At 73.1% G+C, this 339,459-nt stretch carries 330 protein-coding genes, 1 other RNA gene, 2 pseudogenes and 3 riboswitches; of the genes and pseudogenes, 159 read left to right on the plus strand and 174 right to left on the minus strand.

All coding sequences use genetic code 11. The features are described 5' to 3' along the window. Window positions 1-76: 76 nt before the first annotated feature. The 4 genes from OEB99_RS03875 to OEB99_RS03890 form a co-directional block, all read right to left on the minus strand. Window positions 77-280, minus strand: coding sequence for a cold-shock protein (locus OEB99_RS03875; RefSeq protein ID WP_263508462.1), 204 nt, complete (start codon window positions 278-280; stop codon window positions 77-79). Between the two features lie 221 nt (window positions 281-501). After that, a complete protein-coding gene (locus tag OEB99_RS03880; protein WP_263508463.1) occupies window positions 502-1,824 on the minus strand; it encodes an MFS transporter in 1,323 nt (440 codons plus the stop codon). Between the two features lie 18 nt (window positions 1,825-1,842). Next, entirely contained in the window at window positions 1,843-2,745 is a 903-nt protein-coding gene (locus OEB99_RS03885) for a proteasome assembly chaperone family protein (protein ID WP_263508464.1), read from the minus strand. 61 nt (window positions 2,746-2,806) lie between these two features. Continuing rightward, window positions 2,807-3,982 carry a PP2C family protein-serine/threonine phosphatase gene (locus tag OEB99_RS03890; protein ID WP_263508466.1) on the minus strand — a complete coding sequence of 392 codons (1,176 nt, stop codon included), beginning with the start codon at window positions 3,980-3,982 and terminating at the stop codon, window positions 2,807-2,809. A 225-nt stretch (window positions 3,983-4,207) separates the two neighbouring features. Between OEB99_RS03890 and OEB99_RS03895 the strand changes: the two genes are divergently transcribed. Continuing rightward, window positions 4,208-6,433, plus strand: a complete 2,226-nt coding sequence (locus OEB99_RS03895; RefSeq protein ID WP_263508467.1) for a HelD family protein — start codon at window positions 4,208-4,210, stop codon at window positions 6,431-6,433. Between the two features lie 14 nt (window positions 6,434-6,447). On the opposite strand, the gene OEB99_RS03900 is transcribed toward OEB99_RS03895, so the two are convergent. Then, the gene (locus OEB99_RS03900) at window positions 6,448-7,350 is read right to left on the minus strand and encodes a matrixin family metalloprotease (protein WP_263508468.1); all 903 of its coding nucleotides are present in this window, start codon (window positions 7,348-7,350) and stop codon (window positions 6,448-6,450) included. 109 nt (window positions 7,351-7,459) lie between these two features. On the opposite strand from OEB99_RS03900, the gene serA reads away from it, so the two are divergent. Next, window positions 7,460-8,659 carry a phosphoglycerate dehydrogenase gene (gene serA / locus OEB99_RS03905; RefSeq protein ID WP_263508469.1) on the plus strand — a complete coding sequence of 400 codons (1,200 nt, stop codon included), beginning with the start codon at window positions 7,460-7,462 and terminating at the stop codon, window positions 8,657-8,659. Window positions 8,660-8,695: 36 nt separating this feature from the next. Here the strand turns inward: serA and OEB99_RS03910 are convergent, their stop codons facing one another. After that, window positions 8,696-8,869 carry a DUF5302 domain-containing protein gene (locus OEB99_RS03910; protein WP_263508470.1) on the minus strand — a complete coding sequence of 58 codons (174 nt, stop codon included), beginning with the start codon at window positions 8,867-8,869 and terminating at the stop codon, window positions 8,696-8,698. 228 nt (window positions 8,870-9,097) lie between these two features. Here OEB99_RS03910 and OEB99_RS03915 point away from each other — a divergent pair, with 228 nt between their 5' ends. Continuing rightward, complete coding sequence (locus OEB99_RS03915; RefSeq protein WP_263508868.1) at window positions 9,098-10,720, plus strand: AMP-binding protein; 1,623 nt, start codon at window positions 9,098-9,100, stop codon at window positions 10,718-10,720. A 10-nt stretch (window positions 10,721-10,730) separates the two neighbouring features. Here the strand turns inward: OEB99_RS03915 and nrdR are convergent, their stop codons facing one another. Further along, window positions 10,731-11,234, minus strand: a complete 504-nt coding sequence (gene nrdR / locus OEB99_RS03920) for a transcriptional regulator NrdR (protein ID WP_263508471.1) — start codon at window positions 11,232-11,234, stop codon at window positions 10,731-10,733. 104 nt (window positions 11,235-11,338) lie between these two features. Continuing rightward, window positions 11,339-11,704: a LysM peptidoglycan-binding domain-containing protein gene (locus tag OEB99_RS03925; protein ID WP_263508472.1), complete on the minus strand. Its 366-nt coding sequence runs from the start codon at window positions 11,702-11,704 to the stop codon at window positions 11,339-11,341. A gap of 205 nt (window positions 11,705-11,909) precedes the next feature. Here OEB99_RS03925 and lexA point away from each other — a divergent pair, with 205 nt between their 5' ends. Beyond that, the gene (gene lexA, locus OEB99_RS03930) at window positions 11,910-12,638 is read left to right on the plus strand and encodes a transcriptional repressor LexA (RefSeq protein WP_411910655.1); all 729 of its coding nucleotides are present in this window, start codon (window positions 11,910-11,912) and stop codon (window positions 12,636-12,638) included. 21 nt (window positions 12,639-12,659) lie between these two features. Here lexA and OEB99_RS03935 read toward each other — a convergent pair whose 3' ends face one another. Together OEB99_RS03935 and OEB99_RS03940 are read right to left on the minus strand one after the other, a co-directional pair. Further along, window positions 12,660-13,637 carry an L-lactate dehydrogenase gene (locus OEB99_RS03935; protein ID WP_263508473.1) on the minus strand — a complete coding sequence of 326 codons (978 nt, stop codon included), beginning with the start codon at window positions 13,635-13,637 and terminating at the stop codon, window positions 12,660-12,662. 31 nt (window positions 13,638-13,668) lie between these two features. Then, the gene (locus OEB99_RS03940; RefSeq protein ID WP_263508474.1) at window positions 13,669-14,160 is read right to left on the minus strand and encodes an Lrp/AsnC family transcriptional regulator; all 492 of its coding nucleotides are present in this window, start codon (window positions 14,158-14,160) and stop codon (window positions 13,669-13,671) included. 99 nt (window positions 14,161-14,259) lie between these two features. Here OEB99_RS03940 and OEB99_RS03945 point away from each other — a divergent pair, with 99 nt between their 5' ends. Next, window positions 14,260-14,889, plus strand: coding sequence for a YitT family protein (locus OEB99_RS03945; protein ID WP_263508475.1), 630 nt, complete (start codon window positions 14,260-14,262; stop codon window positions 14,887-14,889). On the opposite strand, the gene OEB99_RS03950 is transcribed toward OEB99_RS03945, so the two are convergent. The 3 genes from OEB99_RS03950 to hflX form a co-directional block, all read right to left on the minus strand. Further along, complete coding sequence (locus OEB99_RS03950; protein ID WP_263508872.1) at window positions 14,858-16,987, minus strand: ATP-dependent DNA helicase; 2,130 nt, start codon at window positions 16,985-16,987, stop codon at window positions 14,858-14,860. The two genes, OEB99_RS03945 and OEB99_RS03950, sit on opposite strands and share 32 nt — an antisense overlap. Before the next feature lie 136 nt (window positions 16,988-17,123). Further along, a complete protein-coding gene (locus OEB99_RS03955; protein WP_263508476.1) occupies window positions 17,124-18,500 on the minus strand; it encodes an NAD(P)-binding protein in 1,377 nt (458 codons plus the stop codon). Between the two features lie 104 nt (window positions 18,501-18,604). Continuing rightward, the gene (hflX, locus tag OEB99_RS03960; RefSeq protein ID WP_263508477.1) at window positions 18,605-20,119 is read right to left on the minus strand and encodes a GTPase HflX; all 1,515 of its coding nucleotides are present in this window, start codon (window positions 20,117-20,119) and stop codon (window positions 18,605-18,607) included. A gap of 160 nt (window positions 20,120-20,279) precedes the next feature. Here hflX and OEB99_RS03965 point away from each other — a divergent pair, with 160 nt between their 5' ends. Further along, complete coding sequence (locus OEB99_RS03965) at window positions 20,280-20,822, plus strand: class I SAM-dependent methyltransferase (protein WP_263508873.1); 543 nt, start codon at window positions 20,280-20,282, stop codon at window positions 20,820-20,822. Between the two features lie 80 nt (window positions 20,823-20,902). On the opposite strand, the gene dapF is transcribed toward OEB99_RS03965, so the two are convergent. Genes dapF through OEB99_RS03980 form a run of 3 tightly spaced genes read right to left on the minus strand, consistent with a single transcriptional unit; the run spans window position 20,903 to window position 23,483 of the window. Then, window positions 20,903-21,838, minus strand: coding sequence for a diaminopimelate epimerase (dapF, locus tag OEB99_RS03970; RefSeq protein WP_263508479.1), 936 nt, complete (start codon window positions 21,836-21,838; stop codon window positions 20,903-20,905). After that, entirely contained in the window at window positions 21,835-22,773 is a 939-nt protein-coding gene (miaA, locus tag OEB99_RS03975) for a tRNA (adenosine(37)-N6)-dimethylallyltransferase MiaA (RefSeq protein ID WP_263508480.1), read from the minus strand. Before miaA ends, dapF begins: the two co-directional genes overlap by 4 nt. Continuing rightward, complete coding sequence (locus tag OEB99_RS03980; RefSeq protein ID WP_263508482.1) at window positions 22,770-23,483, minus strand: class III extradiol ring-cleavage dioxygenase family protein; 714 nt, start codon at window positions 23,481-23,483, stop codon at window positions 22,770-22,772. The genes miaA and OEB99_RS03980 overlap by 4 nt, the downstream gene beginning before the upstream one ends. A gap of 63 nt (window positions 23,484-23,546) precedes the next feature. Between OEB99_RS03980 and OEB99_RS03985 the strand changes: the two genes are divergently transcribed. Both OEB99_RS03985 and OEB99_RS03990 read left to right on the plus strand, forming a co-directional pair. After that, on the plus strand, window positions 23,547-24,044 hold the full coding sequence (locus OEB99_RS03985; protein ID WP_263508483.1) for a type III secretion system chaperone family protein: 498 nt from the start codon (window positions 23,547-23,549) through the stop codon (window positions 24,042-24,044). Further along, window positions 24,041-24,496: a type III secretion system chaperone family protein gene (locus OEB99_RS03990; protein ID WP_263508485.1), complete on the plus strand. Its 456-nt coding sequence runs from the start codon at window positions 24,041-24,043 to the stop codon at window positions 24,494-24,496. The genes OEB99_RS03985 and OEB99_RS03990 overlap by 4 nt, the downstream gene beginning before the upstream one ends. 73 nt (window positions 24,497-24,569) lie before the next feature. On the opposite strand, the gene miaB is transcribed toward OEB99_RS03990, so the two are convergent. After that, a complete protein-coding gene (gene miaB, locus OEB99_RS03995; RefSeq protein WP_263508486.1) occupies window positions 24,570-26,102 on the minus strand; it encodes a tRNA (N6-isopentenyl adenosine(37)-C2)-methylthiotransferase MiaB in 1,533 nt (510 codons plus the stop codon). Between the two features lie 158 nt (window positions 26,103-26,260). Here miaB and OEB99_RS04000 point away from each other — a divergent pair, with 158 nt between their 5' ends. The 4 genes from OEB99_RS04000 to OEB99_RS04015 all read left to right on the plus strand — a co-directional run bounded on the left by OEB99_RS04000 (window position 26,261) and on the right by OEB99_RS04015 (window position 29,581). Beyond that, window positions 26,261-27,028: an amino acid ABC transporter ATP-binding protein gene (locus OEB99_RS04000; protein WP_318011384.1), complete on the plus strand. Its 768-nt coding sequence runs from the start codon at window positions 26,261-26,263 to the stop codon at window positions 27,026-27,028. A gap of 44 nt (window positions 27,029-27,072) precedes the next feature. Continuing rightward, window positions 27,073-27,909 carry a glutamate ABC transporter substrate-binding protein gene (locus OEB99_RS04005; protein ID WP_263508487.1) on the plus strand — a complete coding sequence of 279 codons (837 nt, stop codon included), beginning with the start codon at window positions 27,073-27,075 and terminating at the stop codon, window positions 27,907-27,909. A 62-nt stretch (window positions 27,910-27,971) separates the two neighbouring features. Next, on the plus strand, window positions 27,972-28,679 hold the full coding sequence (locus tag OEB99_RS04010) for an amino acid ABC transporter permease (RefSeq protein WP_263508877.1): 708 nt from the start codon (window positions 27,972-27,974) through the stop codon (window positions 28,677-28,679). After that, window positions 28,676-29,581: an amino acid ABC transporter permease gene (locus tag OEB99_RS04015; protein WP_263508488.1), complete on the plus strand. Its 906-nt coding sequence runs from the start codon at window positions 28,676-28,678 to the stop codon at window positions 29,579-29,581. Before OEB99_RS04010 ends, OEB99_RS04015 begins: the two co-directional genes overlap by 4 nt. Before the next feature lie 10 nt (window positions 29,582-29,591). On the opposite strand, the gene rny is transcribed toward OEB99_RS04015, so the two are convergent. The 6 genes and pseudogenes from rny to dapD all read right to left on the minus strand — a co-directional run bounded on the left by rny (window position 29,592) and on the right by dapD (window position 35,082). Further along, complete coding sequence (rny, locus tag OEB99_RS04020; protein WP_263508489.1) at window positions 29,592-31,058, minus strand: ribonuclease Y; 1,467 nt, start codon at window positions 31,056-31,058, stop codon at window positions 29,592-29,594. A 20-nt stretch (window positions 31,059-31,078) separates the two neighbouring features. Then, window positions 31,079-31,558, minus strand: coding sequence for a regulatory protein RecX (locus tag OEB99_RS04025; RefSeq protein ID WP_263508490.1), 480 nt, complete (start codon window positions 31,556-31,558; stop codon window positions 31,079-31,081). Window positions 31,559-31,655: 97 nt separating this feature from the next. After that, a complete protein-coding gene (gene recA / locus OEB99_RS04030) occupies window positions 31,656-32,696 on the minus strand; it encodes a recombinase RecA (RefSeq protein ID WP_263508491.1) in 1,041 nt (346 codons plus the stop codon). Window positions 32,697-32,938: 242 nt separating this feature from the next. Then, a complete protein-coding gene (locus tag OEB99_RS04035) occupies window positions 32,939-33,154 on the minus strand; it encodes a DUF3046 domain-containing protein (protein WP_263508492.1) in 216 nt (71 codons plus the stop codon). A 139-nt stretch (window positions 33,155-33,293) separates the two neighbouring features. After that, window positions 33,294-34,160, minus strand: a pseudogene (locus OEB99_RS19810) (hypothetical protein); the annotation flags it as partial. 1 nt (window position 34,161) lies between these two features. Then, window positions 34,162-35,082: a 2,3,4,5-tetrahydropyridine-2,6-dicarboxylate N-succinyltransferase gene (gene dapD, locus OEB99_RS04040; RefSeq protein ID WP_263508494.1), complete on the minus strand. Its 921-nt coding sequence runs from the start codon at window positions 35,080-35,082 to the stop codon at window positions 34,162-34,164. 51 nt (window positions 35,083-35,133) lie between these two features. On the opposite strand from dapD, the gene dapE reads away from it, so the two are divergent. The 6 genes from dapE (at window position 35,134) to OEB99_RS04070 (ending at window position 40,996) form a co-directional block, all read left to right on the plus strand. Next, on the plus strand, window positions 35,134-36,213 hold the full coding sequence (dapE, locus tag OEB99_RS04045) for a succinyl-diaminopimelate desuccinylase (protein ID WP_263508495.1): 1,080 nt from the start codon (window positions 35,134-35,136) through the stop codon (window positions 36,211-36,213). A 10-nt stretch (window positions 36,214-36,223) separates the two neighbouring features. Beyond that, window positions 36,224-37,015 (plus strand): LOG family protein, encoded by a 792-nt coding sequence (locus OEB99_RS04050; RefSeq protein ID WP_263508496.1) that lies wholly within the window; start codon window positions 36,224-36,226, stop codon window positions 37,013-37,015. 8 nt (window positions 37,016-37,023) lie between these two features. Next, entirely contained in the window at window positions 37,024-37,911 is an 888-nt protein-coding gene (folP, locus tag OEB99_RS04055) for a dihydropteroate synthase (protein WP_263508497.1), read from the plus strand. Next, window positions 37,908-39,191, plus strand: coding sequence for a hypothetical protein (locus tag OEB99_RS04060; protein WP_263508498.1), 1,284 nt, complete (start codon window positions 37,908-37,910; stop codon window positions 39,189-39,191). Before folP ends, OEB99_RS04060 begins: the two co-directional genes overlap by 4 nt. Before the next feature lie 102 nt (window positions 39,192-39,293). Continuing rightward, window positions 39,294-39,461 (plus strand): DUF3117 domain-containing protein, encoded by a 168-nt coding sequence (locus OEB99_RS04065; RefSeq protein ID WP_263508499.1) that lies wholly within the window; start codon window positions 39,294-39,296, stop codon window positions 39,459-39,461. A 62-nt stretch (window positions 39,462-39,523) separates the two neighbouring features. Next, window positions 39,524-40,996, plus strand: coding sequence for a leucyl aminopeptidase family protein (locus tag OEB99_RS04070; protein ID WP_263508500.1), 1,473 nt, complete (start codon window positions 39,524-39,526; stop codon window positions 40,994-40,996). Between the two features lie 28 nt (window positions 40,997-41,024). Here OEB99_RS04070 and OEB99_RS04075 read toward each other — a convergent pair whose 3' ends face one another. Continuing rightward, complete coding sequence (locus OEB99_RS04075) at window positions 41,025-41,654, minus strand: O-methyltransferase (protein WP_263508879.1); 630 nt, start codon at window positions 41,652-41,654, stop codon at window positions 41,025-41,027. 23 nt (window positions 41,655-41,677) lie between these two features. Between OEB99_RS04075 and sigE the strand changes: the two genes are divergently transcribed. The 7 genes from sigE to OEB99_RS04110 all read left to right on the plus strand — a co-directional run bounded on the left by sigE (window position 41,678) and on the right by OEB99_RS04110 (window position 47,616). Then, complete coding sequence (gene sigE / locus OEB99_RS04080; RefSeq protein ID WP_263508501.1) at window positions 41,678-42,382, plus strand: RNA polymerase sigma factor SigE; 705 nt, start codon at window positions 41,678-41,680, stop codon at window positions 42,380-42,382. Beyond that, a complete protein-coding gene (locus tag OEB99_RS04085) occupies window positions 42,379-43,251 on the plus strand; it encodes a zf-HC2 domain-containing protein (RefSeq protein ID WP_263508502.1) in 873 nt (290 codons plus the stop codon). The genes sigE and OEB99_RS04085 overlap by 4 nt, the downstream gene beginning before the upstream one ends. Further along, window positions 43,248-44,693 carry a S1C family serine protease gene (locus OEB99_RS04090; protein ID WP_263508503.1) on the plus strand — a complete coding sequence of 482 codons (1,446 nt, stop codon included), beginning with the start codon at window positions 43,248-43,250 and terminating at the stop codon, window positions 44,691-44,693. Before OEB99_RS04085 ends, OEB99_RS04090 begins: the two co-directional genes overlap by 4 nt. A 9-nt stretch (window positions 44,694-44,702) precedes the next feature. Further along, a complete protein-coding gene (locus OEB99_RS04095) occupies window positions 44,703-45,023 on the plus strand; it encodes a twin-arginine translocase TatA/TatE family subunit (protein ID WP_263508504.1) in 321 nt (106 codons plus the stop codon). A gap of 63 nt (window positions 45,024-45,086) precedes the next feature. Continuing rightward, the gene (trpS, locus tag OEB99_RS04100) at window positions 45,087-46,103 is read left to right on the plus strand and encodes a tryptophan--tRNA ligase (RefSeq protein WP_263508505.1); all 1,017 of its coding nucleotides are present in this window, start codon (window positions 45,087-45,089) and stop codon (window positions 46,101-46,103) included. Then, the gene (locus OEB99_RS04105; RefSeq protein WP_263508506.1) at window positions 46,104-46,643 is read left to right on the plus strand and encodes a 2'-5' RNA ligase family protein; all 540 of its coding nucleotides are present in this window, start codon (window positions 46,104-46,106) and stop codon (window positions 46,641-46,643) included. Between the two features lie 157 nt (window positions 46,644-46,800). Next, a complete protein-coding gene (locus OEB99_RS04110; protein ID WP_263508507.1) occupies window positions 46,801-47,616 on the plus strand; it encodes a YhjD/YihY/BrkB family envelope integrity protein in 816 nt (271 codons plus the stop codon). Here OEB99_RS04110 and OEB99_RS04115 read toward each other — a convergent pair. Genes OEB99_RS04115 through sdhC form a run of 4 tightly spaced genes read right to left on the minus strand, consistent with a single transcriptional unit; the run spans window position 47,600 to window position 50,993 of the window. Beyond that, window positions 47,600-48,355 carry a succinate dehydrogenase iron-sulfur subunit gene (locus OEB99_RS04115; protein WP_263508508.1) on the minus strand — a complete coding sequence of 252 codons (756 nt, stop codon included), beginning with the start codon at window positions 48,353-48,355 and terminating at the stop codon, window positions 47,600-47,602. The two genes, OEB99_RS04110 and OEB99_RS04115, sit on opposite strands and share 17 nt — an antisense overlap. Next, complete coding sequence (sdhA, locus tag OEB99_RS04120) at window positions 48,355-50,136, minus strand: succinate dehydrogenase flavoprotein subunit (protein WP_263508509.1); 1,782 nt, start codon at window positions 50,134-50,136, stop codon at window positions 48,355-48,357. Before sdhA ends, OEB99_RS04115 begins: the two co-directional genes overlap by 1 nt. A 15-nt stretch (window positions 50,137-50,151) precedes the next feature. Continuing rightward, entirely contained in the window at window positions 50,152-50,613 is a 462-nt protein-coding gene (locus OEB99_RS04125; RefSeq protein ID WP_263508510.1) for a succinate dehydrogenase hydrophobic membrane anchor subunit, read from the minus strand. Beyond that, window positions 50,613-50,993 carry a succinate dehydrogenase, cytochrome b556 subunit gene (gene sdhC, locus OEB99_RS04130; protein ID WP_263508511.1) on the minus strand — a complete coding sequence of 127 codons (381 nt, stop codon included), beginning with the start codon at window positions 50,991-50,993 and terminating at the stop codon, window positions 50,613-50,615. The genes OEB99_RS04125 and sdhC overlap by 1 nt, the downstream gene beginning before the upstream one ends. Before the next feature lie 155 nt (window positions 50,994-51,148). Between sdhC and OEB99_RS04135 the strand changes: the two genes are divergently transcribed. The 10 genes from OEB99_RS04135 (at window position 51,149) to OEB99_RS04180 (ending at window position 61,995) form a co-directional block, all read left to right on the plus strand. Continuing rightward, a complete protein-coding gene (locus OEB99_RS04135) occupies window positions 51,149-52,249 on the plus strand; it encodes a mannose-1-phosphate guanylyltransferase (protein ID WP_263508512.1) in 1,101 nt (366 codons plus the stop codon). Between the two features lie 20 nt (window positions 52,250-52,269). Further along, on the plus strand, window positions 52,270-53,478 hold the full coding sequence (locus OEB99_RS04140) for an amidohydrolase (RefSeq protein WP_263508513.1): 1,209 nt from the start codon (window positions 52,270-52,272) through the stop codon (window positions 53,476-53,478). 209 nt (window positions 53,479-53,687) lie between these two features. Then, a complete protein-coding gene (locus OEB99_RS04145; RefSeq protein ID WP_263508514.1) occupies window positions 53,688-54,800 on the plus strand; it encodes a BMP family lipoprotein in 1,113 nt (370 codons plus the stop codon). A 114-nt stretch (window positions 54,801-54,914) separates the two neighbouring features. Beyond that, window positions 54,915-56,435 carry an ABC transporter ATP-binding protein gene (locus OEB99_RS04150; protein ID WP_263508515.1) on the plus strand — a complete coding sequence of 507 codons (1,521 nt, stop codon included), beginning with the start codon at window positions 54,915-54,917 and terminating at the stop codon, window positions 56,433-56,435. Then, window positions 56,432-57,718 (plus strand): ABC transporter permease, encoded by a 1,287-nt coding sequence (locus OEB99_RS04155; RefSeq protein WP_263508516.1) that lies wholly within the window; start codon window positions 56,432-56,434, stop codon window positions 57,716-57,718. Before OEB99_RS04150 ends, OEB99_RS04155 begins: the two co-directional genes overlap by 4 nt. Beyond that, a complete protein-coding gene (locus OEB99_RS04160; protein ID WP_263508517.1) occupies window positions 57,715-59,001 on the plus strand; it encodes an ABC transporter permease in 1,287 nt (428 codons plus the stop codon). The genes OEB99_RS04155 and OEB99_RS04160 overlap by 4 nt, the downstream gene beginning before the upstream one ends. Window positions 59,002-59,003: 2 nt before the next feature. Further along, window positions 59,004-59,402 (plus strand): cytidine deaminase, encoded by a 399-nt coding sequence (locus OEB99_RS04165; RefSeq protein WP_263508518.1) that lies wholly within the window; start codon window positions 59,004-59,006, stop codon window positions 59,400-59,402. A gap of 76 nt (window positions 59,403-59,478) precedes the next feature. Continuing rightward, window positions 59,479-60,789, plus strand: a complete 1,311-nt coding sequence (locus OEB99_RS04170; RefSeq protein ID WP_263508519.1) for a thymidine phosphorylase — start codon at window positions 59,479-59,481, stop codon at window positions 60,787-60,789. Window position 60,790: 1 nt separating this feature from the next. Continuing rightward, window positions 60,791-61,723: a hypothetical protein gene (locus OEB99_RS04175; RefSeq protein WP_263508520.1), complete on the plus strand. Its 933-nt coding sequence runs from the start codon at window positions 60,791-60,793 to the stop codon at window positions 61,721-61,723. Window positions 61,724-61,779: 56 nt separating this feature from the next. Next, complete coding sequence (locus tag OEB99_RS04180) at window positions 61,780-61,995, plus strand: hypothetical protein (RefSeq protein WP_263508521.1); 216 nt, start codon at window positions 61,780-61,782, stop codon at window positions 61,993-61,995. Here OEB99_RS04180 and OEB99_RS04185 read toward each other — a convergent pair. The 4 genes from OEB99_RS04185 to OEB99_RS04200 are packed head-to-tail and all read right to left on the minus strand — an operon-like array spanning window position 61,980 to window position 64,822. Further along, window positions 61,980-63,407 (minus strand): sensor histidine kinase, encoded by a 1,428-nt coding sequence (locus OEB99_RS04185; protein ID WP_263508522.1) that lies wholly within the window; start codon window positions 63,405-63,407, stop codon window positions 61,980-61,982. The two genes, OEB99_RS04180 and OEB99_RS04185, sit on opposite strands and share 16 nt — an antisense overlap. Then, the gene (locus OEB99_RS04190) at window positions 63,404-64,090 is read right to left on the minus strand and encodes a response regulator transcription factor (protein WP_263508523.1); all 687 of its coding nucleotides are present in this window, start codon (window positions 64,088-64,090) and stop codon (window positions 63,404-63,406) included. Before OEB99_RS04190 ends, OEB99_RS04185 begins: the two co-directional genes overlap by 4 nt. A 1-nt stretch (window position 64,091) precedes the next feature. Beyond that, complete coding sequence (locus tag OEB99_RS04195) at window positions 64,092-64,400, minus strand: hypothetical protein (RefSeq protein WP_263508524.1); 309 nt, start codon at window positions 64,398-64,400, stop codon at window positions 64,092-64,094. Continuing rightward, entirely contained in the window at window positions 64,397-64,822 is a 426-nt protein-coding gene (locus OEB99_RS04200) for a hypothetical protein (RefSeq protein WP_263508525.1), read from the minus strand. Before OEB99_RS04200 ends, OEB99_RS04195 begins: the two co-directional genes overlap by 4 nt. A gap of 129 nt (window positions 64,823-64,951) precedes the next feature. On the opposite strand from OEB99_RS04200, the gene OEB99_RS04205 reads away from it, so the two are divergent. Genes OEB99_RS04205 through OEB99_RS04220 form a run of 4 tightly spaced genes read left to right on the plus strand, consistent with a single transcriptional unit; the run spans window position 64,952 to window position 67,944 of the window. Beyond that, complete coding sequence (locus OEB99_RS04205) at window positions 64,952-66,070, plus strand: adenosine deaminase (protein ID WP_263508526.1); 1,119 nt, start codon at window positions 64,952-64,954, stop codon at window positions 66,068-66,070. Then, window positions 66,067-66,765, plus strand: a complete 699-nt coding sequence (gene deoC / locus OEB99_RS04210; RefSeq protein WP_263508527.1) for a deoxyribose-phosphate aldolase — start codon at window positions 66,067-66,069, stop codon at window positions 66,763-66,765. Before OEB99_RS04205 ends, deoC begins: the two co-directional genes overlap by 4 nt. A gap of 26 nt (window positions 66,766-66,791) precedes the next feature. Then, window positions 66,792-67,556, plus strand: a complete 765-nt coding sequence (locus OEB99_RS04215; protein ID WP_263508528.1) for a glycerophosphodiester phosphodiesterase family protein — start codon at window positions 66,792-66,794, stop codon at window positions 67,554-67,556. Between the two features lie 34 nt (window positions 67,557-67,590). After that, entirely contained in the window at window positions 67,591-67,944 is a 354-nt protein-coding gene (locus OEB99_RS04220; RefSeq protein WP_263508529.1) for a hypothetical protein, read from the plus strand. A 27-nt stretch (window positions 67,945-67,971) separates the two neighbouring features. Here the strand turns inward: OEB99_RS04220 and OEB99_RS04225 are convergent, their stop codons facing one another. Beyond that, window positions 67,972-69,729 (minus strand): phospho-sugar mutase, encoded by a 1,758-nt coding sequence (locus OEB99_RS04225; RefSeq protein ID WP_263508530.1) that lies wholly within the window; start codon window positions 69,727-69,729, stop codon window positions 67,972-67,974. After that, window positions 69,729-70,565 (minus strand): purine-nucleoside phosphorylase, encoded by an 837-nt coding sequence (locus OEB99_RS04230; protein WP_263508531.1) that lies wholly within the window; start codon window positions 70,563-70,565, stop codon window positions 69,729-69,731. Before OEB99_RS04230 ends, OEB99_RS04225 begins: the two co-directional genes overlap by 1 nt. Before the next feature lie 112 nt (window positions 70,566-70,677). On the opposite strand from OEB99_RS04230, the gene OEB99_RS04235 reads away from it, so the two are divergent. Further along, on the plus strand, window positions 70,678-72,129 hold the full coding sequence (locus OEB99_RS04235; RefSeq protein ID WP_263508532.1) for an NAD(P)H-quinone dehydrogenase: 1,452 nt from the start codon (window positions 70,678-70,680) through the stop codon (window positions 72,127-72,129). 30 nt (window positions 72,130-72,159) lie between these two features. On the opposite strand, the gene efeB is transcribed toward OEB99_RS04235, so the two are convergent. The 12 genes and pseudogenes from efeB to OEB99_RS04295 all read right to left on the minus strand — a co-directional run bounded on the left by efeB (window position 72,160) and on the right by OEB99_RS04295 (window position 85,003). Further along, entirely contained in the window at window positions 72,160-73,497 is a 1,338-nt protein-coding gene (gene efeB / locus OEB99_RS04240; RefSeq protein ID WP_263508533.1) for an iron uptake transporter deferrochelatase/peroxidase subunit, read from the minus strand. A 2-nt stretch (window positions 73,498-73,499) separates the two neighbouring features. Continuing rightward, window positions 73,500-74,678, minus strand: coding sequence for an iron uptake system protein EfeO (efeO, locus tag OEB99_RS04245; RefSeq protein ID WP_263508534.1), 1,179 nt, complete (start codon window positions 74,676-74,678; stop codon window positions 73,500-73,502). Between the two features lie 80 nt (window positions 74,679-74,758). Continuing rightward, the gene (gene efeU, locus OEB99_RS04250; protein ID WP_263508535.1) at window positions 74,759-75,607 is read right to left on the minus strand and encodes an iron uptake transporter permease EfeU; all 849 of its coding nucleotides are present in this window, start codon (window positions 75,605-75,607) and stop codon (window positions 74,759-74,761) included. A gap of 138 nt (window positions 75,608-75,745) precedes the next feature. Beyond that, a complete protein-coding gene (locus OEB99_RS04255; RefSeq protein ID WP_263508536.1) occupies window positions 75,746-76,231 on the minus strand; it encodes an NUDIX domain-containing protein in 486 nt (161 codons plus the stop codon). Further along, window positions 76,231-78,027 carry an acetyl/propionyl/methylcrotonyl-CoA carboxylase subunit alpha gene (locus tag OEB99_RS04260; protein WP_263508537.1) on the minus strand — a complete coding sequence of 599 codons (1,797 nt, stop codon included), beginning with the start codon at window positions 78,025-78,027 and terminating at the stop codon, window positions 76,231-76,233. Before OEB99_RS04260 ends, OEB99_RS04255 begins: the two co-directional genes overlap by 1 nt. Window positions 78,028-78,255: 228 nt before the next feature. Next, window positions 78,256-79,677, minus strand: coding sequence for a C13 family peptidase (locus OEB99_RS04265; protein WP_263508538.1), 1,422 nt, complete (start codon window positions 79,675-79,677; stop codon window positions 78,256-78,258). Between the two features lie 18 nt (window positions 79,678-79,695). Beyond that, a complete protein-coding gene (locus OEB99_RS04270) occupies window positions 79,696-80,034 on the minus strand; it encodes a hypothetical protein (RefSeq protein ID WP_263508539.1) in 339 nt (112 codons plus the stop codon). A gap of 102 nt (window positions 80,035-80,136) precedes the next feature. Further along, window positions 80,137-80,739 (minus strand): GNAT family N-acetyltransferase, encoded by a 603-nt coding sequence (locus OEB99_RS04275; RefSeq protein ID WP_263508881.1) that lies wholly within the window; start codon window positions 80,737-80,739, stop codon window positions 80,137-80,139. Continuing rightward, window positions 80,725-81,378 (minus strand): annotated as a pseudogene (locus tag OEB99_RS04280) (Maf family protein); the annotation flags it as partial. The gene OEB99_RS04275 and the pseudogene OEB99_RS04280, both read right to left, overlap by 15 nt. A gap of 17 nt (window positions 81,379-81,395) precedes the next feature. Then, window positions 81,396-83,126 (minus strand): DUF885 domain-containing protein, encoded by a 1,731-nt coding sequence (locus OEB99_RS04285; RefSeq protein ID WP_263508540.1) that lies wholly within the window; start codon window positions 83,124-83,126, stop codon window positions 81,396-81,398. A 45-nt stretch (window positions 83,127-83,171) separates the two neighbouring features. Then, window positions 83,172-83,396, minus strand: coding sequence for an acyl-CoA carboxylase epsilon subunit (locus OEB99_RS04290; RefSeq protein WP_263508541.1), 225 nt, complete (start codon window positions 83,394-83,396; stop codon window positions 83,172-83,174). Next, window positions 83,393-85,003, minus strand: a complete 1,611-nt coding sequence (locus OEB99_RS04295) for an acyl-CoA carboxylase subunit beta (protein WP_411910662.1) — start codon at window positions 85,001-85,003, stop codon at window positions 83,393-83,395. Before OEB99_RS04295 ends, OEB99_RS04290 begins: the two co-directional genes overlap by 4 nt. Before the next feature lie 145 nt (window positions 85,004-85,148). Between OEB99_RS04295 and OEB99_RS04300 the strand changes: the two genes are divergently transcribed. Both OEB99_RS04300 and OEB99_RS04305 read left to right on the plus strand, forming a co-directional pair. Next, on the plus strand, window positions 85,149-85,985 hold the full coding sequence (locus tag OEB99_RS04300; RefSeq protein ID WP_263508544.1) for a biotin--[acetyl-CoA-carboxylase] ligase: 837 nt from the start codon (window positions 85,149-85,151) through the stop codon (window positions 85,983-85,985). Between the two features lie 43 nt (window positions 85,986-86,028). Then, the gene (locus tag OEB99_RS04305) at window positions 86,029-87,039 is read left to right on the plus strand and encodes an adenylate/guanylate cyclase domain-containing protein (protein ID WP_263508545.1); all 1,011 of its coding nucleotides are present in this window, start codon (window positions 86,029-86,031) and stop codon (window positions 87,037-87,039) included. Window positions 87,040-87,058: 19 nt separating this feature from the next. Here the strand turns inward: OEB99_RS04305 and OEB99_RS04310 are convergent, their stop codons facing one another. Beyond that, window positions 87,059-87,808, minus strand: coding sequence for an SOS response-associated peptidase (locus OEB99_RS04310; RefSeq protein ID WP_263508546.1), 750 nt, complete (start codon window positions 87,806-87,808; stop codon window positions 87,059-87,061). 92 nt (window positions 87,809-87,900) lie between these two features. On the opposite strand from OEB99_RS04310, the gene OEB99_RS04315 reads away from it, so the two are divergent. Next, the gene (locus OEB99_RS04315) at window positions 87,901-89,193 is read left to right on the plus strand and encodes a multidrug effflux MFS transporter (RefSeq protein WP_263508547.1); all 1,293 of its coding nucleotides are present in this window, start codon (window positions 87,901-87,903) and stop codon (window positions 89,191-89,193) included. A 177-nt stretch (window positions 89,194-89,370) separates the two neighbouring features. Then, window positions 89,371-90,585, plus strand: coding sequence for a pyridoxal phosphate-dependent aminotransferase (locus OEB99_RS04320; protein WP_263508548.1), 1,215 nt, complete (start codon window positions 89,371-89,373; stop codon window positions 90,583-90,585). On the opposite strand, the gene OEB99_RS04325 is transcribed toward OEB99_RS04320, so the two are convergent. Next, window positions 90,574-91,272 (minus strand): hypothetical protein, encoded by a 699-nt coding sequence (locus tag OEB99_RS04325; protein WP_263508549.1) that lies wholly within the window; start codon window positions 91,270-91,272, stop codon window positions 90,574-90,576. The genes OEB99_RS04320 and OEB99_RS04325 overlap by 12 nt on opposite strands. Window positions 91,273-91,386: 114 nt before the next feature. Continuing rightward, on the minus strand, window positions 91,387-91,971 hold the full coding sequence (locus tag OEB99_RS04330; RefSeq protein ID WP_263508550.1) for a DinB family protein: 585 nt from the start codon (window positions 91,969-91,971) through the stop codon (window positions 91,387-91,389). A gap of 150 nt (window positions 91,972-92,121) precedes the next feature. Between OEB99_RS04330 and pgi the strand changes: the two genes are divergently transcribed. Further along, window positions 92,122-93,837 carry a glucose-6-phosphate isomerase gene (pgi, locus tag OEB99_RS04335; RefSeq protein WP_263508551.1) on the plus strand — a complete coding sequence of 572 codons (1,716 nt, stop codon included), beginning with the start codon at window positions 92,122-92,124 and terminating at the stop codon, window positions 93,835-93,837. Between the two features lie 95 nt (window positions 93,838-93,932). Here pgi and OEB99_RS04340 read toward each other — a convergent pair whose 3' ends face one another. Next, window positions 93,933-94,580, minus strand: a complete 648-nt coding sequence (locus OEB99_RS04340; protein ID WP_263508552.1) for a TetR/AcrR family transcriptional regulator — start codon at window positions 94,578-94,580, stop codon at window positions 93,933-93,935. Between the two features lie 100 nt (window positions 94,581-94,680). On the opposite strand from OEB99_RS04340, the gene OEB99_RS04345 reads away from it, so the two are divergent. The 6 genes from OEB99_RS04345 (at window position 94,681) to OEB99_RS04370 (ending at window position 103,219) form a co-directional block, all read left to right on the plus strand. After that, a complete protein-coding gene (locus tag OEB99_RS04345) occupies window positions 94,681-97,158 on the plus strand; it encodes a beta-glucosidase family protein (protein ID WP_263508553.1) in 2,478 nt (825 codons plus the stop codon). A 121-nt stretch (window positions 97,159-97,279) separates the two neighbouring features. Further along, window positions 97,280-98,974 (plus strand): ABC transporter substrate-binding protein, encoded by a 1,695-nt coding sequence (locus OEB99_RS04350; protein WP_263508554.1) that lies wholly within the window; start codon window positions 97,280-97,282, stop codon window positions 98,972-98,974. 73 nt (window positions 98,975-99,047) lie between these two features. After that, window positions 99,048-100,184 (plus strand): ABC transporter ATP-binding protein, encoded by a 1,137-nt coding sequence (locus tag OEB99_RS04355; protein WP_263508555.1) that lies wholly within the window; start codon window positions 99,048-99,050, stop codon window positions 100,182-100,184. After that, window positions 100,181-101,161: an ABC transporter permease gene (locus OEB99_RS04360; RefSeq protein ID WP_263508556.1), complete on the plus strand. Its 981-nt coding sequence runs from the start codon at window positions 100,181-100,183 to the stop codon at window positions 101,159-101,161. The genes OEB99_RS04355 and OEB99_RS04360 overlap by 4 nt, the downstream gene beginning before the upstream one ends. 1 nt (window position 101,162) lies before the next feature. Beyond that, window positions 101,163-102,161 carry an ABC transporter permease gene (locus OEB99_RS04365; RefSeq protein WP_263508557.1) on the plus strand — a complete coding sequence of 333 codons (999 nt, stop codon included), beginning with the start codon at window positions 101,163-101,165 and terminating at the stop codon, window positions 102,159-102,161. After that, a complete protein-coding gene (locus OEB99_RS04370) occupies window positions 102,158-103,219 on the plus strand; it encodes an ABC transporter ATP-binding protein (RefSeq protein ID WP_263508559.1) in 1,062 nt (353 codons plus the stop codon). Before OEB99_RS04365 ends, OEB99_RS04370 begins: the two co-directional genes overlap by 4 nt. A 12-nt stretch (window positions 103,220-103,231) precedes the next feature. Here OEB99_RS04370 and OEB99_RS04375 read toward each other — a convergent pair whose 3' ends face one another. After that, the gene (locus tag OEB99_RS04375; protein ID WP_263508560.1) at window positions 103,232-104,050 is read right to left on the minus strand and encodes a GNAT family N-acetyltransferase; all 819 of its coding nucleotides are present in this window, start codon (window positions 104,048-104,050) and stop codon (window positions 103,232-103,234) included. Between the two features lie 152 nt (window positions 104,051-104,202). Here OEB99_RS04375 and OEB99_RS04380 point away from each other — a divergent pair, with 152 nt between their 5' ends. The 5 genes from OEB99_RS04380 to mtnN all read left to right on the plus strand — a co-directional run bounded on the left by OEB99_RS04380 (window position 104,203) and on the right by mtnN (window position 107,491). Then, complete coding sequence (locus OEB99_RS04380; RefSeq protein ID WP_263508561.1) at window positions 104,203-105,153, plus strand: 2-hydroxyacid dehydrogenase; 951 nt, start codon at window positions 104,203-104,205, stop codon at window positions 105,151-105,153. Window positions 105,154-105,266: 113 nt separating this feature from the next. Next, window positions 105,267-105,665, plus strand: coding sequence for an RNA-binding S4 domain-containing protein (locus OEB99_RS04385; protein WP_263508563.1), 399 nt, complete (start codon window positions 105,267-105,269; stop codon window positions 105,663-105,665). Between the two features lie 334 nt (window positions 105,666-105,999). Further along, a complete protein-coding gene (locus OEB99_RS04390; protein ID WP_263508565.1) occupies window positions 106,000-106,275 on the plus strand; it encodes an ArsR/SmtB family transcription factor in 276 nt (91 codons plus the stop codon). 59 nt (window positions 106,276-106,334) lie between these two features. Beyond that, window positions 106,335-106,805, plus strand: coding sequence for an S-ribosylhomocysteine lyase (locus OEB99_RS04395; protein ID WP_263508566.1), 471 nt, complete (start codon window positions 106,335-106,337; stop codon window positions 106,803-106,805). Then, window positions 106,802-107,491: a 5'-methylthioadenosine/S-adenosylhomocysteine nucleosidase gene (gene mtnN / locus OEB99_RS04400; RefSeq protein WP_263508568.1), complete on the plus strand. Its 690-nt coding sequence runs from the start codon at window positions 106,802-106,804 to the stop codon at window positions 107,489-107,491. Before OEB99_RS04395 ends, mtnN begins: the two co-directional genes overlap by 4 nt. Window positions 107,492-107,571: 80 nt before the next feature. On the opposite strand, the gene OEB99_RS04405 is transcribed toward mtnN, so the two are convergent. Continuing rightward, the gene (locus OEB99_RS04405) at window positions 107,572-107,841 is read right to left on the minus strand and encodes an acylphosphatase (RefSeq protein ID WP_318011385.1); all 270 of its coding nucleotides are present in this window, start codon (window positions 107,839-107,841) and stop codon (window positions 107,572-107,574) included. 106 nt (window positions 107,842-107,947) lie between these two features. Between OEB99_RS04405 and OEB99_RS04410 the strand changes: the two genes are divergently transcribed. Further along, window positions 107,948-108,163 (plus strand): YgaP family membrane protein, encoded by a 216-nt coding sequence (locus OEB99_RS04410; RefSeq protein ID WP_263508570.1) that lies wholly within the window; start codon window positions 107,948-107,950, stop codon window positions 108,161-108,163. Window positions 108,164-108,195: 32 nt separating this feature from the next. Continuing rightward, window positions 108,196-108,687: a YbaK/EbsC family protein gene (locus OEB99_RS04415; protein WP_263508573.1), complete on the plus strand. Its 492-nt coding sequence runs from the start codon at window positions 108,196-108,198 to the stop codon at window positions 108,685-108,687. A gap of 99 nt (window positions 108,688-108,786) precedes the next feature. On the opposite strand, the gene OEB99_RS04420 is transcribed toward OEB99_RS04415, so the two are convergent. The 8 genes from OEB99_RS04420 to OEB99_RS04455 all read right to left on the minus strand — a co-directional run bounded on the left by OEB99_RS04420 (window position 108,787) and on the right by OEB99_RS04455 (window position 116,185). After that, complete coding sequence (locus OEB99_RS04420) at window positions 108,787-109,659, minus strand: ABC transporter permease (RefSeq protein ID WP_263508575.1); 873 nt, start codon at window positions 109,657-109,659, stop codon at window positions 108,787-108,789. Beyond that, complete coding sequence (locus OEB99_RS04425; RefSeq protein ID WP_263508883.1) at window positions 109,646-110,590, minus strand: ABC transporter ATP-binding protein; 945 nt, start codon at window positions 110,588-110,590, stop codon at window positions 109,646-109,648. Before OEB99_RS04425 ends, OEB99_RS04420 begins: the two co-directional genes overlap by 14 nt. A gap of 68 nt (window positions 110,591-110,658) precedes the next feature. Continuing rightward, the gene (locus OEB99_RS04430) at window positions 110,659-111,882 is read right to left on the minus strand and encodes a LolA family protein (RefSeq protein WP_263508576.1); all 1,224 of its coding nucleotides are present in this window, start codon (window positions 111,880-111,882) and stop codon (window positions 110,659-110,661) included. 73 nt (window positions 111,883-111,955) lie between these two features. Further along, window positions 111,956-112,357, minus strand: coding sequence for a NifB/NifX family molybdenum-iron cluster-binding protein (locus OEB99_RS04435; RefSeq protein ID WP_263508577.1), 402 nt, complete (start codon window positions 112,355-112,357; stop codon window positions 111,956-111,958). A gap of 198 nt (window positions 112,358-112,555) precedes the next feature. Further along, window positions 112,556-113,419, minus strand: a complete 864-nt coding sequence (locus OEB99_RS04440; protein ID WP_263508578.1) for a hypothetical protein — start codon at window positions 113,417-113,419, stop codon at window positions 112,556-112,558. Window positions 113,420-113,586: 167 nt separating this feature from the next. Continuing rightward, a complete protein-coding gene (locus OEB99_RS04445) occupies window positions 113,587-114,417 on the minus strand; it encodes an ABC transporter permease (protein ID WP_263508579.1) in 831 nt (276 codons plus the stop codon). After that, window positions 114,414-115,262, minus strand: a complete 849-nt coding sequence (locus tag OEB99_RS04450; RefSeq protein WP_263508580.1) for an ABC transporter permease — start codon at window positions 115,260-115,262, stop codon at window positions 114,414-114,416. Before OEB99_RS04450 ends, OEB99_RS04445 begins: the two co-directional genes overlap by 4 nt. Beyond that, the gene (locus tag OEB99_RS04455; protein ID WP_263508581.1) at window positions 115,259-116,185 is read right to left on the minus strand and encodes an ABC transporter ATP-binding protein; all 927 of its coding nucleotides are present in this window, start codon (window positions 116,183-116,185) and stop codon (window positions 115,259-115,261) included. Before OEB99_RS04455 ends, OEB99_RS04450 begins: the two co-directional genes overlap by 4 nt. Window positions 116,186-116,357: 172 nt before the next feature. On the opposite strand from OEB99_RS04455, the gene OEB99_RS04460 reads away from it, so the two are divergent. After that, the gene (locus OEB99_RS04460; protein ID WP_263508582.1) at window positions 116,358-117,677 is read left to right on the plus strand and encodes a DUF4921 family protein; all 1,320 of its coding nucleotides are present in this window, start codon (window positions 116,358-116,360) and stop codon (window positions 117,675-117,677) included. 48 nt (window positions 117,678-117,725) lie between these two features. Here the strand turns inward: OEB99_RS04460 and OEB99_RS04465 are convergent, their stop codons facing one another. Next, on the minus strand, window positions 117,726-118,607 hold the full coding sequence (locus tag OEB99_RS04465) for an LLM class F420-dependent oxidoreductase (RefSeq protein WP_263508583.1): 882 nt from the start codon (window positions 118,605-118,607) through the stop codon (window positions 117,726-117,728). Window positions 118,608-118,760: 153 nt separating this feature from the next. Between OEB99_RS04465 and OEB99_RS04470 the strand changes: the two genes are divergently transcribed. Together OEB99_RS04470 and OEB99_RS04475 are read left to right on the plus strand one after the other, a co-directional pair. Continuing rightward, window positions 118,761-119,165 carry a VOC family protein gene (locus OEB99_RS04470; protein ID WP_263508584.1) on the plus strand — a complete coding sequence of 135 codons (405 nt, stop codon included), beginning with the start codon at window positions 118,761-118,763 and terminating at the stop codon, window positions 119,163-119,165. A gap of 136 nt (window positions 119,166-119,301) precedes the next feature. Then, window positions 119,302-120,837 carry a DHA2 family efflux MFS transporter permease subunit gene (locus tag OEB99_RS04475; RefSeq protein ID WP_411910656.1) on the plus strand — a complete coding sequence of 512 codons (1,536 nt, stop codon included), beginning with the start codon at window positions 119,302-119,304 and terminating at the stop codon, window positions 120,835-120,837. 95 nt (window positions 120,838-120,932) lie between these two features. On the opposite strand, the gene OEB99_RS04480 is transcribed toward OEB99_RS04475, so the two are convergent. The 3 genes from OEB99_RS04480 to OEB99_RS04490 all read right to left on the minus strand — a co-directional run bounded on the left by OEB99_RS04480 (window position 120,933) and on the right by OEB99_RS04490 (window position 124,001). Then, a complete protein-coding gene (locus OEB99_RS04480) occupies window positions 120,933-121,256 on the minus strand; it encodes a DUF2277 domain-containing protein (protein WP_263508586.1) in 324 nt (107 codons plus the stop codon). 492 nt (window positions 121,257-121,748) lie between these two features. Then, window positions 121,749-123,029: an ATP-binding protein gene (locus OEB99_RS04485; protein ID WP_263508588.1), complete on the minus strand. Its 1,281-nt coding sequence runs from the start codon at window positions 123,027-123,029 to the stop codon at window positions 121,749-121,751. A 15-nt stretch (window positions 123,030-123,044) separates the two neighbouring features. After that, a complete protein-coding gene (locus OEB99_RS04490; protein ID WP_263508590.1) occupies window positions 123,045-124,001 on the minus strand; it encodes a PP2C family protein-serine/threonine phosphatase in 957 nt (318 codons plus the stop codon). Window positions 124,002-124,363: 362 nt separating this feature from the next. Between OEB99_RS04490 and OEB99_RS04495 the strand changes: the two genes are divergently transcribed. Beyond that, on the plus strand, window positions 124,364-126,778 hold the full coding sequence (locus OEB99_RS04495) for a sodium-translocating pyrophosphatase (RefSeq protein WP_263508592.1): 2,415 nt from the start codon (window positions 124,364-124,366) through the stop codon (window positions 126,776-126,778). Further along, window positions 126,775-127,824, plus strand: coding sequence for a glycosyltransferase family 1 protein (locus OEB99_RS04500; protein WP_263508594.1), 1,050 nt, complete (start codon window positions 126,775-126,777; stop codon window positions 127,822-127,824). The genes OEB99_RS04495 and OEB99_RS04500 overlap by 4 nt, the downstream gene beginning before the upstream one ends. 79 nt (window positions 127,825-127,903) lie before the next feature. On the opposite strand, the gene OEB99_RS04505 is transcribed toward OEB99_RS04500, so the two are convergent. Both OEB99_RS04505 and OEB99_RS04510 read right to left on the minus strand, forming a co-directional pair. Next, window positions 127,904-128,602: a DUF2807 domain-containing protein gene (locus OEB99_RS04505; protein WP_263508595.1), complete on the minus strand. Its 699-nt coding sequence runs from the start codon at window positions 128,600-128,602 to the stop codon at window positions 127,904-127,906. Window positions 128,603-128,952: 350 nt separating this feature from the next. Next, on the minus strand, window positions 128,953-130,365 hold the full coding sequence (locus tag OEB99_RS04510) for a hypothetical protein (protein WP_263508596.1): 1,413 nt from the start codon (window positions 130,363-130,365) through the stop codon (window positions 128,953-128,955). Window positions 130,366-130,599: 234 nt separating this feature from the next. Here OEB99_RS04510 and OEB99_RS04515 point away from each other — a divergent pair, with 234 nt between their 5' ends. The 12 genes from OEB99_RS04515 (at window position 130,600) to OEB99_RS04570 (ending at window position 143,586) form a co-directional block, all read left to right on the plus strand. Continuing rightward, complete coding sequence (locus OEB99_RS04515) at window positions 130,600-131,052, plus strand: hypothetical protein (RefSeq protein ID WP_263508597.1); 453 nt, start codon at window positions 130,600-130,602, stop codon at window positions 131,050-131,052. Further along, window positions 131,049-132,038, plus strand: a complete 990-nt coding sequence (locus OEB99_RS04520; RefSeq protein WP_263508598.1) for a hypothetical protein — start codon at window positions 131,049-131,051, stop codon at window positions 132,036-132,038. Before OEB99_RS04515 ends, OEB99_RS04520 begins: the two co-directional genes overlap by 4 nt. Then, window positions 132,025-133,308, plus strand: coding sequence for a V-type ATPase 116kDa subunit family protein (locus OEB99_RS04525; protein WP_263508600.1), 1,284 nt, complete (start codon window positions 132,025-132,027; stop codon window positions 133,306-133,308). The genes OEB99_RS04520 and OEB99_RS04525 overlap by 14 nt, the downstream gene beginning before the upstream one ends. Beyond that, a complete protein-coding gene (locus OEB99_RS04530) occupies window positions 133,305-133,733 on the plus strand; it encodes an ATP synthase subunit C (protein ID WP_263508601.1) in 429 nt (142 codons plus the stop codon). The genes OEB99_RS04525 and OEB99_RS04530 overlap by 4 nt, the downstream gene beginning before the upstream one ends. Further along, on the plus strand, window positions 133,730-133,987 hold the full coding sequence (locus tag OEB99_RS04535) for a hypothetical protein (RefSeq protein ID WP_263508603.1): 258 nt from the start codon (window positions 133,730-133,732) through the stop codon (window positions 133,985-133,987). The genes OEB99_RS04530 and OEB99_RS04535 overlap by 4 nt, the downstream gene beginning before the upstream one ends. Further along, the gene (locus tag OEB99_RS04540) at window positions 133,984-134,493 is read left to right on the plus strand and encodes a hypothetical protein (RefSeq protein ID WP_263508604.1); all 510 of its coding nucleotides are present in this window, start codon (window positions 133,984-133,986) and stop codon (window positions 134,491-134,493) included. Before OEB99_RS04535 ends, OEB99_RS04540 begins: the two co-directional genes overlap by 4 nt. Next, window positions 134,484-136,202: a V-type ATP synthase subunit A gene (locus tag OEB99_RS04545; protein ID WP_263508606.1), complete on the plus strand. Its 1,719-nt coding sequence runs from the start codon at window positions 134,484-134,486 to the stop codon at window positions 136,200-136,202. Before OEB99_RS04540 ends, OEB99_RS04545 begins: the two co-directional genes overlap by 10 nt. Beyond that, entirely contained in the window at window positions 136,199-137,665 is a 1,467-nt protein-coding gene (locus OEB99_RS04550) for a V-type ATP synthase subunit B (protein WP_263508607.1), read from the plus strand. Before OEB99_RS04545 ends, OEB99_RS04550 begins: the two co-directional genes overlap by 4 nt. Further along, complete coding sequence (locus OEB99_RS04555; protein WP_263508609.1) at window positions 137,662-138,366, plus strand: V-type ATP synthase subunit D; 705 nt, start codon at window positions 137,662-137,664, stop codon at window positions 138,364-138,366. Before OEB99_RS04550 ends, OEB99_RS04555 begins: the two co-directional genes overlap by 4 nt. Next, entirely contained in the window at window positions 138,363-138,839 is a 477-nt protein-coding gene (locus OEB99_RS04560) for a universal stress protein (RefSeq protein WP_263508610.1), read from the plus strand. Before OEB99_RS04555 ends, OEB99_RS04560 begins: the two co-directional genes overlap by 4 nt. Window positions 138,840-139,035: 196 nt before the next feature. Next, the gene (locus OEB99_RS04565) at window positions 139,036-141,444 is read left to right on the plus strand and encodes a glycoside hydrolase family 31 protein (RefSeq protein ID WP_263508611.1); all 2,409 of its coding nucleotides are present in this window, start codon (window positions 139,036-139,038) and stop codon (window positions 141,442-141,444) included. Between the two features lie 83 nt (window positions 141,445-141,527). Next, window positions 141,528-141,603: riboswitch (cyclic di-GMP riboswitch) on the plus strand. Between the two features lie 15 nt (window positions 141,604-141,618). After that, the gene (locus OEB99_RS04570) at window positions 141,619-143,586 is read left to right on the plus strand and encodes a PKD domain-containing protein (protein ID WP_263508612.1); all 1,968 of its coding nucleotides are present in this window, start codon (window positions 141,619-141,621) and stop codon (window positions 143,584-143,586) included. A 51-nt stretch (window positions 143,587-143,637) separates the two neighbouring features. On the opposite strand, the gene gtfA is transcribed toward OEB99_RS04570, so the two are convergent. Then, window positions 143,638-145,134 carry a sucrose phosphorylase gene (gene gtfA, locus OEB99_RS04575; protein ID WP_263508613.1) on the minus strand — a complete coding sequence of 499 codons (1,497 nt, stop codon included), beginning with the start codon at window positions 145,132-145,134 and terminating at the stop codon, window positions 143,638-143,640. An 80-nt stretch (window positions 145,135-145,214) separates the two neighbouring features. On the opposite strand from gtfA, the gene OEB99_RS04580 reads away from it, so the two are divergent. Continuing rightward, window positions 145,215-145,943: a hypothetical protein gene (locus tag OEB99_RS04580; protein WP_263508614.1), complete on the plus strand. Its 729-nt coding sequence runs from the start codon at window positions 145,215-145,217 to the stop codon at window positions 145,941-145,943. A 6-nt stretch (window positions 145,944-145,949) separates the two neighbouring features. Here OEB99_RS04580 and OEB99_RS04585 read toward each other — a convergent pair whose 3' ends face one another. Together OEB99_RS04585 and OEB99_RS04590 are read right to left on the minus strand one after the other, a co-directional pair. Further along, on the minus strand, window positions 145,950-146,453 hold the full coding sequence (locus OEB99_RS04585) for a beta-class carbonic anhydrase (RefSeq protein ID WP_263508616.1): 504 nt from the start codon (window positions 146,451-146,453) through the stop codon (window positions 145,950-145,952). After that, complete coding sequence (locus OEB99_RS04590; RefSeq protein WP_263508617.1) at window positions 146,437-146,745, minus strand: hypothetical protein; 309 nt, start codon at window positions 146,743-146,745, stop codon at window positions 146,437-146,439. The genes OEB99_RS04585 and OEB99_RS04590 overlap by 17 nt, the downstream gene beginning before the upstream one ends. 274 nt (window positions 146,746-147,019) lie before the next feature. Between OEB99_RS04590 and OEB99_RS04595 the strand changes: the two genes are divergently transcribed. Beyond that, the gene (locus OEB99_RS04595; protein ID WP_263508619.1) at window positions 147,020-148,705 is read left to right on the plus strand and encodes a DUF885 domain-containing protein; all 1,686 of its coding nucleotides are present in this window, start codon (window positions 147,020-147,022) and stop codon (window positions 148,703-148,705) included. Between the two features lie 8 nt (window positions 148,706-148,713). Here OEB99_RS04595 and OEB99_RS04600 read toward each other — a convergent pair whose 3' ends face one another. Beyond that, the gene (locus OEB99_RS04600; RefSeq protein ID WP_263508621.1) at window positions 148,714-150,828 is read right to left on the minus strand and encodes a pentapeptide repeat-containing protein; all 2,115 of its coding nucleotides are present in this window, start codon (window positions 150,826-150,828) and stop codon (window positions 148,714-148,716) included. 184 nt (window positions 150,829-151,012) lie between these two features. Here OEB99_RS04600 and OEB99_RS04605 point away from each other — a divergent pair, with 184 nt between their 5' ends. From OEB99_RS04605 to OEB99_RS04615, 3 genes are all read left to right on the plus strand, one after another. Continuing rightward, on the plus strand, window positions 151,013-151,198 hold the full coding sequence (locus OEB99_RS04605; protein ID WP_263508623.1) for a hypothetical protein: 186 nt from the start codon (window positions 151,013-151,015) through the stop codon (window positions 151,196-151,198). Window positions 151,199-151,303: 105 nt separating this feature from the next. Beyond that, entirely contained in the window at window positions 151,304-151,888 is a 585-nt protein-coding gene (locus OEB99_RS04610; protein WP_263508624.1) for a hypothetical protein, read from the plus strand. Window positions 151,889-152,077: 189 nt separating this feature from the next. Continuing rightward, entirely contained in the window at window positions 152,078-152,701 is a 624-nt protein-coding gene (locus OEB99_RS04615; RefSeq protein WP_263508625.1) for a hypothetical protein, read from the plus strand. Window positions 152,702-152,711: 10 nt separating this feature from the next. Here OEB99_RS04615 and OEB99_RS04620 read toward each other — a convergent pair whose 3' ends face one another. Further along, window positions 152,712-153,479, minus strand: a complete 768-nt coding sequence (locus OEB99_RS04620; RefSeq protein WP_263508627.1) for an aminoglycoside adenylyltransferase domain-containing protein — start codon at window positions 153,477-153,479, stop codon at window positions 152,712-152,714. 130 nt (window positions 153,480-153,609) lie between these two features. Between OEB99_RS04620 and OEB99_RS04625 the strand changes: the two genes are divergently transcribed. The 3 genes from OEB99_RS04625 (at window position 153,610) to OEB99_RS04635 (ending at window position 156,400) form a co-directional block, all read left to right on the plus strand. Further along, window positions 153,610-153,843, plus strand: a complete 234-nt coding sequence (locus OEB99_RS04625; protein WP_263508628.1) for a hypothetical protein — start codon at window positions 153,610-153,612, stop codon at window positions 153,841-153,843. Between the two features lie 373 nt (window positions 153,844-154,216). Further along, entirely contained in the window at window positions 154,217-154,483 is a 267-nt protein-coding gene (locus tag OEB99_RS04630; RefSeq protein WP_263508629.1) for a hypothetical protein, read from the plus strand. Between the two features lie 36 nt (window positions 154,484-154,519). Then, entirely contained in the window at window positions 154,520-156,400 is a 1,881-nt protein-coding gene (locus tag OEB99_RS04635) for a hypothetical protein (protein WP_263508630.1), read from the plus strand. 47 nt (window positions 156,401-156,447) lie between these two features. Here the strand turns inward: OEB99_RS04635 and OEB99_RS04640 are convergent, their stop codons facing one another. Genes OEB99_RS04640 through OEB99_RS04665 form a run of 6 tightly spaced genes read right to left on the minus strand, consistent with a single transcriptional unit; the run spans window position 156,448 to window position 162,336 of the window. Beyond that, on the minus strand, window positions 156,448-157,026 hold the full coding sequence (locus tag OEB99_RS04640) for a TetR/AcrR family transcriptional regulator (RefSeq protein WP_263508631.1): 579 nt from the start codon (window positions 157,024-157,026) through the stop codon (window positions 156,448-156,450). Beyond that, window positions 157,023-157,883, minus strand: a complete 861-nt coding sequence (locus tag OEB99_RS04645) for an ABC transporter ATP-binding protein (RefSeq protein WP_263508632.1) — start codon at window positions 157,881-157,883, stop codon at window positions 157,023-157,025. The genes OEB99_RS04640 and OEB99_RS04645 overlap by 4 nt, the downstream gene beginning before the upstream one ends. Next, on the minus strand, window positions 157,880-158,692 hold the full coding sequence (locus tag OEB99_RS04650) for an ABC transporter ATP-binding protein (RefSeq protein WP_263508633.1): 813 nt from the start codon (window positions 158,690-158,692) through the stop codon (window positions 157,880-157,882). The genes OEB99_RS04645 and OEB99_RS04650 overlap by 4 nt, the downstream gene beginning before the upstream one ends. Next, on the minus strand, window positions 158,689-159,795 hold the full coding sequence (locus OEB99_RS04655) for an ABC transporter permease (RefSeq protein WP_263508634.1): 1,107 nt from the start codon (window positions 159,793-159,795) through the stop codon (window positions 158,689-158,691). Before OEB99_RS04655 ends, OEB99_RS04650 begins: the two co-directional genes overlap by 4 nt. A gap of 32 nt (window positions 159,796-159,827) precedes the next feature. Then, window positions 159,828-160,820, minus strand: coding sequence for an MvdC/MvdD family ATP grasp protein (locus OEB99_RS04660; protein ID WP_263508635.1), 993 nt, complete (start codon window positions 160,818-160,820; stop codon window positions 159,828-159,830). A gap of 10 nt (window positions 160,821-160,830) precedes the next feature. Beyond that, window positions 160,831-162,336 (minus strand): trypsin-like serine peptidase, encoded by a 1,506-nt coding sequence (locus OEB99_RS04665; RefSeq protein ID WP_263508637.1) that lies wholly within the window; start codon window positions 162,334-162,336, stop codon window positions 160,831-160,833. A gap of 141 nt (window positions 162,337-162,477) precedes the next feature. On the opposite strand from OEB99_RS04665, the gene OEB99_RS04670 reads away from it, so the two are divergent. From OEB99_RS04670 to OEB99_RS04690, 5 genes are all read left to right on the plus strand, one after another. Beyond that, window positions 162,478-162,840 carry a PadR family transcriptional regulator gene (locus OEB99_RS04670; RefSeq protein ID WP_263508639.1) on the plus strand — a complete coding sequence of 121 codons (363 nt, stop codon included), beginning with the start codon at window positions 162,478-162,480 and terminating at the stop codon, window positions 162,838-162,840. Continuing rightward, window positions 162,837-163,739 (plus strand): permease prefix domain 1-containing protein, encoded by a 903-nt coding sequence (locus tag OEB99_RS04675; RefSeq protein ID WP_263508640.1) that lies wholly within the window; start codon window positions 162,837-162,839, stop codon window positions 163,737-163,739. Before OEB99_RS04670 ends, OEB99_RS04675 begins: the two co-directional genes overlap by 4 nt. Before the next feature lie 196 nt (window positions 163,740-163,935). After that, complete coding sequence (locus tag OEB99_RS04680) at window positions 163,936-164,922, plus strand: ABC transporter ATP-binding protein (RefSeq protein ID WP_263508641.1); 987 nt, start codon at window positions 163,936-163,938, stop codon at window positions 164,920-164,922. Then, a complete protein-coding gene (locus tag OEB99_RS04685) occupies window positions 164,919-165,692 on the plus strand; it encodes an ABC transporter permease (protein ID WP_263508642.1) in 774 nt (257 codons plus the stop codon). Before OEB99_RS04680 ends, OEB99_RS04685 begins: the two co-directional genes overlap by 4 nt. 33 nt (window positions 165,693-165,725) lie before the next feature. After that, window positions 165,726-166,439, plus strand: coding sequence for a hypothetical protein (locus OEB99_RS04690; protein WP_263508643.1), 714 nt, complete (start codon window positions 165,726-165,728; stop codon window positions 166,437-166,439). A gap of 62 nt (window positions 166,440-166,501) precedes the next feature. On the opposite strand, the gene OEB99_RS04695 is transcribed toward OEB99_RS04690, so the two are convergent. The 4 genes from OEB99_RS04695 to OEB99_RS04710 all read right to left on the minus strand — a co-directional run bounded on the left by OEB99_RS04695 (window position 166,502) and on the right by OEB99_RS04710 (window position 170,609). Further along, window positions 166,502-167,533 carry an ABC transporter ATP-binding protein gene (locus tag OEB99_RS04695; protein ID WP_263508644.1) on the minus strand — a complete coding sequence of 344 codons (1,032 nt, stop codon included), beginning with the start codon at window positions 167,531-167,533 and terminating at the stop codon, window positions 166,502-166,504. 44 nt (window positions 167,534-167,577) lie between these two features. Next, window positions 167,578-168,411 carry an ABC transporter permease gene (locus OEB99_RS04700; RefSeq protein ID WP_263508645.1) on the minus strand — a complete coding sequence of 278 codons (834 nt, stop codon included), beginning with the start codon at window positions 168,409-168,411 and terminating at the stop codon, window positions 167,578-167,580. Then, complete coding sequence (locus tag OEB99_RS04705; RefSeq protein WP_263508646.1) at window positions 168,408-169,169, minus strand: ABC transporter permease; 762 nt, start codon at window positions 169,167-169,169, stop codon at window positions 168,408-168,410. Before OEB99_RS04705 ends, OEB99_RS04700 begins: the two co-directional genes overlap by 4 nt. A gap of 276 nt (window positions 169,170-169,445) precedes the next feature. After that, a complete protein-coding gene (locus OEB99_RS04710) occupies window positions 169,446-170,609 on the minus strand; it encodes an ABC transporter substrate-binding protein (RefSeq protein WP_263508647.1) in 1,164 nt (387 codons plus the stop codon). A 237-nt stretch (window positions 170,610-170,846) separates the two neighbouring features. On the opposite strand from OEB99_RS04710, the gene OEB99_RS04715 reads away from it, so the two are divergent. Next, entirely contained in the window at window positions 170,847-171,413 is a 567-nt protein-coding gene (locus tag OEB99_RS04715; protein WP_263508648.1) for an ATP-binding protein, read from the plus strand. Here OEB99_RS04715 and OEB99_RS04720 read toward each other — a convergent pair. The 11 genes from OEB99_RS04720 to OEB99_RS04770 form a co-directional block, all read right to left on the minus strand. Continuing rightward, window positions 171,328-172,029, minus strand: coding sequence for a GNAT family N-acetyltransferase (locus OEB99_RS04720; RefSeq protein ID WP_263508649.1), 702 nt, complete (start codon window positions 172,027-172,029; stop codon window positions 171,328-171,330). The genes OEB99_RS04715 and OEB99_RS04720 overlap by 86 nt on opposite strands. A 24-nt stretch (window positions 172,030-172,053) precedes the next feature. Continuing rightward, window positions 172,054-173,046 (minus strand): phosphotransferase, encoded by a 993-nt coding sequence (locus OEB99_RS04725; protein WP_263508650.1) that lies wholly within the window; start codon window positions 173,044-173,046, stop codon window positions 172,054-172,056. A 309-nt stretch (window positions 173,047-173,355) separates the two neighbouring features. Then, the gene (locus OEB99_RS04730) at window positions 173,356-174,642 is read right to left on the minus strand and encodes a wax ester/triacylglycerol synthase domain-containing protein (protein WP_263508651.1); all 1,287 of its coding nucleotides are present in this window, start codon (window positions 174,640-174,642) and stop codon (window positions 173,356-173,358) included. Window positions 174,643-174,751: 109 nt separating this feature from the next. Continuing rightward, complete coding sequence (locus tag OEB99_RS04735; RefSeq protein ID WP_318011386.1) at window positions 174,752-175,894, minus strand: iron-siderophore ABC transporter substrate-binding protein; 1,143 nt, start codon at window positions 175,892-175,894, stop codon at window positions 174,752-174,754. Window positions 175,895-175,959: 65 nt separating this feature from the next. Next, window positions 175,960-176,739, minus strand: coding sequence for an ABC transporter ATP-binding protein (locus OEB99_RS04740; protein ID WP_263508652.1), 780 nt, complete (start codon window positions 176,737-176,739; stop codon window positions 175,960-175,962). Beyond that, on the minus strand, window positions 176,736-177,794 hold the full coding sequence (locus OEB99_RS04745) for a FecCD family ABC transporter permease (RefSeq protein ID WP_263508653.1): 1,059 nt from the start codon (window positions 177,792-177,794) through the stop codon (window positions 176,736-176,738). The genes OEB99_RS04740 and OEB99_RS04745 overlap by 4 nt, the downstream gene beginning before the upstream one ends. Next, the gene (locus tag OEB99_RS04750) at window positions 177,791-178,843 is read right to left on the minus strand and encodes a FecCD family ABC transporter permease (RefSeq protein ID WP_263508654.1); all 1,053 of its coding nucleotides are present in this window, start codon (window positions 178,841-178,843) and stop codon (window positions 177,791-177,793) included. The genes OEB99_RS04745 and OEB99_RS04750 overlap by 4 nt, the downstream gene beginning before the upstream one ends. A 40-nt stretch (window positions 178,844-178,883) precedes the next feature. Continuing rightward, the gene (locus tag OEB99_RS04755) at window positions 178,884-179,861 is read right to left on the minus strand and encodes a siderophore-interacting protein (RefSeq protein WP_263508655.1); all 978 of its coding nucleotides are present in this window, start codon (window positions 179,859-179,861) and stop codon (window positions 178,884-178,886) included. A gap of 46 nt (window positions 179,862-179,907) precedes the next feature. Further along, the gene (locus OEB99_RS04760) at window positions 179,908-180,696 is read right to left on the minus strand and encodes a sulfite exporter TauE/SafE family protein (protein WP_263508656.1); all 789 of its coding nucleotides are present in this window, start codon (window positions 180,694-180,696) and stop codon (window positions 179,908-179,910) included. Between the two features lie 26 nt (window positions 180,697-180,722). Continuing rightward, window positions 180,723-181,823 (minus strand): 23S rRNA (uracil(747)-C(5))-methyltransferase RlmC, encoded by a 1,101-nt coding sequence (rlmC, locus tag OEB99_RS04765; protein ID WP_263508657.1) that lies wholly within the window; start codon window positions 181,821-181,823, stop codon window positions 180,723-180,725. Between the two features lie 82 nt (window positions 181,824-181,905). After that, window positions 181,906-182,784 carry a fructose bisphosphate aldolase gene (locus OEB99_RS04770; protein WP_263508658.1) on the minus strand — a complete coding sequence of 293 codons (879 nt, stop codon included), beginning with the start codon at window positions 182,782-182,784 and terminating at the stop codon, window positions 181,906-181,908. Between the two features lie 204 nt (window positions 182,785-182,988). Between OEB99_RS04770 and OEB99_RS04775 the strand changes: the two genes are divergently transcribed. Continuing rightward, window positions 182,989-183,774: an MBL fold metallo-hydrolase gene (locus OEB99_RS04775; RefSeq protein ID WP_263508659.1), complete on the plus strand. Its 786-nt coding sequence runs from the start codon at window positions 182,989-182,991 to the stop codon at window positions 183,772-183,774. A gap of 78 nt (window positions 183,775-183,852) precedes the next feature. Next, window positions 183,853-185,625 carry a putative bifunctional diguanylate cyclase/phosphodiesterase gene (locus OEB99_RS04780; protein ID WP_263508660.1) on the plus strand — a complete coding sequence of 591 codons (1,773 nt, stop codon included), beginning with the start codon at window positions 183,853-183,855 and terminating at the stop codon, window positions 185,623-185,625. Window positions 185,626-185,712: 87 nt separating this feature from the next. On the opposite strand, the gene OEB99_RS04785 is transcribed toward OEB99_RS04780, so the two are convergent. The 5 genes from OEB99_RS04785 to OEB99_RS04805 all read right to left on the minus strand — a co-directional run bounded on the left by OEB99_RS04785 (window position 185,713) and on the right by OEB99_RS04805 (window position 192,785). Then, the gene (locus tag OEB99_RS04785) at window positions 185,713-187,779 is read right to left on the minus strand and encodes a PTS fructose transporter subunit IIABC (protein WP_263508661.1); all 2,067 of its coding nucleotides are present in this window, start codon (window positions 187,777-187,779) and stop codon (window positions 185,713-185,715) included. A gap of 17 nt (window positions 187,780-187,796) precedes the next feature. Continuing rightward, the gene (gene pfkB / locus OEB99_RS04790; RefSeq protein ID WP_263508662.1) at window positions 187,797-188,741 is read right to left on the minus strand and encodes a 1-phosphofructokinase; all 945 of its coding nucleotides are present in this window, start codon (window positions 188,739-188,741) and stop codon (window positions 187,797-187,799) included. Window positions 188,742-188,953: 212 nt separating this feature from the next. After that, window positions 188,954-189,256 carry a DUF1905 domain-containing protein gene (locus OEB99_RS04795; RefSeq protein WP_263508663.1) on the minus strand — a complete coding sequence of 101 codons (303 nt, stop codon included), beginning with the start codon at window positions 189,254-189,256 and terminating at the stop codon, window positions 188,954-188,956. 116 nt (window positions 189,257-189,372) lie between these two features. Then, the gene (locus tag OEB99_RS04800; protein WP_263508664.1) at window positions 189,373-190,326 is read right to left on the minus strand and encodes a transglutaminase family protein; all 954 of its coding nucleotides are present in this window, start codon (window positions 190,324-190,326) and stop codon (window positions 189,373-189,375) included. Next, entirely contained in the window at window positions 190,323-192,785 is a 2,463-nt protein-coding gene (locus OEB99_RS04805; RefSeq protein WP_263508665.1) for a circularly permuted type 2 ATP-grasp protein, read from the minus strand. The genes OEB99_RS04800 and OEB99_RS04805 overlap by 4 nt, the downstream gene beginning before the upstream one ends. A gap of 302 nt (window positions 192,786-193,087) precedes the next feature. Here OEB99_RS04805 and OEB99_RS04810 point away from each other — a divergent pair, with 302 nt between their 5' ends. Further along, complete coding sequence (locus tag OEB99_RS04810; RefSeq protein WP_263508666.1) at window positions 193,088-193,381, plus strand: DUF5808 domain-containing protein; 294 nt, start codon at window positions 193,088-193,090, stop codon at window positions 193,379-193,381. 21 nt (window positions 193,382-193,402) lie between these two features. On the opposite strand, the gene OEB99_RS04815 is transcribed toward OEB99_RS04810, so the two are convergent. Next, the gene (locus OEB99_RS04815; protein ID WP_263508667.1) at window positions 193,403-194,284 is read right to left on the minus strand and encodes a damage-control phosphatase ARMT1 family protein; all 882 of its coding nucleotides are present in this window, start codon (window positions 194,282-194,284) and stop codon (window positions 193,403-193,405) included. 57 nt (window positions 194,285-194,341) lie between these two features. After that, window positions 194,342-194,710, minus strand: a complete 369-nt coding sequence (locus tag OEB99_RS04820) for a VOC family protein (RefSeq protein ID WP_263508668.1) — start codon at window positions 194,708-194,710, stop codon at window positions 194,342-194,344. A gap of 116 nt (window positions 194,711-194,826) precedes the next feature. Between OEB99_RS04820 and OEB99_RS04825 the strand changes: the two genes are divergently transcribed. The 4 genes from OEB99_RS04825 to OEB99_RS04840 all read left to right on the plus strand — a co-directional run bounded on the left by OEB99_RS04825 (window position 194,827) and on the right by OEB99_RS04840 (window position 197,200). Beyond that, window positions 194,827-195,465: a DUF2461 domain-containing protein gene (locus OEB99_RS04825; RefSeq protein WP_263508669.1), complete on the plus strand. Its 639-nt coding sequence runs from the start codon at window positions 194,827-194,829 to the stop codon at window positions 195,463-195,465. Window positions 195,466-195,794: 329 nt separating this feature from the next. Further along, window positions 195,795-196,394 (plus strand): TetR/AcrR family transcriptional regulator, encoded by a 600-nt coding sequence (locus OEB99_RS04830; protein ID WP_263508670.1) that lies wholly within the window; start codon window positions 195,795-195,797, stop codon window positions 196,392-196,394. A 73-nt stretch (window positions 196,395-196,467) separates the two neighbouring features. Beyond that, window positions 196,468-196,671 (plus strand): hypothetical protein, encoded by a 204-nt coding sequence (locus OEB99_RS04835; RefSeq protein ID WP_263508671.1) that lies wholly within the window; start codon window positions 196,468-196,470, stop codon window positions 196,669-196,671. Between the two features lie 79 nt (window positions 196,672-196,750). Beyond that, window positions 196,751-197,200 (plus strand): 2TM domain-containing protein, encoded by a 450-nt coding sequence (locus OEB99_RS04840; protein WP_263508672.1) that lies wholly within the window; start codon window positions 196,751-196,753, stop codon window positions 197,198-197,200. On the opposite strand, the gene OEB99_RS04845 is transcribed toward OEB99_RS04840, so the two are convergent. The 13 genes from OEB99_RS04845 to OEB99_RS04905 form a co-directional block, all read right to left on the minus strand. Then, on the minus strand, window positions 197,197-199,614 hold the full coding sequence (locus tag OEB99_RS04845) for a hypothetical protein (protein ID WP_263508674.1): 2,418 nt from the start codon (window positions 199,612-199,614) through the stop codon (window positions 197,197-197,199). The two genes, OEB99_RS04840 and OEB99_RS04845, sit on opposite strands and share 4 nt — an antisense overlap. Window positions 199,615-199,749: 135 nt before the next feature. Then, window positions 199,750-200,364 carry a maleylpyruvate isomerase N-terminal domain-containing protein gene (locus OEB99_RS04850; protein WP_263508675.1) on the minus strand — a complete coding sequence of 205 codons (615 nt, stop codon included), beginning with the start codon at window positions 200,362-200,364 and terminating at the stop codon, window positions 199,750-199,752. Between the two features lie 79 nt (window positions 200,365-200,443). Beyond that, entirely contained in the window at window positions 200,444-201,463 is a 1,020-nt protein-coding gene (locus tag OEB99_RS04855; protein WP_263508677.1) for an AEC family transporter, read from the minus strand. A 48-nt stretch (window positions 201,464-201,511) separates the two neighbouring features. After that, window positions 201,512-202,474: an alpha/beta hydrolase gene (locus OEB99_RS04860; RefSeq protein WP_263508679.1), complete on the minus strand. Its 963-nt coding sequence runs from the start codon at window positions 202,472-202,474 to the stop codon at window positions 201,512-201,514. Window positions 202,475-202,519: 45 nt separating this feature from the next. Further along, window positions 202,520-202,993, minus strand: a complete 474-nt coding sequence (locus tag OEB99_RS19755; RefSeq protein WP_411910657.1) for a response regulator transcription factor — start codon at window positions 202,991-202,993, stop codon at window positions 202,520-202,522. A gap of 115 nt (window positions 202,994-203,108) precedes the next feature. Then, window positions 203,109-204,269: a lactonase family protein gene (locus tag OEB99_RS04870; protein ID WP_263508681.1), complete on the minus strand. Its 1,161-nt coding sequence runs from the start codon at window positions 204,267-204,269 to the stop codon at window positions 203,109-203,111. A 304-nt stretch (window positions 204,270-204,573) separates the two neighbouring features. Then, the gene (locus tag OEB99_RS04875; protein WP_263508683.1) at window positions 204,574-205,053 is read right to left on the minus strand and encodes a nitroreductase family deazaflavin-dependent oxidoreductase; all 480 of its coding nucleotides are present in this window, start codon (window positions 205,051-205,053) and stop codon (window positions 204,574-204,576) included. Further along, the gene (locus OEB99_RS04880) at window positions 205,050-205,679 is read right to left on the minus strand and encodes a TetR/AcrR family transcriptional regulator (RefSeq protein ID WP_263508684.1); all 630 of its coding nucleotides are present in this window, start codon (window positions 205,677-205,679) and stop codon (window positions 205,050-205,052) included. Before OEB99_RS04880 ends, OEB99_RS04875 begins: the two co-directional genes overlap by 4 nt. Before the next feature lie 43 nt (window positions 205,680-205,722). Beyond that, the gene (locus OEB99_RS04885; protein ID WP_263508686.1) at window positions 205,723-208,077 is read right to left on the minus strand and encodes an ATP-binding cassette domain-containing protein; all 2,355 of its coding nucleotides are present in this window, start codon (window positions 208,075-208,077) and stop codon (window positions 205,723-205,725) included. A 52-nt stretch (window positions 208,078-208,129) separates the two neighbouring features. Further along, on the minus strand, window positions 208,130-208,672 hold the full coding sequence (locus OEB99_RS04890) for a dihydrofolate reductase family protein (RefSeq protein ID WP_263508687.1): 543 nt from the start codon (window positions 208,670-208,672) through the stop codon (window positions 208,130-208,132). Window positions 208,673-208,749: 77 nt separating this feature from the next. Continuing rightward, window positions 208,750-209,154, minus strand: a complete 405-nt coding sequence (locus OEB99_RS04895; protein ID WP_263508689.1) for a VOC family protein — start codon at window positions 209,152-209,154, stop codon at window positions 208,750-208,752. A gap of 5 nt (window positions 209,155-209,159) precedes the next feature. Beyond that, on the minus strand, window positions 209,160-209,636 hold the full coding sequence (locus OEB99_RS04900) for a helix-turn-helix transcriptional regulator (protein WP_411910663.1): 477 nt from the start codon (window positions 209,634-209,636) through the stop codon (window positions 209,160-209,162). Between the two features lie 29 nt (window positions 209,637-209,665). Then, a complete protein-coding gene (locus tag OEB99_RS04905) occupies window positions 209,666-211,186 on the minus strand; it encodes an HNH endonuclease signature motif containing protein (RefSeq protein WP_263508691.1) in 1,521 nt (506 codons plus the stop codon). A 271-nt stretch (window positions 211,187-211,457) separates the two neighbouring features. Here OEB99_RS04905 and OEB99_RS04910 point away from each other — a divergent pair, with 271 nt between their 5' ends. Then, on the plus strand, window positions 211,458-212,141 hold the full coding sequence (locus OEB99_RS04910) for a hypothetical protein (protein WP_263508692.1): 684 nt from the start codon (window positions 211,458-211,460) through the stop codon (window positions 212,139-212,141). A 113-nt stretch (window positions 212,142-212,254) separates the two neighbouring features. On the opposite strand, the gene OEB99_RS04915 is transcribed toward OEB99_RS04910, so the two are convergent. After that, a complete protein-coding gene (locus OEB99_RS04915; RefSeq protein WP_263508694.1) occupies window positions 212,255-213,250 on the minus strand; it encodes a helix-turn-helix transcriptional regulator in 996 nt (331 codons plus the stop codon). Window positions 213,251-213,340: 90 nt separating this feature from the next. Here OEB99_RS04915 and OEB99_RS04920 point away from each other — a divergent pair, with 90 nt between their 5' ends. Together OEB99_RS04920 and OEB99_RS04925 are read left to right on the plus strand one after the other, a co-directional pair. Next, window positions 213,341-214,081, plus strand: coding sequence for an alpha/beta fold hydrolase (locus OEB99_RS04920; protein ID WP_263508696.1), 741 nt, complete (start codon window positions 213,341-213,343; stop codon window positions 214,079-214,081). A gap of 87 nt (window positions 214,082-214,168) precedes the next feature. Further along, a complete protein-coding gene (locus tag OEB99_RS04925; RefSeq protein WP_263508698.1) occupies window positions 214,169-214,987 on the plus strand; it encodes a class I SAM-dependent methyltransferase in 819 nt (272 codons plus the stop codon). A 52-nt stretch (window positions 214,988-215,039) separates the two neighbouring features. Here the strand turns inward: OEB99_RS04925 and OEB99_RS04930 are convergent, their stop codons facing one another. Next, window positions 215,040-215,435, minus strand: coding sequence for an ester cyclase (locus OEB99_RS04930; protein ID WP_263508699.1), 396 nt, complete (start codon window positions 215,433-215,435; stop codon window positions 215,040-215,042). A gap of 280 nt (window positions 215,436-215,715) precedes the next feature. On the opposite strand from OEB99_RS04930, the gene OEB99_RS04935 reads away from it, so the two are divergent. Together OEB99_RS04935 and OEB99_RS04940 are read left to right on the plus strand one after the other, a co-directional pair. Continuing rightward, the gene (locus OEB99_RS04935) at window positions 215,716-216,309 is read left to right on the plus strand and encodes a GNAT family N-acetyltransferase (RefSeq protein ID WP_263508700.1); all 594 of its coding nucleotides are present in this window, start codon (window positions 215,716-215,718) and stop codon (window positions 216,307-216,309) included. A gap of 50 nt (window positions 216,310-216,359) precedes the next feature. Continuing rightward, window positions 216,360-216,749, plus strand: coding sequence for a VOC family protein (locus OEB99_RS04940; RefSeq protein ID WP_263508702.1), 390 nt, complete (start codon window positions 216,360-216,362; stop codon window positions 216,747-216,749). A gap of 42 nt (window positions 216,750-216,791) precedes the next feature. Here OEB99_RS04940 and OEB99_RS04945 read toward each other — a convergent pair whose 3' ends face one another. From OEB99_RS04945 to OEB99_RS04970, 6 genes are all read right to left on the minus strand, one after another. After that, window positions 216,792-217,310 (minus strand): NUDIX domain-containing protein, encoded by a 519-nt coding sequence (locus OEB99_RS04945; RefSeq protein ID WP_263508704.1) that lies wholly within the window; start codon window positions 217,308-217,310, stop codon window positions 216,792-216,794. A gap of 56 nt (window positions 217,311-217,366) precedes the next feature. Next, complete coding sequence (locus OEB99_RS04950; protein ID WP_263508705.1) at window positions 217,367-218,938, minus strand: hypothetical protein; 1,572 nt, start codon at window positions 218,936-218,938, stop codon at window positions 217,367-217,369. Window positions 218,939-219,141: 203 nt separating this feature from the next. Continuing rightward, on the minus strand, window positions 219,142-220,122 hold the full coding sequence (locus tag OEB99_RS04955) for a zinc-binding alcohol dehydrogenase family protein (protein WP_263508706.1): 981 nt from the start codon (window positions 220,120-220,122) through the stop codon (window positions 219,142-219,144). A 23-nt stretch (window positions 220,123-220,145) separates the two neighbouring features. Next, the gene (locus OEB99_RS04960; protein ID WP_263508707.1) at window positions 220,146-221,498 is read right to left on the minus strand and encodes an alpha/beta hydrolase; all 1,353 of its coding nucleotides are present in this window, start codon (window positions 221,496-221,498) and stop codon (window positions 220,146-220,148) included. Then, window positions 221,498-222,403, minus strand: a complete 906-nt coding sequence (locus OEB99_RS04965; protein WP_263508708.1) for a CPBP family intramembrane glutamic endopeptidase — start codon at window positions 222,401-222,403, stop codon at window positions 221,498-221,500. Before OEB99_RS04965 ends, OEB99_RS04960 begins: the two co-directional genes overlap by 1 nt. Continuing rightward, window positions 222,400-223,038: a hypothetical protein gene (locus OEB99_RS04970; RefSeq protein WP_263508709.1), complete on the minus strand. Its 639-nt coding sequence runs from the start codon at window positions 223,036-223,038 to the stop codon at window positions 222,400-222,402. The genes OEB99_RS04965 and OEB99_RS04970 overlap by 4 nt, the downstream gene beginning before the upstream one ends. Before the next feature lie 115 nt (window positions 223,039-223,153). Here OEB99_RS04970 and OEB99_RS04975 point away from each other — a divergent pair, with 115 nt between their 5' ends. Next, window positions 223,154-224,767 carry an alpha-amylase family glycosyl hydrolase gene (locus tag OEB99_RS04975; protein ID WP_263508710.1) on the plus strand — a complete coding sequence of 538 codons (1,614 nt, stop codon included), beginning with the start codon at window positions 223,154-223,156 and terminating at the stop codon, window positions 224,765-224,767. A 99-nt stretch (window positions 224,768-224,866) separates the two neighbouring features. Beyond that, on the plus strand, window positions 224,867-225,376 hold the full coding sequence (locus tag OEB99_RS04980) for a nucleoside deaminase (protein WP_263508712.1): 510 nt from the start codon (window positions 224,867-224,869) through the stop codon (window positions 225,374-225,376). Window positions 225,377-225,440: 64 nt separating this feature from the next. On the opposite strand, the gene OEB99_RS04985 is transcribed toward OEB99_RS04980, so the two are convergent. The 3 genes from OEB99_RS04985 to OEB99_RS04995 all read right to left on the minus strand — a co-directional run bounded on the left by OEB99_RS04985 (window position 225,441) and on the right by OEB99_RS04995 (window position 228,807). Then, window positions 225,441-226,202 (minus strand): class I SAM-dependent methyltransferase, encoded by a 762-nt coding sequence (locus tag OEB99_RS04985; protein WP_263508714.1) that lies wholly within the window; start codon window positions 226,200-226,202, stop codon window positions 225,441-225,443. Window positions 226,203-226,294: 92 nt separating this feature from the next. Continuing rightward, entirely contained in the window at window positions 226,295-227,800 is a 1,506-nt protein-coding gene (locus OEB99_RS04990) for a phytoene desaturase family protein (protein ID WP_263508715.1), read from the minus strand. Continuing rightward, window positions 227,797-228,807 carry a squalene/phytoene synthase family protein gene (locus OEB99_RS04995; protein WP_263508716.1) on the minus strand — a complete coding sequence of 337 codons (1,011 nt, stop codon included), beginning with the start codon at window positions 228,805-228,807 and terminating at the stop codon, window positions 227,797-227,799. The genes OEB99_RS04990 and OEB99_RS04995 overlap by 4 nt, the downstream gene beginning before the upstream one ends. 182 nt (window positions 228,808-228,989) lie before the next feature. Between OEB99_RS04995 and OEB99_RS05000 the strand changes: the two genes are divergently transcribed. From OEB99_RS05000 to OEB99_RS05010, 3 genes are all read left to right on the plus strand, one after another. Further along, window positions 228,990-229,976 (plus strand): LLM class F420-dependent oxidoreductase, encoded by a 987-nt coding sequence (locus OEB99_RS05000; RefSeq protein ID WP_263508718.1) that lies wholly within the window; start codon window positions 228,990-228,992, stop codon window positions 229,974-229,976. Between the two features lie 126 nt (window positions 229,977-230,102). Next, window positions 230,103-230,399 carry a 2TM domain-containing protein gene (locus OEB99_RS05005; RefSeq protein WP_263508719.1) on the plus strand — a complete coding sequence of 99 codons (297 nt, stop codon included), beginning with the start codon at window positions 230,103-230,105 and terminating at the stop codon, window positions 230,397-230,399. Window positions 230,400-230,694: 295 nt separating this feature from the next. Beyond that, entirely contained in the window at window positions 230,695-230,904 is a 210-nt protein-coding gene (locus OEB99_RS05010) for a dodecin family protein (RefSeq protein ID WP_263508720.1), read from the plus strand. A 32-nt stretch (window positions 230,905-230,936) separates the two neighbouring features. Here OEB99_RS05010 and OEB99_RS05015 read toward each other — a convergent pair whose 3' ends face one another. Further along, window positions 230,937-231,635: a DUF4386 domain-containing protein gene (locus OEB99_RS05015; RefSeq protein ID WP_263508721.1), complete on the minus strand. Its 699-nt coding sequence runs from the start codon at window positions 231,633-231,635 to the stop codon at window positions 230,937-230,939. A gap of 107 nt (window positions 231,636-231,742) precedes the next feature. On the opposite strand from OEB99_RS05015, the gene OEB99_RS05020 reads away from it, so the two are divergent. The 6 genes from OEB99_RS05020 (at window position 231,743) to OEB99_RS05045 (ending at window position 235,748) form a co-directional block, all read left to right on the plus strand. Next, complete coding sequence (locus OEB99_RS05020) at window positions 231,743-232,444, plus strand: TetR/AcrR family transcriptional regulator (RefSeq protein ID WP_263508723.1); 702 nt, start codon at window positions 231,743-231,745, stop codon at window positions 232,442-232,444. 118 nt (window positions 232,445-232,562) lie between these two features. Next, window positions 232,563-233,414, plus strand: a complete 852-nt coding sequence (locus tag OEB99_RS05025; protein WP_263508725.1) for a CPBP family intramembrane glutamic endopeptidase — start codon at window positions 232,563-232,565, stop codon at window positions 233,412-233,414. Between the two features lie 111 nt (window positions 233,415-233,525). Continuing rightward, complete coding sequence (locus OEB99_RS05030) at window positions 233,526-233,855, plus strand: PadR family transcriptional regulator (RefSeq protein ID WP_263508726.1); 330 nt, start codon at window positions 233,526-233,528, stop codon at window positions 233,853-233,855. After that, entirely contained in the window at window positions 233,852-234,217 is a 366-nt protein-coding gene (locus OEB99_RS05035; protein ID WP_263508728.1) for a DUF1048 domain-containing protein, read from the plus strand. The genes OEB99_RS05030 and OEB99_RS05035 overlap by 4 nt, the downstream gene beginning before the upstream one ends. Further along, on the plus strand, window positions 234,214-234,987 hold the full coding sequence (locus OEB99_RS05040; protein ID WP_263508729.1) for an ABC transporter ATP-binding protein: 774 nt from the start codon (window positions 234,214-234,216) through the stop codon (window positions 234,985-234,987). Before OEB99_RS05035 ends, OEB99_RS05040 begins: the two co-directional genes overlap by 4 nt. After that, the gene (locus tag OEB99_RS05045) at window positions 234,984-235,748 is read left to right on the plus strand and encodes an ABC transporter permease (RefSeq protein WP_263508731.1); all 765 of its coding nucleotides are present in this window, start codon (window positions 234,984-234,986) and stop codon (window positions 235,746-235,748) included. Before OEB99_RS05040 ends, OEB99_RS05045 begins: the two co-directional genes overlap by 4 nt. Before the next feature lie 104 nt (window positions 235,749-235,852). Here the strand turns inward: OEB99_RS05045 and OEB99_RS05050 are convergent, their stop codons facing one another. Both OEB99_RS05050 and OEB99_RS05055 read right to left on the minus strand, forming a co-directional pair. Further along, window positions 235,853-236,806 carry a DMT family transporter gene (locus tag OEB99_RS05050; RefSeq protein ID WP_263508733.1) on the minus strand — a complete coding sequence of 318 codons (954 nt, stop codon included), beginning with the start codon at window positions 236,804-236,806 and terminating at the stop codon, window positions 235,853-235,855. A 154-nt stretch (window positions 236,807-236,960) separates the two neighbouring features. Beyond that, the gene (locus tag OEB99_RS05055) at window positions 236,961-237,857 is read right to left on the minus strand and encodes an alpha/beta fold hydrolase (protein WP_263508735.1); all 897 of its coding nucleotides are present in this window, start codon (window positions 237,855-237,857) and stop codon (window positions 236,961-236,963) included. Between the two features lie 388 nt (window positions 237,858-238,245). On the opposite strand from OEB99_RS05055, the gene OEB99_RS05060 reads away from it, so the two are divergent. Then, the gene (locus OEB99_RS05060) at window positions 238,246-239,685 is read left to right on the plus strand and encodes a DEAD/DEAH box helicase (protein ID WP_263508737.1); all 1,440 of its coding nucleotides are present in this window, start codon (window positions 238,246-238,248) and stop codon (window positions 239,683-239,685) included. A 45-nt stretch (window positions 239,686-239,730) separates the two neighbouring features. Here the strand turns inward: OEB99_RS05060 and OEB99_RS05065 are convergent, their stop codons facing one another. Both OEB99_RS05065 and OEB99_RS05070 read right to left on the minus strand, forming a co-directional pair. Further along, window positions 239,731-240,048, minus strand: a complete 318-nt coding sequence (locus OEB99_RS05065) for a hypothetical protein (RefSeq protein ID WP_263508738.1) — start codon at window positions 240,046-240,048, stop codon at window positions 239,731-239,733. Further along, a complete protein-coding gene (locus OEB99_RS05070) occupies window positions 240,048-241,676 on the minus strand; it encodes a glycosyltransferase family 2 protein (RefSeq protein ID WP_263508740.1) in 1,629 nt (542 codons plus the stop codon). The genes OEB99_RS05065 and OEB99_RS05070 overlap by 1 nt, the downstream gene beginning before the upstream one ends. 245 nt (window positions 241,677-241,921) lie before the next feature. Between OEB99_RS05070 and OEB99_RS05075 the strand changes: the two genes are divergently transcribed. The 9 genes from OEB99_RS05075 (at window position 241,922) to OEB99_RS05115 (ending at window position 254,274) form a co-directional block, all read left to right on the plus strand. Beyond that, a complete protein-coding gene (locus OEB99_RS05075; RefSeq protein WP_263508742.1) occupies window positions 241,922-244,465 on the plus strand; it encodes a prealbumin-like fold domain-containing protein in 2,544 nt (847 codons plus the stop codon). A gap of 371 nt (window positions 244,466-244,836) precedes the next feature. Then, window positions 244,837-246,408 carry an outer membrane protein assembly factor BamB family protein gene (locus tag OEB99_RS05080; protein WP_263508743.1) on the plus strand — a complete coding sequence of 524 codons (1,572 nt, stop codon included), beginning with the start codon at window positions 244,837-244,839 and terminating at the stop codon, window positions 246,406-246,408. A 177-nt stretch (window positions 246,409-246,585) separates the two neighbouring features. Further along, a complete protein-coding gene (locus tag OEB99_RS05085; protein ID WP_263508745.1) occupies window positions 246,586-247,275 on the plus strand; it encodes a nitroreductase family deazaflavin-dependent oxidoreductase in 690 nt (229 codons plus the stop codon). An 8-nt stretch (window positions 247,276-247,283) separates the two neighbouring features. Beyond that, window positions 247,284-247,506: riboswitch (cobalamin riboswitch) on the plus strand. Between the two features lie 106 nt (window positions 247,507-247,612). Then, the gene (locus OEB99_RS05090; RefSeq protein WP_263508746.1) at window positions 247,613-250,216 is read left to right on the plus strand and encodes a ribonucleoside-diphosphate reductase subunit alpha; all 2,604 of its coding nucleotides are present in this window, start codon (window positions 247,613-247,615) and stop codon (window positions 250,214-250,216) included. 130 nt (window positions 250,217-250,346) lie between these two features. Beyond that, window positions 250,347-251,333 carry a ribonucleotide-diphosphate reductase subunit beta gene (locus OEB99_RS05095; RefSeq protein WP_263508747.1) on the plus strand — a complete coding sequence of 329 codons (987 nt, stop codon included), beginning with the start codon at window positions 250,347-250,349 and terminating at the stop codon, window positions 251,331-251,333. 134 nt (window positions 251,334-251,467) lie between these two features. Beyond that, the gene (locus tag OEB99_RS05100; protein WP_263508749.1) at window positions 251,468-251,827 is read left to right on the plus strand and encodes a YciI family protein; all 360 of its coding nucleotides are present in this window, start codon (window positions 251,468-251,470) and stop codon (window positions 251,825-251,827) included. 29 nt (window positions 251,828-251,856) lie between these two features. Further along, window positions 251,857-252,243 carry a YciI family protein gene (locus tag OEB99_RS05105; RefSeq protein WP_263508751.1) on the plus strand — a complete coding sequence of 129 codons (387 nt, stop codon included), beginning with the start codon at window positions 251,857-251,859 and terminating at the stop codon, window positions 252,241-252,243. Next, window positions 252,240-253,502 (plus strand): RNA polymerase sigma factor, encoded by a 1,263-nt coding sequence (locus OEB99_RS05110; RefSeq protein ID WP_263508753.1) that lies wholly within the window; start codon window positions 252,240-252,242, stop codon window positions 253,500-253,502. The genes OEB99_RS05105 and OEB99_RS05110 overlap by 4 nt, the downstream gene beginning before the upstream one ends. A 34-nt stretch (window positions 253,503-253,536) precedes the next feature. Further along, window positions 253,537-254,274 (plus strand): nucleotide-binding protein, encoded by a 738-nt coding sequence (locus tag OEB99_RS05115; RefSeq protein WP_263508754.1) that lies wholly within the window; start codon window positions 253,537-253,539, stop codon window positions 254,272-254,274. Window positions 254,275-254,278: 4 nt separating this feature from the next. Here OEB99_RS05115 and OEB99_RS05120 read toward each other — a convergent pair whose 3' ends face one another. From OEB99_RS05120 to OEB99_RS05130, 3 genes are all read right to left on the minus strand, one after another. Next, a complete protein-coding gene (locus tag OEB99_RS05120; protein WP_263508756.1) occupies window positions 254,279-254,776 on the minus strand; it encodes a VOC family protein in 498 nt (165 codons plus the stop codon). Between the two features lie 88 nt (window positions 254,777-254,864). Then, entirely contained in the window at window positions 254,865-257,087 is a 2,223-nt protein-coding gene (katG, locus tag OEB99_RS05125) for a catalase/peroxidase HPI (protein ID WP_263508758.1), read from the minus strand. Between the two features lie 27 nt (window positions 257,088-257,114). Then, window positions 257,115-257,573, minus strand: coding sequence for a Fur family transcriptional regulator (locus OEB99_RS05130; RefSeq protein ID WP_318011387.1), 459 nt, complete (start codon window positions 257,571-257,573; stop codon window positions 257,115-257,117). An 84-nt stretch (window positions 257,574-257,657) separates the two neighbouring features. Then, a riboswitch (TPP riboswitch) is annotated at window positions 257,658-257,777 on the plus strand. A 102-nt stretch (window positions 257,778-257,879) separates the two neighbouring features. On the opposite strand from OEB99_RS05130, the gene OEB99_RS05135 reads away from it, so the two are divergent. From OEB99_RS05135 to OEB99_RS05150, 4 genes are read left to right on the plus strand one after another with little or no spacing between them, the layout of a single operon-like run. Continuing rightward, on the plus strand, window positions 257,880-258,173 hold the full coding sequence (locus tag OEB99_RS05135) for a thiamine-binding protein (protein WP_263508759.1): 294 nt from the start codon (window positions 257,880-257,882) through the stop codon (window positions 258,171-258,173). A gap of 51 nt (window positions 258,174-258,224) precedes the next feature. Next, on the plus strand, window positions 258,225-259,001 hold the full coding sequence (locus OEB99_RS05140; protein WP_263508760.1) for an ABC transporter permease: 777 nt from the start codon (window positions 258,225-258,227) through the stop codon (window positions 258,999-259,001). Between the two features lie 56 nt (window positions 259,002-259,057). After that, on the plus strand, window positions 259,058-260,071 hold the full coding sequence (locus OEB99_RS05145; protein WP_263508761.1) for an ABC transporter substrate-binding protein: 1,014 nt from the start codon (window positions 259,058-259,060) through the stop codon (window positions 260,069-260,071). Continuing rightward, entirely contained in the window at window positions 260,049-260,825 is a 777-nt protein-coding gene (locus OEB99_RS05150; protein ID WP_263508762.1) for an ABC transporter ATP-binding protein, read from the plus strand. Before OEB99_RS05145 ends, OEB99_RS05150 begins: the two co-directional genes overlap by 23 nt. A 73-nt stretch (window positions 260,826-260,898) precedes the next feature. Here OEB99_RS05150 and OEB99_RS05155 read toward each other — a convergent pair whose 3' ends face one another. After that, window positions 260,899-261,198: a hypothetical protein gene (locus tag OEB99_RS05155; protein ID WP_263508764.1), complete on the minus strand. Its 300-nt coding sequence runs from the start codon at window positions 261,196-261,198 to the stop codon at window positions 260,899-260,901. A 464-nt stretch (window positions 261,199-261,662) separates the two neighbouring features. On the opposite strand from OEB99_RS05155, the gene OEB99_RS05160 reads away from it, so the two are divergent. After that, complete coding sequence (locus tag OEB99_RS05160; RefSeq protein WP_263508766.1) at window positions 261,663-262,496, plus strand: alpha/beta hydrolase family protein; 834 nt, start codon at window positions 261,663-261,665, stop codon at window positions 262,494-262,496. A gap of 266 nt (window positions 262,497-262,762) precedes the next feature. Next, window positions 262,763-263,221 carry a DUF5956 family protein gene (locus tag OEB99_RS05165; protein WP_263508767.1) on the plus strand — a complete coding sequence of 153 codons (459 nt, stop codon included), beginning with the start codon at window positions 262,763-262,765 and terminating at the stop codon, window positions 263,219-263,221. Between the two features lie 97 nt (window positions 263,222-263,318). Here OEB99_RS05165 and OEB99_RS05170 read toward each other — a convergent pair whose 3' ends face one another. After that, entirely contained in the window at window positions 263,319-263,561 is a 243-nt protein-coding gene (locus tag OEB99_RS05170) for a hypothetical protein (protein ID WP_263508768.1), read from the minus strand. 208 nt (window positions 263,562-263,769) lie between these two features. Between OEB99_RS05170 and OEB99_RS05175 the strand changes: the two genes are divergently transcribed. The 4 genes from OEB99_RS05175 to OEB99_RS05190 all read left to right on the plus strand — a co-directional run bounded on the left by OEB99_RS05175 (window position 263,770) and on the right by OEB99_RS05190 (window position 265,931). After that, on the plus strand, window positions 263,770-264,237 hold the full coding sequence (locus OEB99_RS05175; RefSeq protein ID WP_263508769.1) for a nitroreductase family deazaflavin-dependent oxidoreductase: 468 nt from the start codon (window positions 263,770-263,772) through the stop codon (window positions 264,235-264,237). Then, window positions 264,234-264,587, plus strand: a complete 354-nt coding sequence (locus OEB99_RS05180; RefSeq protein ID WP_263508770.1) for an MTH938/NDUFAF3 family protein — start codon at window positions 264,234-264,236, stop codon at window positions 264,585-264,587. The genes OEB99_RS05175 and OEB99_RS05180 overlap by 4 nt, the downstream gene beginning before the upstream one ends. Window positions 264,588-264,605: 18 nt before the next feature. After that, complete coding sequence (locus OEB99_RS05185) at window positions 264,606-265,100, plus strand: hypothetical protein (RefSeq protein WP_263508771.1); 495 nt, start codon at window positions 264,606-264,608, stop codon at window positions 265,098-265,100. A gap of 186 nt (window positions 265,101-265,286) precedes the next feature. Next, window positions 265,287-265,931 (plus strand): hypothetical protein, encoded by a 645-nt coding sequence (locus OEB99_RS05190; RefSeq protein WP_263508772.1) that lies wholly within the window; start codon window positions 265,287-265,289, stop codon window positions 265,929-265,931. A 15-nt stretch (window positions 265,932-265,946) separates the two neighbouring features. Here the strand turns inward: OEB99_RS05190 and OEB99_RS05195 are convergent, their stop codons facing one another. Continuing rightward, on the minus strand, window positions 265,947-266,732 hold the full coding sequence (locus tag OEB99_RS05195; RefSeq protein WP_263508773.1) for an alpha/beta hydrolase: 786 nt from the start codon (window positions 266,730-266,732) through the stop codon (window positions 265,947-265,949). Between the two features lie 306 nt (window positions 266,733-267,038). On the opposite strand from OEB99_RS05195, the gene trhA reads away from it, so the two are divergent. The 3 genes from trhA to OEB99_RS05210 all read left to right on the plus strand — a co-directional run bounded on the left by trhA (window position 267,039) and on the right by OEB99_RS05210 (window position 270,156). After that, the gene (gene trhA / locus OEB99_RS05200) at window positions 267,039-267,677 is read left to right on the plus strand and encodes a PAQR family membrane homeostasis protein TrhA (protein ID WP_263508774.1); all 639 of its coding nucleotides are present in this window, start codon (window positions 267,039-267,041) and stop codon (window positions 267,675-267,677) included. A 116-nt stretch (window positions 267,678-267,793) separates the two neighbouring features. Further along, a complete protein-coding gene (gene fabI / locus OEB99_RS05205) occupies window positions 267,794-268,561 on the plus strand; it encodes an enoyl-ACP reductase FabI (RefSeq protein WP_263508775.1) in 768 nt (255 codons plus the stop codon). A gap of 110 nt (window positions 268,562-268,671) precedes the next feature. Continuing rightward, entirely contained in the window at window positions 268,672-270,156 is a 1,485-nt protein-coding gene (locus OEB99_RS05210; RefSeq protein WP_318011388.1) for a nitronate monooxygenase, read from the plus strand. Window positions 270,157-270,291: 135 nt separating this feature from the next. Here OEB99_RS05210 and OEB99_RS05215 read toward each other — a convergent pair whose 3' ends face one another. Beyond that, window positions 270,292-270,966 (minus strand): SPFH domain-containing protein, encoded by a 675-nt coding sequence (locus OEB99_RS05215; RefSeq protein WP_263508776.1) that lies wholly within the window; start codon window positions 270,964-270,966, stop codon window positions 270,292-270,294. Window positions 270,967-271,546: 580 nt separating this feature from the next. Here OEB99_RS05215 and OEB99_RS05220 point away from each other — a divergent pair. Continuing rightward, window positions 271,547-272,593 carry a type IV toxin-antitoxin system AbiEi family antitoxin gene (locus OEB99_RS05220; protein WP_263508777.1) on the plus strand — a complete coding sequence of 349 codons (1,047 nt, stop codon included), beginning with the start codon at window positions 271,547-271,549 and terminating at the stop codon, window positions 272,591-272,593. A 67-nt stretch (window positions 272,594-272,660) separates the two neighbouring features. Next, a complete protein-coding gene (locus OEB99_RS05225) occupies window positions 272,661-273,362 on the plus strand; it encodes a nucleotidyl transferase AbiEii/AbiGii toxin family protein (protein WP_263508778.1) in 702 nt (233 codons plus the stop codon). 107 nt (window positions 273,363-273,469) lie between these two features. Here the strand turns inward: OEB99_RS05225 and OEB99_RS05230 are convergent, their stop codons facing one another. The 5 genes from OEB99_RS05230 to OEB99_RS05250 all read right to left on the minus strand — a co-directional run bounded on the left by OEB99_RS05230 (window position 273,470) and on the right by OEB99_RS05250 (window position 279,945). After that, entirely contained in the window at window positions 273,470-274,357 is an 888-nt protein-coding gene (locus tag OEB99_RS05230) for a nucleotidyl transferase AbiEii/AbiGii toxin family protein (protein WP_263508779.1), read from the minus strand. Then, window positions 274,354-274,956 carry a type IV toxin-antitoxin system AbiEi family antitoxin domain-containing protein gene (locus tag OEB99_RS05235; RefSeq protein ID WP_263508780.1) on the minus strand — a complete coding sequence of 201 codons (603 nt, stop codon included), beginning with the start codon at window positions 274,954-274,956 and terminating at the stop codon, window positions 274,354-274,356. The genes OEB99_RS05230 and OEB99_RS05235 overlap by 4 nt, the downstream gene beginning before the upstream one ends. A 412-nt stretch (window positions 274,957-275,368) precedes the next feature. Further along, window positions 275,369-278,161, minus strand: coding sequence for a hypothetical protein (locus OEB99_RS05240; protein ID WP_263508781.1), 2,793 nt, complete (start codon window positions 278,159-278,161; stop codon window positions 275,369-275,371). 70 nt (window positions 278,162-278,231) lie between these two features. Next, on the minus strand, window positions 278,232-278,879 hold the full coding sequence (locus OEB99_RS05245; protein ID WP_263508782.1) for a hypothetical protein: 648 nt from the start codon (window positions 278,877-278,879) through the stop codon (window positions 278,232-278,234). Window positions 278,880-279,240: 361 nt separating this feature from the next. Beyond that, entirely contained in the window at window positions 279,241-279,945 is a 705-nt protein-coding gene (locus OEB99_RS05250) for a hypothetical protein (RefSeq protein WP_263508783.1), read from the minus strand. A gap of 764 nt (window positions 279,946-280,709) precedes the next feature. Between OEB99_RS05250 and OEB99_RS05255 the strand changes: the two genes are divergently transcribed. Both OEB99_RS05255 and OEB99_RS05260 read left to right on the plus strand, forming a co-directional pair. Continuing rightward, on the plus strand, window positions 280,710-281,075 hold the full coding sequence (locus OEB99_RS05255) for a helix-turn-helix domain-containing protein (protein WP_263508784.1): 366 nt from the start codon (window positions 280,710-280,712) through the stop codon (window positions 281,073-281,075). 198 nt (window positions 281,076-281,273) lie between these two features. Beyond that, window positions 281,274-282,758, plus strand: coding sequence for a restriction endonuclease (locus OEB99_RS05260; RefSeq protein WP_263508785.1), 1,485 nt, complete (start codon window positions 281,274-281,276; stop codon window positions 282,756-282,758). A gap of 73 nt (window positions 282,759-282,831) precedes the next feature. On the opposite strand, the gene OEB99_RS19760 is transcribed toward OEB99_RS05260, so the two are convergent. After that, complete coding sequence (locus OEB99_RS19760; RefSeq protein ID WP_411910658.1) at window positions 282,832-283,254, minus strand: GIY-YIG nuclease family protein; 423 nt, start codon at window positions 283,252-283,254, stop codon at window positions 282,832-282,834. A gap of 118 nt (window positions 283,255-283,372) precedes the next feature. Here OEB99_RS19760 and OEB99_RS05265 point away from each other — a divergent pair, with 118 nt between their 5' ends. Further along, a complete protein-coding gene (locus tag OEB99_RS05265; RefSeq protein WP_263508786.1) occupies window positions 283,373-283,588 on the plus strand; it encodes a hypothetical protein in 216 nt (71 codons plus the stop codon). Between the two features lie 16 nt (window positions 283,589-283,604). On the opposite strand, the gene OEB99_RS19765 is transcribed toward OEB99_RS05265, so the two are convergent. Then, window positions 283,605-283,796 (minus strand): tyrosine-type recombinase/integrase, encoded by a 192-nt coding sequence (locus tag OEB99_RS19765; RefSeq protein ID WP_411910659.1) that lies wholly within the window; start codon window positions 283,794-283,796, stop codon window positions 283,605-283,607. Window positions 283,797-284,109: 313 nt separating this feature from the next. On the opposite strand from OEB99_RS19765, the gene OEB99_RS05270 reads away from it, so the two are divergent. Further along, a complete protein-coding gene (locus tag OEB99_RS05270; protein WP_263508787.1) occupies window positions 284,110-285,447 on the plus strand; it encodes a hypothetical protein in 1,338 nt (445 codons plus the stop codon). An 883-nt stretch (window positions 285,448-286,330) separates the two neighbouring features. On the opposite strand, the gene OEB99_RS05275 is transcribed toward OEB99_RS05270, so the two are convergent. From OEB99_RS05275 to OEB99_RS05310, 8 genes are all read right to left on the minus strand, one after another. After that, entirely contained in the window at window positions 286,331-287,344 is a 1,014-nt protein-coding gene (locus OEB99_RS05275) for a tyrosine-type recombinase/integrase (protein ID WP_263508789.1), read from the minus strand. 265 nt (window positions 287,345-287,609) lie between these two features. After that, window positions 287,610-287,980, minus strand: a transfer-messenger RNA (tmRNA) gene (gene ssrA / locus OEB99_RS05280). Window positions 287,981-288,176: 196 nt separating this feature from the next. After that, window positions 288,177-290,372 carry an MMPL family transporter gene (locus tag OEB99_RS05285; RefSeq protein ID WP_263508791.1) on the minus strand — a complete coding sequence of 732 codons (2,196 nt, stop codon included), beginning with the start codon at window positions 290,370-290,372 and terminating at the stop codon, window positions 288,177-288,179. Between the two features lie 82 nt (window positions 290,373-290,454). Continuing rightward, the gene (locus OEB99_RS05290; protein ID WP_263508793.1) at window positions 290,455-291,135 is read right to left on the minus strand and encodes a hypothetical protein; all 681 of its coding nucleotides are present in this window, start codon (window positions 291,133-291,135) and stop codon (window positions 290,455-290,457) included. A 173-nt stretch (window positions 291,136-291,308) separates the two neighbouring features. Further along, a complete protein-coding gene (locus OEB99_RS05295) occupies window positions 291,309-292,712 on the minus strand; it encodes a sensor histidine kinase (protein WP_263508794.1) in 1,404 nt (467 codons plus the stop codon). Further along, window positions 292,709-293,524: a response regulator transcription factor gene (locus OEB99_RS05300; RefSeq protein ID WP_263508795.1), complete on the minus strand. Its 816-nt coding sequence runs from the start codon at window positions 293,522-293,524 to the stop codon at window positions 292,709-292,711. Before OEB99_RS05300 ends, OEB99_RS05295 begins: the two co-directional genes overlap by 4 nt. A gap of 86 nt (window positions 293,525-293,610) precedes the next feature. Beyond that, on the minus strand, window positions 293,611-294,174 hold the full coding sequence (locus OEB99_RS05305; RefSeq protein WP_263508796.1) for a dihydrofolate reductase family protein: 564 nt from the start codon (window positions 294,172-294,174) through the stop codon (window positions 293,611-293,613). Between the two features lie 29 nt (window positions 294,175-294,203). Continuing rightward, window positions 294,204-295,022 carry a TetR/AcrR family transcriptional regulator gene (locus OEB99_RS05310; RefSeq protein ID WP_263508797.1) on the minus strand — a complete coding sequence of 273 codons (819 nt, stop codon included), beginning with the start codon at window positions 295,020-295,022 and terminating at the stop codon, window positions 294,204-294,206. 211 nt (window positions 295,023-295,233) lie between these two features. Here OEB99_RS05310 and OEB99_RS05315 point away from each other — a divergent pair, with 211 nt between their 5' ends. Together OEB99_RS05315 and OEB99_RS05320 are read left to right on the plus strand one after the other, a co-directional pair. Further along, on the plus strand, window positions 295,234-296,301 hold the full coding sequence (locus tag OEB99_RS05315) for an ABC transporter ATP-binding protein (protein ID WP_263508798.1): 1,068 nt from the start codon (window positions 295,234-295,236) through the stop codon (window positions 296,299-296,301). Continuing rightward, the gene (locus OEB99_RS05320) at window positions 296,298-297,086 is read left to right on the plus strand and encodes an ABC transporter permease (protein ID WP_263508800.1); all 789 of its coding nucleotides are present in this window, start codon (window positions 296,298-296,300) and stop codon (window positions 297,084-297,086) included. Before OEB99_RS05315 ends, OEB99_RS05320 begins: the two co-directional genes overlap by 4 nt. Before the next feature lie 169 nt (window positions 297,087-297,255). Here OEB99_RS05320 and OEB99_RS05325 read toward each other — a convergent pair whose 3' ends face one another. Beyond that, on the minus strand, window positions 297,256-297,738 hold the full coding sequence (locus OEB99_RS05325) for a MarR family winged helix-turn-helix transcriptional regulator (protein WP_263508801.1): 483 nt from the start codon (window positions 297,736-297,738) through the stop codon (window positions 297,256-297,258). 454 nt (window positions 297,739-298,192) lie between these two features. Here OEB99_RS05325 and OEB99_RS05330 point away from each other — a divergent pair, with 454 nt between their 5' ends. Beyond that, on the plus strand, window positions 298,193-298,849 hold the full coding sequence (locus tag OEB99_RS05330) for a histidine phosphatase family protein (RefSeq protein WP_263508802.1): 657 nt from the start codon (window positions 298,193-298,195) through the stop codon (window positions 298,847-298,849). Window positions 298,850-298,977: 128 nt separating this feature from the next. Here the strand turns inward: OEB99_RS05330 and OEB99_RS05335 are convergent, their stop codons facing one another. Then, window positions 298,978-299,634, minus strand: a complete 657-nt coding sequence (locus OEB99_RS05335; RefSeq protein ID WP_263508803.1) for a TetR/AcrR family transcriptional regulator — start codon at window positions 299,632-299,634, stop codon at window positions 298,978-298,980. Window positions 299,635-299,747: 113 nt separating this feature from the next. Between OEB99_RS05335 and OEB99_RS05340 the strand changes: the two genes are divergently transcribed. Then, on the plus strand, window positions 299,748-302,477 hold the full coding sequence (locus OEB99_RS05340; protein WP_263508805.1) for an MMPL family transporter: 2,730 nt from the start codon (window positions 299,748-299,750) through the stop codon (window positions 302,475-302,477). After that, window positions 302,477-304,915: a YhgE/Pip domain-containing protein gene (locus tag OEB99_RS05345; protein WP_263508806.1), complete on the plus strand. Its 2,439-nt coding sequence runs from the start codon at window positions 302,477-302,479 to the stop codon at window positions 304,913-304,915. The genes OEB99_RS05340 and OEB99_RS05345 overlap by 1 nt, the downstream gene beginning before the upstream one ends. A gap of 93 nt (window positions 304,916-305,008) precedes the next feature. Here OEB99_RS05345 and OEB99_RS05350 read toward each other — a convergent pair whose 3' ends face one another. From OEB99_RS05350 to OEB99_RS05375, 6 genes are all read right to left on the minus strand, one after another. After that, entirely contained in the window at window positions 305,009-306,895 is a 1,887-nt protein-coding gene (locus tag OEB99_RS05350) for a DUF2207 domain-containing protein (protein ID WP_263508807.1), read from the minus strand. Window positions 306,896-306,921: 26 nt separating this feature from the next. After that, window positions 306,922-307,395 carry an SsrA-binding protein SmpB gene (smpB, locus tag OEB99_RS05355; protein WP_263508808.1) on the minus strand — a complete coding sequence of 158 codons (474 nt, stop codon included), beginning with the start codon at window positions 307,393-307,395 and terminating at the stop codon, window positions 306,922-306,924. A gap of 103 nt (window positions 307,396-307,498) precedes the next feature. Then, complete coding sequence (locus OEB99_RS05360; RefSeq protein WP_263508810.1) at window positions 307,499-308,791, minus strand: M23 family metallopeptidase; 1,293 nt, start codon at window positions 308,789-308,791, stop codon at window positions 307,499-307,501. A gap of 2 nt (window positions 308,792-308,793) precedes the next feature. After that, on the minus strand, window positions 308,794-309,708 hold the full coding sequence (ftsX, locus tag OEB99_RS05365; RefSeq protein WP_263508812.1) for a permease-like cell division protein FtsX: 915 nt from the start codon (window positions 309,706-309,708) through the stop codon (window positions 308,794-308,796). 12 nt (window positions 309,709-309,720) lie between these two features. Continuing rightward, window positions 309,721-310,410 carry a cell division ATP-binding protein FtsE gene (ftsE, locus tag OEB99_RS05370; protein WP_263508813.1) on the minus strand — a complete coding sequence of 230 codons (690 nt, stop codon included), beginning with the start codon at window positions 310,408-310,410 and terminating at the stop codon, window positions 309,721-309,723. Window positions 310,411-310,579: 169 nt separating this feature from the next. Further along, the gene (locus OEB99_RS05375; protein WP_263508814.1) at window positions 310,580-311,146 is read right to left on the minus strand and encodes a TetR family transcriptional regulator; all 567 of its coding nucleotides are present in this window, start codon (window positions 311,144-311,146) and stop codon (window positions 310,580-310,582) included. 109 nt (window positions 311,147-311,255) lie between these two features. Here OEB99_RS05375 and OEB99_RS05380 point away from each other — a divergent pair, with 109 nt between their 5' ends. Then, entirely contained in the window at window positions 311,256-312,143 is an 888-nt protein-coding gene (locus tag OEB99_RS05380; RefSeq protein ID WP_263508816.1) for an SDR family oxidoreductase, read from the plus strand. On the opposite strand, the gene OEB99_RS05385 is transcribed toward OEB99_RS05380, so the two are convergent. Next, window positions 312,128-312,667, minus strand: a complete 540-nt coding sequence (locus OEB99_RS05385) for a glycine cleavage system transcriptional repressor (protein ID WP_263508817.1) — start codon at window positions 312,665-312,667, stop codon at window positions 312,128-312,130. The genes OEB99_RS05380 and OEB99_RS05385 overlap by 16 nt on opposite strands. 86 nt (window positions 312,668-312,753) lie before the next feature. Here OEB99_RS05385 and OEB99_RS05390 point away from each other — a divergent pair, with 86 nt between their 5' ends. After that, window positions 312,754-313,968, plus strand: a complete 1,215-nt coding sequence (locus OEB99_RS05390; RefSeq protein WP_263508819.1) for a pyridoxal phosphate-dependent aminotransferase — start codon at window positions 312,754-312,756, stop codon at window positions 313,966-313,968. An 85-nt stretch (window positions 313,969-314,053) separates the two neighbouring features. Here OEB99_RS05390 and OEB99_RS05395 read toward each other — a convergent pair whose 3' ends face one another. Beyond that, window positions 314,054-314,770, minus strand: coding sequence for a GntR family transcriptional regulator (locus OEB99_RS05395; protein ID WP_263508821.1), 717 nt, complete (start codon window positions 314,768-314,770; stop codon window positions 314,054-314,056). A gap of 183 nt (window positions 314,771-314,953) precedes the next feature. On the opposite strand from OEB99_RS05395, the gene OEB99_RS05400 reads away from it, so the two are divergent. Then, window positions 314,954-316,075, plus strand: a complete 1,122-nt coding sequence (locus OEB99_RS05400; protein WP_263508822.1) for an alpha/beta fold hydrolase — start codon at window positions 314,954-314,956, stop codon at window positions 316,073-316,075. Window positions 316,076-316,128: 53 nt separating this feature from the next. Here the strand turns inward: OEB99_RS05400 and prfB are convergent, their stop codons facing one another. Then, window positions 316,129-317,241 (minus strand): peptide chain release factor 2, encoded by a 1,113-nt coding sequence (prfB, locus tag OEB99_RS05405; RefSeq protein ID WP_263508824.1) that lies wholly within the window; start codon window positions 317,239-317,241, stop codon window positions 316,129-316,131. A 157-nt stretch (window positions 317,242-317,398) separates the two neighbouring features. Between prfB and OEB99_RS05410 the strand changes: the two genes are divergently transcribed. Continuing rightward, the gene (locus OEB99_RS05410) at window positions 317,399-318,133 is read left to right on the plus strand and encodes an alpha/beta fold hydrolase (RefSeq protein WP_263508826.1); all 735 of its coding nucleotides are present in this window, start codon (window positions 317,399-317,401) and stop codon (window positions 318,131-318,133) included. Between the two features lie 50 nt (window positions 318,134-318,183). Continuing rightward, complete coding sequence (locus OEB99_RS05415) at window positions 318,184-319,167, plus strand: SMP-30/gluconolactonase/LRE family protein (RefSeq protein WP_263508828.1); 984 nt, start codon at window positions 318,184-318,186, stop codon at window positions 319,165-319,167. 81 nt (window positions 319,168-319,248) lie between these two features. Here the strand turns inward: OEB99_RS05415 and OEB99_RS05420 are convergent, their stop codons facing one another. Further along, window positions 319,249-320,013: an SDR family NAD(P)-dependent oxidoreductase gene (locus OEB99_RS05420; RefSeq protein WP_263508830.1), complete on the minus strand. Its 765-nt coding sequence runs from the start codon at window positions 320,011-320,013 to the stop codon at window positions 319,249-319,251. Between the two features lie 73 nt (window positions 320,014-320,086). Between OEB99_RS05420 and OEB99_RS05425 the strand changes: the two genes are divergently transcribed. Both OEB99_RS05425 and OEB99_RS05430 read left to right on the plus strand, forming a co-directional pair. After that, window positions 320,087-320,806, plus strand: a complete 720-nt coding sequence (locus tag OEB99_RS05425) for an SDR family oxidoreductase (RefSeq protein ID WP_263508831.1) — start codon at window positions 320,087-320,089, stop codon at window positions 320,804-320,806. After that, window positions 320,803-321,486 (plus strand): FadR/GntR family transcriptional regulator, encoded by a 684-nt coding sequence (locus OEB99_RS05430; RefSeq protein WP_263508833.1) that lies wholly within the window; start codon window positions 320,803-320,805, stop codon window positions 321,484-321,486. The genes OEB99_RS05425 and OEB99_RS05430 overlap by 4 nt, the downstream gene beginning before the upstream one ends. A gap of 21 nt (window positions 321,487-321,507) precedes the next feature. Here the strand turns inward: OEB99_RS05430 and OEB99_RS05435 are convergent, their stop codons facing one another. From OEB99_RS05435 to OEB99_RS05480, 10 genes are all read right to left on the minus strand, one after another. Next, the gene (locus OEB99_RS05435; protein ID WP_263508834.1) at window positions 321,508-321,960 is read right to left on the minus strand and encodes a pilus assembly protein TadG-related protein; all 453 of its coding nucleotides are present in this window, start codon (window positions 321,958-321,960) and stop codon (window positions 321,508-321,510) included. Beyond that, the gene (locus OEB99_RS05440) at window positions 321,957-322,415 is read right to left on the minus strand and encodes a TadE/TadG family type IV pilus assembly protein (RefSeq protein WP_263508836.1); all 459 of its coding nucleotides are present in this window, start codon (window positions 322,413-322,415) and stop codon (window positions 321,957-321,959) included. Before OEB99_RS05440 ends, OEB99_RS05435 begins: the two co-directional genes overlap by 4 nt. Then, window positions 322,412-322,795 carry a TadE/TadG family type IV pilus assembly protein gene (locus OEB99_RS05445; protein ID WP_263508837.1) on the minus strand — a complete coding sequence of 128 codons (384 nt, stop codon included), beginning with the start codon at window positions 322,793-322,795 and terminating at the stop codon, window positions 322,412-322,414. The genes OEB99_RS05440 and OEB99_RS05445 overlap by 4 nt, the downstream gene beginning before the upstream one ends. Window positions 322,796-322,820: 25 nt before the next feature. Further along, window positions 322,821-322,997 carry a hypothetical protein gene (locus OEB99_RS05450; protein ID WP_263508838.1) on the minus strand — a complete coding sequence of 59 codons (177 nt, stop codon included), beginning with the start codon at window positions 322,995-322,997 and terminating at the stop codon, window positions 322,821-322,823. Then, window positions 322,994-323,920, minus strand: a complete 927-nt coding sequence (locus OEB99_RS05455; RefSeq protein WP_263508840.1) for a type II secretion system F family protein — start codon at window positions 323,918-323,920, stop codon at window positions 322,994-322,996. The genes OEB99_RS05450 and OEB99_RS05455 overlap by 4 nt, the downstream gene beginning before the upstream one ends. Beyond that, entirely contained in the window at window positions 323,917-324,774 is an 858-nt protein-coding gene (locus OEB99_RS05460; RefSeq protein WP_263508841.1) for a type II secretion system F family protein, read from the minus strand. The genes OEB99_RS05455 and OEB99_RS05460 overlap by 4 nt, the downstream gene beginning before the upstream one ends. 3 nt (window positions 324,775-324,777) lie before the next feature. Next, entirely contained in the window at window positions 324,778-326,004 is a 1,227-nt protein-coding gene (locus OEB99_RS05465; RefSeq protein ID WP_263508842.1) for a TadA family conjugal transfer-associated ATPase, read from the minus strand. Between the two features lie 190 nt (window positions 326,005-326,194). Next, window positions 326,195-328,558 (minus strand): hypothetical protein, encoded by a 2,364-nt coding sequence (locus OEB99_RS05470; RefSeq protein WP_263508843.1) that lies wholly within the window; start codon window positions 328,556-328,558, stop codon window positions 326,195-326,197. Between the two features lie 148 nt (window positions 328,559-328,706). Beyond that, the gene (locus OEB99_RS05475) at window positions 328,707-329,138 is read right to left on the minus strand and encodes an SRPBCC family protein (RefSeq protein ID WP_263508844.1); all 432 of its coding nucleotides are present in this window, start codon (window positions 329,136-329,138) and stop codon (window positions 328,707-328,709) included. A gap of 46 nt (window positions 329,139-329,184) precedes the next feature. Then, complete coding sequence (locus OEB99_RS05480) at window positions 329,185-330,282, minus strand: DUF4349 domain-containing protein (protein WP_263508846.1); 1,098 nt, start codon at window positions 330,280-330,282, stop codon at window positions 329,185-329,187. A gap of 215 nt (window positions 330,283-330,497) precedes the next feature. Here OEB99_RS05480 and OEB99_RS05485 point away from each other — a divergent pair, with 215 nt between their 5' ends. After that, window positions 330,498-331,361: an oxygenase MpaB family protein gene (locus OEB99_RS05485; protein ID WP_263508847.1), complete on the plus strand. Its 864-nt coding sequence runs from the start codon at window positions 330,498-330,500 to the stop codon at window positions 331,359-331,361. A gap of 73 nt (window positions 331,362-331,434) precedes the next feature. Here the strand turns inward: OEB99_RS05485 and OEB99_RS05490 are convergent, their stop codons facing one another. Beyond that, entirely contained in the window at window positions 331,435-332,901 is a 1,467-nt protein-coding gene (locus OEB99_RS05490; RefSeq protein ID WP_263508849.1) for a beta-N-acetylhexosaminidase, read from the minus strand. Then, complete coding sequence (locus tag OEB99_RS05495) at window positions 332,898-334,133, minus strand: N-acetylglucosamine-6-phosphate deacetylase (RefSeq protein WP_263508850.1); 1,236 nt, start codon at window positions 334,131-334,133, stop codon at window positions 332,898-332,900. The genes OEB99_RS05490 and OEB99_RS05495 overlap by 4 nt, the downstream gene beginning before the upstream one ends. Window positions 334,134-334,244: 111 nt before the next feature. Here OEB99_RS05495 and OEB99_RS05500 point away from each other — a divergent pair, with 111 nt between their 5' ends. From OEB99_RS05500 to OEB99_RS05520, 5 genes are all read left to right on the plus strand, one after another. Next, complete coding sequence (locus OEB99_RS05500) at window positions 334,245-335,384, plus strand: ROK family transcriptional regulator (RefSeq protein ID WP_263508851.1); 1,140 nt, start codon at window positions 334,245-334,247, stop codon at window positions 335,382-335,384. An 83-nt stretch (window positions 335,385-335,467) separates the two neighbouring features. Further along, the gene (locus OEB99_RS05505; protein ID WP_263508852.1) at window positions 335,468-336,796 is read left to right on the plus strand and encodes an extracellular solute-binding protein; all 1,329 of its coding nucleotides are present in this window, start codon (window positions 335,468-335,470) and stop codon (window positions 336,794-336,796) included. Window positions 336,797-336,998: 202 nt separating this feature from the next. Further along, window positions 336,999-337,934, plus strand: a complete 936-nt coding sequence (locus OEB99_RS05510) for a carbohydrate ABC transporter permease (protein ID WP_263508853.1) — start codon at window positions 336,999-337,001, stop codon at window positions 337,932-337,934. Beyond that, a complete protein-coding gene (locus tag OEB99_RS05515) occupies window positions 337,931-338,842 on the plus strand; it encodes a carbohydrate ABC transporter permease (protein WP_263508855.1) in 912 nt (303 codons plus the stop codon). The genes OEB99_RS05510 and OEB99_RS05515 overlap by 4 nt, the downstream gene beginning before the upstream one ends. Continuing rightward, window positions 338,839-339,459, plus strand: a 621-nt coding sequence (locus OEB99_RS05520; RefSeq protein WP_263508856.1) for an ROK family protein, incomplete at its 3' end; no start/stop codon positions are given. The genes OEB99_RS05515 and OEB99_RS05520, both read left to right, overlap by 4 nt.

Genomic DNA, 339,459 nt, shown 5'->3' on the forward strand with positions numbered 1-339,459 from the left:
CCCCCCCCCCCCCCCCCCCCCGCGCCCAGGGGGGGCGGGGCGCCGCGGCGGGGGGCCCCCCCCCCCGCCGTAGGGGTCAGAGCGGGCGGACCTTCTCCGCCTGCGGGCCCTTCGGGCCCTGGGTGATCTCGAACTCGACCCGCTGGGCCTCGTCGAGGGTCCGGTAGCCCTGGGTCTCGATCGCGGTGTAGTGCACGAAGACGTCAGCGCCGCCGCCATCCTGCGCGATGAAGCCGTAGCCCTTCTCCGCGTTGAACCACTTCACAGTTCCCTGCGCCATGCTGTTCCTTGTCCTTCTGTCCATCCTGGGACTCGCCGAGCGGGTGCCCGACAACCTGCCGCAATGCTGTCCCACGCCCTGGTCCCAAGGAACAGGCGACGCTGCCGGACCGGGGTCCCGGCAGCGCTCCATACGTGTGCCGTCACTGCAACGCGCTTACTGTCCCACGGCTCGCGCCGCGCACGCCAGCATCATCGAGCGGCGTAGCGAAGTCGTGATCTTCAGTCGCCGGACCGGCTCAAACCGTCCACGGCACGGGCCCCACGACGGCGCGCGAGAACCTCGCGGACGGGCGGGACGACGACGCCCTGCACCGCCATCTCACGCCGCGTGGCGCGCCGGGCGAGCAGCAGACCCGCGAGCGTGACGACCCAGAACACGGCCTGCACGGTGAAGGCCGCGCGGAACGCCTCCAACGAGAGGGCAGGCCCCGGGTGCGCGTCCAGGGCGATGCCCACCGCGAGGAGCGCCAGCACGGCGGTGACGAAGCCACCGCCGTTCACCAGGCCGGTCGCGGTGCCGAGCTGCGCCGGAGGGTTGAAGGTGCGCGCGAAGTCGAAGCCGACCAGCGATGCCGGCCCGCCCACGCCGAGGACCGCCGCGAGAACCATCAGCAGCCACATCGGCGCGCGCCCCGGCACCAGCAGGACCACGATCCACACGGTCGCCGTCGCGGTCGCCGACGTCAGGACGATCCACGACCGACGCAGCGGGTGCCGCGCGGTGAGCTCGCCGATCACGGGACCGGAGACCGCGGTGGCCACCACCGCGACCGTGAGGACACCGCCGGCCGCCGCCGTTGACAGACCCTCGGCGAGGAGGAAGGGGAAGCCCCACAGGAGCATGAAGACGTTCAGCGGGAACTGCGCGATCGCATGGCTGAAGAACCCGAGCCACGTTCCCGGCCGCCCGACCGCGGCGCGCACCGGCGCCAGGAGGCGGGTCGCCGCGGCCCGCGGCACGCGGCCGCTCGGGGCGTCGCGCACCGCGAGCAGCGTGAGCGCCGCGGCGAGGACGCCGACGGCGGCCAGCCCGACGAACGCGGCCGACCAGCCTCGCGAGTGCAGCACCGCGACCAGCGGGAACGCGGACAGGATCTGGCCGGTCTGGCCCAGGACGCCGCTGAGCTGCGTGAGGAGCGGCACGCGTCGCACCGGGAACCAGAGCGCGACGAGCCTGATCACCGCGATGAAGGTCGCCGCGTCGCCCGCGCCGATCAGGACCCGCGCGAGGTACGCCACCGGCAGGTCGTGCGTGACGGCGAGCAGAAGCTGTCCTGCGGCCATCAGGGCTGCGCCCGAGGCGATCATGGTGCGCGAGCCGAACCTGTCCAGCAGCAGTCCGGACGGCACCTGCCCGAGCGCATAGACGACGAGCTGCACCATGACGAAGGTCGACAGGACGGTGGCGCTCACGCCGAAGCGCTCGGCGGCCTCCACCCCCGCGACCCCGAACGACGTCCGGTGCAGGACTGCGACCGCGTAGGCCACCAGGGCTGCTGCCCAGACCAGCCACGCGCGCCGACCGCCACGCACCTCCGTCACGCGCGGCAGGCTAGCGGCTCAGGACTCGTCGCCGTCCTGCTGTGCCAGGAATCGCTCGAACTCCGCGCCGATCTCGTCGGCCGTCGGGATGTCGGTCATCACGCTCGGGCCGTCGATCGCCCGCACCGCGTCGTCGTACTGGCGCTCCAGGGCGGCCACCACCTCCGCGACCTCCTGCGAACCGGCGACCTGGCGGTCGATCTGGGCCGCGGCCTCCCGGGCGGCAGGCTCGAGGCCGCCGGACGCGAGATCGAGACCGGTGAGCTTCTCGACCTGGCCGAGGCCGGACATCGCCGCCTGCGGGTAGCTGGACTGCGCGAGGTAGTGCGGCACGTGCACCGCGAAGCCGATCGCGTCGTGGCCCCAACGCCCGAGCCGGTGCTCGAGCAGCGCGCTCGCGCTCGCCGGGACCCGGACCGAGCCGAACCAGGACGGGTGGTCCGCGACCAGCTCGGCGCGCGTCGCGTGCGCCGTGAAGCCGAGCGGCCGGGTGTGCGGCACCCCCATCGGGATCCCGTGCACGCCCACCACCAGCTTGACGCCGAAGCGCTCGACGATCTGGTGCACCGCGGCGATCCAGGCCTCCCACCGGATGTCCGGCTCCATGCCGTGCAGGAGCAGGAACGGGGTGCCGTGCCGGTCGTGCAGCAGGTCCACGACGAGGCGGGGCTCGTCGTAGTCGGCCCACGTGGTCGAGTCGAACGTCATCGCCGGACGGCGCGAGCGGTAGTCGAGCAGCTCGTCGACGTCGAACGTGACCAGCCGCTGCGCGTCGAAGCGCTCGGTCAGGTGCTGGGCCGCGACCTCCCCCGCACCGCCGGCGTCCACGAAGCCCTCCACGAGGTGCAGGAGGACGGCGACGTCCCCGGTCTCGCTCGCCAGGTCCTCGTCCACCGTGTACAGCTGCTCGGGGTCGCGCATCTCGCCTCCTCCTCGGCTCTCGACGGGGTCAACGTCCCGGAGCAGCGAGGCATTCCGCGCCTCAGCGCAGCGGGTCCCAGCCCAGCACCACGATCGCGGTGTCGTCGACGAGGTTCCCGCCGTGGCGCAGCGAGACGGCCTCCATGATCCGGTCGACGATGGTGGCCGGGTCGCCGTCCACGCGGTGCCGGGCCTGCTCCGCCCGGACCTGGCCGGCCATGAGCTCGGCGAGGCCTTCCTCGCCCAGCCGCTGGTCGGTCCCGTCGATCGTGGTCTCGAGCATGCCGTCGGTGAACAGCACGACCCGCCAGGACTCCCCGAGCTCGACCTGTTGCGGACGCCAGCCACCGAGCGCAGGGATGCCCAGGGCCCGTCCGCGCAGGTCGGACGGAAGGGGGTGGGTCTCGCGGCCGAGCGCGAACGGCGTCGGGTGACCGCACAGGTAGAGGTCGAGCGAGGCCCGATCGGGCGAGACGACGACCATCACGGCGGTCGCGAAGATCTCAGGGCGCCCGCGCTCGGCGGCGAGGATCTGCTCGACCACGTCCAGGACACGGGCGGGTGGCAGGTCGGCGAGCATCGCGGTCCGCCACGCGGTACGCAGCGTCGCGCCGAGGGCGGCCTCGTCCGGTCCGTGCCCGGCGACGTCGCCGACCACCGCGGCGATCGACCCGTCGGCGCGCTCGACGACGTCGTAGAAGTCGCCGCCGAGCAGGCCGTCGCGCCCCGCCCGGTACCCGACCAGGACCTCCATCGAGCCGTCGCCGACCAGCGGGCTGGGCAGCAGGGCTCGCTCGAGCCGGGACGCCTCGTAGTCGCGGACCTGCGCGCGGTAGAGCTCGCGCTCCTGCACCTCGGCCTGGCGGCGCTGGACCGCGTAGCGCAGCACCCGGTACAGCGTGGCTCCGCCCATCTCGCCCTTGACCAGGAGGTCCTGGGCACCCGCGGCGATCACCCGCAGGCCGAGCTCAGGGTCGGCCTGGGTCGTGCGCACCACGACCGCATGCGTGCCCGGCTGGCGCAGCAGCCAGAGCAGGCCGGAGAGGTCCTCGGTCCCGGTGGCCGGAAGGTCGAGCAGCACGCAGTCGACATCCAGCGCGCCCAGCGCCTCGTCCACCGAGCGCGCCCGGCGCAGCACCACGGGCGCGTCCGCGAGCTGCACCTGCAGCAGGGCCGCGTCGTCGTCATCGTCCCCCACCAGCAGGACGCTGATCGGGGCGGGGGCGGTCGGGGTCACGTCCTCACCTCGCGGTCGATCCTAGGCGCCCGCGTCCGGCCGCGGGTCGGCGTCCCGGCGACCGGGCACCCGTCCGGGTGAGGCGGACGAGGTCCGGCGACGGTGCGCGCCGCACGGGCGACCCCCCCCGCGACGGACGCGTGACGGCCATTCCTCGGACACTCGTCCCGCGGGCCACGCGGGACGGCGGATAATGGACGGCCGATTCGCAGCCGAGGGGGGTCCGTGGGACGCACCAGCGAGGTGGACGCCGAGCAGCAGGCCGTGGACGTCCGCTACGCGCGCCTGGACGCGCTGCGCGACCAGACCGCGGCACGGCTCGCGGAGGTGCGCCGCAGCGGCCCCTCCGGCTCGCCGCAGAACCGCTCCGAGCGGGACGCGTTCGCGACCCTCTACGAGGACCGGCTCGCCCAGCTGGACGGGGTGGAGCAGCGCCTGACGTTCGGCCGCCTCGACCTGGTGGACGGCGTCACGCGGTACATCGGCCGGATCGGCCTGACCGACGACGAGCACAGTCAGCTGCTCACCGACTGGCGGGCCCCGGCGGCCCAGGCGTTCTACCGGGCGACCGCCGCCCACCCCGATGACGTCGTCCGCCGCCGGCACCTGGTGACCCGGGGTCGCGAGGTGACCGGGGTCGAGGACGAGGTGCTCGACCTCGCCGCGCTCGACGACCACGACCTCGAGGCGCTCTCCGGCGAGGGCGCCCTGCTCGCGGCGCTCGGCGCCGCTCGGACCGGCCGGATGAGCGACATCGTCGCGACCATCCAGGCCGAGCAGGACGCGATCATCCGGGCCCCGATGACGGGAGCGCTCGTGGTGCAGGGCGGCCCGGGCACCGGGAAGACCGCCGTGGCGCTGCACCGCGCGGCCTACCTCCTCTATGCCCACCGCCGGGTGCTGGAGCGGTCCGGTGTGCTGCTGCTCGGGCCGAACCGGGTCTTCCTGCGGTACATCGACCAGGTCCTGCCCTCGCTGGGCGAGACCGGCGTGGTCACCGCGACGATCGGGGAGCTGATGCCGGGCGTCGTGGCGGAAGCCGCTGAGCCCGACGAGGTCGCGCTGATCAAGGGCCGCCGCGAGATGGCCTCGGTGATCGCGACCGCGGTCGGCGCTCGCCAGCGGGTCCCGGCCGAGCCCGTCGAGTTCCGCCTGGACGGCCGCCGGCTCGTGGTGAAGCCGTCCGACATCCGTGCCGCGATCGCGCGGGCCCGGCGCACCGGCAAGCCGCACAACGCCGCCAGGGTCACGTTCGTGCGCGAGATGCTGCAGCGGCTCGCCGACCAGTACGTGGCGACGCTCGACGCGACGGTGGCGCCCGAGGACCGGGCCGAGATCCTCGAGGACCTGCGGACCACGCGCGAGGTACGGGTCGCCCTCAACCTCGCCTGGATGCCGCTGACGCCGCAGAAGCTGGTCGAGGACCTGTGGGCCAAGCCGTGGCGGCTCGCGCAGGCCGCGCCGCAGCTCACCGAGGCGCAGCGCGCCCGGCTCGCCCGCGAGCCCGGGAGCGGCTGGACCCCGGCCGACGTGCCGCTGCTCGACGAGGCGGCGGAGCTGCTCGGCGAGGACGACCAGGCCGCACGCGCACAGGCCGTGCTCGACTCGAAGCGACGCTCCGAGGAGCTCGAGTACGCCCGCCAGGTCATCTCGGGCTCCGGCGCCGGCGGCGGACTGGTCAGCGCGGAGCTGCTCGCCGAACGGTTCGCCGAGTCGGGTCCCCGCCTGTCGACCGCCGAACGCGCCGCCGCCGACCGCACCTGGACGTACGGCCACGTCGTGATCGACGAGGCGCAGGAGCTGTCCCCGATGGCCTGGCGGATGGTGCTGCGCCGGGTGCCGACCCGGTCGCTCACGATCGTCGGCGACGTGGCCCAGACGGCGGCCGCCGGTGGCGCGCACGCCTGGGCGCAGGCGCTCGACCCGGTGCTGCGCGGCTCGTGGCAGCTCGCCGAGCTGACCGTGAACTACCGCACCCCGGCCGAGGTGGCCGACGCCGCCGGCGACGTGGCGCGGGCCGCCGGCCTGCCGCTCGGCGCGCTCACCTCGGCGCGCGAGGTCCCCGGGTCGCTGCGGGTCCGGGTCGGCGACCTGCTGGCCGAGGTGGTCGAGGCGAGCCGGGCCGCCCTGGCCGGCCTGCCCGAGGACAGCGGCCGCGCCGTGGTGATCGCACCCCCGCAGCGGGCGGCCGAGGTCGCGGCGGCTCTGCGGGCCACCGAGCTCGCGCCACACCTCCCGGCCGACGCGCGCAGCACGCTCGACGCCCGGCTCGCCGTGCTCGAGCCCCGCGCGACCAAGGGCCTCGAGTTCGACGCCGTCGTGCTGGTCGCACCGACCGAGCTCGCGCCCGCCGACCTGTACGTCGCGATGACCCGTCCGACCCGCTCGCTCGACCTGATCACCACGGGGTCGCTGCCCGAGGGCCTCCCGGCCGCACCACCGGTGGTCTGACCGCCGCTGCGCGCCTACTGGCAGTCCACCTGGCCGACCAGGGCGAGGCCGGCGCGGTCGCCCGGCCCGAAGTCGAGGATCCCGGACATCATCGGGTTCATCAGCTCGGTGACCGAGTTGACGTGGTCGAGGCCGACCACGTGGCCGAGCTCGTGCATGATGATCGCGCGTGCCGAGTCACCCTGACCCGCCGCGATCATCGCGCCGAGGTCCTCGCTGTCCAGCACCAGGCGGCCCGCCGCGAGCCACTGACCCGCACCGTCGGCGCCCGGGACGGCCGCCGAACCACCGATGCCCGCGACGTCACCGACCAGTGCCGGGACCTCCTCCGAGGTGGCCCACGCGACCAGGACCGGGGCCCAGTCCGTGCCGTAGCGGTCGGGCTGGATGATCGCCCGGTCCACGTCGGGTGCCTCGTCGGTGGTCCCGGCGTACTCCAGCTGCAGCCCCGTCGCGGCGCTGACCTCGGCCACCGCCTGCTCGACCAGCTGCTCGCCACCGTCCGGCATCCCGGTGGTCCGCAGCACCCAGCGGACCGGACGGCACGGGTCGTAGCCGACCGGTGCACCGTCGGCGTCCTGGCGCAGGAACGCGTAGGTGCCTCCGGTCGTCACGGGGACTTCCGGAAGCAGCCGCCCGGAGGCCGGCGCGGGGCGGGGTACGGCGAGCGCCTCGCCGTCGACCTCGACGTAGACCCGCTGGTGGAACAGCTCGCCGAGGCCTGCCGGCAGGTCCACCCCGACTCCGCGGGCACCGAGGGCGAACGCGAGGGCGGCGACGACCGCGGCCAGGCCCAGCACGGGCAACGCGGGCGACCGGCGACGCTCCGGGCCCGCCGGGCCGTCGGTGCGGCGCGCGTCCCGCTCCATCGCGCGGAGCACGCGGCGCGACCGATGATCCTGCCACCGCGTGCCCATCGGATCAGTCTCCCAGGGGCTCGCGCCGACCCGCATGATCCGACCGGGCGACACGTCCGCCTGGCGGTCCCGGTTTTGTCGAGGGGTGAGACCGCGCGACGATGGCCCCGTGCTGCACGCCCTCCTGCTCGAGAACCTCCACCCGCTCGCCACCACGCTGCTGGCCTCCGACGGCATCGACGTCACCGCCCGATCCGGTGCGATGGACGAGGACGAGCTGATCGCCGCGCTGGAGGGTGTCGAGCTGCTGGGCATCCGGTCCAAGACCGACGTGACCAGGCGGGTCATCGAGAACGCCCCCGACCTCATCGCGATCGGCACGTTCTCGATCGGCACCAACCAGATCGACCTGCGGGCCGCGGCCGAGCACGGCGTCGCGGTGTTCAACGCGCCGTTCTCCAACACGCGATCGGTGGTCGAGCTCGCGGTCGCGGAGATCATCGCCCTGACCCGGCGGCTGACCGAGCGGGACAAGGCCCTGCACGCGGGCGTGTGGGACAAGTCCGCCGAGGGTGCCCACGAGGTCCGCGGCCGCACGCTCGGGATCATCGGCTACGGGAACATCGGCACCCAGCTGTCGGTGCTGGCCGAGTCGCTCGGCATGTCCGTGGTCTTCTACGACACCGCCGAGCGCCTGTCGCTGGGCAACGCGCGCCGCCTGACCAGCATGGACGAGCTCCTCGAGCAGGCCGATGTGGTCACGCTGCACGTCGACGGCCGGGCCGGCAACGCCGGCATGTTCGGCGCGAAGCAGTTCGGCGCGATGCGTCCCGGCGCGCTGTTCCTGAACCTCTCGCGGGGCTTCGTGGTCGACTACGCCGCTCTGGGCGAGGCGATCACCAGCGGCCGGCTCGGGGGTGCCGCGATCGACGTGTTCCCGAGCGAGCCGAAGCGCCGGGGGGACGCCTTCGACTCGGACCTGCGCGGCCTGCCGAACGTGATCCTGACACCGCACATCGGCGGTTCCACCGAGGAGGCGCAGGAGGCGATCGGCGCGTTCGTCGCGAACAAGCTGCGTGACTACGTCCGCCACGGCTCGACGATGCTGAGCGTCAACGTCCCGAACCTCGCCCTGGACGAGCGCACCGGTGCGCACCGCCTGACCCACCTGCACCGCAACACGCCCGGTGTGCTGGCCGCGGTCAACCAGACCTTCGCCGACCACGGGGTCAACATCGACGGCCAGCTCCTCGCCACCCGGGGCGAGCTCGGCTACGTGGTCACCGATGTCGCGGCGAACCTCACCCCGAACGTGGTCCGCGTCCTGGAGTCGATGGAGTCGACGATCCGGCTGCGCGTCCTGTCCTGACCCGCGCCGCCGGTCCTGCGGCGGGACCGACGCCGGTCAGCCGGTCTTGCGGCGGAACGAGCGTCGGCCCTGGCCGGCGACCTCGGGACCGTGCACGCTGCCCTCGTTGCGGGCGACGTCCGAGCTGCGACGCGCTGCTGCGTTCTTGCGCTCCAGCGCCTCGCGGAACTTCTCCTTGGCCGCGGTGGGCACCTCGGGCTTGTCGGTCATGATCGCTCCTCCCGCGAGCTCTCCGGGCCACCGCAGCGCGGGCCGCGCGGGCTCCCTGACCACAGCCTGTCCCCCTCGCCACCGCGGCGCCAGCGCATTGCCCCGGCCCGACGTTACGGTTCCGTAAGTTACGGCTCCGTAGGTTATCGTGGTGCCGTGACCGACCCCCGGCCCTGGCTCGCCTCCTACGCCCCCGGCGTGCCCTCCGACGTCGACGTCGACGTCCCCATGACCCGCGTGCTCGAGGACAGTGCCCGCCGCTTCCCCTCGAGGGTCGCGACCGAGTTCCTCGGCGCCGTGACCACCTACGACACGCTCGCCCGGCGGGTGTCCCGGGCGGCGGGTGCGCTGCACGGCCTCGGCGTGCGCGAGGGCGATCGGGTGTCGCTGGCCCTGCCGAACTCCGCCACGCACGTGGTCCTCTTCTACGCCGTCCTTCGGCTGGGTGCGGTGGTGGTCGAGCACAACCCGACGTACAGCAGCGCCGAGCTCGGCCGCCAGCTCGCGGACTCGGGTGCCACCGTCGCCCTGGTGTGGGAGAACGCCGTCGAGCGCGTCCTCGCCGTTCGCGCCGAGACCGCGGTGCGCACCGTCGTGGCGGTCAACCTCGCGGCCGACCTGCCGAGCGTGAAGCGCGCCGCGCTGCACCTTCCGGTGCCGAGCGCTCGGCGCACCCGCGCGTCGATGCGCGCGACCGTGCCGCCCGGCGTGCCCTCGTGGCACAAGCTGGTGCGCCGGGCGAACCCGCTGCCGGCCGACCACCCGCACCCCGAGCTCGACGCGCCCGCCCTGCTGCTCTACACCGGCGGCACCACCGGCGACCCGAAGGGCGCCGTCCTCACCCATCGCAACCTCGCGATCAACCCCGCCCAGGGCCAGGCGTGGACGCAGCACGAGAACGGCACGGAGACCGTGCTCGCGGCGCTGCCCTTCTTCCACGCATTCGGCATGACCTTGTGCCTGACCTACGCGATGCGGATCGCGGCGACGCTCGTGATCGTGCCCCGGTTCGACGTCGACCTCGTGCTCGCTGCGCAGCGTCGCCACCCCTTGTCCTTCGTGCCGGGCGTGCCACCGATCTTCGAGCGGCTCGCCGCGGCCGCGCGGGAGCGCGGCGCCGACCTCACGTCCGTGCGGTACGGCATCTCCGGGGCGATGGCCCTACCGGCCGAGACTGCGCAGGCCTGGGAGTCGGTGACCGGCGGGCTCCTGATCGAGGGCTACGGGATGACCGAGACCTCACCGGTCGCCGTCGGCAACCCGCTGTCCGACGAGCGCCGGCCCGGGGTCCTCGGCGTGCCGTTCCCGTCGACCTGGGCGAGGGTCGCCGACCCCGAGGACCCGACGCGTGTCGTGCCGACCGGTGAGCGAGGCGAGCTCCAGCTGTCCGGCCCGCAGGTGTTCGCCGGCTACTGGCAGCGCCCGGAGGAGACTGCCGCGGTGCTCGTCGAGGACGACGGACGCACCTGGCTCCGCACGGGCGACGTGGTCGTGGAGGAGGAGGGCGGCTTCCTCCGGCTCGTGGACCGGATCAAGGAGGTCATCATCACGGGCGGGTACAACGTCTACCCGTCCCAGGTGGAGGAGCACCTGCGCCGCATGCCGGAGATCGCCGACGTCGCCGTGGTCGGGATCCCCGGTGGCGACCTCGGCGAACGGGTGGTCGCCGCGATCGTGCTCGCTGAGGGCACCACGCGGGTCGAGCTGTCCGCCGTCCGGGCCTGGAGCGAGCACGCCTTGGCGCGCTACGCCCACCCGAGGGACCTCATCGTGCTGCCGGAGCTTCCGCGGTCACCGATCGGGAAGGTGATGCGGCGCACCGTGCGGGAGCAGCTCATCGAGCGGGGCTGACGCCCGCCGGTCACCGGTCCGCCGCGACCTCAGGCTCACTCGCCACCGGGTCGGCGTCACCGCTCGTGGCATGCTCCGCGCGCAGCGCGGTGATCGCCGCCTCGAAGTCGTCGAGCGAGTCGAAGGCCTGGTAGACGCTCGCGAAGCGCAGGTACGCGACCTCGTCGAGCTCACGCAGGGGACCCAGGATCGCCAGGCCGATCTCATGCGCGTCGAACTCGGCGGAGCCGGTCGCGCGCAGGGTCTCCTCGACCCCCTGGGCGAGGAGGGCGAGGTCGTCCTCGCTCACCGGCCTGCCCTGGCACGCCTTGCGGACGCCGTTGACGATCTTCTCGCGACTGAACGGCTCGCTCGCACCCGACCGCTTCAGCACCGCGAGACTCGCGGTCTCTGTTGTCGTGAACCGGCGGCCGCACTCCGGGCACTGCCGCCGGCGCCGGATCGAAGAACCATCGTCAGCAGTGCGGGAGTCGACCACGCGCGAGTCCCCGTGCCGACAGAACGGACAGTGCACCGGTGCTCCCTTCGTCGGGCGCCCCCTGACGCCCCGGGTCACCGTACGGCTGCCCTCACGCACGAGCAAGAATGTCCGGGGCGCAGCATCGCCCGGCTCGGGCCTCAGTCCTGCGGAACGAGCAGCTGCTGCCCCGCCTGGAGGTCGGCGCCGGCCAGACCGTTGAGCGCGATCAGCTCGTCGACGACATCTCGCACGTCCTCACCGGGCTCGGTGATGGTCGAGGCGATCTGCCACAGGGTCTGCCCCGGGGCGACCGTCACCGCCGACACCGTCACTGCCGCCGGCGCCGTACCCGCGTGCGCACCCGAGCCGTGGAACGTCCACGCCGCCGCGACGAGCAGGACGAGTGCGATGAGCACGGCACGACCGCGCGCAGTGAGCCGCATCGACGGTGCATCCGCCCGGCGCGGGGACACGCGAGACACGACCCGGGGTGCGACCTCGACGGGATAGGTCATCGCGGACATCTCGGCTCCTCCATCTCGAACACCTGTTCGTCGTACGTCTGTACGATGTCTATCACGTGACTCCGACACGTGTCGAGACACGCTCGAACAGATGTTTGATCGACGTTCGTCGCCGCCCTAGGCTGGCGGCACGAGGAAAGACCACCACCGACCACCGACACGACCTGTGCCGGACCGGGCCGGCGGGGCCAGAGCGGAGGAGACCGTGGCACCGAGCACCATCCCGCCCGAGGGGCAGCCGGAGGAGCTGGCGACCGTGCACGCGCTCCCGGACGGCCCGACCGACGGCGACGGCCTCACCGCGCGCCAGCGTCTCGTGCTCGACACCATCCGCTCGAGCGTCGAGCAGCGCGGCTACCCACCGAGCATGCGCGAGATCGGCGACGCGGTCGGCCTGACCAGCCCGTCGTCGGTCAAGCACCAGCTCATGGCGCTCGAGCGCAAGGGCTACCTGCGCCGCGACCCGCACCGGCCGCGCGCGATCGAGATCGTGCACCCGGACGACGCCCGGACCATCGGCCTGGCCGGCCCGGTCGAGGCGGACGTCGACGAGCGGCCGACCCCGTCGTACGTCCCGGTGGTCGGTCGGATCGCCGCCGGCGGACCGATCCTCGCCGAGCAGGTGATCGAGGACGTCTTCCCGCTACCACGCCAGCTGGTCGGCGACGGTGAGCTCTTCCTGCTGCGCGTCGTCGGGGACTCGATGATCGACGCCGCGATCTGCGACGGCGACTGGGTCGTGGTCCGCCGTCAGCCGGTCGCCGAGAACGGCGAGATCGTCGCGGCGATGCTGGACGGCGAGGCCACGGTCAAGACCTTCAAGCGGACCGACGGTCACGTGTGGCTGCTGCCGCAGAACGCGGCCTACTCCCCCATCGACGGCAACGAGGCGACGGTGCTGGGCCGGGTCGTCAGCGTGCTGCGCAGCCTCTGACCGTCGACGCCGGCCCCCGGCTCACCGGCTGAGCTGGAGCGACACCTCGCGCAGCGCCGCGGCGGAGCGCCGCAGGCCGGCGAGCTCGTCCTCGGCCATCGGCACCTCGAGCCGCGCCTCGACCCCGCCGCGTCCGAGCACGGACGGCACCGACAGGCACACGTCGGAGATGCCGTAGAAGTCGGACAGCCGTGAGGAGACCGGCAGCACGCGCTTCTCGTCCTTGAGCACGGCCTCGATGATCCGCGTGGCGGCCTGGGCCACCGCGTAGTTCGTCGCACCCTTGCCCTCGATGATCCGGTAGGCGGAGCCGACGACCTCCTGGGCGATCCTGGCCCGTACGGCCTCGTCGAACGGACCGTTGCCGGTCTTGTTGCCGCGCCACTCGAGCAGTGGGACGCCACCGACCGACGCCGAGCTCCACAGCGGGATCTCCGAGTCGCCGTGCTCCCCGGCGATGTAGGCGTGCACGTTCTGCACCGCGACGTTGCAGTGCTGCGCGATGAGCCAGCGCAGACGGCTCGAGTCGAGCACCGTGCCCGAGCCGAAGAGCCGACCGCCGTCGAGGCCGGACACTCGGATCGCCGCGTCCGTGACGATGTCCACCGGGTTCGTGACCATGATGTAGACGGCGTCCGGTGCCACCTCGACCAGGCGTGGCATGAGAGTCGTCACCAGCCCGACGGTCGCCTCGGCCAGGTCCAGACGCGTCTGACCGGGCTTCTGCTTCGCACCGGCGGTGACGACGACGATGTCGGCGTCCGCGCAGACCGCGAGGTCGTCGGAGCCGATCACCTGGGCCATCGGCATGAACTGGATGCCGTGGCCGAGGTCGAGGACCTCGGCCTCCACCTTGGCCCGGTTGATGTCGAACAGGGCGACGGTGCGGGCCACACCGCGCATCAGTGCGGCGTAGGCGATGGTCGCTCCCACGCTGCCGGCGCCGACGATCGCGAGCTTGGTGGTGCGCCGGTCGACACCGGGCCTGACCTCGGACATCTCCGCCCCTTCCCTGCAGGTGTGCACCACCCTAGGCATCGGGAGTCCGGCCGTCGCGGCCAGCGACGGCCTCGAGCAGCGGACGGGTGCGCAGGGCGAGCGGTTCGGCCAGGGACACCGACGTGGAGGTGCGCTGCACACCCGTGACGGCCGCGATGTCGGACGTCACCCGGAAGAGGTCCGCCGTGTCCCGCGCCACGACACGGACGAGCACGTCGAAGTCGCCGGTCGTCGCGTGCAGCTCGACCACCTCGGGGATCGCGCCGATCCCCTCGATGGCGGTCGAGCTGGCGCGCTGCTCGATCGCGAGCCGCACGAAGGCCGTGAGCGGGTACCCGAGCGCCGCCGGATCGACCCGGCGGCTCCACGGCAGCAGGAGCCCCTGCCGGTCGAGCCGCGCCAGCCGAGCGTGCACGGTGTTGCGTGACACTCCCAACGTCCTGGCCAGGGCCAGGGTCGTCGCCTCGGGGTCGTCGTCCAGGGCGACCATGATCCGGGCATCAAGGCTGTCGATCGACGTCATGCTTGGCATTCTGACACCGATGTCCCTCTACATGTCACATCTTGCACACCTGGATCGGGCTCGCTTGTGCAGGATCCCGGATCTCTCCATCCTTGCCGGGTGACCGCGACCCTGCCCGACACCAGCACCGCGCCCGCCGCCCCGCCGCACGGCCGGATCGAGGACGTCCTCGGTCTGCTGACCGGCACCTGGCTGGCCTCGATCGGCCTCTACCTCCTGCAGTCCGCGCATGCCGTCACCGGTGGCACGGCGGGCCTGTCGTTGCTGCTGCACTACGCGACCGGAGTCCCGGTCGGGGTCCTGCTCCTCGTGGTGAACGCGCCGTTCTTCGCCCTGGCCGCGCGCCGCAAGGGACTCCAGTTCACCGTGCGCAGCCTGATCTGCACCGTCGGCCTGTCGGTGCTGACCAGCCTGCAACCGGCGATGCTCGGACCGCTGAACCCGTCACCGCTCGCCGCGGTGGTGAGCGGCAACCTGCTGGCCGGCGTCGGGATCCTCATCCTGTTCCGGCACCGGTCGAGCCTCGGCGGGTTCTCGATCGTGGCGCTGATCGCCCAGGAGCGACTCGGCTGGCGTGCGGGCTACGTGCAGATGTCCTTGGACGTCACCGTCGTGCTCGCCTCGTTCACGGTCGCGGCCGCGCCGGTCGTGCTGATCTCCGCGGTCGGGGCCGTGGTGCTCAACCTCGTCCTCGCGCTCAACCACCGCCCCGGTCGCTACCTCGCCTGAGCTCCTCGCCCGGTGGCAGGCCGGCCCCGGCGACCGCGAGGCGCTCGAGCGCCGCGAGCACGGTGTCCCGATCCGTCGTGCGCCAGAACGGCGGCAGCGACCTCACCAGGAACGTGCCGTAGCGCGCGGTGACCAGGCGCGGGTCGAGCACCGCGACCACACCGCGGTCGTCCATCGTGCGCAGCAGCCGCCCGGCCCCCTGCGCGAGCATCAGGGCGGCGTGCGTCGCGGACACCGCCATGAACCCGTTGCCGCCCGCGGCCTGGACCGCCTCGGTGCGGGCGGCGCGCACCGGGTCGTCCGGGCGCGGGAACGGGATCCGGTCGATCAGCACCAGGCGGCACGCCCGACCCGGGACGTCGACGCCCTGCCACAGCGACAGCGTGCCGAACAGACAGGTCGGCTCGTCCGCGGCGAACTGCGCGACGAGCGTCGGCAGCTGGTCGTCCCCCTGGCACAGCACCGGAACGTCGAGCCGCTCCCGCATCGCCTCCGCCGCCGCGGCCGCGGCACGGCGTGAGGAGAAGAGCCCGAGCGTCGCACCGCCGGCCGCCTCGACGAGCGCGGCGATCTCGTCGAGCTGGCTCGGCGTCGCGGGTTCCCGTCCGGGGGGTGGCAGATGCCTCGCGACGTACAGGATGCCCGAGCGCGGATGGTCGAACGGGCTGCCCACGTCGATCCCGCGCCACGGCTGTCGGGCCGGCGCGTCCTGAGCGGGTGCGTCCTGAGCCGGTGCGTCCTGAGCCGGTGCATCCTGGGCCGGGGTGCCCTCGGGGCCGGTGACCGGCGGCCCCGGCGTGTCCTCGCCCGCCCGCACCTCGTCGGAGGGCGACAGCCCGACGGCGAGCGCGAGCGGCGTGAAGGACCCCCCGAGCGTGAGCGTGGCGGACGTCAGCACGGTGCTGCGCCCCGCGACGAGGTTCGTGCGGACCAGGCCCGCGACGTCCAGAGGCGCTGCGAGCAGCCGCGGGCCGCCGGCGCCGCCGGGCCGGTCCTCGTCGCGCGTGCACCACAGGACGTCGCGGTCACTCTCCGCCGCCATCCGTTCGGCGACCTCGAGCAGCACCGTCGCGGTGGACGACGCCATGGCCAGGCCTCCGTCGGGCTGGGCGCCCGCAGCCGGCCGCAGCGCGGTCAGCAGCGAGCGCGTCGCGTCCCGCACCGTCTGCACCGCGGTGACCAGCGAGCCCGGCAGACCGTCCACGAACCGCCCGTCCGGCAGCTCGGACAACGTGGCCGCCAGCGCACGTCCGGCTCCCTCGAGCGCCTCGGTGTCGGCCTTGCCGAACCGCCTGGCCAGCCCGGCAGCGTGCAGCACCACGCCCGCGGACAGCTCGACCGTCGCCTGCGTCGTGACCCGATCCGCCAGCTCGTGCGCCTCGTCGACCACGAGCACCTGGTGCTCGGGGAGCACACCGGGCGAGCCGCTCGCCGCGATGCCGAGCATCGCGTGGTTCGTCACGACCACGTCGGCCTCGTGCGCCCGGGTCCGGGCGGCCTCCGCGAAGCACTCGTCGACCATCGGGCACCGCTGCCCGAGGCACTCCATCGCGGTGACCGAGACCTGGCGCCAAGCGCGGTCGCTGACGCCGGGCACGAGGTCGTCCCGATCGCCCGTCTCGGTCTCCTCGGCCCAACGACGCACCGCGAGCACCTGGCGGCCGAGGGCCGACGCCTGCGCCTCGGGGTGCTCCTCCGCACCGGGCACGTCGCCCAGGTCGAACAGGGCGACGGGCTCGTCGGCCGGGTAACCGCCGGCGAGCTTGTGCCGGCACGCGTAGTTGTGCCAACCCTTGAGCAGCGCGACCTGGGGCGCCCGCGCGAGCCGCGGCGCGACCGACGATGCGACGAGCGGGAGGTCGCGGGTGAGCACCTGGCGCTGCAGCGCGAGCGTCGCGGTGGAGATCACGACCCGCTCGTTCTCCCGGACGGCGTGGCGCACGGCGGGCACGAGGTACGCCAGCGACTTCCCGGTGCCCGTCCCGGCCTGGACGAGCAGGTGCTCACCGCGGTCGATCGTCGCGGCGACCGCGTGGGCCATGGCGTGCTGCCCTTCGCGGCGCGCCCCGCCGAGTGCCCGCACGGCGTCGTCGAGCATCTCGTCGAGCGCCTCGTCGGGCTCGGCGTGCGACGCCGCATCGCGAGGTCCGGGGTCGTCCGACGGCACGGTGCTCGGCTCGGACGTCACCCCGGCAGCCTAGGCGCCTCGGCAGGCCTGCCGCGCACCGTCCGCGCTAGGCCATGCCGGCGATCTCGGCCAGCCTGGCCATGCCTGGGCGCAGGCTCGCGCGCAGCCGTTCCAGAGCGCGCTCGAGCTCGGCGGAACGGGGCACGCCCGGCGGGATCGCGGCGGGGTTGAGCGGGACCGTCGCGGCCCACGCCCGGATGCCCGGGTCCGAGAGGAACGATGTCGTCGCACGGTCGCCGAGCACCTGCATCCGCGCCCAGTCGGTCGGCGTGTCGGAGTACGGCGACGGCGGGCACAGCCGGTTCTTCTCCTCGTCGCCGTCGATCGTCGCCTCGACGAACCCCGCGAGCGCCGCACCGAAGCACGGGAAGCCGGTCCGGATCGGCTGGAGGGTGATCGCGTCGCGACCCCAGATCGGTACCAGCGGGCTGTAGCGCAGCCCGGCCGCAGCGCAGTGCACGACCACCGCGTCCGGCGCGATCCGAACCTCGCCGCCGCTCAACGCCAGACGGGTCGGACCGACCCGCCGTACGTGCCCGAGACGTACGACGTTCTCGATCGTCCGGAGGCGGTCGAGCTCCCACTGCGCCAGGGTCGGGGTCTTCGCCATCGTCGGGGTCACCGAGCGGTCGATCCGGAGCATCACCCCGGCGTCCTCGAGGCGAAGGAACAGGTCGTCGGCGGAGGTCGCCGCCCGGGCCGCCTCGACGGTGTCCGCCGCCATCGTGAGGAAGACCGCGGGGTCCGGCTGGACGACGGCGCGGTTGAGCATCCATGGCTCGCGTGGCCGCACCCAGCAGATGGCCCCGGGGTCGACCCCGTTCTCCAGGAGCCAGATGCACGCGTCGGTCGCGGTCTTCCCGGACCCCACCACGACCACCTGCGAGGGCGCACCGCCGAGATCGACCAGCGCGTTCACCGGCAGGACGCTCACGCCGTCGTCCACCTCGAAGGGGGGCGGCACCTCGGCCGGGATGAGCGGCGCGAGGTAGCGGGCGTCGACCACCCGTCGGGCGCGCACCTCGATCTGCTTCCCGGAGACCCGCGACACCAGCCGACCGTCGCCGACGTGCTCGTACCCGGGATAGAACTCCACCCGGCCCGAGCCGACCATGCGGTCGCGCAGCACGCGTCCGTAGTAGGCGCAGATCTCCGGGGCCGTGGCACGCTCGTGCAGACCTGCCTCCGGCCCGCGCTGCTGCACCCGGCCGTCGCCGAGCAGGGTCGACGCGACGCCGTAGAAGCGAGAGGCCTGGTGCAGGCGGACGAACGGGTAGGCGTCCAGCCAGTGCCCACCCACCGAGTGCCGGCGGTCGACCATGACGACCCGGACGTCCGCGTGGTCGATCAACGCGTCCGTGAACGCCATGCCCGCCGCGCCGGCGCCGACCACCAGGTAGTCGGCAGCGACGACGGTGCCCACGGGCTCATGCTCACCCAGGCCCGAGCGAGGGTCAACGGCGCGAGCGCGCCGTCGTGCGGTCCCCAGGCGCCGACGCCGACCGCCCGGCCCGGCCTGGTCCCCTCTCAGGCCGACAGCGCCGCCGCGCGCAGCTGGGCGGCGAGCTCACCGTCGACGCGGCCCCGGACGACGGTGCCGTCGGCGGTGTGCTCGACGACGACCTCGCCCTCGTCGTGCGCCCGGCTGACCAGGTCTCCCCTCGTGTACGGCACGGTGACCTCGACGGTCTCGCGCGGCCGCGGCAGGGCCTGGGAGATGCGGTCCCGCAGCTCGGCCATGCCGGCGCCGGTGTGCGCGGAGACGACCACCGCCTCCGGCTCGCGGCGCAGCATCCGCGCGACGGTCTCCGGGTCGGCGACGTCGGCCTTGTTCAGCACGACGATCTCGTGGACCTCGTCGATCCCGTCGATCTCGGCGAGCACCTCGCGCACCGCCGCGACCTGGCCCTCGGGGTCGGGGTGGGAGACGTCGACCACGTGCAGCAGCACATCGGCCTCACCGACCTCCTCGAGGGTGGACCGGAACGCCTCCACCAGCTGGTGCGGAAGGGCCCGGACGAACCCGACGGTGTCCGACAGCGTGTACGTGCGACCGTCCGGGGTCTGGGTGCGCCGCACGGTCGGGTCGAGCGTGGCGAACAGGGCGTTCTCCACCAGGACGCCGGCCCCGGTGAGGCGGTTGAGCAGGCTCGACTTGCCGGCGTTGGTGTAACCCGCGATGGCGACCGCGGGGACGTGGTGACGACGGCGGCCCGAGCGCCGCGTGGCCCGGGCCGGGGCCATGTGCGCGATCTCACGGCGAAGCTTGGCCATCCGCGCACGGATCCGGCGCCGGTCCAGCTCGATCTTCGTCTCGCCGGGACCGCGCGACCCGATGCCCTCACCGCCGGCGACCCGGCCACCGGCCTGACGGGACATCGAGTCGCCCCAGCCGCGCAGGCGCGGGAGCAGGTACTCGAGCTGGGCGAGCTCGACCTGAGCCTTGCCCTCCTTGGACTTGGCGTGCTGGGCGAAGATGTCCAGGATCAGCGCCGTCCGGTCGATGACCTTGACCTTGACGATGTCCTCCAGGGCGCGCCGCTGGGACGGAGCGAGGTCCCCGTCCACGATCACGGTGTCCGCGCCGCTCGCGGCGACCACGCCCGCGAGCTCCTCGGCCTTGCCGGAGCCCAGGAACGTGCCCGGGTCGGGCTTGGGCCGCCGCTGGAGCAGGCCGTCGAGGACCTCCGAGCCGGCGGTCTCGGCGAGTGCGGCGAGCTCGCGCAGCGAGATCTCGGCCTCGGCCACGTCGCCCCCGGTCTGCAGACCGACGAGCACGACTCGCTCGAGGCGCAGCTGCCGGTACTCCACCTCGGAGATGTCGGCGAGCTCGGTCGAGAGCCCCGCGACGCGGCGCAGCGCCGCCCGCTCCTCGCGATCCAGCTGGTCGCCGTCGTGGTCCTGGATCCGGGTGTCGCCCTCGTCCACCGCGGTGCGCCCGGCCCGGGCGAGAACCCGGGCCACGACGTCCTCGGCGAGGCCGGTGGCGTCGAGGTCGGCCCGCAGGTCGCTGCGGTCGGAGGTGGGGCTGGGAGAGGTCATGCGTTCCTTTCGTCTCTCTCAAGAGTGACACCTGACCGCGGGCGCGGCGAGGCATTTCACCACGGGCGCAGCGCCCGTGCCGAACTCGGGTGGGTAGGGTGCGCGCGTGGTCGACCACTACTTCACCGCGGAGCCGGCCTCGGCCGACGAGCGCGGCACCATGACCGTGCCGCTCGCCGGACGCGACGTGGTGGTGCACACGGCGCCCGGGGTGTTCTCCGCGGGGCGCCTGGACCTCGGCACCCGCGTGCTGCTCCGGTCGGTGCCGCAACCGCCCGCCGGCGGCCACCTGCTCGACCTCGGCTGCGGCTGGGGGCCGATCGCGCTGAGCCTCGCCATGGCCTCGCCCGACGCGACGGTCTGGGCCGTGGACGTGAACCGGCGCGCCCTGGACCTGGTGCGACGCACCGCCACCGACCTCGCCCTGGACAACGTCCGGGTCGCCGAACCGGACGAGGTGCCCGAGGACGTGCGGTTCGCGGCGATCTGGTCCAACCCGCCGATCCGGGTCGGCAAGGCCGAGCTGCACGCGATGCTCCGTCAGTGGCTGGGCAGGCTGGAGACCGGCGGCGAGGCGTGGCTGGTCGTGCAGCGCAGCCTCGGGTCGGACTCGCTGGCGGACTGGCTGCGCACCGAGGGTTTCGCGACCGTCAAGGCCGCGAGCGCCAAGGGGTTCCGGGTGCTTCGCGTCGAGGGTCGATAGGTCCCGTCGCGGGCCGGCAGGTGAGGCCGCGGGTCGGCAGCGCGCGTTGCCGGTCGGCGGGTGAGGTCTGCGGCTACGGGTCAGCGCGACGCGAGCGCGGCCAGGTCGACCTCGGCCTCGGCGACGAGCACGGCCGGCCCCGCGAGCTCGACCCGTCCGCCGTGCACGGTCACGCGGACCACACCGCCCGGCACCTCGACCCGCCAGACGTCGGGGGCGCCGGCTCCCGCCCACGCCCGCACCGCGAGCGCGGCCGCACACGCCCCGGTGCCGCACGAGCGCGTCTCCCCCACGCCGCGCTCGTGCACCCGCATGCGCACCGCGCCGACGGCCCCGTCGGCCGTCCGCCGCTCGCCGAGCGGCACCACGAGCTCGACGTTCGTGCCGGTCGGCGGCACCGGGTCGACCTGGGGCGCGGCCGTCAGGTCGGCGGCGGCGAGCTCCTCCAGACCGGCCAGCGCGAGCACGGTGTGCGGGTTCCCGACGTCGACGCTGAGCCCGGCGCGGGCAACCGGAAGGCCCCGGACCTCGACCTCGGCGTCGGCCCCCTCGGCCGCCGCGGCGGCACCGCCCGGCAGGTGCCAGGCCCCCATCTCCACGCTGTACCAGGCGACCGGCCCGCCGTCCGGGTCGGGCACCCGTCGCACTCGGCGGACCCCGGCACGTGTGCCGAGGGCCAGCTCACCCCGCCCGTCCCACAGACCGATCCGCTCGGCGAAGGCAGCGACCACGCGCACCCCGTTGCCGCACATCTCGGCCACCGAGCCGTCGGCGTTGCGGTAGTCCATGAACCAGCGCGCCTGCGGGTCCTCCGCGAGCGCCGCGGCTCCCTCGGGAAGGCGGTCCGACGCGATCAGCCGGATCACGCCGTCGCCACCGACGCCCGCGCGGCGATCGGCCAGCGCCCGGACCAGCTCGGGTCCGAGCTCGAGCTCGCCGGTCCGGTCGTCGAGCAGCACGAAGTCGTTCTCCGTGCCGTGACCCTTGGTCACCGCGAGCAGGCCCGTGCCGGTCATGACCCGAGGGTACGGCGTGCGCCGTCGGGTTCGGGCAGCCGTCCGGCGTCGGCAGCCTCGACCAGGTCGAGGGCGCGGGCCAGCAGGTCCGGGTCGTCGGCGGAGAGCCAGTGGACGCGAGGGTCGCGCCCGAACCACCCCATCTGGCGCCGTGCGAGGCGGCGCGTGGCGATCACGGTCGCCTCGCGCGCGCTTGCCTCGTCGGTCTCGCCGCGCAGCAGCGCGAGCACCTGGGCGTAGCCGACCGCACGCGCCGCGGTCCGGCCCATCCTGCTCGCGAGCGCAGCGACCTCGTCGACGAGCCCGAGCGACCACATCCGCTGCACGCGTGCCTCGATCCGGACGTCGAGCACCGGACGGGCGCAGTCCAGACCGATCTGCACCGCAGGCACCTCGTACTCGGGCGCCGGGAGGGCCGTGCGCGGGCCGGAGCCGGTGAGCTCGAGCACCTCGAGGGCGCGCACGATCCGGCGGGTGTTGGTCCGGGCGATCGCCGCCGCGGCCACCGGGTCGCGCCGCGCGAGCTCGTCGTGCATCGCGCCCGGACCGCGCTCGGCGGCCTCGGCCTCGAACCGCGCACGCACCGCCGGGTCGGTCGGCGCGAGCTCCATGCGGTCGAGCAGCGCACGCAGGTACAGCCCGGACCCGCCTGCAGCGATCGCGCGCGCGCCCCGCGCCTCGATCGCCCCCAGGTCGGATCGGGCGTGCAGCTGGTACGCCGCGACCGACGCGTCCTCGTCGACCTCGATCACGTCGAGCTGGTGGTGCGGCACACCCCGCCGCTCGGCCGCGGTCAGCTTGGCGGTGCCGATGTCCATGCCTCGGTAGAGCTGCATCGCGTCGGCGTTGACGATCTCCCCGCCGAGCGCGAGCGCGAGCCCCACCGCGAGGTCCGACTTGCCGGTCGCGGTCGGGCCCACCACGGCGATCCTCATGGTTCGTCCACCCCACCCGCCGAGGCCGTCGCGCGCCACGAGGCGACCAGGTAAGTCGCGCCGAAGGGTGCGGTGGCCGTCACACCGGCGAACCCGAGTCCGCTACCGGGCAGCGCGGCCGCGAGCACCCGCGCGGGTGCCACGGCGTCGAGGTGGTGGTGAGCGACGAGCGCACCGTCGGGCACCGGCGGGTGCGGACCCCCGGTGAGTCCGTGCAGCCAGTCGACGAGGGCGCCGTCCACGTCGGTCGCCTCGGGGTCGCCTGCGAGCGGTGCGTCCGCGCCGTGCCGCACGCTGCCACCGCCGACCACCACGGCGGCGACCCGACCGGGACCCCGCAGCGGCGCGGCGAGCACCTCGGGGTCGGCGCCCGCGACGCCGATCACCTCCACCGGCCCGCCCCAGCCGGCCTGCGCGAGGAGCCAGAGGGCCACCGAGGCAGGGACGTCGGTGACCACCGGTCCCTGGTTCTCCGATCCCACCGACCACCGGTCGCCCACGCCCGCCGCACTCAACGACGGTCGCAGATCCGTCCCCGCGAGCCGCGTCGCACCGGGCACCACGACGACCACCGCCTCCGGCCCGGCCGCGACCAGACCGGCGACGGCTTCCCGGGCGACGCGTCGCTCCTCGACCAGGACGTCGGCTCGCCCCGCCGCCCCCGGGACCAGGAGTGCGGTCGGCGGGATCAGGACGGCGGCGACGAGCACGGCACGACGGTAGCCGGACTTCGGTTCGCGGACCGTCCGGCCCGGCTCGCTAGGCTGGGCGTGATGGGTTGGTTCTCCTGGACTCGGCGGCGCGATGTCGCGCGTCCGGTGGCGCCCGCGGACCCGTCACGCACCGCGCCGCTGAGCGCCGACCGGATCCGCGAGTGGCTCCGCACGCAGCACTACGCGTGGTTCGTCGACCTCGACGGCGACACCGGCGGGCTGTGGCGTGGTCGGCTCTTCTACTTCTTCACCCTCGGCGAGCACGAGGAGATCCTCCAGGTCCGGGGCCAGTGGAACCGCTCGTTCGCGATCGAGCGGCTCACCGAGGTGCTCGACATCTGCAACGAGTGGAACACCGACCGGGTGTGGCCCAAGGCGTACCTGCGGGTCCGCGACGACGGCTCGGTGCACGCGATCTGCGAGGTGGCGACCGACCTCGGTGCGGGTGTGACCGACGCCCAGCTGGGCCAGCTGCTGACCATCGGGTTGCGCTCCGCCGGCGCGTTCTTCGACCTGCTCGACGAGAAGTACCCCGACCCGGCGGGGCTGGCACCGTGAACGGCACCGGACCACGCCCACCCGCGGGGGCCACTCCCGACCAGCCCACACCGCTCACCCGCGATCGGATCGCCGCGTACCTGCGCAGCGAGGGGTACGACATCTCCTTCGACGACGACGGCGACGTCGCCGGGGTCTGGAACACGCACCGGTTCTGGTTCATCGTGCTCGGCGACCAGGACGAGGTGCTCCAGGTGCGCGGCCGCGCCTCGGTCGAGCTGCCCGCCGAGCGCCGACCCGCCGCACTCCTCGCCGTGAACGACTGGAACCGCGACCGGATCTGGCCGAAGGCGTACCTCCGCGAGGAGGAGGACGGCATCGCGCTGTACGGCGAGGTCTCCGCGGACCTCGAGCACGGCGTCACGGACGACCAGCTCGCCCGGCTGCTGGACTGCGGCCTGGCCACCTGCATCCAGCTGTTCGAGGCGATGGCCCGGGCTCAGCCGTCCTGACCCGGCGGGTCGTCGCGCCGGCAGGCCACCGGGCCCGATCGACGTCGGGCCCGGCACGTCCCGCTGTCCGGCCCTACCGCGGCTGGGGCATGCCGAGCAGGATCGGTCCGTCCGCCGCGGGTTCGCCGTGATCGTGCCCGCCATCGCGGCGCGCCTGCCACGCGTCCCCGGACCGGGTACGACGCACCTGGAACGTGCCACCGTCGAGAGCCGAGTCCGCGACCAGGTGGTGCGGCGCACCGTGGGTGACCCGGACCGTGACGAGGTCGCCGGGACGCGGCACGCCGTCCTGCCCGGGTACCGCGCCGGTGAGGCCGGGCGGCAGGGACAGGTGCACGAGCCGGTTGTCCGCGGCCCGACCGCTGATCCGACGCGTCGCGTCGTCCTTGCGACCCTCCCCCTCGGCGACCAGCACCTCGACGGTGCGCCCGACGAGGGCCACGTTCTCCTCCTCCGAGACCCGCTCCTGGAGGGCCACGAGGCGGTCGTAGCGTTCCTGCACGACCGCCTTGGGCACCTGGTCCGGCAGGACCGCTGCCGGCGTGCCCGGCCGCGGAGAGTACTGGAACGTGAACGCCGACGAGAACCGGGCGGCCTCGACCACCCGGAGGGTCTCCGCGAAGTCCTCCTCGGTCTCGCCCGGGAAGCCCACGATCACGTCGGTCGTGATCGCGGCGTGCGGGATCGCCGCACGAACCCGGTCGAGGATGCCGAGGTACTTCTCCGACCGGTACGAGCGGCGCATGGCCCGCAGCATCCGGTCCGAGCCGGACTGCAACGGCATGTGCAGCGACGGCATGACCGTGGGCGTCTGCGCCATCGCCGCGATGACGTCGTCGGTGAAGGCCGCGGGGTGCGGTGAGGTGAACCGGACGCGCTCGATCCCGGGCACGGCGCCCACGGCGCGCAGCAGGTCGGCGAACGCTCCGCGGTCGCCGAACTCGACGCCGTAGGTGTTCACGTTCTGCCCGAGCAGGGTGACCTCGATCGCCCCGGACGCGACCAACGCCTCGACCTCGGCCAGGATCTCCCCCGGCCGACGGTCGCGCTCCTTGCCACGAAGCGACGGCACGATGCAGAACGTGCAGGTGTTGTTGCAGCCGACGCTGATCGACACCCACCCCGCGTAGACCGACTCCCGCCGGGTGGGCAGCGTCGACGGGAAGACCTGGAGCGACTCGGCGATCTCGACCTGCGCGGCCGCGTTGTGCCTCGCACGGTCCAGCAGCCGTGGCAGCACGTCGATGTTGTGGGTGCCGAACACGACGTCGACCCACGGCGCCCGCTGGACGATCTCGCCGCGGTCCTTCTGCGCGAGGCACCCGCCGACGGCGATCTGCATCCCGGGGCGCGCCGCCTTGAGCGCGGCCAGCTGCCCCAGGTTGCCGTAGAGCCGGGTCGAGGCGTTCTCCCGAACCGCACACGTGTTGAGCACGACGACGTCCGCCGCCCACGCCGCGGACTCCTCGGGGCCGGCCGGCACCAGACCGGCCTCCTCGAGCAGCCCGGCCATGTGCTCGGAGTCGTGCACGTTCATCTGGCAGCCGAGCGTGCGCACCAGGTAGGTACGGGGCTCAGCGGCTGGCGCGGACAGGGTCTCGTTCATCGCGGACCAGGGTAAGCCGCCGCACGCCGGGCCCAGAACCGTGGACTGCCGCTGCCGGCGCATGGCCGGCCCTTGGTCCGCGCATGACGATTGTTGATGTTGCACAGACTTAACCGAGCGTGCTGGCCCAACGGGTCGCACACCCGTACGGTCAACGGATGGCAGACGTCGACGGTCCGACGGCGGGCATGGAACCGCTCGTGGTGCTCACCGGAGTCAACAAGCACTTCGGGTCGTTGCACGTGCTGCAGGACATCGACCTGACGGTGCACCGCGGCGAGGTCGTGGTGGTGATCGGCCCGTCCGGGTCGGGCAAGTCGACGCTGTGCCGCACGATCAACCGGCTCGAGACCATCGACAGTGGCTCCATCACGATCGACGGCGTGCCGCTGCCGGACGAGGGCAGGGCCCTGGCGCGACTGCGCGCCGACGTCGGGATGGTGTTCCAGTCGTTCAACCTCTTCGCGCACAAGACCGTGCTGGAGAACGTCACGCTCGGCCCGGTCAAGGCCAAGGGCATGCGCAAGGCCGAGGCGACCGAGCTGGCCACACACCTGCTCGAACGGGTCGGCGTCGCGGACCAGGCGCACAAGATGCCGGCGCAGCTCTCGGGCGGCCAGCAGCAGCGGGTCGCCATCGCCCGGGCGCTCGCGATGCGACCCAAGGTCATCCTGTTCGACGAGCCGACCTCCGCGCTCGACCCCGAGATGATCAACGAGGTGCTCGACGTGATGGTCGCGCTCGCCAAGGACGGCATGACGATGGTCGTCGTCACCCACGAGATGGGCTTCGCGCGCAAGGCCGCGAACCGGGTGATCTTCATGGCCGACGGTCGGATCGTCGAGGAGGCCGAGCCCGAGACCTTCTTCACCGCACCGCGCAGCGAACGGGCGAAGGACTTCCTCTCCAAGATCCTCACCCACTGACCCCGAACCGTCCGGGCCGGGGCCGAACCGAAGGGAACCGCACCATGCGCACACGACTCACGGTCGCGACACTCGCTGCCGCGACCCTGCTGCTCAGTGCCTGCAGCAGCGGCAGCACCGACGACAGCTCGTCCGACGCCGGGTCGGGAGACGGCATCACGATCGGGATCAAGTTCGACCAGCCGGGTCTCGGCCTCAAGGAGGGCAACACCTACAGCGGCTTCGACGTCGACGTGGCCCGCTACGTCGCGGACAAGCTCGGGTACAGCGAGGACCAGATCACCTGGATGGAGTCGCCGTCCTCGCAGCGCGAGACGCTGCTGGAGAACGGCCAGGTCGACATGATCTTCGCGACGTACTCGATCACCGACGAGCGTGACCAGAAGGTCGACTTCGCCGGGCCGTACTTCGTCGCAGGCCAGGACCTGCTGGTCGCGGTCGACAACACCGACATCACCGGACCGGACACCCTGGGCGGCAAGCTGCTGTGCTCGGTGACCGGTTCGACGTCCGCGACGCGGATCAAGGACAACTACGCCGAGGACGTCCAGCTGCAGGAGTTCGACGGCTACTCCGAGTGCGTCGAGGCGCTCGCGGCGGGCTCGATCGACGCCGTGACGACCGACGACATCATCCTCGCCGGGTTCGCCGCCCAGCCGGCGTTCGCGGGCTCGCTGAAGGTGGTCGGCAACCCGTTCTCGGAGGAGAACTACGGGGTCGGCATCCCGACCGGCTCCGAGCTGTGCCAGCCGATCCAGGACGCGCTGACCGAGATGTTCGACGACGGCACCTGGCAGGAGCTGCTGGACAAGAACGTCGGGGACGCGGACTACACGCCGAACGCGGACCTGAACCCGCCGACCCTGCGCGAGTGCGCCTGAGCTGAGTCCGCCTGCGGGGCCCGCACCAGTGTCGGCGGGCCCCGCAGCGGTGGGAGGTGGTTGTGGACATCGGGCAGTACATCGACGACTTCACGTCCTTGTTCAGCCAGTACGACGTGCTCGCGGCGTTCCGCATGACGATCGCGCTGACGCTGGCGTCCGCGGTCGGGTCGCTGCTCATCGGCACGGTCGTCGCGATCATGCGGGTGTCCCCGATCGACAGCCTGCGCGGCGCCGGGGCGCTCTACGTCAACATCGTCCGCAACACACCGCTCACGCTCATCATCGTGTTCTGCAGCCTCGGCCTCTTCTACTCGATGGGGCTCCAGCTCGCCGATCGTGAGTCGCCGACGTTCCTGGCGGACCAGAACTTCCGCCTCGCCGTGCTCGGGCTGTCCGTGTACCACGCAGCATTCGCCGCCGAGGCGCTGCGCAGCGGCATCAACACCGTCCCGAAGGGGCAGGTGGAGGCGGCGAGGTCGATCGGCCTCGGCTTCCTGCAGAGCATGCGGATCGTGGTGCTCCCCCAGGCGTTCCGTGGGGCGATCGCACCGCTCGGCAACACGCTGATCGCCCTGACCAAGAACACGACGGTGGCCTCGGCGATCGGGGTGGCCGAGGCGGCTGCGCTGATGAAGGTGATGATCGAGTTCCGGCCGGACGTGATCATCGCGATCTTCCTGCTGTTCGCCCTCGGGTTCGTGGTGATCGTGCTGCCGACCGGCGTGCTGTTCACCTGGCTGTCGCGGCGTCTGGCGGTGGTCCGGTGAACGAGCAGGAGGTGCTGTTCGACGCGCCGGGCCCGCGCACGAAGCGCCTCGTCGCGATCGGCAACGTGGTGGCGGTCCTCGTCCTGGCGGGGGTGGCCTGGCTCGTCGTGACCGCGCTCGCTCAGCAGGGTCAGCTCACGGCCCAGAAGTGGCAGCCGTTCACGACCTCGGACGTGTGGCTCTACAACATCCTTCCCGGCCTGCGCGGGACGCTGGTCGCGGCCGCGATCTCGATCGTCACCTCGCTGGCCTTCGGCCTGGTGTTCGGCATCGGCCGGCTGAGCCAGCACCGCTGGGGTCGCGCGATCAGCACGACGGTGGTCGAGTTCTTCCGTTCGGTTCCCGTGCTGCTGATGATGGTGTTCTTCTGGGAGTTCCTCGGACCGCTGCACATCGTGCCCGGCGACCAGCTCCCCCTCGTCGCCGTGGTTCTCGGCCTGACCCTCTACAACGGCTCCGTGGTGGCCGAGCTGGTCCGCTCCGGCGTGCACGGTCTGCCCCGGGGCCAGCGGGAGGCGGGGCTTGCGGTCGGGCTCACCGAGTCGACGACGTTGCGCACGATCCTGCTGCCGCAGGCTCTCGTCGCGATGCTGCCGTCGCTGATCAGCCAGCTGGTCGTGATCCTCAAGGACAGCGCGCTCGGCTACATCATCAGCTACTTCGAGCTGTTGCGGCAGGGACGGCAGATCGGCACCACGTATCAGAACCTGATCCCCGCCCTGATCGTGGTCGGGGCGATCTTCATCGTCCTGAACTACACGCTCTCGAGGGTGGCCGAGACCGTCGCGCACCGGTTGCGTAGACGCGCGGCGGGCGGGGCTCCGGCGCCGGTGCCCGGGCCGGTGCCTGCGGCTGTCGCGGCGCCCGCCCCGACGGACCGAGGCCCCGAACGTACCGACTGAGCGGGGGCCGTCAGCCTGCGGTAGCGCTGGCGCGCAGCTCGCGCACCACGGTGACGACGATCTCGCCGGGGAAGGACAGGTCCTTCTCGATGTGACTCGCGATGGCGCGGGCGAGCTCGGGCAGCTCGGCGTCGCCGACGGCGGACGGTTCCACGACGACGCGGACCTCGCGGCCCGCGGACATCGCCAGCGCCTTGCGCACACCCGCGTGCTGGACGACGAGCGACTCGAGGTTCTCCATCCGCTCCACGTACTGGTCGAGCTCCTCGCGCCGCGCGCCCGGACGCGACGCCGACAGCGCGTCCGCGACCTGGACCAGCACTGCCTCGACCGACTGCTTCGGGACCTCGTCGTGGTGGGCGGCGACGGCATTCACGACGAGGTCGGACTCACCGCACCGCTCGAGGAGCGCGGCACCGACCGAGGCGTGCGTGCCGCCGAGCTCGGCGGTGAGCGCCTTGCCCACGTCGTGCAGGAACGCGGCCCGGCGAGCCAGGTCTGCGTCCGCACCCAGCTCGGCCGCGAGCACGCCGGCCGCCTGCGCGCACTCGACCAGGTGCTCGAGCACGTTCTGGCCGTAGCTGGTGCGCAGCCGAAGCTTGCCGAGCGTCTCGACGACCTCCGGGTGCAGACCGCGCACACCGGCGCGCTCCGCGGCATCGTGACCCGCCGCGCGGGTCCGTTCCGCCGCGCCCTCGAGTGCCTCCGCATGCGCGATCTCGATCCGCTGCGGGTGGATCCGGCCGTCCGCGATGAGCGCACCGAGCGCGACGGCGGCAACCTCGCGTCGCTCCGGGTCGAAGCACGAGAGGGTGACCGAGTCGGGGGTGTCGTCGATGATGACGTTCACGCCGGTGAGGGCCTCGAACGCCCGGATGTTGCGGCCTTCCTTGCCGATGATCCGGCCCTTCATCTCCTCGGCGGGCAGCGGCACCACCGTCACGGTGGTCTGCGCGCTGGTGGCCTGCGCGAGGCGCTGGGCGGTCGCCGCCAGGATCCGCCGGGCGTTCCGCTCCGCAGAGGCGCGCGCCGAGGCCTCGGCCCGGCGTTCGAGCGCCGCCGCCTCGTGCGCGGCGCTCTGGGCGGCGAGCTCGAGCTGACGCTCCCTGGCCTGCGCCGCGGTCAGACCGGACAACGACGCGAGCAGCTCGGCCGCCTTGGTGTTCGCGTTCTCGGCGGAGACCCGCGCCGCGCGCTCCTGCTCGGCCGCGACGGCGAGCAGGCCGGCGGCCTCGGCCCGCATCGTCTTGGCCTCCTGGCGCTCGGCGCGTGTCTCGGCCTCCCGGTCGGCTGCCCGTGCCTCACGGCGCTGGACCTCGACGAGCGCCTCGGCGGCCTCGGCACGGATCTGCGCCACGTCGGCTTCGGCCTTGGCCCGTGCCTCCGCTGCCTCGCGACGCGCCAGCATCACGAGCACGAGAGCCACCAGGCTCGCGACCAGGAGCACGAGAACCGTGCCTGCCTCGCCCCACCCCATCGCAGGTTCCTCCGCGGGTCTCAGTCCTGCTCGGGACCCGATGGGTCCCACGACTGGGCCCTATCGTCCACCATCTCGCGAACGAGACGCGCCGCCAGGCCGGAGGAGTAGCCCTTCCGGCCGAGCATCGCGAGGATGCGGCGACCCTGCACCACGGGGTCGCCGTCGTCGCGCCAGCGCCGCTGGATCAGGGCGCGCGCGGCTACTTCCTCGTCGGCCTCGTCGATCGAGGCGAGCGCCTCGCGCGCATCCTCGTCCGAGACACCCTTGCGCCTGAGCTCCATGGCCAGGGCGGGGCGCGCCAGCCCGCGGGACTGGTGCTTGCTTCGGACGAGAGACTCCGCGTACGCAGCGTCGTCGATGAGGCCGACGTCGACGAACCGGTCGAGCACCCGCTCGGCCACGTCGTCCGGCACGTCCTTGCGCGCCAGCGCGTCGGCCAGCTGCCGACGCGTCCGCGGCGCACCGGTGAGCAGGCGCAGGGCGATGGCACGCGCCACCTGCTCCTGATCCGGCTCGGCGTCGACGGAGGCGGCCCCCGTGGTGGGGGGCTCGGGGGCCGACCGTCGTCCGCCACGTGGCGTGCGGGAGGTCACCTCAGAAGTCGACCTCCGTCGCCGGGTCGGCCGGCGCGTCGACCCGGGCACCGATGCCCAGCTTCTCCTTGATCTTCTTCTCCAGCTCGTCGGAGAGGTCCGGGTTGTCCCGCAGGAAGCCGCGGGCGTTCTCCTTGCCCTGGCCGAGCTGATCGCCCTCGTAGGTGTACCAAGCACCCGACTTGCGAACGAATCCCTGCTCGACGCCGAGATCGATCAGGCTGCCCTCACGCGAGATGCCGTGGCCGTAGAGGATGTCGAACTCGGCCTGCTTGAACGGCGGAGCCATCTTGTTCTTGACGACCTTCACCCTGGTCCGGTTGCCGACCGGCTCCGAGCCCTCCTTGAGGGTCTCGATCCGACGGATGTCCATCCGCACGGACGCGTAGAACTTCAGGGCCTTGCCACCGGTGGTGGTCTCGGGAGAACCGAAGAAGACGCCGATCTTCTCGCGCAGCTGGTTGATGAAGATCGCCGTGGTGCCGGACTGGTTCAGCGCACCGGCCACCTTGCGCAGCGCCTGGGACATCAGCCGGGCCTGCAGACCCACGTGCGAGTCGCCCATCTCGCCCTCGATCTCGGCCTTGGGCACCAGGGCGGCCACCGAGTCGATCACCACGATGTCGATCGCGCCGGAGCGGATCAGCATGTCCATGATCTCCAGCGCCTGCTCACCGGTGTCCGGCTGGGACACCAGCAGCGCGTCGGTGTCCACGCCGAGCTTCTTGGCGTACTCCGGGTCGAGCGCGTGCTCGGCGTCGATGAAGGCCGCGATACCACCGGCTCGCTGGGCGTTGGCCACCGCGTGCAGCGCGACGGTCGTCTTGCCCGAGGACTCCGGGCCGTAGATCTCGATGATCCGGCCCCGCGGAAGACCGCCGATGCCGAGCGCGACGTCGAGGGCGATCGACCCGGTCGGGATCACCTCGACCGGGGCGCGGCCCTCGTCGCCCAGCCGCATGATCGAGCCCTTGCCGAACTGTCGGTCGATCTGCGCGAGCGCGGCCTCCAGGGCCTTGTTGCGGTCCTCGGGAGCTGGCATCGGGTCACCTCGTCGTCGCGGGGGTGGCGGTCCACCCGTGGTGCGGTCTCTGTCTCGTCGGGAACGCTACGACCCACCTCCGACATCGCCGGGGGCGACCCGGCGGTGTGTGGACGGACGGTTCGTCCCTCGACCTGGGGACAGCATAGGCGAACAGGTGTTCGAGGGATGCGACACGCCCACGGTGTGTCGCACCGGATCCCGCGGACCGACCGCGCCGGCGGCACCGCCGGGAGGGAGGCTCAACGCGGCAGGTCGGGCCCCCAGCGCCGCGCCTCGGGCACGTCCATCGCGTCGCACAGGGCCCACAGCACCGCGCGTGGCTCCTCCCCCGCCTCGAGCGCCTGGGCCGCGGTCCGGTCGTCGAGGCCGGACAGGACCTGCTCGTCGACGAGCACGCGGCCCATCCGGTCGCCGAACAGGTCGACCACCGCGTCCCAGAACTCCGAGTACTTCACCGCGCAAGCGTGCCACGGGCGCGGGGGGGGGCGGGGGGGGGGGGGGGCCGCGGGGGGGGGGCCCCCCCCCCCCCCCCCCCCCCCCCCCCCCCGCGGCCCCCGCGGCGGCCCGCCCCCCCCCCCCCCCCCCCCCCCCCGCGACCACCTGCCCGTCCGGAACCGACGTGTCGGAGGGGCCCCACGCGTCGTCCTCGCGCAGCCAGGCGTGGTCGGCCACACGCACCTCGGTGACGTCGAGGGTCCCGGCGACGGAGACGGCCCACTGGGCGACGGCCCAGGCCAGCCGGTCCGGCTCGGACCCGGCCCCGGGCAGGGACGTCACGTCGAGGGTCACGGCGCCCTCCGCCGCCGCGGCCGAGATCCCCAGGTCGCGGTCGACCCGGGCCAGGACGGCGTCCGCGTCGGCTGTGCCCGGCTCGGTCAGCGTGCACGTGACGACGGCGGTGGAGTAGCCGCTCAGCCCGGACGCCCAGGCCCGTGCGCGCGCCTCGTGGCGGCCGTACGCCTCCGGGTACGCCGAGCGCTGCACGGCCTGTGCGGCCTCGGTGATCGACATCTCCTGGTAGTCGGGCACCGCGACGAGTGCGTCGTAGAACGCGTTCGTCGCGTACACCGGGTCGCTGACCTGCGACGCGTCACCCCAACCCTGCGACGGACGCTGCTGGAACAGGCCGAGCGAGTCGCGGTCGCCGTGATCGAGGTTGCGCAGGCCGGACTCCTGCAGGGCCGTGGCGATCGCGATGGTCGCCGCCCGCGCGGGCAGGCCGCGGCGCAGCGCGGTCGCCGACAGCAGGGCCGCGTTGTCCGCCTGCTCCGGGTCGAGGAACCAGTGCGTGCCGTCCAGCTCGGCCGCGCACTGCGGGATCGTGACCGGGGTGTCCTGGCTGCGCAGCCAGCCGACCACGCCGACCGTCGCGCCCACGAGGACCACGGCGACCAGCAGAGCGCCGGCCCAGGCACCACGCCGTCGCCGGCCCCGTCCGTCCGGCCGTCTCCGAGCCGCCACCTCAGGCGTGCAGGTCGGGGTTCAGCGCGACCCCGGCGCCGCGGCGCACCAGCGCCTCGACCGCTCCGGTGAGCGAGTTCCTGCGGAACAGCAGGCCGTCCCGGCCGGCGAGCTCGCGGGCCGCGACCACCTCGCCGTCCAGCGTGACCTTGGTGCCGGCGGTCAGGTACAGGCCGGCCTCGACCACGCAGTCGTCCCCGAGTGGGATGCCCAGGCCGGAGTTGGCGCCGAGCAGGCAGCGGCGCCCGATCGAGATGACCTGCCGCCCGCCGCCGGAGAGCGTGCCCATGATCGACGCGCCGCCGCCGACATCGCTGCCGTCGCCGACGACGACGCCCGCCGAGATCCGGCCTTCGACCATCGACGTGCCCAGGGTCCCGGCGTTGAAGTTGACGAAGCCCTCGTGCATCACGGTGGTCCCCGGAGCGAGGTGGGCGCCGAGCCGCACCCGGTCGGCGTCGGCGATCCGCACGCCCTCGGGCACCACGTAGTCGACCATCCGCGGGAACTTGTCGACGCCGAGCACGGTCGGCGCGTGCCCCGTCGCGACGCGCAGGCGCAGCCTCGTCTCCTCGAAGCCCTCCACCGCACAGGGCCCCGCGTCGGTCCACACCACGATCGGCAGCACGCCGAAGATCCCGTCGACGTTCAGACCGCGCGGCGCGACCAGCCGGTGGGAGAGCAGGTGCAGCCGGAGGTACGCGTCCGGCGTGTCGGCCGGCGCGGTGTCGAGGTCGATCTCGACCGTCATCGCGACGGTGCGCACGCCGCGGGCCGCGTCCTCGCCGGCGGCTGCGGCGAACGAGTCCGGCAGGGCGGTCTCCGCCGGCCGCGGGCCGAGGGCCGGCGTCGGGTACCAGACGTCCAGGACGGTGTCGCCGGCCACGGTGGCCAGCCCGTGCCCCCAGGCCGAGCGTGTCATGGCCCGCAGCCTAGTCAGCCTGCGACGTACCGGCGTCGCTAGGGTCGTCCCGTGACCCTCGACCTCACCACCGACCTCGTCACCCTCACCCGCGCGCTGTGCGACATCCCGTCCGTGAGCGGCGACGAGCGCGCCCTCGCCGACACCGTCGAGGAGACCCTGCGGCAGCTGCCCCACCTCGAGGTGCTGCGCGACGGCGACGCCGTGGTCGCGCGGACGCACCTGGGCCGCTCCCGGCGCGTGGTGCTGGCCGGCCACCTCGACACCGTGCCGGTGGCCGGGAACCTGCCGAGCGAGCTGCGGGCCGGCCCGGACGGGCCGGTCGTGTGGGGCCGCGGCACCGTGGACATGAAGGCGGGCGTCGCCGTGCTGCTCGCGCTCGCGGCCGCGGTGCGCGAGCCGACCGTGGACCTCACCTACGTCTTCTACGACCACGAAGAGGTCGAGGCCACGCTCAACGGGCTCGGCCGGCTGGTCGAGCTGCACCCCGACTGGGTGCGTGGGGACATGGCCGTCCTGGGGGAGCCGACCTCGGCCGCGATCGAGGGCGGCTGCAACGGCACGCTGCGGGTCGAGGTCGTCGTGACCGGCACCGCCGCACACTCCGCCCGGTCGTGGCTCGGGGTGAACGCGGTGCACGGGGCCGCGCCGGTGCTGCAGCGCCTGGTCGACCACGTCGCCGAGGAGGTCGAGGTCGACGGCCTGGTCTACCGCGAGGGCCTGAACGCGGTCGGGATCCGTGGTGGCATCGCGGGCAACGTCATCCCCGACGAGTGCGTCGTGACCGTGAACTACCGGTTCGCGCCGTCCCGCACGCCGGACGAGGCGTTCGCCCTCGTGCGTGATCTGTTCGCCGGGTACCAGGTCCGGCTCACCGACTCCGCACCCGGGTCGCGGCCCGGCCTGGACCGGCCGGAGGCCGTCGAGCTCGCCGAGGTCGTGGCACGGCGCACCGGTCGCCCGCCGCGGGCCAAGCAGGGCTGGACCGACGTGGCGCGCTTCTCCGCGCTGGGGGTGCCGGCGGTGAACTTCGGTCCCGGCGACCCGTCGCTCGCGCACGCGGACGACGAGGCGACCCCCGTCGCAGACCTGGACGCCTGCTACGGCGCGCTGCACGAGTGGCTCACCTAGGCTGCGGTCCATGACCGACGTCTCCGTGCCCGAGGGGTATCGCAAGGGCCCGGTGCTGCTGCGCCGCGGACAGGTACCGTCCACCACCACCGACCAGCGGCTGCTGGCCCGCGGCGAGGGCGCTGAGTGGGTGCACTCCGACCCGTGGCGCGTGATGCGGATCCAGTCGGAGTTCGTCGAGGGGTTCGGGGCGCTCGCGGAGGTCGGGCCCGCGGTCAGCGTCTTCGGTTCGGCGCGGACCCCGCGGGACACCCCGGAGTACGCGATGGGCCGCGAGATCGGTCGAGGTCTGGTCGAGGCGGGCTACGCGGTGATGACGGGTGGCGGACCGGGGATCATGGAGGCCGCGAACCGTGGCGCCTCGGAGGCCGGCGGCCTGTCGGTGGGGCTCGGCATCGAGCTCCCGCACGAGCAGAGCATGAACGCGTGGGTCGACCTGGGGGTCAACTTCCGGTACTTCTTCGCCCGGAAGACGATGTTCGTGAAGTACGCCCAGGGCTTCGTGGTGCTGCCCGGCGGCTTCGGCACGTTCGACGAGCTCTTCGAGTCGGTGACGCTGGTGCAGACCCAGAAGGTCACCGAGTTCCCGATCGTGCTGGTCGGCTCGTCCTACTGGCGTGGCCTGCTCGACTGGCTGTCCGGCCCCGTGCTCGACGCGGGCACCATCTCGCCGCACGACCTCAAGCTGCTGCACGTCGTCGACGATCCGGCGGAGGCGGTCCACCTCGTCCGCGAGAAGGACGCGCAGCTGCAGGCCGCCGAGGAGGCGGCACGCACGGCGATCCCGGTCGACCCGGCCTGAGGCGCACGGTGCAGGTTCCGCTGCGGAGCCCCGACCTGTGGTTGCGGGGGCGTGCGGTGTGCCCGGGGCGCGCCGCGGTGATGGCCGTCGTCAACCGGACGGCCGACTCGTTCTACCCCGCCGCGCGCGCAGCGGACACGGCCGCGGCCGTGGCGGCGGTCGAGGTGGCCGTGCGGGACGGCGCGGACCTCGTCGACATCGGCGGCGTGCGCGCGGGACGTGGCGAACCGGTCGGCGTCACCGAGGAGATCGACCGGGTGCGGCCCGTGGTCGTCGCGGTCCGGGAGCGGTTCGCCGACCTGCCGATCAGCGTGGACACCTGGCGGGCCGAGGTCGCCGAGGCGGTCGCCGGCGTCGGGGTCGACCTGATCAACGACACCTGGGCGGGTCACGACCCCGACCTGGTCGGCGTTGCCGGACGCCACGGCCTGGGCGTGGTCGTCTCGCACACCGGCGGCGCCGAGCCGCGCACCGACCCGCTGCGCGTGGTCTACCCCGACGGCGTGCTCGCCGATGTCCTGGCGACGTTGCGGTCCGGCGCCGAGCGAGCCGTGGCGGCGGGGGTCGACCCGCGCTCGGTCCTCGTGGACCCGACCCACGACTTCGGCAAGACGACGTGGCACTCCCTCGAGCTGCTCCGCGCCACCGACGAGATCGCCGGGCTCGGGTACCCCACGCTGATGGCGCTGTCCCGCAAGGACTTCGTGGGGGAGTCGCTCGGCCTGCCGGTGGACGAACGGCTCGAGGGCACCCTCGCCGCGTCCGCGGTCGCGCTGTGGCTCGGAGCCGGGGTCCTGCGGGCGCACGACGTGCGGGCGACCCGGCGGGTGTCCGAGATGGTCGCCGTGCTGCGCGGGGACCTGCCGCCCGCTCGAGCGGTCCGGGGGCTCGCGTGACCGACCCGTCGGCTCCCCCGAGCACGGCCTCGGCCGCCCGGACACCGGCCGTGGCGGACTCCGACGTGCCCGGCCGGTGGCAGCACCTGCTCGGCCGGTGGTGGGTGCGCGTGCTGCTGGTGACCTTGGCGGCCAGGCTGGTCAGCGCGGTGATCTTCGTGCTGGTCGCCCGGACCCAGGCGGCGAACCCGTGGACCGACGCGGCCCCGGGCTACTGGCAGTACACCGGGTTGATGTGGGACGCGTCCTGGTACCGGGAGATCGCCGAGCAGGGCTACCCGGCGGACCTTCCGGTCGGTGCCGACGGCCAGGTCCTGCAGAACGCGTGGGCGTTCTTCCCGCTCTTCCCGGCGCTGGTGCGCGGTCTGATGGCCCTGACCGGCGGCTCCTGGACGCTCCTCGCGCCGTTGACCTCGCTCGTGCTCGGCACCGTGGCGATGCTGGTGGTGCACCAGGTGGTGGCGGATGCCGTCGGCGCCCCGCACGCCGAGCCGCTGCCCGAGCGGGTACGTCGGGGCGCGCCACTGCTCACGGTGGCGCTGCTCAGCACATCCGCCTCGGCGCCCGTGCTGCAGGTCGGGTACACCGAGGCCCTCGCGCTGCTCGGCGTCGCCGTCGCGCTGTGGGCGCTGCAACGCGAGCAGTACCTGGTCGCGGCGACGGCCGTGGCGGCCCTCGGGTTCACGCGTGCGGTCGCGCTGCCGCTCGCGGTGGTCGCGCTGGCGCACGGGATCGCCCGGTGGCGTTCCGGGCGGGCCTTCCCGTGGCGCTCGAGGCTCGCGGTCGCCGGTGTGGCCGGTGTCGCCGTCGTGTCGGGGTTCGCCTGGCCGGCGATCGTCGGTCGGGCCACCGGGGTCGCCGACGCGTATCTCCTGACCCAGGGTGCCTGGCGCGGCCGCGGCGAGGTGGTGCCGCTGCTGCCCTGGGTCGACGTCGCGCAGTGGTGGCTCGGCTCGTGGGGTGTGCCGGTGCTCGGTCTGACCACCGCTCTGCTCGTGATCGGGCTGGCCTCGCGCCCGCTGCGCAGGCTCGGTGTGGTGGCCTGGGGCTGGACGGTCGCCTACTCCGGGTACCTGATCGGGGTGCTCGAACCGGGGACCAGCCTGGTGCGGTTCGCGCTGCTCGCCTTCCCCGCGTGGGGCGCGCTGGCGTGCGTGGTGCTCCCGTCGCGGCGACCCCGCGCGTGGTCGGTCGTGCTGGTCGTCGCCGGGCTGGTCGGGCAGGTGGCGTGGATCGCTCTGCTGTGGCGTCTGGTGCCGCCCAGCGGGTGGCCCCCGTGAGCGGCGCGGGTGGCGGGTGAACTAGACTCTGCGACGGACATCCGCCCCGATGTGAGACCTCGCGTCCGCCGGGGTCGGGCAGGACTCACCTAGGAGGTTCCTTTGGCCGCGATGAAGCCCAGGACGGGCGACGGGCCGCTCGAGGTCACGAAGGAGGGCCGCGGCATCGTGATGCGCGTGCCGCTCGAGGGCGGCGGGCGTCTGGTCGTCGAGCTGAACGCGGCGGAGGCGAGCGAGCTCGGTGAGGCCCTGACCTCCGTCGCGGGCTGAGCACCCCGGTGCCTCCTCGGCGCCGGGAGACGGCGGTCGTGCCGCCGCTCCCTGGGGTTCTGGTGCGGCCCGGATCGGTCGCGGACGACCCGTTCGACGGTGTCGCCGCGCTCGTTCTGCCGCTCGCCCCGGGCGAGGACGGTGTGGAGCCCCGTGAGGGCGTGGTCGACGCGGCCGTCCGCTACGGCATCGACCTCGGCGACCTTGCGGACCGCAACGGCGCCGGCGGTGCTGCGGGCGACGTGGCGGCCGTGGACCTCCCGCGGCCGCACGGTGCCCGGACGCTGCCCTGGGACGCGCTGCCGCTGAGGCTCGTGTTCGTGGGTGTCGGCGACGGTGGCGTGACCGCCCTGCGACGTGCGGGCGCCGCGGTCGCCAGGTCCACCCGCGGCTTGGGCGAGGTCGTCGCCTCCGTGGTCCGCGGCGCGTCGGCCGCGCACCAGCAGGCGTTCGTCGAGGGCTACCTGCTCGCCTCCTATCGCCACCCGCCGGCCAAGGGGCCGAGCGCCGCGCAGCGACTCGTGCTGCTCGACGGTGACGACGAGGCGGTCGCTCGCGCGCAGGTCGTGTCGAAGGCCTCGTGGACCGCGCGGGTGCTCGCCGTCACGCCGTCCAGCACGAAGAACCCGGCGTGGGTCGCCGCTCGTGCGCAGGAGCTGGCCCGCGACGCCGGCCTCGAGTACGAGGTCCTGGACGAGAAGGACCTCGCCGCGCAGGGTTTCGGTGGCCTGCTCGCGGTCGGTAGCGGGTCGGCGACCGGCCCGAGGCTCGTCCGGGTCACGTACCGGCCGGCCCAGCCGCTGTCGCACGTGGTGGTGGTCGGCAAGGGGATCACGTTCGACACCGGCGGCCTGTCGCTCAAGCCCCGCGAGTCGATGGCGTCGATGAAGACCGACATGACCGGCTCGGCCGTCGCGCTCGCCACCGTGCTCGGTGCCGCCGAGGCCGGCGTTCGGCATGAGGTCACCGCAGTGCTCGCGCTCGCCGAGAACGCGATCGGTGCCGCGTCCTACCGGCCCGGCGACGTCGTGACGGTGCGTGGCGGACGGACGGTCGAGGTGTCCAACACCGACGCCGAGGGCCGCATGGTGCTCGCCGACGCCCTGGTGCACGCGGACCTCACGCTCGACCCCGACGTGCTGATCGACGTCGCGACGCTCACCGGTGCCGCGACGTTGGCGCTCGGCCGGACGCACGGCGCGCTGTTCACCCCGGACGACGTTCTCGCCGCCGAGCTCACCGCGGCCGGCGAAGCCTCGGGGGAGCGGTTGTGGCGGCTGCCGCTCGTCGCTGACTACCGCGGCGCGATCGACTCGGACATCGCCGACCTGCACCACGTCAACGGGCCGGGCTGGACCGGTGGAGGCGCGATCACCGCGGCCCTGTTCCTGCGCGAGTTCACCGGGGGTCGGCGCTGGGCGCACCTCGACGTCGCGGGTCCCGCTCGCGCCCCGAAGGCTGCCCACGAGGTGCCCGAGGGTGCGACGGGGTTCGGCGTGCGCGCGCTCCTGGCCTGGCTCTCGGCCGAGCACTGAGCCGGCCGGCAGCGTGACGGTGCTCGGCTCAGCGCCGCGCGGCCACCAGCACGCCGTCGCCGGTCGGCACCATCGCCGCGACCAGTCGCTCGTCGCTGCGCACGTGCTTGCCGAGCTCGCGCATCGCCGTGGTGAGCTCGTCCCGGCGGGCCGGGTCGGGGACACGGTCCTCGGCCATCGCGTGCGGCACGACCAGCAGACCCCCGGGGCGCAGCAGCCGGACCGCCTGCTCGACGTAGTCGGCGGCCTCGAGGGGGTCGCCGTCGACCACCACCATGTCGTAGGCACCGTCGGCCAGCCGGGGCAGCACCTCGAGGGCACGTCCGGTGATGGTGCGCGTGCGGGTCGGGCGCACCTGCTCGTCGGCGAAGGCCTGCTTGGCGGCGCGCTGATGCTCTGCCTCGGAGTCGATCGTGGTCAGCACACCGTCGGGTGCCATGCCGCGCAGCAGCCAGAGCCCGGAGACGCCGGCTCCGGTGCCGACCTCGGCGACCGCGGTGGCGCGGGTTGCGGCGGCGAGCACCGACAGCAGCGCACCGGTGCCGGGCGAGACCGCGCCGCAGCCCAGCTCGGCTGCGCGCTCGCTCGCGTGCAGCAGCACGTCGTCCGGGGTCCGGTAGTCCTCGCTGTGAGCCCAGCTCGCGGCCTTGTCGCTGATGGCATCCTCCTCCCGGCGCCTCGATGCTAGCCCCGCGGGAGGGCGCTTCCCGGGCGGCGCACCGGTCGGGAAGCACGAGGCCACCGGATCGGGAACACCGGGAGGCACCCGGACGTTGTGACGATCAGCAGCCCGGAGGAGGACACGTGGACGTCGCGCACGACGCCCGCTCCGGCGTGCCCGGATGGGAGCAGATCGTCGCGGAGCACTCCGCGCGCGTGTACCGGCTCGCCTACCGACTCACCGGCAACCAGCACGACGCCGAGGACCTGACCCAGGAGACCTTCGTCCGGGTGTTCCGCTCGCTGTCCGGCTACCAGCCCGGCTCGTTCGAGGGCTGGCTCCACCGGATCACGGTCAACCTCTTCCTCGACGGTGCGCGCCGACGGACCCGGATCCGGATGGAGCCGCTCGGTGAGGACGCCGACCGGCTGCCGTCGCAGTCCGCGGCCGACACCCCCGAACGCGGGTTCGAGCACGCCAACCTCGACACCGACGTGCAGCGCGCCCTCGACCGGCTCTCGCCGGAGTTCCGGGCGGCGGTCGTGCTGTGCGACATCGAGGGGCTCTCCTACGAGGAGATCGCCGTCACGCTCGGGATCAAGATGGGCACGGTCCGGTCCCGGATCCACCGTGCCCGCGCACAGCTGCGGGCCGAGCTCGCGCACCGTGCGCCCGCCGGTGCCACGCCGTCGACCGAGGCGGTGGGCCAGGAGGTCGGCGGGTGAGCCACCTCGGTCCGGAGATCAGCGGCCTGCTCGACGGCCGGCTCGCGCCCGACGAGGCCGAGCGCGTGCTCGCCCACCTCGCGGTGTGCGACGACTGCGCGGCCGAGGTCGCGGCGGCACGGGCGACCCGCGCGGCGCTCGCCGGGGCCGGTGACGTCACCCCGGACCCGCGGCTGACCGCGCGTCTGCTCGCCCTCGGTTCGGTGACACCGCCGGGCCCGCCGCGGCGCACGCCGCCGCTCGGCGCAGGGTCGCTGCCGATGCCGGGCTCCGGCCTGCCACACGGCACCGTCCGGGGCGACCTCGCGCCGCGTCGGCGCCCGCTGGTCCCGCTGCTCGCCGGGGTGGCCGGAGCGGGTCTGCTGGTCACCTGCTTCAGCCTCGGGAACGAGCCACAGGTCACCGTGGACGCCCGGCCGGCCCAGGCGCTGACCGCGCTCCAGATCGCGTCGGTGGCGACCGGCAGCCCGATCGACCTCGACGCGTGGTTCGCCGCCCACCCGTGGGCCGTCCCGGTCACGGTGCCGGCCGGGCACCAGGTCGCGGCGGTGCGCACGGACGCCGACGAGCTCGAGATCGACCTGATCGGGCCGGACGGTCTCGTCGTGGTGCGCCAGACCCGCGGGCGGCTCGGCGAGGTCGGGACGGCGATCGAGGTCGGCGGCCACGAGGTGCGCCAGCTCGCCAGCTCGCCACCGTGCGTCGCCTGGCAGGCGGGCGACGCCGTGGTCGCGGTCGTCGCCTCGGGGTCGCAGCAGGCCGTGGAGCCGGTCGTCGCCGCCTATCCTGTCGAGGCGTACGACGACGGCGCCTCGGCTCGGCTCGGGCGCGGTTGGCACGTTCTCCTGACAGCCTGGAGCAGCTCGTGACGACGACCCCGGACGGTGACCCGCAGGCCGGGCGTGACCCGCAGGCCGGGCGTGACCCGCAGGCCGGGCCGCCGACCTGGCCCACCAGCGCCTTCGGCGACCACCCCGACCCGACCCGTCCGGCGCCGGAGCAGGCTGCTGCCCCGGGCATGGGCGGGGACCAGGGCGTCGCGCAGGCCGCCGGCGGGGACCAGGGCGCGGCGCAGGCCGCGGGCCCGGGGGTGCAGTGGGTGGGCCCGACGGCGACCTACGAAGGGACGCCCCAGTCGTGGCCGGACGGCGCCGCCGAGGCGCCGCTGGACGCGACGAACTGGGCGACCGACTCATGGGGGCGGGCGCAGGTCGAGCGGCCCCGCCGCTCGCGCGCCGGCTGGCTCCTCGTCCCGATGCTCGTGCTCGCGCTGGTCGCCGGTGCGGTGGGCGGGGCGCTCGCCGAGCGCTACTGGCGCTCGCCCGACGCCGACCTCCCGCCGGCCGCCACCGCCCGCCCGGACGGTGGGGAGCTGACCGGGGTGGCCGCGATCGCCGCCCAGGTGCTGCCGAGCGTCGTGCTCATCGAGGTACGCGGGTCGACCGGCGAAGGCACCGGGTCGGGCTTCGTGCTGCGTGAGGACGGCTACCTGCTGACCAACGCCCACGTCGCGAACGCCGACGTCGGCGACGGCCGGACGACGACCGTGGTCTTCTCGGACGGCAGCCAGGTGGCGGCGGAGGTCGTCGGCTACACCACGGACTACGACCTGGCCGTGCTCAAGGTGGACCGGTCCGGCCTCGTCCCGCTCGTGCTCGGCGACTCGGACCAGGTGGTGGTCGGCGACCCCGTGGTCGCGGTGGGTGCGCCGCTCGGCCTTCAGGGGACCGTGACCACCGGGATCGTCAGCGCGCTGAACCGCCCCGTGACCGCGGGTGACACGGCGGCCACAGCGTTCATCAACGCGATCCAGACCGACGCGGCGATCAACCCCGGCAACTCGGGCGGACCGCTGGTCAACGCCGCCGGTGAGGTGATCGGGATCAACTCCGCGATCGCCCAGCCGCCGGGCGGTGCGCTCACCGGGACCGCGGGCAGCATCGGCCTGGGCTTCTCGATCCCGTCGAACCAGGCGCGGTACACCGCCGAGCAGCTCATCGAGACCGGCAGCGCGACGTACCCGATCATCGGCGTGCTGGTCGACTCCCGGTACACCGGCGAGGGCGTGATGGTGGCCGAGGAGGCGGTGGACGGGCAGGAGCCGGTGGTGCCGGACGGCCCCGCCGACCGTGCGGGCATCCAGCCCGGCGACATCATCCTGGCGATCGACGGGCGACCGGTGACCCAGCCGGACGAGCTCATCGTCGCGATCCGCGCCAAGCAGCCGGGGGACACGGTGACGTTGCGGGTGCGCACCGGTGACCAGGAGCGCGACGTGCGCGTCGTGCTCTCGGAGACGGCGAGCAGCTAGCCTGACGCGATGGGTATCGGCGGGCCGGAGCTCCTGGTGCTCCTCGTCGTCGCTCTGGTCCTGGTCGGCCCGGAGCGGCTGCCGCACTACGCCGAGCGGCTCGGCCGCTGGGCCCGTGATGCCCGCGCCTTCGTCCGCACCGCCCGGCAGCGGGTGACCGACGAGACCGGCATGGACTGGGAGGAGCTGGACCCGAGGCGGTACGACCCGCGTCGGATCGTGCGCGAGGCCCTCCTCGACGAGGACGACCCGCAGCCGGCCAAGCCCGCCTCGCCCGGGCCGAGGGCCGTCGCCGGGGGGCCGGCACCGTTCGACGACGAGGCGACCTGACCCGTCCGGACCGGCCGGGCGCCGAGTTCGGACCCGGCGCGACGACCTGCCAGAATGCACACCATGCCTGATGCGCCTCGACCCCGGATCTTCTCCGGGATGCAGCCGACCGCCGACTCCCTCCACCTGGGCAACTACCTCGGAGCGTTGTTGCAGTGGGTCGCGCTGCAGGACTCCCACGAGGCGATCTACGCGGTCGTCGACCTGCACGCCCTCACGGTCAACCCGGACCCGTCGGTGCTGCGCGAGCGCAGCCGGCGCACCGCGGCGCAGTACCTGGCTGCGGGGATCGACCCCGAGCGCTCGATCCTGTTCCTGCAGTCCCACGTCGCCGAGCACGCCGAGCTCGCCTGGATCCTGTCCTGCCAGACCGGTTTCGGCGAGGCGTCCCGGATGACCCAGTTCAAGGACAAGGCCGCCCGTCAGGGCACCGAGGGCGCGAACGTCGGGCTCTTCACCTACCCGATCCTGATGGCCGCCGACATCCTGCTGTACGACGCCGCGCTCGTCCCGGTCGGCGAGGACCAGCGCCAGCACCTGGAGATCACCCGCGACCTCGCGCAGCGGTTCAACGTGCGGTTCGGCGAGACCTTCGTGGTGCCCGAGCCGTACATCGTCAAGGCCACCGCCAAGATCTACGACCTGCAGGACCCGACCGCCAAGATGGGCAAGTCGACCTCGACCGCGACCGGGCTGGTGGACCTGCTCGCCGAGCCCTCGGTGGTCGCCAAGCGGATCCGGTCGGCGGTGACCGACGCGGAGCGGGAGATCCGGTTCGACCCGGAGGCCAAGGCCGGTGTCTCGAACCTGCTGACCATCCACTCAGCGCTGTCGGGCCGGTCGGTCGACGACCTCGTGGCGTCGTTCGAGGGTCGCGGCTACGGGGACCTCAAGAAGGAGCTGGCCGAGGTGGTGCTGGGCGTCATCACGCCCTTCCAGGAGACGGTCCGCGGCTACCTGGACGACCCTGCGGAGCTCGACCGGGTGCTCGCCGGCGGCGCCGCCCGGGCGCGGGAGATCGCTGCGCCGCGTCTGGCGACCGTCTACGAGCGGATCGGCCTGCTTCCCAGGGTGGTCTGAGTGCGTCTGCCCGAGCGCGCCGACGACCAGGTCCGCCTGGGCGTCGCGATCGCGCTCCCCGAGCCCCTGCGCAGTGACCTGCAGCGCGCGCGGGCCGGCTTCGGTGACCCGCTGGCCTGGAGCATCGTGCCGCACGTCACCCTGATCGGGCCGACCGTGGTGGACGTCGACGCGCTCCCGGAGGTGGACGCACACCTCGCCCGGATCGCCGCGTCACACGCCCCGTTCGCGCTGCACCTGCGTGGCACGGGCAGCTTCCGGCCGGTCTCCGACGTGGTCTTCGTGCAGGTGGTCGAGGGGATCGCGGCGTGCGAGGACCTCGAGCGGGATCTGCGCACCGGGCCGCTCGCGCAGCCGCTGCGGTTCCACTACCACCCGCACGTGACCGTCGCGCACGACGTGCCGGCCGATGCCCTCGACCGCGCGTTCGACGAGCTCGCGGGCTTCGATGCCAGGTTCGACGCCGCCGAGGTCCAGGTCTTCGACGGTGATGACACCGGGGTGTGGCGGATCGTCGACGCGTTGCCGCTCGGCGGCTGACCGGCCCCGCATGCCTCGCCCGCCGAGGCGACCTAGGGTCGACGGATGCGACCTGACCCGACGCCGCTGCTGGAGCGAGCCAAGGCCCTGCTCGACCGGGTGAAGCGCACCCGCGCGCTCCGCGCCAACGCGCGGTTCGGGCGCGCCGGTGGGGGGGGTGCTGACCGGGGGCATCGCCTACTCGGCGCTGTTCAGCGTGTTCGCCGGGCTGACGCTCGGCTGGAGCCTGTTCATGGCGGTGCTCGGTGGCGACGCACAGCTCCGGCAGCAGGTGCTCGACGCCATCGACGCCTCGTTGCCCGGCCTGGTCGACACCGGCAGCGGCGGTGTGATCCAGCCCGACGACCTCCGGCTCAGCCCAGCGCTCACCGTGGCCGGGGTCGTGGCCCTGGTGGTCCTCCTGGTCAGCGCGATGACCGCGATGGCGGCGTTGCGCACCGGGGTGCGTGCGATGTTCGGGGAGCAGCCGACGGCCGGCAACGCCCTGCTCGCTCAGGCCCGGGCCCTGGCGGGGTTCCTCGGCATGGCCCTGGCGATCCTGCTCTCTGCGGTGCTCTCGATCGCGACGACCTCGGCCGCCGACTGGATGCTCGGGGTGATCGGCGCAGGAGCGGGCGCCGACGTCGCCGTCCGGGTGATCGGGCTCGCGGTGGCCTTCGTCGTCGACGCGGCGGTCTTCGTGATGGTGCTCGTGGTGCTCGCCGACCAGCGCCCGCCACGCAGGGAGCTGCTCGCGGGCGCAGCGATCGCAGCGTTCGGCATCGGGGTCGTGCGCTACCTCGGCACCGCCGTGGTGGCGGGCTCGGTGACCAGCAACCGGCTGCTCGCACCGTTCGCGGTGATCGTCACGCTGCTGATCTGGATCAACCTGATCTCGCGCATCGTGCTGCTGGCCTCGGCCTGGGTGGCCGACCCGCCGCTCGAGGACGACGACGTCAGCGCCGAGGGGGAGGACGTCAGAACGCGCGCGTGATCATCGCCTTCTTGACCTCGGCGATGGCCTTGGTCACCTCGATGCCGCGCGGGCACGCGTCGGTGCAGTTGAAGGTCGTGCGGCAGCGCCACACGCCTTCCTTGTCGTTGAGGATCTCGAGGCGCTGTGCGGCCCCCTCGTCCCGGCTGTCGAAGATGAACCGGTGCGCGTTGACGATCGCTGCCGGCCCGAAGTACTGCCCGTCGGTCCAGAACACCGGGCACGAGGTCGTGCAGGCGGCGCACAGGATGCACTTGGTGGTGTCGTCGAACCGCGCTCGCTCCTCGGCGGACTGCAGGCGCTCCTTGGTGGGCGCGTTCTTCCCGGCGATGAGGAACGGCATCACCTCGCGGTAGGAGGCGAAGAACGGCTCCATGTCCACGACCAGGTCCTTGACCACCGGAAGGCCCTTGATCGGCTCGATCGTGATGGGCTTGCTGGGGTCGAGGTCCTTGAGGAGGGTCTTGCAGGCCAGCCGGTTGCGGCCGTTGATCCGCATCGCGTCCGAGCCGCAGATGCCGTGCGCGCAGGAGCGGCGGAAGGTGAGCGACCCGTCGAGGTCCCACTTCACCTTGTGCATCGCGTCGAGCACGCGGTCGGTGCCGTGCGCGCTGACCGTGAACTCCTCCCAGAACGCCTCCGGGGTGGCGGCGTCCGGGTCGTAGCGTCGGATCCGCAGCGTGACGTCGAAGCTCGGCACCTCGCCGACGGCGGCTGGGGACGTGGTCGTCGCGGTCATCAGTACTTGCGCTCCATCGGCTGGTAGCGGGTGACCGTCACCGGCTTCTTGTCGAGCCGGATCGCGGTGTCACCGTCCTTGGTCGCGACGGCGTAGGCCATCGTGTGGTGCATGAAGCCCTCGTCGTCCCGGGTGGGGAAGTCCTCGCGGAAGTGCCCGCCGCGGGACTCCTCGCGGGCCAGCGCGCCGACCACCACGACCCGTGCGAGGTCGAGCAGGAAGCCGAGCTCGACGGCCTCGAGGAGGTCGGTGTTGAACGAGCGGCCCTTGTCCTGGACGCTGATCGACTGGTAGCGCGCCCGCAGGTCGTCGATCACGTCGAGCGCTCGCTGCAGCGACTCCGCCGTGCGGAACACCTGGGCGTTCGCGTCCATGGTCTCCTGCAGGGCCTTGCGGAGGTCGCCGACCTTCTCGCCCGCGGGCGCGGTCCGGATGCGCTCGAGCTCGTCGACGACGTACGCCGCCGCGTCCTGCGGCATCTCGACCCAGTCCGCGCCGGTCGCGTACTCGGCCGCGGCGATGCCGGCCCGCCGACCGAAGACGTTGATGTCGAGCAGCGAGTTGGTGCCGAGCCGGTTCGAGCCGTGCACCGACACGCACGCCACCTCGCCGGCGGCGAACAGGCCCTGCACCACGTCCGTGTTGGACCGGAGCACCTCGGTGGAGATGGTGGTCGGCACGCCGCCCATCGCGTAGTGCGCGGTCGGGTACACCGGCACCGGCTCGGTGAACGGCTCGATGCCGAGGTACGTGCGGGCGAACTCGGTGATGTCGGGCAGCTTCGCCTCGATGTGCTCGGGCTCGAGGTGCGTGAGGTCGAGCAGCACGTAGTCCTTGTGCGGTCCGGCGCCGCGGCCCTCCCGCACCTCGTTGGCCATCGAGCGGGCCACGATGTCGCGTGGTGCGAGGTCCTTGATGGTCGGCGCGTAGCGCTCCATGAAGCGCTCGCCCTCGCCGTTGCGCAGGATGCCGCCCTCGCCGCGCGCCGCCTCGGAGAGCAGGATGCCGAGGCCCGCGAGGCCGGTCGGGTGGAACTGGAAGAACTCCATGTCCTCCAGGGGGATGCCACGTCGCAGCGCGAGGGCCATCCCGTCGCCGGTCAGCGTGTGGGCGTTGGAGGTGGTCTTGAAGATCTTGCCCGAGCCACCCGTCGCGAGCACGACCGACTTGGCGTGGAACACGTGGATCTCGCCGGTCGCGAGGTCGTAGGCGACGACGCCGGAGCACCGCACGGGCGCGCCCTTGCGCGGCTTCTTGGCCGCCGTGAGGTCGGTGTCCAGGAGCAGGTCGAGCACGTAGTACTCGTTGAAGAACTGCACGTCGTTCTTCACGCACTGCTGGTAGAGGGTCTGCAGGATCATGTGACCGGTGCGGTCCGCGGCGTAGCAGGCGCGGCGCACCGCGGCCTCGCCGTGGTTGCGGGTGTGGCCGCCGAACCGGCGCTGGTCGATCTTGCCCTCGGGCGTCCGGTTGAACGGCAGGCCCATCTTCTCGAGGTCCAGGACGGCGTCGATGGCTTCCTTGGCCATGATCTCCGCGGCGTCCTGGTCGACCAGGTAGTCACCGCCCTTGACGGTGTCGAAGGTGTGCCACTCCCAGTTGTCCTCCTCGACGTTGGCCAGCGCGGCGCACATGCCGCCCTGGGCCGCGCCGGTGTGGGAGCGGGTGGGGTACAGCTTCGAGATGACCGCTGTGCGGGTCCGCTGGGAGGACTCGAGGGCCGCGCGCATCCCGGCGCCCCCGGCGCCGACGATCACGACGTCGTACTGATGGATCTGCATGTCCTCGGTTCTCTCTCAGCCGGCGGTGCAGAAGCTGGCCAGCACGTCGGCAGGCGCGCCCGGCGGGCAGGGGTCGAAGGTGAAGATCACCAGGGTGCCGAGCACCACGATGACCGTGAACGCCAGGTAGAGCAGTCCGGTGAGGGTCAGCCGGGTACCGGTCCTGGTGGCGTAGTCGTTGATGATCGTGCGCATCCCGTTGGTGCCGTGGATCATCGCGAGCCAGAGGATCAGCAGGTCCCAGACCTGCCAGACCGGGTCGGCCCACTTGCCGGCGACGAAGCCGAAGTCGATCGCCTTGACGCCGTCACCGACCACCAGGTTCATGAACAGGTGCGTGAACACCAGCACGATCAGCAGCGCGCCGGACACCCGCATGAAGACCCAGCCGTAGAGCTCGAGGTTGCCCCGCGTGGTGCCGCGGCCCGAGCGGCGCGGGCTGCGCGGTGCGGCCAGGGTCGGGCTCGTCGTCGCCATCACTCACCTCCGAAGATGTGGCCGAGCTGGACGGGCAGGAACCCGGCCATGAGGATGACGAACACCACGATCACGCCCCACAACAGCTGGCGCTGGTAGCGGGTGCCCTTGGACCAGAAGTCCACGAGCATCACCCGCACACCGTTGAGCGCGTGGAAGACGATGGCCGCGACCAGGCCCGCCTCGCCGAGGCCCATGATCGGGTTCTTGTAGGTCCCGATCACGGCGTTGTACGCCTCCGGATCGACCCGGACCAGCGAGGTGTCGAGGACATGGACGAGCAGGAAGAAGAAGATGAGGAACCCGGTCACGCGGTGCGCGACCCAGGTCCACATCCCCTCGCGACCGCGGTAGAGCGTGCCGGCCGGCGCCTCGGGCACGGGGACCTCCAGTGGACGACTGCCCCTGCGTTGGGGTCGCACGGCTGGCATGCCGCGCACCGCCACTCTAGTGGCCCGTCCGGAAGGGCGCCGCCTCGGCACGAGCAGCGCCGGGTGGCGTTCTCGAACCCTCCGCGGTCTGTCAGGATCGTCCCGTGACCCAGCCTCGACCCATCCCCGGATTCCGTGCCGTGGTGCCCGCCGGCGGTGCCGGCACCCGCCTGTGGCCCCTCTCCCGCGCGTCGTCGCCGAAGTTCCTGCACGACCTCGGCGGCTCCGGCCGCAGCCTGCTCCAGGCGACGGTCGACCGCCTCGAGCCGCTCGCCGGCCCGGACGGCGTGGTCGTGGTCACCGGCGCGGCCCACGAGGCCGCAGTGCGTGCCCAGCTGCCGCAGCTGGGCGCCGGCGCGGTGCTCGCCGAGCCGTCGCCGCGCGACTCGATGGCGGCGATCGGCCTCGCGGCCGCGGTCCTCGCCCGGCGCGAGGGCGACGTGGTGATCGGCTCGTTCGCGGCGGACCACGTGATCAGCGGCGACGGCTTCGCGCGCGCCGTCGAGACCGGCGTCGCGGCGGCCCGCGAAGGGTTCGTCACGACCATCGGCATCGCGCCGACCGAGCCGTCGACCGCGTTCGGCTACATCGAGACCGGCGACCCGCTGCCCGCGGTGGACGGTGCCCACGGGGTCCGCGCGTTCACCGAGAAGCCGGACGCCGAGACCGCTGCCCAGTGGCTCGCGACGGGTCGGTACCGGTGGAACGCCGGCATGTTCCTGGTCCGGGCGGAGGTCCTGCTCGACCACCTCGCCCAGCTGCTGCCGGCGCTGCACGACGGCCTGCGGGAGATCGCGGGCGCGTGGGACACCGACCGCCGCGGCGAGGTCCTCGGCACCGTCTGGCCGGGGCTGCAGCGGATCGCGATCGACCACGCGATCGCCGAGCCGGTCGCGGCGCGCGGCGGCGTGGCCGTGGTGCCCGGCGAGTTCTCCTGGGACGACGTCGGCGACGCCGCGGCGGTGCGCGACCTGCTGCCCGGCGACCCGCACGTGCTCGGCGCGGCCGAGGACGTGCTGGCGATCGACGCCCCCGGTGCGCTGGTCGCACCGCGCTCGGGGCGGCTCGTGGCGGTCCTCGGCGTGCCCGACGTGGTGGTGCTCGACACCCCGGACGCGGTGCTGGTCACCACGCGCGCGCACGCCCAGCAGGTGAAGCAGGTCGTCGACGCGGTGCGCGAGCGCGGGCGGGACGACCTGCTCTGAGCGCGCCCTAGGATCGTTTCGTGCCCGAGCCCACGCGTGTTCCCGCCGACCGGATCGTCGAGCGGCTCGCGGCGCTGGACGACGAGCTCGTGGCGTTCCGGCGCGACCTGCACGCACACCCGGAGATCGGGCACTCCGAACGACGCAGCACCGCGCTGGTCGCCGATCGTCTGCGGGCCGCGGGCCTCGAGCCGTCGCTGCTCCCCGGCACCGGGCTGACCTGCGACCTCGGCCCCGCCGACGGACCGCTCGTGATGCTGCGCGCCGATCTCGACGCGCTGCCGCTGCCGGACACCTGCGCCCACCCGTGGCGCTCGCAGGTCGCCGGGGTGTGCCACGCGTGCGGGCACGACGTGCACACCACTGTCGTGCTGGGTGCCGGGCTCGTGCTCGCGGAGCTCGCCGAGGAGGGGTTGCTCCCGCTCGGGGTGCGCCTGCTGTTCCAGGCGGCCGAGGAGGTCCAGCCGGGCGGCGCGATCGACGCGATCGCGGCCGGTGCGATGGACCGGGTCGCCCAGGTCTACGGCGTGCACTGCGACCCGAAGCTCGACGTCGGCCGGATCGGTTCGCGGATCGGCCCGATCACCTCGGCGAGCGACCCGGTGACCGTGACGATCACGTCCGCGGGCGGCCACACCTCGCGGCCGCACCTGACCGGTGACGTGGTCTTCGCGCTCGGCCAGGTCATCACGCAGGTGCCGGCCGTGCTCGGCCGGCGCCTCGACCCGAGGTCCGGGGTGAACCTCACCTGGGGCCTGGTGCACGCGGGGACCGTGCACAACGCGATCCCGGCGGCCGGGCAGGTCAAGGGCAGCCTGCGCTGCCTCGACTCGGGTGCGTGGGAGCAGGCCGCCGCGGTGCTCCGGGAGGCCGTCGAGCACGTCACGGCCCCGTACGGGGTCAAGGTGGAGGTGCACCACGAGCGTGGCGTGCCGCCGGTGGTCAACGACGAGCACGCGACCCGCCTGATGGACGCGGCGGTGCGCGACGTGCTGGGGGAGGACGCCGTGGTGCTCACCGAGCAGTCGCTGGGCGGCGAGGACTTCGGCTGGCTGCTCACCGAGGTGCCCGGGGCGATGGCCCGGCTGGGCACGCGCGTCCCGGGCGGGCACACCTACGACCTGCACCAGGGTGACCTGGACCCCGACGAGCGTGCGATCGGTGCGGGCGCCGCCGTCCTCGTCCGGCTCGCGCTGCTGGCCGGGAGCGAGCTCCGGGCCGGCTCCTGACCCGAACGGCCCAGCGCCGCACGCGTCCGCCCTGCCGCTAGATTCCGGTTGCGTAACGACGCCGGGCTGGTACGCGCTAGTAACCCAGCCGCTACCGCGGGGCCGTTACTGTTCGCTCTACAGCAGCCGACCGGTCGGATGCTGACCCGTGGCACGAGCGCGGTGAGGTGACCGGCACCGGCACAGTGCACAACCACTCAGGAGAACACGTGAAGACTGTGATGCGAGGTGTGGCGCTGGCCGCCGCGACCGCTCTGGCCCTGGCGGCGTGTGCCGCTGCACCCGAGGAGTCCGACACCAGCTCGGCAGGCGACACCGCCACCGACTCCACCACCGCTGAGTCGATCGACTACACCGCCTGCATCGTCTCCGACGCCGGTGGCTTCGACGACAAGTCCTTCAACCAGCTGTCGTACGAGGGTGCCAAGAAGGCGGCTGAGGAGCTCGGTGCCCAGTTCCGCGAGGCGCAGTCCGACTCCGAGACCGACTTCCAGCCCAACCTCGAGGCCATGGTCTCCGAGGGCTGCAACACCATCGTGGCGGTCGGCTTCGCGCTGTCGGCCGCAACCGTCGAGTCGGCCCTGGCCAACCCGGAGATCGGCTACGTGCTGGTCGACGACGCCGCGGACAACGACTTCAACGGTGAGAAGGACGCCGAGAACATCAAGCCGCTGCTGTACGACACGGCGCAGGCCGCGTTCCTGGCCGGCTACCTCTCGGCCGGCTACTCGCAGACCGGCAAGGTCGGCACCTTCGGCGGTCAGCCCTACCCGACCGTGACGATCTTCATGGACGGCTTCAAGCAGGGCGTCGACTACTACAACTCGGTCAAGGGCACGAGCGTCGAGGTCGTCGGCTGGGACGGCAAGGACGGTTCGTTCACCGGTGGCTTCGAGGCCAACGACGAGGCCAAGTCGATCGCCGCGGGCATCATCGACCAGGGCGTCGACGTGCTGCTCCCCGTGGGCGGCCCGATCTACCAGTCCGCACGTGACGCGATCGCCGACTCCGGCAAGGACATCGCGATGCTCGGTGTGGACGCCGACGTGTACAACACCGACCCGTCGGTCGCCTCCCTGCTGCTCACCTCGATCATGAAGAACATGGACGTCTCGACCTACGAGGCGATCATGGCTGCGGGCGAGGGCAACTTCGACCCGACCGCCTACGTCGGCACGCTCGCGAACGACGGCGTCGGCATCGCCCCGCTGCACGACTTCGAGTCGAAGGTGGACCCGGCCCTGATGACCGAGGTCGACCAGCTGAAGCAGGACATCATCGACGGCAACGTGACGGTCACCTCGTACCTCAGCGGCAGCTGAGCACCCAGGTGGCGTGACACCGATGGCGTGATCTGACACGCTCCGGGAGGGTCGGCAACGGCCCTCCCGGGGCGTGTCCTCGCGTCGCCCCCCAGACAAGTCGATGAGGAACTCGTGAAGCTCGAGCTACGCGGCATTACCAAGCGCTTCGGGACCCTGGTCGCCAACGACCAGATCAGCCTGACCGTCGAACCCGGTGAGATCCACTGCCTCCTCGGTGAGAACGGCGCCGGCAAGTCCACGCTGATGAACGTCCTGTACGGCCTCTACACCGCCGACGAGGGCGAGGTGCTCCTCGACGGTGAGGTGCAGCACTTCCGCGGCCCCGGCGACGCGATGGCCGCCGGGATCGGCATGGTGCACCAGCACTTCATGCTCATCCCGGTCTTCACGGTCGCCGAGAACGTCATGCTCGGCCACGAGACCACGCTCCCCGGCGGCCGGCTCGACCTCGACGCCGCCCGGACCAAGGTGAACGAGATCGCGCGGCGGTTCGGCTTCCAGGTGGACCCGGACGCGCTCATCGAGGACCTGCCGGTGGGCGTCCAGCAGCGGGTCGAGATCATCAAGGCGCTGTCCCGCGACGCGAAGATCCTGGTGTTCGACGAGCCCACCGCGGTGCTCACGCCCCAGGAGACCGACGAGTTCATGCAGATCATGCGGCAGCTGCGCGACGAGGGCGCCGCGATCGTGTTCATCACCCACAAGCTGCGCGAGGTGCGTGAGGTCGCCGACCGGATCACGGTGATCCGCCGCGGCCAGGTGGTCGGCGAGGCCACCGCGGACCAGCCGGACACCGAGCTGGCCGCGATGATGGTCGGCCGCGCGGTCGAGCTGACGGTGCAGAAGTCCGCTCCGAAGTACGGGGCCAACTCCTTGGTGGTGCAGGACCTCGAGGTGACCGACCCCTCGGGCATCGTCGTCGTGGACGGCGTGAGCTTCACGGTCCGCGGCGGCGAGGTCCTCGTGGTCGCCGGGGTGCAGGGCAACGGCCAGACCGAGCTGACCGAGGCTCTCGTCGGGCTGCAGAAGGCGTCCGGCGGCAGCGTCGTCCTCGACGGGCAGGAGATGGTCGGGCGCCCGGTCGCCGAGGTGCTCGGCGCCGGTGTCGGCTTCGTCCCCGAGGACCGCAGCACCGACGGGCTGGTCGGCGAGTTCACCGTGGCCGAGAACCTCATGCTGGACCGGCGAGGCGGACCGCCGTTCGTCAAGGCCGGGATGCTCCAGCTCGGCCCGCGCGACAGCTTCGCGCGGGACGCCGTCGAGGAGTTCGACATCCGCACCCAGGGGATCGGCGAGCAGGTCAGCCGGCTGTCCGGCGGCAACCAGCAGAAGGTCGTGCTGGCCAGGGAGCTGTCCCGGGAGCTGAGGCTGCTGGTCGCGGCCCAGCCGACCCGCGGCGTGGACGTCGGCTCGATCGAGTTCATCCACAAGCGGATCGTCGAGACGCGGGACGCCGGCGTGCCGGTGGTCGTGGTCTCCACCGAGCTCGACGAGGCCGTCGCGCTCGGTGACCGGATCCTCGTCATGTACCGCGGCCGGGTGGTCGGGATCGTCCCGTCCACCACCCCCCGCGACGAGCTCGGCCTCATGATGGCCGGCATCACCCCCCAGAAGGGGAGTGACGTCGCATGAGCGCCGAGTCCCCCGAGCCCAAGGAGCAGGCCGTGGCGGCCTCTGACGACACGACGGCCGCGAGCACCGAGCCGGCATCCTCCGGCGGCGACCGCTGGCGTGAGGCGTACTTCCGGATCATCTCGGGCGGCTGGGCGGTGAGCCTGGGCGCGGTGATCCTCGCGGTGCTGGCCGGCTCGCTGATGATCATGGTGACCGACCAGGGCGTGCAGGCGGCGCTGCCGTACTTCTTCGCCCGCCCGGGCGACACCTTCGCGGCGATCGGCAGTGCGGTCGGCGGTGCGTACGCGGCGCTGTTCCGCGGCGCGGTCTGGGACTTCCGCGCGGACGACTTCGCGGGCGCCATCCGACCGTTCACGCAGAGCCTGACGATGGCCACCCCGTTGATCGCCGCCGGTCTGGGTGTGGCACTCGGCTTCCGCGCCGGCCTGTTCAACATCGGTGGCAAGGGCCAGATGCTCGTGGCCGCCGCGGCCGGTGGCTGGGTGGGCTTCGGCGTGAGCATGCCGTTCCCGCTGCACATGATCGTCGCGATCGTCGCCGGCGTGGCCGCGGGTGCCGTCTGGGCCGGCATCGCGGGCGTGCTCAAGGCGTTCACCGGGGCCCACGAGGTGATCACCACGATCATGCTCAACTACGTGGCCTTCTACCTCGTCAGCTACATGCTGGCGACGCCGGGCCTGCTCCAGGCGCCGGGGTCGTCCAACCCGAAGACCCCGCCGATGCAGGACACGGCGGTCATGCCGGACCTCCTCGGGCCGCGGTACAACCTGCACTGGGGCTTCGTCTTCGCACTCATCGCCGTGGCGTTCGTCTGGTGGCTGCTCAACCGCTCCAAGGTGGGCTTCGAGTACCGCGCCGTCGGCGAGAACCCGGACGCGGCGCGGGTCGCCGGCATCAACGTGCCGCGCACGACCGTGTCCGTGATGCTCGTCGCCGGTGGTCTGGTCGGCCTGGCCGGGGTCACCCAGGTGCTCGGCACCGTGACCACCGGGTTCAGCTACGACATCGACGCCGGCATCGGCTTCGACGCGATCACCGTCGCCCTGCTCGGCGGGTCCCAGCCGATCGGCGTGCTGTTCGCCGCGATCCTGTTCGGCGCGTTCAAGGCCGGCGGGTCCGTCATGCAGGCCGCCGAGAACGTGCCGATCGAGATCGTGACCGTCGTCCAGGCGCTCATCGTCCTGTTCATCGCGGCGCCGCCGCTGGTCCGGGCCGTGTTCCGGCTGCCCCAGCCCGGTGCCCGATGGACCCGCTCCAGCCGGAAGGAGGTGGCGGCATGACCGCCACGACGAACGCCCCGGCTGCACCTGTCGAGGTCCGGCACGTCACGGTCGTCTCGCGCAAGGCGCCGATCGCGCTCGCGTCGTTCACCGCGCTGTTCGCACTGCTGATCGCCCTCGCGCCGCGCGAGGGGAGCACGAACTTCCGGCTCGCCTCGGACGGCGACTTCGTCACGCTGCCGGCGCTCGTGGTGCCCGGCACCGCGACGGCCTGGGTGTGCGTGGTCGTCGCGGCGGTGCTGACCGCTGTGGCCTTCGCCTACGTCCGGGCCCAGCGGAAGGTCCCGCTGTGGGTGTCCGCGGTCTTCGCGTTCGCCCTCCTGTTCGGCTTCCTGGCCTGGGCCGGCGCCGGCAGCGCGCGTGACTTCCCGGTCTCGACGCTGATCTTCAACACGGTGCTGCTCGCCGTGCCGCTCGTGTTCGGTTCGCTCGGCGGTGTGATCGGTGAGCGGGCAGGCGTGGTGAACATCGCCATCGAGGGGCAGCTGCTCGCCGGGGCGTTCACCGCGGCGATCGCGAGCTCGCTCACCGACAGCGCGTGGGCCGGGCTGTTCGCGGCGATGGTCGCGGGCGTCACCGTCGCGGCCGTCCTCGGTGTCTTCGCGATCACCTACAAGGTGGACCAGATCATCGTCGGTGTCGTGCTCAACGTGCTGGTGATCGGCCTGACGAGCTTCTTCTACTCCGAGGTGCTGGTGCCGAGCGCCGAGCGGCTCAACTCGACGACGCGCTTCGGCCCCACGCCGATCCCGGTGCTGTCGGGGATCCCGATCATCGGTCCGGCGCTGTTCAACCAGACCGTCGTCGTCTACATCATGTACCTCGCGGTCCCCGCGGTGTGGTTCGCGCTGTTCCGCACCCGGTGGGGCCTGCGCCTGCGTGCCGTCGGTGAGCACCCCCAGGCTGCGGACACCGTCGGCATCAAGGTCGAGCGGATGCGGTACGCGGGCGTGCTCGTGGCGGGCGCCGTGGTCGGCATCGGTGGCGCGTTCTACACGATCGTGTCGGTCTCCTCGTTCAACAAGGAGATGACGGCGGGAGCGGGCTTCATCGCGCTGGCCGCGGTGATCTTCGGCAAGTGGCACCCGGTCCGGGCCGCGCTCGCCGGTCTGCTCTTCGGTGGGGCGTCGGCGCTGCGCAACGCGTTGGACATCGTGGGTGCGCCGGTGCCGAGCCAGTTCATGCTGATGCTGCCGTACGTGGTGACGATCCTCGCCGTGGCCGGGTTCGTCGGTCAGTCGCGGGCGCCCGCGGCCGACGGCCAGCCGTACATCAAGGAGTGAGCGTGCCCGAGGTCGACTGGGACGGCCTGCGAGCAGCGGCGATCGAGGTCAGCGCGCGTGCCTACGTGCCGTACTCGCACTTCCCGGTCGGAGCCGCGGCGCTGGTCGACGACGGCCGCATGGTGGTCGGCTGCAACGTCGAGAACGCGTCCTACGGGCTCACGCTGTGCGCCGAGTGCGCGCTCGTCTCGGCGCTGCACGTCTCCGGCGGCGGCCGCCTGGTGGCGTTCGTCTGCGTCGACCAGCACGGGGACGCCCTGATGCCGTGCGGTCGCTGTCGCCAGCTGCTGTGGGAGCACGGGGGAGCGGACCTGCAGGTGGCCACGGTGTCCGGGATCCGGCCGATGACCGACGTCCTGCCGGACGCCTTCGGCCCGGACGACCTCGTCGCGAGAGGATGAGGGGTGGTCGCCCACCGGCGACCAGTGGACTCGGCACCGCCCGACCGGCGGTCAAGCAGGCAAGGACGGAGACGCGATGAGCGGTCCTGAGGCGTTCGACGCGGTCGACGTGATCCGCACCAAGCGGGACGGCGGCAGGCTGTCGGACGGGCAGATCGACTGGGTGATCGACGCCTACACGCGCGGAGCCGTCGCCGACGAGCAGATGTCCGCGCTCGCGATGGCGATCCTGCTGAACGGCATGGGGCGCGCCGAGATCGCCCGCTGGACGGCAGCGATGATCGCCTCGGGCGAGCGGATGGACTTCTCGGGGCTGAGCCGCCCGACGGCCGACAAGCACTCCACCGGTGGCGTCGGGGACAAGATCACCCTGCCGCTCGCGCCCCTGGTCGCCGCGTGCGGGCTCGCCGTGCCCCAGCTCTCCGGGCGGGGCCTCGGCCACACCGGCGGCACGCTGGACAAGCTCGAGTCGATCCCTGGCTGGCGGGCCGCGCTGTCGAACGACGAGATGATGCGCCAGCTCGACGAGATCGGCGCGGTGATCTGCCAGGCGGGGTCCGGCCTGGCGCCCGCCGACCGCAAGCTCTACGCGCTGCGCGACGTGACCGGAACCGTCGAGTCGATCCCGCTGATCGCGAGCTCGATCATGTCCAAGAAGATCGCCGAGGGCACCGGTGCGCTCGTGCTGGACGTCAAGGTCGGCAGCGGTGCGTTCATGAAGGACGCCGACCGCGCGCTCGACCTGGCCCGCACGATGGTCGAGCTCGGGACCGACGCGGGCGTGCGGACGTCCGCGCTGATCACCGACATGTCCACGCCGCTGGGCCTGACCGCGGGCAACGCGCTCGAGGTGCGCGAGTCGATCGAGGTCCTGGCGGGCGGCGGCCCCGCGGACGTCGTCGAGCTGACCCTGGCACTCGCGCGGGAGATGCTCGAGCTCGGTGCCCGGCCCGGTACCGCCACGGTCGACCCCGCCGACGTGCTCGCCTCGGGCCGTGCGATGGACGCCTGGCGCGCGATGATCGCGGCCCAGGGCGGCGACCCGGACGCGGTGCTGCCGGTGGCCCGGCACACCGAGACGGTCCTGGCCCCCGCCGACGGCGTGCTGGTCGAGCTCGACGCGCTCGCGGTCGGCATCGCGGCCTGGCGGCTCGGTGCCGGACGTGCGCGCAAGGAGGATGCGGTGCAGGCTGGTGCCGGCGTCGAGCTGCACGCGAAGCCCGGTGCCGTGGTCCGCGCGGGGGAGCCGCTCATGACGCTGCACACCGACACGCCGGAGCGGTTCGAGCGCGCCAAGGACGCGCTCGCGCACGCCGTGGTCGTCGCGCCCGAAGGTTCCCGGCCGCCGGAGCGGCCGCTGGTGCTCGACCGGGTCGGCGGAGCCTGAGATGGCCTGGCAGCTCACCAGCATCGTGCGCCGCGTGCAGCGGCTCTTCGGCGCGGGTGGGCCGAGCGCCCCGGCGCCACTGGTCGCCACCGACCCGGCGGTGCTGCGGGCGGCGCAGGTCCGGGACGGGCTGCGCCCGGACGAGCGGCGCGCGTACGACACCTGGGTCGCGGACCGCCCCGAGGCCTCGCTCGTGCTCGCCCGCGTGCTCGCCGGGACCGGGCGGCTCGCGCCGGTCGCCGAGATCGCGACGGCCTGGGGAGGCTGGGACGCCGACGTGCAGGCCGCCGTCGCCGACCCGGTCCACCACCTCACGAAGGCCGGTACCCAGACCGACCAGACCACGTGCGGGTCGTCGTCGCTGCTGATGCTCGCCGCGGCGGGCGACCCCGTCCTGGCGGCGTGGCTCGCCGCCGGCTGGCTCGGCGAGCACCGGCCCCCCGAGCTCTCCGGCGCGGACGACCGGGCGCTCGCCGTGCTCGCCGAACGGCCGCCGGCCGCGCGGTTCGGCGTGCTGCAGAAGGTCCTGCACCGGCGGAGCAACCGTGGTGCCCTCGGCCCGCTGGCCTGGCCGCAGTCACTGGGCACGCCGCCGTGGGGCGTGGCGCGGCTCGCGCGCTACCCCGGAGTGACCTACGGCCACCACATGGTGGACGACTCCGACCGTCTCGAGCTCGCCGACGTGCTGGCCTCGGTCGCCGGCTGGGTCGGGCGCGGCGTGCCGGTCCCGCTGTTCGCGGGTGGTGACACCGGTGGCGGCCTGCAGGCCGCCGTGCCGCGTCACGTGGTGCTCGCGGTCGGCACGACCTCCGCCGGGCTCGAGGTGTTCGAGCCCTCGTCCGGCCGCGTGCTCACCCTCGCGGGCGGCTCGACCGGTCCACGCCCTGCGCTCGGTGGCTGGAGCCACCTCGTCTGGGCGGTGCTGCCCCGCTGAACCCTGGCGCCCACGCCCGCCGGGGGCCACGATGGAAGCGAGGGAAGGGAGCTGCCATGAGCACGATCCCTGGCGACGAGACCTGGGTGGACGCCGGTCTGGTCCCGCAGGACCCGGACGCGGTCCGGGAGGCCGCCGACGACGTGCGCGCCGCCGAGCACCTGCCCAGTGCCGCCCGTCCCGACCTGGCCGACGAGGCGTCGGAGTCCGACGTCGTCGAGCAGTCCCTCGAGGCGGGCGACGAGGACGAGGACGACTACCAGGAGGCCTGAGACCCGGTGGGCCCGGCAGCGCCAGTCGGTCCGGTGGGCGCCTGCGGCAGCTCGACCAGGAACGCCGCGCCGCCCTCGGGTGCGGGCCGGGCCGACACGCGGCCACCGAGCCGGACCACCAGGCCCGCCGCGAGCGAGAGCCCGATGCCCGACCCGCCGGCGCCGCGGTCCCGGTGGCGCTCGTGCAGCACGCCACGCTCGAACGCCACCGGGTAGTCCTCGGGCGCCAGGCCCGGGCCACCGTCGCGCACCTCGAGGGTCGCGACGCCCGACCCGGCAGCGACCTCGATCACCAGGGGCCGTCCCGCCGGCGTGGCCCGCAGCGCGTTGTCCGCCAGCAGGTCCAGCACCTGACGGACCCGCCGCGGGTCGGTGCGTACCGGCACGGGAGTGGCGGCGTGCACCGTGACCGGCACGCCGGCCGACTCCCCGCGCGGTCCCCAGACGTCCGCCGCGGCACGGGCGACGGCGGCCAGGTCCACGTCGGTCACGTCGAGGGAGAAGTCGTCCGCGCCGAGCCTCGCCAGGTCCAGCAGGTCGCCGACCAGCTGCTCGAGGCGCTCGGCCTCCGCCAGGATCGTGCCCGCGGCCCGTTGCGCCTGCTCGCCCGTCGTGACGCCGTCCGCGATCGACTCCGCGAAACCCCGGACCGCCGTCAGCGGCGTCCGTAGCTCGTGCGAGACCGAGTGCAGGAACGCGCGCTGCCGACCCTCGCTGTGGGCCAGGGAGTCGGCCAGCGCGTTCACGCTCGCGGCCACGTCGGCGACCTCCGTCGGTCCCTCGACGGGTGCGCGCAGGTCCCGCCTGCCCTCCCGCATGCGGTGCGCGACGTCCGCGACCCGCCGCAGCGGACGGCTGATCACACCGGACAGGGCTGCGCCGGCGATGCCCGCGCCGAGCAGGCCGACGAGGGCGGAGATCGTCACGGCGCGCGCGATCGAGGTGCGCAGGCCCGGCGCGTACGTCTGGACCAGGGCGAAGCCCGACGGGCCGACCGCGCGGCCCTCGACCAGCACGGTACGGCGGTCGACGACCACCGTCCGGGAGAGGTCCTCGGCACCGTCGGCGAGGCCCGTCCGGCGCACCACGGCCAGGGCCTCGGCCGGCCCGGTCAGCTCACCGTCGGCAGCGACGGCGACGACCGCGACGCCCTGCACGGTGAGGCTGGGACCGAGCTCGTCGACGAGGGTGCCCCAGCGATCGGTGGGCCGGTCGGCGAGGGCGAGGGCGAGCGCGTCGGCCTCGGCCGCGAGCGCAGCGTGCGCGGCCGTCCGACCGGCCTGGTTGAGGATCCTGGTCGCGACGAGGGCTGCGACCAGGGCGGCGACCAGAGCCACGACGAGGGAGGCGGCGGCGATCCGGCCGGCCAGCGTGCCGCGAACGCCGCCGCGCGGCGCGGCCGGGGCGCTCACGACCGGCCGGCCCAGCCCGCGTAGCCCACGCCGCGCACCGTCCGGATCGGTGCGTCCTCGCCGAGCTTCGAGCGGAGCTGGGCGACGTGCACGTCGACGGTGCGGGTACCGGCTGCCGCGGCGTAGCCCCAGACCGTGGAGAGCAGCTCCTCCCGGGTGAAGACCCGGTCGGGGTGGGCGACGAGGTGGGCCAGCAGGTCGAACTCGGTGGGGGTGAGGTCGACCGGACGGTCGCAGACGCGCACCCGTCGGGTCTCCCGGTCCAGGCTCACCGCGCCGAGCTGCACGGCCGCCCGCGCGGGACCTGCGGCGCGGCGCAGCACGGTGCGCACGCGGGCGACCAGCTCGCGTGGGCTGAACGGCTTGGTGATGTAGTCGTCGGCGCCGAGCTCGAGGCCGAGAACGCGGTCCACCTCGTCGTCCCGCGCCGTGACGAACAGCACCGGTGTCCAGTCGTCCTCGCCGCGCAGGGTCCGGCAGACCTCGACGCCGTCCATCCCCGGCAGCCCGATGTCGAGCACGAGAGCGACCGGCCGGTGCGTGCGCACGGCCCGGAGCGCGTCGCGGCCGTCGCGGACCAGGTGCACGCCGAAGCCGTCCCGGCTCAGGTACAGCCGGATCAGCTCGGCGATCGCCTGGTCGTCCTCGGCGACCACCACCCAGCCGCGTGCCGGTTCGTCCATCTCAGCCCTCGTTCTCGGCGATCTCCTGGTCGACAGCGTCCAGGAACTGCTCGGCCTCGTCCAGCACCGCCTCGGCCTCGTCCAGCGTGGCGCCGTCGACGGTGCCCGGGTCGGTCGTGGTGGTCCGGTCGGTCGTCGTGGCGGCCGAGGGATCCGTGGTCGTGGCGGCCGTGGCCGCGCTGGTGGTCGAGGGCCGGCTCCCGGAACCGTCGCCGGTCGTCGTCACGCGGGCGCCGCAGCCGCTCACCAGGACCGCCACGAGCACGGCGGGCACGGCCAGCGCGGCGGCCGCTCGCCCTGGCGCCCTCATCCCTCGACCTGGCTGCAGATCGTCGCGTCGAACCCCTCGAGGCGGTCGATCAGCGCCTCGATCTCGTCGACGTGGCCGAGCCGCTGGTCGGCGCGGAACTCCAGCCGCCGGGCGAGGTCGTCGTGCCCCTCGTCGGCGGCCTGCGCGGCGCGGTCGCGCACCCACGCCGCCGACCCGACCGTGTCGGCGTCGCCCTGGATGCGGTCGAGGGTGGCCTGCGCCCGCTGCAGCACGTGCGGCAGGGTCTCGTCGCACAGGTGCTGCACGCGCGCGGCGTCGACCTCGATGGTCACGGTGCCGGAGTCGGTGCCCGAACCGCTCGGGTCGGACCCGTCCGTGGCGAGCGTGGTCAGGGTCGTGGGTGCGCTGCCCAGCGCGACGGCGAGGAGCGTCGCGGTGGCGGTCGTGGTGAGGCTCAGCATGTCGTCCCTCCGTCTTCCGGCACCCGGTCGGGCACCTGGTGACCACGCTGGACCAGGTGTGTCAGGCCGATGCGCGGAGAGTGTTCGGGGAATGTCAGGGCCTGGGCGGCGCTCGACTAGGCTCGAGGGGTGGAGCCCACCCGCGACGACCTCGCGGCGCTGCCCAAGGTCCTGCTGCACGATCACCTCGACGGCGGGCTGCGCCCGACCACGGTCCTGGAGCTGGCGGACCGGATCGGTCATCGCCTGCCCGCCGGCGAGCCGGCCGCCCTGGGTGACTGGTTCCTCGCGGCGGCGTCCGACGGTGTGCTCGAGGACTACCTGGAGACCTTCGAGCACACCATGGCCGTCATGCAGCAGGCGGACCACCTGAGCCGGGTCGCGGCCGAGGCGGTCGAGGACCTGGCGGCCGACGGTGTGGTGCACGCCGAGCTGAGGTACGCGCCCGAGCAGCACCAGCGCGACGGCCTGACCGGCGACGAGGTGGTCGGCGCCGTGTCCGACGGGATCGTCGAGGGGATCGCGCGGGCGGCTGCCGCCGGGCGGCCGATCCGGGTGGTGCAGATCCTCACGATCAAGCGCAACGCCGACAACGGCGGCGCCACGGCCGAGCTCGCGCTGCGCTGGCGGCACGCCGGTGTGGCCGGCGCGGACCTCGCAGGCCCCGAGGCGGGCTACCCGGTCGGCCGGCACCAGTACGCGCTGCGCCGCCTGCGGCGGGCGAGCTTCCCGGTCACCATCCACGCCGGCGAAGGGGCGGGGACGGACTCGATCGCCGAGGCGCTGCACGTCGGTGGCGCGGTGCGGATCGGGCACGGTGCGCGCCTGGTCGAGGACGTGACGTTCGGTGCCGCGACGCCCGACGACCCGTGGGGGCTCGCGGGTGCGCGGCTCGGCGAGCTGGCGCACTGGGTGCGTGACCAGCGCGTCCCGCTCGAGCTCTGCCCGACCTCGAACCTGCACACCGGTCTCGTGCCCGACCTCGCGGCGCACCCGGTCACCGCCCTGCATCGCCTCGGCCTCGCCGTGACGATCTCGACCGACAACCGCCTGATGTCGCGTACCTCGCTCACCGACGAGCTGTGGAACCTCGTGACGCAGGCCCGCTGGACCATGGACGACCTGCTCGCGGTGACCATGACCGCCGCACGCAGCGCGTTCGTGCACGCCGACGAGCGTGAGGCCCTCGTCGCCGATGTTCTCGAACCCGCCTGGAACCCCACCCCGAAGGGACGGCACAGCGCATGACTCCCGATCGTGCATCCGTGGCCCGGATGATCGACCACACCCTGCTCAAGCCCGAGGCGACGCCTGCGGACGTGGCCGCGCTGGTCGCGGAGGCGCGCCGGCTCGGCACCTACTCGGTGTGCGTGTCGCCGTCGATGCTGCCGATCGACCCGGCGACGCTCGGCGACGTCAAGGTCGCGACGGTCTGCGGCTTCCCGTCCGGCAAGCACCACAGCGAGATCAAGGCGGCCGAGGCCGCCCGCGCGGTGGCCGACGGTGCGGACGAAGTCGACATGGTGATCGACGTCGGAGCCGCCACCGAGGGCCGGTTCGACGACGTGCAGGCGGACATCGCCGCGGTCCGCGCCGCGATCCCGGCGCCCACCGTGCTCAAGGTGATCATCGAGTCGGCGGCGCTGAGCGACGATGCGATCGTCGGCTGCTGCCGGGCCGCCGAGGCGGCCGGTGCGGACTTCGTCAAGACCTCGACCGGCTTCCACCCGTCCGGTGGCGCGAGCGAGCACGCGGTGCAGCTGATGGCGGCGACCGTCGGCGGCCGGCTCGGCGTCAAGGCGTCCGGCGGGATCCGGACCGGTGCCGCCGCGGCGGCGATGATCGCGGCGGGCGCGACCCGGCTCGGGGTCTCGGGCAGCGCCGCGGTCCTGGACACCCTGGACGCGCCCGCGGCCGAGCAGACCGACTCCGGCGGCTACTGACCGACCTGAGGAGGAAGGCGAGCCCGATGGCCTACCTGGAGCGGTCGGGGCCGATCGCGCTCGCGCACCGGGGCTTCTCGCGCAGCGGCCTGGAGAACTCCATGGCGGCGTTCCAGGCCGCCGTTGACCTCGGCTTCCGCTACGTCGAGACCGACGTGCACGCGACCGCCGACGGCGTCGCGATCGCGTTCCACGACGCGAGCCTGGACCGGGTGACGGACCGCACCGGCCGGGTCGCCGAGCTCACCTGGTCGCAGGTGCGCCGCGCCCGGATCGGCGGGGCCGAGCCCGTCCCGACCCTCGCCGAGGTGCTGCACTCCTGGCCCGACCTGCGGGTCAACATCGACGTCAAGTCGCCGTCGGCGATCGCTCCGACCGTCGCGGTGATCGAGCGCGAGAAGGCGCACGACCGGGTGCTGATCGGGTCGTTCTCCGACGCGCGGCGCCGGGCGGTGCTCGCGGACCTGTCCCGGCCGGTGGCCACCTCGGCCGGGACCGGCTCGGTGGTGCGGTTCGTGCTCGGCACGCGGCTGGGCCTGCGCGGCGTGGTCGACCGCGTCGCGGGGCCGATCGACTGCCTGCAGGTCCCCGTCGCACAGTCCGGGATCACGGTGGTCGACCGGCGCACCGTGGACGCCGCGCACGAGCGGGGTCTGCAGGTGCACGTGTGGACGGTGAACGAGCCCGCCGAGATGCGCCGCCTGCTCGACCTCGGTGTCGACGGTCTGGTCAGCGACCGGGCCGATCTGCTGCGCGACGTCCTGGTCGAGCGCGGCGACTGGACGGACTGATCACGGGGTGCCCGGGTTCCGGTAGCGTCCGCCCGTGATCAACGGCCGACCGAGGGGTTCTCGCGGGCTGCGGCCCGTCCTGGTGGCGATCGCCGTCGGCGGCGTGAGCGTCGGGGTGCTGGCCTCGTGCTCCACCGACGACGGCGCGGGCGGCATGAGCCCGACCACGGGTGCCATCGCCGCGTGCCTGACGGCGGCCGAGGAGCAGCTCGGCCTGGAGGTCGCGTCGGGGGTCGACGTCGGCGTCGAGGTCGACGAGCAGGGCTGGTGGGCGGTACGAGCCACCACGCACAGCGGTGCGGCGACGCAGACCCTGACCTGTACGGCGGTGCCGGACCCCGGACCGCTCGGCGCGCGCGCCGCATCGTTCTCGGTCGACGAGGGCTGACGCCTCCGCCTGAGCCACCCGCCCCGCTCAGCCCAGCCCGAGCGCAGCGGCGACGTCGGCGCGGACGGAGTCCAGCCGCTGCCGTGCAGCCCGACGCGCCTGGCCGACCGTCGCTTGAGGTGCGTCCTGCTCGACGGGCACGACGACCTCGAGGTAGCACTTGACCTTCGGCTCGGTGCCGGACGGCCGGATCACCACGCGGGTGCCGTCCGCGGCGAGCAGGCGCAGGCCGTCGGTCGGCGGCACCGGCGACGCCGGGTCGGGCTGGGCGAGATCGGTCACCTCGGTCACCGGTGAGCCGGCGAGCGAGGCCGGCGGCGCGGAGCGGACCCGCGCCATCGTCGCGGGGATCTGCTCGAGGTCGGCGAACCGCGCGGACAGCTGGTCGGTCAGGTGCAGCCCGTGCCGGCGGGCCAGGTCGTCGAGCAGGTCGACCAGGGTGCGGCCCTCGGCCTTGACCCCGGCGGCGAGCTGGGCCAGCAGGAGCGCGGCGGACAGCCCGTCCTTGTCCCGGACGTGCGGCGGGTCGCAGCAGTAGCCGAGGGCCTCTTCGTAGCCGAACACCAGCCCGTCGACGCGGGAGATCCACTTGAACCCGGTGAGGGTCCAGCGGTGGTCGAGGCCGTGGGCGGCGGCGATCCGGGCGAGCAGCCGGGAGGACACGATCGAGCACGCCAGCACGCCCTCGCCGCCCTCGTGCCTCGCGGCGGCCTGCGATCCCAGCAGCGCGCCGACCTCGTCGCCGTGCAGCATTCGCCAGGCCGCCGTGTGCGGGTCGCGCACCGCAGCGGCGCAACGGTCGGCGTCCGGGTCGTTCGCGATCACCAGGTCGGCGTCGACCCGGTCGGCGAGGGCGAGCGCGAGGTCGATCGCGCCGGCCTCCTCCGGGTTCGGGAAGGACACGGTCGGGAAGTCGGGGTCCGGCTCGGCCTGCTCCGCCACGACGTGCAGGTCGGTGAACCCCGCACCGCGCAGCACCTGCTCGACCAGGGCGCCGCCGACGCCGTGCAGCGGCGTGAGCACCACCCGCAGGTCGCGCGGACCGGAGTCGCGCAGCCCCGCGACGCCGTCGAGGTACGCGTCCACGACGTCCTCGCCGAGGACGGTCCAGCCCTCGGTGGCGCGGGACACGTCGGCGACCGCGCCGATCGCGGCGATCCGCCGGGCGATCTCCGCGTCGTACGGCGGCACGATCTGGGCGCCCTGCCCGGCGTCGGTGACGACCCGCCCGCCGAGGTAGACCTTGTAGCCGTTGTCCTGCGGCGGGTTGTGGCTCGCGGTGACCATGACGCCGGCGTCGGCGCCCAGGTGCCGCACCGCGAACGCGAGCACCGGGGTCGGCAGGAGGCGCGGCATGAGATAGGCCGAGCCGCCGGCCGCGGTGACGACGGCGGCGGTGTCCTGCGCGAACTGGTGCGACCCGTACCGGGCGTCGAAGCCGATCACGACCCGCGGTCCCGGCCGGTCTCCGCCGGGACCGGTCAGCACGCCGCCGAGCTGCTCGGTGAGCGTGTCGAGCAGGTAGCGGGTCAGGCCCGCGGCGGCCCGGATGACCACGGCGCGGTTCATCCGGTTGGGTCCGCCGCCCAACGCCCCGCGCAGGCCGGCGGTGCCGAACTCGAGGGTGCCCGCGAACCGGTCGGCCAGGTCCTCGACCGCCTCGGCGTCGGCCGCGTCGGCGCGGTCGAGCAGCGCCTGCAGCTCGGCGGCCGTCGCCGGGTCGGGGTCGTCGGCGATCCAGGCCCGGACCTGGTCGGCGAGCGCGGCGTCCAGGACGGCGGCCATCAGATCCGCCCCACGATCTCGGCGAGCAGCGCGCTGATCCGCGGCCCCGCCTCCCGGCCGGCCTCGATGACCTCCTCGTGGGACAGCGGCACCGGGCTGATCCCGGCGGCCTGGTTCGTGACCAGCGAGATCGCCAGCACCTCCAGACCCGCGTGGCGCGCGGCGATCGCCTCGAGCGTGGTCGACATGCCGACCAGGTCAGCGCCGAGCACGCCGGCCATCCGGACCTCGGCGGGGGTCTCGTAGTGCGGCCCGCGGAACTGCGCGTAGACGCCCTCCGGGAGCGTCGCGTCGACCTCGTGGGCGACGTCGCGCAGCCGCTGCGCGTACAGGTCGGTGAGGTCGACGAACGTCGCGCCCTCGAGCGGGGACGTCGCGGTGAGGTTGAGGTGGTCCCGGATCAGGACCGGCTGCCCGGGCGCCCAGTCGGGCTGGAGCCCGCCGCAGCCGTTGGTGAGCACGATGGCGCGGGCACCGGTCGCGGCGGCGGTCCGCACGCCGTGCACCACGCGCCGCACGCCCTTGCCCTCGTACAGGTGGGTGCGCGAGCCGAGCACGAGGGCGTGCCGGTCGGTCCCGGCGAGCCGGATCGAGCGCGTCGTGGTGCCGTGGCCGGCGACCGCCGGGGCGCTGAACCCGGGGATCTCGGCCGACGGGATCTCGGCGACCACCTCACCGAGCCGGTCGGCCGCGCCGTCCCAGCCGGAGCCGAGGACGAGTGCGAGGTCGTGGCGCGCCACCCCGGTGCGTTCCGCGATCACCGCGGCGGCGCGGGCCGCCACGTCGAAGGGGTCGGTGGTGGGGTCGTCGAGGTCTGCGGCGGTGCGGTCGGTCATGACTCGCAGGCTAGTGCTCCGTGGGGGCCGGCGGTGCCTCGGGCCGGGTCGAGCGCGGGCCGGGTGCGGGTGCCCCCTGTCCGCGACGCCGCAGGGCGGGCACAATGTCCGTATGACTGCACCAACGCCGGAGGCCGCCGCGACGCCGAGCCCGTCGGGCGACGCGCGACCGCCGCAGCGGGTCGTCGTCCTCGGCGGCGGCCCGGGGGGCTACGAGGCGGCCCTCGCGGCGCGCCGGGCCGGTGCCGACGTGACGCTGATCGAACGGCGCGGCGTCGGGGGCTCGGCGGTGCTCACCGACGTGGTGCCGTCCAAGACCCTGATCGCGACCGCGGAGTGGATGACCATCGCGGAGCGGGCGGGTGAGCTCGGCATCCACGTCGGCGACGGCACGTCGGCCCAGCAGGGGCTGCGGGTCGACCTGGCGCGGGTGAACGAGCGCGTGGTGGAGCTCGCCCGCGCCCAGTCCACCGACATCGCCGACCGGCTCGAGCGCGACGGCGTGCGGGTCGTCGAGGGGACCGGTCGCCTCGACGGTGCCGACCGGGTCCTGGTCGACGGGGGACCGGTGTTCGAGGCGGACGCGATCGTCGTCGCGGTGGGTGCCTCGCCGCGCGTCCTGCCCGAGGCGAAGCCGGACGGCGAGCGGGTCTTCCTGTGGACCCAGCTGTACCGGCTCACCGCGCTGCCCGAGCGGATGATCGTGGTCGGCTCGGGTGTGACGGGTGCGGAGTTCGCCGGGGCCTACAACGCGCTCGGCGCGGACGTCGTGCTGGTCTCCTCGCGCGAGCACGTGCTGCCCGGTGAGGACGCCGACGCCGCCGCCGTGCTCGAGAAGGTGTTCCGTTCCCGCGGGATGACCGTGCTGAACAAGTCCCGCGCGGTCGCGGCCCGGAACGTCGGTGACGGGGTCGAGGTCACCCTCGAGGACGGCCGCGTGGTCGAGGGCTCGCACGTGCTGATGGCGGTCGGCTCGATCCCGAACACCGACGGCATCGGCCTGGCCGAGGCCGGCGTGCGGCTGACCCGCTCGGGCCACGTCGAGGTCGACCGGGTCTCCCGGACCAACGTGCGCGGCATCTACGCGGCCGGGGACTGCACGGGCGTGCTGCCGCTCGCCTCGGTCGCCGCCGTGCAGGGACGGATCGCGATCGCGCACGCGCTGGGTGATGCGGTCCAGCCGTTCGACCGCAGCGTGATCGCGGCGAACATCTTCACCGCACCGGAGATCGCCACCGTCGGGCTCTCCGAGCGCGAGCTGCAGGAGGGCGGCCACCGCTACGTGGTGAGCCACATGCCGCTGAACCGCAACCCGCGGGCCAAGATGCTCGGCATCTCCGACGGGTTCGTGAAGGTGTTCGCACGCGAGGCGACCGGCATCGTCGTCGGCGGTGTCGTGGTGGCACCACGCGCCGGGGAGCTGGTCTTCCCGCTGTCGCTGGCGGTGACCCAGCGACTCACGGCGGACCAGGTCGCCCAGGCGCTCTCGGTGTACCCGTCGCTGTCCGGCACCTTGTCCGAGACCGCCCGGCTGGCGCACTCCCAGCGGTCCTGGGGCGCCTGAGCGGGCGCGCCGGTCCGTCGCCGGCGGGTCTCAGCCGAGCAGCGTCGACCCGAGGAACTCCCCGCCGGACAGCGCGGCGTCGGTGCCGATCCGGGCCACGCCGGGTGGCACGGCGAACAGCGCGGACCCGGTGTGCTTGAGGTACTCCGACAGCCGGTCCGCCGAGGCCAGGCGCTGCTGGACCGGGACGAAGCCGGTCCGCGGGTCGCGCACGTAGGCGATGAAGTACAGCCCGGCGTCCAGGTGCCCCTGCGCGTCGTTGCCGTCGGTGAACGTGTACCCGCGGCGCAGCATCCGCACGCCGTCGTTGGCGGACGGGTGGGCCAGGTGCACGTGGGAGGTGGCGTCGATGAGGGGTCGCCCGTCGCCGCCGGCCGCGGCGAAGTCGGGAGCGGTGTGCTCGGTGCCGCCGGACAGCGGCGCGCCCTCGCGCTTCGAGCGGCCGATCGTCGTCTCCTGCTCGCGCAGCGACGTCCGGTCCCACGTCTCCATGAGCATCCGGATCCGGCGTCCGACGAAGTACGTGCCGCCGGTCATCCAGGCGGAGTCGCCCGCGTGCGCCTCGGCGTCGGAGGGCTGCACCCAGACGTGGTCCTCGAGTGCGGCGGCCTCCTCGGCCTTGACGTTGGCGGTGCCGTCCTTGAAGCCGAAGAGGTTGCGCGGTGTGGACTGCGCCGTGCTGGTGGCCGACGTCCGGCCGAAGCCGAGCTGGGTCCAGCGCACCCGGGCGGTGCCGAACGCGGCCCGGGACAGCGTGTGGATCGCGTGCACGGCGACCTGGGGGTCGTCGGCGCACGCCTGGACCAGCAGGTCGCCGTCGCAGATCGCGGCGTCGAGCTGGTCGCCGGGGAAGTGCGGGAGCGCGGCCAGCGCGTCCGGCAGGTGCCCGGCGAGACCGAAGCGGTCGGTCCGCCCGTCCGTCCCGACGAACAGCGACCGGCCGAACCCGACCGTCACCGTGAGTCCGGACGCCGGCAGGTCGGCCGCCTCGCCGGTGTCCTCCGGCGGTGCGTCGTACGGCCCGGAGGCGAAACCCGTCGCGGTGGCGAACAGCCCCTGGGTGAGCCGCGCTGCGGTCGTCGTCCAGCGCCGGAGCAGGTCCACGAGTGCCGCGCGGTCGTCGGTGGTCAGGTCGAACGCCGCGAGGTACATCCGGTCCTGCTGCGGCGTGACGATGCCGGCCTGGTGGGTCCCGGCGAACGGGTACGTGCGCTGCTCGGTCGCCAGGCCGGGGTCGGGCGCGCTCGCCCGGCCGCCGGCGAACCCCCCTGCGGCGAGCAGCCCGCCGAGGGCCAGTCCACCCGCGAGGGCACCGCGGCGGGAGACGCCCTGGTTGGCGACGTCCGGGCGGGTCGGCTCGTCGGTCACCGTCAGGCCCCCGTGACCACCGCGGTCAGCCCGGACAGCGGCTCGGCCAGCGCGTCCACGGCGGCGGCGAGCGCCTGGACCTCGTCGGTCGTGAGCTCGTCGTAGGCGCTGAAGCCGTTCTGGTACGAGCCGTGCTCGGCGAGCACCGCGTCGAGGGCGGCGAACCGGTCGTCGAGCTCGGCGACCAGGTCCGGGTCGGCCTGCTCGGCGACCGGGCGCAGCACGCCCAGCGCGACCTCGGCTCCGTCCACGTTCGCGGCGAGGTCCCACAGGTCGGTGTGCGACCAGATCTCCTCCTCGCCGGTGACCTTGCCGGTCGCGACCTCGTCGAGGAGCTCCTTGGCGCCGTTGGAGATCTGGAAGGCCTCGAACGTGAAGTCCGTGGCGGTGACCCGAGCGTGGAGCTCCTCGGTCTGCGCGACCAGGTCGTCGGCGGCCGCGGTGCGCTCGGCGTCGGTGAGCGCGACGTAGTCCTCGCCGCCGTTGGCCTCCGGGGCCGGCTGCCACAGATCCTTCTCGATCAGGTGCCAACCGCTCCAGGTCTCGCCCTCGGCCAGGTCCGCCTCGCGCGCGTCGAGCAGCGGGTCGAGGTCGCCGAACGACTCCGCGACCGGCTCGATGCGCTCCCAGTGCACCCGAACGGTGGGGTAGAGCTCGCGCGCGCGGTCGTCGTCCCCGGCGGTGTAGGCCGCGGCGAACTCCTGGGTGCCGGCCAGCAGCGAGCCGACCTGGTCCTTGACGTACGCCAGGTAGTCCGCCTCGGCGGTCGCGAGCTGGTCGGCGACCGCGCCGGTGGGGCCGACCTGCTCGCCGGAGTCGGTCACGGTGAACGCCGCCTGGATCCCGTCGCCGACCATCCCGGGCTTGCACGCGGTGAAGTACTCGCCCGGAGCGACCTGCGCGACGAGGTCACGGGTCAGGCCCGGCCCGATGTTCTCGACCTCGGCGACGATCCGCAGCGCGTCGTCGGCGAGCAGGTAGAACTCGGTGGTCTCGTCGCCGGTGTTGGTCACCGAGAAGGTCAGCGTCCCGGACGGTGCCTCGGTTGCCGAGAGCTCGCACGCCGAGGCCGAGGAGTCGACGGTCAGCGCCCGGCCTTCGCCGGCGGGCGTGTTGGCCACGCACCCGGACAGCAGGACGGCGGCGGGGACGGCGAGGGCGAGCAGGCGTGCGCGGGGCATGGGTGTCTCCGTGGGCGTGCACGAGCGCACGGTGGCGCTCGGGGCGGGTGTGGTGGTGGGGGCCGGCTCGGCCGGGGTCGTCAGACGGTCGCAGGCTGCGTGCGAGCGGCCGGGGTGGGGGCCGGGGCGCCGAACCAGACGCGGCGCACGTAGAGCCAGCCGACCGGGAGCACGTAGGCCAGCCAGGCGATGGCCTGGAGCCAGGTGGTCTGCGGGGTGAAGTTGACCGTGCCGCGCAGCACGGTGCCGTACCAGCTGTCGGGCGGGATCGCTGCCGAGACGTCGAAGGCGAGCGACTCGCCGCCGGGCAGCAGTCCGGCCTCCTGGAGGTCGTGCACGCCGTACGCCAGCACGCCGCCCGCGACGACGACGAGGGCGAGACCGGTCCAGGCGAAGAAGCGTCGCAGGTCGACCCGCAGCGCACCGCGGTACAGGGCCCAGCTGATCGCGACCGCGACGGCGAGGCCGAGCGCCGCGCCGAGCAGCGGGTCCGTGGTCGAGCCGGTGGCGCGGGCCGCCGCCCAGAGGAACAGCGCGGTCTCGAGGCCCTCTCGCCCGACGGCGAGCAGCGTCACGGTCAGGACGGCCGCGCCGCCGGCGGCCATCGCGGCGTCCAGGCGTCCGTGCAGCTCCGCCTTGAGGAAGCGCGCGGTGCGGGCCATCCAGAAGATCATCCAGGTGAGCAGGCCGACCGCGAGGATCGACAGCGTGCCGCCGATCGCCTCCTGGGCCTCGAAGGTGAGCCCGCGGGGCCCGAACGTCAGTGCCGCGCCGACCGCGAGGGAGACGCCGACGGCGAGCGCCACGCCGAGCCAGACCTGGCGCAGTGCGGCCCGGTGACCGGAACGCACCAGGTAGGCGACGAGGATGCTCACCACGAGGGCGGCCTCGAGGCCTTCACGCAGTCCGATCAGGAAGTTGGCCAGCATCGGGCTCCAGACGGTCGGCGGGTGGGCGCACCCGGTGAGGTATGCCTAACTTCTTTACGCAAGACTAGCGTTGCGAATATCGGGCGTGTCAAACCTGGGCGCAGATCGGCCCCTCCGGGCTCCCGCTCGCCGGTCGGCTCAGCGTTCGACGAGGCGGCGCAGCTCCGGCCAGGACGCCGCGAACGCGCTGTGCAGCGGCCGCTCGGTCACGGAGTCCAGACCGACCCAGGCGATCGCCTCGCTCTCCGGGTCGGTCGGGCGAGGGTCCTGCGGTCCGGTCGTGCGAGCCACCACGGTCGTGTAGGCCCAGTCCACGTGGTCGAGCACGCGCGTCGTGAGGACCTCGAGCGCGGCCGCGTCGATGCCGGCCTCCTCGACGGCCTCCCGGATCGCACCGGTCACCGGGTCCTCACCCGGAGCGAGGGCGCCCCCGGGGATGCCCCAGGTGTCGCCCTGGTCGCTCCACGCGACCCGGTGCTGGAGCACCACCTCGACTCCGGCCTCGCCGTCGGCGCGGGCCAGCAGCAGGCCCGCAGCGCCGTGCAGACCCCAGTGACGGCGTCCGCAGCGACACTCGACCCACGCGTCGCCGGCCTGCCGGTGCAGGCCCGGCCGGCCCGACATCAGTCGACGATCTCGCAGATCGCGGTCCCCGCGCTGACCCCGCCGCCGACCTCGGCGGCCAGCGCGGTGACCGTCCCGGCGCGGTGCGCGACCAGCGGTTGCTCCATCTTCATCGCCTCGAGCACCACCACCAGGTCGCCCTCGGCGACCACGGTGCCCTCGGCGACGGCGACCTTGACGATCGTCCCCTGCATCGGGGAGGCGAGCGTCGTCCCGCTCACCGCGGCCCGCGCGGGTGCTCGCCGCGTGCGGCGCTGCGCGCCCGGGCGGACGCTGCCGCGGCCCCGGCCCGGGACCAGCCCGAGGCCGGCCGGGAGCACGACCTCGATCCGCTTGCCACCGACCTCGACCACGACGCGTTCGGTGGCGTCGTCCGCCTCCGCCTCGGCGGACGCCGCGGCGTCCGGGGCCGGCCCGTCGGGTCGCAGGTCGCTCAGGCGCTCCGCGAACGCCGTCTCGATCCACCGGGTGTGCACCGAGAACGGTCCGCCGTCGGTCGGCACGAACGCGGCGTCCTCGAGCACGGCGCGGTGGAACGGGATCACGGTCGGGATCCCCTCGACCACGAGCTCGGCGAGCGCGCGCCGCGCCCGCTCGACCGCCTGGGTCCGGTCCGCGCCGGTCACGATGAGCTTCGCGATCATCGAGTCGAACGCACCCGAGACGGCGTCGCCCTCGACCACGCCGCTGTCCCAGCGCACGCCGGGCCCGGACGGCACGCGAAGCCGGGCGATCTTGCCGGGCATCGGCAGGAACCCGGCCGCCGGGTCCTCGCCGTTGATCCGGAACTCGATCGAGTGACCACGGGTCGGGACCTCGCTGTAGCCGAGCGGCTCGCCGGACGCGATCCGCAGCTGCTCGCGGACCAGGTCCACCCCGGTGACCTCCTCGGTGACCGGGTGCTCGACCTGGAGCCGGGTGTTGACCTCGAGGAACGACACCGTGCCGTCGCGGCCGACCAGGAACTCGCAGGTCCCGGCGCCGACGTAGCCCGCCTCGAGCAGGATCGCCTTCGACGCCCGGTGGAGGGTCGCGACCTGCTCGTCGGACAGGTACGGCGCCGGCGCCTCCTCGACGAGCTTCTGGTGCCTGCGCTGCAACGAGCAGTCGCGGGTCGAGACCACCACGACCGTGCCGTGCTCGTCCGCGAGGCACTGGGTCTCGACGTGCCGCGGCGAGTCGAGGTAGCGCTCGACGAAGCACTCGCCGCGCCCGAACGCCGCGGTCGCCTCGCGGACCGCGGACTCGTACAGCTCGGCGATCTCGTCGGCCGTGCGGGCCACCTTGAGGCCGCGGCCGCCACCGCCGAACGCGGCCTTGATGGCGATCGGCAGCCCGTGCTCGGCCGCGAAGGCCGCGACCTCGTCCGCACCCGACACCGGGTCCGGCGTCCCGGCCACGAGGGGCGCGCCGGCGCGCTGGGCGATGTGCCGGGCGCTGACCTTGTCGCCGAGGCTCTCGATCGCGGCGGGCGGCGGGCCGATCCAGGTCAGCCCGGCGTCGATGACCCGGGCAGCGAACTCGGCGTTCTCGGCGAGGAAGCCGTAGCCCGGGTGCACCGCGTCGGCCCCGGAACGTCGCGCGACGTCGAGCAGCTTGTCGATGTCGAGGTAGGTCTCCTGGGCACGGGCACCACCGAGGGCGAACGCCTCGTCGGCCAGCCGGACGTGCAGCGCCTCGCGGTCGGGGTCGGCGTAGACGGCGACGGAGGCCACGCGTGCGTCGGCGCACGCCCTGGCGATGCGAACGGCGATCTCACCGCGGTTGGCGATGAGCACCTTGCGGATCTCGGGCACGGCTCACCGTAACGTGCGGGTCTCGCTGCGCCCCTCCACGAGCCCGGGGCGCGGGCAAGACTGTGGGCTTCGACAAGGGCCGTGCGGGCGGGTTTGTCGCCTTCCGACCAGGGGTCACCGGGCCGTTCCATGGCAGGCGACGGCGGTGCCGCTCGGGCCCTCCTCCCGTGCGGCACCTCCGGCGCGTCGCTCCGCGGACCTCAGGCCGCGGGTGTCACGAGCCGTGCCTCACTTCGCGTGCCCGGCCATCGCGATCTCGGCGGCGTGCGCGAGCGACTCCTCGACCAGCTCGCCGACCCCCCGGCCGTCGACCGACGCGAGCCGGCTCGCGAGGGCCTCGGCGTCGTCGAGCGACGCGAGCAGCCTGACGGCCCAGTCCGGCGGCGGGTCCGGGATCGGGTGCTTGATGAGGTGACCCTCGATCGCGAGGTACTTGTCGAGCAGCTCGCGGATGATGTCCGCGAGCGTCGGCGCCTTCGTCAAGTAGATCCCCGCGCCGCACCCCGACGGGGCGTCGCCGTACTGCGGGTCGTCGTAGTACGTGTCGTAGTCGTAGGCGTCGGAGTAGTCGAACGCCTCGCGTGCGCTCACCCGGCCGTTGCCGTTCGCGTCCGGCTGGTGGGCCAGGCTCGCGCCGTAGGCGGTCGAGCCGTTGACCGACTCGAACCAGGCCCGGGCCCACTGGTCGAAGTGGGAGTCCCCGGCGCTCACCTTGTCGGCGGGGACCGCGCTCGCGAAGGAGGTCCGGTCGGCCCGGCTGTGGTCGAGCGTCGGCTGCAGGAACGCGCCCGAGTAGCACTGCTCCATGGTCACCACGAGGGTGCCGAACGGATCCATGCCGTCGAGCATCGTGGACCACTCGGCCGGCGTGAGCACCGAGGTCGAGTCGATGCACAGGCCGGACGGTGCGCCGTGGTTGTTGGTGTGCACGAAGAGCAGGCTGTCGGCGTTCATCCGGCCGCCGATCGTGGTCAGCGTCGACTGCAGGCTCGCCTTGGTCGCGGCGCTGGAGACGTTCATCTGGTACGGCGTCCCGTCGCCGACCCAGGTGGCCATGTCGGGGCCGTGGTAGTCGGTCGAGTCGATCGTGCCGTCGAAGCACAGCACGTAGACGTTCGACGCCGGGAAGCCGAACCGGTGGCACAGCACGCGGTAGGCGAACTCGATGTCCTCGACGTGGCGCCGGTTGCTGATCTGGCTGGTGAACAGCAGCGCGAACCGGTTGTCGTCGACGAGCCACGGGTGCTGCGGGACCGTCGACCAGTCGAACCTGCTGTAGAGGCTCGCCCGCGACTCCGCCATCGCCAGCGGCTCGTGGAAGTACTCGGGCCGCAGTCGTGGGTCGGCGACCTCCGGCGGGAACAGCGCCTCGGCGGTATGGACGATCGCGCCGTCGGCCGGGGAGTGGAACAGGTACCGGCACGGGTGGCCGAAGTTCGCTCCCGGCATCTGGTCCTCGAAGACCAGGATCGAGTCCTGCGGGACCTCGATCCGCCGGTCGACGAGGCTGAGCACGTCGCCCTTGCGCATCATCCGGGGCACGACGCCCAGGTGGTGGGTGGCGGCGTCATCGGGGGTGAGGGCCGCGAAGGCGTTCGCGCGTGCGCGTTCGAGGGTGTGTTCGTTGAGCTTCCTGCGGGGGTCCTTCATGAGCTCCTCCTCGGAGCCTCAGGGCGGTGCGAGGTCCGCCCGCCCTTCCGGATCGACCGCGACGACCCACGTCTCCGGCAGGCGGCCGAACACGGGCGGGCGGTCGGCTGGGACGGTGAGCACCAGCTCACCGGACTGCGCATCGACCAGCGCATATGTGCACGGGTGCAGCCAGTTGGCACCCGGCATCTCGTCCCGGAACACCAGGAGTGCAGGGCTGGTGAGGGAGTGCGTACGGGGGCCGACGACCACGTCGCCGGGCTCGCGCACCTCACGGTCCACGTAGACGACAGCCGGGCCTGACGGCCCCAGCGTCCGAGTGCCGAGGTCGACCGCTCTTCCTGCGTCGACGAGCATCGCGTGCTCCTTACGGCTCTGCACCGCCAGGATCACTCGCGGGAGGGTCGGCGGCAAGGCGTGGGCCTGGTTTTTTCCTGCGAATGTCGTGGGAAATGCCTGCTACGTGTCGTGCCGCCACTCGTCCCGCAGCACGGCGTACACGTACTCGTCGGTCCACTCGCCCTTCCAGAACGCCGCGGAGCGGTGCTCCGCCTCGCGGCGCATGCCGACCCGCTCGAGCAGCCGCGCCGAGGCCGTGTTCCGGGCGTCGCAGTCGGCGACCACCCGGTGCAGGCCGGCGCTGAACAGGTGGTCGACGAGCGCGTCGAGCGCCTCGGTGGCGTAGCCGCGGCCCTGCGCCGCACCCGCGAACGTCACGCCGACCCGCGCCTGCTCGCCGTCCGGGTCGACCCGCACCGCGAGGTCGCCGACGTGCTCGCCGTCCGCCTCGACCGCGAGCTGGACCCAACGCCCCGGGCTCACCGGGTCGCGGCCGGCCACCTCGGCGACGAACGCGCGTGCCTGTGCGAGCGTGAACGGCGCGTCCCAGCTCTGGTACCTGGCGACCTCGGGCTCGGAGCGGTAGGCCGCGAGCGTCCGGGCGTGCTCGGCCGTCATCGAGCGGATCACCAGGCGCGGGGTCCGCAGCACGAAGCCCGTCCGGCCGGCGGCCGTGGTGGCGCCCGCGGTGGCACCGGGGCTGCCGGCCCACAGCGACGGCACCGTGACGTCGAGCCGGCCGAGGAGGTCGCGCAGCAGCGGCAGGCTCAGCCCGACGACGGTGTGGTGGTCGCCCTCGAGGCCCGTGACGAACGGCCCGCCGATCCCGTCGATCGTGAAGGCCCCGGCCACCGCCAGCGGCTCGCCGGTCGCGACGTACGCCTCGATCTCGGCGTCGGAGAGGTCGGCGAAGTGCACCACCGTCGACGCCGTCGCGCCGACCTCACCGGTCGCCCCGTCGCGCTCGTCGACCAGCCAGTGGCCGGTGTGCAGCACACCGCTGCGCCCGCGCATCCGCCGCCAGCGCGCGATCGCGTCCGCGGGGTCCGCCGGTTTGCCGAGTGCCTCGCCGTCGAGCTCGAGCAGCGAGTCGCAACCGAGCACCACGAGGTCGTCCGGCAGCTCGGTCCCGTGGTCGTCGTGCGGGACGTGCTCGAGCGTCGGCAGCACCGCGTGCGCCTTGGCGCGGGCCAGGGCGAGCACCGCGTCGGCCGGCGGGAGGGCCGCGCCGGCCTGCTCGGCCGCCGCGGCCAGCACCGCGTCCTCGTCCACGCCCGAGACCCGCACCACGGGCTCGATGCCCGCCGAACGCAAGGTCGACAGGCGTGCGGGCGAGGCGGAGGCGAGCAGCAGCGTCGTCACGGGCCCAGGCTAGGTCGTCACGCGGTAGGTGCCGCGGCCGGTGCGAGCGCGTCGCGCAGCACGTCCAGACCGACCGACCCGAGGGCCAGCGCCGTGGCGTGGAACTCCTTGAGGTCCGGCTCGAGGCCCTGAGCGCGCCGTGCCGCGGCGGTCTCGTCCCGGATCGTCTCCCACAGCCGCTGGCCGATCTTGTAGGACGGCGCCTGGCCACCCCAACCGAGGTACCGGTTCCACTCGAACCGCACGAAGCCCTCGGGCATGTTGACGTTGGACTTGAGGAACTCGTACGCCTTGTCCGCGTCCCAGGTCCCGCCGCCCCAGCGCTCCGGGCACGGCTTGCCGAGGTGCACGCCGATGTCGAACACCACACGCGCCGCCCGCATCCGCTGACCGTCGAGCATGCCGAGCCGGTCGCCCGGGTCGTCCAGGAAGCCCAGCTCGGCCATCAGGCGCTCGGCGTACAGCGCCCAGCCCTCGCCGTGCCCGCTGACCCAGCACGCCAGCCGGCGCCACGAGTTGAGCGTGTCGCGCAGGTAGACCGCCTGGGCCACCTGCAGGTGATGGCCCGGCACGCCCTCGTGGTAGACGGTGGTCTTCTCGCGCCACGTGTTGAACGTCGTGACCTCCGGCGGCACGGACCACCACATCCGACCCGGCCGGGAGAAGTCGTCCGACGGGCCGCTGTAGTAGATGCCACCTACCTGGGTCGGCGCGATCCGGCACTCCAGGGTGTGCAACGGCTCGGCGATGTCGAAGTGCGCGCCGTCGAGCGCGTCGATCGCCGCGTCCGCGGTCTCCTGCATCCAGGCCTGCAGCGCCTCGGTGCCCCGGAGCGTGCGCGTCGGGTCGGCGTCCAGCACGGCGATCGCCTGCTCGACGCTCGCTCCGGGCCCGGCGATCTCGGCCGCGACGGCCTCCTGCTCGGCCACCACCCGGTCGAGCTCGGCCAGGCCCCACTCGTACGTCTCGTCGAGGTCGACCGTGGCGCCGAGGAACAGGCGCGACCAGAGCTGGTAGCGCTCGCGGCCGAACGCGTCCTCGGCCGGGGCGAGCGGCGTGAGCTCGTCGCGCAGGTACGCGGCGAGCTCACCGTAGGCGGCGCGCGCCGCGGCAGCACCGGCCTCGAGCCGGGACGCCAGCCCGGCCGGGTCGTCGGACTGGGCGAGCGCCTGCTCGGCTGCCGCGCCGCGCACCAGCTTGGTGAAGAAGGACTCGGACCCGGCGAGCTCGTCGGCCTGGCGCGCGCACTCCCGGACCTGGCGGATCGCCGCGACCCGGCCACGCGAGGCGGCCAGCTGCAGCGACGAGACCACCCCGGCCATCGTGGTCGGCAGCGCCTCGAGCCGGGACGCGACGTTGCCCCACTGCTCGGCCGTGTCGGTCGGCATGAGGTCGAAGACGTCCCGCAGGTCCTGGACCGGCGACGCGATGTTGTTGAGCAGGCCGAGGAGCTCGTCCGCCTCGTGCAGCTCGAGCATCAGGCCGAGGCGCTCGCGCATCGCGGCGACCGTGACCCGGTCCGTGTCGTCGACCGGCTCGGCGTCCTCGAGCTGGGCCAGCGTCTCGCGCGCGGCGCGGGCGCCCGCCTCGTGGCCCGCGGGCGACAGGTCCGGCATGAGGTGGTCGTAGCCGGACAGGCCCATCACCGTCGCGCCGAGCGGGTTGAGCTCGGCGAGGGTGAGCACGTACTGGTCGGCGATCGCGTCGATCGCGCTGGGGGTCCTGGTGGGACGGGCGTCGTCAGTCATGGCCACGACCCTAGGGCCGCGCGGCCGGCCGGTCGTCCGGTTTGATCAGCGCAGGCTCCAGCGCCACGCGTCGCCCCCGCGCGGGGGCGTGCCGGACAACCGGTGCACGGCGTCCCGCCAGCGGCGCCGGGCGTCGGTCTCGGACTCGTCGAGGTCGGCCACCGCGCGCACCGCGGCTCCCGCGCTCGCACCCGCCGCCAGGCCTGCGACCAGCGCGGCCAGCTCGAGCTCGTCCGGGGCCCCGCGGACCACCCTCACCTCGGGCGTCACAGCGGGATGTTCCCGTGCTTCTTGGCGGGCAGCGCGGCCCGCTTGGTGCGCAGCGTGCGCAGCGCCCGGACCACCTGCGTGCGGGTCTGCGACGGCGCGATCACCGCGTCGACGTACCCGCGCTCGGCCGCGTCGTAGGGGTTCACCAGGGCCTCCTCGTAGTCCGCGACGAGCCGCGCCCGCTCGGCGTCGACGTCGCCGCCCGCGTCGGCCACGGACTTCAGCGCGGCCCGCTGGAGGATGTTCACCGCTCCGGACGCGCCCATCACGGCGATCTGTGCGGTGGGCCAGGCGAGGTTGACGTCCGCGCCCAGCTGCTTGGAGCCCATCACGATGTACGCGCCGCCGTAGGCCTTGCGCGTGATGATCGTGACCAGCGGCACGGTCGCCTCGGCGTAGGCGAAGATCAGCTTCGCGCCGCGGCGGATGATGCCGTTCCACTCCTGGTCGGTGCCCGGCAGGAAGCCCGGCACGTCGACGAAGGTGAGCACCGGGATGCCGAACGCGTCGCAGGTCCGCACGAACCGCGCGGCCTTCTCCGCCGCGTTGATGTCGAGCGTGCCGGCCATCTGCAGCGGCTGGTTCGCCACCACCCCGACGGTGTGGCCCTCGACGTGGCCGAAGCCGATGATCACGTTCTGCGCGTACAGGGGCTGGACCTCGAACAGGTCACCGTGGTCGAGCACGTGCTCCACGACCGTGCGCATGTCGTACGGCTGGCTGTCGGAGTCCGGGACGAGGGTGTCGAGCTCGAGATCCTCCTCGGAGACGTCCAGCGCCTCGGGGCGCTCGACGTCCTCGGGCCAGACCGGTGCGTCCGAGAGGTTGTTGGACGGGAGGTAGCCGAGCAGCGTGCGCACGTAGTCGATCGCGTCGTCCTCGTCCGTGCCGAGGTAGTGCGCGACGCCCGAGCGGGAGTTGTGCGTCTGGCCGCCGCCGAGCTCCTCGAAGCCGACGTCCTCGCCGGTGACCGCCCGGATCACGTCCGGACCGGTGATGAACATGTTCGAGGTGCCGTCGGCCATGACGATGAAGTCGGTCAGGGCGGGGGAGTAGACGGCGCCGCCCGCGCTGGGTCCGAGGATGAGCGAGATCTGCGGGATCACGCCGGAGGCCGCGACGTTGCGCCGGAAGATCTCGGCGAACTGGGTGAGGGCGGCCACGCCCTCCTGGATCCGCGCGCCGCCGCCGTCCAGGATGCCGATCACCGGCATGCCGGTGCGCAGCGCGAGGTCCATGACCTTGGTGATCTTCTGGCCGTGCACCTCGCCGAGCGAACCGCCGAACACCGTGAAGTCCTGGCTGTAGACGGCGACCGGACGGCCGTCGACCGTCCCGTGGCCGGTGATGACGCCGTCGCCGGAGATGCGCCGTGCGTCCAGGCCGAAGTTCGTCGAGCGGTGCCGGACCAGCGCGTCGAGCTCGGTGAAGCTGCCCTCGTCGAGCAGGGTCTCGATCCGCTCGCGGGCGGTCTTCTTGCCCCTCGCGTGCTGCTTGGGAGCGGTGGCCTCCTCGGTCGCGGCGATCTCGGCGGTGCGGCGTTCGAGGTCGGCGAGGCGGTCGGCGGTCGTGGTCGTGGCGCGCACGGACTGGTCGGTCACTCGCAGCAGGCTAGTTGTCGGGACCCGACATCCTGAGTGTGAATCCCGACCGTGTCGTCCTGGTCCGTTGTGCTGGATCGTACAAACCGGCATCGAACGGTGCTGCGCGGCTCCGAGCGTGCCGGGCAGCCCGACGGGCTAGCGTGGCGACATGGATCTCGGTGCGCGGGACCTCGTGGAGCGGCTGGTCGCGGTCGGGGCCGGTCGGGTCGAGGTGCGGGGCGCGGTGGGCTCGACCAACACCGAGCTCGCCGAGGCGGTGCGGGCCGACCCGGAGGCGTGGCCGGACCGGTCGGTCCTGGTGGCGGCCCACCAGCAGGCGGGCCGGGGGCGTTCCGGGCGGACCTGGACCACACCACCGGGCGTCGCGCTCACCGCGTCGGTGCTGCTGCGTCCGGACGTCCCGGCCGAGCTGCTCGGCTGGCTGCCGCTGATCGGTGGGCTGGCGGTCGCGGCCGGGCTGCGTGACCTCGGCGCGGCCGCCGAGGTGAAGTGGCCGAACGACGTCCTGCTGCCGGCCGAGGGCGAGCTCGCGGGCTGGGGTGCCTACCGCAAGGTCGCCGGGGTGCTCGCGGACGTGGTGGCGGGCGACCGGGTCGCGGCCGACCAGCAGGTGCGTTCGGTGGTGCTCGGGTTCGGCGTGAACGTCTCCCAGGAGGCCGACCAGCTCCCGGTGGACAGTGCCACGTCGCTGCTGCTCGCTGGGGTCGCGGTCCGCCGGGACGACGTCCTCGCCGCGGTGCTGAGCCACCTGGTCGCGATGGACGAGGCCTGGCAGGCGGCCGGCGGCGACGCGACGGCCGCCGGGCTGACCGAGGCGTGGCGGGCGATGTCCGCCGCTCCGGGGGAGGTCGCCGTCGAGCTCCCGGGGGGCGAGCGGCTGGTCGGCGTGGTCGCAGGGCTCGCGCCGGACGGAGCGCTCCTGGTCGAGGCCGCCGGGCAGGTGCGGGCGGTCCACGCGGGGGACGTCCGGATACGCCGGACGTGACCCACCTCACACGGCTCGCTCCGCCGGGGGCTAGCCTGACGGGGTGGCCGAATCGCACGACGCCGGGCTACCCCCCGACCTGGTCGCCGCGCTGGCGGCGCTCGACGACGCGCTCCTCGGCGGCCCGCGTGACCTGACCGTCGAGGACGTGGCGCGGCTCGCGCACGTCCGCGAGGACGAGGTGCGGACCTTCTGGCACGCACTCGGCCTGCACCTGCCGGGCGCGGGCGAGGCCGGGTTCACCGCGGCGGATGCCGAGGTCATCGGCGCGTTCGTCGGTGCCAGCCGGGAGTTCGACCTGCGTCCCGACGCCGGGGTGTCGCTGGTCCGGGCGATGGGTCACTCGGTCGAGCGGCTCGTCGCGTGGCAGTCCGAGACGATCATCGAGCACCTGGTCGGCAGGTACGGGATCCGGGACAGCGAGGCCCGTCGGCTGCTGCTCGACCGGATGCTCGTGGTCAGCGGTCTGCTGGAGAAGGGACTGGTGCACGCCTGGCGCCGGCACGTCGCGGCGATCGCGCTGCGCACGGCCGCCAACGCGGACCTCGCCGCCCCGGACGACGACGAGCTGCCGCTCACCCGGGCGGTCGGGCTCGCCGACGTCGTCGGCTTCACCACCCGCACGGCGCACCTGGGCGCGGCGGCGCTCGCGGAGTACGTGCAGGGGTTCGAGGCTCGTGCGCGCGACGTGGTCACCGAGCACGGGGGACGGGTGATCAAGACGGTGGGCGACGCGATCCTCTTCGTCGCGGACGACCCGGCGACCGGTGCCGAGGTCGCGCTCGGTCTGGTCAGGGCGTTCGGTCCGGAGACGGACGCACCGCTGCGCGCCGGGCTGGTGTGGGGGCGCGTGCTCTCCCGGTTCGGCGACATCTTCGGGCCGTCGGTCTCGCTCGCGTCGCGGCTGTGCGACGAGGCGGGCCCGGGCCGCGTGCTCGTCGACGAGGTGACCGCGGCCAACCTCGCCGGACGGTTCCTCCTCGAGCCGCTCGAGGCCCGTGAGGTCGCCGGGATCGGAGAGCTGCGACCCAGCCTGCTCATCGCCGAGGGGTGACGGACCGGGCCGCTCGGCGTCAGACCGGCTCGATCAGGTGGGGGCCGTCGTTGCGCACCGAGCTCACGTCGGTCGACACGGGCACCGCGGTCAGACCGGTCGGGGCGTCGCCGAGCAGCGCGAGCGCGTCCTGCGGGGTCCGGTCCGGGTCGAGCCACGCGGACCAACGGTCCGGCGTGACCAGCACCGGCTGGCGGTCGTGCAGCGGTCCGATCACGGGGTCGTCCGCGGGCGCACCGCCGGTGACGATCGTCATCGACACGAGCCAACGGTGCGGGTCGTCGTCCGCGCGGGTCGGGTCGCGCCAGAACTCGTAGAGGCCGGCGAACGCCAGGAGGCCGCCGTCCGCCGGGTGGATCCAGTGCGGGGTCTTGCGGGTGCTCTTCGGCGCGCCCGCCGGCGGGTCGGTCCACTCGTAGTAGCCCTCGGCCGGGACGAGGCAGCGGCGTGCGGCGAGCGCCTTGCGGAAGGCGGGCTTCTCGGCGAGCGTCTCGATCCGCGCGTTGATCATCCGGGAGCCGACCGACGGGTCCTTGGCCCAGCCGGGGACCAGGCCCCAGCGGGCGAGGCGCAACGACCTGACCAGGTCGCCGTGCGTGCCGTCGGGGAGCTTCTCGGGCCGTTCGACGACGATCCGGACCGGGTCGGTCGGGGCGAGGTTCCAGGACGGCGGGAGGCCTGCGGCGTCCTCCGCGACGTCCTCGGGGTCGACTCCGAACGCGTCGGCCAGGTCCTGCGCCGCGCGGAACGAGGCGTAGCGCCCGCACATGGCCCCAGCATGGCGCGCGGCACCGACGCGCGCCGCGCCGGATCGTGGGATTGCGATGTCGAATCGATACGACGCGGGCCATACTTGTCCCCGTGCCCCATGAACCCGCCGGCTCGGCCGTGCCCGCGCGCGGTCGCACGGCCGTGACGGGCGCGGCGCCTCGCGGCGGGACCGCGCTCTTCGTCTTCCTCACCGGGACGCTCGCGATGCTCCCGGCCGTGTCGATCGACATCTACCTCCCGTCGCTGCCGCGGGTCGCCGAGGACCTCGGCACGACGGTGGCCGGCGCGCAGTTCACCGTCACCGGGCTCGTGATGGGCCTCGCGGTCGGCCAGCTCGTGATGGGCCCGTGGTCGGATCGAGTGGGCCGCCGCACGCCGGCGATCACCGGCCTCGCGGCTCAGCTGGTCCTGTCGCTGCTGTGCGCGATCGCGCCGTCGATCGCGGTCCTCTCGGCGCTCCGGGTGCTCCAGGGGTTCACCGCGGCGGCCGCGAACGTCGTGTCGATGGCCACCATCCGGGACCGGTTCACCGGTGCCGACGCTGCCCGGTTGATGTCCCGGCTCATGCTCGTGATCGTCGCGGCGCCGCTGTTCGCGCCGACGATCGGCTCGTTGGTCGCTGCGCACTGGGGCTGGCGTGCCGTCTTCGTCGTCGTCGCCGGGGTCGCCGCGGTCGTGCTCGTGATCGTGATCGTCGCGCTGCCCGAGACCCTGCCGCCCGAGCGTCGGCGCCGGCAGCGCCCGCTCGCCCTCGCTCGCGGCTACCTGGCCCTGCTGCAGGACCGACGGTTCATGGCGTTCGCGATCATCCCGGGCCTGGCCCAGGCGGTGATCATGGCGTACGTCTCGGGCTCCTCGTTCGTGCTGCAGGAGCAGTTCGGGCTGAGCGCGCAGTCGTTCGCGTTCGTCTTCGCGCTCGGCGGCATCGCGATCGTGATCGGCACGCAGACCAACGCGGCCCTGGTGCGCAGGGCCGGACCCGCGCGGCTGCTGCGCTCCGCCGCGCCGCTCGCGGTGCTCGGGGCCGGCGCGATGCTGCTGGTCGCGCTCGCCGACCTCGGCCGGGTGGCCGCGCTGCTGACCCCGCTCTGGCTGACCCTGATGATGCTCGGGTTCGTCACGGCGAACGCCTCGGCGCTCGCCCTGAGCCGGCACGGCGAGCGTGCCGGGACGGCCGCCGCGACGATCGGCTTCCTGCAGGGCGGGGTCGCCGGCGCGATCGGCTCGACCGTCGGGCTGCTCGGCGGCGACGCGGTCGCGATGTCGTCCGTGATCCTCGCCAGCACGTTGCTCGTGACCGGGGTGCTGGCGTTCGCGACGCCCGCCTACCGGCGGGACGGTTGGATCGCGATGGGCGCGGACCCCGAGGCGCTCGCGGACTGAGCCGGGACCGATCCGGGACCGATCCGGGACTGAGCCGGGACGGAGCCGGGACTGGCCCGGGACTGAGCCGGGACGGAGCCGGGACTGAGCCGGGACTGAGCCGAGGCGGACGGGCGCGGGGCCGTTGGCCTGCTCGGCGCGCATGGTCGCCCGGGCCGGCCGCCCTACCCTGTGCGCATGGAGCGCTGGCAGCAGGTTGCCCGAGCCGCGGGGCTGGTCGGTGCCGACGGGGTCGTGCGGCCGACGGTGTTCGCCGAGATGAGCGCGCTCGCCGTGGCCACCGGCGCGATCAACCTCGGGCAGGGCTTCCCCGACACGGACGGCCCGGCACACGTGCGCGAGGCGGCCGTCGACGCCCTGCGCAGCGGCCGCAACCAGTACCCGCCGGGCGGCGGCGAACCGCTGCTCCGTGCGGCCATCGCGACCCACCAGGCGCGCTACTACGGCACGGACCTCGACCCGGCCACCCAGGTGCTGGTCACCACAGGAGCGACCGAGGCGATCGCGGCGAGCCTGCTGGCGCTGGTCGGGCCCGGCGAGGAGGTGCTCACGCTCGAGCCGTTCTACGACGCGTACGCCGGCGTGCTCGCGATGACCGGCGCCCGGCACGTCACGGTGCCGCTGCTGCCGCAGGAGGGTCGGTTCGCCCTGGACGTCGAGCGGCTGCGCTCGGCCGTCGGTCCGGCCACCCGGATGATCCTGCTGAACACCCCGCACAACCCGACCGGGACGGTGCTCACCGACGACGAGCTCGCCGCGGTCGCCGCGCTCGCCGTCGAGCGGGACCTGCTCGTGGTCACGGACGAGGTCTACGAGCACCTCGTGTTCGACGGTGTGCGACATGTCCCGGTCGCGACGCTGCCCGGCATGGCCGGGCGCACCCTGACGGTCTCGTCGGCAGGCAAGTCCCTGTCCCTGACCGGGTGGAAGGTCGGCTGGGTCACCGGGCCCGCGGCGCTGGTGAGCGCGGTCCGCACCGTGCAGCAGTACCTCACCTACGCGTCCGGTGCGCCGTTCCAGCCGGCCGTCGCAGCGGCGCTCGCGGACGACGACGGCCGCACCGAGCTGTGGTTGCGCGACCTCGCGGCCTCGCTCGCGCAGCGGCGCGACCTGCTGGTCGGGGGCCTGCGGTCGGCCGGGTTCGACGTGGTCGTGCCCCAGGGCACCTACTTCGTCGTGGCCGACGGTGCACCGCTCGGCTTCGACGAGGGCGTCGAGCTGTGCCGGCGGTTGCCCGAGCTCGCCGGCGTGGTGGCGGTGCCGGTGAGCGCGTTCTGCCGGGCGGGCTCGACCGCGGACCGTGCGCTGAGGTCGCGCGTGCGCTTCACCTTCGTCAAGCGCGCCGAGCTGCTCGCGGAGGCCGCCGACCGGCTGGGCCGGCTAGCGGGCTGACGCAGTCCGGCGACGCGCCGCGGCGATCGCGGTCACCAGGCCCGCGGCCAGCAGCAGGCCGACGAGCGCGGTGAGCGCCGCGACCGGCGGTGGCGAGGACGCGGAGAGCAGGGCGCCCGGCGCGGGGCTCGGGGTCGTCGCGCCGGAGGCCCGCAGGTCGGCCGCGTAGGAGCTGGTCGGGTAGGACGACGCGAGCGGGACGCCGTCCTCGCCGTCGCCGGCGAGCGTCACCAGGGTGGTGCCCTGCAACGCGAACCAGCGGGCGCGCTGGGGTTCCTCGACCAGGTCTCCCTGCCCGTCCCAGCTGACCAGGGCGCCGGCGACGACCGGGTCGCGCTCGGCACCGGTGATGGTGGGCGAGCCCGCGACCAGCTCGATCCGTAGCAGCCCGGCGGGGAGTCCGTTGTCCGTCCACGGGACGACCCAGCCGGTCGTCGGGGTGATCACGGCGGCGTCTTCTGCGCCGTCGATCCACGCGTCGTCGAACTCGTGCACCGCGTGCGCCGCGGTGAGCCCGAGCCGGCTGGGCTCGAGGGCCTCAGCGCCGGAGAGGGACTTCGCGAGGTACGGCAGGCCGTTGACCCGGGCGAGCGCGCTGACCTCGGGCGGGACCTGCTCCTCGGCGTGCGCGGGCGCGGCGACGAGGAGGGTGAGCAAGGTCGCCAACGCGACCAGCACCGTCCGCACCCCGCACCTCCTGGGCGCAGGGACGGCCCTCGCCCCTGCCCGACGACGGTACGAGGCCGCCCGGCTCGATCGCGAGCGCCGTGACCGTCCTGGTGCCGGGTCGTGACCGAACTGTCATCCCATGTCTGAGACGGCGCGTGCGGCGGCCTCGACCCGCGCGACATGAGCGGCCCAGCCGGCCGCATCGCGGTCCGGGAGGTTCGGCGCCGACGGGAGGTATCCGATCGCGCCGTCGAGCCCCTCGCGCAGGATGTCCGCCTGACCGGCGTGCCGCGCCATGTCGACCAGGAGGTGCACGGCGACGGCGTGGAGCGTCGGGTGCCGCCGCTCGGGCGACCACCACGGGACGGTGCCCACCGTGTCCAGCGGCAGCGCCGCGAGGGTCGCGTCCGCGTGCTCGGCCGACCGCCGGAACAGGTCCAGCACGTCGTCGGTCGACTCCTCGGCCGGGACCCACAGGTCCGCGTCCGGGTCGTCCGGGTGGAGGTCCCACGGCATCGGGATGCCGGACGGCCGGTCGAAGCAGTCCCCGAGGTAGCCGAGCTGGATGCAGGCGACGTGCTTGACCAGCCCGAGCAGGTTCGTGCCGGTGCCGACCAGCGGGCGGCGGGTGTCGTACCCGGAGAGTCCGTCGAGCTTGGCCAGCAGGACCTCGCGCTGGCCGGTGAGGTAGCGGTGCAGGGTGTCGGAGGCGTCCATGGGCCCAGCCTCGCCCGAGGCGCCGACACGCGTCGACGACAATCTCCGCGGCGCGGCTCGCGGCGCTGCGGGCGGGGTCTCGGTGGGACCGCGTGGGGGTTCGGTCCCGGGTGCGCGGGACTACGGTGGAGCCGACCTACAGGAGGCACCGTGACCCGCACGCCCGTCGACCCGACGACCACCCCGGCCTGGCAGGCCCTCGCCGCGCACCACGCTGCGCTCTCGCCGGACCTGCGGGGCTGGTTCGCAGCGGACCCCGCCCGTGCTGACCGCTTCACGCACACCGTCGCCGACCTGCACGTCGACCTGTCGAAGAACCTCATCACCGACGAGACGCTCGACCTGCTCGTGCAGCTCGCCGAGCAGGTCGGTCTGGCCGAGCGGGTCGAGGCGATGCTCACCGGCGAGCGGATCAACATCACCGAGAACCGTGCGGTGCTGCACACCGCACTCCGCCGGCCTGCGGGCGCCACGCCGGGCCTCGTGGTCGACGGCCAGGACGTCGACGGCGACGTGCAGGCCGTGCTCGACAAGGTCTACGAGTTCGCCGAGAAGGTTCGCTCGGGCGCGTGGACCGGTGTCACGGACAAGCCCGTCGCCACCGTCGTCAACATCGGTATCGGCGGTTCCGACCTCGGTCCGGTGATGGCGTACGAGGCGCTCAAGCCGTACGTCCAGCCCGGTCTGGAGGTGCGCTTCGTCTCGAACATCGACCCGACCGACCTGGCCGAGACCGTCGAGGACCTGGACCCGACCACGACGCTGTTCATCGTCGCGTCGAAGACCTTCACGACCCTCGAGACGCTGACCAACGCGCGCCTGGCGCGCGCGTGGCTGTGGCGGCGGCTGGTCGAGGTCGGTGCGATCGAGGACACCGACGAAGCCCGCACGGACGCGGTCGCGCAGCACTTCGTCGCGGTGTCCACGGCGCTGGACAAGGTCGCCGAGTTCGGCATCGACCCGTCCAACGCGTTCGGCTTCTGGGACTGGGTCGGCGGGCGCTACTCGATGGACTCGGCGATCGGCACGTCGCTCGCGATCGCGATCGGCCCGGACGCGTTCGGGCAGATGCTCGCCGGTTTCCACGCGGTCGACGAGCACCTGCGCTCGACGCCGTTCGCCCGGAACGTGCCCGTGCTGATGGGCCTGCTCAACGTCTGGTACACGAACTTCTTCGGCGCGCACACCCACGCCGTGCTGCCCTACGACCAGCACCTGCACCGGTTCGCGGCCTACCTCCAGCAGCTCACCATGGAGTCCAACGGCAAGTCCGTGCGGTGGGACGGCACCCCGGTGACCACCCAGACCGGCGAGGTCTTCTGGGGTGAGCCGGGTACGAACGGCCAGCACGCGTTCTACCAGCTCATCCACCAGGGCACCAGGCTGATCCCGGCCGACTTCATCGCGATGGCGCACCCTGCGCACCCGCTGGTCGACGTCGACGCGCCGGGCCGTCCCGACGTGCACGAGCTGTTCCTGTCCAACTTCTTCGCGCAGACCAAGGCGCTCGCCTTCGGCAAGACCGCCGACGAGGTGCGGGCCGAGGGCACCGCCGAGGCGATCGTGCCTGCTCGGGTGTTCTCCGGGAACCGTCCGACCACGTCGATCATGGGCCCGTCGCTCACGCCGTCGGTGCTCGGTCAGCTCGTCGCCCTGTACGAGCACATCACCTTCGTGCAGGGGATCGTCTGGGGGATCGACTCGTTCGACCAGTGGGGGGTCGAGCTGGGCAAGAAGCTCGCGCTCGAGATCGCTCCCGCGGTCGCGGGGGACCGGGCGGCACTCGACGCGCAGGACCCGTCGACGCAGGCGCTCATCCGGTACTACCTCGCGCACCGGCGCGCCGTGCCCGACCTCGAGGACTGAACGGGCCGGGCGGGACCAGCCGTCGCCGGGCGGGGCGCGCGGGGCGGCCCCGCCCGAGCGGGATGGTCAGGTGCTGGGCCGGGTGACGGCTCGGCTCAGTACTCGAGCATGCGCCGGCGGCGCCGCCCGCCGACAGCCGCCGTGAGCACCGCCTCGATCGCGAAGGCGGAGGCGTAGGCGAGGTCGACCGCCTCGGGGTCGAGCAGCCACTGCACCTGCAGGCCGTCCATCACCGCCAGGACGGCCGCGGCTGCCGCGTCGACCATGGCGTCGTCCGGCGGGTCGTCCGGGTCGCACACCTCGTGCAGCGCCTCGCGGATGTCCGAGCGCAGCTGGGTGTAGCGGCCGCGGAAGTACTCCTTGGCCGGGTGGTCGTCGGTCACCGAGTCGGCGGAGAGCACCGCGAAGGTCTGCACGATGCCGGGTCGCTCGGCGTTGCGGCGCGCCGTCGTCACGAGGTGGCGGAACAGGTCGAGCCCGCCGGGGATGTGCTGGTCCGCGAGGTGCTCGACGTCGGTGCGGTCGCGGTAGTCGAGCATCTCGAGCAGCAGCTGGTCCTTGGACCCGAAGTGGTGCAGCACGCCCGCGTGGGTCATGCCGACCTGATCGGCGATCTCGGCGAGCGAGCCGTTCTTGTAACCGCGGGTGCCGAACGTGCTCATCGCGGCCCGCAGGATGTCCTCGCGGCGGCGGGCGGTCTCCTCGCGGGGCTTCTTCGCCCGCTGCGTCCCCGACGTGGCCATGGCCGAGATCATATCGTGATCCGACTTGGTTACTGACCTGTAAGCAAGTGTGGTTGACTGTCGCTCGCGACATCGACGTCCGACCTCAGAGGAGCCCTTGGTGACCACCGCTGCGCCGACCACGGCCGGCCCGGACCTGGCCGATCTCGTGGCGCGGCTCGACCTCGAGACGAAGGTCGGGCTGCTCACCGGGGTCACGGCATGGCGACTGCGGGCGGTCGAGGAGATCGGGCTCCGGTCGCTCGTGATGTCCGACGGCCCCGCCGGCGTGCGCGGGACCGGCGAGGACCCCTCGGAGACCTCCGTGTCACTCCCGTCGCCGACCGCGCTCGCGGCCACCTGGGACCTCGACCTCGCCCGGCGTGTCGGTGCGCTCTTCGCTGCCGAGGCGCGGCGGCACGGCGTGGACGTGGTGCTCGCACCGCAGGTCAACATCCAGCGCACGCCGGTCGCCGGGCGCCACTTCGAGTGCTACTCCGAGGACCCGCTGCTCACGTCCTCGATGGGTGGTGCGGTGGTGCGCGGCATGCAGGACGGGGGCGTGGCCGCCTGCCTCAAGCACTTCGTCGCGAACGACTCCGAGACCGACCGCACGACGTACCTGGCGACCGTGGACGAGCGGACCCTGCGCGAGGTGTACCTCGCGCCGTTCGAGCACGCGGTGCGCGAGGTCGGGGTCTGGTCGGTGATGGCCGCGTACAACCAGGTCGACGACGGCGTGCTCGCCGCTCCGGCGACCGAGCACACCCGTCTGCTGCGTGACGTGCTGAAGGACGAGTGGGGCTTCGACGGGGTCGTGGTGAGCGACTGGATGGCCGCCCGGCGCACCGTCGAGGCGGCGAACGGCGGCCTCGACGTGGTCATGCCCGGTCCGGGTGGTCCGTGGGAGCAGCGGCTCGTCGCGGCCGTGCGCGCCGGTGAGGTGCCCGAGCGCGAGATCGACGACAAGGTCGCCCGGGTGCTGCGGCTGGCGCGCCGCACGGGCGCGCTCGACCTCCCGCCGCGGCCCGTTCCCGTCGCGCACCCGGACCTGCCGCGTGAGCTCGCGGCGCAGGCCACCGTGGTGCTGCGCGACGCCGGTGCGCAGCTGCCGCTGGACCCGAGTGCGCTGCGGACGGTGCTGCTCGTCGGGCCCAACGCGGTGGACGCCTTCGTGCAGGGCGGCGGCAGCGCCCACGTCACGCCCGACCACGTCGTCACACCGGGCGACGGGCTGCGTGCGGCCCTTCCGGACGCCGACGTCACGGTGCTGCGTGGCGGAGCCGCGCGACGCCACGCACCCGAGCTCGACCTCGCCCGCTGCGCGGACCCCGGTACCGGGGCGCCAGGGATCCGCGTCACACGGCTCGGCCGCGGCGGGGTCGAGCTCGGGACCTCCGTGGTCACCTCCTGGGACGGCTGGGACCGGGACCCCGGGCCCGGGGTCGAGGACGTCCGGGTCGAGGCCGTGGTGCGCCTTCCTGAACCGGGCGACCACCTGCTCGAGGTCGGCACCGTGGGCCGGCACCGCGTCCTGGCCGACGGTGTGCTCGTGACCGCCGACGACCGGCCGGTCGGGGCCGAGGTGGTGCTCGACTCGAGCATCAACAGCCCGGACGGCTGCCCGATCACGGTGGTCGGCCCGGCCGAGGTCCGCCTGACGGCCACCGCACAGGTCGTGTCCAGCGGGTTCGGGTCCGCGGCCCGGGCAGCGCTGCGGCACCGCCGCCCCGACGAGGACGTGGATGCGGAGATCGCCGCCGCGGTCGAGGCGGCCGCCACGGTCGACTCCGGGGCGGTCGTCGTGGTGGTGGGCACCAACGACGAGGTCGAGTCGGAGGGCTGGGACCGGACCTCGCTCGCGCTGCCGGGGCGGCAGGACGAGCTCGTCGAGCGGATCCTCGACGTCGCTCCGGACGCGGTCGTGGTGGTCAACGCGGGCGCACCCGTGCTGCTGCCGTGGCTCGACCGGGCCCGCACGGTGCTGTGGACCTGGTTCCCGGGCCAGGACTGCGGGCAGGCGCTCGCGGACGTGCTGCTGGGCGTCACCGAGCCGGCCGGACGCCTGCCGTGGACGCTGCCCGCACGCGACGCGGACGTGCCCGTTCCCGACGCGGTCCCGGTGCACGGCGTCGTCGCCTACGACGAGGGTGTGCACGTCGGCTACCGCGGCTGGCTGCGGGCCGGCACCCGGCCGGCCGCCCCCTTCGGTCACGGGCTCGGCTGGACGACCTGGGAGCACCGCGACGTGGCGGTCGGCCGGAGCGACGGGGGACTCGACGTCACCGTCCGGGTGGCGAACACCGGCGAGCGTTCGGGCAGCGAGGTCGTCCAGGTCTACCTCGAGCCGCCCGCCGGGCCGCACGGCGACCGACCGGTTCGCTGGCTCGGGGGGTTCGCTCGGATCGGCCTCGCGCCGGGGACCGAGCGGGACGTCGTGGTGCGGGTGCCCGAGCGCGCGCTGCAGGTCTGGGACGTGGCGGCGCACGCCTGGCGCACGCCCCCGGGCGACTACCGGGTGCTCACCGGCCGATCCGTGGCCGACGTGCGCCTGGTGACCACCGTCCACCTCGACCACGAGGAGGTGGGCCGGGGCTGAGCGGGCGGCCGGGGCACCCGGCCGGGGCAGGACGCTCGGCCCGCACGGGGCGAGCGAGGCGGTCACCCACGGGGACCGCTGACCGGATGAGCAGGGTCGGAATGTGCGAGGAGGCACAGAGATGAACCGCAGAGCAGCGGGGATCGTGGCCGGGCTGGCCGCAGTGGCGCTCGTCGCCGGGTGCAGCAGCAGCACCGGCGGGGACGACGCGACGCAGGGGGGCACCACCAGCGGTGGCGGCAGCGACGCCGTCCTGACCATCGGCATGCCCAACGGCACGTTGTCGGAGAACCAGAACCCGCTCGCCCCCACCGGGTCGGCGGCCAAGTCGCTCGGCTACGCCTGGGTGATCTACGAGTCCCTCATGCAGGTCAACGACCTGCACCCGTTGGACGACCCGACCCCGTGGCTGGCCACGGCGGTGGACTGGAACGACGACTACACCGTCGCCACCGTGACCGCGCGGGACGGCGTCAGCTGGAGCGACGGCGAGCCGTTCACGGCCGAGGACATCGCCTTCACGTTCAACCTGCTCATCGACTTCCCGGCGCTCAACGCCGACTTCCCCGAGCAGCTGGTCAGTGCGACCGCGGACGGCAGCACCGCGACCATCACGTTCAGCCGGTCCGAGTACGTGAACCAGGTGAAGCTCGACAAGACCGTGATCGTGCCCGAGCACATCTGGGCCGACGTCGAGGACCCGGTCACCTACACCGACACCGAGCCGGTGGGCACCGGGCCGTACCTGCTCGACTCCTGGACGCCGCAGGCGGCCACGCTCGTGCCGAACCCCGACTACTGGGGTGGCGAGCCGCAGGTGGCCAAGCTCCAGTACTCCTCGTACAACGACAACAACGCTCTCATCACGGCGCTGACCACGGGCGAGGCGCAGTGGGGCTGGACCTTCATCGCCGACTACGAGAACGTCTACATCGCCCAGGACCCCGAGCACTTCCACCAGGCGGCCGGCGGTGGCTTCGGCGTCGACGTGCTCTTCCTCAACAACGAGACCAAGCCGTTCAACGACGTGGCCTTCCGCAAGGCGCTGAACATGGTCGTGGACCGTGCCCAGATCAGCCAGCTCGCCGGCTCCGGCGTCTGGCCGGGGATCACGAGCGTGACCGGCATGCCGATGCCGTCCGGTGAGGACTACCTCGCCTCGGAGTACGCCGGCGAGGAGTACACGGTCGACGTCGACGGTGCCAAGCAGCTGCTCACCGACGCCGGGTACACCTGGGACGGCTCGGGCGCGCTGCTCGACCCGGACGGCGAGAAGGTCTCGTTCGAGCTGACCAACCCGGCCGGCTGGAACGACTACCTCACGGCGCTCGACCTGATCCGCCAGGCCGCCGAGCAGCTCGGGGCCGAGGCAAGCGTGGTGCCGGCGAACCAGGACGCCTGGTTCAACGACATCATCCCGCTCGGCAACTTCCAGGCCTCGCTGCACTGGACCGACGGCGGCGCCACGCCGTGGAACATGTACTCGAACATGATGGACGGCGCGCAGTACGTGCCGCTCGGCGAGACGGCGTCGTGGAACTTCGGCCGGTACTCGAACGACGAGGTCACCCAGGCGCTCGCCGAGTTCGCCGGCGCCTCGGACGACGCGTCGCGTCAGGCGGCCATCGAGGTCGTGCAGAAGCACTACGTCGAGGACGTGCCGGCCATGGTGATCTGGGCCAGGCCGTCGGTCGCGCAGTACTCGACCCAGAACTACACCGGGTTCCCCAGTGACGAGGACCCGTACGCCAACCCGCAGCCGACCGGCCCGCAGGCGGCGCAGATCGTGATGAAGCTGACCCCGACGCAGGACTGAACCAGGCCATGATCCGGTGCGGTGGGCGCACGACCTGCGCCCACCGCACCACCCTGCGACCCGAGGTGACCCGATGACAGACGTCTCCGCCCCCTCGCCCGTGCCGGGGCGCACACCCGCGGCCCGGCCGGAGGTGGGCTCTCCGGCACCGCTCGTGCTGAGCGCCGTCGGCCTGCGCAAGCACTTCCCGGTGCGCGGGATGCGCACCTCGGCCGTGGTGCACGCGGTGGACGACGTGGACCTCGACCTGCACCGAGGCGAGGTCGTGGCCCTGGTCGGGGAGTCCGGCTCGGGCAAGTCGACGATCGCCCGCGTGCTGGCCCACCTGATGCCGGCCACGGGAGGGGAGATCCGCCTGCACGGCGAGCCGGTCGTCGCCCGGCGCCGGCGCGACTTCCGGCGCTACGTGCACCGCGTCCAGATGATCTTCCAGGACCCGTTCGCGTCCCTGAACCCGATCCACCCGGTGCGCTACACGCTCTCCCGGAGCCTGCGGCTGCATCGCGGCCGGATGCCGCGCGACGAGCACGAACGCGCCCTGCACGAGCTCCTCGCACGGGTACAGCTCACGCCACCGGAGCTCTACGTGGACAAGTACCCGCACGAGCTGTCCGGCGGTCAGCGCCAGCGGGTGGCGATCGCACGCGCTCTCGCGGCGGACCCCGAGGTGCTGCTCGCCGACGAGCCGATCTCGATGCTCGACGTCTCGATCCGGTTGGGGATCCTCAACCTGCTGCGGGACCTGCGCGACCGGCTGGACATCGCGATCCTCTACATCACCCACGACATCGCCTCGGCCCGGTACTTCGCGGACCGGACCGTGGTGCTCTACGCCGGGCGGGTCGTCGAGTCGGGCGACTCGGAGTCGGTCACCCAGGACCCGAAGCATCCCTACACCCAGCTGCTGATCGGCTCGGCACCGGACCCCGACGACCTGCAGGCCCGGGCGCGGGGTGCCCGCGGCGAGGCGCCGAGTCTCGTGACGCCCCCGCCGGGCTGCCGGTTCCACCCACGGTGCCCGTTCGCGGTCGAGCTGTGCCGCACGGCCGTCCCGCCGTTGACCGAGGTCGCCTCGGGACGGCGGGCCGCGTGCTGGGGCTACCCGGGTGACGACGCCGACGTCCCCGACGGGCTGGCCCGTCCGACGCTGGGCTCGATGCTCGACACCTACGGCGCGCGTCCCGGTCGCGAGGAGGGAGCGGACCGATGAGATTCGTCGTCCGTCGAGGCATCTTCTACCTGATCACCGCGTGGGCCGCGGTCACGATCAACTTCGTGCTGCCGCGCCTGATGCCGGGCGACCCGGTCGCCGCGCTCCTCGCCAAGAGCCAGGGTCAGATCGACTCGAGCGCCGAGGACGCGATCCGGTTGCTGTTCGGGCTGGACCAGGACGCCTCGATCTGGCAGCAGTACGTCGACTACTGGGGTCTCCTGCTGCACGGCAACCTCGGGGTGTCGTTCATGAACTTCCCCACGCCGGTGACCGAGGTCATCGCCCAGTCGCTGCCGTGGACGGTCGGGCTGGTCGGCATCGCGACGGTGATCAGCTTCACGCTCGGCACGCTGGTCGGGATGGGCATCGGGTGGCGGCGTGGTACCTGGGCGGACGGGCTGCTGCCGGCCACGACGTTCTTCTCCGCCGTGCCGTACTTCTGGCTCGGCCTGATCGCGATCGCGCTGTTCTCCGTCACCCTCGGCTGGTTCCCGGCCAGCGGCAGCTACGACCGTTCGATGATCCCGGCGCTGACGCCCGAGTTCGCCGGCTCGGTGATCCGCTACGGGACGCTGCCGGCGTTCACCATCGTGCTCTCGTCGGTCTCCGGCTGGATCCTCGGGATGCGCAACATGATGGTGACCGTCTCCTCCGAGGACTACGTGACGGTCGCGCAGGCCAAGGGCCTGCCGGAGCGGTCCGTCGTGGTCGGGTACGCGGCGCGCAACGCGATCCTGCCGCAGATGTCGAGCTTCACCCTCGCCCTCGGCTTCATCGTCGGCGGGACCCTGATCATGGAGATGGTGTTCTCGTACCAGGGCATCGGCTTCCTGCTCTACCAGGCGGTCGGCAACCACGACTACCCGCTGATGCAGGGCTGCTTCCTGGTCATCACGCTCGCCGTCCTGGTGGCGAACATGGCCGCGGACGTGATCTACGCCGTACTCGACCCGCGCACCCGGCAGGAGGGCTGACATGGCCACCACCACGACGACCGCCGTCACGACCACGCCGACCCCCGACGGTGCGGGCACGCCGGCCATTCGTCGGCGTCAGCGGCTGCTCTTCCTTCGCAACGCCAAGGCCATGACCGGCCTGGTGATCATCGGTGTCTTCGCCGTGCTCGCGGTGATCGGGCCGTGGATCGCGCCGATGGACCCGGACGCGCTGTCCAGCGACGTGCTCTCGCCGCCATCGGCCGCGCACTGGCTCGGGACCGACCACCTGGGCAAGGACATCCTGTCGCAGATCATGGTCGGCACCCGGGGCGTGATGATCGTCGGGTTCACGGCCGGGATCCTCGCGACGGTCATCGGTGTGCTGGTCGGGGTGACCGCCGGGTACATCGGCGGCGCGGGTGACGAGGCGCTCTCCGCGCTGTCGAACGTCTTCCTGGTCATCCCGCAGCTGCCGCTGATCATCGTGATCGCCGGCCAGCTGCCCAGCGCGGGCGGGCTCACGGTGGCCGCGGTGATCGCGGTGACGGGGTGGGCGTGGGGTGCGCGTGTGCTCCGCGCGCAGACCCTCTCGTTGCGCAGACGCGACTTCGTCGAGGCGGCCCGCGCGAACGGCGAGCGCACCTGGCGGATCCTCACGGCGGAGATCCTGCCGAACCTGACCGCGATCATCGCGGCCGGGTTCGTCGGGACCGTGACGTTCGCGGTGATCTCGCAGATCACGCTGGCCTTCATCGGCGTGACGTCGGTGAGCGACTGGAACTGGGGCACGATCCTCTTCTGGGCCCAGCAGAACCAGGCGCTCGCCCGCGGTGCGTGGTGGTGGTTCGCGCCGGCCGGGCTGTGCATCGCGCTGCTGGGCATGGGACTGACGCTGGTCAACTTCGGCATCGACGAGTTCGTCAACCCGCGGCTGCGCAGCACCGGCCTGCACGCCCGGGAGCTGCGCCGGCGCGGCATCCGCCCGCGGATCGGCTTCACGCCCGTGGTGCACGAGGCCGAGGAGGGCCGCCGATGACCGCCACCGTCTCCGACCGCCGGCCACCGGCGGTGCCCGAGCGCACGCCGGTGCTCGAGATCGAGAACCTGTCCGTCGACTACGGCTACGACGACGACCCCGCTCACGTGCTGCGCGGAGTCTCGCTCACCCTGCACCGCGGCGAGGTGCTCGGCCTCGCCGGGGAGTCCGGGTGCGGCAAGTCGACCCTGGCCTACGCGGCGACCCGCCTGCTGCCCCCGCCGGGCCTGGTGACCGGCGGCCGGGTGATGTTCACCGACCGGGACGGTTCCCGGTCGGACGTGCTGGCACTGTCCGACGCCGAGCTGCGGGCCGCGCGGTGGCAGGACGTCGCGATCGTGTTCCAGGGCGCGATGAACTCGCTCAACCCGGTGTTCCGGGTCGGCCGGCAGATCGCCGACGGGATCCGTGCGCACCGGTCGGTGGGCCGCCGGGAGGCGCTGGACCGGGCCGCCGAGCTCCTGGAGATGGTCGGCATCTCACCGGACCGGCTGCGCGACTACCCGCACCAGCTCTCCGGCGGCATGCGCCAGCGTGTGATGATCGCGATGGCCCTGGCCCTGGAGCCGCAGGTCCTGCTCATGGACGAGCCGACCACCGCGCTCGACGTGGTGATGCAGCGCCAGATCGTCGAGCAGATCGCCGAGCTGCGCGAACGGCTCGGCTTCGCGGTCGTGTTCATCACTCACGACGTGTCCCTGCTGATCGAGATGGCCGACCGGATCGCGATCATGTACGCGGGGGAGATCGTGGAGGACGCGCCCGCGCGGGAGATCTACCAGCGCCCGCGCCACCCGTACTCCAGCGCACTGCTGCACTCGTTCCCGCCGTTGCGCGGGGCGCGTCGCGAGCTCAGCGGGATCCCGGGGGCGCCGCCGAACATGGCGCACCTGCCCACCGGTTGCCCGTTCGTGCCGCGCTGCCCGCACGCGGCGGACGCGTGTCGCGCGGGGAGACCGACGCTCGGCCCGACCGCGTTCGCCGAGGCGGGACGGTCGGTCGCGTGCACGCTGCACGACGGTGCGCGGGAGGTGCCGCAGGAGCTCGCACAGCGCTGACGGCGCGGGCGCTCAGGCCTCGGCGACGTAGCCGGTGCCGACGCGGCGGAACCCGAGCCGGCGGTAGAGGGTCGCGACGCGCTCGTCCTCGGCGGTGAGGAACAGGGTGCCGATGCCGAGTGCCTCTGCGTCGGCGACCAGGGCGGAGGTGACGGCGCTGCCGAGGCCGTGACCCTGCAACGACGGCAGCACGGCGACCCCGACGACCTCGGACACCCCGTCGACCGGGATGTGCCGGCCCGCTGCCACGACGCCGTGCTCGACGTGCTCGGCCACCACCACCCGCGACGTGCCCGCCCTCAGCAGCGCCACGGCGTCGGCCGAGGGTTCGCGTGCGGCGGAGTCCCGGTCGGACGGCCCGGCCGGCGGGGTGCGCGGAGAACCGAACGCGACGGCCTGGACGCCGCCGACCGCGCGCAGCAGGTGGGCGTCGCCCGGCCCGAGGACCCGCACCGTCACGCCGTCCGGCGCACCGCCGTCAGGAGCACCGACGTCCGGAGCGCCGTGGTCCGGCCCGGGCTCGGTGCGGACCATCAGAGGCAGCTCCTCGATCGTGGCCAGGGTGCCCTCCTCCCGGACGGCGGCCAGGAGTCCCGGTGCGGTGTCCGCGACCCACTCGAGGGCGAGCGGCACGTCCAGCGCGCGCATCCGGCGCAGCAGGTCGCCGACGGCCCGGGCGTCGATCGCTCCCGTGCCGCCCGGACGCGGTCGTGCGGAGAACTGCCAGCCTCCGGCGCGTCCCACGAACACGGTGAACGGTCCGACCTGCTCGACGGAGGCGAACGGGCGGGGCGCGGCGTCGTAGTAGCGCTCGACGGGCGTGAGGTCCACGACGCGCATCGTGTCGGATCGCACGATGCCCGGCCATCCGATTTTCGCCGCGGCGACAGCACGTCGCCGCCGGAGCCGTCGTGCCCCCATGACACGGATCCGGCCGTGCGATACGACACCTGTCGGACATCCGGTGTCGCTAGGTTCGGGCCGTGCGCATCGTCTACCCGAGCCTTGACGGCGGTTTCGCGCAGTTCTTCTCCAGCGAGCCTTTGCGCTCGCGGCTCGAGGCGCTCGGCGAGCTCGAGGTCGCCGACGACGTCCCCGACCACGACGAGCTGCTGCGCAGGGTCGCCGGGTCTGACGTCGTGCTGCTGGCCACCCACCTCCCGGACGACGTGCTGCGGGCGGCGGCCGGCCGGCTGAAGCTGGTGTCGTTCACCGGGACCGGGGCGGCGTCGTACGTGTCGCTCTCCCTGGCCCGAGAGCTCGGCATCACGGTGACCAACGTGACGCACTACGGCGACCAGGCGGTCGCCGAGCTGACGCTGGGGCTGATCTTCGCCGCTGCCCGGGACCTGCCGGCCGGCGACCGCGCCGTGCGCACGGGCGAGTGGGACGGCTGGCTGGGCCGCGAGCTCGCGGGCGCGCGGCTCGCGGTGGTCGGGTTCGGCGGGATCGGCAGGCAGGTCGCGCGGCTCGGTGCAGCCCTGGGCATGGACGTGCTGGTGCACGGCAGGCGCGTCGACCGGACGCTGCTCGGGGAGATCCCGGCGCGCGAGGTCGGTCTGGCCGAGGCGTTCGAGCTCGGTGACGTCGTGAGCCTCCACCTGCCGCTGACCGAGGAGACCAGGCACGTGATCGGGCCGGACCTGCTCGAACGACTTCAACCAGGGTCAATCCTGGTGAACACCGCACGTGGGGAGCTTCTGGCGCCAGGCGCCCTTGCCGCGCGGCTCGCTCGCGGCGACATCCGGGCCGCCCTGGACGTGTTCGACCCCGAGCCTCTCGCAGCCGACGACCCGCTCCTGAGCGTGCCGGGGACGGTTCTTGCGCCGCATCTCGGCTTCCGGACGCCCGGTGCGATCCGCCGCATGGCAGAGGGGGCGGTTGCGAGCGTCGAGGCGTTCGCGGCCGGCGCGGCGGTCAATGTGCTGACCTGAGCGGACGGGTGGCTGTGTCGCGACCTGGCCGTACCGGTGGCGGGCTGACCTGAGGTCGCGCGGCGGGGCTCGGCGTCCGGCGGCCGGCCGGGCCACCGACCTAGGCTGTGAGCATGGCGGTGGGCGAGCTGACCTCTGCGCGGGTGGACGCCTGGGTGTGGGCTGTCCGTCTCGCGCCGAGCCGAACCGCGGCATCGACGGCGTGCCGGGGCGGCCACGTGCGGGTCAACGGGGATCGCGCAAAGCCCGCCACCATGGTGAAGCCTGGTGACGAGGTGCGCGTTCGGCTCAGCCGAGGCCGGGGCGAGCTCAGCGACGAGCGGATCGTCGTGGTGCGCCGACTGCTGGTGAAGCGGGTGTCGGCATCGGTCGCCGTCGAGGCGTACGAGGACCGGACGCCACCGCCTCCGCCTCGGGAGGAACGGCCCGCGGCCGTCGCGGTCCGCGAGCGGGGGATGGGCCGACCCACCAAGCGCGACCGCCGCGCGATCGAGCGCCTCCGCGGTCACTGAGGACCGGGCGCACGAGCGCGACCGGCCGCGCTCGCCGGCGTTCGGCTGCGGCGTGCGGGCAGCTCGCGCGTTCGGCGCCGCGTCGGGACCGGACCCGCGGTAGGGCGGCGCGTCAGGGCCGGACCTGCGGCGAAGGGCCGCGTCCGGACGGGACCCGCGGTAATGCGGCGCGTGGGCCCAGAACCGCGTACGGCGCTATGTGGTGAGCAGTCGGCGGAACTTCGAGACTTCTGCGCCGGCCGTCGTGCCGTTCGGTGTCCGGATCCTCCACGTTCGGGGCAGGTTGCGTCGCCCGTATACAAGGAAATCCTTGTTCAAGGGTTATCTTGAATACGTGACGGACGAGCTCGATGGTGTCTTCCGGGCCCTGGCGGACCCCACCAGGCGGGCGATCCTTGACCGGTTGGCCGGGAGCGACCTGACGGTCGGCGAGCTGGCAGAGCCGTTCGCGATGAGCACGCAGGCCGTCTCTCAGCACCTGGCCGTGCTCGAGCGCGCCGGCCTCGTGGTGCGGGGCCGGGAGGCGCAGTGGCGCACGGCGAGCCTCGACCCGCGCCCGCTTCGCGTCGCCCAGGGCTGGATCGCCGAGTTCGGCCGCTTCTGGGCGTGACCGACGCCCGGACGGGACCGACGGGCGCACAATGGGGACCCGTCGTCGAAGGGATCAGCGTGACCGAGCACCCACGCCGCAACGTCGAGTCGTTCAACCTTGACCACCGGGCGGTCGCCGCCCCGTACCTGAGGGTCGCGGACCGGAAGGTGCTCCCGGAAGGCGACGAGCTGACGAAGATCGACGTGCGGTTCTGCCAGCCGAACGTCGAGCACCTCGAGATGCCCGTGGTGCACTCGCTCGAGCACCTCGTCGCCGAGCACTCCCGCGACCACACCGACGCGGTGATCGACTTCTCGCCGATGGGCTGCCAGACCGGGTTCTACCTGCTGCTCCAGGGGCACTGGGAGGTGCCGGCGGTCGCCGAGCTGCTCGCGGCGACCCTGTCGGACGTGCTCACGGCCGAGGAGGTACCTGCGGCCAACGAGGTGCAGTGCGGCTGGGGCGCCAACCACACGCTCAGCGGGGCGCAGGACGCGGCACGGCGATTCCTCTCGCGCCGCGACGAGTGGGAGCAGGTCATGGCGTGACCGACGCGCTCGTGATCGTCGCGATGGGGGCCGAGGCCGAGCCGTTCCGGCAGCGGGCGAGCAGCGCCGGGCCGGTCCGGGAGGTGGGCCACGCCGAGCACAGCGACCTGGTGCTCGCCGGCCGGGAGGTGCGGCTGGTCGCGAGTGGCATCGGGCTGGTCCGGGCCGCCGTGGCTCTGACGCTCGCGTTGCAGGAGGTCGGGCCGGTCGTGGTGATCAGCGCCGGGAGCGCCGGCGGGGTCGGGATGAACGTGCACGTCGGCGACGTGGTCGTCGGTGACGCCTACACGTTCCACAGCGCGGACGCGACGGCGTTCGGCTACGAGCGGGGACAGGTCCCCGGCATGCCTGTGGTGTTCCCCGCATCGGCCGCGCACGTCGAGGCCGCGCGTGCTCTCACGCTGCCGGACGGGACGGTGCGCACCGGGCTGATGCTGTCCGGCGACTCGTTCGTCGACGCGCGGACGGTCGACGAGGTGCGTGGGGCCTTCCCCGGCGCGCTGTCGACCGACATGGAGACCACAGCGCTGGCGCAGGCGAGCTACCTCGCCGGGGTGCCGTTCGTCTCCGTGCGTGGGGTCTCCGACCTGTGCGGGCCGATCGCGGGCGACGACTTCCGTACCCACGTCGACGACGCGGCCGACCGCTCCGCGCGGATCGTGGAGGCCCTGCTCGACGCGGTCTGACGGCGCCCGTCGTCCGAGCGCGCCTTCCCGGTGCCGGCGGGTGGGGGATCGCCGGACGCTTCGCGCGGCCACCTCGGCCGTCAGGGCTCGATGTCGAAGATCACCGCCCCGATCGGCTGGGCGTCGTCGACCTCGACGTGCGTCACGCGCGCGAACCTGGGGCCTTCGTGCGACCAGGCGACCAGCGCCTCGATCGCGGCCGTGTCCCCCTCGGCGTGGGCCTCCACGGATCCGTCGGAGCGGTTCCGGACCCAGCCGACGAGGCCCAGGCTGCGTGCCTCGTGGGCCATCGACCAGCGGAAGCCCACGCCCTGGACGAGTCCGTGCACCCGGATGCGTCGTGCGATCACCCCTCCAGTGTGACGAATCCCGGCGCGAGCGGTATACCTGGGGGGGTATATGGAGCGCCAGCGGCGCCGAGCCGACGAGCGCTGGACCGAGACACCTGGAGACGTCATGACCGCCAACATGGGCACCACCGACCGCATCGTCCGCGCCGTTGCTGGGGTCGCGCTGGTCGTCGCTGCCTTCGTCGCCGGGATCGGGAGCGTGCTGGGCATCGTGCTGGCGGTGCTCGCCGTCGTGATGCTCGCGACGTCGGCCGTCTCGTTCTGCCCGCTCTACAAGGTGTTCGGCCTGAGCACCCGCCCGGCGGCGTCGAAGCAGGCCTGAACCCCGTCATGCCGCGGCCCTAGGCTTCGGCCATGACGATCCTGGAGCACCCCGCCGTCGCGCGGGTGAGGTCGACGTTGGCGGCCGCCGGTGCGGGCGGTGAGGTCGTGGTGCTCGACGAGCACGCGAGGACCGCGGTGGCCGCGGCCGAACAGCTCGGGGTGGGGGTGGCCCAGATCGCCAACTCCCTGGTGTTCGCGGTGCCCCAGGACGACGGCGGCCGGGACGCGGTCCTCGTGCTCACCTCGGGCGCCCACCGCGTCGACACCGACGCGGTGGCGAGCTTCCTCGGAGTGGCGCGCCTCGACCGCGCCGACGCCGACCTGGTTCGCGAGCGGACCGGCTTCGCGATCGGCGGGGTCGCCCCGGTCGGTCACGCGACGCCGCTGCGCACGCTCGTGGACGTGGCGCTCGCCGAGCACGACGAGGTCTGGGCCGCCGCAGGGCACCCGCGCACCGTGTTCCCGACCACCTTCGACGAGCTGGTCCGGATCACGGGCGGGACACCCGCGACGGTGACCTGAGAGGCCCGTGGCCGGAGCCGCCCGGCGCGGGCCGGTTCCCGGGCCCGGGTCTGCCCGCACCGGTCCGCGGCGCGTGGGTCCGGGCCCACCTGGCGCGGCTCAGGAGCTGACGTCGGCCGTGCTGAACCGGGCCCAGGCGGCTGCGGCGAAGACGGCCGTGTAGGCGGCCGCGGACGCGACGCCGGGGCCGAGGTCGCCGAGGTTGACCGGGTCCCGCAGCACGGCCGCGTAGTCGAGCCAGTAGTGCGTGGGCAGGAAGCGGTGGATCGCGGCGAGCTGGGAGAGCTGGTCCAGGATCTGGCTCACGACCGTGACCACGAGCACCGTGATGCCCGCCGCGATCGGCTGCTCGGTCATCGTCGAGACGAAGAGGCCGATCGCGCCGAGCGCCACGAGGCAGATCGTCAGGTAGCAGCAGACCAGAGCGAGTCGCGCGAGCCCCGCCCAGAACCCCAGGCTCGAGCCGGACAGCGTGACGAAGTCGCCCGCGCCGAACAGCGCGAGACCGATCAGGGCGCCGACGCCGGCGACGACCGCCACCGCGGCGAAGGTGAACACCGCGATCCCACCGAGCTTCACGGCGAGCAGCCGGGCGCGGTCCACCGGTGTGACGAGCAGGTACCGCAGGGTGCCCAGGTTGGCCTCCCCGGCCACCGCGTCGCCGGCGATCGCCGACACCGCGATCGGCAGGAAGAACGGCAGCTCGACCGTCAGCGCGGCCAACGCGACGAACAGGCCGTTGTCGGTGATCTGACCGAAGACGAACGAGTCTCCCTCGCCCGCTCCCGAGGTCTTGATCACCACCGCGATCAGCACCGGGACGCTCGCGAGGATCAGGCCGCCGACCCAGTTGCGCCGCCGGCCGAAGATCAGCCACAGCTCGGAGCGGAACAGCCGACCGAAGGCGCCCGCCGCGCGCGCGGTGCGGGCCGGGCCGGCCTCCGCGGTGGGCTCGAGCTCAACCGCTGACATCGAAGCCCTCCCCGGTGAGGTGCACGAAGAGCTCCTCGAGGTCCGTCCCGGTGGTGCCGAAGCCGGTCACCGGGACGCCTGCGTGGACCAGCGCCGCGACCAGCGCCGCGGGGTCCTGGTCACCGAGCAGCGCACCCGCGCCGTCCGCGGAGACGAGGACCTCGGTCATGCCGAGCCTGGTCAGGACCGACGCCGCCTCGTGCCGGGCGGTCGTGGTGACGATCGCCCGGGCGGCGCCCTGGCGGCGCAGCGCGCCGAGGCTGTCCTGAGCGACCAGACGCCCCCGGTGCATCACCCCGACGTGTGTGCAGACCTGCTCGACCTCGCTCAGCAGGTGGGTGGACAGCACGACCGTGGTCCCACCCGAGGCGAGCTCGGCGAGCAGGGTGCGCACCTCGCGGGTGCCCTGCGGGTCCAGGCCGTTGGTGGGCTCGTCGAGCACGAGCAGCTCGCGTGGGCGCAGCAGAGCGGCGGCGATGCCGAGCCGCTGCCGCATGCCCAACGAGTAGTGCCGGTATCGCTTGGCCGCGGCCGCGGTCAGACCCACCCGGTCGAGTGCCGCGAGCACGCGATCCTTCGCCGTGGCGGCCGGTGCGGTGCGGTCGGCGGCGTCGAGCCGCATCAGGTTGTCCCAGCCGGACAGGTACGGGTGGAACGCGGGCCCCTCGACCAGCGCGCCGATCCGGGGGAGGACCTCGCCCGCCGCCGCCGGCATGGTCCGGCCGAGGAGGTCCGCACTGCCGGCCGTGGGCCGCAGCAGCCCGAGCAGCATCCGGATGGTCGTGGTCTTGCCGGACCCGTTCGGCCCGAGGAACCCGTAGACGGCGCCGGTCGGCACGTGCAGGTCGATGCCGTCCACCGCGAGCTGCCCCGAGCGGAAGCGCTTGGTCAGGCCGGACGTCGAGACGGCCGCTGTGCCGTGGTGGGACATGCCATCTGCCGGAACGCCGATGGCCTGCTCGGCGGGGGCCGGGGCTGGACCCGCGCCGTCGGTGACGCTCACCGGGTGCTGGAGGCCGCGACCTCGAGAGTCGCCCGGTCGACGGCGCCGACGATCGTGCGTCCGTCGTCGGTGAGCAGCACGGAGAGCAGGTTCGTGGTGAGCAGCCGGCCGCTGCCCCAGTCGCCGCTCACCTGCGGCATCGCAGTGAGCAGGGCCGAGAGCGTCGGGTCGGCCGAGTCGGCCGCCTGGGCCTCGGCGCCCGCGAGGTCCGTGGCGGACCCGCTCAGCACGAGCACGCTCGCCCAGCCCTCACCGACCACCTGCGGCGTGGCCCGGGAGGCGGGGTCCTCGCCGGTGCCGGCGCCGGTGCCGGCGCCGGACTTGCCGGCTCCGGAGAGCAGGTCGGGCTCGGTGACGGTGGCGCCCGCGGGCGGCGTGAAGGTGAAGACCGACGGGTCGGGCGCGGTGAACGACACGGAGGTGTAGCCGACCGTCAGAGCCGGCTCACCGGTCACCGTGGACGTGACGGTCAGCTGGGTCGGGACGCGCTCGGCGGCGTCGATCGCGATCGTGACCGAGGCGATCAGCGTCCCGGGGTCGGTCGGGGTGAGCACGAGCTGGTAGGCCGGTCGCCCGGCGACGCGCGTCGCGGGCCCCGTGGTCACCTGAGTCGTGGGCTCGAGCGCGGCGAGGACCAGCGTGCTGAGCTGGTCGGGTGTGAGATTCGCGAGCGCTGCGCGGGGGTCGGTCGCTGCGGCGCCGTCGAGCACGGAGGGCGTGTCCTCGCCCGTCGCGCCGGGGTGGGCCGCGGCCAGGGCGTCGCGCGCTGCGGCGAGCTCGGCGTCGGTCGGCGGCACGACGTGCGTGACGGTGCTGTCGTCGCTGGACCAGACCCAGAGCTGGGTCCCGTCGGTGACCACGTCGGTCTCGCCGAGCGAGCCGAGCGCGGCGACCCGCAGGCCGTCGTGCGAGGCCCACACCCGCAGGGTCGTGGTGCCGTCGAGGAGGTCGGCGACGCCGAGACCGGAGCCGTGCGGCCCGGCGACCGAAGGCAGCGACGGGAGGCCGAGGTCGGCGTCGACCACGACGGTGCCCTGGACCGCGGTGACGTCGGCGCCCTGCAGATCGGTGAGCAGCTGCTCCGCGGTCTTGTCGGGCAGGTCGACGCTCGCGGCCACCGCCGGCGCCAGCAGCGTCGTCCCGATCACTGCGCCGGCCACCGCGACGGGCAGCAACCAGCGGACGGAGCGTGCGTGAGCGAACCCTGCTCGACCGGACATGGCTCGATTCTCCCTCCGGTTCTCGCGGGCCGTCGACGCTTCGGTGGGGAGGCCTCGTGAAGGTGACGAGGGCTCAGCAGCCCTGCATGTCCTCCGCGGCGGGCTCGACCGGCGTGACGTCACCCGTCACCCGGCCGGCCACCTCGACGACGGCGTCCTCGGCCGACCCCTGGGCGCCGAGCGCGACGACCAGCCCCATCTTGCCGAGCATGTTGACCATCGGCGGGCCCATGTGCGACGCGGCCACGGCCTGGGCGCCCTTGCCGAGCAGGAAGCGCGCGATGCGGCCGTGGTGGCTGCCGTGCGGGCCCTCGTCGTGCAGCACGTCCCAGCCGACCGCGTCCTCGGTCCACGAGACGACGGCACCGTCCCGCACGGTCGCCGTGGCGACCACGGTGGCCTTGCCCCAGCTGTGGTCGACCTGGCGGTCACCGGTCACCGGGACGCAGACCACGACCCCGCCCTGCTCGCTCATCCGTTCCTCCTTGCGGTACCCGGAACACCTCCGGGGGTATCACCAGGGTGCCACCACGAGCCGGGGGTGCACGCGCCACAGGTCCTGCCGCGGCAAGGGCCGGACACGGAGTGGGTCGGAGGACGGAGCGGGTCGGAGGACGGGGCAGCCGGCACCGCCGACCGCGCGGGCCGGCCGCCTGAGGTGCGCCGTCGTCCGTCAGCCCGCGGGTTCGAGCAGCAGGCCGTCGTCCTGGAGCGTCCGGGCGCCGCACGTCACGCCGTACGCCGCTTGCGCCATCGGGTCGTCCTTGGGGTAGGTCGTGGTCGTGGTCGCCCCGTTGGTGGCCGTCAGACCGTCGATCAGGATCCGGGTTGACGCCACCGTCGTGGTGTTGCCCGACGTGGTCGCGAGCAGACCGAGCAGGCCGGTCGGGGTCGAGCCGTCGGTCGAGCAACCGACACCCGTGCCGTAGCCGGTGAAGCCCAACGAGAACTCGTACTGGCTCCCCTGGGCGTTCAGCACCGGCCGGACCTGGCAGTCGAGCACGCGGAAGAGCAGCACCGTCCGCCCGTCGGTGGCGAGCGCCACGACCGTCGTGCTGTCGACCGGGGTGATGAGTACCTCGCGACCCTCGGCACCGCCGGCCAGCGCGAACGTCGTACCGAACGAACCGCCGGCGGCGGTGCTCACGCCGAAGACGACCTGATCGCCTCCCGCTGCGATCCACCCGGTGTCCGGCCGGCCGTCGCCGTCCACGTCGGGGACCTCGCGGGTGGTCGCGCCCGAGGGCTCGGCCATGGTGGTGTCCGCGCACCCCGCGGCGGCGGTCGCGGTGGCGGAGCCGCTCCCGCTCGAGGCGGCCGAGCTCGAGGCCGTCGCCGACGTCGTGCCTGACGCCTCGGTCGACGTGTCGGACGTGCTGCTCGTCGCAGCGCCGCTCGTGGTCGGAGAGGCTGCGCCCGACGCGCTGCACGCCCCGAGCGTGACGGCGAGGACAGCGGCGAGGGCGGACGCCCCCGCGAACGCGCGGGTGCGGCGGGGCCGTGGCCCGGACGCAACGGGGCGGGACCGGTCGATCATGGTGCTCCTCTCCGGACGCGGGAGGTCTGGCCGCGCCCGTTACGGCCTACACCCGCGTCGGAGGGCGCGCGAACGCGATCGTCCAGCCGGCCCCCAGCGGACGCCCAGGCGGGTCGCGGTCTCGCGTGGTGCCCGGTGGACCGTGGGTCGCGGCTCGGCGCGGCGCCTCAGTCGAGGAACAGCGCGCGCAGGCGGCGGGTCGTCAGGATCACGCCCAACCCGGCCATCGCGACGAAGTAGCCGACGTGCAGGGCAGTGCCGGAGTCGAGCGCCCCGATCGTGAGGTTGCGGACCAGCTCGACGGCGTGCCACAGCGGCATCGCCTGGATCAGCCACTGCAGCGGCACCGGGTACACGGTGAGCGGGTAGAAGGTGGCCGAGAACAGGAACATCGGAAGCATCACGATGTTGATCCAGTCCATCTGCTGGAAGGTCGACATGTAGCTCGTGATGGCCATGCCAAGGCTCGCGAAGCCGAAGGCGATGAGCAGCACGGCGGGCAGCGTGAGCACCGCCGTCCAGGACTGGTTCAGGCCCATGACCTGCATCACCGTGAGGAACCCGGCGGCATAGAGCACCCCGCGCAGCAGCGCGTAGGAGATCTCGCCGAGGGCCACGTCGAGCGGCCCGAGCGAGGTCGACATCATCGCCTGGTACAGCTTGCCGAAGTGCATCTTGAAGAAGACGTTCCAGGTCGAGTCGTACACCGCGCCGTTCATCGCGGAGACCGCGAGCAGCGCTGGGGCGATGTACGCCGGGTAGGAGATCTGCTGCCCGGTGTCCAGCGTGATGTCGCCCACGAAGGTGCCGAGCCCGTAGCCCATGGCGAGCAGGAAGAACACCGGCTCGAAGAACCCGGAGACCACGACGACCCACGTGCTCGACCTGGCGGCGAGCAGACCGCGGGACAGGACCGACCCGGCGTTACCGGCGTAGAGCGCGCGCAGCCCGCCGCGATTCTCGCGGGTGCCTTCGGTGCGTTCGGTCGTGGTGCTCATCCGCGCATCCTCGCCACGAAGGTGCGCCGGGCGAGCACCCAGCCGGCAGCTGTCATCCCCGCGAGGATGCCGAGGTGGGCCGCGATGGTCGCGCCGGACATGGGCGCGCCGTAGGACACCCACCGACCGAGCTCGGAGGCGTGCCACAGCGGGGAGATCCAGCCGATCCAGGCGAGCCACTGCGGCAGCGTGTCGAGCGGGTAGAACGTGCCGGAGAACAGGAACATCGGCGTGAAGACGAACCGCTGGACCGCGGCGAACTGGCCCGCGTCGTCCTTGAGCGAGGCCGAGAAGGCGAGCAACGGGAGCCCGAACGCGAGGCCGCCGAGCACACCGACGAACGGCAGCACCGCGGCGGCCCAGGGGCGCCCGACCGCGCCGAACGCCAGCATGAGGCCCGCGTAGGCGACCGCCGTGAAGAGCATCCGTGCCATCGCGGCGAGCACGAGGCCGCCGACGATCTGGTGCGGTGCGAGCGGCGAGGCGTTCATCCCCCAGAAGATCCGGCGCCACTTGAAGCCCGCCATCACCGTGTACGTGAACTCCTCGGTGGGCACGGTGGTCGCGGCGGTCGCCAGCAGCGCCGGGGCGACGAACACGAGGTAGCGAACCGGACCGTCGGGTCCGTCGGCCACGGGAGCGTCGAGGAACGCGGCCAGCCCGAGGCCGATGCCGAGCAGGTACACCAGAGGTGAACCCACCCCGCCGATCACGATCGTCCAGCCGTAGGCCCGCATCGCGCGGATCTGGTGCTCGGCGACGTACAGCGCGCCGAACCGGCGCGGGCGCCTGGCGGCCTCGATCGCCGAGGCGGCCGCAGGGGAGACGACGTCGGTGGCGCTCACTCGATCAGGCTCCGTCCGGTGAGCCGGAGGAAGACGTCCTCCAGGCTGGACCGGCGCACCAGGCTGGTGGTCGGGTGCAGCCCGAGACGGCTGACCTGCTCGAGCACCGCCTCGCCGTCCGCCGCGTAGACCAGCACGCGGTCGGGCAGGATCTCGATCCGGTCGCCGAGCCCGGCGATCTGCTCGGCGGCGGACTCGTTGCGCGACGCGCCGAAGCGCAGCTCGACCACCTCGCGCGAGGAGTACTGCCGGATCAGCTCGGCGGGCGAGCCCTCGGCCATGATCCGGCCGTGGTCGACCACGACGAGGCGGTCGCACAGCTGCTCGGCCTCGTCCATGTAGTGCGTGGTGAGCACGAGGGTCGTCCCGCGCTCCTTGAGACGGAACAGGCGGTCCCACAGCACGTGCCGTGCCTGCGGGTCGAGCCCGGTGGTCGGCTCGTCGAGCATGAGCACGAGCGGGTCGTTGACCAGGGCGCGGGCGATCGTGAGGCGGCGCTTCATGCCGCCGGACAGGTCGTCCACCTTGACCTTGGCCTTCTCCTCGAGCTGGGCGAAGGTGAGCAGCTCGTCGGCCCGCTGCGCGCAGACGGCGCGCGGGATCCCGAAGTAACGGCCGTAGACGATGAGGTTGTCCCGGACCCGCAGCTCGGTGTCGAGGTTGTCCTCCTGGGGCACGACGCCGAGCCGGGCCCGGATCTCCGGACCGTGGGTGTCCGGGTCCAGCCCGAGCACGCGCAGCTCGCCCGCGGTGCGGGTCGAGACGGCGCCGACCATCCGCATGGTGGTGGACTTGCCGGCCCCGTTGGGCCCGAGCAGGCCGAACGACTCGCCCGGGGCGACCTCGATGTCGATGCCGTCGACCGCGACGAGATCGCCGTAGTGCTTGGTCAGGCCGGTGGCGGAGATGACGGGTTCGGGCACGAGCGAGAACGGTACCGACGGGGTGTGACACGAGGCGAACGGATATGCGGTCCGAGCCCCCGCCCGAGCGGGTACCCGCGTCGTCCGCCCGGGCGACCCCGAGCCACCGGTCGCGGACTAGGGTTGCGCTCGTGCCCCCAGCCGCTCGCCCGCCCCGCACCGAGGCCGCCCGATGAGCCACCACTCGCACGGCAGTGAGCCGCTGGTCCGGCTGCCGGACGGCACCGTCAAGCAGGTGTCGCCGCTGACCGGGACCGTGGTCTGGACGGTGCCCGGCCGCGGCCGGCGACCGATCGCGACCCGGCAGGACGCCCGGGTCCGGCTCGAGCCCGACGAGGCGGGCCGGCTCTGCTCGTTCTGCGAGGAGCGCTACCTCGACACGCCGCCGGAGAAGGCCCGGCTGGTGCTCGCCGACGACGGGCCCCGGGTGGTCGAGCACGTGCCCGCGCCCGCCCTGTTCGACACGGTCGCCGAGCTCCGCCGGGTGCCGAACCTGTACGAGATCCTGTCGGTCGAGTACTGGCGCGCGAACCACGGGTACACCCCACCGCCCGACGTGCTGGCCCGCGCGACGGCCTACACGGCCGATCCGGTGGGGCGGGCGCACGTGCTCGACATGCTCGGCCGGCGTGCCGCCGACACCGGTCTGGCCACGGTGTGGGCCACCGAGCCGGAGGTCGAGCGCCTCTCCCAGGCCGTCGACCTGTTCGCCGGGTCGCACGACGTGGTGGTCGCCCGGCGGCACGTGGTCGAGGGAGCGCGCTACCTGGACGAGCTCGCCGCCGCCGGGACGCTCACGCCGGACGAGCACGAGCGGTACCTCGCGTTCACGGTGGACGCCATGCGGTCGCTCTACGCGTCGCAGCCCTCGGCCCGCTACGTCGCGGTGTTCCAGAACTGGCTGCGGCCGGCCGGTGCGTCGTTCGACCACCTGCACAAGCAGCTCGTCGCGATCGACGAGTACGGCCCGCAGACCGAGCGGGAGCTCGCCCGGCTCGCGGTCGAGCCCGACGTCTACACCACGGCGATCCTCGACCACGCGGCCGCGCACAAGCTCGTCGTCGCGGAGAACGCGCACGCCGTCGCGGTGGCCGGGGTCGGGCACCGGTACCCGGCGCTCGAGGTCTACTCATGCAGTGACCGGCACCTGCCGTGGGACCACAGCGCGGCCGAGCTGCGGGGCTTCTCCGACCTGCTGCACGCACTGCACGCGGCGACCGGCTCGGACGTGCCGACCAACGAGGAGTGGCACTACCGTCCGCCGGCGGCCGTCGAGCCGATGCCATGGCACGTCGTGCTGAAGTGGCGGGTCTCCACCCTGGCCGGCTTCGAGGGCGGCACGAAGATCAACGTGAACACGATCGACCCGTTCACGCTGCGGGACCGGACGGTCGCGGCGCTGCAGCGGCTGCGCGACGCCGGCAAGGTCGCTCGGATGGCGCTCGGCGACGAGTGCTCGCACGAGCTCGGCGTGCTCCGCTACGCGGACTGAGCCCCGCGCGCGGCACCTGCCCGGTGCGTCCTGAGTCGCCGCCCCCGTTCAGGCCCCGTCGAGCTCCGCGAGTCGCGGCACCACGGGTGCGACGCGCTCACGGATCCACTCCGACGGCGCGGTCTTCGGCGGTCGCACGATCATGGTGTCCACGCCGAGGTCGGCGAACGGTCCCACCCGGGCGACGAACCCGTCGAGGTCCCCGGAGTCCAGCTCGGGGGCGGACGTGAGCGCCGTGACCCGGATCTCGGCCGGGTCGCGACCCACGTCCGCGCAGTGGCCGCGCAGCACCGCGAGCTTGTGCGCCATCTCCTCCCGGTCGGACACGAACAGGTTGCACGCGTCCGCGTACTGCGCGACGAGCCGCAGCGTCTTGCGCTCGCCGGAGCCGCCGACCATCACGGTGGGGTGGTGCAGCGGGAGCGGCCGGCACACCGTCTCGGCGAGGCGGTAGTGGGTGCCCTCGTACGGCCCCTCGTCGGCGGGGTCGAACATCTGCGCGCAGATCTGCAGCGTCTCCTCGAGGCGCTCGAACCGCTCCGCGAGCGGGGGGAACGGCACGCCGAGCGCGTCGTGCTCGCGCTCGTACCAGGCGGCGCCGAGGCCGAGCGCCGCGCGTCCGCCGGACAGCACGTCGAGGGTCGCGACCGTCTTCGCCAGCAGGCCGGGGTACCGGTAGGTCACCCCCGTGACGAGCACGCCGAGCTCGACCGTCTCGGTTCGCCCCGCGAGGTAGCCGAGCGTCGTGTAGGCCTCGAGCATCGGGTCGGTGTGCGGGAACCCGGCGCGCTCCATCTGGAAGAAGTGGTCCATCACCGACAGCCACGCGACGCCGGCGCGTTCCACCTCCTCGCCGACCCGCGCGAGCTCGTCGCGCAGCTGGGGCGGCTCGACACCGTCGAACCGCATGGCGTGGACCCCGACCTTCATCGACCGCTCCGTCCCCTGTCGCCTCGGCCGACCTCCCGCGGGGGTGCAGGACCGCCCCGGGACCGGCCGCTCCGCGCAGCGTCTCACCGTGCCGGTCGAGCCGCGACCGCGGGCCTCGGCCAGCAGTGGTGGTGCGCCGAGGCCGGTGGTGTCATGGAGGTGGTCGAGGAGGCGACGATGGTCCGGACCCGGCTCAGTGCGACGGTGCTCGACTCGCGCGAGCCCGAGCGGCTCGCGGGCTTCTACCAGGCCCTGCTGGGCTGGGAGGTCTCCGCGCAGGACCCGACGTGGGTCATGCTGCGTGCCCCGGGCGGGGGACCGGGTCTGTCCTTCCAGCTCGAGCCGATCCACGAGCAGCCCACCTGGCCGGCCGAGCCGGGAGCCGGGCAGATGCAGATGCACCTCGACATCGGGGTCGACGACGTCGCCGCGGGCGTGGCGCTCGCCGAGAGCCTCGGTGCGCGCCTCGCGGACTGGCAGCCCCAGGAGGAGGTCCGGGTGATGCTCGACCCCGAGGGCCACCCGTTCTGCCTGTTCCCGCTCGCGACGCCGAGCTGAGCCGACGAACGCTGCGCCCTCGGCGGAATCCGGTCGACGCGTGTCGGTGGTCGCGGTCATGCTTGACCCGGACCCGAGCGGGGGAATGCACGACGGCGCGCTTCGGTCCTCCACTCCGCGACCGAAGGGCGCCACCATGACCGAACGCACCGAGCAGACCGAGCTGGTGGCGAGTCCCGTCGGCGGGCCGGCCGACGCCGCACCGGTGGGCGGCCGGACGGCCACGTCCGGTCCCGCGCCCACCGCACCCGAACGCATGGGCCGGCGCGAGCGCACCGCCGTCGCCGTGCTGCTGACCAGCACCTTCGTGGTGATCCTCAACGAGACGATCATGGGTGTGGCGCTGCCGCGCCTGATGACCGACCTCGCGATCACGGCCGCGACCGCGCAGTGGCTGTCCACGGCGTTCATGCTCACCATGGCGGTCGTCATCCCGGTGACCGGCTTCGTGCTCCAGCGCACCACCACACGGGCCGCGTTCCTCACCGCGATGGGCCTGTTCAGCCTCGGCACCCTGGCCTGCGCGCTCGCGCCCGGGTTCGAGGTCCTCGTGGTCGGGCGCGTGGTCCAGGCCTCCGGCACCGCGATCATGCTGCCGCTGCTCATGACGACCGTGATGACCGTCACGCCCCCCGCCTCGCGTGGCCGGACGATGGGCAACATCTCGGTGGTCATCTCGGTCGCGCCGGCGATCGGGCCGACCCTGTCCGGGCTGATCCTGTCGGTGCTGCCGTGGCGCGCGATGTTCTGGCTGGTGCTGCCGATCGCGCTGGTCGCGCTCGCGGTCGGGGCGTGGCGGCTCCCGGTGCTCAACGAACCGCGGTACGCCCGCGTGGACGTGGTCTCGGTGGTGCTCTCCGCGCTCGGGTTCGGCGGCGTGGTGCTCGGGCTGAGCCGGTTCGGCGAGTCCGCGACGGCCGGCCTTGGCGCCGCCGTGGTGCCGCTGGTGGTCGGGCTGATCGCGGTGTCGCTGTTCGTCGCGCGGCAGGTGTGGCTGCAGCGGACCGACGGCGCCCTGCTCGACCTGCGGGTCTTCGCCTCGGGGACCTTCACGGTCGCCGTGGTCGTGATGGCGCTGAGCATGCTCGCGCTTTTCGGCACGATCATCCTGCTGCCGATCTACACCCAGCAGGTGCTCGGGCTCGACGTGCTCGCGACCGGGCTGATGCTGCTGCCCGGCGGCCTGCTCATGGGGCTGCTCGCCCCGCTGGTGGGACGGGCCTACGACCGGGTGGGTCCGCGGCCCCTGCTGGTACCCGCGTCCGTGCTGGTGAGCCTCTCGCTGTGGGGCTTCGCGACGGTCGGTGAGGAGACCGCGTGGTGGTTCGTGCTGGCCTGCCACGTGGTGCTGAGCCTCGGCCTCGCACTGATGTTCACCCCGTTGTTCACGGCGGCGCTCGGCGCGGTCCCCGCGCCGCTGTACTCGCACGGGAGCGCCATGGTCGCCACGATCCAGCAGGTGGCCGGGGCGGCGGGCACCGCATTGTTCGTCACGGTGCTCACTGCGACGGCGACCGGGGCGGCGGGCGACGGAGCGGTCGGGGCGACCGCGGCCGGGGTGCACGCGGCCTTCCTGGTCGGCGCGGGGCTGAGCCTCCTCGCGATCCCGGCGACCATGCTCGTGCGCGTGGCGGAGTCCGACGGAAGCGGCGCCGGGGCGTCGGTGCACTGACGCGCGGGCGCCGCGGCCGGGTCCCGGTCGCGACGGATGCGCCGGCGGGTTCGGCGCCGCGCCGGGCCGAGTCGGCCAGGGGGCGCTGCCGACGGTCAGTGGCTGTGCGGCACGCCCTGCTCGTGCAGGCGCTCGTGCTCCTCGCGAGCGGCCTGGCGGGCGGCGATGCGAGCGGCGACCTCCTCGCGGCGCAGCGGCGGCACCGTCGAGGGCGGGTTGCGGCGCTCGGGCAGGTCGGCGAGGGCCTGGGCGGTCGCGGCCGCGACCGCGGTGACGGCGGCGTCGAACGCCTCGCGAGTCACGTCGGTGACCTTCGTGATGCCCGTGACCTTGCGGACGTACTGGACCGCCGCGGCGTCGATCTCGTCACGCGTGGCGGGCGGCTCGAGCCCGCGCAGGGTGGTGATGTTGCGGCACATGCCACGACGCTACGCGGGCCTGGTCGAAGGGGCCTGCGGTCAACGCCTGCGCCGGCGTGGTCGGCTCGGCCTCGGGACAGGGGTTTCGGGTCGAGACAGGGGTTTCGGGTCGAGACAGGGGTTTCGGGTCGAGACAGGGGCCCAGACACCCCTGCCTCGGCGCCGAGCCCCGGTCTGGGCGCAGAGCCCCTGCCTCGGCGCCGAGACGGCTGCCCCGATGGCCCGGCAGCGGCCCTCGCACCCCACCCGGGTGTGCTCGTCGGGATGTGGGGACACCGACGGCGGAGGAACGCCCGCCGTCGGTGTCCCCACGCACCTCGGCGTTGCCGTCAACGGCAAGGCCTCACCGCTGCGTCAGTAGCTGACTGCTGTCCCCGTCAGAACCGCGTGGCCGCCTGCGTCAGAGCCGCACGGTCGCCGGCGTCGGAACCGCACGGTCGCCTGCGTCGGAACCGCGCGGCCGCCTGCGTCGGAACCGCGCGGTCGCCTGCGTCAGAGCCGCGCGAGGGACTCGATGTCCTCGAGGAACTCGCGCTGCACCTCGTCCGAGACCGTCGCCTTGGTGCCGCCGATCGCCTCGAGGTAGTCGGCGGTGGTCGGTCCCGCGTCGGACTCGGCCGCTCCGGCGTCGAGCGAGCGCTCGAGCGCATGCTGGGAGGCCTTGCGGGCGGCGAACTCGATGTCGGCGGGGGAGAAGCCCTGGCTCGCCTGCACCAGGGCCGTGAGGTCGACACCTTCCGCGGCCTGCGGCACCATCGCGCGCCAGATCGCCTCGCGGGCGTCGGCGTCCGGCAGCCCGATCGGGATGACGTAGTCGAACCGGCCGTGCCGCAGGAAGGCAGGGTCCAGCGCCCGGATGAAGTTGGTCGCGACCACGAGCAGGCGGTCCGACTGCTCGCGGAACGCAGGGATGATCTTCAGGAGCTCGTTCGTGACGCCCTGCAGCGGCGACGGCGGCTCACCGCCGCGCTTCGCGGCGATCTCCTCGACCTCGTCGATGAAGACCACCGCGTGCTCGAGCTCGGCGACCTTGTCGAACGTGGTCCGCAGCGCGCCGGCCAGGCCCTGGGGATCGCCGGCCAGCCGGGACGGGAACACCTCGACGAAGCTCCACTCCAGCCGCGACGCGATCGCCTTCGCGAACGTGGTCTTGCCGGTCCCAGGCGGGCCGAACAGCACGACGGCGCGCGGCGGCACGATGCCGTACCGCTCGGCCAGGTCCGGCCGGGCCAGCGGGAGCACCAGACGACGCTCGATCAGCTCCTTCTCGTGCCGCATGCCGCCCACGGCCTCCCAGCGGCCGCGCGGCAGCACCCGGCCGCCGAGCTCGGCGAGCGCACCGAGCTCCTCGCGCTGCACCGGGATGCGGCGCTCGAGGTAGCGGCGGGTCGCCCGGATCTCGTAGCCCTGGGACAGGAACGGCTCGGTGCGCTCGCTCGACTCGTTGAGCAGCACCGACATCTTGCTCAGCCCGTGCGGCGCCATGGCCTTCTCGACCGCGGCGAGCATCGCCGAACCGATGCCCTTGCCACGCCAGTCCGCGCGCGTCGTGTGGAACACGATCCAGCCCTGCTCGTGCGCAGCGCGGCCCACCGAGACGCCGACGATCTCGTCACCGGCCACGGCCACCACGGCCTGGTCCATCCGGCACGAGGCCAGGACCTCCGCCAAGGAGTAGACCGGGGCCTCCCCGTCGCGGTGCACCGCCTCCCAGAGCTGGAGCACGCCGTCCAGGTCGTCGGAGTGGAACTCACGCAGCCGCCAGCCGGGCATCGATCCTCCTCGGGATCAGTCTGGGTCGGTCTCGTCGGTCTCGGTCGACTCGTCGGTCACGCCCGACTCATCGGTCGGCTCGGCGTCGGCCTCGTCGGCCTCGTCAGGTTCGTCAGCCTCCGGCATCGCCACGGTGTCGACCGGCGGCTCGACCCAGTCCGGGTCCGCCGCGCCGACGACCCGCGTCTCGACCGGCTCCCAGTCGGCGACCACGTCGCAGACCACGACCGTCACGTTGTCGTGCGTGTCCGCGTCCAGCGCGGCGGCGACCAGCGCGTCCGCGACCGCCTCGACGTCGGGGTCGGAGCGCAGCAGGTCGAGCACCTCGTCCTCGAGCAGGTAGTCGGTCAGGCCGTCGCTGCACAGCAGCCAGCGGTCGCCCTCGCGGCAGTCCTGGTGCAGCACCGCCAGGTGCGTCGCGTCGTCGGCGGCGCCCGCCAGGGACTGCAGGATCAGGTTGCGCTGCGGGTGCAGCCACGCGTCCTCGGGCTCGAGCAGGCCCGAGTCGACCAGCAGCTGGACGTAGGAGTCGTCGTGCGTCACGCGGGTGCCGGCACCGTCGCGCACCAGGTACGCGCGGGAGTCGCCGATGTGGGCGACCCGAACCGCGTCGGCACCGCAGAACAGGCCGGTGAAGGTGGTCGCCATCCCGGTCAGGCGAGGGTCGCGGGCGCGCTGCGCGAGCTCCTCGTTCGCGTCGGCGACCAGGCCCTGCAGAGCGTCGTCGTCGACGTCGTGCAGGTCCCGGCCGGTCAGGCCCGCGATCAGCACCTCGCTCACGGCCCGGGAGGCGACATCGCCACCGGCGTGCCCGCCCACGCCGTCCGCGACGAACGCGAAGCCCTCACCGACGCCGGCGGAGTCCTGGTTCGAGGCTCGGTGCGGCCCGGTGATCGACCGCAGCGCGACCCGCAGGCCGAGCGCCGGGGCAGCGGCGTCCGGCGTCGCGGGCAGCTCCTGGCGCGCGGTCACGGGGGCCATCCTGCCAAGCGCACGGGCCCGTCGGGTAACCCGCGCGTGTCGGGCTCCGGGTCACAGGTCCCGGGTCTGCCCTCGTCAGCGGGTTTGTGCGGACAAGAGCGCGGTCATCGGGCCCAAGGTCACCCCTCGCGGTCGCACGACGCGCCTAGCGTGCGAGACGACACCGTTGTCGAGCCCACCCTGGGGTGACTGTGATCCGCGCGCAGAACCCGGAGGACGCCGTTCAAGGCGTTCCGACCGATCGTCCCCACACCCGTCCCGGCCTCCGCCGGTGGCCGGTCGTCGTACTCGGCGCCCTCGGCGCCCTGACGTTGGCCGGCTGCTCCTCGGAGGGTGGGGGTGGCACCGGTGAGGTGCACGGTGAGGCCAGCCTCGTGCTGCCGGACCTGTCCGTCGTGAGCGCCGGTGGCGTGTCCGGCACGGTGCTGCTGACCATCGGGCTCGGCGTGACGCTGCTCGGCATGCTGTTCGGCGTCGTCGTGTTCAACCAGATGCGCACGCTGCCGGTGCACGCGTCGATGCGTGAGGTCAGCGAGCTGATCTACGCGACCTCGAAGGCCTACCTCATCCAGCAGGGCAAGTTCCTCATGCTGCTGTGGGCCTTCATCGCGACCGTGATCATCATCTACTACGGCTTCCTGGTGAACTTCCCGTGGAGCCGGGTGGCGATCGTCATCCTGTTCAGCCTGATCGGCATGGGCGGCTCGTACTCGGTCGCCTGGTTCGGCATCCGGGTCAACACCTATGCGAACTCCCGCACGTCGTTCGCCGCGCTCGAGGGCAAGCCGCTGCCGGTGCACCGGATCCCGATGAAGTCCGGCATGAGCATCGGCATGGTGCTGATCAGCCTCGAGCTGTTCATGATGCTGATCATCCTGCTGTTCCTGCCGCGTGACCTGGCCGGTGCGTGCTTCATCGGCTTCGCGATCGGCGAGTCGCTCGGCGCCGCGGCGCTGCGCATCGCGGGCGGCATCTTCACCAAGATCGCCGACATCGGCTCCGACCTGATGAAGATCGCGTTCAAGATCAAGGAGGACGACGCCCGCAACCCCGGTGTGATCGCCGACTGCGTGGGCGACAACGCCGGCGACTCGGTGGGCCCGAGCGCGGACGGCTTCGAGACCTACGGCGTGACCGGTGTCGCGCTCATCACGTTCCTGCTCCTCGCGGTCCACGACCCGATGGTCCAGGCGCAGCTGCTGGTGTGGATCTTCGTGGTCCGCGCGGTGATGCTGATCGCCTCGGTGGGCAGCTACCTGATCAACGACCTGTGGGTGCGCGGCAAGTACGCCAATGCCCGCAAGATGAACTTCGAGCACCCGCTGACCACGCTGGTGTGGCTGACCTCGGTCGTGTCGATCGCGGCGACGTACCTCACGACGTACTTCGTGGTCGGCGAGATCGGCGACGGGCTGTGGTGGAAGCTCGCCACGATCGTCTCCTGCGGCACCCTGGCCGGCGCGCTCATCCCCGAGTTGGTCAAGGTCTTCACCTCGACCACGAGCCGGCACGTGCGCGAGGTCGTGAAGAGCTCGCGCGAGGGCGGCCCGTCGCTGAACATCCTGTCCGGCCTGGTCGCCGGCAACTTCTCCGGCTACTGGCTGGGCATCGCGATCGTCGGGCTGATGGGTGCGGCGTTCCTGATCGGCGAGCAGGGCCTGGACGCGTTCATGCTGGCCCCGGCGGTGTTCTCGTTCGGTCTGGTCGCGTTCGGCTTCCTCGGCATGGGGCCGGTGACCATCGCGGTCGACTCCTACGGCCCGGTGACCGACAACGCGCAGAGCGTCTACGAGCTGTCCGTGATCGAGGAGATCGACGGCGTCAGCGACGAGATCAAGCGCGACTTCGGCTTCGACGTCCAGTGGGACGTGGCCAAGCAGATGCTCGAGGAGAACGACGGCGCGGGCAACACGTTCAAGGCGACCGCCAAGCCGGTGCTGATCGGCACCGCGGTGGTCGGCGCGACCACGATGATCTTCTCGATCATCATCGCCCTGACCGACGGCCTCGAGACGAACCTCGACATGCTGTCGCTGCTGCACCCGCCGTTCCTGCTCGGCCTGATCACCGGCGGCGCGATGATCTACTGGTTCACCGGCGCCTCGATGCAGGCCGTGACCACCGGGTCCTACCGCGCGGTGGAGTACATCAAGGACACCATCAAGCTGGACGGCGTCACGAAGGCCTCGACCGAGGACTCCAGGCGTGTGGTCCAGATCTGCACCCAGTACGCCCAGCAGGGCATGCTGAACATCTTCCTGGCGGTGTTCTTCGCGACCCTCGCGTTCTCGTTCATCGAGCCGTACTTCTTCATCGGCTACCTGGTGTCGATCGCGGTGTTCGGGCTCTACCAGGCGATCTTCATGGCCAACGCCGGTGGCGCGTGGGACAACGCCAAGAAGATCGTCGAGGTCGACCTGCACGCCAAGGGCACCGCGCTGCACGACGCGACGGTGATCGGCGACACGGTCGGCGACCCGTTCAAGGACACCTCGTCGGTCGCGCTCAACCCGGTGATCAAGTTCACGACGCTGTTCGGCCTGCTCGCGGTCGAGCTCGCCGTGAGCCTGACCTCGGACGGCGCCGGTGTGCTGGTGGGCGTCCTGGCCGCCGTGTTCTTCCTGATCTCGGCGTTCTTCGTCTACCGGTCCTTCTACGGCATGCGGATCAAGACCCAGATGGCCGCCGACGACGACTCGGGGGCAGCCCCGCAGAGCGGCAGCACGTCCACGAGCTTCGTCGAGCAGGGAGCAGGTGACCAGCGATGACCATCGCGATCAAGTACGCCGCCTCGTTCGTCGAGGACGGGCACGTCGGCGGGCACGAGGCGGGCGCCACGCTGGTCCGCCGTCTGATGCGGGTGTTCCCGGGCGCCAAGCTGGTCGGCGGCCGGGCCCGGCACGCGGAGGGCTTCGACGTGGTGCCGCTGGAGTACCTCGACCCGGCCGACACCGTCGTGATCAACATGGACGTCGTGGACTCGATCGCCGTGTGGCGAACGCTGTCCGCCTCGGGCAGCGACCCCAAGGTGATGAACTTCGTGTGGTGGAACACCTCACAGTTCACCCATGAGGTGCAGCGGGCCGCGCTCGCGCTGTCCTGCGCGCTGTTCCCGACGTTCGCGAACTCCGAGCGCACCGCGACCGAGATCAAGGAGATCGTCTCCGCCCTCACGGTCCCGACGCTCGCGGAGAAGGCGCAGATCTCCTGGGTGAACCTCGGCATCCGGCTCGAGCACGTGCAGCCGCGCGAGGAGCCGACCGTGCCGATCGTCCTCTACCCGGCGATCTACCTGTCCGACCGCAAGCAGCCGCAGCTCTTCCTCGACGTCGTCGAGCGGGTCCACCGCCGCACGCCGATCAACGTCGAGATGCGTCTGCACGAGTCGCACCTGATCAGCGAGAAGGCCATGTGGCTGTCCCGCAAGGACTGGGCGTGGGTCGGCCCGCTGACCGCGACGCGCGAGGACTACTACCACCACCTGGCCCGGACGACCGCGTTCCTGGCCACGGCGGTCGAGGAGTCCTACGGCCTGGAGTACGTCGAGGCCATGGTCGCCGGCGCGGTCGGTGTCTTCCCGGACCGGCCGTGGGCGCGGGCGCTGCTGCCCCAGGGATACCCGTTCCTGTACTCCGACGCCGCCGGCGCCGAGGCGCTGCTCTACCGCGCGGTGACGGACACGGCGGCGTGCCGGGCCGAGCTCGACCAGCTGGCGGGCGGCGACTTCGTCGGCTGGCTGCGTCAGCGGCACGACGACGACGAGTTCGAGAAGGCCATCGCCGACAAGGTGCACGACTGGTTCGGCGCGGTCTGACGACCCGTCCGACCTGACACCGGAGCCGGTCCCGCGATCGTCGCGGGACCGGCTCCGTCGTGTGCGGGGCGCGGAGGCGTCAGTCGCGGACGAGGTCCCCGGAGCCGTCGATCCGCGAGCTGACCTCCGGGTCGCCGCTGTAGACGACGTCGCCGCTGCCGGCGATGTGCACCGAGAGCGAGCCGCTCACGTCGGTGCGGACCGTGCCGGAGCCGTCGAGCTCGACGGTGGCCTGCTGGGCGGCGAGGTCCTCGCTGCGCACGTCGCCCGAGCCCGCCACGGTGACCACGAGCTCGCGCGTGGTGCCGGCCAGGTGCACGCTCCCGGAGCCGTCGATCCGGACCTCGACCCGGTCGGCCTTCACACCGTCGAGCGTCACGTCGCCGGACCCCGCGATGTGCACCTCGAGGTCCGTCCCCGTCACACCCGAGCCGTCGACGCTCCCGGACCCGGACACCGTCACGGCGTCGAGGTGGTCGGTCTCCAGCAGGTAGGCGATCTCGCCGGCGATCATCACCGCGCCCGACGTGCCGAGCACGAGCGTCCCGTCGTCCACCTCACTCGTCAGGTGCTTCATCGCCGAGTCAGGTGCGGTCAGGGTGAGCATGGGCCGGTCGCCGCGAAGCGCCACGAGGTCACCGCTCGTGCGGACGTCCACCGCGGTCACCTGCCCGACCTCGCGGTCCTCGTTCACCGAGGTCCCGCCCACGATGGAGCACCCGGCAAGCGCCACCGCTCCACCGATCACCAGCCCGGCCCCGAGCGCCGTTCGTCGCATCATTCCTCCGTCGTCACCTCTGCTGTCACCTCAACGCTGCCACCGGGGGTGCGGCGCCGACCATCGGGTGACCCCCTGAGCCGTCCCTGGTCGCGGGCCGCTCGTCATCAGGGTTTCGTGGCGCCGATCACCGGCCCGGCCTCCGGCGGGCGTGCAGGAACGTGGGGGGAACGCCGACGGCCGGGCGGGGGATCACCCCACCCGGCCGTCGGCCGCCCCCCGGCGCGGGGCCGGGTACCCCGGGCCCCCCCGCGGGCCCCGCCGCCCGGGGGGCCCCCCCCCCCGGGGGGGGGGGCCCCCCCCCCCCCCCGGCCGCCCCCCGCCACCCGGCGCGGGGCCGGGTACCCGGGTCAGTGCCGGTCGTGGGCCCAGGAGCGCCCGGACCCGACCGTCAGGGTCAGGAGCTGACCCTTCTGCACCACGGCCGGGTCTGCGACCGGGGTGTGGTTCTGGGCGTCGAACAGGTACACGCCGCGCCCCAGGAACGGTGCCGGGATGATGCCCGAGGACTCCTCGTCGACGGTGTCGAAGACCGAACCGCCCGGCAGGAACCGCTCCGGGTCGAAGTCGGCGACCCGGCGCACCGTGCCCGAACGGATGTCGTACTGCCAGATCCCGGCGAGGTACTCGTTGTTGCCGGGGTCCTCCTGGATCAGCACGCTGCCGGCGTTCACCGTGATGTTGTCCATCATCTTCGGGCCGGTCGTCGGGTCGGCCGGGCCCTCGAGGAGCATCTCGACGGTGCCGCCGAGCTCAGGCTGCGCGGCGTCGACGAACCGGAGCCGCCACAGGCGCGACTGCTTGGTCATGCTCGCGGTCGTGACGAAGTAGAAGTCGTCCGGGTGCTGCGGGTCCCAGGAGCCGTCCTCGGGACGGTCCCACCCGGTGCCCGCGCCCGCTGCGGTGAGCTCGAACGGCAGCGGCCCGGACGGCACCGGTGCGGCGCCCGACTCGGTCGGCAGGTCGGGAACCGAGATCGCCCAGGAGGTCCCGTCGGCGAGACCGGCCTTCTCGACCGGGTTGCCGGTGCGCTGCTTGGTCCCGGCGTACACGTACACCTCGCCGCCGCCGGTGTCCGACGTGCCGACCACGACGGTCGAGCGTCCGGTCGACGGGTTCGCGACCACGTTCTCCCAGGCGGCGTTGCCGAGCGCGGGCAGCTCGTAGCTGTCGCCGGTGTCGACGACGTGGGCGAAGGCGCGTCCGCCGGAGGTCTCCTCGCCGTTCATGAAGATCCGGCCCTGGTACCCGGTCCGGGTGGCCCGGTCGTAGAACGCCGAGGCGGCGGGCAGGTCGGCCGAGCACATCCGGGTGATCGGGTCGGTCGACGCGACCCAGCCGCCCGCGCCGTCGGAGACCAGCAGCTGCTGGATCTGGTCGGTGCCCGAGACGACCTCGAGCGTCCGCTTGTCGATCACCCAGCGCGAGACGAAGGCGCCGGTCGCGCCGTGCGCGCGCACCAGGCCCTCACCGGCCGAGAGCTCCTGGTTGGCCAGCAGGGTGAATGTGCCGTCCTTGTTGTCCCACGCGCCGAGCCCGTCCGGCAGGCCGGACATGACATAGCCGCCGACGGAGTCCCCGGCGGTGAGGATCGAGGTGGTGCGCACGTCGCGGGCGGCGGGCACGACGTAGGGCGCGTCACTGCTCGACGGCCCCGTCGCGGTCGGCCTGCCGTGGTCGTGCGCGAGAGCGGGTGCGGCCGCCGTGGCCGCGAGCGCCCCGGCGAGCGTGACCGCGGTGACGCTGCGTGCGGTGCGGGTCATGTCTCCTCCAGAAGGGACTGCGCGGGAAGGTCCACGCGCACAGCGCACGCTAAGGAAGCGGGACCAAGGTCCCACCAACGGTCGATGGCGGGTCGGTGAACGATGCATGGCGGTGCGTGGCCGACCCCCGGTCGTACGCCCGGTGGACGCCCGTGTGCCAAGCGCCAGGAAGGGACCACATTCCCACCCTCGATGATCGTCACGGCCCTAGGCTCGGTACGACGGAGGCGTCACATGGCGTGGCAGAGCATCCTCGACAGGTTCCGTCCGGTGGGTGCTCCCGGGCCCGCTGCTGCGGCCGGGGTGCCCTCGCAGGACGTGACCGGGCCGGCGGCGGAGCTGGCACCGGTGATGGCCGCGCTGCGCCCCGACATGGAGGCCGCCGCTGCACGCCTCGCGGCCGCCGAGGCCGAGGCCGAGCAGATCGTCGCGCGGGCCCGTGAGCGGGCCGCCACCACCCTGGCCACCGCGCGCTCGCGCGCACCCGGGGCACGCGCGAAGGCCGCGGCCGCCGCCGAGCGGGACGCGGTCGAGCAACGCGCCCGGTGGATGGCCGACGCTCGGGTTCGTGCCGACGCCATGACCGCGCGGGCCGAGCAGGTCACGCCGCGGCTCGTCGCGCGCGCACTGGACCGCGTCCTGGACGAGATGCTCGGCGAACCGGGAGCCGGGCGGCGATCGGGATGACCGCCGAGTGGGTCGCCGCCTCCGTGCGGGCCCGGGCCATGGCCCGCCGGCGCGCCGGAGCCGGTGCGTGCCGCGCGGCCGCGCTGTGCACCGACCTCCAGGCGGCGCTCGACGTCCTCTCCACGACACCGGTCTCCGCCTGGCTGGACGGCGTGACCACGCCGGCCGACGCCGACCGCCACGCGCGGGCCGACCTGCTGTGGACGATGCGCGTGCTCGCGGGCTGGGTGCCCGCACGAGGGACGCGCGTCCTGCGTGCGCTGGCCGCCGGCGTCGAGCGTGCCGAGATCCTGGTGCGAGCCGCCGCGCTCGACCAGGCCGCAGGCGCCGCGGCCGGCACCGCCTCCCGATCCGGACTCATCGCGCCCGCAGCCGAGGTGCCGGTCGCGAACGGGCTCGAGCTGGGCGCGCTCGCGACAGCCTGGCCGCGGCTCCGCCGGGCGCGCTCGGCCGACGAGCTCGACGCGGCGCTGCGCCACTCGCCGTGGGGTGCGATGGGTGACGCGACCGAGCGCGCGGACGTCCTGACCGCGGTGTGGCTGCGCCGCGTGGCGCGCGAGGCCACCCCGGCCCGGCCGTGGGCGACCGGGGCGGCCGCGCTGCTCGTCGCGCGCCTCGTGCTGCTCGGCCAGCCGGTGCCGACCCGGCTGCCCGGGCTGGTGCGCGGACTGGTCGGTGACGGGTGGACCCGCGCGCGCGACGCGGACGGCCTGCGCGACAGCCTGCCGCACGCGCTGCGCCCGATGCTCGACGACGTCGACGGCCCGCAGGACCTGTGGCGGGCCGAGGCGAGGTTCCGGGAGCGGGTGCACACCGACGGCCTGACGATGCTGCGCGGTGCGCTGCCCGGGCCGCCCGTGGTGGTCGGTGCCGTCGCGGTGCTCGCCGTGGACGCCTGGCGGGTCCGCGCCGCACTCACCTCCGCCTGGTCCGGTGGACCCGACCGGGCACCCGCAGGGCTGGAGGTGCTCGATGCCGTGGCGTGAGGCCCTGAGCCCCGTGCGGATGGAACGCGTCGCGCTGGTCGCGCCGGTCCAGCGGTGCCGGGCGATGCTGCTCGCCGTCTCGGCCCGGGGCACGGTCGAGCTCGACGTGCCCGGCCCCGCCCTCGAGGGGCAGGCCGAGGTCGACCGGGTCGCGGACGCCGCCGTGGTCGACGGGCCGGTGGCCGCCCTGGTCGGCTGGAGCCCATCGCACGAGCTGGCCGGTCTGGCCGAGGACCTCGCGGAGATCGACGCCGCCGTCGTCCCGCTGGCCCGCCCCGCGGGGATCGACCCGCCGACCCTGCTCATCGGCCAGCACGCCTCGCGAACCCTGGTGGACACCTACGGCACCGTGCCGTACCAGGACGTCGACCCCGCACGGCTGGCCGGACCGGCCTACGTGCTCATGTTCGGGATGATGTTCGGCGACGTGGGCCACGGTGCGGTGCTCGTGCTCGCCGGTCTCGCGCTGCGCGCCCGCCGGTGGGCGCGGCTCGCCCCGCTGTCGAGGCTGTGGGGCTTCGTCACCGCGGCCGGCGTGATGTCCATGGTCTTCGGCGCACTGTACGGCGAGTTCTTCGGGCCCACCGGCGTGCTGCCCGTGCTCTGGTTGGACCCGCTCAGCGAACCGGTGCCGCTGCTCGCCGCGGCGGTCGGCATGGGTGGCGTGCTGCTGGCCGCGGCCTCCGTGCTCGGCACCGTCAACCGCGTGCGGGAGGGCGGCTGGGGGTACGCGCTGTACGCCCGGACCGGCCTCGCGGGGACTGCGCTCTTCGCCGCCGTGGGCCTCGGGGTCTGGGGTCTGGTGTCCGGTCTCGGCGCGCTCGTCGTGGGCGCCGCGGTGCTCGGTGTGGTGGCGCTCGTGCTGGTCGGCATCGGCCTGCTCGCCGAGACCGGCGGGGGGTTCGCCGGCGCGATGCAGACCGGCGTCGAGCTGGTCGACACCGTGGTCCGGCTCGGGTCCAACATCATCTCCTTCGCCCGGCTCGCGGCGTTCGGGCTCACGCACGCCGCACTGCTCTCGCTGGTCTGGCAGGGCACGACCGCGCTGTGGGGACCGGGGTGGCGCGCCGTCGCCGCGATCGCCCTGTTCCTGGTCGGCAACGTCGTGACCTTCGGCCTCGAGGCGCTGGTCGCCGGCGTGCAGGCCCTCCGCCTGGAGTACTACGAGCTGTTCTCCCGCATCTTCACCGCCGAGGGGCGCGCGTTCCGGCCGTGGTCGCCGGTGCCCGCCGGCGGCGTCGCACCCGTCGAGGAAGGGACCCGGTCATGACCCCGTGGTTGCTCACCGTTCCCGTCGCCGTCCTGGTCGGCGTGGCGGCCGTCGCACTGCTGCGACGGCGGACCGCCGTGGGGTGGCGGCTGCTGGTGGCCGTCGACGCCGTGGTGCTGGTCGGTGCGCTCGTGCTGGTCGTGCTCGCGCTGTCGGCAGCGCCGGCCTCGGCCGGTGCGGAGCTCGCCGCCGACACCACGACGACCGCGGGCATCGGCGGCTCGGCGCTGTTCGCCGCGGCGATCGCGGTGGCCGGCTCGTCGATCGGCGCCGCGTTCGCGGTCGCGTACACCGGCTCGGCCGCGCTGGCGGCGATGAGCGAGCGTCCGGAGATCTTCGGCCGGGCGATGGTGGTCGTCGGGCTCGCCGAAGGCATCGCGATCTACGGGCTGGTGATCGCGATGATCATGATCGGTCGGGCGTGATGGAGGTCGCCGTGCTCGGCGAGGCGAGTCGCGTCGCGCCCTGGGCGCTGAGCGGCGCGACGGTGCTGCCCGCCGAGAGCCGCGCGGAGGTCCTGGACGGCTGGGCGCGGGTCGCCGACGTCGCGGTCGTGCTGCTCACACCGGCCGCAGCCCGGTTGCTCGACGAGGAGCTCGACGACTCGCCCGGCGAGCCCGGACGGCCAGGGCGGCCGCTCGAACGGTCGTCGGGGCCGATGACGGTGGTGCTGCCGTGAGACGCTCCGACGCCGCGCTGGCACCGGTGCGCCGAGCACTGGCGTCGGACGCCGCGCGGGCTGCCGACTCGGTGCTGGCCGACGCGACCGCACGGGCCGAAGAGCTCGACGCGGCCGCGCGCGGCGAGTCCGACGCGATCCTCGCGCGGGCCGTCGCCGACGGGACCGCCGCCGGCCGGGCCGCTGCCGCGCTCGCCGACGCGCGGGCCCGGCGTGAGGCCCACGGCCACGTGCTCGCGACCGCGCAGCGGCTGCGGGCCGAGACCGTGGCGCGCACCGTGTCCGCGGCGACCGCGCTGCGCGACGACCCGCGCTACCCGGCGCTGCTCGAGGCGTGGACGGCCCGGTGCCGGACCGTGCTCGGCGCCGACGCCGAGGTGCGGCCGGTGCCCGAGGGCGGGGTCGTCGGTGAGCTCGGCAGCAGGCGGCTCGACCTGCGCCTGACCACGCTGGCCGAACGCGCCGCGGAGGACGTGCTCGTCGAGGAGGGTGACCCGTGGAGCTGAGCACCGGCCGGGTCAGCCGGGTCAACGGGCCGTTGGTCGAGGTCCTCGGCCTCGACGGCGTGGCCATGGCCGAGGTCGTCCGGCTCGGGCCGCAGCGGATCGCGGCCGAGGTGGTCGGCCTCGCGGGCGCCCGCGCGACGCTCCAGGCCTACGAGTACACCGGCGGGCTGCGGCCCGGCGACCACGCGGAGGCCACCGGGGACCGGCTTGCCGGCCTGCTCGGCCCGGGTCTGCTGGGCCAGGCGTTCGACGGCCTGCTCCGGCCGCTCTCGGGTGCTCCGGTGTGGCTCTCGCCGGACCGCCCGGACATCGTCTCGGACCGGCGCTGGCACCTGGAGCCCGCGGTCGAGGTCGGTGCCGAGGTGCGCCCGGGCGACCTGCTCGGCACGGTGCCGGAGGCCGGTCCGGTGGTGCACCGGTTCCTGGTCCCGGCAGCGGTGAGCGGCACGGTCACCTGGCTCACCGCGGACCCGGTGCTGCTCAGCGAGCCCGCGGTGCGGGTCGGTGACGTGGCGGTCCCGCTCGGGGAGCGCTGGCCGGTGCGGGTGCCCAGGCCGTTCACCGAGCGGCTCGGCGACGTCGTGCCGCTGCACACCGGGCAGCGCGTGCTCGACCTGGTGTACCCGATCGCCCGGGGCGCGGCCGCGGCGGTGCCGGGCGGGTTCGGCACCGGCAAGACCCTGCTGCTCCAGCAGATCGCGAAGTGGTCCGAGGCGGACGTCATCGTGTACGTCGGGTGCGGTGAGCGCGGCAACGAGATGGCCGAGGTGCTGACCGAGCTCGCGCAGGTCCCCGACGAACGGACCGGCGGGCGGCTGGTGGACCGGACCGTGATCATCGCGAACACCTCGAACATGCCGATGATGGCCCGCGAGGCATCGATCCACAGCGGCATCGCGGTCGCCGAGTACTACCGCGACATGGGCTACGACACGGTGGTCATCGCGGACTCGACGTCGCGGTGGGCCGAGGCGCTGCGCGAGTTCGCGAACCGCACCGGCGAGCTGCCCGCCGAGGAGGGGTACCCGGCGACGCTCGCGTCCGAGCTCGCCGCGTTCTACGAGCGGGCGGGCCTGGTCACCACGCTCGGCGGGCGCACGGCCTCGACCACCGTGATCGGCGCGGTCTCCCCGCCCGGAGGCGACATGTCGGAACCGGTGACCACGGCCACCCAGCGCTTCATCCGGTCGCTGTGGCTGCTGGACCGCGACCTCGCGTACGCCCGGCACTACCCGGCGGTGAGCTGGGCGGGGTCGTTCGCGCGGGACGCCGACGCGATCGGGGCGTGGCACGCCGCCCAGGGCGACCCCGGGTGGGCGGCCCGGCGGGCCTCCGCGACGGCGATCCTCGCCGAGGCCGACCGGCTCGCGTCGCTCGCCGAGGTCATCGGCACCGCGTCGCTGCCCGCACACGAGCGGATGGTGCTGCTCGGCGGGCGGCTGCTGCGGGAGACGGTGCTGCAGCAGAACGCGCTCTCACCGGAGGACGGCCGGTGCTCTCCGGCCAAGGGTGCGGCGCTGCTCACGGCGGTGCTCGACGTGATCGACGCCTGCCAGCGCCTGGTCGCGCGGGGCGTCGCCGCGACCACCGTCGAGGAGACCGACCTCGCCGACCTGATCCGGGTGCGCGAGGAGGTCGGGCCCGCCGACGCGGACGGGGTGTCCCGGCGTCGCGACGAGGTGCTGGCCAGGTTGGAGGCGCTGCGATGAGCGTGGCCTACTCCGACGTGCGCGAGCTCAAGGGCCCGCTGCTGGTTGTCGGTGACGTCGACCGGGTCGGGTGGGACGAGTTCGCGACCCTCGAGGTCGCCGGCGCGCCGGACCGGCACGGCCTGGTGCTCGAGGTCGACGAGGACCTCGCGGTGGTCCAGGTGCTCGAGGGCACCGACGGGCTGTCCCCGGGCGGGGTCTGGGTGCGGTTCGAGGGGCGCCCGCTGCACGTGCGGGTGGGCACCGACTGGTACGGCAGGGTCTGCAACGGCCGCGGCGAGCCGCTGGACGGCGGACCTCCGGTGGCCGGGGTGGCCCGGCCGGTGTCCGGCTGGCCGCTCAACCCGACGCACCGCGAGCCGCCGCGTGAGCCCGTGCTCACCGGGGTGTCCGTGCTCGACACGCTCACCACGCTGGTCCGCGGGCAGAAGCTGCCGATCTTCTCGGTCCCAGGACTGCCGCACCTCGCGCTGGCGACCCAGGTGGCCGGGCGGGCTACCACGGCGGGCGAGGGGTTCCGGGTGGTCTTCGCGGGGATGGGCCTCACCCATGCCGACATCGGCTACGTGCGGGACCGGCTCGAGGAGCGCTCCGCGGCGGGCGAGCTCGTGCTGCTGCTGAACGCGGCGGACGACCCGGTGATCGAGCGGATCCTCACCCCGCGGATCGCGTTGAGCGTCGCCGAGGAGCTCGCGTTCGGCCACGGCGACGACGTGCTCGTCGTGATGTCGGACATGACGAGCTACGCGGAGGCGGTGCGCGAGGTCGCTGCGGCCCGCCGTGAGATCCCGGCCCGACGCGGCTACCCGGGCTACCTCTACTCGGACCTCGCGTCGCTGTACGAACGCTGCGGGCGGATCCACGGCCGGGCGGGCTCGGTCACCGTCGTCCCGGTCCTCACGATGCCCGGTGGCGACCTCACCCACCCCGTCCCGGACCTCACCGGGTACATCACCGAGGGCCAGGTGGTGCTCGCACCCGAGGTGCACGCCCGCGGCGTGTACCCCCCGGTCGACGTGCTGTCCTCGCTGTCCCGCCTGATGCGGTCCGGCGCAGGGCCGGGCCGCACCCGGGACGACCACCTCCCGGTCGCTGCGCAGGTGCTCGCGGCGCTGGCCCGTGCACGCGAGGCGGCCGAGCTCGGCGAGCTGGTCGGGGTGTCGGCGCTGAGCGACACCGACCGCGCGTACCTGGCGTTCCGCGGCGTCGTCGAGCGGGACCTGTTCGCGCAGACCGACGACGAGGGCAGGTCCCTGGTGGACTCGCTGACCCGCGCGTGGTCGGCGCTCGCGGTGCTGCCTCGTCGGGAGCTCACCATGCTCTCGGCAGCGATGGTCGCCGAGCACCTGCCGGCGGCGACCGCTCCGCCGGACGACCCGGACGACCCGGACGACCCGGACGGCCCGGACGACCCGGACGACACGGACGACGACCGCGCCGGTGACGCCGAGGACGGGCCATGACCACCGGCCGTGCTGCACGCGTCCGGCTGCAGCGCCGGCTCGCGGTCGCGCGCCACGGCGCAGAGCTGCTCGATCGTAAGCGCCGGATCCTCGCCGAGGAGGTCGAGCGGCTCGAGCTGGTCGCGGAGCGCACCGAGCTGGCCTGGCTGTCCGCCGAGCGTGTCGCACGTACCTGGGGCGACCGCGCCATGGCGCTGGACGGTCCGGTCGGCGTGCGGGCCGCGGCTCCGGTGCCACCCGCCCAGGTGGAGGTCGACGTCGCCGCGGCGATGGGCGTGGCGTACCCGGTCGACACGCGGTGCGAGTCGCCGCCCCCACGGGCCACGGGTGGTTCCTCCGCGGTCGCGATCGCAGCGGGTGCCTACGCCGACGCGCTGGACGCGGCGGTCGCGCACGCCGCAGCCCTGCGCGCGGTCGCCGCGGTCCGGGCCGAGCTGGTCGCCACCCGGACCAGGCAGCGCGCGGTGGAGCGGCACTGGGTGCCGCGCCTGGAGGGAGAGCTGGCGGACATCGAGCGTGCGCTCGAGGAGCTCGAGATGGCCGAGGGACTGCGGCTGCGCTGGGCGATGGGTGCCACCGCGGGTGCGTCGGCCGGAGCGTCGTCGGGTGCGCCGCCGGGCCGACCGTCCGGTTCGCCGGTGCGCGCTGCGGAGGGTGCCCCGGCAGGTGCACCGCCGAACCGACGAGGGGAGGCCAGATGAACGCCGACCGGCCACCTAGCGTGATGCTCGTCGCGGTCAACGACTCCGAGGCCGCGTTCGCCGCGGCGGAGGTCGCCGTCTCCTGGGCCGCGGTGCTGGGCGCACGTGTGCACGTCCTCACGGTGATCGAGCCGTGGGAGCGTGCGCACCACGCCTACGCGACCGACGAGGTGAGCCATCGCGAGGTCCAGCAGCAGGCCGCCCACGCGGCGCTGCACCACGTCACCGCGCTCGGCGAGGGGGCGGGCGTGCCGGTGACCGGAGCGGTGCGGCACGGCGCGGTGGGCTCGCAGGTGCTCGCGGAGGCGGCGGCCTGCGGGGCCGACCTCGTGGTGATGGCCCGGGTGTCCCGGCCGGGGCACGCGATGCCCACGGTCGGCTCGGCGACCCTGCGGGTCCTCGAGTTCGCGACCGTCCCGGTCCTCGTGGTGCCCACCGAGGTGCCGCCGGGCCGGCCGCACCTGCCGGCATGAGGACCCGGATGAGATCCGGCGCGAGAGCCGGCACGAGAACCGGCGCGAGATTCGGCACGAGAACCGGCACGAGAGCCGGCACGGCCCGCCGAGTGCGGACCGGTCTGCGGCCGGGAGTGCGGCACCGCACCCCGGGCTACAGTGACGCGGATCGCGCCCGCACCGCCGCGGGCACAGCAGGGAGCGAGAGGGAGCCATGACCGTCACGCCTGGACCGCGCCCGTACCCCCTCGCCGACCGGGTGCGTCCCGCAGTCCGGGGACTGCGCGCCAGGGTCGGCGAGGAGCACCTCGAGATCGACGCCTGGCGGCACGACGTGGTCCGGGTGCGGTTGAGCCGGGGTGGGGCGTTCGACGAGCAGCCCAGCCACGCCGTGGTCGCCGAACCGCTCGACGTCGAGGTCGGCACCGAGATCGACGACGCCGGCGCGACCCTCACCACGGCGGCGCTGGTGGTCCGGCTCGACCTCGACCCGTTCGCGATCACGGTCACCCGGACCGACGGGAGCGTCGTGCTGCGCACCGAGCCGGGGTCGACCTACGCGAGCCGGAACGACGAGTGGACGAGCCGCAGGGTGCTCGCGCCCGGCGAGGTCTACGGGTTCGGTGAGCGCACCGGGGGCGTCGACCGCCGCGGCCGGGACCTGGTCGACTGGAACCTCGACGTGCTCAGCCCGGACCGGGCCGAGGAGTTCGAGGCGCGCTGGCCCGCCGACGACCCACGCGCGGACCGGACGTCGACCGCGTTCGACCCGTACTACGCAGGGATCCCGTTCTGGCAGCACCGCGACTCGGTCACCGGGGCGGTCGCCGGCTCGTTCCTGGACAACCCGTACCGCGTGCGCTTCGACCTCACCGGTGCGCGCGCGGGCCTCGAGGTCTCCGCGGACGGCGGGCAGTGGTGCGAGTACGTCCTCGCCGGGCCCGCGATGGCCGACGTGATCGAGGCGTACACCTGGCTGACCGGCCGGTGCGGCCTCCCGCCGGTCTGGGCGCTCGGGCACCACCAGTGCCGCTGGAAGGCCTACACGCAGGACGAGGTCGTCGCGCTCGCGGACCGGATGCGCGAGGCCGACGTGCCGTGCGACGTGTTCTGGCTGGACATCGACCACATGCGTGGGTACCGCGTCTTCACCTGGGACCCCGTCGCGTTCCCCGACCCGAAGGCCCTGTCCGCGGACCTCGCCGCCCGTGGTGCGCGGCTGATCACGATCGTCGACCCGGGCATCAAGCACGACCCGGACTGGGAGGTCTACGTCGACGCGCTCTCCCGTGACCTGCTCTGCCGCACCGAGGGCGGCGACGTGTACCTCGGTGAGGTCTGGCCGGGCGAGACCGCGTTCCCGGACTTCGCCACCCCCGAGGCTCGTGCCTGGTGGGGCGAGCTCAACGCCGCGCACGTCGCGTCCGGGATCGCCGGGATCTGGAACGACATGAACGAGCCGGCGACCGGTGTGGTGCCGCCGGACCGGATGCGGTTCGACCACGCGCGCGCCTCGCACGAGCGCTTCCACAACCAGTACGCGCTGCTGATGGCGATGGGCACCGTCGAGGGGTTGCGCACCACCCACCCCGACCTGCGCACGTTCGTGCTGACCCGTTCGGGGTTCGCCGGCATCCAGCGCTACGCCGCCACGTGGACCGGCGACAACTTCGCGACCTGGGACTTCCTGGCCCAGTCCATCCCGATGTCGACCGGGCTTGGGCTGTCCGGCCAGCCGTTCGTCGGCTCGGACATCGGCGGCTTCATGGGGGAGACCACACCCGAGCTGTTCACCCGGTGGATGCAGTACGGCATGCTCACGCCGTTCGCGCGGAACCACCAGATGACCGGGCAGCCCGACCAGTACCCCTGGTCGTTCGGGCCGGACGTGCTCGACCGGGTCCGCGCTGCGGTGCGGTTGCGCTACCGGCTGCTGCCCTACCTCTACGCGGCGTTCGTGGAGGCGTCGCTGACCGGGATGCCGGTGCAGCGGGCGATGGTGCTCGCCGACCAGTCCGACCCGTCGCTCGCCGCGGTCGACGACGCCTACCTGCTCGGCCCGAACCTGCTGGTGGCTCCCGTGGTCGCGCCGGGCGTGACCGAGCGTGAGGTTCGGCTCCCGGCCGGCCGGTGGTACGACTGGCACACGCACGACTGGTACGAGGGTGGGCGCTCCGTCGTGGTGCCGGCACCGGCCGACCACATCCCACTGCTGGTGCGCGCGGGCGCGGTGATCCCGATGTGGGCCGAGGCGCCGGCCTCCGCAGACGGGCACCAGCCGAAGGCCGTCGAGCTGCACCTCGTGGTGCCGGGCTCCGAGCCCGGCGCGCCCGCCGTGGTCTCGATGCTCCAGGAGGACGACGGTGTCTCCACGGCGGCGCTCGGTGGTGCGCTGGTGCGCACGACGTTCACCACGACCCGCGACGCCGGGCTCGTCACCGTCGCGGCCGCCGTGGACGGCGAGGGCTACCCGGAGCACCGCCGCACCACGTTCCGACTCGTCGTGCACGGCGCAGACCCGGTCGCGGTGCGATGCGACCGGCTACCGGTCGAGCGCGACGGCGACGGCTGGCTGCTACCCACCGGAACCGAGCCGTTCGAGGTCGAGGTGCTGCTCGGCTGACCGGCCGCGATCGAGGCGCGCGCGGGATCGGGGACCGCAGGCCCTTGCGCCGGATCACCCGAACGGGTGAGGCTGTCATCCGTCAGCGACAAGAGCACACCTGCCGCAAGGCAGGGCCGCAAAGCCATGGAGCCCTCAGGGGCCCGCCAGGCTGCCGAACGACGGGGGCACATCGTGCGTCATCTCTCCTTCTCCGCACGCCGGGCGCGCACCGCGCGGCGTGCGCGTCCCGACACCGGTCCCGCGCCCGCACTCCGGCGCGCGGGCGGCCTGGTGATCGGGCTCGTGACCGCGCTCGTGGCCGGGCTCGTGCCCGCGGCCGGAGCGGCCGCCGCCACGGGCACGGGCGCCGCGCGGACCACGGTGCCGTCGGCCGTCACCGCCGCGGCCGCCGACAACGCGTGGGCGGTGGACGCACTCACTCCCGACCAGGGAGTCCTGGTCGGCGCGTCGGTGAGCCGGCAGGGCTTCGCCACCACCTCCGACGCGGTCGACGCGTTCGAGCAGAGCATCGGGCGCAAGCTCGACCTGCAGCGCTGGTACGCGCTGTGGGACCAGGACCTCACCACCAGCCCGGTCGCCGAGGCCGTGCGCCGCGGCCGCACCCCGGTGCTGTCGATCTCGACCAAGCGGGTCTCCGGCAGCGCGCTCGGCTGGGCCGACGTGGCGTCGGGGTCGCAGGACGCGCGGATCCGCGAGATCGCGGCCCAGGTCGCCTCGTTCGACGTGCCGATCTTCCTGACCTTCTCCCACGAGCCGGACTACACGGTGCGGGGGACGCCCGCGGAGTTCCGGGCGGCCTGGCGCCGGTTCGTGCAGGTGTTCGCCGAGCAGCAGGTGACGAACGTGGTGTGGACCTGGATCGTCGCGCCGACGCCGTTCGCCCCGAACCCGTCGACCGCGAGCGCCGACGAGCTGTGGCCCGGCGACGACGTGGTCGACTGGGTCGGCGTCGACGCGTACAACTGGGCCGGTTGCCGGGGCTCGTCCGGGCCGCAGTCCTGGCGGTCGCTGGCCGACGGTGCGGCCGGGGCGCGGGACTTCGCGCGTGCGCACGGCAAGCCGCTGATGCTCGCCGAGTACGGCTCGGTCGAGGACGCCGAGCAGCCCGGGCGGAAGGCCACCTGGCTGACCGAGGCGATGGACACCGCTCTGGCCTGGCCCGAGCTCAAGGCGGTCCTGTACTTCCACCACGACGGCAGCTGCCCGTGGTGGGTCGACTCCTCGACCTCGGCGTTGAGCGCGTTCAAGGGCGCCGCCGCGCAGCCGGGCGCCCACACCCGGACCACGGCGCTGCTCACGGCGGACCACACCTCCGGCGCCGGATCGCTCGCCGTGACGTTCAACGGTGAGCTCAGCGCCGGCGTCGGCGGCACCGCGGGCGGCGCCGTGGGCTCCTGGACGCTCGAGTTCGGCGACGGCCGGAGCTACACGAGCACCGGCCACCTGCCGCACGCCTGGGTGCACACCTACGGCGCCGGCGAGTACACCGCGACGCTCACCGTGCGCGGCACGGACGGCTCGACCGCCGAGGACCGGCGCACCATCACGGTGGCGGACCTGCCGGACACCCGGATCGAGGTGAAGGACGTCACCACGTCGACGGCCGAGCTCTACGCGTACGCCGACCTGCACGGTGTGCCCGGGACGGTGCGCTTCGAGTGGGGGACGACGCCGAACTACGGGAACTGGGGTGACGTGCTCGACGTCCCCGCGGTCTCCTACGAGAAGACCGTGAGCCAGCACGCGAGCGGTCTGCGGACGGGCACGGTGTACTACGTCCGGGCGACGACCCGCTCCGCGGCGGGTACGACGGTCACCACCGGCACGTTCGAGACCGCCGGACCGCCGACGATCTCCCGCCAGTACACCGCGTCGTCGACCTCGACCGGCACGACGTTCAAGGGGCAGGTGCACCCGCACCGCCTGGCGACCACGGCCTGGGTGGAGTGGGGCACGACCCCGCAGCTCGGCCGGCGGTCCCCGGTCACCGAGCTCCCCGGGGTGACCTACGAGAAGACCGTCTCGAGCGGCCGCATCGACGGGCTCACGCCACGTGGCACCTACTACTACCGGGTGGTCGCCACGAACTCGGCCGGGACCGTGTACGGCCCGATCCAGTCCAAGACGCTGCCGGGCTGAGCCCCGCGGGGGTGTGCGTCCGGACGGCCCGCGGAGCCCGGGCCGTCCGGCTCAGCCCAGGAGAGTGCCGACGTCGAGCAGTCGGTCGCAGCTGCGGTGCCCCTCCGGCGCGGAGACGCGGACGCGCGCGGTGTGCTCGGAGAGGTCGGCGTCCAGCTCGGCGCTGTGCTCGCCCGCACGCCAGGTCAGCACGAGCCGCGAGCCCTCGCCGGCGACCGAGCAGGCACCGGTGAACGCCCGGTGCGAGCGCAGCCGGAGCAGCGCGAGCTGGGCGGCGACCACGGGCCGGTCGAGGGCGGCGCTGACCTCCTCGTCGGTGTAGTGGTGGCGGTTGATGTCCCGGCCCACCCCGGTGCGGTCCAGCAGCTCCATGTCGTTCGCGCCCGCGAGCAGCCCGACGTAGTAGACCTGCGCGATGCCGGGCGTGAAGACCTGGATCGCGCGGGCCAGCAGGTACGCGTCGTCGTCGCAGCCCAGCGCCGAGTAGTACGTGCAGTTGACCTGGTAGATGTCGAGGTTGGACGCCGCCCACCCGCTCGCCCGGCGAGACTCGTCACCCGAGCGGGTGTGGATGCCTTCGACGAGCGCGTCGACCTGGTCGGGTTCGAGCAGGCCGGGCGCGTGGTCACCCATCTGGTCCGCGCCGACGTCGATCACGCCGATGCCGTCGTGGGTGTCCAGCACCGTGACCGCGTTGGCCGGCCGGATCTCCAGCCAGTGCCGCAGCGCGTCGCCGTCGCCGGTGTACAGGGCGTGCAGGACCAGCGGCGGCAGCGCGAAGTCGTAGACCAGGTCCACCCGCTCGGCGACCGCGATCTGGCGCCGGTAGTGGGCGTGGATCTCGACCAGGACGTCGGCGCCGCGCTCGCGGGCCTGGGCGGTGAGCCGGTCGATGAACGCGAAGGTGTGCTCGGTCATGAAGGAGGACGTGCCGGCGTGCTTCACCGCGTAGCCGACGGCGTCGAGGCGCAGCATCCGCACCCCACCGCCGACGAGGGCGTCCAGCACGTGGTCGAGGTGTTCGCGCCCCGCGGGGGAGTCGACGTTCACGTCGATCTGCTGCGGTGTGAACGTGGTCCAGACCAGTCGCTTGGCGCCGCCGAGGGTCATCGGCGTGAACGGCAGCCCGGGCCGTGGCCGGTAGATGCCGACGAGCTCGTGCTCGTCGGCGCCGTCGGGGTAGACGTCCGACATGGTGAGGAACATCCCGGCGTAGGGCGACGCGTCCCCGCGGGCCACGACGTCGCGGAACTCCGCGGAGTCGGCCGACACGTGGTTGACGATCAGGTCCGCCATCACGGTGTGCGTCGAGGCGAGGTCCCGCACGTCGTCCCAGGTGCCGAGCCGTGGGTCGACCGCGGCGTGGTCCACCGGGTCGAACCCCGCGTCGGCGCCGTCGAAGGGCGTGAAGAAGGGCAGCACGTGCACGCCGTCCACCACGCCCGCGAGCGGGCCGCGCAGGAGTCGTGCGAGCCCGGGGATCGAGCCCCCGAGACGGTCGGCGTAGGCGATCAGCTGGACCGCCGTCGGGCTGCTGGCTCGCGTCATCGGGACCACTCCTCGTGCTGCCTGGTTCTCACGATGCCACCGGGAGGCCCGGGTCGGGGTCGAGAGGGCAGGATGGATCCATGTGGCGCTCCCGGGTACGCGTGCTCGGGGACGTGCGCGCCGCGGAGTGGGTGACCCGGCGGCTCCCGCCGACCGGCCTGTGGCGTGACGACCCCGCGGTCGGGGACGTCGTGCCCTCGGGCTTCCCGGCCTACACCCGGCTGCTGCACCCGGTCGAGCGCGGCGGAGCGACCTCGACCTGGGCCGACGCCGCTCGCGAGGTGGGCTGTGACCTGCACGCGTTGACCCGGTGGGCCGAGCTGGCGGCGAGCGGTGCGTCCGGCGCGCCGAGCACCGGGACGCTCCCGGTCGAGCAGCTCGCCGCGCTGTGCGACCTGCTCGGCACGCACACGCAGCGCCCGGACGAGTGCACGTACGCGCTGTGGGAGGGCTGGCCCGGGTGGCGTGCGATCGACCCGCCCGCCTTGCTCGCACCGCGTGCCGGGGCCCCGCCGGACGTCCGCTCGGCGCCTCGGGTGTTCTTCGGCGGGCGCGCGCACGTGCTGGTCGCCGGCCCGCTCTCGGCCGCGCTCGAGCTGTCGTACCACGACGCCCCGGGGCAGTGGTGGGCGCAGTCGCCCACCGCGTTCTGGCCGGTCGACCGCGCCTGGTGCGTGGTGACCGAGCCGGCGAGGGAGTGCACCCTGGTCGGCGGCAGCGTCGCCCTGCGGGAGGACCTGCTCGCCGCCGCCGACCTGGAGTGCTGGCCCGTGCGGGTCGTCGACCGGATGACCGGCCAGGCGTCCTGACGGTACCTACTGCTGCTCGAGCGCGACCTCGCGCAGGGTCCCGTCGGCGACGTCGAACACGAAGCCGCGGATCGCTCCGCGACGGGGCACCGAGGTGTCGGCGCGGATCCGGGCCGCCGACTGGCGCACGTCGGTGTCGAGGTCGGCGAACGCCTCGGCGGCCCAGGCCGGCTTGATGCCCGTCTCGGCCTGGATCGAGGCCTTGAGCTCGTCGTCGGCGAAGGTGAGCATCCCGCAGTCCGTGTGGTGCACCAGGACGATCTCCTCGGTGCCGAGCAGGCGCTGGCTGATCGCCAGCGAGCGGAGGACGTCGGCGGTGACCACGCCACCCGCGTTGCGGATCACGTGTGCCTCGCCCTCGGACAGGCCCAGCACGCGGTAGACGTCCAGCCGCGCGTCCATGCACGCGACCACCGCCACCTTGCGGGCGGGCGGCAGCGGCAGCGGGCCGCCGGAGAAGGCGGCGGCGTAGGACGTCGCGGCCTGCACGAGCTCATCGGTCGTGGACATGGTGCTCCTTCCGGGGTGGGGTGACCCGGTGCCGGGGTGGCCGCGGGTCGGTGAGGTAGCGGGGGTCGGCGTCCGGAGCGGGCGTTCCGAGCCGCACGTCGGTGCGGGTGGGCGCGTCGGGCGCGAGGTCGCGGGCGAGGGAGTGCAGGGTGCCGGCGAGCTCGACCAGCACGGCGGTCGGCACGTCGGGCAGGTCGAGGCTCACGGTCACGCCGCGGGTCGGGGAGCCCGGGGCTGCCGGGGCGGCCGACGGCGCGCCGGGGTGCAGCAGGGGTGCGGGGTCGTGGGCCATGACGGCCTTCCTGGTGCGTGCCGCAGGGCGCGGCGGGGTCGATGGGTGCTCGGGCCGGTCAGAACCGGCAGCAGCACATTCGACACACCAGGGCAGCAGCGAGCGCACCGTGGCAGGTGTGGGTCGCTCGCATGGGGGTGGACATTGTCACGGCGATGCCCGTGTACCAACCCGGTGACCACATCGTGGAAGGTTCGAGGGGTCGGCGGTGCGGGGAAGACCGGCGGCCGAGCCGCGCCGGTGGGTGGCCCGCCGCGCCGGTAGCGTCGAGGCCATGACGCCGGACGCGACCCAGACCCCCGCCGAGACCCCGACCCGCACCGCACGGCAGGTCGCCGACCGCTGGGTCGAGACCCTCACCGACCTCGACCCGTCGGTGGGGACCGCGCTCGGCACCCGACCCGGCGACACCCGCATGCCGGACCTCTCGCCGGCGGCTCTGGACGAGCGGGCCGACGCCGCGCGGGCGGCCCTGGCCGAGCTCGACGGCGCCGAGCAGCGCGACGACGACGACCGGCGCTGTGCGACGCTGCTCCGCGAGCGGCTGTCCACCGCGCTCGCGATGCACGACGCCGGCGAGGACCTCGTGTCGCTGCGTCCGATCGCGTCCCCGGTCCACCAGCTGCAGAGCATCTTCCTGATGATGCCCACGGCCGACGCCGCGGACTGGGAGGTCGTCGCGGCCCGGATGGCGCAGGTCCCGACGGCCGCCGCCGGCTACCGCACGTCGCTCAGGCACGGGCTTGCGACCGGGCGGCGCAGCGCCCCGCGTCAGGCCCTGGCGGTCGCCGAGCAGCTCGAGACGGTGGCGGCCGACGGGTGGTTCGCGGGGTTCGTCGCCGACTCGCCCGTGCCGGCCGACGCCGCCGCCGAGCAGGCCACGAGGGCGGTCGCCGGGCTCGCGGCCTGGCTGCGCTCGGACTACCTCCCGGCGGTCGCCGACGTCCCGGACGGTGTGGGCCGGGACCGCTACCTGCTCTCCGCGCGGCAGTTCCTCGGCGCCGTGGTCGACCCGCAGGACGCGTACGAGTTCGGCTGGGACGAGCTCGCGCGGATCGAGGAGGAGATGGCCGTCGAGGCCGGTCGTGTGCTCCCTGGTGCCGACCCTGCCGCCGCGTTCGCCCACCTCGACCGCGAGGGGCCCGCCGTCGAGGGCGTGGACGAGGTGCGGCAGTGGCTGCAGGACATGATGGACCGGGCGATCGAGGACCTCGACGGCACGGCGTTCGACATCGCCGAGCCGGTGCGCCGGGTCGAGGCGCGGATCGCACCGCCCGGGGCGGCTGCCGCGCCGTACTACACCCGTCCCTCGCTCGACTTCTCGCGCCCGGGCCGCACCTGGCTGCCGACCCTCGGCCGGACCCGCTTCCCCTTGCACGACCTGGTGAGCACCTGGTACCACGAGGGCGTCCCGGGCCACCACCTGCAGCTCGGCGAGTGGGCGTACCGCGCGAGCGCGCTGTCTCGCTACCAGGTGAGCCTCGGCTCGATCTCGGCGACCACCGAGGGCTGGGCCCTGTACGCCGAGCGCCTGGTCGACGAGCTCGGCTACCTCGACGACCCGGGCGTGCGCCTCGGGTACCTCGACAACCAGCGGATGCGGGCCGTGCGCGTCGTGATCGACCTCGGCATGCACCTGGGCCTGACGATCCCGGACGGCCAGGCGTTCCACGGCGGCGAGCGGTGGACGCCGGAGCTCGGCCGGGAGTTCTTCGCGGCGCGCAGCGGCTCGCCTGCGGCGTTCGTCGACTCGGAGATCGTGCGGTACCTGGGGTGGCCAGGGCAGGCGATCAGCTACAAGCTCGGCGAGCGTGCCTGGCTGTCCGGCCGGGAGGCGGCCCGGGAGCGGGCCCGTGCGGCCGGACGTGAGCTCGACCTGCGGGTCTGGCACACCGCGGCACTCGGCCTCGGCTCGCTCGGTCTGGACGACCTCGCCCGCGAGCTCGCCGTGCTCGGCTGAGCCGGGCTCTACCAGCAGGAGGTCGAGGATTGGTCGCCGGACGGGCACACCGTCGACGCGAACGACGTCTTCGTGAGCGTCGACGGCGCGCCCGTCGCGACCCAGAGGTTGGCACGGTCGAGGACGGCCCGGGTGAGGTCGGCGCGGTCGACGTCGGCGCCGACGAGCAGTGCCCCGGCCAGGTCGGTCCGGCTGAGCGTGGCACCGGTGAGCCACGCGCCGGTCAGGTCGGAGCCCGCCAGCTCGGCGCCGCTGAGGTCCGCATGCGTGAGGTCCGCGCCGGACAGCTGGGCTCCGGTGAGGTCGGCCTCGCCGAGGTCGGCGCCGACGAGCACGGCGGTGTCGTGCGCGATCCGGTCGAGGAGCGTCGCGTCGCGCAGCACCGCCTGGCCGGACACCGCACCCGCGACCCGCGCGCCGGCGAGGGTCGCGTTGGTCAGTTTCGCGCCGCTGAGGTCGACGCCGTCGAGCACGACCTTGGTCAGGTCGGCGCCCTGCAGGCTCGCGCCGTCCAGCCGGGCTCCGCGGAGCGTCGCGCCGGCCAGGGAGGCACCGTTGAGCTGGGCGCCCGACAGGTTCGTGCCGTCGAGCAGCGCCCCGGTCAGGTCCTCGCCGTCGAGCCGCACGCCCGACCAGTCGCCGACCAGCGTCGCGCCGGCCAGGGTGCACTGGTCGCGCTCGGACGCCTCGACCTGGGTGCACGAGACGCTCGGCGTGGTCGACGCCGCCGGGGTCGCGCCGGGCGCAGCCGTGGACGCGGTCTTCGTCGTCGTGACCGGGCCGGCCGTGGCGTCCGTGCCCGGCGCCGCCGGGGTGCTCGTCGTGGCGTCGGGGGGATCGTCGTCGGCTGCCTCCAGCGGGTCGTCCGCCGGCAGGTCGGTCGGCTTGGCCGTGGTGGGCCTGTTCGCATCGCCCTCGGCGGGCGCCCCGGCCGGGCCCGCATCCACGGCCGCAGCGGCGGGCTCCGGCACGATGCCGAGCGCGGCCGCCGGTGCGGCGATGGCGCCGACCAGCAGGCCGAGGGCAGCGGTGGCCACGGCGGACCCGCTCGTCAGCACGGTGCTGATCCCGGAGGCGGCGGACCCGAGGTCGGGCAGCGGGATGCTCCGGATCCCGGGCAGGCCGGTGATCGCCGAGAGGGGGCCCGCGTTGAGGCGCAGCCGGCCGAGCCCGATCGCGAGGAACGCCCGCACGACCTCCGGGTCGAACTGCGTCCCGGAGCATCTCGCGAGCTCGGCCCGCGCCTGGGACGCCGGCATCGCGGTCTTGTAGGACCGCGCCGAGGTGATCACGTCGTAGGTGTCCGCGACCGCGATGATCCGGGCGCCGCGATGGATCTCGTCACGCGCCAGGCCGAGCGGGTAGCCGGCACCGTCCCAGCGCTCGTGGTGCTGGCTGATCGCGTCCATCCAGTCGCCGAGGAAGTCGGCCAACGGGGCGGCGAGGTCGAGACCGGCGTGCGGGTGGGTCGCGAGGACCTTCCACTCGGCCTCGGTCGGTTGACCGCTCTTGGCGAGGATCTCGGCCGGCACCGTGAGCTTGCCGATGTCGTGCAGCAACGCCGCCCAGCGCAGCCGGGCCGCGTCGCGGTCGTCGAGCCCGAGCTCGTCGGCGAGCAGCGACGCGTACCCCTGCACGCGCTCGGAGTGCCCGCGCGTGGCGTGGTCGTGCAACGAGAGCGCGGCGACCAGACCGAGCAGCTCGGCGGCGTGCGCCTCCTCACCGTCCGGGGCGACGGTGCCGGTGCGCTGCGCCTCCTCGGCGCGTCGGCGCAGGGCGGCCGGTGAGTGCGTACGGACGGCGAGGGACAGCCGGGACGGCGCCCGGTCGGGGAACACCAGGGCCATGCTGAGCATCGTCGACAGAGGCAGCAGCCGCTTCGTGAGGCGGGTGACCAGGATGACGACCGCGGTCGCCAGGGTGACCTCGGCGACCAGCCAGACCCACGGGTTGAGGCCCAGCCGGCTCGCCGGGAACCAGCGGGCGGCCGACCAGCCGAGCGCGACGGCGAGCAGCGGCGGCGCCAGGTACACCGACGCGCGAAGGCCCCACGCCAGGATCGGGTGAGGGCGCCACCGGTCGAGGCGCGGGTCCGCGTAGTTCTGGGTCGGCCCCGACGTCACGACGGATCATCGGCCGGGTACGCGTCGCCTTGATCGCCCGGACGGATGACGCGTGCGCGGATGACCCGGTTCGTCCGGGAACGTCGCGTGCTCCCGGAACCGGCGCCCGAGGTCTGGCGATCACGCGACGAGCGGCGCAGACTGGTTGTCGGGGGCACGGTCCCGCGACCCGACGGGAGGGACCATGGAGCGGTTGGTCGCGAGCTACCACATCGGGATCCACGACGTCGACGTGCTCGAGACGCTCGACGACCAGGAGTCCTGGTACCACCTGGTCGTCGACGGACTCGAGCGCGACACGGTGCTGTCCGCGCCGCCGGACCTCGACGAGGCCCGCGAGCTCATACTGCTCCCCGCACGCGGCGAGTGACGCTCACGGCACAGGGCGCTCGACGCTCACAGCGCGCGCACAAGGTCATCTCAGGCCCGGTGGAGGCCGGGTGTCGATCCTCGGTGCAGACCGAGAGGAGACACCATGACCAGCACGACCGACGGCACCACCGCCGCCCCCGCCACCGAGCCCACGCCCGACGAGCAGCCCGGGTCGGCCGGCACGACGACGGACGCTGCGTCGCCGGCCGCGGCTGAGCCCTCGCCCGCGGAGCCGAGCCCGACCGAGCCGATCTTCGCGGGGCCGGCCGAGGCTGAGCCCATGTCGTCCGAGCCCGACCTGCCGGTCGCGCCGTCCCCGTGGGCGGAGGTCGGCCAGGCCGAGCCCCCGTCGCGTTCCGGGGCCCGCGCCACGATGGCGTCGCACCCGGTCGTGACCGGTGGCATCGCCGTGGTGCTCGCCGCCGGGGTCGCCTTCGGTGGCGGCTTCTGGGCAGGCAGCGCCAGCGCCGGCTCGAGCGCCGTGGTCGGTGGCACCACGATCGACGGCGGCGTGCTGCCCCAGGACGGTGACTTCGGCGGCGACGGCCGCGGCGGGCCGCCCGGGATGCAGGACGGCCAGCTCCCCGGCGCGCCCGGCGACGGCACCGTCCCCGGCGACGGCTCGGGCACCGGCGACGGTACGACCGACGGCGGTGTGACCAACGGGTCGGACACCTCGAACCTCTAGCGAGCAGCCCCACCCACCAAGCTCCGCCGGCCCCCCCCGGTACCCCGACGGCGCGGGCCCGCGGGGGCGGGGCGGCCTGGGGACCCGGCACGGCCGACGCAGCATGGAAGGAGCCGGCTTCACGCCGTGCTCCTGCCCTCGCTGAGCAGCCCCGGCATCGGCCGGCTCCGCACATCGAGGGAGGTTCCCATGTCGCGTGACGACGTAGCGCTCGCCGACCGGGAGGTCGCCGAGCCGTTGGTCGAGACCTGGCCGTGGGCCAGGGCGCTGTTCGCCGAGCGCACCACACTCTCCGGGGTCGTCTGGCTCCTGGTGCGCGTGCTGCTCGGCTGGCAGTGGCTGAGCGCCGGGATCGGCAAGCTCGGCAGCTATGACGCGTGGCGCACCGGCGCCGCGGTGAAGGGGTTCGCCACCAGCGCGCTGGCCGAGACCACGGGCGACCACCCCGCGGTGATCAGCGGCACGTTCGGCTGGAACAAGGCCTGGCTGACCTGGGTCGCGGACAGCGGCTACCGGTTGATCGGCCCGGTCATCCCGTTCCTCGAGATCACGGTCGGGGCGTTGCTGGTGCTCGGGCTGTTCACCGGGATCGCAGCCGCCTTCGGGCTGCTGCTCAACCTCAGCTTCCTGTTCGCGGGGAGCCTCGGGGTGAACCCGGTCTTCGCGATCACCGCCGTGCTCCTGGTGGTCGCCTGGCGCGTGGCCGGCTACTGCGGCCTGGACCGCTGGGTGCTGCCCCTGGTCGGCGTCCCCTGGGCGCGACCCGCGAGCGAGCACCGTACGAGGGAGCCCGCTGCGGCGAACGCCGGGTGATCGACCGCCGTCAGCCGGGAGGCTCGGCCGCGCCGATCAGCGCGACCAGGGCCCCGGCGGCGGCCCGGGCCGACTCGCGCCGGGTGGTCCAGTCGTCGACCGCCGACCCGGCGTAGGCCTCGCCGGCGAGCTCCAGCAGTGCGCTGTGCCCACCCAGCCGCGGAGCCACCAGGCCGGCCGCCACGTCCTTGGGCACGATCTCGCCCGTCTCCAGCGTCACGACGATGCGCGCCAAGGTGAGCAGCACGTTCCGCTCGTCCCCGCGCAGGTCGTCCAGGAGCCCGGGCACGCCGGTGAGCATCGCGCGCCGGAGGTCACCGGGCGGTACCGGGTCGAGCACCTGCTCGGCGGACGGGCCGTGCAGCGCGGAGCCGCTGCGCCGGGCGACCGTGATCTGCACGGCGAGGTCAGGGGCCTGGTGGCGTGCGGGCAGGCGGCCGCCGACGATCTGCGCACGCAGCCACTCGCCGTAGGCGAGGTCGCACACCGGTGGATACCGCCACGGGAGCACGTCCGGGAGCGAGACCACGCTGAGCTCGACCGGCCGGCGGCCGTCACGCGGGGGATAGGGGCCCGAGACCCGCAGCAGCCCGTCGACGAGCGCGACGCGCGCGGTGTCGCCCAACGGTCGTTCGACCAGTGCCAGGAGGTCGACGTCGCTCGTCGGCCGCAGCGTGCCCGTCACCGCCGAGCCGTGCAGCCACAGCCCGACCGGCCCGTCGCCGAGGATGTCGTGCAGCAGGTCCCGCACGGCGAGGGCCTCGGTCGGCGAGGGCATGCGGGCACGGTAGACGGGTGCGTCGCGGTCGGCCCAGGCAATTGCGTGCGCCCCGGCGGCACCGCCGCAGTCCGTAGACGGGGAGCGACGTCGTGGGGCCGGTCAGGCGCCCGTCGCCCGGGGCGGTGCCGTGCTGCCTCGCGGTACGAGCACGGTCGGCACCTGGGTGGCCGACTCCACCGGCTCGGACCTGACCGAGCGCACCATGGCGGGCGCGCTGCAGGACTTCGTCGGGCAGTGCACCACCGACGTCGTCCTGCTCAACGCCGGTTCGTTGCTGATCATGGCGCCGACGATCGTCGTGTTCCTGTTCTTCCGGCGGCACTTCGTCAAGGCGGTCATCGCCGGCGCGGTCGAGGGATGACTCGGGGGGCCTGGGAAGGACCGGGTGCTCCGTGCGGTCGCCCGCCGTCGCGGAGCGCACGGGGCACCGACTCACACCGTCGTGAGGTCCCCATCAGGTACCTGGTGATCGTCGGGCCACCGCGGCCGCGATCCGGTCCGCGGGGGAACCCATTGTGCACGGGATTGGCCGGTGATAAACATGAGACTGTGTCTGGATCGGCACCAGGGTGGGTGCCGATCGGACGTACTCCCTGAGTAGATGCAGGTCCTGCAGGCGGGGAGGGCGCGCCGCACCCACGAGCCCCCTCCGCCGCGCATGCGAGCCGCGGTCTGCTGCACGCGGACGGTCCGCCAGCACGTGCCACACGTAGCCCCAGGGGGTCCTCCGGGACATGAACACGATCATCGCCGCCTTGGCAGCGGTACCCAGAATCGTCGTCCGAGGCATCGTCGCCCTGTCAGCGCTGTGCGCGATCGCGGCGCTCGCCGTCGCGATCGATCCCACCTGGATCGAGTCCGTCCTCGGCGCCTCCCCGGACGGCGGCAGCGGCGAGGCCGAGTGGGCACTCGTGCTCGGGCTCGCCGCCGCCTCCCTGACCCTCGCGGTCATGGCGCTGGCGGCCATCCGATCCCGCCGCTCGGTCGCCATCGCGCGCTGAGCCGCGGCCAAGTCCACACTCCCAGGACGGTCTCCCATGTCTCCCGAGCGCGCCAGCGGCCTCGACGCCGCCACCATCCTCTGCATCGCCGAAGCCCTGGCGAACACGCAGTGCCGCACCGAGAAGGAACTTCATCGGCAGGCTGCCGACATCCGCGCGTTGCGGGAGTCCGTGGAGCAGCTGGTCGAGCTGCAGCGCTCGGCCCACCCCGCCGCTGCGCTGGAGTACGACCGCTTCGCCGCGCTCCGCGCCCGCATCGATGAGTGCTGCGCCGTCGAGGAGCCGCCGGACGACGAGTGCAACGTGCTGGACCGCTGCCGGCACGGGAGCCATGGGGAGCTCCGCCAGGGCTGGTCGGCGAAGTCCCGGGCCCGCGCCGAGCTCGCCGAGGTCAGCGAGCGACACCACGCGTGGGACGTCCCGGACCGGCCGCGGCACGACTCCGACGAGAACCTCCCCGGCGTGCCCCAGGGCTCGCTCTTCGGCCTGCTCGAACCGGTCGCGCAGACCTACCCGCCGCAGGACTTCCGGTCGGGTGGCGGTCCCACGCCAGGGGGCGCGCAGGGCCCGGTGTCCTTCCGGACCTGGACGGAAGGCGGGTTCAGCGGAGCCTGGCCCCCGGACAGCTCAGGGGCCAAGTCGGGCGACGTGGTGCTGATGTCGGGCAATCTCTGGCTCAAGCTCTCGGTCGACGGCGGCACGACGTTCACCGACCTCGACTTCACGAAGATCTTCGACGCCGACACGACCTACGGCGGCTGGGCCGGGGACCAGGTCATCCACTACGTCCCGGCCATCGACTGCTTCGTCCTCTACGTCCAGAGCTACCGCTCGAAGAAGTCCGACTCGACCCAGGGCAAGAACGTCGTGAAGGTCGCCCTCGCCAGTCCCACCGACCTCAAGACGCACAAGGGCGGGAAGCCGGCGTGGCGGCGCCAGTGGAACCTCACCTCCGACACGTTCGGCCTGGGCGCGGCGTGGATGGACTTCCCCGACCTCAGCCCCGGCGCTGCGTTCCTGCACGTCAACACGAACGTCTTCGCGGGGGACTCCTTCCACGGGAAGCTGTTCTACGAGCTGCCGCTCGCCGACATGGCCGCCGGCCGCGGCTTCGGGTTCCAGTTCGCCGAGGTCCGTGACAGCACCTCCGGCGCAGGCTCGCCGATCCAGAACATCGACGGTGACACCAACCACTGGGCGTCCCACGTGGACAACTCGACGATGCGGATCTACACCTCCGTCGGTGGCGCAGCGACCTACAGCTGGCGAGACCGGAAGGTGCGCAACTGGCCGCGCGTGTCGAGCAACGACGTCGTGTCGCTGGCCCCGGACGGCTACGACTGGATCAGTGAGGACCACCGCATCATCGGCGCCACCAGAGTGGGCGCACAGGTCTGGTTCGCCTGGACTGCCGCGACAGGTGACGGCGGGGGCGGCGGCTTCTCGTTCCCCCGCGCGCACATCCAGATCGCACGGTTCGACATCGCCGACGACTACCGGCTGATCGACCAGATGCAGGTCTGGAACCCGGACTACGCGTTCGCGTACCCGTCGCTGATGACCAACTCGGACGGCGAGGTCGGTATCTCGCTCGGCTACGGCGGCCCGAGCAACTTCGGGAGCCACGCCGTCGGGATCCTCGGCGACTTCGTCGTCTGGTACGGCGACGCCAGCGACCTCACCTCGTTGCGCCAGCAGGTCGACGCCGCCGGGAACCCCGTCACCAACCCCGACGGCACGCCGAAGCTGTACAGCAGGTGGGGTGACTACGTGCACGTCCGCCTCGCGCACCCGGACACCCGATGGTTCAGCGGCTTCGGCTACGCCGTGAACAAGACCGCGAGCGGCAGCGAGAAGCTGGACGCCATCTACGTCGAGTTCGGGCGTCAGATCCCGCAACCGCCCACCATCCGCTGACGTCAGCTCACCGCGGAACCCGCCCGGCCGCCGCCCGGGGCACAGACTCACACCGTCGTGAGGTCCCCCACCAGGTAGCGGGTGATGGTCGGGCCCACCGCGGCCGCGATCCGGTCCGCGTCGGCCTCGACCAGTGCGGGGACGCGCAGCGCGACCCGGCCGATGATGAGCCCGGCCATCTGCGAGCCGGCCAGCGCTGCACGCAGTGGGGCGTCGTCACCGGAGGCGACCCGTTGCACCACGCTCAGCACGGCACGTGAGATCAGTGCGCTGAGCGCCTCGGCGGCACGCTCGTGCGAGAGCCCGGTGCGGATGAGGCTGAGGATCGCGTCGCGGGTGCGTGGCTCCTCCCAGGCGCGGAGCGCTCGCCGCACGAGCTCGGTACCGAGATCGCCGTGCTCACGTGCACCGGACAGCACGAGCTCCACGTCGAGCGGCACCTCCAGGCACGCCTCGAGCAGGCCGTCCTTGCTGCCGAAGTACTGGATCACGAGCGCCGGGTCGACCCCGGCGTCGCGGGCGATCCGGCGGATCGTCGCGCCCTGGTAGCCGACCTCGCCGAACAGCCGGCGCGCGGCGTCGAGGATCGCCTGGCGACTCTCGCCGGGCGCGCGCCGAGGGCTCATGCCTTGGCCTGGGCGAGGACCGCCATGCGCTCCTCGATGGTTGCGGGGACCTGGACGAGCTCGGCGGTCACGCCGGCGTCGCGCAGCACGCGGTCGAGCAGCGTCGGATCGCCGTCGGCGACCCGCACGGAACGCCCGGCCAGGGTGACGGCCTGGCCCGCGCTCTGCAGCGCGGCGAAGGCGTCGCCCCAGCGGTCCGTGCGGACCTCGACGGCGCGCACGCCGCCGACCACGTCCGTCTCGCTGCCTTCGCCGACCACCCGCCCGGCGGCCATCAGCACGAGCCGGTCGCACTGCTGGGCCTCGGCCATGTAGTGCGTCGTGACCAGCACCCCGACGCCGCGCTCGGCGTGCTCGCGCACGGTGTCCCACAGCCGGGCGCGGGCCAGCGGGTCGACGCCCGAGGTCGGCTCGTCGAGCACGAGCACGTCGGGGGAGTGCAGCAGGGCGCAGACGAACGCCAGCCGGCGCTGGGACCCGAGCGCGAGCGCACCGACCAGGGTGTCGGCGTGGTCGGCGAGGTCCTCCGGAAGCGACGGCACCGTCGCGCGGTAGGCCTGGGCGACGAACTCGACGTTCTCCTGGACGGTCAGGTCGTCGTACAGCCCGAGGCCCTGCGGGACGTACCCCACCCGGCGCCGCGCGTCGCGGGTCGGGGGCCCGCCGAGCAACCGGATCTCGCCGTCGCGGGTCGGCAGCAGGCCGAGCAGCGCACGGATCAGGGTCGTCTTGCCGGCGCCGTTCGCACCGAGCAGACCGACGACCTCACCGGGCTCCACCCGGAGCGACACGTCGTCGACGGCGAGCAGGTCGCCGAACCGGTGGCTGTACCCGCGGGCCTCCAGCAGCGCGCTCATGCCTCGACCCTCCGGGCCAGGGACGCCGCGATCACGACGTCCTCGAGGTCGGGGGTCACCGGGGTCCCGACCGGTTGCTCACCGGGCGGGAACCACTCGTGGTGCTCGCGGCCCCGCCGCCAGGCACGCTCGGGGTGGGTCGGCGTGGCCACCCGCACCACGGTGCCGACCATCGCCTGCAGCGCGTCGGCGGGCGGGCCGGAGACCAGGGTGTGGCCCTCGTCGAGCACCACGAGCTCGCCGCAGCGTTCCGCCTCGTCGAGGTAGGTGGTCGACATCACCACGGCGGTCCCGGCCGCGGCCGCCTCGGACACCATCCGCCACAGCTCGACCCGGCTGACCGGGTCGACCCCGGTGCTGGGCTCGTCGAGCACCAGCAGGTCGGGGCCGGCGAGCATCGCCAGGCAGAAGCCGAGCTTGCGCCGCATCCCGCCGGACAGCTGGCGGGCGAGCCGGTTGCGGGCGGCGTCCAGCCCCGCGCGCTCGAGCAGCCGGTCGGCGCGCTCGCCGAGGTCGGTGCGGGACAGCCCGAAGGACTGGCCGACGAAGTCGACGTTCTCCTGCACGGACAGCTCGGCCCAGGAGCCCGCGCTCGCCGGCAGGTAGCCGATCCGGTGCGCGTCGGGCGCGCGGACCGTGCCGGACGCGGGGACCACCTCGCCGACGAGGGTGCGCAGCACGGTCGTCTTGCCGGCGCCGTCCCCGCCGACCAACCCGATCACGTGGCCGGGCACGGCCTCGACCGACACCTGGTCGAGCGCGACCTGGTGGCCGAACCGGACGGTGACCTCGTGCAGACCCCAGCTCACCGGGCACCTGCCGCGTGCTCGCCGTGCTGGTCACTGTGCTGATCGCTGTGCTGATCACTGTGCGCCGCGTGCTCGCCGTGCGCGGTGTGGCGCCGGGCCGGTGCGAGGTCGCGGCGGAACCGCAGCACCGCGCCGCTGAAGATCAGCAGGGCCATCAGGGTCAGGGCGCCGAACGGTAGCCACAGCGAGTCCAGCGGGGCGTCCCGCAGCATGACGCCCTGGGAGATCATCGTGAAGTACGTCAACGGGAGGCCGTAGGCGATCCAGCGCACCCCGGCGGCCATCGCGTCGAGCGGGAAGATCACGCCGGAGAGCAGGATCTGCGGGAGCATCAGCATGAACGCGGCCTGGATGGCCTGCCCGGCGTTCTGCGACACGGTCGAGATGAACACCCCGATGCCGAGCACCACGAACAGGAAGATCGCGGCGCCGAGCGCGAACACCGCGACGTTGCCGTTGAAGGGCACGTCGAACAGCCACACGCCGAGCACCGTGACCACGGTCATGTCGAACGCGGCGAGCAGGAAGTACGGGGCGATCTTGCCGAGGATGACGGTGCTCGCCCGGATCGGCATGACGGCGAGCTGCTCGAGCGTGCCGGTCTGACGTTCCCGGACCAGCCCGATGCTCGTGACGATCGTGCCGATGAAGGTCAGGATCAGGCCGATGATCGCGGGGACCATCACCCACGAGGTCTCCAGGTCGGGGTTGAACAGCACGTCGGTGGTGACCGTGTCGGCGCCGACCCGGTTGAGCACCGAGACCGTGGCCTGCGCGGCGAACAGGTTCGACCCGTCGACGTAGGCCGTGGCGGGCAGCGCGTCCGCGATGATCACGACGTCGGCGTCGCGCCGGCTCAGCAGGTCGTGGGCGTCGTCGGCGGTGAGGCTCGCATCGACGGCGGTGACGTCGAAGTAGTCCGGCAGCATCGCCGCGACCTGGTCGGCCTGGCCGCCCCCGACCTCCGTCTTCGCGGTGTCGATCGAGAAGTTGGCTGCATAGCCGAAGATCACCAGCAGCAGCAACGGCATGAAGACGATCATCGCCAGCGTGCGCTTGTCGCGACGCAGCTCACGGAACTCCTTGACCACCATGGCTCGCATGGGGCCGACGTTACGCGCCTGACCAGCAATTATCAACGAGCGTTGAGAAAGTTCCTCCGAGTGCTCGGCGAGACCGGCGTGTCCAGGCGGCTGAGCAGCCCGGCGAGCGACGCCGAGATCGGCAGCCCGGTGGCGTACTCCACGAACAGCCACTGGCCGGCCGGGTTGATCTCCAGGAACACGTAGTCCTCGCCGGTGAACCGCAGGTCGATCGCGCCGTACCACAGGCCGAGCCGGCGCATCAGCTCCTGCAGCTTCTCCACGACCGGTTCGGGCAGGCGGTGCACCGAGGTGGGGCAGTGCGCGGTGTCCATCCGGAAGTCGTACGCGTAGCCGGACTCCTCGGCGCGGAACTCGGCGGCGAACACGTCCGTCCCGACCACGGTCACCCGGATGTCCGCGCCGCGGACCATCTCCTGGAAGATCACCGGCGCATACCGGACGCTGTCCAGCAGCCCCAGGTCGACCTCGCGCACCGGGCGGGTCTCGCGCCAGGTCTGCGGGGTCGCCGAGAACGACTTGAACACCACGCCCTCCGGTTCGGCCTCGACGAACTGCCGCGCGCGGTCGGGGTCGTTGGTCATGCACGTCCGGGGTACCCGGAGCCCGATCTCCGAGGCGAGCTTCAGCTGCCACATCTTGCGGGACGCCGCCTCGTCGCGGTCCGGGTCGTTGACCCACCGGGCCGACAGGCACGCCCACAACCCGCCGACCGCGGCGGCGCACTCGCCGTGCGCGAACGCGCGGTCCACGCCGGAGCGAACGTCGTCGTGCAACGTGAACGGCTGCGGGCGGCGCCACCACATGGCGTGCAGCTCGTCGGTGTCGAGCGAGAGCGCGCCGGACGGTCCGCCGACCTCCACCCAGGCGGCGCGCCAGCGCTCGCCGGTCTGGGTGGAGGTCAGCGACACCTCTCGGGGGAGCCGGCCCGTGTCGACGAGGACCCAGGGCGCGCCGAGCGCGTCCAGGTGCCCGGTGACCTCGCGTGCGTGCAGGTCGTCGGTGTGCGAGACGATGCCGATCACCCGGGTCTCCTCAGATCTCGTCGGAGGTCAGTGCCTGGTGGATCGCCTCGAGCGAGGCGAGGACGGCCTGCCCGGCCGCGATCGCGTTCTCGAGCTCCCCGACGATGGCCGCGAGCGGCGAGACCTCCTCGCCGACCGGGGTGTACGGCCCCGCCTGCACGAACGGACGTGCTCCACCCAGCACCCCGCCCAGGAGCCCGCCGAGTGCGCCGAGCGCGCCGAGAGCGGGGTTCGCGAAGATCGAACCTGGGTCGATCACGCCCTCGACCAGGGTGTTCGGGTCGCCGCCGGCGCCGGTGCCCACGTCGCCCGCCAGGCCGGTCGCCACGTCGCCGGCCCACACCGTGTGCGGCTGGTCGGCCGAGACGGTGGTGTCCGCGGCGAGCAGGGTGTCTGCGCCGAGGTGGGTGTCGAGCGCGAGCGAGGTGCCCAGCATGTCGGCGACCGTGTGCGAGTCGGCGGCCTTGAGGGTCGTCGGGGTGTCCAGCGCCTTGAGCGTCACGCCGCCCTGGTCGAACGCCTTGAGGGTGTGCAGCTGGTCGGCCGCGGAGGTGGTGTCCGCCGCGAGGATGGTCGCGAAGTCGTCGCCGAGTGCGGTGTGCGACCCGTGCGGCAGGGCCTGGAGGGTCGGTGAGGCGGCGATGATCGCCGCGATCGCCACACCGGAGTTCGAGCCCGTGCCGGCCGAGTTGCAGCCGCCGTTGGTGTGCACCCCGACGACGTCGCCGGTGGACGCCTGGAGGATGCCGGAGCCGGAGTTGCCGCCCAGCGTGTCGATGTCGTTGTAGCGGATGGTCGACCCGGTCAGCTGGGTGGCGGGGCCGGCCTCGATCCGCTTGGGCTGTCCGGCCGGGTGGCCGATGATCGCGAGCATGTCGCCGACCGCCGCGTTGGTGGGCGAGACCGCGGTCCAGCCATAGGTCGATCCGGGGTTGCCGGAGACCCGCACGATCGCCATGTCGAGCCCGCCGAGGCGGTACTCGACCAGCTGCACGATCGGGAACGACACCTCGGTGCGCAGCGTGCCGCTCGGGTCCACCTGGTACAGCACGTTGATGTGCATGTTCGTGGCGATCTCCGAGGGCGGGATCGCGTTGGCGGAGCCGTTCTGCCGCGGCACCGTCCACCCGTTGACGTCCTGGTCGAACAGGTGGCCGCAGGTGAGCACCAGGTCGGGGGAGATCAGCGTGGCACTGCCCCAGCGGACCCCGGACACGTCGCCGGGGTTCGTGTAGGTCGCGCCGAGGTTGTTGTTCCACTGGACCTGGACCGCGGGCTTCTGGTGCGCTCCGACGAACTGCGTGGTGACGCCCAGCGTGCCGTCGTACTGCTCGACCGGCTGGGAGTCGTCGGTGGTGCCGCAGATGGACTCGAGGATCATCGAGTACTCGGGGCCGGCACCGGTGAGCGCCGCCTCCGGCAGCGCGAGCCTGTCGAGGCGCGGGGGGAAGAGCGCGTCGACGGTGTCAGGGGTCTCGACGGGAGTGGCCGTCTTCTTCGACCGGCTGGTTGCCATGAGGGCCTCCTCGTTCAGGGCGGCGTACGCCGCTGACACCGAAGAGGGAGCACCGGGTGGTGGGCTTGTGACATGTGGGCGGGACGCGTTCCGCGCCTCTGCTCTTCCAGATGATGTACTAACGCTGATATAGTACTTGATGTGCCCAGCCATCCTGCGTCCGACCCGTTCGCCGCCGATCTGCTGCGCGGGCACACCGACACGATCGTGCTCGGCACCCTGCGCCGCTCGGACCGGTACGGCTACGAGGTCCACAAGGCGATCCGCGACGCCACCGGCGGCGAGTACGAGATCAAGGAGGCGACCCTGTACGCGAGCTTCCGCCGCCTCGAGCGCGACGGGCTCGTCGAGTCCTACTGGGGTGACGAGACCCAGGGGGGTCGCCGGAAGTACTACCGGATCACCGACGCCGGGCAGGCCGTCTATCGACGCAACGTCGCGGACTGGCGCACCACCAAGCAGATCATCGACACCCTTCTCGACCACGAAGGCGGACGACCGTGACCGAGCCCAGCGTCCACCGCATCCTGGACCAGGCATTCGCCGGCATCGAGCTGACGCCGGAGCTCCAGGACCTCAAGGAGGAGATGCGCACCAACCTGCTCGCGCGAGTCGCCGAGCTCGAGTCCCTCGGCCGGTCGCCCGACGACGCTGCCCGGGTCGCGGCCGAGGAGATCGGCGACCTCCGAGCGGTCGTCGTCGACGCGGCCGACGGTGCGACAGAGCCACCTGCCGGTTCCTGGGCCGCCCAGGCGCGCCTCGCCTCGATGCACAAGGTGCGTCCGCGGCCTGCGGCGGTCGCCGCCCTCGTCGTGCTCTCGTCGGCCCTCACCGCCACGGTCACCCTGATCGCGCTCGGTGCGACCGGTGCGGTGGTGATGTCGACGGTGTCCGCGACGCTGGTCGGCCTGGCCGGGGCGCTGCTGACCTGCGCGATCGTCGTCGTCGCCCTGCGCCAGGAGACGACAGCCCACTACCCGGTGCCGCCGGCGCGCGCGGTCGGATGGGGCGCAGCAGCCGCAGCCGGCGTTCTCGCGGTGGCGCTCGGGGCCACCTACGCCGGCGACCGAACCCAGGACGGCCTGCTGGCGGCCACGGTGGGCCTCGCGGTCGTCTCGATCGCAGGGTTGGTCACGCTCGGCGTGACCCAGACCAACCGTACGAAGGGCTGGGTCCGGGACGCTGCCGTGCAGTCGCAGGACCGCTTCTCCCGCGACCCGGCGGCGGCGGCACGGTTCGGCATCTACTCGGGGGTCGTCTGGCTCGCGGCGCTCGCCGCGGCGGTCGCGATCGGGCTGGGCCTCGGCTGGCTCTGGTCCTGGACACCCCTGGTGGTCGCCGTGCTCGTCGAGATGGTGCTGCTGGCGAGGATGCAGTTCCCGAGCGAGACCCGAGGGGAGTGATCGCCGTGCGAACCGGACGGTGCGCCGGTGCCGGGAGGTGGTCGTCCAACCGCTGAACCGGCGGTGGCCCGGGCGCTGCCACGCCCGAGCCACCTGGCTCGAAGGACCTCCCGCTCACGCGGGCCCCAGTCACCCCGAGACCGCGCCCAGCCTAGTGCGGGTGCTCTCCCGGGCGACTCGACACCGAGGAGACACCATGCAGAACAGCCCCGCGCTCGACGCGCACGGCCTGGTCAAGACCTACCCCGGCGGCCGCGGCCGACCACCCGTGACCGCCCTGGCCGGACTGAGCCTCACCGCCCGGACCGGCTCCGTGCTCGCCCTGCTCGGCCCCAACGGGGCCGGGAAGTCGACCACCGTCAAGATCCTGTCCACGCTCTCCCGCGCGGACGCCGGCACGGCCACCGTGGCCGGCCACGACGTGGCGCACCGGCCGGACCAGGTCCGCCGGGCGATCGGCCTGGTCGCCCAGCGCTCGGTCGTGGACCCGATGGACACCGGGACGGAGAACCTCGTCCTCGCCGGCCGGCTCCACGGCCTGTCGGCGGGCGAAGCCCGCACGAGGGCCGCCGAGCTGCTCGACGTGTTCGGCCTGGCCGATGCGGCACACCGCCGGGCCGGAACGTGGTCCGGGGGGATGGTGCGCAAGCTCGACGTGGCCGTCGGGCTGGTGCACCGGCCCCAGGTCCTGTTCCTGGACGAGCCCACGACCGGGCTCGACCCGGAGGCCCGGGCCGAGCTCTGGGCGCAGATCGAGCGTCTCGTCCGCCTGGAGCAGGTCACGGTGCTGCTGACCACGCACTACCTGGACGAGGCCGATCGCCTGGCCGACCAGGTGGTCATCGTCGACCACGGCCGAGTGGTCGCCGAGGGCACGCCGGACGAGCTCAAGTCGGCGCTGGCCGGCGACGGGCTCGCGGTCGAGCTCGGCCTCGGGCACGACGCCGGGCGAGCGGTGGACGCAGCCCGACGCGTGGCGGGGCTCGCGGACGTCACGGTGGACGGTGCGACGTTGCGGGCCAGGGCCGCACGCGGTGCGGCGTTGCTCCCGCCGCTCATCGCCGCCCTCGAGGAGGCCGGGGTGCGCGTCGAGGCCGCCTCGGTCGCCCGACCCGGCCTGGACGACGTGTACCTGCGGCACACCGGCCGGTCCATGGCCGCCATGGCGGAGCGTGCGGCATGAGCGCGGTCGTGCACACCGCCGCGCTCACCGCGCGCCAGCTGCGTGCCTTCCTCCGGGTGCCCGCGTTCTTCGCGATGAACCTGGTGCAGCCGTTGATCTGGCTGCTCCTGTTCGGCCAGCTGTTCCGCTCGGTCGCTCAGATCCCCGGCTTCACCGGTGGGGACTACCTGACCTTCCTCACACCAGGGGTGGTCATGATGATGGCGATGTTCGGGGCCGCGTGGACCGGGGCCGGCTACATCCAGGACATGGAGCGTGGCGTCATGGACCGGCTGCTCACCTCGCCGACGAGCCGAACCGCGATGATCGTCTCGACCCTCGCGTACCAGTCGGTGCTGACCGTGCTCCAGACCGCGGTCCTGCTCGTGGTCGCGTGGACGGCGGGGGTGCGCTTCGACGGCGGCGCGGTCGGGGTGGGCGTGCTCGTGCTCGCAGCCGTGCTGCTGACCGTGGTGTTCGGGGCGCTGTCCGACGCGGTCGCCCTCGTCACTCGGCAGCACAATGCGCTGATCGGGATCTCGCAGCTGCTGGCATTCCCCGTGATGTTCCTCAGCTCGGCGATCATGGACGTCTCGCTCGCACCCTCCTGGGTGGGCGCGGTCGCACGACTGAACCCGTTCGAGTGGGCGGTGGTCGCCGGGCGCGAGGCCGTGTCAGCGAGCACCGACTGGGGTTCGGTCCTGGTGCACCTCGGTCTGCTCGCCGCAGCGGGCGCGCTCGGGGTGGTCGCGGCCACCGCGGCGTTCCGCGTCTACCGGCGTTCGGCGTGACCGCTGGGCCTCCGGCGCGCGAGGATGAGTGCCATGACGTTGGACCACGAACCCGATCCCTGCGTCGGTGACTGGCTCGTCGGGCGACTCGGGTCGCAGGGCGCTCGGATCGGCTCGCTCGTGCCGTCCGGGTTCGAGGCCTACGCGCGCGTCCTGCACCCCGGCGTCGGCCGGTGGCCCGGCGAGCCACCGCCGGTCGGGACCCTCGGCGGCGCCTCGCTACGAGGCGTCGTCGAGGCGATCGCGGGCCATGACGGCACGGACGCCGAGGTGGTGGCCGCGTTGTGGGACGGCTACGGCTGGATCGGCGGGGGCGGCGTGAGCATGCTCTGGGCGCGGGACGGGGAGTGGACGCCCGACGAGCGCGCCGCGGCGGAGCAGCACGCGGCCGAGCGCGAAGCGACGCTCGCGCGCGGTCCGTTCGCGCCGGACGTGCTCGCCGCGCCGCGGCTCGAGCTGCCCGGCCGTTCGTACCTGCTGTTCCGCGGCACGATCGCCGATGTGCCCGCGGTGCTCGACCCGGACGGCCCCTGGTCGACCCCCGGCTTCGGCTCGTGGGGCCAGACCCCGAACCTGCTCTGGCCGGTCGACCGGTCGTGGTGCCTGGCCACCGAGATCGACCTCGACTCCACCGTGATCGGCGGGCCTGCGCGGTTGATCGAGGCGGTGCTCGCGCACCCGGCGCTGGAGGCGCTCCCGTTGCCCCCGGACGCGTCGCTCACGTTCGACGCCGGCGCCGCGAACTGACGGGTCCCCCGCGGCTCGACCGCGCGGACGAGCCGCGGGCGGCCGCCGGGCGCGGTGGGGCCCTACTGGAGCACGACCGACCCCGCGTCAGCCCGGACCCGGGCGATCGCGCGGTCCCCGACCTCCCAGCCGTCCGCCTCCGGTCCGATCAGGTCGGCGACCAGCGGACCCTCGTCCGGGTGGTCGAGCGTCAGCCGGGTCAGCGCGCCGAGGAACGAGACCCCGGTGACCGTGGCGAACACCCCCGGTGTGCCGTTGGCGCGCTGCACCGCGAGCTGTTCCGGGCGCACGACGGCCGTGCCGGTGACGGCCTCCCCGACGGCCGGCACGTGGGCGCCCAAGACCCGCCAGCCGTCCGGCTCGGGTCGGGCGCCGACCCGGTTGACCGTGCCCACGAACCCGGCGACGAACGCCGACGCGGGCCGCGAGTACAGCGTGCGCGGCGGGTCGATCTGCTCGAGCACGCCGTCGCGCATCACCGCGACCCGGTCCGCGACCGCCATCGCCTCGTGCTGGTCGTGGGTGACGAACACCGTGGTGACGCCGACCTGCTGCTGCAGCCGCCGGATCTCCTCGCGCAGGTGTTCACGGACCTGGGCGTCCAGCGCGGACAGCGGCTCGTCGAGCAGGAGCAGCCGCGGTTGCGTCGCGATCGCCCGGGCAAGCGCGACCCGCTGCTTCTGCCCGCCGGACATCTGGTGCGGGAACTTCGAGGCGTGCTTCTCCAGCCGGGTCATGGTGAGCAGCCGCTCCACCGTCGCGGCCGTCTCGGCCTTCCCGGCCCGGCGCACCTTCAGGCCGAACTCGATGTTCTGCCGCGCCGTGAGGTTGGGGAAGAGGCTGTACTCCTGGAAGACCATGCCGAAGCCCCGGCGCCGGGGCGGCACGGTCGTGATGTCGTCCCCGTCGACCAGGATCGCGCCCGCGTCCGGGGTCTCGAAGCCGGCGAGGAGCCGCAGCGCGGTGGTCTTGCCGCACCCGGAGGGGCCGAGCAGGCAGACCAGCTCGCCCGAGCCGATGCTCAGGTGCAGGTCCGCGAGCGCCACCGTCGCGCCGAACTCCTTGCGGACGCCGATCATCTCGATGGTTGCCATGTCGTTGTGCTGTCCGTCCGTTCGCTGGTTCGTGGAGGTCCGGGTCACACGCCCACGGTGCTGACGCCCAGCCCGCGACGGCGCAGCAGGTGCACGACCCCCGCCATGCCGACGGCCGTGAACACCATCACCGTGAGCGCCAGCGCCATGCCCGCCTGGGGTGCGCCGCGTTGGTAGTTGACGAGGTAGGTGGGCAACGTGTTCTTCAGCAGCAGCGACGCGAACGCGAACTCGCCGAGCACGAGCGCCCCGGTCAGTCCCGCGCTCGCGACGATCGCGGCGCTCATCGCGGGTGCGAGCACCCGGACGAGCACGGTGGGCAGCGACGCGCCGAGGCTGCGGGCGGCCTCGACCAGGGTTCGCGCGTTGACCGCGCGGAGCCCGGCGTCCAGGGCGCGGTAGGTGAACGGCATCGCCCACAGTGCGTAGAACGGCACCAGGCTCAGCGGGCTGGCCAGGAACCACGGCGCGACCTGGCGGAACGTCGCGGCGACCCCGACCACGAGCGCGATCGGCGGGACGACCCACGGCAGCAGCGTCACCGCGGTGACCAGCGGCCGCAGGCGCGGCCGGTACACCTCGACGAGCACCGCGAGCGGCATCAGCAGCGCGAGGTTCAGGGCGATGGCCAGCGCGGCGAGCACCACGCTGGTGCGCGCCGAGACCCACAGCTCCGGCTCGGCCAGGGCCTCGATCAGGCGGTGCGCCGACCAGCCCTGGAGGACGGTGCTCGAGTCGAGCATCACGACCGGGACGTTCTGGAACGCGAAGCGGGCCATCGCGAGCTGCGGCACCACGAAGAACAGCGCCAGCAACCCGAGGAACGTCCACCGCGCGACCGCACCGCCGCGGCTGCGCCGGACCGCCGGGGCGCTCACGCCTGCGCCCAACGGGCCGCGCGACGCTGGAGGAGCGTCATCACCGCCAGGCCCACGGCGAGCAGCGCGACGGTCCAGGTGACCAGTGCGTACCCGAGGTCCTGCTCGCCGGTGATCACGTTGCCCTGCAGCACGAACCGGATCTGCAGCGGCACGAGCTGGCCGCTCGAGTCCAGCACGTACGCCGTGGCGTACGCGCTGAAGGCGTTGATGAACAGCAGCAGCACGCCACCGAGCACCGGTGGCACGAGCAGTGGCGCGGCGACCGACCGCCAGTACCGCCACGGTGAGGCGCCCATCAACGTCGCCGCCTCGCGCCACGTCTCGCGCAGGCCCGCGACGGCGGGCATCACGACCAGGAACATCAGCGGGATCGAGAAGTACAGGTACACGACCACGAGGCCGGCGAGGCTGGACAGCGAGAAGCCGGTGCCGAGCAGGTCGATCCCGATGGCGTCGAGGGCCTTGGTGACCACCCCCTGGGTGCCCAGCGCGGCGACGAACGCGAACGCGAGCGGCACGCCGCCGAGCTGCGACGCGACCGAGCACCACGCGTCGATGCCGGGGCGCAGCCAGCGTGGCCGGGTCAGGTCCTTGACCGCGAGAGCGAGCAGCAGCCCGAGTGCGCCGCCGATCACCGCGGTCACGGCGGACAGCACGATCGAGTTGCGGAACGGGCTGCGGAACGGTCCGGACACCGCCTCGGACATCGCGCCGAGTCCGGGCACACCGTTGGGCGCGAACGCGTGACCGATCACCACCACGGTGGGCCACAGCAGGAAGATCCCGACGAACGCCAGGAAGACCAGCAGGGCGGTCGTGGTGCCGTCGGGCCGCCACAGCCGCAGCCGGGCGGCGAACGGGCGGCGTGGCGCGATGGCCGGCCGCGCCTCGTCGACGGGCGCCGGCCCGGACCCCCGCGGGCCCGGGCCGGGGGCGGCGGGGGGGGGCGCGCGCGGCCCGCCCGGGGGCCCGGCCCGCCGCCGACGGTGACGGTCACGAGCGACCCGCCATCGCTCGTGTCGGCGTGCTCGTCACTTGTCCGCGACCATCGGGCCCCAGTTGTCGGCCAGGGCCTGCTTCGCCTGGTCGACCTGCTCCTGGGTCGGGAACGAGATCTGCGCGATCGTGTCGGCGTCGGGCAGGTTCTTGGCCAGGTCGGCGCTCACCTTGCCTTCCTCCAGGAGGGTCGCGTACCGGGCCGGGATCGCGCCGCCCTCGAGGTAGCCCAGGGCGCCGTCGTCACCGACGATGTGCTCCAGCCAGAGCCGCGCGGCGCAGGGGTGCGCGCTCTCGGTCACGACGGACTGGGCGTAGAAGCCGCCGTAGACCCCGTCGGACGGGACGGTGACCTGCATGTCGAAGCCGGCGTCGGACATCTCCTGGGTGATCGCCGGGAAGTTGTAGGTCCAGTCCAGCGCGATCGGGACCTCGCCGGACAGCAGGTTGGCCTCGTTGACGTCGATGGTCTGCAGGTTGCCCGACTCCTTGAGCCCGGCGAAGTACTCGATGCCGGGCATGATGTCGTCGAAGCTGCCGCCGTTCGCGAGGGACGCGGCCATCACCGCCGCGAACGCGGCGCCGGCCTCGCGCGGGTCACCGTTGAGCGTGACCATGCCCTGGTACTTCGGGTCCTCCAGGTCGGCCCAGCTGGTCGGGGCGTCGGGGACCAAGGTGGTGTTGGTCGCTATCGACATCACGCCGTAGTAGGCGGCGACCCAGTGGCCCTCGGGGTCCTTGAGCGCGTCCGGAATCTCGTCCCAGACCGTCGGCTCGTACACGTCCGCGTAGCCCTCGTCGATCAGCTGCTGGGTGAACGACGGACCGACGTCGACCGCGTCGGGCATGTCCGGCTGGCCGCGCAGGGTCTGGATCGCGGTCACCTCGTCGGCGGACGACGCGTCCGGGTTCGCGACCGGGGCGTCGATCCCGTAGGTCGACGTGAACGAGGCGAGGATGCCCTGGTAGTTGGCCCAGGTGTCCGGCAGGGCGATCAGGTTGACCGTGCCCTCGGCAGCGGCCGCGGCGGCGATCTCGTCGACGGTGGTGCCGCACGAGGTGGCGTCCGCGGCGGCCGACGAGCTCGAGCCGGACGTGTCGGAGCTCGAGCTGTCGGCGGAGGACGCCGTGGCGGGCGCGCACGCGGTCAGCGTGAGCGCGGCCAGCGTCAGGGGGGCGAGCAGGGGGTGCTTGCGCATCGATGTCCCTCGGTCGGTCGACGGTGCAGGCGAGCGCCGAGCACCAGACCGAGGTGTAGCGAGCCAGAGCGAGCGCGCTGAGGCCGGCCGGTGAACGGGCGGTGGCACGACTGTGAATCTCGCGCGCCGCAGGCCGGCCGGGTGTCGTCCGCGCGCTCGGCGGTACGGTCACCGAGTACTTCCAGGTGCTGCCGCACCTGCTGACCAGGGCACCGGGGCGAGCGTGAGGGGGCGCATGTGGGAGACCTGATCGTGGTGGCCGGTCCACCGGGCGTGGGCAAGTCGACCGTCGCGGAGCTCGTGGCGGACCAGCTCGAGGTCAGCGCACTGGTCCGCGGCGACGACTTCTTCGCGTTCCTGCGGCAGGGCGCCATCTCACCCTGGCTGCCGGAGTCCCACGTGCAGAACGACGCGGTGACGCAGGCCGCGGCCGCGGCGACGGGGCGACTCGCGCGGCACTGTGACGTCGTCTACGACGGGGTGATCGGGCCCTGGTTCCTCGCGACGTTCCTCGAGCAGTCGGGTCTCGAGGAGCTCAGCTACGCCGTCCTGCTCCCGCCGCTCGAGGAGTGCCACCGGCGCGTGGCGGCGCGCACCGGCCACGGCTTCACCGACCGCGACGCCACCGAGCACATGTGGCACGAGTTCGACGACGCGGGCATCGACGCTCGGTACCTGCTGCGTGACGTCGCACCGGCGCGGGACATCGCGCAAGCGGTCATCGACCGGGCCCGATCGGGCTCCCTCCGGTACCCGCCGCGCGGATCTGGTCCAGCGAACGGACCTGCACACCGGTCGCGCTGACGTTCTCGGGAGCGAGCCAGGCCTCGAGCGCCGCGCGGGCAGCGGGCCACTCGCTGTCGAGCAGCGAGAACCAGCAGGTGTCGCGGTTGCGGCCCTTGACGATCATGTGCTGCCGGAAGGTCCCCTCCTCGGTGAACCCGAGCCGCGTCGCCGCGCGTCGGGACCGGGCGTTCGCGGCGTCGCACTTCCACTCCGCGCGTCGATAGCCCGCGCTGAAGATCGCGCTCAGCAGCAGGTAGGCCACCTCGGTGGACATCGGCGTGCGCTGCATCGCGGGGGAGTACGCGAGGTGACCGATCTCGGCGACCCCGTGCTCCGGGACGACCCGCAGGATGGCCGCCCAGCCGAGCGCCCGGCCGGTCACGGCGTCGATGCAGGCGAACAGGAAGGGGTCGGTCGTCCGGGTCGCGCCGGCGATCCAGGCGCGCAGGTCGCCCTCGTCGGCGAAGGGCCCGTAGCCGAGGTAGTCCCACAGGCTCGGGTCGGCGTCCGCGAACGCGCGCCAGAGGTCCGCTGCGTGTCGCTCGGTGAGCGGCTCGAGGCGCACCTGACGACCCACCAACGGCAACGCCGTGGCGGCCGGATGCCGCCGGCCACCCGCGCTCTGCTCGATCACGCTGCTCCCTTCGCCGCGCCGGGGCTACCCGCCTACCAGTCGGCGCAGGTGGCTCTCCGCCGAGGACAGCCATCCGGTCGGGTCGGGTCCGGACGGCACCATCGCGAACGCCTGCCAGAGCACCAGCAGGTCCCACCATCGTTCCTCGTCCGCGGTCAGTGCGTGAACCGAGCAGTAGCCGGCGAGGAAGGCTGCGTGCACCGCCGGAGGGACAGGTCCCCACTCGCGGTAGCGCGTCCCGAGCAGCACCGCCGAGCGGGCCAGCTCCACGACCCGGTGGTCCCACCTGGCCTCCTCGAAGTCGAGGACGGCGACGACCTCGTCCGCCACGCACAACACGTTGGCCGAGCGGACGTCGCCGTGCACGAGCTGGATCGGGAGCGGGTCGGCGGGTGCCGTCGCGACGAGACGTCGTACAGCCCGCCGATCAGCCGCGGGCAGGTGCTCGGCCCGGGGTGAGCCGAGCCAGGCGACGATCCGCTCGGCGAGCGGCCGCTCCGGCCCGGGATGTGGCACGACCACGGTGGCGTCGGGATAGGTCGCCAGCGCACCGTGCAGCCGTGCCAGAGCCTGGCCGGCGGCCCGCACCTGCGTCGGAACAGTGGTGTCCAGGAGCCGTCCCCGGACCTCACGCTGCACGCCCACCGACGCCGCACCGTCCACCGCGACCTGGAGGCTCCCGTCCAGTGCCGCGACGGGTGCCGACACGGGCAGCCCAAGGCCGTCCAGCCAGGCAGTGAGGCGCGCGATCTCGGCGAGGGTCCCGAAGCGCTCGGGTGCGACGGACCACTTCGCGACGATGCGACCGGACGCCGTCGTGACCCACGCCAAGGCGTTGCGGTCGCTCATCACGACCCGCTCGCAGACGCCGGCCAGACCCCAGTGGGTGTCCAGCAGCTCGGCGACCCAGCGTGCCGCCTCGGCCGGAGCCGCGAACCCGAACCTCTCCCGGAGGGCGCTGTGGGGCTCGTGCGTCTCCCAGAGCATCTCCACGCTCGGTGCGTCCGGCCCGGTCATGTCCCGCATCCCATCACGGATGCCGTCCAGCGCCGTGAGCGGAGCGTGATCGAGGCGCGCGGACCCCGTGCCGGGCCGGCTCGCGGCGACGGCTCGCTCCGAGACTGCGGGTACTCGGATGAGTGCAGCAAGGGGGCAGCGATGGCGGACCCGCAAGCGACGGGGACCGATCGCCGAGCTAGGGCTCGCCGTTCGCGTGGGTGGTTCAGGAGTCCACGCTCGACCGGCCGGCGTTCCCGGTCAGCGTCCCGGTCGGCGACCCGTCTCCCGCGTCACGGCCCGGCGCGTCGTCGCACCCGCGTGGCCAGGTCACCCCGTGGACAGCTCGGTCAGCGCCGCGCGGACCCGCTCGGCGACCCGGTCGCCCTCCGGCACGACGGCCGGGTCGCTCACCACGGTCACGCCGAGCCGGCCCGCGTAGGACAGCGCCGCGAAAGCGACGGTGACGTTGCCCGCGAGGATCCCGATCGGCACGAGCGCACGGACCCGCACGCCGCCGAGGTGCACCTCGGCCGGCCCGCGGAGGTTGGTGAGGAACGTGGTCACCATCCGCTGGCGGTCCACGAACCACTGGAAGAGCCCGGTCGCCGCGAGCAGCCGGAACGCCGGGCCGAGCAGCGCTGCGGACGCGCCGCGCGCGGACGTCTTGCGCCGCCGGCTGTCGGCGGCCACGGAGTGCAGCCGGTCGCCGAGGTCGCCGGTCAGCGGGACCCGGACCGTCATCACCCCGACCCGGTTGCCGAGCTCGGCGCGCGTGGTGGACCGGCGGGCGGACACGGCGACCGAGACCACCACGTCGTCGAGGTGCTCGCCGCGCTCGGCGAGGGTGCGGCCGAGCGCGTCGCCGGCCGCAACAAGGAGCGCGTCGTTGATCGTGCCGCCGCGCGCCCGCGCACCGGTGCGGACGGGGTCGAGCGGGACCTCGACGTGGTGGGCGGCCCGGTCCGGACCGCTCGGCGCGTTGAGCGAGCAGCGGGGTGCCGTCCGGGGGCCGGAGAGCTCGGCGAATGCGGACCGGAGCCGGTGCAGGCGTCCAGGGCGGGTGCGGGTGGCCACGGCGGGGGCGGACGCGGCGGGTGCCGAGGCGCCCGACGCGGAGGCGGTGGGTGCGCCGACGGACGGTCCCGGACCCGAGGGCCCGGGTGCGGGGCCTTCGTCGGCGAGGTCGGCGAGCACGGCGAGCCCACCGATCCCGTCGGCGAGGACGTGGTGCATCACCAGCGTCACTGCGACCGCAGCGCCGGCGTGCTCGTGCACGACGGCACGCCACAGGGGCGCCGCGGGGTCGAGTCGTTCGACCATCACCGTGGCGGCTGCGGCGACCAGGTCCGGGTCGGCGCCGCTCGGCGCTCCCTGGCGGCGGACGAGGTTCGCCGTGCCCGCCGCATCGACCCAGTAGGGCCGCCCGAACCGCGGGACCACGAGGCGTCGCCGGAACGCGGGCACGCCGGCCAGCCGTTCGTGGACGGTCTCGGCGACCGCGGCGGGGTCGCCGCCGTCGAGCAGCAGCACGACGCCGACGTTCCGTGGCGCCGGGCCGACGTCGGTCGCCAGCTCGACGGCGTCGGCCGCGCTGATCCGGTCCTTGGGGGGCACCCGCCGAGCATGGCAGCGAGCGGGGGAGGAGCGCCCCGGACCGTCGTCCCGGTCGCTGCGTGCGTCGCGGGACTCGGCCCGGTTGCGTCGGCCTCGGTCTGACCCAGGCTCAGCCGGCCGCGGCGGCGGCCTTGGCCAGCGCGTCGACGGTGTCGTCGAGGCCCCACGGCAGCGACAGCGCCGTCGGCGGCGAGACCGACGCGATCAGCGACGTACCCACCAGCCCGGCCACGGCACCGTCGCTCACCTGCCCCATCACCTGGGCGTAGGGCGCGTCGAGGAAGGACTGCAGGCTCTCGTCGGAGTCGGCGTAGGCGACCAGCACGTCGCTGGTCAGCTCGTCCAGGCGCTCGTAGGAGAGCGTGAAGTAGAACGTCGACTCGTCGGTGTCGAGCGCGGTGACCGAGGGCGCCGGGTCGAATCCGAGGTCGAGCATGAACTCCACCCGCGGGTCGGCGTCGGAGTACACGTAGAACGTCGTGCCGACGTCCCAGACGGCTGCGAGGGTCTTGCCCTGGAACTCGGGGTGGGCCGCGGCGGCGGTGGCGATCTGCTCGTCGATGCCGGTGAGCACCTGCTCCGCCTCGGCGGTCCTGCCGAGGGCCTCACCGGTGATCGTCACGATGTCGCGCCAGGGAGTGGCCCACGGCTGGTCCGGGTAGGCGACGACGGGCGCGATCGCGCTGAGGGTGTCGTACTGCTCCTGGGTGAGGCCCGAGTAGGGCGCGAGCACCAGGTCGGGGTCGGCCGCCGAGATCGCCTCGTACGGCACGTCGTCGCCGGAGTCGGGCAGCACGGTGGGCAGCTCGGCGCCGAGCTCGTCCACGGCCTCGCGCACCCAGGGCAGCACGCCGTCGGCGTCGCCGCCGTAGCCCTGGTAGGGCATGGCGACCGGGACGACGCCGAGTGCGATCGCGGCATCGGTCGAACCCCAGCCCCAGGTCACGACGCGCTGCGGCGCGGCGTCGATCGTGGTCTCACCGAAGGCGTCGGTGATGGTCACCGGGAACGCATCGCCGGCCGAGTCCGCCTCCGTGTCCGCCGACGTGCCGGTGCTCGACCCGGTGTCACCGGACGTGGCGCCGTCGTCACCGGCCGCGCAACCCGCGAGCGTGAGGCTTGCGGCAGTGGCGGCGACGAGCAGCGCCCGGGCGCGCAGCACGCGGCGCATGCGGGCCGACCGTTCCGCGCGGGCGGTCGAGCTGGACCACCGGACCACGGAACGGCCGAGCGTGCGACGACGGGGGGCCATGGAACCTCCTGGACTTAGGTAAGGCTTACCTAAGCCTACGCGACGCGACCGTGCAGCGCGGTCCGTCATCCGGACGCAGGTCGGGGGAGCACCACCGGCCGCCCGGTGTCGGGGTCCGCGAGCAGGCGCGGTCGCACGCCGAACGCGTGCTCGACCACCTCCTCGCTGAGCGTCGCCACCGGGTCGCCCTGAGCCACTACCCGCCCGTCGGCCAGCACCACGAGCTCGTCGGCGTACCGTGCACCGAGCGTCAGGTCGTGACTCACCAGCACCACGGTGCGGCCCTGGCGGACCTGGTCGCGCAGCACGTCGAGCACCTCGACCTGGTGCGCGACGTCGAGCGCACTCGTCGGCTCGTCGAGCAGCAGCACGTCGGGATCCTGGGCGAGGACCATCGAGATCCAGACCCGCTGGCGCTGCCCGCCGCTGAGCTCGTCGACCCGGCGAGCGGCGAGGTCGGCCGTGCCGGTCGCCTCGAGCGCGGCACCGACGACGGCGTCGTCGTCGCTGCGGTGACCGAGGAACAGCCCCTGGTGCGGGTAGCGGCCGTGCGCGACGAGCTCGGCCACCCGGATCCCCTCCGGCGCGAGCGGCTCCTGCGGCAGCACCCCGATCCGGCGGGCGAGACGGCGCGGTGGGATCTGGCGCAGGTCGGTGCCCTCCAGGGTGACCCGGCCCGACCGCGGCTCGAGCAGCCGTGCCAGCCCGCGCAGCAGCGTCGACTTGCCGCTCGCGTTCGCCCCGACGAGCACGGTGAGCGCACCGGCCCGCACGTCGAGACTCACGCCCCGCACCACGTCCGGGCCGTGGTAGCCCAGCACGACGTCCTCGGCCCGAAGGCTCATGCTTCCCTCCACAGGACCCACAGCAGGAACGGCGCCCCCAGGGCGCCGGTGACCAGGCCGACCGGCGGCTGGAGCGAGCCGGGCAGGTGCTGCGCGACGAGGTCCGCGGTGACCACCGCGGTCGCGCCCACCAGCGCGGCCGTCGCCAGGGCTGGGCCGTGGCCGCGCAGCCGCCGCGCCAGCGGTCCCGAGACGAACGCCACGAACGCGACCGGCCCCGCCGCAGCCACGGCCGCAGCGGCGAGCACCGCCGAGCCGGCCACGGCCGCGGTCCGGACCCGCTCGGGCTGCAGACCCAGACCCCGGGCGGCCGCGTCGTCCAGGCGCAGTGCGGCAAGTGGTCGCCGAGCGATGGCCAGGAGCAGCGAGACCGCCGCGAGCACCGCGGCCAGCCGCGCGACGTCGGACCAGGCCGCGGTGCCCACCGAGCCCACCAGCCACCGGTACGCGCTGCGCGCAGCCGTGAGGTTCGCGCGCGTGAGCGCGTAGCCGAGCACCGCGGTCGCTGCGAACGCGACCGCGACCCCGACCACGACGAACCGGGTGCCGAGCACCCCGCGCCCGGAGAGTGCGACGACGAGCGCCGCGGCCCCGAGCGCGCCGCCCAGCGCCGCGACGTCGACGCCCGCACCGACCGCCCCGGCGCCGATCGCGAGCACGGCGGCGGCGCTCGCACCGCCGGTGACCCCCACCACGTCGGGGCTCGCGAGCGGGTTGCGGACCACCGACTGCAGCAGCGCCCCGGACATCCCCAGCAGCGCACCGACCACCGCGCCGAGCATCGCTCGCGGCAGGCGGAGCCCGGTCACGATGAACGCGGCGGGTCCGGGCTCGCCACGCAACGCAGACAGCACGTCGGCGACCGGCACGCGCACGTCCCCGAGCAGCAGGCTCGCGCCGACCAGCACGACCAGCACGGCGCCGAGCCCCGCGACCGCGAGCACCCCGCGTCGGGTGTCCACCGCGCGGAGCCGTCGCACCACCTCGCCGGCGCTCACGCGTGCGGCGCCGTCCGGCGAGGGCTGCGCGGTCGCCGTCGTCCCGGCCGCGGTCATCGCACGCTCCCGCTGCGCACCAGGCCGATCAGCACCGGCGCGCCGATCGCCGCGACCACGAGCCCCGCCTCCAGCTCGCCGGGTGGGGCGACCACCCGGCCGACGACATCCGCGGCGACCAGCAGGGCCGCACCCGCGAGCACGGCGACCGGCACCATGCGCGCGTGCCGTGCGCCCACCAGCCGATGCGCCGTGTGCACCGCGACCAGGCCGACGAACACCAGGGGGCCGGCCAGCGCGGTGGCCGCGCCCGCGAGCGCGACCACGACGGCCACCGAGGCGGCCCGGACCGCGCCGAGCCGGTAGCCGAGCCCGCGCGCGACGTCGTCGCCGAGGGCGAGCGCGTCGAGCGGGCGGGAGAGCGCGACCGCCCCGACCAGCCCGGCCAGCACGAGCGGCGCGACGCCGGCGGCGGCGTCCAGGCCTCGACCGGTGAGCGCGCCGACGGTCCAGAACCGGTACCGGTCCAGCGCCGTGGGGTCCTGGAGCAGCAGGAGCGTGGTCACGGAGGTCAGCCCTGCGGTGATCGCGGCGCCCGCGACCACCAGCCGCGCCGGGCTCCCGGTGCGGGCGGCGACGGCCGCGACGACGGCGGCCGCGGCGAGGGCGCCCAGCAGCGCGGCGACCACCGTCGTGGCCAGGTCGGTGCGGCCGAGGCCGAGCGCGACGACCACCCCGAGGGCGGCCCCGGCGTTCACCCCGAGCAGCCCGGGGTCGGCGACCGGGTTCCGGGTCACCCCGCGCATCACGACCCCGGCGGCGCCGAGCGCAGCCCCGGCGAGGAGCCCGAGGACTGTGCGCGGCACCCGCAGGTCGCGCACCACCACGACGGTGGTCGGGTCGGCGTCCGCGGGTCTGAGCAGCGCCGCGACCACGTCGCCGAGCGGCGTGCTGCGCGCGCCCACTGCGAGGCTCACCACCACGAGCAGTGCGAGCACGCCGGCGCCGATCGCGAGCGTCCGGGCGAGGGCGGCTCCGCCCGGTCGGACGCCTCGCGCGGGAGGATGCCCTGCGGGCGCGGGATCGAGGGCCGACGCGGGCGGGCTCACCGCCGCGTCCCCGACGTGGTCCGTGTCGCCGTCGGGTGTGTCACTGCGGCTCGGCACGGCCGGCGCGCCAGTAGCCGAGGAACGCCGCGTTGCCCGGCCCGATCGCACCGCGCAGCAGGCGTCTGAGGTCCCGCACCATCGCGGCCTCGCCGGCGATCCAGGCGTAGAAGTCGCCGCCGGCGGGGTCGGGCGGGCTCTCCCACAGGAGCTCGGCGTCGATGTCGACGTCGTCCGGCTCGGTCGGGGTGCCGAGCGCTCCGGCGAGCAGCGTGGTGTGCCGGGTGAGCCAGGTCCGCACGGTCTGGGTGAGCAGGAGCCCGTGCGGGGCGACGTCGCGCACGCCCTCGGCCGTGGTGCACCCGCCGTCCCGGGCCAGCCAGGTGATCCGGGACCGTCCGCGCGGGTAGACGCTGAGGATGTCGTCGGCGCTGGGCACCTCGATGATCGCCTGCGCGGTCGGCCCGTCGAGGCTCTCCACGATCGAGCAGATCGCCGGTGCGGCGGTCTCGTCGCCGGCGAGCAGGAGGTGCTGTGCGTGGCCGGGGCGCCAGTCGATCCCGGTCACCTCGGCGGAGCGGGCATCCGGGCCGACCACGACGAGCTCGTCGCCGACCCTGGCGGCCGCGAGCCACGACGCCGCGGGGCCGCCCCCGTCGGCGTGGCGGACCATGTCGACGTCGAGCTCGCCGACGTCGGGCCGTACCTGGCGCACCGTGTACGTGCGCAGCGGGCAGCGCTCGTCGTCCGGGAGGGCTCGCCATCGCGCGTACCAGGCGCCCTCGCGGATGGTGGTCTCGTCGTCCGCGCCGATCTCGCAGAGTCGGCCGCGCAGCGGGAACATCAGCTTGACGCGCTGGTCGAGACCCGTGGTGCCGAAGACCGCGAGGTCGGGCCCGGTGACGGTGACGCGGACCAGGTGCGGGCTGAGTGGCAGGAGGCGCCGGACCGTGACCCGGAAGGGGCGGTAGGCGGGGTAGGCCGGGCGCGCGACAGGGCTCAGGTGCGTCCGACTTAGCATAGCCTTACCTTACATAAGGCCTGCTCCGAGGCTCTCGCGGGAGTCGTCAGACGCCGCGCCGCTGTGCCCGCACCGCCCGCACCGAGAGCTGCGCGGCCGTGACGAGCACCAGCAGCGCGAACAGCACGCTCGACAGCCGGGCCGGCAGCAGGAATGCCAGCGCGACCCCGAGGAACGAGGCGGCCGACGCCGACGCGCCGACCACGATGCCGACTCGGACGTCCACGAGGCCCCGGCGGGCGTTCGCGACGGTGCCGGTGATCGAGGTCAGGATCATCACGACCAGCGACGTGCCCTTGGCCAGGAGATCGCTGACCCCGAGCAGCAGGATCAGGGCCGGGACCACGATCACGCCGCCGCCGATCCCGAACAGGCCGGCGGCGATCCCGGCGACCAGGCCGACCGCGACGAGGCCGAGGACGATGCCGACGTTCCACTCGACCTCGTGCCCGCGAACGGGTTGCGCAGTCAGCATCCGCAGCGCCACGGCGAGCAGGAGCACGATGAACATCCAGCGCAGCGCCGCCATCGGCAGCCGGCGCAGCAGCCACGTCCCGATCAGCGAGCCGACGATGCCGCCGATCGCGACCAGCGCGCCGATCCGCAGGTCCGCCTCACCACGCGCCAGGTAGCTGATCGACCCGACGATCGACGTCGGCAGGACCGCGACCAGCGAGGTCGACGCCGCCTGACGCTGGTCCATGCCCCCGAACGAGAGCAGCAGCGGCACCATGATGATCCCGCCGCCGACACCGAACATCCCGGACAGCACGCCACCGGCGGCACCGATCAGGATGAGCGCGACCCATCGACGAAGAGACGGCGAGACGGGCACGGCCCCACCCTACGGGCCGCCCTCGTTCAGCGCTGGAGCATGACCAGGGTCTCGTGGTGCTCGGTGTGCGGGAACATGTCGTACACCCGCGCCTTGACCGGCCGCAGCGACGGCATCGCCCGCAGGTCGCGTCCCAGCGACCCGACGTGGCAGCTCGAGTACAGCACGTGCGCCACCCCGGACGCCTCGAGCAGGCCCGCGAGCTCGCCGAGCCCGCGGCGCGGAGGGTTCACCACGACGAGGTCCGGCACGGCCTCGACGTCCCGCACGAACGCGGCCGCGTCGCCGGCCTGGAACCGCGCCGTGAGGCCGAGCTCGTCCCGGCTGGTCAGGGCGGAGGCGACGGCCTCGCCGCTGAGCTCGACCCCGAGGACGTCCCGGCCCGGCGCGAGGTGCAGCGCGAACCCGCCGACCCCGCAGTACAGGTCCCACGCGGTCCGGACCGCGAGCTCGTCGACCCAGGCCGCCGCGTCGCGGTACAGCGCACCGGCCACGGCGGTGTTGGTCTGGAAGAAGCTCTGCGGGCGCAGGTGCAGCGTCACGTCCCCGACCGGCATGCGCAGCGTCCCGGCCTCGGTGAGGACGATCTCCCGCTCGCCCTCGAGCACGGCCTTGTGCTCGGGCTGGACGTTGACCGACACGACGGTCCGGTCGCCGAGCTCGGCCACGAGTGGCGGCAGGTGCTTGCGGATCCGGGCGAGGGCCTCGGTCGAGCGCAGCACGAACCGCACCATGAGCGCGGTCCCGGAGTCGGTGACCAGGACGTGCTTGAGCTCACCGCGCCGGGTCGCGACGTCGTAGGGCGTGAGCGAGGCCTCCGTGACGAAGGCCGCGAGGACGGGCAGCGCCGCGGTGATGCCGGGCGTGTGCAGCGCGCACCCGCGCAGGTCGACGCCGCGGGCGCCGTCCAGGATGCCGAGCGTCGGCGCCTCGACGGTGCCGGCGACGACCATCTTCGCCTTGTTGCGGAAGCCGCTCTCGGCGCTCGCGACGGGAAGCTCCCAGCGCACCCCCTCGCCGAGCGCTGCGCGCGCCCCGGCCACCTTCCGGGCGAGCTGGTCGTCGTACGGCTGCTCGAGCAGCGTGCACGACCGGCACAGGGCGGCGTCGTAGTAGTCGCACTGCACGTCGCGAGCCTAAGCCCGGTCGGTCAGGCTGCCGGGTCGGGAGGGCCGCCGACCGCGCGAGCGACGCGGGTCTCCCGACCGCTCAGGTGAGGCTCGCCGAGTAGATCGACTCGATCGACTCGTCGAGGACGCGGTCGAACTCCTCGTCCGTCTGGTGCACGTCCAACCCCTCGGTGAGCGCACGGGAGAAGCTCGCGATCACGCCGAGGTTGCGGGCCAGCCGGGCGGTCGCCTCGGCGCGCGTGTAGCCGCCGGACAGCGCTGCGACGCGGGCGACCCGCGGGTGCGCCACCAGGGGCTCCCACAGGCCGGGCTCCTCGGGGAGCGTCAGCTTGAGGAACACCTGCTGCTCGGGCCGGAAGTCGTCGAGACGCTGCAGCAGCGCGTGCCGCAGCATGTCCTCGGCCTGGGCCTTCTCGGGCGAGTGGATGTCCACCTCGGGCTCGACGATCGGCACGAGGCCGGCGTCCAGGATCCGGCGGGCGACGGTGAGCTGCTGGTCGACCGCGGCGACGATCCCGTCCTTGTGCGCGAGCGTGACGAGCGAGCGCATCTTCGTGCCGAACACACCGTGGCCGATCGCCCGCTCGAGCATGTCGTCCAGGTCGGGGATCGGCTTCATCAGCCGCACGCCGTCGGACTCGTCCTCGAGCCCCTTGTCGACCTTGAGGAACGGCACGACGTGCTTGACCTGCCACAGGTACTCGGCCGCCCCTGTGCCGTCGATGGTGGACTCCATCGTGCGGTCGAACAGGATCGCGCCGATCACCCGGTTCCCGCCGAACACGGGGCTCGTGATGATCCGGGTCCGCATCCGGTGGACGAGCTCGAACATCTCCACCTCGTCCGCCCACGACTCGATGCCGTAGGCGCGCAGGGCCCTCGGGGTGGAGCCGCCGCTCTGGTCGAGGGCTGCGATGAAGCCCCGTCCGGTCGCCATCTGGTGGAACTGCTCGCTCATGACCCCTCCTCCCGTGGAGGGCGATCGACCCGCGGGTCGGGCGGCGGGACGACCGCCACTCCCATCATCGCGCGTCGGCGTCGCGCGCGGCAGGGACCGCGGTGCACGTTCGACCACGACGCGCGTGCAGCATGCGGTGCGTCGAGCCCGGTCCACCGGCCCGAATCCGCCCCGACGCCCGGCGTCGCCGGGTAGCGTCGCGACATGCCCAGCCCGTTCGCGCCGGTCGCTCCCGGGGTCCTGGTGGCCACGAGCCGCCGGATGCAGACCACCACCACGCTGGTGGTGCACGGCGACCGGGGCCTGCTGGTCGACCCGGCCTGGTTGCCGGACGAGCTCGAGGCGATCGCCGACGACCTCACCGCGCTCGGGATCCGCGTCACCTCGGGGCTCTCGACCCATCCGCACCACGACCACCTGCTGTGGCACCCGCGGTTCGGCGACGGGCACCGCTGGGCGTCCTCCCGCGCGGTCGAGGTGGTGCGCGAGCACGCGGACGAGCTGCGGGCCGAGCTGACCGACCCGTTCCCCCCTGGCGTGCTGCGTCTGTTCGGCCGGCTCGAGCCGCTGCCCGGCGCCGATGCGGTCGGCGACGTCGCCGAGATCCCCGACCCGTTCAGCACGGACCTCACCAGCGACCCGCTGCTCGCCATCACGCACGACGCCCACGCGCCCGGTCACACCGCGCTCTGGGCGCCGCACCGCGGTGTCCTGGTGGTGGGCGACATGCTGAGCGACGTCGAGCTCCCGCTGCCGGCGACCGGCCTGGACGCCTACCTCGCCGGGCTGGACGTGCTCGCGCCGTACGTGGGGCGCGCCTCCGTGCTCGTACCCGGTCACGGGACGCCGACGGCCGACCCCGGTGCCCGGCTGGACGCCGACCGCCACTACCTCGAGGCCGTGCTCGCCGGCCGCACCCCGGACGATCCTCGCCTGGCCAACGAGGGGATGCGCGACGAGCACGCACGCACCGTCGCCATGGTCGGTTGAGCCGTTCGTAGGTGGTCCCGGGCTGGTCCCTGCCGGACCCCCTCACGCGACGGCTATCGTTCGCGTGGGGGTGGTGACGTGTCCCGCGACGAGCAGCGCGGCGAGGCGTCGGGACCGGACGCTCCCGACGCCGACCTCGTGCTGGACGAGGTCGAGCAGAAGTACCGGCAGGTCTTCGACGGCGCCGCGATCGGCATGGCGCTCGTCGCGGTGGGCCCGGAGCCGGCGCCCGGCACGCTCCTCGACGTGAACCGCGCCATGTGCGAGATGCTCGGCCGCTCCGCCGACCAGCTCGTGGGGATGCCGGCCGACACGATCACCCACCCCGACGACGTCGCGGTCGGTGCTGTCGCCGCCGAGCGCGTCCGCAGCGGCGAGCTCGACCGCGGAGTCGTCGAGAAGCGATACCTGCGGGCCGACGGGGCCGAGGTGTGGGTCCGGGTCACGATGTCCGCGATCCACGGCCCGGACGGCGACCCGCTCCACCTGGTCGCCCAGGTGGAGGACATCACCGCCCGCAAGGACGCCGAGAACGAGCTGATCTACCGGGCCATGCACGACCCGCTCACCGGCATGCCGAACCGGTCGCACGCGATGGAGCACCTCGAGCGGGCCCTCGCCCGGGCGAGCCGAGCCGGCGGCCTGGTCGGCGTGCTGTACCTCGATCTCGACGACTTCAAGGAGATCAACGACAGCCTCGGGCACGCCGCGGGCGACGAGCTGCTCGTCGCGGTCGGGCAACGGGTCCGCAGCGTGCTGCGCGCCGGTGACCTCGCCGCGCGCCTGGGCGGCGACGAGATCGCGGTGGTCTGTGACGGGCTCACCACCCCGGGGGAGGTCGCGCCGATCGCGCAGCGAGTCATCAACACCCTCAGCGCGCCGATCGAGATCGCCGACCGCGTCCTGCACGTGTCCGCGAGCATCGGGGCGGCGACGGGTGGCGTGGGCGCCACGGCCGACGGCCTGGTGCGCGAGGCGGACGCCGCGATGTACCGGGCCAAGGGCGCGGGCAAGGGGCGCTACATCGTCGGTGACGAGTCCCTCGCGGCGCTCGCGGCCCGGCAGCTCGAGGTGGAGGAGACGCTGCGCGGAGCGCTCGAGGACGACGGACTTCGACTGGTGTACCAGCCGATCGTGGACCTCGGCAGCGGACGGGTCGTCGCGGTCGAGGCGCTGCTGCGCATGGTGCACCCCGAGCGCGGTGAGCTCGTGCCGGCGGAGTTCGTCGACGTCGCGGAGAGCCGCGGGCTGATCGTGCCGATCGGTCGGTGGGTCGTGGAGGAGGCGGTGCGCCAGGCCGCGCAGTGGCACGCGGCCCTCGGCGACCGCGCGCCGCAGGTCTGGGTCAACGCGTCCGACCGTCAGCTCGGCCGGCACGACCTGGCGGGCGTGGTGAGCGACGCGCTGGCGGCCCACGGCCTGCCGGCCGACCTCCTCGGGATCGAGATCGCCGAGCGTCGGCTGGTCCGGCTCGACCATTTCGAGCGCGACGACCTCGCCGCGATCCGCGAGCTGGGCGTCGGCATCGGGATCGACGACTTCGGCACCGGTCGCAGCGGGCTCGACTATCTCCGCGACCTCCCGGTCACCGACCTGAAGGTCGACGACAGCCTCACCGCCCGGCTCGGCACCGACACGGCGAGCACCGCCATCGCCGAGTCCCTCGTGACGCTCGGCCACGGCCTCGGCCTCACCGTCACGGTCGAGGGCGTGGAGACCGCGGCGCAGCTCGGCTGGCTGCGGGGCTGGGCGTGCGACCGGGCCCAGGGCTACCTGCTCGGCCGGCCGCACGGCGCGGACGAGGTCGGCGCCGTGCTCACCGAGCCGGACGGCCCCGTCGCGCAGGACTGATCGCGCGGCGCGCTCGCGGACCGGGGAACGGTGGTCCGGCCACCGGTCCCCGGTCGTGACCGAGGCGGCTCGTGCGCGCCGTCGTGGTCACACGGTCGCGCTGGCGTCGACCTGCTCGAGGTTCCGTTCGCGCGACTTGAGGGCGATGACGATCGCCGCCGTGATGAGGGTCCCGACCGCGAGGGCGACCAGGAACAGCAGGAAGTTGCCGATCAGCGGCAGCACCCAGATCCCGCCGTGCGGGGCACGCAGCGTCGTCCCGAAGACCATCGCGAGCGCGCCGGTGGCCGAGGAGCCGACGACCGAGGCCACGATGATCCGGACCGGGTCCGCGGCGGCGAACGGGATCGCGCCCTCGGAGATGAACGAGGCCCCGAGCAGCCAGGCGGCCTTGCCGTTCTCGCGCTCCGGCTCCGAGAAGAGCTTCGGCCGGACCGCCGTCGCGAGCGCCATCGCGAGCGGGGCCACCATGCCGCCGGCCATCACCGCGGCCATGATCTTCAGCTGCGGTGCGTCGGAGGCCGCCCCAGCGGTGGCCAGGCCGGTCGTCGCGAACGTGTAGGCGACCTTGTTGACCGGGCCGCCGAGGTCGAAGCCCATCATCGCGCCGAGGATCGCGCCGAGGATGAACGCGCTCGCGCCGGTCAGGCCGGTCAGCCAGTTGTTCAGGCCGTCGGACATCGCCTTGATCGGGCTGCCGAGCACGATGATGAACAGGCCCGCCGTGATGAGGGTCGACAGCAGTGGGATCACGACCACGGGCATGACGCCCCGGACGCCCTTGTGGACCCTCCAGCGCGAGATCCACAGTGCCGAGAAGCCGCCGAGGAAGCCGGTGGCGATGCCGCCGAGGAACCCGGCACCCATGGTCGCGGCGATCGACCCGCCGACGATCCCGGGGACGAGCCCCGGCCGGTCGGCGATCGCGAAGGCGATGAACCCGGACAGGATCGGCACCAGGAACCCGAACGACGCGTGCCCGATGACGAAGAGCAGAGCAGCCCACGAGGTCAGGTCGGCCACGCTGAAGTTCTGGGCGATGTTGTACTGATCGGTGCCGGTCAGGGTGTAGTTCGTGATCTCGATGGCGCCCTGCTCGCCGAGTGCGGCCTGCGCCAGCATGAACGACAGGGCGATGAGGATGCCGCCGGCGGCGACGAACGGGATCATGTACGACACGCCGGTCATCAGCCACTGCCGGATCTTCGTGCCGATGCCGACGCCCTCCTCGACCTTGCTCGTGAGCCCGCCGGAGCCACCCGCGGCCGGGGCGGCGGCCGCAGCCCGGCTCGGGTCGGCCTCCCACACGGCGACGAGCTCCTCGGCCTGGGCCACGAGTGCGGGTCCGTCGGAGATGCCGCGCTTGACGCCGACGTCGATGGTCGGCTTGCCGGCGAACCGACCCGCGTCCTTGACCGGGAGGTCGTGGGCGAAGATCACGGCGTCGGCCGCCGCGATCTCGGCCGCGCTGAGCGGCTTCGCGCCGGCCGAGCCCTGGGTCTCGACCTTCATCGTGTGGCCCGCGGCCTTCGCCGCGTTCTCCAGGCCCTCCGCAGCCATGTAGGTGTGCGCGATGCCGGTCGGGCACGAGGTGACGCCGACGAACGTGAGCGAGCGCTTGGGCTGCGTCTCGGCCGGGGCAGCCGGCGTGGCGGCGGACGTGCCGGCTGCGGGGGGCGCCGCTTCAGGTGCAGCGGCCTCCGGCTCGTCGAGCGCGACCTCGTCGCTGACGATGCGGACGACCTCGGCCTCGGTGGTCGCGCTCATCAGCGCCGCCGTGAACTCCGGCTTGACCAGTGCGCGGGCCAGCTTGGGCAGCATCTGCATGTGCGCCTCGCCGCCCTCCTCGGGCGCGGCGATGAGGAAGATCAGGGTCGCCGGTCCGTCCGGTGCACCCCAGTCGATCCCGGCGGTCGAGCGCCCGAACACGAGCGACGGCTCGGTGATCGCCGCACTGCGGGCGTGCGGGATCCCGATGCCGCCGGGCAGGCCGGTGGCCATCGTCTCCTCGCGCTTGCGCACGTCGGCGATGAACGTGTCGAGGTCGGTGCACCGCCCGGTCTCGACGAGTCGCTCGCCCAGGGTGCGGGTCGCCTCGTGTCGGTCGGCACCGGTGAGCTCGAGGATGACCTGCCGTTCGGTGATCAGGGACATGAGGGCTCCTTTCGGCATCAGGTGAGGCGGTAGGTGAAGTCCGGGCTGGTGGTGATCTCGAGGGGGATGCCGAGCAGGTCGTCGGGGGCGGGGACGCTGCTGCCCGGGAGCGTGACGGCGGCCGCGCCCCACAGGACGCCGGTGGCGAGCGCGTCGGCGGTCGGCTGCCCGGTGGACAGGCCGTGCAGCAGGCCGGCGAGCATGCAGTCGCCGGCGCCCACGGTGGACAGCGGGGCGGTGATCGTCGCGGCCGCGTGCACCGCGTCCTGCGCCGTGACCAGCAGTGCGCCGTCCTTGCCGAGGCTCACCGCCACGACCTCGATGCCGTCGGCCACCAGGTCCCGGGCCGCGTCGCGGACGTCGCCGAGCGTGGGCAGGTCGTGGTCGACGAGCTCGGCGAGCTCCTCGTGATTGGGCTTGATGAGGGTCGGGCGGGCCGCGACGGCGGCCACCATCGGCGCGCCCGACGAGTCGACCGCGACGTGGACACCGCGGTCCCGGACCTGGCCGACGAGCGTCGCGTACAGGTCGGCGGGAGCGCCCGGCGGAAGGCTGCCGCAGCCGACGACCCAGTCGGCGCCGGCGGCGAGCGTGACGGTGGCGTCCAGCAGCAGACCGGCCTCGTCGTCGGTCAGGGTCGGGCCCGGCTCGTTGAGCTTGGTCGTGGTCCCGTCGGGCTCGAGGACGCTGATGTTCATCCGGACCGTGCCGGCGACGGAGACGCTGTGGTGGGCCACGCCGGCCGCGTCGAGCAGCTCCTCGAGCAGGTGCCCCTCGGGCCCACCGATCGGGAGCACGGCGACGGTCGCCGCGGACTGTGCGGCGAGCACGCGGGACACGTTGACGCCCTTGCCGCCCGGGTCGATCCGGCTCTCGCTGGCCCGGTGCACCTCGCCGCGGCGCAGGTCGTCGATCATCACGGACCGGTCGACGCTCGGGTTGGGCGTGAGGGTCACGATCATGCGGGCACCACCTCGGGTCCGGCGGATGCCGGCCCGGTGGTGTCGACGCGTCCTGGTCGACGCCGCTGCGCCGTGATCCGCTGCTGCCGCTCCGTTGCGTACACCGTGGACTCCCGCGTCCCGGGGTCTCGCACCGCGCGCGACGGTCCGGGTCGCTCCTCACATGGAACCACTCGCGCGTCGCGGGGGCGACGGCTCGCTGCGTTTCGACGTCAGACGTCGACGAGCCGGAGCCAGACGTGGGTCGTGTCGCCGAGCTCGAGCTGCTCGGCCCGGCGCACGGCCCGCTTGAGCGGCAGCACGAAGGTCTGCGCGGACGCCGACGGGAAGATCGACGTCCGCCACGTCGTCAGCCCGATCCGGACCTCGACGCGCAGCGAGCCGAAGCCCCGCTCGGCGTGCGCGCCGGCGTCCAGGATCTCGTCCGCGACGTCGGTCGGGAGGTTCACGAACACCCAGGAGTCGGCCTGCCGGGCGTCCCACTCGTACAGCTGCGCGTCGAACTCGACCTCCACGCCGCAGACGCTAGCCCCCGCCACCGACGCCGCCGGCCCCGCCCGTCGGCCGTTGCCCGGCCGTCGACCGGCCGCCGACCGGCCGCTGCCCGGCCGTCGACCGGCCGGTCGCCGGACTAGACGCCCGGCTCCGCGTCGGGGGAGTCGACCGGGTGCAGGTCGACCGACACCTCGAGCCTCGACTGCGAGCCGTCGGTGAAGATCACCCCGCGCAGTGGCGGCACGTCGCCGTAGTCCCGGCCCCAGCCGAGAACCACGTACCGCGAGTCGACGAAGCAGTCGTTGGTCGGGTCCACCTCGAGCCACCCCGCCCCGGGAACCCACGCGGAGGCCCAGGCGTGCGAGGCGTCGGCGCCACGCAGCTTGGGCCGGCCCGGCGGTGGCTGGGTCTCGATGTAGCCGCTGGCGTAGCGGGCCGGGACGCCGTAGGTGCGCAGCGCCGCGATCATCAGGTGCGCGAAGTCCTGGCAGACCCCGGCACGCAGGTCGAGCAGCTCGACCTGCGTGGTCGAGACCGTCGTCGACCCCGGCCGGTAGGCCATCTCGGTGCGGATCCGGTGCGCGAGGTCGACGAGCACCTCCACGACGGGCCGGCCGGGCACGAACGACGGCGCGGCCCACTCCCGCACCTCGGCGCTCGGTGCGACGTGCCGGGACGGCAGCAACGCCTCACGCAGCTGCACCAGACCGATCCCGTCGGTGCTGTCCACCCCCTCGCCCCGGTCCGCCTCGACGGTGCCGCCCGGCCGCGCCATCCGTGCGACGTCGCTCCAGGTCGCGCGGGGCAGGGCTGAGATGTCGAGCTCCGGCCGGTCCACCGTGACCCGGGAGCGAGCGGTGACCTCGAGCTCGGCGTGCGGGCGCGTGATCGCGAAGTAGCTGGTGGTGTTGCCGAAGTAGTCGAGCTGCTCGGCGGTGTCGGCCGGCTCCGGCGCGACGACGACGGACGCGGTGTGCCGCGTCTGCTCGGGAAGGTCGCGCGGGAGCAGCACGGCGCGCCCGTAGGACGTGGTGACCGGCTGGTCGTACGTGTACCGCGTGTGGTGCACGAGCTCGTAGGTGCGCCTCATGACAGCCCCCACGGGTCGCCGAGCGCACGCGCGGAGGGCCGGTGCGCGAAGTGGGCGCGGGCGATCTCGTCGCCGAGCGTGCGCAGCCGCCAGCGGAGCGACTCGAGGTGCTCGACGAGCTGGTCCCGACGCCCGCCCACCACGGCGGCCGCCGAGCGGGGGTCGAGCTCGCGCACCAGGTCCACCAGGTCCTGCGCGACACGGTCGCGGTCGGTCGGCACGTGCGACGGCACGGCGGCGAGATCGGAGCGCAACCGGTCGAGCTGGAAGGCGAGCGAGCGCGGGTTGGCCTCGTCGGTCACGAGGAGGTCGAGGACGTTCGCCACGTCGGGATGCGCGGTGTGCCGGCGCCGGTAGGTGATCGAGGACTCGTGGGCGATGAGCAGCGACTCGAGCACGAAGGTCTCGATCTCGTCCGGCAGATCCGCGGTGACCGTCGCCTCGAGGCTCTCCACGAGGTACAGCGCGCGCTCGAGGCGCCGCCCGGCGTCCATGAGGTGCCAGCCCGGGTCGCGCAGCATGCCCTCCCACGCCACACCGGCGACGGCCAGCAGCGCCTCGAGTAGCCGGTCCAGCACCGGCACCAGGCCCGTGGTCGAGCCGGGTGCGCGCTGGGCCGCCCGTTCGGACTCCAGGACCCGCTCCATGCTCGCGATCGGCAGCCAGAAGTCGTTCGACATCTGGTCACGGACGGCCGCGGCCGCGTCCGCGAGGCGTTGCACCGACCAGCCGACCGCGCCCGGCTCGGTCCCGAGCAGCAGCTCGCGGACCGGGCGTCGTTCGCGCCGGCCGGAGATCGCCGCGGCGAGCGGGTCGGGCTCGGGCCAGCCGCCCGGGTAGCTGGCGCCGAGCGCGTCGAGCAGCACCCCGAGCGCGCGCCCGCCGGGTGTCGCGGGCCGGCGCGCGTGGTCGTACCAGCGGTCCACGGTCGCCCTCATCAGCCGCACCGTGTCCCCGGTGCGCTCGGCGTAGCGGGCTAGCCAGAACATGTTCTCCGCGGTGCGCGGCGGCAGCGCGACGGCGCGGCGCGGCGCGAGCTCGTCGCCGGCGCCGAGCGCCCACGGGTCCGGACCGGTCTCCGGCTCGACGGCGATCACCCAGACGTCGTGCGCGACGGCTCCACGTTCCGCGGACACCAGCGCCTCACCGGGCGGGGCGACGAGCGCGAGGCCGCCGGCCAGCACCTGGTACGCCTCGCCGTCGGCCACCGCGAACGTCCGCAGCGCCGATGCGGGCTCTGCGACGGCCGCGCCGGTGACCAGCTCCTGTGCGGTCCAGTGCAGGGGTTCGGCGCCGATCCGCGCGGCGAGCTGCTCGCGTGCCGTGGTGTCCAGGGTCCAGCCGAGGATCCGGGACCGTCGCCCCGGACCGGTGTAGGTGAGGACGAGCCGGTCCAGGTGCGCCAGGGCGTGCCCGCGTGCCGTGCTGTCGCCGCACCACCACGTCGCCGGGCCCGGCAGGGCGAGGTCCTCGTCGAGCACCGCGCGCGCGACCCGGGGGAGGTAGGCGCTCAGGCCCGGGTGCTCGAGCACGCCGCTGCCCAGCGGGTTCAGCACCGACACCGTGCCCGCGCGCACGGCGCGGACCAGCCCGGGCAGGCCGAGCGTCGAGTCCGCACGCAGGTCGAGCGGGTCGCACCACTCGCCGTCGACCCGCCGCAGGATGACGTCCACCGGTTCGAGCCCCGCCATGCCCTCGAGCCACACCTGCCCGTCGCGCACGAGCAGGTCGGTGCCCTCGACCAGCGGGACGCCGAGCATCGTGGCCAGGTACGCCTGGTCGAACGCGGTCTCCGAGTGCGGGCCGGGCGTCAGCAGCACCGTCTGGGGCTGCTCGACGCCGGCCGGCGCCGCTGCGTCCAGGGCGCGTCGCAGCGCGTGGAAGAAGGGCCCGATCCGGCGGATCGACGTCCGGCGGTACAGCCGTGCGAGGCTCTGCGCGACGACCCGGCGGTCGACCATCGCGTAGGCGGCCCCGGACGGCGCGTCGGCGCGGTCCTGCACGGCGACCCACGCGCCCGACGGGTCCTTCGACAGGTCGACCGCGTGCAGCACGAGCCCGTGCCTCGCGGGCACCAGCCCGTCCGCCGTGCGCAGGAACATCGGGTCGGCGAGCACCAGCTCGGGCGGGAGGGTGCCGTCGCGCAGCAGCCGCCGCGGGCCGTAGAGGTCGGCCAGCACCGCGTCGAGCACGGCCGCGCGTTGGGCGACCGCGGGTTCCAGGTCCGACCAGGTCGCCTCGTCGATGACGTGCGGCACCGGGTCGAGCCGCCAGTTCCGTGCGACCTGCCGGGCGCCCGGGACGCCGTAGGTCACGCCGCGGTCGACCAGCGCGGTGATCGTCTGCCGGCGCGCGTCCGCGAGCTGGCCGGCGTCCGGCGGTGCGGTGTCCTCGGGCAGCCAGGACCAGTCGGGTCCGGCGGGCAGCTCCGGTTGCGCAGGCGTGGCCACGTCGGTCATCGCCGCGACCACCTCCCTCACCCGTGCTGCGGGAACGCTACCTGTCCCGAACCCGGTGAGGGTGGGCGCGACGCACACGAGGGGGTGAATCCGCCCCGTGCCCGCCCCGCCCGCGCTCGGACTGGACGCCCCTCGGGCTCGGGCCCTGCCCTCGAGCCGGGGTGCGCTCGCTCCGAATACCGCCCGCGCGCCGTGCGCCGACCCGGGGCAGGCGTCGCGAACCGGGCCTCATGAACGAATACCCGCGCGCGGTCGGCCGGTACAGGGGACGATGGGGGAGTCGCGACGAAGGAGGCGAAACGATGGCGCGAGAGAAGCGCAAGGGGCCGAGCATCGTCCAGCTGGTGATGTTCGGGCTCGCCGTGGCCGCGGTGGTCAAGGAGCTCCGGTTGCCCGAGGACGAACGGACCTGGAGCGGGACCGTCGCCGGGTTCGTGCCCTACGACTTCCGGATGCCCACGGTCGAGAAGATCAAGGAACGGGTGTGGGACCCGGAGGGCGCGATCGTCAACCCGCACGTGTTCGGGGTCGGCTGGACCCTCAACGTGGGCCGGGTGGTCGAGCTGGTCCGCGAGAAGGTCGGCGAGAAGGCCTGACCTGACGCGCCGGGGCGCCGGTCAGCCCACCGGCACCAGGGTCTCGGTCGCCGGCACCGGGTCGGTCGCGCGTCGGACCACGACGCTGCCGACCTCGACCCCGAGGTCGCGTCCGATCACCGGGCACTTCACCTGGAGCAGGCAGAACACCCGGTCGCCCGCCTCGCTGAGCGACTCGTAGTTCGCCTGGCCCTTGGCGAGCACGAGGGGCGCCGAGGCGAACGAGCGCCGGAAGTCCGCCGAGCTGCGCTCGAGGTCGACGCCCGGTGCGTCGTACCCGGTGTCGATCACCCGGGCCACCCGGGCGAGCCCGGCGGCCTCGGCGTCGGCGCGGGTCGCGTCGTTGAGCGTCGGGCCGCCCTTGACGGCGTAGTCGACCGGCACGCGCAGGGTCTCGACCAGCACCCGGTCGAAGACGGTCTCGCCGGCGTTGTCGGCCACGTAGAGCACCCAGGGCGCCCGTGCGAGCTCGGTGCGAAGCTCCGTGAGGTCGCCGACGAGCGGCGCCGCGAGGACGCGCTCGACGGTTGCGCGGAGGTCCGCGATGGTGTCCGACGGACCGACGTCGATGATGTTCCCGGCGATGGCGACTCGCACGGCGGTCTCGACCGGGTCGGCAGCCTCGGCGACGAGCGTGGTGAGCCACGGGTACAGGTCGAGGGCCGCGCGTGTGCTCTGCGCCTTCAGGTCCGCGTACGGGTCGCCGTCCCCGATCTCGGCGCGCACGCAGCGGTGCACGTCGTCGGCGATCCGTGGCGGTGCGGCGTCCGCGGGCACGTCTTCCAGCAGCTCGAGCGTCGCGCGCACGACGGAGCGCTGGGTGGCCGCGTCGGCGCCGGCGAACCGGGCCGCGGCGAGGGCCTGGCGGACGAAGCACGGGTAGCAGTCGAGGTAGGTCTGCATGCGTCCATCGTCCTTGGCGCGCCACGCCCCGCCGCGGGGCCGAGGTCCTGCCTGCGGTCAGCCCTCGCTGGCCGGGGCGCCCTCGTACAGACCGATCGTGTTGCCGTCCGGGTCGACGACGGCCGCCCACGAGCTGTTCGCGTCGATCGCCATCTTCTCGTGCGCGACGCTGCCGCCGAGCGCGACGACCTTGGCCAGCAGCTCGTCGATCGAGTCGACCTCGACGTAGCTGACCGGCTGGGTGTTCTCCGCCGTGCGGTCGACCAGGCCGCCGCCGCTCAGCTTGTTCGGCGCCTGCCACATCGGGTAGCCCTCGAAGCCGGGTGCCTCCTGGATGTTCCAGCCGAACATCGCGCCGTAGAAGGACGCGGCCTTCGCCTTGTCGGTCACCGGGATCTCGATGTGCGTGATGTCTCCGTGTGCCATGGGTGGCCCCTTCCGGTCGTGGCCGCCTCCGCCGGCGGCCGACCAGGGCACGGTAGGTCGTCCCTCCGACACGCACGCGCCGCGCGCCCCGCCGCCGTCGTGCCTATCCTCGCGACATGTTCACGGGCTTCGACGACGAGGCACTGATGTTCTTCGAGGGCCTCGAGGCGGACAACACGAAGGCGTACTGGCTCGCCCACAAGGACACCTACGACGCCCGGGTCCGCGGTGCGATGGAGGCCCTGCTCGCCGAGATCGGCCCGCGCTGGGGCGAGGGCAAGCCGTTCCGCCCCTACCGCGACGTGCGGTTCAGCGCGGACAAGACGCCGTACAAGACCCACATCGGTGCACGGGTCGGCGACGACCGGTACGTGCAGCTGTCCGCGGACGGCCTGGCCGCTGCCGCCGGCATGTGGGCGATGGCGCGGGACCAGCTCGCGCGCTACCGCGAGGCGGTCGCCGACGACGCGCGGGGCGAGCGCCTCACCGCGATCGTCGCGGCGCTGCCGGGCGAGGTGATGGCGCACGACAGCCTCGCCACGGCGCCTCGCGGGTACCCGCGCGACCACCCGAGGGTCGAGCTCCTCCGGCTCAAGGGGCTCGCCGCCTGGCACGCGTGGGGCGCGCCGGACTGGCTCGCCACACCGGCCGCTCGCGAGCATCTCGAGGAGTTCTACTCGGCCGCCGAGCCGCTGGTCGACTGGTTGCACGAGCACGTCGGACCCAGCGAGCTGCCGCCCGAGCGGCGGCGGTAGCCGGCCCGGCGACCTGCCGGCGGGGTGGCGGCGTCAGCCGAGCGGCGACCTGCCGGCCGAGCGGCGGCGTCGGCCGCGGAGCCAGGTCGCGCGGTAGCCCGGGTCCCCGGCGTCGAGCACGGCCACCCGCCCACGAACGCCGAGAGCAGCGCAACCTGTCTCCCAGTCCGCGACCCAGCTGCCGAGCGGCGATCGGCGCGTCTCGGCCTCCTGGCGACCGCCGTCGGGGACGGCTCGTCACCAGCGACGCCAGCTGCCGCGGAACCTGTTTGCAAGTAGATACTTGCACAACGGTATGGACGCCCTAGGATCGTCGCGAGGAGGCTCGAGTGCCCAAGGTCATCGACACCGACGCCGTGTTCCGAGCGGCCGTCGACGTGTTCGTCGAACGCGGCTACGACGGCACGACCACGCAGGAGATCGCGCGCCGCGCCGGCGTGAACGAGGTCACGTTGTTCCGCCGTTGGGGCACGAAGTCGGCGTTGGTCTCCGCTGCGCTCACGCACGCGCTGAGCACCACGCCCTTCGCGTCGCTGTCCGTCGGACCGGACGTCGGTGCCGACCTGCGCGCGATGCTCGACGCGTTCGGCGCGACGACCTCCGCGCTCGGCGGTGCGGTCGCCACGCTGCTCACCGAGGTCGCGCGCCACCCCGAGCTCCGGGACGCGACCGCGCCCCTGCTGGTGAACCTCCGCGGGGCGGTGCGCGTCATCGAGGCACACCAGGAAGGTGGTGCGCTGGGTGGCGGCGACCCGTGGGAGCTCCTCGTGCTGCTGGCCGGTCCGGTGATGGCGGCCGGCCTGTGGTCACGCTCCGGCGTGCCCATGCCCGTCACGATCGACCCGGACCGGGTCGTCAGCGCCTTCCTCGACGGACACCGCGGCGCCGCGGCTGCGGCGCCGGGCCGATCGGCCACGCCGGGACGCTGACCGGCCGCGACCCGTGGCCGAACCGTGCCCTGGGGCCCTCGCGCCGGCCCGGTGGCCGGAGGACGATCGAGGTATGCGCATCGAGAGTGATCCCGGAACCGTGATCCCGTCGGTCCACCTGTGGCTCTCGCGCAACGAGGCCGCCGAGGTGCGTGACCGGCTCGACGAGATGCTCGCCCAGGAGGACCCGCCCGGCACCTGGCACGCCCACGTGTCCTCGGCGGACTTCCGCAGCGAGCTCTCGATCTCCGCCGAGGGCGGCGTGCGGGTGCCGTAGCCGGGCGCCGGCGGGGACGAACGTCACTTGCCGGTGCGCGGCGGCGTGATGCCCTGGGAGTGGCACCCGGAGGTGCGCCATGGCAACCCTGCACACGACCCCGTCCCACCACCTCGAGCCGGAGCTCCACGTCACCCGTTGGGTGCTGATCATCGTGGGCGCCGTCGCGGGCCTGCTGGGCCTGGTCATCCTGGTCGGAGGCGAGGACCAGTACATCGGCCTCGGGGGCGACTGGTCCGCCCGGGTCGGCGACATCGCACCGGGCTGGGGCTGGGGGCTGCTGGTCGCGGGCGGCGCGGCCCTCGCGGCCGGCGTGACCGTCATGATCACGGGACGCTCGCGGGAGGGGGCGGAGCACTCGGCGCGCTCCGACCTCGTGGGGCACGCGATCGTGTTCGTCCTGGTCAACGGCTTCCTGTGGGCCCAGGACCTGGCACTCGGTGACGGCGTGAACTACGCCTGGTGGGTCACCGTCCCGTGGGCGGTCGGGCTCGGCGTGCACGCCACGACCGTCCTGCGTCGCACCTAGTCGGTCCGGCCGGGCCCGACGGCGAGTTCCGTCTCGGCTGGCTGTGGGTCGGCTTGCGCCGTGTCGGCGAGTTCCGTCTCGGCGGGCTCCGGGTCGGCTTGCGCCCTGTCGGCGAGCTCCGTTCCGGCGGGCTCCGGATCGGCGGGCTGTGCGTCGGCGGGCTCCGGGCCGGGCTGCGGAGCGCCGGCCGGGTCGCTCGGCCCATCGCCCACGGGCACGCCGGGGACCGGCCGGCTCGCACGGCGGCGGCGCAGCAGCACCATGGTGACCGCGCCCGCCACGAGCAGCGCGACGGCGCCGAGCGCGATCCCGCCGACCCGGGTCGCGGTCCCCAGCCCGTCGTCGACCTGCGCCGCTGCCGACGCCAGGGCTGGCCAGTCGCCTGCCTCGAGCGCGGCCGTCGCGTCCTCGAGATCCCCGGCGACCGGTGCGGCGAGCAGGCCGAGCCGGGTGATCGCGTTCGCGTCGGCCGCCGCGGAGGCGGCCTGGACGTACGCGTCCACCGCGTCCGCGGCGCTCGACATCCGCTCGTCGAGCGCGGTCAGGTCGGTGGCTGCCTCGAACTGGCGCTGCAGCGACGTCGGTACGTCCGCGTCGACGGTCGACAGCGCCGCGGCGATCCCGTCCCGCACGTCGAGCAGCTCGCGCACCGGGGGCATCAGCTCAGCCGCCTGGACGAAGCGCCACTCGGTCATCGCGTCACGCACCGCGGCCGGCGGCGCCCAGCCGTCGCCTGCGTCGATCAGCTCCGCGTAGCTGTCCCGGGCCGTCGCGCGCGCGTCGAGGACGGCCGCGTCCGACGGGCCGACCACGTACGTCCGGAACAGCTCGTCGGCCTGCTCGGAGCCGCCCACCTCCTCGAGCAGGTCCAGGTACGAGCGCCAGCCGGGTGTGGCCGGCAGCCGGTCGTCGCTCGTGCTCGCGGGGTACGGCGACAGCGAGTCGGCGCCGGCCAGGACGACCTTGCTCATGGCCTCCTCGCCGATCTCGTCGACGAGAGCGTGGGCGATCAGCCAGGACGCCCCGTAGCCGTACTCCTCGATCGCCTCGGCATCCGGGTCCGTGGGGTCGGGCACGGCCCAGTCGAGCAGCGGCACGGCCACCGCGCTCCCGGTGTCGACCGGGTCCGGGACCGGTGCGTCCGCGCCGAGCGCGGTCATCGCGAGGCTCGCGTACTCGCTTGCGAGCCCCTCCAGCACCCAGCGGTCGCCGAACGTCTCGCCGTTGAGCCAGGCGTGCGCGATCTCGTGCAGGGCGACGTCGAGGTCGAGCTCGTCGCCGATCTCGATGAGCGACGCGTCGAGCTGGTACCACCCGGCGTAGCCGTACAGGTACGGCGTCGACGTCTCGACGATGTCGAGCCGGGGGCGGACGCCCCAGGAACGGCCGAACGCCTCGGTCAGCGCCGGGATGCCGCGCTCGGCCGCGTCGGTCGTGAAGTCGAGCCACTCGGTGTCACCGGGCCAGGCGTAGACGTGCACCTCCTTGTCGCCCGCGGTGACGACGTTCTCGACGAGCGCGTCGTCGTCCCTCGCCACGACGGTCGTGTACCACGCGCCGGGGTCGGCGATGTCCGTGGCGGTGCACGTGGTGGTCTCGGTGCCGTGCGTGCAGGCCATCTGCTCGCCGACGAGCTCCTCCTCGGCGCTGCGCGGCAGGACGACGGTGACGTCCGCCAGTCCGGGGTCGGCGGAGGTGAACGCGGGGAAGGTCGCGAACGCTCCGTTGACCTGCGACATCGAGCCGGAGCGCAGCGGCTGGGGCGGGACGTCGTAGGTGATCTGGATGGTCTGGCTCTGGCGGTAGTACAGCCGCGGGGACAGCTGCACGAGAGCGGACGGGAGGTACCCCTCCTGTTCCTCGACCGAGACGCCCAGCGCGCCGCCGCCGCTCCGGCTCGCGGTCACGCCGGTCGCTCCCTCGAGGACCGGCGCCGCGTAGGTCGTGAAGTAGTACTGCGTCCGGTACGACTGCGTGTAGCTGTCCGGCGTGGTGTTGGTGAGCGTCGCGACGTACACCACGTGGATGGTCGGGCCGTCGAGATCCACCGTGAACGTGGTGCTCGCCTCGACGCGCAGGCCGTCGGTGTAGTCGGTGGCCGTGGGCACCGCGCGCGCCGCGGCTGCGGCCGCCCCGGTGGCGGACCCGGCGGCGCTACGGGGAGCGGCGCTCTCGACGGCCGCTGCGGCGGCCGGCGCAGGGACGACGACGGCCGCTGCGGCCGGGGAGGCAGGAGTCGCGACGGCCGCTGCGGTGCCCGGGGCGGCGACCCCGGCGGCCGCGAGGGCGCAGACGGCGGCGGTCAGCGCGGCGGTACCGCGCGCCGCGCGCCGCTGCCAGGACCTCGGTGGGGCGGTGGCCGTCTCCCGGTCGATGGACACGGTCGAGTCGCGGCGCCGCCCACGTCGATTCACGCGAGCGATCGTGGCATCGCTCGCGCGTCCGATCATGGGCCATGCGTGTGATGTCGCGGCACCGGTCGGCGGTCGAGGGGTCGCGGACCGCCTGGGCGGGACTTCGGTCCGGGGGGACCTGCTCGACGGCGGCGGTCAGAGCACCGTGAACCCCGGTGGCAACCCGCGACGTCCGGTGGTCGCGAGCAGGATCGTCGCGGCGGTGCCGTCGTGCACAGCGAGATCGGCGACGAGCCGCATGGCTTCGCGGGCCGCGTCCGGTGGGGGTTGCGCGGCCACGTCCAGCGCGGCGGCGAGATCGAGGGTGTGCACCGTGAGCTCGAACGAGCGGGTCGGCAGGTAGTCGGCGAGCCGCATGCCGCCGGCGATCGTGGTGAGCAGCTCCGTGCCGTCGGCGGCGGCGACCACCGGCAGCACCCGCGCGGCGATCTCGCGCACGCCCGCGACCGGGTCCTCGCCGAGGGCGGTCCCGGCGTCGCGCCCCCGCTGCGCGACGCCCGGCCCGGCGGCGATGGCGCGCGTCGCGACGTAGTACGCGGACGTCGACGCCACGTCCACCGTGTCGGTGGGTCGGGCGAGGTACTCCTCGACGGTGAGCAGCGAGCGGCTGGTGTGCCCCACGAGCGCGCGCACGTCCCACTCGCCCAGTCCCGGTTCGGCCCACCGGTCGCCGACCCGGTCCGCCATGTCCACGAACCATCCCGCGGCTGCGGCGAAGACCCGCTGCGCGGCGCGCCACTCCTCGTTCATGACGCCACGGTAGGCGGCCCGTCCACCCCGGTCACGGCCGGCGCCGCGGCGACTCCTCGACTGCCACCTCCTGCGGGGGTCACGCCACCCCGAGCACGGCGAGGACCGCGATCAGCGCCACCGAGACGGCCGTCGAGAGCGTCAGCACACCGCCGAGGAATGCCGCGTTGCGCCGGTAGTACACCGGGATGACGAACGGGGCCGGCAGCACGAAGAGCATGATCGCCGCCCTGGTGTGCCAGGCGTCGAAGCCGAGCGCCGGCACCACGACCAGCCCGAAGAGCAGCCCCAGGCCGAGCCCCACGGCCGTGCGGAGCACCACGATCCGCACGATCGCCGGGTCTCGCGGGATGCCGCCGGCCAGCGACGCCCCGATCACGAGGCACACGAGCGGGGTGGTCAGCCCGCCGATCGTGTCGAAGATCGCCGCGGCGAACCCGGCCGGTGCGGTGATCGTCTCGGCCACGCCGGGTGCCAGCAGCGAGATCGCCACGCCGCCGACGATCGCCCACAGCACCTTCGACATCACGATGTCCCGCCAGGGTAAGCGGAAGCCCGTCCCGACGGCGCTCGCGCCGGCCGTCGCGCCACTCGTCCCGGCCGTCGCGTCATTCGTCCCGGCCGCCGCGACGCCCACGGGGGAGGCCTCGCGCACCCGCTGCTGCTCGAGCACGCTCATCTGCACCATCAGCACCGTGAACACGTAGACGACCTGTCCCATGTCGAGCGCGGCGAACGCGGGCAGCAGGTCGGTGCTGTGCAGCGCGGCGTACAGCGCGTACCCGAGCATGCCGGCCTCGAACCCCTGGAACAGCAGGCGAGTCTCGGGCCGGGGAAGGCGCATCGTGCGGGCGAGCACCGTGCCGATCACGCCCATCACCGCGCACGCGGCGAACACGGCGACGGCCAGGACCGCGTTGCGCCCCTCGGGTGCGAGCTGCAGGAACGCCCGGAACAGCAGCAGCGGCAGGGTGAGCTGGGTGATCAGGGTCTTGAGCCCGTCGACCGCGCGGTCGTCGAGGAGCCGGTGCCGGGTGAGCAGCGTGCCGGCGCCGATCAGGATCGCGATCGCCACCAGGGAGCCAGCAGCCTGCAGCACCGCGCCCGCCTCACCCTCGATCCGACGACCCGGCGGCCACGCTATCGGTCACGGGAGCCCGGCGAGGAACTCCTCGGTCGCCGTCGCGATCCGGGTTCGTGCGTCCGCGCCGTCGAGCGTGGGCGTGCCGTCGCCGGGCTGCGGTCCGTAGTCGGCGAAGGAGGCGTGCGAAGCCCCGTCGACGACCACGAACTCGGTGTCGGCGGGCAGGTTCGCGCGCGAGGCGTCGATGTCGGCGGGCGTCGCGAGCCCGTCCTGCGAGCCCGAGACGGACAGCACGGGGACGTCGAGCGTGCTCTCGTCGCCGGCGGGGTACGACGCCCACAGCACCAGCCCGACGATGTCGTCGCCGGACTCGGCCGTCATCGCGGCGACCGTGCCGCCGAGGCTGTGGCCGCCGACCACCCAGCCGGGCGCCTCGACCGCCGTCCGGGCGCCGTCGTAGGCGCCGAGCGCGAAGAACGCGATGCCGAACGGCTGCTTGGCGATGACCACCGGCGTTCCGGCCTCCGCGATCGGCCGCAACGTCGCGACGTACGCGCGAGCGTCGACCCGGGCGCCGGGCTGGAAGAACAGGGCGGGGCCGTCACCGCCGTCCGCGGGCGTGAGGATGATCTGGGTCGCCGACTCGGAGACCGTCACGGCCGGGTCCGACTCCATCGCCTCGAGCGCGGCCTGCTGCGCGCCGAACGGCCGCAACCACGCGGCGGCGACCACCCAGGCCGCGGCGGCCAGCACGGCCGCCGCGCGCCCCACCGCGCGGAGCGTCGGGTGCCGTCGGGGCTCGTCGTCCACGCTCGACACGCCGATCTCGGTCACGTCGAGGTTCTGGCGGACCCACAGCACGAGCACGAGCAGGGCGCCGAGCGCGGTGAGCACGAGCAGCGCCGGGTACGTGGGGTGGGCGTGCCACACGGCACCCCACGCCGTGAGCAGCACCCAGCCGACGACCCCCAGGGCCGCGAGCGCGACGATGCGTCCCGCCCAGACGAGCCCCCTGGCCGCACGCATGGACCCATCCTGGCCCGTTCGCGCCGGATCGGTGTGTCATTCTCGTTACGCCGCCTCCCAGCGGTAGCCCAGCCCCCAGACCGTGACGAGGCGAACGGGGTGGCTGGGGTCGGCCTCGACCTTCCCGCGCAGCCGCCTCACGTGCACCGTCACGGTCGAGTCGTCGCCGAACTCCCAGCCCCACACGTCGCGCAGCAGGTCGCGCCGGGACCACACGCTCCCGGGGTGGGTCATCAGGAACCGCAGCAGGTCGAACTCGCGGCCGGTGAGCGCGAGCGGCCGCCCGGCCACCCGGACCTCGTGCCGCTCCAGGTCGACCTCGAGGTCACGGTCGCTGAGCACCTGCCCGTCGCGGGGCAGGCGGAGCACGGCCACGACCAGGTCCACCGGCTCTGCGGTGTCCCGCAGCCCGGCTCCGGCGTCCGCGACGGCTCGCACCGCGTGCCCGGCACCGACGAGGGTCGCGGCGACCCGCTCTCGCGTGGTCGTGTCGTGCCCGGCGACCAGGATCTGCGCCACCTCGTGCCTCCTCGCTGTGGTGCCCGCACGTCGACGGGCCGCACCACCTGTTCGTGGTGGTACGGCCCGTCGGATGGGTCCGACCTCGGCTGACCTCAGGTCAGCTCAGGTCGCGTCAGGTCGCAGCGATGCCCTCCATTCCGGTGGTCGTGAACGCGGGCAGCCCGGTGACGGTCTGGATCCGGGTGAGGGACCCGTCGTGCGCCACGGAGTAGACGCCGATCGTGCCGTCGACCGCCTCCTGCACGTACAGGAACCGGCCGTCCCGGGACGACGCGAGGTCGATCGGACCCGCACCCGTCGTGGCCGCGACCGGGGCCGTCAGCACCGCGGCGCCGTGGCGCGGCGCGACCCAGGCGGACAGCGATGCCGAGCCGGCGTTGGCCCCGTAGATCGTGCGGCCGACCTGGATGTTCCAGCACAGTGCTGCGCCGCCGCCGCTCGCCGACGAGCCGAGCAGTCGCAGGCTGTGGCCGCGGGTGACCGCGTACGTGCTCGTCGCGCCGGTACCGGCCTCGGTCACCTGCACGAGCCCGTGGGTGTCGACCACGAACGAGAACGGCACTGCGCCGGCCGACGCGGTCGTCGTCGGGCTCGCCGACGGGCGGCCGTGGCGGTCGACGCCGAAGGCGAGCAGCTCGTTGTGGCTCTTGGTGGTCACGATGAGCGTCCCGCCGTCCTTCGAGAAGCCCACCTGCGCGGGGGAGTCGATGAACACCGGAGGGTTGGTCCCGCCCAGGCCCAGGGACCGCGTCGAGTCCGCGATCGGCTCGAGTCGACCGTGCGCGAGGCGGAAGCCGGAGATGCTCCCGTCGCCGCCCGCGTTGAGCACGTAGACGAGGTCCCCGTGCACCGCGATGCTGGACGGGAAGCTTCCGCCCGACGCCACGGTCTGCGGGTCGCCGAGCGACGCGCCGTGCACCGGGAAGGCGGTGACCGTGTCGCTCCCGGCGTTGACCGCGAGCAGCACGTGGTTCCGCTGCGCGAGCACGAGGCCGCCCTGGGACGCGAGCGCGTCGAGCGGGGCGCCGACCTGCGTGCCGCCGAGGCCTCCGGTCGGGTACGTCGCGACGGGGGAGAGCGTGCCGTCGGCGGCGCGCGCGTAGGCCGCGATCTCGTTGCCGGCCTCCCCGTTGAGCTGGACGAACACGGCGCCGGGTGGGCGCGCCGAGGTCTCGTGGGCACTCGCCGAGAGCGCCGCGAGCGGGACCAGCAGTGCGCCGAGAGCGAGGCTCGCGACCCTGCGGAGCGAGCGGCGCGTGGTGGGTGATGTCATGTCGGGCCTCCCGAGGGCATGACGGATCGACCGGCGGGTCGATCGATGGGTCGATCGGTGGGTTGGAGCGATCCGGGCGCGGCGGCGTGGGCCGCCCGGCTCGGGATCGTGGGTCGTGGACCGGCGTCAGCTGGCCGCCCGTCCACTGCGGTGGAGCCGCGACGTCGGTCGGCTCCGTTCCTCCACTGTGCGCACCGGCTCGCGCGGGATCAAGATCGATGACCTTACGGAACTGTGACGCCGCTCCCTGCGGGTTCTCGATCTCCCCGATCTCGGCGACCGTTCGGGCCGCGCGCCGCCCGCGTCAGCCGTGCAGCTCGAGCGCCACCATCGGGAGGTCCGCGCCGCGCTCGACGGGGTGACCGAGGGTGTCCTCGAGCACCGGGCGGAGCTTCTCCCAGGTCGGGGCGTGATGGGTGCGGTAGTCGGCCAGCACGGCGTCGGCTTCCGTGTCGCTCAGGTGGCGTGCGGTGGCCGGGACCGCGCGGCGCGCGCCCACCCAGACCCGGGCCGACGGGTTGGCGCGCAGGTTGCGGTACCACTGGGCCTTCTCGCCGAAGCCGGACGCGATCACGTACGTGGCCGGGTCGGGCCGGGTGAGGACCTCGAGAACGACGTACCGCCGCGCGCCCGAGGTGCGTCCGATGTGCTCGACCATCAGCAGCCGCGACCCGAGCAGGAACCCGAGGCCTGCGCGGTACAGGCCGATCGGCGCCCGTACGAGCCGGCGGTTGCGCAGCACCCGCCCACCGATCCGTGCGGTCCTCGACGCGCTCGCGCTCATGTCCGTCCTCCCTGCGGCCCTGTCCCGCCGAGCCCGGCGGTGTAGACGGTCAGCACCTCCCGGCCCCAGCGGGCCATGCCCGGGGCGGAGAGCGGGTCGTACCCGAGAGCGCGGGCCAGGTGCGGTCGCAGCACGAGCACGGCCAGGTCGTTCGCGAGCAGGAACGCCGCGCGGGTCTCGGGATCGGGACCGGGGTCGGCGGTGCCTGCGGTGACCATCGAGGCGAGCGCCGCCCGGGCGACCTCGTAGAGCCGCGCGAAGAGTGCCGTCCCGGCTTCGCCGCTGCCGAGCAGCATCCGGCCCAGGTAGGCCGGCACCGCCGAGTCCGCCGGGACGTGCTGTGCCACCGCGACCGCCAGGCCGGTCGGCTCGGCCCGTGCGGTCGGCGTCGCGGCCGGTCCGGTGACCTCGCGGAGCATCCCCTCGAACGTCGTGACCGCATGCGCGTCGACGGCGTCGAGCAGGCCTTCCTTCGAGCCGTAGTGCTTGAGCACCAGCGCGGGGGAGACCTCTGCGGCGCGGGCGACATCGCGGATGCTGACCCCGTCCGGGCCGGCCTCAGCGAGCAGGCGCAGCGCCTCGTCGCGGATGCGGGCGCGGGCCGTCCGATCGTCGGGTGAACGCACGGTCACCAGAGTAAACGAATGTTCACCGGCGCGCGAGTCGGGGCTACGCCCCCACGTACGCCGCGAGGTGCTCGCCGGTCAGCCCGTGCTTCCCGGCGACCAGCTCGGCCGGCGTCCCCTCGAACACCACGCGCCCGCCGTCGTGCCCGGCGCCCGGCCCGAGGTCGACGATCCAGTCGGCGTGCGCCATCACGGCCTGGTGGTGCTCGATGACGATCACGGTCCGGCCGGCGTCGACCAGCCGGTCCAGCAGACCGAGCAGCTGCTCGACGTCGGCGAGGTGCAGGCCGTTGGTGGGCTCGTCGAGCACGAGCACCCCGCCCTTCTCGCCCATGTGCGTGGCGAGCTTCAGCCGCTGGCGCTCGCCGCCGGACAGCGTGGTGAGCGGCTGGCCGAGCGTGAGGTACCCGAGCCCGACGTCGGCGAGCCGCTCGAGGATCGTGCTGGCGGCGGCGACGCCCTGCTCGGTGAAGAACGGCAACGCCTCGTGCACCGGCATGGCGAGCACCTCGGTGATGTCCCGCCCGCCGAGGTGGTAGCCCAGCACGGACGAGTCGAACCGCTTGCCCTCGCACTCCTCGCAGGTCGAGCTCACGGTCGCCATGAAGCCGAGGTCGGTGAACACCACGCCCGCGCCGTTGCAGACCGGGCAGGCGCCCTCGGAGTTGGCGCTGAACAGCGCGGGCTTGACCCCGTTGGCCTTCGCGAACGCCTTGCGGATCGGGTCGAGCAGCCCGGTGTAGGTCGCCGGGTTGGACCGGCGCGAGCCGCGGATCGCGGTCTGGTCGATCGCGACCACGCCCTCGCGGCCGGCGACCGAGCCGTGCACCAGCGAGCTCTTGCCGGACCCGGCGACCCCGGTGACGACGACGAGCACCCCGAGCGGCACGTCGACGTCGACGTCGCGCAGGTTGTGCGTGCTCGCACCGCGCACCTCGAGCACGCCGGTCCGCTCGCGCACCCCGTCCTTGACCCGCGCACGGTCGTCGAGGTGCCGGCCGGTGAGGGTGCCGCTCGCCCGGAGCTCGTCGACCGTGCCCTGGAAGACGACCTCGCCGCCGGCCGTGCCGGCCCGGGGGCCGAGGTCGATCACATGGTCGGCGATCGCGATCGCCTCAGGCTTGTGCTCGACGACCAGCACGGTGTTGCCCTTGTCGCGCAGCTCGCGCAGCAGTGCGTTCATCCGCTGGATGTCGTGCGGGTGCATGCCGATGGTCGGCTCGTCGAAGACGTAGGTCACGTCGGTGAGCGAGGACCCCAGGTGCCGGATCATCTTGGTCCGCTGCGCCTCGCCGCCGGACAGCGTGCCGGACGGGCGGTCGAGCGAGAGGTAGCCGAGCCCGATCGTGACGAACGAGTCGAGCAGCGCGCCGAGGCTGCGCAGCAGGGGGGCCATGCTCGGCTCGGCGAGCCCCCGCACCCACTCGGCGAGGTCGCTGATCTGCATGGCGCACGCGTCCGCGATGGAGATCCCGTTCACCTTCGAGGACCGCGCCGGTGCGGCCAGCCGTGTCCCGTCGCACTCGGGACAGGTCTGGAAGGTCACCGCGCGTTCGACGAACGCCCGGATGTGCGGCTGCATGGTGTCGACGTCCTTGGAGAGCATCGACTTCTGGATCTTGGGGACCAGTCCCTCGTAGGTGAGGTTGATGTTCTCCAGCTTGACCTTGCGCGGTGCGCCGTAGAGGAACTCCTGGCGCTGCTTCGCCGTGAAGTCGGCCACGGGCACGTCGGTCGGCACCACGGCGCCGAACACCCGCACGTACCAGCCGTCCGGGGTGTAGCCCGGGACCGTGATCGCACCGTCGGCGAGCGACTTCGCCTCGTCGACGAGCTGGCCCAGGTCGATGTCGGACACCGAGCCCATGCCCTCGCACCGCGGGCACATGCCGCCGAGCACCGAGTACTCGCGCTTCTCCGCCTGGGTCTTCTCGCCGCGTTGCACCTTGATGGCGCCGACGCCGGTCACCGACGGCACGTTGAACGAGAACGCCTGCGGGGACCCGATGTGCGGCTGCCCGAGCCGGCTGAACAGGATCCGCAGCAGCGCGTTCGCGTCGGTGACGGTGCCGACGGTCGAGCGGACGTTCGCGCCCATCCGCTCCTGGTCGACCAGGATCGCCGTGGTCAGGCCGTCGAGGACGTCCACGTCGGGCCGGGTGAGCGTGGGCATGAAGCCCTGCACGAACGCGCTGTAGGTCTCGTTGATCATCCGCTGGGACTCGGCCGCGATGGTGTCGAACACCAGCGAGCTCTTGCCGGACCCGGACACGCCGGTGAAGACGGTCAGCCGGCGCTTGGGGATGTCGACGCTGACGTCCTTGAGGTTGTTCTCGCGTGCGCCCTCGACCCGGATCAGGTCGTGCGCGTCTGCCGGGTGCTTGTCGTCGGTGGTCATCGATCTCTCTCGGTCGGGTCCTGGCTCGTCGGTCGGGGCGTGGTCGGCGGCGTCAGGCGCGCAGTGCGTAGGTGAGCACGGCGTTGCCGAGCGACGTGATCCGGCTGTCCACGAGTCGCAGCCGGGTCAGGGGCGTGGTCTCGTCGAACAGCCGCCGGCCCGCACCGGTGACCACCGGGTGCACGGTGAGCGTCAGCGCGTCGACGACCCCGGCGAGGAACAGCGAGCGGACGGTCTCCACACCGCCGACGACCGAGATCGTGCCCCCGTCACCGGCCTTGAGGGCGCGGACGTGCTCGACCGGGTCGCCCTGGACCAGCGTGCTGTTCCACGGCAGGTCGCCGGAGAGCGTGCTGCTGATGACGTGCTTGCGCACCGGGTTGATGAACGCCCCGAACGGGTCCTCGGCTCCGGGCCAGTACTCCGACCACTCCTGCCAGAGCTTGCGGCCGATCACCACCTCGGTCACCTGGGAGATGGTCGCGCCCATCAGCGCACCCTCCTCCTGGCCGAAGGCGTCGAACTGGAAGAGGTTGGGACTCTCGCTGACGCCGTTCAACGAGGAGAACAGGTGCGCGATCACGGTCCTGGTCATCGAGGCCCTCTCTGTCGGTGCTCCTTCGGTGCCTGTTACGCCGGCGCCGACGATGCGTCACGGGCGCCGGCGGCCGGTCACTGCTGCTGGATCCGGATCATGTTGCCCGCGGGGTCGCGCACGGCGCAGTCGCGCAGGCCGTAGTCCTGGTCGATCGGCTCCTGGACCACCTCGGCACCGGCTGCCTCGAGTGCGGCGAACGTCGTGTCGAGGTCGGGTGCCGAGAGGTTGACGCCGAAGTAGCTGCCCTTGGCGATCATCTCGAGCAGCGCGGTGCGCTCCTCGTCGGTGAGCCCCGGCGTGGCGGCCGGCGGGTGGAGCACGATCGCGGTGTCCTGCCCGGGCGGGCCCACGGTGATCCAGCGGTAGACACCCTGGCCGACGTCGAGTCGGACCTCGAAGCCCAGCACGTCGCGGTAGAACGCGAGCGACGCCTCCGGGTCGGTGTGCGGGAGGAAGCTCGAGTGGATGGTGAGGTTCATGCCGGTCACGCTAGGTGGACCTCCAGCGCCGGGGCTTCTCGATTCCTGACGGGTCGGGTGACCTGCTTGACGACGCAGGACGGCAGCCCGGCGGCCCGGTCCGTGGCCCGGGCCTTGTAGACGCTCGGCGGCATGCCGACCAGCTCGGCGAACCGGGTGCTGAACGTGCCGAGCGACTGGCAGCCGACCTCGAAGCACACCTCGGTCACGCTCAGGTCGCCCCGCCGCAGGAGGGTCATGGCGCGCTCGATCCGCCGGGTCATCAGGTAGCTGTAGGGCGACTCGCCGTAGGCCGCCTTGAACTGCCGGCTGAGGTGCCCGGCGGACATGTGCACACCGCGGGCGAGGGCCTCGACGTCGAGCGGCTGCGCGTAGTCCCGGTCGATCCGGTCGCGCACGCGCCGGAGCTGCGCGAGGTCGCGCAGGCGCTGCGTCTCCGCCGGGGTGCCCACATCCGGGATCGTGTCACGCCGGACCCACATTGCCCAGGGCCCGCCCGGCGCTAACGCCGTCACGCCGCGAGCTCCTCCAGATCCGGCGGCGAGTTCACCACGCCGGACGTCCCGCGCCTGCGAAAGACGTACCTGATCGGCTCACCGATCAGCGGCGGTGGCCCGATCTCGCCGCCCGGATCCGACGGTGGCTGCGTCGGTCGCTCCAGCCGGCCGATGGTGAGGTCGTTCCGGTGGACCGCGTGATGGTGGTGTGAGCAGAGCAGGACTCCGTTCGCGACGTCGGTCGCTCCGTCGTCGCGGTCCCACCACCGGATGTGGTGGACCTCGCAGAACGCCGCCGGGACGTCGCAGCCGTTCCAGGCGCACCCGCGATCCCGCACGATGACCGCCCGCCTTTGGGCACCGGTGAACACGCGGCGGGTGCGACCGACGTCGAGTGGCAGCCCGTCGGCGGACACCACGACCCTGCCGATCTCGCAGTCGCACAACATGCGTGCGAGCTGAGACATCGCGAGCGGCGTCCCGTCCTCGAGCGCCGCGGGCTCAACGGGCCGCAACGGCGCGTCGGCCGACTCGCGCCCGGCCCCGCGCCCGGACGCGTCCTCGCTCCCGCGCACGTGTCCCTCCTGCTGCTCCGACCGGCGAAGCTCGACGCGGCGAAGCTCGGCGAAGGTCTCCGCGGGCACCAGAACCGACACCGAGGGTCGGTTGGCGACCCCGGTGACCTGCGCGTCGGCAACGTCCTGCTCGGCGCCGGGCGACCCGCCGTCGGTCCCGTCGTCCCGCCTCTGGCGCACGCCCGCCATGCCGGACAACGCACGTTCGGCGAGTGCGACAAGGGCGTCTGCGTCGGCCTGCGTCTTGTCGCGATCCTCGCCGGGCGCCTGCCGCACGGACGCGAGTGCGACCCGCAGCACCTCGCCCGAGAGTCGGTCGAGACGCCCGCGCACGAAGGTGCCGTCCGGCTGGTGCGACAGGACCAGGTAGCGCTCGCGCCGCTGCGCCTCGACGCCACGCTCGAGACAGCTCGGGTCGGCCGTGGCGAGCAGACGGGCGGCGGAGGTCGAGAACTCGCGGACGGTGAGCCGCCGGGCCATGCCGACCAACCGGTCGGCGACGTCGGGACGGTGGAGTACCTGACTGGCCTGGCCGCCCGCGGTGGCCGCGATCCTGGCGAGGGCGTCTACGTGGGGGAGCGGCACCTGGCCCCGGGAGACCGCCTCGGCCATCGCAGGCAGCGCGACGAGCGTCTCGGCCCGCCGGACGTCCCTGCGCGCGTCACCGAGCCCCGTGCGTGTCGTACGTGCGCGCGCCGCGGTGAAGTCGCGGTCCCCGGGCCGCAGCGAGGTCTCGGCACGCTGCTCGGCGACGAGGAGTCCGGAACGCACCGTCGCCAGGACGCCGGTGAGACGGTCCAGGGCCCGCAGGGCGCGGGCGCGCTCGGCGCCGGACCAGGCGCCCGCGTCCCGACGTGGATCGCAGAGCGCGCCGGCCGCCGCCAGCAGCGCGTCGAGGCGGGCGAGCGTGCCGCTCGCGGCGGTGTCGTCAACGGCCGCGACGCCCCCTGTCTCGAACATGTGTTCGATCCTACCGTTTGGCCTCGAGATGATCAAGCCTCTGACCTGCGGCTTCGTCCACAGTCGCCCTCCGGGCCGCTCCGTCCACACCTTCCCGCGAGCGCAGTCTCGAGCGCACTCTCGAACGCCCGCAGGCGCCCGACCGGGTGAAGTCCTCCCATGAATCATGGACATCGCCGCGATCTCCGATTACGATGGAACCGCCAGCGTCGGCTGGCACCTGCGCCGGCCCTCCTGGCATCTCCCCGAAGAAGCGACCCTTGGAGGGCTCATGCCCGCGCGTGCCCGTCTGTTCGGACGAAGCACCGACTTCGACACCCTGTGGGGTGTCTCCACCCAGCTGCCCGTCGCCACCATCAACGGTGCCGGCTGGGCCACCGCGGCTACCGACCGTGCGCAGCGACGTGTTCTCGTCGCCGCCGGTGAGGCGCTCGCGACCCTTCGCTCCCTCAAGGTCGCCGGCACGGCGCACCTGTGGACGCTGCCTGTCGAGCGCACCGCTCCGGAGCCCACGATCATCGACACCGCCCTCGACATCCGCGTCGAGCTGGCCGGCGACCTGGTCCTGCACGTCATGCCGCACCGCGCCGGGGGCACCGCCGCGGTGTTCTTCGACGCGACCCCCCAGCGCTGCTGGGTGATCGAGCTCGACGACCTCGCCGCGGCCGCGACGACCCTGCTCACGATGACCGCCGAGCGTGTCGGCAGCGCGGCCTGGGCCGCCGAGCACGGCGTGCCCGCCACGTCGGCCCGCCTGGTGCCGACCGCGGACGGCCAGTGGCGCCTCGGTCTGGCGACCGACGCCGGCTTCGTCATGTCGGAGCCGAACGGGACCCTGGTCGACGAGGGCCGCCCCGTCGCGCTGACCAGCGCGTCGACTCCCTCGCAGGACGACCTGGCCCAGGTCGCGACGGATCTCACCTGGGACGCTGCGTCCCTGCTCGTCGCGGCCTGAGGTCACCTCGGCCGGGGTTCGCCTCTCCTCGGCCAGAGGGCGTGCTGGTGCTCTGACCGACGCGTCGGAGCACCAGCACCTCTGCTCCGCCCAGACGGAGCCGGTGGCGTCGCTCACCGACTCCGCGGCGTAGCCGTGTCGTCTGCGACGGCACCGCGCAGCGCGTTGGCGCGGAGACGATCGGACAGGGCGAGGACCTCGTCGCGCAGGGCGTCCGGGGTGATCACGTCGAAGTCCCAGCCGAGCCCGGCCAGCATGCGGGCCATGCCGTCGAGGCGGTCGGCGCGCGTCTCGAGGAGCACGCCGTCCGCGTGCTCGCTGAGCCGCCCCGCGCTCGCCGGCAGTCGCTCGCCCGCATCTGCAAGGGTGGTCCGCAGCACGACGCAGACCTCGTGCGACCACCTGACCGCCGCGATGCCCGACACGACCTGCGTCCTGGCGTCGAAGTCGGCGGGCGCGACGTAGGAGCCGTCGCCCTGCTCGACCGAGGCGATGCGGTCCAGGCGGAACGTCCGCACGCCGTCACGGCCGTGGTCGTGCCCGGTGACGTACCACCGGCCCGAGTGGAAGACCAGGCCGTAGACGTCGAGCGTGCGCTGCGACGTCCGCCCGTCCCAGGCGGTGTACGCGACCACGACGGTGTGCCCCTGCTGCGCGGCCGAGGCGAGTCCGAGCAGCGTGTCGGCGCCGGCGGGAGCGCTGGCGCGCACCGCGCTCGTGAACTGTGCGGTCGACAGCAGGCTGTCGAGTCGCCGGCCCAACGCTCGAGGCAGCACCCGCGACACCTTGGCCAGCGCGCTCGCCGTCGCCGCCGGGTCGGTGGTGGCGAGCCCCGCGCGCTCCGCGACCTTGAGGCCGAGGGCGACGGCGACGGCCTCGTCGTCGGTGAGCATCAGCGGGGGAAGCTTGTAGCCCGGTGCGAGCCGGTATCCGCCGTACCTGCCGCGCTGCGCCTGGACGGGGATGCCGAGATCGGCGAGGTGCTCGGCATAGCGCCGGACCGTGCGCTCGTCGACCCCGAGACGAACGGCGAGCTCGCGGACAGTGTGCTGCCCGCCCGTCTGGAGCAGCTCCAGCATGGCCAGGACGCGAGCGGTCGGGCGAGTCATGGCCCTCCTCGGCGCTGCTTGCGGAAGACCTCGAGACCGGTCGTGAATACCGGGCGGAACCTGTCCACAATTCACTCTAGCGTCGTCGCCATGAACACTGCTACCTACGTCCTCGTCCCCGGTTTCTGGCTCGGCGCCTGGGTCTGGCGCCCCGTCGCAGACATGCTGAGAGCGCGCGGCCACGTCGTGCACGCCGTCGACCTGTCCGGCATGGGCGAGCGCGCCCATCTCGCCTCGCCCGAGACCGACCTCACGACCCACGTCGACGACGTCGTGCACCTGCTCGAGCAGCAGGACCTGCACGACGTGGTGCTCGTCGGCCACAGCTACGGCGCCCTCGTGACCACCGGTGCAGCGGACCGCGTGCCCGGGCGCATCGCGAGACTGGTCTACATCGACTCGGGGCCCCTGCCGGACGGCATGGCACAGGCCGACTTCGAGGGACCCGACGCGCGCGCGGCCAACGACGACCTCGTGATGACGCACGGCCAGGGCTGGCAGCTGCCGCCGCCGCCCTGGTCCGCCCTCGCCGCCGAGGTGTCCGAGGTCGACGGCACCGCCGTCGCCGCACTCGTCGAAGGCTCGCGACCCCAGCCCTGGCGCACCGCCACCCAACCGGTCGCGCTCACCGGCGCCTGGGAGCGGCTGCCACGCACGGGCGTGCTGTGCAGCTTCGGCCTCGAGCAGCTGCAGCAGATGGCACCGCACGCACCGGCGTTCACGCACCTGGTCGACGGCGACTGGACCTACGTCGAGCTTCCGACCTGGCACTGGCCGATGGTGAGCAGACCGGCTCAGCTCGCCGAGGTGCTCGAGTCGGTCGGCCGGTAGGCGGGCGCCCTCACTCATCGCCCTGCCGCGACGGGTTCGTGCACGAGTGGACGGCCGAGCGCTGTGCCGGGCCTCTAGCCTCGTCCCATGAGCGAGGAGGCCGACGCCGTCCGCCGGCACTACGAGACGGAGACCGACGAGGACACCCGGCTGCGCGGTGGTCTGGGTCGGATCGAGCTCTGGCGCGTCCAGGACATGGTGCGCCGGTATCTCGGTGCGGGGTCTCGGCGGGTGCTCGACGTGGGCGGCGCAAGCGGTGTGCACAGCGAGTGGTTGCTCGGCGACTCGCACACCGTGCACCTGGTGGACCTGGTCGAGCGGCACGTCGCCGCCGCTCGCGACCGGCTCGAGGGCGTGCCGGGGTTCTCCGCGAGCGTCGGCGACGCGCGTCAGCTGCCCGTGGCCGATGCGTCCCAGGACGCCGTCCTGCTGCTCGGTCCGCTCTACCACGTGCAGGACCGCGAGGACCGGGTCGCCATCTGGCGCGAGGCGGCGCGCGTCCTGTCGCCCGGCGGCGTGGTCGTCGCGATGGCGATCTCCCGCTTCGCCTCGCTGTTCGACGGGCTCACCCACGGGTATCTCTTCGACCCCGAGTTCCGCGCCGTCGTCGACGCGGACCTGACCGACGGGCGCCACGAGAATGCGCACGGGCGTCCCGGATGGTTCACGACCGCCTACTTCCACCGCCCCGAGGAGCTGGCCGTCGAGGCCGCCGACGCCGGCCTCGACGTGCTCGAGACCCTCGGTGTCGAGGGCATCGCGGGCTGGATCGACCACCTGGCGCCCCGCCTCGACGACGCCGCCGACCGCGAGGTCGTCCTGGAAGCCGCCCGACGGGTGGAGGCCGAGCCGTCGTTGCTCGGGTTGAGCCCGCACCTCCTGTGCGTCGCGCGGCGACCGGACTGAGCCGGTCGTCGCGGTCCGGGACCGGCCTGCAGGTGGGCCGCTGCCGATGTCGCTACGCCACGCCGAGCTGCCGCATCAGGACGGGCATCTCGAAGTAGACGCGGGCTCGCTGGATCCGGTCGTCCTCCAGGTCGTAGGACACGCAGATGGGCACCCGGATGTCCTTCCCGGTGGCGGGGATCCCGGCGAACTCGCCGATGTGCTTGCCGATGACGTGGCCCTCCACCATCGCGTGCCCGTCGCCGATGATGGTGTTCTCCGTCGACGCGGTGGCGTCGAAGGCCACGTGGTAGAAGTAGTTGAGGAGGCCGAGAACGCCCTCGCGTGTCTTGGTCTCTTCCCCGGTGGGCATCATGGTGAAAACCACATCGTCGGCCATCATGCTGGCGTCGGAATGCTCCGAGTCCCAATACTTCGTCATCACGTCGCGAGTGCTCTCGACCGACATTGTCGTCCCCAAGCTACGTTGCAGGTTCGGTGAGCCGACCAGCAACGATGATGCTGGTCGAGTGTCGGGGCGACGCCTCGCGGGCGTCACCCACATGGAACGGGGCACCGGGCCACCTCCGCGTGGCCGAACGTTCTGTTCCGAACGCCCCTCAACCCTGACGCTAGGACGGCCACGAACCTCGGCAAGGGACCTCCGGGCCACGTGACGCCACCGCTCCGCAGCCATGCGGGACGGCGTCGAAAGGCGTGCACGTCGGCGGTCGGCGTTACCGTGCGGGATGCCCGACTTCACCATCAAGGCGCTCACGCCGGCGACGTTCGACGACTTCGCGGCACTCGTCGAGCGGAACGGCGGGATGTTCGCCGGCTGCTGGTGCACGAAGTTCCATCCCGACTGCGCGGAGAAGGGCGTGACCGCAGCCGGGAACCGGGCGCTCAAGCGGCGACTGGTGGACGAGGGGATCGCGCATGCGGCGCTGGTCTACGACGGTGACCGGGCGGTGGCCTGGGCGGAGTACGGGTCGCCCGACGAGCTGCCCAGCATCCACCACCGCAAGGAGTACCTCGCGACCGCCGGGCGGCTGCCCGACTACCGGGTCACCTGCATCCTGGTCGAGCGCGGCCGGCGCGGTCAGGGTCTGGCGGCGGCCGCCCTGCGCGGAGCCCTCGAGCTGATCGCGCAGGCCGGCGGCGGTCTGGTCGAGGGCTATCCGCACGACACGGGCGGGGTTCGCAAGAAGAACTCCTCGTTCCTGTACAACGGCACCCGCACGATGTACGAGCGCGAGGGGTTCACCTACGACCGGCCCAAGGGCCAGGGCAACTGCGTGATGGTGCGCGAGGTCGCCCCGAGCGCGGGGGCTGCGCGTTGAGTGGCGCGCTGAGGCCCAACCGGTCGATCCCGCAGGCGACCGTCATCCCGGTGCTGAGCTACCCCCGCGTGCCCGACGCGGTGGCGTGGCTGGCGGCCGCGCTCGGGTTCGTCGAGCGGGTCCGGATCGGTGAGGGCCACCGCGCACAGCTGTCGGTGGGTGACGGAGCGGTGATCGTGACGGACACCGGCGGTAGCCGCAGGCAACCCGACGCGGAGAGAGTCACGCACACGGTGATGATCCGGGTGGCCGACGTCGTGGGGCTGTGCGCGCAGGCCCTGCGGGAGGGAGCGACCCTCGTCATGGTGCCGACGGAGTTCCCCTTCGGCGAGCGCCAGTGCACGGTCCAGGACCCCTGGGGGCACCGGTGGACCCTCTCGGAGACGATCGCCGACGTCGCCCCGGAGGACTGGGGCGGGCAGACGATCGCTCCGCGGTAGCGCCAGCGCCGCGACACGCAGGCCGCGGGCAAGCGGCGCGGGTCACACGCCGTCGATCACCGCAGGAGCCACCTGACCTCCCGTTCGGAGCTGGATCAGCAGGGCCGGCCACCGCCGAGGCAGATCGCGGGGGCCGAAGAGGATCCCGCTGCGGGCCGCGTCGCTCATCGCGTCCGCGGACCACCAGCGCACCCCGCCGACACCTTCACCCGAGGGGTGCCCCGGCTCCTCCGGGTTGACCCCGGGGGACGGCTCGAAGCGCTCGACCCGAGCCGCGTAGACGTGGTTCACCACCGCGGACCAGCCGTCGACCGCGAACTCCGGCAGGTCGAGACGTTGGGTCCACACGAGGTGGAAGCCCGGGCCCTCACCGGTCAGCCCCACCTCCTCGAACAGCTCGCGGCGCACTGCCGCGACCGGGTCCTCGCCCGGTTCGATGCCGCCGCCCGGCGCGGTCCACACCGGCCCGGAGGCCGTCGCGTGCTCGACCAGCAGGACGTCGCCCGCGTCGTCGAAGAGGAGTGCGCGGGCGGAGTGGCGGACGGGCAGGTCGATCGTCACCAGCGCGAGCCTAGGGGCGATTCGACGACGCCGACGTCGGGTCGCCACCGAGGCCGTCAACCGGTGCACGTCGTGAGCGGTTCGCTCCCGGTGAGCATTCGGAAACCCTCGGCGCGCAGCCCGCATCGGGGTTCGTCGCCGAGGAACAAGAGCTGGTCCCGCCGACCGCTGAGGCCCCAGGCGAGGAACTGGGCCGCCCACTCGATGCCACGTTCCGCCCAGGGGGCGTGGGAGTCGTTCCAGCTGTCGACACCGACGAGTGCCATGAACTCGGCCTCGGTCTCCGCGTCGGCATGCGCGGCCATCCAGGCGTGGGCGAGCTCGTGGAGCAGCAGCAGTCCGTGGTTCCGGGCGGCGGCAGTCTCGTCGACGTCGGTTGGGCCGTCCCGCTCGGGTGCCTCGGCCGCGGCCCGCGACGTGGACTCGGCCGATGTGGCGTCGCCTGCCGCGGCCAGGGACGAGGTGGCCTGCTGCAGGTCGATCCCGGCGGAGTCGTAGCAGATCAGGATCCTGGAGATGTCGCCGGCCCAGTCGGTGTACCCGGTCGCAGGCCCGCCACAGCGATCATCCAGGGGGTCGAAGGTGATCGACGACACCGCGGGTGGGGTGAGGCCCGCCTGGGAGAAGCGGTCCAGCGCCCAGGTGATGAGCTGCTCGGCGGCCGGTGTGCCGTTGCGGAGCTCGATCGACCCGCTGTCGGTGACCAGGTGCCCGGTGACCCGGTCGGCGAACGCCTCCGGCAGGGCTCGGGCGGTCCACCACCCGTCAGGCAACGTGGCGGGGTCGGCGCAGGCACGCACCGAGGCGATGTCGTAGAAGCGTTCCTCGGCCACGACACGATGCTCGGCGTCCAGGTCCAGGCCCACTGCCCACGACCCGGGGCACGGCGCCTCCGAGCGGAGCAGCAACCACACCTGATCTACCGGCCCGGCGGTGGACGTGTACGCCACCACAGGGGCGTCGGGACTCAGGTCGGGCTCTGCGGACAGGGCGGACGTCGGGAACGTCTCGGCCGCGGTCGCCACCGCCGGCATGGCGGACTGCTCGCAGGCCAGGTCGACGACGGCGTCCGCGCCGACCGCTCGAACACCGCCGAGCGAACCGGTCACCGTGGCCGTGGTCGCGTAGAGCTCCCGGATCGCTTCGGGGTCACCAGTCCGCCACGCGGCGACGTAGTCGGCGGCGACCTGTTCCGCGACGGCCGGCTTCGGCGGGCGCCGCGGTGGCGTCCCGATGCTCGGGTCCGTCCAGGTCAGGCGCGGGTACACGAGGGCGTCGAACCCGTCGGCGCCGATCCGCGCCACCTGGAGCAGCCCGATCGTGTCGGCGTCGGTGCACAGCGGCGAGACGCAGACCAGGGTGAGCGGCATCACGGCCCCATCGGTGCTCAGGTACACCGAGCCGGGCACGTGCCCCAGCACGCCGTAGTGCTCGGCCGCGAGCGGCGCGAGCGCGGCGCGGTCGGGTGCCAGCGGGAACCCGAGCATCCGGACGTCGACGGTCGTGTCGGCGGCGTAGTACAGCAGGTCCTCGCCGGTACCCGCGTCCCAGGCCGAGAGCCATGCCTGCAGCCACGTCTCCGCGTCCGCAGCCCACGCACCGGACGTCGCGGACGTCGGTGGACCCACCGACGTCGAGGAGGTCCCTGGCGGGTCCGTACGACTACCGGCGGCCGGTGAGCATGCAAGAAGAGTCAGCACGGCGAGAGCCACCGTGCCGGCACCTGCCCATCGCGATGCGTGCACAGGACCGCTCCGACACTCGGACGACTTCACTCTCGTCCGCTGATCGGATCAGCGCGCGGGGCGAACGGCCCACCGCCCGTCGAGAGTCAGAGCACCAGCACCTCCGCCCCGGTCACCAGGTCGGCGCGCAGGTCGTCCAGTGCTCGGTCTGCCTCGTCGAACGGCACCCGGGCGACCGTCGCACGGAGCCCGATCCGGCCGGCGAGCTCGAGCAGCTCGCGCCCGTCGTCGCGCGTGTTCGCCTCGACCGAGCGCAGCTGCTTCTCGTGGAAGACGTGCCGCTGGTAGTCCAGCGGCGGGATCTCGGACAGGTGGATCCCGGCGACGGCGAGCGTCCCACCGGGTGCGAGCGCTTCGAGCGCGACCGGCACCAGCTCACCGGCCGGCGCGAACAGGATCGCGGCGTCGAGCGGTTCCGGCGGGGGATCGGCCGCGCCCTGCGCCGAGGCGCAGCCCAGCTCGAGCGCGAGGCGCTGCGAGTCGACCGCCCGGGTCATCGCGTGCACGCGGATCCCCCGGGCCAGTGCCACCTGGGCGGTCAGGTGCGCCGACCCGCCGAACCCGTAGATGCCGAGCGTCCCGCCGTCGGGCACCTCGGCGCGCCGCAACGCGCGGTAGCCGATGATCCCCGCGCACAGCAGCGGTGCGGACTCGACGGGGTCCAGCCCGGCGGGCCACGGGTACGCGTAGTCGGCGGGCACGGTGAGCAGCTCGGCGTAGCCGCCGTCGGCGTCCCAGCCGGTGTACCTCGAGCGGCGGCACAGGTTCTCCCGGCCCGCGCGGCAGTCGCGGCACACGCCGCACGTGTGCCGCAGCCACGGCACCCCGACGACGTCGCCCTCGGCGTGAATGCTGCTCGGGGGAGCGGCCTCCACGACGCCGACCGCCTCGTGGCCTGGCACCACGTGCGAACGGTGCACCGGCAGGTCGTGGTCCAGCACGTGCAGGTCGGTGCGGCACACGCCGCATGCCTGCACCCGGACCAGCAGCTCGCCCTCGCCGGGCACCGGGTCCGGGACCTCGGCGAGCTCGAGCCTTTGCTTGTCGATGACCTGCCAAGCCCGCATCGTCGGCCTCCTTCGCGCTCCGCTCACCGCCCCGCCGCAGCCACGGCAGGCAGCAGTGCGTCGTCGAGCTCGTCGCACACCATCGTGCGCCACCCGGCAGGGTCTGCGGACAGCGCACCGGTGTGCGGGACCTCCGGCAGCGAGACGACCTGAACGGATGCGGGCGCCGCGTCCCGGTACCAGCCGACCTGCTCCGCCTCGCCGCTGCCCGCGATCAGCAGCACCGGTCGCGGCGCGATCGCTCCGACGGTGTCCCGCAGCGGAACCGGCGGGTGCGCGGCCGAGAGCGCGTCGGCGACACCCATGTCGAGCGCGGTGACCGTCCACTCGAGCCAGCCGTGCCAGCCGGTGCGCGTCGCCAACGCGTCGGCGGCGGTGCGCCGACCGACACCCTCGGCGACCACGACGCGCACACGCTCGTCGCCGGCAGCCGCGGTCAATGCCGCCTCGCCGCCCATCGACAGACCCAGCAGGCCGATCGCCGCGACGTCGGGCTGTGCGGCGAGCGCGTCGATGGCGGCCGTGACGTCCTCGGTCCCGTACCAGCCGAGCTCCATCGGGAGGCCCGCGCTGTCGCCGTGGCCGCGCGCGTCGAGCAGCAGCACCCCGAAGCCGCACCCGGCGAGGACCTCGGCGTGCGGCAGGGTCGAGGCCCGCGTCGAGCCGGCGCCGTGGAGCAGCACCACGGCGGCGCCGTTCTGCGACGGCACGTACCAGGCCGCGAGGTCCACGCCGTCGGACGTCGTGAGGGTGAGGTCCTGGTAGGACAGGGCGGCGTCCCCGGGGTCGCGCCCGGTCGGCTCGATCGGGAGGCGTGCCGAGGCCATCACACCGGCGAGCACCGGGAGCACCACGAACTGGGCGAGCACGACGACGACCACCGTGCCGAGGAGCGCCCTGGCGGGGACCACGAGCCATCCGGAGCCGCGCCGCTCGCGCCGCAGCAACGTCCTCCCGCCCGACCAGACCAGCACGAGGCCCGCCATCAGCCCGACGCCGGCGACGGCGACCTCGCGCCACAGGTTGCCGCGCGACAGGGCGTCGCCGGCCAGGGCACCGGTGCCGGTCATCCCGACCACTCCGGTGAGCAGGGCGATCCACCCGGCTGTCCGGGTCGCACCGCGGCGACGAGCCGTGATCAGGACGGCGACCAGCACCGCGGTGGTCACGAGCGCGACGAGCACCCGGGTCGTGAGAGTCGGCGACGGCCGGCTGAGGACCAGTCCGGCGCCCGAGGCCCCGAGGAGCAGCACGAGCGTCGCCTCGACGGACCACCGGCCGGCCCTCCGACCACCCGGCCGCGTGCCCGCACCCGCACTCGCGCCGCCACGTCCCGCCTGCGCGGCCTCGCCGGCCGGCTCCGCCGCGTTCGCCATCAGACGAGCGTCGTGGCGAGCAGCACGAAGATCGCCACGTCGCTGAGCCAGTGGATCCACCAGCTCCAGAAGAGGCCGCGGGTCTCCAGGATCCCCTTCGCCAGGATCCAGCCCATGAAGATCGACAGGACGACGCCCGCGGGCCCGCCCGGGGTGCCGTAGAAGTGCGCGATGCCGAAGTACCCCGCCGCCTGCCACAGCGCGGTGCGACCGCCGAGCGTCGGCTCGCCGGTCGCCAGCAGCGGCACGCGGTAGGTGACCTCCTCGGTGATCGCGTTGAACGCTGCGTAGACGAGGATCCCGGGCAGCATCGGGACCACGCCCTCGAGCTCAGCCGTGGTGGGGCGAAGACTCAGGTACTGGGCCACTGCCACGGCCACGGCGATGTAGGCGCCCCACTGCAGCGCGAACCTCGACCAGGGGACCGGGCGTGGGAAGCCCAACCAGCGCACCGGCCGCAGAGGGGTACGCAGGTCGCCGAGCCGGAGGAACATCGAGCGCCGTCGGTAGCCCATCGCGAGCAGGACGCCGACGAGCGCGGCCGCGACCAGGAGCTTGCCGGTCTGCTCGGACTGCATGCGCGCGTCGAAGGCCGTGCCGCCGAGGAGCTGCTGTGCGGGCGCCCACGTCAGGTCCAGGCGCGGCCGGAGCTCGAGCAGCGCCGCGATCGACGCGAGCGCCACCGCGAGGTGCCTGACCGGGCGCAAGGTGGCGGAGGCCGTGCTCGCGACCAGCGTCGCGCCGAGGAGCCCGATCTGAGCCCAGGCGAGCCAGGTGGGCACGGGTGCGCCCACCACGTCGAGCACGACGCGCGGCGCGGCGCTGCCGAGGAGCACGACCACCCAGCTCGCGACCTGGGTCCGTCTGCCGGTCGCTGCGGCCGACGGCGCGCTGACCTCCGTCACGGTGACGCCGGTGCTGCGCCGGTCTCGCGGCTCGCCTCGGCGCGCTCTCGGATCCCGAGGAGCATGCGGCGCATCATCGGGAAGTCGGCGACCTCCATCAGCAGGAGCGTGACCGGCAGGAACGGGCCGAGGTCGTACCGCGCCTTGAGGCGCGTGAGGAGCCGGGTGCGTCCCGGCAGCTCCTCGGTGAGCATCCAGGACCAGGTCGAGTCGGGTTTGGCCCAGACCAGCACGTGCGGCGGCTCGATGCGCTGCACCGTGAACGCGGTGCGTTCGTCGGGCGGGCTGGCCATCGGGGCCGCGAGGTCGCCCACACCGAGTTCCTGGAACTCGGGCAGGATCTCGCGTGCGCTCCGCCGGCCGAGGTTGTCCAGCAGGTCGTAGGAGTAGAAGCCGGCTCGTCGGAACCCGACCTGGACAAGCCACGGCCACACCTCGTCGGGCGGGGCGGCGATCGAGATTGCGCGGGTAGCGACGAACTCGGCCCGCGCGAGCAGGTCGTCACCCGGCATCGCGCCGGTCACCTCGTCGGGCCGGGCACCCCACCGCAGGTGCCGTCGCCGGTAGACGCACGCGCCGAGGGTGCCGAGCGCCACGCCGAGCCCGACACCGAGCGCCGCCGTGGCAGCTCGCATGCGCTGAGACAAGCAGCGGCGTGCGGCCACGCGCATCGGACCAAGGTCTCCCCGGGGCGCGCCCGACCGGCCGGGGCTAGCCTCGACGACGACCGACGCACGCGAGGAGGCGGGCATGGGTGGGAGCTGGCTGGCGGACGCCGTCCTGTACGAGGTGTACCCGCAGTCCTACGCGGACTCGAACGGCGACGGGATCGGCGACCTGCGTGGCGTGATCGACCACCTGGACCACATCGCCTCGCTCGGGGTGGACGCGATCTGGTTCAACCCGTGCTTCGCGTCGCCGTTCGTCGACGCCGGGTACGACGTGTCCGACTACCTGCGGATCGCACCGCGGTACGGCACCAACGACGACCTGGTCGAGCTCGTGGAGCGTGCGGGGGAGCGCGGCATCCGCGTGATCCTCGACCTGGTCGTGGGGCACACGTCGATCGAGCACCCGTGGTTCCAGCGCGAGCTGCACGCCGACGGGCCCGACCCCGACGGCGACCGGTACATCTGGCGTGAGGACCGGCCCACCACCGGTTGGGCCTCGGACATCCCGGGGACGCCGGCGTGGGTGCCGTCGCCGGGCCCGCGCCGCGGGTGGTACCTGAAGAACTTCTATGACGAGCAGCCCGCCCTCAACTTCGGCTGGACGTCCCTCGACCCCGACGAGCCGTGGCGCGATGCGATCGACGCGCCGGGCCCGCGCCGCAACCGTGCGGCGCTGCGGGAGATCATCGACTTCTGGTTGTCGAAAGGCGTGGCCGGCTTCCGGGTGGACATGGCGTTCTCCCTGGTCAAGGACTACGGCGTGCACCCCGGCGTCGCCGCGTCGGTGGAGATCTGGCAGGAGATCCGCGCGTGGCTCGACGACGCGCACCCGGACGCCGTGCTCATCCCGGAGGGCACCGAGCCGCGCACCGACGGACCGCTCGCGTTCGACGCCGACTTCGCCCTGGTGATCCACGAGGCGCACGGCAGCCTGTTCGACAACCGCGGGGCCGGGGTCCTGCCGTTCCACCCGCCGCACGAGCCGTTCTTCGAGGAGTCCGGTCGCGGCAGCACGAGGTTCTTCCTGGACGCCTGGGCCGCCGACCGCGAGGTCGACCCGCAGCGGCCGGTCCTGATGGCCACGGCCGACCACGACTACACCCGGCTGCGTTCCGGGACCCGCACCGTCGAGCAGCTCGGGGCGGCGTTGACCTTCCTGATGACCTGGGGCAACGTGCCGTGCCTGTACTACGGCGACGAGATCGGGATGCGTTACCTGCCCGGGATGCCCGACGTCGAGGGCGCGATCTGCAACCCCGACTACAACCGCGCGGGCTGCCGGACCCCGATGCAGTGGGACGCGTCGCCGAACGCGGGGTTCTCGACCGCGGACGCCGCGGACCTGTACCTGCCGATCGATCCGGACCCCGACCGGCCCACGGTTGCCGCCCAGCGGGACGACCCGGGCTCGACGCTGACCCTGGTCCGCGAGCTCATCGCGCTTCGCCGGGCGACGCCGGCGCTCCAGGGGCGCGCCTCGATCCGCGTGGTCCACGAGGACTACCCGTTCGCCTGGGTGCGCGGCGAGAGCCACCTCGTCGTGGTCAACCCGCGCCGCCAGGTCGCGCGGGTGGCCGTGCCGGAGGCGCAGCGCGCCGAGCCGATCTGGGGTTCGGGTGTGCGGGTGACCGACGGAGCCCTGGTCGTCGAGGGGTTCGGGTACGGAGTCCTCACGCTCGACGCCGGCGCGTGAGTCGCCCTGAGCGCTCGGCGAGGACCTAGGTGCCTGGCGTGACCCACGCGTGAGGCGAAGGGTCGAAGGTGACGGCACCCCCACGGGAGGGTGATCCCGATGTCGTCGACCTCATCGCCGGATGTCAACGCCGCATCGCCCGCGGAGGAGATCGCGCGACTCCAGGCGGCGATCGACCTCGCGGTCCGCAACGTCGCGGACGGCGGCGGTCCGTTCGGTGCCGTGATCGTGCACGACGGCGCGGTGGTCGGCACCGGCCAGAACCGGGTCACGCGGGACAACGACCCCACCGCGCACGCCGAGGTGATGGCGATCCGCGCGGCGTGCCGGCGACTGGGCTCGTTCTCGCTCGCCGGGTCGGTGCTGTACAGCTCGTGCGAGCCGTGCCCGCTGTGCCTCGCCGCCGCGCTGTGGGCACGGATCGACCGGGTGGTCTTCGCGGCCGACCGTGACGACGCCGCTCGCGCCGGGTTCGACGACCGCGCGTTCTACGAGCTCCAGGGCCAGGACCCGGCGGCGTGGCCGATGCCCGTGGTTCAGCGTCGGGTGCACGGCTCGGCGGACCCGATGGACGCATGGCTCGCCTTCGAGGGGCGCGTCGCGTACTGACGGTCCACGGCCCATCATGACCTCCCGGCCGGGCGCCCGCCCGGAGACGAGCGAGCCCGTGCTCTCAGGCCGGGGTTCGGGCGACCATGACCGGCTGGAAGTAGCCGCTCTCGGCCGGCTCCCACCAGCGCACGTCGTCCAGGCCGGCGACGCGGGCGAGCGCGCCGAGATGGTCGCGACGGTACGCACGGTAGGTCGCCTCGCGCCGCGTCCCGGTCCAGTCGGTCGGTGAGACCTCGGTGAGCTGGAGGTGCTCGAGGTCGTAGACGTCGCTGTCGCCACGCCAGGCCCACAGCTGCACCGTCACGACCCTCGGACCGTCGCCCCGGTCGTACACCTGCGCCGGGGTGCTCCGAGGACGCTCGGCGAGGACCTTGTCGTAGTCGCGCGTCGTGACCACGACGGCGCCGCCGGGCCGCGTGACGCGGGCCATCTCGGCCAGGGCCGCGACGGCGTCCTCGTCGGTCAGGAGGTGCGGGAGCGCGTTGTCCGCGCACACCACCGCGTCGACGCCGCGGTCGACCCACGGGAGGGCGCGCATGTCGGCCACGGCGAGGGCCGCGCGGACGCCCGCGACGGCGCACTCCCGCCGCGCGCGCCGCACCGCGGCCTCGCTGAGGTCGCTCCCGAGCACCCGGTGCCCGCGGCGGGCGAGGCCGACGAGCTGGGTGCCGATCCCGCACGCGACGTCCGCGAGGTCGAGCGGACCGGTGGCGCCGATCACCCGCTCGAGCGCCGCGGCCTGGGTGGCGGTCTCGGCCGACCAGTCCGGGTAGAGCGTGTGGTAGGTGTCCGCGAGCCCGTCGTAGAAGTCCTTGGTGGACACCTCGCCAGAGTAGGACGGGCCCTCGGCCGGCCCGGTTCGTGCGCGGGCGCCGGCCGGCGGGCCGGGTGCTGCGACCGCGCCCCGATCGCTGATCAGAGGGCGAGGTCGTCGACGACCCGTTCGGCGGCGAGCCGCCCGGAGACCAGCGCGGTCGGGACGCCGGTCCCGGGGTGGGTGCTGGCCCCCGCGAAGTAGAGGTTCCGATAGCGGGCGTGCCGGTTGTGCGGCCGCAGGTAGGCGAGCTGGGGGAGGGTGTGGGCCAGCCCGTGGGTCGCGCCCCAGGCGAGGTTGTGGTGGGTTCGCCAGGTGATCGGTGTCGCGGAGGCCTCGACCGTGATGTGGTCGGCGACGTCGTCGAGCCCGAGCTGCGCGAGCCGGGCGAGCACGCCGCGACGCGCCCGGTCGCGCTCGACGGCCCAGGCCTCGGCCTCCTGCGCGCGACGGTCGGGGTCGTCGCCGTCGTAGGTGAGGTGGCCGGTGGGGACCACCGCGATCAGGGTGTCCCGACCGTCCGGTGCCGTGGTCGGGTCGAGAGCGGTCGGGGCGTGCAGGTAGACGCTCGGCACATCAGGCAGCGGCTCGTTGCGCTCGATCCGGTCGAAGTTCTCGCGGTAGGCGTCGCTGAGGAACAGGGTGTGCGGGCGCAGCTGCGGGTAGCGGCGGTCCAGGCCCCAGAAGAAGCTGATCGTCGAGCCCGAGAAGGTCTTGCGGGCGAGCGCGTCGGCGGCGCCCCGGTCTGGCAGCAGGTACCGGTAGACGTAGGGCAGGTCGGCGTTGGCGACCACGAGGTCCGCAGTCAGCCTGCGGCCGTCCGCCAGGACGACGCCCGACGCTCGGTCGCCCTCGATCTCGATGAGCTGCACCTCCTCGCCGGGCACCATCCGGACACCGGCCTCGGCCGCGCGCTCGGCGAGCGCCTCGGTGATCCGGTACATCCCGCTGCGCGGTGACCACACGCCGTGGGTCAGCTCGCTGTACGGCGTGAGGGAGAACGTCGACGGCGCGCTGAACGGGCTGAGGCCCATGTAGACGTCCTGGCAGGTGAACGCCGCCTTGAGCTGCGGCGAGTCGAAGAACGAGCGCATGTGGCCGTAGTGCCGCTGCAGCGCCCGCACCCGCAGCGCGAGCGCCAGGGTGGCCGGGGTGAAGAAGTCGCCTGCGTTCCGGAAGTCGCGCTCCACGAGGCCGGGCAGGCCGAGGTGGTAGTGCCGGCGGCCCTCGTCGAGGTACCGGAGCAGGCCGCCGAACGAGCCCGGCTCGAAGGCCTCCAGCTGGTCGCGCATCGCGACCATGTCTGAGGTCATCGCGAGGCGTCGGCCGTCGTCGAAGACCATGTCGTAGGTCGGGTCCACCCGGATCGGGTCGAGCGCCTGGTCGTAGTCGATGCCGAGGTGCGCCAGCTCGCTGCGGTAGAGCAGCGGCATGATCAGCAGCGTCGGGCCGGTCGAGAACGTGTGGCCGTCCCGCGTGAAGCGGCCGAGCCGCCCGCCGGGCTGCTGGTTCTTGTCGACCAGGGTGACCTGGACGCCACGGCCGGCCAGATGGATCGCCGCGGAGAGCCCGCCGACGCCTGCGCCGATCACGATCGCCGTGGTCATCGGGTGCCGCTCCGGGCCGGGCTCGAGGCGGCGGGGCTCGGGTGGACGACCGCGCCCAGGGCCGACCTCGCCGTGCGTCCGGCGATCGACAGGCCACCGCGCAGCGTCGCGCGCTCCGGGTAGCCCGGGCGCAGCCGGTAGCCGTCAGCCTCGATCACGTCGAGGACCCACTCGAACCGTGCGGTGTACGCGTGGCCGGCGAACCGGCACCGTGCGTTGTCGACCCGGGCCAGGTACCCCCGGCCGGTGGCGAAGCACTCACGCGCCAGCTCGACCCGCTCGTGAACCCAGTCCCGGACGGCGGGCGTGTGCAGCGCGGCGAGCAGAGCCGGGTCGTCCGGAGTCGTCGCGTGGGGCACGCCGTCGGCGAGCAGCTCGGCGGGCAGGTTGAGGTAGCCGGCGACCAGGTCCTCGGCGAGGTCGCGCAGCATGTGCGCGACGTGCGCGCCGGTGACCGCGACGTAGCGGGTCTCGTCGTGCGGGCTCCGGCAGTCGTGGCCGATGCAGTGGTGCAGGGACTCCGTGACGGCGACGGCCAGGTCGTGGGTGTAGGCGTCGAGCTGGTCGGCCGTGATGGTGCGCCCGCGGCGCCGCGCGTCGACGTCCATCACGTCGAGCATCGAGCGCAGGGCGAGCACGAGGCACTCGGACGGACCGTCCGGCCCGCGACCGGGTCGCGATGCGTCGCGCCGGAGCAGGTCGACCAGCAAGGTCTCCTCCGGGGCGAGCCCGGCACGCAGGTCGCCGGTCGGGGACGCCGCCGAGGCGCTCGCCTGCGCGACGGCGCGCGCGAGGAGGTCGCGCTGCTGCGCCACGAACCGCACCCGCGCGTCCGGGGTCGCGAGGTGCTCGTCCACGGCGTCGTCGAGCCAGCGGAACCAGGCGTAGAGCGCGAACGCGTCCGGCCGGTACGTCCGGTCGGCGAGCCATCGGATCGTCAGGTAGGACTGCAGGCTGGCGCGCCGCGTGATCGCGGCCGCCAGCTCGTCACCAGACCGCTCGGACATCCCTCATCCCCGCGTTCGGCAGCCGTCGCCTGCGAGGGTAGCCACGCAGGTGGTGGTGCTGCGCGGGCCTTGAGGCCCATGCCGGGAGCCGCCCGCGGTCGGGGCGTGGGCGACGGCCTCGGGACCGCGGCCTCGTCCCACTCCGGGCGCGGATCCGCGGACGCGGACGTAGCCTCGCGATCATGGGCATCCGACTCGGCTACCAGATCCCGAACTTCACCTACCCGGGGCGCAACCCCGCGGACATCGGGCCCACCGTGGTCCGGCAGGCGCGTGAAGCCGACGCGGCCGGCGCGGACGCCGTGTTCGTGATGGACCACTTCTACCAGCTGCCCAGCATCGGCAACCCGGACGAGCCGATGCTCGAGTCGTACACCCTGCTCGGCGCGCTGGCGACGGCCACCGAGCGCGTGCAGCTGTCCACGCTGGTCACCGGGAACACCTACCGGAACCCGACGCTGCTGGCGAAGGCCGTGACGACGCTCGACGTGATGAGCGGCGGCCGGGCCGTGCTGGGGCTCGGCGCCGGCTGGTTCGAGCTGGAGCACGACCAGCTGGGCTTCGAGTTCGGCACGTTCACCGACCGGTTCCACCGGTTGGAGGAGGCGCTCGCGATCGTGCTGCCGATGCTGCGCGGTGAGCGCCCGACGTTCTCCGGTGACTGGTACCGCGCCGACCACGCGATGAACGAGCCACGGATGCGCGACGACCTGCCGCTGCTGCTCGGTGGCGCGGGGGAGAAGAAGACGTTCCGGTACGCGGCCCGGCACGCCGACCACCTCAACATCATCTGCAACGCGTCCGACCTGCCGCGCAAGCTCGAGGCCCTCGAGGAACGCTGCGCCGAGGAAGGTCGGGACCGTTCGACGCTCGAGACCAGCTTCCTCGGCTTCGTGGTGGTGGACGAGGACGGCGACGCGGCCCGCCGGATGGCCAAGGAGATGCTCGCGTCGCGCGGCATGGACCTCGACACGATGGACGAGGCGACCCGCCGGATGGCCACCGACCGCCTGTTCATCGGGGCGCCGGAGGACGTGGCCGAGCAGGTCAAGACCCGCGTGCTCGACCAGGGCATCGACGGCTTCGTGTTCAACATGGTGGCCAACGGGCACGTGACGGGTGCGGTCGCGATGGCCTGCGAGGCGCTGCGGCCGTTGGTCAAGGGCTGACGTCGCGCCCCGGTCGGGCAGATCTGCCTCGCCGGAACGGCCACCGCCCCGACGAGGGTCCCGCCCCGGCGGCGGCCGGGAGGTGGACGATGGGCGGGTCAGTGCGTGGTCGACCGCGGAGGAACCATGTCCACGAATCCCATGCCCGGCCCGCAGGACTACGACGAGGCGCGGAAGCTGGCGTTCGAGCGGGTGAAGGCGCGGCGCGACTTCGTCGCGCACCTGGTCACCTACCTCGTGGTCAACGCCTTCCTGGTCGTGGTCTGGTACGTGACGAACAGCGACGGCTACTTCTGGCCGATCTGGGTGATCGCCGGCTGGGGCGTCGGCCTGGCGCTCAACGCGTGGAGCGTGTACGGGCGCCGGGCGATCACCGAGGAGGACGTCGACCGCGAGATGCGGCGCGGTCGACCGATCGGTTGAGCAGACCTTGATCAGTGCCTGAACGGGCGATTTGGGTCCTTTGACCTGTGGACCCCCGGGTGCGTCGGCCGCTAACGTGGCCGCGGGCCGTGGTTGTCGGCAACGTCGCCGTCGCCGCGGTTCCTAGTGCTGAGCGGTGATGACCCGGCACCCGTACGATTCCCACTCCTCCCGCGGTCCTCTCGTGGTCCTCTCGTGCGCTCGCGGGCGTGACGTCCCTCCCCGCTTCCTCTGGCCACCCGATCAACACGGGTTCACCATGGTGAGGTCTGCAACGGAGCGGCGAGAGGTCGTCATGAGCGTGTACCGAGTGATCGACGTCATCGGGACCAGCCCCTCCTCCTGGGAGGACGCGGCCGCCGAGGCCATCCACACCGCCGCGGGCTCGGTGCGGGACCTCCGGATCGCGGAGGTGGCCAAGCAAGACATCGTCGTCGGAGACGACGGCACGCTGGTGTACCGGGTCCGGCTGCAGCTGTCGTTCAAGTACCAGGCCGAGCACTGATCGAACCTTGGGCCTGAGGCAGATCGACGGCCTCAGGCCAGGGCGGGCGCCGCGGTGCGTTCGGGCGCCGGCTCCTCGGCGAACCCGCGCACGAGCAGCCACCCGGCGAGCACCATCTCCTGCACCGCGATCGGCAGCGCCAGGACGACGTACCCGGTGACCGGGCGGTCGGCGACGAGCGCGAGCGCGCACGCGGTGAGCATCGAGAGTGCCCCGAGCGCGCCCCATGCGGACAGCCAGCGCGGCAGCAGCGTCGAGCGGTAGAAGGCCAGGTAGTACAGCAGTGCGCCGGTGCAGAACGCGATCACGCCGACCATGACCGCGTGGTCGCGCTGGCCGACCATGGTCTCGGCGATCGCGCTGATCGTCGCCTGCTGGTCGGTGGGTGCGGCGGCGAGCTCGCGGGACAGCGGCAGGACGGCGACCAGGCTGACCGCGCCGACGGCGTAGAACACCGCCTCGATCGTGCGGAACACGACCGAGCCGATCGCGAGCGTGGCGTGCGCCGCGCGGATCACGGGGTACAGCGCGATGGCGATGCCCACGCTCGTGCCCGCGGCGGCCAGGTGCAGCAGGGTGGCGAGCAGGAACGCCGGGGAGCTTCCGGGCAGTGCTGCGAGCGCTGCGGTGCCGCTGACCTCGGGCTCCACGGCGCTCGCGGCGAGCGCGGTGGTGGTGGCCAGGACGAACAGCACCCCCGCCGTGAGCGAGGTTCGTCGGGTCGGGGTCATGAGTGGGTCTCCTGGTGTCGAACGCGAGTCGGACGTGGCCATACGGTGTATGTCTACGATGTACGAACCTAGGGCATACGGCGTATGGGAGCAAGTACCATCGGCCCATGGCGCGACGTCCCGACCCGGATCGACCCACCCGGAGCACCGCGCGGCTCAGCCGTGAGGCGATCGTGGACACCGGCATCGCCGTCGCGGACCGCGAGGGCCTGGACGCGGTGAGCATGCGACGCCTCGGCGCGGAGCTGGACGCCAACCCGATGTCGCTCTACCACCACGTCGGCGACAAGGACGGCCTGCTCGGTGCGATGGTCGAGACCGTCGTGGCCCGGATCGCGCCCGACTGGCCCGGCCCGGGCGACCCGGAGCGGTGGACCCAGGAGCTGCGGTCGCTGATCCTGGCGGCCCGCGGTGTCATGGTCGCCCATCCCTGGGCGGTGGACGTGATCCAGCAGCACCCGGCGACCGGATCCGTGCTGGTGCACATCGAGCGGCTGCTGGCGATCCTGCGCGGTGCGGGGTGCGACGTCGACCTCGCCCACCACGCGCTGCACCTGCTCGGCAGTCGCATGCTCGGCTTCAGCCAGGACCCGTTCACCGTGCCGGCCGGCGGCGGCGCCTCGCCCGAGCAGGTCGTGCTGTACCGGTCGTGGGCCGAGACCCTGCCGCACGTGGTGGAGCTGGCCACCGCCGCCGCGCACGACGGTGGCCTGGGCGGCTGCGACGACGAGGAGGAGTTCGGCTTCGCGCTCGACGTGCTGCTCGACGGCCTCGAGCGGCGCCGGCTCGCGGACGCCGCCCGCACCTGACGGGTCGATGGTCCCGCGCCCGTCCGGGGCGGCGGGACCACAGTGGGGCGGCGCGTCGCTCGCGACCGTGCTCGGTCGCGCGCCGATCGGCCCTCACCCACACCTGCGGAGGCGACCAGTGGTCGTGTCACCCGGCCGGTCCTCGGCCGCCCCGGCCGAGACGTCGCGGCGCCTGCCCGGGCGCCGGCCGGTGCTGGCAGTCATGCTCGTCTGGGCCGTGTACGCAGTCGGTCTCGCGGTGTGGTTCGTGCTGCCGTTGCAGCGGGGGGCCGGGACGGCCGGGGGCTGGGTCGTCGAGCTCGGCGTGGACCTGACGAGGATCGCGGTCACCGTCGGGTTCCTCACCGCCTGGGGGCTGTGGCGGCCGTCGGGGTTCGCCACCGCGCCGACCTGGCGGCGGTGGGTGCCGGCTCTCCCGCTGCTCGTGCTCGCGATGCTGCCGGCGCTGTTCGGCCCGGGGCTCGTGGACCGGCCTGCGTGGCGGACGGCGGTGCTCGTGCTCGGTCTCGCCACCGTGGCGTTCGGTGAGGAGGGTGTGTTCCGGGGGGTCGTGCTGCGGGTGCTGCTGGCCCGCGGGGTGCGAGCCGCCGTGCTCGGGTCCGCCGCGCTGTTCGGCGTGATGCACGTGGTGAACCTGCTGCTGGGCAGCGACCCGATCACGGTGGGCGGTCAGGTGCTCATGGCCGCCGGTCTCGGGATCGCGTTCGGTGCGGTGGTGCTGGCCACGGGAACGATCTGGCCGGTGATGGTGATCCATCTGGTGATCGACCTGGTCAACGGGGTGCAGGCAGCCGTACCGATCGTGGCCACCGAGGCAGGGCCGGCCGCGACGGTCGACCTGCTCGTGAACGCAGGGATCAACGTGGCGCTCGGCGGGGTCGCCGCGGCCTACGGTCTGTGGCTGCTGCACCGCCGCGTCGGTCTGCTGCGCGAGCTCGACGCCGGACCGGGTGGGCGGCTGCCCGACTGATCGCGCCCGCACGGCTGCTCCCGACGGGGTCGTCCGGGCCCCTTGCGCACTCGGTACTCAGTGTTACTATCTACCGGTAGTCAGCGTTACTGAGTAGTCAGGAGCGGCCCGGTGGGCAAGCAGATGACGGAGATGCTCAAGGGCATCCTCGAAGGCGTCGTCCTCGCGATCCTCGCGGTCCGGCCCGCGTACGGCTACGAGATCACCGCCTGGCTGCGTGAGCACGGGTTCGCCGACATCGCCGAGGGCACGGTCTACGCGCTCCTCGTGCGGGTCGAGCAGAAGGGCCTCGTGGACGTGGAGAAGGTCCCGTCCGAGAAGGGGCCACCACGCAAGGTCTACTCGCTCAACGCGCAGGGTCAGGCCTACCTCGACGAGTTCTGGGGGACGTGGAGCTTCCTCGCAGAACGTATCGACCAGCTCCGCGACGGAGGCAGATGACGATGGGCATCGCGAGTCTCATCTCGACGTTGATCGGCGACAAGCGCCGGTGGTGGGCGTACAAGGCGCGGACCCGTCGCCTGCCCGAGGACTACCGCACGGCGGTCGGGGCCATCGAGCGGTACCTCATGTACCTCGGGCCGACCGACGGCGACAGCGCCACGACGATGTTCGAGGACCTCGCCGACCTCTTCGAGCAGGCGGCGGCCGACGGCACGAGCATCCGCGCCGTCGTCGGCGAGGACCCGGTGGAGTTCGTCGAGGCGTTCTCCCGCAACTACTTCGCGGCCGGCTGGGTGGCCCGCGAGCAGAAGCGGCTGACCGACGCGATCGACCGCGCGACCGGCGAGGGGCCGCAGTGAGCGCGGGCCCCGGCGCCGCCCCGGCGATCCAGGTCCGCGGCCTGGCGAAGTCCTTCAAGGACCTGGACGTGCTGCGTGGCGTGGACCTCGACGTCGCGCGCGGCAGCATCGTCGCCCTGCTCGGCTCGAACGGCGCCGGGAAGACCACGATCGTGCGGATCATCGCGACCCTGCTGCGGCCCGACGCGGGCACGGCGACCGTGGCCGGCCACGACGCGGTGACCGAGGCTGGTGCCGTGCGGGAGGCGATCAGCCTCACCGGGCAGTTCACCGCGGTCGACGAGGTGCTCACCGGCCGGGAGAACCTCGTCCTCGTCGGCCGGCTGCGGCACGTGCCCGATCCGTCGGCCACCGCGGACGCCCTGCTCGAGCGGTTCTCGCTGACCGACGCCGCCGGGCGCCGGGTGGGGACCTACTCCGGCGGCATGCGGCGTCGGCTGGACATCGCGATGAGCCTGGTCGGCGACCCGCAGGTGATCGTGCTCGACGAGCCGACCACCGGCCTGGACCCCCAGGGACGCAACGAGGTGTGGCAGGCGGTCCGCGCGCTCGCCGCGCAGGGCACCACGGTGCTCCTCACCACGCAGTACCTCGAGGAGGCCGAGGCCCTGGCCGACCGGATCGCGATCCTGCACGGCGGCCAGATCATCGTCGACGGCACGCTGGCCGAGCTCAAGCAGCTCCTGCCGCCCGCGACCGTCGAGTACGTCGAGAAGCAGCCGACCCTCGAGGAGGTCTTCCTCGCGGTGGTGGGGGAGGAACGAGCATGACCACGCACGCCATCGGTGACACCACGACCCTGCTCGGCCGCTCGCTGCGGCACGTCTCGCGCAGCCCGGACACCATCATCACGACCGCGGTCATGCCGATCGCGTTCCTGCTGCTGTTCGTCTACGTGTTCGGTGGGGCGATCGACTCCGGCTCGGACAGCTACGTGACCTACCTGCTGCCCGGGATCCTGCTGATCACGATCGCGTCCGGGGTCTCGTACACCGCGTACCGGCTGTTCCTCGACATGCAGGGCGGCTTGTTCGAGCGGTTCCACTCGATGCCGATCACCCGGTCGTCCGTGCTCTGGGCGCACGTGCTCACCTCGCTGGTCGCGAACCTGGTCTCGCTCGTACTCGTGGTGGCCGTCGCGACGCTGATGGGGTTCCGCTCCAGCGCGACACCGGCCGACTGGCTCGCGGTGCTCGGGATCCTCGTGCTGTTCACCCTGGCACTGACCTGGCTCGCCGTGGTCGCCGGGCTGTCCGCGACGTCGGTCGACGGCGCGAGCGCGTTCTCCTACCCGCTGATCCTGCTTCCGTTCGTCAGCTCGGCCTTCGTGCCGACCGACACGATGCCCGGCCCGGTGCGCTGGTTCGCCGAGCACCAGCCGGTGACCTCGATCGTCGACGCGCTGCGGAACCTGCTCACCGGGGTGCCGGTCGGGCCGGAGATCTGGGTCGCGCTCGCGTGGTGCGTCGGCATCCTCGCCGTGGCGTACCTCGTCGCGCGGATCACCTACCGGCGGAGGATCGCCGGGTAGGCCGGGGTGCCGTCCGGGCCGCCAACCGGCGGGGCATCGCGGGGGCCCCGGGCAGCGTCCGGGGCCGACCAGGTCCGCCGGGTCGGTGCGTCCGCGGCGACCGGTCAGCGGGCCCGAGCGAGCGCCGGCCGGGGCGTGATGCCCAGCGTGGTGGCCACCACGATCGCCACGACGGACGCCGACGTCGTCCAGGGCACGCCCATCCCACGGCTGAGGTCCACGACCAACGCTGCGACGAGCTGGCCGCCCACCACGGTGAGCGTCAGGGCGAACGTGCCGAGCCGGCGCACCGCCCAGGCTGCTGCGACCACGATGCCGGCGCCGAGCGGGCCGCCGAGGTAGAGGTACCAGGACCCTGCGTCGGTCGGGACGCTCGTCGACGCGAGCGCACCGGTGAGCATCCCGACGACCACCAACGCGGAGATCCCCACGGTGCCGCCGGTCGCCGACGCGAGGCCCGCGATGGACGAGTCGCCGGAGTCGCGGGCCACGGCGCCGTTGCCGGCGCTCTGCACCGCGAGCGCCGCGCCCCCGACGAACAGCAGGGCGCCGATCGCGACGGCCTGAGCGGCACCGACGCCCGACCCCGCCACCATCGCCAGACCGAGCCCGCCCAGGGCGGTGAGCGCAGCCGCGGCGCGTCGTCCGGTCAGCGGGAGCCGCACGGGCACGCCCACGCCGCGCGCGTCCAGGACGAGTCCCGCAACGGTCTGGCCTGCCACGGAGGCGACCGAGGCGATCGCGACCCCGACGATCGGGACGCCGTAGGCGGACCCCAGCACGATGGGGATGCCGCACAGCCCGATCGCGTACCACCACCATCGGCCGCGCTCGCGCATCGTGCGGGCGGTCCGCGCCGTGCGGCCGCGAACCGCGATGAGCACCGCGATCGTGGCGAGTGTGCCGAGGTACGAGATCCAGCCGGCCAGGAGAGTCCCGGCACCCGCGACCGCAAGGTCTCCGTTCAGTCGAGTCTGCGCCGCGATCAGCACGCCGATGAGCGCCGCGACGACGACGCCGGGCGCGACCTGAGAGGTCGTCGGCCGGCCGGATGTCACGTGCGAATGCTACCGATCCTGCGGTGGCGCCCTTGCGTCGTCCGTCAGCGGACCACGGGCCCGGTCGGCCCCGACAGGTCAGCGGTCCACCGGCTCACGGCCCGCCTCGGCGAAGAGCAGGACATGCCGCACGTTCATGGCAGCCTCCCTCGGCTCAGCCGTCGACGCTTCGGAGGAATGACGTGATGGCCGCGGTGCCGGCCGCCGGCTGCTCGACGAGCACCATGTGCCCCGCGCCTTGGATCGTGACCAGGCGCGCGTCGGGCATGACGCGCGCAGCCTGCAGCGGGTCGTTGTCGATGTCGCTGACGTGGGCGAGCTCGTCCGCACCGCTGATCAACAGGGTGGGTGCCTGGACCTGGGCGAGCATCTCAGGCGGGTTGCCGGGGTGGCCGAAGACCTGCTTGAGCATCGGGACGGCCTCGGGTGCCACGGTCTCGCCGAAGCGGCGCCGCCACAGGTCACGGTCGGCCGCGCGGGTCGGATCGGACATGAAGGTCTCGCCGAACATGTTGCGCATGACGGTCTCGGTCGCGCGGCGATGCACTGCTGCGCCGATCGGGCCGAGCGGCCGGGTCGCTCGGATCAGCCCGCCGAGCATGCCGATCTGTCGAAGGTTCGACGCGGGCACCCGGCGCGAGCTGAAGCCGATCAGCACGAGCGAGAGGATGCGATCCGGGTGACGGGCCGCGAGTCGCACGCCGACGAACCCGCCGATCGACGCCCCGACCCAGTGGCAGGCCTCGACACCGAGCTGGTCGAGGAGCGCGAGCGCATCCGCGTAGAGACCCTCACAGCCCAGCGACTCCACCGTGGGCTGGGGTGCGCCGAGCCCACTGTCGCCCTGACCGCGGTGGTCGTACCGGATGCAGCGGTGGTCGACGCCCAGCGCGGCCACCGGGGCGTCGAACAGGGCGCGGTTGGTGAACAGCGCCGGCGAGAACACCACGGTCCGGGGCCCGGTCCCCACCTCCTCGACGCGGAGTGCAGCGCCGTTGACCTGGGCGGTCCACTCGCGACCTTCCTTGCCTGCTCGTGCCTGTGCCGTCATCGGGATCATCTCCTCGGAGCGATGCCGGCGCCACGGCATGACGGCAAGCGCGACGGACGTCGGCGGGGGATGGTGAGTGGGTGGCGGGCGTCGCACCGTGGGATGCGACGCGGTCCGATGCTGCGACCGCGTGGCAGAACGAGCGACGCCGCACTGCGTCCACCGCATCAGTCTCGCAGCGGCCGGTGGGCGCCGCATGAGCCGCACGTCCTCGCGTGCCCACGGCCGTTGGCGCAGTCGCCCGCGGAGCGCCCGCAGCCCGGTAGGGCATACTGGTCCCGAGCGATGCGCGTACCGCGCGTCCCCTCCGTCGTGGAGCACCGGCGGGCGAGAGCCCCGAACTTGCCGCCGCGAGCCCCGACTTCCATCGCCGGAAAGGCACCCCCGCATGTCTTCGTTCAGCTCTCTCGGTGTGCCCGAGAACCTCGTCCGCGTCCTGGCCGACCAGGGCATCACCGCACCGTTCCCGATCCAGACCGCGACCCTGCCCAGCACGCTCGCCGGCAAGGACGTCCTCGGCCGCGGCCGTACCGGGTCGGGCAAGACCCTCGCTTTCGTGCTGCCGGTGGTCGCGCGGCTGGCCGGCCGGCGCGCCGCGGCCCGACGCCCGCGTGCGCTCGTGCTGGCCCCGACCCGCGAGCTCGCGAACCAGATCGCGGCGACCGCCGAGCCGTTGGCGACGGCGGCCGGCCTGCGCCTGACCACCGTCTTCGGCGGCGTGTCCCAGCACCGCCAGGAGCAGGCGCTCGCCGCGGGGGTCGACATCCTGGTCGCCACGCCCGGGCGCCTGGAGGACCTGCTCGGGCAGAAGGTGCTGACCCTCGACGCCATCGAGATCACCGTGCTGGACGAGGCCGACCACATGGCCGACCTCGGCTTCCTGCCCGGGGTGCGGCGGCTGATGTCCGCGACGCCCACCAAGGGCCAGCGGCTGCTCTTCTCCGCGACCCTGGATAACGGGGTCGACCAGCTCGTCCGGCAGTTCCTGCACGCGCCGGTGACCCACTCGGTCGACCCCGAGGAGTCGCCGGTCGCGGCGATGACCCACCACCTCTTCACGGTGCGCGACGCCGAGGCCAAGCGTGGCGTCGTCGAGCACCTCGCCTCCGGCACCGGCCGGCGGCTGCTGTTCACCCGCACCAAGCACCAGGCCAAGAAGCTCGCGAAGCAGCTCACGGCGGCGGGGATCCCGGCCGTCGACCTGCACGGCAACCTGAGCCAGGCGGCTCGGGAGCGGAACCTCGAGGCGTTCTCGTCGGGCGCGGTCCGCGTGCTGGTCGCGACCGACATCGCGGCCCGCGGCATCCACGTCGACGCCGTCGAGCTCGTGGTGCACGTGGACCCTCCGGCCGAGCACAAGGCCTACCTGCACCGTTCGGGCCGCACGGCGCGCGCGGGCTCCGGCGGTGACGTGGTCACCGTGGTGCTGCCCGAGCAGATGGCCGACGTCCGGGTGCTGACCCGGGCGGCGAAGATCACCGCCAAGCCCACCGCGGTGTCCGCGGGTTCGGACGTGCTGGTGCGCCTGGTCGGTGAGCGTGCCGAGCGCGTCGCGCCCACCGCGCCGCCTGCGGGGCCCGGCCGGGTCGGGAAGGCGACGCCGCCGGCGGGCGGGACCGGGGGCGGCGGTGGCCGCTCGCGCGGGCGCCGACGCCGTGGCGGGCGCGGGCGCGGCGAGGCAGGGTCGGCGGGCGCGGCGCGTGCGGCGGCCCCGGGTGCGTCGCAGACCACCCGCGGCGCGAACGGTCATGCTGCTCCGGCCGCACGCCGGACCTCCGCGGTCGAGGTCTCGATGCGCGGCGCCGCCGGGCGCCGCAGGGGGCGCTGAGCGGGCCTCGGCCCAGCGGTCGTGCGGCTGAGCGGGCCTCTCGGCCTAGCTGTCGTGCGGCCCGTCGCCGGGCTCCGCGCCCGGGTCGGTGATCGCCTCGGCGGCCGTGCCCAGGTCGAGGCCCGGGATCGGCACGCCCGCGTAGATGCTGCGGTCCTGGGCGCGGCGGTTGCTGCCGCTCATCCACGCCGGGCGGTGGACCCTCGGCAGGATCTTGACCACGGCGAGCGTGACGTACATCAGCGTGTTGAGGGCGACGAAGGTCGCGAGGACCTTCACGGCGTCGCTGTGCAGGACCGACTCGGGCAGCACCAGGCCGGTGCGCACCGCGCCGCCGACCAGCGCGTGGGCGAGGAGAGTCATCAGCCGATCACCACCGGTTCGGCGGCGTCCGTCGCGGGGTCCTCGCCCGGCGGGCGGGTCACGTGCTTCCAGCCGGCGGCCCGGCCGCGCAGGATGTCCAGCACGCCCTTGACGTAGACGACGTCGAGGAAGGTCGCGTACACGAGCTCGGGGATCAGCAGCGCGCCGACGACCCTGGCCCGCCAGCCGCCGTCCCACACCGAGACCACGCGCTCGACGGCGAACAGCCCGCCGATGCCCATCCAGAACGGGAACCAGATCCACGAGTCCACGGCGAGCGCCGTGATCAGGATCAGCAGGAAGTACGACGCGAGCGCGACGACCCCGTAGCCGATGCCCAGCTGCTGGGCCCAGTAGCGGAAGGTCTTGGGCGTCAGGCCGTACGCGGCGAGGTTCTCCAGGGCGCCGCGCTGCCAGCGCAGCCGCTGGTTCCACAGGGCGCGCCAGGTGGGCATCATCTCGGTGACGACGGTGCACTGGCTGGGGGAGATCATCAGCGCCCCGAGCGACTTCAGGGCGATCGTGAGCTCGTTGTCCTCGGTGAGGGCGGCCGTGTCGTACACGTCGCCGGGCACGCCCGGAAGCGCCGAGCCGCGGGACTCCGCCACGGCGCGCAGGGCCGCGGGGCGGAACACCGAGGCCGTGCCGGTCAGCACGAACACCCGGCCGCGCCGGCGTCGGATGTCGCGGCTGTACCGGCTGTACTCGTTGCGCTGGAACTGGCCCAGCAGCCCGGCGCCCTCCTCGCCGTAGAACAGCCCGCCGATCGCCATCAGCGCGCGGTCGGCGGTGAGCCGGGCGACCGCGACCTCGAGGAAGCCGTCGTCGAGCCGCGTGTCGGCGTCCATGACCATCACGGCGTCGTTGTCGCCCTGGGCCGGGAGCACCTCGCGCAGCGCCTGGTTGAGCGCGCCGGCCTTCTTGTGGGTGTTGCCGACGGTCTCGATCACGTCGACCCCGGCGGCGCGGGCGATCTCCACGGTCCGGTCGGTGCAGTTGTCCGCGACCACCACGATCCGCTCGGGTGCGTGCGACTGGCCGACCAGGGAGGCGATCGTCCCGGGCAGGGACGCCTCCTCGTTGTGCGCGGGGATCAGCACGGTGATGGTGACCTCGCCGGCGAAGTGACCGGCGGTGCGGGCCATGACGAGCTTCGGGCCCAGCGGGTCGGTGCTGTGGTCGGTCGAGCGCCGGGACCGGTTGGAGATCCGCAGCTCGAGGACCGCGACCCCGGCGCCGAGGGCGACGGCGAGGGCCATCGCGGAGATCGCGACGTGGGCGGTCGGCGCCTCGGTCGCGTAGAGCACGCTCCAGACCCCGAAGAACAGACCCTCGGTGGGGGCGACGTCGACGCGCGGGCCGATCGCGCTCGCGGCGAGGACCAGCGCGGCGGCGGCCACGGCGACGAGCCCGAAGATGACCAGTCCGATCGCCCGGGAGAAGCTGCCGGGTTCGGTGCCGGTGGGCTCGGGGGTCGAGGCGGAGCGGCGGGCCGGACGGGGAACGCCGTGGTGCGTGTGGTGCGGTGTGCGGCCACCGGCCGCCACGGTCTTGGCGGCGCGCAGGGCGACGTCGTGGGGGACGCCGTCGGTGTCGCTCGCGCGCCGCTCGTCCAGCTCGTGTGCCATCGAGTCCTGTCCAGGGGGTGTCAGATTCCTGGGACTAATCGGCAGAAATGGACGCCGGGTGAGTGCGGAGGCGCCGGATGCGGCCGTGGGGGCGGGTGAAATCGCGGTGCTCGCGACGCCGCCGGCGAGGCTGGACGGGCGCCGGCCGGCGGTGAGCCCCGCATGTGAACCGCTACCGGCAAGGTCTGGGCTGCGGGCTGATCCCGTGCCAGACTCGTGCGGACCGACGACGTGCAGGGGCGCTCATGGTCGCGACGGGCAGCATGCTTCGCCGACGGGGGACGGCGTTCCTCGCCGCCCTGGCACCCGTCGTCCTGCTCGGGATCGTCGGCGCGCCGGCGGCGTCCGCGGCCCTCGGCGGCCTCACCGCGTTCGCGATCGACGGGGACACCACCGGACCGGACGACTGGGACGACCCGCCGTCCGCCGTGCTCGACCTGTCCGTCGTCGACGACGCGTGCGGCAACGGGGTGCTCGACCCGGACCAGCTCGACGGCAAGCTCGACGACCTGGACCTCGATGCGCCCGAGGTGACCCCCGGCAACGTCGTGTCCAAGGGCGACCTGTGCCGCGTCTGGACCGCGACGCAGGCCGTGCCCGACGGCGCGGCCGGCTTCCACGTGATCCTGTACGGGGCCTGGCAGCGGTTCTCGTCCAACGGTGAGGCGTCGATGTACTGGCCGCTGCTGGGCCCGGCGCCCGGCAAGGCGGACGACGTCCTGGTCAAGTTCGACGACGGCTCCGTCACGATCCTGCAGTGGGACGGCGACACCTGGGTCACCACGTCGACGCCGGGGCCCGGCGTCGTCGACGCCGCCGTGGACGTGCCGGGCGACGCGACGTTCGGCGAGTTCGCCCTCGACGTCACCGCGCTCGGGCTGCCCGGACTCGCCGACTGCCCGGGGTACACCTCCGGGGAGGTCCTCAGCCAGACCGGTAACGACGCGAACGCCGAGCTGCAGGACTACGTGGGTACGGGCCCGGTCGAGGTCGGCGCGTGCGGGTCGCTGCTGCTCACCAAGGTCACCGTGCCCGCCGACCCCGGTCCGTCGGTGACGTTCGGGTACGAGGTGTCCCGTGACGGCGGCCTCGACGTCCGGCCGGGCGACGTGAGCGTGGTCGGCGACCTCACCGTGCCGGACGCGCCGGAGGTTGAGGTCGACGGGCTTCTCGGCGGCTCCGACTACACGCTCTCCGAACCGAGCCTGTCCGCCGGCTGGACCAACGCATCGATGGTCTGCCAGGTCGTCGATCCTGCGACGGGCGTGCCCGCCACTGTGGACGTGAGCGCGGGAGCCACGTTCAGCCTGGTGCCGGCTCAGCGCACCACCTGCACCCTGACCAACGTCGCCCCGCCCACCTTGACCATCGTCAAGCAGGCCGAGCCCGAGGACGGCACGACGTTCACGTTCGACGCGACCCGGGCACCGGCGGACGTGCTGCCGTCCTTCACCCTCACCTCGGGCCAGAGCACCACCATCCCGGTTGCCGCCGACGACGAGGTGACCGTCACCGAGCAGGCCACGGCCGGCTGGAGCACCGAGGTCAGCTGCGTCGGCGACGACGAGGCGGTGACGGGCGGTGCGTCGGCGACGGTCCAGGTCGACCCCGGTGAGCAGATCGTGTGCCTGTTCGTGAACTCGGGCGCAGTGGACCCGACGAGGGCGGCGCTCGTGGTCGCCAAGGCCGCACCGCGCGCCGCCGGCGCGACGTTCGACGTCACGGTCGCCGGACCCGGCGCCGACCCGGGGACCGTCACGCTCGCGCCGGACGACGTCGACGTGCAGGCGGTCGTCACGACGCCGGACGCCGGTGGCTCGACCTACACGGTCACCGAGGCCTCGCGGAGCGGCTGGCAGCTCGGCGCCCTGGTCTGCGTGGGCCCCGGCGCGACCACGACGGACCTCGCCACGGCGACGGCCACCGTGGTGCTCGAGCCCGGGCAGGTGGCGGCCTGCCTGTACCGGAACGACCGGGTCGCGCCCGCGCCGATCCCACCCGCGTCGCTCACCGTCACCAAGCACACCGACCCCGGCGGCGGGCCGTCGTTCGCGTTCCTCGGGTCGGGCCTGAGCCCGCGTGCCTTCGCGCTCACCGACGGTGAGTCCCAGGCGTTCACGGGCCTGAGCCCGGGCACCTACCGGGTCGCCGAGATCCCGGTGCCCGGCTGGGTGGCCGAGGGGAGCTGCTCGAACGGCGACACCGTGGCGGGCGGCCGCGTCGAGGTCACGCTCCGGCCGGGGGAGCAGGTCACGTGCGACATCACGAACACGAAGCAGGCGAGCCTGACGCTGACCAAGGTTGCCGACCCGCAGACCGATCAGGACTTCGCCTTCGTGGTCCGGCACGCCGACGCGGCGCCGGGCACGGTGCTGCTCGACGACGACGGTGATCCGACCGACGACCCGGAGAACGAGCACCTGCCCGCGTCGCTCACCGCACCGGCCGCGCCGCCAGGGGTGTGGACCGTGACCGAGACGGCTGTACCCGGCTGGTCGGTCAGCGACCTCACCTGCACCGGCGGCACCGTCCTGGTCGTCGACCCCGCGAGCCGGACGGCCACCGTGAGCGTCGCACCGGGGGAGAGCGCGTCCTGCGTCGTCACGAACACTGCTGTCGCCGGCGGCCCCACGACCGGCCCGGCGACCGGCCCGACGACCGGTGGGTCGACGGGTGGCGTGCTGGCGAGCTCGGGTTTCGCGGGCTGGCCCTTGGGGCTGCTGAGCGTGCTGCTCATCAGTGTGGGTGCCGTGCTGAAGGTCGTCTGGGGTCCACGGTCGGTGCGGTAGCAGGACGCCGCAGTCGCTCGGCCTGGACCGCGGGACCGGTCCCGTCGCGCACCGGCGGGCCCGCGCAGGATCCCCCTCTTGACCGACGCCCGCTGCCGGTGCAATTGTCACGGAAGAACGCGGGACAAAGAGGTCTAGCGTGAATCCGCTCGCATCGATCGGTCGACGGCCCCCCAGACGTCGGGTCGGCCTCGGCCGCGAGCGCGGTGAAGCCTCCGCACCGGTGTCCCGCCCGCCCCTTCCGCACGCTCCTGGCTTGCTCAACGCGCCCGCGGCGAGTGTCCCGCCGCGCCCGCCGACGGCGGGGTCGCACCGATGCGGCTCCGCTCACCGACCCGGATCCCCCGGGGTCGGAGACCAAGGAGGCGGCAATGCGACGAAAGCCACGCACCGGCATCGCGCTCGTGACGCTCGTGGTGGGAGCTCTGATGGTCCCCGTCGGCGCAGCCGGCGCAGCAGGGGGCTCGCTCTGGACCTCCGCCGGGGGTGACCGGCAGAACACGCGGTACCAGTCGTCCGAGAGCAAGATCGGACCTGCCACCGTGGCGGACCTCGAGGTCGCCTGGACCTACGAGGCCGCCGGTGACGTCTCCGCGACGCCGGCGGTCGACGCGGACACCGTGTACTTCCCGGACTGGGGCGGGAACCTGAACGCCGTCGACCGGCTCACCGGCGCCCCGCTGTGGGTCGCCAGCATCCCGGCGATCACCGGCATCCCCGGTGACAAGGCGCGCGCGACGCCGGCCGTCACCGACGACAAGGTGATCGTCGGCACCCTCGGACCACTGGGCGGCGGCGGCCAGGTGATCGCCTTCGACAAGTTCACCGGCCAGGTGCTGTGGGTGACGGTCGCCGACTCGCACGCCGCCGCGATGATCACCCAGTCCGCGACGGTGTTCGACGGCGTCGTGTACGTCGGCGTGTCCTCCGCGGAGGAGGCGCTGGCGGCGCTGATCCCGAACTACGAGTGCTGCTCGTTCCGCGGCAGCATGCTGGCCCTCGACGAGCAGACCGGCGCGATCCTGTGGCGGACCTACACGGTCCCCGCCGGGTACAGCGGCGGCTCGGTGTGGGGCAGCTCGCCGGCGATCGACACCAAGCGTGGGCAGGTCTACATCGCGACCGGCAACAACTACTCGGTTCCCGACGACGTCCAGGCGTGTGTCGCCGCCGCCGGTGGTGACCCCGGAGCCATGCAGGCGTGCCTCTCGCCGAACGACCTGTTCGACTCGGTCCTCGCGCTCGACATGAAGACCGGCGCGATCAGGTGGGCCACCAAGGCCGTTCCGTTCGACGCCTGGAACGTCGACTGCATCCCGTTCTTCGGATCGGGTGCCAACTGCCCCGACCCCGCAGGACCGGACTACGACTTCGGCCAGGCGCCGGCGCTGTTCAGCGTGAAGGTCGACGGTACGGGCAAGCCGAGGGACGTCGTGGGCGTCGGTCAGAAGAGCGGTCAGTACTGGGCCCTCGACCCCGACAGCGGTCAGGTCGTCTGGGAGACCCAGACCGGACCCGGCGGGATCAACGGCGGGCTGCAGTGGGGCTCCGCGGTCGACGGCACGCGGGTCTACACCGCGAACGCCAACAGCAACGTCGTGTCGTGGGTCCTGCCGGACGGCACGAGCACGAGCAGTGGCATCTGGAGCGCGCTCGACGCGGCGAGCGGTCAGATCCTCTGGCAGAAGGCCTCGCCGACCGGCGGTGCGTCAGGGGCCGTGACCACGGCGAACGGCGTGGTGTTCAGCTGCACCCTGGACCCGCAGGGCCACATGTACGCGCTGGATGCCGCGACCGGTGAGGTGCTGTGGAGCTTCGCCTCCGGCGGGACCTGCAACTCCGGCGCGTCCGTCTCACGCGGGATGGTCTACTGGGGCTCGGGGTACTCGATCTTCGCGGGCACCCCGAACCACACCTTCTACGCCTTCACGCTGCCCGACTGACGAGAGCGGCTGACCGTCGCGGAGACCAGTGGGCCGAGCATCGTCCAGGCCCGCTCGAGGCACCGGGGCCCACTCCTCGGGGGTGGGCCCCGGTGCCGCCTGCCGAGCCGGCCCCTCCGGGCGGCGCGGGGACCTCGGCCTCAGGCGTGGTCCACCACGTCGGAGCACAGTGGACGTGTGGGCGCGCAGCGTGGTGCGACTCTGAGCGAACGGTTCGACGTCTGGACCGTCCTGCATCCCCACCTCCCCGGCCTGCGGCAGGCGCTCGCACTGCCGTCGCTGGCCTGGCGGATGGGTGTCGGTCGGCTCGTCTCGCGGATCGACACCCGCGGCAGCCGCCTCGTGATGCTCACGGTCACCGGCCGCAAGAGCGGGGCCCCGCACCACATGCCGGTCGCGCTGCACGAGCTCGACGGCCGGCCGTACCTCTGGTGCCCGTACGGCAGCCGTGCCCAGTGGTACCGGAACCTGGTGGCTCGCCCCGTGGTGACCATCCAGTCCGACCGGACGCGGGTCATGCGCGCGCTCCCGGTCGAGGACGCGGACGACGTGCTCGCGCTCGCGGCGGACCTGCGGCGGTTCGACGAGACGTTCTGGCGCAGCTACCTCACCTCGGAGGGCATCGAGGACACCGAGGAGGACCTCCTCCGCAACGCCGACCGGCTGCACCTGCGACTCCTGGAGCGGACGGCGGACGAGGGGCCACCGCCGCTCAAGGCCGACCTCGCGTGGATCTGGGCCGTCAAGGCTGCGGCGGCCGCGGTGGTGCTCGCGCTCGCGTGGCGCAGGATCAGGCGCTCGCCATGCACGCAACATCTTGTGACTCCAACTGCGACATGCACTAGATGTTGTGGCGCTGAGGTGTGAGTGGCCGTAGAGTCGTCCGCGCCGACGGTTCACCCGGCAGCGCTTCGGTGCGGTCGGGTGGCGCAAGAGGGAACCCGGTGCGAGTCCGGGACTGCCCAGCAGCGGTGAGTGGGAACGACAGTCGTCAGACGCACTGGGCGTGAGCCTGGGAAGCGGCGGCCGGTAGGAGAACGCGCGCTCCAGCGCGACGCGCCCACGAGTCCGAAGACCTGCCGACGGTACGTGCGCCGCCGGCGTGCGTGGTTCCGGAGCCTCTCGGGTGGGCTCGGCGGACGGGTGCGTCGCACCCCTCGTCGTCCCTGGGCGCCGGTGCCTCCGGCTCGACCAGGAGCACGACATGACCCTCACCGCACCCAGCCGCCCGTCACCGGCCGGCACCCGCCTGCACGTCGTCAAGCGGGACGGCTCCCGCGAGCCCTACGACGCCGACCGGATCAACCGCGCGATCGAGCGCGTGACCTACGGCCTGACCGACCCGATCGCCAAGGTGACCCAGATCGCCTCCGAGCTGACCATCACGCTCTTCGACGGGATCACGTCGGAGCAGCTGGACGAGGCCGCGATCGGCGTCGCCGTGCAGAACGTCAAGGACGACCCGGACTTCGACACGATCGCTGCGCGGCTGCTGCGGAAGGTGATCTACAAGCGGGTCCTCGGCGGGTACCGGACCGACGTCGAGCTCGCGCTCCTGCACCGTGCGCGGTTCCCGGGGTACGTCCGCGACGCCGTCGACGACGGGGTCCTGGACGCCCGGCTCGCCCGCCTGTTCGACCTGGACGCCCTGGCGGCGGCGCTCGACCCCACCAGGGACGAGGTGCTGCGGTACGTGGGCACCGCCACCATGCGGAACCGCTACATGGTCCACGACCACGCCAAGCAGCCGCTGGAGGTGCCGCAGTACTTCTGGATGCGCGTCGCGATGGGGCTCGCGCTCAACGAGGCCGACCCGACGGCGACCGCGCTCGCCTTCTACGACGCGATCTCGCGCCTGGAGTACCTGCCGGCCGGTTCGACGCTGGTCAACGCCGGGACGTCCTACCCGCAGCTGTCGAACTGCTTCGTGGTGCAGATGGAGGACGAGATCGAGCACATCGCCACGACCGTCCGCAACGTCATGTGGCTGACCAAGGGCACCGGTGGCATCGGCCTCGCGGTCACCAAGCTCCGCGCCGAGGGCTCGCCGATCCACTCGAACAACACCTCCTCGACCGGACCGATCCCGTTCATGCACACCGTCGACTCGACGTTGCGGGCCGTGTCCCGGGGCGGCAAGAAGTTCGGCGCGCTGTGCTTCTACCTGGAGAACTGGCACCTGGACTTCGGCCAGTTCCTGGACCTGAAGCAGAACTCCGGCGACCCCTACCGTCGGACCCGGACGGCGAACACCGCGGTGTGGATCTCCGACGAGTTCATGAAGCGCGTCGACGCCGACGCCGACTGGTACCTGTTCGACCCGGCCGAGACGCCGGACCTCGTCGAGCTCACCGGCGCCGCGTTCTCGGCGCGCTACCGCGAGTACGTGGCGATGGCCGAGGCCGGCGAGCTGCGCACGTTCTCCCGGGTGCGCGCCCGCGAGCAGTACCGGCAGATCCTGGTGACCCTGCAGACCACCTCCCACCCGTGGCTGACCTGGAAGGACACGATCAACAACCGGGCCCTGAACACCAACACCGGGACGATCCACCTGTCCAACCTGTGCACCGAGATCTGCCTGCCGCAGGACCGCGACACGATCTCCGTGTGCAACCTCGCGTCGGTGAACCTCGCGACGCACCTGGTGGACGGCGAGCTGGACTGGGACCGGATGGCCCGCACGGTGCGCCTGGCGGTGCGCCAGCTGGACAACCTGATCGACGTCACCATCTCCTCGGTGCCCGAGTCGGAGGCGGCGAACCGCGACAGCCGTGCGATCGGGCTCGGCGTGATGGGTTTCACCGACGTCGCCGAGCGACTGGGACTCGCCTACGAGACCGCCGAGGCCGCCGACCTCATCGACCGGATCGTGGAGTTCGTGTCCTGGCACGCGATCGACGCCTCGGCCGACCTCGCCCGCGAGCGCGGTGCCTACCCGGCGTTCGCCGGGTCGGGCTGGTCGCAGGGCAAGGTTCCGTTCGACACCCTCGCCGAGGTCGAGGCCGATCGCGGGGTCCCGGTGGACGTCGACCGGACGACCCGGATGGACTGGGAGGCCCTGCGCGTCAAGGTCCGGGGCGGCATCCGGAACTCGACGCTCATGGCGATCGCTCCGACCGCGTCGATCGGCCTGGTGGCGGGCACCACGCCGGGAATCGACCCGCAGTTCTCGCAGATCTTCTCCCGCGCCACCTCGTCGGGGAAGTTCCTGGAGGTGAACCGCAACCTCGTGGCCGACCTGCAGCGCCTGGGACTGTGGGAGGCGGTCCGGGACCGGCTGCTCGCCGCCCAGGGGGACCTGTCCGTGATCGAGGAGGTGCCCGATGCGCTCAAGGAGGTCTACAAGACGTCGTTCACGCTCTCGCCCTACGCGTTCCTCGAGGTCGCCGCTCGGGCCCAGAAGTGGATCGACCAGGCCATCTCCCGCAACATCTACCTCGCGGACCGCTCGATCGACGCGATGACGGAGCTGTACGCCACGGCCTGGCGCAAGGGCGTCAAGACCACGTACTACCTGCACATGAAGCCGCGGCACACGGCCGAGCAGTCGACCGTGCGGGTCAACAAGACGGAGAACCTGAACACCACCGGGACGGCCTCGGGCCGGGGCAGCGCCGTCGCCGACGGTCCGGCGCGAACGGGCTTCGCGGCGGCGCGGAAGGGGCTCAGCACGCCCGGCCCGGCCGCGGCCGCCTCGGCGCCACCGCAGGCCGCGGCTCCGCCGGTGCTCGACGTGATCGAGACCGTGGACGGCGTCGCGTGCCCCGTCGACCCGATGGAACGCCTGCAGTGCGAGTCCTGCCAGTGACCGGCTGACCTGCCGCTCCACCGCTCCACCGCTCATGCGCCGGGCCCGTCGCTCGGCCCGCGGATCACCCTGGGCGCCGTCCGACCGACGGCGCCCGTCACCAACCCTTCCGACCCTCAAGGAGACACCCATGCCCATCCTCGGTTCCGGCATCCAGGACGGACTGCTGCTCAAGCCCGTGACCTACCAGTGGGCGATGGACCTGTACGACCAGGCCGTCGCGAACACCTGGTTCCCCAACGAGATCCAGCTGGGTGAGGACCTGGCCGACTTCGCGAGGATGACCGATGACGAGAAGCACGCCCTCGTCCACCTGGTCTCGTACTTCAACCCGAACGAGCTGCTGGTGAACAAGGCGCTCGCCTTCGGCGTCTACCCCTACGTCAACGCGCCCGAGGGTCACCTGTACCTGGCCAAGCAGATGTGGGAGGAGGCGAACCACACCATGGCGTTCGAGTACGTCCTGGAGACCTTCCCGATCGACCGCGAGGCCGCCTACTCCAACCACGTCACGGTGCCGTCGATGGCGGCCAAGGAGGAGTTCGAGACCCGGTTCATCCAGCGGATGGCCACCGACACGCTCGACATCTCGACCACCGAGGGCAAGAAGGACTTCGTCCGGAACCTGATCGCTTACAACATCATCCTCGAGGGGATCTGGTTCTACTCCGGCTTCATGGTCGCGCTGTCCTTCCGGCAGCGGAACCTGCTGCGCAACTTCGGCTCGTTGATGGACTGGATCATCCGTGACGAGTCGTTGCACCTGCAGTTCGGCATCAACCTCATCCTCACCGTGCTCGCCGAGAACGACGACCTGCAGACCCCGGAATTCGCCGAGGAAGTTCGTCAGATGATCCTGTCCGCGGTCGAGATGGAGGAGGCGTACAACCGCGACATGTTCCCGCGCGGCATCCTCGGGCTGAACGCCGAGTACGTGAACCAGTACGTCAGGTACCTCACCGACCGGCGCCTCGAGGAGCTCGGCTTCGACGCCGAGTTCGGTGCGACGAACCCGGCCAAGTGGATGGCCACGGCCAACGACACCCTTCAGCTGGTCAACTTCTTCGAGGCGACCAACACCTCGTACGAGGTCAACGCGCGTGCGACGTCCTCGTGACCACCCGAACGTCCGCCGCGCGCTCCGGCGAACTTCCTGAGAGAAATGTTCGTGACGCTGTCGGATCGCGGCAGGTCCGTTCGTTGCATGGGTGAGAGGCGGCCGACCGGGCCGCCCGGACCGAGGAGTCAGACGTGGCGCTGTACCTGATCTCGTTCGACCGCGGGTGGATGACCTTCCCCGAGGAGGACCTGCCCGCCGTCGCCGACGCGGCTCGTGCGGTGTGCCGGGAGGCCATCGATGCCGGGGCGCTCGTCTTCACGGGCGGCATCGGCGACGACGACCCGACCACGCTGGTCGGCGTCGACGGGTCGGTGACCGACGGCCCGTACCCGGAGACCAAGGAGATGGTCGGCGGCGTCATGGTGGTCGACGTCCCCTCCCGGGACGAGGCCGTCGAGTGGGCGAAGAAGGTCGCGGTCGCCTGCCGGTGCGCGCAGGAGGTCCGCGAGTTCCTGCCCGACCCGATGGTCACCGAGTTCCTGAACCGCTGAGCGCCACGGCGACCGACGAAGGAGACGACATGCCCAAGTACCTGCTGTCCGTGTACGGACCGGCCGAGCGCAACCAGTTCGGCGACTACCCCTCCAAGGAGGCCATGCTCCAGGCGTTCGAGGACACCGGGGCGTTCAACGACAAGCTCGTGGCCGACGGCTACTTCGTGTTCGCCGACGGGCTCGAGCAGGCGACCACCGCCACGGTGGTCGACGGCCAGGGCGACGAGCCGGTGTTCACCGACGGACCGTACCTGGAGGCCAAGGAGCACATCGGCGGCTTCTGGGTGATCGAGGCGCCGGACCTGGACGTCGCGCTGAAGCTCGCCGCCGAGGGCTCGAAGGCCTGCCGCGGCAAGGTCGAGGTGCGGCCCTTCCACACCGAGGACTCCATCAAGGCGATGCTCGAGGCGTGACCGACGCCGTCGAGGAGGCGATCACCCGGGCCCACCGTGAGGAGTGGGCCCGGGTGGTCGCCGCCGTGGCTCGGCGCTTCGGCGACCTCGACACCGCAGAGGACGCCGCGGCGGAGGCGTTCGCGACAGCCGTCGAGCGCTGGCCCCGCGACGGCGTCCCGCCGAACCCGGGCGCGTGGCTCACCACCACGGCGACCCGCAAGGCGATCGACCGGCTGCGGCGGGAGTCGCGCCGCGACGAGAAGCACCAGGAGGCGCAGGTGCTGTTCGACGACGAGCCCGCCGCGCCGACGGGAGCGATCGACGACGACCGGCTGCGGCTGATCTTCACGTGCTGCCATCCCGCACTCGCGCCCGACGCCCGGATCGCGCTGACGCTGCGCATGGTCGGCGGTCTGACCGTGCCGGAGATCGCCCGCGCCTTCCTGGTGCAGGAAGCGACGATGGGCCAGCGGATCACCCGCGCGAAGGCGAAGATCAAGGCCGCCCACGTCCCGTACCGGGTGCCGGAGGCAGCGGATCTCCCGGCCCGGCTGGGCGGCGTGCTCGCGGTGCTGTTCCTGGTGTTCAACGAGGGCTACCTCGCCACCGGGCCCGACTCGGACCCCGTCCGCGAGGACCTGACCGCCGAGGCGATCCGGCTCACCCGGCTGGTGCGCGAACTCGTCGACGACGACGGCGTCGGGCGGGGTGAGGTGACTGGTCTGCTGGCCCTCATGCTGCTGACCGAGGCGCGCCGCCCGGCCCGGCTCTCGGCGACCGGCGAGCTGGTCACGCTGGACGAGCAGGTCCGCAGCGCGTGGGACCGTGACCTGGTCGACGAAGGGCACAGGTTGGTGCGGGAGCGGGTCGTCGCCGTCGCCGCCGGCGGCCCGCCGCCCGGCCGGTACCAGCTCCTCGCGGCGATCAACGCGGTCCACACGGCGGCGCCGGACGTGCGCGACACCGACTGGTCGCAGATCGTCGCGCTGTACGACCGGCTGGCGCGGATCGACCCGTCCCCGGTGGTCGCGCTGAACCGAGCGGTCGCGGTCGCCGAGGTCGACGGCCCGGACGTGGCGCTCGCGATCGTCGAGAAGCTGCCGCTCGACGGGTACCACGCGTGGCACGCGACCCGGGCCGAGCTGCTGCGGCGGCTCGGGCGCCGCGGGGAGGCTCGGGAGGCCTACGACCGGGCGATCGAGCTCGCCGGGAACACGGCCGAGGCGGCGTACCTGACGCGGCGTCGGGGGCAGTTGGGGGTCACCGAAGGGGGATAGGGCGACGCCCGACATCGGGGCTAGAGTCCGCAGCATGGACGGGCGTCCGAGCGTCTTTCTCGCGTATTCCACAGAAGCGCGCGATATCGCCAGCATGTTCAAGCTCGCTGCCCACCACCGGCTCGACATCCGGTCGTGGGAGGAGACGGGGACCATCGGTCGCTCCGTGCTCGAGAACATCGAGAAGTCGATCGATGGCTCCGATTTCGCCATCGTCCTGCTGACGCCCGATGACCGCCTCGAGTCGCGTGGTGACGCGTACATGGCCCCGCGTGACAACCTTCTGTTCGAACTCGGCTTCGCGAGAGGCATTCTGGGCGGCGACCGTGTCTTCGTCCTCACGGAGAGCAACGAAGCCGTCAAGCTTCCCGGCGACCTGGACGGCGTCGTCCATGCCCTCTACTCGCCGCCAGCGAGCGCGACACCTCACGGCGACGAGTGGAAGAGCGAGATGGCCAACGCCTTCGCGCTGGTCATGGGTGGGATCGAGAAGGCCGGCCCGCGGCGCCGTGCCGCGGCCCCGACCGTCGAGGCGAGCCTGGACACCGGTCTCGCGAGCCAAATCATCGTTGCCGCGCAGGCGGGGCTCCTCCCGAGATTGGTGTCGGCAAACCTCGGTGAGATCGCCGTCCATCCCATTCACGGCGCTGGGCGGATCGTCGGGTACGACCCGCCCACGGCCGAGAATCAACTGATCCGGGTGCAGTTCTCCGCCGGGAGCGCCATCGTCTGGAAGTCCGAGCTGTTCACGGTGTTGCGCACCGAGACCTGAGAGCTCATCGATGGGCTCGGAAGTGCTCGTCGAGGGTCCGGAAGACCGTGTCCGAGCCGCCTTCCCACACCGGCAGGGGGTCGGGCTGGCCGGGTGAGGGTTGGTAGAGCCACCACAGGGTGCCCCACGGGTCCAGGATCCGCGCGAGTGTCACCGAGCCGTAGAACTGCGTGGCCGGCGTGACCAGGTCGGCGCCACGCTCGACGGCCCGCGCGAGCACGGCGTCGACGTCGGCGACCCAGACCTGGAACAGGCCCGGGTGGGTGCCCCAGCCCTCCTGCGGGTCGGCGAGGAGCAGCACCGAGTCGCCCACCCGCAGCTCGGCGTGGATGAGCCGACCCGCAGGTGTGGACGTCCGCGCCTCGGTGACCTCCACCGCGCCGAGGACCTGTTCGGCGAACGCGATGAAGCCGGCCGCATCCTCGACGATCGCGAACGGGTTGAGCGAACGGCCACGGCCGGTGATCGCCGGACCCTCGAGAGTGATGCGCTGCTGGGCCATGTCGTGAGGTCTACCAGCCGGCACCCACGTGGCCGCGCTGGTACGGGCCGGGAGGCTGTCGTCGGCGCCTCCCGACCCGCGCGCCGTGTCAGCGGTGCAGGTCGAACCGGTCGAGCTCCATGACCTTGACCCACGCCGCGACGAAGTCCGCGACGAACAGGTCCTCGGCGTCGTCGGACGCGTAGACCTCGGCGACGGCCCGCAGCTCGGCGTTGGAGCCGAACACCAGGTCGGCGCGGGTGCCGGTCCACGTGCGGCCGGTCGCCGCGACGGTGCCGACGAACCCGGTGGACCCCTCGTCGGCGGCGTGCCACTCGGTGCCGAGGTCGAGCAGGTTGACGAAGAAGTCGTTGGTCAGCACACCCGGCCGGTCGGTGAGCACGCCGGTGTCCGAGCCGTCCCAGGTCGCCCCCAGGGCGCGCAGACCGCCGACCAGCACGGTCATCTCCGGCGCACTGAGGCTGAGCAGATTCGCCTTGTCGACCAGCAGGTTCTCGGCCGGCAGCGTCGCACCGGCGGCGAGGTAGTTGCGGAAACCGTCGGCCCTCGGCTCCAGGTAGGAGAACGAGTGCACGTCGGTCTGCTCCTGGCTCGCGTCCACCCGGCCCGGCGTGAACGGCACCGTGACGTCGTGGCCGGCCGCCTTCGCCGCGGCCTCCACGGCTGCCGACCCGGCGAGCACGATGAGGTCTGCGAGGGAGATCGCGGTGGCGGAGGAGCCCGCGTTGAAGTCGGCGGCGATGAACTCGAGGCGGGCGAGCACCGGGGCCAGCCGCTCGGGGGCGTTGACCTCCCAGCCGGCCTGCGGGGCGAGTCGCAGCCTGGCACCGTTCGCGCCGCCGCGGCGGTCGCTGCCGCGGAACGACGACGCCGCGGCCCAGGCGGTCGTGACGAGCTGCTGGATGCTCAGCCCGGAGTCGAGCACGGCAGCCTTGAGCGCGGCGACGTCGTCGGCGTCGACCGGTTCGTGGTCGCGTGCGGGCAGCGGGTCCTGCCAGAGCAGCTGCTCGGTCGGGACCTCGGAGCCGACGTAGCGGGAGACCGGCCCGAGATCGCGGTGCGTGAGCTTGAACCAGGCCCGGGCGAACGCGTCGGCGAGCTCGTCGGGGTGCTCCAGGAAGCGGCGGGAGATCGCCTCGTAGACGGGGTCGGCGCGCAGCGCGAGGTCGGACGTCAGCATGCGTGGTTCGCGGGTGCCGTCGCCGAACGACTCGGGCACCGTGCCGGAGCCGCCGCCGTTCACCGGACGCCACTGCTTGCCGCCGGCGGGGGAGTCGAACACCTCCCACTCGTAGCCGAAGAGGATCTCGAGGAACTCGTTGTCCCAGCGGGTCGGGTGGTAGGTCCAGGTGACCTCGAGGCCGCTGGTGATCGCGTCGATCCCGGTGCCGGTGCCGTACGACGACACCCAGCCGAGGCCGAGCTGCTCCATCGGCGCCGCTTCGGGTTCGGGACCCAGCGCGTCGGCGGGCCCGGCGCCGTGGGTCTTGCCGAAGGTGTGGCCGCCGGCGATCAGGGCCACGGTCTCCTCGTCGTCCATCGCCATCCGGGCGAACGTGTCGCGGACGTCGCGCGCCGAGGCCAGCGGGTCCGGGTTGCCGTTGGGGCCTTCCGGGTTCACGTAGATGAGGCCCATCTGGACGGCGGCGAGCGGGCTGTCCAGCTCGCGGTCGCCGGTGTAGCGCTCGTCGCCGAGCCACTCGGACTCCGGGCCCCAGTACACGTCGTCGTCCGACTCCCAGGCGTCGACCCGGCCGCCGGAGAAGCCGAAGGTCGTGAAACCCATCTCCTCCAGGGCGACGTTGCCGGCGAGCACGATCAGGTCGGCCCAGCTGAGCGCCTTGCCGTACTTCTTCTTCACCGGCCACAGCAGCCGTCGCGCCTTGTCCAGACTCACGTTGTCCGGCCAGGAGTTCAGCGGGGCGAAGCGTTGCTGACCCGACCCGGCGCCGCCCCGGCCGTCCTGGACGCGGTACGTCCCGGCGCTGTGCCAGGCCATCCGGATCATGAACGGCCCGTAGTGGCCGAAGTCGGCCGGCCACCACTCCTTCGAGCCGGTCTGCACCGCGGCGATGTCCCGCTTGACCTCGGCGAGGTCGAGCGCGGCGAACGCGGCGGCGTAGTCGAAGTCGGCGCCCAGCGGGTTCGCCACGGCCGGGTTCTTGGCGAGGATCTTGAGGTTCAGGCGCTCGGGCCACCAGCGCTCGTTGGTGGGTCGTTCGCCGGTTCCGTGGACCACCGGGCAGCCGTCGGCGCCGGTCGACGTGCCGGTCGAGGTCGTGGTGGTGGTCGGGTGGTCGAGCTCGGTCATGATGCCCCCTGCGTGTCGTGCGTGGTGTCACTCTCGGAGTTCGTGGGGCGGCGCCCCGGTGCGGCGATCCGCGCAGTCCGGGCACGTCCCCCAGTAGATGACCTCGGCCTCGTCGATCGTGAAGCCGTGGCGGTTGGCCGGGGTCAGGCAGGGCGCGAGACCGACGGCGCAGTCGACGTCGCGGATCAGCCCACATCCGCGGCAGACGAGGTGATGGTGGTTGTCGCCGACCCGCGACTCGTAGCGGGCGACCGCACCGCGTGGCTGGATGCGGCGCAGCAGACCGCGCTCGGCGAACGTGTTCAGCGAGTCGTACACGGCCTGGTGGGAGACCCGCGGGGCGCTCTCGCGTACGGCGGCGATGATCTGGTCGGCCTCGGCGTGCGGATGGGTGCCGACCGCGTCGAGCACGGCCAGACGCGGTCCGGTCACCCGGAGCCCGGCGGTGCGGAGCAGGTGCTCGAGGTCGATCCTCGCGTGATCCACCCCATGACGGTAAGTCGCAAACTTGAATGACTCAAGAGAAGAGCTTCTGGTGGTCCGCCGTCACCGGCGTGCCCTAGGGTGGGCGACGCCATGCCGGGGAGCTCGAGGCAGTCGAGCTGAGAGGACGGCCGGGGATTCCGGCGCCGTCGACCCGCGAACCTGACCTGGGTAATGCCAGCGTAGGGATGCACTGTGGCCGACGCTCGGTGCCCATGGGGCTCGAGAGCCTCCGTGGGACTCCCGGATCGTGTCGTCGACATCGCGTCCCGTCGTCCGGGCGCCCGGGTCCGACATCCGGAGGACTCGATGCTCGCCGAGATCCAGGTGCAGCCCCGCCCCGCGGGGGTGCCCGACGCTCCCTACGCCCACGTCGACGCCGCGATCGCCGTGATCCAGGCGTCCGGACTGACCTACGAGGTGCACGCCCTGGGCACCGTGGTCGAGGGCCCGCCGGACCGGATCTGGCCGCTGCTGCGGCAGGTCCACGAGGCGACGCTCGCGGCCGGTGCGCAGGCCACGTCCAGCGTGATCAAGGTGTCCGAGGGCGCCGACGACGCAGGTCCGGGCATCGCGGACCTCGTCGCGAAGTTCCGCGGCTGAGCCGTGGCCGGCGACGCTGATGGCGCCTCGCGCCCCGCGGTGGTGAGCAGGGTGACACGCCGCGTGCTGCTTCCGGTGACGACGGTGCTCGGGCTGCTGCTCGCGTGGGAGGCAACGGTCCGGGTGCTCGACCTCGCGCCCTTCGTGCTGCCCGCACCGTCACGCGTGGCGCAGGCCGCGATCCGATCGGCTCCCGTGCTGCCCGGCCACGTGGCGACCACGCTGTCCGAAGCCGCCCTCGGGCTCGTGCTCGGCGCGGCGGCGGGGACGGTGCTCGCGCTCGGGGTGGTGCTCCGGCCGCGAGCGGGCGACGCCCTGGAGCCGCTCGTCCTGCTCACCCAGACGGTGCCGACGGTGGTCCTGGCGCCCCTGCTGATCCTGTGGGCGGGCTTCGGGTTGCTGCCGAAGGTGCTGCTGGTGGCGCTCACGGTCTTCTTCCCGGTGTTCGTCTCCGCCACGTCGGCGATGCGCTCGGCGGACACCGACCTGCTCGACGTGGTCGCGGGGCTGGGCGGAGGCGCCCGGGAACAGCTCCTGGTCGTCCGGCTGCCGGGGGCCGTGGCCGGCGCCGCGGCGGGTCTGCGGGTGGCCGCGACCTACACGGTCGGGGCCGCCGTCGTGGCCGAGTACCTCGCCGGGCAGTCCGGGCTCGGCGTGTACATCCAGCGGTCCCGCAAGGCCTACGCGGTCGACCAGGTGCTCGTCGGCGTGATCGTCGTGGCGCTCCTCACGGCACTGCTGGTGGGGGCCGTCGTGCTGCTCGAGCGCTCGGTGACGCCGTGGCGCCCGCGGGCGCGCGGGCGGATCCCGGCGGGTGCGCCCGGGTGACCTGCTGCGCCCGGACCGACGCGACCAACCCTCTCGACCCGACCCAGGAGATCCCGATGACTCTCACTCGTTCCTCCCTCGTCCCCGCCGCGGTCGCCGCGGCGGCGTTGGCCCTGCTGGCCGGGTGCGCCCCGGCCACGGCCCACCCCGGCGACGCCGGGGGCAAGCAGCCCGTGACGGTGGTGCTCGACTGGACCCCGAACACCAACCACAGCGGCCTGTACCTCGCCCAGTCGAACGGCTGGTTCGACGACGCCGGGCTCGACGTGACGATCGTCGAGCCGGGGGAGACCTCCGGCCTGCAGCTGCTCGCCACCGGCCACGCCGACTTCGCGTACTCGGTCGCCGAGTCCCTGGTGCCCGCGCGCGAGGAGGGCGTGGACGCGGTTTCCGTGGCGGCGATCATCGAGCACAACACGTCCAGCCTGATCTTCGAGGAATCCTCGGGCATCACCCGGCCCCGGGACCTCGCGGGCAAGGTGTACGGCACCTACGGCTCGGACCTGGAGAACGCGTTGATCTCGACGCTCATCGCGTGCGACGGCGGTGGTACCGAGCTGACCAGCGCTCCGCTGGCGAGCGACGACTTCCGGATCGGCCTGAGCGAGCACCAGTTCGACTACGCGTGGGTGTTCGACGCCTGGGACACGATCCGGCTGCGCGACATCGACGGCATGGACGTGGGCACGCTGCCGTTCGGTGACTACCAGCAGTGCATCCCGGACTGGTACACGCCGCTGCTCGCGACGACCGCCTCGACGCTGTCGTCGGACCCGGAGATGGTCCGGACCTTCCTCGAGGTCCTGACCCGCGGCTACCAGGCTGCGATGAACGATCCCGTGGCCGCGGCCGACGCGCTGCTCGCTGCGGCGCCGGAGCTCGACCCGGCGCTGGTCCGCGCGAGCGCCGACTACCTCGCTACCCGCTACGCCGACGACCCCGCCGACTGGGGCCGGCAGACCGCGGCGACGTGGGACGGGTTCGTCGGCTTCCTCGAGGACAACAGCCTCCTCGAGACCGGGTACGACACCGACGCGACGTGGACGAATGACTACCTTCCCGCGCGCTGAGCGGCGCGCCCCGAGCGACGTCCTCCTGGCCGCGGTCGACCGGCTGACCGTGGAGGTCCGCGGACCGTCCGGGCCCCGCATCCTCGAGGACGTCGGCCTGACCGTACGTGCGGGCGAGTTCGTGGCGGTCGTCGGGCCGTCCGGGTGCGGCAAGTCCACCTTGCTCCGCGCCGTCGCGGGGCTCCTCCCGCCGTCGCTCGTGGCAGCCGAGGGGTCGAGCGTCCAGGTCGCGACGGACCGCGGGCGGCGGGACGTCGCGTGGATGCCGCAGCGCGACGGCCTGCTCCCGTGGCGGCGCGCCTGGTCGAACGCGATGCTCGGCGCTCAGCTCGCCGGGCGGGACGTGGGGTTCGCCCGCACACGTGCGGCCGAGCTCTTCGAGCGGTTCGGGCTGGCCGGTTGCGAGCGTCGCTGGCCGCACGAGCTCTCCGGGGGCATGCGCCGGCGGCTCGCGCTGGTCCGCACGGTGCTCGCGGACCGGCGTCTGCTGCTCCTGGACGAACCGTTCTCCGGCCTGGACGCGCTGACCCGCCGCCGGATGAACGCCTGGCTGCGCAGCGTCGACCTGGTCGGGACGGGTTCGCGCGGTGGAGCGGTGGTGCTCGTGACGCACGACGTCGACGAGGCCGTGCTGCTCGCCGACCGGGTGCTGGTGATGGCCGGCCCGCCCGGCAGGGTGGTCGAGTGCGTCCCCACCGACGGGGCGGACGCCGAGGAGGCGCGCGCGAGGCTGCTGGCGCTGCTCGGCGGGTGACCCTCCGGTCGCGGTCCCGCCGACGTGCGACCGGCGAGACCGCGACCGATGGTTCGGGGGAGGGGGAACGTGGTCAGCCGCACCACGCGAACAGCTCAGGGTTCGTGGTGTGGAGCTTCACCACCTGGCCGAGGGAGAGGTAGGAGCCCTCGGGCAGGTCGGCGAAGATCGGCCCGCTCACGGGGTCGGCCAAGGTCGAGTAGTCGATCTTCTTCTGCGCAGCCGCCTGCAGCAGGCCCAGCTCCTTGAGCGTCCCGATGCCCGCCTGGACGCACGCCGCGCCTGAGTTGGCCGGTGCGGCAGCGGCCGGTGCTGCGCCGAGTCCCGCGCCCAGGGCGACGGCGGCGGTGACGATCGCGATCTTCTTCAACATGGGGCACTCCCGAGGTTGATCTCGCGGGCCCGGCTCGTTCCGGACCTCATCCCCGCTACGGCGGACGTGCGCTGGACGGATGCAGCCGTTTCGCATGGTGGACCGGTGGTCCGAGGCCGAGGCCGAGGCCGGGGGCGGGACCGGGACGTTCGCCTCTCGCCGCCCGCCCCAGCCGGCGCTACCCAGGAAGTGCGCCGGCCGTGCGCCGGCGGGCGAAGACGCCCGACCGGTCGGCCCCTGAGCTCGCGACGGCCGACGTCGGGGAGCTGGTCGACGATGACGACGCGACGACGGTTCGCGACCACCGGCCCACTGCTCGGGGCCATGGCCATGGCGCTCGCGGGGTGCGCCGGGGGTGGTGATCCCGAGCCCGGCGACGGCGCCGCGCCGCAGACCCGCCCCGCCAGGCCCTGGCGACCGAGTACTTCGCGGAGCAGTGGACGACCCCCGACGGGGAGTCGTGGGTGGTCGACGTCATCGCGCCCGCCGAGCCGGTGGACGGCGGCTGGCCGGTCCTGGTGACGTTCCACGGCGCCGCCGCGGGGACGAGCGCCGTCGACATGTCCGCGGTGGCGAGTGCCGGGGCGGTCGTGGTGGGCCCCCGGTGGATCGACCCGAGCTGGGACGAGTCCAACCTCGCCGTGCTGAGCGCGTCGGACTACGTCGAGGGCGCCTACTTCGACGTCGCGACGTGCGCGCTGGGCGCCGCGCAGGACGTGGCCGCGGCGCATGGCGGTGACCCGGGCCGCACCACCGTCGAGGGCTTCTCGGCCGGAGCTCACGCGGCCGCCTGGGTCGGGCTCGGTGTGGCACGTGCGGACCCGTGCCCCGAGCAGGAGGTGGTCGCGCCGGTCGCGATGGTGGTCGGTGACGGGCAGTGGGTCTTCGAGGGCTTCGCCGGTGAGTGGGACGCCGCGTTCGCCGGCGGCTCGTCCACCGCGGCCGACACGGTCGACCGGTTCCTCGGCGCGGACCGATGGGCGGTCCCCGACGGGTTCGTCGCCTACCTCTGGTCGAGCGAGTCCACCGACGTCGACCGGGACGTGGAGAACCCGCCGGCCGACGACTCGTGGATCCGGGCACGTGGTGGTGAGGACCTGGTCGACGACCTCGACGCGGTGGGTGCCTTCGACGACGGCTCGATCGGTTTCCTGGACAACGGGCTGCTCATGGAGCTCCGCATGCAGGACGCCGGTCTGTCCGTGCTGCACGAGCAGCTGGCCGGAGGGCACTCGCGCAAGCCCGAGATGGTCGAGCGGACCATCTCGGTGCTCTGGGGCGAGCCACCTGGCGCCTGAGGTCGATCGTGGGCGGTGCCGAGGGCTCCCGCCGCGTGGACACGCTCAGCGCACCAGCGCGATGCCCCGCACGCCCCGTCCTGCCCGTTGATCTGCGGGAGCCCGATCGGCAGCTACAGCGGCACGTTCCTCAGCACGCTGACGGGCGTCTTCACACACGCGATGGCGCGCCTCTGCTCAGGATGCCTACCTTGCAGACACGGACGTTCACCTGCCCGACGGGTGGCAACGGCACGTTCCCGTCGTTCGCGAGTTGAGGAGCACCGGTGACAGGCGATCGGTGGGCCCAGATCCTGGGCGCTGACGTGCCCGAGCGCGGCAACTGGGCCGTGCTGCCCGAGAACGACTGGGGTGCCCTGGTGGCGTACGGGGCTGGACCGGGTCGGGTGCGCCCGCACTTCGTCGCGCGCGAGCGGCGGTTCGTGACCCGGGAGTGCGTCGGCCCGGACGGTGAGGTCACGAGGTCGGTGGAGCCGATGACCGACGACGACCTCGCGAGTGTCCGGCAGATGATCGACGCCGCCCTGGTCGACGTGGGCGTGCCGGTGCCGCCGCACGGCTGGTGGGAGGTGTTGCTGCCGGACGGCATGACCTTCGACGATCTCGATCGAGGTGTGAACGACGCCGTCATGCATGACCCGGACGCGCCGCCGTCCGGTCTGGCGGCCGCCCGGCGGCAGGCCGAGGTGATCCGGCAGGTAGTACCGAGGATTCTCGGGGACTGACCGTGCGGCAGTCCGGCAGGCCACCACCTCCCGGTGACACCGGGGTCGATCCGGGTCACCTCCGCGTGGACGTAGCTCACCCGGACGGACACCCGGGTCACGTTCTGCACGACGATGGGGGTCGTCGACCGGGGGCGCCGATCTCGGTCGAGACGCGAACGCACCGGTTGCCGAACTCGTTGTTGACCACGGTCGCCGTCGCCGTCGCGCGCACGAGGTCGTGGTCCCGGATCTCGACCAGGTCGTCCTCCTCCACCGGTGGGTCGAGCAGAGCGGCCAGCGTGCCGTCGTCGGACACTGCGCGGTGCTGGTGGTCGACGCCCCACTGGAGTGGCGGCATCGCGACGTAGTCGGCGCACCACCGGTGCGGTCGGTCTCATCCCTGCCCCCTTCGACCATCAGAGGAATCGGCCCGTGCGTTGCCCGGCTCGAGGTCTGCACGGCTGCCGTCGAGCGGAGATGCCGGGGCGTCGGGGACGTCGGCCCCTCGCGGCGAGTCGGCCGAGGGCGGAGATTGATCACTGAGGTACGTCGGGAGGAGGCGGGCGATGGGTGCGCGGCGGCCACCGCTGGTGTGGCGCGGCATGCGCCGGATGAACGGGCGGGTGGCGCGGCTCGTCGCGAGCGGGCGCGGCCCGAGCAGGGTCGTCCTCGTGCTCACCACGACCGGTCGCCGCAGCGGTCTGCCGCGGGCCACGCCGCTGCAGTACGAGCGGACCGACGAGGGCTACGTGGTCGCGTCGGCGAGGGGCGAGCAGGCGGACTGGTTCCGCAACGCCGTGGCCGACCCGCACGTGACGGTGCAGGTGCGCGGGCGCGCGCAGAGCGGGATGGCGCGGCCCGTCGTGGAGACGGCCGAGGTCGCGGACGTGCTCGAGCTGCGCCGCCGACGGCACCCCGTGATGATCCCGCTGATCATGATGCTCGAGGGGGTCCCGCCGTGGGCGGACCGCGACCGTTTGGAGCGGTTCGCCCACGGCAAGACGGCCCTCGCGATCACGGTGGAGGACCGGTGAAGGCTCGACTGCTCGGGTTCGGTGAGATCGAGATCGACGGACAGGTCTACCCGCACGACGTCGTGATCGACGCCGGTGTGGTGCGCCGACGCAGCAAGAAGGCGTCGAAGCCGCTCAGGGCGCAGTACGGGCACACGCCGTTGTCTCCGGCTGAGGGCCTGCCCTGGGGCGGGACGACGCTGATCGTCGGGACCGGCGTGGACGGTGCGCTGCCGATCGTGCCGGAGGTGGTGGACGAGGCGGCGAGGCGGGGGGTGCGTGTCGTCGCGGTCCCGACCGAGGAGGCGTGCCGGTTGCTGGATGGGCTGGAGGACCCGGCCGTCAACGCGGTGCTGCACGTGACGTGCTGACGGTGCAGCCTGGCACCCATGAGATGGACAGCACTCCTCGGCAGCCGGTCGTTCGAGCTCGTGACCCGCGTGCCTGGGACGCCGGAGGCGGCGGTCGACTTCCTCGCCGACCTCGCCGCGCACCGCGGCCTGCACGCCTACCTCGAGTCGGCGGAAGTGGTGGGCCGAGGGTCGTCCGACGAGGGGCAGTGGGTCGACTGGCGCGTGGCCGAGCGTCCGCGGCTCGGGCCGTTCCGGTACCGCATCCGTTTCCCGGCCCGGATGATCCGCACCTCGCCGACGACGCTCGTGGGGCGGGTGGTGGCGGCGCCCGGGTGCACGCTCGAGACGAGCACGACGGCGACGGAGGCTGGCAGCTCGGACGGCGGAGCCAGCGCCCCGTCCGGCGTGGAGCTCCGGGAGGTCTGCGTCGTCTCGGCGCCATGGCCCCTGGTCGGCTACATGACCCGGCACGCCCGGATCGCGCACGAACGGACCTACGCCCGGATCGCGGGCGTGCTCTCCGGGGCGTAGCGCGCGCTGCGGCCGCGGTGGGCGTGGCACCGGGCGTGGGTCAAGGGCCGGCACCCCTCCCGCGGACGCCGGCCGGGTCGTTGTGCCCTGTCCGGGGCGTCGGGCGCGGGCCTACGTTCGAGCCGAGGGTCGGACGCTCGACCACTCGGGTCGACCACGTCACGGCCTGCGAGTGGGGAGGGTTCCATGGCACGACGGTGGGCGCTCGTCACCGCGATCGTCGCGGCTTTGCTGCTGGCGGCCTGCTCGGACACCCAGGGCACCACGGAGAGCTCGGACGACGCCTCGAGCGCGGCAGAAGGCACGTCGAGCACGGTCCACGTCGCGGACGCGACGACCACGGACCCGGCAGCGGGGCTGCCGGACGCCCCGATCACCTATGGCACGGGCGACGCCAAGGCCTACCTGGTCGCTGCCCGGGTCAGCTTCACCGTCGAGGAGGGGACCCTGACCACGGATGCCGACGGCACCCAGCACAGCCGCGGGGGGTCCTCCACCGCGACCTTCATGGGCAACGATCCGCGGCTCCAGGGCACCGAGACCGCGACCTGGAACACGGACCGCTGGGGGAGCGGCATCGAGAACGGCGCCCTCACCCAGTGGGGCACGTCGGTGATCGAGACGGCCGACGGGACCTGGGAGGGTACCTACGCCGGGGCGTTCTCCACCGAGACGGCCGACATGATCACGTGGTGGATGACCGGCACCGGCGCGTATGAGGGCCTGTCGATGTTCATGTGGGGCACCACCACCGTGGGAGTGCCGGTCGGCTGGAACTACGCGGTGATCGTGCCCGGGGAGATCCCCGTCCAGCTCGCCGTCGGCGAGTGACGGGGCCGGGGCTGCTCACCGAGCGGAGTCGATGGCATCGACGATCGCCTGGACCACCTGCTGCCCGGCCGGGTCGTCGGTCGGCAGCGGTGCCCAGGGATCCTGGCTGGGGTCGAGGAACAGCGGGGTCCCGTGCGTGCCACCCGGGATCGTGACCAGCGTGACGTCGTAGCCGGCCGCCCGGAGGGCATCGGCGGCGTCCTGGGACTGCCACACCGGGCTCGTCTCGTCGTTCTCGCCGGCCACCAGGGTCACCTGGGTGCCGGTCGCCGGCATGACGGTGAGGTCATCGCCTCGGGTGTCGTAGTAGGTCCCTTCCATCGCCACCACGACGTCCGGGTCGCGGTTGCCCTCGAAGCACGATTCCAGGACGCCCTCGGTGCCGCTGCGGGCGTCCGCGTCGGAGACCAGCGCGATGAGGGCTCCGAGGCTGTGGCCGACGAACGTGTACGGCTGGTCGAGGTCACCGCCGTAGTCGCCGGCAACGCTGCGGGCGTACTGCATGGCACAGACCAGGTCCGCCTTGATGTCGAGCTCGGTCGAGGTGGACCGGAACTCGGGGACGAAGACCACCACACCCTGCTTGGCGAGCTCGGTGGCGACGACGTCCCAGTCGCTCTGCACGCCGCCGTAGCCGTGGATCCCGATGACGACCGGCCAGCTGCCGTCGGCATCCGGCGCCCAGACCCCGATCTCCTGTGTCTCCTCTCCGGAGATCACGTCGGAGGTGACCTCGTAGGGCGGCCCGGCGTTGCCCCCGGCGCAGCCGGCCAGTCCGATCCCGCCGACGATCGTCGCCATCGCGACCATCGTGCGAGTCACCCGGGTCGCTCTCATCGCACACCGCCGACGTGCGGGGAGGGATCCCGGGGCCGCGGCGGCCCGCGGTGGGGCTCCCCGTCGCTCTCGACGGTACGCGCGGGCTCGTCGCGACACGCCGCGGGTGCCGCTCGGGGCCGACGAAGCATCGAGCGCGGCAGGCACGTCGAGGAATCGACATAGGCTCGTGCCGGCGTGGTGCTCATGCCGCCCGGCATCGGTCGGGTGCCACCGGACGGAAGGCGGAGCGTGGACACGGCCCTACGGAGCAGGGACGGCAGCGTCCACGTGACCGACGAGCGGTTCAACACGGTCTCGCACCTGTTCGCCGCCTGCTTCGCCCTGGTGGGCGCGGCGTTGTTGATCGCCCAGGCGAGCGCCCAGGGCGATCCGTGGAAGATCGTCGGGTTCTCCGTGTACGGGCTCTCGGTCGTCACACTGTTCGTCTCCAGCACGCTGCACCACGGGATCGACCGCGGCCCGCGGGTCAACGAGGTGCTGCGCACCCTGGACTACGACTCGGTGTTCCTGCTGATCGCCGGCACGGTCACCCCGCTGGTGCTCGTGCTGTTCCGCAACGTCTACGGCTGGACGGTGCTGGGCGCGGTGTGGGCGATCGCCGCGTTCGGCATCACGGTCCGCTCGTGGCACCGCCGGCTGCCCAAGTACGTCACCAACACCCTCTACATCGCGCTGGGCTGGATGCCGGTGCTCCTGGTCGGCGCCGGCGGCGACATCCCGGCCGGGGCCCTGGTGCTGATGGCCGCGGGCGGCCTGGTCTACAGCGCGGGCTTCGTGATCTTCGTGATCGAGAGGCCGAACCCGTGGCCGGGGGTGTTCGGCTTCCACGAGATCTGGCACCTGATGGTGGTGGTCGCGGCGGTGCTGCACTACCTGCTGATGTACGTCTACGTGCTGCCGGCGTAGGCCCGAGAGCGAGGCCCCGTCCCGGTCGATCGGGGCGGGTCGTGGCGCCGGGCCGCGCGACCACTAGCGTTGTCGGTGCCCGACGAGCGTGGGGCACCGATGCGACGGGAGACCTCATGACTCTGCTCGACGGCCGAAGCGTGCTGGTGACGGGAGTGCTGACGGAGGGCTCGATCGCCTTCCACACCGCCCGGATCGCGCAGGAGCAGGGTGCCCAGGTGGTGCTCACGTCGTTCGGGCGCCAGATGCGGCTCACCGAGGCGATCGCGCGTCGCCTGCCGGTCCCGGCGCCGGTGGTGCAGCTCGACGTCACCTCCGACGACGACCTCGCCGCCTTGGCCGAGCGGGTCGGCGAGCACGCCGAGCGGCTCGACGGCGTGGTCCACTCGATCGGGTTCGCGCCGCAGAGCGTCCTCGGCGGGCGGTTCCTCGAGGGCACCTGGCCGGACGTCGCGACGGCGCTGGAGGTCTCGGCGTACTCGCTGAAGTCGCTGGCGGTTGCGGCGCGGCCGCTGATGTCGCGCGGCGCCTCGGTGGTCGGCCTCACGTTCGACGCGAGCGTCGCGTGGCCGGTCTACGACTGGATGGGGGTCGCCAAGGCGGCCCTGGAGTCGACCTCGCGCTACCTGGCCCGCGACCTCGGCCCGGACGGCATCCGCGTCAACCTGGTCGCGGCAGGCCCGATCCGCACCACGGCGGCGAAGTCGATCCCCGGGTTCGAGCAGATCGAGGGCGACTGGGACCGACGCGCCCCGTTGGGCTGGGACGTCGCCGACGCCGAGCCCACCGCGCGGGCCGTCGTGGCGCTGCTGTCCGACTGGTTCCCGGCGACCACGGCCGAGATCATCCACGTGGACGGTGGCCTGCACGCGATGGGTTCCTGAGCCCGCCGCCTGCAGCTCTGCGGGAGCCCATGGGCCAAGGTCCTGGACTTCCCGGGGGCTGTCACCTACGGTTGCGTAACTTACGCCCCCGTAGGTACGAGAGGTGTCCCGTGCCCACCGCCCCCCACCGCCCGCTCCGCACCGCCCTGCCCCGGATCATCCAGGGCGGCATGGGCGTCGCGGTCTCCTCCTGGCGCCTCGCGTCGGCCGTCGCTCGTCGTGGCCAGCTCGGAGTCGTCTCCGGGACGGCGCTCGATCTTGTGCTGGCGCGCCGTCTGCAGGACGGCGACGTCGACGGTCATGTCCGGCGCGCGCTCGCGGCCTTCCCGGTGCCGGCGGTCGCCGCCCGGGTCCTCGCCCGCTACCTGCGACCCGGCGGCCGCGCCCCCGGCGCGTCCTACACCCCGGTGCCGCGCCTCGGCCTACGCCAGAGCCGGGCGGCGCAGGAGCTGACGATGCTCGCCAACTTCGTCGAGGTCTGGCTCGCCAAGGAGGGGCATCGCGGACCGGTGGGGATCAACTACCTGGAGAAGATCCAGATGGCGACCCCCGCCGCCGCCTACGGCGCGATCCTCGCCGGCGTCGATGCCGTGCTGATGGGCGCCGGGATCCCGCGCCACCTGCCCCGGCTGCTGGACGACCTCGCCGCGCACCGCCGCACCCGCCTGCCGATCGACGTGGCCGGTGACCCGTCCGGCGAGCACGCCGTGGAGATCGACCCGTCCGAGCTCCTGGGCCCGGACCTGCCGCCGGCGGAGCGCCCGATGTTCCTCGCCATCGTCTCCTCCGAGGCGCTCGCCGGGTACCTGTGCCGCGACGAGGCGATCCGCCCCGACGGCTTCGTCGTCGAAGGCCCACCGGCCGGCGGCCACAACGCGCCGCCCCGCGGACGCCCGGTGTTCGACGACCGGGGCCAGCCGGTGTTCGGACCGCGCGACGACGCCGACGTCGCCAAGATCGCGGCGCTCGGGCTGCCGTTCTGGCTCGCCGGGGCATTCGGTACACCCGAGGGCGTGGTGGCCGCGGCCGAGGGCGGTGCCGTGGGCGTTCAGGTCGGCACGGTGTTCGCGTTGAGCAGCGACTCCGGGATGACCGACGAGATCCGCGGCCGTCTGCTCGAGGGGGTACGTGACGGCACCCTCGAGGTGCTCACCGACGCCCAGGCGTCGCCGACCGGCTTCCCGTTCAAGGTCGCTCAGCTCGAGGGCACCCTGTCCGACCGGGAGGTCCGCGAGGCGCGCCCGCGGCTGTGCGACCTCGGCTACCTGCGCACGCCCTTCCTCAAGGACGACGGGAAGGTCGGCTACCGCTGCCCGGCGGAACCCGTCGCCGTGTGGGAACGCAAGGGCGGGGACGCCGCGGACACCGAGGGGCGGGTGTGCCTGTGCAACGCCCTGACGGCGACCATCGGGCTCGGGCAGATCCGACCCGACGGCACGCCCGAGGAGGTCGTGGTCACCTTGGGGGCCGACCTCACGAGTGCGCGTCGGCTCGCCGATCGGCACCCCGAGGGCTGGACGGCCGACCAGGTGCTCGACTGGATGCTCGGCGAAGGTGCCGGGGTCGCGGATCGTGACGTGGTCGCGGTGGCGTGAGGCCCGGGCCGCCCGCCTCGATCTCGGGCTCGACGGATCGAAGGAGAGCCTGGCCAGCTCGAGCCGCCAACCTGCGGCTCTGCTCGTGTGGGGTGGCCCAGGAGCTGATCCTGGGCCACCCCAACGTCACGTGGTCTAGCGCGGCGCTGCCGCGTCGCCACCTTTGAAGACCAGCGTTCCGCCCGAGCGCTCGACGGCAAGCAGCCCGCGCAGCTCGCGCAGGGCCGGGTTGCCGTCCAGCGTGCGCGCGGCGTTGGCCAGCGACCGCAGGGTCGCGGTCTCACCGCGCGCCCGCTCGAGCGCGGCCGCCGCCTCCTGGCGGGCGAGCGCGACCTGCGCGAACGACCGGCGCAGCTCGCCCGGGAAGGACAGGTCGCGCAGGTCGACCGCCTGCACGTCCGCACCGATGTCGCCTGCCTCGTCCCGGACACGCTCGGCCAGGCCCGCGCCCACCTCCGCCCGAGCGATGAGAAGGTCCTCAGCGGAACGGGTCGCCACGACGTCGCGGATGGCCAGCTGGGCGGCGAGGTAGAGCCGCTCGGCCGGGGCGGTCGTCGCATCGCTCGCGAGCACCCACGCCAGCGCGTCGACCACGGCGTAGCGGACCACGACGGCGGCCCGGACGCCCACCCCGTCGGCGGTGAGGATCTCCTGGCCGGTGACCTTCAGGAGCGTGGGGCGCAGGTCGACGAGAGTGAGCGCGCTGCGGCGCTTGCGGTACCGGTGCCGTCCTGGTCCGAGCACGACGGGAGCCGCGCCGGACTGGTGCAGCACGACGCGCTGGAACTCCTGGACGGTGACCCTGGCCATGGTCCTTCCTCACTATGAGAGTCGGCGCGACCGTCAGACCGGCGCGGGCCGGGCGCCGGGGCGTGAGCCGCAGGGGCGACCGGTCGGTCTGCGCCGGCCTGGCGGCCGGTTGCGGAGTTGCACCGCCGGCCCCGGGAACCGGGAGTCCGCTTCTGTACAGCGCTGCGCCGCCGACTGGGAAACCCTGGGCCTGACTGGCCCTCGGCCCCGGGAACGGCGCGCCGTGCGAGGGTAGCCGAGCACGTGCCGCGGCGTCTTGAGGATTGCCCCGCTCGGGTGACCCGTGGCGCCGGGTGGGTGGGCGACTGCGTTGGCGCCAGGTCGCCAACGGGTCGCCACGCGATTGGCGCCGTCAACAAGAGGATCCCGTCGGGCGCAACGGCACTAGGCGGGATCCCACGGGTGGAGGTGGCGGGAATCGAAGGCGCTCGGATCCATCGGGGTGTCGTGGTGCAGCGGTGTGAACTGCGGTGATGGGCGAGCGGGCGGCGGCGTGACGTCTGCTGGGCAGGCAACCGTGTAGACGTCGTCAACGGGGAGGGTCTTGCGCGAGCCCGAGTTCGTCGTTCAGAATTGACTCATGTTCACGCGGGATGAACGCGAGCATGAACTGAACGCCCTGCTCGCTCGGACGTCGGAAGTGCTCGCGAAGTGGGGCATCTCGGTGTCGGGTGAGCCGGCTCGCGCCGATGAGGCGAAAGCCGACCTCGTTCTGACTCTCGACGCCGGTGCCCGAGGGGTCACGCGCTACCCGGTGGTCGTCAAGCTGACTCGGCTGGATGGTCAGTACGCGACCGCGATGGCGCTCCCGGCGGAGCGGCCATTGCTCCTTCTCGCGCCGCACGTGCCCGATGCCGCCGCGGATGCGTTGAGTGCCCGTGACGTGCAGTTCGTCGACGGTGCGGGGAACGTGAGGTTGGGGTGGGACGGGATGTCGCTGGACGTCCGGGGATACCGGCCACGCGCCACAGAGGCGCGCAGGAAGGACCCGACTGCGTCGAGAGCGTTCACCCGCTCAGGGGTGATGGTCGTGTTCGCGCTGCTGAGCTGGCCGGGCATGGTGGCGAGGCCGGTCCGGGAGATCGCGTTCGCGAGTGGCACGGCTGTCGGCACCGTCCATGCGGTGATGAGTGCACTAATCGACGCGGGGTATGTCTACGAGTCCGATGCGGGCCTGGGGCTGAATCGCGCCGGCGAGCTCCTCGACAGGTGGGCCGAGGCCTACGCGGTCCGACTGGCTCGCAAGCTCGAGCTCGGCGCGTTCGCGATCACGGATCCCGAGCGGCTGAGTGATCTCGAGAGGTCCCTGCTCGGTGGCGGGGCTCTGGTCGGGGGTGAGCTCGCGGGATCGCGGATCGACGCCAACCTGCGGCCGGCCACGGCGACGTTCTACGTCGACGAGATTCCCGGCGAGCTCATCGCCCGATTCCGCCTGCGCCGCGACGACGCGGGCGGCACGATCCACTTCCGGCGGCGCTTCTGGAAACAGCAGTCGCCGGGCGCGGACGTCGTACCCTCGCCCCTCGTCTACGCCGACCTGGTGTCCTCGGGCGACCCCAGGCAACGCGAGCACGCGGAGAGGATCAGGCGCGTCGATGATCGACTTGTCGAGCTCGACCGATCCTAGGATCGGCGTCGCGAGCCACGTCCTCAGCGAGGTCGATGCCGTGGCGACACGCCACGGCATCCGGCTCATGGTCGTCGGCGCGACGGCGCGCGACATCTTGTCCGAGACCATCGTCGGCGCCCCGCCAGCGCGCGCGACGGCGGACGTCGACGTCGCCGTGGCGGTGCCGTCCTGGCAGGCATTCGAGGCTCTGACCGCCGACCTGACCCGGGTCGGGCGCAGCCGCCATCGCTTCCTGGTGGCCGGCGCGCAGGTCGACGTGGTGCCGTTCGGCGACGTGGAGACCGGCGATCGCCTGGTTGATTGGGGCGATGGAACCCGGATGAGCGCTCGTGGCCTCAACGAGGCATTCGCCCACGCGAGGCCTGTACGGCTTCCGGGCGGCGTCGAGGTGCTCGTGCCAACGGTTGCCGGTCTCGCGGTACTGAAGCTTGTCGCCTGGTCGGACCGGCGACTGGAGACGAAGCGCGACGCTGTCGACCTCCAGACGATCTTGGGCTGGTATGCGACCGGGACGTTTCTCGACGAGCTCTACGAGACCGAGCTCAGCCTGCTCAGCGCATACGACTTCGACCCCGCACCCGCGTCTGCGCATCGGCTCGGCAGGCACATGGCCGAGCTGCTCGGCTCGACCACCACCGACGTGGTCGCACTGGTCGACGACGAGAGCCTCGGAAAGCTCGCGGCAGACATGCCCAACTCGGTCGCTGACCAGGCGCTTGCGCTTCGGGCGCTCCGGGAAGGACTCCGGCACAGCGGGTTCGGGTAGATCGCGCAGACAGCGCGACCGGCGAAGCCCCGGCTCGCGCGCGAGACTGAGCATCCGGAGACGACATGGCCAGAGGTTCGCGACGCGATTGACGCCGTCAACGAGGGTCAGATCGTCGTCCACGCGTACGCGTCGGGATCCCACGTTCCGTTTGCGAGCCGACCTTCGAGCACGGGGTCGAGCATCGCGGCGGCCAGAGCGTGGCCACGGTCAACGTCCGGATCGAGGCCGACCGTGATCGCAAGGCGCCGGTAGGTGCCACGCCACTCGGCAGGGGGAGCAGGGAGCGAGCTCGGTGGCTCGTGGGTGGCGCGTCGTGCGAACACGGCGTCGATGTCCACGCGCAGTGCCCGGGCGTCGATCGTGAACGGGGAGGCGATGAGCGCGAGGTCCACGACGTCCTTGGTGCGGGTGCTGGGCCGGCCGCCCTCGTAGGTGCGGGTGTAGGCGTGCAGCTTCTCGGCGACCTGGGTCGCCAGGGGAAGCGTTGGCACGCTCACCGGTGGGATGCCGGCGAAGGCGAGCATGTCTGCAGTGGTGACCCGGTCCTCGCCGCCCGCGGGGCCTTCGTCGGTTCCCACGTCGAGGATGAACGACTCGAAAGGCCTCCCTGCCAGAGATGCGGTGACGCGGAACCGGTGTGTGCCACCCAGCAGGTCCGGGGTGCCTTCGGAGCGTTCGAGGCTGAACACAAAGTGGTCGTCGAGGTCTACGGCGGCGGCGTCGAAGAGTGTGTCGAGGAGATGGTCTCCGTCGTCGTGCCAGCTGAGGTCCACGTCCTTCGTGGAGCGGGCGCGGTCGGCGAGGTGTAGGTCGAGTGCGAACCCGCCCTTGAGGACCCACGCGCCTGGCGCCGCGACGAGGAGGCGCGCGAGCAGCCGATCGAAGGCGATGCGCTTGCGGAGTCGGGGGAGGCGTGACGGGTCGCCTGCGGTGAGTGCCTTCAGGCGGTCCTCGAGCGCACGCCGGAACGCTGCAGGGGTGTTGTACCTCACGTCTGGGCCCCCGTGGTGGCGGTCTGGATCAGCTCGCGCGTCCGGGATGATCGCGTGGCCGCAGCCTCGGTGAGCCGACGGTGTGTCGTCAGGCCGCGCTGGAGAGCCTGGCGGATCGCAAGCTCGATCTGCTCGGGCTGGGTGCCGGTCTCCGCGCAGTCGATGATGGTCCGCTCGGGAGTGGTTGTCGCGATGCCTGCCACGTCGCGGACCTCCCCGGCCCCCAGCGGCCGGGCGAGGGTGTGCAGCCTGACTCCGGCCCGCGGGCGCTGGCCGCGCTGGGAGCGCGGGAGCGAGACGTGCACGGCGTCGGGGATGACGTCGGCCAGGTCGTAGAGCTCGAGGGCGCTCTCGTGGGAGACCACTGCGTGGGCAGGGCGCAGCGGTAGCCAGGCCGCGACGACGTGTTCGAGCGGACTGCTGGGGAAGTGGCGTAGGCGGTAGATGCCGCGGCCCACGCGTTCGTATCGCCCGCCGGGGCGTGCGTGGTAGCGCAGGGTGCTGCGGTCCATGCCCGCCTCGATCGCCTGGCCGGCAGTGAAGTACCCGGCCTGGCTCTCCGCGACGTCATACAGCCGGTCGTGGTCAACGTCATGCATAAGGGGGAACCTATCCCCTCTTTGCATGACATCGCGGCATCTCCGAGCGCAACGAGCGGCGACGGGTCGCAACGGGATTGACGGCGTCAACATGCGGGTCCCGCCGGACGCAACGGCATCCGACGGGACCCAACAGGTGGAGGTGGCGGGAATCGAACCAGTTGGGAGCCTTGTGGAGCCGTTAGTGGAGGCGCGTGACCTGGGGTGATGCGAGGGGGTGTTGACGGGGATCGTGGCCCGATCGGCAGGGTTCGTTGACGGCGTCAACGGGCGCGAGTGATCTTGGAATAGTGACTCGCTCCCGCCACCGGCTGGGGCCCTGTCGCACCGTGCCTTGCAGGTCCAGTCCTGGGAGGACTCGCGCACTGGTGTCTGGCGCCGAGTCCGTGAAGGGCCATGGTCGGCCTACCGCCTAGTCTTCCGTCTCCTCGACGCGCAGTTCGCCCCGGAGGACCGCTTGGACTTCCGCCTCGAGCGCGAGGTATCCCTTTGCTCCCAACTCGTTCATGTACATCTCGGCTGCGTTTCTCAGGCCAGGGTCTCCACCAGACAGGGCGTTCGCAATGATGACGGGGACCGCGTTATCCACCAACTCGAGCGAGACGGCTCCGCTCTCTTCTGGGACGGCAAGCAGGAGTCTGAGGGCCGCGAGCGCGTCCGAAGGCGCGACCGAAGACGCTCGAGCGAGCTCTCGGCCAATCATGTATCTCTGGGTCCCGATTTCAGGCTCGAGCTCGAGCGCCTCCCTCAGTCTCGGCAGCCACCATTCAACCGCAAAAGTTCTGCCCTTGGCGAGCCAATAGAAACCCCTGAGTTCGGCTTTGTCATCTGGATGCTCCCGAACATGCCGAACGCGGTCGTCCCAGAGATTGGCGAATCGATCGCGTATCGAGTCATCGACCCTGTTGGCGCGGAACAGTGACCAAGCGACTCTGTCGAGGGCGCCACCCCGAACTGCCGCACTAGCATTCGCGAAGAAACTGTCGACCACGGCGTCTTCAAAGGTCGCGTCTCCGAATATCAGAGCGTTGATTGCCCACTCGCCAATTCGCTGCGCGGGAGCCGCCTCCGTCCGCCATCCGCTGACTAGTCGATCCCCAAGGCTGATTGCCGCGACGAGTGCACCGCTAAGGAGTTCGTACAACTCGCGGCGATAGTAGTGTGTCGCAATTGCAGTGGTAAGTGCGATTTGCTGATTTTCCGACAACCCGGCCTCGCCGCCGAAGAGGTCGCTTGATCGTCCCCTTACCCAGTCTGGATGGCTGCCAAGGAGCCGACCTAGGCTCTCTCCAACGACCGCACTTCCCGCGCCGTGACGATCGGGCCGGCGAAGTTCTCGCTCAATTGCGTCAAGCGCCCTCGCGGTCCAAGGCCGAATTCCCGCCCGTGTGGCGAGATGAATCAAGGCCCGAAGTCGCTTCGGCCACTGCCAGTTGAGAGAAACTGTGAGGGGATCCCAGCTCCCCTCCCCGGACTCGTATTGATCATATTCGACCCAGGCCTGCTCGTCAGCGGCGTCTTCGATGATCAAATCTGCAAACGCGATAAGGGCAGCTTCTGGAATCTCGGCGGCACCGACATCTTTAACAAGGTCCTCCAGGAGGCCAACTGCAGCGGTCTTCGCGCCGCGAAAGTCGCGGTCATCGTCCATATCTCCGCCCTCCGCAGGGAAGGGCGACTCATTGCTGTGATGTAGGACGTCCCGGACGAGGTCGGCGACCGGCGACCACTCAAGCGCAACGCCGGCCTTGAGGGCAGCCTGCCAACCTCGGAGGATCGCACGCAGGTAGGTCGGCCGGAGCCGCTGCACGAGGTCGCTCACGCCAGACAGTGCCAGCGGGTTGGTCGTCAGTAGAGCTGCCAGTTCGCGTCCCTGACCTTCATGGGAAGGTTCGGGGCCCCAGCCACGCCCGGTGTCGTGCCAGCTCGCGAGGTGCTCGACGAGTTCCGTTGGGCTCATCGCGGCCATCTGATCCTGAGTGCTGTGTGGATTGGGACCCGACCAAGTCGTGATCACCCCGAGCGGTGTTGGGGGCTCGCCGACTACTCCGAAGGTGGCATCCAGTTCGGCGAGTTCGGTCTGAAGCCGGGGCGGCAGGGCCTCAGCGCCGATCGCTGACAGCCATGTGTGCTTGCTTCGATCGGCGCCTTCCTTGGCCTCTGCCATGATCTCCTCAGCCGTTGCGTCTTCGTCGACCTGCCGCGCGGCCATCCACCTGAGGTCCTCGGCGTGGGCGTGGTCGATGACGTCACTGATGACAGCGAGCGCGTCTGTGTTGATGCGTGCTACCTGTTGCGCGAGTTCGGCGTACTCGATTAGCAGATGCTCGTCGGCCGACGACGGGTCGCCCAGGAGACGCTGGGCAACGTCGACGAGCCCGTGAGAGTCGGAGCCAGCGGCAACCTGCTGGCGGATTGCTTCCGCGACTGTGAACATCGCGATCTTCCGAAGTAGTTGTGTGCCTGAACCGAGGAGTGTTCGTGAGGTGCGCTCGGGATCGGCCACCATCGCCGTCACCCCAACGTCTCGCAGAGCATCTACGAGGGCATGCTCGGGGCTTGGATAGGTGTCGCCACGTGACTTGACCGATGGCCGAATCATGCCGCTGAAGTCATGACCGCTGTCGGCGTAGCCAGCGAGTTGAATGTACTTTGCGAGCCACCCAGTGAGCGCCTTCACGGCATCGTCGCCGAGCGCAGGGAGCAGCCGAGGCAACTCCGTCTGATACCAGTACTCGTCAAGCGCGAGCTCAGGCTTGCGCAGGTACGGATCGTCAGTGGTCGGGGGCATCGGTGTGAAGAGGTAGTTGGCCAACCATCGACCGGTCCTGGCTTCTCCGCCCTCAAGCAGCGTGATCGCGAAATCGACGAGCCGCCTCGGATCCGTGCGCCAACCAAAGCCCGTCTTCATCCACTGCTTGAGGACCGGCTTCAGGCGGGCGCCTGCGGATGGTGGGATTCTGGTTCCGATCTCGAATAGGGCTCGCTTCACCCAGGCGTTGTTTGTGTCGCCGAGCGTGAGTAGGACGTCGACGACGTCGTCAGGGGCCTCGGGCGCGACCCGGACAAGGTATGATATTTCGGGCCAGTACACGTCACGAATGTAGCCGTCGTCGGTGATCAGCGGTTCCGGCGGATTGGCGAAGGCTCCAAGTCCGAGCAGAGGTCGCACCCACTTGGGATTCTCAAGACCCTCATAGAACACCCTCCGCAATTGAAGAGTCGGGATCTGGACTAGCGCCGCCCGTACTTGATCGGTGCTCGGAGTCCTATAGCTAGCCACGGTCTTCCTCCACCGGTGCATTGATTTCCGCTAGCAAATCGTCAATCGTGTGACGGCGCTCGAAGAATACGGTAATAACGGCGTCGAACAGCTCGTCGAATATAGCCACATGCCCGCCGATGACGACATCGTCTGGTAGGTCCGATGGTTCGGCCGCATGGTCCTGGAGATGTGCCCAGCGGACGAAGAAGTCGCGCGCCTCGATCCAACGGGTCACGGCCACATGATCGCTGTTGCTGTCGTCAGTGAGCAGCGACGCGACGTCGTCTCGGCTTCGGCGCTTCTCCTGCGCCGCCGTACGGATGAGAGTATGAAACACTGCCGCGACTTCGCGAGGTACGGGAATAAACTCGCCGTCAGCGCTCAAGTCCAGATCAGGGAACCGGGAGAGTAGATCGGGCAGCGACTGGACCTGGCGCCCGCTCGACGGCTTGATCCGCGGTCCGGCGGTCGAACCCATCACTCCAAGGACCCGGTTCATGACTTCCCGCATTGAGTGGCAGATATGGGAGATTCGAGTTCGCTCGTCGCCACCTTCGGCGGGTTGGGACAATAGTCGGAGTGCCGATCGGTACATGCTGGCGAGATCGGAATGCCTCGCTGCGAGCGCTTGGTAGATTCGGAGTTGCCGTTCATCCATGAACGGATCCTCAGGCGTTGTGGCCATGCCACCCCGATCGCTGCCGCGGGCCGTGGCGCGGGTCCTGAGAGGCGACAGGGTGTTGCCGGCCGTTTGGCCCCACCGCTACCACGCAACGAAGGCTAGCGCGCGCGGGTTGGGTATCGCGGCATCGTGAGCCTCAGTGTCGAGCAGCGGCGGGGCGCGGTGCCCCGCAACGTCTGGCTCGGCTGAGCGCTGCCGAGAGCGCGCCCGGCTCGGGACGGGCTCCGCGTGCTGCAGCCGGTCAAGTGCGGGTGGTCAACTTCGTGAGCCAGCGGCTTCCCACCTTCGACTTGGTGCCAGAGGTGTCTGCCACTTCTTTGACAACCGCCGTTGTCGGTCAGGCGAGCGGGAGGAGCATCCACTCGAGCCATGCACTGAAGCGCTGCGGGTCGGAGATCAGCGCGCTCGAGACCAGGGCGTAGTCGTTCTCCTGGACCAGGATCTCGGGGCCCGCCGTACCGAGGACGTCGATGTCGACGTTGAACGGGTCGACGTCGCGGCCGAGGTTCCGCTCGATGCGCGTCACCGTCTCGTTCACGATGCCGGGGCCGGGGCTGGGGTGGATGAGGTCGACTAGCTCGCCCTTGAGGCCGGGGACGGAGAGTTGCCCCGCGGACCGCGGCCGGTCGGGCCCGCGATTCCACCAGCGGTGGAAGGGATGGAACGCCACCCGCGCGGCGCGCTGCAGCTCGGGGCGCTCGGCCAACGACGGGAAGTCGGGGGCGTCGACGATCGCATGGCGTTGCAGGGTGGCGCGTGCGTAGTCATCTGGCGGGGATCCCGGCAGCGGCTGGCGGCTTCGGGCAGCGCGATCGGCAGCAAGGACCTCCTGCCACCACGATGCCCAGTCGGCGAGGTCCGGAGTCGGCGCGCCGGGTTCGGTGCTCAGGTCGGGCACCCGCGGTAGGCGCCCCGGCATTGCGGGGGTCGGCGCGTCGGTGTGCTCGGCGAGGCGGTAGGCGTCGCGGACGAACACGGCAAGGTGCAGGTGCTGCGGCAGGTCGAGCGAGGCACGCCACGACGGTCGGCCGGCGAACCTCACCGGACCAGGCTGGACCTGCCGGGCACCCGGTGCAAGAAGCGTCGTCTGTGGCGGCAACCGGCGTTGTCGGTGTCCGGGGAGATCATGACGTCCTGGCATCGGGAGGGTCGCGATGGGCAAGGGACGCCGGCTGCGGGCAGAGCGGGTTGTCGAGCGGTCTGTGGCCGCCAGGCGCGCGGCGGAGTCGGTCGCGTGGTCGGACATCGAGGTGGCGCTTCCGCCCGGCTCGGGGCTGTTTCCGGCGCCGAGAGCCTTGCCTCGCGCCGAGGCAGGCACCCGGCGTGCCCCGAGGGCGCCGTCGGCGACTGCGGCGCGCACGAGGCGTGGGTCTCGTGGTCGCGCTTGCGCGGAGCTGACCCGGCTCGCGGGCGAGCGTGACGAGCTACGCGGCCGACTGGCCGAGGCTGAGGCGGCGATCGTGGCCGAGGTGCGTCGTGAGCGGCGCGCGGGTGCGAGCTGGGGCGACGTCGGCCGGGCGCTGGGCATGACCCGGCAGGGCGCACGGCAGCGGTTCGGGCCGGAGTAGTCCACAGGGCTCGTCGAAGCCGTTCGTTCACAGGCGCAGGGCCGCCAGCGCCCGGGGTTGGTCGCCGTCGCGCGCCCTTACCTCGTGAGAGGGACGCGTCGTGCCGGAGCCGCAACCGATCGCTGGCGGTCGCGGCGCTGGGCCCATCTCGGTCGTCCTCTCGCACACGTACATGCATGGGGCGCAACGAAGGGAGCCGGTGATGAGCGCGGAGGCGACGGGTCGCGGGACGCTAACGATGACGCCGAAGGAGGTCGCCGAGCGGCTGGGGATCTCCGAGTGGTGGGTGCGCGAGCAGATCCGACGCGGGCGGGTGCCGCACCTGCGGTTCGGGCGCCATCGGATCGCGCTGCTGCCCGAGCACGTGGACGCGATCATCGAGCTGGTGACCGTCGAGCCCGCGGGGTGGCAGGGGGACGGCCAGGCAGGTGGGGGAGCGTCGGGCTCCGCGCGGGGTGCGTCAGGCCCGAGCGAGTCTGCGTCAGGCAAGGCGGGTGCTGCGTCAGGCTCCCCGTCAGGCGACCTGACGTCGCTGCGCCCGACCGGGCGGTCCGCCCGCGCGCACCGCCGACGGCCACACGTCCAGGGCGACTGCCCCTCATAGCGCTTGAGGTGCGTGGGCGGCGCACTGCCGCCAACCGAGAGCGCGGCCAGCTGAGAAGCCTCCGGCTCCGCGAGTCTTGGGGGCATTCCTCCTAGCGCTGCCGGGCGTCGAGCTGATCGACAGAAGCGCCGTTCGCAGACGTGCCAGTGTCGGCTCTGGCAGCATGGTCGACTGGCACCTCTGGCAAGGGGGTCATCGATGGTGCGGGCGGAACAACTGTCGGGCTACCTCCTCGAGGAGGTCGTCGCACATCTCCTGCAGGGCAGCGGCTATCGCCTGCTTGCTGAGCGCGACGACCCCGTGGCCCTCGTCCAAAAGGGCAACGGGCTGCGCGTCAGGGGGCGCGGGGCGGAACACCAGGCTGATGCGCTTGGCCAGCTCAACATCACGATCCCGTTCTCCCTGCCCATTCGGCTGTTCGTTGAGGCGAAGAACCTCGGCCAGAAGGTCGGACTTGATGTTGTCCGGAACGCTCATGGGGTCGTTCACGACGTCAACGAGTTCATGCCCCCTCGGGCGGCGGGCCACGGCGCCCGTGGCCTTCGCCGGGTTCAGTACAGGTACTCGGTCTTCTCAACCAGCGGCTTCAGCGCCGACGCACAGGACTTCGCGCTTGCGCATCAGATCTCGCTCGTCGACCTCTCGGGCTCCGAGTGGGGTGACCTCGCTCGGTTGTTGAGGGCTGCTGCCGATGACGCCCTTCGCCAGTTCGGGCCGGACGTTGGGCCTTCAGCTCGGTCGGCGCTTCGCGGTGCCATTCGGTCGAGCGAGCCAGCCGAGTTGGATGACTTCTTCAGCGAGCAAGTCGACGCACCCCCGCTCGTTGCCGTCTGGGCGCGGGATCTGGCGAGACGCATCCTCCGCTCGAAATCGGGCTCTGAGGACATCTTCCTTGGCTTCGTGGACGCTCCGTTCCTGCTAGCACTGCGTGCCGATGACACGGATGCGTTCGTGCGACACGTTCACAGGCACCCAGGGAGCGTCAGGGTGCACATCAGTTACGAACGGAGCCCGCTCGGCGGTGACTGGGTGATCGAGGACGTGAAAAGACCAGACTCATTCCGGTTGACGTTCCCACTCCCCGGAGTGCTTGAACGTGTACTCCTCGCGACCCCACCCGACGAGCTTCGCCGCGAGGCTTCATTCGCGAAGAAGGCGCTGCTCTCGACGATCGTGGTCTACGTCGACGGCAGGCCCGTCCGCCTCATGTACGAACGCGTGGATGCGCGCACCGGCGAGCCGTGGGCGGACTCATTCGAGCCGGTCGCCGAAGACGCGCACGACCTCACGCCTCTCCGAGTCGCCGCCTCGCGCCCCTCGACCCGGCCGAAGCCGATGTTCGAAGACGAAGGCGGGGATCCTGGCGGACGGTGGGAGCCCGACCAGATACGCGAGTTCCTCGACCTTCTGCACGTTGCCGCGCCACTGCAGGAGCGCCTGATCAGGTCAGCTGCGAGCCGCGGTGGATACATCTCGCGAGGGGTGGTCTACGAAATTGCGCACTTCGAGCCAGACCGCACTCTGAGAGGTCTGACCCGCCCCACCAATCGCCTCCGCCGGATGATGATCGACGGTGGACGCCTCCATCCAGACGCCAGCTTCCCGCTCAAGACTCGGTACGACCGTGGCGTTCGCGCGTCTGGCTTCGAAGTGCCTCCCGAGTTCGTCGAGTTTCTCGAGTAGCCGTTGCACCGGGTTCGCCGCGCGCTTTCCAGCGCTTCCACTTGTCGCGTGCTGCCGGGTCCGGGGTTCCGGGCTAGAGGCGATTGAGCGGGGGCAGCCACTCCGCCCGAAGCCTTGCCTCGAGTTCGTGGGCGCCATCTGCGGTGTCGCACGTGACCCAACCGAGATCGCAGGAACGGAGCCAGCGGTTGACGGCCTCGACCTGGTCGGGCGTGACATGGCTCGGCCGGCTGCGAGCGTGCGCCCGCGAGATTCCCAACTCCTTGACAGCGACGCTTGCTCGGAGCGTGCTCCTGCTGAGATCGACTCCGGTCGCAAGGTGCGCTCGAAGCCTGCCCCGGAGACCTCCCGCACCGCGGGCTTCGCCGACGTAGACGGGTTCGCCTTCGCGGAACCAGACGTAGACGCCTGGGGCGTTGGGGATGTCCCGCGCTGACAAGCCTTCCACCGGACGGCGTGTGATTGCCCTGACCTCGTCCCAGCGCAGACTCGACATGGCCACGAGCGTGCCACCGATGCCTGACAGGCAGTGTCAGTGTGACGGATCGGTCGCCTTCGACGCCGCCCGAAGCTGATGCGCACTGCTTGTCGGCGCCGCGTGCGACGATCCGGCAATGCACGTCACTGACTGGATCGATGTTGGTGCCGAGTTGCTGCCCCGGTCCGTGAAGCGAGCAATCGGCCTTGCGCTTGCCCTCCTACTTGCCACGGGCGTGGGAACGCCGCTCGTGCGCTGGTATGTCGAGACGAAGTCGGCGGAGCTTGCCGAGGACCTGACGCCCGTGCTGACTCGTGTTGTCGACCCGTCGGCCCCGGAGATCCAGCCGTAGCACCACGGCTTGGGCGTCAGCGCGGACCCAGCCTGCTCAGCGACCTCCCGGCCGCATCCGCGGCCGCCCGTTGCTGGTCGGGCAACAGGCGCGCGTACGTCTCCGTCGTCGTCGTGATCGACTCGTGCCCCAACCTCCGCTGCAGCACGAACAGATCGGTCCCCGCGGCGATCATCCACGACGCGTGCGTGTGCCTCAGGTCGCGCACTCGCGGCCGCTTCGTCGGCCTGGGCGCGCCGGCGTCAGGCTCCCCGTCAGGCTGACGCGGGTTGCGCGCAGCGGCCAGCGCAGCCTTTGCCGGAGTCGACGTGCTGTGGCCGAAGTGGCTCGGCGAGCGGCTCGTGCCGAAGGTGCCGACGCTGGCGCCCGAACGGATCGACGCGGTCGTGCGAGCCCTTGCAGCCGCGCTCCCACCGGCCTGACGGGACGCCCGGGACCGGTCATCCGGCGGTGTCGCTGGTGATCTCCTTGCCGCTGCGTCGGTAGCCTGCACGCAAAGCGTTTCTCAAGGGGGAGATCGCATGCCGGTCGAGTCGTGGAACGAAGCCCGCCTCATCCCGACGTCGGGAATCAACGGCGCAGAGGAGCAGGAGCGGCGCGCGACGTCGGCGCTCCTCGCGGTGATGACCGCGGTGCGCGAGTACGGGCGGGCGCTGACCAAGCCGTTCGGCGCGCCGGCCGGGACCGTCGAGACGTACATCGAGGTGCCGTTCGAGCTCGCGGAGCGGCGGCTCTTCCCGGACGGCCTGATCCGGGTCTCGCGCGGGCAGACGGTCTGGACGGCGCTGGTGGAGGTCAAGACCGGGAGCAACGTGCTTGTCGCCGAGCAGCTCGAGAACTACCTCGACATCGCGCGCGAGCAGGGCTACGACGCCGTCATCACGATCTCGAACGAGATCCCTGCCGTCGCGGGCCAGCACCCGACCAAGGTCGACGGCCGCAAGCTCAAGAGGGTCGGGCTCTACCACCTCTCCTGGACTCAGGTGCTCGCCGAGGCAGTGATGCAGAAGGAATTCCGCGGCGTGGCCGACCCCGACCAGGCATGGATCCTCGGAGAGCTGATCCGGTACCTGGAGCACCCGCGCTCGGGCGCCATGGAGTTCGACGACATGAGCGACTCGTGGGTCGGCATCCGCGACGCCGTGAAGGCGGGCACCCTGCGGGCCAACGACAAGGGCCTGACGGAAGTGGCGTCGCGGTTCGACGCGCTGCTGCGCTTCGCGGGGCTCTCGCTGGGCCGCCAGCTCGGGGTCGAGGTCACGCCGCTGCTGTCCCGCAAGGAGTTGGCTGACCCGGCGCTGCGGACCCAGGCGCTCGTCGTGGAACTGGTCGAGCACGGCAGCATGTCGGGCCTGATCAAGGTGCCCGAGGCCATCGCCCCTTTGGCTGTCACCGCCGATCTCCGGGCTGGGACCGTCACGTGCTACGTCGACATCGATGCGCCGCGCGACGGGCGCCCGACCACTCGGGTCAACTGGCTGGTTCGCCAGCTCAAGGAGGCACCCGCGACCGTCGTGCTGGAGTCCCACGCCGCGCGTGCCCGGGGCCACGGCGCCGCCGAGCTGCTGCGGGTCGTGCGCGAGGACCCGTCGGTGCTGGTCGAGGATCCGTCGAAGGAGTTGCGGTCGTTCCGGGTGGCGCTGCAGCGGCCGATGGGTGCCAAGCGGGGCCGTGGCCGCGGGTCGTTCATCGACTCCGTCCTGGGCTCGATCGATACGTTCTACGACGAGGTCGCGGCGCATCTGAAGGCGTGGTCGGCGAAGCCGGCGAGGATGCGGTCGGACAGGGACGTGAGCGTCGAGGACGAGGTCGCGCCTGCGCTGACGTCGACGGCGATCTCGTCGCAGGACGAGGAGTAGGTCGTGCGGCGGCCACTCCTTCCCAGTCAAACGCCGGTCTGGAGATGCCTCGATAGTCGCCCACGCGCTGAGGGCCGCGTCGAAACACCGTCGATCTTGCGGCCTGCCGGGGCGGGCTCGGGAACCGTGTTGCCGTGACTGTCGCCGCCTTCATCGTGTCCTTGGTCGCCGTTGGTCTCTCGCTCTGGACCTACGTGACGAACCGTCTCGACGCCCGACGCGCCCACATACGGGCTGTTGTCGTTCATCAGACATCCGCCGTGGGTGAGATCACCGCTGAGAATCACTCGGAACTAGTCATTCGCAATGACGGCACACACTCTGTCGTAGTGACGATGCTCGGGTCGGCCTACGGGAGCGAGCGGATCAAGAGCCGCAACCGACCAGAAGCTTGGGCGACTGTCCAAGTAGCAGTCCCGGGCCTCCTGGGCCCAGGCGGAGAAGTTAGGGCGCCTGTTCCCATTGAGCCGACCGGTGTGGGAGTCCTGGGCCCGATCGCGAGAGTGACGGACAGTCTTGGCCAGACATGGCAAGTCACGGAGTCCCGGAGAGTGCGCATAGGCGAGGGGTCCGGTTGGCGCCCGCTCGGCAGGGCGCTCGACCGGTCCAAGTGGCTCCAGAGCCTCGACGAACGAGTTGGGAGCTGGCAGATCCGGAAGCGCGAGGTACGGCCGGGTGCACTCCCGGTTGTGCCGCTGATTGTGGACGCGCTCTGGGGATGGCGTGCTGGCAGGGGCGATCGCTCCGGAAAGCCGGCTGGTGCGCCGCTGGCCTGGCGCTACGCCAATGGTGCCCGATGGGAGATTCCTGATGTGCCCTCGACGCCGCGCTTCTTCTGGGATCGGGGCGAAGAAGCAGAAAAGTGACTCCTGCCGAGTCGCAGCTAGGGTCGAGGTGCACGAGGTGCGTGCGACGTTGTGCCAGCAAGGCCGTCGAGGGCCCTCCCTGCTGCATCGGCCGCCGCTCTTTGCTGGTCCGGCAGCAGGTGCGCGTACGTCTCCGTCGTCGTGGTGATCGACTCGTGCCCGAGCCTGCGCTGCAGCACGAACAGGTCCGTACCAGCCGCGATCATCCACGACGCATGCGTGTGCCTGAGGTCGTGCACCCTCGGCCGCTTCGTCAGCCTCGGCGCGTCCGCGTCAGGCTTCCCGTCAGCCTGACGCGGGTCGCACGCCGCATCCAACGCAGGCGTCCACGTCGTCGTCCAGAACCTCGAGGACGACAGCTGCGACCCGACGGTGTTGGTGAACAGCAGGTCGTCCGGCGCCTTGCCGGCCACCAGCGGCAGCAGCACGTCGACCAGGTCGTCGGGCAGCGACACCGTCCGCCGCGCCCGCTTCGTCTTCGGCGGCCCGACGTACCAGCGCCGATCCGCATCCCGCTTCCACGCCTTCGTCACGCGGATCGTCGCCGGTCGCACCGTCAGGTCCACGTCCCCGGCCGTCAGCGCCGTCGCTTCGCCCCAGCGCAGCCCGGTCGCCACGAGCGTGAGCACCAGCGGCTGGTAGAACGCCGGGATCTTCGCCAGCAGCAGCGCGAACTCGTCGCGCGTCAGCACGGTCATCTCGTCGCGCGTCGCCACCGACGTGGGCAGCTCGACGCCGACGCAGGGGTTGTCGGTCCGGTACCCGAGCTTCATCGCGGTCGACATCGACGCGGACAGCAGGCCGTGCACGTTCGCGATCGTCTTGGGGGACAGGCCCTTGTCGCCCATCGCCCGCACCCACCCGGCCACGTGCCGGTAGGTCAGCGCCGCGACCGGGTAGGGCCCCAGCACCCGTGCGATGTGCCGCGTGAGCTGCCCGCGGTAGTGCGCCCGCGTGTCCGGTCCGACACCGGTCAGCAGGTCGATGTGCTCGGCGATCGCCGACTCGACGGTCGGCCCGGGCGCCCGCACCGCCTCGGCGAACCGGGCCGCCTCCGCGGCGTGCCCGCCGGCCGCCTCGATGAGCTCCTTCGCAACGCGCGCCTCGCGCTCGTCGTCGTAGGTCAGCGACGTCTGGCGACCCGTCTCCGGGTCTCACCACTGCGCGGCGAACGACCGCGTCCCGTCGGTTCCCCGACGCCCCCGGATGCTCGCTACAAACAGCGAAGGCCGCCGTCCCGCATCAGCGGGCCAGCGGCCTTCCTGTCGACATGACCAGCGTCTCCGCAGGTCACAGGGGTGGAGGTGGCGGGAATCGAACCCGCGTCCGACGGCAGTGAAACAGGCCTTCTCCGGGTGCAGTCTGCTGCAGAGTTTCTTGGCCCCAGCGATCACGCAGACAAGTCGCTGACGGGCTCAGTCACGTGAGAGTCCCCGCAGCCCCCGTGACAAGGACTACGAGCATTGGCTCCCTAGATGACGCCAGGATCTGAGGCGGAAGCGACCTCAGGCTGACGGACTACGCAGCTCGCTCAGGCGGCGAGGGCGAAGTCGGTGCGCGTGTTGGTATCGGCACCTATTGGTTTGCGGGGAGCGTTAACGAGATAACCCCACATCCTCGACCCGCTTCTCCTGGAACGACGACCGTCGTCGAAACCGATCACCCCCTGTGCAGTTGTCAATCCCGTCCGCGCGTCCGGCCGCAGCCGGGCCCGCGATCGAGCCGTACCAGCGTAGATGACAACGCCGGGCACGGTCGCCCTCATTCCCGAGGGCGACCCGGCCGGCACCGTCGGGCGGCCGGCCGGCGCAGCTCCCGCAGGGCCCTCCATCCCCGCAGGAGCCGCGCCGTCCCGTGCGGACCTCAGAGGCTGATCCGGGGCAGCACGCGATCGAGCCACCTCGGGATCCACCAGTTCCACTTGCCGGCCAGCACCATCAGCGCCGGGCCCAGCACGGTCCGCACCAGCGTCGCGTCCACCAGGACGGCGACCGCGAGCCCCACACCGAAGACCTTGATCACCGGGTCGTCCACCAGCACGAACGACCCGAACACCGCGAGCATGATCAGCGCCGCGGCGGTGATGATCCGCCCGGTCGACGCCAGCCCGCGCCGCACCGCGAGCGTCGTGTCCCTGGTCTCCAGGTAGTGCTCACGCACCGAGGAGAGCAGGAACACCTCGTAGTCCATCGACAGCCCGAACAGCACCGCGAACAGCATCATCGGCACGTAGGAGTCGATCGAGATCGCCCCGTCCAGGCCGAACAGCCGCGCACCCCAGCCCCACTCGAACACCGCCGTGACCACGCCGTACGCGGCCGCGACCGAGATCAGGTCCAGCGCCGCGGCCTTGATCGGCAGCACGATCGAGCGGAACGCCATCACCAGCAGCAGCGCCGCGATGCCCACCGTGGTGACGATCAGCCACGGCAGCCGCTCGGCGATCCGGTCGGACAGGTCCAGCCGGGTCGCGGTCGCACCGCCGACGTGCGTCTCGGTGCCGTCGGGCGTGTCGATCGCGCGCAGGTCGCCGATCACCGCGCTGGTCGCGTCATCGGTCGGGCCGGTCTCCGGGACGACGCTCAGCATGGCCGCCGTGCCGTCCTCGGCCAGCCGGGGCATGCCGACCTTCACGACCCCCGGGACCGCCCCGGCCTCGGACGCGACCTGAGCAAGGCGCGGGTCGGTGGGCCCGGTCGCGGCCGGGTCGAGCGCGACGGCCAGCTGGATCGACGCGTTCGCACCCGCGCCGAAGTGCTCGGCGGTGATGTCGTACGCGGTGCGACGTTCGGTGCCCACCGGCCGGTCCAGGTCGGAGGACTGACCCAGCGTCAGCGTGGTGGCAGGGATCGCGAGCACCCCGAGCACCAGGGTCGCGGCGACCATCGACACCCACGGCCGGCCCGCCACCCGCGCGGCGAACGCCGACCAGCGGCTCGCGTCGAGCTCGGCGTGCGGGTCCGCCGGCGCGGCGTCGTCGGTCTCCTCGCCCGCGGCGGCGGCCTCGCCCGAGCCGGTGTCGAAGCCACCTGCGTCCGATCCGGCGCCCACGAGCGCCTCCTCGCGCACTCGCGCACGCGCCGGGTGGGCCCGGTGCCGGTCCCGCCTGCGCACCAGCGCCGGACCCATCACCGCGAGCAGCGCCGGCGTGAACGTCAGCGCACCGAGCAGCACGATCAGCACCACGATCGCCGTGCCGAACCCGAGCCACGTCACGAAGTCCACCCCGGTCACGGCGAGTGCGGAGATCGCCACCGCGACCGTCACACCCGCGAACGCCACCGCACTGCCCGACGTCGCCGCGGTCACCGCGGCCGCCTCTGCCCGGCTGCGACCGGCCCGCAGCTCGTTCTGGTGGCGGGCCACCTGGAACAGCGAGTAGTCGATGCCCACACCCAGGCCGATCATGATCGCGAGCGTCGGCACGATCGTCGGGATCGACACGGCGTGCCCGAGCAGCTGCAACGAGCCGAGGCCCGCGGCCACCCCGATCAGGGCCGACGCGATGGGTGCGGCGGTCGCGAGCGCGGTGCCGAGCGTCACGGCGAGCACCAGGATCGCTGCGGTGATGCCGATCACCTCGGACAGGTGCGACTCCAGGCCGGGTTCGAGGTCCCGCAGCAGCGGGTACCCGACGCCGACGTCCAGACCCTCGTCGCGCGCCTGGTCCACCGCGGCGGCGACCGCGTCGACGTCGGCGCCCTCGGCCTGCACCTGCAGGCGCACGGCCTGGCCGTCCGGCGAGACGGACGCTGCGGCGGTCGCGGGGTCGTCCAGCGGGTTGGTCACCGAGTCGACGCCGTCCACCGCGGCGAGCGCGTCCGCGAGATCGGCGACCTCGGCGGCGTGCTCGGTGATCGGCCCGTCGGACGCGACGGTCACCAGCGAGGTCGCGGGGCCCTCGGACGAGGCGGTGACCTCACCGGTCACGTCGCTGATGATCGCGGCGGCCTGGTCGCTGTCCGATCCGGGGACGCTGAGTGAGTCCTCGAGCGCGGAGCCGGCGACCCGCGACCCGATCAGCAGGCCGGCGGCGAGCACGACCCAGACGGCGATCACGAGCCACCCGCGACGGGCGCTGGCCCGGGCTAGGGCAATGACAGGGCGGGGCATGACGAACCTTTCGTGGAGAGGGGTACCGCTAGGGCACTCGGTCGAGGGGAGCGGTGAGGGTCAGCAGCACCCCGGTCGTGGTCACGGAGGCGCCGGTGAAGTCCACGCCCCCGGGCAGCCCGAGCGCGGTCGGGTCGACCCGGTGCGGGTCGAGCGCGGCGCCGAGCAGCCGCTGCGCGCGCTCGCCGAGCATCTCGACCGGAACCTGCAGGCCGGCGAGCTGCACCGAGACCGGCGTGACCACCAGCAGGCCGTCCTGCGTACCGACCTCGTGCGCGAGCCGCGGCCCGTCGGCCCCGACCTGCGCGACCAGCAGGCCGTTCTCACCGGACCACGTGATCAGCGGGTCGGAGGTGTCGGTGCCCACGCCGCCGGTGCCGGGTCCGCCGATGCCGGCGAGCGCGCTGAGGCCGTCGGCCGCCGCGTCGGACCCGGTCCCATCGGCGGTCGCGTCGGACCCGTCGGTCTGCACGGCTGCGCCGAGCGCCGGCAGCGCGGTGAACGGGACCTCGGTCGTCACGGACACGTCCAGCTCGCCGTTGAGCAGCTGGGGCGCCACCGGCCACCCGGCGACGTGCACGAGGACGGGCTCCAGGCCGGCGTCGGCCATGCGCGCGGCGACCCGGTGCTCGAGCAGCATCCGGGTGGCCTGGTCCGCCACGAGGGCGAGGACCACGACCACCAGGATCACGACGATCGAACGACGCACGAGCGGGCCTTCCCGGTTGGGTGCGCCTACTCCAGCGGCCTCGCCTGGACGTCCGACCCCACGCCCCTGACCGGAGGCTGACCGTTCGCCCCCGGAACGGTCAGGAAGCCCGCGCTACGCGAGCGGCAGCCCCGCGCCAGGTCACGCCCGCGCTGCCCACAGGTCCCGACGCGCTACGCGAGCGGCAGCGTCACGCGCACCGTCGTGCCCTCACCGGGCACCGACTCGAGCCCGACCCGGCCACCGTGCGCCTCGACCAGCCCGGCGACGATCGCCAGGCCGAGGCCCGAGCCGGTGCGCGGGTCGCCGGCCGCCCCGGTCTCGCCGCCGGGGGCGGACGTCTGGCGCACGAACCGCTCGAACACCCGCAGCGCGAGGTCGGCGGGGACGCCGGGGCCGTCGTCGTGCACCACCAGCACGGCCTCGCCATCCTCCGCGTTCAGCACGACCTCGAGCGCGGCGTCGTCCGGCGTGTGCCGCAGCACGTTGCCCACGAGGTTCGTCACCACCTGGTGCAGCCGAGCGCGGTCGCCGGACACGGTCACCGGCGCCTCGGGACGCCCCCAGGTCACCGGGCGGTCGGGGGCGAGCACGTCGAGGTCGGCGATCACGTCGTCCACCACGGTGCGCAGGTCGAGCGGTGCGAGGTCCAGGGGCAGGTCGGCGTCCAGGCGGGCGAGCAGCGACATCTGGTCCACCAGGTGCCGCATCCGGGTGCTCTCGGCCTCGATCCGCTCCATCGCATGGTCGACGCCGTCGGCGTCCAGCCCGCCCTGCAGGTACAGGTCGGCCCAGCCGTGCACGCTGGTCAGCGGCGTGCGCAGCTCGTGCGCGGCGTCGGCGACGAAGTCCCTGACCCGCTGCTCGGCGGTCGCGCGGGCGTCCAGGGCGCCGTCCACGGCCTTCGCCAGGCCGGCGGTCTCGGTCTGCGTGCCCAGCGGTGCGAGCCGCACGGTGTGGTCGCCGGCGGCGACCTGGTCGGCGCGTTCGGCCATCAGGCGCAGCGGCCGCAGCCCACGGCCGACCGCCCACCACACGGCGAGCAGGCTCACCGCGGCCACCGCGGTGCCGATCAGCAGGGTCGCGAGCGCGGTGCGCCGGATGGTGAGCCGGTCGTCGGAGATGTCCCGGGCCAGCAGCACGGCGTCCACCGGCCGGCTGGTGCCGTCGTCGAGGGTGATCGACAGACCCGGGGTGTCCACCCGGATCGCGCGGGTGTCGTGGTCCAGCGGACCCGGACCGGCGCCCAGGGCCGCGATCTGCGCCGCGTCGGGCGGTGTGAGGGCCGAGCCGTCGGCGGCCAGCGACGCGACGACCCGGTCGTCCTCGAGCAGGTGGACCTCGCCGTTGCGCACGCCGGAGGAGAGCAAGTCGCGCAGCAGCTGCTCACGCACCGTGTCCTGCTCGCGTCGCTCGAGTGCCGCGGTCACGGTGTCGCGCGCGGCGACCAGCTGGTCGTCGGTGCGCTGGAACAGGTACGAGCGCAGGGTCAGCACGCCCGTCACGCCGGCCACCAGGAGCCCGAGCAGCACCGTGACCCCGACCAGCAGCGCCGTCCGCGTCCGCAGCGAGGTCACGTGCGCTCCGCCCGCAGCGCGTAGCCGAAGCCGCGTACCGTCGCGAGCAGCGGTGGGCCGTCCGCGTCGAGCTTGCGGCGCAGGCGGGAGACGAGCTTCTCGACCACCGACGTGTCGCCGCCGTAGTCGTAGCCCCACACCCGATCCAGCAGCTGCGCCTTGGAGAGCACGCGCTCGGGGCTGGACGCGAGCGCGACCAGCAGTCGGAACTCGGCGGCGGACAGGTCGAGGGGGCGCTCGCCGCGGCGGGCCACGGCGCGGCCGGTGTCCACGACGAGGTCGAGGTAGGTGAGCACGCCGTCGTCCGCGGGGGAGACCGGGGCCGCGTCGCGAGCCGAGCCGCCGGTCGAGAGTTCGCCGGAAGCTCCGGCAGCACCGACCGCAGCGCCTGCGCCACCGGGCCAGGCGCCGACCCCGCTCGTGCCGGCCGCGTCGGCGCGGCGCAGGATCGCCTCGAGCCGCGCGACCACCTCGGACAGGTCGAACGGCTTGGTGACGTAGTCGTCGGCGCCGACCCCGAGCCCCGCGACCCGGTCGGCGACGGCGTCGCGCGACGACAGCATCAGCACCGGGGTCCGGTCGCCCGTGCTGCGGACCATGCGGAGCATCGCGAGGCCGTCGGCGTCCGGGAGCATCACGTCGAGGACCACGATCCGCGGTGGGCGGGCGCGCATCGCGTCGAGCGCTGCGGCGACGGTGCCGACGGCCTGCACGTCGTACCCGGTGAAGCCGAGCGCGGAGGTCAGCAGCTCGCGGATGCCCGGGTCGTCGTCGACGACCAGGACCGGCACGGGCTCGGCTGCGGGCGGCACGACGCCCATTGTGCCGGGGCGGGGCAGGGGCGTCCCTGCATGATCACCGGCCCGGCGCGGCGGGGGTTGCCCGGCGGCGCGCCGGGTCAGAGGGTCCGGTAGTGCAGGTGGACGACGCCGCCCTCGAGCTCGGTGGCGCTCGCGAGCTCGAGCTTCATCGGGACGTCGCGCGGAAGCCATGGCAGCCCGCCGCCCACGACCACGGGGAACACGAACTGGTGCAGGTCGTCCACGGCCCCGGCGCGCAGCACGGCCGCGGCGAGCGTCGGGCCGCCGACGGACAGGTCCTTCGCGGAGTCGCGGGCGAGCTGCACCATCGCGGCCGGGCTCAGCTCGCGCAGCAGCGTGGTGCGCGGGAGGTCGGCCTCCTCCTGGGGGAGCGAGCGCGAGACGACGAGCTTGTCGGTCTCGTGCCAGATCTCGGCGAACTCCCGCACGGCCTCGGAGGTCTCACCCGGCTCGGGCTGCGCGGCCCAGTACCGCATGATCTCGAACATCCGACGGCCGTAGACGGCGGTGCCGACCTCGCGCTCGATGTCGTTCGCGGCGCGGTGCACGGCCTCGTTCGGCATGGCGAAGTCGAAGTGGCCGGCCGGATCGGCGACGTACCCGTCCAGCGAGGTGAGCGCGGCGTAGCGCAACCGTCCCATGGGTCAGATCTTGCTACACCGCGGACCTCTCAGTAGCCGTCTGCGGCATCCAGGAGCCGCTGCGTCACGCCCGCGAACGAGTCGTCCGCGGCCTCGAGCAGCCGGCCGACGACGCCGACCGCGAGCCGCGCGACCGCGGCGTCCATCTCGTCGGTCGACGGCTGGACGCCGGGCGTCGTCGTGGCGGCCTTGCGGACCGCGGAGACGACGTCCTCGCCGAGGTAGCGGCGCATGGTGCGGGACCGTGCGACGGCGGCCAGGATCTCGAGGTCCAGCAGGGCCTGGAGCTCGCCCGCCGGACGTGCACCGCGGCGCGGTACGACGCGGCCCTCGCTCAGCTCCTCACGCGCGAGCGTGCGGAACAGGTCTTCCTTGGCGCCGAAGTTCGAGTAGAGCGCGCCCTTGGTGTAGCCGGCGGCCGACGCGAGGTCGCCCACCGAGGCGCCCTCGTAGCCGCGCTCGGCGAACACGCGTGCTGCGGCTTCGAGCAGCTGGTTGCGGGTCTCCTCGGCGCGGTCGCGCCGGCGGTCGGCCTTCTGGCCGGCCTTCGAGATGGACTCCGACGCGGTGTCCAGGCCACGCGAGGCCTCGCGGAGGCCTTCGGTCACGGCGCGGCCGACATCCTCGCTGACTGCGCCCATCTGGTGGCCGAGCAGTCGGGTGAGGGCCGCGGTCGCGTCGGCGAGGGCGCGGGCGGCCGAGGCGACGGTCTCGTCCTGGGCGCCGCCGGGGGCGCCACCGTTCGGGACGTCGTCCTGGGGGTTCGTGTCGCGGGGGGTCTGCCCGGAGGGGGCCTGCCAGTCAGGCGTGTCCTGGGGCTCTGGCGTCGAGTTCGTGAACTCAGTCATACCGGTAAGGATACATCGTCGAACCGTTCGGTACTAGAGGTGTCCGCGGGCGCAGTGCCGGGCGATGTCGTTCCAGGTCAGAGCAGAGTTGCCGGCAGATCAGCGGAGAACGCTTGCATACCGACCGGAACGAGGTCTAGCGTCAGTGCCATACCGAACGGTATTCCACATCTCTCACACACTCTCCGCTGGAGGAGTCGTGGCAACCGCCATGCTGAGCATTCGCGACCTGCACAAGACGTACCGAGGTCGCCGTCCGACCATCGCGAACGACGGGATCGACCTCGACGTCGAGCCCGGGACCGTGGTGGGGCTGCTGGGCCACAACGGCGCCGGCAAGACGACTTTGGTGAACCAGGTCGTCGGGATCGTCAAGCCCGATGCGGGCACCATCAGGGTCGACGGCGTGGACGCCGTGGCCGCACCGCACCTGGCCCGCGAGCGGGTCAGCATCCAGGCGCAGGCGAACGTCCCGATCACGGGTCTGACCCCGCGTCGCGCGATCGAGCTCGTGGGTCGCATCCGCGGCGGGAACCGGGCCGCGGTGCGCGCCCGGACGTCCGGGCTGCTCGAGCTGCTGGACCTGGAACCTTGGGCCGACACCCCGGCGCAGAAGGTGTCCGGGGGAGTGGCCCGCCTCGCGGCGTTCGCCATGACGACGGTGGTGCCGGGCCGTGTCGTGGTGCTGGACGAGCCGACGAACGACGTGGACCCCGTGCGCCGTCGGCTGCTGTGGTCGGAGATCCGCCGCTTGGCGGACGACGGCGCCGCGGTGCTGCTCGTGACCCACAACGTGCGCGAGGCGGAGCGTGTGGTCGACCACCTCGCGATCCTGGACCACGGCCGGGTGGTGGCAGCGGGTACGCCCGCGGACCTCGCGGCCGACGTGCGGGGGTCGTTGAGCGTGGAGCTGGACCTGGTGAACGGCTGGCGGGAGTTCCCGGCGTCGCTCGGCGAGGTCGAGGTCACTGGGCAGCGCGCGGTCGCGCAGGTCGCGGCGAAGAACGCCGCGGGTGTGGTCGCGTGGGCCCAGCAGCAGGTCGAGGCCGGACGGCTCGAGCGGTACGCGCTCGTCCCGGCCTCGCTGGAGGACGTGTACATCGGGCTGGTCGGGCCCGAGGCCAACCGCGAGGCCGAAGGGGGAGTGGCCGGGACCGCCGCGGACGCCCGCGCCGCCGGGACTGCCGCGTCCGCCTCCGCGGCCGCGGTGGCCGCCTCCGGTGCCGCCGCCACCGAACCGACTGCCGCGACCGTTGCTGACGAGGGGGATGCGAGATGAGCGTCATGACCGAGGAGATCGAGTCCCGGGAGGTGCTGCGTTCGAGCGGCATCGGCCCGGTGCGGGCGACGCTGCTGCTGGCTCAGTGGCAGCTGCGCCGTCAGGCCCAGATGATGCCGCTGATGGTGGTCGTCCAGGTGTTCATGGCGGTCACGACGGTGCTCGGCTACGGCCTGCTGGTCGGCGACCCGGACCCCTACACCGCGCTGTTCCTGGCGACCGGGGCGCCCACGATCACGCTCATCACGGTGGGCCTGGTGATGACACCGCAGCTGGTCGCGCAGTCGCGGATGGAGGGTTCGCTGGACTGGCTGCGGACCCTGCCGGTGCCACGCTGGTCGTTCCTGGCGGCCGACCTGACGGTGTGGACGTTGATCGCGCTGCCGGGGATGGTGCTCGGCGTGATCACCGGGATGGTGCGGTTCCACGTCGACCTGTCGCCTGCGCCGTGGTTGGTACCGGGTGCGCTGGTGGTGTCGCTGGTGGCCGCGGCGGTCGGCTATGCGATGGCGTCGCTGCTGCAGCCGCAGATCGCGCAGCTCATGACCCAGGCGCTGGTGTTCATCGTGCTGCTGTTCTCCCCGGTGAGCTACCCGGCCGAGCGCATGCCCGACTGGCTCCAGAGCGTGCACCACTGGCTCCCGATCGAGCCCATGGCGCAGCTGATCCGCTCCGGCCTCGCGCACGACACGTTCAGCATGCCGATGCGTTCGGTCGTGGTCCTCGCGGTGTGGGGCGTCGCCTCGGTCGCCGCCGCATCGGCGGCTCTCCGCAAGCGCGCCTGAGGCGCCGCGCGGTCGTGCGTGGGCCGGTCCCACGCACGACCGCGCGTTCGTCGCGCGTGTGCCCGCCTGGGCGTCACCACAACCGCGCGCGTGCCCGCCTGGGCGTCACCACGACCGCGCGTGTGCCCGCCTCGGCGTCACCACAACCACGCGCGAGCCCGCCTCGGCGTCACCACAACCGCGCGCGAGCCCGCCGCACGACTCCGGTCGCCAGCGCTTCGAGGAGCCGCGCGAGCTCGGTGCGGTCGTCGCCGGGCCATCGCCAGACGAGGTCGCGGACGAGCGCGGCCCTGGCGGCCTGCACTTCCGCGACGACCTCGCGCCCGGACGCCGTGAGTCGGAACACGACGTACCGCCCGTCCGAGTCCGAGTAGTCACGCTCGAGCAGGCCGTCCTTGATGGCTCGGCCGGCGAGAAGCCGCACGCGCGAAGCCGGCACCCCGAGCAGCTCGCCGAGCGCGGTCGCGAACCGGATCCCGGTGACATCGATCGCATCGAGCAGCTCGAGCACGGCGGGCTCCACGTCGAGTCCCGCGTCCCGCGCGAGCGTGCGCCGCCGTCCGGCGCACTGCAGGATCCGCACCGCCCGTGCCGCGCTCTCGGTGGCCAGCGCCAGCTCGTCGACCTGGTCCTCGGCAGCCTCGGTAGTCACGTGCTCGACCCTGTCCATCCTTCCCGCGGAGCGCCGGCCGGGCCGCGGTCGCGGTTGATGATCGCGGCCCGCACTTGCCTGTGGGCGACGCGCATCGTCCAGCACGCGGGGGAGGCGGTGTGTTCCTCGCAGTCCCGCATCGCCCGATGCGCTTCTCGCAGAGGTGCACCGGGTGGGCGGCGTATCGGTTGATGCGGGCGGGGGTGAGCGTGGGGGGGTGCGTATCGCCTGGTGCGGTTCTCGGGGAGGTACACCGGGTGGGTCGGGTTTCGGTTGATGCGGGCCTTTGGGTGAGTGCGGGTGGTGCGTATCGCCTGGTGCGGTTCTCGGGGAGGTACACCGGGTGGGTCGGGTTTCGGTTGATGCGGGCGTGAGGGTGAACGGTTGGTGGATCGTGTGTGCGGTGACGTGCGCCCGGACCACCGGGGTGGGTGGGAACACCTAGGATCGGCGGGTGGCCTCAGATCGGTCCGACGGGCACTTGACGCTCTACCTCGTGCGGCACGGACGCACCGTCTTCAACGACCAGCACCGGATCCAGGGGTGGGCGGACTCCGCGATCACCGACGAGGGGATGCGGATCGTCGAGGCCACCGCGGAGCACCTCGCGAGCATCGAGCTGCACGCCGCCTACGCGAGCCCCTCGGGTCGCACGCTCACCACGGCCGACGTGATCGCGTCCTACCACGCCGACCTCGAGGTGGTCGCGCACGACGGCTTGCGTGAGTTCTACTTCGGCGACTGGGAAGAGCGGCCCGAGCAGGAGATCGCCGAGCAGCTCGACTGGCTCGTGCTCTTCCAGGACGTCCTCGCCGGCACCTACCCCGGCTTCCCGAACGGCGAGTCCGCGCGGACCTACCTCGACCGGGTCACCGGTGCGTTCGACGAGATCGAGGAGCGGCACGGGGCCGGGGAGAACGTCCTCGTCGTCAGCCACGGCATGACCTTGATGACCTACCTCGCGTTGAACGGCCAGTTCCCGCGCCGGGCGCTCGGCAACGCGAGCGTGACGATCATGCGGATCTGGTCCGACGGCACCAGATCCATCGAGGTCGTCGGCCACGACCCGTCCGGCGAGGGAGTCGCCGAGCCCGAGATCCCTCGGCGGTGACGCCATCCCGCGACGGTGACGCCGGACCTCGCGTACGTGAGGGAAGACGTGGAGCGGGTCAGACGGATCGAGAGCGACCGCTCGATCGGTGGGGCGAGTCGTCTGGATCGATCGGGTCGCGCAGCCACCTAGACCGGTTCGGTGAGTGCACCGATCACATCGGCCACGGCGCGGTGCGCCGAGTCGAGCACCTGGTTGGGGTCGGTCGCTGAGCCGACCAGGGCCGCGTCGACCGACTCCTTGTAGTACGCCATCAGCAGCCGGCTCGTGGTCAGTGGGTCCAGGCGGAGCCGACGGCCGGCTCGCCGGACGCCCTCCTCCACGATCGGCGCGAGCGACCGCTCGAACTGAGCCCGGTGCGCCTCGTAGGCCTTGGCCAGCGCCGGGTCCCGCAGTGCCATCATGCGGAACTCGCTCTGCACGAGCCCCCAGAGCTTCAGGTCGTACGGGCCGCTCAGCACGCCCGCGACGAGACGGCCGATGACGTCCTCGTCGATGATCGTCGGCCCCGTCCCCGTGGAGTCCGGCAGCAGCTCCTCGACCTGCTCGGTCAGGCGGGCCACCCACACGGCGTTGCCGCGCGCGATGAGCGCGAGGAACAGCTCCTCCTTCGAGGAGAAGTTCGAGTAGAACGCCCCGCGGGTGAACCCCGCACGCTCGGTGATCTGCTCGACGCTCGAGGCCGCGACGCCGACCTCCGCGAACACCTCGAAGGCCGCGTCCATCAGCCGTTCCCGGGTGCGCGCGCGACGCGCGCTCTCGGCTGCGACGCTCGCCTGACTCACCCGTCCCCACCCCTTCGAAGCCGCGTTGGCAATCACGATCCTATCGGATACATTGGTGTATCGGATACAGCGGTGTATCCACACCAGATATCGGTTCTATACGGGGGAAACCTGTGTCCTCATCCCTCTACCGACTCGGGCTGTGGGCGTTCCACCGCCGCGTCCGGGTCGCGCTCGGCTGGCTGCTCGTCCTGCTCCTCGCAGGCGGCGCGGCTCTCGTGCTCAACCAGGGCACCGACAACACCTTCTCCATCCCCGGCACCGAGTCCGGTGAGGCGCTCCAGCAGCTCTCCCGGACGTTCCCGCAGGTCAGCGGCACGTCCGCGACCTACGTCGTGGTCGCGCCGGACGGTATGAACGTCACCGACCCCAGCATCCAGGGCCCGGTCGAGCAGGCCGTCTCGACGCTCGAAGGCGTCAAGGACGTCATCGCAGTCTCGGACCCGTACAGCGACACCGTCTCCGGCCTGATCTCCGACGACGGCTCCGCCGCGGTGATCACCGTGCAGATCGACGGCTCGTTCTCCACCGTGACCAGCGAGACCACCGACGCGCTCGACACCGAGCTCACGACCCTCCGCGACACCCTGCCCGACGGCTCCGAAGCCGCGCTCGGCGGTGACCTCTTCAGCCAGTCGGTGCCGCACATCAGCATCACCGAGGCGCTCGGTGTGCTCGTCGCGCTCGTCGTGCTCGTGGTGACCCTCGGCTCGTTCCTGGCCGCCGGCATGCCGATCCTCACCGCGCTGCTCGGCGTGGCCGTCTCGATGGCCGTGGTCTTCGCCGCGACCAGCGTCGCGACCATCTCCAGCACGACCCCGATGCTCGGCCTGATGCTCGGCCTCGCGGTCGGCATCGACTACGCGCTGTTCATCCTGTCCCGGCACCGGGACCAGCTGCGCGAGGGGCTGGATCCCGAAGAGTCCGCCGCGCGGGCCCTCGCCACCGCAGGCTCCGCCGTCGTGTTCGCGGGCCTGACCGTGATGATCGCCCTGCTCGGGCTCAGCGTCGCGAACATCCCGTTCCTGACCACCATGGGTGTCGCGGCTGCAGGCGCCGTCGGCGTCGCGGTGATCATCGCGCTCACGCTGCTGCCCGCCCTGCTCGGCTTCGCCGGCGAGCGGTTGCGCCCCAAGGTGCGGCGCGCCAAGGGGGCCGACCGGGCGAACGGTGCCGACGTCGCAACCGCACCGCACGGCCGTGCCGCCTACGCCTGGTGGGTGCGCACCGCGACGCGCTGGCCCGTGGTCACGATCCTCGCCGTCGTCGGCCTGCTCGGCCTGGTGGCCCTGCCCGCCACCCACCTGCAGCTTGCGCTCCCGGACGCCGGGTCACAGCCCAAGGACAGCGGGGCCCGGGTCACCTACGACCTGGTCACCGAGCACTTCGGGCCCGGCTGGAACGGCCCGCTGATCGTCACCGGCACGATCATCGGCTCGACCGACCCGCTGACCCTCATGCAGGACCTCGGCGACGACATCGCCGGCCTGCCGGGTGTCGCGGCCGTGCCGCTGGCCACCCCGAACATGACCGCCGACACCGGGATCGTGCAGGTCATCCCGGAGACCGGGCCGGACTCCACGGAGACCGCCGACCTGGTGCGCGAGATCCGCGCCCAGCACGACCGCTACCTCGACGAGTACGGGATCGACGTGTCGGTCACCGGCATCACCGCGATCGGGATCGACATCTCCTCGCGCCTCGGCGGCGCCCTGCTGCCGTTCGGGCTGATCGTCGTCGGTCTGTCGTTCGTGCTGCTCACGATGGTGTTCCGGTCGCTGTGGGTGCCGCTCAAGGCGACGCTCGGCTACCTGCTGACCATCGGTGCGTCGTTCGGGATCGTGGTCCTGGTGTTCCAGGACGGGTGGGGCGCCGACCTGCTCGGCGTCGACCGCACCGGACCGATCATCAGCTTCCTGCCGATCATCCTGATGGGCGTGCTGTTCGGCCTCGCGATGGACTACGAGGTGTTCCTGGTCTCCCGGATCCGTGAGGACTACGTGCACGGCGGCGACGCCCGCTCCGCGGTGCGGACCGGGTTCGTGCACTCCGCGACCGTCGTGACCGCTGCCGCCACGATCATGTTCGCGGTGTTCGCCGCCTTCGTGCCCGAGGGCGACATCAACATCAAGCCGATCGCGCTCGGCCTGGCCGTCGGGGTGTTCATCGACGCGTTCCTGGTCCGGATGACGCTCGTCCCGGCGGTGCTGCACCTGCTCGGCGAGCGCGCCTGGCGGTTCCCGCACCGGCTGGACCGCGCGCTGCCGCACTTCGACGTCGAGGGCGACGGCCTCGCCGCCGAGCTCGCCCTGGCGAGCTGGCCCGAGCCCGGAGCGACCGACGCGGTCGCGGCCGAAGGCCTGTGGCTCGACGGCCCGGACGGCCCGTTCTACCGCGACGTGTCCATGCGGGTCCCCACCGGCGGCACGCTCGTGATCACCGGCGAGCACCGCTCCGGGCGGACGCCGCTGCTGCTCACCCTCGCCGGCCGGGTGCATCCCGACGGCGGGCGGCTCAAGGTCGCCGGCCTGGTCTCGCCGGTCCGCGCCGCCGCTGTGCGCAGCCGGGTGGCCGTGGCACGGATGGCGCGCTCGGTCGACCCGCTGGTCGAGCTCGCCGACGCGATCAACTCGCGTGCCCCGATCGTCGCCATCGACGACCTCGACGTCGTCACCGACCCGGCGGTGCGCCGTGACGTCGCGGCCGGCCTCGCGGCCGCCCGCGCCCGCGGCGTGACGCTGCTGGTCACCTGCCTCGAACCCGCGGGCCTCCAAGGCCTGCTGCCCGCCGGTCCGGTCGTCCTCGTGGACGTCTCGGCCGCCGCCACCGTGGAGGTGCGCTGATGCTCATGCCCCTGTCGCAGGCCCAGCGGGCCCGCTTCGCCAACCGTGCCACCTGGCTCAGCGTGGTCGGGCTCCTGCTCGTCCCGCTCGTGGTGGGCGGGCTGCTCACCTGGGCGCTGTGGGACCCGACCAACCGGCTCGACCGGGTCACCGCCGCGATCGTCAACCTCGACGAGCCGGTCCAGGTGAACGGCCAGACCGTGCCGCTCGGCCGGCAGCTCTCCGCGGCCCTCGTCACCGGTGAGGGCACCGGCGACGTCGGGTCCGCCACATCCGGCAGCACGGGTAGCAGCACGTCCACCAGCACGGACAGCAGCACCGACTCGACCTCGGACACCGCCTCGGACACCCGCACCGACTCGGGCTCGGACAGCGTGCCGAACGTGTCCGGCACCGGCGTGAGCACGACCTTCGACTGGGTGCTCTCCGACGAGAGCGACGCCGCGTCGGGTCTCGCCGACGGTCGCTACGACGTCGTGCTCACCATCCCGGCGAACTTCTCCGCGTCGGCGACCAGCTTCTCCGGCGACGCGGCGAACGCCCAGGCGGCGACCTTCGACGTGACCACGAGCAACCAGGCGCGCCCGCTCGACGGCACCATCGCCCAGGTGCTCGCGACCACGGCCGCCGACGTGCTCGGCACGCAGCTCACCGAGAACTACCTGTCCACCGTGCTCGTCTCGTTCAGCACGATGCACGACCAGCTCGGCTCCGCGGCGGACGGCGCGACCTCGCTCGCCGACGGTGCCGACCAGCTGTCCTCCGGGACCGGGCAGATGGCCTCGGGAGCCAGGGACCTCTCGGGCGGCCTCACCCAGCTCTCCGACGGGACCTACCAGCTCTCCTCCGGCCTGGCCCAGCTCGCCGACGGCGCCGGGTCGCTGTCCTCCGGCCTGACGAAGCTGGCCTCGGGCAACACCGACCTGTCCGACGGGCTCGGCGCGCTCGACGGTGGGGCGGCGCAGCTCGCCGACGGGCTCGACCAGCTCGCCGCGCAGACCGCCGCTGCGGCGCAGACCGCCGCCGACGGCGTCCCGGACGCGCAGCAGTTCGCCGCCGGGCTCCAGGCAGCCGCCGACGGCGTGAGCGGCACGGGTGGGCTCGCCGACTCCGCCGAACAGCTCGCGGCCGGCGCGTCCGGCCTCTCGACCGGACTCGGCACGTTCCTGAGCCAGGCGGCCACGCTCGCGAGCGCGTGCTCGCCACCGACCTCCGACGCGACCGCCTGCGCCACGCTCGAGGGGCTCATCGCCAGCCAGCAGCGCACCGACGTCACGGCCGACCAGTCGCTGACCGTCGCCGCCGCCGGGCTCGCCTACGGCGCGCAGGCCATGTCCGACGGGATCTCGGTGGGCAACCCGCCGACGCAGCCCGGCCTCGCCGACAGCCTCGACCAGCTCGCGGCCGGTGGGCAGCAGCTCGCCGACGGCGCGCAGCAGTCGGCCGACGGCCTGAGCACGCTCGCGAGCTACCTCGCCCAGTCCGCCTCGGGCGCGGACCAGCTGGCCTCCGGCGCGGCCGACGCGGCCTCGGGCGCGGACCAGCTGGCCTCCGGCGCTGCCGACGCCGCGTCGGGTGCCGGCGCGCTCGCCAGCGGCGCCCAGCAGTCCGAGAACGGTGCCTACCAGCTCGCCGACGGACAGGCCGGCGCGGCCACCGGAGCCGGTGACCTCGCCGACGGGGCCGACCAGCTCGCCGACGGTGCGACCCAGGTCGCCGACGGCGCGGACCAGCTCGCGTCCGGCCTGACCGAGGCCGTCGACCAGATCCCGACCTACACCGACGCCGAGGCGACCTCGCTCGCCGCGGTCATCGCGACCCCGGTCACCGCGACCGAGTCGTCCTCGCCGCTCGGCAACGCCAGCGTCCCGATGCTCGTGGCGCTCGCGCTGTGGCTCGGCGCGATGGCCACCTACCTGGTGCTGACGCCGATCAGCCGTGAGGCGCTCGGCTCGCCGAGGTCCTCGGTCGCGCTCGCCTGGCGCGCGCTGTGGCCGGCCGCAGGGATCGGCGTCGGGCAGGCCGTGGCGCTCACCGTGGTGATGGGGATCGCACTCGACCTCGACCTCGGGCAGTGGTTCCAGTTCGGCGGCCTCGCGGTGCTGGCCGCGGTCGCGCTCACCGCGGTCAACCAGGGACTGTCCGCGCTGCTCGGCGGCGTCGGCCGGTTCATCGCCGTGGTGGTCGCGGTGGTCACGCTCGCCACCGGGGTGATCTCCACCGCGCCCGCGCTGCTCACCGGGCTCGCCGGGGTGCTCCCGACCGCCCCGGTGGTCGAGGGGTTGCGCGCCGTCGTGTTCAGCGAGACCGGCTTCGTCGCAGCCGCCGTGATGCTCGTGCTGTGGGGCGCCGTCGGGTTCGCCGCCGCGATCGCCGCGGTCGCCCGCAAGCGCGTCGTCGAGGTGGGTCAGCTGGCCCGCTGGGCCCGCACCGCCTGAGGTAGCGTCACCGGCCCGTGCGGGCGCCCCGTCGCGGGCGCACGCACGGGCCCGGACGCGGCCGGACCCGCCGACCGGGCACGGCCGCTCGTCCTACCAGGACCCGCCGCCGCCCCCGCCGACGCCGCCGCCGGAGAACCCGCCGCCGCTGGAGAACCCGGACGACCCGCTGGACCCCGGCGTCGGCGCCGAGATCGCGGTGTCCGCGACCGACGTGAAGCCGGACAGGTCCTGCTCGAACGCCCCCGCGTACGCCCAGAAGTACGCGTGGCCCCACGGGCCCACGTACCAGGTCGGCGTCGCGAGCGGCACGCCGCGCGCGGCCAGCTCGGCGAACAGCCGGGTCCAGCGCTCGGTGAGCCCGAACGCCACGGCGTACGGCAGGTACCGGCTGAACAGGTCCTCGCCCTCCTCGAACCGCAGCTGGTCCGCCTCGGCCGTGGCGAGGTAGCGGCGGAAGCCCTCGGTCTGCGCGAGCACCGCGCTGCCCGCCGCGGTCCGGGCCGGTGCGAACTTCGACAGGATCACCACCAGGAAGCCGACCAGCACCAGCGGCAGCGGGACCAGCCCCGCGTGGGTCGTCGCGGCGAGCAGCACCGTCAGCCCGAGCCCGAGCACCACGAGCCCGACGCCGGCCGCGATCCAGCGCATCCGCACCGTGCGCGGGTTCGCGGAGAACCAGCCGCGGTCGGTGACGTCCTCGTAGAGCAGGGCCTGGACGCGCTGGAGTGAGGACAGGAACGTCGTGCGCAGCTCGGACAGCTCGACCGAGGAACGTGTGCCGACCAGCGCGGACAGCAGCCGGTGCTCGTAGCCGACCAGGTCGGAGTCCGGCTTGTCCGTGCGGGTCAACCGCCAGTCCGCCTTGCGCGACCCCGGCTGCGGGTCGCCGATCCGCTCGATCACCAGGTACCCGCGCACCGCGAGGTCGATGATCGACGCCGTGACGTCGCGCACGTCGGCCTGCTCGTCGACCAGCGTGCCGAGCTGACCGGGGTGCAGGCCGGGCGGGGGAGTGAACTGCACGCTGATCGGGGTCGAGCGCCGCGGACCCGTGGCGTGCTCCTGCCCGGGCGCAGGTTCCAGGCCGGGCGTCAGGCCCAGGTACGCCTGGTCGCGCCCGCGTCGGCGCACCCGCCAGATCGCCAGGCCGCCGCCCACCAGGGCGACGAGCGCGGCGCCGAGCCCGCTGCCGGCGCTCAGCGCGAACGCGCGCTCCGGGGCCCAGCGCTCCTGCAGGATCGGCTCGGTGTGCACCGTGCCCGCGGGCATCGCCGCGACCACGCTGAGCTGCTCGCCCGGGCTCACCAGGCTCTGCCGCCAGGCCGCCTGCGAGCCCTTCGAGGTGGCGTCGTCGCACGGCGTGGCGGACCCGGTCGGGCCCGCGTAGCAGGCCACGTCGGTGATCTCGCCGGGCGCGTCCAGCGTGACGGTGACGTTCTCCAGCGGCACGGTCCAGTACTGGCCGATCACGTTGAGGTACAGCTCGTCCTGATCGAGCTCGCCGCTCGGGAACGGGTAGCCGGCCGGGTTCACCCAGCCGTCGACGTCGTAGGTGATCCGGTAGCTGTGCTCACCGGTGATCGTGGTGTCCTCGTCGCCGATCCGGATCACCAGCTCGTCGCCGTCCTCCTCGGTGGACACCGCATCCGGTGCGTCGTCGCTCGAGACCCGCAGCCGCGAGTAGCGGTACACCCGGTCCTGGGTGTCGTCGTAGTACTGCTTGACGACGTACGTGAGGTACGGGCCGTGGTTGGGGGACTGCCCGAAGTCCATCGTGAGGTCGAGCACCACGTGCGCGGTGCCGTCCTTGTCCAACGTGATCGCCTCGTCGTAGGACGTGATGACGTCCTCGGAGTCGGCCGCCGCCGGCCCGGCGAGCGCCAGCAGGGCGCCCAGCCCGACCCCCACGGCAGCGACGAGCCGACCGAACCTGCGTACCACCTGCACCGAACCAGCCCCCTGCGTCGCCGTCGTCACCGAACCCTGCACCGATCCGCCCGGTCTCAGTCGTGGCGACGCAGGCTCATGGCGGCCTGGGCCTCGCGGTTCTCCTGGCGCTCACGCAGCGCGTGGCGCTTGTCGTACTCCTTCTTGCCCCGCGCGAGCGCGATCTCGACCTTGGCGCGGCCGTCGACGAAGTACAGGCTCAGCGGCACCACGGTCACGCCCTTGGCCTGGGTCTCGTGCGCGATCTCGGCGATCTGGCGCCGGTGCAGCAGGAGCTTGCGCTTGCGGCGTGGGGCGTGGTTCGTCCAGGTGCCCTCGGAGTACTCCGGGATGTGCACGTTCTCCAGCCAGGCCTCGCCGTCGCGGTCCACCGCGACGAAGCCGTCCACGAGCGACGCGCGCCCCGCCCGCAGCGCCTTGACCTCGGTACCGGTCAGCACGAGACCTGCCTCGAAGGTCTCGTCGATGTGGTAGTCGTGCCGCGCCTTCTTGTTCGAGGCGACCAGCCGACGCCCGGTTTCCTTGGCCATGCCTCCAAGGTTAGGGGACCGGCCCGCACCGACCCGAGCCGATTGTCGAGGCCCGCACCGCCGGCCGCCTGCTACGAGCCGCCGCCGGCGACCCGATCGGCTGCTACTTCGCGATCAGCGGCCAGGGGTCGGTGGTCGCGCCGTTGATGTACACCTCGAAGTGCAGGTGGCACGCGGCCGACGTGCCGGTGTTCCCGGCGTAGGCGATCAGCTGGCCCTGGGACACCTTCTGGCCCGCGGACACCGCGAACGAGCTGAGGTGGTTGTAGCTCGACATCAGCGACTTGCCGTTCCAGTACCCGTTGTTCAGCATGACCTGGTTGCCGTAGCCGGCCCGGTACTGGGCCCACTCGACCGTGCCAGCGGCCGCCGCGTACACCGGGGTGTTGCACCAGGTGCGCAGGTCGACCCCGGCGTGCATCCGCCAGTAGTGCAGGATCGGGTGGAACCGCATGCCGTAGTCGGAGGTCTTGTAGATCGGGTTGACCGACGACGGGTTGATGAACGGCTGCGACGCCGTGGAGCCGATCGGGGTCTGGCCGGCCTTGCGGCGGGCCTCCTCCTGGGCCGCGACGATCTTCTTCAGGTCGGCCTCGAGCTGGGCCTGCTGCTTCTCGAGCTCGGCCTGCTGGTCCTGCAGGGACGCCTTCTGGCTCTCGATCTCGGCGGCCTTGGCCTTGGCCTCCTTCTCGAGCGCGACGAGGTCCGCCTTGCGGGCCTCGGCCTTCTGCCGGGCGACCTCGGCGTCGGCGACGTTCTGGTCGGCTTCCTTCTTCAGCTCGGTGATCTGCTCGCGGACCGCCACCAGGCGTGCCTCGCGGTTGCGGTTCACGCCGACGATCTGCTCGACCTCACGCAACGCCTGGGTCTGGGTGCGCAGCGCGACCGACGCCAGCTCGGACTGCTGCACGAACTCGTCGGTGCTCGAGGAGTCCAGCACGGCGGACATCGCCGAGGTGGTCATGTCGCCCTTGTAGGCGTCGCGCGCCATCCGGCCGATCGCGGCGCGCAGGTCGTCCGCGCGCTGGGTGTCCGTCTCGATCTTCGTGGTGATCTCGGACTCCAGCGTGGTCGCCGTCTCCAGGCGCTGCGCGATGATCGCGGCCTCGCGCTGCAGCGTGGCGAGGGTGTCCTCGGCTTCCTTGAGCTGCGCCTCGGCGACCGGGATCTGGGCCTGGATGCCCTGCAGCTCGGCGTACGCGTCGATCAGGGCCTGACCGGTCTCCTCCAGCTCGGCGCTCAGCTCGTCCAGCGCCTTGTTCACCGCGTCCTGGCGGGCCTGGTTCTGCGCCCGCTTGTCGTCCCACTCGTCGGCCTGCGACGGCACCGCGAAGCCGACGGTGACCAGAGCCACGCCGATGAGCGCGGCCATCAGGGCTCTCAGCTGGCGTCGCATCATCACACCTTCGTGTATCGGCTCAGGGAGACCAGAGATGACACCGCGGCCAGGCCTATGGCGATGACCAGGAGGATCGGCGCGATCGTCCACACCGCGTCGGTACCGATGTAGCGGATGAAGCTGACCGACCCGGCGAGCCAGTCCTCGACGAGGTACCGCACGCCGAACCAGAGCCCGGCGATCGCCAGTCCCGCGCCGAGCGTCGCGGCGATCGCGCCCTCGAGCATGAACGGCAGCTGGATGAACAGGTTGGACGCGCCGACCAGCCGCATGATCCCGGTCTCGCGGCGTCGGCTCATCGCGGACAACCGGATGGTCGTGGTGATCAGCAGCACGGCCGCGAGCAGCATCACCGCGGCGAGCGCGGCGGCCATCAGGGTGGCCCGGTTCAGCACCAGGATCAGCGGTTCGATGACCTCACGCTGGTCACGGACCTCCTCCACGCCCTGCCGGCCGGTGAAGTACTCGCTGACCACCTGGTACTGCTCGGGGTCCACCAGCGCGACGCGGTAGGACGCCTGCATCTGGTCCACCGTGACGCTCTGCGCCCACCACTCGTCGCCGAACCGGTTCTGGAACGACTCGAACGCCTGCTCCTTGGACTCGAAGTAGACCTTCTCCACGTACGGCGCGAGGGCGTCGGACTCGAGCTCGGCGCCGATCGCGTCGATCTGGTCCTGGCTGGCCTCGCCGCCCGCGCAGGTCGCCGCCTCGGAGTCGGCCGGGCACAGGAAGATCGAGACCTCGACCTTGTCGTACCACTCGTCCTTGAGCTGGTTGATCTGCAGCTGGAGCAGACCGGCCGCGCCGACGAAGGTCAGCGACACGAACGTGACGAGGATGACCGAGACCGCCATCGACATGTTCCGGCGCAGGCCGAGGAGCATCTCGGAGAGGATGAACTGGAGTCGCATCGCGGGGTCCCCTCAGCGGTCCGAGCCGTAGACGCCGCGGGACTGGTCGCGCACCACCTGGCCGGTGTCCAGCTCGACCACGCGCTTGCGCATCTGATCGACGATCTCGTCGTCGTGGGTCGCCATGACCACCGTGGTGCCGGTCCGGTTGATCCGGTCCAGCAGCCGCATGATGCCGACGCTCGTGGTCGGGTCGAGGTTCCCGGTGGGCTCGTCGGCGAGCAGGATGCTCGGCCGGTTGACGAAGGCGCGCGCGATCGCGACGCGCTGCTGCTCACCACCGGACAGCTCGTGCGGGCGGCGCTTCTCCTTGCCGCCGAGCCCGACCAGCTCGAGGGTCTCCGGGACGGTCGTCATGATGTGGTGCTTCGGCTTGCCGATCACCTGCAGCGCGAACGCGACGTTCTCGAACACCGTCTTGTTGGGCAGCAGCCGGAAGTCCTGGAACACGGTGCCGATCTGGCGACGCAGGTAGGGGACCTTCCAGGTGGACAGGGTCGACAGGTTCTTGCCCGCGACGAACACCAGACCTGCGGTGGGGCGCTCCTCGCGCAGCATCAGCCGCAGCATCGTGGACTTGCCCGATCCGGAGGCGCCGACGAGGAACACGAACTCGCCGCGCTCGATCTCCAGGTCCACCGCGTCCAGCGCCGGTCGGGCGCCGCGCGCGTAGACCTTGGTGACGTTCTCGAGTCGGATCACGGCGTCCCCACGTCGAATGGCAAGCGAACAAGCGCGCCACCTGGGCGTGCTCCGTTCGACTGTAAGCACGAGCGCCGCCGGTTCCGGACCCAACACGCCGCCCTGACCTGTGACGATGTCGTGCGATTCGGACATCTCGGGCGGGCGCGCGGCCCGGGCCGGGGGTGGATCAGCCGGTTGCGGTGAGCCCGTGGAGCCGGCCGAGCGTCTCGTGCATGACGGCGGTGAGCGAGGCCGTCGTGTCGTCGGTGGTCCAGCGGTCGAAGGCGGTCCGGAGCACGGCGAGGCCGGTCTCCGCGGCGAGTGCGGCGTCGAGCTCGGGAACGCCGCGGCTGCGCAGCACGCCGGCGAGGGCGGTGGACATCGAGGAGAGCTTGGCCAGCTCCCGCTCGAGCAGCTCGGGTGTGGCGTCGATCACCGCGCGGCGCCGGCTGGACCACTCCCGGTCCTCGCCGACCAGTGCGGCGAACTCGTCCAGCGCGGCGGTGACCACGGCGAGCGGGGGAGCGCCGGCCGGGGTGGCCTCGGCGGCGGCGACGAAGCGCCGGGTGAGCACGTCGTTCCCGCCGAACAGCACCTCGCGCTTGTCGGCGAAGTAGCGGAAGAACGTGCGGGCCGTGAGCCCGGCGCGCTCGGCGATGTCGGCGACCGTGGTGGCCTCGTACCCGCGCTCGGCGAACAGCTCGAGCGCGGCGAGCCGCAGCCGCGACTCGGCTCCCGGTGCCCACCGACCCATGGCAGCAGGGTAGCGGCCCGGAGCACGCGATGACACAGAGTGACATCGCGTGTTAGCGTCGATGTCATCACGTGACATCACGTCGCGGACGACCGACAGGAGAATCGCCATGCGCATCGTCGTCACCGGGGCCTCGGGCTGGATCGGCTCGCACACGGTCCCCGAGCTGCTCGCGGCCGGGCACGAGGTCATCGGCCTGGCCCGCTCCGATGCCTCGGCCGACCGGATCGCCGGCCTCGGGGCCGAGGTGCGCCGCGGGGACCTCGAGGACCTCGCCTCGCTGCGCGCCGCGGCCGGCGACGCCGACGGTGTGGTCCACCTCGGCTACGACCACGACTTCTCCGACATGGCTCACGCGCTCGAGACCGATCGCCTCGCCATCAGCACGCTCGGTGAGGCGCTCGAGGGGCGGGGCGGACCGCTGGTCGTGATCGGCGGAACGGGCGTGCGGCCCGGCCAGGTGTCCACCGAGACCGACACCCCGGCGCCCGCCGGCAACCCCCGTGCCGCCCACGGCGACCTGGCCTTCGGCTTCGCGGACCGTGGCGTGCGGCCGATGGTCGTCCGCTTCCCACCCACCGTCCACGGCCGCGGCGACCACGGCTTCGTGGCGCGGCTCGTGCGGATCGCCCGGGACGCCGGGTTCGCGGGCTACCCGGGCGACGGGACCAACCGCTGGCCCGCGGTGCACGTGCGCGACGCGGCCCGGGTCGTCGCGCTCGGGGTGGACCGCGCACCGGCGCGCACGGCGCTGCACGCGCTGGCCGAGGAGGGCATCACGACGCGACGGATCGCGGAGGCGATCGGCGCGCGCTACGACCTGCCCGTGCGCTCGGTCGCGCCGCAGGACGTCGAGGCGCACTTCGGCTGGCTCGCCATGTTCTTCGCCGCGGACCTGCCCGCCTCGAGCGGGCTCACCCGCGAGCTCCTCGGGTGGGCGCCCGATCAGCCGACCCTGGTCGAGGACCTCGCCGCGGGCGCCTACGACGGGGCGTGAGCGCTGAGCGTGAGGTCCACGAGCACCTCGCTCGCGATCTGCTCCAGGGTGGCGCGGAGCTCGGCCAGGTCGAACCCGTCGGGAACGGCGACCAAGGCCCGCGCCTCGAAGAGCCGGCCGCCGACCATCGGGGCCTCACGTGTGGAGGTCTCCAGCTCGGTGACGCTCAGCCCGTGCTCGGCGAGCGCGGCGGAGACCGCGTGGACGATGCCCGGGTGGTCGTTGCCGAGGACCTCGACCAGCACCTCGCGCCCGGCCGACCGGGCCTCGTCCGTGCCGGTCGGCCCGGCGGTGCCGGTCTGCACCTCGACGTCGAGCAGCCCGCTGAGCCGGCGCAGGGCTTCCTGGAGCTCGGCGGCGCGGGCCGGCGGCACGGACACCTCGACGATCCCGGCGAACTTGCCGGCCAGCTCGGCGAGGTGGCTGCGCTCCCAGTTCCCGTCGTGCGCGGAGACGACGTCGGCCAGGGCCTTGACGAGCCCGGCGCGGTCGTCGCCGATGACGGTGAGGACGAGCGTTGTCACGGCGTCGATGCTACCCAGGGTCGCCCGGAGATCGGCCGGGGCGCGACCCGGCGACCGACCCGCGTCGGCCGGGGCAGGATGGGGGCATGAAGGTCGCGCGTCGCTCGCTGGTCCCACCGTTCGCGGTGATGGAGGTGATCGCCGCGGCCAACGCGAGACGAACGCTCGGGCACCACGTGCTCAACCTGTGCGCCGGCGAGCCGTCGGCCGGGGCTCCCGCGGCCGTGCGGGCCCGCGCCCGCCAGGCGCTGGACGCGGGCGAGCTGGGCTACACCGAGGCGCTGGGCATGCCCGCGCTGCGGCACGAGATCGCCGGGCACTACCACCGCTGGTACGGCGTGGCGGTGGACCCCGGGCAGGTGGCCGTGACGACCGGGGCGTCGGGCGGCTTCGTGCTGGCGTTCCTCGCGGCCTTCGAGGCCGGCGACCGGGTCGCGGTGGTGCGCCCGGGCTATCCGGCCTACCGGAACCTGCTCGCGGCGCTCGGCTGCGAGGTGGTCGACGTGCCGTGCGGACCGGCCGAGCGCTACCAGCCGACCCCTGCGCTGCTCGACGCCGTGGTGGCCGGGTCCGGGCCGCTGGACGGCCTGATCCTGGCCGGGCCGGCCAACCCGACCGGGACGCTGATCGAGCCGGCGACCCTGGACGCGCTCGCGCAGTGGTGCGCCGAGCACGGCGTGCGCCTGGTCAGCGACGAGCTCTACCACGGCATCACGTACCGCGACGGTGCCGCCGACGCGATGCGCGACCTGCTGCCCGCCGGGTCGTCCGCCGGCGCGCCGACCGCCGCGACGAACCTCGACCAGGGAGTCGTGGTCGCGGGGTCGTTCTCGAAGTACTGGGCGATGACCGGGTGGCGGCTCGGCTGGCTGCTGCTGCCGCCGGACCTGCTGGCCCCGGTGGACGCGCTGGCCGGGAACCTCGCGCTGTGCCCGCCGACGTTGTCCCAGCAGGCGGCGACCGCGGCCTTCACGCCCGAGGCGTACGCCGAGGCGAACGCGAACGTGGCGACCTACGAGCGCTCGCGTGCGGTCGTGCTCGACCGGCTCGCCGACCTGGGCTGGCGGGACGCCGCACCCGCCGACGGCGCCTTCTACGTGTACGCCGACATCTCGGCCGCGGGTCTCGACTCGCGCACGTACTGCACCCGCCTGCTGGCCGAGGCCGACGTCGCGCTCACGCCGGGCACCGACTTCGACCCGGTCGACGGGACGCGGACGGTGCGGCTGTCGTTCGCGACGACGCCCGAGGTGGTCGGCGAGGCGGTCGACCGGATCGTCGCCTGGTCCCGGACGCTCTGACCGGGACGCTCTGACCGGGACGCTCTGACCGGGACGCGCTGGGCCCGCGGCGCGGGTCCGCCGCGAGGCGCGCGCTCTGCCGCGCCTAGGTCCAGGGCGTCTGCGCGACGCGCTCGAAGAGCAGGCCGAACTCGGGGCGCGCGCGGGCGGCGAGCGCGGCGTCCAGGTCGCCCGCGAGGATCGCGTCGACCACCGCGGTGGCGGCGGCGACGTGCTGGTCCACGACGGCGCGCCAGTCCGGGTCGACGTGCGTGTCGATGCGCCGCAGCAGGTCCAGCTGCACGCGCAGGATCGAGGCGACGACGGTGCGCAGGACGCCCGGCGGCGGGGTCGAGACGATCGTGGCGAAGAGCTCGAGGCTGGCGCGGACGACGTCCCGCAGGGAGTGGTCGGCGGCGGCCAGGGCGTCGGCGCGTCGACGCAGGACGGTGCGCGCGTCGTCGTCCAGGCCCCGGATCGCGTCGTCGATGACCAGAGGCGCGAGCGCGTCGAGCACCCGGGCGATCTCGGCGTAGTCGACGGGCGCCCCGGCCTGCCCGCGCACCGAGCGCACCAGGTCGGACAGCGCCGAGCTCTCGCCCTTGAACACCCCGCCGCCGGGACCGGTCCGCACGACGACCTCGCCGGTGGACTGGAGCAGGCGCAACGCCTCGTGCAGCGTGCCGACCGAGACGGCGCACGCCTCGCGCAGCTCGGCCCGGTTCCCGAGGCGTGCGCCCGGGTCGAGGTCCCTCGCGAGCCGGCCGATGGTCTCCGCCGCGACCTCCGCGCGGGACCGGGACGCCGTCGGTGCTCCGGTCATGTGCTCCTCCGTCCGGGTGCTCTGCGCCGCGGTGGGCCGCCGGGGCGGGCACGGGGCAGCTGCGTGAGGTATTCTTCATGAAGAATTATGGCCGATGTCGGTCCCCGGCGCCAGCGGCCGCTCCGAAGGCCGCCGGCGCAGCGGGCCGCACGTCGCCCCACCGGACACCCGAACGGAGACCCAATGGCGGACGACGCCGCAGCCCCCCGACCCCGCCGCACCCGCTCGCGGGGCGCGAAGGTCGGGATCGCGCTGGGGGCCACCGCGGGCGTGCTCGTGCTCGCCGGCCTGGTCGCGTTCGTCGTGGTCAAGCACAAGGTCGACACCTACGTGGACCCGTGGGCGCAGAAGGTCACCGACGCCGGGTACGTCGCCAAGCGTGCGCAGGTCAACCAGGTCGACTTCAGCTACGTCGAGGGTCCGGACAACGGCACGCCGTTGGTGCTGCTGCACGCCCAGCTCATGGACTGGTTCGACTACAGCCGGGTGATGCCGGCACTCGCCGAGAGCTACCACGTGTACGTCGTCGACTATCAGGGCCACGGCGAGACCACGTACCCCGACGACTACCCGATGACCGCGAACCAGATCGGCGCCGACCTGGGCGACTTCATCGCCCAGGTGGTCGGCGAGCCCGCCTACGTCTCCGGCAACTCCTCCGGCGGCCTGCTCACCGTCTGGCTCGCCGCCAACCGGCCCGAGCTGGTCGAGGCGATCGTGCTCGAGGACCCGCCGCTGTTCGCCGCCGAGTACCCGCGGATCAAGCAGACCATCGCCGACAAGGCGTTCGCGAGCAGCTACGCCGCCGCGACCGAGGGCGACGACGGCGACTTCCTCCTGTACTGGCTCGACTACAACACGAGGTTCTTCGACACCTACGTGTTCCCCGGCTCGTCCGGCGTGATCACGTACTTCGTCGGTTCCTACCGCGAGGCCAACCCCGGTGAGCCGGTCGAGCTCGGCATCATCCCCAACGAGACCGTGAAGCTGCTGATGCGCGGCCTGGAGGAGTACGACCCGCGGTTCGGCGCCGCGTTCTACGACGGCACCTGGAACGAGGGCTTCGACCACGCCGAGGCGCTCTCCGAGATCACCTGCCCGACCCTGCTGCTGCACGCGGACTTCTCCTGGACCGAGGACGGCATCCTCGACGGCGCGATGAGCCAGGAGGACGCCGACCGGGCCATGTCGCTGCTGTCCGACGGGACCTACCTGCGGGTCGACTCGAGCCACGTGATCCACCTCGAGGAGCCCGAGGAGTTCGTGCGGGTCGTCGACGACTTCCTGCTGGGGGAGCAGGGCTAGCCGCGGGACGGCGCGATGCGTCCGTGCGGACGCGGGCTCGGCGGGGAGCGCGGTCAGCTCTGCGCGCCGACGCCCTGGCGCCAGCGGATGCCGGCCTCGATGAACCCGTCGATGTCGCCGTCGAACACCGCGGCCGGGTTGCCGACCTCGTGCTCGGTGCGCAGGTCCTTGACCATCTGGTACGGCTGCAGCACGTAGGAACGCATCTGGTCGCCCCAGCTGGCCTTGATGTCGCCGGCCAGCTCCTTCTTGGTGGCGCGCTCCTCCTCCTGACGCAGCAGCAGCAGGCGGGACTGGAGCACGCGCAGCGCGGCTGCACGGTTCTGGATCTGCGACTTCTCGTTCTGCATCGACACGACGATGCCGGTCGGCAGGTGGGTCAGGCGCACCGCCGAGTCCGTCGTGTTCACGGACTGGCCGCCCGGACCCGACGAGCGGAACACGTCGACCTTGATCTCGTTCTCCGGGATGTCGATGTGGTCGGTCTGCTCGATCAGCGGGACCACCTCGACCGCGGCGAACGAGGTCTGCCGGCGGCCCTGGTTGTCGAACGGCGAGATCCGCACCAGGCGGTGCGTGCCGGCCTCCACCGAGAGGTTGCCGAACGCGTAGGGCACCTTGACCTCGAAGGTCGCGGACTTCAGCCCGGCTTCCTCCGCGTAAGAGGTGTCCAGGACCTGGGTCGGATACCCGTGCCGCTCGGCCCAGCGCAGGTACATCCGCAGCAGCATCTCGGCGAAGTCGGCCGCGTCCACGCCGCCGGCCCCGGACCGGATGGTCACCACGGCCTCGCGCGAGTCGTACTCGCCGGACAGCAGCGTGCGGACCTCCATGGCGTCGAGGTCCTTCTTCAGGGCGACGAGCTCGGCCTCGGCGTCGGCCATGGTCTCCGCGTCGTCCTCCTCCTCGGCCATCTCGACCAGGGTCTCGAGGTCCTCGAGGCGCTGGTGCATGCCGGTGACACGCTCGAGCTCGTTCTGCGCGTGCGAGAGGGCCGACGTGACCTGCTGCGCCTTCTCCTGGTCGTCCCACAGGTCCGGCGCTGCGGCCTGCTCGGACAGGTCGGCGATCTTGGCGCGCAGCCCGTCCGGATCGACGACGGCGCTGATCGTGCCGAGCGTGGTCCGCAGGGCGGAGATCTCGGTGGGGAAGTCGGTGGCAGCCACGACCGTCCAGGGTACCCGGGTGCGCGGCGCCGGTCGTCCCGGGTCGCGCCCGGGTCCAGGTCCGAGCCACGGGCCGGCTGAGACGGGACGGTTCGCGGAACGGAAGTCCGGCCCAATCCCTGGGCAAGGGTGCGTCGACCGGCCTAGCGTCATAGGTATGACGCACGTGATCCTCGTCCCGGGCTTCTGGCTTGACGGTGACTCGTGGGGGAAGGTGACCGCGGCCCTGCACGCGCACGGGTACGACGTCGAGCCGCTCACGCTGCCCGGCAAGGAGTCCCGCGACGCGGACCGCTCGAACGTGCGCCTCGCCGACCACGTGGCCGCCGTCGTGGCCCGGGTCGACCAGGCCCCGGAGAAGGTGGTGCTGGTGGGCCACTCGGGCGGCGGGTCGATCGTGGCCGGTGCGGCCGACGCGCGGCCGCACAAGGTGGAGCACGCGATCTACGTCGACTCCGGACCGTTCGCCGACGGGCAGATGATCAACGACGAGCTGCCGGTCGAGGAGGACGAGGTGCCGTTCCCGGGCTGGGACGCGTTCGAGGACGCCGAGCTGCGGGACATGACCCCGAAGGTGCGCGCCGAGCTCGAGCGGATCGCGATCCCCGAGCCGGCCGGCGTCGCCCGGGACCCGCTGCGCGTGCACCACGGCGACCGTTACTACGTGCCGACCACCGTGATCGCCTGCTCGATCCCGTCGGTCACGCTCGAGAAGCTGATGGGCGACGAGCACCCGTACGTGCGTGAGCTCTCCCGGATGCGGCACCGCAGGATCGTCGACCTGCCCACCGGTCACTGGCCGCAGCTGACCAAGCCGGCCGAGCTGGCGTTCGAGATCGTGGGGATCGTCGAAGGACGCGGGGGAGCGGGCGAGGTCGCGGTCGGCGGCTGAGCGCCTCGAGTGGCACCCCCGCACGGCAGGCAGCAGGGCAGGATGGCGCCATGAGCGACGACGCCCAGGGGCTGCGCGGGCCCGACCACATCGGCGCACTCTCCGACACCTATCCGGACCCACGGGTCCGCGCGGTCGATCCCGCTTTCCGTGCGATGGTGCCGCGCCTGACCTCGGTCGAGCGGATCGCGACGGGCCTGCGGTGGGCCGAGGGTCCGGTCTGGTTCGGTGACCACCGGTCGCTGATCTGGAGCGACGTCGCCGGCGACCGGATGTACCGGTGGGACGAGCGCACCGGCGCCGTCTCGGTGTTCCGTCAGCCGTCCGGCAACGCGAACGGCAACGTGCGCGACGCCCGGGGGCGGCTCGTCACGTGCGAGCACGGCGGCCGCCGGGTGGTCCGGACCGAGTACGACGGGACCCTCACCGTGCTCGCCGACTCGTGGGACGGCAAGCGCCTGAACAGCCCGAACGACGTCGCGGTCGCGCCGGACGGGGCGCTGTGGTTCACCGACCCGGTGTTCGGGATCGCCGGTGACTACGAGGGGCACCGCGCCGAGCCCGAGCTGAGCACGAACGTGTACCGGGTCGACCCCGTCTCAGGCGAGCTGACCGTGGTGTCCGACGAGTTCCGCAACCCGAACGGTCTGGCGTTCTCGCCGGACGGCCGGACGTTCTACCTCGTGGAGTCCTCGCGCGAGCCGCGTCCGGCGATCCACGCGATGGCCGTGGGCGAGGACCTGCGGTCGGTCGGCGAGGCGAGGGTCGTGATCGAGGGCGTCGACGGTGAGCCGGACGGTTTCGCGGTCGACGAGTCGGGGAACCTGTGGTGCGGGTGGATCGGCACCGAGCGGTCCGCCCACGGTGTCCGCGTGCACGCGGCCGACGGGGCGCTGCTCGGGGTCGTGGACCTGCCGGAGCCGTGCGCGAACGTCGTGTTCGGCGGCCGCGCCGCGAGCCGGCTGTTCATGACCGCGGGGATGTCGGTGTACTCGCTGGCGACGAACGTGCGGGGTGCCCGGGTCGGGTTCTGAGCCGCGGCGGAAGGCCGTGACCGGTGGGTCGCGGCGCCGGGACGGCCGACGGGCGGCCGCGGGAAGGCGGCCGGTGACCGGTCAGCGCCCGTACGCGCGGGCCGGGATCTGGGTCGCGAGCTTGCCGCCCGACACGTCGACCAAGGTGCCCGTGACGTAGGCCGAGGCGTCGCTCGCGAGGAAGATCAGCACGTTCGCGACGTCGTCCGGCGTCTCCCAGCGCCGCAGCGACAGGGTGTCGAGCAGGCGGTCCTGCGCCGCGGGCTCCATCTCGGCGAACCCGTTCATGGCGGTCGGCACCATGCCAGGGGCGTAGGCGTTGACGGTGATGCCCCACGGCCCGAGCTCGGACGCGAGTACCCGGGTGAGCTGCACCACGGCAGCCTTCGACGCCGCGTAGGCGGCGCTGCCGACGCTCGGCACGATGGCGGCGAACGACGCGGCGTTGAGGATCCGTCCGCGGCCGGCGTGCTGCATGACGGGTGCGACGGCCCGGCTCATCAGGAAGGTGCCGCCGACGTTCACGTCGAACGCCGCGCGCCACCGGTCCCAGGTCAGGTCGGTGACCAGACCTTCGACGTTGATGCCGGCGTTGTTGACGAGCACGTCGACGGTCCCGAACCGGCCGACGACGGCGTCGACGGCGGCCTGCACCGAGTCCGGGTCGGTGACGTCGCAGACGAACCGGGTGAGGCGCTCGGCAGCCGCGTCCGGCTCGGCCGGGAAGGCGAGGTCGAGCGCCGCGACCCACGCGCCCTCGGCCGCGAACCGCTCGGCGATCGTCGCGCCGATGCCGCGGCCGGCTCCCGTGACGACGACGACGCGGTCCCTCAGGTCGAGCTCCATCGCTCCGCCTCCTATTAGGCATACTATTAGTGATTGAGCATACTATTGCTCCTCGGCGGAGAAGGGAATCGCGATGACGCGACGCGTGCTGTGGATCACCGGCGGAGGCTCAGGCATGGGTCAGGCGGTGGCCCGCACCGCCGCGGCTGCCGGCTGGGCGGTCGCGATCAGCGGCCGGCGCCGCGAGCCCCTCGAACAGACCGTCGCCGAGATCGAGGCGTCGGGCGGACACGCGATCGCCGTCCCGCTCGACGCGAGGGACCGGGCCGCGACCGTCGCGGCCGAGCGCGCCGTGGTCGCCGAGCTCGGGAGGCTGGACGCCGTGGTGCTCGCCGCGGGGCGGAACTCGCCGCGCCGCCGCTGGGCGGACCAGGACCTCGCCGAGCTCGAGGACGTCGTCGCGACGAACCTCACGGCGGCCGCGAGCGCGATCGACGCGGCCCTGCCGGACCTGCGCGCGTCGGGCGGCGTGGTCGTGGTGATCTCGTCGTACGCCGGCTGGACGTTCCAGCCCGGTGCCGGCGTCGCCTACTCGGCGAGCAAGACCGCGCTGTCGTCGCTGACCCGCACCCTGAACCTCCAGGAGGCCGAGCACGGCGTGCGCGCGTGCCACCTGTGCCCGGGCGACGTGGCGACCGACTTCCTCGAGCAGCGCCCCGTGGTCCCCGACGCGGCTGCGCGCGCCGTCATGCTCACGCCGGACGACATCGCGCGCACGGTGCAGTTCGTGCTCGACTCGCCGCCGTACGTCCGCGTCGACGAGCTCGTGATCTCCCCGGTGTCGCAGCGGTGACGACGTTCGACCGCGTCCTCGGCGAGATCGGCCGCGGCATCGTCGGTGGCGAGCCGGCGCCGGGGGAGACCACCACCGTCGAGGAGCTCGTCGAACGCACCGGCGCGTCCCGGAGCATCGTCCGCGAGGCGACCCGCGTGCTGGCCAGCCTCGGCATGCTCACCGCGAGCCGCCGGGTCGGTCTACGGATCACGCCGCCGCAGCGGTGGGACGCGCTCGACCCGCTCGTGGTGCAGTGGCGCCTCGACGGACCGGACCGTGGCGCGCAGGTCGAGGAGCTCGGGGCTCTGCGCCTCGCCGTCGAGCCGGAGGCGGCAGCGGCTGCGGCGCGCGGCGTCGCGGCTGGGCGCATCGCCGCCGAGGATCTCGAACCGCTGCTCGGGGCTGCGCAGGACCTCGCGGCCGCCGCCGCTGGCGACCCGGCCCCCTTCCTCGAGGCGGACCGCGACCTGCACGCCGAGATGCTGCGGCTGTCCGGCAACGCGATGTTCGCCCGGCTGCAGGCCGTGGTGGACGTCGCGCTGCGCGAACGCGCCCTCGTCGAGCGGGCCGAGCTGCCGCCCGACGCGCACGACGTCGACCTGCACGTCCGGGCCGCGCAGGCGATCGCCGCGGGGGACCCGGCCGGCGCTGCGGCGGCCATGCGCGAGGTGGTCGAGCGGACCAGCGCGGGTCCCTGACGCGGGGCTTCCGGGGTCCCGCTACCCGGCCCGTGCGGACGACGTCACGACCATCGCGATCCCGTCGGACCAGGGCGCGGTGACCCAGGAGATCAGGGCGGGGCGGGCCACGGCGCGCAGGGTCACGGTGACGGTGCGGCCGTCGGTGGTCGCGGCCACCAGGGCGAGGTCGTCGAGGTCGGCGGGTGCGGCCTCGGTGAGGTAGGCGGTGACCTGCTCGGTCACCTCGTCCTCGCCGAGCACCACGAGGTCGTCGCCTGCGTCGCGGGAGAAGTAGGCGTCCTCGTCGAGCGCGTCGGCGGCGCTCAACGCTGCGAGGTCGGCCAGGGCGAGCAGGCGTTTGCGTTCCAGGTGGATGCTCGTCGCCGAGACCACGGCGGTGATCAGCAGCAGGGCGAGGACACCGTAGGCGAGCGCGAGCGGCAGGATCTGGCCGCTGTCGTCCTCGCGCAGCCGCGCGACGAGCCGACTCACGGGGCGTCCACGAGCTCGCCCACACGCCCCTGCGCGGTCGCCGCGACCGGGACCTCGAGCGGGACCTTGTCCTGCACGAAGGCCGGGACGAGCGGCAGCGGGACGTGCACCGAGACGTACGCGATCACGCTCGCGTCGGGGGTGTCGCACGTGGGGACGCAGGTGATCTGCAGCGGGTCGTCGGCGACGAGCTTCTGGTCGCCCAGCGCGATCTGGACGGCGGCCACGGCAGCGCTCTCCGGGTCGAACCCGCTGGTGGGTGCGGCGACCACGGCGCGCACGGCCTCCCGGGCGGCGCCGTCCACCGCGAACGACGCGGCCTGCAGGCGCCCGACCACGAGCACCAGGTAGACGGCGGGGACCAGCAGGAGGAGAGCCACGCCGAGGAACTCCACGATGGCGTTGCCGGCGTCGTCGCCGGCGCGCGTGCGGTGGGTCCTCAGCGCGCGGGTCATGGCAGCTCCGCGAGCGCGTGACCCGAGACGGTGAGGGTGGACGGGCCGAGCAGCCCCAGCACCGGCAGAGGGGCGGTGATGTCGACCTCGACGACGGCCAGGCCGTCCAGCTCGGCGCGGCGGGCGGAGACGTCGTGGGCGTAGGCGGCGTTGAGCGACATGGTGGCCAGCTCCGCCGCCCGCGCGGCCCCTTGCTCCGGGGAGCGGTCGGCCAGTGCGCCGTACCGGGCGCCCTCCGCGGCGCAGTCGACGAGCGTCGCGCGCACGTGCAGCGCGAGAGCGAGCTGGAGCACCGCCGCGAACAGGAGCGTGGTCAGCGCTCCGACGAGCACCATGTCGACGACCGCGGAGCCGCGTTCGCCGTCGAACCGGGACGCCACGCCCCGTGGAAGGGCGTTGCGCCCATCAACCGCCGAAGGCTCCGACACGTGTGATCGCCTGCTCGAACAGGTGGGTCAGTGCCGGACCGGCCACTGCCCACAAGGCGAGGACCAGCCCCGCGGTCATCAACGTGACGAGCACCCAGCCGGGCACGTCGCCCCGGTCGGTACTGGGGTCGAACTCCACGGAGAACTCCTTCACAGGTCGAGCCTCAGTGCACTGAGACCGGGGAACACGGCGAAGACCACGGTGACCGGCAGGATGAGGAACACGACCGGCACCATCATCGCGACCTCCTTGCGCCCGCCGAGCTCCATCAGCTCTCGGCGGGAGGTTTCACGGGCGTCGGTCGCCTGGGCGCGCAGCACGTCCGCCAGCGGCGTCCCGCGCTCGACCGCGACCACGATCGCCTCGGCGAACCTGGACAGCGCGGGGACCGCCGTCCGGTCGGCCATCTGCTCGAGCGCGACCACGAGCGGCGTGCCCGACCGGGCCTCGGCGACCACGCGCCGCAGCTCGCCGGTGAGCGCGCCGTCACTGACCTGGGCGACACGTTCGATCGCGCCGAGGGCCCCCTCGCCGGCGCCCACCGCGAGCGCGAGCAGCTCGGCGATCGTCGGCAGCTCGAGCAGGATCCGCTCCGAGCGGCGTCGCACCTGACGGGACAGTGCGACGTCGCGCAGCACGACCCCGCTCAGGCCGGCGACCAGCACGAGCAGTGCGCCGGCCACCGGTGCGACACCACGCCCGGCGGCCAGCGCCAACGTGAACGCGAGGCCGGCGCCGAGCCCCACGACTCCGGCCACCACCTGCTGGATGCGGAACTCCTCGACGCTCTGGCTGCGCCCGGCCCGGGCCAGCCGGTCCGCGACGTCGGGCGACCCGAGCCGCTCGACCAGGCGCACCGCGTCGGCCATCACGGGTGCGAGCAGGCGCTCGAGCGTGCCCAGCGGGGTCCGCGGCGCGGGCTGGTCCAGCAGGGCCGAGGTGCGCTGCGGCACGCGCAGGTACGGCGCGAGCCGCGCGTCGAGGGTCGGCCGTCGCGCGTCCACCCATGCGAGCACGAGCAACCCGCCGAGCCCGAGCACGAGCCCCGCGAGCGCCCCCTGCAGCACCGGCGTCATCGCAGCACCCGCGCATCCTCGGGGAGCCGGCCGAGTCGCAGCATGAGCTGGTAGGCGACCACCGAGCTCAACGCGCCGCCGCCCAGCACGAGCGCGCCGATCGGGCTGTCGTAGGCGGCCGTCGCCTCGGGTCGGGTGGCGAGCATCGCGAGGACCACCCACGGCGCCGCGACGGCCACCCTCGCGCCGGCGACCGTCCAGCTCTGCCGCGCCTCGAGCTCGCCGCGGGTGCGCTCGTCCGCGCGCAGGAACGCGCTGAGCGTGCGCAGCTGACGACCCAGGTCCGTGCCACCCACGTCCCGGGTCAGCCGGAGCGACTCGACGATCCGGTCCGCGACCGGGTCGGCCAGGCGGGCCTTGAGCGCGTCCAGGCACTCGGCGAACCGGCCGGTCACGCGGTAGTCCGCGGCGAACGCCGCGAAGGGTTCGCGCAGCTGTTCCGGACCGCGCTCGCCGACCTGTGCGAGCGCCTCAGGAAGGGACAGCCCGGCACGGATCCCGGAGACCAGGTGGTCCACGACGTCCGGCCACAGCGCGCGCAGCGCCGCGCGGCGCCGCCGGGCCCGTGCGCGGACGAGCGCCAGCGGCGCGTACCCCGCCATCGCCGCGAACGGTGCCGCGATCGGCGGGGACCCGGTCAGGGCTGCGGCGAGCACGAACACCACGCCGCCGGTCGCCGCGCACGCGCCGACCAGGGCCAGCGGCGTCACCTGCGGCGCGCCCGCCTGCACCAGCAGGTCGCCGAGGTGCTGCTGCCAGCGGGCCGGGCGGCGGTCGGTCGTGGGCTCGGAGGTCGCCGCCCACATCACCAGGCACAGTCCCGCACCGAGCAGCAGACCCGCGACGACCCCCATCGCTCAGGCGCCCTCGGCCAGCAGGCTGGTCACGTCCACGCCGATCCGGGCGAACCGCTCGGCGTGCGGCGGGAACCCGGTGCCGCGCTCGAGGCGCTCACCGCGCCGGTGGAAGAGGTCCGCCGTCTCGACCACGCCGTTCTCGACCCGGCCCGGGACGGCGACGATCTCGGCGGTGCGGCGCCGGCCCTGGTGGTCGACCTCGAGGTGGACCACCAGGTCGACCGCGGTCGCGACCGTGGGCACGACGAACGCCGCCGTGACGTTCTCACCGGCGAGCAGCGGCAGCGTGCAGATCTTGGTGAGCGCCTCGCGGGCGCTGTTCGCGTGCACGGTGCACATGCCCGGCACGCCCGAGTTCAGGGCGATGAGCATGTCGAGGCTCTCCGCCTCACGGACCTCGCCGATGATGATCCGGCTCGGTCGCATCCGCAGCGCCTCCTTGACCAGGCGGCGCAGCGTGATCTCGCCGGTGCCCTCCAGGCTGGGTTGCCGGGTCTGCAGCGCGACGGTGTCGCGGTGGTCGATGCGAAGCTCGAAGACCTCCTCGCAGCAGATCACGCGCTCGCGCGGCGGGATCGAGCCGGCCAGCGCGTTGAGCATGGTCGTCTTGCCGGCCTGGGTCGGCCCGGAGACGAGCACGTTGAGCCCGGCGGCGACCGCGGCGGCGAGGAACCGTGCGGCCTGGGGTGTGAGCGAGCCGAGGGCGACCAGGTCGTCGAGATGGGTGGCTCGCACGAGGTACTTGCGGATGTTGACGGCCCAGTGCGAGCGCGTCACGTCCGGGATCGCGACGTGCAGGCGCTCGCCGCCGGGCAGTGCGGCGTCGACGAACGGGCTGGACAGGTCCAGGCGCCGGCCGGACACCTTGAGCATCTGCTCGACGAGGTCGCGGACCTGCTGGTCGGCGAGGATCGTCGTGGTGAGCTCGGGCTCACCGCCGCGAGCGACGAACACCTGGTCCGGGGCGTTGATCCAGATCTCTTCGACGGTGGGGTCGTCGAGGTAGCCCTGCAGCGGGCCGAGGCCGCCGACGGCGTCCTCCAGCGCCCGGGTGGTCCAGGCGCGGTCGGCGAGCGGGGGGACGTGGCCGCGCAGCGCGCGGTCGTCGTAGTCGTCGAGAGCCTCGCTGACCAGGGCGCGCAGGCGCGGGCGATCGCGCACCGGGTCGATGCCCCGGCGCCGGACGAGCTCGCGGACCTCCAGCTCGAGCTGGTCCACAGCCTCCACGCATGCCCCCTTGCGGCCGCTCCGCGGCCGTGCCCCCTGTGCTGATCCTTCAGCGGTTCGTGATCATAGGGCTTCAAGCGGGTCAAAACGGGTGACTTGTGGACAAAATGTCCAGCCAAAGTCGGTCCGACGCCGGTGTAAGTGCCACCGCGGTCGGCGGCAGGATCGGCGCGGACCGGCAACCGCCGCGTCAGCCCTTGGCCTGGGCGCTCGCCGGGCGACGGAGGATCGGGGTCCAGGTGAGCGCCAGCACCGGCGCCCCCGAGGTGGGCGCATAGCTGCTGAAGAACTTCCCGCCCTTGCCGATCGGCAGCAGCGCCGAGGCATGGCGCAGCAGCCGGACGTGCGGCGTGTAGACGTGCACCGAGCAGCCGGCCCACGGGTCGGGCGCCTCGGCGTAGAGCCGGACCACCGCGCGCGGGCCGTCGCCCACCACGTCGAGCTGGGCGTGCAGCACGCCGTCCGTGTCGGCCACGAGGTGGGTCACGGGCTCGACCTCGCGGGGCGGGCCGAGGATCCAGGCGTCGTCGAGCGGGATGAACCGGGCCTGGACCTTCGCAGCCTCCGCCGGCGCCTTCCCGAACGACGGCCTGACCTCGACCGTCGTCCCCGCGTGAGCCGGGATGCAGATCGCGGAGAACGGCGCGGGCGAGCCGTAGCGCTGGTCGCGGTGCGCGCTGGTCGCAGCGACCGGCTTCCCGTCCACCCAGACCATGACCTCGCCGGCGACCCGCTCGGCCAGCGCCACGCCGACCGCCAGGAACCCGTCCAGGGTCACCTCGGCCGGCTCGCCGACGGGGAGCTGCGTCCAGTCGCCGAAGCCGAACTGGGTGCGCGCGAAGCCCAGGCGCGACCGGGCCGACCCACCCTTCTGGGCGACGTCGGCGGTCCAGACGCCGAAGTCCATGCCCTTCGCGATCGGCAGGCAGACGCTGTTCACGTCGTACCAGACGTCCCCGCCGTGGTGGGAGTACACCCCGGCTCCGGCGGAGGCCTCGTCCGCGGAGTCCGCGTCCCGTTCCTGGCTCCCGGAGGCGACCAGCACCAGACCCTGCTGAGGCATCGCGTCGCAGTCCCGCAGGCCGAGCAGGAAGCCCGCCGTGGTGGAGCGGGACGCCGTGTCCGGCTGGAGCGTGAGCGGTTCACCGATCGCCGGGAGCTCGGGGTACGCGGGCGCCGACCACCGAGCGAGCACGGCGCTGCGCCGCTCGTCGTCGAGCAGGTCGATCGTGGAGATCAGCCGGGCGTTGCCGATCACGGCCCACAGCCGCGGGTCGCGCACGGTGGGTGCCCAGTCGGCCGGGTTGCTGACCAGGGTCGTGTCCCCGCCGAGCCCGTCGAACGTGGTCTGCTCGGCGAGCTCGAGCGCCGAGCCGGACCGCGACGTCGACGAGCCCGTCGCGTAGCCGGCCGAGGCGCTCGCGCCCAGGTACTTGACCTCGACGGCGGCCTTGATCTCCTGCTCCACCTGGCGCTCGGAGGTCGTGGTGTCCTCGGTGCGCACGTGCTCGAAGTGCAGCTGGCCGCCGAGGGTCACCTCCATCGGGACCGCGTGGCCGTACTCGGCCAGCACCTGCTCCAGCCCGGCTCCCGTGTCCAGGTCGGTGGCGAGGGCGTGGTCGATGGCCTGGACGAACGCGTCGGAGACCCGCGTGCAGTCGTCCAGGAAGAGCGTCGCGCGTGGGTACTTCCACATCCCGACCTCGTGCAGCTCGCGATGTGCCGACGTGCTCGCGGTGCGCTCCTTGCGGCTGCGCTCGAACGAGGCGCTGCAGAACGCGTACCCCGCCGTGGCGGTCTCCTTGTCGAAGCCGGCTCGGACGTAGGACGCGGTGTCCTCGGTGTAGGTGACCGCGCTCTCCACCCGGGCCTGGAACATCTCCGACCTGGCGAAGTCGATCCGCTCCGGGACCACCCACTCGAGCACCGACCGCCGGGCGCGCACCGGCGCGGGGCCGTCCATCCGGAAGCCGTAGAGCAGCGCGGCGTTGCGGGCGATCACCACCCAGTCGGAGTTCTGCAGGGCCATCGGGGACTGGATCGCGTCCGAGCTGCGGCTCACGCTCAGCGCGGTGGGCACGGTGAACGTGACCCCGTCGGCCGAGGTGACCTGCGGCTTCGACAGGTCCAGGGCGGTGCCGGGCGGCAGGTCCGGCGGCACCATCGGCTCCGCGCGCCGGGCGAGGTCGGCCTTGAGACGGTTCGCGGTGCCCTTCTCGGTCACCAGGTGGTCGATCGCGGCCTCGTCGACGTCGGCGACGTCGAGGTAGCCCTGCTCGAAGAACGCCTCGGCGAAGGCGCTCGCGAAGCGGTCGGTGAGCCACGAGGTGACCGGGGTGGCGTCCACGGCCGGCGGTCGGGGTGTGGCGGGCGGTAGCGGTGTGGCGGGCTGAGGAGCGGTGGTCGACGTGGTGGCGCCGGCCGGGGCGCTCCCGGAAGGCGCGGCGCCGGCCGGGACGCTCGCTCGGCTGGGCTCTGCCGCGGTCGGTGTGGTGCCGGTCGGCTCGGCGGTCGAGCCCTTCGCGGTCGCAGCGTTCGCTGTCTTGGTGCTCATCACGGTCTCCCGACCCCGGGTCTCGGTTGCTGGGGTCGGGTCCGCCGACGGGTGGTGCCGGCGCGAGTCGCACGAGGGCTGGCCGCCCCCGAGAGCGGTGCGCGACCTCGCCTCCATGGTGCTCCGGCGGCCCGGGGGCGCGAGGGTCCTAGGGCCCGAGCCGGTGGCCGAGCCCGGCGACGCAGCCCGCCATCATCCGGTCGTGGTTCCAGCGCATCACAGGCGCGGCCACCCGGCTCGCCGCGCCGAGCCACCCCGAGGCCGTGACCTCCTGGTGGTAGTCCAGCCGCGACCCCGCGGGGACAGGTGTCAGGCGCCAGCGGGCTTCGCCCACGAGGTCCCCGTCCAGGCCCACGACCAGCTCCGGCAGGTCGCGACACACCGCGTGCAGCACCAGGTCGAGGTGGTGCGGCAAGGCCGAGCGGGCGATCACCCGGGCGTCGTCCGGCCCGAGCGACGCGACCGCCCGGATCTGCGGCCACCACACGACCCAGTGCTCGACGTCGAGGATCTCCGCGCACACCGCGGCCGGGTCGGCCGGCAGGTGCCACGTGGCCGCGAAGGTCAGCCGCGTCCTCATCGGGCCATCGTCGGCGTGGTCCCGCGCCGACGCACCTCGACGCGGCTCAGCCCTGCGGTGGGTCGTCCTCGGAGCCGTCGGCAGAGGTGTCCGGGCTCGGCGCCGCGTCCGCCGGCGCCATCGGGGCGGCGACGGGAGGTGCGGGTGGCGTCGACACGGGCGCCGTGGCGGGGGCCGTCGCCCACCCGAACGGCACCTGACCACGGGCCGCCTGTGCGGCCGCGCGCCGGTCCGCGGACTTCTGCCGGGCGCGCCGCACGAACGGCCACGCCACCAGGCCGACCACGGTCGCGACCACGAGCCACGGCAGCAGCACGCCGAGCACCGTGAGCAGCCACGCGCCGAACGCCATGAGCGCCTTCCACCCGGACTCCAGCCCGGTGAGGAACCCGCTCGGCGGCTCGTCCGGCACGGCCTCGTCGGTGTAGAGGTTCACGGTCACGGTCGACATCGCGACCTGGTCGGCCAGCGACGCGCGCTCCGACTCGAGCTGCTCGAGCTGGGACTGCCGGTCGGTGAGCACCTGCTCGGCCTGCACGATGTCGGACAGGTCGCCGGACCGCTGCAGCAGGTCCTCCAACCGTGCGATCGACAGCTCCATCGCCTTGATCCGTGCATCCAGGTCCCGCACCTGGCTGGTCACCTCGACGCTGTCCAGCTGCGCCTCCTGGACCTCGCCGAGGTCCTCGAGCTCGTCCAGCACGTCCTGCAGACGCTCGGCCGGGACGCGCGCGGTGAGCGAGGCGTACGCGCGGCGGTCCGAACCGGCGGACTGCTGGCTGCGCGCCGAGATGAAGCCGCCCTTGCTCTCCACCAGCGTGACGACCCGGGTGGCCTTCTCGATCGGGTCGTCCACCACCACGGTGACCCAGCCGGTGACGATCACCATGCGGTCGGCGTCCGCGGTCGACGCGGTCCCGTCCGACGCCGCGGCCCGCTCCTCGTCGACGGCGGCGCTGTCCTCGTACGCCATGTCGCCACCGGAGGCGGGCGCCATCGCCTCGCTGCCGGCGGAGTCGTTCGAGCTGCCGGCCGAGCAGCCGGCGACCAGCATCGCCGAGGTGGCCAGAGCGGCGGCCAGGGCCACGGCCCGGCGTGCACGTCGGGGAGCGCGACGGGAGGCAGGGAGTCGTTCGCTTCGCATGTGATCACGCTAGAGAGCCGACGGGACGCTTCGCCGGGACTCGCGGGAATCGTGATCAACTCGTCCGAGAACCGTGTCCCGACAGCAACGGCGCACCGCGCAAGATCGGCCGAGCGTCCGACAGGGCAGGCGGTCGGGGTGCGCCGTGCGGACGGCCCGGGCCCGTGGTCGGGGTGCGCCGTGCGGACGGCCTGGGCCCGTGTGACCATGCCGACATGTCGCTCGACGTCCGCGGTGCCGCCGCCGGTGCCGTGCTGCGCAAGGTGGCCGGGCCCGACCCGCACACCGCGCGCGCCGCGATCCACCAGGCGCCGGGTCCGCGCTGGTTCCCCGGTGACAGCGCGATCGCCCGGGTGCACGGCGACGCGTCGATGTTCGTCGGTGGCATCCGCGCACTGCTGCTCCAGTCGTTGCACCCGCGCGCGATGGCCGCGGTCGCCCAGCACTCGGGGTACCGCGGCGACCCGTGGGGACGGCTCCAGCGCACCGCGACGTTCCTCGCGCAGACCACGTTCGGCCCGGTCGACCAGGCCGAGCTCGCCGTCGCCGTCGTCCGGGCCGTGCACGACCGGATCTCCGGCCTCACCCCGGACGGCGAGCCGTACGCCGCGTCCGACCCGCACCTGCTCGCCTGGGTGCACCTGGCCGAGGTCGACTCCTTCCTGCTCGCGCACCAGCGCTACGGCCGCCGGCCGCTCGACGCGGCCGGGTGCGACGCCTACGTCGCCCAGACCGCCGAGGTCGGCGAACGGCTCGGCTCCCGCGACCTGCCGCGCACGCTCGACGGCCTGCACGCCGGGCTCGGCGCCTACCGTCCCGAGCTTCGTGGCACCCGCGAGGCGCGCGAGGCGGCCCAGTTCCTGCACCACGAGACGCCGCTGCCCGCCGCGGCGCGGCCGTTCTTCGGTGCGCTGTGGAACGCCGCGGTCGCGCTCATGCCGGCGTGGTCCCGCGGCGAGCTCGGGCTCACGCGGGTCCCCGCGCCTGCGGGACCCGTGGTGCGGGCCGGCGGGCAGGTGATGACCCGCGCGATCCGCTGGGCGCTGGACTCCGCCGACCCGGGCCGACCGCCGGCCTAGCGGACGGTCGCCCGGGACGCCTCGCCCGAGCGGCGAGGGCCGCCGCCGGCGGTCGGCTCGCCTCCGGCTCTCGTCACCAGTCGACGTCGGGCGTGCGGGTCCAGGCCAGGCCGTCGGCGGTCCAGCGTCGGGCGATGTCGGCGAGCCGCTCGCGTGCGTCGGCCCAGTCCCGCGAGTCGCGCGGCGACCACGCGACCTCGGCGACCGCGGCGAGCCGCGGCAGGGCGAGCGCCCACAGGTCGTCCGGGCAGGTCACGGTCTCGGTCCACAGGCACGCCTCGACGCCCTCGATCGCACCCGGGTCGAGCCCGGGGAGCACGTCCTCCGGGTCCCACTCGTACGCCTGGCGCAGCGGCACGTGCCCCGCCCACTCCAGGCCGAGCGGGAAGTCTGCGTCGTACTTGAGGTCGAGGTACGTGTGCGGGGCGGGTGACATCAGCACGCGCGCGCCGTCCCGCGCCGCCGTGAGCACGGCGTCGGTGCCGGACCGCAGGTCCCACACCTGCACGACGTCCACGGCGCCCGTGGTCGCGGCCTCCTGCCACCCGATCGGCGCGCGCTCTGCGGAGCGGATCGCATCCGCCGCGACGCGCACGAGCTGCGCGTACTCCGCGTGCGCCATGGTCGGGCACTCGTCGCCGCCGAGGTGCACCCACGGACCGCCCGTCAGGGTCGCGACCTCGGTGAGCACGTCCCGCAGGAACGGCTCGGTGGCCGGCAGGTCGGCGTGCAGGCCGCTGAAGCCCACCTCGATGCCGGTGTAGGCGTCGGTGGGCATGCCGTCGGGGTTGAGCTCTCCGACCGCGTGCAGCATCGCGTTGACGTGGCCCGGAACGTCGATCTCGGGCACCACGACGATGCCGAGGTCCGCCGCAGTCTCGACGATGGTCCGCAGCTCGGCGGCCGAGTAGCAGCCGCCGGGCCCGCCGCCCACCTCGGTGCCGGACGATCGCTCGGCGAGCTCGGGGTGCGACTCGAGCGCGACCCGCCAGCCCTGGTCGTCGGACAGGTGCAGGTGCAGGCGGTTGAGCCGCAGGTCGGCCATCACCTCGAGCACGGCGAGCACCGTCGGCACGTCCTGGAAGTGCCGGGCGACGTCGAGCATGAACCCGCGCCACGGGTAGCGAGGCGCGTCCTCGACCCTGACGCCGGGCAGGGTGATCGCGGCACCGTGGGTCGCGGACGCCTCGGCGAGCTGCAGCAGCGCGGTGGTCGCGTGCCGGAGCCCGGTGGTGCCGCTCGCGGTCGCCAGCACGCCGGCGTCGTCGACGGTGAGCGTGTACGCCTCGTCGTCGCCGTCGGCCGTGGCGTCGAGCACCAGGCGCACGTGCGTCGGCCCGCCCGGCGCCGCAGCCGGGCCGGCCGTGTCGGTGCGCACCGGCACCGGCGTACCGAGCGCCGCTCCGAGCCGCCGGGCGAGTCGGGCAGTGACGGGCTCGAGGCCCGCCGGCGCGATCACCGTGGTGCCCGGCCCGAGCACCGCGGAACCCGGCAGGCGCACCGCCGAGCGGGGGATCGGGAGCAGGGGGAGCGTGGTCATCGGACGGCCTCCGGGTCGCCCGCGACCCACACCCCGGCCCGCAGCACGGCGACCGGGCGCAGGTCGGCGTCGGTGACGACCACGTCGGCCCGTGACCCCGGTGCGAGGCGGCCCACGTCGTCGCGCCCGAGCACTCCGGCCGGCACCACCGAACCCATCCGCACCGCGGTGACCAGGCCCACCCCGGCCGCCACGGAGGCACGGACCTCGTCGAGCAGGTGGGCGGTCCCGCCGGCGATCGCGCCGTCGCTCGCCAGCCGGGCCACGCCGTCCTGCACGACCACGTCGGCGGTGCCGAGCCGGTACGCGCCGTCGGCCATGCCCGCGGCCGCCATCGCGTCCGTGACCAGGACGACCGCGTCGGCACGCGCGGCGACGTCGACCACGGCGCGCACCGTCTCCGGGTCGAGGTGCACCCCGTCGCCGACGAGCTCGACCACGGCCTCGCCGCGCGCCGCGGCGGCGAGCAGCGCGGCGACCGGTCCCGGGTCGCGGTGGTGCAGCGGGCGCATGCCGTTGAACAGGTGGGTCGCGGTCGGCCGCAGCGATCGCGCGCCGTGCCGGGCCAGCGCCTCGCGCGCCTCGACCACGGCGGCGCGGACCTGCTCGGCGCTCGCGTCGGTGTGGCCGAACGAGGGCAGCGCGCCGTGCCGGGCCAGCGCCTCGACCACGCCGTCCCGGCCGAGCACGCCGGGCACCTCGGGTGCCACGGTCATCGAGACCAGTCCGCCGTCCAGCAGCGCGGCGACCTCGTCCACCAGGGCCGGGTCGCCGTCGGTCATCAACGCGGGGTCCTGCGCGCCGCGGCGGGCGGGGGACAGGAACGGGCCCTCGAGGTGCAGGCCCGCGAGCTCGCCCGAGCGCACGAGCGGCGCGAGCGTGGCGGTGCGCTCCAACAGGGTCGAACGCGCTGCGGTGACCAGGGAGGCGACCAGCGTCGTCGTGCCGTGCGCGAGGTGCTCCCGCACGGCCGTGCGGGCCTCGCCGGCGGACGTCACGTCGGGGAATCCGGCACCGCCGCCGCCGTGGCAGTGCACGTCGACCAGGCCGGGCAGCAGCGTGCGGCCGCTGGGCGGGGGAGGGGGTACGGGGCTCGTCGCAGCGGGCCCGACGTGGGTAAGTACACCCCCCTGCGCAACCACGACCGCGTCGTCCAGCACGGCGTCGGGCGTCACCACGCGGCCGCGGAGCACCACCGTCTCGTGCTCAGGGTGCTCGTCCTGGTGACTCATGGGCCGGTCCTTCCGTGGTCGGGACGGTGCCCGCGGGCCGAACGTAACAAACACGTGACGACACCCGCCGACGCTTGACGAGATGATTGTAAGGAGGGTTCACTAACAAATGTGACGACATCGCTCCGGCCGACCGCGAAGGTGCTGCCCGAGCATGCCCGCGCCCAGCACCGCTCGATGGTGCTGCAGCGTCTCTTCCACGGCGGACCGGCCTCCCGGGCCGACCTCGCCCGCGCCACCGGCCTGACCCGCGTCACGGTCTCCGACCTGGTCATGGCCCTCCTCGAGGAGGGTCTGGTCGCCGAGGTCGGGTCGACCCCCAAGGGTCGGGTCGGCAAGCCCGCCACCCTCGTCGCCCTGCGCACCCGCGACCACCAGGTGGTCGCCGTCGACCTCACCGACGACGCCCAGCTGCACGGCGCCGTGCTGGACCTCGGTGGCGAGGTCGTCGTTCATCGCTCCGCACCGACCCACGGCCGCACCGGCGACGCCGCGGTCGACGCCGTCGCCGACCTGTGCCGCGAGCTCGTCGCCGCGGCCACCCGCCCCGTGCTGGGCGTCGGCGTCGCCTCGCCCGGCGTCGTCGACGAGCGCGGCCGCGTGCTCCAGGCGCCCAACCGCGGCTGGACCGACCTTCCGCTCGCCGACCTGCTCACCGAGCGCCTCGGGCTGCCGGTGCACGTCGCGAACGACGCCGACACCGCCTGCCTGGGCGAGCTGACCTACGGCGGCGCCGACGGTGCCGGCGTCCTCGTGCTCACCGTCGGAGAAGGTGTCGGCGCCGGGATCGTGCTGGACGGGGCGCTCGTGCGCGGCGTGCGGCACGCCGCGGGCGAGATCGGCCACGTCACCGCGGTCGACGACCGGGACACCGCGGACGGCGCGATCGGCGCCCCGCTGCTGTGCGCGTGCGGCCGTACCGGCTGCCTCGAGACCGTGCTGTCCGTGCCGGCGCTGCGCGAGCGTGCCTCGCAGGCCGACCCCGACGCGGCGCTCGCCGCGGTGGGTCGCCGCCTGGGCATCGTGCTGGCGCCCGTGGTCAGCGCCCTGAACCTCGCCGAGGTGGTCCTGTCCGGGCCCCCGGAGCTCCTCGACGGTCCGCTGCGCCTCGCGGCACGGCAGACCCTGCGGAGGCGCACCATGCCCGTCATCAGCGACGACCTGCAGCTGCGGATGACGGCACTCGGTGAGGACGGGGCGTTGCGCGGCGCAGCCGTGCTGGTCCTGTCCGGTCAGCTCGGAGTCACGTAACGACCCCGAGCCGACCGAACCTGCGTGTCGGAGAAGCGATCCCTCGGTGCCGCCAGCACCGTTTCACCAGGAAGGAACCCGACGTGAAGATTCTACGGAGTGCAGCATTCGCCCTCGCGGGCGTCACCCTGCTCGCCGCCTGCTCGTCCACGACGCCCGAGGCGAGTGACTCGACCTCCACCGACGGCGGCTCGTCCGCGGCCGAGGGTGCCGAGATCACCATGTGGGTCGCCGGCGGCGACACTCCTCAGGCGCTGCGCGACTACCTGATCAGCACGTTCGCCGAGGAGAACCCCGGCTCGACGCTGGTCATCGAGGAGCAGGCCTGGGGCGACCTGGTGACCAAGCTCACCACCGCGCTGCCCGACGCCGAGAACACCCCGGACGTCGTCGAGATCGGCAACACGCAGTCCCCGACGTTCACCACGGTGGGTGCGTTCGCCGACATCTCCGACATGTACGAGGAGCTCGGCGGCGACAAGCTGCTGCAGTCGTTCGTCGACGTCGGCATGGTCGACGGCAAGAACTACGCCCTGCCGTACTACTTCGGCTCGCGCTACATGTTCTACCGCAAGGACATCTGGGACGCCGCCGGCCTGACCGCGCCGACCACGCTGTCGGAGTTCAGCGACGACGTGAAGCAGCTGCGCACCGACTCGATGTCCGGCTTCGCGATGGGTGGCCAGGACTGGCGCAACGGGATCTCGTGGGTCTTCGCGAACGGCGGCGAGCTCGCCACCGAGGACGGCGGCACCTGGACCTCCACGCTCTCCGACCCGAACACCATCAAGGGTCTCGAGATGTGGCAGGACATCTACCAGAACGCCTCGAACCTGCCGAGCACCGAGCGTGACGTGGCGTACTGGGACTTCCTGAACGACGCCGCCGACGGCGGTGCGCCCGAGGCCGCGACGATCATGGCGCCGGGTTGGGCCCGCTGGTCGATCGGTGACCTCACCACGAACGACGCCGGCGACGAGGTCCGCGACGGCATGGCCGACGACAGCAAGTACGACATCTTCGCCCTGCCGGGCGTCGACGGCGGTGTGGCCCCGGTCTTCGCCGGTGGCTCGAACCTCGCCATCTCGGCCGCGTCCCAGCACCAGGATCTGGCCCGCAACCTGCTCACGATCATCTACTCGCCCGAGTACCAGCAGATGCTCGGCGAGAACGGGCTCGGCCCGGCCAACTCCGACTACGTGTCCTCGCTCGGTGACGACAAGTTCGCCCAGACGATGATCGAGACCGCCGCCGCCTCCAAGCTCACCCCGGCCGCGCCGGGCTGGGCCGCCATCGAGGCCGCGTTCGTCTACGAGGACCTGTTCCAGAAGATCGCCGAGGGTGGCGACGTGACCGCGCTCGCCGCGCAGTACGACGAGACCCTCACGCCGATGCTCAACGGCCAGGGCTGACCGCCCCGGCCGAACGCCCGGTCCGCCGGAACCATCCGGCGGACCGGGCACCCCGGGCCGGCGCGGAGCCCCGATCCGCGTGACCCCCCGGCGCGCGCCGCAGCGCGCCCCGGCACGCACACCCCCGTCGTGCCCGAGCCAGCCGAGGACCCCACCTCGCATCCACCACCGGGCGTGCCGCCTGGGAGGGACCATGAGCACCATGACTGAGACGCGCGCGCCCGCGCGCACCGGGGCCGAGCCCCGGAGAGGTCGGCGACCACGGCTGCCGTACCTGCTGCTGATCCCCGCCGTGGCCGTGCTGCTGCTGGGCATGGGCTACCCGGTCTACTGGCAGGTCATCACGAGCCTCCAGCAGTACGGGCTCGCCCAGCAGTTCGGCCAGCCGCCGGAGTTCGTCGGCCTGACCAACTACTCGGCGATCCTCACCGACGGCTACTTCTGGACCGTCGCGCTGCGCTCGGTGGTCTTCTGCCTGGTCAACGCCTTCGTCACGGTCGCGATCGGGGTCGGCGTCGCGCTGCTCATGCGGGCCGTGCCGACCGTGGTCCGGATCATCCTGCAGGTCGGCCTGCTGGTGGCCTGGGCGATGCCGCTGGTCGCCGCGGTGACGGTGTGGAAGTGGCTGTTCGACTGGCGCACCGGGGTCGTCAACTGGCTGCTGACCCAGCTCGGCGCGAGCGGGTTCGACGGCCACAACTGGCTGGCCCAGCCGCTGTCCTTCTTCCTCGTCGCCACCGTGATCATCGTCTGGATGTCGGTGCCGTTCGTCGCGCTGTCGGTCTACGCCGCGCTCACCCAGGTCCCGGACGAGGTGCTCGAGGCCGCGACCATCGACGGCGCCGGCCCCACCAAGATCTTCCGCTGGATCATCGTGCCGATGATCCGGCCGGTGCTGTCGATCGTGCTGCTCCTGCAGATCATCTGGGACCTGCGGGTGTTCGCCCAGATCCGCCTGCTTCAGGACTCCGGCGCTCCGGTGCGTGAGACCAACCTGCTCGGCAACTACATCTACGAGCTCGGCATCGGCCGCCAGGACTTCGCCTCGGCGGCGGCCGTCTCGATCCTCGTGCTCGCGCTGACGATCGCGGTCTCCTGGCCGTACGTGCGCAGCCTTCTCGCGGAGGACCGGTCATGAGCATCGCCACCCCGAGCGCCGTGGGCCGGTCGGCCCCCGCGCGCCCCGCGCCCCGGCCGAGCGCCGCGCGGGCCCGACGTGTCGCGGGCCGGGTCCTCGCGTCCGTGGTCGCCCTCGTGGTCGCCGCGCTGTGGGCCTTCCCGGTCTACTGGATGGTGCTGTCGGCGTTCACGCCGACCGCCCGCCTGCGCGTCACACCGCCCTCGTTCTGGCCCGAGTCGCCGACTACGTCGAACTTCTCCGGGGCGGTGACCGGCACGAACTTCGGCAGCGCGCTGAAGATGAGCCTCGCGGTCACCGGCCTCACGGTCGTCGCCGTGCTGCTGTTCGCGTTCCTCGCCGCGCTCGCGATCTCGCGGTTCCGGTTCCGTGGCCGCACCGCGTTCGTCATCACCGTGCTCGTCGTGCAGATGCTGCCGGCCGAGGGCCTGTTCATCGCGCAGTACAAGATGCTCGCGACCGCAGGCATGCTGAACACCGTCGTCGGTGTCTCGCTGTTCTACGTCGCGGCGATCGTGCCGTTCACCGTGTGGATGCTGCGCGGCTTCGTCGCGGGTGTACCGGCGGACCTCGAGGAGGCCGCGATGATCGACGGGCTGTCCCGGTCCCAGGCCTTCTTCCGGATCACCCTGCCGCTGCTCGCGCCGGGCCTGGTCGCCGCCGGGGTGTACGCGTTCCTGCAGGCCTGGAACGAGTTCACGGTGGCGCTGGTCGCCCTGCCCGCGGAGTCCGCCCAGACGCTGCCGCTGTGGCTGCGCGGCTTCCTCGCCGCCAGCGCGAACCGCGGCGTCGACTGGGGTGAGGTGATGGCGGCCTCGACCCTGATCGCCATCCCGGTGATCGTGTTCTTCGTGCTGGTGCAGAACCGGATGACGTCCGGTCTGGTGTCCGGGGCGGTGAAGGGATGAGGGTCGGCGTGGACGTCGGCGGCACCAAGGTCCTCGGGGTGCTGCTCGACGGTGACGTGGTGCTCGCGCGTGTCCGGGCGGCCTCGCGCCCGGGAGCTCCCGGTGTGGCCGGCGGCGTGGTCGCCGCGGTCACCGAGCTGTGCAGCCAGGTGGGTGTGACACCGGCCGAGCTCGAGGCCGTCGGGATCGGCGTGCCCGGCGTGGTCGACCCCGACGCGGGCACGGTCACCCACGCGGTCAACCTCGGGATCACCGAGCCGGTGGACCTCGCACGCCTGGTCAGCGACGGGCTGGGCGGCGTGCCGGTGCGGGTCGAGAACGACCTCAACGCGGCCGCACTCGGTGCGGCCAGCCTGATCCGGGCCGAGCACGGCGACCTCGCATTCCTCGCGATCGGCACCGGCCTCGCCGCCGGGCTGCTGCTCGACGGCCGGTTGCGGCGCGGTGCGAGCGGCGCCGCGGGGGAGATCGGGCACGTGACCTACCGCGCCGACGGGTCGCGCTGCGCGTGCGGCCAGCGCGGGTGCCTCGAGGAGTACGCCTCCGGCCGTGCGCTGGAGGCGGCGTGGGCGGCCCGACCCGACGGGACCGCCCCGGTGGGCGGCGACGCCGCCACG

It is taken from the genome of Actinotalea endophytica (assembly GCF_025717005.1).
In the GTDB taxonomy this organism is placed as follows: Bacteria; Actinomycetota; Actinomycetes; order Actinomycetales; family Cellulomonadaceae; genus Actinotalea.

What these genes read in the sequence shown, in the direction of transcription:
- OEB99_RS03875 (WP_263508462.1), bottom strand. Translation starts at nt 280, where the DNA reads ATGGCGCAGGGAACTGTGAAGTGGTTCAACGCGGAGAAGGGCTACGGC.
- OEB99_RS03885 (WP_263508464.1), bottom strand. Translation starts at nt 2,745, where the DNA reads ATGCGCGACCCCGAGCAGCTGTACACGGTGGACGAGGACCTGGCGAGC.
- OEB99_RS03900 (WP_263508468.1), bottom strand. Translation starts at nt 7,350, where the DNA reads ATGGGCACGCGGTGGCAGGATCATCGGTCGCGCCGCGTGCTCCGCGCG.
- OEB99_RS03910 (WP_263508470.1), bottom strand. Translation starts at nt 8,869, where the DNA reads ATGACCGACAAGCCCGAGGTGCCCACCGCGGCCAAGGAGAAGTTCCGC.
- OEB99_RS03915 (WP_263508868.1), top strand. Translation starts at nt 9,098, where the DNA reads ATGACCCGCGTGCTCGAGGACAGTGCCCGCCGCTTCCCCTCGAGGGTC.
- OEB99_RS03925 (WP_263508472.1), bottom strand. Translation starts at nt 11,704, where the DNA reads ATGTCCGCGATGACCTATCCCGTCGAGGTCGCACCCCGGGTCGTGTCT.
- OEB99_RS03935 (WP_263508473.1), bottom strand. Translation starts at nt 13,637, where the DNA reads ATGTCCGAGGTCAGGCCCGGTGTCGACCGGCGCACCACCAAGCTCGCG.
- OEB99_RS03940 (WP_263508474.1), bottom strand. Translation starts at nt 14,160, where the DNA reads ATGACGTCGATCGACAGCCTTGATGCCCGGATCATGGTCGCCCTGGAC.
- OEB99_RS03950 (WP_263508872.1), bottom strand. Translation starts at nt 16,987, where the DNA reads ATGCTCGACGACGCCGTGCGGGCACTCGGCGGGGCGCGCCGCGAAGGG.
- hflX (WP_263508477.1), bottom strand. Translation starts at nt 20,119, where the DNA reads ATGACCTCTCCCAGCCCCACCTCCGACCGCAGCGACCTGCGGGCCGAC.
- OEB99_RS03965 (WP_263508873.1), top strand. Translation starts at nt 20,280, where the DNA reads ATGACCGTGCCGCTCGCCGGACGCGACGTGGTGGTGCACACGGCGCCC.
- dapF (WP_263508479.1), bottom strand. Translation starts at nt 21,838, where the DNA reads ATGACCGGCACGGGCCTGCTCGCGGTGACCAAGGGTCACGGCACGGAG.
- miaA (WP_263508480.1), bottom strand. Translation starts at nt 22,773, where the DNA reads ATGAGGATCGCCGTGGTGGGCCCGACCGCGACCGGCAAGTCGGACCTC.
- OEB99_RS03985 (WP_263508483.1), top strand. Translation starts at nt 23,547, where the DNA reads ATGGGTTGGTTCTCCTGGACTCGGCGGCGCGATGTCGCGCGTCCGGTG.
- miaB (WP_263508486.1), bottom strand. Translation starts at nt 26,102, where the DNA reads ATGAACGAGACCCTGTCCGCGCCAGCCGCTGAGCCCCGTACCTACCTG.
- OEB99_RS04000 (WP_318011384.1), top strand. Translation starts at nt 26,261, where the DNA reads ATGGCAGACGTCGACGGTCCGACGGCGGGCATGGAACCGCTCGTGGTG.
- OEB99_RS04005 (WP_263508487.1), top strand. Translation starts at nt 27,073, where the DNA reads ATGCGCACACGACTCACGGTCGCGACACTCGCTGCCGCGACCCTGCTG.
- rny (WP_263508489.1), bottom strand. Translation starts at nt 31,058, where the DNA reads ATGGGGTGGGGCGAGGCAGGCACGGTTCTCGTGCTCCTGGTCGCGAGC.
- recA (WP_263508491.1), bottom strand. Translation starts at nt 32,696, where the DNA reads ATGCCAGCTCCCGAGGACCGCAACAAGGCCCTGGAGGCCGCGCTCGCG.
- dapD (WP_263508494.1), bottom strand. Translation starts at nt 35,082, where the DNA reads ATGACACGCTCGGCCTGGGGGCACGGGCTGGCCACCGTGGCCGGCGAC.
- OEB99_RS04050 (WP_263508496.1), top strand. Translation starts at nt 36,224, where the DNA reads ATGACCGACGTCTCCGTGCCCGAGGGGTATCGCAAGGGCCCGGTGCTG.
- sigE (WP_263508501.1), top strand. Translation starts at nt 41,678, where the DNA reads ATGCTAGCCCCGCGGGAGGGCGCTTCCCGGGCGGCGCACCGGTCGGGA.
- OEB99_RS04095 (WP_263508504.1), top strand. Translation starts at nt 44,703, where the DNA reads ATGGGTATCGGCGGGCCGGAGCTCCTGGTGCTCCTCGTCGTCGCTCTG.
- trpS (WP_263508505.1), top strand. Translation starts at nt 45,087, where the DNA reads ATGCCTGATGCGCCTCGACCCCGGATCTTCTCCGGGATGCAGCCGACC.
- OEB99_RS04115 (WP_263508508.1), bottom strand. Translation starts at nt 48,355, where the DNA reads ATGACCGCGACGACCACGTCCCCAGCCGCCGTCGGCGAGGTGCCGAGC.
- sdhA (WP_263508509.1), bottom strand. Translation starts at nt 50,136, where the DNA reads ATGCAGATCCATCAGTACGACGTCGTGATCGTCGGCGCCGGGGGCGCC.
- OEB99_RS04125 (WP_263508510.1), bottom strand. Translation starts at nt 50,613, where the DNA reads ATGGCGACGACGAGCCCGACCCTGGCCGCACCGCGCAGCCCGCGCCGC.
- OEB99_RS04155 (WP_263508516.1), top strand. Translation starts at nt 56,432, where the DNA reads ATGAGCGCCGAGTCCCCCGAGCCCAAGGAGCAGGCCGTGGCGGCCTCT.
- OEB99_RS04160 (WP_263508517.1), top strand. Translation starts at nt 57,715, where the DNA reads ATGACCGCCACGACGAACGCCCCGGCTGCACCTGTCGAGGTCCGGCAC.
- OEB99_RS04170 (WP_263508519.1), top strand. Translation starts at nt 59,479, where the DNA reads ATGAGCGGTCCTGAGGCGTTCGACGCGGTCGACGTGATCCGCACCAAG.
- OEB99_RS04175 (WP_263508520.1), top strand. Translation starts at nt 60,791, where the DNA reads ATGGCCTGGCAGCTCACCAGCATCGTGCGCCGCGTGCAGCGGCTCTTC.
- OEB99_RS04180 (WP_263508521.1), top strand. Translation starts at nt 61,780, where the DNA reads ATGAGCACGATCCCTGGCGACGAGACCTGGGTGGACGCCGGTCTGGTC.
- OEB99_RS04190 (WP_263508523.1), bottom strand. Translation starts at nt 64,090, where the DNA reads ATGGACGAACCGGCACGCGGCTGGGTGGTGGTCGCCGAGGACGACCAG.
- OEB99_RS04195 (WP_263508524.1), bottom strand. Translation starts at nt 64,400, where the DNA reads ATGAGGGCGCCAGGGCGAGCGGCCGCCGCGCTGGCCGTGCCCGCCGTG.
- OEB99_RS04200 (WP_263508525.1), bottom strand. Translation starts at nt 64,822, where the DNA reads ATGCTGAGCCTCACCACGACCGCCACCGCGACGCTCCTCGCCGTCGCG.
- deoC (WP_263508527.1), top strand. Translation starts at nt 66,067, where the DNA reads ATGACTCCCGATCGTGCATCCGTGGCCCGGATGATCGACCACACCCTG.
- OEB99_RS04215 (WP_263508528.1), top strand. Translation starts at nt 66,792, where the DNA reads ATGGCCTACCTGGAGCGGTCGGGGCCGATCGCGCTCGCGCACCGGGGC.
- OEB99_RS04225 (WP_263508530.1), bottom strand. Translation starts at nt 69,729, where the DNA reads ATGGCCGCCGTCCTGGACGCCGCGCTCGCCGACCAGGTCCGGGCCTGG.
- OEB99_RS04230 (WP_263508531.1), bottom strand. Translation starts at nt 70,565, where the DNA reads ATGACCGACCGCACCGCCGCAGACCTCGACGACCCCACCACCGACCCC.
- OEB99_RS04235 (WP_263508532.1), top strand. Translation starts at nt 70,678, where the DNA reads ATGACTGCACCAACGCCGGAGGCCGCCGCGACGCCGAGCCCGTCGGGC.
- efeO (WP_263508534.1), bottom strand. Translation starts at nt 74,678, where the DNA reads ATGCCCCGCGCACGCCTGCTCGCCCTCGCCGTCCCCGCCGCCGTCCTG.
- efeU (WP_263508535.1), bottom strand. Translation starts at nt 75,607, where the DNA reads ATGCTGGCCAACTTCCTGATCGGACTGCGTGAAGGCCTCGAGGCCGCC.
- OEB99_RS04255 (WP_263508536.1), bottom strand. Translation starts at nt 76,231, where the DNA reads ATGTCGGGCCGGCCGGGCCTGCACCGGCAGGCCGGCGACGCGTGGGTC.
- OEB99_RS04265 (WP_263508538.1), bottom strand. Translation starts at nt 79,677, where the DNA reads ATGAAGGACCCCCGCAGGAAGCTCAACGAACACACCCTCGAACGCGCA.
- OEB99_RS04270 (WP_263508539.1), bottom strand. Translation starts at nt 80,034, where the DNA reads ATGCTCGTCGACGCAGGAAGAGCGGTCGACCTCGGCACTCGGACGCTG.
- OEB99_RS04285 (WP_263508540.1), bottom strand. Translation starts at nt 83,126, where the DNA reads ATGACTGACGACGCCCGTCCCACCAGGACCCCCAGCGCGATCGACGCG.
- OEB99_RS04300 (WP_263508544.1), top strand. Translation starts at nt 85,149, where the DNA reads ATGGATCTCGGTGCGCGGGACCTCGTGGAGCGGCTGGTCGCGGTCGGG.
- OEB99_RS04310 (WP_263508546.1), bottom strand. Translation starts at nt 87,808, where the DNA reads ATGTGCGGGCGCTACGCCTCGTTCCGCGCGGCGCAGGACCTGGCCGAC.
- OEB99_RS04320 (WP_263508548.1), top strand. Translation starts at nt 89,371, where the DNA reads ATGGAGCGCTGGCAGCAGGTTGCCCGAGCCGCGGGGCTGGTCGGTGCC.
- OEB99_RS04330 (WP_263508550.1), bottom strand. Translation starts at nt 91,971, where the DNA reads ATGGACGCCTCCGACACCCTGCACCGCTACCTCACCGGCCAGCGCGAG.
- OEB99_RS04340 (WP_263508552.1), bottom strand. Translation starts at nt 94,580, where the DNA reads ATGGCCACGTCGGGGACGCAGCGGGCGAAGAAGCCCCGCGAGGAGACC.
- OEB99_RS04350 (WP_263508554.1), top strand. Translation starts at nt 97,280, where the DNA reads ATGAACCGCAGAGCAGCGGGGATCGTGGCCGGGCTGGCCGCAGTGGCG.
- OEB99_RS04355 (WP_263508555.1), top strand. Translation starts at nt 99,048, where the DNA reads ATGACAGACGTCTCCGCCCCCTCGCCCGTGCCGGGGCGCACACCCGCG.
- OEB99_RS04360 (WP_263508556.1), top strand. Translation starts at nt 100,181, where the DNA reads ATGAGATTCGTCGTCCGTCGAGGCATCTTCTACCTGATCACCGCGTGG.
- OEB99_RS04365 (WP_263508557.1), top strand. Translation starts at nt 101,163, where the DNA reads ATGGCCACCACCACGACGACCGCCGTCACGACCACGCCGACCCCCGAC.
- OEB99_RS04370 (WP_263508559.1), top strand. Translation starts at nt 102,158, where the DNA reads ATGACCGCCACCGTCTCCGACCGCCGGCCACCGGCGGTGCCCGAGCGC.
- OEB99_RS04385 (WP_263508563.1), top strand. Translation starts at nt 105,267, where the DNA reads ATGGCGGTGGGCGAGCTGACCTCTGCGCGGGTGGACGCCTGGGTGTGG.
- OEB99_RS04410 (WP_263508570.1), top strand. Translation starts at nt 107,948, where the DNA reads ATGACCGCCAACATGGGCACCACCGACCGCATCGTCCGCGCCGTTGCT.
- OEB99_RS04415 (WP_263508573.1), top strand. Translation starts at nt 108,196, where the DNA reads ATGACGATCCTGGAGCACCCCGCCGTCGCGCGGGTGAGGTCGACGTTG.
- OEB99_RS04420 (WP_263508575.1), bottom strand. Translation starts at nt 109,659, where the DNA reads ATGTCAGCGGTTGAGCTCGAGCCCACCGCGGAGGCCGGCCCGGCCCGC.
- OEB99_RS04425 (WP_263508883.1), bottom strand. Translation starts at nt 110,590, where the DNA reads ATGTCCCACCACGGCACAGCGGCCGTCTCGACGTCCGGCCTGACCAAG.
- OEB99_RS04430 (WP_263508576.1), bottom strand. Translation starts at nt 111,882, where the DNA reads ATGTCCGGTCGAGCAGGGTTCGCTCACGCACGCTCCGTCCGCTGGTTG.
- OEB99_RS04435 (WP_263508577.1), bottom strand. Translation starts at nt 112,357, where the DNA reads ATGAGCGAGCAGGGCGGGGTCGTGGTCTGCGTCCCGGTGACCGGTGAC.
- OEB99_RS04440 (WP_263508578.1), bottom strand. Translation starts at nt 113,419, where the DNA reads ATGATCGACCGGTCCCGCCCCGTTGCGTCCGGGCCACGGCCCCGCCGC.
- OEB99_RS04445 (WP_263508579.1), bottom strand. Translation starts at nt 114,417, where the DNA reads ATGAGCACCACGACCGAACGCACCGAAGGCACCCGCGAGAATCGCGGC.
- OEB99_RS04460 (WP_263508582.1), top strand. Translation starts at nt 116,358, where the DNA reads ATGAGCCACCACTCGCACGGCAGTGAGCCGCTGGTCCGGCTGCCGGAC.
- OEB99_RS04465 (WP_263508583.1), bottom strand. Translation starts at nt 118,607, where the DNA reads ATGAAGGTCGGGGTCCACGCCATGCGGTTCGACGGTGTCGAGCCGCCC.
- OEB99_RS04470 (WP_263508584.1), top strand. Translation starts at nt 118,761, where the DNA reads ATGGAGGTGGTCGAGGAGGCGACGATGGTCCGGACCCGGCTCAGTGCG.
- OEB99_RS04475 (WP_411910656.1), top strand. Translation starts at nt 119,302, where the DNA reads ATGACCGAACGCACCGAGCAGACCGAGCTGGTGGCGAGTCCCGTCGGC.
- OEB99_RS04480 (WP_263508586.1), bottom strand. Translation starts at nt 121,256, where the DNA reads ATGTGCCGCAACATCACCACCCTGCGCGGGCTCGAGCCGCCCGCCACG.
- OEB99_RS04485 (WP_263508588.1), bottom strand. Translation starts at nt 123,029, where the DNA reads ATGCCCGGCTGGCGGCTGCGTGAGTTCCACTCCGACGACCTGGACGGC.
- OEB99_RS04500 (WP_263508594.1), top strand. Translation starts at nt 126,775, where the DNA reads ATGACCATCGCGATCAAGTACGCCGCCTCGTTCGTCGAGGACGGGCAC.
- OEB99_RS04505 (WP_263508595.1), bottom strand. Translation starts at nt 128,602, where the DNA reads ATGCGACGAACGGCGCTCGGGGCCGGGCTGGTGATCGGTGGAGCGGTG.
- OEB99_RS04510 (WP_263508596.1), bottom strand. Translation starts at nt 130,365, where the DNA reads ATGACCCGCACCGCACGCAGCGTCACCGCGGTCACGCTCGCCGGGGCG.
- OEB99_RS04515 (WP_263508597.1), top strand. Translation starts at nt 130,600, where the DNA reads ATGGCGTGGCAGAGCATCCTCGACAGGTTCCGTCCGGTGGGTGCTCCC.
- OEB99_RS04520 (WP_263508598.1), top strand. Translation starts at nt 131,049, where the DNA reads ATGACCGCCGAGTGGGTCGCCGCCTCCGTGCGGGCCCGGGCCATGGCC.
- OEB99_RS04525 (WP_263508600.1), top strand. Translation starts at nt 132,025, where the DNA reads ATGCCGTGGCGTGAGGCCCTGAGCCCCGTGCGGATGGAACGCGTCGCG.
- OEB99_RS04530 (WP_263508601.1), top strand. Translation starts at nt 133,305, where the DNA reads ATGACCCCGTGGTTGCTCACCGTTCCCGTCGCCGTCCTGGTCGGCGTG.
- OEB99_RS04550 (WP_263508607.1), top strand. Translation starts at nt 136,199, where the DNA reads ATGAGCGTGGCCTACTCCGACGTGCGCGAGCTCAAGGGCCCGCTGCTG.
- OEB99_RS04555 (WP_263508609.1), top strand. Translation starts at nt 137,662, where the DNA reads ATGACCACCGGCCGTGCTGCACGCGTCCGGCTGCAGCGCCGGCTCGCG.
- OEB99_RS04560 (WP_263508610.1), top strand. Translation starts at nt 138,363, where the DNA reads ATGAACGCCGACCGGCCACCTAGCGTGATGCTCGTCGCGGTCAACGAC.
- OEB99_RS04565 (WP_263508611.1), top strand. Translation starts at nt 139,036, where the DNA reads ATGACCGTCACGCCTGGACCGCGCCCGTACCCCCTCGCCGACCGGGTG.
- gtfA (WP_263508613.1), bottom strand. Translation starts at nt 145,134, where the DNA reads ATGACGCGAGCCAGCAGCCCGACGGCGGTCCAGCTGATCGCCTACGCC.
- OEB99_RS04580 (WP_263508614.1), top strand. Translation starts at nt 145,215, where the DNA reads ATGTGGCGCTCCCGGGTACGCGTGCTCGGGGACGTGCGCGCCGCGGAG.
- OEB99_RS04585 (WP_263508616.1), bottom strand. Translation starts at nt 146,453, where the DNA reads ATGTCCACGACCGATGAGCTCGTGCAGGCCGCGACGTCCTACGCCGCC.
- OEB99_RS04590 (WP_263508617.1), bottom strand. Translation starts at nt 146,745, where the DNA reads ATGGCCCACGACCCCGCACCCCTGCTGCACCCCGGCGCGCCGTCGGCC.
- OEB99_RS04595 (WP_263508619.1), top strand. Translation starts at nt 147,020, where the DNA reads ATGACGCCGGACGCGACCCAGACCCCCGCCGAGACCCCGACCCGCACC.
- OEB99_RS04605 (WP_263508623.1), top strand. Translation starts at nt 151,013, where the DNA reads ATGGAGCGGTTGGTCGCGAGCTACCACATCGGGATCCACGACGTCGAC.
- OEB99_RS04610 (WP_263508624.1), top strand. Translation starts at nt 151,304, where the DNA reads ATGACCAGCACGACCGACGGCACCACCGCCGCCCCCGCCACCGAGCCC.
- OEB99_RS04615 (WP_263508625.1), top strand. Translation starts at nt 152,078, where the DNA reads ATGTCGCGTGACGACGTAGCGCTCGCCGACCGGGAGGTCGCCGAGCCG.
- OEB99_RS04620 (WP_263508627.1), bottom strand. Translation starts at nt 153,479, where the DNA reads ATGCCCTCGCCGACCGAGGCCCTCGCCGTGCGGGACCTGCTGCACGAC.
- OEB99_RS04630 (WP_263508629.1), top strand. Translation starts at nt 154,217, where the DNA reads ATGAACACGATCATCGCCGCCTTGGCAGCGGTACCCAGAATCGTCGTC.
- OEB99_RS04635 (WP_263508630.1), top strand. Translation starts at nt 154,520, where the DNA reads ATGTCTCCCGAGCGCGCCAGCGGCCTCGACGCCGCCACCATCCTCTGC.
- OEB99_RS04640 (WP_263508631.1), bottom strand. Translation starts at nt 157,026, where the DNA reads ATGAGCCCTCGGCGCGCGCCCGGCGAGAGTCGCCAGGCGATCCTCGAC.
- OEB99_RS04645 (WP_263508632.1), bottom strand. Translation starts at nt 157,883, where the DNA reads ATGAGCGCGCTGCTGGAGGCCCGCGGGTACAGCCACCGGTTCGGCGAC.
- OEB99_RS04655 (WP_263508634.1), bottom strand. Translation starts at nt 159,795, where the DNA reads ATGCGAGCCATGGTGGTCAAGGAGTTCCGTGAGCTGCGTCGCGACAAG.
- OEB99_RS04665 (WP_263508637.1), bottom strand. Translation starts at nt 162,336, where the DNA reads ATGGCAACCAGCCGGTCGAAGAAGACGGCCACTCCCGTCGAGACCCCT.
- OEB99_RS04680 (WP_263508641.1), top strand. Translation starts at nt 163,936, where the DNA reads ATGCAGAACAGCCCCGCGCTCGACGCGCACGGCCTGGTCAAGACCTAC.
- OEB99_RS04685 (WP_263508642.1), top strand. Translation starts at nt 164,919, where the DNA reads ATGAGCGCGGTCGTGCACACCGCCGCGCTCACCGCGCGCCAGCTGCGT.
- OEB99_RS04690 (WP_263508643.1), top strand. Translation starts at nt 165,726, where the DNA reads ATGACGTTGGACCACGAACCCGATCCCTGCGTCGGTGACTGGCTCGTC.
- OEB99_RS04695 (WP_263508644.1), bottom strand. Translation starts at nt 167,533, where the DNA reads ATGGCAACCATCGAGATGATCGGCGTCCGCAAGGAGTTCGGCGCGACG.
- OEB99_RS04710 (WP_263508647.1), bottom strand. Translation starts at nt 170,609, where the DNA reads ATGCGCAAGCACCCCCTGCTCGCCCCCCTGACGCTGGCCGCGCTCACG.
- OEB99_RS04725 (WP_263508650.1), bottom strand. Translation starts at nt 173,046, where the DNA reads ATGACCGGGCCGGACGCACCGAGCGTGGAGATGCTCTGGGAGACGCAC.
- OEB99_RS04735 (WP_318011386.1), bottom strand. Translation starts at nt 175,894, where the DNA reads ATGGCCCCCCGTCGTCGCACGCTCGGCCGTTCCGTGGTCCGGTGGTCC.
- OEB99_RS04740 (WP_263508652.1), bottom strand. Translation starts at nt 176,739, where the DNA reads ATGAGCCTTCGGGCCGAGGACGTCGTGCTGGGCTACCACGGCCCGGAC.
- OEB99_RS04745 (WP_263508653.1), bottom strand. Translation starts at nt 177,794, where the DNA reads ATGACCGCGGCCGGGACGACGGCGACCGCGCAGCCCTCGCCGGACGGC.
- OEB99_RS04755 (WP_263508655.1), bottom strand. Translation starts at nt 179,861, where the DNA reads ATGCTAAGTCGGACGCACCTGAGCCCTGTCGCGCGCCCGGCCTACCCC.
- OEB99_RS04770 (WP_263508658.1), bottom strand. Translation starts at nt 182,784, where the DNA reads ATGAGCGAGCAGTTCCACCAGATGGCGACCGGACGGGGCTTCATCGCA.
- OEB99_RS04775 (WP_263508659.1), top strand. Translation starts at nt 182,989, where the DNA reads ATGCCCAGCCCGTTCGCGCCGGTCGCTCCCGGGGTCCTGGTGGCCACG.
- OEB99_RS04785 (WP_263508661.1), bottom strand. Translation starts at nt 187,779, where the DNA reads ATGTCCCTGATCACCGAACGGCAGGTCATCCTCGAGCTCACCGGTGCC.
- pfkB (WP_263508662.1), bottom strand. Translation starts at nt 188,741, where the DNA reads ATGATCGTGACCCTCACGCCCAACCCGAGCGTCGACCGGTCCGTGATG.
- OEB99_RS04800 (WP_263508664.1), bottom strand. Translation starts at nt 190,326, where the DNA reads ATGAGGCGCACCTACGAGCTCGTGCACCACACGCGGTACACGTACGAC.
- OEB99_RS04805 (WP_263508665.1), bottom strand. Translation starts at nt 192,785, where the DNA reads ATGACCGACGTGGCCACGCCTGCGCAACCGGAGCTGCCCGCCGGACCC.
- OEB99_RS04810 (WP_263508666.1), top strand. Translation starts at nt 193,088, where the DNA reads ATGGCGCGAGAGAAGCGCAAGGGGCCGAGCATCGTCCAGCTGGTGATG.
- OEB99_RS04815 (WP_263508667.1), bottom strand. Translation starts at nt 194,284, where the DNA reads ATGCAGACCTACCTCGACTGCTACCCGTGCTTCGTCCGCCAGGCCCTC.
- OEB99_RS04820 (WP_263508668.1), bottom strand. Translation starts at nt 194,710, where the DNA reads ATGGCACACGGAGACATCACGCACATCGAGATCCCGGTGACCGACAAG.
- OEB99_RS04825 (WP_263508669.1), top strand. Translation starts at nt 194,827, where the DNA reads ATGTTCACGGGCTTCGACGACGAGGCACTGATGTTCTTCGAGGGCCTC.
- OEB99_RS04835 (WP_263508671.1), top strand. Translation starts at nt 196,468, where the DNA reads ATGCGCATCGAGAGTGATCCCGGAACCGTGATCCCGTCGGTCCACCTG.
- OEB99_RS04840 (WP_263508672.1), top strand. Translation starts at nt 196,751, where the DNA reads ATGGCAACCCTGCACACGACCCCGTCCCACCACCTCGAGCCGGAGCTC.
- OEB99_RS04850 (WP_263508675.1), bottom strand. Translation starts at nt 200,364, where the DNA reads ATGAACGAGGAGTGGCGCGCCGCGCAGCGGGTCTTCGCCGCAGCCGCG.
- OEB99_RS04860 (WP_263508679.1), bottom strand. Translation starts at nt 202,474, where the DNA reads ATGCGTGCGGCCAGGGGGCTCGTCTGGGCGGGACGCATCGTCGCGCTC.
- OEB99_RS04870 (WP_263508681.1), bottom strand. Translation starts at nt 204,269, where the DNA reads ATGACATCACCCACCACGCGCCGCTCGCTCCGCAGGGTCGCGAGCCTC.
- OEB99_RS04875 (WP_263508683.1), bottom strand. Translation starts at nt 205,053, where the DNA reads ATGAGCGCGAGCGCGTCGAGGACCGCACGGATCGGTGGGCGGGTGCTG.
- OEB99_RS04885 (WP_263508686.1), bottom strand. Translation starts at nt 208,077, where the DNA reads ATGACCACCGACGACAAGCACCCGGCAGACGCGCACGACCTGATCCGG.
- OEB99_RS04890 (WP_263508687.1), bottom strand. Translation starts at nt 208,672, where the DNA reads ATGACCAGGACCGTGATCGCGCACCTGTTCTCCTCGTTGAACGGCGTC.
- OEB99_RS04895 (WP_263508689.1), bottom strand. Translation starts at nt 209,154, where the DNA reads ATGAACCTCACCATCCACTCGAGCTTCCTCCCGCACACCGACCCGGAG.
- OEB99_RS04900 (WP_411910663.1), bottom strand. Translation starts at nt 209,636, where the DNA reads ATGTGGGTCCGGCGTGACACGATCCCGGATGTGGGCACCCCGGCGGAG.
- OEB99_RS04905 (WP_263508691.1), bottom strand. Translation starts at nt 211,186, where the DNA reads ATGTTCGAGACAGGGGGCGTCGCGGCCGTTGACGACACCGCCGCGAGC.
- OEB99_RS04910 (WP_263508692.1), top strand. Translation starts at nt 211,458, where the DNA reads ATGCCCGCGCGTGCCCGTCTGTTCGGACGAAGCACCGACTTCGACACC.
- OEB99_RS04915 (WP_263508694.1), bottom strand. Translation starts at nt 213,250, where the DNA reads ATGACTCGCCCGACCGCTCGCGTCCTGGCCATGCTGGAGCTGCTCCAG.
- OEB99_RS04920 (WP_263508696.1), top strand. Translation starts at nt 213,341, where the DNA reads ATGAACACTGCTACCTACGTCCTCGTCCCCGGTTTCTGGCTCGGCGCC.
- OEB99_RS04925 (WP_263508698.1), top strand. Translation starts at nt 214,169, where the DNA reads ATGAGCGAGGAGGCCGACGCCGTCCGCCGGCACTACGAGACGGAGACC.
- OEB99_RS04930 (WP_263508699.1), bottom strand. Translation starts at nt 215,435, where the DNA reads ATGTCGGTCGAGAGCACTCGCGACGTGATGACGAAGTATTGGGACTCG.
- OEB99_RS04935 (WP_263508700.1), top strand. Translation starts at nt 215,716, where the DNA reads ATGCCCGACTTCACCATCAAGGCGCTCACGCCGGCGACGTTCGACGAC.
- OEB99_RS04955 (WP_263508706.1), bottom strand. Translation starts at nt 220,122, where the DNA reads ATGCGGGCTTGGCAGGTCATCGACAAGCAAAGGCTCGAGCTCGCCGAG.
- OEB99_RS04960 (WP_263508707.1), bottom strand. Translation starts at nt 221,498, where the DNA reads ATGGCGAACGCGGCGGAGCCGGCCGGCGAGGCCGCGCAGGCGGGACGT.
- OEB99_RS04970 (WP_263508709.1), bottom strand. Translation starts at nt 223,038, where the DNA reads ATGCGAGCTGCCACGGCGGCGCTCGGTGTCGGGCTCGGCGTGGCGCTC.
- OEB99_RS04975 (WP_263508710.1), top strand. Translation starts at nt 223,154, where the DNA reads ATGGGTGGGAGCTGGCTGGCGGACGCCGTCCTGTACGAGGTGTACCCG.
- OEB99_RS04980 (WP_263508712.1), top strand. Translation starts at nt 224,867, where the DNA reads ATGTCGTCGACCTCATCGCCGGATGTCAACGCCGCATCGCCCGCGGAG.
- OEB99_RS04990 (WP_263508715.1), bottom strand. Translation starts at nt 227,800, where the DNA reads ATGACCACGGCGATCGTGATCGGCGCAGGCGTCGGCGGGCTCTCCGCG.
- OEB99_RS04995 (WP_263508716.1), bottom strand. Translation starts at nt 228,807, where the DNA reads ATGTCCGAGCGGTCTGGTGACGAGCTGGCGGCCGCGATCACGCGGCGC.
- OEB99_RS05000 (WP_263508718.1), top strand. Translation starts at nt 228,990, where the DNA reads ATGGGCATCCGACTCGGCTACCAGATCCCGAACTTCACCTACCCGGGG.
- OEB99_RS05005 (WP_263508719.1), top strand. Translation starts at nt 230,103, where the DNA reads ATGTCCACGAATCCCATGCCCGGCCCGCAGGACTACGACGAGGCGCGG.
- OEB99_RS05010 (WP_263508720.1), top strand. Translation starts at nt 230,695, where the DNA reads ATGAGCGTGTACCGAGTGATCGACGTCATCGGGACCAGCCCCTCCTCC.
- OEB99_RS05015 (WP_263508721.1), bottom strand. Translation starts at nt 231,635, where the DNA reads ATGACCCCGACCCGACGAACCTCGCTCACGGCGGGGGTGCTGTTCGTC.
- OEB99_RS05020 (WP_263508723.1), top strand. Translation starts at nt 231,743, where the DNA reads ATGGCGCGACGTCCCGACCCGGATCGACCCACCCGGAGCACCGCGCGG.
- OEB99_RS05035 (WP_263508728.1), top strand. Translation starts at nt 233,852, where the DNA reads ATGACGATGGGCATCGCGAGTCTCATCTCGACGTTGATCGGCGACAAG.
- OEB99_RS05045 (WP_263508731.1), top strand. Translation starts at nt 234,984, where the DNA reads ATGACCACGCACGCCATCGGTGACACCACGACCCTGCTCGGCCGCTCG.
- OEB99_RS05055 (WP_263508735.1), bottom strand. Translation starts at nt 237,857, where the DNA reads ATGACGGCACAGGCACGAGCAGGCAAGGAAGGTCGCGAGTGGACCGCC.
- OEB99_RS05060 (WP_263508737.1), top strand. Translation starts at nt 238,246, where the DNA reads ATGTCTTCGTTCAGCTCTCTCGGTGTGCCCGAGAACCTCGTCCGCGTC.
- OEB99_RS05065 (WP_263508738.1), bottom strand. Translation starts at nt 240,048, where the DNA reads ATGACTCTCCTCGCCCACGCGCTGGTCGGCGGCGCGGTGCGCACCGGC.
- OEB99_RS05070 (WP_263508740.1), bottom strand. Translation starts at nt 241,676, where the DNA reads ATGGCACACGAGCTGGACGAGCGGCGCGCGAGCGACACCGACGGCGTC.
- OEB99_RS05075 (WP_263508742.1), top strand. Translation starts at nt 241,922, where the DNA reads ATGGTCGCGACGGGCAGCATGCTTCGCCGACGGGGGACGGCGTTCCTC.
- OEB99_RS05080 (WP_263508743.1), top strand. Translation starts at nt 244,837, where the DNA reads ATGCGACGAAAGCCACGCACCGGCATCGCGCTCGTGACGCTCGTGGTG.
- OEB99_RS05090 (WP_263508746.1), top strand. Translation starts at nt 247,613, where the DNA reads ATGACCCTCACCGCACCCAGCCGCCCGTCACCGGCCGGCACCCGCCTG.
- OEB99_RS05095 (WP_263508747.1), top strand. Translation starts at nt 250,347, where the DNA reads ATGCCCATCCTCGGTTCCGGCATCCAGGACGGACTGCTGCTCAAGCCC.
- OEB99_RS05105 (WP_263508751.1), top strand. Translation starts at nt 251,857, where the DNA reads ATGCCCAAGTACCTGCTGTCCGTGTACGGACCGGCCGAGCGCAACCAG.
- OEB99_RS05115 (WP_263508754.1), top strand. Translation starts at nt 253,537, where the DNA reads ATGGACGGGCGTCCGAGCGTCTTTCTCGCGTATTCCACAGAAGCGCGC.
- OEB99_RS05120 (WP_263508756.1), bottom strand. Translation starts at nt 254,776, where the DNA reads ATGGCCCAGCAGCGCATCACTCTCGAGGGTCCGGCGATCACCGGCCGT.
- katG (WP_263508758.1), bottom strand. Translation starts at nt 257,087, where the DNA reads ATGACCGAGCTCGACCACCCGACCACCACCACGACCTCGACCGGCACG.
- OEB99_RS05135 (WP_263508759.1), top strand. Translation starts at nt 257,880, where the DNA reads ATGCTCGCCGAGATCCAGGTGCAGCCCCGCCCCGCGGGGGTGCCCGAC.
- OEB99_RS05145 (WP_263508761.1), top strand. Translation starts at nt 259,058, where the DNA reads ATGACTCTCACTCGTTCCTCCCTCGTCCCCGCCGCGGTCGCCGCGGCG.
- OEB99_RS05150 (WP_263508762.1), top strand. Translation starts at nt 260,049, where the DNA reads ATGACTACCTTCCCGCGCGCTGAGCGGCGCGCCCCGAGCGACGTCCTC.
- OEB99_RS05155 (WP_263508764.1), bottom strand. Translation starts at nt 261,198, where the DNA reads ATGTTGAAGAAGATCGCGATCGTCACCGCCGCCGTCGCCCTGGGCGCG.
- OEB99_RS05170 (WP_263508768.1), bottom strand. Translation starts at nt 263,561, where the DNA reads ATGCCGCCACTCCAGTGGGGCGTCGACCACCAGCACCGCGCAGTGTCC.
- OEB99_RS05175 (WP_263508769.1), top strand. Translation starts at nt 263,770, where the DNA reads ATGGGTGCGCGGCGGCCACCGCTGGTGTGGCGCGGCATGCGCCGGATG.
- OEB99_RS05185 (WP_263508771.1), top strand. Translation starts at nt 264,606, where the DNA reads ATGAGATGGACAGCACTCCTCGGCAGCCGGTCGTTCGAGCTCGTGACC.
- OEB99_RS05190 (WP_263508772.1), top strand. Translation starts at nt 265,287, where the DNA reads ATGGCACGACGGTGGGCGCTCGTCACCGCGATCGTCGCGGCTTTGCTG.
- OEB99_RS05195 (WP_263508773.1), bottom strand. Translation starts at nt 266,732, where the DNA reads ATGGCGACGATCGTCGGCGGGATCGGACTGGCCGGCTGCGCCGGGGGC.
- fabI (WP_263508775.1), top strand. Translation starts at nt 267,794, where the DNA reads ATGACTCTGCTCGACGGCCGAAGCGTGCTGGTGACGGGAGTGCTGACG.
- OEB99_RS05215 (WP_263508776.1), bottom strand. Translation starts at nt 270,966, where the DNA reads ATGGCCAGGGTCACCGTCCAGGAGTTCCAGCGCGTCGTGCTGCACCAG.
- OEB99_RS05220 (WP_263508777.1), top strand. Translation starts at nt 271,547, where the DNA reads ATGTTCACGCGGGATGAACGCGAGCATGAACTGAACGCCCTGCTCGCT.
- OEB99_RS05225 (WP_263508778.1), top strand. Translation starts at nt 272,661, where the DNA reads ATGGTCGTCGGCGCGACGGCGCGCGACATCTTGTCCGAGACCATCGTC.
- OEB99_RS05235 (WP_263508780.1), bottom strand. Translation starts at nt 274,956, where the DNA reads ATGCATGACGTTGACCACGACCGGCTGTATGACGTCGCGGAGAGCCAG.
- OEB99_RS05245 (WP_263508782.1), bottom strand. Translation starts at nt 278,879, where the DNA reads ATGGATGAACGGCAACTCCGAATCTACCAAGCGCTCGCAGCGAGGCAT.
- OEB99_RS05255 (WP_263508784.1), top strand. Translation starts at nt 280,710, where the DNA reads ATGACGCCGAAGGAGGTCGCCGAGCGGCTGGGGATCTCCGAGTGGTGG.
- OEB99_RS05260 (WP_263508785.1), top strand. Translation starts at nt 281,274, where the DNA reads ATGGTGCGGGCGGAACAACTGTCGGGCTACCTCCTCGAGGAGGTCGTC.
- OEB99_RS19760 (WP_411910658.1), bottom strand. Translation starts at nt 283,254, where the DNA reads ATGTCGAGTCTGCGCTGGGACGAGGTCAGGGCAATCACACGCCGTCCG.
- OEB99_RS05265 (WP_263508786.1), top strand. Translation starts at nt 283,373, where the DNA reads ATGCACGTCACTGACTGGATCGATGTTGGTGCCGAGTTGCTGCCCCGG.
- OEB99_RS05270 (WP_263508787.1), top strand. Translation starts at nt 284,110, where the DNA reads ATGCCGGTCGAGTCGTGGAACGAAGCCCGCCTCATCCCGACGTCGGGA.
- OEB99_RS05305 (WP_263508796.1), bottom strand. Translation starts at nt 294,174, where the DNA reads ATGGGACGGTTGCGCTACGCCGCGCTCACCTCGCTGGACGGGTACGTC.
- OEB99_RS05310 (WP_263508797.1), bottom strand. Translation starts at nt 295,022, where the DNA reads ATGACTGAGTTCACGAACTCGACGCCAGAGCCCCAGGACACGCCTGAC.
- OEB99_RS05315 (WP_263508798.1), top strand. Translation starts at nt 295,234, where the DNA reads ATGCTGAGCATTCGCGACCTGCACAAGACGTACCGAGGTCGCCGTCCG.
- OEB99_RS05320 (WP_263508800.1), top strand. Translation starts at nt 296,298, where the DNA reads ATGAGCGTCATGACCGAGGAGATCGAGTCCCGGGAGGTGCTGCGTTCG.
- OEB99_RS05345 (WP_263508806.1), top strand. Translation starts at nt 302,477, where the DNA reads ATGCTCATGCCCCTGTCGCAGGCCCAGCGGGCCCGCTTCGCCAACCGT.
- smpB (WP_263508808.1), bottom strand. Translation starts at nt 307,395, where the DNA reads ATGGCCAAGGAAACCGGGCGTCGGCTGGTCGCCTCGAACAAGAAGGCG.
- OEB99_RS05360 (WP_263508810.1), bottom strand. Translation starts at nt 308,791, where the DNA reads ATGCGACGCCAGCTGAGAGCCCTGATGGCCGCGCTCATCGGCGTGGCT.
- ftsX (WP_263508812.1), bottom strand. Translation starts at nt 309,708, where the DNA reads ATGCGACTCCAGTTCATCCTCTCCGAGATGCTCCTCGGCCTGCGCCGG.
- OEB99_RS05375 (WP_263508814.1), bottom strand. Translation starts at nt 311,146, where the DNA reads ATGGGTCGGTGGGCACCGGGAGCCGAGTCGCGGCTGCGGCTCGCCGCG.
- OEB99_RS05380 (WP_263508816.1), top strand. Translation starts at nt 311,256, where the DNA reads ATGCGCATCGTCGTCACCGGGGCCTCGGGCTGGATCGGCTCGCACACG.
- OEB99_RS05390 (WP_263508819.1), top strand. Translation starts at nt 312,754, where the DNA reads ATGAAGGTCGCGCGTCGCTCGCTGGTCCCACCGTTCGCGGTGATGGAG.
- OEB99_RS05395 (WP_263508821.1), bottom strand. Translation starts at nt 314,770, where the DNA reads ATGACCGGAGCACCGACGGCGTCCCGGTCCCGCGCGGAGGTCGCGGCG.
- OEB99_RS05400 (WP_263508822.1), top strand. Translation starts at nt 314,954, where the DNA reads ATGGCGGACGACGCCGCAGCCCCCCGACCCCGCCGCACCCGCTCGCGG.
- OEB99_RS05410 (WP_263508826.1), top strand. Translation starts at nt 317,399, where the DNA reads ATGACGCACGTGATCCTCGTCCCGGGCTTCTGGCTTGACGGTGACTCG.
- OEB99_RS05415 (WP_263508828.1), top strand. Translation starts at nt 318,184, where the DNA reads ATGAGCGACGACGCCCAGGGGCTGCGCGGGCCCGACCACATCGGCGCA.
- OEB99_RS05420 (WP_263508830.1), bottom strand. Translation starts at nt 320,013, where the DNA reads ATGGAGCTCGACCTGAGGGACCGCGTCGTCGTCGTCACGGGAGCCGGC.
- OEB99_RS05425 (WP_263508831.1), top strand. Translation starts at nt 320,087, where the DNA reads ATGACGCGACGCGTGCTGTGGATCACCGGCGGAGGCTCAGGCATGGGT.
- OEB99_RS05440 (WP_263508836.1), bottom strand. Translation starts at nt 322,415, where the DNA reads ATGACCCGCGCGCTGAGGACCCACCGCACGCGCGCCGGCGACGACGCC.
- OEB99_RS05455 (WP_263508840.1), bottom strand. Translation starts at nt 323,920, where the DNA reads ATGACGCCGGTGCTGCAGGGGGCGCTCGCGGGGCTCGTGCTCGGGCTC.
- OEB99_RS05460 (WP_263508841.1), bottom strand. Translation starts at nt 324,774, where the DNA reads ATGGGGGTCGTCGCGGGTCTGCTGCTCGGTGCGGGACTGTGCCTGGTG.
- OEB99_RS05470 (WP_263508843.1), bottom strand. Translation starts at nt 328,558, where the DNA reads ATGAGCACCAAGACAGCGAACGCTGCGACCGCGAAGGGCTCGACCGCC.
- OEB99_RS05475 (WP_263508844.1), bottom strand. Translation starts at nt 329,138, where the DNA reads ATGAGGACGCGGCTGACCTTCGCGGCCACGTGGCACCTGCCGGCCGAC.
- OEB99_RS05480 (WP_263508846.1), bottom strand. Translation starts at nt 330,282, where the DNA reads ATGCGAAGCGAACGACTCCCTGCCTCCCGTCGCGCTCCCCGACGTGCA.
- OEB99_RS05485 (WP_263508847.1), top strand. Translation starts at nt 330,498, where the DNA reads ATGTCGCTCGACGTCCGCGGTGCCGCCGCCGGTGCCGTGCTGCGCAAG.
- OEB99_RS05490 (WP_263508849.1), bottom strand. Translation starts at nt 332,901, where the DNA reads ATGACCACGCTCCCCCTGCTCCCGATCCCCCGCTCGGCGGTGCGCCTG.
- OEB99_RS05495 (WP_263508850.1), bottom strand. Translation starts at nt 334,133, where the DNA reads ATGAGTCACCAGGACGAGCACCCTGAGCACGAGACGGTGGTGCTCCGC.
- OEB99_RS05510 (WP_263508853.1), top strand. Translation starts at nt 336,999, where the DNA reads ATGACTGAGACGCGCGCGCCCGCGCGCACCGGGGCCGAGCCCCGGAGA.
- OEB99_RS05515 (WP_263508855.1), top strand. Translation starts at nt 337,931, where the DNA reads ATGAGCATCGCCACCCCGAGCGCCGTGGGCCGGTCGGCCCCCGCGCGC.